At 47.3% G+C, this 461,373-nt stretch carries 374 protein-coding genes, 3 pseudogenes and 2 riboswitches (1 of these 379 running past the window's edge); of the genes and pseudogenes, 280 read left to right on the top strand and 97 right to left on the bottom strand.

All coding sequences use genetic code 11. The features are described from left to right. Nucleotides 1-120: 120 nt before the first annotated feature. The 3 genes from AC1VYS_RS27775 to AC1VYS_RS27765 form a co-directional block, all read right to left on the bottom strand. The gene (locus AC1VYS_RS27775; protein WP_482912322.1) at nt 121-2,628 is read right to left on the bottom strand and encodes a carbohydrate-binding domain-containing protein; all 2,508 of its coding nucleotides are present in this window, start codon (nt 2,626-2,628) and stop codon (nt 121-123) included. A 68-nt stretch (nt 2,629-2,696) separates the two neighbouring features. Next, nucleotides 2,697-3,377: a DUF4956 domain-containing protein gene (locus AC1VYS_RS27770; protein WP_090921491.1), complete on the bottom strand. Its 681-nt coding sequence runs from the start codon at nt 3,375-3,377 to the stop codon at nt 2,697-2,699. Continuing rightward, nucleotides 3,370-4,203, bottom strand: coding sequence for a polyphosphate polymerase domain-containing protein (locus AC1VYS_RS27765; RefSeq protein ID WP_253499247.1), 834 nt, complete (start codon nt 4,201-4,203; stop codon nt 3,370-3,372). The genes AC1VYS_RS27770 and AC1VYS_RS27765 overlap by 8 nt, the downstream gene beginning before the upstream one ends. Before the next feature lie 344 nt (nt 4,204-4,547). Between AC1VYS_RS27765 and AC1VYS_RS27760 the strand changes: the two genes are divergently transcribed. The 3 genes from AC1VYS_RS27760 (at nt 4,548) to AC1VYS_RS27750 (ending at nt 7,150) form a co-directional block, all read left to right on the top strand. After that, the gene (locus tag AC1VYS_RS27760; RefSeq protein WP_482912321.1) at nt 4,548-5,225 is read left to right on the top strand and encodes a response regulator transcription factor; all 678 of its coding nucleotides are present in this window, start codon (nt 4,548-4,550) and stop codon (nt 5,223-5,225) included. Beyond that, the gene (locus tag AC1VYS_RS27755; protein WP_482912320.1) at nt 5,225-6,715 is read left to right on the top strand and encodes a sensor histidine kinase; all 1,491 of its coding nucleotides are present in this window, start codon (nt 5,225-5,227) and stop codon (nt 6,713-6,715) included. The genes AC1VYS_RS27760 and AC1VYS_RS27755 overlap by 1 nt, the downstream gene beginning before the upstream one ends. 180 nt (nt 6,716-6,895) lie before the next feature. After that, on the top strand, nt 6,896-7,150 hold the full coding sequence (locus tag AC1VYS_RS27750; protein WP_145333845.1) for a hypothetical protein: 255 nt from the start codon (nt 6,896-6,898) through the stop codon (nt 7,148-7,150). 575 nt (nt 7,151-7,725) lie between these two features. Here the strand turns inward: AC1VYS_RS27750 and AC1VYS_RS27745 are convergent. Next, nucleotides 7,726-8,493 carry an SDR family NAD(P)-dependent oxidoreductase gene (locus AC1VYS_RS27745; RefSeq protein ID WP_482912319.1) on the bottom strand — a complete coding sequence of 256 codons (768 nt, stop codon included), beginning with the start codon at nt 8,491-8,493 and terminating at the stop codon, nt 7,726-7,728. 199 nt (nt 8,494-8,692) lie between these two features. Here AC1VYS_RS27745 and AC1VYS_RS27740 point away from each other — a divergent pair, with 199 nt between their 5' ends. Beyond that, the gene (locus AC1VYS_RS27740; protein WP_482912318.1) at nt 8,693-9,328 is read left to right on the top strand and encodes a TetR/AcrR family transcriptional regulator; all 636 of its coding nucleotides are present in this window, start codon (nt 8,693-8,695) and stop codon (nt 9,326-9,328) included. 111 nt (nt 9,329-9,439) lie between these two features. Here AC1VYS_RS27740 and cobA read toward each other — a convergent pair whose 3' ends face one another. Genes cobA through nirB form a run of 4 tightly spaced genes read right to left on the bottom strand, consistent with a single transcriptional unit; the run spans nt 9,440 to nt 13,912 of the window. Continuing rightward, nucleotides 9,440-10,210, bottom strand: a complete 771-nt coding sequence (gene cobA / locus AC1VYS_RS27735; RefSeq protein ID WP_482912317.1) for a uroporphyrinogen-III C-methyltransferase — start codon at nt 10,208-10,210, stop codon at nt 9,440-9,442. Continuing rightward, nucleotides 10,207-11,088, bottom strand: coding sequence for a formate/nitrite transporter family protein (locus AC1VYS_RS27730; protein ID WP_482912316.1), 882 nt, complete (start codon nt 11,086-11,088; stop codon nt 10,207-10,209). The genes cobA and AC1VYS_RS27730 overlap by 4 nt, the downstream gene beginning before the upstream one ends. A gap of 48 nt (nt 11,089-11,136) precedes the next feature. Continuing rightward, nucleotides 11,137-11,454 (bottom strand): nitrite reductase small subunit NirD, encoded by a 318-nt coding sequence (gene nirD / locus AC1VYS_RS27725; protein WP_482912315.1) that lies wholly within the window; start codon nt 11,452-11,454, stop codon nt 11,137-11,139. Nucleotides 11,455-11,470: 16 nt separating this feature from the next. Beyond that, nucleotides 11,471-13,912, bottom strand: a complete 2,442-nt coding sequence (gene nirB / locus AC1VYS_RS27720) for a nitrite reductase large subunit NirB (protein ID WP_482912314.1) — start codon at nt 13,910-13,912, stop codon at nt 11,471-11,473. A 659-nt stretch (nt 13,913-14,571) separates the two neighbouring features. Between nirB and AC1VYS_RS27715 the strand changes: the two genes are divergently transcribed. Then, entirely contained in the window at nt 14,572-15,165 is a 594-nt protein-coding gene (locus tag AC1VYS_RS27715; RefSeq protein ID WP_482912313.1) for an ANTAR domain-containing response regulator, read from the top strand. Between the two features lie 18 nt (nt 15,166-15,183). Continuing rightward, complete coding sequence (locus tag AC1VYS_RS27710; RefSeq protein WP_482912312.1) at nt 15,184-16,260, top strand: anthranilate phosphoribosyltransferase; 1,077 nt, start codon at nt 15,184-15,186, stop codon at nt 16,258-16,260. 124 nt (nt 16,261-16,384) lie between these two features. On the opposite strand, the gene AC1VYS_RS27705 is transcribed toward AC1VYS_RS27710, so the two are convergent. Then, nucleotides 16,385-16,933: an acyl-CoA thioesterase gene (locus tag AC1VYS_RS27705; RefSeq protein WP_482912311.1), complete on the bottom strand. Its 549-nt coding sequence runs from the start codon at nt 16,931-16,933 to the stop codon at nt 16,385-16,387. Nucleotides 16,934-17,209: 276 nt separating this feature from the next. Next, complete coding sequence (locus AC1VYS_RS27700; protein ID WP_090921519.1) at nt 17,210-17,833, bottom strand: acetate uptake transporter; 624 nt, start codon at nt 17,831-17,833, stop codon at nt 17,210-17,212. A gap of 453 nt (nt 17,834-18,286) precedes the next feature. Between AC1VYS_RS27700 and AC1VYS_RS27695 the strand changes: the two genes are divergently transcribed. Further along, nucleotides 18,287-23,491 (top strand): rhamnogalacturonan lyase family protein, encoded by a 5,205-nt coding sequence (locus tag AC1VYS_RS27695; RefSeq protein WP_482912310.1) that lies wholly within the window; start codon nt 18,287-18,289, stop codon nt 23,489-23,491. 424 nt (nt 23,492-23,915) lie between these two features. Then, nucleotides 23,916-24,092: an aspartyl-phosphate phosphatase Spo0E family protein gene (locus AC1VYS_RS27690; RefSeq protein ID WP_441924961.1), complete on the top strand. Its 177-nt coding sequence runs from the start codon at nt 23,916-23,918 to the stop codon at nt 24,090-24,092. A 184-nt stretch (nt 24,093-24,276) separates the two neighbouring features. On the opposite strand, the gene AC1VYS_RS27685 is transcribed toward AC1VYS_RS27690, so the two are convergent. Next, nucleotides 24,277-25,206, bottom strand: coding sequence for a response regulator (locus AC1VYS_RS27685; protein ID WP_482915147.1), 930 nt, complete (start codon nt 25,204-25,206; stop codon nt 24,277-24,279). A gap of 428 nt (nt 25,207-25,634) precedes the next feature. On the opposite strand from AC1VYS_RS27685, the gene AC1VYS_RS27680 reads away from it, so the two are divergent. Further along, nucleotides 25,635-27,071: an alanine/glycine:cation symporter family protein gene (locus tag AC1VYS_RS27680; RefSeq protein ID WP_482912309.1), complete on the top strand. Its 1,437-nt coding sequence runs from the start codon at nt 25,635-25,637 to the stop codon at nt 27,069-27,071. A 212-nt stretch (nt 27,072-27,283) separates the two neighbouring features. Here the strand turns inward: AC1VYS_RS27680 and AC1VYS_RS27675 are convergent, their stop codons facing one another. Continuing rightward, nucleotides 27,284-28,123 (bottom strand): methyl-accepting chemotaxis protein, encoded by an 840-nt coding sequence (locus tag AC1VYS_RS27675; RefSeq protein ID WP_482915146.1) that lies wholly within the window; start codon nt 28,121-28,123, stop codon nt 27,284-27,286. A 293-nt stretch (nt 28,124-28,416) separates the two neighbouring features. On the opposite strand from AC1VYS_RS27675, the gene AC1VYS_RS27670 reads away from it, so the two are divergent. Beyond that, nucleotides 28,417-29,109 (top strand): Crp/Fnr family transcriptional regulator, encoded by a 693-nt coding sequence (locus tag AC1VYS_RS27670; RefSeq protein WP_482912308.1) that lies wholly within the window; start codon nt 28,417-28,419, stop codon nt 29,107-29,109. A 254-nt stretch (nt 29,110-29,363) separates the two neighbouring features. Here the strand turns inward: AC1VYS_RS27670 and pepT are convergent, their stop codons facing one another. After that, the gene (pepT, locus tag AC1VYS_RS27665) at nt 29,364-30,602 is read right to left on the bottom strand and encodes a peptidase T (protein WP_482912307.1); all 1,239 of its coding nucleotides are present in this window, start codon (nt 30,600-30,602) and stop codon (nt 29,364-29,366) included. A gap of 394 nt (nt 30,603-30,996) precedes the next feature. Here pepT and AC1VYS_RS27660 point away from each other — a divergent pair, with 394 nt between their 5' ends. Further along, nucleotides 30,997-31,215, top strand: coding sequence for a 2-hydroxymuconate tautomerase (locus AC1VYS_RS27660; protein WP_482912306.1), 219 nt, complete (start codon nt 30,997-30,999; stop codon nt 31,213-31,215). A gap of 418 nt (nt 31,216-31,633) precedes the next feature. After that, complete coding sequence (locus AC1VYS_RS27655; RefSeq protein WP_482912305.1) at nt 31,634-32,668, top strand: NADH:flavin oxidoreductase/NADH oxidase; 1,035 nt, start codon at nt 31,634-31,636, stop codon at nt 32,666-32,668. 823 nt (nt 32,669-33,491) lie between these two features. On the opposite strand, the gene AC1VYS_RS27650 is transcribed toward AC1VYS_RS27655, so the two are convergent. Then, on the bottom strand, nt 33,492-34,259 hold the full coding sequence (locus AC1VYS_RS27650) for a class I SAM-dependent methyltransferase (RefSeq protein WP_482912304.1): 768 nt from the start codon (nt 34,257-34,259) through the stop codon (nt 33,492-33,494). A 195-nt stretch (nt 34,260-34,454) separates the two neighbouring features. Here AC1VYS_RS27650 and AC1VYS_RS27645 point away from each other — a divergent pair, with 195 nt between their 5' ends. From AC1VYS_RS27645 to AC1VYS_RS27610, 8 genes and pseudogenes are all read left to right on the top strand, one after another. After that, a complete protein-coding gene (locus AC1VYS_RS27645; protein WP_482912303.1) occupies nt 34,455-34,874 on the top strand; it encodes an SRPBCC family protein in 420 nt (139 codons plus the stop codon). A 473-nt stretch (nt 34,875-35,347) separates the two neighbouring features. Further along, nucleotides 35,348-38,440, top strand: a complete 3,093-nt coding sequence (locus tag AC1VYS_RS27640; protein WP_482934442.1) for a hybrid sensor histidine kinase/response regulator — start codon at nt 35,348-35,350, stop codon at nt 38,438-38,440. Nucleotides 38,441-38,546: 106 nt separating this feature from the next. Then, nucleotides 38,547-39,710, top strand: a complete 1,164-nt coding sequence (locus tag AC1VYS_RS27635) for a response regulator (RefSeq protein WP_482912301.1) — start codon at nt 38,547-38,549, stop codon at nt 39,708-39,710. A 26-nt stretch (nt 39,711-39,736) separates the two neighbouring features. Then, a complete protein-coding gene (locus AC1VYS_RS27630) occupies nt 39,737-41,092 on the top strand; it encodes a cryptochrome/photolyase family protein (protein WP_482912300.1) in 1,356 nt (451 codons plus the stop codon). Nucleotides 41,093-41,399: 307 nt separating this feature from the next. Continuing rightward, nucleotides 41,400-42,575, top strand: coding sequence for an acyltransferase (locus AC1VYS_RS27625; protein WP_482912299.1), 1,176 nt, complete (start codon nt 41,400-41,402; stop codon nt 42,573-42,575). Nucleotides 42,576-44,062: 1,487 nt separating this feature from the next. Then, nucleotides 44,063-44,500 (top strand): annotated as a pseudogene (locus AC1VYS_RS27620) (HNH endonuclease); the annotation flags it as partial. A 342-nt stretch (nt 44,501-44,842) separates the two neighbouring features. Then, a complete protein-coding gene (locus tag AC1VYS_RS27615; RefSeq protein ID WP_482912298.1) occupies nt 44,843-45,502 on the top strand; it encodes a TVP38/TMEM64 family protein in 660 nt (219 codons plus the stop codon). A 177-nt stretch (nt 45,503-45,679) separates the two neighbouring features. Further along, complete coding sequence (locus tag AC1VYS_RS27610; RefSeq protein ID WP_482912297.1) at nt 45,680-46,756, top strand: DUF1835 domain-containing protein; 1,077 nt, start codon at nt 45,680-45,682, stop codon at nt 46,754-46,756. A 52-nt stretch (nt 46,757-46,808) separates the two neighbouring features. Here the strand turns inward: AC1VYS_RS27610 and AC1VYS_RS27605 are convergent, their stop codons facing one another. Next, nucleotides 46,809-47,336 carry a cupin domain-containing protein gene (locus AC1VYS_RS27605; RefSeq protein ID WP_482912296.1) on the bottom strand — a complete coding sequence of 176 codons (528 nt, stop codon included), beginning with the start codon at nt 47,334-47,336 and terminating at the stop codon, nt 46,809-46,811. Between the two features lie 153 nt (nt 47,337-47,489). Between AC1VYS_RS27605 and AC1VYS_RS27600 the strand changes: the two genes are divergently transcribed. Beyond that, on the top strand, nt 47,490-48,491 hold the full coding sequence (locus AC1VYS_RS27600) for an NAD-dependent epimerase/dehydratase family protein (RefSeq protein ID WP_482912295.1): 1,002 nt from the start codon (nt 47,490-47,492) through the stop codon (nt 48,489-48,491). Between the two features lie 183 nt (nt 48,492-48,674). Here AC1VYS_RS27600 and AC1VYS_RS27595 read toward each other — a convergent pair whose 3' ends face one another. Then, a complete protein-coding gene (locus tag AC1VYS_RS27595; RefSeq protein ID WP_482912294.1) occupies nt 48,675-48,851 on the bottom strand; it encodes a CsbD family protein in 177 nt (58 codons plus the stop codon). A gap of 851 nt (nt 48,852-49,702) precedes the next feature. On the opposite strand from AC1VYS_RS27595, the gene AC1VYS_RS27590 reads away from it, so the two are divergent. The 9 genes from AC1VYS_RS27590 to AC1VYS_RS27550 all read left to right on the top strand — a co-directional run bounded on the left by AC1VYS_RS27590 (nt 49,703) and on the right by AC1VYS_RS27550 (nt 59,401). Beyond that, nucleotides 49,703-50,140 carry a DUF1641 domain-containing protein gene (locus tag AC1VYS_RS27590; RefSeq protein ID WP_482912293.1) on the top strand — a complete coding sequence of 146 codons (438 nt, stop codon included), beginning with the start codon at nt 49,703-49,705 and terminating at the stop codon, nt 50,138-50,140. A 25-nt stretch (nt 50,141-50,165) separates the two neighbouring features. Then, nucleotides 50,166-51,347 (top strand): NAD(P)/FAD-dependent oxidoreductase, encoded by a 1,182-nt coding sequence (locus AC1VYS_RS27585; RefSeq protein ID WP_145333676.1) that lies wholly within the window; start codon nt 50,166-50,168, stop codon nt 51,345-51,347. 533 nt (nt 51,348-51,880) lie between these two features. After that, nucleotides 51,881-52,525 (top strand): SDR family oxidoreductase, encoded by a 645-nt coding sequence (locus AC1VYS_RS27580; protein ID WP_482912292.1) that lies wholly within the window; start codon nt 51,881-51,883, stop codon nt 52,523-52,525. A gap of 53 nt (nt 52,526-52,578) precedes the next feature. Then, a complete protein-coding gene (locus AC1VYS_RS27575; protein WP_482912291.1) occupies nt 52,579-53,331 on the top strand; it encodes a response regulator transcription factor in 753 nt (250 codons plus the stop codon). Next, nucleotides 53,328-54,722, top strand: a complete 1,395-nt coding sequence (locus AC1VYS_RS27570) for a sensor histidine kinase (protein WP_482912290.1) — start codon at nt 53,328-53,330, stop codon at nt 54,720-54,722. Before AC1VYS_RS27575 ends, AC1VYS_RS27570 begins: the two co-directional genes overlap by 4 nt. Before the next feature lie 195 nt (nt 54,723-54,917). Continuing rightward, a complete protein-coding gene (locus tag AC1VYS_RS27565; RefSeq protein WP_482912289.1) occupies nt 54,918-55,754 on the top strand; it encodes a PepSY domain-containing protein in 837 nt (278 codons plus the stop codon). A 231-nt stretch (nt 55,755-55,985) separates the two neighbouring features. Then, nucleotides 55,986-56,639 carry a PepSY domain-containing protein gene (locus AC1VYS_RS27560; RefSeq protein WP_482912288.1) on the top strand — a complete coding sequence of 218 codons (654 nt, stop codon included), beginning with the start codon at nt 55,986-55,988 and terminating at the stop codon, nt 56,637-56,639. A 346-nt stretch (nt 56,640-56,985) separates the two neighbouring features. Beyond that, complete coding sequence (locus AC1VYS_RS27555; RefSeq protein ID WP_482915145.1) at nt 56,986-57,732, top strand: ABC transporter ATP-binding protein; 747 nt, start codon at nt 56,986-56,988, stop codon at nt 57,730-57,732. A 1-nt stretch (nt 57,733) separates the two neighbouring features. Beyond that, the gene (locus AC1VYS_RS27550; RefSeq protein WP_482912287.1) at nt 57,734-59,401 is read left to right on the top strand and encodes a hypothetical protein; all 1,668 of its coding nucleotides are present in this window, start codon (nt 57,734-57,736) and stop codon (nt 59,399-59,401) included. A 1,158-nt stretch (nt 59,402-60,559) separates the two neighbouring features. Here the strand turns inward: AC1VYS_RS27550 and AC1VYS_RS27545 are convergent. Beyond that, nucleotides 60,560-61,678 carry a Glu/Leu/Phe/Val dehydrogenase family protein gene (locus AC1VYS_RS27545; RefSeq protein ID WP_482915144.1) on the bottom strand — a complete coding sequence of 373 codons (1,119 nt, stop codon included), beginning with the start codon at nt 61,676-61,678 and terminating at the stop codon, nt 60,560-60,562. A gap of 195 nt (nt 61,679-61,873) precedes the next feature. Then, nucleotides 61,874-62,122 (bottom strand): annotated as a pseudogene (locus tag AC1VYS_RS27540) (Glu/Leu/Phe/Val dehydrogenase dimerization domain-containing protein); the annotation flags it as partial. A 501-nt stretch (nt 62,123-62,623) separates the two neighbouring features. On the opposite strand from AC1VYS_RS27540, the gene AC1VYS_RS27535 reads away from it, so the two are divergent. After that, nucleotides 62,624-63,139, top strand: coding sequence for a DUF2179 domain-containing protein (locus AC1VYS_RS27535; protein ID WP_090921575.1), 516 nt, complete (start codon nt 62,624-62,626; stop codon nt 63,137-63,139). A 314-nt stretch (nt 63,140-63,453) separates the two neighbouring features. Continuing rightward, nucleotides 63,454-64,881: a pectate lyase family protein gene (locus AC1VYS_RS27530; protein ID WP_482912286.1), complete on the top strand. Its 1,428-nt coding sequence runs from the start codon at nt 63,454-63,456 to the stop codon at nt 64,879-64,881. Between the two features lie 182 nt (nt 64,882-65,063). Here AC1VYS_RS27530 and AC1VYS_RS27525 read toward each other — a convergent pair whose 3' ends face one another. The 3 genes from AC1VYS_RS27525 to AC1VYS_RS27515 form a co-directional block, all read right to left on the bottom strand. After that, nucleotides 65,064-66,086, bottom strand: a complete 1,023-nt coding sequence (locus AC1VYS_RS27525) for a LacI family DNA-binding transcriptional regulator (RefSeq protein WP_482912285.1) — start codon at nt 66,084-66,086, stop codon at nt 65,064-65,066. 218 nt (nt 66,087-66,304) lie between these two features. Then, nucleotides 66,305-67,483, bottom strand: coding sequence for a glycoside hydrolase family 130 protein (locus tag AC1VYS_RS27520; protein WP_482912284.1), 1,179 nt, complete (start codon nt 67,481-67,483; stop codon nt 66,305-66,307). A gap of 2 nt (nt 67,484-67,485) precedes the next feature. Continuing rightward, on the bottom strand, nt 67,486-68,670 hold the full coding sequence (locus tag AC1VYS_RS27515) for an AGE family epimerase/isomerase (protein WP_482912283.1): 1,185 nt from the start codon (nt 68,668-68,670) through the stop codon (nt 67,486-67,488). A gap of 225 nt (nt 68,671-68,895) precedes the next feature. On the opposite strand from AC1VYS_RS27515, the gene AC1VYS_RS27510 reads away from it, so the two are divergent. The 9 genes from AC1VYS_RS27510 (at nt 68,896) to nikE (ending at nt 78,968) form a co-directional block, all read left to right on the top strand. Next, nucleotides 68,896-70,209: an ABC transporter substrate-binding protein gene (locus AC1VYS_RS27510; protein ID WP_482912282.1), complete on the top strand. Its 1,314-nt coding sequence runs from the start codon at nt 68,896-68,898 to the stop codon at nt 70,207-70,209. A gap of 254 nt (nt 70,210-70,463) precedes the next feature. Next, nucleotides 70,464-71,351: a carbohydrate ABC transporter permease gene (locus tag AC1VYS_RS27505; RefSeq protein WP_482912281.1), complete on the top strand. Its 888-nt coding sequence runs from the start codon at nt 70,464-70,466 to the stop codon at nt 71,349-71,351. Further along, nucleotides 71,348-72,187 carry a carbohydrate ABC transporter permease gene (locus AC1VYS_RS27500; RefSeq protein ID WP_482912280.1) on the top strand — a complete coding sequence of 280 codons (840 nt, stop codon included), beginning with the start codon at nt 71,348-71,350 and terminating at the stop codon, nt 72,185-72,187. Before AC1VYS_RS27505 ends, AC1VYS_RS27500 begins: the two co-directional genes overlap by 4 nt. Before the next feature lie 49 nt (nt 72,188-72,236). Next, the gene (locus AC1VYS_RS27495) at nt 72,237-73,274 is read left to right on the top strand and encodes a glycoside hydrolase family 130 protein (protein WP_482912279.1); all 1,038 of its coding nucleotides are present in this window, start codon (nt 72,237-72,239) and stop codon (nt 73,272-73,274) included. 278 nt (nt 73,275-73,552) lie between these two features. After that, complete coding sequence (gene nikA / locus AC1VYS_RS27490; protein WP_482912278.1) at nt 73,553-75,193, top strand: nickel ABC transporter substrate-binding protein; 1,641 nt, start codon at nt 73,553-73,555, stop codon at nt 75,191-75,193. A 94-nt stretch (nt 75,194-75,287) separates the two neighbouring features. Further along, on the top strand, nt 75,288-76,232 hold the full coding sequence (gene nikB, locus AC1VYS_RS27485; RefSeq protein WP_482912277.1) for a nickel ABC transporter permease subunit NikB: 945 nt from the start codon (nt 75,288-75,290) through the stop codon (nt 76,230-76,232). Then, a complete protein-coding gene (gene nikC / locus AC1VYS_RS27480) occupies nt 76,232-77,059 on the top strand; it encodes a nickel ABC transporter permease subunit NikC (RefSeq protein ID WP_482912276.1) in 828 nt (275 codons plus the stop codon). The genes nikB and nikC overlap by 1 nt, the downstream gene beginning before the upstream one ends. A gap of 123 nt (nt 77,060-77,182) precedes the next feature. After that, entirely contained in the window at nt 77,183-77,989 is an 807-nt protein-coding gene (gene nikD, locus AC1VYS_RS27475; protein WP_482912275.1) for a nickel import ATP-binding protein NikD, read from the top strand. A 178-nt stretch (nt 77,990-78,167) separates the two neighbouring features. Then, nucleotides 78,168-78,968: a nickel import ATP-binding protein NikE gene (gene nikE, locus AC1VYS_RS27470; RefSeq protein WP_482915143.1), complete on the top strand. Its 801-nt coding sequence runs from the start codon at nt 78,168-78,170 to the stop codon at nt 78,966-78,968. 148 nt (nt 78,969-79,116) lie between these two features. Here nikE and AC1VYS_RS27465 read toward each other — a convergent pair whose 3' ends face one another. Both AC1VYS_RS27465 and AC1VYS_RS27460 read right to left on the bottom strand, forming a co-directional pair. Continuing rightward, nucleotides 79,117-79,389: a hypothetical protein gene (locus tag AC1VYS_RS27465; protein ID WP_482912274.1), complete on the bottom strand. Its 273-nt coding sequence runs from the start codon at nt 79,387-79,389 to the stop codon at nt 79,117-79,119. Nucleotides 79,390-79,406: 17 nt separating this feature from the next. Then, on the bottom strand, nt 79,407-80,756 hold the full coding sequence (locus AC1VYS_RS27460; RefSeq protein WP_482912273.1) for a Tle-like phospholipase domain-containing protein: 1,350 nt from the start codon (nt 80,754-80,756) through the stop codon (nt 79,407-79,409). A gap of 84 nt (nt 80,757-80,840) precedes the next feature. Here AC1VYS_RS27460 and AC1VYS_RS27455 point away from each other — a divergent pair, with 84 nt between their 5' ends. The 13 genes and pseudogenes from AC1VYS_RS27455 to AC1VYS_RS27395 all read left to right on the top strand — a co-directional run bounded on the left by AC1VYS_RS27455 (nt 80,841) and on the right by AC1VYS_RS27395 (nt 92,257). Further along, a complete protein-coding gene (locus AC1VYS_RS27455; RefSeq protein ID WP_482912272.1) occupies nt 80,841-81,164 on the top strand; it encodes a hypothetical protein in 324 nt (107 codons plus the stop codon). Between the two features lie 277 nt (nt 81,165-81,441). Next, nucleotides 81,442-81,765: a DUF1433 domain-containing protein gene (locus tag AC1VYS_RS27450; RefSeq protein ID WP_482912271.1), complete on the top strand. Its 324-nt coding sequence runs from the start codon at nt 81,442-81,444 to the stop codon at nt 81,763-81,765. A 36-nt stretch (nt 81,766-81,801) separates the two neighbouring features. Further along, a complete protein-coding gene (locus AC1VYS_RS27445) occupies nt 81,802-82,128 on the top strand; it encodes a hypothetical protein (RefSeq protein ID WP_482912270.1) in 327 nt (108 codons plus the stop codon). 69 nt (nt 82,129-82,197) lie between these two features. Beyond that, a complete protein-coding gene (locus AC1VYS_RS27440; RefSeq protein ID WP_482912269.1) occupies nt 82,198-82,530 on the top strand; it encodes a hypothetical protein in 333 nt (110 codons plus the stop codon). Nucleotides 82,531-82,649: 119 nt separating this feature from the next. Next, nucleotides 82,650-82,973, top strand: coding sequence for a hypothetical protein (locus AC1VYS_RS27435; protein ID WP_482912268.1), 324 nt, complete (start codon nt 82,650-82,652; stop codon nt 82,971-82,973). A gap of 117 nt (nt 82,974-83,090) precedes the next feature. Then, nucleotides 83,091-83,450, top strand: coding sequence for a hypothetical protein (locus AC1VYS_RS27430; protein ID WP_482912267.1), 360 nt, complete (start codon nt 83,091-83,093; stop codon nt 83,448-83,450). A gap of 15 nt (nt 83,451-83,465) precedes the next feature. Next, a complete protein-coding gene (locus tag AC1VYS_RS27425; protein ID WP_482912266.1) occupies nt 83,466-83,852 on the top strand; it encodes a hypothetical protein in 387 nt (128 codons plus the stop codon). A gap of 176 nt (nt 83,853-84,028) precedes the next feature. Further along, nucleotides 84,029-85,243, top strand: a complete 1,215-nt coding sequence (locus tag AC1VYS_RS27420; RefSeq protein WP_482912265.1) for an S-layer homology domain-containing protein — start codon at nt 84,029-84,031, stop codon at nt 85,241-85,243. 538 nt (nt 85,244-85,781) lie between these two features. Further along, nucleotides 85,782-88,667, top strand: a complete 2,886-nt coding sequence (locus tag AC1VYS_RS27415; RefSeq protein WP_482912264.1) for a DUF5704 domain-containing protein — start codon at nt 85,782-85,784, stop codon at nt 88,665-88,667. Between the two features lie 225 nt (nt 88,668-88,892). Beyond that, nucleotides 88,893-90,209, top strand: coding sequence for a deaminase domain-containing protein (locus AC1VYS_RS27410; protein WP_482915142.1), 1,317 nt, complete (start codon nt 88,893-88,895; stop codon nt 90,207-90,209). Between the two features lie 12 nt (nt 90,210-90,221). Further along, nucleotides 90,222-90,686, top strand: coding sequence for an SMI1/KNR4 family protein (locus AC1VYS_RS27405; protein ID WP_482912263.1), 465 nt, complete (start codon nt 90,222-90,224; stop codon nt 90,684-90,686). A gap of 582 nt (nt 90,687-91,268) precedes the next feature. Further along, a pseudogene (locus tag AC1VYS_RS27400) lies at nt 91,269-91,427 on the top strand (DUF6985 domain-containing protein); the annotation flags it as partial. 350 nt (nt 91,428-91,777) lie between these two features. Further along, nucleotides 91,778-92,257: an immunity protein YezG family protein gene (locus AC1VYS_RS27395; RefSeq protein WP_482912262.1), complete on the top strand. Its 480-nt coding sequence runs from the start codon at nt 91,778-91,780 to the stop codon at nt 92,255-92,257. A gap of 114 nt (nt 92,258-92,371) precedes the next feature. Here AC1VYS_RS27395 and AC1VYS_RS27390 read toward each other — a convergent pair whose 3' ends face one another. After that, nucleotides 92,372-92,809 carry a hypothetical protein gene (locus tag AC1VYS_RS27390; protein WP_482912261.1) on the bottom strand — a complete coding sequence of 146 codons (438 nt, stop codon included), beginning with the start codon at nt 92,807-92,809 and terminating at the stop codon, nt 92,372-92,374. A 238-nt stretch (nt 92,810-93,047) separates the two neighbouring features. On the opposite strand from AC1VYS_RS27390, the gene AC1VYS_RS27385 reads away from it, so the two are divergent. The 13 genes from AC1VYS_RS27385 (at nt 93,048) to AC1VYS_RS27325 (ending at nt 105,091) form a co-directional block, all read left to right on the top strand. Continuing rightward, the gene (locus AC1VYS_RS27385; RefSeq protein WP_482934441.1) at nt 93,048-94,025 is read left to right on the top strand and encodes a phosphotransferase; all 978 of its coding nucleotides are present in this window, start codon (nt 93,048-93,050) and stop codon (nt 94,023-94,025) included. 47 nt (nt 94,026-94,072) lie between these two features. Beyond that, nucleotides 94,073-95,071, top strand: a complete 999-nt coding sequence (locus tag AC1VYS_RS27380; RefSeq protein WP_482912259.1) for a glycosyltransferase — start codon at nt 94,073-94,075, stop codon at nt 95,069-95,071. Between the two features lie 126 nt (nt 95,072-95,197). Beyond that, nucleotides 95,198-95,485: a hypothetical protein gene (locus tag AC1VYS_RS27375; protein ID WP_482912258.1), complete on the top strand. Its 288-nt coding sequence runs from the start codon at nt 95,198-95,200 to the stop codon at nt 95,483-95,485. Beyond that, nucleotides 95,485-95,952, top strand: a complete 468-nt coding sequence (locus tag AC1VYS_RS27370; RefSeq protein ID WP_482912257.1) for a hypothetical protein — start codon at nt 95,485-95,487, stop codon at nt 95,950-95,952. The genes AC1VYS_RS27375 and AC1VYS_RS27370 overlap by 1 nt, the downstream gene beginning before the upstream one ends. A gap of 263 nt (nt 95,953-96,215) precedes the next feature. Beyond that, a complete protein-coding gene (locus AC1VYS_RS27365; protein WP_251510546.1) occupies nt 96,216-96,377 on the top strand; it encodes a hypothetical protein in 162 nt (53 codons plus the stop codon). Nucleotides 96,378-96,475: 98 nt separating this feature from the next. Continuing rightward, the gene (gene abc-f / locus AC1VYS_RS27360; RefSeq protein ID WP_482912256.1) at nt 96,476-98,668 is read left to right on the top strand and encodes a ribosomal protection-like ABC-F family protein; all 2,193 of its coding nucleotides are present in this window, start codon (nt 96,476-96,478) and stop codon (nt 98,666-98,668) included. A gap of 988 nt (nt 98,669-99,656) precedes the next feature. Next, nucleotides 99,657-100,205 (top strand): hypothetical protein, encoded by a 549-nt coding sequence (locus AC1VYS_RS27355; RefSeq protein WP_482912255.1) that lies wholly within the window; start codon nt 99,657-99,659, stop codon nt 100,203-100,205. Next, entirely contained in the window at nt 100,205-100,648 is a 444-nt protein-coding gene (locus AC1VYS_RS27350) for a hypothetical protein (RefSeq protein WP_482912254.1), read from the top strand. Before AC1VYS_RS27355 ends, AC1VYS_RS27350 begins: the two co-directional genes overlap by 1 nt. A gap of 54 nt (nt 100,649-100,702) precedes the next feature. Then, nucleotides 100,703-102,118, top strand: a complete 1,416-nt coding sequence (locus AC1VYS_RS27345) for a glutathionylspermidine synthase family protein (protein WP_482912253.1) — start codon at nt 100,703-100,705, stop codon at nt 102,116-102,118. Beyond that, on the top strand, nt 102,106-102,510 hold the full coding sequence (locus AC1VYS_RS27340) for a DUF350 domain-containing protein (RefSeq protein ID WP_482912252.1): 405 nt from the start codon (nt 102,106-102,108) through the stop codon (nt 102,508-102,510). Before AC1VYS_RS27345 ends, AC1VYS_RS27340 begins: the two co-directional genes overlap by 13 nt. 113 nt (nt 102,511-102,623) lie before the next feature. Then, complete coding sequence (locus AC1VYS_RS27335) at nt 102,624-103,571, top strand: nucleoside hydrolase (protein ID WP_482912251.1); 948 nt, start codon at nt 102,624-102,626, stop codon at nt 103,569-103,571. A 209-nt stretch (nt 103,572-103,780) separates the two neighbouring features. Next, a complete protein-coding gene (locus AC1VYS_RS27330) occupies nt 103,781-104,107 on the top strand; it encodes a PadR family transcriptional regulator (RefSeq protein WP_482912250.1) in 327 nt (108 codons plus the stop codon). Between the two features lie 6 nt (nt 104,108-104,113). Further along, complete coding sequence (locus AC1VYS_RS27325; protein WP_482912249.1) at nt 104,114-105,091, top strand: permease prefix domain 1-containing protein; 978 nt, start codon at nt 104,114-104,116, stop codon at nt 105,089-105,091. Between the two features lie 122 nt (nt 105,092-105,213). On the opposite strand, the gene AC1VYS_RS27320 is transcribed toward AC1VYS_RS27325, so the two are convergent. Then, nucleotides 105,214-105,687 carry a heme-degrading domain-containing protein gene (locus AC1VYS_RS27320; protein ID WP_482915141.1) on the bottom strand — a complete coding sequence of 158 codons (474 nt, stop codon included), beginning with the start codon at nt 105,685-105,687 and terminating at the stop codon, nt 105,214-105,216. A 230-nt stretch (nt 105,688-105,917) separates the two neighbouring features. Between AC1VYS_RS27320 and lspA the strand changes: the two genes are divergently transcribed. After that, nucleotides 105,918-106,400 carry a signal peptidase II gene (lspA, locus tag AC1VYS_RS27315; protein WP_482912248.1) on the top strand — a complete coding sequence of 161 codons (483 nt, stop codon included), beginning with the start codon at nt 105,918-105,920 and terminating at the stop codon, nt 106,398-106,400. A 118-nt stretch (nt 106,401-106,518) separates the two neighbouring features. On the opposite strand, the gene AC1VYS_RS27310 is transcribed toward lspA, so the two are convergent. After that, nucleotides 106,519-107,184 (bottom strand): hypothetical protein, encoded by a 666-nt coding sequence (locus AC1VYS_RS27310; protein WP_482912247.1) that lies wholly within the window; start codon nt 107,182-107,184, stop codon nt 106,519-106,521. A gap of 394 nt (nt 107,185-107,578) precedes the next feature. On the opposite strand from AC1VYS_RS27310, the gene AC1VYS_RS27305 reads away from it, so the two are divergent. The 13 genes from AC1VYS_RS27305 to AC1VYS_RS27245 all read left to right on the top strand — a co-directional run bounded on the left by AC1VYS_RS27305 (nt 107,579) and on the right by AC1VYS_RS27245 (nt 122,718). Then, on the top strand, nt 107,579-109,372 hold the full coding sequence (locus AC1VYS_RS27305; protein WP_482912246.1) for a cache domain-containing sensor histidine kinase: 1,794 nt from the start codon (nt 107,579-107,581) through the stop codon (nt 109,370-109,372). Then, nucleotides 109,362-110,150 (top strand): response regulator, encoded by a 789-nt coding sequence (locus tag AC1VYS_RS27300; protein WP_482912245.1) that lies wholly within the window; start codon nt 109,362-109,364, stop codon nt 110,148-110,150. Before AC1VYS_RS27305 ends, AC1VYS_RS27300 begins: the two co-directional genes overlap by 11 nt. A gap of 166 nt (nt 110,151-110,316) precedes the next feature. Continuing rightward, on the top strand, nt 110,317-111,654 hold the full coding sequence (locus AC1VYS_RS27295; RefSeq protein ID WP_482912244.1) for an extracellular solute-binding protein: 1,338 nt from the start codon (nt 110,317-110,319) through the stop codon (nt 111,652-111,654). Nucleotides 111,655-111,721: 67 nt separating this feature from the next. Then, nucleotides 111,722-112,603 carry a carbohydrate ABC transporter permease gene (locus AC1VYS_RS27290; protein ID WP_090921632.1) on the top strand — a complete coding sequence of 294 codons (882 nt, stop codon included), beginning with the start codon at nt 111,722-111,724 and terminating at the stop codon, nt 112,601-112,603. Between the two features lie 37 nt (nt 112,604-112,640). Further along, nucleotides 112,641-113,522, top strand: coding sequence for a carbohydrate ABC transporter permease (locus AC1VYS_RS27285; protein ID WP_482915140.1), 882 nt, complete (start codon nt 112,641-112,643; stop codon nt 113,520-113,522). Between the two features lie 274 nt (nt 113,523-113,796). After that, complete coding sequence (locus tag AC1VYS_RS27280; RefSeq protein WP_482912243.1) at nt 113,797-115,206, top strand: MATE family efflux transporter; 1,410 nt, start codon at nt 113,797-113,799, stop codon at nt 115,204-115,206. 201 nt (nt 115,207-115,407) lie between these two features. Continuing rightward, complete coding sequence (locus AC1VYS_RS27275) at nt 115,408-116,325, top strand: helix-turn-helix transcriptional regulator (protein WP_482915139.1); 918 nt, start codon at nt 115,408-115,410, stop codon at nt 116,323-116,325. A 211-nt stretch (nt 116,326-116,536) separates the two neighbouring features. After that, nucleotides 116,537-117,277, top strand: coding sequence for a hypothetical protein (locus AC1VYS_RS27270; RefSeq protein ID WP_482912242.1), 741 nt, complete (start codon nt 116,537-116,539; stop codon nt 117,275-117,277). Between the two features lie 239 nt (nt 117,278-117,516). Next, nucleotides 117,517-118,230, top strand: coding sequence for a response regulator transcription factor (locus AC1VYS_RS27265; RefSeq protein ID WP_482912241.1), 714 nt, complete (start codon nt 117,517-117,519; stop codon nt 118,228-118,230). Continuing rightward, complete coding sequence (locus AC1VYS_RS27260) at nt 118,227-119,744, top strand: sensor histidine kinase (protein ID WP_482912240.1); 1,518 nt, start codon at nt 118,227-118,229, stop codon at nt 119,742-119,744. The genes AC1VYS_RS27265 and AC1VYS_RS27260 overlap by 4 nt, the downstream gene beginning before the upstream one ends. 62 nt (nt 119,745-119,806) lie before the next feature. Then, nucleotides 119,807-120,916 carry a TolB family protein gene (locus AC1VYS_RS27255; protein ID WP_482912239.1) on the top strand — a complete coding sequence of 370 codons (1,110 nt, stop codon included), beginning with the start codon at nt 119,807-119,809 and terminating at the stop codon, nt 120,914-120,916. Between the two features lie 254 nt (nt 120,917-121,170). Continuing rightward, nucleotides 121,171-122,058: an oxygen-dependent tRNA uridine(34) hydroxylase TrhO gene (trhO, locus tag AC1VYS_RS27250; protein WP_482915138.1), complete on the top strand. Its 888-nt coding sequence runs from the start codon at nt 121,171-121,173 to the stop codon at nt 122,056-122,058. Between the two features lie 21 nt (nt 122,059-122,079). Continuing rightward, entirely contained in the window at nt 122,080-122,718 is a 639-nt protein-coding gene (locus AC1VYS_RS27245) for a helix-turn-helix transcriptional regulator (RefSeq protein ID WP_482912238.1), read from the top strand. Between the two features lie 255 nt (nt 122,719-122,973). Here AC1VYS_RS27245 and AC1VYS_RS27240 read toward each other — a convergent pair whose 3' ends face one another. Continuing rightward, entirely contained in the window at nt 122,974-124,347 is a 1,374-nt protein-coding gene (locus tag AC1VYS_RS27240; RefSeq protein WP_482912237.1) for a lipase family protein, read from the bottom strand. A 73-nt stretch (nt 124,348-124,420) separates the two neighbouring features. Between AC1VYS_RS27240 and AC1VYS_RS27235 the strand changes: the two genes are divergently transcribed. From AC1VYS_RS27235 to AC1VYS_RS27185, 11 genes are all read left to right on the top strand, one after another. Next, on the top strand, nt 124,421-124,765 hold the full coding sequence (locus AC1VYS_RS27235; protein WP_482912236.1) for a hypothetical protein: 345 nt from the start codon (nt 124,421-124,423) through the stop codon (nt 124,763-124,765). Nucleotides 124,766-124,865: 100 nt separating this feature from the next. After that, nucleotides 124,866-125,228 (top strand): hypothetical protein, encoded by a 363-nt coding sequence (locus AC1VYS_RS27230; protein ID WP_482912235.1) that lies wholly within the window; start codon nt 124,866-124,868, stop codon nt 125,226-125,228. Nucleotides 125,229-125,622: 394 nt separating this feature from the next. Further along, nucleotides 125,623-126,219 carry a hypothetical protein gene (locus tag AC1VYS_RS27225; RefSeq protein WP_482912234.1) on the top strand — a complete coding sequence of 199 codons (597 nt, stop codon included), beginning with the start codon at nt 125,623-125,625 and terminating at the stop codon, nt 126,217-126,219. Nucleotides 126,220-126,652: 433 nt separating this feature from the next. Beyond that, nucleotides 126,653-127,390, top strand: coding sequence for a hypothetical protein (locus tag AC1VYS_RS27220; protein ID WP_482912233.1), 738 nt, complete (start codon nt 126,653-126,655; stop codon nt 127,388-127,390). A 2-nt stretch (nt 127,391-127,392) separates the two neighbouring features. Next, nucleotides 127,393-127,857 carry a hypothetical protein gene (locus AC1VYS_RS27215; protein WP_482912232.1) on the top strand — a complete coding sequence of 155 codons (465 nt, stop codon included), beginning with the start codon at nt 127,393-127,395 and terminating at the stop codon, nt 127,855-127,857. Between the two features lie 457 nt (nt 127,858-128,314). Further along, a complete protein-coding gene (locus AC1VYS_RS27210) occupies nt 128,315-130,258 on the top strand; it encodes a methyl-accepting chemotaxis protein (protein WP_482912231.1) in 1,944 nt (647 codons plus the stop codon). A 373-nt stretch (nt 130,259-130,631) separates the two neighbouring features. Further along, the gene (locus AC1VYS_RS27205; protein WP_482912230.1) at nt 130,632-131,681 is read left to right on the top strand and encodes an ABC transporter substrate-binding protein; all 1,050 of its coding nucleotides are present in this window, start codon (nt 130,632-130,634) and stop codon (nt 131,679-131,681) included. A gap of 199 nt (nt 131,682-131,880) precedes the next feature. Further along, nucleotides 131,881-132,741, top strand: coding sequence for an ABC transporter permease (locus AC1VYS_RS27200; protein ID WP_482915137.1), 861 nt, complete (start codon nt 131,881-131,883; stop codon nt 132,739-132,741). A gap of 1 nt (nt 132,742) precedes the next feature. Beyond that, the gene (locus AC1VYS_RS27195) at nt 132,743-133,537 is read left to right on the top strand and encodes an ABC transporter ATP-binding protein (RefSeq protein ID WP_482912229.1); all 795 of its coding nucleotides are present in this window, start codon (nt 132,743-132,745) and stop codon (nt 133,535-133,537) included. A gap of 257 nt (nt 133,538-133,794) precedes the next feature. Next, nucleotides 133,795-134,973: a winged helix-turn-helix domain-containing protein gene (locus AC1VYS_RS27190; RefSeq protein ID WP_482912228.1), complete on the top strand. Its 1,179-nt coding sequence runs from the start codon at nt 133,795-133,797 to the stop codon at nt 134,971-134,973. Nucleotides 134,974-135,042: 69 nt separating this feature from the next. After that, entirely contained in the window at nt 135,043-136,404 is a 1,362-nt protein-coding gene (locus AC1VYS_RS27185) for an MFS transporter (protein WP_482912227.1), read from the top strand. Nucleotides 136,405-136,586: 182 nt separating this feature from the next. Here the strand turns inward: AC1VYS_RS27185 and AC1VYS_RS27180 are convergent, their stop codons facing one another. Then, complete coding sequence (locus AC1VYS_RS27180) at nt 136,587-137,168, bottom strand: hypothetical protein (RefSeq protein WP_090921658.1); 582 nt, start codon at nt 137,166-137,168, stop codon at nt 136,587-136,589. 30 nt (nt 137,169-137,198) lie between these two features. After that, nucleotides 137,199-137,732, bottom strand: a complete 534-nt coding sequence (locus tag AC1VYS_RS27175) for a hypothetical protein (protein WP_482912226.1) — start codon at nt 137,730-137,732, stop codon at nt 137,199-137,201. Between the two features lie 266 nt (nt 137,733-137,998). Between AC1VYS_RS27175 and AC1VYS_RS27170 the strand changes: the two genes are divergently transcribed. From AC1VYS_RS27170 to AC1VYS_RS27150, 5 genes are all read left to right on the top strand, one after another. Further along, complete coding sequence (locus tag AC1VYS_RS27170; RefSeq protein ID WP_482912225.1) at nt 137,999-138,469, top strand: DUF6385 domain-containing protein; 471 nt, start codon at nt 137,999-138,001, stop codon at nt 138,467-138,469. A gap of 39 nt (nt 138,470-138,508) precedes the next feature. Further along, complete coding sequence (locus AC1VYS_RS27165; RefSeq protein WP_482912224.1) at nt 138,509-139,954, top strand: DUF6385 domain-containing protein; 1,446 nt, start codon at nt 138,509-138,511, stop codon at nt 139,952-139,954. A 78-nt stretch (nt 139,955-140,032) separates the two neighbouring features. Further along, nucleotides 140,033-142,495 (top strand): tetratricopeptide repeat protein, encoded by a 2,463-nt coding sequence (locus AC1VYS_RS27160; RefSeq protein ID WP_482912223.1) that lies wholly within the window; start codon nt 140,033-140,035, stop codon nt 142,493-142,495. Further along, nucleotides 142,422-144,443, top strand: coding sequence for a tetratricopeptide repeat-containing glycosyltransferase family 2 protein (locus AC1VYS_RS27155; protein ID WP_482912222.1), 2,022 nt, complete (start codon nt 142,422-142,424; stop codon nt 144,441-144,443). Before AC1VYS_RS27160 ends, AC1VYS_RS27155 begins: the two co-directional genes overlap by 74 nt. 186 nt (nt 144,444-144,629) lie before the next feature. Further along, the gene (locus tag AC1VYS_RS27150; protein ID WP_482912221.1) at nt 144,630-146,609 is read left to right on the top strand and encodes a glycosyltransferase; all 1,980 of its coding nucleotides are present in this window, start codon (nt 144,630-144,632) and stop codon (nt 146,607-146,609) included. A gap of 196 nt (nt 146,610-146,805) precedes the next feature. Here the strand turns inward: AC1VYS_RS27150 and AC1VYS_RS27145 are convergent, their stop codons facing one another. Genes AC1VYS_RS27145 through AC1VYS_RS27130 form a run of 4 tightly spaced genes read right to left on the bottom strand, consistent with a single transcriptional unit; the run spans nt 146,806 to nt 151,049 of the window. Continuing rightward, nucleotides 146,806-147,486 carry a class I SAM-dependent methyltransferase gene (locus AC1VYS_RS27145; RefSeq protein WP_482912220.1) on the bottom strand — a complete coding sequence of 227 codons (681 nt, stop codon included), beginning with the start codon at nt 147,484-147,486 and terminating at the stop codon, nt 146,806-146,808. Then, nucleotides 147,483-148,916 (bottom strand): glycosyltransferase family 4 protein, encoded by a 1,434-nt coding sequence (locus AC1VYS_RS27140; RefSeq protein WP_482912219.1) that lies wholly within the window; start codon nt 148,914-148,916, stop codon nt 147,483-147,485. Before AC1VYS_RS27140 ends, AC1VYS_RS27145 begins: the two co-directional genes overlap by 4 nt. Before the next feature lies 1 nt (nt 148,917). Further along, nucleotides 148,918-149,718: a glycosyltransferase gene (locus tag AC1VYS_RS27135; RefSeq protein ID WP_482912218.1), complete on the bottom strand. Its 801-nt coding sequence runs from the start codon at nt 149,716-149,718 to the stop codon at nt 148,918-148,920. After that, complete coding sequence (locus tag AC1VYS_RS27130) at nt 149,718-151,049, bottom strand: tetratricopeptide repeat protein (protein WP_482912217.1); 1,332 nt, start codon at nt 151,047-151,049, stop codon at nt 149,718-149,720. Before AC1VYS_RS27130 ends, AC1VYS_RS27135 begins: the two co-directional genes overlap by 1 nt. A gap of 375 nt (nt 151,050-151,424) precedes the next feature. On the opposite strand from AC1VYS_RS27130, the gene AC1VYS_RS27125 reads away from it, so the two are divergent. The 4 genes from AC1VYS_RS27125 to AC1VYS_RS27110 are packed head-to-tail and all read left to right on the top strand — an operon-like array spanning nt 151,425 to nt 157,853. Then, nucleotides 151,425-152,840 carry a cytochrome ubiquinol oxidase subunit I gene (locus AC1VYS_RS27125; RefSeq protein ID WP_482912216.1) on the top strand — a complete coding sequence of 472 codons (1,416 nt, stop codon included), beginning with the start codon at nt 151,425-151,427 and terminating at the stop codon, nt 152,838-152,840. Continuing rightward, nucleotides 152,827-153,840 carry a cytochrome d ubiquinol oxidase subunit II gene (gene cydB / locus AC1VYS_RS27120; protein WP_482912215.1) on the top strand — a complete coding sequence of 338 codons (1,014 nt, stop codon included), beginning with the start codon at nt 152,827-152,829 and terminating at the stop codon, nt 153,838-153,840. Before AC1VYS_RS27125 ends, cydB begins: the two co-directional genes overlap by 14 nt. Before the next feature lies 1 nt (nt 153,841). Further along, nucleotides 153,842-155,809 (top strand): ABC transporter ATP-binding protein/permease, encoded by a 1,968-nt coding sequence (locus AC1VYS_RS27115; RefSeq protein WP_482912214.1) that lies wholly within the window; start codon nt 153,842-153,844, stop codon nt 155,807-155,809. A 1-nt stretch (nt 155,810) separates the two neighbouring features. Further along, nucleotides 155,811-157,853, top strand: coding sequence for an amino acid ABC transporter ATP-binding/permease protein (locus AC1VYS_RS27110; protein ID WP_482912213.1), 2,043 nt, complete (start codon nt 155,811-155,813; stop codon nt 157,851-157,853). 712 nt (nt 157,854-158,565) lie between these two features. Here AC1VYS_RS27110 and AC1VYS_RS27105 read toward each other — a convergent pair. Further along, nucleotides 158,566-159,588: a LacI family DNA-binding transcriptional regulator gene (locus tag AC1VYS_RS27105; protein WP_482912212.1), complete on the bottom strand. Its 1,023-nt coding sequence runs from the start codon at nt 159,586-159,588 to the stop codon at nt 158,566-158,568. Nucleotides 159,589-160,075: 487 nt separating this feature from the next. Between AC1VYS_RS27105 and AC1VYS_RS27100 the strand changes: the two genes are divergently transcribed. From AC1VYS_RS27100 to AC1VYS_RS27090, 3 genes are all read left to right on the top strand, one after another. After that, nucleotides 160,076-161,419 (top strand): ABC transporter substrate-binding protein, encoded by a 1,344-nt coding sequence (locus AC1VYS_RS27100; RefSeq protein WP_482912211.1) that lies wholly within the window; start codon nt 160,076-160,078, stop codon nt 161,417-161,419. A gap of 203 nt (nt 161,420-161,622) precedes the next feature. Next, nucleotides 161,623-162,516 carry a carbohydrate ABC transporter permease gene (locus AC1VYS_RS27095; RefSeq protein WP_482912210.1) on the top strand — a complete coding sequence of 298 codons (894 nt, stop codon included), beginning with the start codon at nt 161,623-161,625 and terminating at the stop codon, nt 162,514-162,516. Then, nucleotides 162,516-163,334: a carbohydrate ABC transporter permease gene (locus AC1VYS_RS27090; RefSeq protein WP_090921688.1), complete on the top strand. Its 819-nt coding sequence runs from the start codon at nt 162,516-162,518 to the stop codon at nt 163,332-163,334. Before AC1VYS_RS27095 ends, AC1VYS_RS27090 begins: the two co-directional genes overlap by 1 nt. A 174-nt stretch (nt 163,335-163,508) precedes the next feature. Here AC1VYS_RS27090 and AC1VYS_RS27085 read toward each other — a convergent pair whose 3' ends face one another. From AC1VYS_RS27085 to AC1VYS_RS27075, 3 genes are all read right to left on the bottom strand, one after another. Continuing rightward, nucleotides 163,509-164,468: an MraY family glycosyltransferase gene (locus AC1VYS_RS27085; RefSeq protein WP_482912209.1), complete on the bottom strand. Its 960-nt coding sequence runs from the start codon at nt 164,466-164,468 to the stop codon at nt 163,509-163,511. 133 nt (nt 164,469-164,601) lie between these two features. Beyond that, the gene (locus AC1VYS_RS27080; protein WP_482912208.1) at nt 164,602-165,462 is read right to left on the bottom strand and encodes a hypothetical protein; all 861 of its coding nucleotides are present in this window, start codon (nt 165,460-165,462) and stop codon (nt 164,602-164,604) included. Nucleotides 165,463-165,563: 101 nt separating this feature from the next. Further along, nucleotides 165,564-165,869 (bottom strand): ArsR/SmtB family transcription factor, encoded by a 306-nt coding sequence (locus tag AC1VYS_RS27075; protein ID WP_482912207.1) that lies wholly within the window; start codon nt 165,867-165,869, stop codon nt 165,564-165,566. A 201-nt stretch (nt 165,870-166,070) separates the two neighbouring features. On the opposite strand from AC1VYS_RS27075, the gene AC1VYS_RS27070 reads away from it, so the two are divergent. After that, on the top strand, nt 166,071-166,499 hold the full coding sequence (locus AC1VYS_RS27070) for a nuclear transport factor 2 family protein (RefSeq protein WP_482912206.1): 429 nt from the start codon (nt 166,071-166,073) through the stop codon (nt 166,497-166,499). Nucleotides 166,500-167,476: 977 nt separating this feature from the next. Here AC1VYS_RS27070 and gntK read toward each other — a convergent pair. The 4 genes from gntK to AC1VYS_RS27050 all read right to left on the bottom strand — a co-directional run bounded on the left by gntK (nt 167,477) and on the right by AC1VYS_RS27050 (nt 172,732). Next, a complete protein-coding gene (gene gntK, locus AC1VYS_RS27065) occupies nt 167,477-169,027 on the bottom strand; it encodes a gluconokinase (protein ID WP_482912205.1) in 1,551 nt (516 codons plus the stop codon). Nucleotides 169,028-169,562: 535 nt separating this feature from the next. Further along, nucleotides 169,563-170,390, bottom strand: a complete 828-nt coding sequence (locus AC1VYS_RS27060; protein ID WP_482912204.1) for a carbohydrate ABC transporter permease — start codon at nt 170,388-170,390, stop codon at nt 169,563-169,565. 21 nt (nt 170,391-170,411) lie between these two features. Continuing rightward, nucleotides 170,412-171,362: a carbohydrate ABC transporter permease gene (locus AC1VYS_RS27055; protein ID WP_441929049.1), complete on the bottom strand. Its 951-nt coding sequence runs from the start codon at nt 171,360-171,362 to the stop codon at nt 170,412-170,414. 95 nt (nt 171,363-171,457) lie between these two features. Then, entirely contained in the window at nt 171,458-172,732 is a 1,275-nt protein-coding gene (locus tag AC1VYS_RS27050; protein WP_482912203.1) for an ABC transporter substrate-binding protein, read from the bottom strand. A 402-nt stretch (nt 172,733-173,134) separates the two neighbouring features. On the opposite strand from AC1VYS_RS27050, the gene AC1VYS_RS27045 reads away from it, so the two are divergent. From AC1VYS_RS27045 to AC1VYS_RS27025, 5 genes are all read left to right on the top strand, one after another. Continuing rightward, the gene (locus tag AC1VYS_RS27045) at nt 173,135-173,908 is read left to right on the top strand and encodes a GTP cyclohydrolase II (protein ID WP_482912202.1); all 774 of its coding nucleotides are present in this window, start codon (nt 173,135-173,137) and stop codon (nt 173,906-173,908) included. A 523-nt stretch (nt 173,909-174,431) separates the two neighbouring features. Continuing rightward, nucleotides 174,432-175,001, top strand: a complete 570-nt coding sequence (locus AC1VYS_RS27040; RefSeq protein WP_482912201.1) for a glycerol-3-phosphate responsive antiterminator — start codon at nt 174,432-174,434, stop codon at nt 174,999-175,001. Between the two features lie 26 nt (nt 175,002-175,027). Then, complete coding sequence (gene glpK / locus AC1VYS_RS27035) at nt 175,028-176,515, top strand: glycerol kinase GlpK (protein WP_482912200.1); 1,488 nt, start codon at nt 175,028-175,030, stop codon at nt 176,513-176,515. Nucleotides 176,516-176,918: 403 nt separating this feature from the next. Beyond that, on the top strand, nt 176,919-178,577 hold the full coding sequence (locus tag AC1VYS_RS27030) for a glycerol-3-phosphate dehydrogenase/oxidase (protein ID WP_482912199.1): 1,659 nt from the start codon (nt 176,919-176,921) through the stop codon (nt 178,575-178,577). 69 nt (nt 178,578-178,646) lie between these two features. Continuing rightward, a complete protein-coding gene (locus AC1VYS_RS27025; protein WP_482912198.1) occupies nt 178,647-179,651 on the top strand; it encodes a Gfo/Idh/MocA family protein in 1,005 nt (334 codons plus the stop codon). A 228-nt stretch (nt 179,652-179,879) separates the two neighbouring features. Here AC1VYS_RS27025 and AC1VYS_RS27020 read toward each other — a convergent pair whose 3' ends face one another. Beyond that, nucleotides 179,880-180,167 (bottom strand): winged helix-turn-helix transcriptional regulator, encoded by a 288-nt coding sequence (locus AC1VYS_RS27020; RefSeq protein ID WP_090921779.1) that lies wholly within the window; start codon nt 180,165-180,167, stop codon nt 179,880-179,882. A gap of 360 nt (nt 180,168-180,527) precedes the next feature. On the opposite strand from AC1VYS_RS27020, the gene AC1VYS_RS27015 reads away from it, so the two are divergent. Beyond that, nucleotides 180,528-180,905: a DoxX family protein gene (locus tag AC1VYS_RS27015; protein ID WP_482912197.1), complete on the top strand. Its 378-nt coding sequence runs from the start codon at nt 180,528-180,530 to the stop codon at nt 180,903-180,905. A 107-nt stretch (nt 180,906-181,012) separates the two neighbouring features. Here AC1VYS_RS27015 and AC1VYS_RS27010 read toward each other — a convergent pair whose 3' ends face one another. The 3 genes from AC1VYS_RS27010 to AC1VYS_RS27000 form a co-directional block, all read right to left on the bottom strand. Beyond that, nucleotides 181,013-181,528: an AbrB/MazE/SpoVT family DNA-binding domain-containing protein gene (locus tag AC1VYS_RS27010; protein ID WP_090921714.1), complete on the bottom strand. Its 516-nt coding sequence runs from the start codon at nt 181,526-181,528 to the stop codon at nt 181,013-181,015. A gap of 104 nt (nt 181,529-181,632) precedes the next feature. After that, nucleotides 181,633-182,313, bottom strand: a complete 681-nt coding sequence (locus AC1VYS_RS27005; protein WP_441929039.1) for a CidB/LrgB family autolysis modulator — start codon at nt 182,311-182,313, stop codon at nt 181,633-181,635. Beyond that, nucleotides 182,310-182,681 carry a CidA/LrgA family protein gene (locus AC1VYS_RS27000; RefSeq protein WP_482912196.1) on the bottom strand — a complete coding sequence of 124 codons (372 nt, stop codon included), beginning with the start codon at nt 182,679-182,681 and terminating at the stop codon, nt 182,310-182,312. The genes AC1VYS_RS27005 and AC1VYS_RS27000 overlap by 4 nt, the downstream gene beginning before the upstream one ends. A 200-nt stretch (nt 182,682-182,881) precedes the next feature. On the opposite strand from AC1VYS_RS27000, the gene cidR reads away from it, so the two are divergent. The 4 genes from cidR to AC1VYS_RS26980 all read left to right on the top strand — a co-directional run bounded on the left by cidR (nt 182,882) and on the right by AC1VYS_RS26980 (nt 186,233). After that, complete coding sequence (cidR, locus tag AC1VYS_RS26995) at nt 182,882-183,775, top strand: cidABC operon transcriptional activator CidR (protein WP_482915136.1); 894 nt, start codon at nt 182,882-182,884, stop codon at nt 183,773-183,775. Nucleotides 183,776-183,828: 53 nt separating this feature from the next. Further along, on the top strand, nt 183,829-184,686 hold the full coding sequence (locus tag AC1VYS_RS26990) for a carbon-nitrogen hydrolase family protein (RefSeq protein ID WP_482912195.1): 858 nt from the start codon (nt 183,829-183,831) through the stop codon (nt 184,684-184,686). Between the two features lie 25 nt (nt 184,687-184,711). Then, the gene (locus AC1VYS_RS26985; protein ID WP_482912194.1) at nt 184,712-185,407 is read left to right on the top strand and encodes a GNAT family N-acetyltransferase; all 696 of its coding nucleotides are present in this window, start codon (nt 184,712-184,714) and stop codon (nt 185,405-185,407) included. A 154-nt stretch (nt 185,408-185,561) separates the two neighbouring features. Beyond that, nucleotides 185,562-186,233: a GNAT family N-acetyltransferase gene (locus tag AC1VYS_RS26980; protein ID WP_482912193.1), complete on the top strand. Its 672-nt coding sequence runs from the start codon at nt 185,562-185,564 to the stop codon at nt 186,231-186,233. Between the two features lie 685 nt (nt 186,234-186,918). Here the strand turns inward: AC1VYS_RS26980 and AC1VYS_RS26975 are convergent. After that, entirely contained in the window at nt 186,919-187,419 is a 501-nt protein-coding gene (locus AC1VYS_RS26975; RefSeq protein WP_482912192.1) for an antibiotic biosynthesis monooxygenase family protein, read from the bottom strand. 362 nt (nt 187,420-187,781) lie between these two features. Here AC1VYS_RS26975 and AC1VYS_RS26970 point away from each other — a divergent pair, with 362 nt between their 5' ends. The 4 genes from AC1VYS_RS26970 (at nt 187,782) to AC1VYS_RS26955 (ending at nt 193,989) form a co-directional block, all read left to right on the top strand. Continuing rightward, on the top strand, nt 187,782-190,100 hold the full coding sequence (locus AC1VYS_RS26970) for a helicase C-terminal domain-containing protein (RefSeq protein WP_482912191.1): 2,319 nt from the start codon (nt 187,782-187,784) through the stop codon (nt 190,098-190,100). Nucleotides 190,101-190,294: 194 nt separating this feature from the next. Beyond that, a complete protein-coding gene (locus AC1VYS_RS26965; protein WP_482912190.1) occupies nt 190,295-191,794 on the top strand; it encodes an alpha-amylase in 1,500 nt (499 codons plus the stop codon). Nucleotides 191,795-192,714: 920 nt separating this feature from the next. Next, entirely contained in the window at nt 192,715-193,011 is a 297-nt protein-coding gene (locus AC1VYS_RS26960; protein ID WP_482934440.1) for a hypothetical protein, read from the top strand. Between the two features lie 438 nt (nt 193,012-193,449). Continuing rightward, complete coding sequence (locus AC1VYS_RS26955) at nt 193,450-193,989, top strand: hypothetical protein (protein ID WP_482912188.1); 540 nt, start codon at nt 193,450-193,452, stop codon at nt 193,987-193,989. A 98-nt stretch (nt 193,990-194,087) separates the two neighbouring features. On the opposite strand, the gene AC1VYS_RS26950 is transcribed toward AC1VYS_RS26955, so the two are convergent. Continuing rightward, a complete protein-coding gene (locus AC1VYS_RS26950; protein WP_482912187.1) occupies nt 194,088-194,843 on the bottom strand; it encodes an MBL fold metallo-hydrolase in 756 nt (251 codons plus the stop codon). A gap of 303 nt (nt 194,844-195,146) precedes the next feature. On the opposite strand from AC1VYS_RS26950, the gene uxaC reads away from it, so the two are divergent. From uxaC to AC1VYS_RS26930, 4 genes are all read left to right on the top strand, one after another. Beyond that, the gene (gene uxaC / locus AC1VYS_RS26945) at nt 195,147-196,586 is read left to right on the top strand and encodes a glucuronate isomerase (RefSeq protein ID WP_482912186.1); all 1,440 of its coding nucleotides are present in this window, start codon (nt 195,147-195,149) and stop codon (nt 196,584-196,586) included. Between the two features lie 397 nt (nt 196,587-196,983). Beyond that, nucleotides 196,984-197,598, top strand: a complete 615-nt coding sequence (locus AC1VYS_RS26940) for a MarR family winged helix-turn-helix transcriptional regulator (protein WP_464678842.1) — start codon at nt 196,984-196,986, stop codon at nt 197,596-197,598. Continuing rightward, a complete protein-coding gene (locus tag AC1VYS_RS26935) occupies nt 197,595-199,322 on the top strand; it encodes an ABC transporter ATP-binding protein (RefSeq protein WP_482912185.1) in 1,728 nt (575 codons plus the stop codon). Before AC1VYS_RS26940 ends, AC1VYS_RS26935 begins: the two co-directional genes overlap by 4 nt. Continuing rightward, nucleotides 199,319-201,208, top strand: coding sequence for an ABC transporter ATP-binding protein (locus AC1VYS_RS26930; protein WP_482912184.1), 1,890 nt, complete (start codon nt 199,319-199,321; stop codon nt 201,206-201,208). The genes AC1VYS_RS26935 and AC1VYS_RS26930 overlap by 4 nt, the downstream gene beginning before the upstream one ends. 276 nt (nt 201,209-201,484) lie before the next feature. Here the strand turns inward: AC1VYS_RS26930 and AC1VYS_RS26925 are convergent, their stop codons facing one another. Then, complete coding sequence (locus AC1VYS_RS26925; protein WP_482912183.1) at nt 201,485-202,141, bottom strand: hypothetical protein; 657 nt, start codon at nt 202,139-202,141, stop codon at nt 201,485-201,487. A 473-nt stretch (nt 202,142-202,614) separates the two neighbouring features. Between AC1VYS_RS26925 and AC1VYS_RS26920 the strand changes: the two genes are divergently transcribed. Next, complete coding sequence (locus AC1VYS_RS26920; RefSeq protein WP_482912182.1) at nt 202,615-203,511, top strand: diacylglycerol/lipid kinase family protein; 897 nt, start codon at nt 202,615-202,617, stop codon at nt 203,509-203,511. A 94-nt stretch (nt 203,512-203,605) separates the two neighbouring features. Here the strand turns inward: AC1VYS_RS26920 and AC1VYS_RS26915 are convergent, their stop codons facing one another. Next, the gene (locus AC1VYS_RS26915; protein ID WP_482912181.1) at nt 203,606-204,205 is read right to left on the bottom strand and encodes a GNAT family N-acetyltransferase; all 600 of its coding nucleotides are present in this window, start codon (nt 204,203-204,205) and stop codon (nt 203,606-203,608) included. Nucleotides 204,206-204,393: 188 nt separating this feature from the next. Here AC1VYS_RS26915 and pdxR point away from each other — a divergent pair, with 188 nt between their 5' ends. Further along, complete coding sequence (pdxR, locus tag AC1VYS_RS26910) at nt 204,394-205,911, top strand: MocR-like pyridoxine biosynthesis transcription factor PdxR (RefSeq protein WP_482912180.1); 1,518 nt, start codon at nt 204,394-204,396, stop codon at nt 205,909-205,911. Between the two features lie 132 nt (nt 205,912-206,043). On the opposite strand, the gene AC1VYS_RS26905 is transcribed toward pdxR, so the two are convergent. Then, the gene (locus tag AC1VYS_RS26905) at nt 206,044-206,679 is read right to left on the bottom strand and encodes a TetR/AcrR family transcriptional regulator (RefSeq protein ID WP_482912179.1); all 636 of its coding nucleotides are present in this window, start codon (nt 206,677-206,679) and stop codon (nt 206,044-206,046) included. Between the two features lie 211 nt (nt 206,680-206,890). On the opposite strand from AC1VYS_RS26905, the gene AC1VYS_RS26900 reads away from it, so the two are divergent. Beyond that, on the top strand, nt 206,891-209,122 hold the full coding sequence (locus tag AC1VYS_RS26900) for an MMPL family transporter (protein WP_482912178.1): 2,232 nt from the start codon (nt 206,891-206,893) through the stop codon (nt 209,120-209,122). A 268-nt stretch (nt 209,123-209,390) separates the two neighbouring features. After that, complete coding sequence (locus tag AC1VYS_RS26895) at nt 209,391-210,344, top strand: nucleoside hydrolase (RefSeq protein ID WP_482912177.1); 954 nt, start codon at nt 209,391-209,393, stop codon at nt 210,342-210,344. 190 nt (nt 210,345-210,534) lie between these two features. Here the strand turns inward: AC1VYS_RS26895 and AC1VYS_RS26890 are convergent, their stop codons facing one another. The 3 genes from AC1VYS_RS26890 to AC1VYS_RS26880 all read right to left on the bottom strand — a co-directional run bounded on the left by AC1VYS_RS26890 (nt 210,535) and on the right by AC1VYS_RS26880 (nt 214,719). Beyond that, nucleotides 210,535-212,256: a methyl-accepting chemotaxis protein gene (locus AC1VYS_RS26890; protein WP_482934439.1), complete on the bottom strand. Its 1,722-nt coding sequence runs from the start codon at nt 212,254-212,256 to the stop codon at nt 210,535-210,537. A gap of 314 nt (nt 212,257-212,570) precedes the next feature. After that, nucleotides 212,571-213,317, bottom strand: coding sequence for a DUF3105 domain-containing protein (locus tag AC1VYS_RS26885; RefSeq protein ID WP_482912175.1), 747 nt, complete (start codon nt 213,315-213,317; stop codon nt 212,571-212,573). Between the two features lie 457 nt (nt 213,318-213,774). Next, complete coding sequence (locus tag AC1VYS_RS26880; protein ID WP_482912174.1) at nt 213,775-214,719, bottom strand: zinc ribbon domain-containing protein; 945 nt, start codon at nt 214,717-214,719, stop codon at nt 213,775-213,777. 464 nt (nt 214,720-215,183) lie between these two features. Between AC1VYS_RS26880 and AC1VYS_RS26875 the strand changes: the two genes are divergently transcribed. The 9 genes from AC1VYS_RS26875 to AC1VYS_RS26835 all read left to right on the top strand — a co-directional run bounded on the left by AC1VYS_RS26875 (nt 215,184) and on the right by AC1VYS_RS26835 (nt 225,581). Next, nucleotides 215,184-216,011, top strand: a complete 828-nt coding sequence (locus AC1VYS_RS26875) for a multinuclear nonheme iron-dependent oxidase (RefSeq protein ID WP_482912173.1) — start codon at nt 215,184-215,186, stop codon at nt 216,009-216,011. Between the two features lie 18 nt (nt 216,012-216,029). Continuing rightward, a complete protein-coding gene (locus tag AC1VYS_RS26870) occupies nt 216,030-216,839 on the top strand; it encodes a hypothetical protein (RefSeq protein WP_482912172.1) in 810 nt (269 codons plus the stop codon). 254 nt (nt 216,840-217,093) lie between these two features. Further along, nucleotides 217,094-218,797: an asparagine synthase (glutamine-hydrolyzing) gene (gene asnB / locus AC1VYS_RS26865; protein WP_482912171.1), complete on the top strand. Its 1,704-nt coding sequence runs from the start codon at nt 217,094-217,096 to the stop codon at nt 218,795-218,797. A 10-nt stretch (nt 218,798-218,807) separates the two neighbouring features. Further along, complete coding sequence (locus tag AC1VYS_RS26860) at nt 218,808-219,734, top strand: hypothetical protein (RefSeq protein WP_482912170.1); 927 nt, start codon at nt 218,808-218,810, stop codon at nt 219,732-219,734. After that, nucleotides 219,706-220,836 carry an acyl-CoA dehydrogenase family protein gene (locus AC1VYS_RS26855; protein WP_482912169.1) on the top strand — a complete coding sequence of 377 codons (1,131 nt, stop codon included), beginning with the start codon at nt 219,706-219,708 and terminating at the stop codon, nt 220,834-220,836. Before AC1VYS_RS26860 ends, AC1VYS_RS26855 begins: the two co-directional genes overlap by 29 nt. Further along, the gene (locus AC1VYS_RS26850) at nt 220,820-222,184 is read left to right on the top strand and encodes a dihydroorotase (RefSeq protein WP_482912168.1); all 1,365 of its coding nucleotides are present in this window, start codon (nt 220,820-220,822) and stop codon (nt 222,182-222,184) included. The genes AC1VYS_RS26855 and AC1VYS_RS26850 overlap by 17 nt, the downstream gene beginning before the upstream one ends. Beyond that, nucleotides 222,174-223,946, top strand: coding sequence for a M3 family oligoendopeptidase (locus tag AC1VYS_RS26845; RefSeq protein WP_482912167.1), 1,773 nt, complete (start codon nt 222,174-222,176; stop codon nt 223,944-223,946). Before AC1VYS_RS26850 ends, AC1VYS_RS26845 begins: the two co-directional genes overlap by 11 nt. A gap of 7 nt (nt 223,947-223,953) precedes the next feature. After that, complete coding sequence (locus AC1VYS_RS26840) at nt 223,954-225,195, top strand: MFS transporter (protein ID WP_482934438.1); 1,242 nt, start codon at nt 223,954-223,956, stop codon at nt 225,193-225,195. 8 nt (nt 225,196-225,203) lie between these two features. Next, complete coding sequence (locus tag AC1VYS_RS26835; RefSeq protein WP_482912165.1) at nt 225,204-225,581, top strand: VOC family protein; 378 nt, start codon at nt 225,204-225,206, stop codon at nt 225,579-225,581. Nucleotides 225,582-225,711: 130 nt separating this feature from the next. On the opposite strand, the gene AC1VYS_RS26830 is transcribed toward AC1VYS_RS26835, so the two are convergent. Further along, on the bottom strand, nt 225,712-226,590 hold the full coding sequence (locus tag AC1VYS_RS26830) for a helix-turn-helix domain-containing protein (protein ID WP_482912164.1): 879 nt from the start codon (nt 226,588-226,590) through the stop codon (nt 225,712-225,714). Nucleotides 226,591-227,210: 620 nt separating this feature from the next. Between AC1VYS_RS26830 and AC1VYS_RS26825 the strand changes: the two genes are divergently transcribed. The 4 genes from AC1VYS_RS26825 (at nt 227,211) to AC1VYS_RS26810 (ending at nt 230,832) form a co-directional block, all read left to right on the top strand. After that, nucleotides 227,211-227,936 (top strand): HAD family hydrolase, encoded by a 726-nt coding sequence (locus AC1VYS_RS26825; protein WP_482912163.1) that lies wholly within the window; start codon nt 227,211-227,213, stop codon nt 227,934-227,936. 428 nt (nt 227,937-228,364) lie between these two features. Next, nucleotides 228,365-228,844: a Dps family protein gene (locus tag AC1VYS_RS26820; protein WP_482912162.1), complete on the top strand. Its 480-nt coding sequence runs from the start codon at nt 228,365-228,367 to the stop codon at nt 228,842-228,844. A 126-nt stretch (nt 228,845-228,970) separates the two neighbouring features. Further along, nucleotides 228,971-230,224: a nitric oxide synthase oxygenase gene (locus tag AC1VYS_RS26815; RefSeq protein ID WP_482912161.1), complete on the top strand. Its 1,254-nt coding sequence runs from the start codon at nt 228,971-228,973 to the stop codon at nt 230,222-230,224. Nucleotides 230,225-230,349: 125 nt separating this feature from the next. Beyond that, on the top strand, nt 230,350-230,832 hold the full coding sequence (locus AC1VYS_RS26810) for an NUDIX hydrolase (RefSeq protein WP_482912160.1): 483 nt from the start codon (nt 230,350-230,352) through the stop codon (nt 230,830-230,832). 104 nt (nt 230,833-230,936) lie between these two features. Here the strand turns inward: AC1VYS_RS26810 and AC1VYS_RS26805 are convergent, their stop codons facing one another. The 4 genes from AC1VYS_RS26805 to AC1VYS_RS26790 form a co-directional block, all read right to left on the bottom strand. Beyond that, on the bottom strand, nt 230,937-232,190 hold the full coding sequence (locus AC1VYS_RS26805; RefSeq protein ID WP_482912159.1) for an MFS transporter: 1,254 nt from the start codon (nt 232,188-232,190) through the stop codon (nt 230,937-230,939). Between the two features lie 227 nt (nt 232,191-232,417). Continuing rightward, nucleotides 232,418-233,977 (bottom strand): IS1182 family transposase, encoded by a 1,560-nt coding sequence (locus tag AC1VYS_RS26800; RefSeq protein WP_482911585.1) that lies wholly within the window; start codon nt 233,975-233,977, stop codon nt 232,418-232,420. Between the two features lie 189 nt (nt 233,978-234,166). Further along, nucleotides 234,167-234,361, bottom strand: coding sequence for a hypothetical protein (locus AC1VYS_RS26795; RefSeq protein ID WP_482912158.1), 195 nt, complete (start codon nt 234,359-234,361; stop codon nt 234,167-234,169). Nucleotides 234,362-234,454: 93 nt separating this feature from the next. Next, on the bottom strand, nt 234,455-234,706 hold the full coding sequence (locus AC1VYS_RS26790) for a hypothetical protein (RefSeq protein WP_090924108.1): 252 nt from the start codon (nt 234,704-234,706) through the stop codon (nt 234,455-234,457). A 250-nt stretch (nt 234,707-234,956) separates the two neighbouring features. Here AC1VYS_RS26790 and AC1VYS_RS26785 point away from each other — a divergent pair, with 250 nt between their 5' ends. From AC1VYS_RS26785 to AC1VYS_RS26765, 5 genes are all read left to right on the top strand, one after another. Beyond that, nucleotides 234,957-236,066 carry an ABC transporter ATP-binding protein gene (locus tag AC1VYS_RS26785; protein WP_482912157.1) on the top strand — a complete coding sequence of 370 codons (1,110 nt, stop codon included), beginning with the start codon at nt 234,957-234,959 and terminating at the stop codon, nt 236,064-236,066. Further along, on the top strand, nt 236,056-236,889 hold the full coding sequence (locus AC1VYS_RS26780; RefSeq protein WP_090924110.1) for an ABC transporter permease: 834 nt from the start codon (nt 236,056-236,058) through the stop codon (nt 236,887-236,889). Before AC1VYS_RS26785 ends, AC1VYS_RS26780 begins: the two co-directional genes overlap by 11 nt. Continuing rightward, nucleotides 236,864-237,673, top strand: a complete 810-nt coding sequence (locus AC1VYS_RS26775; RefSeq protein ID WP_110895773.1) for an ABC transporter permease — start codon at nt 236,864-236,866, stop codon at nt 237,671-237,673. Before AC1VYS_RS26780 ends, AC1VYS_RS26775 begins: the two co-directional genes overlap by 26 nt. After that, complete coding sequence (locus AC1VYS_RS26770; protein WP_482912156.1) at nt 237,670-238,743, top strand: ABC transporter substrate-binding protein; 1,074 nt, start codon at nt 237,670-237,672, stop codon at nt 238,741-238,743. The genes AC1VYS_RS26775 and AC1VYS_RS26770 overlap by 4 nt, the downstream gene beginning before the upstream one ends. 390 nt (nt 238,744-239,133) lie before the next feature. Then, nucleotides 239,134-239,853: a CPBP family intramembrane glutamic endopeptidase gene (locus AC1VYS_RS26765; RefSeq protein ID WP_482912155.1), complete on the top strand. Its 720-nt coding sequence runs from the start codon at nt 239,134-239,136 to the stop codon at nt 239,851-239,853. Nucleotides 239,854-240,162: 309 nt separating this feature from the next. Here AC1VYS_RS26765 and AC1VYS_RS26760 read toward each other — a convergent pair whose 3' ends face one another. Together AC1VYS_RS26760 and AC1VYS_RS26755 are read right to left on the bottom strand one after the other, a co-directional pair. Then, the gene (locus AC1VYS_RS26760; protein WP_441928987.1) at nt 240,163-240,663 is read right to left on the bottom strand and encodes a hypothetical protein; all 501 of its coding nucleotides are present in this window, start codon (nt 240,661-240,663) and stop codon (nt 240,163-240,165) included. 243 nt (nt 240,664-240,906) lie between these two features. Beyond that, nucleotides 240,907-241,941, bottom strand: a complete 1,035-nt coding sequence (locus AC1VYS_RS26755; protein ID WP_482934437.1) for an AraC family transcriptional regulator — start codon at nt 241,939-241,941, stop codon at nt 240,907-240,909. 134 nt (nt 241,942-242,075) lie between these two features. Here AC1VYS_RS26755 and AC1VYS_RS26750 point away from each other — a divergent pair, with 134 nt between their 5' ends. After that, nucleotides 242,076-242,663, top strand: coding sequence for an NAD(P)H-dependent oxidoreductase (locus tag AC1VYS_RS26750; protein WP_482912153.1), 588 nt, complete (start codon nt 242,076-242,078; stop codon nt 242,661-242,663). A 130-nt stretch (nt 242,664-242,793) separates the two neighbouring features. Here the strand turns inward: AC1VYS_RS26750 and AC1VYS_RS26745 are convergent, their stop codons facing one another. The 4 genes from AC1VYS_RS26745 to AC1VYS_RS26730 form a co-directional block, all read right to left on the bottom strand. Further along, nucleotides 242,794-243,768 (bottom strand): cation diffusion facilitator family transporter, encoded by a 975-nt coding sequence (locus AC1VYS_RS26745; RefSeq protein ID WP_482915135.1) that lies wholly within the window; start codon nt 243,766-243,768, stop codon nt 242,794-242,796. A 222-nt stretch (nt 243,769-243,990) separates the two neighbouring features. After that, on the bottom strand, nt 243,991-244,602 hold the full coding sequence (locus AC1VYS_RS26740; RefSeq protein WP_482912152.1) for an SMI1/KNR4 family protein: 612 nt from the start codon (nt 244,600-244,602) through the stop codon (nt 243,991-243,993). 282 nt (nt 244,603-244,884) lie between these two features. Continuing rightward, complete coding sequence (locus AC1VYS_RS26735) at nt 244,885-245,658, bottom strand: DODA-type extradiol aromatic ring-opening family dioxygenase (RefSeq protein ID WP_482912151.1); 774 nt, start codon at nt 245,656-245,658, stop codon at nt 244,885-244,887. Beyond that, nucleotides 245,655-246,332: an alpha/beta hydrolase gene (locus AC1VYS_RS26730; protein WP_482912150.1), complete on the bottom strand. Its 678-nt coding sequence runs from the start codon at nt 246,330-246,332 to the stop codon at nt 245,655-245,657. Before AC1VYS_RS26730 ends, AC1VYS_RS26735 begins: the two co-directional genes overlap by 4 nt. 312 nt (nt 246,333-246,644) lie before the next feature. Between AC1VYS_RS26730 and AC1VYS_RS26725 the strand changes: the two genes are divergently transcribed. The 5 genes from AC1VYS_RS26725 to AC1VYS_RS26705 all read left to right on the top strand — a co-directional run bounded on the left by AC1VYS_RS26725 (nt 246,645) and on the right by AC1VYS_RS26705 (nt 252,013). After that, nucleotides 246,645-247,010 carry a glyoxalase superfamily protein gene (locus AC1VYS_RS26725; protein ID WP_482915134.1) on the top strand — a complete coding sequence of 122 codons (366 nt, stop codon included), beginning with the start codon at nt 246,645-246,647 and terminating at the stop codon, nt 247,008-247,010. A gap of 41 nt (nt 247,011-247,051) precedes the next feature. After that, nucleotides 247,052-247,600, top strand: coding sequence for a helix-turn-helix domain-containing protein (locus tag AC1VYS_RS26720; protein WP_482912149.1), 549 nt, complete (start codon nt 247,052-247,054; stop codon nt 247,598-247,600). Between the two features lie 1,009 nt (nt 247,601-248,609). Next, nucleotides 248,610-249,008: a lactococcin 972 family bacteriocin gene (locus tag AC1VYS_RS26715; protein ID WP_482912148.1), complete on the top strand. Its 399-nt coding sequence runs from the start codon at nt 248,610-248,612 to the stop codon at nt 249,006-249,008. A gap of 136 nt (nt 249,009-249,144) precedes the next feature. Beyond that, nucleotides 249,145-251,367, top strand: coding sequence for a DUF1430 domain-containing protein (locus AC1VYS_RS26710; protein WP_482912147.1), 2,223 nt, complete (start codon nt 249,145-249,147; stop codon nt 251,365-251,367). Between the two features lies 1 nt (nt 251,368). Beyond that, the gene (locus AC1VYS_RS26705; protein WP_482912146.1) at nt 251,369-252,013 is read left to right on the top strand and encodes a putative bacteriocin export ABC transporter; all 645 of its coding nucleotides are present in this window, start codon (nt 251,369-251,371) and stop codon (nt 252,011-252,013) included. A gap of 495 nt (nt 252,014-252,508) precedes the next feature. Here AC1VYS_RS26705 and AC1VYS_RS26700 read toward each other — a convergent pair whose 3' ends face one another. The 5 genes from AC1VYS_RS26700 to AC1VYS_RS26680 all read right to left on the bottom strand — a co-directional run bounded on the left by AC1VYS_RS26700 (nt 252,509) and on the right by AC1VYS_RS26680 (nt 263,889). Then, complete coding sequence (locus tag AC1VYS_RS26700; protein ID WP_482912145.1) at nt 252,509-258,976, bottom strand: S-layer homology domain-containing protein; 6,468 nt, start codon at nt 258,974-258,976, stop codon at nt 252,509-252,511. A gap of 656 nt (nt 258,977-259,632) precedes the next feature. Further along, nucleotides 259,633-260,352: a 3-ketoacyl-ACP reductase gene (locus AC1VYS_RS26695; RefSeq protein WP_482912144.1), complete on the bottom strand. Its 720-nt coding sequence runs from the start codon at nt 260,350-260,352 to the stop codon at nt 259,633-259,635. An 83-nt stretch (nt 260,353-260,435) separates the two neighbouring features. Beyond that, nucleotides 260,436-261,359, bottom strand: coding sequence for a DUF4097 family beta strand repeat-containing protein (locus tag AC1VYS_RS26690; protein WP_482912143.1), 924 nt, complete (start codon nt 261,357-261,359; stop codon nt 260,436-260,438). Beyond that, nucleotides 261,356-261,961 carry a DUF1700 domain-containing protein gene (locus tag AC1VYS_RS26685; protein ID WP_482912142.1) on the bottom strand — a complete coding sequence of 202 codons (606 nt, stop codon included), beginning with the start codon at nt 261,959-261,961 and terminating at the stop codon, nt 261,356-261,358. The genes AC1VYS_RS26690 and AC1VYS_RS26685 overlap by 4 nt, the downstream gene beginning before the upstream one ends. Nucleotides 261,962-262,344: 383 nt before the next feature. Further along, nucleotides 262,345-263,889, bottom strand: a complete 1,545-nt coding sequence (locus tag AC1VYS_RS26680) for an FAD-dependent oxidoreductase (protein WP_482912141.1) — start codon at nt 263,887-263,889, stop codon at nt 262,345-262,347. A gap of 369 nt (nt 263,890-264,258) precedes the next feature. On the opposite strand from AC1VYS_RS26680, the gene AC1VYS_RS26675 reads away from it, so the two are divergent. Then, a complete protein-coding gene (locus tag AC1VYS_RS26675) occupies nt 264,259-267,090 on the top strand; it encodes a glycoside hydrolase family 3 C-terminal domain-containing protein (RefSeq protein WP_482912140.1) in 2,832 nt (943 codons plus the stop codon). Between the two features lie 323 nt (nt 267,091-267,413). Next, nucleotides 267,414-269,162, top strand: coding sequence for a methyl-accepting chemotaxis protein (locus tag AC1VYS_RS26670; protein ID WP_482912139.1), 1,749 nt, complete (start codon nt 267,414-267,416; stop codon nt 269,160-269,162). A 16-nt stretch (nt 269,163-269,178) separates the two neighbouring features. Here AC1VYS_RS26670 and nrdG read toward each other — a convergent pair whose 3' ends face one another. Then, the gene (gene nrdG / locus AC1VYS_RS26665; protein ID WP_482912138.1) at nt 269,179-269,688 is read right to left on the bottom strand and encodes an anaerobic ribonucleoside-triphosphate reductase activating protein; all 510 of its coding nucleotides are present in this window, start codon (nt 269,686-269,688) and stop codon (nt 269,179-269,181) included. Continuing rightward, nucleotides 269,685-271,646, bottom strand: a complete 1,962-nt coding sequence (locus AC1VYS_RS26660; RefSeq protein WP_482912137.1) for an anaerobic ribonucleoside triphosphate reductase — start codon at nt 271,644-271,646, stop codon at nt 269,685-269,687. The genes nrdG and AC1VYS_RS26660 overlap by 4 nt, the downstream gene beginning before the upstream one ends. A 454-nt stretch (nt 271,647-272,100) precedes the next feature. Between AC1VYS_RS26660 and AC1VYS_RS26655 the strand changes: the two genes are divergently transcribed. Together AC1VYS_RS26655 and AC1VYS_RS26650 are read left to right on the top strand one after the other, a co-directional pair. After that, nucleotides 272,101-273,738 carry a hybrid sensor histidine kinase/response regulator gene (locus AC1VYS_RS26655; protein WP_482912136.1) on the top strand — a complete coding sequence of 546 codons (1,638 nt, stop codon included), beginning with the start codon at nt 272,101-272,103 and terminating at the stop codon, nt 273,736-273,738. A 290-nt stretch (nt 273,739-274,028) separates the two neighbouring features. Beyond that, the gene (locus tag AC1VYS_RS26650; RefSeq protein ID WP_482912135.1) at nt 274,029-274,967 is read left to right on the top strand and encodes an aldo/keto reductase family protein; all 939 of its coding nucleotides are present in this window, start codon (nt 274,029-274,031) and stop codon (nt 274,965-274,967) included. A gap of 119 nt (nt 274,968-275,086) precedes the next feature. On the opposite strand, the gene AC1VYS_RS26645 is transcribed toward AC1VYS_RS26650, so the two are convergent. Next, nucleotides 275,087-276,211 carry a GGDEF domain-containing protein gene (locus AC1VYS_RS26645; protein WP_482934436.1) on the bottom strand — a complete coding sequence of 375 codons (1,125 nt, stop codon included), beginning with the start codon at nt 276,209-276,211 and terminating at the stop codon, nt 275,087-275,089. Between the two features lie 271 nt (nt 276,212-276,482). On the opposite strand from AC1VYS_RS26645, the gene AC1VYS_RS26640 reads away from it, so the two are divergent. From AC1VYS_RS26640 to AC1VYS_RS26530, 23 genes are all read left to right on the top strand, one after another. Beyond that, a complete protein-coding gene (locus AC1VYS_RS26640; RefSeq protein WP_251510334.1) occupies nt 276,483-276,878 on the top strand; it encodes a Fur family transcriptional regulator in 396 nt (131 codons plus the stop codon). Further along, nucleotides 276,854-277,666, top strand: a complete 813-nt coding sequence (locus tag AC1VYS_RS26635) for a winged helix-turn-helix domain-containing protein (protein ID WP_482912133.1) — start codon at nt 276,854-276,856, stop codon at nt 277,664-277,666. The genes AC1VYS_RS26640 and AC1VYS_RS26635 overlap by 25 nt, the downstream gene beginning before the upstream one ends. Nucleotides 277,667-277,670: 4 nt before the next feature. After that, nucleotides 277,671-278,027 carry a hypothetical protein gene (locus tag AC1VYS_RS26630; protein WP_482912132.1) on the top strand — a complete coding sequence of 119 codons (357 nt, stop codon included), beginning with the start codon at nt 277,671-277,673 and terminating at the stop codon, nt 278,025-278,027. Between the two features lie 349 nt (nt 278,028-278,376). After that, complete coding sequence (locus AC1VYS_RS26625) at nt 278,377-279,828, top strand: catalase (RefSeq protein WP_482912131.1); 1,452 nt, start codon at nt 278,377-278,379, stop codon at nt 279,826-279,828. Between the two features lie 256 nt (nt 279,829-280,084). Further along, nucleotides 280,085-280,501 (top strand): BlaI/MecI/CopY family transcriptional regulator, encoded by a 417-nt coding sequence (locus AC1VYS_RS26620; protein WP_482912130.1) that lies wholly within the window; start codon nt 280,085-280,087, stop codon nt 280,499-280,501. Between the two features lies 1 nt (nt 280,502). Beyond that, entirely contained in the window at nt 280,503-281,363 is an 861-nt protein-coding gene (locus AC1VYS_RS26615) for a M56 family metallopeptidase (protein WP_482912129.1), read from the top strand. 64 nt (nt 281,364-281,427) lie between these two features. Then, entirely contained in the window at nt 281,428-281,850 is a 423-nt protein-coding gene (locus tag AC1VYS_RS26610; RefSeq protein ID WP_482912128.1) for a DoxX family protein, read from the top strand. Between the two features lie 321 nt (nt 281,851-282,171). After that, complete coding sequence (locus AC1VYS_RS26605; protein WP_482912127.1) at nt 282,172-282,873, top strand: pirin family protein; 702 nt, start codon at nt 282,172-282,174, stop codon at nt 282,871-282,873. 47 nt (nt 282,874-282,920) lie between these two features. After that, nucleotides 282,921-283,259 (top strand): hypothetical protein, encoded by a 339-nt coding sequence (locus AC1VYS_RS26600; RefSeq protein ID WP_482912126.1) that lies wholly within the window; start codon nt 282,921-282,923, stop codon nt 283,257-283,259. A 210-nt stretch (nt 283,260-283,469) separates the two neighbouring features. Beyond that, a complete protein-coding gene (locus tag AC1VYS_RS26595; RefSeq protein ID WP_482912125.1) occupies nt 283,470-285,068 on the top strand; it encodes a spore germination protein in 1,599 nt (532 codons plus the stop codon). Nucleotides 285,069-285,072: 4 nt separating this feature from the next. Next, entirely contained in the window at nt 285,073-286,272 is a 1,200-nt protein-coding gene (locus tag AC1VYS_RS26590) for a Ger(x)C family spore germination protein (RefSeq protein ID WP_482912124.1), read from the top strand. Next, nucleotides 286,265-286,486, top strand: coding sequence for a hypothetical protein (locus AC1VYS_RS26585; RefSeq protein WP_482912123.1), 222 nt, complete (start codon nt 286,265-286,267; stop codon nt 286,484-286,486). The genes AC1VYS_RS26590 and AC1VYS_RS26585 overlap by 8 nt, the downstream gene beginning before the upstream one ends. A gap of 56 nt (nt 286,487-286,542) precedes the next feature. Continuing rightward, the gene (locus AC1VYS_RS26580) at nt 286,543-287,835 is read left to right on the top strand and encodes a GerAB/ArcD/ProY family transporter (RefSeq protein WP_482912122.1); all 1,293 of its coding nucleotides are present in this window, start codon (nt 286,543-286,545) and stop codon (nt 287,833-287,835) included. Nucleotides 287,836-287,966: 131 nt separating this feature from the next. Further along, a complete protein-coding gene (locus AC1VYS_RS26575; RefSeq protein WP_482912121.1) occupies nt 287,967-288,797 on the top strand; it encodes a uroporphyrinogen-III synthase in 831 nt (276 codons plus the stop codon). Between the two features lie 281 nt (nt 288,798-289,078). Then, nucleotides 289,079-289,267: riboswitch (cobalamin riboswitch) on the top strand. A gap of 376 nt (nt 289,268-289,643) precedes the next feature. Continuing rightward, on the top strand, nt 289,644-291,578 hold the full coding sequence (cobJ, locus tag AC1VYS_RS26570) for a precorrin-3B C(17)-methyltransferase (RefSeq protein ID WP_482912120.1): 1,935 nt from the start codon (nt 289,644-289,646) through the stop codon (nt 291,576-291,578). Nucleotides 291,579-291,894: 316 nt separating this feature from the next. Beyond that, nucleotides 291,895-293,199 carry a sirohydrochlorin chelatase gene (locus AC1VYS_RS26565; protein ID WP_482912119.1) on the top strand — a complete coding sequence of 435 codons (1,305 nt, stop codon included), beginning with the start codon at nt 291,895-291,897 and terminating at the stop codon, nt 293,197-293,199. Further along, entirely contained in the window at nt 293,196-293,966 is a 771-nt protein-coding gene (gene cobK / locus AC1VYS_RS26560) for a precorrin-6A reductase (RefSeq protein ID WP_482912118.1), read from the top strand. Before AC1VYS_RS26565 ends, cobK begins: the two co-directional genes overlap by 4 nt. Before the next feature lie 81 nt (nt 293,967-294,047). Next, a complete protein-coding gene (locus AC1VYS_RS26555; protein ID WP_482912117.1) occupies nt 294,048-294,695 on the top strand; it encodes a precorrin-8X methylmutase in 648 nt (215 codons plus the stop codon). Between the two features lie 1,794 nt (nt 294,696-296,489). Beyond that, nucleotides 296,490-297,644 (top strand): cobalt-precorrin-5B (C(1))-methyltransferase, encoded by a 1,155-nt coding sequence (locus tag AC1VYS_RS26550; protein WP_482912116.1) that lies wholly within the window; start codon nt 296,490-296,492, stop codon nt 297,642-297,644. Further along, nucleotides 297,607-298,896: a precorrin-6y C5,15-methyltransferase (decarboxylating) subunit CbiE gene (gene cbiE, locus AC1VYS_RS26545; RefSeq protein WP_482912115.1), complete on the top strand. Its 1,290-nt coding sequence runs from the start codon at nt 297,607-297,609 to the stop codon at nt 298,894-298,896. The genes AC1VYS_RS26550 and cbiE overlap by 38 nt, the downstream gene beginning before the upstream one ends. Before the next feature lie 141 nt (nt 298,897-299,037). Further along, nucleotides 299,038-299,907 carry a precorrin-2 C(20)-methyltransferase gene (cobI, locus tag AC1VYS_RS26540; protein ID WP_482912114.1) on the top strand — a complete coding sequence of 290 codons (870 nt, stop codon included), beginning with the start codon at nt 299,038-299,040 and terminating at the stop codon, nt 299,905-299,907. Continuing rightward, the gene (cobM, locus tag AC1VYS_RS26535) at nt 299,907-300,704 is read left to right on the top strand and encodes a precorrin-4 C(11)-methyltransferase (RefSeq protein WP_482912113.1); all 798 of its coding nucleotides are present in this window, start codon (nt 299,907-299,909) and stop codon (nt 300,702-300,704) included. The genes cobI and cobM overlap by 1 nt, the downstream gene beginning before the upstream one ends. Then, nucleotides 300,697-301,785, top strand: coding sequence for a cobalt-precorrin 5A hydrolase (locus AC1VYS_RS26530; protein ID WP_482912112.1), 1,089 nt, complete (start codon nt 300,697-300,699; stop codon nt 301,783-301,785). Before cobM ends, AC1VYS_RS26530 begins: the two co-directional genes overlap by 8 nt. 706 nt (nt 301,786-302,491) lie before the next feature. Here AC1VYS_RS26530 and AC1VYS_RS26525 read toward each other — a convergent pair. Then, a complete protein-coding gene (locus AC1VYS_RS26525; RefSeq protein ID WP_482912111.1) occupies nt 302,492-302,875 on the bottom strand; it encodes a hypothetical protein in 384 nt (127 codons plus the stop codon). Here AC1VYS_RS26525 and AC1VYS_RS26520 point away from each other — a divergent pair. The 6 genes from AC1VYS_RS26520 (at nt 302,862) to AC1VYS_RS26495 (ending at nt 310,097) form a co-directional block, all read left to right on the top strand. Further along, a complete protein-coding gene (locus AC1VYS_RS26520; RefSeq protein WP_482912110.1) occupies nt 302,862-304,481 on the top strand; it encodes a cobyrinic acid a,c-diamide synthase CobB in 1,620 nt (539 codons plus the stop codon). The genes AC1VYS_RS26525 and AC1VYS_RS26520 overlap by 14 nt on opposite strands. A 303-nt stretch (nt 304,482-304,784) precedes the next feature. Further along, nucleotides 304,785-304,910: a hypothetical protein gene (locus AC1VYS_RS26515; protein WP_482912109.1), complete on the top strand. Its 126-nt coding sequence runs from the start codon at nt 304,785-304,787 to the stop codon at nt 304,908-304,910. Nucleotides 304,911-305,127: 217 nt separating this feature from the next. Beyond that, entirely contained in the window at nt 305,128-305,766 is a 639-nt protein-coding gene (locus AC1VYS_RS26510; RefSeq protein ID WP_482912108.1) for a ThuA domain-containing protein, read from the top strand. Between the two features lie 73 nt (nt 305,767-305,839). Continuing rightward, a complete protein-coding gene (locus AC1VYS_RS26505; protein WP_482912107.1) occupies nt 305,840-306,223 on the top strand; it encodes a phasin family protein in 384 nt (127 codons plus the stop codon). Then, nucleotides 306,224-307,894, top strand: a complete 1,671-nt coding sequence (locus AC1VYS_RS26500; RefSeq protein ID WP_482912106.1) for an ABC1 kinase family protein — start codon at nt 306,224-306,226, stop codon at nt 307,892-307,894. Between the two features lie 739 nt (nt 307,895-308,633). After that, entirely contained in the window at nt 308,634-310,097 is a 1,464-nt protein-coding gene (locus tag AC1VYS_RS26495; RefSeq protein ID WP_482912105.1) for a SulP family inorganic anion transporter, read from the top strand. Nucleotides 310,098-310,526: 429 nt separating this feature from the next. On the opposite strand, the gene AC1VYS_RS26490 is transcribed toward AC1VYS_RS26495, so the two are convergent. Then, nucleotides 310,527-310,913, bottom strand: coding sequence for a hypothetical protein (locus AC1VYS_RS26490; RefSeq protein WP_482912104.1), 387 nt, complete (start codon nt 310,911-310,913; stop codon nt 310,527-310,529). Between the two features lie 675 nt (nt 310,914-311,588). On the opposite strand from AC1VYS_RS26490, the gene AC1VYS_RS26485 reads away from it, so the two are divergent. Continuing rightward, nucleotides 311,589-313,127: a DEAD/DEAH box helicase gene (locus tag AC1VYS_RS26485; RefSeq protein ID WP_482912103.1), complete on the top strand. Its 1,539-nt coding sequence runs from the start codon at nt 311,589-311,591 to the stop codon at nt 313,125-313,127. A gap of 579 nt (nt 313,128-313,706) precedes the next feature. Here AC1VYS_RS26485 and AC1VYS_RS26480 read toward each other — a convergent pair. The 4 genes from AC1VYS_RS26480 to AC1VYS_RS26465 form a co-directional block, all read right to left on the bottom strand. Continuing rightward, on the bottom strand, nt 313,707-314,570 hold the full coding sequence (locus tag AC1VYS_RS26480; RefSeq protein ID WP_482912102.1) for an IS3 family transposase: 864 nt from the start codon (nt 314,568-314,570) through the stop codon (nt 313,707-313,709). A gap of 11 nt (nt 314,571-314,581) precedes the next feature. After that, on the bottom strand, nt 314,582-314,899 hold the full coding sequence (locus tag AC1VYS_RS26475; RefSeq protein WP_482912101.1) for a transposase: 318 nt from the start codon (nt 314,897-314,899) through the stop codon (nt 314,582-314,584). Nucleotides 314,900-315,440: 541 nt separating this feature from the next. Next, nucleotides 315,441-316,376, bottom strand: a complete 936-nt coding sequence (locus AC1VYS_RS26470; protein WP_482912100.1) for a hypothetical protein — start codon at nt 316,374-316,376, stop codon at nt 315,441-315,443. Beyond that, a complete protein-coding gene (locus tag AC1VYS_RS26465) occupies nt 316,373-316,522 on the bottom strand; it encodes a hypothetical protein (RefSeq protein ID WP_482934435.1) in 150 nt (49 codons plus the stop codon). Before AC1VYS_RS26465 ends, AC1VYS_RS26470 begins: the two co-directional genes overlap by 4 nt. A gap of 262 nt (nt 316,523-316,784) precedes the next feature. On the opposite strand from AC1VYS_RS26465, the gene AC1VYS_RS26460 reads away from it, so the two are divergent. The 10 genes from AC1VYS_RS26460 to AC1VYS_RS26415 all read left to right on the top strand — a co-directional run bounded on the left by AC1VYS_RS26460 (nt 316,785) and on the right by AC1VYS_RS26415 (nt 334,328). Beyond that, nucleotides 316,785-318,578, top strand: a complete 1,794-nt coding sequence (locus AC1VYS_RS26460; RefSeq protein ID WP_482912098.1) for a vWA domain-containing protein — start codon at nt 316,785-316,787, stop codon at nt 318,576-318,578. A 277-nt stretch (nt 318,579-318,855) separates the two neighbouring features. Next, a complete protein-coding gene (locus tag AC1VYS_RS26455; protein WP_482912097.1) occupies nt 318,856-322,245 on the top strand; it encodes a tubulin-like doman-containing protein in 3,390 nt (1,129 codons plus the stop codon). A 13-nt stretch (nt 322,246-322,258) separates the two neighbouring features. After that, a complete protein-coding gene (locus AC1VYS_RS26450; protein WP_482912096.1) occupies nt 322,259-324,829 on the top strand; it encodes a transcription initiation factor TFIID in 2,571 nt (856 codons plus the stop codon). A 67-nt stretch (nt 324,830-324,896) separates the two neighbouring features. Next, on the top strand, nt 324,897-326,180 hold the full coding sequence (locus AC1VYS_RS26445; RefSeq protein ID WP_482912095.1) for a vWA domain-containing protein: 1,284 nt from the start codon (nt 324,897-324,899) through the stop codon (nt 326,178-326,180). Between the two features lie 21 nt (nt 326,181-326,201). Continuing rightward, a complete protein-coding gene (locus AC1VYS_RS26440; RefSeq protein WP_482912094.1) occupies nt 326,202-326,894 on the top strand; it encodes a beta-mannanase in 693 nt (230 codons plus the stop codon). A 53-nt stretch (nt 326,895-326,947) separates the two neighbouring features. Next, nucleotides 326,948-328,207: a TRAFAC clade GTPase domain-containing protein gene (locus tag AC1VYS_RS26435; protein WP_482912093.1), complete on the top strand. Its 1,260-nt coding sequence runs from the start codon at nt 326,948-326,950 to the stop codon at nt 328,205-328,207. Next, entirely contained in the window at nt 328,207-331,485 is a 3,279-nt protein-coding gene (locus tag AC1VYS_RS26430; protein WP_482912092.1) for a GAP1-N2 domain-containing protein, read from the top strand. Before AC1VYS_RS26435 ends, AC1VYS_RS26430 begins: the two co-directional genes overlap by 1 nt. Nucleotides 331,486-331,979: 494 nt before the next feature. Next, on the top strand, nt 331,980-332,864 hold the full coding sequence (locus AC1VYS_RS26425) for an ABC transporter ATP-binding protein (RefSeq protein ID WP_482912091.1): 885 nt from the start codon (nt 331,980-331,982) through the stop codon (nt 332,862-332,864). 100 nt (nt 332,865-332,964) lie between these two features. Further along, nucleotides 332,965-333,783: an IucA/IucC family C-terminal-domain containing protein gene (locus tag AC1VYS_RS26420; RefSeq protein WP_482912090.1), complete on the top strand. Its 819-nt coding sequence runs from the start codon at nt 332,965-332,967 to the stop codon at nt 333,781-333,783. 65 nt (nt 333,784-333,848) lie between these two features. Then, nucleotides 333,849-334,328, top strand: coding sequence for a glutathione peroxidase (locus tag AC1VYS_RS26415; protein WP_090924172.1), 480 nt, complete (start codon nt 333,849-333,851; stop codon nt 334,326-334,328). Between the two features lie 162 nt (nt 334,329-334,490). Here AC1VYS_RS26415 and pelA read toward each other — a convergent pair whose 3' ends face one another. Beyond that, on the bottom strand, nt 334,491-335,690 hold the full coding sequence (gene pelA, locus AC1VYS_RS26410) for a pectate lyase (protein WP_482912089.1): 1,200 nt from the start codon (nt 335,688-335,690) through the stop codon (nt 334,491-334,493). A 540-nt stretch (nt 335,691-336,230) separates the two neighbouring features. Between pelA and AC1VYS_RS26405 the strand changes: the two genes are divergently transcribed. From AC1VYS_RS26405 to AC1VYS_RS26370, 8 genes are all read left to right on the top strand, one after another. Further along, a complete protein-coding gene (locus AC1VYS_RS26405; protein WP_482912088.1) occupies nt 336,231-337,592 on the top strand; it encodes an FAD-dependent oxidoreductase in 1,362 nt (453 codons plus the stop codon). Between the two features lie 277 nt (nt 337,593-337,869). Next, on the top strand, nt 337,870-338,736 hold the full coding sequence (locus AC1VYS_RS26400) for a formate/nitrite transporter family protein (RefSeq protein WP_482912087.1): 867 nt from the start codon (nt 337,870-337,872) through the stop codon (nt 338,734-338,736). A gap of 501 nt (nt 338,737-339,237) precedes the next feature. Beyond that, nucleotides 339,238-341,301, top strand: coding sequence for a molybdopterin-containing oxidoreductase family protein (locus AC1VYS_RS26395; RefSeq protein WP_482915133.1), 2,064 nt, complete (start codon nt 339,238-339,240; stop codon nt 341,299-341,301). 281 nt (nt 341,302-341,582) lie between these two features. Beyond that, nucleotides 341,583-342,458 (top strand): hypothetical protein, encoded by an 876-nt coding sequence (locus AC1VYS_RS26390; protein ID WP_482912086.1) that lies wholly within the window; start codon nt 341,583-341,585, stop codon nt 342,456-342,458. 12 nt (nt 342,459-342,470) lie between these two features. Next, nucleotides 342,471-342,683 (top strand): hypothetical protein, encoded by a 213-nt coding sequence (locus tag AC1VYS_RS26385; RefSeq protein WP_482912085.1) that lies wholly within the window; start codon nt 342,471-342,473, stop codon nt 342,681-342,683. Nucleotides 342,684-343,006: 323 nt separating this feature from the next. Next, complete coding sequence (locus tag AC1VYS_RS26380) at nt 343,007-343,921, top strand: class I SAM-dependent methyltransferase (RefSeq protein ID WP_482912084.1); 915 nt, start codon at nt 343,007-343,009, stop codon at nt 343,919-343,921. 664 nt (nt 343,922-344,585) lie between these two features. After that, nucleotides 344,586-345,575 (top strand): LacI family DNA-binding transcriptional regulator, encoded by a 990-nt coding sequence (locus AC1VYS_RS26375; protein WP_482912083.1) that lies wholly within the window; start codon nt 344,586-344,588, stop codon nt 345,573-345,575. Between the two features lie 297 nt (nt 345,576-345,872). Continuing rightward, nucleotides 345,873-349,271 carry a GH36-type glycosyl hydrolase domain-containing protein gene (locus tag AC1VYS_RS26370; RefSeq protein WP_482912082.1) on the top strand — a complete coding sequence of 1,133 codons (3,399 nt, stop codon included), beginning with the start codon at nt 345,873-345,875 and terminating at the stop codon, nt 349,269-349,271. A 99-nt stretch (nt 349,272-349,370) separates the two neighbouring features. Here AC1VYS_RS26370 and AC1VYS_RS26365 read toward each other — a convergent pair whose 3' ends face one another. Then, on the bottom strand, nt 349,371-350,444 hold the full coding sequence (locus AC1VYS_RS26365) for a methyltransferase domain-containing protein (protein ID WP_482912081.1): 1,074 nt from the start codon (nt 350,442-350,444) through the stop codon (nt 349,371-349,373). Nucleotides 350,445-350,800: 356 nt separating this feature from the next. Here AC1VYS_RS26365 and AC1VYS_RS26360 point away from each other — a divergent pair, with 356 nt between their 5' ends. Together AC1VYS_RS26360 and AC1VYS_RS26355 are read left to right on the top strand one after the other, a co-directional pair. Continuing rightward, nucleotides 350,801-351,298: a GNAT family N-acetyltransferase gene (locus tag AC1VYS_RS26360; RefSeq protein WP_482912080.1), complete on the top strand. Its 498-nt coding sequence runs from the start codon at nt 350,801-350,803 to the stop codon at nt 351,296-351,298. A gap of 60 nt (nt 351,299-351,358) precedes the next feature. Next, complete coding sequence (locus tag AC1VYS_RS26355) at nt 351,359-352,147, top strand: SDR family oxidoreductase (RefSeq protein ID WP_482912079.1); 789 nt, start codon at nt 351,359-351,361, stop codon at nt 352,145-352,147. 144 nt (nt 352,148-352,291) lie between these two features. Here the strand turns inward: AC1VYS_RS26355 and AC1VYS_RS26350 are convergent, their stop codons facing one another. The 3 genes from AC1VYS_RS26350 to AC1VYS_RS26340 all read right to left on the bottom strand — a co-directional run bounded on the left by AC1VYS_RS26350 (nt 352,292) and on the right by AC1VYS_RS26340 (nt 354,420). Then, nucleotides 352,292-353,260 (bottom strand): hypothetical protein, encoded by a 969-nt coding sequence (locus tag AC1VYS_RS26350; RefSeq protein WP_482912078.1) that lies wholly within the window; start codon nt 353,258-353,260, stop codon nt 352,292-352,294. Between the two features lie 319 nt (nt 353,261-353,579). After that, nucleotides 353,580-354,128 (bottom strand): GNAT family N-acetyltransferase, encoded by a 549-nt coding sequence (locus AC1VYS_RS26345; RefSeq protein WP_090924183.1) that lies wholly within the window; start codon nt 354,126-354,128, stop codon nt 353,580-353,582. A 34-nt stretch (nt 354,129-354,162) separates the two neighbouring features. Continuing rightward, on the bottom strand, nt 354,163-354,420 hold the full coding sequence (locus AC1VYS_RS26340; RefSeq protein WP_090924184.1) for a DUF2164 domain-containing protein: 258 nt from the start codon (nt 354,418-354,420) through the stop codon (nt 354,163-354,165). Between the two features lie 282 nt (nt 354,421-354,702). On the opposite strand from AC1VYS_RS26340, the gene AC1VYS_RS26335 reads away from it, so the two are divergent. Beyond that, on the top strand, nt 354,703-356,475 hold the full coding sequence (locus tag AC1VYS_RS26335; protein ID WP_482912077.1) for a glutamine--tRNA ligase/YqeY domain fusion protein: 1,773 nt from the start codon (nt 354,703-354,705) through the stop codon (nt 356,473-356,475). 916 nt (nt 356,476-357,391) lie between these two features. Here AC1VYS_RS26335 and AC1VYS_RS26330 read toward each other — a convergent pair. Next, nucleotides 357,392-358,630, bottom strand: coding sequence for an MFS transporter (locus tag AC1VYS_RS26330; RefSeq protein WP_482934539.1), 1,239 nt, complete (start codon nt 358,628-358,630; stop codon nt 357,392-357,394). A 293-nt stretch (nt 358,631-358,923) separates the two neighbouring features. Between AC1VYS_RS26330 and AC1VYS_RS26325 the strand changes: the two genes are divergently transcribed. Next, entirely contained in the window at nt 358,924-359,568 is a 645-nt protein-coding gene (locus AC1VYS_RS26325; RefSeq protein WP_482912075.1) for a molybdenum cofactor guanylyltransferase, read from the top strand. Here AC1VYS_RS26325 and AC1VYS_RS26320 read toward each other — a convergent pair. Further along, nucleotides 359,538-360,509: an AraC family transcriptional regulator gene (locus AC1VYS_RS26320; RefSeq protein ID WP_482912074.1), complete on the bottom strand. Its 972-nt coding sequence runs from the start codon at nt 360,507-360,509 to the stop codon at nt 359,538-359,540. The genes AC1VYS_RS26325 and AC1VYS_RS26320 overlap by 31 nt on opposite strands. A 472-nt stretch (nt 360,510-360,981) precedes the next feature. Between AC1VYS_RS26320 and AC1VYS_RS26315 the strand changes: the two genes are divergently transcribed. The 7 genes from AC1VYS_RS26315 to AC1VYS_RS26285 all read left to right on the top strand — a co-directional run bounded on the left by AC1VYS_RS26315 (nt 360,982) and on the right by AC1VYS_RS26285 (nt 369,560). After that, nucleotides 360,982-362,988, top strand: a complete 2,007-nt coding sequence (locus AC1VYS_RS26315; protein WP_482912073.1) for a beta-galactosidase — start codon at nt 360,982-360,984, stop codon at nt 362,986-362,988. A 98-nt stretch (nt 362,989-363,086) separates the two neighbouring features. Then, entirely contained in the window at nt 363,087-363,302 is a 216-nt protein-coding gene (locus AC1VYS_RS26310) for a hypothetical protein (protein WP_482912072.1), read from the top strand. Next, nucleotides 363,275-365,071: a sensor histidine kinase gene (locus tag AC1VYS_RS26305; RefSeq protein ID WP_482912071.1), complete on the top strand. Its 1,797-nt coding sequence runs from the start codon at nt 363,275-363,277 to the stop codon at nt 365,069-365,071. Before AC1VYS_RS26310 ends, AC1VYS_RS26305 begins: the two co-directional genes overlap by 28 nt. After that, a complete protein-coding gene (locus AC1VYS_RS26300) occupies nt 365,068-366,168 on the top strand; it encodes a response regulator transcription factor (protein ID WP_482912070.1) in 1,101 nt (366 codons plus the stop codon). The genes AC1VYS_RS26305 and AC1VYS_RS26300 overlap by 4 nt, the downstream gene beginning before the upstream one ends. A 141-nt stretch (nt 366,169-366,309) precedes the next feature. After that, the gene (locus AC1VYS_RS26295; RefSeq protein ID WP_482912069.1) at nt 366,310-367,590 is read left to right on the top strand and encodes an ABC transporter substrate-binding protein; all 1,281 of its coding nucleotides are present in this window, start codon (nt 366,310-366,312) and stop codon (nt 367,588-367,590) included. A gap of 261 nt (nt 367,591-367,851) precedes the next feature. Beyond that, the gene (locus AC1VYS_RS26290; protein ID WP_482912068.1) at nt 367,852-368,736 is read left to right on the top strand and encodes a carbohydrate ABC transporter permease; all 885 of its coding nucleotides are present in this window, start codon (nt 367,852-367,854) and stop codon (nt 368,734-368,736) included. Continuing rightward, on the top strand, nt 368,733-369,560 hold the full coding sequence (locus AC1VYS_RS26285; protein WP_482912067.1) for a carbohydrate ABC transporter permease: 828 nt from the start codon (nt 368,733-368,735) through the stop codon (nt 369,558-369,560). The genes AC1VYS_RS26290 and AC1VYS_RS26285 overlap by 4 nt, the downstream gene beginning before the upstream one ends. A gap of 228 nt (nt 369,561-369,788) precedes the next feature. Here AC1VYS_RS26285 and AC1VYS_RS26280 read toward each other — a convergent pair whose 3' ends face one another. Then, nucleotides 369,789-371,306: an aminotransferase-like domain-containing protein gene (locus AC1VYS_RS26280; protein WP_482912066.1), complete on the bottom strand. Its 1,518-nt coding sequence runs from the start codon at nt 371,304-371,306 to the stop codon at nt 369,789-369,791. Between the two features lie 235 nt (nt 371,307-371,541). Between AC1VYS_RS26280 and AC1VYS_RS26275 the strand changes: the two genes are divergently transcribed. Then, nucleotides 371,542-372,150, top strand: a complete 609-nt coding sequence (locus tag AC1VYS_RS26275) for a LysE/ArgO family amino acid transporter (protein ID WP_482912065.1) — start codon at nt 371,542-371,544, stop codon at nt 372,148-372,150. A 153-nt stretch (nt 372,151-372,303) separates the two neighbouring features. Here the strand turns inward: AC1VYS_RS26275 and AC1VYS_RS26270 are convergent, their stop codons facing one another. The 3 genes from AC1VYS_RS26270 to AC1VYS_RS26260 all read right to left on the bottom strand — a co-directional run bounded on the left by AC1VYS_RS26270 (nt 372,304) and on the right by AC1VYS_RS26260 (nt 376,815). Beyond that, nucleotides 372,304-373,140 (bottom strand): methyl-accepting chemotaxis protein, encoded by an 837-nt coding sequence (locus tag AC1VYS_RS26270; RefSeq protein ID WP_482912064.1) that lies wholly within the window; start codon nt 373,138-373,140, stop codon nt 372,304-372,306. A gap of 328 nt (nt 373,141-373,468) precedes the next feature. Continuing rightward, nucleotides 373,469-374,470: a GTP 3',8-cyclase MoaA gene (moaA, locus tag AC1VYS_RS26265; RefSeq protein ID WP_482912063.1), complete on the bottom strand. Its 1,002-nt coding sequence runs from the start codon at nt 374,468-374,470 to the stop codon at nt 373,469-373,471. Nucleotides 374,471-374,604: 134 nt separating this feature from the next. After that, nucleotides 374,605-376,815, bottom strand: coding sequence for a methyl-accepting chemotaxis protein (locus AC1VYS_RS26260; RefSeq protein ID WP_482912062.1), 2,211 nt, complete (start codon nt 376,813-376,815; stop codon nt 374,605-374,607). A 529-nt stretch (nt 376,816-377,344) separates the two neighbouring features. Between AC1VYS_RS26260 and AC1VYS_RS26255 the strand changes: the two genes are divergently transcribed. From AC1VYS_RS26255 to AC1VYS_RS26205, 11 genes are all read left to right on the top strand, one after another. Next, a complete protein-coding gene (locus AC1VYS_RS26255; RefSeq protein ID WP_482912061.1) occupies nt 377,345-378,190 on the top strand; it encodes an ABC transporter ATP-binding protein in 846 nt (281 codons plus the stop codon). Continuing rightward, nucleotides 378,171-378,977 carry an ABC transporter permease gene (locus AC1VYS_RS26250; RefSeq protein ID WP_482934434.1) on the top strand — a complete coding sequence of 269 codons (807 nt, stop codon included), beginning with the start codon at nt 378,171-378,173 and terminating at the stop codon, nt 378,975-378,977. The genes AC1VYS_RS26255 and AC1VYS_RS26250 overlap by 20 nt, the downstream gene beginning before the upstream one ends. Nucleotides 378,978-378,979: 2 nt before the next feature. Then, nucleotides 378,980-379,912 carry an ABC transporter permease gene (locus AC1VYS_RS26245; RefSeq protein WP_482912059.1) on the top strand — a complete coding sequence of 311 codons (933 nt, stop codon included), beginning with the start codon at nt 378,980-378,982 and terminating at the stop codon, nt 379,910-379,912. A gap of 83 nt (nt 379,913-379,995) precedes the next feature. Next, on the top strand, nt 379,996-381,060 hold the full coding sequence (locus AC1VYS_RS26240; protein WP_482912058.1) for an ABC transporter substrate-binding protein: 1,065 nt from the start codon (nt 379,996-379,998) through the stop codon (nt 381,058-381,060). Between the two features lie 196 nt (nt 381,061-381,256). Further along, nucleotides 381,257-382,645: an aminotransferase gene (locus tag AC1VYS_RS26235; protein ID WP_482912057.1), complete on the top strand. Its 1,389-nt coding sequence runs from the start codon at nt 381,257-381,259 to the stop codon at nt 382,643-382,645. A 24-nt stretch (nt 382,646-382,669) separates the two neighbouring features. After that, a complete protein-coding gene (locus tag AC1VYS_RS26230; RefSeq protein WP_482912056.1) occupies nt 382,670-383,944 on the top strand; it encodes a M20 family metallo-hydrolase in 1,275 nt (424 codons plus the stop codon). Nucleotides 383,945-383,948: 4 nt separating this feature from the next. Further along, nucleotides 383,949-384,830, top strand: coding sequence for a nitrilase-related carbon-nitrogen hydrolase (locus AC1VYS_RS26225; protein WP_482912055.1), 882 nt, complete (start codon nt 383,949-383,951; stop codon nt 384,828-384,830). A 107-nt stretch (nt 384,831-384,937) separates the two neighbouring features. Continuing rightward, the gene (locus AC1VYS_RS26220; protein WP_482915132.1) at nt 384,938-386,305 is read left to right on the top strand and encodes an NAD(P)-dependent oxidoreductase; all 1,368 of its coding nucleotides are present in this window, start codon (nt 384,938-384,940) and stop codon (nt 386,303-386,305) included. A 498-nt stretch (nt 386,306-386,803) separates the two neighbouring features. Next, nucleotides 386,804-388,099 (top strand): NAD-dependent dihydropyrimidine dehydrogenase subunit PreA, encoded by a 1,296-nt coding sequence (gene preA, locus AC1VYS_RS26215; protein ID WP_482912054.1) that lies wholly within the window; start codon nt 386,804-386,806, stop codon nt 388,097-388,099. Further along, entirely contained in the window at nt 388,096-389,541 is a 1,446-nt protein-coding gene (gene hydA, locus AC1VYS_RS26210) for a dihydropyrimidinase (RefSeq protein ID WP_482912053.1), read from the top strand. The genes preA and hydA overlap by 4 nt, the downstream gene beginning before the upstream one ends. Next, nucleotides 389,541-389,768 (top strand): hypothetical protein, encoded by a 228-nt coding sequence (locus AC1VYS_RS26205; protein WP_482912052.1) that lies wholly within the window; start codon nt 389,541-389,543, stop codon nt 389,766-389,768. The genes hydA and AC1VYS_RS26205 overlap by 1 nt, the downstream gene beginning before the upstream one ends. An 83-nt stretch (nt 389,769-389,851) precedes the next feature. Here the strand turns inward: AC1VYS_RS26205 and AC1VYS_RS26200 are convergent, their stop codons facing one another. From AC1VYS_RS26200 to AC1VYS_RS26165, 8 genes are all read right to left on the bottom strand, one after another. Further along, nucleotides 389,852-391,588: a PucR family transcriptional regulator gene (locus tag AC1VYS_RS26200; protein ID WP_482912051.1), complete on the bottom strand. Its 1,737-nt coding sequence runs from the start codon at nt 391,586-391,588 to the stop codon at nt 389,852-389,854. A gap of 323 nt (nt 391,589-391,911) precedes the next feature. Further along, nucleotides 391,912-395,235 (bottom strand): efflux RND transporter permease subunit, encoded by a 3,324-nt coding sequence (locus AC1VYS_RS26195; RefSeq protein WP_482912050.1) that lies wholly within the window; start codon nt 395,233-395,235, stop codon nt 391,912-391,914. Nucleotides 395,236-395,268: 33 nt separating this feature from the next. After that, on the bottom strand, nt 395,269-396,198 hold the full coding sequence (locus AC1VYS_RS26190) for a TetR/AcrR family transcriptional regulator (protein WP_482912049.1): 930 nt from the start codon (nt 396,196-396,198) through the stop codon (nt 395,269-395,271). Nucleotides 396,199-397,437: 1,239 nt separating this feature from the next. Further along, nucleotides 397,438-397,569: a hypothetical protein gene (locus AC1VYS_RS26185; protein WP_275670044.1), complete on the bottom strand. Its 132-nt coding sequence runs from the start codon at nt 397,567-397,569 to the stop codon at nt 397,438-397,440. Between the two features lie 385 nt (nt 397,570-397,954). Then, nucleotides 397,955-398,269: a DMT family transporter gene (locus AC1VYS_RS26180; protein ID WP_482912048.1), complete on the bottom strand. Its 315-nt coding sequence runs from the start codon at nt 398,267-398,269 to the stop codon at nt 397,955-397,957. Then, on the bottom strand, nt 398,269-398,625 hold the full coding sequence (locus AC1VYS_RS26175; protein WP_090922791.1) for a DMT family transporter: 357 nt from the start codon (nt 398,623-398,625) through the stop codon (nt 398,269-398,271). Before AC1VYS_RS26175 ends, AC1VYS_RS26180 begins: the two co-directional genes overlap by 1 nt. A gap of 5 nt (nt 398,626-398,630) precedes the next feature. Next, on the bottom strand, nt 398,631-399,245 hold the full coding sequence (locus AC1VYS_RS26170; protein ID WP_482912047.1) for a TetR/AcrR family transcriptional regulator: 615 nt from the start codon (nt 399,243-399,245) through the stop codon (nt 398,631-398,633). 387 nt (nt 399,246-399,632) lie between these two features. Further along, nucleotides 399,633-401,129, bottom strand: coding sequence for a phospholipase D family protein (locus AC1VYS_RS26165; RefSeq protein WP_482912046.1), 1,497 nt, complete (start codon nt 401,127-401,129; stop codon nt 399,633-399,635). A 216-nt stretch (nt 401,130-401,345) separates the two neighbouring features. Here AC1VYS_RS26165 and AC1VYS_RS26160 point away from each other — a divergent pair, with 216 nt between their 5' ends. The 54 genes from AC1VYS_RS26160 to AC1VYS_RS25895 all read left to right on the top strand — a co-directional run. After that, entirely contained in the window at nt 401,346-402,287 is a 942-nt protein-coding gene (locus tag AC1VYS_RS26160) for a MerR family transcriptional regulator (RefSeq protein WP_482912044.1), read from the top strand. Between the two features lie 277 nt (nt 402,288-402,564). Further along, the gene (locus tag AC1VYS_RS26155; RefSeq protein ID WP_482912043.1) at nt 402,565-404,115 is read left to right on the top strand and encodes a phytoene desaturase family protein; all 1,551 of its coding nucleotides are present in this window, start codon (nt 402,565-402,567) and stop codon (nt 404,113-404,115) included. Continuing rightward, nucleotides 404,112-405,575 carry a phytoene desaturase family protein gene (locus AC1VYS_RS26150; protein ID WP_482912042.1) on the top strand — a complete coding sequence of 488 codons (1,464 nt, stop codon included), beginning with the start codon at nt 404,112-404,114 and terminating at the stop codon, nt 405,573-405,575. Before AC1VYS_RS26155 ends, AC1VYS_RS26150 begins: the two co-directional genes overlap by 4 nt. Beyond that, entirely contained in the window at nt 405,572-406,444 is an 873-nt protein-coding gene (locus tag AC1VYS_RS26145; RefSeq protein WP_482912041.1) for a phytoene/squalene synthase family protein, read from the top strand. Before AC1VYS_RS26150 ends, AC1VYS_RS26145 begins: the two co-directional genes overlap by 4 nt. Then, nucleotides 406,444-407,214 carry a carotenoid biosynthesis protein gene (locus AC1VYS_RS26140; protein ID WP_482912040.1) on the top strand — a complete coding sequence of 257 codons (771 nt, stop codon included), beginning with the start codon at nt 406,444-406,446 and terminating at the stop codon, nt 407,212-407,214. The genes AC1VYS_RS26145 and AC1VYS_RS26140 overlap by 1 nt, the downstream gene beginning before the upstream one ends. Further along, nucleotides 407,183-407,956, top strand: coding sequence for a lysophospholipid acyltransferase family protein (locus AC1VYS_RS26135; protein ID WP_482912039.1), 774 nt, complete (start codon nt 407,183-407,185; stop codon nt 407,954-407,956). Before AC1VYS_RS26140 ends, AC1VYS_RS26135 begins: the two co-directional genes overlap by 32 nt. A 1-nt stretch (nt 407,957) precedes the next feature. Then, nucleotides 407,958-409,118 carry a glycosyltransferase family 2 protein gene (locus tag AC1VYS_RS26130; RefSeq protein WP_482934433.1) on the top strand — a complete coding sequence of 387 codons (1,161 nt, stop codon included), beginning with the start codon at nt 407,958-407,960 and terminating at the stop codon, nt 409,116-409,118. A 167-nt stretch (nt 409,119-409,285) separates the two neighbouring features. Next, nucleotides 409,286-410,806, top strand: coding sequence for a phytoene desaturase family protein (locus tag AC1VYS_RS26125; RefSeq protein ID WP_482915131.1), 1,521 nt, complete (start codon nt 409,286-409,288; stop codon nt 410,804-410,806). 525 nt (nt 410,807-411,331) lie between these two features. Continuing rightward, nucleotides 411,332-412,399, top strand: a complete 1,068-nt coding sequence (fni, locus tag AC1VYS_RS26120) for a type 2 isopentenyl-diphosphate Delta-isomerase (RefSeq protein ID WP_482912037.1) — start codon at nt 411,332-411,334, stop codon at nt 412,397-412,399. Nucleotides 412,400-412,652: 253 nt separating this feature from the next. Continuing rightward, nucleotides 412,653-412,799: a hypothetical protein gene (locus tag AC1VYS_RS26115; RefSeq protein ID WP_482912036.1), complete on the top strand. Its 147-nt coding sequence runs from the start codon at nt 412,653-412,655 to the stop codon at nt 412,797-412,799. A 723-nt stretch (nt 412,800-413,522) separates the two neighbouring features. Further along, a complete protein-coding gene (locus AC1VYS_RS26110) occupies nt 413,523-416,822 on the top strand; it encodes an S-layer homology domain-containing protein (protein WP_482912035.1) in 3,300 nt (1,099 codons plus the stop codon). 562 nt (nt 416,823-417,384) lie between these two features. Continuing rightward, nucleotides 417,385-417,606: a hypothetical protein gene (locus AC1VYS_RS26105; protein ID WP_482934432.1), complete on the top strand. Its 222-nt coding sequence runs from the start codon at nt 417,385-417,387 to the stop codon at nt 417,604-417,606. Between the two features lie 277 nt (nt 417,607-417,883). Continuing rightward, nucleotides 417,884-419,254: a helix-turn-helix domain-containing protein gene (locus AC1VYS_RS26100; RefSeq protein WP_482912033.1), complete on the top strand. Its 1,371-nt coding sequence runs from the start codon at nt 417,884-417,886 to the stop codon at nt 419,252-419,254. A gap of 266 nt (nt 419,255-419,520) precedes the next feature. Then, on the top strand, nt 419,521-419,691 hold the full coding sequence (locus tag AC1VYS_RS26095) for an aspartyl-phosphate phosphatase Spo0E family protein (protein ID WP_482912032.1): 171 nt from the start codon (nt 419,521-419,523) through the stop codon (nt 419,689-419,691). 298 nt (nt 419,692-419,989) lie between these two features. Beyond that, entirely contained in the window at nt 419,990-420,460 is a 471-nt protein-coding gene (locus AC1VYS_RS26090; RefSeq protein WP_482912031.1) for a GNAT family N-acetyltransferase, read from the top strand. Nucleotides 420,461-420,651: 191 nt separating this feature from the next. Beyond that, complete coding sequence (ychF, locus tag AC1VYS_RS26085; protein ID WP_482912030.1) at nt 420,652-421,752, top strand: redox-regulated ATPase YchF; 1,101 nt, start codon at nt 420,652-420,654, stop codon at nt 421,750-421,752. 241 nt (nt 421,753-421,993) lie between these two features. Next, nucleotides 421,994-422,593 (top strand): SUKH-4 family immunity protein, encoded by a 600-nt coding sequence (locus tag AC1VYS_RS26080; protein ID WP_482912029.1) that lies wholly within the window; start codon nt 421,994-421,996, stop codon nt 422,591-422,593. A 499-nt stretch (nt 422,594-423,092) separates the two neighbouring features. Continuing rightward, nucleotides 423,093-424,160, top strand: coding sequence for a peptide chain release factor 1 (gene prfA / locus AC1VYS_RS26075; protein ID WP_123065296.1), 1,068 nt, complete (start codon nt 423,093-423,095; stop codon nt 424,158-424,160). A gap of 24 nt (nt 424,161-424,184) precedes the next feature. Then, a complete protein-coding gene (gene prmC / locus AC1VYS_RS26070; RefSeq protein WP_482915130.1) occupies nt 424,185-425,075 on the top strand; it encodes a peptide chain release factor N(5)-glutamine methyltransferase in 891 nt (296 codons plus the stop codon). Nucleotides 425,076-425,160: 85 nt separating this feature from the next. Beyond that, nucleotides 425,161-426,390, top strand: coding sequence for an FtsW/RodA/SpoVE family cell cycle protein (locus AC1VYS_RS26065; RefSeq protein WP_482912028.1), 1,230 nt, complete (start codon nt 425,161-425,163; stop codon nt 426,388-426,390). A gap of 332 nt (nt 426,391-426,722) precedes the next feature. After that, nucleotides 426,723-427,949 carry an FtsW/RodA/SpoVE family cell cycle protein gene (locus tag AC1VYS_RS26060; RefSeq protein ID WP_482912027.1) on the top strand — a complete coding sequence of 409 codons (1,227 nt, stop codon included), beginning with the start codon at nt 426,723-426,725 and terminating at the stop codon, nt 427,947-427,949. 297 nt (nt 427,950-428,246) lie between these two features. Next, nucleotides 428,247-428,912 carry a stage II sporulation protein R gene (spoIIR, locus tag AC1VYS_RS26055; protein ID WP_482912026.1) on the top strand — a complete coding sequence of 222 codons (666 nt, stop codon included), beginning with the start codon at nt 428,247-428,249 and terminating at the stop codon, nt 428,910-428,912. 157 nt (nt 428,913-429,069) lie between these two features. Then, nucleotides 429,070-430,314, top strand: coding sequence for an L-threonylcarbamoyladenylate synthase (locus AC1VYS_RS26050; protein WP_482912025.1), 1,245 nt, complete (start codon nt 429,070-429,072; stop codon nt 430,312-430,314). Nucleotides 430,315-430,572: 258 nt separating this feature from the next. Next, on the top strand, nt 430,573-431,133 hold the full coding sequence (locus AC1VYS_RS26045; protein ID WP_482912024.1) for a manganese efflux pump MntP: 561 nt from the start codon (nt 430,573-430,575) through the stop codon (nt 431,131-431,133). Between the two features lie 63 nt (nt 431,134-431,196). Then, nucleotides 431,197-431,769, top strand: coding sequence for a low molecular weight protein arginine phosphatase (locus AC1VYS_RS26040; RefSeq protein ID WP_482912023.1), 573 nt, complete (start codon nt 431,197-431,199; stop codon nt 431,767-431,769). 96 nt (nt 431,770-431,865) lie between these two features. Further along, nucleotides 431,866-431,947, top strand: a riboswitch (ZMP/ZTP riboswitch). A gap of 143 nt (nt 431,948-432,090) precedes the next feature. Then, nucleotides 432,091-432,684, top strand: coding sequence for a TIGR01440 family protein (locus AC1VYS_RS26035; RefSeq protein WP_482912022.1), 594 nt, complete (start codon nt 432,091-432,093; stop codon nt 432,682-432,684). 219 nt (nt 432,685-432,903) lie between these two features. Continuing rightward, the gene (locus tag AC1VYS_RS26030) at nt 432,904-434,151 is read left to right on the top strand and encodes a serine hydroxymethyltransferase (protein ID WP_482912021.1); all 1,248 of its coding nucleotides are present in this window, start codon (nt 432,904-432,906) and stop codon (nt 434,149-434,151) included. A 473-nt stretch (nt 434,152-434,624) separates the two neighbouring features. Next, on the top strand, nt 434,625-435,254 hold the full coding sequence (upp, locus tag AC1VYS_RS26025; protein WP_090922856.1) for a uracil phosphoribosyltransferase: 630 nt from the start codon (nt 434,625-434,627) through the stop codon (nt 435,252-435,254). Nucleotides 435,255-435,293: 39 nt separating this feature from the next. After that, entirely contained in the window at nt 435,294-436,451 is a 1,158-nt protein-coding gene (wecB, locus tag AC1VYS_RS26020; protein ID WP_482912020.1) for a non-hydrolyzing UDP-N-acetylglucosamine 2-epimerase, read from the top strand. Between the two features lie 186 nt (nt 436,452-436,637). After that, entirely contained in the window at nt 436,638-436,892 is a 255-nt protein-coding gene (locus tag AC1VYS_RS26015; protein ID WP_017691931.1) for an AtpZ/AtpI family protein, read from the top strand. After that, nucleotides 436,885-437,262, top strand: a complete 378-nt coding sequence (locus AC1VYS_RS26010) for an ATP synthase subunit I (RefSeq protein WP_482912019.1) — start codon at nt 436,885-436,887, stop codon at nt 437,260-437,262. Before AC1VYS_RS26015 ends, AC1VYS_RS26010 begins: the two co-directional genes overlap by 8 nt. Before the next feature lie 45 nt (nt 437,263-437,307). Beyond that, nucleotides 437,308-438,126, top strand: coding sequence for a F0F1 ATP synthase subunit A (atpB, locus tag AC1VYS_RS26005; protein ID WP_482912018.1), 819 nt, complete (start codon nt 437,308-437,310; stop codon nt 438,124-438,126). 78 nt (nt 438,127-438,204) lie between these two features. Next, nucleotides 438,205-438,429, top strand: coding sequence for a F0F1 ATP synthase subunit C (gene atpE, locus AC1VYS_RS26000; protein WP_017691934.1), 225 nt, complete (start codon nt 438,205-438,207; stop codon nt 438,427-438,429). A gap of 117 nt (nt 438,430-438,546) precedes the next feature. Beyond that, a complete protein-coding gene (gene atpF, locus AC1VYS_RS25995) occupies nt 438,547-439,035 on the top strand; it encodes a F0F1 ATP synthase subunit B (protein ID WP_441928301.1) in 489 nt (162 codons plus the stop codon). Beyond that, entirely contained in the window at nt 439,032-439,580 is a 549-nt protein-coding gene (locus AC1VYS_RS25990; protein WP_434749156.1) for a F0F1 ATP synthase subunit delta, read from the top strand. Before atpF ends, AC1VYS_RS25990 begins: the two co-directional genes overlap by 4 nt. Before the next feature lie 16 nt (nt 439,581-439,596). Next, a complete protein-coding gene (atpA, locus tag AC1VYS_RS25985) occupies nt 439,597-441,111 on the top strand; it encodes a F0F1 ATP synthase subunit alpha (RefSeq protein WP_090922872.1) in 1,515 nt (504 codons plus the stop codon). A gap of 170 nt (nt 441,112-441,281) precedes the next feature. After that, nucleotides 441,282-442,154, top strand: a complete 873-nt coding sequence (gene atpG / locus AC1VYS_RS25980) for an ATP synthase F1 subunit gamma (RefSeq protein WP_090922874.1) — start codon at nt 441,282-441,284, stop codon at nt 442,152-442,154. 95 nt (nt 442,155-442,249) lie between these two features. After that, the gene (atpD, locus tag AC1VYS_RS25975; protein WP_441928306.1) at nt 442,250-443,653 is read left to right on the top strand and encodes a F0F1 ATP synthase subunit beta; all 1,404 of its coding nucleotides are present in this window, start codon (nt 442,250-442,252) and stop codon (nt 443,651-443,653) included. Nucleotides 443,654-443,716: 63 nt separating this feature from the next. Further along, nucleotides 443,717-444,121, top strand: coding sequence for a F0F1 ATP synthase subunit epsilon (locus AC1VYS_RS25970; protein ID WP_090922878.1), 405 nt, complete (start codon nt 443,717-443,719; stop codon nt 444,119-444,121). A 648-nt stretch (nt 444,122-444,769) separates the two neighbouring features. Beyond that, nucleotides 444,770-445,027, top strand: a complete 258-nt coding sequence (locus AC1VYS_RS25965) for a DUF1146 family protein (protein ID WP_090922880.1) — start codon at nt 444,770-444,772, stop codon at nt 445,025-445,027. Between the two features lie 522 nt (nt 445,028-445,549). After that, the gene (gene murA / locus AC1VYS_RS25960) at nt 445,550-446,896 is read left to right on the top strand and encodes a UDP-N-acetylglucosamine 1-carboxyvinyltransferase (RefSeq protein ID WP_482912017.1); all 1,347 of its coding nucleotides are present in this window, start codon (nt 445,550-445,552) and stop codon (nt 446,894-446,896) included. Between the two features lie 471 nt (nt 446,897-447,367). Beyond that, nucleotides 447,368-448,774: a stage II sporulation protein D gene (gene spoIID, locus AC1VYS_RS25955; RefSeq protein ID WP_482912016.1), complete on the top strand. Its 1,407-nt coding sequence runs from the start codon at nt 447,368-447,370 to the stop codon at nt 448,772-448,774. A gap of 375 nt (nt 448,775-449,149) precedes the next feature. Continuing rightward, entirely contained in the window at nt 449,150-449,890 is a 741-nt protein-coding gene (spoIIQ, locus tag AC1VYS_RS25950; RefSeq protein WP_482912015.1) for a stage II sporulation protein SpoIIQ, read from the top strand. Nucleotides 449,891-450,062: 172 nt separating this feature from the next. Further along, nucleotides 450,063-450,350 (top strand): sporulation transcriptional regulator SpoIIID, encoded by a 288-nt coding sequence (gene spoIIID / locus AC1VYS_RS25945; protein WP_024632710.1) that lies wholly within the window; start codon nt 450,063-450,065, stop codon nt 450,348-450,350. Between the two features lie 220 nt (nt 450,351-450,570). Beyond that, nucleotides 450,571-451,569, top strand: a complete 999-nt coding sequence (gene mreB, locus AC1VYS_RS25940) for a rod shape-determining protein MreB (protein ID WP_482912014.1) — start codon at nt 450,571-450,573, stop codon at nt 451,567-451,569. 102 nt (nt 451,570-451,671) lie between these two features. Continuing rightward, nucleotides 451,672-452,556: a flagellar hook-basal body protein gene (locus tag AC1VYS_RS25935; protein ID WP_482912013.1), complete on the top strand. Its 885-nt coding sequence runs from the start codon at nt 451,672-451,674 to the stop codon at nt 452,554-452,556. An 80-nt stretch (nt 452,557-452,636) separates the two neighbouring features. Continuing rightward, the gene (locus tag AC1VYS_RS25930; RefSeq protein ID WP_482912012.1) at nt 452,637-453,473 is read left to right on the top strand and encodes a flagellar hook-basal body protein; all 837 of its coding nucleotides are present in this window, start codon (nt 452,637-452,639) and stop codon (nt 453,471-453,473) included. 11 nt (nt 453,474-453,484) lie between these two features. Next, on the top strand, nt 453,485-453,712 hold the full coding sequence (locus AC1VYS_RS25925) for a DNA-directed RNA polymerase subunit beta (protein ID WP_221791282.1): 228 nt from the start codon (nt 453,485-453,487) through the stop codon (nt 453,710-453,712). 478 nt (nt 453,713-454,190) lie between these two features. Continuing rightward, a complete protein-coding gene (gene fabZ, locus AC1VYS_RS25920; RefSeq protein ID WP_482912011.1) occupies nt 454,191-454,622 on the top strand; it encodes a 3-hydroxyacyl-ACP dehydratase FabZ in 432 nt (143 codons plus the stop codon). Nucleotides 454,623-454,899: 277 nt separating this feature from the next. Beyond that, the gene (locus tag AC1VYS_RS25915) at nt 454,900-456,621 is read left to right on the top strand and encodes a phospho-sugar mutase (RefSeq protein WP_482912010.1); all 1,722 of its coding nucleotides are present in this window, start codon (nt 454,900-454,902) and stop codon (nt 456,619-456,621) included. Nucleotides 456,622-456,811: 190 nt separating this feature from the next. Beyond that, nucleotides 456,812-458,833, top strand: a complete 2,022-nt coding sequence (locus AC1VYS_RS25910; RefSeq protein ID WP_482912009.1) for a DUF5693 family protein — start codon at nt 456,812-456,814, stop codon at nt 458,831-458,833. Then, nucleotides 458,809-459,990: a polysaccharide pyruvyl transferase CsaB gene (csaB, locus tag AC1VYS_RS25905; RefSeq protein ID WP_482915129.1), complete on the top strand. Its 1,182-nt coding sequence runs from the start codon at nt 458,809-458,811 to the stop codon at nt 459,988-459,990. The genes AC1VYS_RS25910 and csaB overlap by 25 nt, the downstream gene beginning before the upstream one ends. A 7-nt stretch (nt 459,991-459,997) precedes the next feature. Then, the gene (locus AC1VYS_RS25900; protein ID WP_482912008.1) at nt 459,998-460,756 is read left to right on the top strand and encodes a WecB/TagA/CpsF family glycosyltransferase; all 759 of its coding nucleotides are present in this window, start codon (nt 459,998-460,000) and stop codon (nt 460,754-460,756) included. 430 nt (nt 460,757-461,186) lie between these two features. Continuing rightward, nucleotides 461,187-461,373: the 5' end (the start) of a glycosyltransferase family 4 protein gene (locus AC1VYS_RS25895; RefSeq protein ID WP_445646527.1), read on the top strand. Its footprint extends 941 nt past the window's final position; only the first 187 of its 1,128 coding nucleotides appear in the window; it begins with the start codon at nt 461,187-461,189; its stop codon lies off the right edge, out of view.

Genomic DNA, 461,373 nt, shown 5'->3' with positions numbered 1-461,373 from the left:
GGAAAACAAGCAAAGTCATGCTCCAATTTCACCTTGATTGTGAAATCAGAGCATGACTTTTAATTTACTTGGGTCAGGCAGTGGCTACTGCCCGCTATTCAATCAGCTTATTAAATTTAGTTACTTTGCCAAATCCGTAGTTGCTGTAGTGCCAGTTGTGCTTGTCGCACCCGTTGTGTCCGTAGATGTACCGGATTGTGAACGATTTCTCCCACCGCCGAATGCACCTTGTCCACCTCCATTGCTGCCTCCAAAACCACCCATGCCGGAGCGGGCTGTCGTTACGCCTGATTCATTCACCCAGGTCACATTGCTTGTGGATTGGAAAGCAACGATTTGGGTTCCGCCGCTATAGGTGCCGCCAGTGTAGAGTCCGTCTACCGCTTTGCCTGTTGATGTTCCGCCAGAGAAGATGACGTAAGATCCATCTTTTGCGAGATCCGGTGAGCTAACGACTACATTTTGGTAGTCTTTGGCTGGTGCAAATGTCAGGATATTGGTGCCTTTACTATCTTGGACATGAACCAGTGTTCCAGCTTTTTGTGTCTCGGGGAAGGTCATCACGATTGCATTTTGCGTTGACGCATCGGAAGTGCCTTGTGCCATGCCCGAGCTTCCCGCCGCGACCAGATATCCGCCGCTGATTACAAATGTGCCGTCATAATCCAGTGCACCATTACCGTTATTCGTTGGGCCATTCACGATAACCGTTCCACCCGTCATTGTGATGGAGCCATTGGCATCGAGGCCGTCACCATCAGCATTTACGGTAAGCGTTCCGCCGTTGATGTGAAGCTCGTTATTGCCTGATGATTCGCCTGGCATACCGCCAGGACCACGGGTTTGCTGACTTGCATCTGTATCTTGTGCCGACTGATCTGACGTGGATGTGGTACCCGTCGTTCCAGCGGAGTTAGCTGTGTCTGTATCTGCTGATTTGTTTGTGTCGATAACAGAACTGCTGTTATTTGTAGCTTTTCCCGTTGTAGTTGCTGTTGTGCTGTTCGTTGTTGCCTCATCACCAGCGGCATTCACCCCATCATCTGACGCTGTTACGTCCACATTCCCATCATTCAGGGTGATAATTGCCCCTTCGAGACCTTCATAACTTTTCGCAATCTTGATTGTTCCGCCGTTAATCGTCAGCGCCTGATCGGCATGAATACCGTCATCCCCGGACTGAATGTTGAAAGTCCCGTCGTTTACTGTCACATTGCTATTGCTGTGCAAGGCATCATCCATAGAATCAATGGTGTACGTTCCGCCATTCACCGTGAGATCGGTTCCTGCTTTAAGTGCTTTGGCGCTTGTAGACTCTTTCTCTGTTGTCGTTGTTGTATTGTCTGCATCTGCATTGGAATTAGATGATGTTGCTGTAGTGCTAACTGCGCCCGAATTTGCCGCCTTCGTGAAGTTGGTTGTTGTACCGCTGCTTGCCTTGGTTCCTGTTTTGGTCTCAGTTTGGTTTCCTGCATTCGTAGAACCATTTGTACCTGTACCTGCTTGTGTGCCAGTGTTTGAGCCATTGCCATTTGGCATTGCTGGCATGTCGGAAGGCGGTTCACCATCCGGTGGTGTGCCCATATCGGTTGGAGGCGTGCCGCCATTCGTAGCACCATCACCACCAAACCCGCCACGACCTCCGCCAAAGCCACCACCGCCGGGGCCTTCTTCGACCTTGGCAGGTGCATTCGCACTGCCGCCAGCCGTCACGATGTTATACGTACCGCCATCGGTGACAAGTGCGGTTTCCGCCTGAATGCCATCGCTGCCGCTCTGAATGTTGAAGGTGCCGTCTGCAATTGCGACGAACCCTTTGCTGGTATCGGTATCATTGGTCGATTTAATGCCGTCACCTGACGCATCAACCGTAATGGTCCCTGCCTGAATGGCGACCATATCTTTGCCTTTGATACCATCGTCCGCTGCTTTGACGTTAATAGAGCCGCTGATGATTTTCAGATCATCCTTGCTTGTGATCCCTTCATTATAGTTGCCTGTGACGGTCAACTGACCTGCACCGTTAAACGTAAGATCGGCTTTGCTAAAGATGGCCGCATCCGGCTCATCGGTGCTGGTGTCTGCATATACGTATGTTTTACCATCGGAAACGGCGTTTTTGGTTCCTTTTTCAAGCGTAATCACCGCTTTGCCCGCCTTTTGAATGTAGATTCCAGAACTGTCATTGTCATGAATGGTTGCGCCGTTCAACACGAGATGTACCACGCCTTTATCGGCGACATTGACCACGATCTGGCCGTTGGTTAGCTCACCGCTCAACACATAAGTGCCTGCTTCGGAGATCGTAACTGATCCGTTTGCTGCCTTTGCACCCGAACCGGTTACGATTGCTGACGTACCGCTCAGCTTGATCATGGTCGAATCCGCTTCAGTCCAGCTAACATTCGTATCATCGGCATCGAGGGAGACCAGATCGGCATACTTCACGGACGTAGACTCGCTGACGGATACGATTTTGGTTGTTCCTGTTGTGGAGACGGCTGCATTTGCTGTGTTGCTTGTCGTTGCCGGAGCACTGCATGCCGCGAGCAAGCTGGTAATCATGGCGATGGACCACAGTTTGCTGCCTGTAATGATGTTTTTACGTTTCTGAGTATTTTTCTTCATATATATCGTTCCTCTCCAAATCATAATGGTGGGTAATCGAACAAGCGAGCGAACTATTCTTCCAAATTTTAATATTCTGTCGTTGGACTCATCGTTAACGAGATATCCAGATTGCCGTTCCGTGTACGGATGGCATCGAGGAATTGCTTCTGATTCACGCTCTCGTGAATCGTGACGTTATAGACCAGTTCGTACAGGCTACCGAGTTCGGTCGTTCTGATTTTTTTCAGATCAAATGGGATATTAAAGGTATGGAATACTTCGTTCAGAGCTTCTTCATAACTCAAATTCTCGGGAATGGTAACCTTGAGCGTCTTCTGTTGACTCTTTTTCCCGCCAAAGTTAAATCGGTTCAGTACAAACATCAGCACGCACAGGATAACGGTGAACAGAACAGCGTAACCAAAAGCCCCTACACCACAAGCTAGACCGGATGCCATCGTGAACAAAACGTAAGCAATGTCTTTCGGATCACCAGGAGCACTGCGGAAACGAATGATGGAGAAGGCTCCTGCCAAGCTGAAGGCCCGGGCGATATTGCTACCGATCAGCAGAATGATGATGGCAACGATCACGGGAAGCACAACCATAGTCAGCGTAAAACTCTGTGAATAAGTGGCCTGATTGGTTTTCATATAGGTAAGGCTGATGATAAGCCCCAGGAGAATGGCAAGTCCAATCGTGATGACAGCACTGCTGAAACTCAAGGTTGAATCGTCTAGGGCGGAACTGAAAAGGGCATCAAGCATAGAGTACACGCTCTCTTTCTCTAATTAATTTCTCTTGTGAAGTAACCGGGGCCGCATCGTTAGGATTAAAATCAGTACCCGGGATAAGTTCTCGTTCGTTCTGATAATTCAGATTGGTGGTTCTCACCAGATGTCTGTATTCATTGCCGTATTTGGAAAATCCGGTCCGGTACAACCTGTGCTCCGAAAGTAATTGGGACAGCCACATCGGAACGGTTTTCTCGGCTTTGACTTCCATCAGCCAGCGCCCGTCTTTCACGAGCGGTTCACCGTAGTCTCCCTGTTCCAGCTTCAGATCATATCTACGGCTGCGGATGTTGGTATCAAAGGTAATGCGAAGATCGCGGCTGTTCTTATCGAACAACGCCTTGCGTTCGTAGGCCAGATAAACTTTAGGTTCAAGTTCGTAGAGCCGGAGAAAATATTTGATCTCTTCCAGCACCTGCGGGTTCATGTAGTCGGCCAGCTCTGGCGCTTGTCCCGAGCGGACAAAATCGTAAGCTTCATCCAGCTTCAGCGCAGTTCTGCGTTTGTTGACGAGGCCGAACACTTTCTTTTTGATCTCCAGATATACTTTCGCATTCTCTTCGGGTATACCATAAGCTCGCAAACGCAGCTTTTCCTTGTATTTCGGTTTGGACAAACTCGCTCGAATCAGTGAATCCTGCGGTGTATCGAAGTACAGATTACTGATGGAGTAAAACTCATGTTTTTTGTTGTAGGCATCCAGTTCCATGTAGTGGAGCAGATCATTGTAAAAGTGCTGGTATTGCTCATCGGTCAGCAGGTACTTGCTCTCATATCGGTTGAATACTTCAATCGCCATGATGGTTCAGTCCTTTCGGGTATGGATAAGTTGGTGTATGTTTTGATTATGTTTGGTTTGTTGTGTGTTGCTGTCATGTCTGTATCTTAGCGAAGCAACCTTGAATGAATCTTAAATCGTTTTACATTGCGTTAACATTTCTTTTCCTTCATCTATACCGTGTCGGTGTTCCAATTATTAAGGTTGATTCAAGGTTTACTTGATAGAATAAGAACATCCCGATCCAACGTTACAATGTGCAAAGAACGAACGTGACAATGCAGAAGCGAAAACGGCTGCAAGATATGGGAAATTGAAGTGAAGTTGCACCACGGAGAATAACCTGAGCAGAGGATGAATAGATCATGAGAATTTTGATAGCGGAAGATGAGGTTCATTTGGCAGAGGCCGTTTCGCAGATTTTGAAAAAAAACAACTACTCCGTGGACATGGTCCACGACGGCAGGTCAGGACTGGATTATGCGCAGAGCGGCATCTACGACCTGTTACTGCTGGACATTATGATGCCGGAAATAGACGGCATAACGGTACTTCAAACGCTGCGCAGCGAAGGGAACCATACGCCGGTTATTCTGCTCACAGCCAAAGGAGAACTGTCGGACAAAGTATCCGGCCTCGATTACGGTGCCGATGATTATATTGCGAAGCCTTTTGCCACGGAAGAACTGCTTGCCCGGATTCGGGCAGCCTTGAGACGTAAAGGGGAAGTGATCCCTGAGGATGGGGTAAAGTTTGGTGATATCGAGCTGAATACTACGCAGTTGAAGCTGAGTGCGCAGGGCAAGGAGATCAAATTAAATCTAAAGGAGAACGAGTTGCTGGAACTGCTGATAAATCGTAAACAAGCAATCACCTCCAAAGAGCAGATCATTGAGAAGTTATGGGGATTCGACTCGGATGTGGAATATAACAACGTGGAGGTTTATATCTCTTTTTTACGCAAAAAATTAACCTTCCTGAATTCGGCTGTTCGCATTAATACGATTCGGGGCGTGGGGTATGTACTTGAGGTGACAAGCTGATGTTCAAGAAACTCCGCAATCGGTTCCTGATTGTCAATCTGGTATCGATTTCGATTATGATGCTGGTGGCCTTTGTAACGATCTACACGATTACGTACCAGAATGTGCAGCGCGAAACGAATATGGAGCTGTACAAGGTGTCCGATTTCTACCATAGCCCTTTTAGTTTGGGTGTTCAGCAGTCACGAGGTGAAGGGCAAAGCGGGGGAGCGGGAGTGGGGACAGGGACAGGATCGGGAACAAACTCGGGGTCGGGAGTAAAAACCGATACAGATTCTAATTCAAGTTCTAGTTCAGGTTCTAGCTTTGGCTCCGATGCTGACGAAGGAGCGAATTCAGGATCGGCAAATTCCCCCTCATCTCCGAGTAGGGGCGGGGGCAACAACGGTATGAGCGGTGGGAACTTCGGTGGGTATCGAGGGCCGGGTGGAGATCTCAGTGCACCTCCGGCCCGGTCTGTTTCTTTTATGATCCAGACCGATAACGAGTGGAACATTACCGATACACATTCGGGGTTTGATATGGAGGACTCTTTATACACACAAGCTCTTCAAAAAGTAGATCGCGAGAAAACGGGTCAAGGTAACAGTAATCGGTGGACTGGACAATTTGCACTGGATGGCACGGATTGGGCCTATGTGGTTGATCCAAGCGGCGAAGGGCATATGATTGTGTTCATGGATGTGACCGCGCAGCAGGGCATCCTGACCAATTTGATTTACACCTTTACAGTGGTAGGGCTGATCATGTTGATCGTCATTTACTTCCTAAGCCGTTATTTTGCTAACCGTTCCATTGCACCTGTGCGTGAAGCGTTTGAGAAACAGAAGCAGTTTATCGCCGATGCCTCCCATGAGTTGAAGACACCTCTGGCAATCATTAATACGAACACGGATGTCTTGCTGGCGAATCAGGAGGAGACCATCGAAAGTCAGGCCAAATGGCTTCACTATATCAAATCGGAAACCGAGCGGATGTCTGGACTAACGAATGATCTGCTGTATCTGACTCAGATGGAGGACTCACGTTCCAACCTCATCCATACCGGGTTTAATATGAGTGAAGCGGTGGAAAGTATTATTTTACCGATGGAAGCTGTGATTTTTGAAAAAAATATCTCCCTGGATTACAGCATTGATCCTGATCTGATGGTTCATGGAAACCCGGAGCAGATCAAACAGGTGGTTCTGATCTTGCTCGATAACGCCGTGAAATATTCCGGGCCAAAAGGAACCGTGAACGTTACGCTCCAGAAGCAGAACCATGATGTGATGCTGACCATCTCCAATACGGGTGAGGGGATCGCGCCAGAGCATCTGGATCGAATCTTTGACCGCTTCTATCGCACGGATGCATCAAGAGCGCGTAAACACGGAGGACATGGCCTCGGTCTGGCAATTGCCAAGTCTATTGTAGAGCAACATAAGGGAGAGATTTACACCAAAAGTGTAGTGAGCGAGGGGGCTACATTTTATGTGCGGTTGTCGTAGGGCTGGTGCTAAAGTGGCGACTGGCAATAATGAGCACCTTGTCTGCCCTAAAGGGAGCCGCAAAAGGCTGGGCATAAGATCTGCCCGTAATGGGATAACCTATGCTACAATGACAGCAAGAAGGATAACCAAGGAGATGAACAATACGTGGCAGACAACAACACAATTAATGAGCAGGAAATGATGCAATATATCGCGGACAAAACAAAGGCCAGTAAGGCAAATATTGAGCTGGTATTGAAACATGAGCAGGCTTACATCAATAAGGCACATGAGAATGCCAAAGGTAAAGACGTTGATATTGACGGAGACGATCTGTCTGACTACATTCTAAGCCGCAAAGATGTGAAGCTCGACGAGCTAACCGTTGAAAGTATTTTGGATGCAGAGATGGATTATTTGATGGATAAAGGTCACGCGGGATACGTGGATTAGGTAAATCATCGGGGTTAGGGAACGAACGTTTTGGATTAAGGAACGAACGATGGAGTTGGAGCTAGAAATAATAGGTCTTTAACCTTGCACCAAAATTCTAACGATCACCAGCGACGCTATTTAGGTGTTTTTTGAGTGTTTTTAAATCTAACGATCAGGAGAGACGTTATTTTCGGAGTAGAGGGTCATTTTTGATGAAAATAGGTCGTTTTTACTGAAATAAGGTTCCTGGTGATCGTTAGATTAGGAAATGTGCCGAAATGGCCGAAATAAGGTTCGTGGTGATCGTTAGCGTAGTGGATTAGCGCCGGATGAACTGTGCAGCTAGTGCACACGAAAAAAAGACCTCAACTTCACATAAAGGGAATTCCCTTGTTGGTGGTGTCGAGGTCTTTTAGCATCAAATAAGCGATGTGGAAGTAAAAACTCTTGCAACTTGGCCGGATGTCAGTAAAATTTCGCTACACGCTACACGGCATCTCGCCTGAGGAAATCGCATAGAGTACACGCCCGTAGGTTCTACTATAAGCCCGTCCATGTGCCAATAATGTTGGTGTTACAACTGCAATTACCTATTATTGTCCCATCATACCGCCGTCTACAGTGTAGAGGGATGCGGTAACATAAGATGCATCTTCGGACAACAGGAAGTTCATCACAGCTGCGACTTCTTCCGGTTCGCCGTAACGTCCCATTGGGATAGCGGATACCGTAGCAGATTGGTAATCTTCCACGTTGCCGGAGTTAGCTTCGATCTGACGCATCATACGTGTGTTGATGGTGCCTGGCAATACAGCGTTTACCCGAATGTTGAACGGTGCCAGCTCGTTAGCGGCCGTACGTGTGAGACCAACAACGGCATGTTTGGACATAATATATGGAGATACCGCCGGAGCACCCATCAGACCTGCGAGGGAAGAAGTATTCAGGATCGCACCGGATTTTTGTTTTTTCATTACAGGAATGACGTTTTGAAGACCAAGGAATACCCCGCGAATATTTACGTTGTATACCATATCAAGAGCTTCAACACTCAGGTCTTCAATTAGACCCGTTGGCCCTTCAATACCGGCATTATTGGCAAAATAATCAATGCGTCCAAAAGCATCCAGTGCTTTTTGCACATAATTTTTAACATCCGCTTCATCGGATACATTGGCTTTAACTGCAATGACATGCTCTTGATCAAGGTTTAATTCAGCAATCGTTTTGGCAATGGCTTCTTCGTTCAAATCAACCAATACCAGATTGATCTCACGTTCAGCGAGGCGACGTGCAAGCTCTTTACCAATACCTCCGGCAGCACCTGTAATGACAGCGGTTTGTGTATAGGATGTACTCATGATTGAATCGTCTCCTTATCATATATAATGGGCAGGTAAGCTCCAAAAGCTTAAAACCTGTCGTTGTAGTTCCTGTCTTAATGTTAAGATATACATAAACATGTGACAATAATCATTGACAGCGCAAATGTCAGCTATTGAACATAGATGTAAGCGTTGTTCATTTAGGTTACAATAATGGACAGAGGAGGCGAAAGTGTTGATTATCGAACACCCTCAGGATCGCAGAGCACGAAGAACGCAGGATGCGATTATCGCTGCGGCAGTGTCTTTAATATTGGAAAAGGGAGCTGACGTCCTGACCATCCGGGATATAACGGAACGGGCGGATTATAATCGGGGAACCTTTTATTTGCATTTTCCCGGCAAACCGGAGCTATTGCAATTCCTTCTGGATGACTTCCTGCAAGGATTAGGACAGGCTTACGCCTCGCCGTATGCTAACCTTACAGAAGTAGATATGACCGGACTGTTACCGTCAACGATGCCTGTGTTTGAATATATTGAAAATCATCAGGATCAATTCAAGGCGCTCATGACAATGCATGGGGATATGGCGCTCAGGATCAACAATGTGTTCCGAAATTACCTTCTGGAAGACTTCATTTTGGTAACGGAGGACAGTGAGCAGGTTATTAATTACGATATCATGTTAAGTTATCTCGTATCCGCAACCGTGGGGGTTGTTATGCATTGGGCGGAAGAGGGGTTCAAATATTCTGCTCATTATATGGGGGAACAGCTGACAGCTCTGATCAACATCAAACCGACCCGTCTGCTAATTGAACCTGGGCAGAAGGGCCGGACGATGAATGAGCGTATGCTGTTAGACTAGAGGATACTCGTGCTGTGAATCGGGTCTGTCCCAGGAGAATTCTTTTTGTTTGATCGTATTCGCATTAAATCTCCTGGAATAGAGATGGTTTAGTCGACGTGCAACTCAAGATTAACCCGTCATTGAAGCAGATGCAGCGCGCTGCATCTGGAGCAGTTGCTCACGGATGAGCACGGACTCTCCAACCATAATTAAAGCTGGATTACTGATGTGATGCATGTTAGCTAATGTCTGCAGTTCTGCAAGTGTGCCCGTAACAATTCGTTCTTCACTTGTTGTTCCACGTTCGATTAGTGCGGCTGGTGTATGCCCGGCTTTGCCATGACGAAGCAACTCTTGCTGTATCTGTGATAACTGGCTTATCCCCATGTAAATCACCAGTGTATCTACGCTATGCGCAAGCAGGTCCCAGCGAACAGAGGATACACTTCCATCACTGCCGGTTCCCGTTACGCAGGCAAAAGAAGAAGCGACCCCGCGATGGGTTAGTGGAATGAGCGAAGAAGCAGAGGTGCCCACAGCTGAAGTGATACCCGGGATGATCTCATACGGAATACCTGACTCTGCCAGCACCAGCGCTTCTTCACCGCCGCGGCCGAAGACGAACGGGTCACCGCCTTTGAGGCGAACGACTTGTTTGCCTTCTGCCGCATGTGATGCGAGCATGCGTCCAATCATCTCCTGGCTCATGGAGTGAAGACCTGGAGCTTTGCCACAGTAAATGCGGAGAGCACTATCCCGCGCCTCGGCAAGTAATTCATCTGTGACAAGTCGATCATACATAATAACATCAGCAGACTGAATCCGTTTCAGGGCTTTGACTGTAATCAGTTCGGGATCGCCAGGGCCAGCACCGATGATACTTACCATCCCCCGGCTCATGACCGTGTCCCCAGTTTTGGCGCAGCATCCGAACTCATCAATCCGGAGCGACCACCCCGAATGGTAGCGAGTGTAGATGAAAGCTGCGGAGTGCTTCCCCAGTGATGTGCAAAATACAAACCGAAACCTGTAAATACAGCGCCGCCCAAGAGGTTGCCTGCCAGCACCGGAATCTGATTCCACAGCAACCAGTCTTTAATCGTGACATGAGCACCGAGCATCATGCCAGCCGGGATCACAAACATATTCACAACGGCGTGTTCAAAACCTTGGGCAAAAAAGATCGTAATGGGCAGCCACATCGCCACGATTTTCCCCAGTGTAGATGTAGAGGTCATCGCCATCACAGCTCCGAGCGTAACCATCCAGTTACATAGAATGGCTTTAATGATGACAAGCACAATCCCTGCCCCGCCCAGATGCCGATATCCCAATGTTTTCGTTTCGCTGGTTTGAATCAGTGTTTGAACGAGTGGGTTACTCATATCTGTGCCCATTTTGGTTATCGTCAGGCCGTATAATAGTGCGTAAAATGCACATCCGATCAGGTGACCGATAATTACCCACAAGTAGTTACGAAACATATCGATAAGTCTGACCCTGCGTTTCATCACTGCGAGTGGAATCAGGGCAAAGTTACCTGTCACCAGTTCGAGACCGAGCAGAATAATGATGGCGAATCCTGCCGGGAAGATGAGTGCGCCCGCCAAACCAAGCGAAGTTTGAGACACGGCAGTATACGCCAGTGTAGTGGCAAAGGCAAGGATGGCCCCAGCCAGAAAGCCGCGAATCAACATCTGTACCCGGTTCATTTTGGTTTTATGTTCACCAACGTCAACCATGGCTTGTAATACTTCTGCGGGTTTAACAAAATCCATCGTGCACCCCTCCTTCTTCAGTATTGCCTTGTCACGCCAACCATTTTGTTAACCTGCAATCGTAATATAGATATCTCCGCTATCTCCGTCCACTTCTGTTTGGTACGTGTTCAAGCAACCATCGTCCGGTTCATGTACCTTGCCGCTTCGTAAGTCAATCTTCCAGTCATGCAGCGGGCAGTGAACGGCTGTGCCGCAGACCATGCCCTCCGATAGCTTGCCGCCCTTGTGAGGGCAGCGATTCTCTACGGCATGCAGGCTCCCGTCGCTCAGTTTGAAAACGGCAATTTCGGTATCCTCGACCAGAAAGGTACGAGCCCCTTTTTCATCAATATCGGCCATATGCCCAATTCGGAATTTACTCATCGCTGATCCTCCTCTTCTAGTGAGCTACCGGTTCCGCACCGGACAGTGGGGTGAAGTTTTTGCGCAATTTCTCATCTTCGATAATCTCTTTCCAAGGATCTACCGTGTGACCGAGTGTCACTTCCAGACGTTCAACCAGTGCAAGACGTACATCTCGATCTGCAAGAGCTTCCTTCACATGATCTAGACCCACTCGTTCAATCCACGCCGCTGTTCTCTCATTCCATCTTGCGTTCTCTCTATAGTATTGCAGGTAAGCGTAAGTCCACTCTTCGACTTCAGCATCTGTTTTTACCGTACATAACAGCTCGGCTGCTCGAACCTTCACGCCGCCATTGCCGCCGACATGAAGCTCCCATGCGCCATCGATAGCGACAACACCTAGATCTTTAATCGTGGCTTCAGCACAGTTCCGCGGGCATCCGGAAACGGCCAATTTTACTTTTGCTGGAGCGACCATTTTGTCAAGTTTCTTCTCCAGACGAATACCCATCTCAATGGAATCCTGTGTACCGAAGCGGCAGAACGTGTTACCTACGCAGGTTTTTACTGTCCGTAAAGCTTTGCCGTAACCGAAGCCGGAAGGCATGTCGAGTTCTTCCCATATCTTCGGCAGGTTCTCCTTCTGTACCCCAAGTAGATCGAGTCGTTGTCCACCCGTAAATTTCACCATCGGTACGTCATACTTCTCTGCAACGGTTGCGATCTTGATCAGTTCCGCAGGTGACGTTACACCCCCATAGATCCGTGGAATAACGGAATACGTACCGTCCTTCTGAATATTGGCGTGGTAACGCTCATTCGTGAATTTGGATACCCGCTCATCCTCGTATTCTGTCGGCCAGATCATGCCAAGGTAGTAGTTGAGGGAAGGACGACATTTGGAGCAGCCCTCCGGCTCATCCCAACCGAGCACATTCATGACTTCTTTGACGGTTTTCAGGCCCATTTCCTTGATTTGAGCCACAATTTCATCCCGGTCATACGAAGTACAGCCGCAGATGCCTTCTTTGGTCTGCTCGCCTACATTGTCTCCCGCATAATACGTGAGCAGCGATTCCACGATTGGTTTACATCCGCCGCAAGAAGCTGACGCTTTGGTGCAGGACTTGATGGCGCCGACGGTGTTACATCCTTTATTGAGAACAGCATCACCGATGGCAGCTTTCGTTACACCGTTACAGCCACAGATGATCTCATCATCGGGCATGGCAGCCATGCGCTCGGCTACAGAAGGACCGGAACCGGAACCGCCAGAAGGCACGCCGAGCAAAATTTCTTTTTCACGACCGCTGATGTCCTCACCGCTTTTAATTAAGGAAAAGAGGGATGCGCCATCGGTCGTATCGCCGAACAGTACAGCACCAATGAGCTGACCATCTTTGATCACCATTTTTTTGTACACACCGTCTACATCATCCTGGATGCGAATGCTGCGTGTATCTGGCGAGTCTTTGAATTGTCCTGCTGAGAATACATCGACTCCCGAAACCTTTAACTTGGTTGAAGTGACCGATCCTGCGTATCCATCCGTTGCTGCACCTGCAAGCCTTTTGGCAAGAACCATACCTTGTTCATATAACGGAGCAACGAGTCCATAGGCAATACCGCGATGTTCCGCACATTCTCCTACAGCCGAGATGCCAGGAATGCTGGTACGCATATAGTCATCTACGATGACCCCGCGATTCACGTCCAGTCCGCTGTTTCGAGCCAGTTCAATTTGTGGACGAATACCCACCGCCATGACGACAAGATCTGCCTCAAGCACCGTTTGGTCGGTGAAACGAAGCGCCTTAACCCGTCCTTTGCCTGTAATCTCTTCCGTATGTTTGTTCAAAAGAAACTTCATGCCTTGCTCCTCCAGCTCGCGCTGAAGCATTAATCCGGCAGGAAGATCCAGATTTCGATCCATCAAGTGTCCGTTAATATGAATGACGGTCACTTCCATACCCAGATTCAATAGTCCGCGAGCAGCTTCCAAGCCGAGTAGTCCACCACCGATGACAGCCGCTTTGCGATATTTTTTTGAGGCATCCATCATCGTTTCACAGTCTTTGATGTCGCGGAAACCGATGACCCCTTCTTTGTTCGCACCTGGAAGAGGCAGTATAAATGCTTGTGAACCAGTCGCCATAATCAGCTCATCGTAGGAGGCGTGAACCCCGTTTTGAGATACAACTTCCTTACGTACGGTGTCAATCTGCACGACAGAGTCACCCGGATAGACCTGGATACCGTTATCCTCATACCAGCTCCAGTCGTTAATTACGATATCTTCAATCGATGTTCCGCCTGCCAGAACAGAAGACAGCATGATTCGGTTGTAGTTTGGATGCGGCTCTGCGCCAAAGACGGTAATGTCGTAAGCATGCGGAGCAAGTTTCAGAATATGCTCAATTGTACGAATTCCCGCCATACCATTGCCGACTAGCACCAGTTTTTTCGTTGTACTCATTGTGGTTAGCCCCCTCAGATCCATTTCTGTATTCTGTTCGCTGCTCTGTCTTCGCCTTATCCTGAAAAATAGAAAAAGCCTGTCATGCCTCGGAGGACTGCGTATACACATACGCATCCCTTTGCTCCGAATTTGCAAAACAGGCTTCATTGCCGTTTCAACCAGCTACGCCATTGTAACTGTGAGTGATCCTTCGTTTATGGAGTTCTTATGGCTTAACTATAAAAGAATGAACCGATCATGTCAATATAGTTAACATAAAAAAGTATTTGAAATTTGAAGTTAATTATGTTTACATGAGTTTAAAGAAAAGTTGAATCGGCAATGGAGGAAGATTGCAATCCATCATATTAATAAGGAATTCGCCTCATTTATTGCACTAAAAACATAATATAATGTAGGAAAGGTGCCATGGTGAAAATTATCATTCGTTGTTTAACCCATTTTCATCCAGAGAAATTAGGTCGACAAATAACAAGGAATAACATCTCTGCGAAGACCCTCCTCACCAAAACCTCCGAATACTTCAGGATTTCATAAAAATGTGTTTATTTCTTATTTTTTTGTTAGGTAACATAACATGTATGGCACTTTCATGTGTTAATGTATTAAAATAGAGGAAGCATATCTTTACTAAAATAAGGGGGGATTGATGCATCATGCGATCCATATTGGTCATCCGTGTACAACCCATTCCGGCCGGCACGTCCGAAGCAATCCCTCTGACACCGGAGAAGCTGCTGGGGACGGTTGGTTATCATGTACAGGTCTCGAACAGTGAGGATGAGGTGATGAAGCTCGCTCGTGAGGTAGATGCCTCTATCTTGCACCTGTCTCTTACGGAAGTGGCTCACTGGGTGAATCGCTTGGGAGAGGGGAAATCAGATACTCCACTGCTTTGGTGGTGTGCTCCGGATACAGCTTCATCCTCTGCCGAGGATTGCGAGTCAGAGACCTCGTTTGATGGCATTCTTACACCGTCCATGGCCGGGCCGGAAATTCACTGGACACTACACTTTGCTGCGCGACGTTATATGGAACGCAAACAGTGGGAGCAAGAGCGGAAGCAGTTGCAATCCAGACTGGAGGATCGGAAGTGGATTGATATGGCGAAGGCCATTTTGTGTGATCTGAAGCAAATTTCTGAATCGGAAGCATATGATCTGTTACGTAAAAAAGCGATGGATGAACGCAAACGGATGGTTGATGTAGCTACAGCAATTGTAAAAGCGCATCAACTGCTCCAGTCATAATTGGAAGGAGGATGCTCTATGGATATGACTCAGATCCTCAGAGAGGTTGGGCGTGGGAAGCGAGGTTCGCGTGATCTGAATTATGGAGAGGCGCTGACTGTAGCCGAGAATATATTGAAACAGCAAGTTTCTCCTGCCCAGACGGCTGCATTTCTTATGGCTGAGCGGATGAAGATGGAGAATGTCGACGAAATGGAAGCCTTTGTTCATGCATGCCGGAATAGTGCGGAGCGTTTCTCTATATTTCAGGGTAGTTTGGACTGTGCGGGCCCTTACGATGGGCGGACGAAATCATTTATGGCCACATATCCTGTGGCATTTGTGCTGGCTGCAGCCGGACTGCCGGTTACACTGCATGGCAGTGAGCCTTTGCCACCTAAGTGGGGAGTTACCTTGTCAGTTGTGCTTAGAGAAGCGGGAATAGATACACGTAAGATGAACCGGGAGGATGCTCTGAGTGCTGCTCGCCACACAGGTGTCATGTATGTTTCTTCAGAAGACTGGTGTGAGCCGCTTCGTAGGCTTCGTCCTTTACGGGAGGAACTTGGTTTTCGCACAGTGCTGAATACAGCCGAGAAACTGATTGATTACAATCATTCGTCTTATCTTGTTTTTGGGGTGTTCCACAATACGTTTCTGGATCGAATTGCGAAACTGCTTACTCGTTTTCAGTATCAACGTGCTTACGTTGTTCAAGGCATGGAAGGATCGGAGGATCTGTACATTGATCGTCCTACACGTGTATACGCTGTGGAGGATGGCGAAATGGAGCTTGAACTTGTAGATCCTTCAATCTACGATCTGGATATGCCTGTGCCGGATATGGTCTGGACAGCGGCGAAACAGGTTGAAGTGGCGGAGAGTGTGCTCCGCGGGGATGGTCATCTTACGTTTGTAAATCAGGTGCTGTTAAATGCGGGCTTTCGACTATATGTTGCAGGACGTGTCCCTTCCATAGAGCAGGGCATATACACGTCTAAGCAGTATATAGAAAGTGGAGCAGCTTTCCGTCTCTATCAGCAATGGTGTGTCTCTATGGGTGGAGAGTTGCCGGACAGCAGAACCGTATCCATCTATCCGGCATCATCTGGCTAACAAGCTGCTTTTAAAGTCGTCAAACTGCGTGTTAACTCTCCTGATATACGCATATTAAGCCTCTCCTTGCAGGGTGAAGAAAATGCTAGCGCAGCTGCGAACGTGTTGTTGCTCTGCGCCTCTTCTATTCCCAAGGATACGTTACGGTCAGGAAGTCAGCGAACTTTTTGCTCTCTTCCCGCCGTTGTTTCCGCATGGCTGCGCGGTCAGGTGCAGTCTCGTACAGCTTTTTCTCCTCTTCAGTCTCCGGAATAATACGGGGCACGATCAGTTTGCGGTTATTTTCATCCAGGGCCACAAAGGTCAGGAAGGCTGTTGCCGCGATTTTTTTCTCCCCCGTTTTCAGATCCTCACGAATAACCTTCACGAAAATTTCCATGGAACTTCGGCCTGTCCACGTAGCGAATGACTCCAGTGTTACAGAATCGGTTGGATTAATGGGGTACAGAAAATCGACAGAGTCGGTTGATGCGGTAACGGTATTCACTCGGCACAACTTGGATGCGGTGATAGAGGCAATATCATCAATGTAGGACATCAGTTTGCCGCCGAACAAAGTGTTATGATTGTTGACATCTGTCGGAAACACCCTTGCTGTTTTGTAACAGCGCGTTTCACGTACATACTTTCTCTCCGTTTGATCCATCTCCGTAGGTTTTGGTATCTCTCTCATGTTTCTTCCTCCTTACAGTATGGCTGCAGTGATTTTTATTTCTAAGGGCAGCATTTCTTGTGGGCTCTTCTTTGTTCAGAAGGGTTTCTATTTATATAAGTTGAACCATTCATTTACACTCTCATCGGAGTGGGCTGTGTAAAATCTTCAAGTCCAACTTATATAGTATAGGTGTCGGTCAGGATCATATTCAATTGTAGTGGTACGAGACTTGATCATACGAAAAAACCGCCAGGCGCGGACCGGCGCGCAGGCGGTTGAACTTCAATCTGTATATTAAGCCTTAGGTCTGAAAATACCGGACGGTTTGCCGATCGGCAGGAAAGTATACCCGAAGTGAGCATTCAGAACCGAAGCACCTGTACCGTACAGGGACACAATGCCAATCGCCATCTCAGCGTATGCAGCGATCGTATGGAAGATGTGTGGTGCTACGCCGAAAGCGTCAAAGGTCAGACCAAGGAACAGGAAATCGATCAGAATGAAAATGATAAGCAGCACTTTGTTGGCTTCAACAGCGCCAATCGTCATGAACAAGGTAAAGATTAGATATCCGGCAAAAGCGAATCCGAGCTGTTTGCCATCGGTCTGCTCGGCAAGTGTAGAGCCGAACACGCCCATTTTAATCATCCAGTTGGCGCCCATAGCGAACCAGAAGAAGGCATAAGCACCAAATGCAGTAGTACCAAAAGTGTTATTGCGTTTGGAATCCTGAATACAGGCGAATAGCTGGGCAAAAGCTCCCAAGAAGATCGCCCATGGAATAGCGTAGCTAAGTCCATCGGTAATGCCTAGCTTTTGGGAAGAAGCAACCAGGGTTACGATCGCAAGCCCAAATAATCCCATCGCGCTGGGATCGGCGTTTATGATTTTGACTTTAGTCTGTGACTCGGTTTGCATGGTGTTGATAAGCCTCCAATAATATCAAATCTGGATGATGAACCTTGTATAGGTCATCCTCGAACTTCATTTGGCATCCGCCGGACCCGGACACACATATCGACCTATTGTAACCGAATGCCCCGGTTATGGAAAGGGATTTTATTACCTGAAACACCGGAAAACGGTTGCTTGTGTGACAGTCAGTTGAATGAGATTGTCAAGAGATCGGGTTTGTGGTGAAAAAAGACGGATAATTGCATTTTATTTCCAGAGAATTAACGTTAGTATCGAGTGGAAATCACGTCCGTGATTCGAGAGTTAACATCATCGTGACAATATGAATCGCGGCGGGAAAGGGGGATTGAGGAACGGGCAATGAAGAGGCGAGGTACAGATGGCGATAGTGGTTTTTAAAACCGACAAATTGCAAGCGCTTACTTATTTGATGAAGAAGCGAAAGGGTGGTTGTTGATGATCGCAAAACAGACGCGTAGACTCAGCTTGATTTTGCTTATATCCATATTTACGATTTCCAGTTTGGGATGGGGTGCATTCTTTGGTACAACAGCAGTAAGTGCGGCCGAATCAGATTCGGCTACTGCTACTGGGGGAACAGCCGTTTATCGATATGATTTTGGATCAGGAGCAGTAGCGGACGGATATACCGGTGTGGGGGCAGATGCAGTATATACATCGGAACGGGGGTATGGTTTTGCGGATGTCTCCAAAGTGACGGTGCAGGATCGTGGAACGAGTGATCCAATCAAGTCTGATTTTGCAACGTTTGCCGCGGGTGGACAGTTCAACGTAGATCTGCCGAATGGGGATTATACGGTCTCGCTTGTTGCCGGGGATGCAGCCGGAGCTACAGAGATTGCCATCGATGTAGAAAGCATGAACAAGGTGCAGCTGAATAACAAGGCGGCAGGCGAGTATCTGGAGATGAACTTTGATATCGCGTTGGTGGATGGTCAGATGAATCTGATTTTCTCGGGTGCTGCTGCGAATTTGAATGCACTGGTTATTACCAAACAAGCTGAGCGTGATGCGGGAAGCAAACCTGTTCTGTATCTGGCAGGTGATTCCACGATGCAGACCTACAATCCGTATTGGGAGCCGCAAGCGGGCTGGGGGCAGATGTTCCCTTCCTTTTTTAACGATAACGTGGAGATCAAAAATCATTCCATTGGTGGACGCAGCTCCAAATCGTTTATCTTCCAAGGGCGGCTGGATGAAATTCTGAGAGTAATCCGTCCAGGAGACTATCTGTTTGTACAGTTTGGACATAATGATGCGACCATCAGTGTGCCTGACCGCTATGCTTCCCCGGCCGATTACAAAATTTATCTAAAAACTTACATAGACGGTGTGCGGCAGCGGGGGGCAACGCCGATTCTGGTAACCCCGATGGGGCGCAGGGACTTCAATGCAAGTACGGGCAAATTCAATGTTTCCTTCCCTGAATATGTTCAGGCAGCCAAAGAAGTAGCGTCCGAAAACAATGTGCTACTGATTGATCTGAGCAAACTCAGCATCGAATATTATGACTCGATTGGGCCCGAGGCTACACTGTCGGTGTTCCTGCATGTTGCACCGGGTATTTATCAGGCATTCCCTAACGGAGTTGCCGATAATACACATTTTCAAGAGTATGGTGCCATTCAGATCGCTAGAATGATTGCGGGTGCAGTACGTGAGCTCGACATTCCACTGGCGGATGCCGTGAAAGATGCTGAAGTGCCTGCCGAGGTTCCGGTGAAGCCAAGCGGTTTGAAAGCCGGTAGCATCAGCAATGCCGGTGCTGTATTGAAATGGATAGCAGATGATGCAGCAGATATCTATAAAATCTATCGCAAGATGTCCTCCGAGCCGGTATCTGCGTATACGCTTGCCGGAACAGCAACGATTCCGACCATGACCTTATCCGGCCTTACCGAAGGTGAAACCTATACGGTGCGTGTCACTGCCGTGAATGGTCGAGGCGAATCGGAGCCTTCGGACGAGTTGAGTTTCACAACGAAGTCGGCTGCATATCGATACGATTTTGGCCCCGTTGGCTCTCCGGTCGCGGAAGGATATAACGAAGTGAATCGGAATACCTTATACACGCCGGAGCGCGGCTACGGGCTGACCTCTTCGGCGAATATGGCGGATCGGGATCGTGGCAATGCCACGGATGCACTGCGCCGCGATTTTGTCATTTATTTTGGTGGCAATTATGAGTTTAAGGTAGATATACCGAATGGCAGCTATTCGGTTAAGGCCTACATTGGAGACTGGATCGGCTCTGCACGAACGAATATCAATATCGAGGGCAAGGATTACGGAACCGTATCTTCGGGTGCACAAAATATAGCTGAGAAGGTTATCAACGATGTTCAAGTGCAGGATGGCCAGATGAATCTGGTGTTCAGTGGACAGACCGCACATCTGAACGGTTTGGAGATCACACCGACCTTCATGGCTCCATCGGGGCTTCAACTGGATGAACTCGATCTGAACAGTGATCCGATCCGTGCAGTGTTGTCGTGGGAGGCGGCTGCCGGGGAAGTGCAGTACAACGTCTATCGAAAGTCTGCGGGAGCAACTAAACCGGAATTGCTCGCCACAGTCAATGAGTCAGCCTATATGGATAATCAGATCGAACTTGGCATGAATTATGTGTACACGGTAACAGCGGTGGATCAGACGGGAACGGAATCGCTCGCGTCCAATGCGCTGAATGTATCTACGATTGATCCGGATGTAACGAAAGCGGAAGTGCCTTCCGGGCTGGCGTTACAAGAGGTTAATAAAAACGATGCTTCCTTCACATGGAGCGAAGCTACTGGTGCACGTTTTTACCAAATCTATCGTTCCAAGAACCAGGATGGGCTTTATGAGATGATTGGTCGTACCAAGGAGACTTCGTATAAGGATTCTACCATTCTCAGTACGGTCCCTTATTACTACAAAGTGGCCTCGGTGAACGCAGGTGGCGTATCCGAGTTGTCCAGCGTGCTTGAAACTCCGGTAGCTACAACGCTGAACCGGGCAATGGAGTATTTGGATCGTGCACCGGTTGCGGTGAAAACGGGGCAAGGTAACTACATTGGCTGGCGCATGCTGGGGCTGGATACGGATTTGATCGCTTTCAACCTGTATCGTGATGATGTGAAGCTGAACGCAGAGCCGCTGACAGGAAGTACGAACTATACGGATGCCGAAGGGACGGACAGTTCTAAATACCGTGTTATGACGGTGGAAAATGGAATAGAGAAGTCGGCGACGAAAGAATTCGGTGTATGGCAGGAGCAATACCTGTCTGTGCCGCTGCAGAAACCTGCCGATGCGTATACCAAAGACGGGCAGCCTTATTCCTACTATGCAGGGGATGCCAGTGTCGGGGATGTCGATGGGGATGGCGAGTACGAGATCGTGCTCATGTGGTCGCCGAATAACGGTAAGGATAATTCTCAGGCCGGAATTACCGGCATCGTATATATGGATGCCTACAAGCTGGACGGAACCCGTCTCTGGCGGATTAATATGGGGCCCAATATTCGGGCAGGGGCACATTACTCACCGTTTCTGGTCTATGATTTTGATGGAGATGGCCGGGCTGAACTTATGATGAAGACCGCAGACGGAACCGTTGACGGACAAGGGAAGGTTATCGGGGACGCGAGTGCAGACCATCGCAACAGTTCTGGCTATGTGCTGCAGGGTGACGAGTTTCTGACGGTATTTGATGGAGAAACCGGGGCGGCACTGGATACAGTGAAGTATGATCCGCCGCGCGGAGACGTTGCTGCATGGGGGGATGGATATGGAAACCGTGTAGACCGCTTCCTTGCGGCTGTTGCCTATCTGGACGGGGAGCATCCGAGTGCGATGTTTAGCCGTGGTTATTACACGCGAACGGTACTTGCTTCTTACAATTTTCAGGATGGTAAGCTCAGTCAGGTATGGCGTTTTGACTCAAACGATGAGGGTTATGCTTCCTATGCAGGTCAAGGGAATCACAATCTGTCCGTAGGTGATGTGGACGGTGATGGCAAAGATGAGATTACATTCGGAGCAATGGCAATTGATGACGACGGTAAGCCACTTTACAACACAAGACTGGGACATGGAGATGCGATGCATCTGAGTGACCTTGATCCAACTCGTCCAGGGATGGAGGTATTCGGGGTACACGAGGATAAAAGTTCGAAATACGGCATGGAGATGCGCGATGCAGCTACGGGTGAAGTGCTGTGGGGGGTGTTCACAGGTATGGACACGGGACGCGGTATGGCAGCTGATATCGATCCAAACTATCCGGGAGCCGAGGTATGGGCTGCTACGATTACGAATGAACAGCATATTCCGATTACCGGGCTGTATAGTGCCAAGGGAGAATTGATCACAACGAAGATTCCTTCCTCCACCAACTTTGGCATCTGGTGGGATGGCGATCTGTTGCGTGAACTGCAGGATGGTATTCGAATCGACAAGTGGGACTACGAGAATCAGACTACGGTTAATCTGCTGACAGCAACAGGGGCTGCTTCCAACAATGGAACCAAAGCCAATCCCAGCTTACAGGCTGATTTGTTTGGCGACTGGCGTGAGGAAGTCATTTGGCGCAGCCAAGACAGCTCCGAGCTACGTATTTATACAACGACCGATGAGACCGACGTGCGGCTTCGCACGCTGATGCATGATCCAGTCTATCGTCTTGGTGTAGCATGGCAAAATGTTGCTTATAACCAGCCGCCACACACCAGCTTTTATCTCGGTGCAGACATGGAGCAGCCGAAGGCACCGAATATTCGCTATGTGGGCGGCCCGCAAGAGCCGGAAGACACCACACCTCCAGTCATTACAGGCATGCCAGCGGAGCAGATGAGCGAGGATGATGTGCTTCAAGTGAAGGTGAAGGCGGAAGACCCTGAATCGGGGATCGCACGACTGGAGCTGAAATGGGACGACGAGACGGTTCAATTAGATGACGAGATTGTACTAACCGGGCTTGTAGGTAAACATATCTTCACTGCACGTGCAGTGAACGGTGCAGGACTGATTACCGAAGTATCGGTAGAGTTAAATGTAGTTGCTGGAGATCAAGCGGTGGGTGCGCCCGGCACACCAGTCTTATCAGATAATAACGGTCACGGGAATGGGCTGAGCGATGGAGCATACACCATTACGATGAATATGTGGTGGGGAAATAATGGTGCGGAGTATATGCTGTATGAGAATGGAGAGTTGCTGGATACGCAGAAGCTATCTGCATCAACCCCCTCAGCTCAGAAGGCATCGACTCCTATTCAAGGGCGGGCTAACGGTACGTATGTGTATACGTGTGAGCTGATTAATGCCAAAGGTAAGACGGAATGTCAGCCGCTCATGGTAACCGTTCATAATGCTGAACCATCCAAGCCTGAATTGTCCCACGATAATTGGGATGGAGATGGCCATTATACGATCACGATGAATATGTGGTGGGGAACCAATGCTACATCATACAAGTTGTACGAGAACGGTATAGAGATTGACAGTCAGCCGCTAACGGCATCCACTCCGGATGCGCAGGTAGCCAAGATGGAGATCAAGGATCGCGCCGTTGGTGATTATGAATATGTAGTGGAATGGATCAATGCAAGTGGAAAGACTGTGAGTGAAGCGATGCAAGTGAAAGTCACAAAATAACATCTAATATTTAATATCTTATATCTAATGTGTAAATATCCGTCAGCCTAACAGCCAGGAACGTTTTATTGGACATGAAATAAGAGGTAACAAAGAGCATCTTTCCATTCTCAGAAGTGCACCAATCAGGTGTTCGAGATTGGAGGGGTGCTTTTTGGTTTGTTTTTATAAAATACACAATTACGACACAATCCAAATTAAAGTGGAATGAGCATAATAAGAGTTGCCTATAGCCATAGGATCGATGTGACAAAGCAGTGTTACATCTGGTATTTTTCACCAATCTCTATTAGAATGGAATTAGCCCTTTCAAAATTTGGAGAAGCATACAAAACATCCATGTCTCCTATGCCATATGTTAATCCAGCTATAGATTGACAGGAAACACTACAATGGAACTCAAATTAAGGAGGTATCAGGGGCCATGGTTATGAGTTTGGATTTGAAAAATAAAATAGAAAAAGCCAGGCATAACCTTCATAAACTGGTTGAGCATAATAAGGGAAGGCTTGGACATCCCGAAGTCATTCGGCAGTCGATGGCACTGGATGAATTGATTAATGAATATAATCGAATGTCCCGGAATCAGACACGAACATGAGAGTGAATTGAACGGGAATGAAACTATATATGGTAGTAGTGTATCATCGTATGAACTTATATGGTTTGGGCGAGCAACGCATCAACCAAATCAAGGAAGGGCATGAAGATCGCCGTAAGGACTAACCCTGCATCTACAATGAGGAGGGGGTTCTGACGGTGGATCATTCATGCCTGTTTTTCGTTCAGTGGAGCATGCGTTTGGCTTCAAGGTACAGCACTTGTACGAACTTCTTTGTATTGATGCGGGTCTGCGACAGCGAGGGTTCCACGTTGTTTTGCAGTTCGAGCATTTTTTTGCGAATCTCGGTAAAATCAAAAAATTTAGAAGCGTAGTTTTCGAATTTCGGATGAGTATAATCTGTCAATCCAAGAGATACCACATGACTGAGTGTCTGGAAAATGGCTCTACGCACCCGCTGTTCCGATGCTTTCACCTCTTTGGTAATGTCTGCAGCCAAGGCGTTTTCTCCTAGTTTACGCTGAGCAATTTGCTGGAAGATGTCTTTAAGAGAAGGGAATGTGTAAGGTGAAAGCTTATGTTCCTCCGTCTCTAATTGTTCGAGATACTCCAGCATGTCTAGCAGATCACGGCTGCCAGCCTCTCCGATCATACCCATCTCGGATAACAGAAAATGGCCTGTGGTGGCAATTGTTTTGTCCGGAGCCTGTGCCTGCTTACGTTCACCCGTGTGCAAGCCGGTCAGTCCTTGCAACGTACGCTGGATATCAGCAATAGACTGCTGCATTCGTAGTCTCTCCTCGACCAGCCTGAGCACCGATAGAATCTCGAGCCGATTGATCGGTTTCGTAATATAATACTCAATGCCCAGAGAGTAAGCTTCTCCAATCATATTTTTGGACTCAATCTGGGAGATCATGACGATCTTGCCTCTGAACTTCCCTTCAAGCGCCCTTACCGTTTGAATACCATCCTGATGTGGCATCAGCAGGTCGATCAACAGTACATCCACCTTATGCAAATCCAGCAATTCGGCATGAATATGTGCCCCATCCTCGGCTTCTCCGGCAATATCACCCAATCCTTCATCTTCAATAATGTCCATTAGCATGGAACGCACGCCTGGATCATCATCCACGATAAAATAACGCAAATCCGTCACGTCCTTTCCAGTTCAGCATGGTGTTTCTACAATGTGCTCTATGTTAAACGGCGATTCCTTCGCCATAAAATCTTGGTTACTTTACATGTTGGCTATCTCCGGCTCTTCAGATACCTCTCCTATCATACTTCCCAATGACAATTCTGCATAGAAGCTTACATGTAAGGTTAGATGACAATGACTGGATGAGAGAGGCGCATTTTCAAAAAAAATGTGCAGTAATCATGTAGGTATTTGTCGTTTTTGGTAGGTGTAATTGTAGTATAAGTAACATGCATCCGTCTGAACCTGTGGTTGTGTAAAATGTTGCAAACTTTCAGATGTTTCAAACACAGCACCAAATCAGACATAGGTAGTCTCAGGATAAGAAATGAATGCAGTAGTCTTTTTTATAATACATCATAATAAGGGGCGTATCGATGGAGCAAACAATACAAGATGTTGTCGTCGTTTTCAATGATTTTCTTTGGTCCAAGCTGTTAATCATTCTGTTGGTTGTCTGTGGTGTCTATTTCACAACCAAAACGAAGTTCATGCAATTCCGTATGATCGGTGATATGGTCAAAGTGCTCAGAGAGCCAAAGAGCAAGGAACCGGGTAAAATCTCCCCATTTCAAGCCTTCTGTATCAGTATGGCCGCACGTGTGGGCACGGGAAACATTACAGGGATCGCACTAGCTATAGCCCTTGGTGGACCTGGTGCTGTTTTCTGGATGTGGGTTATTGCAATCATCGGATCGGCTTCGAGCTTTGTGGAGAGCACCTTGGCTCAGATCTACAAAATTAAAGACAAGGGTGGATTCCGCGGAGGACCGGCCTATTATATGGAACGTGGGCTTGGAAAACGATGGATGGGAGTTCTTTTTGCTATTCTAATCACCCTTTCGTTCGGCTTAGTCTTTAACGCTGTACAGTCCAACACCATTACAGTGGCATTCCAGAACTCGTTTGGCACGGATCGCTTAACGGTGGGTATTATTATGGCTGTCGTTTTTGCAGGCATCATTATGGGCGGAGTTAAACGGATCGCAAAAGCGTCAGAATATATCGTGGTGGTACTTGCTGTGTTGTATATTGGAGTGGCAGCATTTATTGTGCTCGCAAACATCACAGAACTTCCAGCCATGATTGCGTTGATTGTGAAAAATGCCTTCGGCATTGAACAGGTCGCTGGCGGGACACTGGGTGCTGCGCTGATGAATGGCGTTAAACGCGGATTATTCTCGAATGAAGCCGGGATGGGTAGTGCGCCGAATGCTGCGGCAACGGCAGATACATCCCATCCGGTCAAACAAGGCCTGATCCAAGCGTTTGGTGTTCTGACAGATACACTGGTTATTTGCACAAGTACGGCTATGATTATTTTGTTATCCGGGGTATATCAAGGTTCAAATCTGGGCGGTATTGAGCTGACTCAGGCTGCACTTAGTGTACACATTGGTCCATGGGCTTCAGGATTCCTGGCTGTGATGGTATTCCTGTTTGCCTTCAGTACGTTGATTGGTAACTATTATTACGGCGAAACAAACATTGAATTTATTAAGTCTAACAAAGTTTGGCTCTGGGTTTATCGTGTTGCTGTCATCAGCATGGTGGTATTTGGTGCGGTAGCTAAGGTGCAACTCGTGTGGGATTTGGCTGACCTGTTCATGGGACTAATGGTTGTAGTTAACTTGATTGCCATCCTGATGTTGTCCAAAGTCACTTTTGAAGCGTTAAAAGACTATAAGCGGCAGAAGGCTGAGGGACGTGATCCTGTATTCACTCGTGACCGGATTCATATTCCGGGCGAGATTGAATGCTGGGAGTCGGAAGACGAAGTGAGGAGTACAGGAAAGATGGATGCGACAGGATAACATTTGCATGATTTAGATTGATGTCATTCCTGGCGCGTCCAAAGGTTCAAACAAACGAAGAAGCTTGTTAGCTTGTTATAACACACAATAAAATAGGACTTGGACTACCATGATGGCATTCCAAGTCCTGTTTATTACATACTCAAATCTGTCTGCAAGGCTGGCTAGGAAGACCCTGGAATGTAAGAGTCACCCTTGTTAGATTACTTGTATTACTTTTGTACAGAGTAAGTGATTAGCTGCTCGGACAGAGCTTTCATACGTGCGCCCGTATCATTCAGCTTCTCGATGACATCGGTGAACGATGCAACCAGTGTTGCCTGTTCTTGTGAAGAAGCAGCGATCTGTGATACTTCAACCTCCATCTGCTGAATCACTTGTTGTACGTCTTTCAAGCTGGCATCAATATCGGTTGTTGCTTGTTTCGCATCAACAGAGAGTTTACGTACTTCGGAAGCCACGACACCAAACCCGGCACCAGCTTCACCTACACGGGCGGCCTCGATTGCAGCATTCAGGCCGAGCAAGTTGGTTTGTTCGGAAATTTCACGAATGAAACCGGCAACCTTGTTAATCTGGGATGAGTTCTGGACAGCCAGTCGTGTGTTCTCCAAAATCTGCTCACTGGTAGCCTGCAATTCTTCGGCATGAGCTGCTACATGCTGCACCATGTCAACAAGGTTTGCATTAATGTCTTGGTTCTCTTGGATGATTTCCTCCAGTTGATTCTGATTGGACTGATCATAGGATACACAGAATACAGCCACAACGTTATTATGATCATCAAAGATGGGAACGTTCAGCGTATCCAGTTCTACTCCAAACACTTCTTTGGGCAATGTAGAGAGTGTAGCTTCCCGACCGTTTTTTAAAACGCCAAAGTTCTGATAGGAGTCCAGAAGTTTCATTCCCTTTTCAAAACCAAGATTGAACTTCTCCGTCATAATTACATCTAATACTTTCTCGTGGTCATACACGGTCAAGCTTGCTGGCTCCCGCAGGATCAGGCTAATATAAGGCAGGGATTTTAACAGTGCGTCAACAATATTTATGTTACTCATGGAACTCAATCATCCTCTCCATATTTAAATGTAAAGTGTATTGGAAAATTTGTAGGACCTCTATTGTTCATCGGACAAAAATCAGATATCCTGTATGCCTGATTGGAAGAAAATCGAACTATTTTCCAAAGGATATTCAAAGTTTTTCCCATGTGGTGCGTTTTCTTGGATATTAGTTCTAGTTGTAACTGTTTTTATGCCAATACATAGATGTAAATTAGATTAAAATATAGGACATGTGTCCATTTTGACGAGCAAGGAGATTACATTGGAGGTGGGGCTGGATGAAGGAAGTACTAGACTTTGAGCTGATGCGGCAGCTTGCCAGAGAGCATGGATTGGATCAGGTGCTGGACGAAACGGTGCTTGCTGAGCTGCGTCTGCTGGAGGCGGATAAGGGCGAGATTATTTGTGAAAAAGGAGAACGTCCTGAACGCTTATATTTTCTCGTTGAAGGCAAGCTTAAAATCTTCACAACACTGCCGAACGGCAAGTCACTGCTGCTCCGATTCAGTACACCGCTCGCTCTAGTCGGTGACTTGGAGCTTGTGAATGGGAAAGAAGCAAACAATACCGTGCAGTCCGTGAACCGGAGCCTGCTGCTCGCTATTAGCTACCGTTTCATTCAGAACACGTATGCCGAGAATCCGAAATTTCTCCATTTTATGCTTAGTCAAGTGACACATAAGCTGTATACGTTCTCGAATCTCTCGAGCCTGAACATGTTGTATCCGGTTGAAAGCAGATTTGCCAGCTATGTGTTATCTACAGCCGATCAGGATACAGCTGCTGCAGAGGAGATTCAGACATCGAAACTGACGGAGCTGGCTGATCTGCTGGGCACCAGCTATAGGCATCTCAATCGGGTCATTCAGGACTTGTGCAGACGAGATATTATCCGCAAAGTAAGACGCAAGATCGTCATTCAGAACGTGGAGGAACTGAGAGAAATCGCAGGAGGTAATGTGTACGAGTGAATTGCAGGAGATAACGTGTACGATTAAGTGAATGTCTTTGCACCAATGAACCGTCGTGCGCTGACTTACTTTACATTCCTTGTAATCCGTATGCCTCGTTTCCCCCCCTGATAACAAAAAAAGCACCCTTCAACGTGAAGGGTGCTCAGATTGTCGAGAAACCCTGTACTTTTTTCAAAGTATGGAGTTTCTCATATTTTTTGGTTTGGTCATTCGCTCTTTCGTGTGTAACATATCTTCCCTATCTATTTCGATCAGATGTTTCCCCTCTGCTCGAACAATTGTGCAATCTCGACGATGACTTGTGTAGCCTTTACCATATTATCTACGGATACATATTCAAATTTGCCGTGGTAGTTTTCGCCACCCGTGAAGATATTTGGTGTTGGCATGCCCATGTAGGAGAGCTGGGAACCGTCTGTTCCACCTCGAATCGGTCGGATAATAGGCTCAATGTCCAGCCTTGTCATGGCTTCATGCGCGATATCAACGATCTGGCGGACAGGTTCGATTTTCTCGCGCATATTGTAATACTGGTCATTCATCTCGATCGTAATGCGTTTATCTCCGTACTTGGCCTTCAGTTCATTTGTGATGTTTAACAGGTTGGTTTTGCGCGCTTCAAACTTCTCCCGGTCAAAATCACGAATAATATACTGCATCTTCGTTAGTTCAACGTCACCCTCCATCGACAGCAGATGGTAGAAGCCTTCGTAACCCTCTGTGGATTCAGGTGCTTCCTCTACAGGTAATCTTCCGTTTAGCTCCATCGCAATTTTCAGCGAACTCACCATTTTGCCTTTTGCCGTGCCGGGGTGCACGTTGGTACCATGAACTGTAATTTTGGCCCCTGCTGCGTTAAAGCTTTCATATTCCAACTCGCCAAGCGGCCCGCCGTCTACGGTATAGGCATATTTAGCTCCAAAAGCAGTGACATCGAACTTGTGCGGCCCACGGCCGATCTCTTCATCCGGGGTAAAAGCGACCCGAATCTTGCCGTGCTTCACTTCCGGATGTTCAATCAGGTAAGCCATCGCCGTCATGATCTCGGCAATACCTGCTTTATTGTCTGCACCGAGCAGTGTTGTGCCATCGGTGGTAATCAACGTATGACCTTTGTACTCATGGAGTTCGGGGAAGTCTTGGGTGGACAAAATAACGTCCAGTTCCCGGTTCAGCACGAGGTCTTCACCATCATAATTTTCGACCACTTGCGGTTTCACATTTTTGCCGGTAAAATCGGTTGCCGTGTCGAGGTGGGCGAGGAAACCAATGACAGGCACATCCTTGTCCGTATTGGACGGAAGTGTAGCCATCACATAGCCGTTCTCATCCATCGTCACTTCCTGCAATCCAATGGAGGTGCATTCCTCTACAAGCAATTTACCCAGTGCCAGTTGTCCCGGCGTGGATGGGCAGTTGTCACTATTTTCATCGGATTGGGTATCCATCTGTACATAAGTGCTGAGTCTCTGAATTAATATATCTTTCAAGTGTAATCGCTCCTTTGTGGGTAATATATAAGTTGAATGTGACGCACCAGGCTGTACATGTGTAGCGTTATAATCCGTTCCTATTACTGCATGCAGGGAACAGGCATTGTGTCAGGCGCTCCAGAATGTCCGTGCGTACGGGGTAGGGTGAGATGCTCTTAACCCTGTCTGTCGAGATCAAAACCCTGTTGGTCGTATAACCCTTTGTATATCCCTTTTGGTGGGGTCGTAACGATATCATACCATGTTTTGGTCTCATTTCGAGAATGGTATTCTACCGCTAGGGATGGAGTGGATTTAGGATGGTTGTCCAAGGAAGGGCACCAAAAAGTGCGTACTTGAATTTTCGAGCCTCAGGTTCATAATAGCTATGTAGAAAGGATGTGTTTGGATCATGCCATTTATTACAGTGAAGATGCTGGAAGGCAAAACGAAGGAGCAGAAGCGCCAGTTGATCGAACGAATGACCGAGGTTGCTTGCGAGACGTTGGATGTTGAAGCAAGTAAGGTTTTTATTTTCATAGAGGACTTGGAGAAAGATAACTACGGTAAAAACGGCAAAATGTTCTCGGATCTGAATGCAAACGAAGTCAGTCAAGGAAAGGCTGATTAAAGCAATGCAAGTGAAGGAGAACGTGGTAGCAAAATATCAGCATGCAAAGTGAAAATCGAAGGGGCCATGTTCGCATTCGTAAAATGGTTGCAAAGAGCGCTAACGATCAGGAGAAGCCTTATTTAGATGAATTTAGCCATTGCCATTTTCTAACGATCACCAGAGACGTTATTTAGCTAAATTTGCTTCAATGGAGACAGTTTTTCGGGTTTTTCGATGAAATAAGGTTCCTGGAGATCGTTAGAATTCTGACAGCTTCATTCAGGGGCAAATAAGCTTCCTGGAGATCGTTAGAGCAGAAACCGGGCGGATGACATGTCATGAAGCTGAATGATGACATGATCACGAAGCAGAATAATGAAACGGAACAATGAAAAGGAACTATAGAACAGGAACAGGAACAGGAGTTGTACGAACCATGACAGAGCAATTATTTTCACCTTACCAATTTAAAAGTTTACAGCTGCAGAACCGTGTCGTTATGGCGCCGATGTGCCAATATTCGGTTACAGCCAAGGATGGCATTCCAAATGACTGGCATCAGGTTCACTATGTGAGCCGTGCTGTTGGTGGAACAGGATTCATCATTATCGAAATGACAGACGTCGATCCAGATGGAAGAATTACAGACAATGATCTGGGAATATGGTCAGATGAGCACATTCCGGCCTTCACCAAGCTGGTAGACGGAATGCATGCTTATGGCTCTAAAGTGGCAATCCAGATTGCACACGCAGGCCGTAAAGCCGAGGACGCGCCGCAGCCGGTGGCTCCTTCTGTTGTAACGTTCCCGGGCGAAAAATACAAAGAGCCACGCGCGTTGAGCACCGAAGAAGTGGCAGGAATGGTGCAGAAGTTTGCAGATGGTGTGCGTCGTGCAGTTCAGGCGGGCGTGGATGCCATTGAACTTCATGGTGCACATGGTTATCTGATTCACCAATTTCACTCTCCGCTGATGAATCACCGCGAGGATGCGTATGGACAAGATCTGTCTCGCTTTGGCGTAGAGGTGATTCGTGCGGTGAAAAAAGAAATGCCTGATGACATGCCGCTGATCATGCGAATCTCTGCAATGGAATATGCTGATGGCGGATATGACCTCGATCATGCCATTCAGATTAGCCGTGCCTATCAGGAGGCGGGCGTGGACATGTTCCACATTAGCTCAGGTGGGGAAGGGCCATCCGGTCAGCGTAAACCTGGGAACTATCCGGGGTATCAAGTTCCTTTTGCCCGTCGTTTCCGTGAGGAACTGCAGGTGCCAGTAATTGCTGTGGGCATGTTAGAAGATGCAGCGCTGGCTCAGGCTGTCATCGGTAATGAGGATGCTGATTTGGTTGCGATTGGCAGAGGTATGCTGCGCGATCCGTACTGGGCAAATCATGCAGCGTTTGAGCTGGGTGTCAGCAAAGAACAGGCAGCGATTGCCGTCCAATACTCCCGCGGATATTAAACGCTTGGTGGTTGCCCAACCTTGTCATAATAGAAGTACAGCGGTAGCTGGGTGCCATTCTGCGACTCGTCTCATGGATAGATATAAAGGATAAAGGGGCATAATCATCCGATCCCTAGATATGATTTTAGATGCTGAGCGAGCTGTGGAGTATCTTGTGATGATATGAGTATCAGCATAAGATGAGTGTTCGTATGAGGTAAGAGCAGGAGTGGGAATGTGAGCAAGAACGAGGATAATAGTAATAAGTAATAGTAGTGACGTAGTGGTAAGAGTCAGTGTAAGAGCGAGAGAGAGGGTACGAGTAAGGGTACGAGTAAGAGTAAGGAGTGAGAGTGAGAGTAAGGAGTAAGGAGTAAGGGTTAGGCATAAGAGTAAAAGTTATGAGTGAGAGTGAGACTAAGGAGTAAGGCATAAGAGTAAGAGTAAGAGTAAGAGTAAGAGTTATGAGATTTCGTACGAGGTAAGAGCAAGGATTAAGGGTAAGGCGTGAGAGTGAGGAGTAAGGTTAAGGCGTGAGAGTAAGGAGTAAGCGAGGTGTGAGTCTGGAGTTTGGGTGCTTCATATATGTAAGACGGAAATGGAGAGTGCTAACGATCAGGAGGAGCCTTATTTCGGCGAATTTAGCCATTCAAATTTTCTAACGATCACCAGAGACGTTATTTGGCTTATTTAGCTTCGTTGAAGCCGGTTTATCAGGTTTTTTGATGAAATAAGCTTCCTGGAGATCGTTAGAATTTTGAAACCCCCTTTTAGGGGGAGATAAGCTTCGTGGTGATCGTTAGAAATTCAGTTCTATCGTTTAAATGCGCAAATTCATAAATTATGACTTGCGCGTTGCTTCATATACGAACTTTTGGCTGGCTTGCGAAGGGTTTTGCTCGGGATTAAAGTCTGCATAGATCTCAATGTCTGTGAATCCGACCTTCTCCAGAATAAGACGCAACTCCTCCACGCCGTACCATCTTAGGGTGAGTTCCTGCAGTTCTGTGTCAACGAGTTTCCCCTCGTGCCACTGTTCATAGCGAATCAGGTTTGTTTTGTATTGATGAAGCAGATTGATTTCGGTCGTTTTCACTTCAATGGTGATCGTGTCACCATCGGGTAAGCGAACAGATGAAGTATCAATCGAAGCGGGCTTGGTTAAGTCAGGCAAAAAGAGATCAAAGACCAGCCTGCCTCCTGGCTGCAGGTGATCATACAGTTTTTGCATGATCTGAATGGAAGAACTACGATCCTGAATAAGCATCAGTGAGCCTCCCGGAATAATGATAGCTTCGTAACGATAAGGAAGATGCATGGTCTCGAGATCGGCTACAAACAGCTCAGGCATAGGCAGTGCGCGTTGGGCACATCGGGAACGGCAAGACTGAACCATAGCTTCTGAATAATCGACCCCATCCATCTTCAGGCCTGCTTCGAGTAATGGAATAAGCATCCGCCCTGAACCTGACATGGCTTCCAGGATGCGTCCGTTGCAATCCTGGAGCAAATTGCTGTAAAATTCAATATCCCCTCCCAAGGAGTGTCCAATCGGCTTGGTAATATCGTATACCTTGGTGCATAAGGGGCCGTAATAACTGAATGACATTATAGTATTCCTCCACAACTAAAAATGTTTGAACGGGAATGTGGAAGGTGAAATCTCGAAGATTTTATCCCTTCCGGCAACATGGTTTGGGATTAGATTTTTCAGAGCAGACTATCATAGGAATCACACGCCTTATATGTAAGATAGACCCATTATAGGTTGGGTTTGAGAAAAACGTCAAGGAGGCGGCAACGAATGGAATCATCATCAACGGCATTGCCGGATATTAAGGAAGAACGGTTGCTGATGTCATCTGTGGAAAAGGTATGGTCCAAGGTCTCAACAGCGGAAGGTCTGGGTTCATGGTTCATGCCCAGCAATCTGAAGCCCGTTGAAGGACATGAATTTATACTGGAAGCAGGGCCGTTTGGACAGTCCCCTTGCCAAGTGACCGAAGTGCAGCCACAACAGAAGCTGGCCTTTCGCTGGGGTAAAGACTGGACGTTAACGTTCGAGCTTGCGGAACAGGCTGAAGGCACCCATTTCACATTGATCCATAGCGGCTGGGATGCGGATAGACTGACTGAATTCGGACAAGCTCATGCGGTGATCCGCGAACGTATGGCTCAAGGTTGGATCGGTCTTGTACAGAAACTGGCCGAGGTTGTCGAGTAAAGACCAAACTAGTCTGCTGTATCATGACATGGAAGATGTACGTTATGTAGCTGAATAACTGAGGTATGGACTGATGCCGAGCTATTGAGCGGACGAACATAAGAAGTCGTGGAACGGGTTGATAGTCTAATAAGAGCTTATAGAAACGTTTTGCTAGGTTTCGACCACCCCCTTGCAGCAGAAATGATTAAAGTAGAGGTTCTAAAGCGGTCAAGACTTATGAGTGAATATAGAGCCCTGGCTCCTCCCTGGTTTCATCTGACGAGATGAGTCCGGGGGTTTTTGGGCTGCAATTGTTTAATAAAATCTGAAAAGGATTTATTTTGCTATAAAATGGGCTAAAAGTGTTCATGAACTATTTCCGTGAGGACGGGAAACGTGTAACATGGATTTATAGAAATAAATCGACAAAAAGTGATATCTCTCGATGCTTAGAGGATGGAAGGAATACATAGATGAGAAAACACTGGATCATGCTGACGCTAAGTTTTATATGCGTTGTTTTGCTTCCACTTGGATGGATCGTCCAGACATGGATCAGCGAGCGGAACAATCCGCAAGTTATCGATGGGCATATAGATCTGCGTCAATGGGATTTCAGCGAAGAAGGTGTAACATCACTGAACGGAATCTGGGAGTTCTATCCGAACAAGCTGTTGGGGCCGGAAGACTTTGCAACCGATTTATCAGGACGAAGACCTCTGCCGGCTGCGCAGAAAATTCAGGTTCCGTCTAGATGGAACACATCACTGGGGCAGGCTCAAGGATATGGGACATATCACTTGCAGCTGAAGTTAACTCCACGGCAGATGGAAAATCGTTATGGTATCCATACGCAGAATATACGCATGTCCCATCGTATTTTTGTTGACGGAAATCTCGTAGGTGGTATGGGCTCTCCTGGGGTAACCAAGGATTCCGACCGTCAGATGAATCTGCCGTTTACAGGGTTCACGTCCATTGACGGCGATACAGCTGACATCATCATTCAAGTATCCAATTATAGTTATGCCTCGGGTGGAATTGTTGCACCCATTCTATTCGGAGATGAGAGAAGTATTTTCCGAAGTCAACAGCTGGACGGGCTTAAGGATCTGTTGACCTTGATTGGGTTTATTCTGCCCGCAGTCTTTTTTCTGGTATTGTTCAGACTGCGGCGCAGCGAGAAAGAGCTTCAGTTTCTGGGACTATTCAGTCTCTCGGGTGCATTATATGCTCTCACGCATGGAGAGAAGTTACTAGCTACATTTATACCGCTGCTGACGCACGATACGTTGCTTCGTCTTCAACTTCTCAGCGGAGCATTCTCGTATTATTTCTTGCTCCGGTATCTGGCGGTGTTAGCACCGGGAGCTGTGCATGGTTGGTTCGTGCGACTGGGAATGATTTTGCTTATTGCTCAATCCTTGATCGGTATTACTTTACCGCCTGCGTTATTTTCAACCTTTGAACTGCCTATGCTGCTTATCTCCTTTTCAGTGTTGATCTATGCCATCCGAACGATGATATATTGGTCGCGCAAACGGACAAATGACAGTCACTATGCAATGGTTGGCTTAATGAGTATTTTCATGGTTGTTGTGCTGTTCACCATCGGGGCGTTCGTAGCGGTCGACACCGCCTTTCTCGCACTGCTTGAGCTTCTGTTATTTGTCCTCATACAGATGTTTGTGACAGCCATTCGTTTTGCACAGTCATTCCTTGAAGTAGAGGCTCTATCCGAGCGCTTGCTGGTGATCGACAGCCTCAAGGATGAATTCATGGCTAATACATCGCATGAGCTAAGAACACCATTGCATGGAATCATTAACATTGCCGAGTCTATGCTGGAGGGCGCAGCAGGAGCTGTTACGCCAAAACAAGCTAAAAATCTGTCCATGATCACCGCTACAGGGAAACGGTTGTCGCTTCTAGTGAATGACATCCTGGACTTCTCCAAACTGAAAAATCGAGAGATCGAATTAAAGCGGGTTCCTGTCGATCTGGAATCGGTCGCCCGAACGGTGGTTGAGGTGTCGGGTTTTACATTTGAGGATAAGCCAATCGTGCTTATCCAGCAGTGGCCTGACGCATTGCCGCTAGTGGAAGCGGACGAAGACCGGCTGCGGCAGATTCTTTATAACTTGCTAGGTAACGCTTACAAGTTTACAGAGCAGGGTGAAGTACGGCTATATGCCTCTGTTGAACGTGACAAGGTCAAAGTATCTGTTGCCGATACGGGTGTGGGAATTGCCCCAGAGAGACTGGATGATATTTTCCAATCCTATGAACAAAGCAATGGAACCACGGAACGGGCATATGAGGGAACTGGACTGGGTCTCAGCATTACGAAAAAACTTGTGGAGTTAGGTGATGGTGAAATATGGGTCGAGTCAGAGCCGGGAGTCGGCTCGACGTTTCATTTTACCTTGCCTATTGTACAATTACCGCTGCTGCAAGAACAAACTAACCCCGTTCCGGCCCGTTATGTGGCAGCACAAGGGAAAAAGGAAAAAGACTATGTGACTGAGGATCTGGATGACTTCAACCCATTATATGAGCAGGAGAAGCATGTTGGGGAACCTACAATTCTGATTGTGGATGATGACCCTGTGAATCGACATGTTCTTCTGAACTTGCTCTCTACGGAGCATTACCGGGTCATTGCAGCAGATAGTGGCTTTAAAGCAATGGAGCTGTACGAGCAGAATCCATCGATTGATCTGGTCATTACTGACTGGATGATGCCAAAAATGTCAGGGCCAGAGCTGTGCCGTAAGCTACGGGAGCATCGTTCGTTGTCCGAGTTACCTATCCTGATGCTGACCGCTCGCGGATTGCCTGAAGATATTCGCCATGGTTTTCAGGCGGGGGCGAATGATTTTTTGAGTAAACCTGTAGATGCAGGTGAATTGCGGGCAAGGGTGCGAACCTTGATTGAGCTGCGCACTTCTATACAGGATATGATCCGAGCGGAGATGGCCTTTCTTCAGGCGCAGATCAAACCTCATTTTCTCTACAACGCGCTGAATGTAATCATTGCAACCTGTGCGGTGGACCCAGACAAGGCGACAGATCTGCTCATCGAATTGAGTCATTATTTGCGAGGCAGTTTTGACTTTCAAAATAGGGATCAACTGGTTCCTTTATACAAAGAGCTTGAATTGGTGGAATCCTACGTACATTTGGAACAGGCCAGGTTTGAAGACAGGCTTGTCGTCAAATATGAAGTGCAGCCAGATATCCGATTGTTTTTGCCGCCGCTCACCATTCAACCGCTTGTGGAGAATGCCATTCGTCATGGGGTCATGGAGAGGGCCGCAGGTGGCACAGTACGGCTTCATATTTTCCAGGAGGGTGATGATGTGATTGTTCGTGTGCAGGATGACGGAGTTGGTATTCCTCCCGATCGAATGGCTCAGGTGAAGTCGGGCCGAACGGAAGGTCCTGGAGGGGTCGGATTGCAAAACATCAATCGCCGTCTTATGTCGCTCTATGGACAGGGACTGAATATCCAGAGCCATGTAGGAAGCGGTACTCAAATTCAATTTCACATTCCGCTGAATCAGGTTCATCATTTTTCATGAGACATGAGTTGAAGTCGTTTGGGTAATTATGGTTAACAACCGAATTAACGGATGCCGATATAGTGGGTGTCCATATTAAATCTCGCATGGCAGGAGGTTGAGAACGGTGAGAGCCATTGTAATTGATGACGAGAAGCCAGCACAGCTGCACCTACAGCGCCTGCTGCAATCGGACGGAAGAATTACGCCTGTGCAATGTTTTTCAACTGCACAAGATGGTCTTCATTATTTGGCAAGTGATCGTGTAGATGTTGTATTTCTGGACATTGGCATGCCGGAAGTTAATGGTCTGGAAGCGGCTGAATATATACAGCAACTCGATTCGAGCATTCGGATCATATTTGTAACCGCGTATGCAGATCATGCGGTGGAGGCGTTCGAGTTGCATGCTCTGGATTATGTGTTGAAGCCCGTCAGTTCCTCCAGACTTAGCAAAACGATTGATCGTATTGCAGGCACGATGTCTTATCATGCACAGACAGCCGCAACGATGGAGGTAGAGGAATCGGAACCTGAAGCTGAGAGCCTGGAGTTCAAAGCACCGGGGCTATTGACCTTTAAACATCTGGATATATTCAGGAGTCTGGAACAGAGTGCCGAGAAACATAAGTGGCGCACCACCAAATCACAGGAGTTATTTGCATTTTTGTTTCACCACCGGGAAGAGTGGGTAAGCAAGGAGGTTCTGCTTGATAAGCTCTGGGCCGATGTATCCCAGGATAAAGGGCTGACTTTATTGCATACATCCGTCTATCAGATTCGAAAGTTATTGAAGGAATGGAACATGACAGGCAAGCTGGAATACAATATGAACCGTTATCGTCTGCTCGCAGGCAACTTGGTAAGCGATATTGAACAATTCGAGCAGGCGATGTCCTATGAAGCTGTCACTTCGGTTAATCTAAATGATCTGAGACAGATTGCTCAGCTATACCGTGGCGATTATCTGGAGGAGCACGACTATGATTGGGCCAGATCCAAGAGCAGGGAGCTTCGGCGCAAGTATATGGGACTTGTCATGGATATTGCCCAATGGGAGATGGCTCATGAGCGGGGGGAGCAGGCGATCGAGCTATTAATGGAATTGCAGGAACGCGAGCCTTATTCGGAAGAGATCTGCCGATTAATGATGGAAGTCTATGCCTCCATGGATGACCAGCAAGGCATATTGCGACTTTATCATTCCTTCACATTGACGTTGAAGGAGGATTTGGGTCATCAGCCCGAGCCTGAAACGAGCAAACTATATGAAAGTCTGACCAACCAATAGATGTTCAGGCAGAAGGGATGTGGCGCGTGAAATTATTCATACACCGCAAAGATCTGCGTACAGATGATCTAAGCGCTTTGGATTATTTGCGTGAGCAGGAAGAAGAGAGCCTGCATGTGCTGATCTATGATCCATTCCTGCTCCGGCAAGGCCGGGAGAAGGAGCATAGCGGTGCAAACTTCCTCCGTCATGCTGCAGCACTGGGCAGAAAGTATAAGAAAGCGAAACGGCAACTGCAAGTAGCTTATGGCAAACCCGCCGAAGTAGTGGATTGGTTACTGAGCCACATGGAGGACAAGATTAGTGAGGTGGTCGTTCATCGGGATATGACGCCTTATGCAATAGAGCGAGATCGAGAGGTTCGTAAAGTCTGTGAGTCCTATGGAATCACATTCACTCAACTGACGGATCATTTGCTGATTGATCTGAAAGCCTTCGCCAGTTTTACGGGCAAATCAGAACCTTATAAGGTATTTGCTGCCTTCCATCGACGCTGGGTTGAATTCATGAATGAACATCCTAATCCACCCTCAGCAACCACGATTGCGGACGTGGACGTCGCTGAACAAAATGTAGATTGGCCGGAGGCAATGAAGGTTCCGGGTGCTTTGTTGGAGAATTCGGATGAGGCAGGCGATGAAGAGGATCCGCATATGCTGCTGGATCATTTTCTGTCTGAACGAGTGGCAGATTACGGGGACCATCGGGATGAGTTCGAGGCCTATGAGCCAAGTCATCTCAGCTCTTATGTAGCTGTGGGGGCAGTATCGATTCGCAAGATGTATGATGCTGCACAGCGTATTTCCGAAGCTGGGGAGTGGATTAGACAGCTATGTTTCCGCGATTTCTACTTATACAGGGCAGTTTATGAGCAAGATTACTTTACGTATGAAAAAGTGTATGACCTCTCTGTGCTTCAAGATACTCATTTCGAATGTTGGTATAAAGGAGAAACGGGTATCCCGATCATCGATGCAGCCATGACAGAGCTGAACGAAACCGGGCATATGCCGAATCGGCTCCGCATTCTGACAGCGATGTTTCTGACCAAAAACCTTCAGTGTCCGTTCACGCTGGGTGAAGCATACTTCAGAAGGAAGCTGAAAGATTATGATAACATCCAGAATCGGGGAAACTGGCTGTGGTGCGCATCACTGGGTGAAAATGCTGCGCCGTATTTCCGTGTGAATAATCCGGTTACGCAGTCTGAGAAGTATGATGCTCAGGGTGACTATATTCGGAAGTGGTTGCCTGAGTTGAAGGACTTGCATAGCAAAGAAATTCACCAACCACGCAAGGATGCGATCGTAGATCTGAAGGCTTCCAGGCAGGCGGCCATTGATGTGTACAAGCAGATTCTGGCGAGCCGGGAGAAAACCTAGGTCGTTAAATACATTTTGATATGCTGATGAAGGCAGGATTCCAATGATCATGAACCTGAATTCAGCATTTTTGTGCCAATAAACAAAAAAAGTTAGAGTAACGACACAACAAGCCACAGGCCGCGTCATAGCGGCCTTTTTGACATGTGTCACTATATAAAACATATGAAATTTACTTGGAAATTAAGGAAGGATTAAGAAATTGGACTACACATGTTAAGCAATATGCTTTTTAATAGATAGAGAGCTTAATGGACTAAGTCATATTTAACATATTGACGAAAACATGAAGGAGAATCTCTAAACGATGAGTCAAACACTGAAAAGAGAACGAATCCCAGAGTTAAATCTCGTGCGGGCTATGGCGATTATCGGTGTGCTATTTGTACATTCCACCTCTAATGCTTCAATGGAAATGACCAATTCGAACTATTATTGGCTGTACAACTTTGTTAATATTTTTATGAAATATGGTACACCGACCTTTATTTTTTTGAGCAGCTTTGTGCTGTTTTACAATTATTATACTCGTCCGCTAGACAAGAAACTGGTCACGAATTTTTACAAGAAGCGCTTTGTCTACATTTTACTGCCCTACTTCCTGTTTTCCATTATGTATTATGTAGTTCTGCATTACATGCACTATCAAGGTCGTCCGTTTAATGAGTCATTAATCACCTTTATTGAGAAGTTATTTACGGGGAAAGCTTATACACATCTGTATTTTGTGTTTATCAATATGCAATTTTATCTGATCTTCCCGTTGGTACTATGGTTGTTGAAGAAGTATCCCTCTATTGTAAAATGGTCTATTCTGATTGGGCTGCTTATTCAATGGGCCTTTATCGTAAGTAATAAATACGGGTTCCATGTGCCTAATAAGGGAAGCTGGGCCTTCTCCTATTTTTCCTACTTCATGTTGGGTGCTTTCATGGGTGTCTATTTTCCACAGATTAAGCAATGGTTTGTTATTAGCCGGGCGAATGCAACTAAAGTACGCGTAGCTTCATGGATTTTGCTGTGGGTCGTATGGGTTACGGCAGGACTTGCTCACGTTTATATTTATTATTTGCTGCGATTGAAAATTGCGACCTATAACACGTTATGGTACGAGCTTTTTTGGAATGTACATACCTTTGCTTGTGCACTGGTCCTTATCCAGATTGCTTATTGGCTCTATCACAAAGGCCCTGCCTTGATTGTCAAACCGCTCAATCGGCTGGGTACACTGTCATTTGGTATATATCTGATTCATCCATTTTTCCTTTTGTTTTATCGTGAGCATCCACCCCAAACAGGGGTATCCTGGTTGATTCACCTGTGGTACGCCAGCGGGTTTGGTATTGCATTAATCGCTTCATGGATTGTGGTCGGGCTGGCGGCACGGTTCTTGCCACATGCCTGGATTATTTTTGGTAATCTGCCCAAACCGAAGCCACGTCCTGTATCCCAGCAAAATTCGGGGCAGGTCGATGTCCGTTAGAAGCTAGTATATGTCATATTGTCGCCGTTTCTGGTTAGCCTTGGGCTAAACTGGGAACGGCTTTTTGTTGTATAAAAAGCGATCCTATGCACATGGGGGGGTTATGTTTGTGTATTGGGGGAACGAATGTTTCTTTAACAGAGTTCAAGGGTAATCATAGGGCGGAGCGATAATATCCAGCAAACTTTAAGGACAGGATCAAGGTGATCATAAATGACTAGATGTGAACAATGCGGGAAACCGATGCAAGATATATTGGAATATGTGGAGCATATCCTTCACGAATGTAGTGAACAGACACCCGAGTATAATTCGGAAAAATACAAGCCTTATGGCTATGAGGGTGTTCACGATCAGATGTGATACAATAGAAAGAAACCGGATTCATTCGGAACCGAGGTGACAACATGGAGACGGGATCAGCCCCTTTCCGCGATGGGAAGACAGAACACGAGACGCGACAAACCAAGACATGTATGCAATGCGGAGAGAGGCGACCTGCATCTGAGTTTCGGCGCAGAACCGGGAAACGGGCGAGTTCAGGAGCTAGGCGCGGAGCCTGTCGTCGTTGTCGTCAGCTCGGTGCCCGAGAACATCATAACGGTGATTTGCGAGCGGCCCAAGGGGCTGAATCTGCAAAGTTTGAGCATCGTCATGGTGGATTGGACAAGAATCTTCGGGAAGAAGGGCTATCATCTCCGGCAACGAATGAGCGGCAACGAAACGAGCGTGTCTCAGTACAGATGGCTGGTGGGAATGATCCGGGCCGCGACTCGGGAAGACATGTGGATTCACAAGCGTTGGCAAACTCGGCATCTGCTCAGGTTGGGACTGTTTCTACGGATCAAACGATGGAAGATGAGGCAGTTTCTTCGGTCTTTCCCTTGGCTGGCCAGCGTAAGAAAAGACGGAGACGGCGGAAAAGAAAGCCGTCAGAGATGTTGGACGCTCATGCCTCCATTGGGGCAGAGAGCGAAGGTAAGCAATCCACCGATCCACATGCGGTGGATTCAGGGGCTCCGGGCGGGGAGCATCCGCCGGGAGATGTGCATTCGCCAGGCGTAGCCGCTGCGAATGGCAAGGGCAGTGCACAGCGGGCGCGCAAGCGAGCTGCCGCTGCAGTTCCGGCCGCCGAGCAAGCATCGGCGGCCCAAGCGCTGCTGCCGGCTACGCCGCAAGGCCCGGCAGCAGCGCCAGTGGCTGCGGACCAGCCGCCCGCAGCCCGGCGCAAACGCAAGCGGCGCCGCAAGCATGCGGCCGCGCTCGCGCCCGGCGCAGGGCAGGCCCGCAGCGGAGCTGCTGAGGCCCCTGCGCCGGTGCCAGGCCTTGCCCGTGGCGATGCCAGCACGGGCAAGGCAAATGCGGCGGCGAAGGCACAGCCAGCCGCCGCAGGGCGCGAGCCATCGCATGCCAGCCGCAGTCACGGGGCTGGCATGGATGGCCGTCCGCGGCGTCATCACGCGCCGCCGGGAGCGATCGACCCCGAAGATCCGGCTTCGCTCCGGACGAATCGGCAAGGCATGGTGCGCATGCGCGGCAAAACGGACAAAGGACGCCGCTGGCACCAGGAAGTGGACATGGAGCTCGCCGTTACGCTGGTCAAGGAAAAAGCGGCCGTTGTGGTCAATCGGTACACCATCCGCCGATTGTTTAGCAATAAGGATTTCAAGCGGTTTATTCTGGATCGGGATAAATATACCTGTCATTTCTGTGGCTCCTATGGAGATACGATTGATCATCTTCTTCCCCGGGCGAAAGGCGGTCATACCACTCCGCTCAATTGTGTCTGCGCTTGTAATTTGTGTAATCAATCGAAGGCAGCGATGGATGCGGACGAGTTCATTCGATCGGGAATTCCAGAGTGGAATGCAGCCCATCAGGCAGAACTGCTTGAACTTGAGGTGGAAGAAACGGTACTGGAATAAACGATAGGGCATGCTATGCTACGGAATCAGAAGATTCAGAGCTTAAGCTTTCATATGTGAAGCACACCATGATGAATTTCGGGTGTGCTTTTTTGGTTTTGCATCCCACTCTGAATATTTCTTCAAATTGACAACGATGCAACATCCCAATGTACGTTATACTTGAAGGGCGGCAGTCACATCAATTCAATAGGCTTAACGGGATAAGGTTATGCGTTGACCTTAGCTACAGAGGACACGGACTGGGCTAATTCATTTTCTTGAGTTGTAAGTATTCCAACAATATGTACTGCATCGTTGTTTATACGGTTGAAATAGATTGAATAGATTGGAAGGATGCGGATGACACCGGCAGCACTCGATATTATGTCATACATCACGGAGGAAAATATTCGGTTCTGGCTTGAGAAGTTTCGTTCTCTCGGTCCATTGCCGGGCATTTTGCTTACGTTTATGAAGTCTTTTGTACCGCCGCTTCCGACATTATTGATTGTGGGTGTTAACGGAGCGGTGTACGGGTTGTGGGCAGGATTTCTATATTCCTGGATCGGCATGGTGCTAGGTTGTACTGTGACATTTCTGATCGTACGAGAGATCGGGAAATCTGCTTTTGTGGAAAAGTGGGCACGTAAACCGCGTGTGCAGCGCAGTATGGTATGGATTCGCAGGAATGCATTCAGTTACGTGTTCCTGCTTAGCATTTTTCCCGTGGGTCCATTTGTCATTATTAATGTGGCCGCAGGTATTGCCCGAATGCGATTGTTATCCTTCCTGCTCGCGGTTGGATTGGGTAAAGGCATCATGATTTTCTCTGTAACGTATATTGGCTCGAATGTAGAGCAATTTCTGGAGCATCCGGTACGCTGGATCGGCGTAGTGTTGTTCATTGCGGTATCCCTGTGGGCGAGCCGGAAGTTGGAGCGTCACTTCACCCGGCTTAAGCCGGACCAAGATGGAGGAATTCCGTTACATCAGGCTTCGGAAAAATCGATATCTTCATAAACTTGTTCAGGCAAATGGCATAAGGAATACAAATCGCAAACCTCAAATCACAGATCGCAGATCGTAGATTGCAAACTTAAAACCAACCACAAATTGCATTCTGCATGTTTTTCTGTAAGAACGCTGTCTTTAATTGCTACTGTAAAGTGTACCGATCAAATCCGGGGAGGCTCTTGCATGATACAAAGTGTCTTTGATTTTGATAACGAATTATATCAGATGAATGAGGATGAGTTAAGATCACTGCTACGTGAGCTTTACCTGCGGACAGACATGGCACGAAATGACAAGTTTAAAGACGCAGATAACATGCCTTTTGCAGAGAGGCAGCACCAGTTGTTCAGCCGATTGCACGAAGAGCGGAAGCGCAGGCATACAGAACGATCAATGTCAGATCTGCAAAATGCTCGGGAAGTCCATATCGCAATTGGGGAATCTCCTTTGGGAAGTGTCAAAGTAGCCATGGGAAAATTCCCCGGTCGGGAACATAGACGTTTCTTTTCTCTAAATGATCATTATGCTGTAGGTCCTTTGGGTGATCTAACGGATGCTGTGGTGTTGCAACGTAGACATCTGTGGCTGGCGGAGAAACTTTACATGGCAGAGCACGGGCATTATGTTCTGCAAGGTTTGGAGCAGTTGCAGCGTATAGGGCCATTCATTAATTCAATTGCTGAAGAGACTCAGGTCATCATCTGGTATGCGAATAATGGTCATGAACGAACTGGCTTGTTATATGCGCTTCATCTGCTGCGCCATCGTCAAAGTCCGATCCGATTAATCGATACCACGGAAAGGTTTCAAGCCTTTGATAATGCCGAATCCGAACGGGATCTTGTCCGATTGGGTGAGTTGATTCCCAATCAATTATCCTCGATGTGGAAGAACAGCATGCATACCGAGCCATTAACTTTGGAACAACGGAGCCTTATGGAACAAGAGTGGCTTGATCTTGCTGCACAGCCCGGGATGTTGAGATTGATGAGAAATAATGTAGTCCACAGCGTGCCTGAAGACAGTCTGGATGAGTTCATTTTGGAACAGGTGAAAAAACTTTCCGCTGAACGAAAATTCGGTCAATTCATCAATGCTGCTCGCATTGTGGGGGAGGTGATCGGAAACCTGCCTCAGGCGGTAGGTGACTCCTTTATCGAATACAGGGTGCGTCAACTTGTACTTCAAGGTAAACTCGACATGGAAGGTAGCCCTCGTGCCATGCGTTTCTATCGCGTCCGACTGGCAGGGACAATGTAGCTCCAATCGGAAAATCTCTCCCTGCTTATAAGGTTTTCATTAAGGTAACAATTCAAACCCTACGATTGAGCCACAGCTTGGTTAAAGGTCCACCTTCTCCGTACACCGGGTCTGTGCCTGGTACTGGAACCTCTCGAATCTCCTGCAACACCTCAGGCCGATCATTTGGTTTGCCTGTGCGTGTGTTGTAACTCATACCTCCAGGATAAGCCCCGGCAATCCGAAAATCGGAACTGGCTTCCAGCCGTTTATGGCCGGTTCCGGCAGGCAGTACAACGACATCCCCGCTCTCCAGATAAACCTTCTGTCCCTTTTCACCGCCCAGAATCAGCTTGACAAATCCGCTCATTACGGCAAGTGCCTCGTGTGCATTGCTGTGATAATGATGGTAGTCAAATACACCGTTAATCCAGCTGTTGCCCCAGCCGTTCCGGTTTAAGTTAGATTCGGCACTGGCGGGTTCGGTCCGCCAGACTCCTTTGTATAGAAGTACTGGCAGATTCGGATGATTTGGAATGACTCCATCGTCGTGGAAATACAGGTGCTGGATATTGCTGTCATCTTGCTTCGGATCACTCATTTTGGCTCACCTCTTTCCATGTATTAACCTTCCTGGAAGCGAACAAACAAAAAAACAATGTAAAATGATACAAAATGTATCATTTTTAGGTTATAATCGATACAGACACTCTCTGTAAAGCGCCCGATGTAAAAATGATTAGGGGGAAAATGTGTGAACATAGTGGTTACAGGAGCTTCTGGATTCGTTGGATTTAATCTTTCACAGTTTTTGGCGCAAAAGGGACATCAGGTCACCCTGCTGGATCAGGACGACTATTGTCAGAGACTAGTTCACCGTCCTCCACTGCATGACATGCCTTTTATCAAGTGCAACCTCGCTGAAGACAGTCTTCATCTGCCCCACAACACAGACTACATCATTCATCTCGCAGCCATGCCTCATGTCGACTATTCATATCATCAGCCCGCAGAGGTGTTCCGCAATAATACCCTCAGTACTCAGGCCATCCTGCAGTATGCCACCGACCATGATATCCCTCTTTTGCTGGCTTCATCCGTTGAAGTATACGGCGGTGAATGGGGCCGAGTTTACAACGAGTCAGATCCGTATGCGCCGGTCTCCCCTTATTCTGCCTCAAAAGTAGCCTGCGAGACACTCGCACAATCCTATGCTCAATGTTATCAGCTTCCAGTGAAAATATTCCGTTTAACCAACCTGTACGGACCATGGCAACTGCCTGATCGCATTATTCCGCGAAACTTCGGGCGGATGCTGGATGGATTGCCGCTGGATATTCAGGGATCTGCTGTACGAGATTTTCTGTATATCGATGATGCATCGCGAGCGATCGAACAGATTATGATTAATGGTCAAAATGGACAGACCTATAACATCTCTACTGGTATTGGAACGACAATGCAAGAGATTGGAATGCTTCTGGAGCCGCTGAACCGATCCGCAACAGCGAAGGAGATACGAGAACTGGAGCCTACGCAATCCAGAGGTTCAAGCCTGGTTGTTCACTCCGGCAAGTTGCGTGCGGAGTTTGGCTGGTATCCCCAAACGACACTGGAGCAGGGGCTGGAGCAAACATTTCAATGGTATCAAGAGCATGCCGATTGGGTGAGGCTATTCAGCCGGGAGTATCATACAACACGTGAAAGCCGCAATTTTATCATTGATATGACGCGGTATTCGGTGCCTGCGATATAAAAACAAAAAAAGCCAGGGAAGGGTGATTGTTTCAAGCACCTTCCTTGGCTTTTTTGTGCCTCCGTCAACAGGTTTACAGGGTTAGAACCAATCTGTATCTGGACGGTCAGGCTGGTTTACAACCCTCTAGCTATCTTCACACTAGGTGCATAGAGACATGCAGGGTAAGCAAACCTGATTGCATTATTCGTGATGTTTTTTCACATCGGCCACTTTATCTTGAACGGCCCCTTTGGCCTTATCCATTTTACCCTCAGCCTGAAGGGACTTGTTGTTCGTTGCGTTACCGATCTGATCCTTTACTTCGCCTTTGGCTTTGTTAACGCCTGCTTTGATTTTATCGCCAGTTGAATTACTCATATCGAACATCTCCTTCGTTGTCTGGTGTAGTCCTTATTAACCGGGCTGAAGATAATTTAAACGTTAGCATACAGAAGACTTTAGAGAACGTTAGCATACAGAAGACTTTAGAGTACGTTAGCATATAGAAGACTTTCGAGAATGTATTCTCCAGTGTTGTCCGGTTGAACTCTTGTGAGTTTCTCAAAATAACCTCAAGATGATTAAATTTAGATTGCTTGAAGTTGTGAGCGGACTTCCATGGTCGGCATTTTTGCATTCTCATTCGAAAATGTTCATACTTGAGTATGAAAGATGTTTGCGCTGTGAGAATAAGGGCGGGGCTGTCGCTGCATAATAACCAAAGTGACCAAATTCGTTGCATGAGCGGTAGATTTTTGGAAATCCATTCCTGAAATAACGTTCAACATGCACTTTCATATGTGCTTTTCGTACATATGGTTTGTTGTGATCATGTCTTAATACAACATATGGTAGCTTGTGACGTTTGGAAAAGATAAATGACCATTCGTGATAAGCCTGCACGCCTTGACAAAAAAATCGATTTTGTTACAATGTTCACAATATCTTCACAAGTGTAAAAAATTTCTTTTTCATGTTCATGTGTAAGAGGTGTAATATAAGGGTATAGAGTTCGGTTTCGGCCTGCTTGTCGTTTTGTGCGTCAACATGTGTTGTGCGCAATAGACCCAACATACCATGCATATGTGAGAGTGGTCTCTGGCTACGCTTATCCTAATGTGTGAAATTTGGTACATTTAGTGTATTAATGTATTTGTGGTTCGGCTCAGCTTGACAGGCATCATGAAAGTCGCGGACTTCTATCCCAAAGTAAAGGAGGACTTTCTCTTATGTCACAATCGCCTACTCAACAAGAGGTGCCAGTAACAGAAGGCGCTGAGCGCCAGTCCCTGGACGTACTGGATCAACTGATGAAGCCTGAGGTACAGGAGTCTCTAACTGTATTGGTGGAGAACCTGCCTAAATTGGCTGAAATGGTTACTGCAATGACGAAAGCTTACGACTTCGCACAAGGTATCGCTACAGACAAAGTTCTGATCAGCGACACGATGAGTGCAATGGGCGAGTTCGCTAAACCCGTTGTAGACAAAGCTAAAGGTGTAGCTTCTGCTGCCATTGAGGCAAATGACCGTGCGCAAACCGAGCAAACTTCGGTTGGCCTGTTCGCTATGCTCAAAATGCTTAAAGATCCAAACGTACAACAAACGCTTCGTTTTGCTCAATCTTTCCTGAGCATTCTGAACGAGCGTCAACAACCGAAACGTTAAGACTTAGAAAGAACGGAGGATGGATATGTCGAAGCAAATTTTGATCTTGGGTGGAGGATACGGCGGTCTGTTGACTGCGCTGACTGCGCGTCAATACTTGACTCCAGAAGAAGCGACAATCACTGTCGTTAACCGTTACCCTACACACCAAATTATTACGGAACTGCACCGTCTTGCAGCAGGAAGCATTTCTGAGCAAGCAGTTGCTCTCCCGCTTGAAAAATTGCTGCGCGGTAAAGATGTGAACCTGAAAATCGACACGGTGGATACAATCAAGCCGGACGAGAAAAAAGTTCTCATGACTAGCGGCTCCACATACTCTTACGATGCGCTCGTTGTTGCTCTGGGTAGTGAAACAGCGTACTTCGGAATTCCAGGATTGCAAGAGTACAGCTTCACGCTGAAATCCGTTAGTGATGCAAACCGTATTCGTGCACATGTTGAAGCACGTCTGGATGCATACAAGCAATCCGGCAACAAAGCAGACGCTACGTTTGTTATTGGTGGCGGCGGCTTGACAGGTATCGAGCTTGTCGGCGAATTCGTTGATCTTCTTCCAGGTGTATGTAAAGAAAAAGGTATCGATTTCAACGATATCTCCCTCTACACGGTTGAAGCAGGTCCTTCCATCCTGGCAGGTTTCCCGCCAGAACTGGTTGATCGTGCGAAATCCAGTCTCGAAAAACGCGGCGTAAACTTCATTGTTGGCGTAGCGATTACCGAGATGAAAGAAAACGAAGTTATGCTGAAAGACGGCAGCTCCATTCCTACGAACACACTAGTATGGACTGGTGGCGTACAAGGTAATGCAGTTGTTGCTAACAGCGGAATCGAAGTGGATCGCGGCCGTGCGAAAGTAACGGAAGTTCTGCAATCCACATCTCACAAAGATGTATTTGTTGCTGGTGACAGCGCAGTAGTCTTCCCTAGCGAAGGCGCTCGTCCGTACCCTCCAACAGCACAACTGGCTTGGCAAATGGGTGAAACGATTGGTCACAACCTGGGCGTAATGTTCAAAGGTGGCGCAATGGAATCCTTCTCGCCAATCTTCTCCGGTACGCTGGGAAGTCTGGGTCGTAAAGACGCTGTCGGCATGATCGGTGGCAACCAGACTCGTCTGAAAGGTCTGCCTGCAACCATGATGAAAGAAGCAAGTAACATCCGTTACCTGTCCCACATCCATGGCTTGTTCGCACTGGCTTATTAATCTATAGCATAACGTTAAAGGGCGCCCCATTGGGCGTCCTTTTTTGGTATGTACTTATGAACATGAGCCTGCTTGATATGAAACTAATCGAGACGGGCCACTTAACGGTATGAATACGGAGCAATATACAGATATTAAACGGAACAATAGACACGGATAGAATCAGGAAGTAAATGGAAACAGAAGCAACTGTAGAAGAGAAGAGGGAGGCAGTGACCATGCTTATCATGTGAAGGTCAGCGTGTCTGTACCTTCTACAAAATCATGTTGGTATTCAGAACTACGTAAGTGTCACAGAACCTCGATTGGAGAAAGTATCGCATACCACAGCTGTAGGATGAGGGACATGATAATTTGGCATGGAGCCAAGATGTGAGTAAGCGATGTGAAATTTTGTCGCGCTTAAAAGCACCCGCTTTCGTTTAAAAGATAGGATGGGGAATGATTAAAAATTTTATAAGAAGATCAACAACATAACAGGCATGAAGTGAGATTAACTCACTCTTTTGCCCACCCTGAGAGGAGAATAAACAATGAATGTACTGGTAATTGGAGCAAACGGACAGATTGGTAAACACCTGGTAGAGCAGCTGGCGCAGGAAGGCAAACATCAGGTTACAGCCATGATTCGTAAGCCGGAGCAGGCAGACGCCTTGAAGGAACTTGGTGCACAGGTTGTCATGGGTGATCTGGAGGGTACAGTGGATGAGCTGGCCGAAGCGATGAAAGATCAGAATGCCATTGTGTTTACGGCAGGCTCCGGCGGTTCGACGGGCCCAGATAAAACATTGCTTATCGACCTGGACGGTGCGGTGAAGACGATGGAGGCCGCAGAGAAACAAGGTATTTCCAGATATATTTTGGTCAGTGCCTATGGTGCAGATCAGCGGAGTAAGTGGCCGGAAGAGATCAAACCGTACTATGTGGCAAAACATTTTGCGGATCGGGCCTTGTTTGCCAGTGATCTGAACTATACGATCATTCGTCCCGGAGGTCTGAAAAATGAACCGGGCACCGGCAAAGTGGCTGTGGGTACTGACCTGAAACCAGGTAGCATTGCTCGCGAAGATGTGGCACGTGTCATCGCTGCCTCCTTGCAGGAAGAGAAGACCTATCGGATGGCCTTTGATCTGGTGGCTGGAGACCACTCCGTTTCCGATGCTTTGGGCAAATTGTAAGCAGATGTTGTAAAATGGCGGGAGAATGATATGACGGGTGAGGGGGAATCAGCATGAATGAAGCTGTGCTGGTCATTGAAGATGAGCCCAAAATTGCACGACTGCTCGAACTGGAATTGCAGTACGAAGGATATCAAGTCACGAAGGCAGGCAGTGGGACGGAAGGGCTGGAAAAGTACAGTGAAGGACAATGGGATCTGATTTTATTGGACATCATGCTGCCAGGCCTGAGTGGTATTGAAGTTTTGCGGCGGATTCGAGCGAGAGACGCCGTAGTCCCGATCCTGATGCTGACAGCCAAGGATTCGGTGGAGGACAAGGTGTCCGGCCTGGATCTGGGAGCCAATGACTATATCACCAAGCCGTTTCAGATTGAAGAGTTACTCGCACGGGTCCGGGCAGCATTGCGTCTCGCCGCGGCTGCTTCTGCAAGAATGACGGCTCATGCTTTCGAGCAGGAGGCAGAGCAGGGAACATCGGATCAGTTGCAGGAAGCGCGGGAGGAATGGTTAACTGCGGCGAATTTGAAGCTGAACGAGGGAACACGTGAAGTGTTTCGGGATGGACAGGCTATCGAGCTTACCCCGCGTGAGTTCGACCTGCTGGTATATATGCTGCGTAATCAGCGTCAGGTCCTCAGCCGGGATCAGATCGTACAATCCGTGTGGGGTTACGATTATTATGGCGATACCAATGTGGTGGATGTGTATATCCGTTATGTGCGCAAGAAGGTGGATAACGGATTCACACCACCCTTAATACATACCGTAAGGGGCGTAGGATACGTCCTGAAGGAGCAATCATGAGCCTGCGCAGTAAAATCTACGGATACTCGTCGGTTCTATTTGCTGTTTTGTTAATTGCAGTAAATCTATCTGTATATCTCGTCTTCGAGCGAGTATCCATTAATAATGAGATCAGACGAGTGGAAGCCGAGGCGGTTTCGATCGTCACAGGGGTACGGCAGTCAGCCGGCTCCATCCCGCCAGATGATCTGCTCAGGGCTTATGCGCCTGTGAATGGCATGCTGCGCATTGTACATGAAGATGGAAGCAGTTCTCCAGTAACCACAACGGGAGCATCCGAACAACTCAGCAAGTTGTCTTTTCAATATGAGAATGAGAAAAAGGCAGAGTATACCCAGGTGGATCAAGTCGGATATGTTTGGGTATCCATGCCATTAATCTGGCCGGACGGAGAAGTGGTAAACCTACAGGTAACTCAGAGTGTGGCTGAAACAGAGAATGGACTTGCCACCCTGCGTACAGTATTAGTTATCGTGACTATTATTGCATTGATTCCTGCCGTGATCTCCAGCCGAATTTTGGCGAACCGTATGACAAGACCGATCCAGCAAATGACACGTACAATGAGTGATATCCAAGCGAGTGGACAGTTCAAGCGACTTCCGCTGGAGGAAACATCAAAGGATGAGATGAACACGATGGGACAGACGTTTAATCGCATGATGGAACTGTTGGAATCCAACTTTGAACGACAGGAGCGTTTTGTCTCGGATGCATCCCATGAACTGAAAACACCGCTGACCATCATTGAGAGTTATGCCAGTCTGCTCCAGCGCCGGGGTAAAGAGCGCCCTGAAGTCTTTGATGAAGCTGTGGAAGCGATCCTGTCTGAAGCGGTACGCATGCGTGAGATGACTGAGCAGTTGTTGCTGCTGGCCAAGCAGCCTGAGCAATGGAATGTACAACTGGAACGTGTAGATATTACGAAACTGGCTGCGGATTCCGCACGTGCATTCCGCGAAGCGTACCACCGGGAAGTACGGTGTTACGCTCCTGGCCCGATCTGGGCGATCAGCGACGAGAGCAAGCTGAAGCAGTTGGTGTTTATATTGCTGGATAATGCACGGAAATATAGTGAAGATGCCATTGAAGTCAAGCTGGAGGTACAGGACGAGAGCTGCCGGATACGAATCGTGGATAAGGGCATCGGTATGCGTGAGGAGGATCTGGCGAAGGTGTTCGACCGTTTCTACCAAGCGGATGTCTCCAGAACACGAAGCGGCAGTGCCGGCGGGTCCGGACTTGGATTGTCTCTTGCCAAAGAGCTGGCAGGCGCTGTGGGAGCACAGATTGAACTTTCCAGTACCGAGGGTGTGGGTACGGAGGCTTGTATTATTTTGCCGCGATCCAGATCCGAAAGCTCAGCCAGTCCACTTGGCTCACTCTCATGAAATTCTCATTCTTCTCTTCTATACTGGATGGAGTGATTTAATCAGAACTAACCATGTTCACACAGAACAATCTAGTGACAGTGTAAGTTGGAGAGGTGCTGTGATCCCTGGATTTTTGGGACATTCCCTTCTCTAAGGGACGGGAACTGACGGCATGAGCGTGAAGATGAGGGAGAAGATGAGGAGGAAGTGCGTATGGCAGAACAGGAACAACGGCCTGAAATGATACGAAGTGAACATAAACATAAACATAAGCGTGAGCATAAGATTACAAATAGAAGCAATGTAGGTAAAGGATCACGAAATCTACTGTGGTGGGGAGCTGGAACGCTGGCTATCGTGCTCCTCGCCGCATTGATATGGTGGAAACCGTGGGAACCTGCCCGTCAGCCGTTATCTGCCGATGCAGCAGCACAATCTGTGCTGAATCAATATCCGGGGGAGATCATTCATTCGACCCTGAAAGATGGTACATATCTGATGCAGCTTCGTTCGGAGACCGGTCTGTACGATGTGCAGGTCGATGCGTTTACGGCAGCCGTCCAATCGATCAAACGCCTGGAAGCCAGTCCCCAGGCTGAAGAGAAGACGTTGTGGAGCCGTGAGCAGATGAAGTCGGAGCTACTGAAGCAAAGAGGCGGGGAGATGCTTGTGTCGCTGGAGTTAGTCGAACAGCAGGGCAGCCCTGTGTACACCGCAGTAGTGAAAGCCAAGGACGACAGCCGTCAAGAACTGACGATTGATCCGTATACAGGCGAGATTATTTCCTCCAAAGCAATGAAGGCCCCCCCTGTATCCGGCGATGGAGGGACGGAGAAAGTGCCGCAGTTTCTAAGTGAGAAACAGGCCAAGCAGAAAGCACTTGCGAGGGTTCCCGGCGAGGTGGATGATGTGGAGCTGCGGGGTACGAACAGTGGCAATCCATACTATCTGGTCGAAATCGATCTGGAAGACGGACGGGAAGCTACGGTGCAGGTGAATGCAATCTCGGGCGCAATTCGTTCGGTAACTTGGGATAAGGATGATGATTAAAAGATATTTTTAAAAATAAATAGATTGGACAGTTTATGTTCAAAAATGAAGAATGCAGAGAACGTATGGCGATAACCACTACGATAGTTATATGGTTCGATAAAAAGGTGTAAGCATACTCTCCTCATTTTCTCATCAAATTCTAATCTTTCTCTCGCTGATCTCTCATTCGCCCAGGTTATTCTATATTTGTAGACGAGAACGAGAACATTAACGAGGAGATGAATGATGATGATGAACAAACATAAACTATGGATTGGTAGCTTGTCCGCAGCGGTGCTGCTTGGTGGGTCAGCCGTTGCAGCCAGCGGCAATATCAATGGACAACCGGCCCCGCAAATACAAGCTGGAACATCACAGTCCACACCAGAATCAGTGACACAGTCCACGAGTGCAACTCAAAACAACACGGGCAAGCTACTGACAGCATCACAAGCCAAATCCATAGCTCTGAAAGCAGTGGAAGGCAAAGTCGACGATGTGGATCTGGAGCGCAGAAACGGCCAAACGTTCTATGAAGTCGAAATCGACAGAAAAGGTAGCCCGGATGTGACGGTGAGGTTGGATGCGTACACGGGCAAGGTGCTCGCAGTGATCAATGATGACGACTACGATGACGACGATGATTATCGTAGTAATGGAACAGATAACTCTTCGAGTGCGTCTGTTTCCAATCAGGTTAAACTGACCGTTGCGCAAGCTTCCAACATTGCACTGAAACAAGTGACCGGTGGAAAAGTAACAAAGGTAGAACTGGATCGTGATAACGGCCGCTATGTCTATGAGATCGAATTGAGAACGGCTCAAGGCGAGGCAGATGTTGATATTGATGCAAACACAGGCAAGGTGTTGTCGTTTGACCAGGACTTTGATGACGAAGATTGATTGGTAACTTCCATGTCATATTATCCGAAACAGTGTGACTAGGCTACAAAGCTTAAGTCTGATGAAACAGGCAGGAAGACGCTTCAAATGAAGCGTCTTTTTTGTATAGGTAAGGAAACCGGTCTGCATGGGCTACATCGCGAGTAACCACAGCCACATTTCGTTGCTTGTACTAACGGCGTTCGAGAATGATGAGTCCTAGACTACATAGGAAGTTGAATCCAAACTGTGGTAAACTAGTAGAATTGTAGAAAATGGTAGAGAGAAGGAGCTGGATAAAGTGGCTTTAGAACAAGAGTTGTCAAAAACGAACAAAGAACAAGTGCTATCAATTGAAGGCTTGCGTATGAGGTATAACGGGCGTTATGTGTTGAATGGCATCGACCTGGAGGTTCATCGAGGCGAGATGATTGGATATATTGGGCCGAATGGAGCCGGTAAGAGTACAACAGTGAAGATTTTGCTCGGGTTGGTAGAAGGGTATGTGGGGAACGTTCGTATTTTTGGTCAGGATATCGCAGACGGCAATGTGGAATATAAACGCAGAATCGGTTATGTGCCGGAAGTGGCTGAATTGTACGAACAGTTGACTCCAGCGGAGTATTTGACGTTTGCCGGAGAGTTATATGGCTTGTCCTATGAAGATGCGGATTATAAAGCAAAGCTGCTGATGGATTGTTTTGGACTGGAAAAATCATACCACTCCCGCATTGCCTCCTTCTCGAAGGGGATGCGTCAGAAAGTGTTGTTGATCTCGGCACTGCTGCATGATCCTGATCTGCTGTTCCTGGATGAACCGCTCAGCGGACTGGATGCCAACAGTGTGATGGTGGTGAAAGAGATTTTGTCACAGTTGTCCGCGAAAGGCACAACCATCTTCTATTCGTCACACATTATGGATGTGGTGGAGAAGATCAGTAGCCGGATTGTATTGATTGCCGAAGGCCGTGTCGTGGCAGATGGCACGTTCAAGGAACTTCAGCAGCAATCGATGGAAGGGTCACTGGAGGAAGTGTTTAATCAATTGACAGGTTTTAATGAACATAAGGCGATTGCTGAGCGCTTTGTGTCGATTGTGCAGGAGGTGAACTAATATGGCGAAAGCCTCCGATTTTCGTACGCTCCAAATTCTGGATCGTTTTCGGCCGATCATTACCAAGACAGGTGCTGATTATGATGTGCTTCGCCTTATTTTACGAGTGAAGTTCCAGATGGATCAGCGCAGAGTACCTACGATTATGTCAACCAGGACCAAGAACATGGAAAGCAAAGAAGGTAACCAGTATGTTCGTTCCCTCTGGCTGTATGCCCTGATGGGAGCAATCATGGTTCCCTTTGTCGTCTGGAATACAGGACAATTCATGCTTCAGATGGGCATTTTATTTGGCGTGCTTATGTTTATGATTATGACGTCGATGATTTCGGATTTTTCATCCGTGCTTCTGGATATCCGGGATCGCAACATTATATTGACCAAACCGGTCAACGCTCGAACCATGGGAATGGCCCGAGCTATTCATGCAGGGGTCTATCTGGTGCTACTGACGGGTTCGGTGACGGCTGCGCCGCTCATTGCCGGGTTGGTTACGCACGGAATTGGTTTCTTCTTACTCTTTCTGTTTCAGATTATTCTGATTAGTATGCTGATCCTGGTGACCACATCCCTCATCTATCTCTTCATGATGAAGTTTCTGGATGGGGAGAAGCTGAAAGACATGATCAATATGGTGCAGATTCTGCTTTCGGTGGGAATCGCAATTGGATATCAGTTTGTTGTCCGTTCCTTCGAGATTATTGATTTTAAAGTAGCTTTTACGCCGGAATGGTGGCAACTGCTGTTACCACCGCTATGGTATGCTGCTGCATACGATTGGTTATTCGCAGGTCGTGGCGGGGTGTGGATCTATACGTTAACAGCGCTTGCTGTCGTTGTTCCGGTGATATGCCTGATCGTATACGTGAAACTTATGCCGTCCTTCGAGCTGTATCTGGAAAAGATGGCCCACTCCGGCCAGACATCGAGCCGCCGCCGGGGGAAATGGGATCGGTTGGTCGCGAAGCTGTTCAGTCGCTCTACCGAAGAACAAGCCTGCTTTCGCCTGTCAGCCAGCATGATGCGTAATGAGCGGGAATTCAAGCTTAAAGTATACCCTTCGCTAGGTTTTTCGTTAGTGATGCCTTATATTTTCTGGTATACGGCTCTACAATCATTGAGCTGGACAGAGTTCAGGCAAAGTTCATTTATGTACACCTTATACATTATGCTGGTTCTTTTGGTAACCACCGTAATCATGCTGAAATATTCTGGCCAGTACAAGGCCTCATGGATCTTTCGCACCGCGCCAATGGTGAATGAAAATGTATTATATCGAGGTGCCCTGAAGGCATTTCTAAGCAACATATTTATACCCGTATTTCTGTTGAATGCGATTGTGTTCACATGGACATTTGGACTTCGAATTTTGCCAGATGTTGCGATTATTCTGCTCACGGCTACGGCGCTAATCCCGGTATCCGGCAAATTTATGCTACAAAAGCCGCCGTTCTCCCAATCGTTCAGTGTGGCCCAGCAAAGTGACGGCTGGTATATTTTTGCTGCTTTGCCTGTGTTCGCTTTACTGTGGGGTGCTCATGTCTTTTTCCGCTCCTTCTCCGGAGGTGTCTGGATGTACGGTGTGATCCTGATCTTGGCGAATGTGCTGCTGTGGACGCTGTTGTATCAGGTGAAGAAACCAGTGGTCAAGTCGTCTGCGGTGGTTTAAGTTGAAAACTTCTTGGGAACATGCCCAGAGCTTTTAATTGAAAGAACCGGGATTGGTTCAAGTGTAAACTCATGCGGTAAGTCTATGCAGAAGTATCTATGTCTATTTAAAACTCACTCTATGTAGTAACTCTATTTGATAACACTGTCTAATAACTCTATGCGGTAAATACGATGTAATGAGTCTACGTAATAACTTTATGCAGTAAGTGCAATGTAATAGGTCTACGTAATAACTCTATGCGGTAAATACGATGTAATGAGTCTACGTAGTAACTTTATGCGGTAAGTACAATGTAATGAGTCTACGTAGTAACTTTATGCGGTAAGTGCAATGTAATCGGTCAACGTAGTAACTTTATGCGGTAAGTACAATGTGGTATCTCTATGTAGTAGCCCTACTCAGTAACTCTACGCTTGAAGGATGTATGTTATTTTAGCCCCGTGTGCAACTTGCAATTACCAGCACGCGGGGCTTTGTTTTATCATAAGGGCGGTCAGTCAGGGAGAGAGGCGAAGGGGTGGAGTAAAAGAAGGGGGGCAAAATGAAGTGAATGAACTGAAAAGTGACTGAAGTAAGATGAACCAAGTGCAATAAGTAACCCAAAATGCAGAAGAAGCCAAAGAAAGTGGTGGATTAGATAGGAAAGTAGCCCGAGTAAGTAATTCCAGCACAGGAGATAGGGATAGGTATCCGAATGAATAATTTGAGCGCAGTAGGTAGGGGGAGGTAACCCGAGCAAGTAACTTAAGTGCAGCAGATAGAGTAGGTAACCCGAGTAAGTAACTCAAAGTGAGTTTATATTCTAACGATCTCAGATGAGCTTATTTGGGCGAAAAGTGGCCCTCATGATTTCTAACGATCACCAGGAACCTTATTTCTGCAAAAGAGAGGGTTTTAGCCCGAAAAAGAGCTGAATTTTGCAAAATAGCGTCTCTGGTGATCGTTAGCTTGGGGAAGCATGCAAAATGGGTCAAATAAGCTCTCCTGAGATCGTTAGAGTGTTGCGACAAGCAATTAGGTGTAATTGTAGATGTAGATGTAGATGTAAATGTGGGTGAAGGACTTTTAGAATAAAGAGTTCTGCAAGGCTCCGAATGAAAAAGGTTGAAACAGTACCAACCCAATCATTGCAAAACCTAGTTGCTTCAACTGCGTTTATTGGTTCTCATCGGCCTGGCCGGATCGCAGAATAGTCTCAGCCAGATGATCTGCCGCATCTGCAGTGGAGATTCCAGTTCGCGCAGCTTCTGCGTATACCTTGCTGAGCGTCGCGGCAATCCCCGCCACCTTTTGGCGGATCAGGTCAGGCCCGGCGCCCTGCAGTTCGCAGGCAGTGCTGATAATGCCGCCTGCGCTCAGCACGTAATCAGGCGCGTACAGGATGCCGCGCGCCTGCATGCGGCCAACAACCAGCTGACGTTCACTCAGCTGGTTGTTGGCCGCCCCGGCGACAATGGAGCAGCGAAGCTCCTCCACGGTCGCCGGGGTCAACACGCCCCCTAGGGCACAGGGGGCGAACACCCTGCAGTCAGCGGCGTGAATATGGGCCGGATCGGCCGAAATGGCGCCGCTGAACTGCACAAGGGCACGTTGTACGCGTTCCGGTAAAACGTCTGCCACGATCAGCCGTGCCCCGGCTGCATGCAGGTAACGGCACAGGGCATACCCGACCTTGCCCAGTCCTTGGACGGCAACGGGAATGCCCTGCAGATCGGCTGCGCCCTGATGGTGCAGAGAGGTGACAATGCCGGTGTACACGCCGTAGGCTGTCATGTCGGCAGTGAAGTCATCCTGTGCACCAAGCGAACCTGTGGTATCCGTCACATAGGCTGTCTCCACCCGGATCTGATCCATGTCTGCCGCCGTAGTGCCCAGATCCAGACCTGTCACGAAGCGACCGTTTAGCTGCTCCAGACAGCGACCCAATGCCCGGAAGCGCAACGCACGCAATTCTTTACCCTTCGCCGAATCTGCCAGTTCCACGCCAAGCGTATCGTTCTCCGCCGAATCTGCCAGCTCCGCGCCCAGCGTATCGTTCTTCACTGAATCTGCCAGTTCCGCGGCAAGCGTATCGTTCTTCACTGAATCTGCCAGTTCCGCGCCCAGCGTATCGTTCATCGCCGAATCTGCCAGTTCCGCGCCCAGCGTATCGTTCTTCACCGAATCTGCCAGCTCCGCACCAGGCTTATCGTTCTTCGCCGAATCAGCCAGTTCCACGCCAAGCGTATCGTTCTTCACTGAATCTGCCAGTTCCGCGGCAAGCGTATCGTTCATCGCTGAATCTGCCAGCTCCGCACCAAGCGTATCGTTCTTCACTGAATCTGCCAGCTCCGCGCCAGGTGTACCGTTCTCCGCAGTACTCGCCAGTGTCTCGCTAACGGTACCTTTCTTCACGGGGTCCACCAGCGCGCTGTCTTCCCGTTTTTCCTTCATCGCTTCTATCCGCTCCGATGGGCCAGTCACGTCCCAGACGACTGCTTTGCCCCCGCCATAAGGAAGGCCTGCCATGGCATTTTTGTAAGTCATGCCTTTGGCCAGCTTCACCGCGTCCTGAATCGCTTCTTCTTGCGATGCATAGGTCCAGCATCGACATCCACCCAAAGCGGGGCCAAGTGAAGTATTATGAATTGCTATGATTGCTTTAAGTCCGCTGGAGGAATCGTGGCAAAAAACAAGTTTTTCCATGCCTTCCCGCTCTATTTCCTGCCATATCTGCATGGTACATTCCTCCTTTGATGTTAAACCGGTAATGCACACGTAAAGTATCCCGGTTCCCGATGAGACCTGCATCCCGCTCGTATCTACCCCCGAATCGGACTGTCGATTGCTCCATAAGGATAAGGGCTTACCCTACATCCTGTGTGGTTAATACAGCATATTCACACCTTGGCTTTTACGCCCCTGGGACCTTCGCCGGGTTGAACATCAGTTCAAACGGTTTTATAATGGCAATTCCGGCACAAACGGCCCAGATCGATGCCTGAAAATTTACATCCAACCGTTTAGGAAGAGGGCATAACGTCCAATGATGGAGATAGAGGATTTGGATGAGATGTATGTACCGGATTCGTTTTTTCATCTAAGTACGCTTTTTCTGTCCTATCCGTTTTTTATATAAAATAAATAGTTCAACCTATATATTCAAAAAAACTCGCCATGCAGCATGTAACAGAGAGCCTGTTTTACTTGTTGCAAAAGGCTGGGAAAGAGGGATCACTATTGCTTAAAATCCTGTTATTTATCTTTTTGATTCAGATTGTATATGTATCGGCCTATACCCTTCGCATGATCTTGACGCTCAAAGGACAGAAATACATCGCTGCCCTGATCAGCATGGGTGAGATTGTAATCTATGTGCTGGGCTTAAATCTGGTACTTAGCTACTTGACCCAGCCGTCTGCTCTGATCGTATACGCCGTGGGATATGGACTTGGTGTACTGCTCGGAGCATGGATTGAGGAAAAGATTGCGCTCGGTTACGTTACCGTGAAAGTGATTTGCAACCAGATGGACGGGGGGCTTGCAAATGCTTTGCGCGATAAAGGGTATGGTGTAACCTCATGGGTGGGTAGCGGACGAGACGGAGATCGGCTGGTTATGGAAATTTTGGCGAAACGCAAAAACCAGAAGTTGCTTTACCAGACCATTCTGGCTCTCGATCCTAAAGCTTTTGTCATCACCGTTGAGCCGAAACAGTTCCATGGCGGTTTCTGGACACGTTCCATCAAAAAGTAGAATCGGGCAGGTCTGCACTAGATGCAGTCCTGTTTTTTTAATTTCGTTTTTCAACACACGCGTCAATCACTTCACAAATGCCTTATTCCCCCTACAATCCCCGTTTTACAAGTTAACCTCATACGATGCCAGGTTGTTTCGGGTACAATTGACCTCCTGTCCGCCATTCTCACAGGAATGTGAAATCAGGATTATTGTTGTAATCGCTTCCAACATTTACATTGTGAATATGTCACTTGCGACATGACATGCCGCAAAGGGGCAGACAGGCAAACTCATCAATCATCATCATACTATCGGGAGGAATCAATTCGATGAAAAAAACAGTACGAGGTTTATGCAGCACGGCTCTGGCTCTCACGCTAGGGTTCAGCTTATTATCCGGACCTGCGAGTGTGCAGGCAGCGGGCAACGCGGATTACAATCTGACCGGTTTTTCCCAAGGAAACACAGGCGGAGGAATCATTAATGAGTCAAGCACGTCCACGTATAAAAAAGTGTATAATGCCACCGACCTGGCGCTGGCTCTGAAAAAGAACTCCGGTGTCAAAGTCGTTGAAATTATGAACGACCTCGATCTAGGGTGGAACGAGATTCCAAGCACGGCACAGACTTCACCTTTTGCCAAGCATAACGATGCACTGACACATCCAGTATTGAAGCAGACGGGAGTCAGCAAAATTACGGTGGACGGCTTCAACGGACTAACCATTTTCTCGGCCAATGGCTCCAAGATCAAACACGCTGCCATCACGGTGAAACGAAGCTCTAACGTGATTATTCGTAACTTAGAGTTCGATGAGCTGTGGGAATGGGATGAATCCACCAAAGGGGATTATGACAAAAACGACTGGGACTACATTACCCTAGAGGACAGCAACGGCGTGTGGATCGATCACTGCACATTTAACAAAGCCTATGACGGACTCGTCGATTCGAAAAAAGGAACCAGCGGTGTAACCATCTCCTGGTCCACCTTCAAAGGGGATGACGGCAGCGCGAACAGCTGGGTTACCCGTCAGATGAACGAGTTGGAAGCGAATAAATCTTCCTATCCAATGTACAATTACCTGCGTAGCAGTGCAGTCGGTTTAAGCAAAGAAGATATCATCGCCATCGCTGGGCCGCAGAAAAAAGGACATCTCGTCGGTGCGACCAGTCTAGAGTCGGCTAACGCTAACCTGTCGATTACTCTGCATCATAATCTGTATAAAGACATTCAGGATCGCATGCCTCGCCTGCGTGGCGGTAATGCCCACGCCTATAACATCATCATGGATGCTTCGGATGCCCGTTCAGCTCAAGCACGTATTACTACTGCTATGGCAACAGCCATCGCATCTAAAGGCTACAAATTCGGTATCACCAGCAATGGGGCTATTTCCACCGAAAGTGGTGCAGTGTTAGTTGAAAAATCAGTAATCAAGGATGTGCAGTATCCTGTTCGCAACAATCAGACAGATCCAACCAATGCCACATATACCGGAAAAATCAGCGTGCTCGATACGATCTATTCTCTGGATGGAAGCTCTTTCCGTGGTAACAGTGACACAGCAGGTAGTCCACTTGCACCTGTTCCGGCTGTCATCAAACTGTTCTCGTGGAATGGCTTTGGTTCCCTTCCATACAGCTACCAGACAGATGATCCATCTATACTGAATGCACGTCTCACCGCTTCCAACGGTGCGGGAGCAGGAAAGTTAACTTGGTCTAAAGACAACTGGCTGAAGACAAGCTACTGAGTGAAGTGCTCCGGACAATCTAACGATCAGAAATCAGTTAAAAAAACAAGCGCCCCTGCAGTTGTTGCGGGGGCGCTTGTTTTTAATGTTACTTGTCCATGTTACTTGCCTCAGCTCTAAATGTCTTCAATTTGCTGCTCATGGCTTAAAGGCTTTATGTTTAGTGATTTTCTGCTTCATTATTATTGTGTCGTTGTTGTCACTTGAGGCTGAGTCTCTGGTGCAACACTCACTGATTCACGATAGATGATATTGCCCTTTACATGAACGCGACCAAAGCTACGGTTCGGGTTCTCGATCTTTTTGAGAATGGATTGAACAGCCGTACGTGCCATCTGTTCGATATCTACTTCAACTGTAGTGAGTTTAGGCTCAGACAGCATGGCGTAGATATCATTATCGAATCCAACGACAGAGCATTGAGCAGGTACTTGAATACCCAGCAAAGTCAGCTTCTGCACGAGCAGATGAGCGACTTGATCACAATTGCAGACAAATGCGGTTGGTAACTGTGCAGGCAGATCGATCTCGATAAACGTGCCTCGTTCATCCCGATCATTAAGCACCAAATCCGGATTCATGGGCATCCGATGCTCAAGCAATGATTTGTAATAACCAAGAAAACGATCCTGAATGCTACTTGTCGAATACAGATTACCTACATAAGCGATGGTACGGTGTCCCTGCTGGATCAGGTAGTTAGTCATTTCATACGCGGCATAGAAGTTGTCTGTCACAACAGAATCGATATCGGAATGTTCATCGTAGAAATCCAGGAACATTTTAGGTACGTCCATCGACTGAACCAGTTCAATATACTCCTTGCTGACCTGACCCAGCACAATGAAGCCGTCAACCTTGCTGTCACTATACAGTTTGGGCACGGATAGCTCCTCTTCGTCCTCACTGTTCAAAATGTGAAGAAAACCGTAATACCCCTGATCCTCCAGATGTTTGGTAATGCGTTGGAACACGCGTACATAGAACGATTGCGTAGGACCGGTAAACCGCTCCGGGATAATTACACCAACATTATGAGTTAAGCCTTCCTTCATTGAACGGGCTGTGGCGTTATACCGATAACCCATCTGGACGGCAAGTTGTTTAATCTTTTCCTTTAATTCGCCACTGACGCCTTCTTTGTCATTCAACGCTTTCGAGACGGTCACACTGCTGACCCCGAGCCTGTCGGCGATATCCCGCATGGTGATATTGTTCTTCAGCTTTGGTCGCCTCCTTCAAGCCGGTTTAAATATACAATGTGATGTCATTATGCTGACCACATATTCAACATAATCACAATCCATTTCAGTATACATCTTAACCCAACTGGAATAAAGCGATTCCAGGCGTTGCAGGGCTATTTTCGCAATCAGGGAAGACAGGGCGAGTTAGATTGTCCAGTCCATTGTTCATGTTACTGTTACTGTTCTTGCAATAAACGTTCGTTCTGCTCAATCAGGTTTCCCCGCTGGCTGGCACAGTCCAGAGAACGATAAGGATCGGCAGGGGTATTAAACGTGTAATCCACCAATTGCTCCAGCGTGGTTGTGGCAACATGACAGCGTGTATCACTCGATGCATAGTAGATAAAGACTTCACCCTTTTCATTAACCACGGCACCGTTGCAAAAAATAACATTGGATACATCGCCTACGCGCTCGTCATCATAAGGGGCAATGAAGTGCCCGCCCGGCTTGGCGATGATGCGTGCCGGATCATCCAGATCGGTGGCGAAGGTGTACAGTACGTACCTAAGACCTGCTGCGGTGTTCCGTACGCCGTGGGCAATATGAATCCAGCCATGGTCTGTTTTGATTGGGGCAGGGCCTTGACCATTTTTCGCCTCATACACCGTATGGTATTTCCGTTCATCTATAATGATCTCTTCGTGAATAACCGGATTCAGGATATCCTCGCACAGACCAAAGGCGATCCCGCCGCCGCTGCCTGTGGAGATAAAACCATCCTGAGGACGCGTGTAGAAAGCATACTGGCCATCGACAAACTCGGGATGCAGCACCACATTCCGTTGCTGAGGGGAGTTCGTCGTAATATTCGGAAGGCGTTCCCAATGAGTGAGGTCATGTGTGCGGACAAGCCCCGCTTGTGCAACAGCACTGGAAGTGTCGGAGGCAGGAGCATCCGGGTCTTTGCGTTCCGAGCAATAGATGCCATAGATCCAGCCGTCCTCATGCTGAACCAGACGCATGTCATATTGATTGGTTTCCGCTGCATCGATATCATCCCAGACGAGCGGTTTGCGGGTGAAGCGAAACCCGTCCATGCCATTGTCACTCTCGGCAAGCGCAAAGATTGATTTTCGATCCAGTCCTTCCGTGCGTACAACGATGATGTATTTACCTTTGTAATAGATGGCTCCCGGATTAAGTGTGGCATTAATGCCCAGACGCTCCATGAAATGCGGATTTGTGGCCTCGTTCAGATCAAATCTCCAGTGCAGCGGTACATGATGGCGTGTAATAATCGGATAAAGATAACGCTGGTATACGCCGTTGTAGAAGGCGGAATCCAACTCATTTTTACGTGACAAAAGCTTCTCCTGCTGTTCCAATAACGATGCATATTTCGGGTGTATCATGCTTATCCCATCCTCTCTATAAGTTCAATGCAAAACCGGCTGTTATGGTACGGACATTTCCACGGACCGGCGATTTCATGCTGATCAGGTGCGCCGTTCTCATCAACCGCCCAATGCCATTCACCGTCCGCGCGTGAATCAACGATGTGATCCTGAGTATAACTCCACAGTCTTTCGACCTGTTCAAGAAATATGGCATCACCGGTGCGCTGATAAGCGTTATAGAAACCCACCATCGCTTCCGCCTGAACCCACCAGATGCGTGTGGTATCTACATGCGTGCCTTCCTGTTCATTCATGAGCGAGCCATCCGACTGTACAGCTACGTTCAGAATGTTATAGGCGATATCCGTGACCATGGCAGAGTATTGCGGATGATGTTCGAGACTCAACACCTTGAGGGCTTCGTCGATCAGCCAGCTGGCCTCGATGTCATGTCCAAATGAATGCAGATCAATGATGGACTCCCACCTTTTGTTGAAAAATACCCCGAGGAACTTGGTGTTCTTGTCATACACCCGTTCATACAAAATTCCGAGCAGGCGCTCAAGCGCTGCCTTCACTTGCGGGTCCGGCCACACTCTGTATAAGGTGGTGTAAGCCTCCAACACATGGATATGCGTATTCATCGTGTAATCCGCAATGACCCCGTTCTCACTCAGCATTTCATTGGGCTGTTCGTTCCAAAATCGGTCAAACTGCTCTTTGTAAGCAGGCGCTTCTGAGTTGAAACCTTTGCTCTCTATTAGCGCAAAAAGCGTTTTCGCAAGTGTTAGTGCAGAAGCATCATCTGTTGCTCGGTAGTATTCGCTGAGCGCATATATGCCAAAGGACTGGGTATACACATGTTTGCTCGAATCCAGCGGTTCACCAGTGGCATCCACCATCCAGTACATCCCTCCGTGTTCCCTGTCCATCAGGTGTCCAGTGAGAAAACGATAGGCGTGTTCAGCGTGCTCCCGCCAGATTTCCTCACTGGTCACCCGGTAGGCTGCGGAAAAAGACCAAAGCTGCCGTGCTGTAGCGATCCCGCCTTTGGGTGCTTCTTGATTCACCTGCAAATCGTTACCAACCCAGCCATAGAATCCACCACGGTCTTCATCTTTTAAGTTAGCCCAGAACGGCATAATCTTGGTTTTCCAATGCTCCGCAATTTCAGTTTGAAGCTGATTCGTCTTATGAGTCATCCAGAGTGCTCCTTTTTCCGTGCAAAATTATATTTAATTAAATTAAGTTATCGGTAACTTTATAAATTAATATTAGTTCTGTAAAATTACCTTGTCAACGAATTGTATATTTTATTTCACTTGTGAAGTAATAAATAATTCAATTGACAGGTAAGCGTTACCATAATAAAATCTATTTTGTAACCTTAACGATAACTTAATTTAATTAAGGAAGGGGTCGGAACAATGAGGAAAAATAAAGGCTGGATGATGCTACTGACGATGCTGCTCATCACTTCACTGCTTGCTGCGTGTTCATCGGGAGGCGGGTCTTCGCAGGCGGGGGAAGAGATTAGCACAGACCCAGCAGATATCAAGGGCGAAATTACCGTTTTGACGCAACGCACAGATATTGTTGATACCGTATTCAAGGATTATGCTGCCGAATTCAACAAGGAGTATCCGGATGTGAAAGTGAATTTTCAGGCCTTGGCTGATTATGAGGGGCAAGTGAAGATTCGGATGAGCACCAAAGACTACGGCGACGTACTTATGATTCCGACAAGTGTTCCAATCGCCGATATCCCGGACTTTTTTGAGCCACTTGGCACGTACGATGAACTGAAAGACAAGTACACGGCTATTGAAGAGCGAATGGTGGATGGTCAGGTATACGGCATTCCAACCGTCATCACGTTCTCAGGCATTATTTATAACAAACAGGTCTTCAAAGACGCAGGCATCACTGAGCTTCCGAAGACACCGGAGCAATTCCAGGCAGCACTTCAGAAGGTAAAAGACAACACGGATGCGATTCCGCTCTATACGAACTATGCATCCGGCTGGGCACTTACCCAATGGGAGGCCGACCTGCCGACGGTTGCGGGCAGTGTAGATTATGTCAACGTAGATCAACCAAATACGGATGATAATTTTGTGCCAGGGAAGCCACATTATGAGCTGTATAAAGTACTTTATGATGCAGCCAAGAACGGCCTGATTGAGAAGGATCCGACAACCACAGACTGGGAAAGTTCCAAGGCAGATCTCGCTAATGGCAAAATTGCAACGATGGCTCTTGGGTCATGGGCAATCACACAGATTCAAGGTATGACAGATACACCAGACAATATTGGCTTCTTACCATTTCCGACCAATGCTAGCGACGTTATCGTACCGCTGTCCGCAGACTATAACATCGGCATGAATGTGAACAGCGAGAACAAACCTGCGGCAAAAGCATGGATCGACTGGTTCCTGGCAAAATCCAACTATGCTACCCAGCAGGGTGGAGGCATGAGTGCAGACAAGAGCGCAGAGTTGCCGCCGATTCTGGATCAGTACAAAGATGTAAAATTCTCTACTTTAACTCCGGCTAAAGAGGGGCAAGAAGGATTGATGGACAAAATCGATAACGAAGGCGAGATTGGTCTATGGCAGCCTGACTTCAAGAAACGCATTATTGAAGCGGCCATCGGCAACCGAAGCGAATCGTATGACGACATCATGAAAGACCTGAATGATAAATGGGTAAAAGCTCGCGCAGAGGTTACGAAATAATAGAAAAACGAGCGTTCATCCAGCAGAAAGAAGTAAGTAGCAGATGTAAGCAGATGTGAGCAGATGTAATGCGGGTGCCGGTAGTTATCGGATTTTTGGGCCAGGTTTGCACGGGGATAAACCATCAGTGAATTGACTGAGGTGATGAACTATAAAAAAGTGTATTCACTTGGCCCACCCTGCGGTTACATCCGCGGAACGATACGGAGCGTTTATGAACCAAGGCGGCTGAACCGCTGGGAGGTGTGGGGAGCATGAAATACTGGAGAATTTCAAACTGGAGTTACTCAGCACAACGCATATTTATTATTTGTGCCTTCTCGATTATTCCGCTGGCACTGCTATTTACGTTTGCTTATTTGCCGGTCATTAACATGTTCAAATACAGCTTTACCGATTGGAATGGATACAGTAAAAGGTTCGACTATGTCGGATTGGAGAATTACACACGGATTTTTAGCGATCCGGAATACTTTAAAGTATTCATCGTCAGTTTGTATTATTTTGTTGCTACCTTTGTACAGATGGGCCTGGCCCTCTATTTTGCCACGATCCTCAGCTTCAAAATCCGGGGCAAAAATTTCTTCAAAGGCATTCTGTTCTTCCCTTACTTGCTGAATGGCGTGGCTATCGGTTTTATCTTCCTGTTTTTCTTCAAACCGGACGGTACGCTTGATACGCTGATGCAGGCGATCGGACTGGGACAGTACACCCAGCTCTGGCTGGGTAACCCGAATATTATTAACGTATCCCTCGCGGGTGCATCAGTCTGGAGATACATGGGCTTCAACTTCATCATCTTTCTGGGCACGATTTCTTCCATTCCTAAGGATGTGTATGAAGCTTCCGATATTGACGGTGCCAACCGCTGGCAACAATTCCGCCATATTATTTTGCCGAGTATTACCCGCATTCTGCAGCTCAACCTGATCTTGGCCATAAGCGGCGCCATCAGTGCGTTCGATATTCCATATATTATGACCGACGGTTCCAACGGCAGTATGACCTTTGTTATTCAGACCGTTCACTTGGCATTTAAATACGGCAAACTGGGACTCGCATCAGCGATGGCAGTCGTGCTGCTCCTGATCGTTATTCTTGTGACGCTGGTGCAGCGTGTCAGCATGAAAGGAGAGGAATGAACGTGAACCAATTCAAATATACCATCGCAAGCATATTGAAATACGCTTCTCTGATTCTGGCAGCGTTCATTGCACTTTTGCCTATCGTGGTAATTCTGTTTGCGTCCTTGAAGACCAATGCCGAATATGCCACAAGCAGCCCGCTTGCCCCGCCGGTCAACTGGTTTCATTTTGCGAACTATACGAAGGCATTTGTGGATGGCAACATGCTTGTCGGTTTCAAAAACACCATTATTATTCTGATCATATCCATCGTGGGTGCAACGTTGACAGGTTCCATGATTGCCTATGTACTGGATCGCTTCAAGTTCAAAGGCAAAAAAATTATGGTTGCCGCTTTCCTGCTGGCGACCCTGATTCCGAGCGTAACGACACAAGTTGCCACCTTCCAGATCATTAACGCCCTCGACCTGTTCAATACACGGTGGGCAGCCATCGTCATGTATCTGGGAACTGATATTATCGCGGTGTACATTTTCCTGCAATTCCTCGGTTCGATCTCCAGTGCACTTGATGAATCAGCCATGCTGGACGGCGCTTCCTACTTCACGATCTACTGGAGAATTATATTGCCTTTGCTGAAACCGGCGATTGTCACCGTCATTATTGTCAAAGGTGTCAACATCTACAATGATTTCTACACGCCGTTCTTATACATGCCAAAGACTGATCTGCAGGTAATATCCACCGCCCTGTTCAAGTTCAAGGGCCCCTTCGGATCACAATGGGAAGTCATCAGCGCCGGGATTATGATTGCCATTATTCCAACGATGATCATCTTCCTGTTGCTTCAGAAATACATCTACAACGGTTCTGCGCAAGGTTCCGTGAAATGATTGCATGAAACATTCTTTGAAATCATTCAATTAGAAGGAGAAATGAAATATGACAGTTGCAGAAACGAAAAAGGTACACATGGTTGGGGAAGCTTTGCCAAACATGCCTTGGGAGGATAAACCGGAAGGAACGGAAGGCCCGGTGTGGAGACACTCGGCTAATCCGGTTGTGCCGCGCAACCCGGTGAAGGGAGTTGCCCGCATTTTCAACAGCGCAGTCGTTCCATATGAGGGGAAATTCATTGGTGTATTCCGCGCCGAGACGGTCAATGGCCGTCCGCACCTGCACTTGGGCTCCAGTGAAGACGGATTGTCCTGGACGATTGAAGAAGAGCGCATTGCTTTTGTGGACGAACAAGGCGATCCGTTTATGCCGAACTACGCATACGACCCGCGTCTGGTCAAAGTGGAAGATACCTATTACATCATCTGGTGTACCGATTTTTACGGTGCGGCCCTGGGCTTCGCCAAGACAGACGACTTCAAAACGTTTATCCGTCTTGAGAATCCAATGTTGCCATTCAATCGCAATGGCGTTTTGTTCCCGCGCAAAATCAACAATAACTACGTGATGCTCTCCAGACCAAGTGATAGCGGACATACCCCGTTTGGAGATATTTTCCTGAGCGAAAGCCCGGATCTGGTCTACTGGGGCAAACATCGTCATGTCATGAGCAAAGGCGGTCAAGGCTGGTGGCAATCGGTGAAAATTGGCGGTGGTCCTGCTCCGATCGAGACATCCGAAGGTTGGCTGATGTTCTACCATGGTGTAACCGGAACATGCAACGGTTTTGTGTACAGTATGGGTGCGGTCATTCTGGATCTGGATGAGCCGTCCAAAGTGAAGTATCGTTCATCCAACTTCGTGCTGACTCCGGAGAAATGGTATGAGGAACAGGGCTTCGTTGATAACGTTGTCTTCCCATGCGCAACCCTGCATGATGCGGATACCGGACGAATTGCCATCTATTACGGCGCAGCCGATACATATGTCGGTGTGGCCTACACAACGGTCCAAGAGATTGTGAACTATGTCAAAGAAACGGATGAAGTGATTGCTGGCGACCGCGAGGAAGGCAAACGATAATGGTTTTTTGCACATCCAGCAATGACTCGATAAATGGAGTATAGATTATGAAATAAAAAGGAAACGTACAGAGAATATGCAGCAAATTTGATTATATGAACCCCAGAAGTCCCTCCTCCTATAGGAAGGGCTTTTTTAGCTATTTAATGGGCATACATATTATGTCGATTTTTGTTGACAAAAGGGAGGCTACTTCATATTCTTAATGAATATGAGAATCATTATCACGGTAATGATCAGGTGAAGAATGAGAGAAGAGAGAAAAGGGGTTTATATCTATGTCAGGACAACAACGTAAGCGCTCGACTACCCTTATGATGTTAACAGCACTGTTGTTGGTGTTGATCATCGCGGGTTGCGGTAATAAAGAGAACAGTTCGGCTTCTTCCTCAGCTTCGGGAGATCAGGCGTCTTCAGCGAAGTCGATTACGATGTCATGGCCGCGGGATATCGGCACGATGAATCCACATACGTACAATCCGTCTCAATTGTTTGCGCAATCCATGATCTATGAACCACTGGTGAGTTACCAGAAGGATGGCAAACTGGAACCTGCGCTTGCCGAATCATGGACCATCTCCGATGATGGCAAAGTGTATACATTCAAGTTGCGCCAAGGGGTGAAATTTTCCGATGGCACGCCTTTTAATGCGGAAATTGTGAAAAAGAATTTTGACTCCATCATGAAAAATAAAAAAACACATAGCTGGCTTGGCATCGTCAGTGTGCTTGGCAAGACAGAAGTCGTAGATGATCATACGTTCCGCATGACACTTACCGAGCCGTATTATCCCGTACTTCAGGATTTGTCTGTTGTTCGTCCGTTCCGCTTCCTGGGCGCGGCTGGATTCCCGGTTGACGGGGATACGTCCAAAGGCATCAAAGAGCCGGTGGGTACGGGCCCGTGGATGCTGGCTGATTATAAGCAGGATGAGTATGCGGTCTTCAAACGTAACCCGAATTACTGGGGGACGGCACCGGCGTTCGATCAGATTACGGTCAAAATCATCCCTGATGCAGAGACCCGTGTGCTTGCTTTTGAAAAAGGCGATCTGGATCTGATTTATGGTGAAGGTGTGATCAGTCTGGATGCGTTCCAACAGCTACGTGAGAACGATAAATATGTAAGCGAACTGTCTGATCCTGTAGGTACTCGTGACCTGTTGCTTAACTCTTCGAATCCGAAGTTGTCTGATGTGAGAGTGCGGAAGGCACTTCAACAGGGCTTCAACAAAAAAGCGATGGTAGAAGGCGTCACGTCGGGTCTGGAAGAACCGGCTGATACGGCACTGTCCAAAAACTATCCATATACCAATGTGGATCTGAAACCGATTGAATATAACGTAGAGCAATCCAAAGCGTTGCTGGATGAAGCAGGTTGGAAGCTGCCGGCAGGCGGAACCGTGCGTGAGAAAGACGGACAGAAGCTGGAGTTTGAATTGATTTTTGATAAAACCGACCCGATTCAGAAAGCGATGGGCGAAACCATTCAGGCCGAATGGAGCGAACTGGGGGTTAAAGTAAACCTTACAGGGCTTGAACTAACGGTACAGATCAAACGTCTGAAAGCCAATGATTTCGATCTATACTTCTGGTACAATTACGGGGCACCGTACGATCCGCATTCCTTCATTAACGTCGTAGCAAGCCCGGGATTCGGAATCTCGGAGACACTTACTGCCTTGCCGATGAAAAAGGAACTGGACGAGCAGGTGCATGCCGCACTGTCTTCTACAGACGAGAAGAAACGTCAGGAACTGTACACATCCATCCTGACGACATTGCAGGAGCAATCGGCGATTGTACCGATCTCTTATGTGAAGAAAACGGCCGTATATCAGAAGAAAATTGCTGAATTTGTCTTCCCGGCCAATCGGGATGAGAATCCGTTTGTGGGAATGCAGTTAAATAACCCATAATTATAGTTGATGAACGTCAAAAACGTAGCAATGAACACGTAACACATCAGGCATCAAGAGCTTGTGTGGCATGGTAAAAGGGGAGGAAAGTTTGGTGATCGGCTATATAGGTAAACGAATGATCGCGATCATTCCTATCGTTTTTATCGCTACACTTGTCACTTTTGGGCTGATTCATATTTCACCGGTTGATCCAGCCGAAGCGTATCTGACCGCTGCACATATTTATCCAACACCAGAGCTGCTGGCGGAGAAGCGACATGAATTCGGTCTGGATCGGCCTTTGCTCACTCAGTATGTGGATACGTTGAAGAGGATGGCCCAGCTGGATTTTGGTACCTCGTATCTCACGAATAAACCCGTGATCGATGAGGTCAAAGATAAGTTTCCAGCTACAGCAGAACTGGCCTTGTGGAGCATTCTGTTCTCTGCACTGGTGAGTATTCCTCTCGGAATTTTGGCGGCGGTCTATAAAAATAGCTGGATTGATATGGTGAGTCGGGCCATCTCTTATTTTGGTGCTTCCATTCCGCAGTTCTGGCTCGGTTATCTGCTTATTTTCTTCTTTGCCGTGAAACTGGACTGGCTTCCCGTCGAAGGGCGCGGATCTTGGGAGAATATGATATTGCCTACCCTTACGCTTTCTATGGTGATGATTGCGTTATACACCCGTATGTTGCGTACCAGTGTACTCGAACAATTACAGGAAGCGTATGTGCAATACGCCAGAACCCGCGGCATCCGTGAACGGGTTATTATGCTGAAACATGTGCTCAAGATTGCCATCACCCCGTTTATTACAGGAATGGGCATGACCATGGGCAGGCTGTTAACCGGAACGATTATTGTAGAACAGGTCTTCTCGTGGCCGGGTTTCGGGCGTTATTTTGTCGAAGCCATCTTCAACCGAGATATTCCCGTGATCCAATGTTATGTCTTTATTTCGGCGTGTCTGTTCATCGTGTGTAATCTGATCGTTGATCTGGTACAGCTGTATATGGACCCGCGGATTTCGGCGAAAGGACGGGCAGAGCATTGATGAACCGATGGCGTACACTGTTTCGAGGAAAAAAAATAATTTGGATTTGCGCTGCGATCATATTGCTTTTCTTCATTCTGGCATTATTGGCTCCATGGATCGCACCACATGATCCGGTCAAAGTTAACCTGTTGCAGAAGCTAAAGGACCCATCTGCCGAGCACTGGCTCGGCACAGATCATCTGGGAAGGGACAATCTCTCCAGACTTCTCTATGGAGCACGGATTTCGATTGGATTTGCAACGATGATCTTCCTGTCGTCTCTGGTGATCGGTCTTATCGTTGGGTCGATCTCCGGTTATCTGGGCGGCTGGATTGACAATATGCTGATGCGTTTATGTGAGGGCATATTGGCATTTCCACAACTGGTATTGGTGCTAGGCATCGTCGGGATCTTCGGTCCAGGTCTGATGCAGATTCTGCTGGCGCTCATGATGGTACAGTGGGTGCATTATGCGCGTATATGCCGAAACATGGTGGTTAGCTTGAAGGAAAGGAACTTTATCGCAGCCGCTCGAATTAGTGGTTCCTCTACCTGGACAATCATTCGTAAACATATCATTCCCAATGTGCAACGTCCCATCGTGGTCATGGGCACACTGGAGATGGGCTGGGCGATTATGGATATCTCGGCGCTGTCCTTCCTGGGGCTTGGCATTCAACCGCCTAATGCGGAGTGGGGAGCCATGATTCATGAAGGCACAGGGTATATTCGCAGCCATCCGGAGCTAATGATCTATCCGGGTGTAGCCATTCTGCTGGTTGTAATGACGTTTAACATTTTGGGAGAAGCATTATCTGATCGTTACGGCATTTCCAAAAAGTAATAGTCGGATAGTTCAAGATAAGGGTTCAGCAAGTCCAAGGTTAACAAAGAAGGTACAAGTCCTGATATAAGCAAGGGTCTGGTAACAAATAAAAGATAAACTGGACAAGGGGGGGATGTGGCGATGGACGACGCGGCGATTGTACTTGAAGTACGTGATCTGGAGGTTAAGCTCAAGACAGCGAAAGGGACCGTCCCGTTACTGGAACCTGTTCAGTTGAATTTGAAAAAGGGACAGGTCTTTGGCCTGGTTGGCGAGAGTGGCTGCGGCAAAACGATCACGTGTAATGCGCTACTGCGCTTGCTACATCCTCGCAGGATGGAATCGTCAGGCAGTGTTCGTCTGAACGGACGGGAGCTCAGTAACTTATCCCAAGAGGAGATGCGGCACATACGCGGCAAGGATATCGGATTTATTATGCAGAATCCGATGAATGCTTTTACACCGGTGTATACGATCGGCTCTCAATTTATTGAAACGCTGCGAACCCATACGAAGATGTCCAAAGCAGAGGCGCGGGAACAGGCCATTGCAGCACTGGCTGATATGAACCTGCCTGATCCGGCAAAGCTGCTGAAACGTTATCCGTTTCAGCTCAGCGGAGGCATGTTGCAACGAGTGATGATTGCCGTGTCCATGTGTCTGCGGCCTGCTTTGGTTATAGCAGATGAGCCTACAACAGCACTGGATGTCGTGAATCAGTTGAATGTGCTACGTGAACTGGATCGGCTTCGGAAGGAGCATGGTACATCTATTTTGCTCATCTCGCATGATCTAGGTGTTATCTCACAGATGGCAGATGAAGTGGCGGTCATGCAGAAGGGACGGATCATCGAACAGGCCGATGTATACCAATTGTTCGATCATCCCCAGCATGAATATACTCGGATGCTGCTAAATGCCCGGCCGAAGTTGTCTCTTGGTCACTAGAAGTGGTCTTGTAGTTGCTGAAGAAGTAGACAGGGGGAAGTTGTCACAAGCTCCAGCGGTTAAAACGTGCTTATCGTGCAGGGACTCGCTAGAGCTGGAGACATGATCGGTGTGGAGTAGTGTGCAGAATTGTCCGGATACGTACGATTGAAACGAAGGAAGGAGAGCGATGAACCGGATGTTACAAGTACAAGAAGTAAGTCATAGCTATGGCAAACAGAGCTGGCTCCAGCGTTCGGGATCGCGCCCTTCTGTTCTCGAAGATGTTTCACTTACGATTGAAGAAGGCATGTGTTTAGGACTGCTTGGAACGAGTGGAGCAGGCAAAAGCACCTTGGGTAAAATCATTCTGGGGCTGGAGAGACCAAGCCAAGGTCAGGTTCTATTCCAAGGCCAGGACATCTACCGAGCAGATAAAACAGTGCTTAGAAGGCTACGACGTGATTTGCAGGTTGTTTTTCAAGACTGTTACTCGGCTGTAAACCCGATGATGACGGCCGCGCAGATTATCGGAGAACCGCTGGACAATTACGAGCGCCTGTCTGCCAAGGAACAACAGCGCACGATTGAACAGCTACTCGTGCAGGTCGGGCTTACGCCGCAGGATGCGAGCAAGCTTCCGCATCAATTCAGCGGAGGGCAACTACAACGGGTCAACATTGCCAGAGCCATCGCACTTAAGCCGAAATTGATCGTGCTTGATGAATCAATCAGCAGTCTGGATATGGTGCATCAGACACAAATTCTGTCTTTACTGGCAGATCTGCGAGCAACGTACGGGCTGTCCTATCTGTTTATCACGCATGACATCCGCGCCGCACTGACGATCTGCGACAGCATCGCCGTGATGGATCAGGGAAGGCTGGTCTATACCGGAGATGCAACGGATTCCATCTTGGAGTCGGATCAGCCTGCTGTCCGGCAGCTCGCATCCTCCATTTTGCCAGAGCATCCATCAGGCCGGATTGTATTCGAATAGAATGCCGATCCAGATCAGATTTAATGTAACTTCCAATGAAATCTTAAATGCAGTTGCTAATGTAAGAGGCCCCTCTCATTTTGGATGATAAGGGGCCTCTGTTTTTTCTTTCTTTTGAAAATATTATATTGTTCAGATATCCCTGCTTCTAATTGCCCCGATCCGCACGTTCCATACGGTATGTATATTTAACAAGTTCAATCTGTTGCTGCTTGAAATCCTCAATCCAATCGCTCAATATGTTTTGAAAACGATCCATCTTTCTTCGTAATTCTTCAGATGATTTTCCCTTCCAATCTCCAATGCTCTCATCAATGGAACGCACATGACGTTTGTTTGCTTCAAGCATGTCCATTAAGAGGTTGATTTCTTTCTCAGCATTCATAAGGTCAACTAAATCTACAATTATACTCCGTGACATAAACGCTATCTCTCCTTCTAAACTTCGTCGGCTTGCCTGAAATCTTCAGCTTTCTGATTAATATATTTGGCAATGCTCTGTACTTCTTCTTCGTACCAACGGCTGAACTTGTGTAGGTCACTTGTTAACCGATCAACAATAGGCTCCAGAGAACGGCTGTCACTTGACTCAATCAGTCTAAGAATGGCATTGGTTGCTGTAGGCAGACTGGCTTGGAATTCGTCGACATGCTGCTGCATCTTCTGCCCAGCCCGTTGAAGGTTCTCAAGCGAGAGCTGAATGGTAACCCCTGCACCAGCAGCAAGCGTCTGTCCAAGAGGTCCCAGATACGCACCGTACTTTTCAATGAGTTGATTTACCGTATCTTTCATCTTTTCATTGGCGAGTAATGAATTTAAGTATTCGGTATATCGTGGATTCCCGCCAATTAACGTACCATCTGTGGTATAGAGTGTATTGGTGATAAAACCATTCTCATCAAAAGTGAAATTCTCCAAGCCATGCGCCTTTTCTCCGCCAAATGAGTTGAAAAGCTTATCAAGAAAGCCTGTTTGGCCGGGTATTGTAATAGAAGTGAAAGTTACGTTTTTCCAGATGGGAGTGAACATATTGAATGCTGAAGAGCCTTCCGTATTGAGTATAAGTGGAACTTTAAATTGGAAATACCTTTTATTTGCGTCATCATATGTACGATCAATCATAATTGTATTCGCTGCATGCCGTGTTGGAGTGCTTGAGAAGCCTGATCCCACTCCATCGCCTGGGCTGACGTATGCTGTATTTTTCTTGTCATATTCTCCTGCATCAATTTTCTTTAAAATTTCATCTGAGACAACGGCTCGAATGCTGGCAGGGTTGTATGTAGTGGATGACAGATTATTATGTACAGCTGTATATTGGGCGAGTGCGCCACCCAAGGAGTGACCAGTTGTGGATATCTCCGCGTTAGGATACACTTCTTTGACTTCACGGTATAACTTTTCGGCTAGATAAAACTGATTATTCTCATAAGCTACTTTAGTTCCATGGTAATCTGGTCGCGTAAGAGCGTCTGGCGTAGTCTCTATAGTCTCTCGAAGACGTTTGTAACGGCCCCCAACAACATCAAAGCCATCCGTCCCAATGTCTGGAACTTTACCCCATGACATATCAGGTTCAGTTCCTCTGTATCCAATAACCACTTGATTATCCTTCTTATTATAATAAACGACTGCATCAAACCCAGAGCCATTAGTGTCGTTGAGTGTAGAGTTAGGTAAATTTACGCGATCCCATCCCTCAACCTTATTCTTGGTATTCTCTTTTGTAAAATCTCTAACATAAGCGGCATCAGAAATCTGATGATAAGTTTTATCAGAAATAAACAAAATCTACTTCTCTCCCTTTTATATACTATAATATAGAATATATTACCTTAGAAATAAATAGGCCACAAGGAGAGCGGATAAGAAATGAATCGTAAACTAAGAGTGCTATTAATAGTATTAGCATCTTGTATTCTATTGGTTGGTGGTTGTGCAGTTATATATCATGTGGAAAATTATAATATTGTTAAAAAAGCAACCCCTATAGGATTAGAATATTTCAAAAAAGAGTACAACGTTGACGTGGAGTTCACGGATTCTCAGGTTTTTGATGGTTACGTATCTTCAAAGGTCATTTTATATGGACATATTAAGGGTCATGAGAATGAAGCAATTAATATATGGATTAACTACAATACTTATGAAGTAGAAAATGTGGGTGGACCAGAATGGGTGTTGAAATTAGAATAACTTTAGCAAGGGGAGCTGTATCACTTGAAAAATATTCAGACCCACGAATTCAATGTCTTGGATTGCATAATTTAACGTAAGGAGGAGTTCCAATAAGAAAGGGTTTTAAAATCATAATATTTATGAAGTAGAAAATGCGGGTGGACCAAAGGGATTGATCCGTCCAGAGTAACTCCCGAAGGGGAATATATACACATAGAAATATTATAATGTATGGGACTATCTGTAGATTTCGAGAAAAAGAAATAATTTCTTACGCAAAGGATTTGTTTAGAAGATGAGTCGTAAATGGAGGATTATATTAATCGTTTTTGCAGCGTTCACTTTATTAGTCGGTGGTTGCACAATTACATATCACGTGAAAAATAATAATATCGTTAAAAAGGCCACCCCTATAGGAGTAGAATATTTCAAAACTAAGTATAATCTTACAGTTCAATTTACAGATTCAGAGGTGTTCCCAGGTTATATTAATTCGAAGGTAGTGCTTTACGGATATGTTGAGAACGATATAAATGAGACGGTTTCAATATCAATTAACTATAATACCTTTAAAGTTGATTATATAACTGGACCTGAATGGCTTTTTGAATCAGATTGATATAGTTTAAACGAAGGTATTTTGAGGAGAAAAACATTGAGGAAGAGAATTATTATAAGCGGTGTTATCATTTTTTCATTAATCATTGTTATGTCGTATGGTTACTCCTATTTCAAGAATAGGAGTATTGCGAATAAAGCAATTCCAGTAGCAGAGCAATTTCTAAAAGAACAGTATGGAGTAGATGTGGAATTTTATGATTATCAAATCAATGCTGAGTATGTCACTTCAACGATTATTTTATATGGCAGAATCCATGGTGAAAAGGATAAGGCGTTTACTATATTTGTGGATTACCGAACATACAAGGTGAGCCTTGCGTTAGTTCCTCCTGAATATGATCCTCCTAATCTCAATGATTAGATATTTGTAGGAGTTTCATTAATAGGAAATTATAGGAATATAATCTTGGGATTTTTCAGGAGGGAGTGAGTGTATGAAATGAATCGTAAACTAAGAGTGCTATTAATAGTATTAGCATCTTGTATTGTATTAGTTGGTGGTTGTGCAATTACATATCACGTAAAAAATAGTAATATCGTCAAAAAAGCAACCCCTATAGGATTAGAATATTTTAAAAAAGAGTACAACGTTGACGTGGAGTTCACGGATTCTCAGGTTTTTGCTGGTTACGTATATCCAAACGTTTTATTATACGGACATATAAATGGTGATGATAATGAGAAAATTTCTATAGCGATTAACTACAATACTTATGAGGTTGAGCATGCGGGTGGGCCAAAGTGGTTGATCCATCCAGAATAACTCCTAGAAGAGTAATATATCTACATAGAAATATTACAAGCCTGCATTTTAATGTATGGGAATATATATAAATTATTACATAAAGAATTGATTTCTTACGCAAAGGATTTGTTTAGAAGATGAGTCGTAGATGGAGGATCATATTAATCGTTTTTGCAGCGTTCACTTTATTAGTAGGCGGTTGTGCAATTACATATCATGTGGAAAATTATAATATTGTTAAAAAAGCAACCCCTATAGGATTAGAATATTTTAAGAAAAATTACAATGTTGACGTGGAGTTCACGGATTCTCAGGTTTTTGACGGGTACGTATCTTCGAAGGTCATTTTATACGGACATATTAAGGGTCATGAGAATGAGGCAATTAATATAGCGATTAATTACAATACTTATGAGGTTGAACGTGCAGGTGGGCCGAAGTGGTTGGTACACCCAGATTAACTTAACGGTGAAAATAAATCCACCTCTCCTTATTTGAAGCCCGCATTTTAATGTATGAAACTATCTGTAGATTTTGATAAAAAAATTGATTTCTTACGCAAAGGATTTGTTTAGAAGATGAGTCGTAGATGGAGGATCATATTAATCGTTTTTGCAGCGTTCACTTTATTAGTAGGCGGTTGTGCAGTTACATATCATGTGGAAAATTATAATATTGTTAAAAAAGCAACCCCCATAGGATTAGAGTATTTCAAAAAAGAGTATAACGTTGACGTGGAGTTCACGGATTCTCAGGTTTTTGATGGTTACGTATCCTCAAAGGTTGTACTATACGGACATATTAAGGGTGATGAGAATGAGGGGATTAAAATAGCAATTAATTACAACACCTATGAAGTGCAGTATATTGGTGGAACAGAGTGGCTGTTGAAGAAGGGAGAAATAAATATTTCTCCGAAATACAAATCAAAAAATTAATAGTGAGGTAAGACTATGCAACGTCTGAGTAAGGTTACTATGATTTTTGTAATAATTTTATTGTCAGGAGGGTGCACAGGAAAGGCTGAGAGACAATTGAAAGATCAAGAGATTTTAGATAGAGCAGAAACTATTGCAGTTAATTATCTAGAAAGCACATATCATTTGGAGGTAACAATAACCAAGAAAAAAATACTGCCTAAAATGGCAATGAGTCGTGTCACTGTTTATGGTTATGTAACAGGGCATGAGGATCAAACCTTTAGTGTACATATAAACTATGAAACGAATCAGCAAGAGTCTCTTGGATACAGTAAACAATTAAAAAGGTACTTAGTGAAAGGGGATATAGTATCCAATAATATTATAGGGGATTGTGTGGGATCTCCAGATGAGTATTAAGCAATTAGATGAATGGCATCTAGAACATACGTCAGAACTCGTAGACTGTATAAATCAGAAAGCAGCAGACTTTATAAAGGCAGACTCTAGTATTCAATGAGGATTTTACATATGTAGAGAACGTGAATCCAAGGATTTCTAAATAACAAAAATTAATTCATCGGAGGATGGGACAAATGAAAAAAATCATGTTACCGCTACTGAGTGCAGTATTAGGCATGTCAGCATTACTTTCTTCGCAGGCTTCGGCAGCTACAACTTTCAAAGACGTGCAGGCGAATCACTGGGCAAAATCGGCTATTGAATCGGCTGTATCCAAAGGATATTTCAAGGGATACGGTAACGGTCAGTTTAAACCCAATGCATCCGTCACACGGGCTGAATTTGCGTCCCTTATTTCTCGCGTAGCCAAGGAGATGCCGCTTTCGGAAGAGGAAGCAACCGATTCCTTTAAGGATTTGGAAGGACATTGGAGTAAGGCGGAGGTAGATCGAGCAGTTTCACTAGGTTTTATCCAAACTAAAGATTACCCGAACGGATTTAAACCCAATACGCCAATCACTCGGGAAGAAATGGCGAAGTGGATGAGTTCCGGATTAATGGCATCCAGTGAGGAGTACAAGAAAGCGTTCGTTGAGACGAAAGAAACGTTACTTCCCGTCAAAGAAGCATTTAAACCAGGTATTGCTGAGGCGAAGCTTCCTTACCTTGCGATTGCGATGGGAACAAACTTAATGAACGGCTTTCCGGATGGATCATTTGGTATGGAGAAAACAACAACACGCGCCGAGTCTTCTGCCATCTTGTTAAGGCTTGAAGGTGTGCTGAAGAAAGATGCGGCTAGCTTTGATGATCTGAACGAGCTGCGGATGGTGGGTACTAAGAAAACCAATCTGGAATTGGTATCTAGTTTGACGACTAGTGGTACATCTATAGCAAATATCTCAGGTAAGAGTAAGACGTTCCGGAATGGTACAGGCAACTTGATATTTCATCGTTTAATAGGTGTGAACGTATCTGAGCCAAAAAAGAAAAAAAGCATCTATACATCCATTTTTATGACAGAATATGGTCAAAACAAATATAAAAATAGTGGTTTGTTACCAATTTTTAAAGAAATAACAATAAATCCAAAAAAGAAAAATTTTTCTACTGCTGATTATATGAATGGAGTTATAGATAGTACTGGTGGTGGTGCAGCAATTACGAACGGATTAAATAAAAAGTTTGGATACGAAGTCCTCCCTCTTTTAGAACCGATTAGCTTTTTCGAGAAGCATAGGAATGGTGTGAAATTGTGGGTTTTGGATTATCTGAGCTTAGATAAAAAAGAATATTTGCAATTTAATATGGACGATGGATCTTATGCAGTCGTTACCTTGCAGAATTAGGTAGGAATAAAAAATGAACAAAAAAAACGTTATTATAAATTTATGCGTTTTGTTATTGATCTTTGCATCTTTCGGTGTTTCATCTAGTAGAATTCTTGCCAATTTTAAGTTGGGATATCCTAGCGAGGGTCTAGAAGTAAAGCCGCCTGGATTAGTGAAAGGTAAACAAACCATAAAAGTGAAGGTAGAAGGACAGGCATTCCCTAGACCTAAAACTGTATGGACTCAATCAGATACTGCTATCTGGAAGGCAACAAGTAGTAAGTATGGCTCAGTGCAAACGAATACCTATGGTTCTGGAACAGAAGCACTTCCGTTAAAGTTAAGAGACAAGACTGTAAAGGATGAGATAAATACGAACGACTATATACCAGCATCTTTGCAGGATAAACAGAAGAAAAATAGTTTTAAGAGAAGTCATGTACATGACATAGAGATTGAAGAAGTTAGATATGACACGAAATTAAAAAGTTATTCAGTAAAACCAAATGCTAAACCTGATTATAGGAAGGGAAGTCTTCTTGTTACCATTGAAACTATGACTGGGACGGATAGTGTAAGTCCTGATGGAGAGTATGATTATCAATGGACTACGAAAACTAGATATGCTTGGAGAGCAGATGGAAAGCCCAAATATCAAGTTGAATACTACACCCCATTAGAGATCGACTACAGTGGATACGTAACTGAAACCAAAGAGATACGCGTTCGGGACGACATGCAGCTGAGAGTGGGTGATGTGAAGTCTCTAGTGGCAGAGATTCGCACGAAGCAGTATGACCAAGAAGCATTTGGAAACTGGGTAAACGTTTCGAGGCGTGCAGATCAGATTGATTGGTCTTCTAACCGTAATGCGGTAGTGACTGTAGAACCAAAAACGGGAAAAATAACAGCTCACCAGAATGGGACTGCAGTGGTTACAGCGAAATGGAAGAATTCCGCAGATGGCCCGTATTACATATATGAATCCGTGACGATCACGGTAACAGATCGACCAGAAGAAATACCACAACAACCAGACGCAGCATGTACGGAGTCGCCAGTAGCTGAAATGACAAAGGAGAGAATGGCTCCCAATCCCAGCGCAGTGATTAAAGCAGATCAACGCGGTAGCGAACCCTTTGATGTGCTTAAAGGGATACCAACATCCGAAAGTTTGTACGGTAATGTGTTCAGCATGAATTACTTATTTAAAAGCAAGTTCGTGAACATGAAGGGAACTTGTACGTACACCGTCATTGTCAATAAAACATATAACAAAACGTGGACAAGAGAAGATACTGTTTCTGATGGAAATGGTGGAACAACAACGATACGTACCCCTACGAGCCGTCCAGTAACAGTTCCATATCCGTATACAGTGAAAAGGGATTTCGATTATTGGAAGATTGATTCTCTTCTTGTTTATGAAATTACCAATGCGATCTTGAAAAACTATGCACTTAATCCTGAAATAGAGCTATTGCCAGCTGACTATAGTGGCCCTAGTTATGCGGCATCCACAAATGGTAGGTACTATGCGCCTAACGTACCAGCAAGCATTACTGCGCCGTCACAAACAGTACCTGGGACGACTACAGAACCAGCCACACCTTCAGAAAATTTAAAACCACTGGCTGAGCAAGCGGTAGCCGAGGTTCAAGTAGAGAACGATTACCTGAAGTTTAAAAATACCGTAGTCATCAATAATCCAAAAGTCGAAAAGACAGCACCTAGACCTGGAGAGATACCAGATCCGGAAGTAATTCATAGGGATGTGCTGTATAGCCCAGATAATGAAATACCGAAAAGTTTAGTCAATAAAAAAGATCAGCCAAGTACAGGCGAAATTAACTATGAATTGATGAGCGGTAATATTAATGATGGGAATGCAGAGGAAAAGTTCGATATTCCAGGGATTAATACGGTCACAGTTCATACCCCGGTCGTAAACTATTCTCTTGTATCGGACGATCAGCCGCATAACCAGAAAACCGTACCCAACATGAATCGCTCTGCCTTGATTTTGGAGCGTCCATTCACCGTGCGCATGCCTACCAGTGGACAGCACCTGGATGTTGGCTCGTATCCGGGATATGGGGATCGGGACTATGCCAAATATTATCGGATTAAACAGGTGCGATTCCCTTTTGATGTATATAGCGAAGACCGGACGCAGTTTTATCCAAGGAACACGTGGATTGATGTTCCGGTGTATGTCCTGGATACGACCTTCTATCTCCCGGTTTGGGTCGACGAAGGGGACTACCAGGTACAGTTCCGCAACATTGCCGAGAATGCTCCGGACGATTTCGAAAGCATGTCTCGCAGTAATGCACAGCCGGATGCGAATACCGATCTAACGTATCACTTGGCAAGTGATGAAGTTTCAGTTGAAGTGATTGGCAGGTTATACGATTTTGAAATCACAGATATCGCTGATTACAACTGGGAACTGGTCTTCCGCCGATTCAAGGGAAGCATTGCCCCGACGTGGATTAGCTACTGGACAGGCACAAAGAATATTGACGGGGACAAGCGGGGCAATTTTTCACAGTTCACCGTACCCATCCGTCCGGGAAGCCATCCGCTTCAGGGGTATCAGAATGTAGCCATGAAGACGGGATACCACTTTAAATTCGATTTTAAAACCAAAGGCAATATGTTTGGTCCGCGAGATGGCATTCGGCTTACACCGACCTTTGATTTTGTGAGCAAGGATGGAAAAACGCGTGTTCCAGTAGATTTGTACTATTCGACCAATCAACGGAACTTTATCCGCATTGGTTCGGCAGAGGATCAGGTGAAGCGGTTTGTCATTCTGAACGATCGGATGCGTCAGGTGCCTGGGGTGCAACTGCGTGATACCGCAACGTACAAGTACAATCGCTATGGTGAGATACACCCGGGTATGATGAGCGAGCAAGCGTATCAAGAATACTACCGGGACAAGTTTACGAAGATGAAAACACCCGTCGGTGGATACAGTCTGCTGCTGATGCCAGAACAGCTACGGACATTCATCGGGCCAAAAACGAACATCCCAACGACAGCCAGTGCAGATGTACTGCGAGCCAATGCGGCAATTCAGCAATGGTATGGCGAGTATAGCTTACCAGCAGAGCCCTATGTGGTTCAGGCCGGAACCAATCTGGCCGAGTATGGGCGAACGCATGGTGGACTGGATGCTAAATCACCAATCTTCTTGAAAAATGGATATATTGTGGTGAACTTTAACCTGGAGTCTATTCGGGAAGGTAATCTTGCCGCTCCGCATTTGCAATATATTCACGCGCCGCTAATGAACCAGTGGTTGCTGGAAGGTTTCCAGCGTCAGGTGCTGGATAGCTACGAAAATTCATTTACGTTACGAGATGGAGATGTGGTCTTTTACCATGCGGATCGCTCGAGCCGAGATGATTTCAGTGCACAGGTGCCGCATTAAGCAAGCAAGAGAAAGTATTTTTAAATTAGCTATAAGGAATCCAAGTAAGGGAAAGATTGCGTGTGTGACGCGTTAGTTTTAACGAAAAGAAGACGTAGAGTCCGAATCTGGACAGATGGAGAATACGATGAGTAGAATACAAGTGACCCCGGAGCGGTTGTTTGAAGCGGCACGAGAGGTGGAGGAGACTCGCGGGCGTATGGAAGCGAGGAACTCGTTCGCTTGATGCGCTGGATGGAATCGATGTGGTCGGGAATGGTACGCGAGCGGTTTCTAGAACGATTTGAAGAGAACCAGCCTAGGATGATCGAAACGTTGGAGAATTTGGCCCACATTGCGAAGGAGCTTCGCGAGATCGGCAGGCGGTTTCAGCAGGCGGATGAGGTAAGCGGAGCAGCCGTAGCAGGCGCTGTAGCCACCATGTCTATTGGGCTGAAAGCAACATCAACGACAAAAGGATTAGAGGATAAATACCAAGTGGGCTTGCAAGGATACGATGCCAGTTGTGTGCCGCCTCCAACGGATGCATGCCGCACTCCTATTGCGGACACCCGAAATGCATTTCAAAAATCGCTGGATAGTTTGCTTGAATTAGGTACGGCCTTCATGCAGTCTGCAGACGATCGCTACCAAAAGCGCTATGACAGTGTAGGCGGATTTCTGGATTATTGGACCTTTGGTATTCCGAGTGGACTGGTAGAAGAGTATGTGGATAGGGCGAATAAAGCATTTGACTCACCAAATGATACCGCTAATTGGTTGACCTTCGGCATCCATGGTACAATCCGTGAATCGATATTCCCCGCGAATGCCTGGTCCAGCGAGCATTGGGCCAATATGATGGGCATGGGAGGTATGATGGTTGGAGGCGGAATGACCGCCAAGATGATCAAACCTCATAATTGGTTAACATCGTCAGGAGGGGGGATAAAGCTTGATGCGTTTAATCGCCCACCTGGATCGGGGCAAATGACCGGTGGTTTTAACGGATTTAAAGACCCACGACTTCAAGTGATGGACAATATCGCGGAGAGCAAAAAAGCCCGGGAATCCTCTAAATTCTCTGAATTTGTGGAGAAGGAGAAGAGAATGGGTGAGGGGACGGGTGAACCTGTTAGAAGATATTTTAGAGAAACTACACAAGCTGATAGAGAACTTGTCGAATCCCTAAGGAAAAAATATACTGCTGGGAAGAAAAGGAACGTTGCGGGGGCAAAAGGAACAATAGATGGTGATAAGATAGATTTAGAAAGCGTTAGTGGAGAGTTTACAGACAATGATTACGTTAATAAGGGCAACTTTAAGCCCCCACAACCAGAGGATTATCATTATAAGGGACCAATTAGTGAATTCGCAAGTCATACAGAACAAAAAGTTGTAGAATATTTAAGGCTCAAGTACAAAGAAAAGCCTGATGTTAAGGGGAAAATTGAAATTATTTCTGAAAGACCGTTTTGTGATAATTGTATTGATTTGGTTGATCAATTCCAGAAAGAGTTCCCAAATATTGAGGTAGTTCGTGTTGAAGTAATTCTAAAATAAAGGAGAATAACGATGAAATATTTAAATGAACTTTTTATCCAACTTCAAAATGATAAAATCCCTATGGTTCCGTGCTCAATGCAAGAAATAAATGAAGTGAAGAAGTTGATAGGAACTAATAAACTTCCTGAAGCATACATTGAGTTTCTTGAAGTAATGGGAGGCGGAACAGAGCATACTTTTTTACGTGGAGAATCATGTTTTATTGACGAATTGCTGGAATTAAATGAATGGGGAGCGGAATTATTAGAAGAAAACAAGGTTCCTTTGAAGCTTACCTCTAACGATTTTGTATTTTGGATGAGTCAAGGGTGCATGTTTTGTTTCTTTAAATTAAATGAGGGTGAGAATCCCCCTGTCTATTTTTATTCCGAAATTAAGAAGAAGGAAGGTTTCTATAAAATTGCAGATTCTTTTACAGAATTTTTACAGCGCAGATATTTGAAAGATGAGTATGTTTTTCAAAAGAAAGATTAGAGGAAGTAAAGGGTTGTGGAAATTTTTCTGTAAACCCATTTACAGCCTAACAACAAGATTGTGCAAGAGAACCAACAAACCAAAGAATAAACAAATCAAACACTTGATAACTCTCAAAAGCTCTTTTCCACTTGAACCATGAGTAGGAATGAGTTTTTTTTCATGAATTAAAAGAGTATGAAACGAATAGCAAAGCTTGAACAAAGTAGGGGTAGAAGAGTTGAAGAACCAGCAATTAGCACAGGAGCAAAAAAAGAAGTGAGGTCTGTTTTGCAAACTGGAACAAGCAGTGTAGGCGTAGTAGGAAACGTAGCGACGAAGTGGCGGCAACTCTAAGAGAACAACAAGCAAGTGATATAATGGTGGTAATTGGAAAAACGATTAACCTTCTTTATTATCCAGTTAAGATTACAACTTAGGGGACAGGTGAGTTGATACTCCACCTGCTTTCGAGCAAACTGAATTTGCCAGTGCATATGATTTGAGAATAATCAAGCGTCCTTACCTAAGAATAAAACGGTTAGTTTTTGAGAGGCAAAGGTGAGAAACAAAATATATTTTTTAAACCACCACCAGACCAGTATCATGCTAGTTGGGATTTATGTACCGTCTGCAAGACGATCTGAAGATAGATATATTGGATTAACATTTGACTGCAAATGGGATGAAGAAAATGGGGTTGGTATACGTCTAATTAATGAAGAAGTAGCTAAAGTGGGGTACCAAGATGTGGCACTTTGAGTATTTGTGGGGGTAACCAGTTCCGAATAAACTTATCAATCAACCAGTAACACACTTAAACCATGTAATACCAGTATAAAGATTTTGTTAGTACGTACATCCATCCATGCTTGAATTTACAACCTAAATAACGCTATTCCACTACAATGAACAGGTCGACTATGATCAGATACCACCATAAATGTTGAGAGCGGGGCGGATCTTCATGAAATTCTTCTTAAAAAAAGTTGCCGTTAAATTGAACCAATTTAATCAGGTAACTCCATGCGATCAGATTCGTTCAAAATCATCTATCAGATTGGTAACAACAGACCAGTTCCTGAATTTTAAATAAAAAAGAAGGTTAATCAATGGAAAAAAAGATGAATGAGATCTATAGCAATATTGCAGAAATCATAGATCGAATGATACCAGTGCAATGGGAGGATTTTTACTTTAATGGAGAAGTAGAGAATGGAGAAGGAGGAGTTTTCTTTTTCTTTAAACCCGAGAATGAGAGTGAATATATTTATTCTCTTGAAATTCCCAGTAGATACAATGTTAAATCAGGTGAATATGATCAATTAGACAATAAATTGTTTGAAGCAACGAATGATTTGAAAAATCTCTTTATAGATGATGGACAAGATCCTTGGTTTTCAATGACAATGAAGCTCACGTCTGCGGGAAAACTAAGTGTAGTGTATGATTACACAAAGTGGGGAGAGTCTACTTTCGGTCCTTCAGAAAGATTAGAATATTGGGAAAGTAAATATTTGGGCCATATGCCGGAAGAAGAAGAGGATAGAATTAAAATAGAGAAAATGAAAGATTTTGAAGAGAAAAATTAGATATATTTCTTTTCTTATTATGTTTTTGATGAACAAACAAGTTAAAAAAGAGCTTACCCTGCAGGTATAAATCCTTCAGGGTATTTGTTTTGGAAAGCTGCATTAACCCCAAGACTATTTCTGCACTTGATAGGATGATGCAATAACCTCTACATAACTGTCATACCCGACTACTAGGTAATGCTTCAGATCAAGCCGATTTCGGGGGTCGAATAGTGTTCTTTTCTCGTCTAGAATAGGTGAATCTACGACCTGATAAAAGCCAGGATCGGGATGATACCCGTTAGTCTCCCAGAAGGCAAGCACATCGTCTTGCTGACTGATCCCTTCAACCTCGTCTGTGTATAGCTCGAAGAAATTAACCGTGATGCAGCGCAGTTCAGCAACGGTGTCGAAAGTGAGTTCGATTTCTCGATAATGATCTAGAGGCACATCCCCACGCGTTTGCACATCTATACGTAAAGTTACACCGCCCGATTCGGTGTAGATGGCCTTCAGATCGGTTGTGGAGATGTGGAAATCTACTTTTTCTGGCATCAGTACAATGCTCATGGTCGTTCCTCCTATGTAAATGTTCAAGTACCCTCACAATCTGTCGTTCCATTATATCATTGTCTACAGAGTTGCAGGCCGTTCATCTGCAACGTATGATGAATAGAAACCCTGTACGGAACGGTTAAACAGAAGGGAGGGTGAGTTTATGGAGAGCATGGAGAATATAGAGGACGCAGAGAATTTCGAGGACATGAGGAATAGGGAGAACACTCGAGACTTGCAGAAGATGAATCACATGGAGAATTTAGCGAATGACATATATCCAGAGCGCTGGGTTACACCCGAAGGAATATTAGATGAACAGCAGGTTACGGCAAGGCAGATTCTCTATCAAGGGTTGAACGGCAGACATGTGGAACGGTTTACTGTTCCATCCGGTCAGACGTATATTTTCAAACCATTGACGAATTCTGCACAGCACGGACGGGAACGCTGGATGTACGAGCATGTGATGGCGCAATTGCCACCCGTGTATCCGCAACTCATTGCGGTTTCGGATCAAACGGCGGCTCCGGAGCAGAGCTGGATGATCTACGAAGACATGGGACAGCTGGAGCATCACTTGTGCGAATCGACGATATTGAATGCTGCTGCACATATGGCGGCTTGGCATGCTCTACCCATAGCAATGTGGCAAGACCTGCCGCGAGTCGGGCATAAGCCGCCCATTCGGGATATGCTGCATGAACTGCTGCAGTACCCGTCAGTGACAGCTAAGCTGTTATCCGGCCTGAATCTGACGTTGTCAGCAGCAGACTGGGACAAACTTACCATGTTAATTCTGACGGCAGAAGATGAACTGCCGCAGGTACTGTGTCATGGCGATTTGCATCCCGGCAACGTAGCCGAGGTAGAAGGCAGACTGGTCATTCTGGACTGGGAACATGCTCATCTGAATACGCCGCTGTGGGATGTATACCATCTGCTGGACTTGTCGCATCCGCTCTTTCCTCGTACAATGACGCCGGGGCTTCGGGCGCGTGTGATGAAGGTGTATCTGGACAAGCTGGAGAGTTTTCACGTGCAGATTGAACGGGGTTCTTTTGCCGAGTGGTACGATGCTTATGCGATTGTATTCTCGCTCTGGATGTTACGTCTGATCGACGGCGATCTACGGAATCCGGACTGTGTGTGGCCGCAGGAGCAGTTGCGCAATCAATGGCATGAGACAGCTACGACGCTGGAGCAATGTATAGAGCATTTGAACGGGTGAAGAGATTAGATAATTGAAGCGAAGAATAGAAAAAAGGGGTGAAAAGATTGCGTAAAGTCGGACTGGTTATGCGTAAAATTCAATTCACGGAGGCTCAGGGGCCGCGGGTGTTCGCGGATCGACTGAAGCAGATCGGGCTGGAGCTGGGTGTGGACATCGTGTTCATCTCGCCGGAGCGTCATGTGAGCGGATACGACTGGCTGCCGGGATACGAGCATGAGAAGGGTGACCTGGTGAATTATGATATCGTGCTGGATCAGATCCATAGCCAAAATATTGAGCATGTGATCTATACGGTATCGGGATTTACATTTCTGAAAATGTTTTTGCCCAAAAGTGTTCTGTTTCCACACAGTTTCCCAGACCCGGCACTGACGGGGTATGAGATGATGAAGCCATTCTATACGATGGTGGATAAAGCGATTGTGCAGACTGAGTTTTTGAAAAGAGAGCTGGGGCGCAATTTCGGCGTGCATGACGTGAACGTCATTCCGATTGGCTTCAACGAAGAGCTGGCGCACCGGCATTATGACCCGAGTCAGGTCGTGCATAATCGCGTGCTCTGGATCGGACGGGATGAGGCGAACCGCCGTCCCGACCTTGTGCTGGAATATGCCCGGCAGAACCCGGACAAAGAAGTGTACATGGTGTTTGGCGGTGTGCGCTACCAGGAGAGCATGAAGAAATACGATATCCCAAGTAACGTGAAGCTGAAGTTTGCACTTACTCAGGATGAGATATTTACGCTGATGAACTCAGCGAAAGTGTACTGGAGCTGTTCGGCGTTTGATACGTTTTCGATGCCACTGACAGAAGCGATGGCGATGGGGAAAATGGTTGTGAAACCCGAGCATGCCTGCTACGGTCACATCAGATCCACGCATGCCTTTGCCGGCAACGAGGATAACTGGTTTGAGCTGGTGAACATGGCTGCGGCTGCGCCGCGCAGTGTATCGGAGGACAACCGTGAATATGCATTCGGTGCCTTTTCACGAACGATGATGAAGGAAGGGTATCGGAATTTTTTTGCAGACTGGTTGAAGTAAGGCGCCACGGTATGAATAGGTATGGATAAAAAGTAATCATTCTAGTTCATGTTCTATGGAGAGGTTACACCGTAATACTGCTCCGTAGTAGTCGATATGAATATCCAATTATAAGGAGAGAATTCTATGGATATCGTTATTTTGTGGACGATTGGGATGTGGGTGGTGCAGCTGCTGATCGAATGGATCGTGTATCGGGCGCAGGGGCGTCAGATGACGTGGATTCAGTCCATTTTGCCGTGTCTGACATTGCTTGGCGGGGCGGGTGTGATCGTGATGAGTATCAGTATGGAAAACTGGAATGCCATTGGTTATGCGCTGCTTGGTGTGGCAATAGGTACATCAGGGTTGTTGACGCTGATTACGGTTACGATTACAGCTCTGGTGCTTCGGCGTCGAGGAAGGAACTTATAATGAACAGTTTAATCATGGAACATTGGTCTGCCGAACAGCGAGAGATGCCAGGTATGAATTGCATCGCTTTTGCAGATGGAACAGTCACCATTTTAGATATCCGCACATATTTTGACCCTAACAACAATGAGCGTACCCTGTCTGTTTCTCCGCTGTGTGATACGAAGATCGATAGTATTGTGAAGTACAATCCGGATTGCTGGACGATGGTGGATGCATGGACAAATGTGGATTATCAGGGTGGAGAAATCGTTGGCGGAGACGGGCAAATGGGGAATGAAGGCTTCATTGCTTGTACTGATGCAGAAGGTCGTTTGGTGTGGGGGATTTTTTTGGAGGATACCAACCCGATCAAAACGTTAAGTGTCAACGGTAATACCTTAATTGCGATCAATGAGCATGAGGAACTGCGCGTGGAGATCAATTTGCACAATGTAGTGGATATTCGGATGACTTATCTAGGGTAATTTGCCTTCCGGGTAGAAGAGCGGTAGAAATCGGAAGAAGAGCCGTAGAAAATAGGAAAAAGAGTCTTAAAAGATCGTAGGAGTCAGTACGAGTAGTCGAGGGATGAAAAAGGCTGATAGAGGATAGCTATATGAAAACGGTAGGTGCACCCACATAACAATGTCACAGGCACATGACAGGGAGCTAGCTGCATGAGATGGTTGCAGAGATGCAACCGTCTGTGATATATTGACATTACTTATGACAAGGGAGGTGAAGACAGGTGAATCACGAGATGCTTAACAACCGTATTAGCCAGCTGCCGATTGCTATGGCTGGCATTGTTCACACTTTTTCGAACAACGGGAGAAGTCTGTCCAATTTTGAATATACGGAAGTTAACATGTACGAGAAGACGCCTGCCTTGACCTCATTCGGACGATAAGCATATTTGCTTGAATTCTGAAGGGCCGCGGAGCTAACCTCCTGCGGCTCTTTTTGTGTTGCGGTCGGGCTCTTCCACACCATAGGAGGAACCTTATTATGATGATTATTAGCGCGCAACAGTTGAAACAATATCACGGAGCACATCTGGTGCTGGACGGCATTACATTTGAAATTATGGAAGGCGACAAGGTGGCCCTGATCGGCCGCAACGGAAGCGGCAAAACCACCTTGATGCGTCTGATGGCCCGGATAAGCCAACCGGATGAAGGCCAACTGATGCTAAAAAAAGATACACGGGTCGGTTATGTCGCCCAAGTACCCGAAGGAATGGATGACCACACGGTGCTGGATGTACTGGGCCTTGGTTTTCGGGAACTTATTGCTTGCCGCACCCAGATGACCGAATTGGAGCAGCAGATGTCCGATCCCGCCTGTGCAGCAGATCCAGAGCAGCTGGATCGACTGCTGAAACGGTATGCGGCGCTGCAGGAACGGTTTGAACGTGAAGGCGGATATGAGATGGATGCACGGGTTGATCAGGTCGCGGATGGCCTGGATATTGCCAAGGCTCACTACGGATGGCGCTTCGGTTCTCTTTCAGGCGGCGAGCAGACGCGTGTTGTGCTGGCTTCACAGCTGATCGTCAGTCCGGATCTGTTATTGCTGGATGAGCCGACTAACCATTTGGATCTGGAGCGGGTGGAGTGGCTGGAAGGATTTTTACGAGATTATTCGGGTACCGTCATTCTGATCTCACATGACCGCTATTTTCTGGATCGGGTCGTGACACGTACGCTGGAGCTGGAGGACGGAGAGGCCGAAATCGCTACGGGCGGATACACCGAATATATGAAGGTGAAGGAACAGCGGTTGCTGAAGCAGTTTGAGGAGTTCAAAGAGCAGCAGAAGGTTATGAAAAAAATGAAGGAAACGATCCGCCAGCTGGAAGAATGGGGCCGCGTCGGCGGTAACGAAAAGTTTTTCCGTCGTGCAGCCTCCATGCGCAAAGCGCTGGAGCGGATGGAGCAGGTGAAACGTCCTGTGCTGGAACGTCGTCATGCGGATTTTGATGTGCTTCCGACGGATCGGACTGGTAAACGTGTAGCGGTGCTGGAAGACGTGGAAAAACGATACGGTGACCGGGATATTTTACGTGGTGTATCTGCTCTGCTGGAATATGGAGATAAAACGGCTTTGATCGGTCGCAATGGCTCCGGTAAAACAACACTGTTCAAGCTACTGCTCGGTGAAGAACAGCCGGATGCAGGTAAGCTGGAATGGGGCGCACGCGTTGATGTGGGATACCTGGCTCAGCAGGAGGAACCTGTGAATCCCAAGCTGAACGTGCTGGAGTACTTCCGTCTGGAAGCAGGCGTGGAGGAAGGGGAAGCTCGTGGCATTTTGGCGCGATATCTGTTCTATGGTGCAGATGTTTTTCGTTCGGTAGGACAGCTGTCCGGTGGAGAGTGGACGCGTCTTAGACTGGCGTTGCTGGTACAGCGCAAACCGAATGTACTTCTGTTGGATGAGCCGACGAACCATCTGGATATTGCATCAAGAGAGGCGCTGGAGGATTCGCTCGCTGATTTTGAAGGAACCGTACTGGCTATCTCACATGACCGATACTTTGTGAACCGTCTGGCTTCCCGTGTCTGGGAACTGGAAAATGGGCAGTTAACGACATACCTTGGGGATTACGAAGCATATCGGGAGAAGAAGCTGGATTTGCAGGCTCGTGCAGCGAAAGAAGTTTCACAAGACCTTGGAGCAGGTAGTGCTGGAAACGGATCGAAAACTGGAAAAAGAGCAGCAGAAAAGGGAACCGGGACGGGGCTCAATGGGAAGTCAGCAGAGACGGGAGCGAGCAAAGGTGCCCGACTAAAAGCCGGAGGCACCGGACATGATGCTGCATCTGCAAGCGGAGAGAGCGTGTTGGAGCAAGCTCGAACTGTGCTTGATGCTGGACGGGGGAACAAGAATATCGGAAGCGGACATCATGACCGCGTTGGCAATCAAAGCCGCAGCCGAAATGGTGGCAGTAATGGGAACGGTGACCGTAGTAGCAGCCAAAGCGGAAGCAGAAGCCGAAATGGTAACAGTATTGGGAAATACGGGTCTGTTGAAAAGCTGGAGCAGGCGATGGCTCGTATAGAAACACAGATTCAGGAGCTTGATCAGCAGCTTGAAGCGTTAGCCAATGATCCGGCAGCGCTGGAACAAACCTGGAACGAGCGTGAGCAATTATCTGCGGCATACGATGAGTTATTGGCTCAATGGGCTGAGATGTGATCTTAGGGTACGAACAGCAAAAGCATGCCACGAGCCGTTAATAAACCACAGCCGAACCTCACTGAGCGAGTGTAGATACAGGGCTGATTGTTGAAATTAACTAACTAGAAGTGTAGGAAATGGACTAGAGCGCAAGAACGTAGAAGGGAACGTAAAAGGATTGTCTCACAGGTGATATGCATTTGATAGCATTTGATATGCATGGACTGCCATGAGGCAGTCCTTTTTGTGTGATATTACTTTAATCCGTATGTACCATGCCTCAAATTTTGGCTGCTATTTTCGAACTATTCTCTCTGTCCTTTTCAGGAGGGCGTTGCGATAGAGTATTTCAAGAGCTAGTCCTGCGGAGAGGATGATCGATGTTGATTTTCATGCGTGCAAGGGTAACTATTATTGATCCCAGGAGGCCCATCGCAGATTCCGGCTATTCTAACGATCTCAGAAGACGTTATTTGGGTGTTTTTTAGCGATTTAAAATTCTAACGATCACCAGGGACGTTATTTACTAAAAATGTGGAGCTTTTAGCCGATTTCACTGGTTTTTCTCCGAAATAACGTTTCTCCTGATCGTTAGAATTTGGGCAGCCTGTTTTTTCGCCAAATAAGCTCTCTGGTGATCGTTAGCGCATAAGTGGGAAATAAAATTGGGAAGTGGGGAGTTAGGTGGTTAGATAATTAAGGAAGTAAGGAAGTAAGGAAGTAAGGAAGTAAGGAAGTAAGGAAGTAAGGAAGTAAGGAAGTGAGGAAGTGAGGAAGTGAGGAAGTGAGGAAGTGAGGAAGTTAGGAAAGGGAGGTAGATAAGTAGGTAAACATGTAAGTAAACATGTAAGTAAATATGTAAGGCGTGTAAGTAGGTAGGTAGATAAGTAGATAAAGTAGATAAGTAGGTCTGATGAGCAGGCTGGAGTACGGTTAAAAGGAACATCATAAATTACATTGTTTCTTTTTACATGTCTCGGCGAATAGTGTAACTTTTTTCCTTCTCATGCGTTTAATACGTTTGTGTATATTGAATCGGCTCACCTACGAGCTTGCAGATCGGGAGGGAATCACCTTGTATTATTCATTGATGTATCGCAGTTGGTCGGAGGATAAACAGGCAGAGACGGGTCTGCTTGAGCAGGCTTCAGTGACGCGGGATGAACTGTTTATGCGCAAGCTGGTGGATGCTACTCTGATGAAAAACAAATTATGGGCCCATCTGTCCAATGAGTGTCAGGATCGGCGCGAACATGCCATCTACGTGACAGCGTATGACCAGCAGATGCCGGAAGGGCATGGAGCTGCTATTGCGGATGCAGCGCTGGGCATGTGTAAAATGTCTTCCATGTACAGCCCGGAATATATGCTGTGGAATGGACGTTCCTTTGATGAGCTCCAGCTTGCGGAATCCTCTGGCTACACGATGGAGCTGGCCGAGCAGCTGCTGGATCACTACATGGTACGCGAAGGCAAGACATACGAGTTTTTGTACTCCGTGCTGGATGCGGATCGGAAGAAAGTACTGTTTTTCATGAAAGAGGTGGATCTGTAATGAAGGAAGAAGAGGTGCGAAAACCTTTGTCCGGTCAAGTGTCTGGAGCCGTCTTTGGGGATGGAACTGCATCCTCGCTAGACTCTAGTTCTGAGAATGTAGTGGCATCCAGAAGTGCATTAGAATCAGAATCATCGTCCATATTAGGCTCTAAACCACACTCTACTCCTAGCGCCAAACCGGGCTCCAAAGCGAAACTGGTCGCATTTTCGCTCATGCTTGCTGTGCCTGCGGTGCTTGCAGGATGTGGCAGTAACAATGACGAATGTGATCCCGAATATGATACAGGCTGCGAGTACGACTCCAGCAGCGGACACTACTACTATGGCGGATACGGCGGCTCATCTTATCGCAGTAGCAAAGACGGTAGCAGCTCTTATAGAAGCTCAACCAAATCCAAATCGAGCGGTTTCGGCAGCTTTTTCCGAAGTTCAGGAGGTTAATGTCATCATGAAGCAGGCAAATATTCTCCGCATTATCCGAGGGAGGCTGGAAGGATGAGGGAAGTGTACTCATTACCGTTCAGCCATGAGGAGATTTTCTCGGGTAAAGCTGGAGAGCAGATCCCATATCATCGCATGTACGGTAAACAGTACTGTGTACCCGCATTGACGGTTTATACACCGGATGAACTGGAGGAGCTACACACTGCGGCGGAGGCGGTGGATGCGATTTACAGCAAAGTCATGCGTTTTATTCAGCGTTATATGCCGGATTCATTTTTGGAGCATCCTCTGGGTATCCACCCGGGGTTGATCGCCGCAGCTCGCATGGAAGCTGTCACAGGTGGGATCACTCGTCAGGACTGGATTATTGGCGAAGCTGGTCTGAAATGTATTGAAAATAACACCGATACGCCTACAGGTATCCCTGAATCGGCAGCACTTGAAAGCATTCTGATCGGACGGACAGAGGATCAGGCATGGTCTGCACCTTCTGCACATATGGATGCACGTATCCGGAATTGCTTCCAATCCTGGTTAACTTTTTACGCCGAGCAAGGGCTGGAGGGGCCGGTCACATTCACCTCTTACGGCGATCATGTGGAGGATCGAACCAACACCGCCTACCTTATGGAACGCTGTCGTGAAGCCGGATACGAGGTGTTGTATGCCCCATTGGAGGAGCTTGAGATCGTACCAGGAGAGGCACTGTATCATCAGGGCCGCGAAATCCGTTTGTTGTATCGTCTGTATCCGCTGGAATACCTGATTGGGGATCGGGACGAAACGACCGGTGTGGACATTGGCGCAGCTTTGATTGAACTGGTACGAGAAGGACAGCTTGGCCTGATGAATCCTGTCCAGCATGTGCTGATGCAAAGCAAAGGTTTTATGGCTGCGATCTGGTCACTGTACGAGAGGAATGAGCAGACGCCCGAGTACTGCGGATTTACGCTTTTTGACGAGGCAGAGTTGGAAATGATTTCACGTTATTTGCTGCCGACCTACTTCACCGCGGAGCCGTTTGAGCAGAGCGATGTGCCTTACGTAGCCAAGAGCTATTGGGGGCGCGAGGGCCGGGGGACACTTTTGCTGGATCATAACGAAGTTCAAGAGCCGGTGGATGTCGTGGATACGAATAGAGATACGGGTACGGATAAAAACACCAATACGGCAGACAGATCTACACTCCTTAATAAAGATGAAGACGAGGACGAAGAGGTTGCCGCCTATTACGAAAACCAGCCCAAGGTATATCAGCAACTCGTGCCGATGGAGCAGGCTGTAATTCAGACAGAGGATGGCGAATACAGCGGTTATTTGCTGACTGGGGTATTTGTGATTGGTGGACGTTTTGCCGGAATGTTGCCCAGGGTTGGGGAGAAGGTAACCGGAGATATGGCGTATTATTGCGCCGCTGCTGTGCGAGAACCGATGGATGATGAGGAGGAGAAGGAATGGAAAAGCTAGGATTGAACCTCGTGAATGTTGCGGTGGGGATCGGCATTCTGTTAGTGGTGTTGATTGTGGGGTATTTTGCGTTCAGCAAATTGACTCGTTATAACGATAGTGAAGAAATCGCAAAAGGAAATGAAGCCGCAGGTATGTACATGGGAAGTAAGCTGCTGGGACTTTGTATTATTGTGGGCATGGTGTCCTTTTCGACTCACTCATGGGTGGATATGCTACTGTGGTCAGTGCTTGGTATCATTATTCTGTGTCTGGTCTATATTATATTTGATTTCTTGACGCCTAAAATAAAGGTCTGTGACGAAATTGCGCGTGGCAATATGGCGGTAGCACAGTTGTTACGCTCCGTGATCATCGGCGTTTCCATCGTCATTGGTACGTTTTTGATGTAAAATAAACCCTGACGTTTCGCGTAGATATGTCCGTTGAATAAACATAGTGATATACACGAGGGTCGTTTGGCGGATATAGAACGAATATTATACAGAAGAAGGAGCGCGGCAGCATGAGAAGAGTCATCATTGATACGGATACAGCAGGAGACGATACGATTGCGATCTTGACAGCACTGCATCATTTTCAGGTAGAAGGTATTACGATTACAGGTGGCAACGTGCAGTTTGACCAAGAGGTTGAAAATGCATTGTACACCGTACAGGTTGCCGGACACGGCGGAAAGGTTCCAGTATACAAAGGTTGCGAGCGTCCGCTCATGTCTTATGGTCAGGCTCAGCATCGTACGGTGGAAGACGTGCACGGTGATGATGGGATGGGCGGCGCGCATTTCCCCAAGGCGGATCAGCGTCCCGAGAGCGGGCATGCGGTTGATTTTATTATTGAAAAAGTGCATGCACATCCAGGGGAGATTGAACTGCTGGCCATTGCGCCGCTAACGAACATTGCGATGGCAATTCAGAAAGATCCAACGATTATCCCTGAGATTGCTCATCTGTACATCATGGGCGGAACGAACAATGCACTGGGTAATATCACGCCGGCGGCAGAGTATAATTTCTATGTGGACCCGGAGGCGGCCAAAATTGTACTGCATGCAGGCATCCCGATTACGATGGTTGGCTGGGAGATGTGTACTCAATACTCCGTTATGGATGATAACGATCATGCAGAGATTGCAGCACTCCGTACCTCGGGTTCCGATTTCTTCATTGCAATCAATAAAGTGGTCATGCAATTCAACAAATCGGTACATAAATTGAACGGAACAACCCATCCCGACACTTTGTTAATGGCGGTTGCCGCAGATGAGTCACTCATGACGAAGTCGGGCCATTATTACGTCGACGTGGAAGCGGCAGGCGAATTGACGCGAGGATACAGTGTGGTGGATATCAACGGACGTTTTGGTAAAGCGCCTAATGTACGTGTCTGTGAAGCCATTGATCGTCCGAAGTTCAAGTCCATGCTGCTGGATGTGCTGACTGCCATTCAGTAATCGCATCGTTAAACGCAGAGCAGAAGAACCGTTTGTTAAATGGTCGACAGAACATGCGTAGACTAAGGTTACAGCTCTTAAATCCGTACCTCTAACCAGGTGCGGATTTTTATTTTTCCTATTTTTAACTAAACTACTTCATCTGTCGTAGTAACTGTGCTATACTCAAACTACTACGACAGATGAAGTAATGAGGGGGAATACCTTTTGTGATTAGCAGTGACGTAATACGGGGGTATAATGATACGCTGATCCTCTACATGCTGCTTGAAGGAGAATCGTACGGATACGAGATTTCCAAGAACATCAGGCAGCTGACAGATGAAAAGTATGTCATGAAGGAAACTACACTCTATTCGGCCTTTACCCGCTTAGAGAAAAACGGATATATTGAATCTTTTTATCAGGATGAAAGTCTGGGCAAACGCCGCACGTATTACCGAATCACACCAGCTGGCCTGGACTATTACAGAGAAAAATGTGAGGAATGGAAGGTTACGCAAGAGGTCGTTAATCTGTTTATTAAGGAGCTGTGATCGGACATGGAGACAATAATGGTGTATCTGGACAATATGTTTGCGGGATTGCCGAGAAGTCCTGAGGTGGAGCGCATGAAACAGGAGCTTCTTTCGGGTATGGAAGATAAGTATCTGGAATTAAAACAGGAGGGAAGATCAGAGAATGAGGCGGTTGGCATTGTGATCTCTGAGTTTGGCAACATTGAGGAACTGATGGAAGAGCTCGGTATTCAGACTGAGGATGCTACGGAAACCTATCCAGTGCTGACCGAAGAAGAGGTTCAGGCCTATCTCGCGGCTAAGCGAAGTGCAGGTTTCTGGACGGGGCTTGGCGTGTGGCTGTCCTCAGCGGGAATAGCTTTTCTCATATTAATGGATACATTGTTCGAAAGCATGGGTACATCATCAGATCAAGGTACGTTCGGCATTGGCTCTGTGCTAGGCATGAGTGGAATGTTTGTATTGGTGGCTGTTGCCGTGGGCATGTTCATCTACAGCGGTATGAAGCTGGGACGGTTTGAGTATATGGAGAAGGGGTTCCAGCTCCCCCGTTCTCTTCTGATGATTCTTCAGCGTAGTAAGGCAAGTTTTGCACTCACATATCGTGTGGCTCTTATTACGGGCGTGTGTCTGTGCATCCTGTCTCCTGTTTTCATCTTTGCAGGGGCCTATGTCAATGATACGTATGCGGCTTACGGTGTGTCGGCTCTCTTGGCGACAGCGGGGATCGGTGTGTTTTTGTTTGTCTATTACGGTAATATTCAGGGTTCCTATACGACGTTGCTTGAGGATCAGCATCTGAATGCAGCCAAGAGAGAAGAGGCACGAGCAGTGCGGGCCATTGAGGCTGTGGTTTGGCCACTCGCGACAGCGTTCTTCCTCTTTACGGGTTTCGTCTACCAGCGCTGGGATATTAACTGGGCAATTTTCCCGATCGTTGGTATTCTCTCCGGCAGTTTTGGCAACGTGTATCACATTATGAAAAATAAAAAACCATCCTGATTCCTTTACTGCGTTCTGGATCGGAAAAGTTAAAAAACTGAACCCGCCTTATTCAATCATATAAAGCGGGTTTTTACGTGCAAAACGTTCCAGAAAATGCAGTTGTGAGTATGGAGTGTATGTTACCCCTCTAAAAATGAGCGAATGCCTGTAGTAACGAGGTCGTGGTCTTCCTCATCAGGCAGACCCGATATCGTGATCGTCCCTACCTGCCCTTCCTCTTTTAGGATCAGCGGAAAGGCTCCACCTGCCAGTACATACTCGGAGTCAGGCAGTTGATAATCCTGCTCCAATGTTTTGTTTTCGCTCCGTAGTTGTAAGGCTGTATGCCAAGAGCTGGAGCCGAAGTGGTTGACCACGTTGTTTTTGCGCCGAATCCAGTTTTCATTATCGGGGTGAGTGCCTTCCATGGCATGCAAAAAGAGACGATGTCCCTTTAGTGTGATGTCTATGGTCACGGCCTGTGAGCGGCGCTTTGCTTCCTGAACTAGATACAGGCCGAGTTGTAGCGCTGTTTCGGAGTTAAACGTATTCCATACCAGTTCCTGTTCTTCCTGCTGCATTTGCTCAAGTCTTGTCGTGATTTCGGAATTCATCGAATTCAAATGAAAGACCTCTCCTTCGTTTGTGTGATGAAGCTCTACATTCGACGCAGGACGCGGCTCTACCTGCCCGCACTGAATTACATACTTTTTTGAATGTTAGAAGAGACTCAAGACCGGATCATTTGGAGACGTTATAACCACTGTGGTAGAGTAAGGAGAACGGTTATGAAGATTTCTACAATTGAACATAAAGAGCGGCTCAGGTGGGCAGGGGGAAAACGATGCTGTTTTATTTTATCGCGGTGCTGGTTACGCTTGTGGATCAGGGTACCAAAATTGCGGTTCGGATGTATATGAAGGTTGGGGAAGTGATGCGGCTTGGGGATTCAGGAATGCAGCTGCAGCATTATGAAAATAGCGGGATGGCCGGAAGCATGTTTCAAGGTAATGCACGTTTGTTCGGGATCATTGCCGTGCTGTTTATCGCAGGTATGCTCTATTATCGGCACAAAGGTGAGATACGGGGATTCTGGATGCAGGCCGGGGCGGGCTTTATGGTCGGCGGTGCTCTTGGCAACGCCATAGATCGCTTTGTTTATGCTCGTGTGACGGATTTTTTGGTGTTCCCGTCGGGACGGGGCATATTGAATCTGGCAGATGTGGCAATTAACATTGGTGTAGTGATGCTCATTATCGGCATGTTGCTCCGTGTATACCAAGGATATCGGAAGAAGCGTATGCGTAATGCGTTACCTAAAGGGTAACGTTGATGGATATAGCCAATGATTGGTGACAAATGTTCTAATGTATGGTTGCAAAAGAGCCGAGGCAGAGGTTAATCCTGCTTCGGCTTTTTGTTATTGCGACTTTTATTAAAAGGAGTTAGTCATATGATTTGGATAGTTCTGCATCAAGATCGGCTAGTTTTGCAGACGAGGTGGTCAGATCCCTTTGTAAGTATAGCCGGGTCATGATTGCCTCCTTGTTTGACAATTGAGCGAAATTTTCATTGATATATTTTTCATAAATGGCTGTGTTTGATTGAACGATTTCATTTGCAAGTTTTAGGCTCTTTTCTAAATTAGAAGTTAAAGCTAAGTCAGAAGCGGATTCACTTTGGCGAAGAAGTTTTTTAAACATAGCTCTACTTGAATTAAAATAGACAAAACCTGGAAGGTAATTAAGAGTAATAGGTTCGTCCTTGTCCAGAGAAAAGGCTTTTTTTCCATCAGGAGAGTTATAGACAAGCACATAGTTTGCATATTGGATCTGATTTTGATGTAACTCTTCATAGCTCTTGTATAAGAATAGTAATTCCTCTTTACTAATCTTCTTTTTATCTATAGCGCTCTGCAAAGTTGATAAGATTGAATCTGAAGTGGAAAGAATCCTGCTTTCGTAATCTGAAAGCACCTGACTGTATTGTTGATTTAAATAGTCTTTTAGTTTTCCGTTATTCGAATTATACCCAACAACATTTGCAACTAGAGAGGCTGCAAGAGCAAACGCTAATATAATAATAAGATTTTTTTGGCTCATTTTTCTCATAAGATTAAGAATCTCCTTAGAAAGTTAGGTATTTGATATTGTTTTGTCATATTGTCTATCATAATGGAGTATTTCATAATATGATATATAATTACATATTAAGGAGTATTATGGGTGTAGAGCTTCTATTGCTCGATATCCTTCACTTATTAGTTCTAATCTATTGAAAATCAATTGAAATCCGTTGATTCCCAAACAAAACTATGTTATTTTGAATGGGTTAATTTAATCGATAAACAAAGTGGAACCGATCTAAGGAAAAGCAACATAAGAGAGGTTGTTTTTTCATTTTGCAAGCGCTTCAATATTGCTTTAATAGAATAACGTAGATGAATCCGGCATCGAGTGTATCCCGTTATGCAACATACGGGCGTGAGATGGTGGTTTCTTTTACATGCAGAAAGAGGAGGACGCTTGGACATTGCAGCGGAAAACAAGGCATTTTAACTCGCTCCGTAATCAAATTTTCGTCGGCTTTGTAATGGTCATGCTTATTGTTCTATTGCTCGCAGGCATTACAGCCTATGATCGTGTGGCTGCTTTGTTGAAAAACAATGCCGAGAAGCATATCCACCAGACTGCTGTACAGGCCAGTGGCAGATTGGATGCCTTGATTGCTCAGGTGAATTCGTTGACTGCTCAGGTTGCAGATGATACTTATGTGCAACGTTTGCTGAGTGAGGAGAAGCGGGGGCAGAAGGCCACCTTTAATCAGCGACAAGCACTGCTACAGATCGCAGGCAGTTACCAATCCTTTATTAATGGCGCACAGAGCATGGAGATTTACACGACGGATTATAGCCGTATCTTTCCGATGGATGATCGCTCCTTAAGTCATAGGCTGGAGCGGAGCTGGATTGTCAAGGCAGATGAGGGTAAGGGGCGTTTGGTGTGGGCTGGTTCTGATCCCGACGATCCAAGCATTCTTCTGGCTGTTCGGCGAATCAGTTTACTGGATCGTTCCTTTGAGCATGGGGGATACGTGGTCGTGCGTATGCAACGCAGTTTTTTTCAACTCAATGACTCGGACGGGACAGATGGCTCGCAGGATTCGATCATGCTGCTGGACGGAGATGGTGAAGTGGTGACTTCCAATCTGGAGGTGCATCTCGATCCTCAAGCGGTGATGAACGGTGAATCGGTTGTTCAGAACGGCAAGGAATCTTATATCGTGGTGAAGCAGCGATCCGAGTTAACAGGCTGGACACTGGCTGTGTTGACACCACTGCGAGAAACCACTGAGGGCGTATCGATTCTGAGAACAGCTTTGCTCGTATCCGGCGTCATCGGCGTTGTCCTTTTTTTGATCATGTCTTTCTTCCTCTCCACAATGATTACTCGTCCTTTAATTCGGCTGATGCGGGCGATGCGCGGGGCACAGCCGGGGGCAATGAGACCTAATCTTATGGTCAGCTCTACCTTGGAGATCAATGAACTGAATGATGTGTATAACCAGATGGTCTACAGACAAAATGAGTTGACACAGGTAGTACATGAGAAGGAAGTTATGCAGTCCCGTGCCGAGATGAAGGCTTTGCAGTCCCAGATTAATCCTCATTTTCTGTTCAATACATTAGAAGCGTTCTATTGGTCATTGGAGGAAAAAGGAGAGGAAGAGATGGCAAGTATGGTTATCGCGATGTCTCGGTTATTTCGCTACATTATCTCCAGCCCCCATCAGGATGAATGGGTGACGATTGCGGATGAACTTGAACATGTAGAGCGATATCTGAACATTATGCAGATGCGGCTTGGCGACAGAATGCAGTGGGAGATCAGGATGAGCGAGGAGTTGCGCAGCACGCCGATGCCTAAGCTGTTGATTCAGCCGCTGGTAGAGAACGCCGTTTTGCATGGCATTGAGAGCACATTACAACCCGGAAGGATAGAGATTGGTGTATATCCTTCCTCAATAACAGGTCTCGTGTGTGTCGAGGTACGTGATACTGGGCCGGGTATAGAGGAGGAACGTCTTCAAACCATTAGACATGCACTCAACAATGGTGATCCGGTAGCTCATGGGAGAGGAACCGGCGTAGGGTTGATTAACGTACATCAACGTATCAGGCTGTACTTTGGCGGCAAGCTTGGTGACCGTGCCCAACTTTCGATCGATAGCGAAGCTGGAGCAGGAACAGTGATTCAATTCGAAATTCCGAGGGGAACGGAGGCTGAACATGATTCATGAGAGAACGATTCTGATTGTGGACGACGAACCGCGTACTAGAGAAGGGATTCGCAAGACACTGGAGGCATGGTCTGCCGGAAAGAACCGAATTCAGACGGCTGCGAGTGGTGTGGAGGCCAGGGAATGGCTTGCGAGACAGCCAGCAGATCTTCTGATTACCGATGTGCGTATGCCAGAGTTCTCCGGTCTATCCCTGGTGGAAGCCATCCAGAATTTCCCTAGTAAACCAGCGGTTCTGATTATGTCAGGGTATGCGGATTTTAATTATGCTCAGCAGGCCATTAAGCTGGGCGTGGTCGATTATTTGCTCAAGCCGATTGATAAAGAGCAGCTGATTCAGACCGTACAGAAGGCTCTTCAGCTTCATGAGCAGCAACGGCGTATTCAAACGATGCAGGAAATGGTCGATCCGAAGCTGGTTGATATTCGGGAACGGAGAGAGCAGCAGGAGGATACACCCATCGGAGAAGCTTTGACTTACATCGAAGCACATCTGGGTGAGCCGATGACGATGCGTGAGCTTGCGGATACCCTGCACTTGAACTCCAGTTACTTTAGCGTCTTGTTCAAAGAGCAGGTCGGACTGAATTTCAGTGAGTATCTCATGCGCAAACGGGTACAGCGAGCGAAGGAATTGTTAGTGCAGACGAACCTGCCCATCTCGGAAATTGCCGAGAGAGTTGGTTACCAGACCGATAAATATTTTATCAAGGTATTCAAAAGTCTGGAGGACATCAGTCCAAGCAAGTATCGTCATGCTGTAAATGAAAAGAGTTAACATATCCGTTTAAGAAAAATTCTCTCGTCCAATAAAACAGGTAATAAACACTCAAAATAGTGGAGTTTTTCCAAATCATTCTACCCTTATTGGCTAGAGGTGCCCATGCTACAATTTTGTTAAAGCGGTTACATTAACCGGAATTCCACTATTGGGGGTTGGAAATATGAATAAAAAGACTCTGGCTATGATTCTGTCATGGACGCTGATTCTGGCTGTCATTTTGACGGGATGCAACAATGCAGGTTCTGGTTCAGGCAAGGAATCCGGTAGTAATGCAAGCGGCGGTGACAGTGGAGGAGATGGCAAAGTTACTCTGAAATTCATGCATCTCTGGCCAGCTGGCAGCTCGGCACAACAGAACAAGCTGGTGAACGATATTATCCAGCAGTATCAGACCGATAACCCAAATGTGACGATCAAGCAGGAAGTGCTGGAGAATGAACAATACAAAAACAAACTGAAAATTCTGTCTGCTTCCAATGAACTTCCCGATGTGGGCGTAACCTGGGCTGCGGGATTTTTGGAGCCTTATGTGAAGGGTAACCTGTTTGCACCACTCGATGATTTGCTGAAAGGGGATCTGGGCGAGAAGTTTATCGCCGGAACGACCGAGGCTTACGCGGTAGACGGTAAAACGTATGCACTGCCGATCGAGCTGAATATCTCGCCTATTTATTACAACAAAGCGATTTTTGAAAAATATAATTTGCAGACACCAGCCACCTATGATGAATTCCTGAACGTGGTGAAGACGCTGACCGATAACGGTGAAGTACCGATCGCCTTAGGCAACAAGGACCGCTGGACGGGGTCACTCTGGTACATGTACCTGGCGAATCGTGTAGGCGGGGATGCACTGGAGAAAGCCATTAACGGCTCTGGCAAGTTTGACGATCCTGCGCTGACACAGGCTGCGGCTGAAGTGCAGAAGCTGGTGGATATGAATGCATTCAACAAAGGTTTTAACGGCTTGTCCAACGATGAGGGCAAATCCGAATTCATGAATGAAAAAGCGGCCATGTATCTGATGGGTACATGGGAATTGCCAAACTTTACAACGAACCCGGACATTCCGCAGGAATTCAAAGATAAGGTTGGATTTTTCAAATTCCCGACGATTGACGGCGGCAAAGGCGACATTAACAGCTGGGTAGGCGGACCGGGCGTAGGATTGTTTGCGGCTCAGAACTCAAAAGTGAAGGACGAAGCACAGAAATTCATTCAATACTTTGTGGAAAAATGGGGCGAAAGCTCGGTGACTGAAGCTGGCGTCATTCCGGCAACTAAAGTGGATACCGCTGCAGTCCAGCTGCCGCAACTTTACATCGATCTGCTGAACGAGCTGAATCAGGCTAGCAGCCTGACCCTCTTTGCAGATGTGCAGATGAAACCGGCTGCCGCTCAGGCGCATCTGGACATGATTCAGGCGTTGTTTGGCAAAGCAGTTACACCGGAAGACTTTGTGAAGAATCATCAGGCAGCCATCGACAAAGGAAACTGATGTACACCTCACCTACACTTACACCACAGGAATGGTTGAACGTAACGTTTGAAGGGAGGAATTGATCTTGGACAAAGTCATGTCGAACCGTCTGGTGGCCGCACTGTACGTGCTTCCTGCGCTGCTTCTGCTCCTGGTTCTGGTCTACATCCCCATTGTACTTACGGGCTATTACGGTTTGATGCAATGGGATGGAATTGGAGCAATGACGTTTATTGGTTTGGATAACTATGCCAGATTGCTTCAGGACAGTACGTTCTGGCAAAGTGCGAATCATACCTTTTTATTAGCCTTGTTCTCTGCACTGAGTCTCATCGGTTATCTGATGATTGCACTTGTGCTGTCAGGCAAGATCAAGGGCGCCAATTTTTTTCGCAAAATATATCTGATTCCAATGTTGCTGTCATCCGTTGCGATTGCCCAGTTATGGCTGAAGATCTACCACCCCAGCAACGGTGTGCTGAACAGCTTTCTGGAAGCCATCGGATTTAGCAATCCGCCAGCCTGGCTGGCGGAGCCATCACTGGTGCTGTATGCGTTGTTCGTGCCGATTCTGTGGCAGTATGCAGGTTTCTATATTTTGATCTATTACGCGGCACTCAAAAATATCCCGGAATCACTCATCGAGGCAGCGCGTATTGATGGTGCAAACCCGTGGCAGATTGCTTTCCGGATCAAGTTGCCACTCATTACCGAAGTGATCAAAGTGACCGTTGTACTCGCCGTGGTCGGTTCACTCAAATACTTTGATCTGATCTATGTCATGACAGATGGCGGTCCGAATGGCTCCAGTGAAGTCATGGCCTCCTACATGTATCGTCAGGCGTTTCGCAGTTTTGACTTTGGATATGGCAGTGCTGTAGGGTTCTTCCTGCTTCTAATCTGTCTGGTCGTGACCTGGCTACTACGTAAGGCAACGGCATCCAAAGACACAATTCAATATTCCTGACGCATACGTACAATGAAAGGAGGTCTATCCATTGAAGATGGAACCGGCTGTTCGGTTGCCCGTGGGCCCGGAAACAGGTCATAGTCCTGTATGGATGAGAAGAGTTGGATACGTCCTGTTATATGTGCTTCTGTCTCTCGTGGCTTTGCTTCAAATCTTGCCCTTAATCTGGTTACTGTTATTTTCACTCAAAAATAATCAGGAAGTATTCGACATGGCTCCTTTTGCACTACCGGCTACGCCGCGTTGGGAGAATTATGTCAAGGTATGGACGGAAGGCAACATCAGCTTATACTTTTTCAACAGTGTATGGATTACGGTCGTTTCTGTCGTGTTTACGGTGCTGTTTGCAAGTCTCGTAACCTTTGCAATCACACGCATGCGCTGGAAGGGACGTTCATTGGTACTCGGACTGTTCATGGTGGGTCTGATGATTCCGGTGCATTCTACGCTGATTCCGCTGTTCAGCCTCTTTTTGAAATTGAATCTTACGGATCATCCGTTATCGGTCATTCTCTCTTACATTGCATTTAATATGCCGATTACGATTATGATTCTGCTCGGATTCTATTATGCGCTTCCGAGAGAGGTCGAGGAGGCAGCGGTGATGGACGGCTGCTCCGTGAACCGTATCTTCTTCCGCATTGTACTGCCGATGACGGCTTCGGTCATTGCAACAACCGCGATCATTAATATGATCTATGACTGGAACGAATTTATTTTCGTCAATACCTTTATTAGTTCGGATGCATACAAAACGCTAACCGTCGGGGTACAGAACTTTATCGGGCAGTACACCACCGATTGGGGTGCCATTGGTGCAACGTTGATGATCAGCATCTTGCCGATTCTGATTGCGTTCCTGGTACTGAGCGAACGAATTGTTGAAGGGATCGCTGCAGGTTCGGTCAAAGGATGATTGCTTGCCAGTGCTTCGTTGATTTTAAATGTAAGAGAAATTCAAGCCCTTCCATTAACCGCATGGTATGCGTGGTGGAAGGGTTTTGTATGTCTTGGAGTCCTCACAAAGCGCCATGCGAAAGGGGGAGCCAGATCGGTTTTATGAAAATGATATAATACCTATTTCTGGAATTTCAAAAAACTTTCAAATATTTTCACAAAACTACTGCATTTTCAAACCACCTGTGCTAACATACCCTATGAATTAAAGCAAACGTTGGAAAGGTGAGAAAATGACAGCAATATCCTCGACCAAAGAGTCTCTCCGTTCAGATGCCCAGGATCTGAAGCTGATTCGGTTAACTTGGCCTATATTCCTGGAACTCTTTTTGTTTATGTTGATGGGGAGCGTGGATACGCTCATGCTTAGCTCGGTATCGGATAATGCCGTCTCCGGGGTGGGTGCGGCTAACCAAATTATCTCGATTGCGATTCTTGTACTTGAAGTTATTGGACATGGCGCTGCCATCGTTGTAGCCCAATATATCGGTTCGAAAAAGCTGACAGAAGCAGCTCAGGTTACAGGTAATGCAATTACGCTTAATCTTGCGGTTGGATTGATTCTGAGTGTGATCTTCCTGGTGTTTGGTGGACATCTGCTGTCACTTTTAAATATACAAGGTGAAATTTACGATTATGCTCGTTCCTATATAAGTATTGTCGGGGGCGGAATTTTCCTGCAGGCCCTCATTAATGCACTGGCGGCAACGATTCGTACACATGGTTATACCAAGGAAACGATGTATGTATCCGTGTTTATGAACGTCATTCACGTCATTGGTAACTATGCTCTGATCTTTGGCCATTTCGGCCTGCCGAAGCTGGGCGTGGAAGGGGCAGCAATATCGACGGTAGGTAGCCGTTTCGTCTGCTTGCTAATCTTCTTCTGGCTCTTGTATCGTGTAAGCGAGGTTCGTGTCGATTTTGAATATTACATTAAATTGTCCAAAAATTTCATTGGCAAAATTCTGCGCATCGGTATTCCGTCTGCGATGGAATCCATGGTGTATCACTCTTGCCAGCTTGTATTCACGCTGTACGTGACTTATTTGGGTGCGGAAGCGATGGCGACCAAGCAGTATGCAGGTAATATTTCGAGCTACATTTATCTGTTCAGTATGGCCATCGGCATGGGAACGTCCATCATTGTTGGCAGGCTTGTCGGTGCTCGGCGCAAGGATGATGCGTATAAACGTGTATTCGACAGTGTTAAATGGGCGCTCTTGGCTACCGTTGTGATTGACGTGATTATTATTATTTTCCGCGTGCCACTGATGAGCATCTTTACGGAAAATCCGGAGATTATCAGGTTGGGAGCACAGGTGTTGCTGCTCAGTCTGGTGCTTGAAACCGGGCGTACGTGTAATATCGTTATCATTGGTTCTCTGCGTGCAGCAGGGGATGCCAAGTTCCCGGTTTATATGGGGCTGATCTCCATGGTATGTATGAGTTTGCCTCTTGGCTATCTGCTGGTGTTCCAGTTGAATATGGGGCTGGCAGGCGTGTGGCTTGCTATCGCGGCAGACGAATGGACACGTGCAGTCATCATGTACTTCCGCTGGAAGAGCCGTGCTTGGGAGAAACATGAGCTGGTAGAGCATGATGAAGAAGAGGTTAGTGCACAGCCGGTTCCGGCAGTATAAGCCCGCCTGTGGTTTTGGGAGTATCAAAGTAAAGAACAGTTAATCTGTCACACGGTGGACTGGCGTGGTCTCGGTTCGCCTAAAGTAACAGTATCTACGAAGAGTCGGTTAGGGACATGGTTGTCCCTGGTCTGGCTCTTCTTTTTTTATTTTCGCAAAAATGATCAAAACGGCTCCTGTGCTAAAACGTATAGTAAGGATATGGAAGGGGGACATCCTCAATTGAGCAGATATCAGGAGATGATTCAAAACAGCTTGATCTACATCGAGAACCATCTGCATGAAGAGATTGGACTGGAAGAGGTAGCTTCCGAGGCATTGTTATCACCTTATCATTATCACCGGGTCTTCCGGAATGAGGTGGGTATGACCGTTGTTGATTACATTCGGCATCGGCGGATGAGTCTTGCGTCTATCGCATTGCGCTCCACAGATGCGGGAATATTGGACATTTCTCTCATTTGCGGATTTGAAAGTCAGGAAGCATTTACTCGTGCTTTTCGCAAAATATATGGCATGCCGCCTGGGCGATATCGCAAATTATTTGATCTGAAATTATTCACTGGAAAAACCAGAGGAGGAGAAATCAAGATGAATTCTACAACGTCAATTAAAGGTTGGTTGTTAACGGGGAGTCACCCTCAAAACTATGAGATGGGCATTGATCCTGCAGAGGTACATCAAGGGAAAGCCTCAGGATACTTGAAGGCTGTTACGCCCATGGAACTGAACGAGTTTGCTACGATGATGCAGCAGTTCCGGGCAGATAAATATGTGGGCAAACGAATGAAGCTATCGGGTTTTGTCAAAACCGATCGTGTGGAATCCTTCTGCGGACTATGGATGCGCGTGGATAATAAGGTGCACGATGTGCTGCAATTTGATAATATGCATGATCGGCCAATCACCGGCACGAAGCCATGGAATCAGTACAGCATTGTACTTGATGTACCGGCAGAGAGTGCATTGATTTCGTTTGGAGTGATATTAAACGGTAAAGGCAAGGTTTGGGTGGATAGCTTCCGCTTCGAAGAGGTGGATTTGAATACACCTTTGACACATATGGAGACAGAATATGAGATGGCGGACGAGCCTTTAAATTTATCGTTTGAGGAATAGTGGAGAGTAGTTAAAGGATCTCATCATATGATGAAATCCTTTTTTTTTTTGCGATGTGAATCAGGTATTAGTCCAATATTTATAGTAAAGAGAAACAGATCTTATTTAGAATGAATTGGTTACTTTTTTTAAAAGATAAGATACATTTGTTAAACTTATTGGTTGAAAGAACCCATTATACTATAAAAAAATGGATATGGAGGATATTGGGTTGAAAAAAATGATTATTGTTACAATGGTAGCCGCCGTGTTGTTATCTGGTTGTGAAGCTAATGATAGGTCGACTAGTCCAACCAAAGTAAATGGGGAATCGTCCCAAGGAAATGTGGTAACGTTAGCTCCTAGTTCACTCTTATCTGAATCTTCAGATAAAAAAGTTTCTATTTATGGTATTAAGGAGGAAGGCGATTTGTTTTCCTCACTTGAAATAGTCATCAACGGAGATAAGAGAACATTTGATTGGAGTAATGTAACAAATCCTTCATTTTATCCCCAAATATCTGTTATTGATCTAAATGAAGATGGAGAAGAAGAAATTGTTATTGTTCTGACTAAAGGTACAGGGACGGGAATACATGATTCAGAAGTACATGTCCTAAAAACGGACTTTATAGAAATCCCCGTTTCTAATCCGACAAACTTCCTTCAGGAGAATATTCAAGTTGAGCTAGAAAAAGATAAAGAAAAAGAAGTTCGGGAGTACACTGTTGTGGCTGATGGACAGGAACATATATTCAAGTTTAATGAAAGCGATGCAAATCAGTGGTACGAAAAGCCAACGTTTCAAAATATATTGAGATACGGAATTAAGGATCAGGAACTTATTGCAGAGATACCCATCCAGATCTCGGAAGGAAACGATTTAGGAGATGCAATTGTCAAATATGCATTTGTTGATGGAAAGTTAGAACCAACTACAATAGAAGTATCAGAAGAAGGAAGTTCTTTGTGAGCTTCTTTTTCTTTTTTTAACTTTTAATACCCTTCTCCTCTGTAAACTGATCTCATTTGTTTACTTTATTATGAGCAGGCTTTTTTTGCTGTCTTTGGGGTATAAAAGAAGAAGAGCAACGCACCTACTTCGAGGTATCCATAGGGTAATGAAAACGACCAAAGTTTCATGGCGTAATGATCGCGATCTTGTTAACATAAACGCATAACTCATGACACAGATAAAGAGGATGATATCCGATGAATAAAAAAGTACTTGTGGTTGATGATGAATCGAGTATTGTAAGTGCCATTGCATATGCGCTGAGGCGTGAAGGGTATGAAGTGGAGACAGCAAATGATGGCGAAGAAGCATTGGAAAAGGTGGCTTTGTTCCATCCTCAGGTGATGATCCTGGATGTGATGATGCCCAAGCTGGACGGGTATGGCGTCTGCCGCCGGCTGGAGGATCGGGAGGATATCGGTATTATTTTACTCACCGTCAAAAACGAACTGGTGGACAAAATTGTCGGTCTTGAAATGGGCGCAGACGATTATATGACCAAACCGTTCGAAATCCGTGAATTGCTAGCCCGCGTGAAGGCACTGATGCGTCGGGTGGAGAAGAGCAGTACGCCGCCGCAGGACGATTCCAAGAGTCAGGCGATTGTCAATGGAACCCTGCGTATTCATGTTGCTCATCGCACCGTGACGGTGGGTGAAGAGAAGTTGGACTTAACACCGAAGGAGTTCGACCTTCTAACCATTCTGATGTCCAATCCGGAACGGGTGTACACACGGGATGATCTGCTGGATCGAGTGTGGGGCATGGAGTACGCAGGGGGGACACGGACGGTAGATATTCATATCCAGCGTTTGCGCAAAAAAATCGGAGATACCGATCAGCAAATGTTGCAAACGGTGTACGGTATTGGGTACAAGGCAACGGCTCCTGAAACAGGCGGAGCGGTATGAGAGTCAGCATCAAGCTAAAATTCAGCGTGTTTCTGGCTGCATTGCTCATCCTCACCGTGGTTGTACTTAGTTCTCTTGTGCTGCGAGGCATTGAGCTTAATCAGCAATCACAGGTAGAGCGTACTCTCGCGCAACAGACGCGTCTCATTAATCTGAATGTGCGCCAGGCGTATTATACGGAGGCCATTCGTCAGGAGCCGGAACAGTTCCTGCAGCAAAATGGACGTAGATTGGCGCAAGCTCTCTCTGACTCAACAGGCCTGCCAATTGCACTATATGACATGAGTGGCAAACAAGTGGGAGCTTCTTTTGCGCCAAGTGAGAATGAACTCGTTCAGGAGACTCTGAATTACGCATTGAAGAATAAAATTGCCTATCACGAGCAGGGAGAGACATTGCTTTATGCCGCTCCGCTGGACGGACCGGAGGGACAGATTGGTGCCATCTGGATTCAATATTCCGTGCAGAGTTATCAGGATTTCTATGCCCGGATCCAACAATTGTTCCTATGGGCAGGCATCACGGTGGTTGTGCTTAGTTTCATTCTAGGTTATCTGTTCTACAACCGTTTTGCTGTAGCCATTACCCGATTGAAGAAATCAGCGGCCTCCATTCAGGAAGGGAACTATATTACCGAATCCCCGGTCAAACGTAAGGATGAACTAGGTGATTTGGGACAAGGGATTTATTATATGAGCACGTCTATTCAACAAAACATTACAGCGATGCATGCCGAGCAGCAGAAGTTGCAACTGGCGATTGAGAAGTTGCAAGCGCTGGAGCAGCAGCAGAAGCAATATATCGGCAACATTAGCCATGAGTTCAAGACACCGCTGACATCCATCAAGGCGTATGTGGAACTGCTGAACATGTATAAGGATGATCCGCAACTGCTGGATGATGCGACGAATAATATCGGGAAAGAAACCGAACGATTATATGAAATGGTGGAGAAGGTACTGCACCTGTCCGCGCTGGAAAAGTATGATTTTGAGAATCAGGCAGAGGATGTGGAAATCAGGGCATTGCTTGCGGACGCTTGCGGGCGAATGCGAGGTAAGGTTGAGAAGTTCGCACTGAACATGGAGCTCGATCTGGAGCCTGCCGTCATTCACAGTGACCGGGAGAGTCTGATGCACATTTTCATCAATCTGCTGGACAATGCGATCAAATATAACGTACCTGGAGGCATTATCCGGGTCGAAAACGAATTGCGGATGAACGAGCATCAAGTCATGATTCGCATCTATAACTCAGGTACGCCGATCCCTGAAGAGGCACGGGATAAGATTTTTGAACCTTTTTACACCGTCAATAAGGATAGAGCTCGCAAAACAGGCGGAACCGGACTCGGTTTATCCCTCGTAAAGCAGTTTGTTGAGAAGCAGGGCGGAACGATTACTTTATTACCGAGCGATCAGGAGCATCAAGATGGCGTGACATTTCAACTCGTATTCCCGCTTGTAGATCAAGATATAGATACAAGTTTACAAGTTGGAAACAAGTCTGAATAACTTTGGAAGTATGCCAGCTTTATGATGGGTGTATAGCATAAGTAACCGAGGGGGATCACGACATGATGAGATGGATGAAAGTCACGTTTGGAGCGCTGGGGGCAGCTGCATTGCTGACCACGGTTGCCTGTGGAAGCACCATAGAGCCGTCTGGCAATACAGAAGGTGCCAAAACAGGCACAGACATTACCGTAAAAGATAATACGAACACGTCCGTTTACCAGAATTTCAAACTTGAGAAAATAGATAAATTGCCTAATATGCGTGGAATCACATGGTTGAGCGAGAGCTCGATTGTGACGGATAAAGAGAATACGTCCATGAAACCCGTTAGTGTAGAGGGAGAGGAACGGTATCCGCATAATCTGTACATGGTTGATCTGACAAAAGGCACAGACACACCGCTTATAGAGAGCGAGGTTAACTTGGGAGCACCGCAAGTATCGCCGGATGGACAGCATCTGTTCTACTGGCAGACGGAGGAAACGACAGGCTGGCCTTTCATGCTGAACCTGAAAAGCGGAGAAGCGGTTGCTGCGGGGAAAGAGGATGGATTTGTTCAGGAAGGTGCCTGGCTGGATAATGAACATGTCGTTTTTTCCAATATGAAAGGAGATCTGATCTCGGCTGCACTGGACGGCACCACAAAAGTATTGGTAGAGACGGGAAACTTTAACGTTCGCAGTATCAAGGTGTCGGGCAATATGATCTATTACATTACCGGAGAAGACGGTCAACTGAACACCTATGATGCGAAGACGGGCGAAGTCAAACAGGTGCTCAAAAGCGTGGAGTGGGTCATCCCTTCGAACGACGGAACAAGGCTTGCGATTGTAAAAAGAACAGCGGACACCAAACGGGCGCTCGTGCTCACCGATCTGGAAGGCAATGAGAAGGCCACACTCGCCAGAGGCACGCAGATTTTTGGCACAAGCTGGTCGGGTGACGACTCCAAGATTGCGTACACGATTAATTCCGATAAGGATAACGAAAAAGGATTGTTTGTTTCCAACACCGAATCGGCAGAGCAATTCCAGATCTCCGCAGAGATGGACAATGTGGCTGATTCGTTAGCCTGGAGCCCGCAGGGGAACAAAATTTTGCTGTCACAATCGGTGATGGAGAATGAAAAATATCACTTTGTGACCTCGATCATTACGATTTCGGAATAGTTGCCCAATCATAGGATAGTAGCGGCATGAAAGGAGCGTTCCATATCTTTCATGCCTTACTATACATTTATATTGACTAAGTCCTTCCGCTTCCGATAAACTAGTATGCAGGAATATAAAGTCGAATGGTAGACAGCAGTTCGAGACGATGTTTCGGACGGCTGTTTCTTTTCTTTTTTTGCAAGTCAGGGTGCAATGTAGGTGGCTCGCCGGAGAAACCGGCCAACAACATGGAAGAGGAACAGGTGATATACATGTGTAACAGCGCGTATCGCGTGCTTTTATATTATAAGTTCGTGAAGATTGAAGACCCCGAGACGTTTACGCAAGAGCATCTGCAATACTGCAAAGACCTAGGGGTGAAAGGCCGTATTCTGATCGCTTCCGAAGGCATCAACGGTACGGTATCTGGAACACCTGAGCAGACGGAACAATATATGAAGGACATGCATGCCAACCCGCTGTTCAAGGATATGGTATTTAAAATTGATGATGTAGAAGAGCATGCGTTCAAAAAAATCTTTGTGCGTCACAAAGCAGAACTGGTAACATTCCGCGTAGACGATGAACTTGATCCGAATGAGATTAGCGGTAAACGCCTCTCGCCGAAGGAATTCCACGAGCATTTGCAACGGGATGACGTTATCGTCATTGATGGACGTAATGATTATGAGTATGAGATCGGCCATTTCCGCGGGGCAATCCGCCCGGACGTCGAATCGTTCCGTGAATTCCCGGAGTGGATTCGGGAGAATCTTGGTGATGTGAAAGACAAGACGATCATTACGTACTGCACGGGCGGTATCCGCTGTGAGAAGCTGACCGGGTTTATGATCAAGGAAGGTTTCCAGGATGTTGCCCAACTGGAAGGCGGAATTGTGACCTACGGTAAAGATCCTGAGGTGCAAGGACGTCTGTTTGACGGCAAATGTTACGTATTTGACGAGCGGATTTCCGTACCGATCAACCGTACTGATGAGGATATTGTCATCGCTAGCTGTTATCACTGTGGTACGACACATGACCGATATATTAATTGTCCGACCTGCAACCTACAGCATGTCTGCTGTGAGGATTGCGAAGAGACGCATAACCGCTTTTGCTCGGATGCTTGCCGGGAGGCAGCGCCGGTTAAGGCATAAGCAGGAGAGCAGGTGCTGAACATGAAGCGTGAAGAAGAACGTACAACGCGTGAACGGATTCTGTTCATGCTGAAGCAGCAAGGAACGATGACGGCCCGCGAGATCACCGCGGAACTGGGGCTGACCGGAATGGCCATTCGCCGACATCTGACAGCTCTGGAGCAGGAAGGCTGGATCGAAGTGCGTGAGGCTCGTGCAACAGCAGGGCGTCCCTCCTCGGTATATCATCTGACGGATCGCGGAGACAGTTTTTTCCCGAAGTCTTATTCCTCGCTGACGCTGGAACTGCTGGATGAATTGTCCGATACGGCAGGCGGTGGAGTCGTGGATGCTCTTTTCGAAGGTCGCCGTGATAAGTTGCTTCGCAGTGGCTTGCCGCAGATGGAGGGGCATGACCTCGCCGGACGTGTCGAGGAACTGGCACGAATCCAGAACGCCAACGGGTATATGGCCGATGCATCTATAGAAGAAGATGGTACGTACGTCATTACCGAACTAAACTGTCCTATTGTGCAGGTTGCGAGTGTGTACAAGCAGGCTTGTCGTTGTGAGCTGGAGCTATTTCGTTCCCTATTGCAAGCGGACGTCGAGCGTACCGAGTGTTATGCTGATGGCGGCAAGAAGTGCAAGTACCAGATTCGTGAGGTATCAGGGAAGTAATAGGATAGGTCAACGATCCTAGAGAGAAATAGATATTGATCTGAGTAATTAGGCTAAAAACTGACGTCGGTACTCTACCGACGTCAGTTTTTAGTTTTCCTTGTGACCATTTTCGGTTGTAAAAACGGATATACTTTTTGATTTTGCTTTGTGCTTCGGTAACCTTAATTACCTTCATATCGTTGATAGGTTTGAAGCACATGTTCCCTCGCCGTTGCTATATATAATGATTCAAACCTCTGACGTCATGCCGAGTTAATTTGTTGCTCCCTCGTCGGCTGCTCGGAAGTCCTCTGCCTTTTTATTAATGTATGTTGCAATAACATGGGCCTCTTCTTCGTACCATCGGCTAAACTTATGCAAATCATGGGTCAGCCGGTCCACAATAGGTTCTAAAGATCGGCTTTGACTGGTTTCAATCAATCGCAAGATTGAATTAATCGCTGTTGGCAAACTTGCCTGAAATTCCTGTACATGCTGCTCCATTTTCTGCCCGGCCGCTTTCAAATCCTCAACAGACAACTGTATAGTAACACCATTTGCCGTTGCTGCATATTGTCCATACACGCCTAATTTCGAACCATATTTTTGTAAAAGTTGATCAAAGGCTTTCTGCATATTATCTTGTGCAACCAATGATTTTAAATATGTATCAAAACGCAGGTTCCCATTGATCGGCTGTCCATCTACTGTGGAAAACAACTTGTTTTTAATGAATCCATGTTCATCAAACTGGAAATAAGCTAGATCATGCGTTTTCTCGTTGCTGAAAGAGTTCAAAAATTTCTGAATTGGATTTTGGTGAAAAAATGGGATGTTGATCGGTACATAATATTTGTCTTGCATGCCCAGAAAGCTTTTAAAGAAATTATACTCACTATACTTATCAGGCTTAGGAATAGGAATATATATCCTTTGGTTTGCCTCGTCGTATGTTTTATCAATGAACACACCTGTACCTACATTTTTCCTAGCGCTCATAACACCAGAACTAACAACATCTCCGGGATGTGATATGGAATAGATTTTGTTCTTAAAATCCCCATTATCTATTTTCTTGATAATGTCATCTGACAGAACGGGCAATATATTGGCTGGATCGTAAGTTACTGCGGATAGATCATTTCGTGCTGCGACATATTCGGCTAATCCACCGCCCAATGAGTGCCCTGTTGTTGTGATATCGGCTGTAGGGTACTCCTTCTTAACTGTTTTATACAGTTCCTCTGCCTGATAAAATTGTGTATCCTTATATCCTTCATTCATCGATTTTTGGCTATATTTGCTTGGTAGTCGTTCTACTCCACTCTGATGCTGATTATATGTATGTTCAAGCTGTTTTGCTCTTCCAAGCACAACGTCCATCACGTCTGTTTCCAAATCGGGAAGCTTTGCACTGAGAGGTCGATCTCCGGGCTCTGTACCTCTATAACCTATAATGATTTGATTGGTATTTTCATTGTGGAACACTTCAGCGTCAAATCCAGTCTTGCTGTCGTGTAGAACAGTTGGAGGTTTTACGATTTTCCATCCGGGGATTTCGTCAAATTCCTGCCCAACTTTAATCTCCGTGTCGTACACTTTCCTAGATATACTATGATATGTTTCTTCAGTTATATAGCCGTTCATTAGTATTCTCCTTTCTTTAGGTTTATAGTATACTATGCTACACACTTTTTCCATATTAGGAGGAATTTTTATTATGTTAAGGTGGATTAGTAATACTTTAATGATTTTATTCTTTATAGCTATTCTCACAAGCTGTGGTGGCCTTTCTAAAGCTGAAAAACAAGAATTTTATGAGAAAGCTATTCCTATTGGACAAGAATATTTCAAGAAATATTATGATGCTGAGGTTGAGTTCAATCGTTACGAAGTTCATTTACCCATGTCATCAACAATTGTATTATATGGTCATGTTAAAAATGACCCTTATACTTCTCTTTCTTTGTCTCTTTCTCTTCCATCTTTAAAAGTAGATTCTGCTGGAGGACCAGGAGAATTTATAAAAAAACGCAAAAGTGAGGATGAGGTTAATACTCAGTGACTCTTCCCTCTCGAAAGATAGATTTAAACAACGATTCTATAGGCTATATAAAGAAAAGTTAAATCCGAATAAAATGACATTCATATAAGGTGAGTAATTTTTGAAAAGAGGTACTCGCTTGCTCAAAATCATCCGTGTAGGAGTATTATTTTTAGTGGTAGTAGCTATTGCTAGTGGATGTGGAGGTTTATCCAACAAAGAGAAAAATACATATTATCAAAAAACCAAACCTATCGGGCGAGAATACCTCAAGAAATATTATGATGCAGATATAGAATTCACTGATTATCAGATCAAAGTACCTATGTCATCCACAGTCGTATTAAATAGACATGTTAAAAATGATCCGCAAACATGGGTTTCATTATCATTTTATCTACCGTCCTTGAGAATCAAATCAGAAGGAGGACCTGGAGATTTTATGAAAAAACGGAAAAGCGATGATTCACTCCTTTTTAAGTGAGAGAACATTAAATAATCTTGAATGATTTCGAGTCTTTCGAGGTTTCTTTTTTGATAGGGGGGCGTCTCCCATATGAAAAGAATTCACTTTCGGAAGCAACCGACAAATCAAAAGCATTGAGGTAAAGTAATTTGATTTTAATTGGACCCATGCTAATGCAACTTTCCAAACTTCTAGAACTGGAGAATTGAAAGATAAATCTCAAGATTATTATCAGGGTGCAACTTGAATAAAAAACTATAATAATTACCAGAAAACGCCTGTTTCTGGACTAGGAACAAATAAAGCACAAAAAACAGTTTACGTTATGAATGGTGTCTTAACAGCAACAAAGAGAATTGATCGAAAAATGGAGGAAGAAGAGGAAAATGAGCAAATAAGTGAGGTGTAGTTTATGAAACATAATTTTTTTGTATCATCTTTTCCCTCTGCCCAAAGAAACTTACTGGATCATTTAGTTGGGAAAAGAGTTGAAAATTTAATTCGATATAGCTGGTGGAGCAAAGAAGATTCAGCAACTGAATGTGAAATAGATAAAAAGGATGTATTTTCACTTACAACAGGACCTTTTTGTATCGAATTTGAATCAAATATATCAATAGGATTCAGTAGTGATGTTAAAGTTAGCAGTATAATACTATGGGCTGAAACCATAGATGGTAAAGAAACTGATGACCTAATGAAAAATGACAAAGAATTATTTCCAATTGAAGCATGTGACCAAGAATATTCTGAGGATTATTTTAAAAACATTGTTGGTCACAGTTTAATTAAGTATGAAATAGTTAAAATTGAAACAATGAACTCCTTGCAATGGGATCATCCTAGAGAAGTTGGACTTGTATTATTTTTTTCAAACAATAGCCATATTATTTTATCTCATCAATTAACAAATGTAGTATCTGATGATTTTACAGTAATCCGCTGGGATCAAGTTAATAAAGATGAAACAAACCCTTTATTATACAAAATGAGTGAATTTTGGGAGTGAGAATACCTGTAAAAATATAGTGTAAATCTATTTACAACCCCAACAATAAGATCGTATAACAGCCAAGCCACAATGCGAGATAGCCGCCCGTACTGTGGCTTTCTTTTGCCCTTGTCTTAACTCCCACCCAGTGCCAAATGAGTCGGACGGCTGATTTCAAAAGGACTTAACCAATGTAATACTCCTATAAAGATTTCTCCATTTCGGTTGTACACACATCAAATAATTGAATTTATAACCTAAATAACAACGCTATGCCGATACAAAAAACAAGTCAATTATGGTCAGATACCACCATGTGATGCGTTAGTTTTAACGAAAAGAAGACGTAGAGCCTGAACCTGGACAGATGTAGAACGTAATGAGTAGAATACAAGTGACTCCCGAATGACTGTTTGAAGCGGCACGAGAGGTGGAGGAGACTCGCGGGCACATGGAAAATACTCGGCGAGGAACTCGTTCGATTAATGCGCTGGCTGGAATCGATGTGGTCGGGAATGGTACGAGAGCGGTTCTAGAACGATTTGAAGAGAACCAGCCCCGTATGATCGAAACGTTAGAGAATTGGGCCCACATGGCGAAGGAGCTTCGAGAGATCGGCAGGCGGTTTCAGCAGGCGGATGAGGTCAGCGGAGTAGCCGTAGCAGGAAACGTAGCCACGAGGTCGATTGGGCTGAAAGCAACGCAAAGCAACGATAATAAGGGATACCGGATGGTGTATAATTCATATTTGCATACGTGGTTGCCTGTGAACGACAAGGGTGTGACGGATCAGGCGGTAATGCAAGCGTACGAGAAAGACAAGGGAAAGCTGGATAAAAGCAGCTTAAGCCAGGGGCTGGGACCTGCCGAGTCTGCAGATCAGGATTTGTTTCAGTTACAGATAGAAGCATTCGAGCTGAGAGTAAATCCATTTACGGGAGAGCCTGTCACAGACGATTACGCCAAGATGATGATCGCCTCCTTGAAATGGAGCCAGATTGTAGCCGGGATTGGGATGGTCGCGGGTAGTATGAAAAACGGCAAGGGTTCCTATAATGGAAGAGGAACCAATGCAGTATTGGACAAGATGAAGCAGATTCAAAACAAACCAATTCCGCAGTCAGTTCTTGGTGAGGCAACGAAAAACAAAATTACTATTAGGGATATTAACGGGAAGGAGTATAATTGATTATGCAAATATATTATTGTGATGAATGGTCAGATATCAAAAAGAAGCCGTGGAATATTTTCAATGAACATACTGCATACCTGCACCATCAAAAAAGACAACCATATACGGCAATATTAGCCAAAGAAGAAAAGCCTGAATATATAGTGAATGTGACAAAAGAATGGGTCTCTGTGGGCTTTTATGATGAGCTGACTCGTAAGTATCTAAATTATGATTTTGAAGTTATGAGTAGTGGCAAACTCTTTTTAAAAACATCAATGTATTGGGAATATGGTGATAAAACGGATAAGGAATTAAATAGTTTGATTATAGGTTTTCGAGAAGATGGCTATATAGCAATGGAGAAGAGAGATTTTAAAACAGGTTTAGTCGAGGAACGTGAGGCTAAAGATACTCTTGAGAAAAATTGGGATGCCTTCCCTGAATTCGGCCAGTATCTTCACCTGTGTCGAGAGGAAAGGTAATACTCGGTGAAGGACATCCAGTACCGATTAAACCCATCATTCAACTAATAAGGACTTTTCACCCTAAATAATACTATCCCTTTACATTGAACGGGTCAATTATGGTTAGATACTACCATGATTGACCTTTTTATTATTGTTTTCTTAAAGTTTATTAAAATAACATCACAACTGATTCTCTCATCAATGCAACTTTTCATCGATAAATAAGAATGCACACATTGATATCTCATTATGAACATATGCAATTAAATCGTTCTGTTATCCGAAGTTTTTTCCGAATTTATTTTTAGAAGTCGTATTTTACGGATTAAAAACTCCTGTGATTATACCGATATACATCATATAAAAATTATAGTCTCTAAAAAAAAGGGGATAGGTCATGGCTCAAAAAAAATCAGGTTTTCTTCGTTCAATACTCACATTTTGTTCATTAAGGCAAACAGCAGGACAAATCATGTTGTCTTCACTGATCATTGTTATTGTCTGTGTTGCGGTCCTTTCGGTCACCTTCTATGTTCCTACATCTAATCAGGTCAAAAGTTATTCAACGAAGCAACTCGTATTGGATACGAAATTGCTGGCCAAAGAAATGGATATCAAAATGAAAGAGCAACAAACTATCGTTAGAATGATTGCCGAGCAAGGTGCGTCAATTGGAGACAATAAAGAGCAACAGATGCAATTTCTCTCCAGTTTAAAAGAGCAACATCCGGAGTTTACTACGGTTCTGTATTCACCGGATGTAACAGGACAGTTTGCTATGGACGCGACAGGTAAAGAATATGACTTATCGAGCCGGCCTTATTTAAAAGAAATTCAGGCGGGTCGCCCGTATGTCTCTGAACCGCTGATTTCTGTAGTAGATAATAAACTTGGCGTTGCTATTGGGTCGCCGATCATGAAAGATGGTCAGCCAGTTGGTTTCTATACAGCTGGATATCAGATTAATGAACTGGTTGAAGATGTAAGTGCATTTAAGCACGGCAACACGGGACAAGCAGTGTTGACGACAGCGAGTGGAATCTTTATCTATTCTCCAGATGAGACGAAAATTATGAATAGTAATATTACGGATATGGGCAACACCCATATGAATGAAGCATTTGCTGAAGCGGTAAAAGGCAATTATCTTGCATTTGATTTTCAACTAGATGGTGTTAAAAGATTGGGATACATGACTCAAACAGAACTGAACTGGGTTGTTGTTACATATATGGATGAGAGTGAGTTTTCTAAACCGGTTAATGATCTGCTCGTGCTTGTACTTACTGTAGGGATCATCATTGTTGCGGTCGCGTTGTTACTCAGTATCTTAATCGCGACAAAAATTGTAAAGCCCATTCGTCAACTCACACACGGGATTGATCTACTGGCACAAGGCGATCTGACGTATCGCATCCCTGTAAAAGGGAAAACGGATATTAGCATAGCCCTGCATTCATTTAATAGATCTAGTGAGCAACTACATCAGTTGATGACGAATGTTTCGGATCTATCCGGACAATTAACGGACTCTGCCAAACAGCTAGCCGTAGGTGCTGAGCAAGGTTCCAATGCATCACAGAGCATTACGGAGGCTATTATGGTGGTTGCCGAGGGCTCGGAGCGTCAAACGTCGAGCGTACAAGATGGTAGCGATGTAGCGGAGAATATCGCCCTGCAGATTAATGGTGTTGCAGAACATAGCTCTCATGTATCATCTGTTGCTTCGGAGGCTAATGTGCTGGCGGCAGATGGATCGGCAGCTATGAATGATATGGGGAGGAAGATGGATGAGATGGAACACGGCATTCGTGAGCTGTCGGGTACCATTCAGAACCTCGGTAGTTTGTCCAACTCTATTGGTGAAGTTGTAGTTGTTATTGGCAACATTGCACGGCAAACCAATATCCTTTCCCTGAATGCGGCAATTGAGGCTTCACGTTCAGGTGAGGCCGGACGGGGATTTGCTGTCGTTGCGGATGAGGTTCGTAATTTGGCTGGACAATCGATTGAATCCGCGGAGCAGATTGCTGGTTTTATTGGGCGCATTCAGGTGGAGATTGAGCGTACACTTCGTGCATCTGAACAGACTGTTGAGCAGGCTGCCCAAGGTAAACAGGCTGGCGAAGTCGCAAGTGACTTATTTACGAATATTCGCTCTTCTGTGGAGCAGGTCGCTGACAGCATCCGTAGTGTGTCGGCGGCGGCAGAGGAAATTGTTTCTGGCACAGACAGCTTGGTAGGCTCTATTCGCCTCATTGCTGATTCCGCTAGCGAGACGGCAGCAGAGACCGAAAATGTCTCCGCAGCAGCACAACAGCAAATGGCTTCTATGGAGGAAGTCGCGTCCTCATCAGCGGAACTTGCTAATATGTCAGAGCAACTGCGGTCACAGATTGAGAAGTTTAAATTGTAGGTGAATATACCGTATTAGATCGATGCTTATGGACTAAAGTAGATAGGAAAATGAGGCAACCCGCACCATTTGTGGGTTGTCTTTTTTTGTTTTATGTAACGTTTTCTATCACGTATCTGAATTATACGAAAATGGAAGCGGTTCAACCATTGACGGAAGCCGGGATGCACTTTAATATTAGGAAAACAATAAAAGAGCATCACAGCATGGACTTCAGTCGCATGCCAAAAGTCTAGATTTGTCTGCTTTTGTCGATCAAAGCAACAATGCGTTGAAGCGTTTGTTTTGTCCCGCTCTATTCTACCCAAGAGGATACGAGATAGAGTGCAGTGGGAAGATCACATTTTAACCATTTTGAGAGGGGTTCTTACAGATGAAAAAGAAGTTTTGGATGTCACTAATGATGGTTGCTTCGATGATCGTAGCGGCAGGTTGCGGAAATAACGGTGGTTCAGGCTCAGAGTCCCAAGGATCAGACAGTACAACAGGCGGGGATAGCGCCGAAAAATCATATCAGATTGCCATCTCCCAGATTGTGGAACATCCATCGCTGGATGCTACACGTGAAGGATTCATCGCTGCCCTGAAGGATGCAGGCATTGAAGAGAACAAAAATCTTAAGATTGATTATAACAATGCACAGGGTGATTCCACGAATAACCTGTCCATTGCACAAAAAATCGCGGGTGATTCCAAAAATGACCTCGTGCTCGGGATTGCGACGCCATCTGCATTAGCTCTCGCGCAACAAGTAAAGGACAAGCCACTCTTGTTTGCCGCTGTGACGGACCCGCTGGGCGCGAAACTCGTGAGTGATATGGACAAGCCGGGCGGCAACGTAACCGGTGCATCGGATACGAATCCAGAGGCGATTGTGCAATTGGCTGATTTTATCGCTAAAAATCTACCAGATGTAAAAACAGTAGGACTGGTCATCAACGAAGGTGAACCGAATGCAGTTGTTATGGCTGACAATGCAGAGAAGGCTCTTGCTACACATAACATCAAGCTGGTTAAAGCCCCAGTGACTAATACATCGGAAGTCAAACAAGCGACAGACTCGCTGGTTGGTAAAGTCGATGCCTTCTACATTACACTCGACAACTCCGTTGTAAGTGCTGTGGATACGATCATCCAGACGGCAAACAGCAACAAAATTCCGTTCTTCTCCAGTGATCGGGATACGGTAGAAAAGGGTGCTTTTGCAACCGTAGGATTTAAATATTATGACCATGGCTACCAAGTAGGTGAGATGGCTGCGGATATTCTGAAAAACGGCACAAAACCAGGCGACATGAAAGTTACCGTGCCTGACAAGCTGGATCTGATCCTGAACCTGAAAGCGGCTGAAGCTCAAGGCATTACAGTAACGGATGAGATGAAGGCGGAAGTGAAAGATCAGGCAAATAATATTATCCAATAATGAATCAATGAACCAACAGCTAGATTGATCTATTGAGCAACTGGCAGGATGACAATACTTCGGCAGACGGATGCGAGGCGAACGTGCAGGTGGGTTCGCCTCATTCTTTTCGGATAGAGATAGACAAGGAGGAAGCAGTGTGAGTATAAGTTGGAATTCCATTGAAGGGGCAATTGAGCTGGGGCTGTTATATGCGCTGATGGCACTGGGTGTTTATATTACGTTCCGTATTCTGGATTTCCCCGATCTTACCGTAGACGGAAGTTTTACTACAGGAGGCGCGATAGCGGCGGTCATGATCTCCAATGATTACTCCCCTTGGCTGGCCTGTTTGGCAGCTATGGCTGGCGGTATGGTGGCTGGAGCTCTCACGGGCCTCTTGCACACCAAAGGCAAAATTAACGGACTGTTATCCGGTATTTTGATGATGATTGCTCTGTATTCGATCAACATGCGTATTCTTGGCGCACCAAACAAATCGATTATGGGCGTGGAAACGCCGTTTTCGGGTGAACATGTCATGATCCTGATTATCATCGTTGTGCTAGTATTTAAAATCATGCTTGATCTGTTTATGAAAACAGATATCGGACTTGCGCTTCGCGCTACAGGAGATAACAAACGCATGATTCGCAGCTTTGGCGCGAATACGGATGTGACGACCATTATTGGTGTCAGCCTGTCCAATGGACTGGTGGCTTTGTCTGGTGCGTTTATTGCTCAACAATCGGGGTTCGCCGATATTACAATGGGCATTGGCATGATCGTCATTGGTCTGGCCTCCGTCATTATTGGCGAAGCAATCCTGGGTGCCAGAACGGTATTCTGGGCGACACTGGCAGCGGTCGTTGGTTCCATTATCTATCGGATTGTAGTGGCACTTGCCTTGCAGGTAGATTGGTTCGAAACGTCCGATCTTAAGCTGATCACTGCCGTTATCGTTATTATTGCACTTGTCTTCCCGACGATGCAGCGTTCAATGAAACAGCGAAGCCTTGCCCGCAAGCGGACCGAAGAGCTGATGCGTTCTGGCGGCCAACAGGCAAAGGGGGGCATGTAGCATGTTAGAGATTACACAAGTCACCAAACTGTTCAACCCGGGCACAACGGATGAGAAAACAGCTCTGGTTGGTGTGAATCTGATCATGAATCCGGGTGATTTTGTAACAGTCATTGGCAGTAATGGAGCTGGGAAATCGACCCTGATGAACATTATTTCAGGTGTCATGAAGCCGGATATGGGCGATGTGCTCATCAACGAACGTTCAATCAAGAATCTGCCAGAGCATAAACGCAGTAGCTGGATCGGACGTGTCTTTCAAGACCCGATGGCTGGAACCGCGCCACATATGTCTATTGAAGAGAACATGGCGATGGCGTACAAACGCGGCAAAGGACGTGGACTTGGCTTTGGGGTGACACGCGCCAGACGTGAAATCTTTAACGCGCAGCTGGAGAAGCTTGGCATTGGACTGGAGAAACGCCCGAATGCCAAGGTGGGTCTCCTATCTGGTGGCGAGCGTCAGGCGCTTAGCTTACTGATGGCAACGTTCACTCAGCCGCAGATTTTGCTGCTGGATGAACACACGGCAGCACTTGATCCATCTCGTGCCGAACTCATTACAGAACTGACGGAGACACTTGTCCGCGAGATGAGGCTTACCACACTCATGGTAACACACAATATGGAGCAGGCCATCCGTCTTGGCAACCGACTGATCATGATGGATAAGGGTCGAATCATTCTCGATGTCAGTGAAGAGCACAAGCGCACGCTCACGGTGCCCGAACTGCTCGGTGAATTCGAGCGGATTAGCGGCAAGAAGATGGCGGATGACCGCGTGGTACTGGGATAAGCACCAGGGTACAGGGATTCTTTCTGAAAAGGCAGTGCACATTCTTAACCCAAAAGGGTTGAATTCATGTGAAGTCAGATACAACTATCGCTTGAGAAACAGGGCCCTTTGCGTTATCGCAAGGGGCTTTTTTTATGGTATGTTGAAAAGTGAGAATTGAAAAATACTTGAGAGATACATAGATACATTAGAAAAAAGATAAAGCAGCTTGCTGATTTATGTATGAAAATATGAGGTCACACAAGGGAGGAACGAGAATGTCTCTTCAATTTGATGAGGGAACCTATACGGTATCTCAGCAAATGGATTCGATTCGCTTGCTGGCGAAGGAGTTTGCGCTTTTGCATTTTCTGTACAAAAACAAAGATAAGGCCTTTACACGCAGTCAACTGCTGGATCGGGTATGGCCGCTAGAATATCCGGTGGAGCGCACCGTAGATGATCACATCTATCGTCTCCGTAAGAAGTTGAAGCGCTGGGATGAAGTCAGTCTCGATACGGTCCGTGGTTATGGATATCGACTTGCTTTACGGGAGAATAGAGCCGTGTTGCCCCCGAATCCGTCCATCCATGATCCCGAGATGCAGGAAGTTGTGCATGGACTGCTTCGGAAATATCATCTGTTCGGCCAGGGAAATTCAATCCAGATGCTGGTTCGTCAACAAGAGGCACTCGGCGTACGAATAGAACCATATTATCAGTTGTACCTGCATTTCATACAGGGAGATTTGGATTGGCTAATGAACACAGCGGAGTTTCCTTTGGAGGAGCGTCTGTATTGGCTCCTGATTTATGTCCATGCTCTCGTTGAACCTACGGAAAGTCTGATGTTGTATAAACAAGCGATTCATTCATCTGTGTTGCCTGCCGAGCACCGCCAGGAATTAAGGATTCTTAATATCATCGATATCTATGCCGAGACGGGGCAGTATCAGGAAGCCAAGAAGCAGTTGGAAGAAACATGTCGGGTGATGGAAGCAAATCAGTTGATCTATTTCAAGTTACCCGTCAGTATTGCCGCATTGTCTGTTGAATTATGGGGCGGGAGCGGTGAGGCCGTTGAGGAACAGATGGCTGTTCTGCGTACACAATTAAAAGACGCTCCTTATCTGCGAGAAATCGGCCGTTTCCAGGTGATGGAGGGCTTATGGCTACTGCGGCAGGGACGGGTGCGAGAAGGTGAACTTCGAATGGATGACGGTCTGGAAGTATTGAAAATGTCACTCCATGCACCGCTTTATCTCAATTCAGCGTATCAAATTCTCCTATTTATGGATCATCACCGAGTTGAAGGGAGACTACGCAATAAATACCAACAGATATATACAGAAATCAGTAAATCCTATGGCGTGCCCGTGTATGGGCAGCAGATCGTGAAGACGATCCGTCACTTTTTATCCGCTGATTCCTTATCCTCTGATCTTCCTCTGACATAACTCACCTAAGATTACAGCTAAGGACATCATGTTCGCAAAACCGCTGTAATCAAGGGAGGAAGTACATGTATGACAGCTAACTCATCAAGAAACGACACATCCGATTCGGCTAAAGCAGGTAATTCATCTGGTGAATCTGCTGCAAAAACCTCAAAAAGCCTCTGGACTAATCTTAAGTTTGTGCGTCTGTTTATGGCTTACGCACTCGCCACCTTTGGCGATTGGTTCGATGCGCTCGCGATTCAAATCATGGTGGCTTACCGATGGGGAGCCGATCCGTTGATTATCGCGTTGATCCCTGTCTGTATGGCTGTACCAGGTATCTTATTTGGGTCGGTAGCTGGTGCTCTCGCTGATCGACTGCATAAAGTGAGAATTATGATTCTCTGTGATGGCATTACCATTGCGCTAACGGTGGGCATTTTATTCGCACCAAGCCCGGCATGGCTGCTGCCGCTTCTGGCTCTGCGTGCGATGATGAGTGTGTTTCACGTTCCTGCCCAGCAGGCATTGACACGACAGATCGTGGCAGAGGAGCAGCTGTTCCAAGCCTCGTCACTGAACGGGTTTGTGAATCAGTGTGCCAAGATAGCAGGCCCCCTTCTGGGTGCAGTTGTATTGGCCTTTTTCTCTCCACAAATCTGCATTCTGATCAATGCGAGTGCTCGGCTGTTATCTGGCGCTGTATTATGGCCTTTGCGACGTTTGGTAGAGAAGAAAGAAGCTGTAGTACCCGATGAGCATAACGAAGAGAATCAGAAGGAACCCGAGACTTTCTTCAAGCAGTGGCAACAGGGCTGGAAGTATTTACGCCACACCCACACAGTCAGGAATACCATCGTGTTTGGCTGTCTTGGCCTCATGTCTATTCTAATGGTCGAGTATCAATTTACGACCCTGTTTCGGGAAATCAAGCCAGGTAATGAATCTATGCTCGGCTGGCTCGGTTCATCCGTAGGTGCGGGAGCCGTGTTTATCATTTTGCTGTTGAACCGATTGCCGAGATTAGGTTACGGGTGGGGGCTTGGCGGCGGCTACTTTCTCATTGGGGCAGGGATTGCAGGACTCGGCTGGATTGGTCCGGATACGTCAACGGCATGGATTATTATGTTGGGCCTGTGTACAGGTCTGGGGAATGGACTGTTTATGGTCACGATGAATTATTTGCTGCAAAAAGAGACCTCTCCTGACTATGTAGGACGTGTATTCGGCATTCAAAACTCGTTATACAGCGTTGTGCTGGTCGCTGCCCCGCTGGCAGGTGGTGCGATCATCCGCTCGGCGGGACCAAGTCCGACGTTTCAAATGATTGGTCTGGCTACGCTAGCCATTGGTCTCACAGGCATCCTGTTCCAGCGTATGTTGTGGTCGCTTAACAGAAGATCCACGTCGAGTGAAAAGGTGGGATCTGCACAGCAAGGCGTCTCCTAAATTGCTTTTTGCCCAGCGCGCGGGAGTTCTTCATAAGGGGATACAGCTCAAAAGATGAACACCGTGTTGTGTTAATTCCTTTTTGGATCGTTCCATATCCTAATATACGAAATAGCCGCATTCGGTACTTATCCGAACGTGGCTATTTTTGATCTTTACCTATCAGATATGGCTGCAGATATTCACACTTCCCACCAAGTGAAATACGTTGTGGAGGCTAGCAAGCCGGCAACAGTGAGTGATCCGGTTACGGACAGGTTTATGGCCTGACCCGGAGGAATCACGTATTTACCGAACTCGTTGGATTGAAATGGACCAACTTGCAGAGGCATGGACATGATAGCGGTAGCACCGGATGGGGCTGCTGTAGAAAATCGAACAAGAGCAACACTTGTATTACTGCTGGACAGATTGCTGTTTACGGCTGTAAGTGTACTTGGCGATGAGAGTGTACCGTTTGCAGTTAGGGTCAATGTGCCGCTGAATGAGGACAGCAGATTGAGCGCAACAGTAATTCCACCAGACAAACGGGAAACATACAATGTTCTGCCGCTTCCGGTTGGATTGGCGAGTTGCAAAGTGGCCGTTACGCTCCCTCCAAGCAACCCCAGTGTGGTGGAGTTAGTGGAACCTGCATTGTACAGGTTACCTGTGCTGCCCGCACTATTCTCGGGTGGGGCAACAATACCGGGCGAGATATATGTGTTGGTATTCGACGTATAGACAGGACGATTTAATGGATTAAACACATTATTATTTGGCACGTTGTGCACCACCTTTGATCTAAAATCTGGTTAGAATTCCCACCAAAACAGGTTTATTGCTCCGGTCTGATTACCAATGCCCAAACTAACGGATAACGATTGTCCTGGGGGAACAACAATGGAGCCATTCAAATCCAGAGCATATAGGCCTGCAGTGAGCGGGATACTGAGCAGGCCTGTGAAGGTTCCTCCGAGAGTCCCAGTATTCTGCCTTGTTGTTACGATGCTGGTATTGGCATTACCCAGCAATGTATTTACAGGCACGGGTGTGCTGCCGACAGTCACGGTTCCGCCGGAATAGACTACGAGTGTAGCTGCTGCTGTTGTCCCCCCTGAGAGGCTCGCAATGCGGATCGTTCTGCCGCTACCTGCTGCATTCAAAATTTGCAGAAGTAGATTTTGGTTGGAAGGGATCAATGTATTGTTCGTGGTCAGGGCGAAAAAACTGCCTGCCGCAGCCGCACCCGTGTCTGGAGCTGCTCCGATTCCCGGGGCCGCAAATGTGTTGGTCAGCTGGGTGAATAAAGGGCCATTGGACTGGTTGAACACATTCGTATTGGTCATCCCGCTTGACCTCCTCTGAACCATGGAATAGATGGAAAAAAGCCTATAGCCTGCATTATTTCGCCTGTCCTCATTACTAGCATGATATGTAAAAGGAAGAGAAAGCGTTTGGGAATTACATCCGAATTCCCAAATAACGGCGGAAGCCGTGCCCGTATTCTCCTTCCGGGCATACGATGCGTAAGCACATTTTTTAAGGGGAAATCGAGATGAGTCGAACAGCCAAGCGAAGCGGGAAGAGAACGAAACCCTCAGCCAAGCAGACAATGAAACCAAAAACTAAATATGCCAGCCGCCGCCCATCCCGTTGTTCTCGCCGCGCCAAACTGCTGAAGCCCCCTTGTTCCCGGATTACCCGTCCTAGGTTCAAACAGGGTGTTTTCTCACGCACGAAACTCCCTGGTGCTACTCACTGTTTTACAGAGCATACCTACACTGGAGCAGAGACAGGTCGTGGTGAACATGCCCTCCCGCCCCAGGACACCTCATCTCTGAGCATGTACAGCTATGGCGTGGTCAATCGTGGAAAACATCCAGCGATCGTTCAAGTTCAGGTTAGTCCGAATGCCGTAGATTATGCGGTGGATAGTCAGGAAGTCATTGAGGGGGGACAGACAAAGGCGCTGGTTCCGTTGCGATTTCTACACTATACCCGGCTTGTGCTCCTGCCTGTAGATCCGGCTCAGCCTACTCGGCTTGATGTATATTTTCAGGCACAGCGTATGCTCGTAAGGTAGTTTAATTACCCAGATTGTCCAGGGAGGAGGACGAGGCTCATGCCTAACTTTACAACGTTTAATACGAATCCGGATAACTTGAGAACATTGATTTTTGGTCAGGATAGTACAGGTACGGCTCAGCCCGTCAGAACGGATACAAGCGGGAATGTGGTAGGTATCATTCTAGACGGGACGATCAGTAACATTTCAGGTCTAACCACGGTTACCATTAATGCGGGTACAATCACCAACATTCTGAACGGTACCATCACGAACGTTCTCGGTGCCACGATTACAGCCGGAACCATCACCAGTGTGCTGGGAGCGACAGTAACCGCTGGAACGTTGACCAACTTGCTAAACGGTACAATCACGAGCGTACTCGGTGCAACGGTCACGGCCGGAACACTGACCAATCTGTTGAACGGTACAATTACCAGTGTGCTCGGAGCCACGATTACGGCAGGCACGATCACCAGTGTGCTGGGTGCCACGGTAACCGCCGGAACGCTGACCAACTTGTTAAACGGAACGATCACGAATGTCCTCGGCGCAACGATCACAGCAGGTACAATTACGAGTGTGCTGGGAGCGACGGTGACGGCGGGTACCCTGACGAACTTGCTAAACGGTACGATAACCAATGTGCTTGGAGCAACGATCACGGCGGGAACCATCACGAGTGTATTGGGTGCGACGATTACCGCCGGAACGATCACCAGTGTGCTCGGAGCAACGTTGACGGCAGGTACGTTAACGAACCTGTTAAATGGTACGCTCACCAGTGTACTGGGCGCGACCATTACCGCAGGTACGTTAACGAACTTGTTGAACGGAACAATTACGAGTGTCCTCGGCGCAACGATCACAGCAGGTACAATTACGAGTGTGCTTGGAGCAACGATTACCGCCGGAACGATTACCGGTGTGCTTGGTGCTACCTTGACAGCCGGAACGCTGACGAATCTGTTAAACGGAACGATCACCAGCGTACTCGGTGCCACTGTGACGGCTGGCACATTGACGAACTTGTTGAATGGTACCCTCACAAGTGTTCTCGGTGCCACGATCACAGCCGGAACGTTAACCAACCTGTTGAACGGGACCATTACCAGCGTGCTTGGCGCAACGATTACGGCCGGTACACTTAGCAGCGTAACCTCCATCTCGCAAAAAAGTTTTCAGGAGAACCAACTTGTCGGCACACCGACTGCTAACACATTCACACCGCTGCCTGCTGTGACCACGAGTGTATTCGGCACATACTCCTTTTTCGTGTATAACAGGGGACCAGGTGTGAACAGGGTGGATGCCCAAGTAGAGATCAGTGCGAACGGAACCAACTGGTACACCGATGTGACTACGGTAACAGGGATTCTATCCGGTTCTGTAGATGTTCTGGTACCGCAACGTTTCCTGAAATACACACGTCTTTCTTATCGCTCAAGCTTGCTCGGTGCACCAAGCACGATTGACGTGTTCTTCAATGGACAAGGCACATAACCTGCTCTGCTGTCATATAGGTACATGGAGTTCACTTTAGTGGGCTTCATGTATTTTTTGTATTGGAGGTCACTGCGGATGCAGAACCGGTTACTCGGCATTCATATGATTGTGCAAAATGAAGAGCAGTGCCTGCCCCGCTGTCTCGACAGCTTCAAGCAAGCAGGCTTGGAATGGTTCATTACAGATACAGGCTCGTCCGACCGGACACCTGATATCGCCAGAACATATGGTGCGGTAGTGCTGCACGCTAGATGGGAAGATGATTTTGCAAAAGCACGGAATATTAGCCTGCCCTTGGCAACCACAGAATGGATCCTCTGTCTGGATGCTGACGAGTATGTCATTGAAGGTTTGGAAGAATTGATGACTGTTCTGCCAGGTGTCCATAAGAGCATTACCCGATTGCGCATAACGATCGAAAATCAGTACGGCGAAGGGCCGGAGGACAAGATCCTGTCCCATCCCGTACGGCTGTTCCGGGCTCATCACGGTTACAGGTATACAGGACGCATTCATGAGCAGTTGATCTGTCAGGTTACTGCTGAGCAGAGCAGTGATGTTACAACGAATCAGTCCACGAGAGAAACATATGCAGAATGGGATTCGCCACAAGCAAGTACGTCAAAGGAGTTAGTAGATGTAAATACAGATTCAGATGTAAAAGCAGAGGAAGAAGTAGAGCCGATTGCTCCTTTGCGTCTGGGACATGATGGTTATCTCGCAACGATGATCGCTAAAGGTGACAAACCCAAGCGCAATTTGCGCCTGATTGAACGAGAGTTGGCGGATCATCCAGCACAGCCTTTTCACCTGTACAATCTTGGCGTCACATGTTGCCAGCTGGGTGATCTGGAACAGGCAGCGGAAGCGTTCGGGGAATCGCTGAAATTATCCGAACGGCAGGCTCCATATCGGGCTACCTTGGTGAAAGATTTGGCCAAAGTACTGGCAGCACTGGAGCGATACGAAGAAGCACACATGCTGCTCACCGCAGAATGTCACCACTACCCTGCGTATGCCGATTTACATCTAATCTACGGTGAAATCCTTGAACGGCAAGGCTTGCAGGAGCGAGCATATCGTGCCTACGCACGGGCGAGTACCTGTGGCTCTAGACAGGATGATCAAGATCAAGTACGGGCTAGCGGCGGTAAAGCGATAACTGAGCCTTACGTAACAGAAGCGGGCTCAGGCAGTTACCGGGCATATACATCGATGGCACGTCTTGCCCAGAAACGAGGATTTATGCAAGAAGCGGTCCGACTATATGAGCTTGCACTGGAGCATCTGCCCACCTATAGACCAGCTTGGATGGGGCTGGCGGATGTGTTGCAACAACAGGTTATTCTAGATGAACAGATTGCAGATCGGCTGCTGCATCTGGCTAATCAATTCAATGAGATACATGGGACAGATTACGCCGATAAAATGAAGCATGGGTGCCCCCCTTTAGACAAGGAGACAGGGCTAGTACCGATACAGATACAAATAAAAATGCAAATGGTCTATGCCCTCGCTGGATGTGGAGCGTATAAGCATGCGCTGCATTTACTCCGCAGTGAGACATCCAATGTTCATGTCCCGGCAGGTGATCAACTTCACTGGCTGCTATGTGCAGGTCAAGTCTCAGATGCATGGCATCTCGCTGAGGATTGTTGGCGAGAGCGAGACAGTGAACGTCGCGAGCGGACCTATAGCTCTTCCATTAGCATGACAGGAGATCAAGATGACCCCGATCTAAGCCTTCGAGTAGAAGAACGGAGTGACTGGGCACTGGCTTGTTGGGCGAACGGAAGGCGGTTGTCTTCCTCTTTTCTCGCTAAATCACCCGCAGCTGAAAGGGATATGTGGAAGGTGGCAGACCGTTTGTTGATAGGGCATACGCCAAGTGTAGCTACCTTTACTCCTGCACAGGATGTGCCTGATGGGCAGCTTTTGCAGTGGAGTGAACAGGCACAATGGGCTGCGAAACAAATGGTGACCCGTGCAATTCAGAGCGGGCAACTGGTCATCGCAAAGCAGCTCGATGAACGTCTGGCTCGCATGATGTCAGAGTGTGACAGGTCAGAAACGGCCATTCGGCGAAGCTACGCGGGTCTACTGTATCGGCATGGATATACAATGATGGCTGCCGAGATGCTGATTCAGTGTATGACAGAAGGGGAACTCGATGCGGAGGGGCTTTTCTGGCTGGGCGAAACGCTGTATGCGAAAGGGCACTTAGAGCAGGCACTCTCGCTCTTTGAACAGGCGCTGGAACGTGAGCCGGAATTCAGTCAGGCCCGTGCTGGGGCAGCGGTTTGTTACTTACAGATCGCCCTTGATTTGATTCTTCAGGAGCAGAAGCGTTCCCCGGAAGCATCCGTGCTTGCAGCTCAACAGATCGTTTTGGAGCAGCAGCTGCGAGCAGCGGACGGTATACCTTGGCGAACGGTGTATCATGCAAAGGAAAGGAGGAATCACTATGCAGGCACATCGGCATCAGAGACAGCAGAGTCAGACACAGCGGATCTCCCTGTGCATGATCGTGAAGGATGAGGAAGACATGCTGCCGAGTTGTCTTGAAAGTGTACGCGGTGCGGTCGATGAGATCATTGTGGTGGATACCGGATCGTCAGACCGCAGCAAAGCGATTGCACAGGAGCATGGTGCGATGGTGGTTGACTTTACGTGGTGCGATGATTTTGCAGCAGCACGAAATGCTGGCCTGGAGCGGGCTTCCGGCGACTGGATTCTCTTCCTTGATGCGGACGAGGCGCTGGAAGCGACAGCTCGGGAGCAGATCAGAAGCTGGACGGCAGTCAGCGGATGCGACGGATTGTTTTTGAACATTCATAACTATACGGGTTCGGGTCAGCAGGGAGCAACGGTCAATCCGGTGCTGCGTCTGTTTCGCAATGCTCCTGAGCATCGGTTCAAAGGTCGCATTCATGAACAGATTGCGGCGGCAATCTGTGAGCGAAATCCGGAGGCTGCATTTCATATCACGGACATGGTGATTCACCATTACGGCTACCAGACGGTGGTTGTTGAACGTAAGGACAAGGTGAATCGCAACTTGCGTTTGTTGCAGCAGGCAGTGGTGGAAGAGCCGGACCAGTCTTTTCATTACTATAATCTGGGCGTGGAGTATTTACGTGTGGGTGAAGCGGAGCAGGCACTGGAATCGTTCGGTAAAGCCCGGAAGATGATTGATCCTACAGTGACCAGTTATGCGCATTTGCTATTGAAATACGAAGTCCGCTGTCTGGAGCATTTGCAGCGCTGGCAGGAGGCGTTGGAGCTTGTAGATGCGGCGCTGGAACTATTTCCGGAGTACACGGATCTGATGCACCATCGTGCCATTTGTATGGATGCTTTAGGGGATCCGGGGGCTGCAGAGAAATCGCTTCGTCAAGCCATTCGGCTGGGGCCGCCGCCAGCGATTTTCCACACAGAAGAAGGGATGGGTACCTACCAGACATGGTATACGTTGGGTCGTCTGCTGGAAGGCAAGTCTGATCTTGAGGGAGCTGTGGATGCCTATGTGGAAGCCGTGCGTGCAAAATCGAGTCTGTTACCGCCACTCTATCGCATATTTCGAATTATGCGGGTATCAGGACAGGAACGTCAGGTTTCATCGGTGGTTAAATCGCGTTTTGCTATGCATTCAGAGGAAGCTTTGACGAAGGTGCTAGGCATTCTGGAGCAGTGTCATTGTTACGATGCAGCGCTTGAACTGCTTGAAGAGATGCCGCCCGGCTCTTCCGGCGAGCAACGGGAGAAACGTTCTGTAGCTGAGGCTATTTTGCATGTGCAGCGAGGGGACTGGAGTACAGCGCGTTTGAAACTCAAAACCGTGAAGCGTAAAAAGGGTTCACTCGCACCTATGGCTGCCCGTTGGCTTGAACGTTTGCAATGGCTGGATGGGAAAGAGGAACAGGAGACGAGCGGACAGGATGACGTCACCCTTTGGCTGAAAAAAGGCTCACATACAGGCGAGAGCAGGCAGGGTACATCTGATACAGAGCCGGGGTTGGACGGAAGGTGGAAGGTCGCAGCAGAGATGAAAGATAGAGGTGGAATCAGGAATGAAGCTGGACTTGAGGGTACGATGGCCTCGGATTATGGTGGGCTGTACGACGGTTGGCAAGCACTCGGGCTGATGCTGGAAGGGTGTGTTCAGTCCGGAAGATGGCAAGATCTGCATGGATTGATTCTCCGGGGACGACAGCTGCTGGTTGAAATGGATAGTACAACGGAAAGAAGATTGGAAAAGGAAAAGAATGCTGGCAATTCTCGTGAACCCTTTGCAGGATCTTTGGATACGCCCGCCGGAACGAGCTGGCTTGTGAAAGGACTAATTCGTGCATCGGATTGCCATCTCGCGCAGCTTGCGTCTGATCGGGAACAGGCGGAACCTGGCAAAAGGCAGCGCCATTCGTACTGGCCTGTCATTCAGCATATTCGGCTGGAGTTGCCGGGGGCAGACGGGTTTGAGGGCTAGAATAAGGGCGTAAGACGGTAGTAGAAGGAAAAGAGGAAATAGGGATTAAAGAAGTTAAGGAAGGGCATGGCAAGTGAGACGTACACAGAAGTGTAAAATGAAATGCATAGAAACCATTGAAAGAGAAAGTATGGGAAACGGGGCTGTTTTTAAGGTTGGGAGAGGCCATGCAGGGAGGGGCATCGGGTGAAGGACGGCATCAGCTTATGCATGATCGTGAAGGATGAAAGTGCGTTTTTGGATCGTTGTCTGGGTTCTATAAGTCAAATGGTAGATGAGATCATTATCGTGGATACCGGCTCGTCAGATGATTCCGCCACGATTGCCCGGCAGCATGATGCAACGGTCATTGGTATGGAGTGGAGTGGGGATTTTAGCCAGGCGCGGAATCTTTCGCTTGCCGCAGCAAGTTATTCGTGGATTTTGGTAATGGATGCCGATGAAGTGTGGATGCATACGTTACGAACAAAGTCGGAGTTCAGGGATTGGTTGGAAGCAGGGAGTGAAGAGATCTGGGGTTACTGGATTAAAGTAACGAGTCTGCTGGGAAACTCAGGTGACGAGCGTGTAACGGATGAGGTATGCCGTCTATTTCGGAATGACCCCAGGATTGGCTTTCGTGGACGAATCCATGAGGAAGTGGCTTCCTCCATTCTTGCTCTGATGCCGCAAGGGATTCGCCAGTCGGATATAGAGGTTGTGCATTATGGTTATTTGGATGCAGTCATTACTGCTAAGCGAAAAGATGTGCGTAATATGAGCCTGATCCGACTGGCCTTGCAGCAGACACCGGATCAGCCGGAACTGCTCTATGCGCTAGCTGCGGAGTGGTTTCAGCAAGGCAACTATAACGAAGCACTTCGGTTGTTGTTACCACTGCTGGCAAGACTTGATCCGGCATGTGGATATCATTCGGATGTTGTGCTGAAAACAGCTTACGCTTGGAGAGAGTTGGGGCAGCCTGAACGGGCACTCTCTGTGGCGGAGGCTTGGGCATCGTTGTACGGTGATTTCCCGGATCTGCTCGAGCTTGCTGCCGTGCTGGAATTGGATCATGGGCGAGCAGACAGGGCACTGGGCTGGTTAAGGCAGGCGAAAAGTGCCGAGCCGACAGCAGGACGATATACCTCGGTGTCTGGTGCAGGGAGCTACCGCAGCCTGGCATTGGAGGGAATGGCACACGAGTATGCTGGCCGCTGGGCAGAAGCGGAACTGGCCTATACCGCAGCGCTGGGTATGCAGCCGAATCATGGTGCGGCATGGCAGCGTCTGCTGCTGCTCGGCGCAGCCACGGAGCGGCCGCAGGCCATTGCCCGCGCAGCCGAGGGGGTGAGCTTGCCGCCGGTTGCGTGGCAAGCATTGGTCTCGGCCGCGCTGGCCGCGCATCGGCCGGAATGGCTGTTGCGCCATGCTGCGGCGCTGGGCCCGGCACTGCGCGCGCAGCCGCTTGCTGCTGGGCTGGCACTTGCCCAGCTGGGCGAGTGTGCAGCTGCCAGCGCAGCGTTGCGGCTGTGGGCAACGCATGCGCAGCACGGGCCGGAGGCCGCGCTTGCGCTGTGGGCGCTGGGCCACAAGCAGCGGGGCCTGCCCGTGCGCACGGCGGCGCCGCACATGCAGGCAGCCGTGCCGGAAGCCGCGCGTGCAGCTGAGGCGCTGCTGCGAGGCGAGGGCGCAGCAGCGTGTGGCGCCGCCAGCTGCGCGGCGATGCCCGCGCATGCGCTCGCCGCTGTAGGCGCCTGGCCCGCATGGCTGCGCCTGCTGCAGGCCCTGCCGCCGGGCGGCGCGCTGGCGCTGCTCGCAGCGCTCCCGCCTGCGGCCCGTTGCGGGCTGCTGCGCGCGCCCGCTTGCGTCCGCGAAGGGCTGCTTGCGCTATGCGGTACGCCTAGCGGCACGCAGCAGCCCCTCGCGGACGCAGTGCCCGCCCCGGCGCTCGCAGCGCATACGCTCCTGGCGGGCACGCTCGCGCTGCTCGCCGGGCGGCAGAGCCTGGCGCGTGATTGGGCCGAACATGCGGCCCGAATCACTGCACGGCATGCTGCCGCCCAAGGCCGCCCGGCGAAGAGTCTTCCGCCGGGCCTGCAAACCTTGCTGCGCCTGACTTCTCCCGGCGCAGCCACTGCCCCAACCTTGCAGCAGCAGGGTAACATGCTGCTGGTTTACCTGTAATCCAGCGCGCCCATGCCGGATACGCTGGATTACATCACCCCCGGCTTTTCAGCACAGCAAAAAGCCGGGGCATCCCGGCAAGACGCTGTACCCATCCTTATTTTCACAATATCTTCCGTTAATACTTGAAACAACTCAAGCCTCCCTGCTTTCATTTGAAACGGCATACTATATATTTGCCAAGTCTTTACTACATTCATCTTTGTCCCGTCTTGCATATCACAGCCCTGAAACACCGAATAGGTGCGCCGTACATTTCCGAGGAGATCGCATCCTCTGGTTCCACCACGTTCAGTTTATCTTCAATCGTCAGCCCAGTGACAGCCATAATCGTTTCCAGTAAGTCTGGCCGCATTTCGGGCACATCAAAGGTGGCGATTAACTGTCCGTTCGGCTTCAGCACCCGAGCGAATTCGCGGAAAGCCCGCAGCATTGTGCCGGTGTCCAGATGTTCCAGAACAGAGATGCAGAATACACGGTCAAATTGCTCGGTGGCATAAGGAAGCTGAGCCAGATTGGCCTTAGTACGGATGAGTCTTGTCAGATAGATTTCGGGCAGATTCCGCGCTGCCTGTTCACCAAAGTCAGCAGCAATATCCAGCCGAATCGCCTCTTCCGACAAGATGCGTTCATCCCAGTCGCACGCATGAACTTCACGGCAATGCGCTGTAAGCCAAAATTTGAACGGGTGAGAGATTCCACAGGCTGCATCCAGCACCACATCATCCGGGCGTGCAAACTGCCGGGCCCACTCATACTCGTAAGGACGACTCCACCACGCAGGATGAAGCGGAAAGACCAGCGTATCCGTCTTTGGGTCGCTTTGCCGAATGTACCTAGATTCCAACATCTCCATGATGTGAGGCGTATCCATCATGTCCGAATCCCCTCCCTCAATCCTGTCTCCGATAAAAAAGACTCCAGAACCCTGCTCCACCGGCTCCGCCATATGGACAAATCATAAGACAGCGCCGTTTCGCGCGCATAGATGCCAAGCCGCTCCCGTTCGGCGCGATCCTGAACAAGCCTGACGAGCGCGGCAGTCAGTGCCTGCTCACCCGGAGGAACGAGGAGCCCGTTAAACCCGTCCTGAATCAGATCATTGAGTCCGCCAACGTTCGAAGCGATCACCGCAAGGCCACAGCTCATCGCTTCGAGACAAGCGTAGGAGGTCCCCTCCGAGAATAACGTAGGAATGACCACGATATCTGCCTGATGATAAGCGTCACGAATCTCTCTGAAATCGTACGTATGCTGGTGGATGCGGGTTGTATGCGGATGTGTACGCTGCCAATAGCGAAAGGCTCTGCCTACCGTACTGCCTTCCACCAGTTCTCCAGCAAATTCAATCTCCACATCGGGGAAAGCCCCCAGCAATTTATCAGCAGCCAGCATCATGGGAATAATACCGCGCTCGCTGCTGATACGACGTGGATACAGAATACGTATTGCACGTGGAGGAGAAACAGGTTCATCGTTGTTCGTGAGAGCCTGCCCTGAATGAGGAAGGGTTTCAGTAGCCACGCTTTCTAAAGAGATAGCACGGGTGCCTTCCGATAGCTCTGGATCATAACTTTTCGTACTGACCTTTTCCGCTGAACGGCGAGATGCATCTAAATCACCTTGATCTGCTCCATCACGATCCGCTGCATTATCTCTGGATCCGGCAACGATGATGTCTTCATCTTCAGCCGGCATTGCCGTGTCTCTTTTCCAAGCAGCCATCCAATCTTCTTCGTTTTGCTGTGGGAGTGTCCTCCTTGGCGGAGCCGGAACAAAATATGAAATGTCCACGGCGTTGGGAATCAATACGATTTGTTCTGAATCGGTGTACGTACAAGCTGCGCGGCAGAAGGTCTGGAAATGAGAGTCCACCGAGACGATGCGAACCAGTCCGTCCAGCGCCAGCTGGATATGTTCGGCAACCTGACGTTTGGTTTCAATCGGCAGACCGGGGCGATCCCAATTGATACCGTGACATATCCCGAGGCTGCCGGGTTTGTAATTAATCGGCTGCCACAGGCAGCTTGCATAGATAATAGGTCCGCGAGCAGCTGCGGCCATCCGGTCAAAAGCTTCAGGTACATTTTCCATGTCATAATCATAGCCATAGACGTCAATCTGTTCGGTCCGGGTCTGGAACGCCTCGAAATAAGACAGTTGATGTACCTCGGGAATATGACCGAGTCCACGAATCACACGGCATAGATCAAGAATATAACGCTCCAGTCCACCGCCGAATACCCGGTTAAATTCCCGATTGTATCCATCGGTAAAACTGTGGGTCAGTATGCTGACCACGCCCATATTATGGTCCCTCCTTCCACGGAAGCAGGCGCGGTTCAGGGTCCAATATGGACTCATACTGCGCCGGATTGCCCCATTCTCCATGCGGATCAATACGTTTGTAACGTAAGTATTTGCGCACCCGGTCTTCCAGATTGCCAGCCCAGCCGAGATGCTGTACTTTCAGTTCTGTGCATACCCCTGACAATACGGTGCAGGACACGGGGAGACGAGGAACATGGTGATTCTGCTGCGGGTAAAAGTAAGGATAACCTGGCATATAACGAACAAGGGAGGTCGTGTGACGTTTATGCAGAGACCAGAGTTCATCCTCCCGATAATGGGTTCGCCCGCCCCACATATCGTAGAAACGGAAGGCAAACCAGTCTGCATAGTCCTGATTAATGAGTTTGCGTATCGCCTGTTTGGCTTCTGTACTGTAGAGTTCATCGGCATCGACCGCAAGAAGCCAGTCCGGACAGGTACTAACAGCCGCCTGCCACAGGGTATTGCGAAGACGCCATTCCTCGGCAAACAGCGGCTTTTCCAAGACATCAAGACGCACTACTTTTGGAAAAGTTCTACATACATCCGCGGTTCCATCTGTGCTGGCATCATCGACAATAACGATCTCGTCCACGAAATCACTCAGATCTTGCAGTACTTCCTCCAGATAACGTCCTTGTTCATTACGAACCTGAAGCATGGCTGTCAGCTTGTTGTTTTTACTTTTGCGTACCCGGCGTATGGGGGAGAACTCTTGGAATGAATCATGCAAGATCGGTCTGCTCCCGGGGGCTCTGCGTTTTTTCGGGTCTATCATTAGGGCACCTCCCCAAGCAGTTGTTGTACGGCATGATCCAGCAGCTCCAGTTCCATAATGCGAGCGAGTGCATCTTCATCCTCCACAGCCGTCTCCAGAAACTCTCTTACTGCACCGTGGCGTTCTCCCCGAAGAGCCAGTGCTGTTCCGGATAGTTGCTTATATTGCAGAAGACTGTCTCCGTCATGAATGTCGATGGCATGCACTAGCGCAAGCGCAGCTTCCACACGCTCTGTTTCCCGATAGATACGGAATTTCCAATGCCTTGCCGTTTCCCCGCCAAGCTCATCCAGAATACGGATAGCACTGCCATAATCGTCATTGATGCGAAGCAGTTCCGCCCGAACCAACTGTTCCTCTCCGGCTTCAAACCAGCGGCATAATTGTTCATAGTGGTGGCGTTCCTGCTCGTCGTTTGCGCTGATGCCAAAAACCTGTAGAGCTTCTTCTACCTGACCCGACCTCGCATGGATGGCAGACAGGAAGCGATAATGGGACACAACGCAATCCTGCCTTCTGTTGATAGCAGCATGTATGAAGGCTTCCTTAAGCGAGGCAGCTGCACGGGAATCGTCGAGCAAATACTCATAAGCCGAGAGAAGAAAGGAAATCGTTTCATGAGCACCTGTTTTCGCTCGAAGCTGTCTGTAGTAATCGGCTCGCGCACGGATTTGTAGCATTGTAATGTGATCTGATTTACCTGCAAGCACCTGCTGGAGTGCATGCATGAAAAACAGTTCATAGTCCCGCACTGGGATACGTGTGCCATCATGATGGATATAACCAGCAGGAGAAGTGTCTTCCCCTCCTAACCAGATGGCACGGGTGCCTTGAAAGAGCAACTTCATGTACCGGGTTTCCGAAGATGTGCCCACCAGATCGGCAATGCCGACAAGCCTTGCGATACTGCTCTCCCAGAGCGGAGAGGCTGCTTCATCCCCTACAGGTTCAGGTAAAAGTGCAATGCATACTTCGGGCTGAAGTGAAGCCACAGTCATAAGCCAGTAAGGATGTGCGACCACAGCAGCCGTACGTGGCTCCTGTAACCGGGTTTCTGCTTCCGAGAGGGATATTACTTGAATGGTATGGGGAAGGTTCTCCTCCTCAGCCGTGCGGCTGCTTACATAATAGAGGGTTCCTTGTTCTGCTGCCAATAGAGCTGCGATGTCGGGATAGGGAAAGGAAGACCAGCCCCCTTTTCGCGGAAAAAGCACATATTGAGCTGTGATGTCTGTATGCACGGACAACTCAGTTGTTACCTTTTCCCGGTCATGATTACGTTCCGGGTTTAGCTCGGGATCTGCATCTGTCAGTGGTTCGGATTGTTCCATCGTTAACTCACCTCACCTTACATTGATAGGCCGATTCTCTTATGTAAAATCCGTGCAGAACTTCGTATCATCCTTCTGACACTAACATATGGGCATTTGTCTCCAAACATGAACAACTTCCATGAATACATGCAACACCTCAAGACAAATGGAGGTACGGACAAGGGCAATAAATAGGCTTAATTTTATCTATTGTGTGACCGAGGTCACTTTTTTTGCTTATGAGAGGCAGGATTGTGAGAATTATCACATGTGAAAAATAGGTAATCTGGCACAATACGTTCATCAACGTATTTGGAGGACAGACAGCGAAGATGCCCGCTTCAAAGCCATTTACGTATCTTGCAAAAGCGAACAGAAAGAAGGGGTAAAGGTATGGATCCGATTATGTTATCGCGTATCCAATATGCACTTACAACGATTTTCCACTTTTTCTTCGTACCGCTATCGATCGGCCTCGTGCTGTTGGTTGCGATTATGGAGACGTTGTATGTCATGAAGGGAAAAGAGATTTACAAAACGATGGCCAAGTTCTGGGGCAAGTTGTTCCTGATTAACTTTGCTGTCGGGGTAGTGACCGGTATTCTGCAAGAGTTCCAGTTTGGTATGAACTGGTCGGAGTATTCCCGCTTTGTCGGTGATGTCTTCGGTGCGCCGCTGGCGATCGAGGCTTTGCTGGCGTTTTTTATGGAGTCCACATTTATCGGTTTATGGATATTCGGCTGGGATCGTTTGTCCAAAAAAGTACATCTGGCCTGTATCTGGCTTGTATTTGTCGGCACATTCCTGTCAGCGGTGTGGATTCTGGCAGCGAACTCGTTTATGCAACATCCCGTTGGATTCGCCATTAATAATGGCCGGGCGGAGATGAATGACTTCTTTGCACTTATTACAAATGGGCAGTTTCTTGTTGAATTCCCGCATACGATTTTTGGTGCGTTAATGACGGGAGCATTTGTGGTGACGGGCATTAGTGCTTACAAGTTGATGAAAAAACAAGACGTGGAAGTGTTCCGCAGATCCTTCAACATTGCCGTTATTATCGGTCTCGTATCCTCACTGGGTGTAGCTTTCTCGGGGCACTTCCAGGCGCAATATCTGGTGGAAACACAACCGATGAAGATGGCCGCAAGTGAAGGTACATGGACGACAACAGAAGATCCGGCCCCGTGGACGGTTATTGCCTCCATTGACCCGGATAAACAGGAGAACTCCGGTGAAATCAAAATCCCTGGATTACTTAGTTATCTCTCCTATAGTAAATTCTCAGGTAGTGTCAAAGGCATGAAAGAACTGAATGCCGAGTACCAGCAAACGTACGGGCCTGGAGATTACATTCCGCCAGTACGAACCACATTCTGGAGCTTCCGTGTCATGATTGCTGCAGGTGGCCTGATGATTCTGCTCGCGATGTATGGTACATATCTGGCTTGGCGCAAGAAGCTGGAAGTGGCTAAACCATGGTTTATGCGTCTGATGGTCTTTGCGATCTCCCTGCCGTTTATTGCAAATTCAGCAGGATGGATTATGACAGAGGTCGGCAGACAGCCATGGACGGTGTTCGGGTATATGACGACCGAAGCAGGTGTGTCTCCGAATGTATCAGCAGGTATGATTCTATTCTCCACGATTGCTTTTACTGCGGCATATACCGTTCTTGGCATCGTGATGGTGTTCCTGTTTGTCCGCAAAATCAAAGCAGGGCCGTATGCCGTCGATAAGTCCGAAGAGCATGATGAGCCGGCTGATCCGTTTGGCGTAGATGGGGGGTATTCCGTTGTTACTAAGTGAGCTGTGGTTTGTACTGATCGCCGTACTGTTTATCGGATTTTTCTTTCTTGAAGGTTTCGACTTCGGAGTAGGTATGTCAACGGGTCTGATTGCCAAAACAGATCGTGAACGCCGTACGTTAATCAACTCGATCGGTCCGTTTTGGGATGGAAACGAGGTCTGGCTGCTGACCGCAGGCGGTGCCATGTTTGCCGCCTTCCCGCACTGGTACGCAACGCTGTTCAGCGGATTCTATCTGCCGCTTGTTGTTGTGTTGCTGTTGTTGATCGGACGCGGAGTTGCCTTTGAATTCCGCAGTAAAATGAAACAGCAGCGGTGGCGTAAAACGTGGGACATCATTATTGTGGTGGCAAGCGCTTTGCTGCCATTCCTGTTTGGGGTCGTTTTTGCAACGTTGATGAAGGGCCTGCCTATTGATGAGAACATGCAGATGCATGCCGGTTTCCTGGACATCGTGAATCCATACACCGTTGTAGGCGGCTTGAGTGTAACGCTATTGTGTCTGGTTCACGGGTTGTTATTTGTTTCCCTGCGTACCGTAGGTGAATTGAGAGAACGTGCACTTCACACGGCGAAAAAGTTGATGATACCACTAGTCGCAGTCCTTGCGATATATGCAATATTGACCTATCTGATGACCGATGTGTTTACCGTTCGCGGCTGGGCACTCTGGATTATGGCTCTGCTTGGTGCTGCGGCGCTGGCTCTTGCAGCTTACTTCATTCGTCAGCAACGCGAAGGTTGGGCTTTTGGGATGACGGGTGCAGTTATTGCGATTGCCTTTGCCTCCGTATTTATTGGGCTATTCCCACGAGTTATGGTGAGTTCAATCAATTCAGCATTTGATCTGACGGTGTATAACGCTGCATCGGGACCGTATTCATTAAAAGTGATGACCATTGTTGCCTGCACCTTGCTGCCATTTGTACTCGGATATCAGATCTGGAGTTATTATATTTTCCGCAAACGTCTGAACGAACAGCACCACCTGGAGTACTAACATGGGACGCGGGCTAATGAAGCTGCCGGGCATCCGGCCAGTACTCGCACTGGCATCTGCGCTGGTGCTGCTGCAGGCGATGACGATTATTATGCAGGCCAAATGGCTGGCACAGGCCATTACGGCATTGTTTGAAGGTTCCACAGTTTCGTCACAGTATCCGGTACTGCTGCTGTTTCTGGCTGCTTTTGCCGCCCGCTATGCCTTGTCATTCTGGTTACAGCTTGTCACTACGCGGTATGCGGAGAGAACAGGAACCGAGCTGCGCAGACGGATGACGGAACAATGGTTCCGGCTCGGTCCGCGTTACGCCAAGACAGAAGGTACAGGACATCTGGTGACGCTGGCACGAGAAGGCATTTCGCAATACAAGACGTATCTGGAGCTGTTTATTCCGCGTATGCTGGGCATGGGATTTACACCTGTTGTCATCCTCTTCTATGTGTTCAAACTGGATACCATGTCCGGTGTAATATTGATGCTGACACTACCGATTCTGATCCTATTTATGATCCTGATTGGTCTGGCGACTCAGCGTAAGATCGATGGACAATTCAAGTCCTACAAAGCGCTTGCGAATCATTTTGTCGATACGCTGCGCGGGCTGGAAACGTTGAAAACACTGGGGCAAAGCAAGACACACGAAGGCACCATCATGAGAGTAAGCCAAAGATACCGAAAAGCAACGATGTCCACACTACGCATGGCCTTTTTGTCCTCATTTGCGCTGGATTTCTTCACCATGTTGTCAGTAGCATCGGTTGCAGTGGGTCTTGGACTTCGGCTGACAGAAGGGCAGATGGCGCTTTTTCCTGCTCTGACAGTACTGATTCTGGCACCGGAATACTTCCTGCCTGTACGCATGTTAGGTGCAGATTATCACGCGACATTAGATGGCAAGGAAGCCGGAGAAGCAATTGATAAAGTGATTGAACGAGGCAGGTCCGCAGAACAGCGTCAGAATGAAGCTTATGCAGAGATGGGCGAACGAACCGCGCCCGAGTTACAACAGACTGTTGATACGCCGATGCCTTCTCAACCCTATACATCTGTGTCCTCTTCGCAACTGCGCGTAGTATTTAACCGGGACAAACATGGCGTAAATCCGGTAACAACAGCCGCAACATCCTTTTCAACATCTTCTTCATCTGCTTCAGTTCAGGGTATACACCCTGTCCCGTCAGCCTCCCTGGCCTCAGAAACCCCCTTAGCACCCTTGTTCTCTTGGGGGGAGCATAGCCGATTAGCGCTGACGGATATTCAGGTTCAACATGAAGCAGAGGGGGCATATTCCCTTCGGGATGTGACGTTTCAACTGACGGGCCTTGGTAAAATTGGGATCATTGGTGCCAGCGGAGCCGGGAAATCAACACTTATCGATGTTCTCGCAGGTTTCCAGCTTCCAACAGCCGGACAAGTGCTGGTCGATGGACAGCATCTGACCCTGGAACTACTCGAGGCTTGGCGTAGCCAGACAGCTGCGATCCCGCAGCATCCGTATATTTTCAGTGGCTCTATTGCGGATAATATTCGTTTTTATGTACCGGAGGCATCCGACGCAGAGGTGGCTCAAGCTGCTCAAGTAGCGGGACTAACGAAGCTTTTGTCGTCGTTGCCAAGCGGACTGCATGAACAGATTGGTGCGGGAGGCAGGCAACTTAGCGGCGGTCAGGAACAACGTGTGGCACTGGCGAGAGCTTTGCTGAGTGAACGCAGTGTGCTATTGCTTGATGAACCTACGGCACACTTGGACGTGGAGACCGAATATGAGTTAAAGCAGACTATGCTGCCGTTGTTTGAAGGTAAACTTGTCTTTCTGGCGACTCATCGTCTGCACTGGATGCCACATATGGATCGGATCATCGTTATGGATCACGGCACGGTAGCGGAGATAGGGACACATCAGGAATTGATTGCACGAAAAGGTGTATATTATCACATGATTCAGGCGCAGATGGAGGCGATATGAGATGAAATCCGGACATGCAAGAGCAGAGACCGAGCAGAGCGATGACCCTCAAAAAAATAGCTGGATCGCTCCATACGCGGCACAGTACCGCTGGCGATTCATCGGTGCGATTGCACTAGGCACATGTGCGGCTCTCTGTGCGGTGATGCTGCTTTTCACCTCCGGATATTTGATCTCGAAGTCTGCGCTGCGTCCTGAAAATATTTTGATGGTGTATGTTCCAATTGTGGGTGTACGTGCCTTTGGGATCTTCCGGGCAGTGTTCCGTTATGTCGAACGACTGGCAGGGCATGACGCCGTCTTGCGTGTACTGGCAGATCAGCGGGTGAAGCTGTATCGCATTTTGGAGCCGCAGGCTTTGTTTCTGCGTTCACGGATGCAAACCGGGGATGTGCTCGGCGCCCTCGCCGATGATGTGGAACGCCTTCAGGATATTTATCTGCGCACTGTATTCCCGGCGGTTACTGCGCTTGTGATCTATGGGGCAGCTGTGCTGGCTTTTGGTAGTGTAGATCCGATGTTTGCACTGTGGATGGCACTCTATATGCTATTCATTGCTCTGGTAATTCCCGCAATTTCACTGAAGATTACCTGGAGATGGCGTGTGCAGCTCAAAAGAGAAAATAGTAAGTTATACACACGCCTGACCGACGGTGTGCTTGGACTTGGTGACTGGATAGCCAGTGGCAGAGCTGCCGCCTTTGTTCAATGGCAAGAAGAGGATGAAGAGCATGCTGATCAGATTCGGCGCAGGTTGCGGAGCTGGAATCGCTGGCGGGATTTTATTGCCCAATGTGTCATTGGATTGATGGTTGTTTCAGTAACCCTATGGGCAGGACAAGCAGCATCTGTTGCCCAGTTGCCCGCAGTGATGATCGCGGCATTTGTGCTCGTTTTGTTCCCGCTCACGGAATCACTGCTGCCTGTTAACGATGCACTTGGGCATATTCCAGATTACCGTGAATCGCTAGAGCGATTAAACAAACTGGAAGGGCCAGGGGAAAAAGGTTATCAAGCAAAGCAACATCAAGAGAAGCAACATCAGGAGAAGCAACATCAGGAGAAGCGGCATCAAGAGAAGGGTCGTCAGGAGAAGCGGTACCAAGAGGCTGGCCCGAATAGGGGAAGGCTGTCTGCAACAGGTGCAAATACATCGGATGACGGACAGCGATCTGATCCGGCTGTAAGGCCGGATGGCAGAGTAGCAGTAGCTGATGGGGCGGCCGCTGCTGATGGACGAATCCGTCTGCGAATTCCGCCCAAGCTGCGTGCAGATATTGCCATTGAGCAAGTAAGTTATCGATATGAAGTGGAGGCGGAATACGCCGTTCAGGATATCTCTTTACATCTGCCACAGGGCAAACGTCTGGCTATTCTCGGGCGCAGCGGCGGTGGCAAATCAACGTTGTTAAAGCTGATCCAAGGTGCATTGTCTCCCTCATCTGGCAAGGTTTTAATCAATGATCTGCCAGTGGAGATGCTTGGCGAGAGTGTGACCGAAGTGGTGGCGGTGCTCAATCAGAGTCCACACCTCTTCGATACTACGGTTGCGGGCAATCTGCGGATCGGTCGTCCGGATGCGACAGATGAGGAGATTCGGCAGGTAGCTGCGCAGGTTGGTTTGGCGGATCTGATCGAGTCTTTGCCGCAGGAGTATAACACCCCGATGCTGGAGACGGGACTGCGCTTCTCCGGCGGAGAGCGCCAGCGGATTGCTTTGGCTCGGGTGCTGCTACGAAAGACACCTGTTGTTATCTTTGATGAACCGACCGTGGGGTTAGATCCTGTAACAGAACGCGAACTGATGCGCACCATACTGGACAGCCTGCAAGGCAAAACCTTGATCTGGGTCACCCACCACCTGATTGGTGCGGAGAAGATGGATGAGATTGTGTTTGTGGAAAATGGAAACATCGTCATGCAGGGTTCTCACGAACAGCTGCTGGCTCGGGAAGAGCGTTATCGCCGACTCCTCGAACTGGATCGGCCCGGATGGCTGGATCGGCATCGCAAGAACCCGCTGCCCCCTGTCGCTTTCAAATAGTTCACGGCTTAGGGAGAACGTGACCATACAAGAGTGAACGCCGTGCTCCCACAACTCCTGACGATGATCGGGGGCAGCGGTAGAGCACGAAGCTATAAGCAAAAAGACGAAGTGGGCACAGCCCTGCTTCGTCTTTTTGGTGTCCGCCGATAGTCCGCCGATAGTCCGCCGATAGTCCGCCGATAGTCCGCCGATAGTCCGCCGATAGTCCGCCGATAGTCCGCCGATAGTCCGCCGATAGTCCGCCGATAGTCCGCCGATAGTCCGCCGATAGTCTGAGCTTGCCCATGTAATTCTTATCATGTACTGACTGTCATGCGCTATACGTATAAGTACCGCCTGACGACAATGGACAGGGTGCTTACTTACCTTAGAATATGAAAGTGTTGCCGAGTTCTGCCTATTACCCTCTATGGTTCAGCCATGCATTATCACCTTGGCTACAATACGGCTAACGATCTCAGATGACGCTATTTGGCGCATTTTAACACATTTCGAATTCTAACGATCATGAGGAACGCTATTTATCCGTTTTTGCCCGAAAATCGCCGAAAACTAGCCTTTTTGCTTTAAATAGCATCGCTGGTGATCGTTAGAATTTTTATCGAGGCCAAACACGGCAAATAAGACTTCTGGTGATCGTTAGAGCAGGAGACGTGACGGAAGAGGCTAGCTTGTGCCCAACCTCCCCCCCTCTCCAAGGAACGCCATATTATTGATATGCCAGCAGAGTGCCGCAGGAGCGGCGAAGTACCAGTTCGGGCTCTACTTTAATGCAACGGTTATCCATTTGTTTGTTCATCAGGTCGAACAGGATCATCGCGGCAAGACGTCCGATTTTGTCTGTATCCTGCTGAACGGTTGTGAGCGGTGGATCACTGTAGCGGCAGGCTTCAATGTCGTCACATCCGGCAACGGCGATATCCTCGGGAACACGGATTCCTGCCTCTTTAAAGGCTCGTACTGCTCCGAAGGCGAGCAAGTCCGTAGCGGCGAATACAGCTCGTGGCAAGACATCTGCTTTTAACAGCTGTTTAGCTGCCTCATACCCGTCAGTTGCAGCATAATCTTTGCTGTAGACCACCCATTCCGGTTTCTCTTCAAGACTAAACTGCTTTAGGGATTGTTTAAATGCTTTTTCCCGCTGCTGCATCACGAGGGAGGCACGCTGGAGTCCGATAAATCCGAGATCCCGATACCCGTTCATATAAAACTGCTCCACCACTTTGGTCGAGATTTTCTCGTTATCCGACATGATGTAACAAGAGTTCTGTCCCGTCAGTTCGATATCTATCCCGATACATGGAATGGGGCTGGCATCAAGGTCAGATACGCTGCTCTCCACCTCATCCCCCGCAATAATAATGCAACCATCCACTTGAAAATATTTGGAACGTGCCAGGTAATCCTCACCCTGATCAAGGAACTTTTCATTCGAAAAGAAAAGCAAATCATATCCTAACAGACCGATCTGTTTCTTAAAGGCATTAATGACCTCTACAAAGAAAGGGTGACTGAAATCCACGTTCAGCTTCCCTGCAAATACAACACCCACCAGGTTAGATTTTTTGGTTGCTAACGTTTTGGCTGAAGATGAGGGGCGATAACCTGTCTCCTCCATAATCTTAAGCACACGTTGGCGTGTTTCCTCGCCAATGTCAGGGTAGTTGTTAATAATTTTGGACACCGTTGCAACAGACACGCCGGCCAAACGAGCTATCGTTTTGATATTCATATACATCCCTCAAATCCTAAACTAGTTTCGTAGATTGTGGCTGTGTCTTTTTACGCTTACTTGCCAACATTCTATGTCACAACACCTACGGAGTCAATAACAGAAAGGGCGATACTCGGGGTGATTATGATATGTGTGGATATTTTTTGAGATTTTCTCACTCAAACCACGAAAATATCAAGCTGTTTTAGTAGATTGAGTCCATATTTCAGAGAATACATACTCGATTTAACTAGATTTACAGGAATAGTAGATGTGGAAAATCACAGTACACCGAATAAGTGTTTCGTAAAATAAAATTCCCATTTGCTTTAAAAATGTTGATAAACCCCAGATGTAGCGCGGATTTACCCTAATAATTTGTAAAATTTCAAATAAACTATTTACAAAATTATCAGGTGAAGTCATAATGAGGGTGTAATTAACGAAACTGATTTCGTGAATTTGTTAAATCGCAAATTATCTTGAATGGCTGGGGGAAAGTGATATGAAGAGAAAGATTTTATCTATTACACTTGTAACCGCTTTAATGTTTGTGCTTGCAGCATGTGGTAACGGTTCTACCGATTCGGATGGGAAGGCGTCTACCGATGGAAACAAAAAAGTGACGTTAAAGATCATTCACTGGCAACAAGAGAATATCAACAATTACATCAAAGAATTTAATACAAAATTTGAAGAGAAGTACCCGGACGTGAAAGTGGAGTATACAACAGTTCCGGCAGATGCAACGTACGATCAGTTGATGCAAACGCGGATGAACGCTGGAAATACTGGCGATGTGGACATCATTCCGCTCAAGTCCAGCTTTGTTGGTGCCCCGCAAGACTGGTCCAAGGGCGCGGCTGATCCGATGTGGAAGCAGTGGATCGATGCAGGGCTAATCAGTGATCTGTCCGGTCAGGCTTTTATCAAAAATTACAACGAAGTTGATGTGCAGAACGCGATGACGTACAACGACAAGGTGTACGGTGTCAACATGGGTAAAGTGGCATTCACAGGTCTGTTCTACAACAAAGACCTTTTTGCCAAATACAATCTGCAAGTACCGACAACATGGGATGAACTGCAAAACGTCATCAAAGTATTCAAAGATAACGGCGTAGAAGCACTCGGCTTCGCAGGTAAAGATGTTTGGCCGATTGGTCTTGCGGTGCAAGGACTTCAAGCCTCCATTCATGACGACCAACTTGGCTACATCAAAGGTCTGTGGACAGGTCAAACCAAGCTGACTGATCCAGTACAGATCGAAGTATTGCAAAAGGCTCAAACGCTAATGAACAGTGCAATGCCTGGTTTCATGGGGATTGACTACGGCACGCTGCCAAGTCTGTTTGCTACAGGTAAGGTGGCTATGATTGCAGACGGTACGTGGGATGCAACGACGATTCAAGCGGCTAATCCGGATCTGAAGTTTGGATATTTCCCAATTCCGGGCAGCAACGATGCAGCGAAGAACAAAGACCTGGCTGGTAAATACGATATGACTTGGATGGTTGTAGACAAATCACCAAACAAGGATTATGCATTGAAATGGCTTGAAATGCTGTCGGAGAAAGGGAACTATACGGATTTTGTCAATGCAGCCGGATTCCTTCCGACACAGCCTGATGTAGAAATTAAGAGTGAGTTCATCAAAGACATTCAGCCATATCTGGAAAACTTCAAGCTTTCCTGGGATCAGCTGTTCATTAATCGTCAGAACGTAGGACAGTATATCGCTGAGTCCAGTGTTCATGCAGAGATGCTTAAACCGGCTGGGCCAATTGCTACACCAGAGGAACTTGCGAGCAAATCACAAACAGACTGGGATGCAGCAGCTCCAAAATAACGAATGATTGAATTCGTGTGCCAAAGGTTCATCTGAATTAACGAACTAAGCTTTCTAGTATAGTAACCACCGGAATAGCGCTTGGGGATAGAGCCTTCAGGCCAGCCTCGATCAAGCAAAGCTGTTATTCCGGTTTTTCTTTTGTTTCCTCTCTTTGTTTTGACCACTTGGTTTGGTTTTACCCGATGAAAGGTGTGAGGACGATGTATCCGTTTGGAAAAGGGAAGGCGCGGCTGATTCCTTATCTGTATTTGAGCATTCCACTGCTGCTTTATGTCGTATTTGGCTTTGGCCCATCACTCGTGACCGTACTATTTTCGTTTACGGATGCGACAGGTGTGCGGGGACAGGAATGGAGCTTTATCGGTTTTGAAAATTATAAAACCTTCTTTGGTGCATCCAATGCAGGAGATCGGCTGGACGCGATTGGGCGGTCCTTATATTTTGCGTTTGCTGTAGTCATCATCCAAAACGCAGTGGGTCTGTTCATGGCCATTCTGATTAACAAAAAGCTTCGAGGCGACAAGCTGTATCGGGCGGTATTCTTTTTGCCTGTCGTGCTTGGTGTAACGGTGTCCGGATTGATCTGGCAGCTCGTGGCGAATCCGCTTGGCGGGCCGGCACAGTCGATTCTGAATTTCTTTGGCACCAGCTCGAACTTTTTCGGAGATTATAATATTGCCTTCGAGCTGATTATTTTCGTGCAAATTTGGATGTATATGGGGTATTCCATGACCATCTTCCTTGCGGGGCTGCAGACCATTCCGAGTGATCTGTACGAGGCAGCTTATATGGATGGTGCATCGGGATGGAAAGCTTTCACCAACATTACGTTCCCGATGATTGCTCCTTCTTTTACCGTGAACATGCTGTTGTCTATCATCGGCGCATTGCAAACCTTTGACATTATCTACGTCCTCACAGGCGGTAAGTTTAATACAACAACACTGGCGTTTGACGTTTATGCAACAGCGTTTGGCAGCGGCTCCGCCGATTATGGTCTGGCTTCTGCGGTAGCGATGATACAGTTCCTGTTTGTGTTTACGATCTCGATGATCGCCTTATTCTATCTTCGTAAAAGAGAGGTGGAAGTATAATGAAGCAGAGCAGAACGTCAAGAACGATCAGTTACATCATTGTGCTGCTGATGCTTGCGCTATACGTCTTCCCTCTGTTCTACCTGTTTAATGTATCGATGAAAACACAGACAGAGTATTTGCTGAATCCCGTAGCACTTACGGAAGGCATTCGGCTGGAAAACTTTGCTGAAGCATGGACAAAGGGCAGTTTCTCGCAGTATATGTGGAACAGTGTGCTTTACACAGGCATGTCCACACTGCTGACCTTAATTTTGTCTATATTTGCAGCCTTCCCGCTTGCTCGCAGATACGTGAAGTTCAGCACGTTGATTTATATTTTCTTTTTGATTTCCATGTATTTGCCGAACCCGTTGATCCCGCAGTTTTCTTTGATCAATCAACTGGGTCTCTATAATACGCAAACGGGTTACATTTTGCTAAAAACGACGGGCACGGGTATTGCGTTTCTGATGTTTGTTGGTTATATCAAATCGGTATCCCGCGAGCTGGATGAGGCGGCAGCCATGGACGGATGCGGGTACACCCGTTATCTGTTTACCATCCTTGTCCCTTTAATGAAGCCGATTCTCGCAACAGGTATTATTCTTACGGCCATCGGGGTATGGAATGACATCATCGGGCCGACAATTTATTTGTCTGATCCGAATTATCAGCCAGTGACCAAAGGGTTGTTTACCTTCTATGGGCAATATATGAATAACTGGCCGCTGCTGGCGTGCGGTATTTTGATCGTAACGTTACCGCTGGTTGTGCTGTACGTTGCGTTGCAACGTTTTATCGTTGGCGGTGCAATGGCTGGTGCGGTTAAATCATAGTTTTTTGCGAATTGAAAAAAGGATAATCTTGATGTGTACTTGATGTATTGATACCCATGTAACAAGATATCGGATAACAAAAGAAAGCCACCCTCATTGACGTGAAGGTGGCTTCTTGTATTTCTATTGAATCATTCATTGGCATAGCTTGCATCGGGTGATCCAACGATTTTTTTACATATCCACTAATAACAAAATAATGGAGGATAGGCACAAACATGTGCTGACCAGATAGAGCACGGCAACCACCTGTTTGTGGTTCAAACCGGCACGGAGCAGGCGATAATGGGCCTGACTTGCATCGGCCTGGTAGATTGCTTTGCCTTGTAGGAAACGTTTGATTACAACAAAAATATTATCGAAAATCGGTACGCCGAGCGCCAGAATCGGAATGAAAATGGACAGCATCGTCGCTTGTTTGAATGCACCGTCAAGTGCGATCACCGCTAGAATGAAGCCTAGGAACGTAGCGCCAGCATCGCCCATAAATACTTTGGCTGGAGCCTTGTTGTATTTGAGATAACCAAGCGTTACCCCAACTAAAGTGATGGACATCAGTGCTGAATCACTCTGGCCCTTCGTGATTGCTACGATAAACAGGGTGATCGCTGAGATTGCGGATAAACCACCAGCCAGTCCATCCATACCATCAGAGAAGTTAATCACCGTTGTTACACCGAAAATCCACAGGATTGTTAGAATGAATTGTAACCAGATCGGCAGCATCACATATTCCGCATTGAACGGATTCACGAATCCGGTAAACGCAATACCAGAAGCAAAAACGAGCACTGCAGCGGAGACTTGAATAATCATTTTAGGTAGTGCGGGAAAATCTTTACCTTTGGTTTTGTACCAGTCATCAATCGTACCGATCGTCAGGAGAAGCATTCCGCCCGCAACCAATGCGGCTGTCTCCCAGGTCAATTCTTTAGTAAGAGCAATGTATGTCAGGAAAAATCCAGTGAATATCGCGTAGCTAGCGGTCAGTGGTATCGGTTGCCTGTGTAGCTTACGCTCCACATCTTCCCGGGGCTTGTCCACAAAATCCAGCTTGTGCGCCAGTCGGCCCAGCGGCGGAATCAGCAGAACCACGACAGCAAAAGACAATATGAAAGCCAGTATGTACATCATAAACTCGCTTGGTTCACTCCCATCATCCTCATTTCCTCTTATTATACGAGTTCAACCCGAAATCTGTCGATATCAGTATTGTAACCTGGAGCATGGATGGTCATGCGAGTCAGATGTAATAGATGAAACCAATCTAGAGGTTACTTTGAGGCAGATAAGGGCCGAAGTAATCAAGTACGTTTGCGGTATGATAGCCATCATCCCCCTGCCAGGTTGCTGCAAAAACAAAGTCCCCTGAACCGCTTTTACGTTTCCTTGGCGTATCCTCGGGAACCAGAATACCTGCGGCAGCCCAGATTTCCAGCAGAGAATCCCGTTCCTGTTTGCTGGAGGGCAGGCAATCTTTCCACTTTTTCTCCAGAGATCGTGCGCTGTCTTTTGCATCTCCGGTCTGTGCGGTTTCCAGCATTTTGACCAGGATCATTCGATCTTCCGTAGTCACTTCGCATGGGTTGATGGTACTGCCGTTAGAGCTGTTGGTGTCGCTGATTTTATCCTTGTCATCCAGAAGCAGCAACTCCAAATCCACCAGACAATAGAGCAGCCAGCCATGCCGCACACCACCCCATTTCATCCGTTCAAAATTCAGTACATTCAAATCCGCGTTAACATATTGCTCGTCCGATTGTAAACGAAGGAAATTACAGTCCCCGCAGGCACTTGTATTGGCATGCAAAGCCGGGCGTTCACCGTAGGTATGCAGAGGCATGTTTCGTGTCAAAGCCCAGCTGGATAATGCGCTGCGCAGATACACCTTTTTGGTCGAGAGGCTGTGTAGAAAAGCCGTAATGACGCGCTCCTTAAGCGCAGGGTTCTGATGCATGTGATGCAGGCGCTGTACGATCTCGTCATGTGTGATGGTAAGCGGATCAAACATGATGCCCTTGCTTTTGGCATATTCGAAGTCATCACCAGAAAAAGGGTCGCGGGGTGATTTCCAGCCGCCACCTCCCCAGAATGTGTTCATTAAAATTTTGACTGCTTTTTTATCCATTAGACTGAGCCTCCTGTCTTGATTCTAGTTATTCAATCGAGTGAGATAAGCTGTGGATGTACATGTTTTATAGATTTTAAATTCGTAACTCGGTGCGTGCTTTATACGGTTGTGTCCAGGATCATTGCGACAAGGCCAGGAAAGCGGGCGTCAAGTTCATCCTTTCGAAGTGAATAAAAGTGGTGTTTTCCCTCAATGCGTGGCTGAATAATGCCTGCTTCTCGCAGCATTTTGATATGGTGGGACAACGTTGATTTGGAGATGTGATCGACTTCAAAGGCCGAGCAGTTTTTCTCGCCTGAGCTAGCTAGACAGTGTGCAATCTTCATGCGGATGGGGTCACCCAGTGCATTACAAACTGTAGTCAGGCTCATCTCCGAAGCTGTAGGTATCGTTAAAGTTTTCATAAAATAGACGTTAGCATATTCGGCTAACTCTTTCAATGTTCGAAAAAATTCGAACTTTATCTTGCGATTCGGCGTTAGAGTATGGTAAGGTTCTTTTTGCACCATATTGTTCGAAAATATTCGAATTGAGAGATATACTGTTTGAGATGTTTTGAAATGAAATGTTTAAGACAGCATGAAACTACAGGAGGCAGACCATTAATGAATACAGCAACAGGAACCCACAACAGTAACATTACTATTAATACAGCCGTGAACCTTACGATGTTAAATAACTATTTCCGACTATTTGATGCTTCACGCACAGATAAACGGGCTATGCAGGATTTGTTATCCCTGTTTACGCCAGATGCCGAGATTGTATTGAATGGTACCAGTCATACTGGGTTTGAGGGATTTATGAAGGCTTTCTATGATTACAACCAAGATATTAAACATATGTGGGATGGGTGGGTACTTCAGCCTGACGGTAGTTACCAAACAAACTGGGCCGTGTGCGGGCAAGCAACTGATGGATCGGTGTATGCGAAGGCTGGTGTGGATATTGCACGTGTGAATGATGCAGGTCGGATTGTGTATCTGGAAAATGTGCAAGCGGATGAGAACGCATTTAGCCAATATAATTCGTAAGAGTAAATTTCATTCGTCAGAGCGCTATGACTCTTGAGAGTAAACATGGCTATGGATTAAGGTCACTCATAAGAATGACCTTAATCTGTGAGAGTTATAAATTTGTGAGACATAAAGGGTAATCTAAGTAAGACTTAAAGGTACGTAAGACTATAAATAAGCGAGTGTTATAAGTAAGCGAGAGCTATAAGTACGTGCGAACTAAAGATATGTAAGACCTAGAGGTACGTAAGACCTAGAGGTACGTAAGAACTAGAGGTACGTAAGAGCTATAAAAAATATGCGAGAGCTATAAGCGCGCGAGCCTATAAGTACGTAATTTAATAGATTAATAGGTACTAATCATTTTTACTCATTGTAATTTGAGTTATTTGGTGAACTCCACAGTGTAAGACTGTGGGGTTTGTTTAGGTTTGGGCGAGGGATGTGAGAATACAGAGGAGTTGAAGGAGGAAAAGGGCGGAGCCGTCCAGAGCCGTCCAGAGCTCCCTAATTTCTAACGATCACCAGCGACGCTATTTGGTGAAAAAATCAGGCTCTCAGATTCTAACGATCACCAGTGACGCTATTTACCTCAAATAGCTGTTTTTAGGCCACTTTTAGCCTGAAAATTCAGAAATAAGGTGTCTGGTGATCGTTAGATTTCGAAACCTTGCCAAAACCATCAAATAAGCTTCCTGGTGATCGTTAGCTGTTTTCATCTGCATCAACTGATATCTTCGTTAGTATTTCGTACCTGCATCCTCTCGATATTGGAGATCGCCAGTGTTTCGCTCCCGCACCATCTGATCCAGAGTATCGTTAGTGGCTCGCTCCTGCATCAGCATCATTGTCAAGCTCTAGGAGATGTTTAGCGCATAGCTCCCGCACCCATCTGATTCAGAGTATCGTTAGCGGCACACTTCCGCACAAGTCTCCAGTATTATCTAGCCGACTTTATGAATCGCTATCGCGGCTCCTTATGTGCCAACTCGCTCTTACTCCTGCATCATTCGATTCTGGAATGCCGCGAGATCCGCGTATTCCTCTTCGAATTTGCGTGAGATGCGGATGAAAATGGGCAGCAGCTCGCGATATACACGCACACTGTCCGGGTGTGGCTGATGGCGGTGTGTCGATCCGATCATGCCCGAGACGGCGCTCAGGGAATTGATGTGGCCTGTAGCATACAGCCCCAGCACGGCGGCGCCGAGGCAGGAGCTTTCGATGCTCTCGGGGATGATGACATCCTGATCAAAGATATCGGCCATCATCTGCCGCCATAACTCGGAGCGAGCGAATCCGCCGGTGGCCTGGATTTTTTTCGGACGGCCAATCTTCTCTTCAATCGCGAGCATAACCGTATACAGGTTAAACAGCACACCTTCCAGCGCAGCGCGAATCATATGCTCTTTTTTGTGATGCAGCGTCAGGCCGAAAAATGAGCCACGTGCATTCGGGTTCCAAAGTGGCGCGCGTTCTCCTGTCATGTACGGGTGGAATAACAGTCCATCGGAACCTGGGGGTACATTTTCAGCGACACGTGTCAGGACTTCATACGGATCGATCCCGAGCCGTTTTGCCGTTTCCACCTCAGAGGCTGCGAACTCATCCCGAATCCAGCGGAAAATTACGCCGCCATTGTTGACCGGGCCACCGATCACCCATTGATCCTCCGTAAGTGCATAACAGAAGAAACGCCCTTTTGGATCGGTTACCGGTTTATCCACGACAGTGCGGATGGCACCGCTAGTACCAATAGTTACGGCAACAACCCCGGGGTCAATGGCGTTTACGCCCAGATTCGAGAGCACACCATCACTTGCTCCGATGACAAAAGGAGTTGTATCCGCAATACCCATGGCTTTGGCATATTCGGGGTTAAGTCCTTCTTTTAATACATGCGTTGTAGGTACAAGACTGGACAGATGCTCCGGCGTAATGCCGGCTACATGCAGTGCTTCCGCATCCCACGTCAGCTTTTCCAGATTCATGAGTCCGGTGGCAGAGGCCATTGAATGGTCGATTACAAACGTAGAGAACAATTTATAAAAAACATATTCCTTCATGGAGATTAATTTATGTGTCTGTCTGAACAAGTCCGGTTCTTCCCGGGTGAGCCACATCATTTTAGTTAGTGGAGACATGGGATGAATGGGTGTACCCGTTCGCAGGTAGATCTCATGTCCGTTCATCTCCGATTTGAGTGCTTCTGTCCACTCGGCACTGCGATTGTCTGCCCATGTCATCGCTCGCATCAACGGTCTGCCTTGTGCATCTACAGGCAGAATGCTGTGCATCGCCGAGCTGAACGAAACAAACAGAATGTCGTCCGGCTGTACCCCGGCTTTAGAGGTGGCTTGCTGCACGGAGGAAATAACGGCTTGGAAAATGTCCTCCGCATCCTGCTCCGCAATGACGGGAGTCGGTGTGTGCAGCGGATAATCTGCACTGCCTTGTGCCACGATGTTGCCGTCCTGCTTGAACAACACAGCCTTGGTGGAGGTTGTGCCGATATCTACGCCGATCATATAAGGTGAAGCCGCCATGGTGATCATCCCTCTCTCACTTGAGCATACACGTTGGATAAATAAAGATATACATCTAATCATCCAAGCTTAAGCCTAGTTAACGTCTGATATCTCATCTATAGAATAAGAATATCAGACTTGAGGGAAGGATCAAAATGGCTTCACGTGCAGTCTTAGCTCCAGAGCCAGGCACAGTCCAAACAAGTAAGAATGACTGAGCTTGCATACCCCGATGTAAGCCAGTAACGGGCTTCTCTACCGACCTAACCTTGTTAAACCGTGCCAGATAATTCCGATGACTGATCTTAGTGATCTAGTGTCCCCGCACCTATCGCACCTATCTAACAGCCCACTATCGTACCTGCCTATCGTACCTATCTAACAGCCCACTATCGTACCTGCCTATCGTACCTATCTAACAGCCCACTATCGTACCTGCCTATCGTATCTATCTAATAGCCCACTATCGTACTTGCCTATCATATCTGCCTAACGTGCCCACCTAACAAACCGCCTACCATACCTTCCTTATCTTAATCTTATCTTGCCTCAGTCAGTCCTTCACCGCTCCTGCGGCAATATCCGAGATAAACTGGCGGCTGATGAACAGGAACATGATGATAAGCGGAAGAACGGCAAGCAATGTACCTGCAATGACCATCGCATAGTCCGTATTATACAGTCCGTTTAATTGAGACAACGCAATCTGAAGCGTGTATTTGCGTGCATCCGTCAGCACAATTAACGGCCACAGGTAGTCATTCCACACGCCGATAAAGGTGAATGCGCCGAGAAAGGCAAACGCAGGTCGCAGAATGGGCAAGGCTACGTTCCAGTACAAGCGAAAGAAATTACATCCGTCGATCCGTCCTGCATCCAGCAGATCGTTCGGGATGGATTCCGCCGCATACTGACGAATCCAGAAGATGCCGAAGGCGTTGACCATGCCCGGAATAATGAGGGCTTTGAAGGAACCTACCCACCCGAACGTGGCCATGAGCACGAAGGAAGGCACCAGCGACAGCTGGGAAGGCACCATCATGGTGGCGAGCAGCAGGACGAAGAGCCATTTTTTGCCCGGAAACTCAAACTTCGCAAACGCAAACCCCGCCAGTGAATCAAAGAACAACACCAGAATGGTCACGACACCTGACACAAACAGGGTATTCAGAAAGGCTCCCCAGAAATCAATCTGCTGCAAAACCCGTGTAATATTGTTCCACAGTTCACCGCCAAACCAGAGCTGGGGTGGAAACTTGTAGATGTCGGATGTGGTTCGTGTTGACATAACCATTAGCCAGTAGAACGGGAACATGGATATAAGCATGCCACCGATCAGGCCGGTATACAGCACCAGCGACTTGAGATGTTTGGACGCCATGAGCGCTCCCCCCTTGTCACATCAGGATGATTTGCCTTGAACGAGCTTCCAGTTCACGATCGAGAACAGGGCAATAATCAGGAACATACCCCAGCCAACGGCGGCGCCGTAACCAAAATAATTGTTGATAAAGGACTCGCGGTACAAGTAGAGCACGATCGTCATTCCTGCTGCTCCGGCACCACCATCATTGCCTACCAGCACCTGAGGTTCAGTGAATAATTGCATGCCGCCAATTGTAGATGTGATGACCGTGAACAGAATGACCGGACGCAGCATCGGAATGGTAATACGGAAGAAGGACTGCACAGCAGATGCCCCATCGATTTTGGCTGCTTCATACAGTGTCTGCGGAATGCTCTGAAGTCCGGCCAGATAGATAATGGCGTTATATCCGGTCCAGCGCCAGACAACCATGGACGAGATGGCAATTTTGATGCCCCATGGTGCATTCAGCCACTCGACCACCGGAAGGCCGACCGACTGCAGAAGATAGTTAAGGAAGCCATAATTGTTTGCGAACAATGCCCCGAAGATGATGGCTACTGCCACAATTGATGTGACGTTGGGCAGAAAGTAACCGACCCGGAACAAGGTACGGAATTTGATGAAAGGCGCATGTAGTAGAAACGCAATAATAAGAGCGAAGAAAAGCATCGGAATGGTCGAATAGATCCAGATCATCAACGTGTTGCCAACCGCTTGCCAGAACTCGGCATCGGTGAGCATATATTTAAAATTGTTCAAGCCGTTATACGTCATCACACCGATTCCATCCCATTTGTGGAAAGCCAGATACAGTGAGAATGCTATTGGGAACAGTCCAAACACGGCGAACAGGATATAAAAAGGCGAGATGGCAACATAGAGTGCACGATGCTCCCATATACGGGCCCAGAGTGATTTTTGGCGATCCAGATCGGGATGGAACGGACCGGACTCAGGGGACGTACGAGGTTCGGTGACAGCCATAACAACTCCTCCTTTACGGATAACGAATCCACATCAAAAGAGACCCAGTGAGGCCAAAAAATCAAGTGATATCAGCTTGGAATGAGATGTCCATCTCAACGCTGTAACTCCCGCTCAACGCGGTGCACCGTATCCGACCAGACTTGCTGTGGATCAGCATTCTGTTTCGCAATATCGTTCAGCCGCCGAGTAATGATGTTGTGTACCGACGGGTATCGTTCACCAAAAAAAGCATCAGGCACATGCTGTGCGGATTCAGCGAATACCGGGCCTGTTGCTTGCCCGCCGAAGAAAGGTTCCTTTTCTTTCATGGCTGGTTTATCAAACACACCTGGAGCTGACGGGAACAGGTTGAGCGTCTGATACTGCTCCAGTTGGTTCTCTGGACTTTGCAGCCAGCGAATCAATTCAAAGGCTTCTTTCGGGTGTTTGCTTGATTTTAAAATGGAGAGAAAGGAGCCACCGTTGTTGCCATCTCCCCCAGGAGCTCGAGCAACACGCCATTTACCCGAAGTATCCGGTGCCGCCTCCTGAAGCACCTGCTTCATCCAGACTGCACCAACAAACGAGGCAATCTCGCCGTTATTCATCGCTGCATTCCAGGTAGGTGTCCAGCCGTCAGCGTTAGCAAGCAGTCCCTTTTCCTTAAAAGCAACGGCTGTGTCCCAGCTTTTGCGTACAGCAGCAGAATCCATGCCGATAAACGACCCGTCTGGACGGAAATAGCGTTCTGCAGATTGAGAAAGCACCTGATTGTAAACGCTTCCGATATTATCGGTCAGAAAAACCTTTCCGCCAAACTTCTCCTTAATTTGCTCTCCGGCAGCAGCGTAGGCATCCCAGTTATCGATCTGGCTTGCAACTTGCTCCGGTTCGGAAGGTAGCCCTGCTTCCTTGAACAAGTCTGCTCGATAGAAAAGTGCTGTTGGTCCCGTATCCATCGGAAAGCCGATCATCTGTCCATTTGGTGTCACACCCTGCTTCCATTTCCAGGGCAAATACTGGTCTTCGACCTCTCTTGCGCCTAGATCATACAGGTTATAGAAGCGATCCTCGCTCGGGAATAACTCCATGATCCAGTCGTTAAGGGCAACGATATCCGGCTCACCTGAACGTGCAGCGAGGGTCGTTTTGAGCTTCGCTTTGAAATCCCCACCGATCTTCTGGGCAGTCAGTTCAATATTCGGAAATTTCTCTTTGGCCTTGGCAATGAGTTTGTCGTCAATGGATCGGTTCCAATACCACAATGTAAGCGTTACCTTTTTACTGGATGCTGAATCATCCTGTCCCGGCCAGATGGAGCATCCGCTGATTAGCAGGACACAGACCATGATGATGGCTATCCAACAGGTTCTTCTACGGCGGTTCATAGGCTAACCCCCTCATCATTAGGTTTGACGCAAGAAGTATCAAGGACTAAGGCTGGGCTTCATGGACTACACCAATAGTGTATGAGTAGTTTTTAAACTCATACCCAATTTTCCGTAAATGAAACACGCGGGTTGTGTCCATTACGTAACATAAATTTAGTAGTTACTTTAAAAATAAAAGTTACTTGACACAATATAATTTTTATTCTAAACTAACTTACATTAAGTAACTAATTATAGTGAGGATTATATAGATACGTAATATTTTGCTGTGGACAGGGCTTGGAAACAAGACACTTTTGAATGTGTTGCGTTAGTAAGTGATCCAAAATCAAAGCAACTGCGAATGCATAATATTATGACACATTTTGAGATGAAGATGCTTAACAGGAGGAACGAACGATGATCAATTCACATATTATTCAACTGCTTGCCCCCAAAATCCAGACTTTTCCGAGTGGAAAAGAATTCATACATTTGGTGGGACCGATTAAACTGCCTGTCAATCTGGATGGAGAAACCAAAACATTTCAGTGGTACAGCTGGCTGAAAACCGATAAAGCGATGGAAAGTGGCGAGCTGATTGCCTCTCTTGCAGGTGCTGAACTGGCAGAACGCCAGCAATCTAGCGTTCTGGTGTATGGCAATTTCGCTGAGGCTCAGGAAGCCCTTATTCGGATGCACAGCATCTGTCACACAGGCGATATCTTCGGCAGCAAACGCTGTGACTGCGGTTTCCAACTGGAGCAGTCCATGAAGATGATCGCAGCACATGGCGCAGGTGCACTGTTCTATCTTGCGAACCATGAAGGACGGGGCATTGGCCTGTTCAGCAAAGCGATGGCTTACATTTTGCAGGAAGAAGGTCTGGATACGGTAGATGCGAACCTGCAGCTCGGGTTCACGGATGATGCGCGTAATTATGACGATGCTATCGCGGTATTGCGTGCACTTCGCTCGGCTCCGGTAACGTTGATTACGAATAACCCGCGCAAACTGGCTGCTTTGCAAGAAGCAGGGCTCAATGTGGGCGGACGTGTTCCACTGTGGGGAGATCGTTCGGCATACAACGAAAAGTATCTGCAAACCAAAGTGAACCGTTCAGGTCACTTGGCAGAAGCCGATGGCTGGGGAGATGCGGAGGCAGAGGCACGTATTCCACACGCACAGGCTTGATGCAACCTTCATAGGAACGCAGGTTGCTCCATTCGAAGATGGAATGCTAACGATCTCCATGGAGCTTATTTGCCCTGAATCGGGGAGATTTGAAATCTAACGATCTCCAGGAAGCTTATTTCATTCAAAATCCTGAAAAATGAGCCTAATCAAGCTGATATCAGCACAATAGCGTCTCTGGGGATCGTTAGAATTTTCGAAAGCCCGAATATGCCGAAATAAGGCTTCTCCTGATCGTTAGCGCTCGCAGTAGTCACAGTAGAGGGTGACAGACTTGCACTAATCATGGGCGATCGGTGATATTGCTAATGTGCCTGTATGGATGAGCATATCGGAGTGGTTTGTACATTCTTTAGTTCAACTTATATAGTAACTATTATGGTGGACTGTTACGGTTCTTTTCCTAATGAAAAGTACAGTAGCAGTTTTTTTTATGGCGATAGATGCTTTCTCCAAATAACTTGCCGTTGATGTGTGACGAATTATACAATATAGGCATCTGATGAATGCAGGAGGAACGATGGTGGCATTTGAGGGACAACGTATTTTGCCAGCTGCGAAGAGCATGAAGCAGTTTGAGGCAATCATCGAAGGCCCTTATACTTACGGGGTCATGTTGGAAACGCATATCGCACAGCTGCAGAGCATGATGGAGCAGGCAAGGCGATATGAGAAGAAAATTTTACTGCATGCCGATCTGGTACAGGGATTGAAGAATGATGAATACGCCGCAGAGTATCTGTGTCAGCATATTCGTCCAGCCGGATTGATCTCCACACGGGCAAGCATCATTCAGAAGGCGAAACAAAAAGGCATCACGGCGATTCAACGGGTATTCCTGCTGGATACCCATGCTCTGGAGAAAAGTTATCAGCTGGTCGCCAAAACAAAGCCTGACTTCATCGAGGTATTGCCTGGTGTCATTCCGCATATTATTGCGGAGGTATCCTCACGCACTGGCATTCCAATCATTGCCGGTGGGCTGATTCGCACACCCGAAGAGGTAGAGCATGCGCTTGGGGTAGGAGCGGCAGCGGTGACAACGTCGAATGATAATTTGATCAAACATTTTAAGAAATCGCTTACAACATAACCGATTACAAACGGGAGGCACATGGTATGGAAAAATTCATTTTAGCTCTGGATCAGGGGACGACAAGTTCCCGGGCAATTCTCTTTAACCACAGTGGCGAGATTGTGCATATGGCACAGCAAGAGTTTCCGCAGTATTTTCCCAAACCGGGCTGGGTGGAGCAGAATGCCAACGAAATCTGGAGTTCCATCCTTGCGGTCATGGCATCCTGTCTGGCGGAGAGCGGCATCAAACCTGCGCAGATTGCGGGTATCGGCATCACCAATCAACGGGAAACCGCAGTCGTATGGGATAAACAAACGGGAAGACCGATTTATAATGCGGTGGTGTGGCAGTCCATACAGACGGCATCCATCTGCGATGAGTTGAAAACGCAAGGGCTTGACGACCTGTTTCATCAAAAAACAGGTTTGCTGATCAATCCATACTTTTCGGGTACCAAAGTCAAATGGATTCTGGATCATGTCCCTGGTGCCCGTGAGCGTGCAGAAAAAGGGGAGTTGCTGTTTGGCACCATCGACAGCTGGTTGATCTGGAAACTGAGTGGCGGTACACATGTCACGGACGTATCCAATGCTTCGCGCACCCTGATATATAATATCTATGAGCTCCAGTGGGATGATGAATTGCTGGATATTCTGGATATTCCCAAGGCGATGCTACCTGAAGTACGGGGTTCTTCCGAGATATATGCGCATACAACAGATTACCATTTCTTCGGTCACCGGGTTCCGATTGCGGGAGCGGCAGGAGATCAGCAGGCTGCCCTGTTCGGCCAAAGATGTTATACCGAGGGCAGCATGAAGAATACATACGGTACCGGGTGTTTTATGCTCATGAACACAGGTGAAGAGCCTGTGCAATCGGATCATGGGCTGATTACAACGATTGCTTGGGGTGTGAATGGAAAGGTTCAATATGCGCTGGAAGGCAGTATATTCGTAGCGGGTTCAGCCGTACAGTGGCTGCGAGATGGTCTTCGTATGCTTCGATCGTCCAAAGACAGTGAGGACTATGCGAAGCGAGTACCTTCAACGGATGGGGTCTATATGGTGCCAGCTTTTGTAGGACTCGGGAGCCCGTATTGGGACAGCGATGTGAAAGGGGCCGTATTTGGCCTAACACGTGGCACCACGAAGGAACACTTTATCCGCGCGACACTTGAGGCACTGGCTTATCAGACCAAGGATGTATTGGAGGCGATGGTGACCGATTCGGGATATCCTGTACCTGCGCTACGTGTTGACGGCGGCGCGGCAGCGAATGATTTCCTGATGCAGTTCCAGAGTGACATTCTGGGCATACCGGTGGAGCGTCCATCGGTGAATGAGACGACAGCGCTCGGGGCAGCTTATCTGGCCGGTCTGGCCGTTGGCTTCTGGTCTAATACAGATGAGTTGAACCAACATGATCATACGGAGCGAATCTTTGAGTCTGTGATGGCTGAGGATGAGCGGGGGCAGTTGTATTCCGGATGGCAGCGGGCCATCAAGGCAGCCATGGCTTTTAAATAATACAGACCTGTTCCTTTCTTATTTCGCATATGGTCATTTGTACTTTTTCATTAAGAATATGTTATAAATGATATTTACTGGTGGGGAATGATGCATAATTTACAGGGATTATCTTCCTGGATGTGCCGAACCAAGTATCCACAATAAGGAAGAATGTAAATTTAGTGGGTTGCTTTGAAAATATATCTTTGACCAAAAAAAGTTTTTGAATATTTTTTGAATAATGTGTTAAAACAGGCCTTCACGCCGCGGAAAATCTGTGATAGGATTAAGTTACAAGTTAAAAAATGATGTCTGGAGATCGGGAGGGACCACGTGCGTTCAGCTATTGCTGAACGAATGACGTGGTCCTTTTTTTGTTGTTTTTTAGAGAAAAATAAGGGAAATATTGGAGGGGTCGTACATGACAGCAACGTTCTCGGCAGCACAACGAACCGAAGTTATGGAACAGATGTCGAATGCACATTTTGACGTATTGGTTATTGGTGGCGGTATTACAGGTGCGGGGATTGCACTTGATGCGGCATCTCGTGGATTGAAGACGGCACTTGTGGAAATGCAGGATTTCGCGGCAGGTACATCGAGCCGTTCAACCAAACTGGTGCATGGCGGCTTGCGTTATTTGAAGCAGTTTGAAGTGAAGATGGTAGCGGAGGTTGGACGGGAGCGTGCGGTGGTTTATGAGAATGGACCCCATGTGACAACGCCAGAACCGATGTTATTACCCATATATACAAACGGTACTTTTGGCCGTTTCAGTACGTCCATAGGTTTGATGGTGTATGACCGGCTTGCAGGAGTGAAACGCAGTGAGCGGCGGCAGATGTTGAATGCCAGTGATACATCTGCTATTGAACCTTTGCTAAGGAAGCAGGGGCTGCTGGGCGGCGGGCGTTATGTGGAGTACCGGACGGATGATGCGAGGCTTACGATTGAAGTCATGAAAGAAGCAGTACGGCACGGCGTATTGGCTGTAAATTATATGAAAGCAACCTCGTTCCAGAAGGAGAATGGGAACATTGTAGGCATTCATGCGGAGGATCAACTGAATGGGAACAGCTATACGATTAGAGCCAAAAAAGTAATCAATGCTTCAGGTCCATGGGTCGATAGCCTGCGTGAGGTGGATGGCTCACGCCAAGGGAAAACGTTGCAGATGACCAAAGGCATTCATCTGGTATTCGACAGTGCACGTTTTCCGCTGCGGCAAGCCGTTTATTTTGATACGCCTGATGGACGCATGGTCTTTGCTGTGCCGCGGGATGGCAAAACCTATGTAGGCACCACGGATACGGTATACCGCGAAGATCCGGCGCATCCACTCATCACGGAGGCAGACCGCGATTATGTCATTGATGCGGTGAACGGCATGTTCCCGGAAGTTCAGATTGGTGCACAGGATGTGGAGTCTGGATGGGCAGGCGTGCGCCCGCTGATCCATGAAGAGGGCAAGGGACCTTCAGAGATTTCGCGTAAGGATGAAATCTGGGTATCCGATTCGGGCTTGATTACCATTGCCGGAGGAAAACTGACAGGTTATCGTAAAATGGCTGAAATGGTTGTAGATCTGGTCGCACGTCAGATGCAACAGGAATTCGGGCATACCCCAGGTCCATGTGTGACCAAAAAGATGCCAATCTCCGGGGGAGATGTTGGCGGCTCGGCTGGATACGTGTCGTATACCGAACGCAAGATCAAGGATGGCGTCGCGCTGGGTCTGGATCGGAAAGCAGCGGAGCGTCTGGCCCGTACGTATGGTTCCAACGTGGATGCGCTGTATGAGCGTATGCCTGATCCAAGAACCAAGGCAGAGCTTCAAAGTATACCGCAGGAGCTTTTGCTGATGCTTCGTTACGCAATGGAGGAAGAGATGGCGGCGACGCCAGCTGATTTCTGGGTACGCCGAACGGGGAATTTATTTTTCCGCATCGATGAGGTTCGCCGTTATAAATCAGCCGTCAGCATGTATATGGCAGAACAGCTTGGATGGTCTGGGAAGCAGATAGACACCTATGCCAAAGAACTGGATCAGCTGTTGCTGGAAGCATCCGGAAAGAGTTAGAGTGGCAGGAATTTGCGAGTCTGGGTCGAATGGAACATGTAAGCGCGTAACAGAGAGGGGATTACATCCATGACATTGCAGATCGGAATCATAGGAACAGGCTGGTTCAGTAAAGTACACGCAGATATTCTTACACGTATGGAAGGTGTTTGCGTCGCGAGTGTATGTGGAACGACCCTTGAAAAGGCAGAAGCGATGGCATCCGTATATGATGCTACAGGTTACGATAATCTTGAACATATGCTGGACGGTAAAAAGCTGGATGCTGTATACATCTGTGTGCCTCCCATGTCCCACGGATTCATTGAGGCAGAGTTGATCAAACGGGGCATTCCGTTCCTGGTGGAGAAACCACTCAGCACAGGAATGGACGTACCGCTCCGCATACTGGAGCAAGTGCAACAGTCGTCTTTGTTAACTTCTGTAGGATATCATTTCCGTTATCAAGGTGCTGCGCAGGTCATGAAACAAGCGATGCAGGAACAGAAAGTAGGCATGGCTCTGGGGCGCTGGATGGGCGGCATGCCTGGAGTTAGCTGGTGGCGCCGTCAAGACGGCTCTGGAGGACAGTTCGTCGAGCAGACGACCCATATCGTGGATTTACTCCGTTTCTGTGCAGGCGAAGTGACAGAAGTCTATGCTGTAGCGGCTCAGCGCAGCATGCATGAGAAGCATGAGCATGTGACGGTTGATGACGTAGCAAACGTGACGCTGAAGCTGGAAAGCGGTGCGATTGCAAGCATTGCGAACACGTGCTTGCTGCCTGACGGTGAAGGTGGAGCCGGGCTGCAATTCTATACGGATGCCGGTGTATGGGACTGGACACCCGACCGTCTTCTGTTACCGAGTGCGGCTTCGCATCCGATGGCTGGACTTGAGGTTTCAGCTGGACAGAATCCCTATGAACGTGAAAATGATGCGTTCATTCATGCGCTTCGTACAGGTGATCGCTCCCGTATTTTGTCCGATTACGCAGATGCATGCCGTACACAGGAGATCACTGTCGCCGCACTGGAATCTGTAGACTCGGGTCTGCCTGTAAAGCTACAGTCCTCATCGCGCCTCGCGCGTTAGAAGGCTGCCATACAGGATTCGAAAGCTAATCTTACAATAAATTCCCAAGCTTCAATAGAAAGTTGCAGTTCAAAAACGCCTGCGACCGGAACCATATACTCTGTGGTTCTGGTGCAGGCGTTTTTTATTATGCTTGCAGCAATTTTACAGCTTGCAGTGACTCAGGCCATAACAAGCGTTCATTTGGGATGGGATAGCACTGCTTCCCTTCGTGTAGCAGTAACCGAACTACTTCAATTGCTGCTGTTCTTTTAACCAGTCCGAAGACCAACTATAAATTTGATTAATGACCGGTTCAATCGCTCTACCTTTAGGGGTAAGTTCATATTCCACACGGGGAGGAATCTCGGGATACATATGCCGGGTTACGATACCTTCTGTCTCCATCTCTTTCAAACGCTCCGATAACAGCCGTCCGCTAATGGCCATCTCGGCCTCGAGTTCCGTGAACCGTTTTGGTCCAGACAACAGCTGATACATGATCAGCAGCACCCACTTTTTCCCGATGATATCCATGGCCTGTGTAATCAGACAGGGGCTTGGGGATTTTACTTTTCTCAGCTTCAACGTGTTTCACCTCGATTCATGGCAAATGTGGAGTACAACGCTATATAAAAGGACAAAACGATCTGCCGCTCTAAGAAATTCAAGTACTTCATATGAAGGAAGGTCACTACAAAATATACTGTAACATACCTTTTGTATGTATTATACACCATTTCACGAAAAATTACTTGATGAAATTATCTTATTATTATATACTCACTTCATAAAAGTAAGTTTGTGAATAATAATACGTATTATAGATGTACATATCATTCCGCGGATGAGTTGAAGCTTCTAAACTAACAATTTAATGATCAGGAGATGAAAGATATGAAGAAAGTGTTGGGATATGTTTTTTTGGTAGTGCTGGCGGGTGTATTCGTCATGACAGGATACACGAAAGTCACGGGGGCAGATATGATGATTGAGACATTCGAGAGTTTCTCCTATCCAACATGGACAATGTATTTGATCGGTGTGTTGGAACTGCTTAGTGCAGTTGGTTTGCTGATCCCGCGCACCCGTATTTTGGCTTCCGGAATACTCACATTTATTCTGATTGGAGCTGTAGGCAGCCATCTAATCTATGTACAGTATGCAGCTGTACCGCTTCCAGCAGTATTACTTGTGGCAAACATTGTGGTGTTGCTGGTCAGTCTGCACAGACTGGAAGAGGAAGAAAACAGCATGGATATGGTGGAAGCGTAATAGAATACGTACAAAAAAAGAAGAACCCGATGCAACAATGGGTTCTTTTTCAGCGTAACTTCCTTCTTGGAAGTATGCTGTATATTCATGATCATCTTAAATTGAAATTATAATAACTTTTTTAGTTGAGAGACGCGTCCCTGGCTAATGCCAAGTTTCTCCGCAATTTGCTGTTGAGCGAGTCCAGGGTGCTGTTCGATAATCTCTTTCATCTGTTGCAGCATGCGCGCCGTCTTTGGCCGCAGGTCGGGGTAGTCCTTGCTCGCAGCATCTCCTTCTTCCCAAGAGGAAGCTGAGGAAGCTACGGGTTTAGCAACAGGACGTTCTTTGGGTGCAGAAACCTGTTTGTTTTCAGGTACGAACCAGTCGGGAGTGTCATCTGGGTGTTTTAATTGAATTGCACAAGTCCGGCAGATGAATTGCTCTTTGAAATACATTTCCGTATCCACGTCACCGCAAAAAATACACAATGTTGATTTGTACTTCCTTAAAATCAACTCTTTCCCTTCAATGAAAAATTCAAGCGGATCGCCGATATGGATTTCCATTGTATCCCGCATTTCTTTGGGAAGGACAATTCGTCCGAGACGGTCCAGAGATCTCTTCATTCCGGTTCTTTTCATCGCATCTCCCCCGCAATATTAACATTAAAACCTGTCCTTATTGTAAGGAAGAAAGGGCTTTAATACAACAATAATATTTCAAAAAAAAGGGATTATTCCAACTATTATGGGAAAATAAGTTTAGAGAGCGCGGGAGCGACGGCTAAAGTGAAGAGTGCGGCCAAAACCATGGAGATACTGGAGATGGTCCCCGTTAGCGAACTTAGTTCAAAAGCTTTCGAAGTTCCCGTGCCATGGGCACCGGTTCCAAGCAGAGTACCCCGTGCAATCTCGCCATCAATACGAAGCATTTTGACGATGGAAGGCCCCATAATAGCACCAAGTAGCCCCGTCATAATTACAAATACGGCCGTAACTGCCGGGATGCCCCCGATGGAAGCCGATACATTCATCGCAATAGGCGTTGTGATCGAGCGCGGAATCAGACTATGAATCAAGCCGGAGTCGAGGTGCAACCATTTTGCAAGCATGGCAGAAGAGAGCACAGCCACAACTGAGCCGGTCATGACGCTGACCACAATCTCGGAAATATGTTTTTTGAGTACATGGAAGAAGGTGTAGAGCGGTACCGCAAATGCGACCGTAGCAGGTTGCAGTAGAAGGCTAAGCCATTTACCTCCGCTACTGTATGCCGCATAATCTGTACCCGTCACTAGAAGTATGCCTACAACCAACAAAGGTGTAATGAGCAATGGTGACAGATAGACTTTAGGCAGACTGCGATACATTCGCTTAGCAACCATGTAGATTCCGACCGTTAATAACAGACATAAAAATCCGATCATCCCGTATGACGCTCCTTTCGTTTGGCAATGCGTGTAGCAACGAGGCCGGTACAGGCCATAACTAGAAAAGTGCTCAGCAGTACGATAAATAAAATCTGTAATCCGTCATGCTCCAGCATGGGCATGTAATTCATAATGCCAACCGCCGACGGGATAAAAAATAACAGCAGTTCACCGAGCAGCCATGCCGCACCGATTTCGATCCAGCGCAGTTTCACCACACCGGTCTGAAGCATGATAAACAGAATAACCATCCCGAGAATGGAGCCTGGTACAGGTAGGTGGAGAGCACGGGCCAATAGGTCCATGAGCAGTGAAAAAACCATTAACAGTGCAACTTGTGCAATTCCGATGCCCCATTTTTTCACATGAATCCCTCCTTTATATATGAACATGTTTTTGATGCGTTTCATTTGAATGTTTGTGAAAAATGAATGGAAATGTTGTTTCGTATCACAAATTTTACATCGCATTCTTTCATGAGTAAAATGCATATTAAGAATGTTTTCTATTCCATTTATCTATGATGGGGCTAGTTATGGTAGAAGGACAGGAGTGGAACGAAACGATGGATATTCGCCATTTGCAATATTTCCTGGAGGTTGCCCGCCAGCAGAGCTTCACAAAAGCTGCCGAGGTGCTGTATATCACCCAGCCCACAATCAGTAAAACCGTCAAAAACCTGGAGGATGAGCTGGGCGTAACCTTACTGGATCGTTATGGTAAACAGGTGAAGTTAACGGATGCGGGGCATGTCTTTTTTCGGCAAGCACTGGAGATTGAAAAATCATTTCGCAGTCTTTCGTCCGAGCTGGACGATCTGATGAATCTGAAGAAGGGACATCTGCGCATTGGTTTGCCGCCGATGGTGGGATCAAGCTTCTTTCCGATGATTATCGGTGAGTTCCACAAAGCGTATCCCCAAGTGAGCATTCAATTGTTCGAGGACGGGGCGAAAAAAGTGGAGGCCGATGTTATCAGCGGTGCACTGGATATCGGTGTGGCCGTGCTACCAACAGTGGATGAGCTGCTGGATCATTTTGTGTTTGTTCAGGAAAAGCTGAATCTGCTTGTACATCCCTCGCATCCGCTTGCCGCCAAAGAGTCGGTTGCGCTCCATGAACTGGAACAGGATGCCTTTGTATTGTTCCGGGAGGATTTTGCGCTCCATGACCGTATTATTGTGGCTTGTCAGCAGGCCGGATTCCAGCCCCGAGTCGTGTATGAAAGTTCCCAGTGGGATCTGTTAAGTGCGATGGTGGCGGCAAATCTAGGCGTTGCCCTGCTGCCGGAGACGATCTGTCGCGAAGTCGATGATATGCGTGTGCGGATCATTCCGGTCGTGGAGCCAATCATTCCATGGCAGCTTGGCATGATCTGGCGGAAGGATCGATACCTTTCTTTTGCTACCCGGGAGTGGATTACATTTACCCAGTCGATGCTGGGCGAACAGATGAAATGATGCTGAATCATTGATACAATGAAAATATAAATACTGATGGGGGAGTGGAACTTATGAAACTGCGGGTATCCGCTGTACAATACCAATTGCAAACGATCCGCTCATTTGAGGAGTTTGCCGCTCAGGCGGAACATTACATACGGACAGCAGATGAATTCGGAACGGAATTCGTGCTGTTCCCTGAATTTTTCACCACACAATTAATGTCCATTGGGGACGCACAGGGAAATGCATTAACAATTGAAGATTTACCTGATTTTACAGAGCAATATGAGCAGTTGTTTATCTCCCTTGCTGCCAAATACAATATGCATCTCATCGGAGGTACTCACGTTATTCGAAAGGAAGGCAAGCTGTACAATACGGCGCATATGTTCTACCCGGATGGACGGATTGCGCGCCAGGCCAAGATTCATATTACGCCGACTGAAGTGACGGAGTGGAATATGGCTGCGGGTGACGGACTGGAAGTGTTTGATACGGACAAAGGCCGCATTGCGATGCTGACTTGTTACGATATTGAATTCCCCGAAATCGTACGTATGGCAAAAGCCAAGGGCGCAGATGTGATTTTCTGTCCTTCCTGCACGGACGACCGCCACGGATTTTATCGGGTACGGTATACGAGTCATGCGCGTGCGGTGGAGAATCAGGTATACGTTGTATTAACGGGGACGGTAGGCCATCTGCCGACGGTTGATTTCATGCGTGCCAATTATGGACAAGCTGCGATGATTACACCGAATGATGTGCCATTTCCGCCGCGCGGTATTCTGGCTGAAGGTGAGATTAACAACGACATGATCGTCACAGCCGATCTTGATCTGGACTTGCTGTATGAGGTGCGTGAACGTGGCTCCGTAACAACCTGGCGTGACCGCCGCACCGATCTGTATACGGATTGGGAGTAAAATTACGCAGGAGGGATTAAGCGGGATGTATGTCAAAGAAATGCTGATAGTTGCGCCTGATGGTAGTACCAAAGATGGTGAAAACAAAAATGGTCGAGCTAAAGCGGTAATCCGCAATTATGTAGCTTCCGATTTTGAAGAGCTGATTCGCATTCAGGCGGAAAGTTTTCCACCACCATATCCGGAGGAACTACTATGGAACCAGGAGCAGCTCAGTAGTCATGTGCAGCATTATCCTGAGGGAGCTATCTGCATCGAGGTAGACGGGGAACTGGCTGGCTCGATGACCGCACTGCGAATGCAGTGGGATGCTGCGCACCCATCCAGCCATACGTGGGCAGAGGTTACAGATGACGGATATATCCGCAATCACCAGCCGGATGGGAACACGTTATACATCGTCGACCTCTGTGTCCGTCCGAAATATCGCAAATGGGGGCTGGCTCAGCTCATGATGCAGGCCATGTACCATCTTGTGATCGCACAAGGTTTGGATCGTTTGCTTGGAGCAGGGCGGATGCCGGGATATCATCGGGTGGCTGAGCAGATGTCAGCGCAACAATATCTGGATCAGGTTGCCGCTGGAGAGAGGCATGACCCGGTCATTTCTTTTCTGCTACGATGTGGGCGTATGCCTGTTGGTGTAGCTGCCGATTATCTGGATGACGAGGAATCTTGTCATTATGCGGCTCTGATGGAGTGGCGTAATCCTTTTAAATAGGGCTGGTGTCCATTTTTTTGATGTGTGCTTTCTCAGCTTTGGCCTTGGTGGATTGTGACAAAATAAAGTCGTCGTAGCTGATGTTATTGAGATCGCTGTACAATAAAACAAACAATTGCATTGAATACATATTTTAATTAGGAGGCTTTTAACTATGGAATTCACACGCATTACATCCATACAAGACCCGTTGTTCGCTCAAATGCACAAACTGATGCAGGAAATTTTCCCGCCAGAGGAAGTGCTGGACTTCCCGTTATGGGCTGAACCGCTGGAGGACCCTGGCATTCGGGTGTTTGTCGCTGTACATGAGGGTCAAGTGGTCGGTGCAACGGAGTACCGTTATTATAAGGACTGGAATGTAGCCATGACTGATTTCACCATTATTGGGCGCGAAGGTTTGGGAATCGGGGCGTTCCTGGCGAATCACCGTAAGCGTGATCTGCAGCAACTCGCTGCTGCCAATGGCAAAGCGTTGTTTGGCATGTTTGCCGAGATCTACAATCCTTATCTAAGCCAGGATCATGCGTTTGGCGGCATCAAACCGATGGACCCATACGTACGCCGCGAAGTGTTGTCACATCTGGGGTATCAGCGCCTGGATTTCCCGTATGTGCATCCATCCTGGCAAGGAGACGGTGAAGCGGTAGGAGGCCTGGATCTGTGCTTTATGCCAGGCGATGAGTCACTTTCGGAGCTGCCATCCAGTCTGGTTGCCGATTTCCTGAATCGGTACTATGCTGTACTGCCCAATAAACCGCAAGAGTGGCTTTCCATGGTAGAACAATTGAATGCCCGTGAATCCGTGGCATTGCTCCCGTTGTAAGTTGACGCACAGCAGCAGATGCAGAGGAGTTAGGCTGAGAACATCTGAACTATAGAAGCACAAGCTGGAGTAAATGTATGTAAGGTGTCAGCGTGGATTTATGGTGTGTGGTGCTAGTGCTGGAGATGAAGCGGTGGTTTGAATTGGAGCTGGAACGTGGCATAAGTATAACTAAAGTTTAAAAAAGCACCCGTAATTCGGTCTGTTTCAGTTCTGAATTACGGATGCTTTTTTCCATGGAGGGCAACTGAGGCTTTCCTGAATAAGGCTGAAAAAGGGTGGGGGAAATGTGCTAACGATCTCAGATAGCCTTATTTAGGCGTTTGAGCACAGTTTCAAAATCTAACGATCAGGAGAGACCTTATTTTAGCGAAAAACGGCTATTTTCGAGCTGAAACTGTGAATTTGATAAAAATAGCGTCACCTGAGATCGTTAGATCTCCAAAAGGGCAAAAAGGGCAGAATAAGATCCCCTGAGATCGTTAGAATTTCGAATACTAAGGCGTGTCTTGAAGCGTGTCTTGAAACCCACTTAATTTCCTTTTTTTACCGCCTGTCAGCCCTCTGTTGCGCCGCTTTCCCTTGATGTGAATCTGCACGCCTGCGGTAAAATACCTAACTTCTCACTCAATCGGTACAATGCAAATCCACGTACGCGTAACTCCCCAACTTTACTCTAATCCAGCTACTCAATCGTATACGTTGTTACAAATGAAGGCCGAGGGAACATGGTTGGTTTCTGTGCAGTCAGGCCTTCACTTGTGCTGCGATTGCGGTGAGCGTGGTTGTAGGCTTGCGACTGCTGCCAGCCCTTAAAATTCTCCTCCGTCTGCCACAGTGTTAGTACGACATACGTATCACTCTTAAGCGGACGAAGTACACGAATACCGACAAATCCGGGTTCATCTTCTACTTTGCGGGCACGATTTTTAAAACGTTCCTCAAAATCATTCCGTCCATCATCAGTAACAGGGATGTTGTTCAGTACAGCGAATCCACCGCCAGTCCACGATCCGGCATCGTCAAAAGCCTCGTAAACAGCCACTTGTTCATCTGACTCGATATGCAGCAGACGATCATTGGTTTCAATAGCGAGAAGCACCTGATCTTCCGCACTTCTGAAACTTAGATGCGGATAAGCTGCAAGTGCATCCGGTAATGGAGATGGAACCAAATAAATATACATAAGAAATTCGGCCTCCTTTTTATACGTAAATTCTATATAAGTTTGATTATATTTTTATACGAGAACGTAGAGGACAGAAACAAGCCTAAAAAGAAAATTGTCCACCTAGAAGCTTTCTGCGAGAAAGCTGCTTTATAAGCATAGGCTTGGATATTTACATTTGTGAAAATACAATAAAATATGGGGATATAGTGATCGTAAGGTTGTTCTATCATCAGATTGGCTAAGTGTAACACGATTTAGTTCATCGTATAACCCAAACATAGCATACGGGAACGGACGAGTCCAATTTGCCAAAAATCTGGTTAGGGCCACCCGTTTCATGATAAAGTAGAACCACTACAAACAGAACGGGTGATCGTATGAAAACAACAATTCGGATATCAGTCAGGCCGTTGGTCGAGTACGTGTATCGCAGTGGCAGCATACGACCAGGATTCCGCACCAATGCATCGATGCAGGAGGGAACACGAATTCATCAGCGGGTGCAGAAGGCATATACCGAAGAGGATTTAAAAGAAATCGTGCTGGAAGCCGAGCTTCAGCACGGGGATCTGACATACGTCATCGAAGGGCGATGTGACGGCCTGATCCGCCTGGAGGGACAGCTGACGGTGGATGAAATCAAATCCACAGCAGGCAACCTGGACGAGCTGGAGGGCGGACTCGACGTACACTGGGCGCAGGCGAAGATGTATGCCTATATGTATGCTGCACAGCATGATGAGCCGCGGATGCAGGTACAGCTGACGTATGTGCATTCGGTGACGGGTGAGGAACGACGGTTTCGCCGCATGGCGGAGCGGCAGGAACTGGAGGGATTTGCAGCAGAGGTGATCGCTGGATATGCACCGTACGCCGAGATGATTGCTGCTTATGAGGCAGAGCGGGATGTTAGTGTACGCGAGCTGCCGTTTCCTTTTCGAAAATACCGGGAGGGACAGCGCAAACTGGCAGGGGCAGTGTACAAAACCATTCGTGAAGGGCAGGGCCTTATGGCGAAAGCACCTACAGGCATCGGCAAAACGATGTCCGTGCTTTTCCCTACGGTGAAGGCCATCGGTGAAGGCGAGGCCAGCCGCTTGTTCTACCTGACTGCGAGAACGACAACGAGAGTAGCAGCGGAGGAAGCTTTTGCCCGAATGCAGGCGGAAGGGCTGAACATGCATGTCATCAGCCTGACGGCGAAGGACAAAATTTGTTTCAAGGACGAGGAAGCTTGTGATACAGGCCAGTGCGGCATGTGCGAAGGATATTACGACCGGATTAACGGCGCTGTGCTGGACATGCTGGGACATGAGACACTGATGACACGGCCCGTCATTGAGCAGTATGCCCGTAAACATCGGGTCTGTCCGTTTGAGTTTTCACTGGATGCGGCGTATGCAGCCGATGCGGTGATTTGTGACTATAACTATATTTTTGATCCGCGTATATCGCTTAAGCGCATGCTGGAAGAACAGAAGCGCAAAACAGTGCTGCTGGTCGATGAGGCACATAATCTGGTGGATCGTGGGCGCATGATGTTCTCCGCGGAGCTGGAAAAAGCCGTATTTCTCGATGTCAAAAGAGAGTTCCAGACGCTGGGCAGCAACGTGCCCGCCGCCAAAGCAATTGTGGACTACACCGGAGCCATCGACAAGTATCTGATTACCCTTCGCAAGAACGGCGGAGAAGAGGGCAAGATCATTCAACAGGAGGCACCAGAGGAGCTAATCGAACGGCTGGAGCCGTTTATTCTGGTGGCGGAGCAATGCTTGGTCGAAGGTGGGTCGGGCAATGCCGAGATGGATCAACTGCTGCTGGATGCGTATTTTACGGCGCAAAATTTCGTGCGGATTGCCAAGCTGTACGACGAGCGTTTCATCACGTATGCGGAGTGTGTGCGAAGCGAGGTGCGGGTGAAGCTATTCTGTCTGGACCCGTCACAGCAGCTACGTCAGACAGCCAAAGGTTTCCGTTCGACCATTCACTTTTCGGCTACCCTATCACCCCTTCGTTATTATCGGGATATGCTGGGGGCAGAGGAGGAGGACTATACACTGCAGATTCCGTCACCGTTTAACCGAGAGCAGTTGGATGTTCGGCTTATGCCTCTGTCTGTACGTTACAAAGACCGGGAGCGTTCCAAACGTCCAATTGCCGAGATGTTACAGCAGCTCGTATCCGAGTGGCCGCGCAGCAATTTGCTGGTCTTTTTCCCTTCCTATCCGTACATGCGTGAGATTTTTCAGGCATACACACAGCTTCCGGGGGCAAGTGATGCGGATACAGTAATGCAGGAGCAAGGTATGAACGAGCAGGAGCGGGAGCAGTTTTTGGCGGCATTCCAACCGAATCCCGAGCGTACACGTCTCGTTTTTGCGGTGATGGGTGGCGTATTCTCTGAGGGCGTCGATCTGCCAGGAGACCGTCTGAATGGTGTTGTCGTTGTAGGTGCAGGGCTGCCGCAGATTGGTCTGGAGAATAACGTTCTTAAGGATTATTTTGACAGATCGGGACGCAACGGTTTTAACTACGCTTATGTATTTCCGGGTATGAACAAGGTTCTGCAGGCTGGAGGAAGGCTCATTCGAACCGAAGAAGATAAAGGGGTGCTCGTGCTGGTCGATGATCGTTTTACACAGGAACCGTATCGTTCCTTGTTACCTGAAGAATGGTTGGATTATAGATGGATTTAACGGATTATCCATATCTTCTGCTCTGTTTTTCAATATTTTTCGAAAATTTTTCTTGAATTTCTTAACATTCTTTCATTTTCATGATTGAAACATAGGGTAAACGGGTTATAACTTGGTTAGCACGAACGAACAACGGCGATACCCTATCCGTTCCGCGGTCCGCTTCGCATGCAAATCAAGGAGGTCGGTTTGTGATGAAGAAAAATCATACGATGATGCAGTTTTTTGAATGGCATTTGGCTGCAGACGGCGATCATTGGAAACGACTTGCTGACATGGCCCCGGAACTGAAAGCCAAAGGCATAGACTCGGTATGGGTGCCTCCTGTAACCAAAGCTGTGTCTGCAGACGATACAGGTTATGGCGTGTATGATCTGTACGATCTGGGCGAATTTGATCAAAAGGGTACGATACGCACCAAGTATGGCACCAAGCAGGAGCTGGTGGAGGCCATTGCCGAGTGTCAGAAGAGTGGCATCGCTGTCTATGTTGATCTCGTGATGAACCATAAGGCCGGAGCAGACGAGAAGGAAGTATTCAAGGTAATTGAGGTTGATCCCAATGACCGGACCAAGGAAATTTCCGAACCGTTTGAGATTGAAGGCTGGACGAAATTCACATTCCCTGGACGCGGTGATCAATACTCCTCTTTCAAGTGGACATCTGAACACTTCAACGGCACCGATTTTGATGCCAAGGAAGAGCGGACGGGTGTGTTCCGTATTGCGGGTGAGAACAAAAATTGGAATGAAAATGTCGATGATGAATTTGGTAACTATGATTATTTGATGTTTGCCAATATAGATTACAACCACCCAGATGTGCGGCATGAGATGATCGAGTGGGGCAAATGGCTGATTGATACGCTGCAATGTGGCGGTTTCCGACTGGATGCGATTAAACACATCAACCATGAGTTCATTAAGGAATTTGCTGCGGAGATGATTCGCAAACGCGGTCAGGATTTCTACATTGTGGGCGAGTTCTGGAACTCGAACCTGGATGCCTGTCGTACGTTTCTGGACACGGTGGACTACCAGATTGACCTGTTTGATGTATCCCTGCACTATAAGTTTCACGAGGCTTCTCTGGCGGGGCGAAATTTCGATCTTTCCAAAATCTTTGACGATACCCTCGTTCAGACGCATCCAACCCATGCGGTAACTTTTGTGGATAATCATGATTCACAACCCCATGAGGCTCTGGAATCCTGGGTTGGCGATTGGTTTAAGCCGAGCGCGTATGCACTGACATTACTTCGTCGTGACGGATATCCCGTCGTATTTTACGGCGATTATTACGGGATTGGCGGACCTGAACCGGTGGATGGAAAAAAAGAGATTTTGGACATTCTTTTGTCAGCTCGTTGCAACAAAGCCTATGGAGAGCAAGTAGACTATTTCGATCATCCCAATACCATTGGTTGGGTACGCCTCGGTGTAGAAGAGATCGAAGGCTCCGGCTGCGCAGTAGTCATCTCGAATGGGGATGACGGTGAGAAGAGAATGTTTGTCGGCGAGCATCGTGCAGGAGAGGTCTGGGAAGATCTGACGCGTAGCTGCGAGGACACGATCACCATCGAGGAAGATGGCTGGGCTACGTTCCACGTATGCGGCGGAGGTGTGTCCGTCTGGTCCCTGCCGGAGCAAAATGAGGACTGCGGTGCAGAGACTGTAGATGTAGCTAAAAATTGATCTGCAAATGTAGCAGCAGACGGAAAGTAATGTGTGTTTGCTTTGCGGTGAGTGCACGCTGGGCGCTGGTTAAGATATTGCGTATGCTACAGATGTAGTAATGCCAAATCGCTCAAGGAAAACGTACGCTGAATGCTGATGTAGATACAGAGTAATGCCCAATCGTTCGCAGGAAGCGCACGTTGGACTGGTACAGTTATAGCTTGTGTCGTAAATGACGATAACATTCGTTTGCTCGCAGGAGACTAAGCTGAATGCTTATATAGACTCTGCAAATGGTGCAAACGAGATGTTGAGAATTGCTAGAGTAATGGTTTGTGAATAGTTGCAGGAGAATGTCTCCGCATAATTGATACGTAACAAGTTAAAAAGGTCGATACGATAAAGTTCCGCAAGTAACAAACAAACAAACAAACAAACAAACAAACAAACAAACAAACAAACCACTTGAAACTGAACGGTATCTTCACTCGTCTAATAGTATCCAACGAGTGGAGGATGTTCAAACAGACGCGCTGCCGCATGCTGATGGTTCAGGTGGTTTTCTCATTTTGCATTTTAGTAACTCCAGATTTATAGTTTGGAAGCTCTGGAATTCTAACGATCTCAGGAAGCCTTATTTGTCCCCAAACAGGGTCCTTGGAATTCTAACGATCCCAGTGGAGCTTATTTTGCTGAACTTCGGTCAAAATGCTATCTTTTACAGCAAATTCATCCAAATAACGCTTCTGGTGATCGTTAGAATGTAAAACCCTTCAATATACGTGAAATAAGGTTTCTGGTGATCGTTAGCGTATAATGGAAACTTAAAAAAGAGAGTACACTGCTGGAATTTCTTCGCATTTATATAGTTAGGCCTCTGCTCAAGCTACTTTCTAACGACTTATCTACTCTCGATTTACTCTACACACATCCCACTTATGCTTAACTACAACCGCCAACCAGCACCACCAACCAACCAACCAACCAACCAACCAACCAACCAACCAACGAACCAACCAACCAACGAACCAACCAACCAACCAACGAACCAACCAACGAACCAACCAACCAACGAACCAACCAACCAACGAACCAACCAACCAACCAACGAACCAACCAACGAACCAACGAACCAACGAACCAACCAACGAACCAACGAACCAACGAACCAACCAACGAACCAACGAACCAACGAACCAACCAACATATTCACTACTTACGTCACACACACATGACAGAGATTATAAGATTAATATTAGAATATATGCTACCATAACCCAAATATAGGGAAAAATTTATTTGAAATCTAGACTAGTTAGGTCGTCTCACTCGAATTTACAAGAGAATATCAATGATGGTGGACACTTTTATTAACGTATTAAGTATGATACCGGATATGTTGTTCATATGGATGAGCGATAAGTTTCGATAAGGGAATATATGAAAGAGAGAAGGGAGTTAGCACTGGCATGCATCGTATAATTAAAACCAATACAAAAACAAAAACAAGGACAAGAACTACAATAACAAGAATTTCCATAACATTAACAACGACTGCAAGAACCAAAACTACAATAAACAGAAATTCAAAAGTAAGAGCAAGAACGTCTGCCTTTTGGCTTGTCCTCTATCTGCTTGTAATAGCAATAAGTTTAACGGCGTGCAATTTTGGCATGGAAGAAGGGCCAAATGGAGGAGTTAAGCGCGCGGACACCTATACGTTTAACACAGAACGCAGGGATATAACCCAGCGGGTAACAAAGGATCAGGAGAGTTTCAAAGAAGCTTTGCCAGGAGAGTATCATTTGGCTGCAACGGTGGATGTAAACCTTGACCGAGAATCTGGAGTGGATGGGATCACCTATGAGGTTATGATTGATGAAGTTCGCATGCCGATGATGAATGTCATTCAAACCTTTACTCTCGATCCCGATATGTTACAAGTTATTGATGCAGCTGAACTATTCCATTCGAATGTGGGCAATACATATGAAACTACGTTGCGGCCGGATAAGGAGCCGCTGGGATTAGGCTTATCCAGAAGTTATGTTCTGAGACCCAAATCCAAAATTAGCGCACAATATCTTCAGAACTATACTGATGTGTATGTCAAAATCTCATATGGACCAGAAGATCAGCGGAAAGAGGATTATATTCACCTTCAAGCCAAGCCATCTTCAAGAATGATTGAATATATGAAGTTTTGGGAGTGATGAGAATAACGGGGGAACGGAGGGGCAGGGATCGTACTGCCCCCTAATCTCATTCCATGCCGATGATCTGTTCTATTTTGTAGGCCATAGCCCGTTTACTAATATGCCCCCAACTGAAAAGACTCGAGCGTACCAACCATACGCAGATCATCTGCGTATGTACGATTGAATTCAGCACGTTTGTCCGCATCAGCATACTCATCATGGTAATGCATCAGTACCGTTTTTTGTCTCACCTCGGCGGGCAGCTGCTCCAGATCCTTCAATGACGTATGAGATTTGATCACCAAATCATGCATATGGCATTCATGGAAAATCAACTGCACATCGGGTGCAACCCGTTCCACTCGCTCACGATCAAGCGTGCTGTCCGCGCTATAGTAGAAATAAGGCTTCGCCATCAGTCCGTTACTGACCATGCCGGGAACATGTTGCGTGCGAAACGTCTCGAACGTGACCCCGCCAAGCTCGAAACTTCCGCCATCCGGCAGTGGAACCACTTCATAATAATCACTCATCGTTCGTTCGCCGTCGGTCGTATATCGCATACCTGGTGAGAGAATGCTCCACAGTGGATCAACCAACTCTTCATGAATGAAGAGACGGGGTTTGCGATCCCCGACAATTTGCGAATAATAGCCTAACATCTGAACCCCATTAATATGATCCTCGTGCAGATGGGTGATAAACACGTTATGAATGCCCGTCATCGCGAATCCGTATTCCTTGAGTGCTTTGGCATTAGACTCCGGGAAATCAATCACCAGATGGGTATCGCCGAATTCGGCCAGCATACTATTATGATGTTGTTCTACACTGAACATGTCTCCTGTACCTAGAAAAGTGATTTTCATCGCATTGCATCTCCTTTTATGGCTAATGTAAGGACCGATATATAGTCAATCTTTGATTGTCATATCCATATCGATCTCCATACCCGTATTGTTTTTAATGAGAGTTTTGATCTCGCATCGATCTTTAAATCAGTATCACTCGCGTTAAATCCAGTATACCGTGTTTCCGAAAGTATGCCTAAACCAACCTTTTTTGAGAACGCTATCATTTTATATTGAACTTTAGGCGAAAACGGTGTAGCGTAAAGATGGAAAGTGAACCTAAATGAACGTAAACTCACCTAAAGGGAGCGTGCAAGGCGAATGAAATCTTTTCTGGATGAACAATTTTTACTTCACAATGAAACGGCGGTCAAGCTGTACGAACAGTATGCGAAAGACATGCCGATTATGGATTATCACTGCCACCTCAGTCCTCAGGAAATTTACGAGAACAAAACATTTGGCAATCTGACAGAGGCCTGGTTGTACGGCGATCATTACAAATGGCGTCTGATGCGGGCTAACGGTGTTGAAGAGAAGTATGTAACGGGCGGCGAAGGGGTAACGGATTATGACCGTTTCCTTGCGTATGCCAGAACAGTTCCGATGATGATTGGCAACCCGCTGTATGCTTGGTCTCACTTGGAATTACAACGTTATTTCGATGTACATGAAGTGCTCAATGAGACAAGCGCCCCAGCGATCTGGGAAAAAGTAAATGCCAAACTAACCGGCGAAGGCTTCGGTGCGCGTGATCTGATTACCAAATCCAATGTCACCGTGGTGTGCACCACCGATGACCCAACCGATTCTCTGGAATATCATCTGAAGATTCAGGAGATCGAAGGTTTCGATACAGCAGTTCTGCCGTCTTTCCGTCCGGACAAAGGACTGGAATTGAACCGGGATACTTTCATCGAGTGGGTAGGCAAGCTTTCACAGGTTGCGGGCACAGCAATTACGGATTATGACTCATTCCTGGCTGCGCTTGAATCCCGTGTGGAATTTTTCCATTCCGTAGGTGGTCGTGTCTCTGACCACGCACTGGATTATGTGCCGTATGCTGAAGCGACTCGCGAGGAAGCGGCTGCTGCTTTTGCCAGAGCACTTGCGGGGGAAAAAGTTTCGCGCGCGGAAGAGGACGGATACAAGACGGTTACACTGACATTCCTTGGCAAGCTGTATGCAGAGCGCGGCTGGGTTATGCAGTTCCACATCAATGCAGCTCGTAACAACAATACGAAAATGTTCAAGAAGCTCGGGCCTGACACAGGGTACGATGCTGTGAATGATACGCCATTATCGGCGGCTGTTATTGGATTGCTGGATACGTTGGAGCAACAGGATGCTTTGCCCAAAACGATTCTCTACTCCCTTAATCCAAGGGATAATGAAGTGCTGGCAGCCATTATTGGTAGCTTCCAAGGTGGAGGCGTACCAGGTAAAATTCAGCTTGGCGCGGCATGGTGGTTCAATGATACGAAGGATGGCATGCTTGCACAGATGAAGGCACTTGCGAATGTAGGACTGCTTAGCCGTTTTGTTGGCATGTTAACGGATTCCCGAAGCTTCCTCTCGTATACGAGACATGAATATTTCCGCCGCCTGCTCTGTAATCTGATTGGTGAATGGGCAGAACAAGGTGAAGCACCAAACGATATGGAGCTGCTCGGTCAGATCGTGCAAGGCATATCCTATAATAATGCTAAAGACTATTTCCCGTTTGCTGCTGTGCCGAAGAGTGTATCTGCTTCAAAATAAATATCGATTCAACAGGTCTGCTTTAAAAAAACTATTCAGGAAATTCTATTTTCAAAAAGCTCTCTACTCCCTTCGGTTGGTCTTAATCAAACTGAGGGGTTGGGGGCTTTTTGTCATGGGGATGGCTAAGAGTAAACATGCTGTCACGTAGAAGCGCAATTGATTATATGGGTGTTCAGATAGCATTGGAATGCTCTCTGATGTTGGATGCTTTTGACATGAATGAAATGATTGACATATACATAAGCTGATAATATACTTAGGTAACCTAATTAATTGATTAACTATTAAATTGGTCATCTATTAAATCGGTAGGCTATTAAATACAAGACCTATCTAATAGACAGGCGATGATTATTTTATGGAACATGATGTTCCGAAGAAGGAGGGTGATGTGATGACTGGCATGGATCCGGTGGCCGAGAAGCTTTTATATTCCATTATGCAGTTTAATAAAGGCAAATGGAGACAACATAAACCACATGGGCGTAATCACAATGAAATTATGGTGCTGGCTTGTCTACTTCATGGATATCATCCGGGGGAGCGTATGGATTGGCGGGATAATCCGCCAGATTTTGAAGGTCATTTGAACCAGGAGCATCCGGGACTAAAGGTATCCGAGATCAGTGCATTAATGCGTGTAAAATCACCAACCATTACACCGGTTATTCGCGGTCTGGAAGATGAAGGACTGGTTGAGCGGACGATGGACCCCGAGGATCGGCGGGCGGTGCGGATTACGATTACGGACGCGGGTCGTGCGATTATTCGTGCAGCTCATGAAGAGCGTATGCAAACATTTAACAGGCTGGTTGAACACCTGGGCGAGGAGGACAGCCTGCAGCTGACTGAATTGCTTAGCAAGGTGTACACCTATTTTGATGCACAGGTTTCCGGGCAGAATGAATCAACGGAACATCGAGATGAAGCAACTGAAGAAGTTAATGAAGTACCCAAATCAAGAGCATCTCAATCCAGAGTATCCAAACAAGGAGATGATACGCCATGATCAAGCTGTTTCGTATGCTTAAGCCCTATCGTATTCCGATTATTTTTATTTTGGCGCTTATCTTCATGCAAACGATGGCGGAGCTTTACTTGCCTACGTTAATGGCTGATATAGTCAACCTGGGTATCGTCAAGGGTGATATACCGTATATTTGGAAAATTGGCGGTTTCATGCTGCTCATTGCCATTGGCGGAACAACCTGTTCCATTATCGCGAGTTATCTGTCTTCGCGCACAGCAGGCGGATTTGCCAAACAGCTGCGAAGCCGAGTGTTCCGGCATGTTGAGAATTTTTCACTGCAGGAATTTGACAAGCTGGGCACAGCTTCACTGATTACGCGTACAACCAATGATATTACACAGGTACAGAACGTATTAACGATGATGCTGCGCATGATGATTATGGCTCCGATGATGTGTATCGGGGGGATTTTCATGGCCGTTTCTCAGGACGCGAAGCTATCCACCATCTTCCTCGTTGTTCTGCCTGTACTTGCAGGAGCAATCGCCTTAATCGGTTCCAAAGGATTTCCGTTATTCAAGCAAATCCAGAAAAAGCTGGACCGGCTTAATCTGGTTCTGCGTGAACAGCTGACAGGTATCCGGGTTGTTCGTTCTTTTAACCGTGGCGAGCATGAGCGTGTTCGTTTCAATGGGGCAAATACGGAATTAAGAGATGCGTCGATTAAGGTCAACGTCCTGATGGCGACAGTTATGCCGGTGATGATGCTGGTCATGAACTTTTCGATGATTGCGATTCTGTACTTTGGTGGTCTGCGTATTGATGGCGGTCATATGAACATTGGTTCCCTGATTGCCTTTGTACAGTATGCGATGCAGATTATGTTCTCACTGATTATGGTGTCCATGATTTTTGTGATGATTCCAAGAGCGTCAGCTTCGGCAGAGCGGATTATCGAAGTGCTGGATATGCAGCCTGATCTGTCTGATCCGGCACAGCCTGGCACAATGAAATCGATGCAAGGAACGATTGAGTTTGACCATGTCACTTTCCGTTATCCGGGTGCAGAAAATGCAGCATTGTCCGATATCTCGTTTACGGCTCGTTCCGGTGAAACGACAGCGATTATCGGCGGTACGGGTTCGGGTAAAACCACATTGCTCAGCCTCATTCCGCGTTTCTATGATGTAACCGAAGGTACTGTGCGTGTGAATGGAACCGATGTGCGGGAGCTTAAACAAGAAGAACTTCGATCCAAAATAGGGTTTGTTCCGCAAAAAGCTGTCCTTTTTACCGGTACGGTTGCAGATAACATTCGGCAAGGTAAGGATGATGCGAGTATGGATGAAGTTATTCATGCGGCACGTACGGCCCAAGCCGAAAACTTCATCTCCGAGATGAAGGAAGGGTATGACAGCCTGATTGCACAAGGCGGCAATAATGTGTCAGGTGGACAGAAACAACGTTTGTCCATTGCACGCGCACTCGTTCGCCGTCCTGAAATTTATATTTTCGATGACAGTTTCTCTGCCCTTGATTTTAAAACGGATGCAAAACTTCGCGCTGCGCTCAAATCGGAAACGACAGAAGCGGCTGTGCTGATCGTAGCTCAGCGGGTAAGCACGGTTATGGATGCAGACCGTATTCTCGTCATGGATGAAGGTGAAATTGTCGGTTCGGGAACACATAAAGAGCTGCTGGAGAACAATGAAGTATATCGTGAGATTGTATCCTCCCAGCTGACTGAGGAGGAGATCGCATGAGTGAACGTACAGCACAGCACAAAGCATCCAGTGCTCCACGCGGACCCGGACCGGGTCATCCTGGCGGCGGAATGGGTATGCGGCCTCCAGCCGAGAAAGCGAAGGATTTCAAAGGCACACTGCGCCGATTGGTTCAGTATCTCCGGCCACACAGCTCTCGTCTGATCGGTGTTCTGATCGCTGCCATTCTAAGTACCGTGTTTGGCATTATTAGTCCGAAGATTATGGCTGAGGGTACAGATATTCTTGCCGAAGGAGCCATTGCGATTATGCAGGGTGTGCAGGGAGCCGGGATTGATTTCCCAGCCCTGATGCGAGTATTGTACTTGCTACTTGGGCTTTATCTGCTTAGTGCTGCTTTTGCATATGTACAGCAGTACCTGATGGCTGGTGTGGCCCAACGTGTAGTCTATGATATGCGCGAGCAGATCAGTGCCAAGGTTGGACGTTTGCCGCTGAAATATTTTGATTCCCGTACACATGGTGAGACGCTAAGCCGCGCAACCAATGACGTGGACAATATCAGTAACACGCTGCAGCAAAGTTTGGCCCAGTTCATTACGTCCGTTGTGACGATTGTGGGTGTCATCATTATGATGCTGACGATCAGTCCATGGATGACGCTGATTACGATTTTGACTTTACCGCTTAGTGTTATTGTGGTTATGCTGGTGGCTTCCCGTTCGCAGAAACATTTTGCCGGACAGCAGAAATCGCTCGGTGAACTGAATGGTCATGTAGAAGAAATGTATACCGGACACAAGGTGGTCAAAGCCTTTGGACGTGAGGAACAATCTGTACAGCAATTCGAGAAAGTGAATGAAGAGTTATATGCATCGGGTTGGAAAGCTCAGTTTATCTCCGGGATTATTATGCCCTTGATGAACTTTGTCGGTAACCTGGGATATGTGCTGATCTGTGTGGTCGGCGGGATTTTTGTTACACGGGGTTCCATCTCCATCGGGGATATCCTGGCCTTTACACAATATTCCCGTCAATTCACACAGCCGATTAACCAGATTGCCAACATTTCCAACATTATTCAGTCCACGATTGCTTCGGCAGAGCGTGTGTTTGAACTGCTGGATGAGGAAGAGGAAGTACCTGAGTCGAAACAACCTGCAACGTTGCGTTACCCAACAGGGGCTGTAGCATTTGAGGCGGTGGATTTTGGCTATAAAGAAGATGAACTGCTCATTCGCAATATGAATATTAATGTGGCACCAGGTCAGACCGTAGCTATTGTTGGGCCGACAGGTGCCGGGAAAACAACACTGATTAACTTGCTTATGCGGTTCTATGAACTCCAGAGTGGCCGGATTACTATTGATGGCATTAACATTAAAGACATGTCTCGTGGTAATCTGCGCGGTCTGTTCGGTATGGTGCTTCAGGATACGTGGCTGTTTAACGGTACAATCCGGGATAATATTGCGTATGGACGGGAAGGCGCAACGGAAGAGGAAGTGGTTAAAGCCGCTGTAGCTGCGCATGCCGATCATTTCATTCGCACACTGCCGGACGGTTACGATACGATTTTGAATGAAGAGGCGTCCAATATCTCTCAAGGTCAGAAACAACTGCTGACCATTGCGAGAGCGATTCTGGCGAACCCGTCCATCCTGATTCTGGATGAAGCAACCAGTAGCGTTGATACACGGACCGAGGTCTTTATCCAGAAAGCGATGAATGAGCTGATGCAAGACCGTACAAGTTTTGTTATCGCTCACCGTTTGTCCACCATTCGCGGGGCCGATCTCATTCTTGTCATGGATCACGGTAATGTGATTGAGCAGGGCAATCATGAGGAACTGATGGCGAAGCAGGGCTTCTATGCGGATCTGTATAACAGTCAGTTTACGGAGCAGCAGCCGCAGGCGATCTAACGGACTGAACTAGATATCTATCAGGGCTGTTAGACCCGTCAGGAACATCTAGAACCATAGTTTATTGGGAAAATAGAACCTCTACCACGGTGCTCTTCGCACCTCTGGTGTAACATAAACCCAAACAAACGGGACGTCGCAGTCATTGCACTGCTTCGTCCCGTTTGTGTTATCACTGCTATGCCACAACGTTTTCCTGCGGATAGATGTTGTGCCTTGTCCCGCCCAGCCATGTTCGCTTGCAGATATGCAATGTATGGAAGACAATTTAACGTACTATTTAAGCCTTGGTCTCCACAGGAAACCCTTCTTACCTTCACTGGTGCTCTGATGGTCCTGTTTGATTTCCGCTTCCGCATCAGCATGCTGCTTTGTTTCATGTTCAGCAGTATCCTGCGAGTTTCCCTCAAGGTGATCGCGGGTAGCTTCCTCCAGTGTTGCCGTTGCCGGTCCACCAGGCAGGCCTTCACGCTGTTCAATCATACGTTTAACCACTTCATAACAGTCGTCGATGTGTTTGTTGCCCACATACCGCATGGCAGTGAAGCTGAGAGCGGCGGCGAGACCTTGCCCCGCAAACGGAACAAACTTGGCAACTGATTTCGTCGCTACTCGCACGCCTACCCGTTTGAGCACCTGAACGACCAGTTCCTTCGTGACCATACGGCCGATGATTTTACTTCCAATCGACATGACAAATCCGTAAATCATGGACTTCGTCTCAGGGTCCATGCCGTCGAGCTGTTTTTGAGATAATCCGAATTTATTGTTAATAGCAGGTAACAGCTGCATCAGCATGCCCACATCAGCGATGACATCTGTACCGGGCAGAGGTACGAGTGTGGAGCCAGCAGAAGCGGTTGCTCTTTTGCGAACCATCGTACGGCATTCCTTGCGCACTTGATCTAATTGCTCCATTGTAGCTGGAATCATAGGGAATTCCTCCATTCGTGTATAGTGTACATATAACCGTTTTGAAGCGAATTGAATGGGTTGCTCCCGCGAAGTTGTTGCCTATATCGTATAGGTTGCGGAGGAACCTTTTTTCTCATGCATAGATCCGGTTAAAGCAGGTATTGGCTATAAGACCGGAGATGGGAAAAGATGATAAAAGTTGTTCATACATTTGTTGTTACAGACAGATCAAAAGCTTTATTTTTAGGGAAATAATACATACAGCTCATGTTGCCGAAAATGAAATGAAAGTAACTTGTCCTGCAGAGCTACCTGGTATTACGCATGAAAAACAAAAACGATGCATATTCCGCATGTTGCTTCCTCTGATGAAGTCACGCTTACACAATCATGATTCACGAATCACTAAAGTATCCTAAGCCTATGGTTTTGTTTATCATTTCAACCTTTTTGGGTAAAGGGAAACAAGCATTGGAATGGAGGAAAACAGCATGGAATGGAATAAAGCCTTGTTAATACATCATCTTCATGCAGGAAAAGCCAATCGGGAGAATACATTAGGTCTGGTAACAGGCGTACTTGCTCCAGCCATTCATGAATTGGTCGTGGTTCGGACGGATGAACCGGGTGAAGGAGAGAAGCTGTGCCGGGAGCGCGGGGAAGAGTTCGATGTGGTGTTTATTCTGGGCGGCGATGGTACAGTGCATGAGTGTGTGAACGGGCTGGCATCCTTGCAAAATCCTCCACAGATCGGCGTACTTCCAGGCGGTACATGTAATGATTTTGCACGTTCACTTGGGATTTCACCGGATGCAGAGACAGCGGCACAAGAGATGCTGTCAGGTCGAGTTATCTCGGTGGATGTGGGACGAGCAGATGATCGGGTGTTTACGAACTTTTTCGGAATAGGCCTCATCAGTGATACGTCACAGAACATTAACGAGAATCTAAAAGGGGCACTTGGCAAGCTCAGTTATTTCATCAGCACACTCCAGACGATAACTCGTTCCGAGCCATTTCAGTATGAGCTTGAGATCGACGGAGAGCGGACGACAGGCGAAGCAGTAATGATCTATGCGGCGAATGGGCGTTTTCTGGGCACCAATGCGTTACCTTTTGCTCCGGATGCGTTGCAGGATGGCAAGCTGGATGTGCTTATTATTCATGAGACAGGCATTCCATTTCTGCGTGAGGTGCTTTCACATAAGCCAGAGGGAGAATGGCAACCCCGGAATGAGAATATTTCCTACTTCAAGGCGTCTACGTTGAAAATAAAAACAGATGTACCGATGCCAGCCGATACGGATGGCGAATTGTACATGGAGACACCCGCCGAGCTGTCGGTGCTGGCGGGTCATCTGCATTTTCTGACCGGGGCGGAGGAATAACCTCCCCGGTTTTTGTATTTTTTTTCATACACTCTATCTGTGAATCTGGTAAATGCGTTAAGCTTCAATACTGCAGGTTGAGCACAAGGCTTTTCTAAGGAGTGCTCCCCGAATTATTGTCTGCTTTCAGATGTTTCTCCCGGAACTCATGCTCAAGGATGCTCATCAGAATGGCATCATGATACTGGTGGTTGTAATACAACATGTCCCGCTTCACGCCTTCGCGCTGGAAGCCAAGCCTCTCATACGTACGAATAGCGCGTTCGTTAAATGCAAAGACATCCAGCTCAATCCGATGCAGATTGGCAATGCCGAATCCGTAATCGAGCATAAGCAGCAATGCTTCACTGCCATACCCCTTGCCTTGGTGAGCTGGCTGATCGATGGCGATGCGAATATGTGCACTGCGATTTTTGGCATGCATGTCCATCAGAGCGACATCCCCAATGATTTCGTCCGTGTTTTGGAATGCAATAAGCAGGTTCAGGCGTGAGTCGTCCTGAGCTAAACTCTCTACATACTTTTCAACCTGAGAACGGACAAAGCTAGCCTGCGTTCCTGTTTGTTTGCGCATTTCGGGCTCAAACAGGCTTGGATAGTAAGCATCCACATCGGATATATCGAATGGGCGCAGGTAAATGCGTTCAGTCTGCATGAGTTTGGCGGTACGATTTGTAGATGTAGGGTGTGACATAGTTTTGTTTTCCTCCTGATCTATTCAAGCAAACTTGTGGAGCGCGAGATTTTTGAGGCATCCAGCGTGTTGTTTCACCTGAATATTGTTTGTAAGTCCTTGCTTCTGACATGAGTATATCCTAATACTGTATACTTCCAAATATGCAGTTTCAATAAAATGAAAAGGACAGATGGAGTGAAGCAGCCATGATGCAATTACCTAAACTTGATGAGTACAACAGTACACCCGTCTATATTCAGCTTTCGGATCATATCAAACGGGAAATTTTCCGCGGGGAATTAGTGGAACATAGCCGCCTTCCTTCTGTGCGAAAATGGGCAGAACTGCTGGGCATAAGTACAACCCCAGTGGAAGCGGCATACCAGCAACTTATTGCGGAAGGATACGTTTATAGCGAGCCGCGCAGAGGTTATCGCGTTCGGGCTGTGGTTGAAGGTTATCACGATATGTTACTGGGGAAGTCCGATATACATACGGCAGGAAATGAACAAGGGATTACACACGTTAGCATGATCAACAGGCAGAATCAGTCAGGTTATACAGAAGTATCACCAGACTTACAGAGCTTGCGTCCGGTGACGAATGTTACCTATGATTTTCATATGTCACACAATGATTTTAGCCTGTTTCCTTATGCAAAATGGCAGCAGTACGCGAACCGGGTTTGGCGTGAAGAGTCCAAGGATTTATTGTTTTACGGAAACCCGCAGGGTGAGTGGGGCCTGCGCAACGAAATTGCAGCCTATCTAGGACAATTTAGAGGAGTTCGATGTAGGCCTGAGCAGATCGTGGTAGGTGCAGAGCAACATCTGCTCATGTCCTTGCTTACACAGACGATGCTTCGCAAAGGTGAGGTTCGATCGATTGCCGTGGAGAACCCCGGGTATCGCCTGTTACCTGGAACCTTTCGGAATTATGGATATGAGGTTATCCCAATCTCACTGGACAGCGAAGGCATACATCTGGATGAACTGGATCAGGCAGATGTGTCACTGGCTGGTGTATCCCCGTCGCATCAGTTTCCCATGGGTATGCCGATGCCCATCGGCCGCAGACTCGCCTTGCTGGACTGGGCGGAACGTTCCGGGGCCTATCTGATTGAGGATGATTATGACGGCGAATTCAGATATTCCGGTCGTCCTATTTCTTCCATGCAAGGATTGCGGGAGAATGCACCTGTTGTTTACATGGGAGGATTCTCTCAAGTGCTTGCCCCTGCTTTTTGCGTGCATTACATGGTCCTCCCGAAGGAACTCGTTCCTCATTTTGGCGAGGTTTATCGAACGGTTCTGTTCGAACAGTCAGCTTCACGTCTGCATCAGCGGACATTGGAGTTATTCATGCGGGAGGGAGAGCTGGGTAAACATATTCGTAAAATGCGCAATCTGTATAAACGCAAACACGACCTGACTGTGCAGGCCATTCAGCAGCATTTCGGGGATCAACCGGGAATGGAAATTAAGGGTGAACACGCCGGGTTTCATCTGGTATTACGGTTGATCAACCCGAATTCAGCCAACCATATGGTGGCTGCGGCACTGGAAGCGGGTATACGTGTGGCCTCGGCGGAATATCTGTGGGCAGACGGAAGTGCTCCTGCTGACGGCAAAAGAGAGTTTATCATCGGATTTGCCGGCATTGAAGCAGAGAACATCGAGCCAGGCATCGCCGCGCTGGCGCGTGTATGGGAGACGTTCTGTTGATTTAAGTCAAGGTTACTCTAGCCAAATTCGGCCGATTTAACGATCATCGTAATCTTACTAAATGTTCTCTAGGTGATGCCAGATGCGCACATGGAATGGTAGAGGCATGTTGTGTTTACACGTCTAATCACGCTATGGATGCTTGACTGCCCCGTTCAAAAAGAGCCCCACAAGTTCCTCTGCCAGTTCTTCAATCGTAGCGTGCATCTGGCGTACATCTTCACGATTGGCAAGCATCAGCAGGGACGTGAAGGCCTGAGCAAGCAGCAAGGGATTGGCCTCTCTCAAATACCCGTTGTTCATTTCCCGCTGGAAATGTGTAGCGAGAACTTCGAAGATCCGATGTTCTGCATCCCGAATCTGAGCAAACTGGTCGGCATTCAGATACGTTTCAGCTTCACGCATCATCGTTTCCGTATCCACATGAGACTGTTGCATCTTCGCAGCCGCCACGTTGACCAGCCGTTCCTTCAATGTGCCGGGTTCTTCGAGACGCAGTGTCGTTTGCTGCATACCTATCGCCATCATGCGGGTAATCGCTACGGTGAACAGTTCCGGTTTGCTGGAAAAATGATAATAGATCGACGCCTTGGTCACCTGACATAATGAAGCGATCTGCTGGAGTGAAACAGCTTCATATCCGTATTCCATAAACAGCCGGGAGGCCGTCATGAGGATGTTATTGTAGGCGGAAGCTTGATCTGCACCTGCTTTGGGTCTGCCTGGAGCACGCGTAGCACTTGCTTCTTTTCTTGGTTTTTTGTTCATCATATTCGACCTCATTTACGGTTAAAATAACATATTACGATATTTCAAAAAATTAGGGATTGCATAATTAACCTTCCGGTATATATAATTAACTCGATTATATTATGACCCATGGTTCATTTCCATACATTCTGTCATCGGAGTGTCTGTGCAAACCATCTTTTTGTTCAACTTATATGGATTTCAACAAAACTAGGGAGATGAATAGACCATGCAGGAAGGTTCGGGTTATGGCCGCTTCGTAGCGGGCCAACGAAGTAAATGGGTGACACTGCTCGTATGGATTATCGTTGCGGTTGTGCTTGGTATGGTGTGGCCAGCGGTAAATCAGCGCGAGACCAACAATGCACAGGATTTGAGCGAATCGAAACCATCCGTACAGGCCGCTGCCTTGGCGAAAAAGGAATTCCCTGGCGGTGAGGGATTACCCGCGCTGATCGTTTGGCGCAACCCTGCCGGACTCACAGAGGATCAGATCCAGCAGATTCAGGCGTTAACCGAGCGATTGGATCAAGACCCGGTGGAGCAGCAGCAGTCGGTTGTGCCACTGTATCAGCTGCCACCACAGGCGATTAAAGGTCAGCTCTCGCAAGACGGAAGTACAATTGTTATGCCGCTATTTTTCAACAAAGATGCGGATGCAAAACAGCTGAAGGCAGGCATTGAAGGGTTAGAGGAAAAAACAAAAGCCATCTTCGGCATGAATCCGTTTGATACGGCTATGGATAACCAGGGCAAGCTGATTGCACGCGTAACCGGACCTGTGGGCATTTCCATTGATGCAAGCGGATTGTTCTCATCCGCTGATGTGTCGCTGCTCATCGCAACTGTCGTGCTGGTACTCGTGTTGCTCTTGCTGATCTACCGTTCACCGGTGCTAGCGATCATTCCGATTATTGCCGTAGGCTTCGCCTATATGGTCACTAGTCCGATTCTCGGATTTATGGCGGATCAAGGCTGGATCACAGTTGATGCTCAGTCGATCTCGATCATGACTGTACTGCTCTTCGGAGCAGGTACGGACTACTGTCTGTTTATGATCTCCAGATACCGTCAAATTCTCTATCATGAGCCGGATAAAAAGAAAGCGATCTTCCAAGCCATCACCGGTTCATCCGGCGCGATTGCGATGAGTGGGTTTACGGTTGTCGCAGCTCTACTCGTATTGCTGCTGGCTGAATACGGCGCATATCATCGTTTTGCCGTACCATTCAGTCTGTCCATCTTCATCATGTTTATTGCAAGCCTGACGCTGGTTCCGGCGCTACTTGCCATCTTCGGACGGGGATCATTCTATCCGTTTGTCCCACGTACTCACGAGATGGAAGTGGAACGGGCGAAGAAAAAAGGCAAACCGGTTCCGGCTCCGCGTAAAGTCCGTGAAAGCTGGATCGGACGCATCGTAACGACTAAACCTTGGACGGTTTTGGCGATTACGGTAGTGCTGCTCGGTGGACTGGCTGCTTTTTCAACACAAGTGAAATTTACGTACGACTTGTTATCTTCCTTCCCGGAAAATGTACCTTCCCGTGAAGGCTTCAAGGTCATTGGGGAGCAATTTTCGCAAGGCGAGCTCGCTCCAGTTAAAGTGATCGTGGATGCTGGTGGCAAAGAGACGGATTTGAAGCAGCGTCTCGAGTCACTGGATTATATCAGCAAGGTGGGTGACCCGCAGCAAGGAGCGGAGAATGCCAACATTACGGCGTATAACGTAGAGTTCAATCTCAATCCATACTCGATTGAAGCGATGCAGCATATTCCAGACCTGCGAGCTACGGCGGAAGCAGCATTGAAAGACGCCGGAGTTACCAATGTGGATCAACAAGTGTGGATTGATGGACAGACCGCTGAACAGTATGACATTGAAGTCGCTGGAGAGCGCGATGCTAAGATTATTATTCCGGTCGTCATCGGTATGATTACGCTCTTACTGCTACTCTATCTTCGCTCGATCGTTGCGACGGCATACTTGATTGTAACGGTAGTCCTGTCGTATTTCTCTGCACTCGGTCTGGGCTGGATCATCATCCACTACGGCCTTGGAGCAGAGGCAATTCAGGGAGCGATCCCGCTGTACTCCTTTGTCTTCCTCGTAGCACTCGGCGAAGATTATAACATCTTCATGATCTCAAGCATCTGGCAGAAACGCAAAACGATGCCACTTCGTCAGGCGATTAAGGAAGGTGTAGGTGAGACAGGATCGGTAATTACCTCTGCAGGTCTGATTCTGGCGGGTACGTTCGCCGTTCTGGCAACCTTGCCGATTCAGGTACTGGTGCAGTTCGGCATCATCACCGCGGTAGGCGTGCTGCTCGATACGTTCCTGGTTCGTCCATTCATGGTGCCAGCGATTACAGCATTGCTGGGCAAATGGGCTTTCTGGCCGGGCAAGTATATGTCGATTGCGGAGAAGCAAGAGAAGAAACCAACCCGATCCGTGTAAACCATGGAGAGGGACAGATGGACGGCGGGGCTTGGTGTCCGTGGTCCATCTTTCTTTTTTACCAGAGGTGAGAGCCTGAGGTTTGTATGTCTGAGATGGAATGGATAAGCTGGTAAAAATGCGTAGAAGATGCTGTAGATACGGGATTCTTTGGGTGTGGAAGGTTTACTCGGCTTGGGGTTATGGGACATAATAGAAGAAGCGTCGGCCTTGGGCAGACGGACAAGTTCACATCAATGGGGTAACCAGAGGAAGGATGAAAGCAAGCATGACGAACAAACTGAATGTGTATTTCAATCATGACGGCGGCGTGGATGATCTCGTATCGCTGTTTATGCTTCTGCAGATGGACAATGTAAACGTAACCGGTGTATCGGTTATTCCGGCAGACGGATATTTGGAGCCGGCGACTGATGCGAGCCGTAAAATTATTGATCGTTTTGGAACGTATTCCGTAGAAGTATCCAAATCTAACTCCAGAGGCAAAAACCCGTTCCCGGCAGCGTGGAGACTGCACTCATTCTATGTAGATGCACTGCCTGTTCTGAATGAATCCGGCAAAATGGAAGCGCCGCTCTCGGCTACTCCTGCGCATCAGCACCTGATTGAAAAAGTACGCAATACCGAAGGTAAAACATTACTGTTATTCACTGGCCCACTGACGGACCTCGCGCGTGCGCTGGACGAAGCACCGGACATCGAAGAGAAAATCGACAAGCTGGTATGGATGGGCGGTACATTTGAACGCGGAAACGTAGAAGAGCCGGAGCATGACGGTACGGCGGAATGGAACGTATTCTGGGACCCGGAAGCGGCTTATCGCGTGTGGCAGAGCGGCATCCAGATTGATCTGGTAGCACTCGAAAGCACAAACAAAGTACCTCTTACACCCGCAGTCCGTAACCGCTGGGCAGCAGAACGCCGCTTCGAAGGCGTGGATTTCCTGGGGAACTGTTATGCAGGATGTCCGCCACTGGTGTACAGTGAGACCAACTCCACGTATTATCTGTGGGATGTGCTGACTACGGCTTCCGTAGGCCGCGAGGACATCGTGAAGAAAAAAACCGTGAACTGCATCGTCATTCCAGATGGCCCGAGCCAAGGTCGCACGGTGGAGCAAGCGGACGGACGTCCGGTACAACTGGTGTATGATACAGATCCGGAAGCATTTTTCACATACATGACGGATTTGGGTAAAAAAGCTGCTCCGCAGCGTTACTAATGATCGGCAGCCGGAAGGCTGACCTTCATTGAAGATAAAAAGACCTTTATACGATACGTATCAACGATACGCATCGTATAAAGGTAAGGGTTAAAGAAAGCCGCAGGCTGTGTTCCGAGGATCGGGGAGAACCCCGATGATGTGGATTACTGCCATGCGGCTTTTTGGTATGGAGCAAGCGGGCACCGAACTAGATTTTAAAGCGGCTGATCAGACCATTCAGCTTGCTGGATAAAACACGTAGCGACTCGGCGGAAGCACTGATCTCACCCATGGATTGTAGCTGCGTTTCGGCAGCCTGCGATACCTTCTGGATGCTGGATGAGGATTCTCGCGAGATGTGTTCCATGTTTTCAATGGATGCCGACACTTCCTCTGAGCTTGCTGACAGCTGTTCAGAAGCTGCGGACACTTCATGCAGGCGCTCGTTGATCGTTTCAATGCCTCCATGAATGGAGGCGAACGATTGACCTGCTTCTTGCACGACAGTCAGACCGGATTGCACGGCTGTAGTGCTTGCCGACATATGTTCCGCAAGCAAAGAGGTCTGACGTGTCATCTCGGCAATCAATTCGGCTACATGTTGTGAAGATTGCTCTGATTCTCCTGCAAGCTTGCGGACCTCGGAAGCAACTACTGCGAAACCATTACCGTGTTCACCCGCACGGGCTGCTTCAATACTGGCATTGAGTGCGAGCAGATTCGTCTGTGAAGCAATATTTTTCATCAAGTGGGCGACCGATTCAATCTGGCTGGAGTAATCCGTAAGCTGGGTAGTCGATGTGGCCATCTGAACATTGGCCTGATGTATCTCGTCCATGCTGCGGATAGCTGTGTCCAGCTTCGCCTGTCCTTGAATGGCATCATTCGTTGTCTGCTGTGACACATCGGCAACCCTGGAAGAAGAATGAGCAATATGCTGCATGCTACGTGTGATTTCTTCCATGGCTACAGTGACTTCTCCAGCACGGACCACCTGTTCGGTAGCCCCGTGTGCCGTATGATTCGTATGCTCTGCAATCCGCTGACTGGCCTCGGCCGTTGCATGGGAATGCTGGGACACACCTTCCGCGGCGTGAAGCAGGGAGTCCGAGCTTTGGCGAATGCCCGTCATGACTTGCCGGGTATCTGTGACCAGGTGTTTGAACTCGGAAGCGAGTTGGCCAATTTCGTCTTTGCGTCCAAGCTCCACGTTGACGGTGAGGTCTCCTTTTCCCACTTCAGCAATGAGCTGTTTGAGCTTCACCAGTGGTCTTGTCAGATAACGTGCGAAAATATACACCAGCAACACACTGAGCAATACAATCGCCAAGGCTGTCCAAACCATCGTGATGCGGTTGCTTGACATCAATTCATAGACAGCGGTAGAGTCCAGATCTGCGCCTACAATACCTAACATCTTGCCATCCGATCCATGAATCGGTACATAAGCGGTAATCGTAGCCCCGTAATCTTCATCCCGAGTAAGCTCTCCGCGAACCGATGTGTCTTGTGCAAAGGCTTGCAGCATGCCATCATACAGCGTTTCCTCTTCTTTGCCGTAAGGCGAGAAATCATCCTCGTCTACATCCGGCGCGGCCCCGTCTACCACGTAATAATACGCAGCCTTTCCACTTTCCTCGCGTGTGCCAAGTGTGTATAAATATTTGAGTCCGTTGGCTTCACGCAACTGGCTAAGTTGCGCGCGCAGCGTATCGTAATACGCCGTTTTGTCCTGCCCCGTGCTGAGTGGGGTGTACAGTGACGTATCAATCAAAGCGGCTGCCCGTTCAGCTACAGCCTGTGCCTGCATCCCCATCGATTGTTCAACCAATTGGGCTGAAGCACGATACATCGTGACGCCCAGAATGGCCCCCGCGGCCAGCATCAGACAGGAAAAAAACAAAAAAATTCTCATAAACAAACTATTCATCGTTCCAATTGCTCCCCCTTGTGAGCGTATATGTTATGTATACATTTCTACTTCAGTTTATCGGCATAACATTGGAAAAGGATTAGAGGTTGGGCGAGGTGAACGCTGCATTTTACGTTGTGGTGTCCTACCTCGTTGTGTTGTTTGTGGGAGTCTAACAATCCTGAGAAGCACTACGTGCTCCTTTCAGGATAATTGAAAATGTAACGATTCCAGAGAGACCTTTGTTGCGCAAAAGGATCGTTCTTTGAGCTTAAGCACTTCTTTTTCAGGAGATAAGGTTTCTGGAGATCGTTACATTTCAATTTGCTAAGCTACATTGTTCCGCCGCCTCGGCGAATGGATGGAGGGATCTTCTCAGGCCCCTGATTGATGTAACGATGGATAAACGTACCTACCTTGGCATCATCAAACTTGTCCAGTTTCATCGTTTTGGTCCAGGCGGTTACAACGACCTCGCTGCCGTCAGGAATATCGTTGTTGGGTACGGCGAGAACGCCTGACCCGCCTTGGCGAAATTTTGCGAGATATTGGAGATGCTCCTTCAGCTCATCACTGGCATTTTCACGATAATAGATAATGATGTCTCCATGCTCCATGTTGTGAACTAGATAAGGATACCCCGGGAAGTCAGTATAAAAGCCAAATTGGATATCATGTGGATTATGTGGACCTGATGTCGGTATTTTCATTTCATACTGGATCGGCTCCTCGGTGTGGGTGGCTCCATAGTATTTGTCATCCGTCACATCGATTGCCGCATTGTTCGGGAGGTCGGCTACATCGTAAGTCTTTCCTGCACCCTGAAGGAAGAAAAATCCAAACGAGATGATTGACACGGCGATCAGAGCATGAGCCGTTAGCCGAATTGAACGACTTTTCTTCTGAATGGCTGCACGTTCATTTTTTTTCATATGACTAACAATTTTGCCACGTATACGAGATGCCCAGATGTAGGCTGCGATTGAGATTAGAAGCATAGCTGCTCCAATGATTAGCCCCAGATATGAGGTGCCTGTTTGTTGTTCCATTTGCATATGATCCATGTGGGTCATGTCCATTCGAATTCCTCCGCTTTCGTCAACAAATAATGGATAGTTACACTACATATCGTAGTGTTAAAGATGAAGCAAAATAAAGTAAAAAATACAGACAAGCTAATAAACATTAGATGCCAAGCAAGAAACAAAGAGAAGCAGCAGAGCAAGCGGCAATCGAAGAAGGCCATAAGTAAGCATATATAAGTAAGCACATATAAGTAAGTAAACTTTTTTTCTTACTCACGACTACATAAACGAGTTTGCTTTACTTTAAAGTCTGCTATACCTGCCTCAATAGAGCAAAGTTACTTCATCTAAATGCTAGCTCATATAAGTAAATACAAACATATTTTTTACACTACACATTATAGTGTATGGAATATGATCCGCGCAATGTTGCCTTTCGCAAATGAAAAAGACTCCCCCCATAAATTGGCAGAAGTCTCCATTTCAGCAATCTTAAGTAGAAGAAACGAATTTACAAGCGTCCAAACGGCGAGAATAACGGGCTTAATAAGCCAGCTATAGTCGAAAATAACAAACGATACATTAAGTAAAACAATACAGCATTCACAATCAACACGCTGTACGTGCTGTCAATGGCAGCTTTGGTCCGATTGAGCGGATGCTGGAACAGCACCGTATTCATCGCAACAAACACCATAATATATGACAGTACCAGTAGGGAGATCGCGAACGAGTAGGAGATCACAATCATCAAGTTAGCGAGCAGAAGCGTAGCGATTGCAGGAACCAGTAAGGTTCCGAACTGGGCAATCAGAATTTTGGGACGGAACGTAATCCGTTCCAACCTAAGCACACCATAGATGAGTGCCGCCGCCGCAACCAAAATGATAGCTGAAAATAGGAGCGGGCGTAAAAATCCGCTAATAAATATGCCCTCCGCACCGAGGCGGCCAAATGTGATCAGAACATATGTAGAGGTTAATACAGCAAACAATGCCATCGTTAGCCACCCATTCAGGGCATGCAGTTCACCGACGGTTTTCATCGATTGATACGGACGAGCCAGTACGCTAAGGAAATAGGACAGGTACTGTTTGCTTACTTCTTTGGCTTGCTGTACTTTTTCATTCTGAACGAAGTTGTTCCACTGATTTCCTGTGCTACCTTGGTTAGTATCGTGATCAGGAGCATCATGATTACTGGAATGTACTGTTGCTGTTTCTTTCGCAAGCGATGGTACAGGCGAAACGGAAGAAGAGCCTGTAGGTTCTGGTTGATGAGAAGCAGATTCCTTGTTGCTGGACCAATGCGTGTATTCCGAGTCAACAGAAGCTGAATCTGTACGTGTTACGGAATCCACAGGATCAGAAGAAGCATGGGTTCCCGTTAGGTTAGAGCCGCACTTCTCGCAAAACTGGGCATCTCCGTTTTCATGATTACATACTTGGCATTTCATGTTCATAAGCCTCCAATTTCTTAAATTATGGAACAAGTTAACATTGTGTCTCATTTTAACGTTCTATGACGAACTTTGTCTATGGATCGCAGAATTAAATACCCAAAATATTTCTTATGAAACAGGAAGGGATAAGAAATTTCCAATATAACTACTGTTATTCCAAGTAGGGTTAAATTTTGCATTTTCATGGATATCAGCGGTTAGTAAAAAATTCGATTAGTAAATTTCCAGATGTATAAATATTTTTATATATATTATATAAATTTTGGAATATAAGTATTTTAACTGTGTTTTTTTGTTTTCTGTAGCCTTAAACCACCAATACACACAAATTATACTTGTCGTACTATTGAAAACGTAAATAACAACTTAGATTAGAACAACAAAAGATTCTTCTTGATAGAGTAGGTCCATAATTGGAGATATTAAAGAACACATGCTACAGAAAAGAGGAATGGTAAATGTTTGATCAGATAGGTGTTGGTGTGCTCATTCATAATTCACAAAGATACACAGATTACATTGAAGAGATTGATAGTTTCGTTGATGCGTATGAAGTAGTGATGGGACAGTTTATTGAGGAACCAGGAGAACTTGAATACCTAAAAAGCAGACTTTCTAAGCCTGTTCTGTTACACACGATTGCACTCTCTCCGGGAACAGATGCACCAATAGATCTCAAAGAATTAGAAAAATTAAACGAATTTCTAAGGATACTGGACTCACCTTGGTACGGGGATCACATCTGTTTTACAAATGTGCCGGGAAATCCTTCAAGTGCGCTTTTGCCTCCTATTTTGACAGAGGAATCATTACATATTTTCTTAAGAAGATTGAGAGAGGTACAGCAAGTAATTAAAACTCCAATCGTACTTGAAAATACTGTGATGCACTACAACCCTGTAGGTGAAATGTCATATGCACAATTCATCAACAGAATTATGGAAAATACGGACGCAGGCCTGCTGCTAAGTATACAAAACATAACGAACTCTATGCACAAATATTATAAAACAGATCACTACGAATTCATTGATAGTCTTTGTTTGGATAAAGTTACGGAAATTCATTGTACAGTCGGCAGTGACTCAGCATATGAAGAGTTGGATAACGAACAACTTCGTCATGATCAGAAGTTGCATATGGATTTAATAGAGTACTTGGCTAAATCAAAAAAGGTAAAGCCAAAGGCATTTATATGGGAATTAGAAGATGGACTTGAACAATTCCCAACAAAGTATGAAATGGAAGAAAAAGTGAAATGGGTTAGGGAATTGTTCTCGCTCTAAGGGAGGGGAAGTAGAAGTATGATCAACTTACAAAAATTTATGGTTGCTTATGTTAGAGAAGTTAAGATCAGAGATCGTTTTTTAGATGAAAAAAATGTAATTTACGATCAATTTGAAATGACACAAGTTGAAAAGGACTTGGCCGATCAAATTGATTATTCCATCCTGAAGATAACAGCAGAAAAAATGGATCAAGATCGAATTGACCGCCGAGAGAGTGAATTTCAGGAACTTTTTTATGTATTGCGGCAACTTGGTGAGTACGAGAGGTTTTCAAGGGAATTTATACAAGTATATCCTAAGGGAACACTTGCAAGAAAGGCTGAATCAGCCAGACTGGTTGAGTTTTCCTGTGAATACTTTACTAAAAACAATTTATTCCCGGAGTTGTTATCGGAGTTAGTTGAATATTCTAAATTGTCTGCTGACATGACATTTTCTCCACGAGAATCAGCACGTATCAATGAGGAAGGCTTATGCGAAAACAATGAAATATTTTTGAAAAGGCCATACGTTATCAAAAAATTTAAATATGATTTTCCTGCTTTATTGAACCAAGAAATTAGTATTCAAACAATAAGCGAATATCCGAAAAAAGATTGCCTACTTCTTTTACAGAAAAGTCATACAAAATCATTAGCTAACATTGTTCTGGAAATAGAAGATGAATTATTCTTCAACCTATTACAACAAGGTTATACCTTCAAAGAGATTCTAAATAAAGCTAAAAGCGATGAGGTCAAAGATCAATGGATAGAAAATTTGGAATATTTATATGATGAAAGTATTATAGGAACTCGTAAAAAGCATACCACTGAAAGGAGGTGAAACCTATGAAAAAAGTAATTATTCGTACGACTTCGGCACCCGTTGATAAAGACAAAGCCACAAAAAATACGAAGTAAGTATTACTTCGCTAAAGGAGGCGAGTACTCATGAAAAAAGTAATCATTCGTACAACTTCAGCACCAGTTGATAAAGACAAAGCAACGAAAAACACAAAATAGTTATCTATGAAATGAGGAGTTGTGACTGTTAAAGTCACAATTCCTTTTATACTTATTATAAGTGGGGGAATATGGATGTGCGGTATTGTAGGGTTCAATGTTGTCACAGATCGTGATAGATATTCTATCGAAGCGGATTTAAACAGAATGACAGGATTGATACAACATCGGGGACCCGATGCAGAAGGGATATATACAGATGAGGAAATTGCTCTGGGGAACAGAAGACTAAGTCTGGTCGATATATCCAATGGGAATCAGCCCTTCTACAATGAAACCGACTCAATTATCGTTGTGTACAACGGTGAAATCTACAATCATGTAAACCTAAGAATTCATCTGGAGGATAAAGGGCATGTTTTCAGAACTTGTTGTGATGGAGAGGTCATACCTCATCTATATGAAGAGTATGGATTAGATTTTATATCTCATTTAGATGGAATGTTTGCCATAGCAGTATGGGACAAACGATTCAAAAGATTAGTACTTTGTGTTGATCAAATAGGGATAAAGCCTTTGTATTACTCCATTGAGGATAACAACATCACCTTTTCATCAGAATTGAAAGCAATGGATAAGGACAAGAAACTTGATTTGAATTATCTGTCATTTATGAAATATTTAAAATACAAATGTATACCAGCACCAGATACTCCATATAAAAAGATAAAAAAATTCATGCCTGGTCAGGTCCTCGTTTGGGAGAAAGGGCAGATAACAACATTATTTAAAGAACAACATAAAACTTTTGAAAATACTGACCTTCGAGAATTAATTAAAGGTAACATACAGAGCACAACAATGAGTGATAAAAAAATAGGGTGTCTCTTAAGCGGAGGACTGGATTCCGGTATAGTTACTTCAATTATGGGCATGTATGATTCAACGACTCCTGTATTTAGTGTAGGTTATCCTGGTAGTTTGGAAGCTGATGAGACATTTTATTCCAGCAAGCTTTGTAAAGAACTTGGTTTACCATATCATCAAATACAAGTATTTCCGAATGATATTCCAGATGCTTTAGACAAAGCTCTATGGCATTTGGATGAACCCAATCAAGATCCAATTATTATTCCTTATTATATGATGCTCAAGAGTGTAAAGGATCATGTCTCCATTGTTTTAACAGGTGATGGGTCAGATGAATTATTTGGAGGCTACACTCGGTTTTCAACTTGGGACAACTTCAACCTGAACAACAATCAATTATATGGTCAGCAACTATTTTTGTTTGATTATGAAGAGCTTAATTGGGATTTAGTGCAAGATTACTCAAAGGCTCTCATTGAAGAAGACTCTGAGGTCGACTTTGGAAATGTGAATAGCCTTAAAGAGTGCATGGCATGGGAAAGGAAATATCGTCTTCCAGCTTATCATTTAAATAGGGTGGATAAACTCTCTATGGCATGGGGAGTTGAAGCCAGGGTACCTTTTTTAAGACCTGAGGTTGTTAATTATGCTGTCAAACTTAAACCAGAGGATCTGCGACATAAAGGTATTGAGAAGGTGAAGCTTAAACACGTGTTTGAGAGGGAGTTACCTTCTTGGCTACTAAATAGAGAAAAAAAACCTTTTTCGTTCCCGATCTCTCATTGGCTCAAAAACGAACTGCAGGATTGGAGCAGAGAAACGTTATCTGCCAGTCAATCAAAAATCAAAATGTTCATTGATGACTCTTATTTAAATTTATTATTGAAAGAACACTACTCCGGCGTTAAGGATCACGGACATAAAATCTGGTCTCTGTTGGTACTTGACCGATACTTGCAACAAGTTTGAGAGGTGGAGTATGAATCTTTATGTTCCTATTTATAAAAGTGGACAATCCTATATTGCAATCCTTAATGATGAAAATTTTCAGTTTAATAATGAAAATATAATTTTAGATGTTTTAAAAGAAATATTTTACGCTACTACTCACCGAGGAATGCCTACTACAAAAGCGGTATTGATAAATCCCAATATCATGATCACCCAAACAGCTCGTTTCTACCAATATATACCCAGCAAGAATGAATTTGACTTTAGTGGGAATTGCGGAAACGCCTTAATAGCAGTTCTTGTTTATTTAACTGAACAGAAACATTTGTGTAATTTAAAACAAATTGAATCCCATCATTCCAATTTTATTATTACTGCTCTAGACATTCAGAGTTTGGGATCCATCTATAAAATAAAGGCCGAAGTACATGCCAAAAGATCCGCAAACGCAAACCTGCTCCCTTTAGGGGAAGCAATAACTAACTTAGATCCCTCAATAAAAGTATCTGTAGTTAACTCTAGTAATCCATATGTATGGGTCGGTGCAGAATTGATTTCAGATCAAACTTTAATGAGCTGGGGGAAGAGTCAATTTATTGAGTTAGGTAAAATTAGAGAGATTATACAACGTAGAATGGGAATAAATAGGAACTCAGTATTCCCAAAGATCGCATCATTTCAGAAAAAAGAAGAAGGAATACTGTCCTGTCGAATGATCTCAGTTGATGACTGGCATCCATCCTTTGCTATTACTGGACTGGAGAATATGTCAGTTGCATTGAACGTTGAGAATTCTGTCTTGAATAAACTTTTCGATGATACACAGCAGATATCCGTTGAAGTGCCAGGGAAGATAATGAAACCCGTTTTCAAAAATAAATCAATTGTAATCGAACAGACTATATCAAAATGTGGGGGAATTAATATTGAGAGCTCAAGCAGGCATTGGATATAAGTCAGGGTTGGACAAAGTGATATTAGAACAAATTCGTAATGAAGCATCATATGTGGATCAGACAGCAACTTTTCCTTCTGTTTCATTAAATATCTTGAAAGAAAATAAATTGCTGGGGATTTTGGTTCCTCGCGAGTATGGAGGTTTAGGCGGAGGAATTAGAGCATTTACTAGTATAGTTGAAGAAATTGCACAAGTATGCAGTTCTACAGCCGCTATTTTCTTTTTTCACGGGCAACTGGTTAAAAGGATTCTTGATTTCGGGAATGATTCACAAAAAAAATTATACCTTCCCAAACTGGCAAGTGATTGTCTCGGGGCATCTTCATGGAGTGAATTAAAAGCAGGGGCAGACAAGAAAAATTTAAATACAACCGCGTCTTTCATAGACTCTAAAATAATGATAGAAGGAAGCAAAGCATTTTGTACTGGTGCTGGAGAAGCTGATATTTACTCAGTCCTAGTTAAGTTCGATTCACCAAAAGGGCCTCAAAATGCTTTTGTTATCTTAGAGAAGACTGATAAATGTATTTCATTTGGCCAACATTGGAACGGTATGGGACTAAGAGGATCATCAACCCGGGAGATTATTTGTGACCACTTGGTGATCCCGGAGGATAGATTGTTGGGAGCAGTGGGTGACGGAGATATGATCATGAGGAAAAATGTAAGCAACGCGATGCATCCTGGAATAATCGGTTTGGGTATAGCGAAGTCAGCTATAACAACATTTATGCGTGAAGTTCCAAACAAGAATATTTGGGAATATCAAAACACCCGAATGGTGCTAAGTGAAGCAAGTTCCCAAGTGGAAGCATTAGATTCTCTTATTTACCGTGCTGCTGAAAATGCAGATCAACAAAGCTGCAAAACGGCTGAACAATCTATGAAAGCAAAAGTTATGTCTGCTTCGGTAGTAGTAAAAGTGACAGACCATCTTATGCAGCTGCTGGGAGCACAAGGTTACTCAACGGGACACGACATAGAGAGACTGTACAGGGATGCTAAAGCTATTGGATTAATGGGTCCCACGACTGAAATTGCTAAAGAATTTATAGCAAAAGCTATGAAATGGAGAGAAGAAAATGGAGATTACGTATGATCTTATTCTTTATAATTGTATCGCCTTTTTTCCTGAACCGAAATTGAATGCTCTCATTGGGATTAAGGAAGGGAGGATTATCAAGGTAGGAGATAATAGTGAAATTAATAATCTAAAGGGGATTCGTAAAATCGATCTTGGAGGGAATTATTTACTTCCAGGGTTGGTCGATACGCATGTTCATTTTAGAACCCCCGGACTTGAGCATAAAGAGGATTTTATCCATGGCTCAGCGGCGGCAATTTCGGGTGGTGTGACAACGATAATAGATATGCCTAACACCAAACCAGACATTAGTACCTTGAGGGCTCTTTCTATAAAAAATAAAATGATTGGTAATATTTCTTACGTGAACTACGGTCATCATTTTCTATTGACCAAAAAAAATCTTGAGGAAATAAAAGGCTTGCAAGCAGCGGAAGTTGCGTCAGTTAAGGTGTTCATGGCTGGACATGAGACGGCTGAGGAAACGGTATTCGACGAGAAGTACCTAATGGAAGTAGGCCATGTGCTTGTAGAGAAAGGGGTTCCGCTAACAGTTCATGCAGAGTATGAACCGTATATTGGAAGAAATGAAGCTACCACATTAGAGAATTATGAGGCAAATAGAAGTCGAAGAGCTGCAACTAAAGCTATAGAAATCATGATAAGAGTTTGCGAAAAAACTGGATGTAAAGTCCATATTGTCCATGTTTCAACAGTTCAAGAGATACAACTTATTATGGCTGCGAAATCTAAAGGGATCAATATTACATGTGAAGTCATCCCCCCTCATTTAATGTTTACTCATCAGGATCTCATGTCTAAAGGATGGCTCTATAAACTTTCTCCCCCGTTAAGAACCCAATTGGATATCGATTTTTTGTGGGATCGGTTAATCGAGGGGACTATTGATACCATAGGTTCGGACCACGCACCACATTCTATCGAAGAAAAAAAGAGTTCTCAACCGCCCGCTGGTATGCCGGGCGTGCAAGAAATGTTCTCAGTAGTATATACGGGGCTGACCCAAAGGGGAGTACCTGATAAGAATGCGGCAGTTATCATCTCAAAAGTACTGGCAGAAAATCCTTCTCAGCTTTTCCGTATTCAAGGTAAGGGGAGGATAGCTATTGGAAAAGATGCAGATCTGATCGTGTTTGATCCTAATTCTTGCTATCAGATGGATGCAAGCAGAATTAAATCGAAGTGTAAGTGGACAAATTATAGTCAAATGAAGCTCAGAGGGGAAATCCTTAAGGTATTTATTGGAGGTGAGTTAGTGCTTGATTCGGAGAAATCTTTACTTAAATACCGAGGAACAAAGGTTACCTTTGAGAGAGAGGGAGTTCTGAATCATGAATGCTAAAGCAGCTATTGAAGAATTAAATTATGGATGGGATCTATCTCAGCTATATGATGAACAAACATGGAAGCGTGATATTACGAAAGTAAAAGAGATGACAACTCGGTTGGTTAAAATGAGAGATACACTAAATGGAAATTGTAAACGGATCGAAGAGGCACTTCTTTTACACGCTAAAATAGCTGAAACAATAGATAAGATTTATATCTATCCTAAGTTAAGAAACGATAAAGATAGAATGGATACTACATCTAGAAGGATGGTCGAGGAGGCAACTTTTCTTAGTCATGAAATCTATAGCGAGCTTTCTTTTTTCATAGATGAGATCAAAGGATTGAACTACGATTTATTACGTCAGTCCGAAGATTATGTAAAGTTACAAAAGTATGAACATTTTTTTCAAGAGATTCAGAGGTTTGAACCCCACTTGCTTTCGTCTCGTGATGAAGAAATTTTATCTGCTTATCATCAATTAACAGCATTTGTATATGATGCCTACAAAATTTTGATCGAACAGGAAACAGTATATCCTTCTATTATAGACAGTGAAGGTAGTCAGATCGAGGTTACAGAAAATAATTATCTAACTCTGATGGAAAACAGAGATAGAGATGTAAGAAAGCAAGCATATCACTCGATGGTAGGAAAATTATATTGTCATAGAAAGACCTATACTAAGTTACTCTCATCTTATATGTTCCAGCTATCTCTCAATAGAAAGTTCCATAAATATGCATCTTCTTTGGAATCATCCCTCTTCGAAGATGATCTGACTTTGGATATGTATGATAGTCTTCTTAATTCAGTACACAATAAATTCGAGACATTGCATCAATATGTGGGCTTGCGAAAAAAAATTCTTGAACTGAATGACATATATATTTATGACATGTTTGTTCCTCTGTTTATGAGAGAAGATTTTGATGTGGATTTGCAGACCGCTATATCAAAGATTCGAAGAGCTTTATTACCGCTAGGTGAGGAATATAATGAAATTGTGTTAGAAATATTACACTCCAATAGTATTGATTTCTATCCATCCGCTAACAAATCAAGTAGCGTCTACACTTGGAATGTTTACGGAAATAAACCATATATACTTATGAATTACAATAATAATGTGGATAGTATCTTTGGTCTAATTCATGAGATTGGCCATGCTGTTCACTATCAATTGGCGAACCAAAATCAACCATATATATATTCAGATTGTAATGTACTTATTGCGGAAATCGCAGCAAACGTAAATGAGTGTCTTCTAATTACTGATCTCATTAAGAATACGGATGAGATACATCGTAAGAAATATTATATAGAGTACTACATTGAAATGTTTAGAAGTACGGTGTTCAAGCAAACTATGCTATCTGAATTTGAGCAGTATATATATTCAAAGCTAGATAATAATCAATTATCTTCTGCTGAAGAGTTATGTGAGAAATTTACTTCACTATGTAAAACGTATTATGGAGATGAACTATGCTCTGAAGAAATTCAGGGTGGAGAATGGATAAGGAATGGTCATCTTTACAAAAAATTTTATATGATCAAGTATCCAATAGGTTTTTTGGTTGCGTTGAAAATTGTAAGAAATATGAATTGTTATGGCCAAAGTTATGTGGATAGGTACATTTCACTTCTTAAGAAGGGGAATTCAGAGTCTCCAACTGATTTGCTGAGACATATTGAAATTGATCTTTCAGACCCTCAGGTGTATACGGAGAGTTTATTAATATTTGAGACTTTAATAAGAGAGTTGGTATAGAAATAAGATGAAAATGAATCAGAGTTTTTTTAAAACCAATCGTAACTTTCGAAATCTATGGTTTGCTCAGACCGGGAGTACAGTTGGAGATTGGTTTAATCAAATTGCATTGGCCCAGACCACATTGGCTTTGACTAATTCGGCAGTGGATATGGGATTGGTGCTCCTTTCCAAATCAGTACCCAATTTTCTCCTAGGTCCACTTCTTAGTCCTTTGGTTGATCGATTTAGTAAGAAAAAAATTATGATCATTACGGACATATTGAGAGCCATTTTCGCACTTAGCTTTATCGGAGCTATCCTCTTCAAGTTATCTGTATTTTTGTATCTTGGTGCGTTCTTATTGGGATTGGCAGGAGTTATGTTCTATCCTGCCTCACAGTCTTTGATCCCTCTTATTGTCCATAAAGAAGATATTACACAAGCGAATTCAATTACATCTACTACATCGGGAATTGTGAGTGTAATCAGTACTTTGTTAGGAGGCATCGTATCTTCCTTAGTGAGCCCGATGTTTTGTTTCATAATCAATTCTTTGACTTACTTATGGTCGGCATTCTATGTTACCCAATTGGTAGTACCCGATGTTAAAACTAAACCTAAAAAGGATTTCTTATATTTTAAATCCTTATCTGAGGGAATTGCTGAAGTTAAGGTCAATCCCGTGGCCCGTTCGATTATTATTATTGGAATTAGTTGGGGGCTTGCTGGTGGGGGATATTATATCTTAATTCCCTTACTCGGAGAAACTTTGTTGAATGTTCAAGGTCTGGGGATTGGTTTGTTATATGCAATTGACGGTTTAGGTGTTATTACCGGTTCTCTAATTGTAAAACGATTTTTGAAAAATAATATTGCACTCTCTAAGAAGTGGTATGGATATGCTTACCTAACACAAGCTTTATTTTTTACTGGTATCGCTCTATCCAATAATATCTTTATTATAATTTTGATGTTGTACTGCATGAGAGTTAGCTCTGGAATAATTATTCCTCTGGATACTTCTCTAATGCAACTTAATACTCACCCTGACGTTAGAGGGCGCGTATTCGCATTGCATGGTTCCACCTATACTGGGTTTATGCAATTGTCATACGTAACTTCTGGTCTGTTATTTGCGAATCTTGGAATACCAATTACCGGCATTATTATAGGTTCTATTTCACTTAGTTGTGGCCTGTACTGGTTGATTGAATTGAGCCACTTAAACAAACGTAAATATTCAACTTCTGGGAATGTATCAAGTTAAAAAGGAGGATGGAAATGCTTTGTTCTCTCGACCATATTTGTGTGAAAGTCAGAGATATTAAGAAGTCGATTGATTTTTACAAAAAGCTTATGTTTAGAGTAATTACAAATGTAGAATATAATAATAAATATATTGTGATGCTCTCTTACGAGCATAACAAAGATATTAAGATTGAATTAATAGAAGAGCGTGGTAATACGACGTACGACTATTCTTCTTTTCATTTTGCTTTTTCTGTTCAAAGTTTGGAAGGACTAATTATTAAGTTGAGGGAAAGTCGTCTTGCGCTAGAGGAGCCAGAGATACTGGAAGGATTCGATGGCACCTCGTTCATTTTCTTAACAGGTCCTAATAACGAAACGATTCAGTTTATTCAAAAAACTTAGCAGCAACTGCAATTAAAAATCACTTCCCCTCACCTTCATCCAGCAAGATTGCAGGGGAAGTGATTTTTTCAACGCATGAATATTTTTATCTTAATGGAACTTTAAAGTACGAAAGATCTATTCACGATCATTATGATTGCTCTTCCAGTTTTGATATTTGAGATTTGATGTGTTCAACGAACATATTAAAACCTGTGAGTTCTAAGGCATGGAGCGCTTTTTCATAATATAGTAGTGTTTGACTTTTATTATCGAGAAGTGAATAGTTGTAGCCAATTTGGTAGAATAATTCACCCATTAGATACGAACTTTCGTTTTGACAGCATAGTTGTATTCCTTGTATACACATCTGTATAGATTCTTCCATTTGTTCAAGGCGAGTTAGTACTTTGGCATGATTGTATAAAACCTTTAGTTGAATAGTGAAATCTTGAAAGAAGAAACTCTTTTTTATGTGATCCTGAATTAGACTAAAAATTTGCAGAGATAAGGCATAGGATCGCTCTTCAAAATAAAGCCCCGCAATACTATTAAGTATCTCAATTTCTCTCTCTGAGTAGTTTCCGGGTATTTCAGTTAACTTAAGTCCGTTTTCAAGAAGTAGCAAGCTTTTCTCAAAATCTTTTGTTAAGTAATATGTGGAAATTCCCTCTTGCCATAATAATAGCTGTTGAATAAATATATCGTCTTTATATGATGGGTTTTTTTGTTCTTCTTTAATTAGATAGTATATCTCTATGTAATTCCTCTCTCGAGCTAAGCGTTTTATTTGACTTTGAAGTTCAAGAATATAGTGCAAATTCTCATGTTGTATGAACGTTCCTAAGTAGTTTAAAGGTATGCTGAGTTTGTTTCCTAATTTAACTGAAATCTCTAAAGAGGGAATAGTTTCTCCGCTTTCTATCTTGCTAATTAAGGCTTGAGTGCATATATCTTTTGCTAGTTGAGCTTGTGACATGTTGTGAGATAGTCTGATTTCTTTAATTAACTCGCCAATCTGTTTCTTCAAGACACGAACCTCCCAATGATTCTAAATTTATTCAGAAGCAAGACATTATAGGGAAATGTGAAGGATGAAATCAAATGTAAGTGTATATATATAAAAATCTTAATATCACACTAATTGAAACGTAGTTTAACAATCGTTATCATACGAATAATCCACTGTAGAGAGTGAAATTGGCTAGTTCATAAAACTTATACAGAGAGTATACTAAGGTTATTAACTAAAGATAAATGGAGGGAAAAAAATGAGATTATTACTTCAGTTGTTTTCGTTCAGTACGTTGGTAACAATAGGCTCAATGATCTCCACCCTTGAACTTCCAATACAGCATTGAAAAGTAAAATGGATAATTACTTTAAAATGGTACAAATTGAAGCAATTTGCTGTAAGACTAGGATGCTAAATTACTGGAATTATTCGATAGATTTACAATCAGTAAATGGTTCTAACACAGCAAATGGTAAGTATGTTGATTAATATGAATTATAACGTTCTAGTCCTAGTTATTCAAATTTAGGTGATATTTAAGATGCATACTAAGGTAATTCAAAGTGACTCTTAATCAACAATGGACGAGGATCTTAATTTTTGGTATAAATCTATCAAAAGGAGATTAGACCAAGATGAGATTAAGAGCCATATTTTTCGATGTGGATGATACTTTATATGATCATTTGCAGCCGCTTCGGGCAGCTTTACAAGAGGTACTGGGGTTGCCACAAGCATTCGATTATGCGCTGGCATATCATCGTTTTCGGTATTACAGCGACTGGTTGTCTGCACAGGAAGACCTGTCGGCAGTTCCTGAACCTGATGCGGTGGAGCGTATGCGAAACCGCAGGTTTGAGCTGACGATGGGCGATTTCGGAATTGAGCTGAAGCCTGGACAGGCTGAACAACTGCAAAATCAGTATTTGAGCAGACAGTTTGAGATTACCCCTTTCCAAGGAGCTTATGATCTGATTCGCAGACTTCAGGTGGAGGGACATACGGTTGGATTAATTACGAATGGAGAAGGCCAGCATCAACGTCGTAAGTTAGAAGCGCTGGATGTGTTTGGTCTGGTGGACGAGCAACTGGTCTTTATTTCTGGTGAAGTGGGTTATGCGAAACCGGACGGCAGACTGTTTGAGCATGTGAACAAACAGACAGCGACGGTAGCGGAAAACAGCTACTATATAGGGGATTCGTGGCGCAACGATGTTGCAGGAGCCGTGGACGCAGGCTGGAAGATCATCTGGTTTAATCACCGTGAGACATCGCCCGAATCGGATCATCAACCTCATTTTACGGCACGGAACTACGAGGAAATCAGTCATCTTCTTACGTTTGAACAGGTTCGTTCATAGGGGGGAACACGGAGAACCGAAGCATTTCTAAAATCGAATAATCATCATGTTGTAAAAATATTCAGTCCTGTCATCTGTGATTGCAGATGAAGGGCTGTTTTTTTATTCTCATTCGGGTGTGTGAGAATGTTCACTGAACGCGGGTGCGGTTGGCAGTATAACTACATGAGCAACCTTGTCTATGGCAAAAAAGGTCATATGTTTATCATGAAGCCCGGCTTCATTGAATCTTCATCTATAAGAGCTGCTAAAGCTCTTTTCAAAGTAGATAGGTGGTGTTATAATTAAAACAAGATTTAGATTAAGTCTAAATTAAAGATTATACGAAGCAATGTAAAAAAGAAATTCAAGAACAGCAATTCTTAAAAGCAATTCAAAACCAATATTTCAAAAAACTAAAGTGAGACATACGAAAGGGGATAAATTCCATGAGCACAATCCAAACTAACCCAAACACTTCTGTAACCAACTCAGCTAAACTTCAAGAGGTCTTGAACCGTCAGATCGCAGGATGGTCTGTTCTTTACACGAAGCTGCACAACTTCCATTGGTATGTCAAAGGGCCACATTTCTTCACACTTCACGCCAAGTTCGAAGAACTGTACAACCTGGCTACAGCCAATATGGACGAGGTTGCTGAGCGCCTTCTGACCATTGGCGGTCGTCCTGTAGCAACAATTGCAGAACAACTTCGCCTGTCCCCAATCGAAGAGGCACAAGGACAGATGTCTGCTGAGCAGATGGTTGAACAAGTTGTTGCCGATCTGGGTGCCATGCTGAGTGTTATTCGTCAAGGCATTCATGAAGCTGGAGAAGCAGAAGACAATGCAACCGAAGATATGATGATCGGGTTCACCGCTGCGCTGGACAAAGAGATCTGGATGTTAAACGCATTTTTGGGCAAATAATCTAGGCCAACCTGTGTCCTGACAACGATATGTAGAGTCCGTGAACAAACGTCCCGTTCGCTTACAAATCCGGTGTGCTTCCCGTATAATAATGGCATCCAAGATGTACAGAATGGTGGAATGAAAATGCGGACAGACCTGGATCGATTGCAGGAAGAAGCCGAACGGTTTATATATACATGTTACAAAGAGCTGGGCCATTCGCGTGAAGACGCAGAGGCCCGGCTTATTGCCATTTTGCAAGAAATTGAGAAGACGGGAACCTATACCCATACCGCGGAAGAACTGGAGCATGGCTGCAAAATGGCTTGGCGGAACAGCAACCGCTGTATCGGACGGCTGTTCTGGGACAAGCTGCGTATCGTGGACGCCCGTTATGCAGATACCGCAGGATTGGCTGCGCAGGCTGTGCTCGATCATATCCATAACGCTTCCAACGGAGGTAAGATCATCCCGACCATTACGATTTTGCCACCAGCTGGCCCGGGCGGAGTACCGATTCGCCTTTGGAATCATCAGCTCATTCGCTATGCGGGATATGAGACGGACAAAGGTATTGTAGGTGATCCTGCTTCTGTTGAGATGACCAGAGCGGCCGCTTCACTTGGCTGGCAGGGAGCAGGAAGCGATTATGATGTACTGCCGCTTATCATTCAAGCTCAGGGACAAGCTCCTGAGTGGTATGTTATACCTGAGCAAGAGATCATCGAAGTGCAGATTGAGCACCCGGAGCGAGTAGAGATCGCTGAGTTGGGTCTGCGTTGGTACGGCGTGCCAATGATTGCCGATATGCGTGTGGAGATCGGGGGCATTAACTACCCGGCTGCGCCGTTTAACGGTTGGTATATGGAAACGGAGATTGGGGCCCGAAACTTTGCGGATACGTTCCGGTATAACAAATTGCCAGATGTAGCTGCTGCACTAGGGTTAAACACGTCGAGTGAAACGACACTGTGGAGAGATCGGGCACTGGTGGAGTTGAATGTGGCTGTGTTGCATTCATTCAAAAAGGCAGGCGTGAGTATTGTGGATCATCATACGGCTGCATCACAGTTTTCCTTGTTTGAACAGCGAGAGGAGAAGGCTGGACGCGAGCTGACCGGAGATTGGGTGTGGCTGATTCCACCGGTATCTCCAGCGACTACTCATATATTCCACAGCTCCTACCTTAATGAGATTGTGAAGCCGAACTTTTTTCATCAAGACCCTGCATACAGGTTTCAAGACGGGATGGCTATTGCCGCAGACGCGGACACTCGTGAGCAGCATCATAAGCATCATGAGAATCCGGATCATCAAGAGTACAAAGAGCATCAGTCCGTTGAAAATACGCAGCCACAGGCTGAAAATGCATCTATGAAATGCCCGTTTGCACATTAAGTTGTGTGAGCGGGTTTTTTAGCGTTATTACACATAAAATGAGAAGGGAGCTATACATTTTTTTCTATATATGAATTCACCGGGGAATTCTATACTGAACATATACTTGATAGGAGGGCGATGTCGTGGGATACATTGAAACGTTGCGTGGGCTAGTAGGAAATACTCCGTTAATTTTGGTGAGGCCAAGCGTCTTAATTGTTAATGACAAATGTGAAATTTTGTTGGTCAGACATATGGATAACACTTGGGGAGTGCCGGGTGGAATGATGGAACTCGGGGAGTCGGTGGAGGAGTCGGCACGAAGAGAAGTCAGAGAAGAGATCGGAATAGAAATAAAAAAAATGCGGTTGTACGGTGTATTCTCTGGAGAACAGCTGTATACCAAATTAAGAAATGGAGACGAATACTATAATGTAGTCATTGGATATATCTGTACGGAGTATGAAGGAGAATTAAATCCGGATGGGGTTGAGGTTCTTGAAGCGAGATTTTATCATCCGACAGAACTGCCTGACAATACAGACCCTTACATAAAACGCAAAATCCAAGAAAATGCACATGAGTTGACTTCATTGCTCAAAAAACCTGAAGAGATGTCTCTCTAGATCAGGAGGGAAATCTCTTCAAATTGTAGTGATATATCATTAAAAGATATCTCCTAAGACAAAGCCTTGACTAATATCCTCTTTCATCTCAGAGCATTGCGCCATCATCTTTCTTTCATCCGGTACCTGCTCCGCATGATGGCTTGAACGGCGATGGCTGCCGCGATCAGAATAAGATTTAAGACAAATACAGCATACAGAGACAAGGTCTCCATTAGAAGTGCTGCGAGTAGGGGAGATACCATAGAGCCGATCTCGGCTGACGAGACAATTTTACCAATGACGGTGCTTCGATTCGCTTCAGGAGTGTGATCCCCGATATGTGCAAAAAAGGAATCCATGTAACAGGCTCCGCCAATGCCACCGATGAACATGCCAATGTACACCCATAAATGGGCAGATGTACTGAGGAAAACAACGACTTCCACCCCGATGAAAAACATGCCGAGCATGCACAGTAGAAGCCGATCACCCAAGCGGTCAGAAAGAATACCAACAAAAGGGGCAGCGGCAAGGGTAGAGATTCCGGCTACAGTAAAGGCCAGACTGGCGGAAAAGGCATCCCACTGCATAATTTGAGTGGCATAGAGTGCAAAATACGTCAGGAATACGGCATAAGCACTCATCTCCAGGACATGCACCGTTATGTATCCTGTAAGTGGGACAGGAATCAGATCTGTACCAGATTTTTTATGAATGGAGGTCTGTTCATGAGTGGTCTCTTCCTGGCCAAAAGCTTGATCTGCTGGACTCGAAGCGAGAGATCTACCATCTTTCATCTCGGGGATCGGTATTATGCCGGATGATTTATGCGCTGCTTCGTTTTGCATGGCCATTACAGCAACCATGGCAATCAGACAACAGCATGCGACCAGCCAGAAAGGAACGGACAGTGGTACATGAAGCGCAAGCCAGCCACTGATGACTGGCCCCAGAATCATTCCGCCACCTTCGCTGCTGCTAATATATCCATTGTACAGTCCCCGGTTATCCCTATTTCCCCCGTCACTGATGATAGAACGTACGATGACAGTCAGTCCGGTTGAGGCTATTCCTTGCATTAGCCGTAGCACACCAAGCAGCATGGATGTAGTCGCGATGGCAAAACCTGCTGTACATAAGGCAAGCATCAGCAACATAAGGGCCAGAGACATTTTAGCACCTGCCCGGCGATAGAGGGCAGAGGCTGGGAGCCCACCGGCTACTTTACCCAAATAGAACATTCCGAAAATCAAACCCATTTCCCAGCCTGATAGGCCAAGTTGGTCGATATATAGCGGAAAGAGGGGCAGAATCATAAATCCCCCCATCTGGCTTAAAAAACAGACACTCATTAACAGGGGTAGATTACGGCGCATTTCCATGCTCTCCTCACCTCATCTCAAATGATATCGAGGCCCATACGTTAGAGAACATATCGTACAGGACACCATGAGTCATCATATGCTGAGCCGTAAAGAGGGCGTCAATCCCTTCGAAAAATTATAATAACTCAAAAAGGAAGGGGCTGTCTCAAAAGCCCCTAAAATCACACATCGGTGAAGAGATATAACACCGATACGTCCAAAAAGGACAAAGCAGAAGCTCATCCTGCTTTGTCCTTTTTTCGTTTTTCCGTCAGTGTAGCTTTTTTAAGCAGATTGTGAGCAAGGCAAAGCCACCCGACCTCCAGGCTTACTTTTTGCAAGCCGCGAAGCAGGAATCTTCGGAATCCCCGATTGTTTTTGAGCTGTCCAAACACACTTTCTGGCTCGATCATGCGCCGAACGGAAAGCGTATATCCTTCCTCACTACGCAACCGCTCTCGCATCTCGTTTTTTTGCCGCATGTAGGTCATGCTGACCGCAATCTCTCGGTTACCTTGAGCCTTGGTGCATGTCGATTTCAAGGGGCACTGGCTACAATCCTCACTCCGGTAATGACGGGTTCGAATCGTGTAGCCGCTCTCCGTTTCCGATCGGTTTTCAACCCGGAAATGCAACGTCTGTCCTGCCGCACAAGTCCATGTATCTGACGTTTCATTGTAATCCCAGTTGTCGACTTTACCAATGGCTTGCCTAAAAGCCTTTGTTTTTTCTTTGTGATACGTCCCGTATTTGACGATCCCTTGGATATTTTTTTCTTCCATATAGCTGTAATTTTCCTCACTACCATACCCAGCATCGGCAATGACGATCTTGGGTCTTTGGCCAAGCATTTCTTCCAGATGATCCAGATGGGGCTTCAGACATTTGGTGTCCGTGGGCCGCTGATGCACACTGTAACCCAAAACAAACTGATTTTCTGTTCCGATCTGCACATTGTATCCCGGTTTCAATTGACCATTTCGCATGTGGTCCTCTTTCATTCGCATGAAGGTGGCGTCCGGATCGGTTTTACTGTAGCTGTTTCGCTCACCAGCCGTTTGGATTTGATGCTCGTATTTGTGCAGCCGGGGCAGCAAGTCCTTTCGCAACTGGCGCACCGCTTTCTTGAGTGTTTTGTCCTTGGTTTTTTCGCTGAGTTTTTCCTCCAATTGCTGGACGGCTTGCTCCAGCTTTTCCGCTGTGAGCGCCGAGGTTTCACCAAGTTCAGGCAGATCCGCCCCCGTGTGGAGGGCATCTTCTTCGTTTTCTGCTTCTTCGATGGCTTGAAACAGGGTATGTACTTTTTCTTGCAGCTTGGCCTGATGCTTAACGACGGCTTTTTTCCATACAAAGGTGTAGCGATTCGCACTCGCTTCAAGCTTGGTTCCGTCCAGAAAATAGTGATCCAAGGATACATATTGCTCCTGAACCAGCAGCTCCAGTACATGGGTAAACACAGTTTCCAGTACCGTTTTCATCCGCTCGGAACGAAAGCGATTAATGGTACGGAAGTCTGGCTGCTGTCGCCCGGCGAGCCACATGAACATGATATTTTCGCGAACCGCCTTGGCGATTTGCCGGGAAGAATAGATGCGCTGGGTGTAGGCGTAAATGATGATTTTAGTGAGCATTTTGGGATGATAGCTGTGGCGACCACCACCAGGGTATGCGGCGTTGAAAATGGAGTCGCTCAGGCCATGGACGGCCTCATTCACAACACGGACGAGGTGATTTTCGGGGATATCTGTCTCCAAATCCATTGGCAAGAAAAGTTGATTCATGGTATATTGAATGTACAAAGAAACCGTCTCCTTTTGTAAATGGTGGGTCGCACTTCCATTTTACCAAAGAACGGTTTCTTTTTGTTGTATAATTTTGGAGAATAGGGCTATCCCAAGTTTTTTTTATGACTTATGGGACAGCCCCTTTTCTTTTGAGACTTAGGCTGTGTAATTTACATTCATGCTGAGCAACTGTAATGTCTGTAATCAGTGATGATGGTGAGGATGTTTATTTTCATGGTCAGGTATAACAACGTTAACAACGGTTTTTTGAATATGTGTTGCATGGTTTGTGTTTTCTGCATTGTTTTTAGATTTGTTTTTCGCACGATTTTTAGAAATGTGTTTGCTTTTGTTGGCAGCTTTGCTTTTTGGAGAGAGCGGTGAGAAGAAGTTGGTCATGGTAAAGCCTCCTTGATTCATGCATGATCTGCACCATTTATTTTTTGAATCTATCAACTCGTATGGGTGAGCCAACATATTGAAATAGATAGATTACCAGTAAGGATTGCAGCCGGGATTGCAGTGATGGTGATGATGGTTGTGTGGATGATGGTGGTGGTGATGTGTATCTTTCTCTTTAGATTCAGGCAGAATGACGTTAACGACAGTTTCCTGAATATGCTCTGACTTGCTTGTGTTACCTGCGTTGTTTTTAGATTTGTTTTTCGCGCGGTTTTTGGATACCAGTTTGCTTTTGTTTGCAGCTTTGCTTTTTGGAGAGTGTGGGGACAAGTAGTTAGCCATGAAAAATACCTCCTTGTGATGGATATACGTTATACTATTCCGAATCTATTAATTCGTTTGTATAGAAGACTAGCTAATAAGAAAATAGATTTATTGCCATAATATTAATATCTGTAGCGTACGCGCTTGACCTTTAAAAACAAAAGAAAATGGGGTAAATTATTCATATTCGAGATATGGCTTAATTAAAGTCGTGTATAATAGGTAAGGTTTCTTAGATATACCCAAGGATAAGGGGGCGATGTGAAGCATGTCAGAACAACAACCGATCATCCGGTTCGAGCGGGTGACGCAGCAATATGACCAGGATGAGGCTGTATTGAAAGCTGTCAGCTTTGAGATTGAACGCGGGAAGTTTTATACGCTTCTCGGTCCGTCCGGTTGCGGGAAAACAACGATATTAAGGCTGATTGCCGGCTTTGCGGAGCCGACGGAGGGCAGCATTTATTTTAACGGCGCATTGATTAACAAGGTGCCTGCTCATCAGCGTCAGGTGAATACTGTATTTCAGGACTATGCGTTATTTCCACATTTGAATGTATTCGAGAACGTAGCCTTTGGCTTGCGGATTAAAAAAATGAAAACATCCGAGATTCGCAGCAAAGTGCTGGAAGCTCTCAAGTTTGTCAATCTATCCGGTTATGAGAACCGGGAGATTGGCGAGATGTCTGGCGGACAGCGCCAGCGTGTGGCGATTGCCCGCGCAATTGTGAACGAACCGGAAATTTTGCTGCTGGACGAGCCTTTGTCAGCGCTCGACCTGAAGCTGCGTACGGAGATGCAGTACGAGCTGCGAGAATTGCAGCAACGGCTGGGTATCACGTTTATTTTTGTCACGCATGATCAGGAAGAAGCACTCGCGATGTCTGATGAAATCTTTGTCCTGAACGGCGGTGTCATTCAGCAGAGCGGTACGCCGAATGATATCTATGATGAGCCGATTAACCGCTTTGTAGCAGACTTTATTGGAGAGTCGAATATCGTGGCAGGCAAGATGAAGCAGGACTTTGTCGTTGAGTTTGCAGGTGCACAGTATGAATGTGTCGATCAGGGATTACAGCAGGACGAGCCCGTAGAGATCGTTATTCGTCCGGAGGACTTCGAGATCACAACCGAGGAGCAAGGCAAACTCCAGGTGAAGGTGGACTCGCAACTGTTCCGCGGTGTGCACTACGAAATCTCGACCTACGATGACGCAGGCAACGAATGGCTGATTCATTCCACGAAGAAAGCGGTCGTCGGATCGCGCATCGGGCTTTATTTTGACCCGGAAGCCATTCATGTTATGCGTTTCAATGAAACCGAGGAAGAGTTCGACAGACGACTCGAAGCTTATCAAGAGGCCGCTCATGCAGACTAAAGCCAGCACGCGCAATGCGTATCTGATTCCCTATGTGTTATGGATGGTGTTGTTCGTTGTAGCGCCGGTGTTGCTGGTTATCTATTATTCGTTCTTCGATGTGGAGGGCAACTTCACACTGGGCAACTACGCGCGGTTCTTTACGCCGGTTTATATGCAGATGACGCTCAGCTCGTTCTGGTACGCATTTCTGATTACAGCGTTCTCGCTACTCATCTCGTATCCAACGGCGTACATGCTGACCCGGACGAAGCATAAGCAGCTGTGGCTGCTGCTAATCATTTTGCCGAGCTGGATTAATCTGTTGTTAAAAGCATACGCCTTTATCGGCTTGTTCGGCACGTATGGTCTGACCAACTCCCTGCTGGAAGTGGTGGGCATTGGTACGCAACAGATTTTGTTCACCGATTTCAGCTTTATCTTTGTTTCGGTGTACATCTTCATTCCCTTTATGATTCTGCCGATCTTTAACGCGCTGGAAGAGATGAATCCGTCCCTGATCTATGCTGCACGGGATCTCGGGGCTTCATCATGGCTGACGTTCCGCCGTGTGATCTTCCCGCTGACGATCAGCGGAGTGAAATCAGGCTGTCAGGCCGTATTTATCCCTGCGTTGTCCCTGTTTATGATTACCCGCCTCATTGCGGGCAACCGTGTTATTACGCTGGGTACAGCGATTGAGCAACATTTCCTCGTTACCCAGGACTGGGGCATGGGTTCGACGATTGCCGTCTTTTTGATTATCGCGATGGCGGTCATTATGTTTCTGACCGGATCAGGCAAGAAGGAGGTGCGAAATGGGAAGAAACGGAAAGCTGTCTAATGTCTATCTGGCTGTTGTATTCGCCATTTTGTACGCGCCGATTGCCTATTTGATCTTCTATTCGTTCAATAGCGGCGGCCATATGCGGGGGTTCGAGGGTTTCACGCTGGAATGGTACAGGGAAGTTTTTGCGGACACCCGCTTGCTCATTATCGTGTTAAATACGTTTATTATCGCGCTGTTGTCCTCTGCGATTTCAACCATTTTGGGTGTGGCTGGCGCACTGGCGATTTATCATGTACGTCGCAAACGGACCAAAAATACGCTGTTATCTCTAAACAACGTATTGATTGTTAGCCCCGATGTCATTATCGGTGCATCATTCCTGATTCTGTTTACGATGATTGGCATCAAACTCGGCTTTACGTCGGTATTGCTGTCCCATATCGCATTCAGTGTGCCGATTGTGGTCATCATGGTGCTGCCGAAGCTCCAGGAGATGAGCCCAACCTTGATGGATGCGGCTCGTGATCTCGGCGCGGGTTCATGGCAAATTCTAACGCGTGTGGTGCTACCTTACGTGAAACCCGGTATTTTTGCTGGATTTTTCATGGCTTTGACGTACTCGCTCGACGACTTTGCCGTAACCTTCTTTGTGACGGGGAACGGATATTCCACACTTTCGGTGGAGATTTACTCCAGAGCAAGGCAGGGTGTGTCGTTGTCAATTAACGCATTGTCTACCCTGTTGTTCCTGCTCACGGTGTTGCTGGTGGTCGGATATTACTTCATTAACCGCCGCGCAACACGGATACCACCCGGAGGAAAGGGGCTGCGTCCATGAAACAGCTGGTACGGACATTCGCGCTTGTATTTGTGGCCGCATTTGCCCTGATGATTCTGGCTTCGTATCTGAACAAAAGTCAGGGGTATTCCGGTGGAAACACGCTGACCATCTACAACTGGGGCGATTATATCGACCCGGATCTCTTGAAGGAATTCGAAGAAGAATCCGGCATGAAGGTCATCTATCAGACGTTTGATTCCAATGAAGCGATGCTGACCAAGATTGAACAGGGCGGCACAACGTTTGACGTGGCCATTCCTTCCGAATATGCGATTAGCAAAATGAAAGAAGAAAACCTGCTCGTTCCGATTGACCATAACAAGCTGCCCAACCTGAAAAACATTGATCCCCGGTTCCTGAACTTGAACTACGATCCGGATAACCAATTCTCTATCCCGTATTTCTGGGGAACCGTTGGTATTGTATATAATCCGGAGCTGGTGGGTGGTCTGACATTTGACAGCTGGAATGACCTATGGGACCCGCGTTTGAAAAATCAGATCCTGCTGCTTGACGGTGCTCGTGAAGTCATCGGTATGGGGCTGAACAGTCTCGGATATTCGCTCAATGATACGAACGAAGACCATCTCCAGGCCGCATTGAAGAAACTATCTACCTTGACTCCTAACGTAAGAGCCATCGTTGGGGACGAGATCAAAATGCTGCTTGCGAACGAAGAAGCCGCGGTTGGTCTCGTGTGGTCTGGGGATGCATCGGAGATTATGGATCAGAACGACAAGCTGGATTACAAGGTACCGGAGGAAGGTTCGAATCTCTGGTTCGACAGCATGGTCATCCCGAAAACAGCTACAAACGTGGACGGCGCGCACCAGTTTATCAACTTTATGCTGGACCCGGATCATGCTGCACGCAACGCAGAGTACGTGGGATACTCCACACCGAACTCGGAGGCACTTAAGCTGTTGCCAGAAGATATCTCGCAGGATGAACGCTTCTATCCAGACGAGACACTGACAAGCAAGCTGGAGGTTTACAACAATCTGGGCAAAAAAATGCTATCGCATTATAACGACCTGTTTCTGGAGTTTAAGATGCATAGTAAATAGTTGTCCTCCGGTCTACGCAAACTGCGGGACATGCAACGAATACAACAAGTGAAACTCAAATACCCCCTGAGCCTATTGGTGGCTCAAGGGGGTATTTGACGTTGGATTTATTCCGAGCTATATGAAGAACGAAACGAAGGGGTGTGAAACAAAGCGGTGCATGTAACAAAGAAACGTATAATAAATCTGAGACAGTTCGGGCTTCGAGAATTCGGATTGCCGGGAACTTTATTTACATCCGTACGTACTAAAGCCCATAACCCCGAATATGAAAAGTATATCGGGATGGAGGGAACGGAACGGGATGAAAGGAAACGGAAACTCTGACGGTGTAGATGTGATGTTGAATTCAATGGTTTTACTTAAAATGAAGTGGAAAGGAGGGGCGTGATGTTAGGCATGATCGTGCTTGTCCTGGTATCTTGGCTTTTGCTTCGTTTCACGATCAGGGAGCCATTATCCGTTCTGGGTTACCGCCCAGCAGGTATGCGTCTCCAACAATTTGCAATAGCCTTACTTTTGGGTATCCTCGTTTCCTCGGCAGTTCACTGGACAGAATCCTTGGTTACTATGTTCACTTGGAAGGTAAACCCGGGCTATTCATGGGCTGAATTTGGCGCTGCCAGTTGGTGGAATTTTAAATCAGTATGGTTCGAGGAATTATTATTTCGCGGCGTGTTACTTGTGCTTCTGATTCACTGGTTGGGGGTACGATGGGGAGTTATGTTATCGTCGGTTGCTTTTGGTGTGTATCACTGGTTTTCGGGCGGTGTGATCGGGAACATCCCGGTTATGATTATTCTATTTTCCACCACCTTTATTATGGGTTTGGTTTGGGCATATGCGTATGCCAAATCCGGTTCTATGGCTATTGCAGTTGGAAGCCATCTAGGCTGGAACGGGGCATCATCCATCCTGTTCTCTGACGGCCCGAATGGCGAGCAACTGCTGGTTCAAGTGACAGGCATAAGCTACATGCCACTTGCCGGGTTACCTTCACTGATTTTCTTTATCGCGTCCAATGCGGCCCTGCCGTTGATCCTTTTCTTCTGGATTAATTACAACATAGCTATGCAATCAGAGCCAAACCAAGTCATAGACAGTCAGTAGAAACCGACATATGAATCAGAACCCTCCTGAAACACAAAAACCACCCCTGATCACCTCTGGATCAGGGATGGCTCCTTTCCTTTTGTATGCTCTAAAGCAATAGCTTTGAAGTGCGATATCCGATGAATATGAGATTACACATTAACGGAGGGGACAGGACAGACGAAGGAAGCGAAGCGCTCGCCTTTACCACCGGATTTTCACATAGAATATGTGATTCAAAAAATCCGGGGGTAACAGCGATCCGCAGTTGTTCTGTCCCCGGAGTGACTCAGTGTAATCCAGTCCAATCCATCGGATATCACGCCACTACATATGCTTTTTGCGCCCCATGATGAGATACGCCCCACCTACAATCAACACAATCGCTACAACCGGTTGGATATAACTCATGTTGCTCAATACAGAACCAACGGACATCACAGCGAAGAACAGCAGTGAAAGAACGGTCAGAATATTAATCGGAATGAGCAGCCATTTATTCCGGCCGCCAAACCAGTAGAGTTCGAACAAACCGACAGCTGGCGCGAGAATGAATCCTGGCCACATCGTGCCCCAATTGTTAAACAGCATTGCGATCTGGCATACGATACCAACCGTCAGCAGCAGGCCACCTGGAACAAGTAACCCCACGCCCCGGCCTATCATGGCGAAGTACAGCCAGTGGAAGAACAGCCCTAGCGGAATAACAAACAATGTAGGCCAGAAGGTCGCAAAGATCGTGCCTGGCCCCATCGTGCCGCCTTGATTCAGAATGAGGTACACACCAAGCAAAATCAGGACAGGTGCAAGAATCGTACGTTTAGCCATAATTTCTCTCCTTTTGAATATGGAATCTTTCATCCGAGCATATGTATTTCCTTGTTTTCGTTACTCACAGCATACCACGAACTGGAAATTGGGAGCCTCCGTCTTTGGCGTTAAACTTATCCTAGACTAAAGTCTAGGTAGGTTGTATTCATTCTTATTTCTGTCAGATCGATCTTGGAACTTGGCAGGGATGGCGCCATGGACACAAGGCGGATATACCTGTCTGATATTAGCCGCCGTTATTTAGGTTTGTGTTCTAGCCAAACTAGCCCGGTATTGCCCAGGTGTCTGTCCAGTCCACTTTTTAAACGCATTCTGAAATGCACTTTGTTCTGAAAAATGGAGGGCATAGGCTATATCGCCTACAGAATAGCTGCCTCGTTGTAGGTAACGCTGTGCCAGTTCCTTCCGTACCTGAACGGAGATTTCATTAAACGTTGTACCTTCTTCACGTAATCTGCTCTGAAGTGTGCGGATGCTCACGCCGAGATGTGCTGCCGTGTGTTGTAATGTGGGAAAGAAGGAAGGCAGACTTTCCGTGATTAGGCGGCTTACCTTGCTGGAGAAGGGCTGGGAGGCGTACAGATCTGCTCGGGTCTCCTCTGCCATCGTCTCAAAAACCTTCAGCATCTTGGCATCCGAGTATAATACGGGCAATGCAAGAATGTCTTTGGATAGACGCAGGAGGGTATGAGGAGCACCAAACTGGGGATTGACCCCAAATGAGTCTGCGTAAGGAGCCAGATCACTAGTAGTGTCAGGAGCATCATGACGAAACTGGACTTCTCGTACTGCTGCCCGGTGATTAGCCAGCTTGTTGATCAGATGCAGCAATGAAACTGCCATATCCTCGACGCAATGGCGGGACATGGGGATTTCTTCATTTTGCGCAGACAACCGAATGATCAGATCTGGCCCGCATACTTCCCACTCCAGTTGAAATCCACTATACAAAATATCGTTGTATCGCTGATAAGCCGTCAGCGCATCCCCGATCGTTTTAGAATGCATCATGACATACCCGGGCAGGCCCAAGTCTGCAAAATCCAGCCGTCCACCCTGGTGTAATCCAAAATACAGATCATTTGTATAATCGGCGGCGCGCCGCATGATCCGTTCCAGTTCATTGACGGGAATCCGTGCATCCGGGTTGTCCGTAATTACAGTATCGATTTCCATGTCTCTGAAAAAGGATTCGGGATCGAAACCCTTATGGACCAGCGTTTTCAAAATAGGATACACCATGCTAATCGAGACGCTTTGATTGAGATATTTCATAATTCCTCCGTTTGCACGAATCCGCAATGATTCAGCGCCCTTGATCATTTGTTTATGCCTTCGTTCACTCTATGCTTGTGATATGTCCGTTTCATCGGTCTTCATAGATCATATTATACAGGAGGAACACAAGTATGAATGCAAATAAAATTCTCATTATTAACGGTCACCCTGACCCGCAAAGTTACTGCAAAGCACTGTCAACGTCTTACGCAGAGGGAGCGAGGAAATCCGGGGCGACTGTGGAGTTGATCGATCTGAGCGAGATTGAGTTTAATCCGAATCTCCGATACGGCTATCGTCAGCGGACAGAGCTTGAGCCTGATTTGCTGAAAGCACAGGAGCTCATTCGCTGGGCAGATCATCTGGTATTTGTGTATCCGACGTGGTGGGGAACGATGCCCGCTGTGCTGAAAGGGTTTATTGATCGGATTTTCCTGCCTGGGTTTGCTATGAGATATCGCGACAACTCACCACTCTGGGACAAATTGCTCAAAGGTAAGTCTGCGCACCTCATCGTAACATCGGATACACCAAGCCTGTACAATAAACTGGTATATAGACAGGCAGGGCACCGAATCATGAAATCCAACATCCTTAAATTCAGCGGTGTATCCCCTATACGTGTGACCGATATTAGTCCAATCCGCAAGTCGACAGATGCGTTCCGTCAAAAATGGCTGGATAAGGTGAATGAAATGGGGATGAAGCAGGCACGGTGATCTTCTGATCAGCATGAGCTGAAGGAACAGAGCACAAAGCACACAAAATAGACGAGGCAGAGTAATTCCTGCTTCGTCTATTTGCAGTACATTTTTCTAAGAATAGTCCAGTTATTCTAAGGTTAAGTCACTACTTTTTCAACACATCCGAATGTTTATTGCCCCAGCTGTTCACCCCGTCATCCTCAATAATGGAGATTGCTGCATCTGCAATATCAGGATCCAACATCAGTTTTTCCTGTATCCGGAACTTGATATCATCCGCATCCGCGAGACTGAGGCCTTTCGTCAGCTCAATCAGACCTTCCACATGGTAATACCGGCCTTCCTGAATGATGCGCATCATTTGGATATCAGCCACATGGCTGTCTGCCAGAATTGTCTTGGACACTTTGTCCTCGACATCCTGCGGTGCGGCGACACCGATCAGGCCAATCATGTTGTCGTAGCCGACACGGAAAGCAACGGCAATCATCAGACATCCGATGATGGTGGTGACAATACCGTCCAGCAAGGCGAAGTTTGTCAGAGCAATGACAATAACAGATACTAGCGCAAGGGTTGCTCCAAGCACGGCTACAACGTCCTCGTAGAATACAAGGCGTGTCGGCGGTGCGGCGCGTCCTACGTTTTTGATCGCAGCAGGTACCAGGGCAAATCCCGTCGCTTTAGGCGCACGGGCTTCCTTAAGGATTTCCTTCATCGCTTTGATGAGGATGGCTCCATCGATCACAATATTAAGCACAAGCACACCAATGTTGATCCACAGTCCGCCTGATTGACTAGCAGGATGCTGGAGCAGGTGGATGCCTTCGTGAATCGTTTCATAGGCCATGATCGTCACCACAATAACGGCAATCATGCAGAAAATGTTGATGACCCGTCCAAATCCGGTCGGGAAGCGGCGAGTGGGTTTTTTCTCGGATAAGACACTTCCGACAAATACAAACCCTTGGTTAATGGCATCAGCCAGTGAATGCATCGCGGATGCGAACATAGCACCGCTGCCACTGAATATAAAGGCTCCTCCTTTACATAATGCAAGTATGGCGTTACCCGCCATGGCTACAGCAGAGGATGTGTTGCCTTTTTTGACGAGAGACATAAAGCTCTCTGACTTCGGTTGTTCAGCCACTTCGGTAGTTCCTCCCAGATATGTAGTTGATGTAGAAAGACAGTCCTTCTTCCGGTAGCTTGTGCATTTCCACTAAATGTTATTATAACCGCCTTTGCAGCTCCCAGCATTATGAAAAAATGGTCATATCATTATCTGGACGATAATGGTTATTAAATGGTTATTAAGATGTTTGATGTCATTCAATTGGACTTAGTATTCGATAATGTCGAGCTCACGCAAGTTCCGATTGGATTGCTCCAGCAATTCGGTGAAGGTTCCGGCAACGTAATAGACAAAATCAGGATCGTGTTTGAACATAATAATCTGCCCATACGTTCCTTGCTCTGTCGGGTCGAAATCCAGCATCAAGTACAACGAGCCGCCACCAAGCTTGCCAAAGGTAATCCATGATTTCTGATGCAGATAAGGCTTGATTCGCGGGTCCAGCTCACGCATTTCTTCTTCAGAGAAGTAGTCATCCATCCGAATCTCTACAGAACCGTCATGCTCCCGCTGCATTTGTTCCAGCGATAACAAGTAGAAGACCATATCTTCATTTTGTGCGGCATCACCTGGAAAAAGGACGTGAAAGGCATATCCGCTGCCATTTTTACGTTTGTAGAATGCCCGAAAGTCTTCCGGTAGTCGTATTCCGTAGTGTTGCTCGAACCCGTCAAGCTCCTCATCGGTTGCCCCTTCACGGTCACGGTAAGCCTCTAGCAACTCCTGGTTTTCCTCATCCTGCACCTTTTCTTCCAGCAGTTCTAACAACTCTTGCAAGAGTTCATCGATACGTTGTTCTGATCTTGGCTCTGACACCATGTTTCGCCTCCTTATGAGCGTTCGCATGTCATACTCATCTGATGGATCTGTTGATGAGATGGCTTCCCATTAGTATAGATTTACTCCGTAAGCTCGTACAAGAAACGATAGACCCAAGCGGGAGTCCTGAATAATGAACGAGTATGGATGTGTAAAAGTGCACTTGTGGTCTATGCAATTGCATTCAGCCGCCTAACAATATCTCAAAAAAGCGTGAGCAGCAGGGGTACCCTGTGACTCACGCTTTGGTCTTTTTATGTTTTAGATAAATCCTATATTTTGTTATTCAAATTTCCAGCAAGACAAACTCAAGTTGCCCAGCTGATATGCTCGGAACATGAGGGAGGCCTGTTTCTTCTCATCCCCTGCACCCATGGCGATCAGGATTGGCACAAAATGCTCTGGCGTAGGAACCGCTGCCTGTGCAGACGGAGCAAGCTTGTCATAAGCGAAGAGGGCATCCGTATCCCAGCGCTCCAGCTTATCTTGAAGCCAGCTGTCGAATTCCATAGCCCAGGAGTCCACACCTTGACTTTCCCAATTCAGACGGCGCAGGTTATGCACGGTTCCGCCACTGCCAATGACAAGAACATCTTGCTCACGCAAAGAAGCGAGTGCTTGGCCTACCTTATACTGCTGCTCACCCGTCAGATAACGGTTAACGGACAGAGCGATTACAGGAACATCTGCCTCGGGATAGAGCAGGCGCAGTACAACCCACGCTCCATGGTCCAGTCCGCGTATCTCGTCCGTCTGCACAGGAATTCCGGCATCGGTGAACAACTTGACGACCTCAGAGGTCAGTTCGGCATCTCCCTGAGCTGGATATTTAATCTGGTACAGTTCGGGCTGGAAACCGCCGAAATCATAGATTGTGTCATATGAGCCGGTTACAAAAGATACGAGCTGTGTAGCCGATTCCCAGTGAGCGGAGAACAGGAGAATCGCTTTAGGTTTGGGCAGATCCTGCCCAAGTTTTTGCAAAAATTCAGTGTACGCATTCTCCTCCAGAGCAAGTGAAGGAGCGCCATGGGCGATAAACAATGATGGCATCATGATTCAGTTATTCCTTTCGTGTCTTCTGTAGTTACCCCAGCATCCGTCCGAAGGAAGTGTTGGAGTTTGGCATATAACTCAGGGGTTACATGGTGGCCCCCACTGTATGGCACATACGTAACTTGATTCGTATGATTCCGGAAAAACGAAGCATTATCTTCACCCAACTGTAACGGGAAAAGGTGATCCTGATCGCCGTGTGAGATAAATGCGGACAGGTTGGAAGAAGGCTGCAGAGCATATTCTTCCTTCACAAACTGCGGAATGTATCCGCTCATAGTCACGATACCTTTGATGGCATCACCCATCACCAAGGCAAGTGTCATTGCCATGATGCCTCCCTGACTGAATCCGGCGATATAACGCCTTGCAGGATCGATCGCATATTGAGCCGACAGCTCGATGATGAGCTGTTGCAGCCCTTGAACCGAGGCATCGTATAACTCGCGGACAGGGTTTCCTATGCTTTTAATCTGAAAATAAGCATAACCTCCGCCCTGTACAATAGGCCCACGAATGGCAACAACAATGAAATCGGAAGACAACGGCTCCATTAATCGAAGCATGTCCTGCTCATCTGATCCCATGCCGTGCAACGCAAAAATAACAGGATATTGCTGGTCTTTATCGTAATGTGCAGGCAGTTTCACCTCATGAATATAAGTAGAATTCAAACCAATACACCTCCAGGTAGAATATGAGTAGCGATGAATCGAATGTATAAAATGAATGCAAATATCAAACCAATGCATAGATCAAACCAATGAAGCAAAAGAGTGGAATGAAGTAATGACAGGCATTAAACTAAAAATAAAAAGTTCACCTATGTGAAAATAATATTCTTATTAATGAACAAAATCTATCATGCTTTTATTGTAGGGTCAACCTTTTTTTTGTATGATGAAAATATGTTTTGTATAAGGGAACTTGGATTGAGCAGCAGTACTATACTGTTATTTTCTGAAGAGGAGGACGTGAAGAAGATGATGAAACATATCGTACCTATTCTTAGAATTTTTGATGAAGCGAAGGCAAAGGAATTTTACACGGATTACTTGGGGTTCAACGTGGACTGGGAGCATCGATTCGAGGCTGATATGCCACTCTACATGCAGGTGTCGCAGGATGAGATTATCATTCATCTGTCCGAACACCACGGAGACTGTACCCCTGGTACGGCATTACGCATTGAGACAGAGCATCTGGAGGAGCTGCATGAGCGGATTTCTTTGCAAAAATATAAATATGCGAGACCGGGTATCCACAAAACCCCTTGGGATTCACGGGAAATGACCATTACCGATCCATTTGGCAATCGCCTTGTTTTTGTGGAAACATCAACTGAGGCTTGAACTTAAGGGCAATGCAACAGTATAGAGGGAAGGGCAGTACTATGGATATTGGCTTGGCCATTCGAACGATACGCAAACAGAAACAGATTACGATCATGCAGCTCTGTGAGGGGACAGGGTTGTCCAAAGGGTTTATCAGCAATGTGGAAAATAACAAAACGTCACCGTCCATCGCTACATTGGAGAGCATTGCGGACTATCTGGGCGTACCGCTGCCTTACCTGTTGCTGACATCAGAGCAACGTATGAATGTGGTTCGGAAGCATGAACGCAAGGAGACCACAGCAGGTAGCGGACAGATCAAAGTACAGCAGTTAACGGCCAAAGGTGCGATGCGCATGTCCATTGTAGAGCTACCGCCAGGTGCTTCAACGGGACTTAGCAAACATGCGGGAGAGGAAAGTCATCTGGTACTGCAAGGTGTCATCCAAGCGAGGCAGGGCGAAGATGTCGAGACGTTGGAAGCGGGAGATTCGTTTACATGGAACGCCATTGTACCGCATGAAGTGACCAATATCGGTGAGGAACCCGCCGTTGTGCTGATTGCGGTGTCCAAGGAATTGGAGCTGGATCATTTGTTGAACAAGTAAGGTAAGTGAGGCTATTGAGGAAGAGGACAGATTGTAAATATATTGTGTACCATCTGCTTTTGTTAGTCAGGATCTGATTCAGACGTAAGAACAAAAGCATAAATAGGTGAGGGACACGTGTCCCTCACCTTGTTTTAATTTGTTTATCTTTGCGAGTCTTAGCTGTGCAAAACCACAATTCAGCGGAATATGCTATTTGAACTGAACGAAATAGCGGTTTAACTGGTTTGCACACGTCTTGTCTTACAGTTTCATCATTAGATGTAAACAGAAAGACTTCCAGGAATCACCATATAGAATGCAAATAAAGTTGGACAAATGACCGAGATATAGTCACCTATGACGATATTCTCCAATTCCTGATAAAGAATTTTTTGATTACCGGTATCCGAAGCGTCCTTCCTTGGCCCCGTCTCATACAAGTACCAAAGAGGGGCACGTGATCTAAAACTATGAATAGAGGCGCGTGCCAGCACATGTCTTCAAACCACATCCACCGTAGCGACGAGATGTACCAGCTTGGCAGAAGGAAGCAATTCATCAAGATCTTGTAGCAACGGGAATCTAACGAGAGATCTTGAATTACGGAAGTAAAGCCTAGAGCGTTGGAACGTAGTATGAAGCCGACGACAATAATGACAAACCACTCGAAGTTGACTTTTCGAGAGAAGCATGAATGGAAGGAAAAGGAAATTAATTTATTTGAGCATAGGCTTAGAAATAGGAGACATTTTTTGTAACTTATTGAGCGATTCTATCCTTTTAGAGCGAGAACTAAAGGATAGAATCGCCAAAATGGGTTATTTTTCTGTGCATTATTTTATAACAAAGAATTTTCAATGACCAATATAGTACGACCTCATATTGATGCTACTTTAGTACTCTTAAAGTAGGTATAAATTACTTAATTTCCATTTTTAATCATTATGAAATTCCAATTTGTTACATACTATGATATTATATATATAGAATTCCGGAATTCTACATAAAATCAAGGGAGTGTTAAATAGTGAAGAAGAAAATTTTAAGTTTGTCTATTGTAGCAGCTGTTCTATTAGTTCCTATCAGCCAAGCTATGGCGCAAAACTCTGCAACTAGTGGATCTGTAGACCTAACTAATGTAATTACAGAAAATCAGCTTACTAAGTTCACCTCTGGTGTAGTGTCTCCTGCGGTAGATGTTGGTGGGGGAACCTGGGATTATGGAACAAGCTGGGTTTTTCCGCTCAGCAAAAAAGTCTGGTCCAATTATAACCATCAAACTAAAATCCATTCTTCTACGGCAAGTATAGGCACGCAGATGTCACGTAGTGGTCAAGTAAATGCTGGAACAACCTCTTACGCGAGCGCCGTCGGGGGTGCCTCCGATGATACCCATGCCTACTGGAATGTATATGAATCAAAATAAGGCATTTTAGTAGACAATTCTTTCTTAAGCATAGAGTTATTCTAATTAAAGAATAATACTATATAAACGAACTGAATCTAGCATAGCTTGATTCAGTTCGTTTCAATTCATGTCTGCTTTGAAGGAGATATTTGATTTGAAAAAACTCATTATCTTATTTTTGATACTATCGTTTTCTCTCTCTATATTTATCAGTTACGAAAATTACGATAAAAAAGAACTTAACCGCATTTTGCTTTTGGAAGAGAAAATAGGATCAGCTTTTTTTATACCTGATGAAGCAGGTCTATCTGATCCCAACGAAATATACCCTATTTTATTAAGCACCTCTTCAGAATTGAAAGTGAATTTAATTCGACCAGCAATTAACAATAAGCCTGATCAGGAAATGGAGTTGGTAAAATACATATTATTAAATGAACCTACTACTCTATTTGATTATATAAAGTTACGGTCTGGGGATTTTTTAAGTATTGATGATACCAAGAATAGTAAGGCTTTTTTATCAACATCTCAAGAAAGTAATGCTCATCAGATGGGTGTTATCCAGGATTTTGCGGGTAATGATAGTATATCTATTAGACCTTTAAAAAGCTCTTTTGATTATTTGCCTGTAAGTGGGTATTACTTTGTAGAAGGAAATCGGGATACTCTAGGGATTTTCTTGAAAAAGTTCACCGATAATATTAATGATTATTTTGAATCGAATAATATGCATATTACTGTATCACCCCAAACTTTTATGAACATGTCTTCTCCAAGAGATGTTTACAAAATTACTTCAAATACAGACATCAAGCTACTACATTATGTACTAGTTATTATTACTGGTTTTTTTGTTCTCTACTACTCATTCCAAGAAGCTAAGCGTCTTGCAATTTATAAATTATTTGGATATTCTCACAAAAGAATTTGGTTAGAGTCAATTGGGAAATGGATATTATACGTATTTTTTACTGCAATGCTGATATCTATTATTCTGTTATCTTTTATCCCAGGCAGTAGCTATTTGTTCATTTCGGATGTTATTATTCAGCAGTGCTTACTATCCTTAATAATTGTCGTTTTAACGTTACCTGCATATACAAGTATGGCGCGTTTAAATGTAACTCATGCACTAAAGAATAAAAAAGGTACCTCCGTTGTTTTAACTATTAATTTGTTGCTTAAAGTAGTAGTCATAATCGCGGTTGTATCTTCTTTTGTTAACGTGGTTACAAATTATAGGGCAATGAAAAATGAAGAATCCACACTTCACAAATGGCAAAAAAGTAACGATTACGGAGTTTTCTATCCTGTAAACATTGGTTATGATTCTGTCGATTTTCAAAATGGCTCCACTCAGTTTATTCGCACAACTGCTAATTACTTATATCCTTTACTTAATCAGATGGGTTCGTTGCTAGTTAATGCTCGCTCGTATGAAACGACAGCTCTTGAACTAGATAAGAACTATGATGGTTATCGATCTGTATATGTTAATCCCAACTTCCTAAACGAGTTCCCTTTGTACGATCAAAGTGGGGAAATTATCAATATTTCTGAAGACGATACAGACTGGATAGTACTTGTGCCTGAACGATTTAAAAAAAAGGAAAATGAACTCTTAAGCTTTTTTCAAACAGAACGTAAACAAAGAGTCGAGTTTGATAAGCAAACTTTAGGAGTTGATGTACCTGAAACAGTGGCTTCTCCTAAAATTCGTATAATTTGGACAACGGATGGACAAGAAGTATTTAGCTTCAACACGGATGTCTACCCACAAAACAATAATAACATTCTCGACCCAATTATTCAGGTTGTTACACTTAAGAATAGTCTACTCGGAGATCGAGATTCCATTTTAGGTGGCGGTAGTACAGATCCCTTAAAAGTGAAATTGATAGATGGTGACACCAAACAAACGTATATGTCAATGAAGTCTTTTCTAAGACAGCTTAAATTGGATGATAACCTTCATTACTTAATTACCGTTGACCAATATATAGCAACTAAACTATACCATCTGAAGGCTCAGTTCTACACTGCCTCGCTTTCATTAATTATTAGCATGTTTATTCTTATTCTTCTACTGCTTCAAAACGTATCTATTGTCTTTAGTAAATATCAGCAAAAATTCATTATAAGAGGAATGTTTGGTTTCTCTGCACCGAGGAGATACAAGGAGTTTTTTGCTTTATTCACTTTGACATGGACTATATCATTACTAGGGATTATTTATATAGAACGTGCATATTCGGCTCAGGCTATTCTGATATGTTTTTCTCTTTTAGCATTAGAACTATGGGGATCATTATTCTGGCTGAAAAGAATCTGGCGAAAGCATATCATACAAGTTATAAAGGGAGGAGGACAGTGACTTGAATCAAAATTCCATTTATGAACTCCATAATGTCAGTAAGTCGTATGGTGACAATAAAGTAATACAGAACTTTGATCTAACGATTTATCAGGGACAATTGATTGCTATTACAGGTAAAAGCGGTTCAGGTAAAACGACATTAATGAACTTGCTAGGTATGTTAGAGCAACCTGATGAAGGTTCCGTGAAATTTAAAGGAGTCACTGCACCTAAGATGGGAAGTCGAGAACAAATGTATATTCTACGAAGTAACATATCCTATTTATTCCAAAACTTTGCCTTGATCGAAAATGACCATGTGAGCAACAACTTAGAGGTGGCTCTGGCCTATAGCGGTCAATCTAAAAAGGAAAGACACAGCTTAAAGATCAATGCTCTGGAGAAAGTAGGCTTGGACATTCCATTGAATAAAAAAGTGTATGAGTTATCTGGAGGAGAACAGCAGCGCCTGGCATTGGCTAGAATTTTATTAAAACCTTGTGATGTTATTTTGGCTGATGAACCGACAGGATCACTAGATTCCATGAATCGCAATTTTGTTTTAAATACGCTGCACGAGCTTCACCAGGAAGGTAAAACCATTATTATAGTGACGCATGATGATATCGTTGCAGAACAATGTGAAAAAAACATCAGTTTATAAAGGACAAATATAATACAGGAAGTAGCACAAATATAATACAGGAAGTAGCACAAATAGGAGCAGGCAGTTTATAATTTCTGGGGTTCTCCCAATAAAAATTCTCTTAAATTTCTGATGTTTTATAGTACTGGAAAATCCCAGTGCCCTTAGTTTTATCAATCCACCATATATAAGAGAAAAGCACCTATTAAGGTGCTTTTCTCTTATATAAATATTGGAGGAGAGCCGTGGCTAATAAATCCATAATTCGTCGCCAAACTGAATCTCCTAAAGGGCCACTCAATAATGTCAAACGGCTAAAATTCGTATTGCCGGATTTGGGAAGTTGTGTTTGCTTCATTGGAGTAGCTACTACTAACTCCCGCATAGTTCATTTCATCGCTTAGTAATAGGGTTTAACGTTCGGGAACCAAGAAATGGTGTAAGTTACACTGCTAGCCGTAGCTGCCTAGCAACCGAAGTCGTTCTATAAAGCGTCTACCGTCGTCCCCTTGCTTAAATCAAGCCGGATTTTTGCAATAGTCCCTGAATAATTTTGGCAACCTCAGCTCTAGTGATGTAATCCTTTGGTGCAAGCTCATTGCTGCTTCTTCCTGATACAATGCCAGCCTCTACAGTATCAGCTACACTGCTCAGTGCCCATGCAGACACAGCTGCCGTATCTTCATAAGGGCGAAGTATTACGTCTGTCGATTGAACAGCAAGATTGCCTTTCAGACTAGTGATCGCCATCGCTTTGGAGAGGATCACCATTGCCTGTTCCCGTGTAATCCTGTCCATCGGACGGAAAGTACCATCTTTAAAACCACCGATCAAATGGTAGGCATAAGCAGTATTGACAGCGCTGCTGTACCAATCTGTTATTTGTACGTCTGAGAATGAGGTTGCTCCACTCTCCGTCTTGAGTCCCAATACGCGAACAATGATGGCTGCAAACTCAGCACGGGTAATATCCCGGTTGGGACTGAACTTATCATTGCCCGTACCATCGATAATCATCCGTGATCCCATGTCGCCCACTGCTTTTTTTGCCCAATGTTTGGCCACATCTTCAAATTCGATTGGATGGTAGACAAGAGAATACGTGCTATTTGTCAAGCTATTGATTTGCGCATAATATTTGCCGTCAATCACGACAATCTTGGTCGGAACATGACGTATAGTTCCGTTTGTCTCAACAACAATTCCTGTGGTAATCTTACTGGAATCAACATCATCCGGAATCACAATATTTCGTTTGACATAGGCATTAAACTTCGATACTTCGATAGTCTTATCTCCGTAGATACCCTTCACCGTGAAGTTTAAAGGCGGTACGACAAGCGTGAACGTTCCCTTGACTGCCGCATTCTCAACAATTTTCACCATATCTGTTGTTGGTTCGGAGATTTCGATTTGTACCTGGATATCTTGCAAGGCTACGAACTTGCCGACTTGCTCGGATATCGTATTAATATTGATTTGTTGCGCTGGAATCGTATAGGTCGCACGATCGGTTTTGATCTCAAGAACAGCTTGCTTATCCTCCATGTTTTTCACCATCTGACCGTTCAATGAGCCGACGGTCACATGGGATTTGTCGTTTAAAAGTATCGCCACCACAGCATTTTGGCCTTCCGTAGCGAGCTTGTCCTCCAGCTTTTTCTGATCAATAAACACGGTTGTAACGGTTTGGCCGTTTCGTTGGGTTCTCGCTACGGTCCCCGCATTTTCCGCTTTACCATTCACAAGAATATCCATTCCCGTATTCGTTTTCTCCGGGATGGTTGGAGTACTAGGCACGGATGGCGTATCGATCGGAACAGTGCTGTTGCCGGCTGACTTTTGCGGAATCACCGCATTTGAATCAGCGGAGGCTGTACTTTTTCCTACACCATTGATCGCTTTCACCGTAAATGTATAGCTCGTTCCATTCGTTAAACCTGTAATTACAATCGGACTTGCCGCCCCTGTTGTGACTACATTCCCTGATGAAACAGTTACTTCATACCCCGTAATCGGACTTCCACCGTTCTCGGTTGGAGCTGTAAAGGTTACGGTGGCTTCTCCGTTTCCAGTTACTGCCGAAACATTCGTTGGGGCTGCTGGTACAGTTGCAGGAGTGGCGGTTGCCTGATTCGATTCCCCACTCAAGCCTTCCGAGTTACCTGCTCTCACTGTAAAGAAATAGGTCGTGCCGTTTAGCAAGTTTTGTGCACTGTAGGCAGAGGAATTGACGATAACAACCGAAGCAGTACTAAGCTGACTTGGATCAGTCGCCATATAAAGGTTGTAATACGTCGCTCCCGTTACCGTACTCCAATTTAGGGTGACCTCACCGTTTCCTCCGACAGCCACAAGGTTTTGCGGATTTGCCGGTGCGTTCGGCATGTTCACAACTTGCATCACTGTAAACGTCACATCCGTCATTTGGGTTGCTGATAACGTTATTGTTGCGGTATATGTCCCCGCTGGTAAGTCATCTTTCGCTTTCACCGTAAAGGTTGACGTGGTCGCTCCGTTCACTAACGTTGTACTTGGTTGCGTAATCACAAAATCGCTAGCATGAATGCCGCTAACCGTTGCCGACAGATTCGACAAATCGCTCGTGCCGGTATTCGTTACGTCAATAGTTTTTGTCTCTTGGGTACCCACAGCATAACCTTGAGTAAGTGCAGCTAACGTTTGATCCGCAATAGGAGCAATCGTATGGGTAGACGCTATGTTTACGTTGATCGTAGCGATACTGCTCGTCGCTGTTGCCGTCTTGGTTCCGCTCACACTGTTGTTCGTGTTCGTCACGACAGCATAGTAGTAGGTCGTGCTTGTCGATGTGGTCGGCGCGGCATAGGTTGTGCTGGTTGCACCTGCGATTGCATTGCCGCCGACCGTGCTGTTTACTGAATTGCTGTACCACTGATAGGACAGCGTTCCGCCGTCATTTACGCTGGCCGCTACGCTCAAGTACGGGTTACTGTCACCTTCGTTAACCGTTTCGCCCGTCGGCTGCGTATCAATGCTTGGTGTTGCCGCGTTGGTCAGAGCGTTTACGTTGACCGTAGCGATACTGCTCGTCGCTGTTGCCGTCTTGGTTCCGCTCACACTGTTGTTCGTGTTCGTCACGACAGCATAGTAGTAGGTCGTGCCTGTCGATGTGGTCGGCGCGGCATAGGTTGCACTGGTTGCACCCGCAATGGCATTGCCGCCGACCGTGCTGTTCACCGAATTGCTGTACCACTGATAGGACAGCGTTCCGCCGTCATTTACGCTGGCCGCTACGCTCATGTACGGGTTACTGTCACCTTCGTTAACCGTGGCGCCCGTCGGCTGCGTATCAATGCTTGGTGTTGCCGCGTTGGTCAGAGCGTTTACGTTGACCGCAGCGATACTGCTCGTCGCTGTTGCCGTCTTGGTTCCGCTCACACTGTTGTTCGTGTTCGTCACGACAGCATAGTAGTAGGTCGTGCCTGTCGATGTGGTCGGCGCGGCATAGGTTGCACTGGTTGCACCCGCAATTGCATTGCCGCCGACCGTGCTGTTTACTGAATTGCTGTACCACTGGTACGACAACGTTCCGCCGTCATTTACGCTGGCCGCTACGCTCAAGTACGGGTTACTGTCACCTTCGTTAACCGTAGCGCCCGTCGGCTGCGTATCAATGCTTGGTGTTGCCGCGTTGGTCAGAGCGTTTACGTTGACCGCAGCGATACTGCTCGTCGCTGTTGCCGTCTTGGTTCCGCTCACACTGTTGTTCGTGTTCGTCACGACAGCATAGTAGTAGGTCGTGCCTGTCGATGTGGTCGGCGCGGCATAGGTTGCACTGGTTGCACTCGCAATTGCATTGCCGCCAACCGTGCTGTTTACTGAATTGCTGTACCACTGGTACGACAACGTTCCGCCGTCATTTACGCTGGCCGCTACGCTCAAGTACGGGTTACTGTCACCTTCGTTAACCGTGGCGCCCGTCGGCTGCGTATCAATGCTTGGTGTTGCCGCGTTGGTCAGAGCGTTTACGTTGACCGCAGCGATACTGCTCGTCGCTGTTGCCGTCTTGGTTCCGCTCACACTGTTGTTCGTGTTCGTCACGACAGCATAGTAGTAGGTCGTGCCTGTCGATGTGGTCGGCGCGGCATAGGTTGTGCTGGTTGCACCCGCAATTGCATTGCCGCCGACCGTGCTGTTTACTGAATTGCTGTACCACTGATAGGACAGCGTTCCGCCGTCATTTACGCTGGCCGCTACGCTCAAGTACGGGTTACTGTCACCTTCGTTAACCGTGGCGCCCGTCGGCTGCGTATCAATGCTTGGTGTTGCCGCGTTGGTCAGAGCGTTTACGTTGACCGCAGCGATACTGCTCGTCGCTGTTGCCGTCTTGGTTCCGCTCACACTGTTGTTCGTGTTCGTCACGACAGCATAGTAGTAGGTCGTACCTGTCGATGTGGTCGGCGCGGCATAGGTTGTACTGGTTGCACCTGCGATTGCATTGCCGCCGACCGTGCTGTTTACTGAATTGCTGTACCACTGATAGGACAGCGTTCCGCCGTCATTTACGCTGGCCGCTACGCTCAAGTACGGGTTACTGTCACCTTCGTTAACCGTGGCGCCCGTCGGCTGCGTATCAATGCTTGGTGTTGCCGCGTGGGTCAGAGCGTTTACGTTGACCGCAGCGATACTGCTCGTCGCTGTTGCCGTCTTGGTTCCGCTCACACTGTTGTTCGTGTTCGTCACGACAGCATAGTAGTAGGTCGTGCCTGTCGATGTGGTCGGCGCGGCATAGGTTGCACTGGTTGCACCTGCGATTGCATTGCCGCCGACCGTGCTGTTTACTGAATTGCTGTACCACTGATAGGACAGCGTTCCGCCGTCATTTACGCTGGCCGCTACGCTCAAGTACGGGTTACTGTCACCTTCGTTAACCGTGGCGCCCGTCGGCTGCGTATCAATGCTTGGTGTTGCCGCGTTGGTCAGAGCGTTTACGTTGACCGCAGCGATACTGCTCGTCGCTGTTGCCGTCTTGGTTCCGCTCACACTGTTGTTCGTGTTCGTCACGATAGCATAGTAGTAGGTCGTGCCTGTCGATGTGGTCGGCGCGGCATAGGTTGCACTGGTTGCACCTGCGATTGCATTGCCGCCGACCGTGCTGTTTACTGAATTGCTGTACCACTGATAGGACAGCGTTCCGCCGTCATTTACGCTGGCCGCTACGCTCAAGTACGGGTTACTGTCACCTTCGTTAACCGTGGCGCCCGTCGGCTGCGTATCAATGCTTGGTGTTGCCGCGTGGGTCAGTGTGGGTATTGTTGGTGATTGCAAAATCAATCCGCTCGCCCCAACCACCACATACTTGCTGTTGGCGTAGATGACACCATATAGAGCACTCAAGGTGCCAGACGTGCGGGCCGTCCAACTCGCTCCGTCACTGGAAGTCAATATCGTTCCGTTTAACCCCACCACCATATAAGTGGCGTTGATGTAGCTTGCATCATAAAGTTCATTGATGGTGCCAGACGTTTGACTCGTCCAGCTCACTCCATCATTGGAGGTCAATATTGTTCCACCTTGCCCCACCACGATGTACTTGCCGTTGTCGTAGTTAACACCGTAAAGATTTTTCATGGTGCCAGACGTTTGATTCGTCCAGCCCGCTCCGTCATTGGAGGTCAGTATCGTTCCATTTGCTCCTATCGCCATATAGGTACCATTGCCGTAAGTGATTTTTCGTAAATCATTGGTAATACCCGAAGAACTACTTGTCCAATTCAATCCGTCACTAGAGATTAATATGGTTCCCTTTGCACCCGACGCAACATATTTGCCGTTGCCGTAGGTGACGGCATAAATAAGATTCGAAGTGCCTGATGTTTGGCTCGTCCAACTCGTTCCGTCATTAGAGGTCAATATCTTTCCACCATAACCCACCGCCACGTATGTGCCGTTGCCATAGCTGAAGCCGTATAGAGGAAACGAGGTGCCCGACGAGCGGGCCGTCCAGTTCGCTCCGTCACTGGAGGTCACAATCGTCCCCCCATTGCCCCCCGTTATATACATGCCGTTTAAGTGGCTGATACCCAAAAGATGATTTGGGGTAACACTTGACAGGGGGCTTGTCCAGCTCGATCCGTCACTGGAGGCCAAAATCGTTCCACCATAACCTACCGCTATAAACGTGCCGTTTATGTAATTGAGGCCAGCAAGATTATTCGCGGTGCCCGACGTACGGGTCAGCCAGCTCACTCCGTCACTGGAGGTTACGATCGTCCCACCTACGCCCACAGCCACATATGTACCGTTGGCGTATACGAAGCCAACAAGATTATTTGTGGTTCCCGACGAGCGGCTGGTCCAGTTCGTTCCGTCGCAGGAAGTCAATATTGTTCCACTTTGCCCCACCACCACGTACGTGCCGTTGGCGTAGCTTACACCCAATAGACCATTTGTGGTTCCCGGAGAGCGGTTCGTCCAACTTACTCCGTCACTGGAGGTCAAGATTGTCCCGACTGAGCCCACCGCTATATACATGCCATTGAAGTAGTTAACGGCAAAAATAAATTGCGTGGTGCCCGACGCCTGGCTCGTCCAGTTCACTCCGTCACTGGAGGTCAAAATTGTGCCATTTGCTCCTACCGCGAAATACGAGCCGTTGATGTAATTGACTGTACGAAGTTCATTCGTGGTGCCTGAATCGCGGATGATCCAGCTCACTCCGTCACTGGAGGTCAATATCTTTCCACTTTGTCCCACCGCCACATACGTGCCGTTGCTATAGGCAACACCATTTAATTGAATTGCGGTGCCCACTGTGCGGGTCATCCAGTTCAATCCGTCACTGGAGGTCAACACCGTTCCATTTGTCCCAACCGCTACATACATGCCGTTGCCATAGGTCACACCAATCATATTTTGTCCGATGGATCGGATGTACCAATTATCAAGGGAGCTTGTTATGGGTGCTGCATTTGCTTCTTGCCCCCAATTGGTCGGCATAAATGTGCTAATTAGCAACAAAAACGACAATTGTATTCGAACGATTTTATAAGCTATTTGTTTCCAATCAGAAAAATTTGAACTGAATTTTCTTGCCTTTTCTCCTTGATTCGACAAGTTTCATCTTCCTTCCCCAAGTCTCTATACTATAGCACGCTAGACCATATCACATTACTCTAAACAAATTCTGAACAAGTTTTGAACAACAAAAAAAGCCCCATCCTATAGGCTGGTGCCTTTCTGTTGTTATATGGAGGAGAGGGGAGTCTTGTCTCTATCCAAAGATATTGATACATAAGCTAGTAGGGGAGTTATAATGTCACCCGAGTGTATCAGTATTGAGCCAAGACAGGATTAGCCCAAGCAGGGATATAATCTACACAATAGATCAATTGCACTTTCATGATTTCCGCTATAATGATAGGCATTGTTTCCAGCAAACACAGTCATAACTGGTTTGGTTTCACTCATGATATTCAAACTCCTTACGTTTCCCAGCAGAGTCATATCTAATTTCGAATTGATTACCTTCATCATACTCACGAATACGTTAGATATCCTTTATATCATAAACATAAAAACCACCAACCAGAATGCTGGTTGGTGGTGTCTTCATTGTATGCTTTAATTCATTCTTGCAAACCTTCACTCACGCCTTACTGTGGATTGGTTGTCCAAATGCCCGCAGCTTTGACGAATACGCGATCAGATAGCTTAAGTGTTGCCAGTGCCAGTTCGGCTACGTCTTCGGCTTGCATCATGCGATCCTCGTCTCCGATTTTGAGTCCGGCATTTACAGCCAGTTCCGTATTAACGGTGCTTGGTGTTAACGCGGTAACACGAATGTTGGATTTACGAACTTCCTGCATTAAGGATTCCGTCATGCCAAGCAATGCGAATTTGGAGGCACAATACGCTGAACCTGTAGCGAATCCACGCTCACCTGCTGTTGAAGCAATGTTAATGATGCTGCCGCTGCTTTCTTTGATCATGCTTGGAAGCACGGCACGTGTTACATAGTATGTACCCATGACATTCACATGCAGGATGCGTTCCCACTCTTCAGGGTCCATCTCTAGCAGTGTACCGAAACTTCCGATCCCTGCATTGTTAATGAGAATATCGACTGCTCCCAGCTCCATCTCGATGGCTGCCACTGCTGCTTCAGCTTGAGAGCGATCCGAGATGTCTGCTGCAGCACTCGTTACTTTTACACCATATTCCTTACTTAGAGACTCTTGAAGAGACTGCAGATCGGAAGCCGTGCGGGCGATCAGTCCAAGATGTACGCCTTCTTTGGCGAGGGATTCCGCGATAGCACGCCCGATACCTTTACCTGCGCCAGTAATGATGGCTGTTTTATTTTTAAGTTCCATAGGAATATTCCTCCTCAGCATTTGGGTTAGCACTTGATTATACTATACTTTACCCAATGATCGGAAATATGCTTCATCACACGTTAGCGCGGTTGGGTGATTCGAATGCTGCCAGAAGTCGTACGTGCCTGGATCACATCCTGACTTATGCCTGGTGACTCCGGTATATTAACGTCGCCCGAAGTAGCCTTGGCCTCATAGATCCCATCAAAATCAGGCGCGGCTTGAATGGATATATCTCCCGATGTCCCTGATACCTGAATAGGTGCTGCGTGTGATTGCTGGATATCAATACTGCCGGAAGTGAACTTTACATCAGCTTCACCATTCAATTGAGTAATTTCCACATCTCCTGATTGAATTACGCTGTTTACTTTTCCATCGATTCGGGTTGCCGTGAAGCTTCCTGATGTCTGTTCTACGGCTAAATCCCCTTGGATCGCAGAAGCATCAATGTCCCCTGAGGTCAAAGACAATTCCATGCGAGGAACCTGAATATCATTCAGAACGATGGAGCCTGAGGTGCTTTTCATCTCCAAATGTTCAGCATGTAGCCCGGTTATATCCCAATCCGCTGAGGTAGAGTGTAATGTGACATCATTTAAAGGGTATCCTGCTGGTAAAGCCACGGTTATTCTTGAATCTTGTTCCCCCCAGTTCCAATTAAAAGAGAACAACTTTAGACGATTGTGTTTCTGTAGTGACAGCTCAAATGTGCCATCCGTAAAACGGGCCTCCTTGAAACTTTGGATAACCTCTGGTTCCCACTTTCCATCCACTTCGATATACGCGGTGTTGTCTGGACTAACGATGAATTCAATATCAGCATTAAAGTTGCCATCCAGCTGAATATTTTGCAGATCATCTTGCAGTCCCCCGGTGCCCAGTTCCCAACGCTTGCTATATGCTTCCCTTTCATCCTTGAACTGAAAACCAAAGACCGATGTTCCAAGTAAACCTATTCCAATGCAGACGAGAGCCAGTGCTACCCATTTTTTAGTGCTCATGCAGAAACATCCCCTTTCATCACGTTTATATTCCACCGAATATAATGGAGTGTTACCTTTTTAAATGCGATAAAGATAAATTTGGAGGCTAGGGCGAACAGAATACCGATACCCAGCAACCCAATGGCAACGAAAATTTCTGTTGTTTCAAGGTGATTTCGATACAGATAGTCGACGGCAGCAGCGACAGGAGCAAGAGCAAACAAAGACAGGCTTGCTATCGTAAGCCACACGGACCAGAGGCTAAGACCGATCGGAATCATAAGTGCAAGGTTAAGGAAGATCAAACCGATGCATACAAAAAAGTTCCGCGTAGCCCGATTGTGATTAACAGGTGGTTTGATCTCTCTGAACGGAGGTGTATCGAAGGAAACTCTACCGGATGAGTCAGAGTATGGGTTAGAGTAATACTGTTCACCGAGTACTTTGCGTGCGATCTCCTCCGGGTGGCCGAGTTCACGTGCAATGTCTTCCTCCGATTTGCCTTCACGTAACCCTAACGTGAACCTTTGGGCATAATCTGCAAGGAGTTCAGCACGTTCCAACCGGTCCATCGGACGTAAAACCAATTCCATAGCTTGCATAAATTGTTGTCTATTCATCTTGTGTTCCTTTCACACCCTTATTTTTGAATGAATGTTTACTTTCACATCGTTTCTTGCTGTTGATCCTGTTTGAAAATCATTCGTATTCGTATGTATGGTTTAGTACAGGATTTAGTACAGTGGTAGTGGACTTTCATCTCAACAATTTACATATTTATCCAATGTAAGGCTGTGTTATAACATACTTCTATACCAGCATACAGAAAAACCGGGTCGGCTGCTTCCGTCTGGAGGCGGATACCGATCCGGTCTATGAGATGAGATGTACTTTAGGAAGCGCTACGTATATTCACACATGGAGTTCATAATACATCCTGTGTTCATTTGGTGCGGCTTTTAAGCTGTATGCTAAATGCTATATGGCTTACTTCTAATTGTATTTACTGCTGCTGCACATCCAGAACAGGCAAGTCTTCTACAGCAGGGCCTTCGATCACGTGACCTTCATAATTGAAACGTGAGCCGTGACACGGGCAGTCCCAGGAACGTTCCCCATTATTCCACTCCACTTCGCATCCCAAGTGGGTGCATGTCGTGTCCACCAGGAACAGCTTGCCGCTGGTGTCCTTATAGGCACCGGCCCTTTTACCGTTATGACGCACAACTGCGCCTTCGTCGTTGCTAAGCTCGTTTATATTTTTGTGCACGATGCCGACCTTGCCTGCAATTAACTCCTTCGCAACATTGACGTTCTCTACGATAAAGTGTTTGAAACCCGGGTCTGCCTTGAATCTTGCCGGATCAAATACTTCTGCGTGCGGATTATCCCTTCCGGTAATTCGGTCTGCCAGCAGATGTCCGGCCATCGTGCCTGTGGTCATACCCCATTTGGCAAAACCTGTAGCAACATAGATCCGTTCATGCCTTCCGGTAATTGGCCCGATGTAGGGCACTTTATCTATGGAGATCAGATCCTGGGCTGACCAGCGAAACGGGATGTTACGGATCCCAAACGTCTCGGATGCATATTTCTCCAGGCGCTCGTAGTGACCAAAGGTACAGATGCCTTGGCCGGTTTTATGATTCTCTCCCCCGAACAGAATATGTTCTTTACCATTATGGATAACAGCACGAAGCGAACGGGCCGGATCATCATCAGAGATGTACATACCACCTGCATAGGGCTTCTCAGGCTCAACCATCACAGCATAAGACCGTTCAGCATGAAGTCGCGTAAAGTAAAATCCGGGATCGTATACGGGAAAATGGGAAGCGACAACGATATGCTCTGCCGTCACGAATGAACCATTATAGGTTCTTATTTTCAAAGAGGCTTCTTCTTCCACATCGGTTACCGTTGTATGTTCATAGACACGTACCCCTTGCTTCACGGCTGAAGCAAGCAAGTAATGCAGGTAAGCTAACGGGTCGAAACGTGCTTGCCCAGGCATGCGAATGCCTGCTCTGGCTGGGACGGGGATCGGAAGGGGATCTACCCATTCACCAGGGATGTTGAGTTTGCCATAAGCGGTCAGCTCAATCTCCAGCTTTTTGATATTGTCTTCGGACTGAATATAAACGTAGGCATCCTCATCAGCCCACTGACATTCGATCTGCTTTTCCTTGACCAGACTACGCATCCAGCTGGCCGCATTTGCATTCCCTTCATAGTACATCCGTGCCTGTTCATGTCCGAAGTGATGCATGATTTCATCATAGATGACACCATGCTGTGCAGATACTTTAGCCGTTGTATGGCCTGTTGTGCCGTCCAGTACTTTTCCGGCTTCAAGCAAAACCACACTCAGACCAGACTGGGCCAGCAAGTACGCTGTTGTAATACCTGCGATCCCTGCTCCGATAATCGCTACATCAGCTGTGGTATCCTCTGTTAATTTCGGATAAGATTCCAATGTATTCGCGGCACGCCATAGAGATTCGGGAACCGGGGGCAAGTTTGTCTTCAACTGCTCATTGTTATTCATGGATTGGTTTCCTCCTAAATCATGATTACAGCATAATAGGGGCCGTTCAGAAGTTGAAGCCCCTGTACTTCTAATCAGGATTGCCAGAGTATGCCAGAAAAAAACGAGCAGTCTCATATTTTACGAAAGGAAAGGGCGGGCTTCTTGAAATGTACCTCTATTTTTTTATATCAGAATGTTTTATAGTAGGATTATCGAAACCGTTTTAGTTTTTTTCTATGTTTCTCTTAAAATATCGTTATATCATGTTTTATAAAGGGTTTTTGTTTATTTTAGAGGTGTAATCAAGCAAGTATAGGCCGTTATTATGAATTGAAATGTATTCGCTATCATAATGAATAAATACGATTTAATAAAAGGAGATTTGATATGACAACCCATCAAACGAAATATCCATTTCAAGATACGACCATGGCACTAAATGATCGAGTGAAGGATCTTGTATCCCGTCTGACGGACGATGAAAAAATTGAATCTATGTTGCAATACCAGCCTGCGGTTGAACGCTTGGGTGTTGCTGCCTACAAACATGGAACAGAAGCCGCACACGGCTTGGCTTGGCTCGGTGAAGCCACCTCGTTCCCGCAACCTGTAGGACTGGCATGTACGTGGGATACAGACCTGATGAAAGAGATCGGCTCCGTCATCGGAGACGAAGCACGTGTATTTTACAAACGGAATCCTGCCGTCAACGGTCTTACGCTTTGGGCACCCACGGTGGATATGGAACGTGACCCGCGCTGGGGACGAAACGAAGAGGCATATGGCGAGGACCCGGAACTGACTGCAGAACTGGCAACGGCTTTAGTCAAAGGCATTCAAGGTGACCATCCCAAGTATTACAAAGCTGTGGCAACGCTCAAACACTTCCTTGGCAACAATAACGAAGTGGATCGTGGTAGCGGCTCATCCAGCATTGATCCGCGCAATATGCGTGAATATTATTTGAAAGCATTCGAGAAGCCTTTTAAAGAAGGTGGAGCACAGTCAATGATGACCGCGTATAACTCGATTAATGGCACGCCAGCTCTGTTGCATCCTTTTGTGAACGAGATTGTTAAAGGTGAATGGGGCATGGATGGATTCATCGTCAGTGACGCGGGCGACGTGATGGGAATCAAGAATGATCATCAATATTATGATTCTCACACACCGGGTACGGTGGAGTCGGTCCAAGCAGGGATTGACAGCATCACCGATGATGCTGAGCTGTCCAAGCAAGCACTTCGTGAAGGGTTGGAGCAGGGGCTGCTAAGCATGGAAGATATCGATACAGCCTTGTTCAACACATTCCGTGTGCGATTCCGTCTGGGGGAGTTTGATCCGGAAGAAGGCAATCCGTACGCTGCAATTGGCGAGGAGTCCATGATGACGGAGAAAGCCAGAGCGCTGTCTCTTCGGGCGGCAAGAGAACAAGTGGTATTGCTCAAAAACGATAAAAACACCCTTCCATTGGACAAAACAAAAGCAGGCAAAGTAGCTGTGATTGGGCAACTCGGCGGAACGGTCTATCGGGACTGGTATGCGGGTACGATGCCCTACAGCGTAACCCCTCTGGAAGCGATTCGAAGTAAGGTCGGCAATGATAACGTTGCCTTCCAAGACGGTGATAATCGCATTACGCTGACATCTGTAGCAAGTGGTAGAAAGCTGGGCCTTGTTAGAGCAGAGGGCTCATCTGAGATGGAAGTGCAAGCTTCAGAAGAAGCTGAAACATTCCGGGTGACGGATTGGGGATTTGGCAGTTACACGTTGCAGGCGGAGAGTAACGGCAAATACCTAACCACGGATGAAGAATCGGTAACCGCCTCGGCTAATGAGGTATATGGCTGGTTTGTCAAAGAAGTATTTCATCTGTTGCCACAGGCGGATGGTTGTGTGGGGCTGACAACATGGAATAATAAAATTGTAACCACACTGAATGATGGAAATGATGCGCTCAAGGTCTCCGAAGAGTTGAAAGCATTCGGTGCAACAGAGACATTCGAGCAAGATCTCGTAACCAGCGGGATTGACGAAGCTGTTGCTGCTGCCAAAGAAGCTGAGACAGCGATTGTATTTGTCGGTAACAACCCGCTCGTTAACGGTAAAGAAGAAGTGGACCGCCCAAGCCTGGAGCTGGCTGATTCACAGCTTCAGCTGGTAAAGGCTGTGCATGAAGCTAACCCGAACACCGTAGTGGTGATTGTAGGAAGTTATCCTTTTACCTGCAACTGGGTTCAGGAGAATATTCCAGCTGTCCTGTATACGTCACACGCCGGACAGGAGCTGGGTAACGCAGTCGCTGACGTATTGTACGGAGACTACGCACCAGCGGGCCGTCTGAACATGACCTGGGTGCAATCCGAAGATCAACTACCTGATATTCGGGATTATGACATTATCCAAGCGGGCCGCACGTATCAATATTTTGAAGGCAATGTGTTATATCCGTTCGGACATGGTCTGACTTATGCTTCATTTAAATACAGCAATCTGGAGGTTAGTCCTGCACAAGCGGGCAAAGAAGACCTCGTTACGATCCGTGTAGATGTGACCAATACAGGTTCAATTGACAGTGACGAAGTGGTTCAGCTGTACGTGCGTGCAGGTAAGTCCAGAGTTAAACGTCCACTCAAAACGCTAAAAGCGTTCCGCCGCCTGCATATTGAGGCCGGAGCAACAGCGACCGTTCATTTTGACCTGCCCGTTCAGGAACTGGCGATCTGGGATGTTACCCGTGATCGCTATGTGGTGGAGGACGGCATCTATTACATTATGGCTGCCAAATCTTCCTCGGATGTGCAGTTAGTCGCGGATCTGAAGGTAGAAGGGGAGACAATCCCTGCACGTGACTTGAGTGTGACTACACGCGCCGAGAACTACGATGCGTATCTGGGTGTGGAGCTGGATGAGTGCAAAGAGGGCGGAACAGCTGTCCGTGTTATTGGTGAGCAAGGATGGATTGCCTTTAAGGACACCGACCTTGGCAACGGGGCCACCACGTTTGAAGCTCGCGTATCCTCAGAACAGCAGGGAGGTGTGCTGGAGGTGAGATTGGGTACGCCGGATGGTACAATTGCAGGACGTCTGGAACTGGCACAAGGCGATGCCCAGCATTGGTCTACGGTAAGAGCTGAACTGACAGGTGCATCAGGCGTGCAGGATGTTTACCTGTTGTTACCTGCGGGTGTCCGTGTTCGTCATTTAGAGGTGCGTTAACTGTCAGGATGGAACAAGAGTGAGGTTAGGGATCAGTTAGATATAGAAGGAGGAGGTTAGGGACCAGTTAGAAATAGAAGGAGGTTGCTAATCTTCTTTGATTCCTAACCTTTATAAGTATGAGGTCAGCCCGTTTTTATGGGCTGGCCTTTTTTGGTTTTTATATCATCGCCATTCAAAAACAGCAAATACATAACGATATATACTATATAGTTTCATATCATATGCTGAATGCAAAGGTGGAATAAGGAGTCGATCCCGAGCTCATTCTTGATCAGGACGGATATGTAAGCTAGAAATGTTAAGGAAAAGGGGAATCTGCAATGTTACGCTACTTCCGCAATCGAAGTTTAGTTTTCACCAGTTCTGTCCTGATTGCCATCATTTTGTTTGTAATGATCATCCTGATGAGTGTGTTGAATTTCAAACAAAGTCAGCAGGCTTACTACGAAGAAATCAATCAAGTAGGTAAGGCGCTGTCCAATCAGCTTCAGCTCAACCATAAATGGGTAGAACAAGCGAATCAGCAACTGGAGGCTTCACCTAACCCAACATCTCCCGAACTGACGTCATTGAAAGAACAACTCGATGCGATGACCGGTGTTGCTTCCGTTGCAAACGCATATATATTCAAATCGGATATTATTGAACGTGATGGGAAACAGATCTTAATTGGGCTGCAAGTCAATCAGGCACTCTATGATCTGGAGATGGTACCCGGTGTCGAATATGAAATTCCAGCAATCATTCAAGATACATATGATCAAGTATTGAAGGAAGGAACCGCCTTTACAGAGTCTTACACAGATAGCGCAGGGACATGGGTGACCTACCTAAGTACGATCAAGGACGATAGCGGTAAGGCGATAGCTATTTTTGGTCTGGATCTGGACGCAGCCCAAGTCAAGCAGGATCAGATGTGGATGTTTTTGTACAGTCTGGGAAGTGGATTAGTGATTGCTATCATCCTGATTCTGGTTCTGATGATTCTGGCACGGATTGTACTTCGTCCTCTACAGAAGCTGGCAGACGTATCTAAGCAAGCGGCTGACGGTGATCTGACGGTGAGTCTTGATGTACGTAATAACAATGAGATTGGTCAAACTGCCAAGGCATTTAATCATATGCTTGGGGGTCTGCAACAACTGATCACAGGCATTCAGTCCACCTCTGCGAGTGTAACCCGCTCAGCTGCGGATCTGCAGATGAGTGCAGAGCGAACAACCGAAGCCTCACAGGAGATTACAGAGTCGATGTTACAAGTATCCTCCGGGGCAGACCAGCAACGTCAATCCACCAATGAGTGCCAAGAGTCCATAGGTGAGATGGTCATTGGCATTAAGCGAATCGCGGACTCATCACAGGTGGTTGCCGAGCTGGCTTCCGATGCAACCGATTTAGCCAGCCGAGGTGAGACAGATATTACAACGATGGTCGATCAGATGCAGAAGATCGAACATAACATGTCCGGTACCGTTGTGGTTCTTCATGATCTTCAACAACTGAACAGCAGTATCGGGGGAATCATGTCTATGATTCGAGATATTGCCGATCAAACGAGCCTGCTTGCACTTAATGCGTCCATTGAGGCAGCTAGAGCAGGGGAGACCGGAAGAGGATTTGCAGTGGTTGCGCAGGAGATTCAGAAGCTTTCGGCTCGCTCCAAAGAGTCTTCTGATCAGATTGACCAAATTTTGCAAGGCATTCTGAATCACACGGAGAAGGCCGTAACCTCCATCGAAGAGTCGGTAGATGTTGCTAAACAGGGGGCCGAGACATCCGTAGTAACGGCAGAAACCTTCCGCCAGATCGTCGAATCTATTCAAAAGGTGTCCGGACAAGTCTACGAGGTATCCGCCGCCTCGGAGCAAATGTCAGCCAGCAGTGATCAGATTGCTGCTACCCTGGAACAGCTGGGTACCGTGGCCACGGATTCATCCGGCAATGCGAACAAGGCCCGTGCATCTTCAGAAGAACAACTGGCGCTTATGGAAGAGGTATCAAGTCTCTCCCATGAGCTGAGAAGGTTGGCTTACGAACTGAACCAGGTCATCCAAAGGTTTCAAGTGTAAAAATGAAAAAACATCGTTACACTGCACCAATCTGCAATGTAACGATGTTTCCGGATGTCTGTGTTGCACGCACATCAATTAACCGCTGATTCCGGCTTCCGCGGAAGGGCAGAGACACATCCCGCTCTGCTTCAACGTAACGCCCGTCGATAATCACGTCACATAGCTGTGCAAGCTCTGCTCTCTCCGGATCGGTGATGAGTTCCTCATATTCGAATCCCGTATAGGCCCATACCGTCAGATCGGGCCTTGCATCCCGAAATTGACGCACCCACCGAGTACATTCTGTTGCTGAGAAAAAGGGGTCACCCCCGCATAACGTCACGCCATCCAGTAACGGATGGTTCGTGACCTCATGCAAAATCTGTTGCTGTTGCTCTTCTGTAAAGGGTTCACCCGCCCGGAAACTCCATGAATCCGGGCTGAAACAGCCTGGACATGCGTGACGGCATCCGCTGATAAACAGTACGGCGCGTAGGCCCGTTCCTTCGTTGACTGATTCGGGAATGTAACCAAACAGATTCACCGGTGTTTCACCCGATCCCGTACCTCGGCCTGCTTCGCAGCATTGAAGCGTACCTTGTAATCTCCGGTCAGATAGCCGGTTACGCGGCGAAGACGCTGGAAGTGCACCTCATTTTCGTGAACCTCGCATTCCGGGCAAATATCACCGATGACTCCCTCATATCCGCATTCAGGACAGCGATCAATCGGATGATTAATCGAGAAGTAACCGATATCCTGGGCCAGTGCGTACTGTACGATACGCATAAAGGCTGCTGTATTCGCCCTCACATTGCCGTCAAGTTCAACATAAGAGATCGCTCCGGCGTTACACAGCGCATGGAATGGAGCCTCCAGTTCAATCTTACGGTAGGCAGGAAGGTTATGATAGACCGGAATATGGAACGAGTTCGTATAATATTCACGTTCATTCACACCAGAGATCGGGCCGTAACGGGCTCGGTCTATTTTGGTGAATTTGCCGGACAAGCCTTCTGCAGGTGTCGCAAATAGCGTGACGTTCAGGTTATGCATCTCACTCATCCGATCGCAGAACTCTCTCATCGTGCGAATCACATGCAGTGCCTCGCGATGCACATGCATGTCTTGTCCATGATGTCTTCCATACATAGCAGTCATACATTCGGCAAGTCCGATGAATCCAAGAGACAACGTACCGTGTTTCAACAGATCAGCAACCGGCTCGTCCGGTTCCAGCTTCTCTCCGCCTTCCCATACTCCCTCACGCATCATGAAGTCCGATGATTTGGCAGGCTGTTTTTTCTGAATGTTATAACGGTGCAGCAACCCGTCCACGGCATTGTGCATGATTTTATCCAGGGCCACATAGAATCCTTCCCGATCCGCAACAGCCCGATTGTTCTGGCAGATACCAAATCGAATCCCGAGTTTCACTAGATTGACCGTATTGAAGGACAGGTTTCCTTTACCACTTTGCCGATTCCGTCCAAACCGATCCGCAAGGGTGCGTGTGCGACAGCCCATGGTAGCAATGATCGTATCCGGGTCTTCCGGGTGATAGTAAGGTAGATTAAACGATGCGTCCACGTTGACAAAGTTAGGATACATCCGCCGTGAAGAACAGGTTACCGCCAGGCGAAACAAGTCATAGTTTGGGTCGCCCTGAGTCTGATTAACTCCCTGCTTGCACTGAAAAATATGCTGTGGAAATACAGGCGTTTCCCCGTGTCCAAGGCCACGAATCGTTGCTTCCAGCAGGGAACGGGACACGAGGCGACCCTCAGCTGATGTACACATGCCATAGTTTAGTGATGTAAAAGGAATCTGTCCGCCTGCCCGGCTGCTCATCGTATTCAGGTTATGTATAAGAGATTCAGCGGCTTGTCCTGTCTCCAGCTCTGTTTCCTCGCTTGCAAAAGCAAATGCACGCGGGCAATGCTGCTTCGCTTCGGCACTGTCCAGATGTAGCTGCTCGTCTGCTAGCAAGACCTGTTCGTCAAAGAGGCGTTGCCCTTTGCGGAAATGTTTGATGAACGAACGACGTACATAAGGCGCCAGATCCCAGTCAATTTTGTTGGCAGACACACCGCCGTACTGACTGTTTTGCTGGGATTGGAAGATGATTGCGACAAGAGCCATCGCAGACATTATCGTCTGTGGTGTACGAACCGATCCATTCCCTGTATTAAAACCAGCGGCCAGTAGCCGATCAAATGGAATGAAGATGCAGTTGGTTGTTCCAAGGGCATACTGATCCAGATCATGCACATACAGGTCGCCATTCTCAACAGCATCCGCAAGCGCTACTGGCAAGACATGACGCATGGCATGCCACTTGGCTGTTTCCGATCCAAGCCTGCTCATCTTGCCGCTGAACGAATCTCCATTCAGATTCGCATTCTCTCTCAGCGTATCAGCGTCTTCTGCGCCAATAATACGTCTTCCCAGGTCAGATAAAAGATCGGTTGCCGGTGGTGCGGCATGCTCAAGCATAGTCATGTAACGTGCCTCCTAAATGATTTTTGAATAGATTATAATTTGATTAATATATGAGTTATATACTACATGTAGATTTGTATTATCCATTTATAAACTATATGTGGGTTTTTGGGTGTGATTATGATCACACCTCCTGTGGGGGAGAAGAGCATCTTCCGGGATTTGGCGCGGGTTTAAGGTTCCCAAAATTCAAACAGAGGCGTATAATTTCTATTTACCCTGCAAGGATAAACTTATAAGTCAGATACCGTGGATCGAAGCATTTTTTCAGATCTGTTCGGTGAGCAAAGAGGTAACAGGCACCAGGATGATTCTCTTGTACTTCTGTGGTGTTAAACATATAAGTATAGTTTGTGACAATCGTTCGGATTCCCCGGCAGACCCCTGCGTGTAATCAACATTCTGATCGGTGAACTTAATATAGCAGCTAAGACAAACAAAGAGGGGTTGGATCATGGGGACAGTAGAAGGCGTTAACCAAGGCTTCTATGAAAATATCGAAGAAGCAGCGGCCCATATTGTGGACGTATTAAGTGGCATATTAAGAGTGAATACGATCTTTGTTGCCACGAATGACGGAGTGACCAATGTCATTCTGGAAGCCTTCAACCGCAAGGAAGAATTAATTATCAAAGGTACAGCACTTCCGTTCATGGAATCTTATTGTAGCTTGGTGTTGGAAAATAGTAATAGTGTCGTCGCTATTTCGGATACCTTCGAGCATTCTGCCACAAAATCAATGGATGTCACGGTTGGGTTGGGAAATCGATTTTTCGTGGGAGTACCCATTATGCGAAGAACGGGTGCACCATTTGGTACGATCTGTTTAATGGATGACCCCGGTTATGAGATCTCTGAAACGGATATGAAGACACTGCAAGCCATGGCTGTTTTTCTAGGATATGTTGTTGATCTCGAGAGCACGCTGCACGTTCAGGAGCAGAGACTTAGTGATTCGGAACAGCTACAAGAGAGATTACAGGCTGAGAAGGAACGTGCTGAATCCGAGGCCATGACCAAGACACAGATGCTCAAACTGATGAGTCATGAGATCCGAAATCCGCTGAACGGCATTTTGGGATTAACGGATCTGATGCGGACACCCGACATGTCGGAGGAACAAGCCGAGTATGTGGATATGATCGAAACGAGTGGCAACATTTTGCTTTCATTGCTTAACAATATGATGAACTTTAATATTAACGAGGCAGGCAAAACAGTTATTCATGACGATCCCTTCGATCTGGTCAGCACGATTGAGAACACCGTCTATCTCTATGCGAGCGCGGCGGCCAGCAAAAAGGTAGAACTGGGATTACACCTGAATCTGAATGTATCCCAGGTTTTCATTGGTGATGAGATTAAGCTTGGTCAACTGCTGGGTCATGTGATGCAGTATTCCATGGACTCCACCCGGGAAGGTGCCGTGCTGGTGACAGCGGAGATGAAGGGAGAGGAGGTAGAGGAGACAAGTCTTCTCTTACTCCGGATTAGATATACGGGACAGATGTTATCCGACAACCGTTTACGAACCTCCTCCGTCAAACCCGAAACCATTAGTACGGAGAAGCTGATCGGCAGCAATCTGGGGCTGGCGGTGAGCCAGAACCTGGCCATCTTGATGCATGGTCGTATTCAGGTGAACAGTCCGAATGGGAACGAAACAGAGTTCGAGATTTCCCTGCCACTGCGCAGATACTGGGATTTGCCGCAGATTACAAGTGTACAGCAACGTCTAAAGGCCAAAAAGGTGCTGCTCGCCAAAGACCCAGATATTTTGCAGGGTGTATCCACCTTGATGCGGAATTGGGAAATGGATGTACGTATGACCTCAGGTTCAGCCACCGCATATGAATGGATCAAGGAAGGCTATAAACCTGATGTGGCCGTTGTGGATATGGGCTTGCGTGAAGGTATTACAGTTGATTTTGTTATCGCGCTGAAACGGCAGCTTGAAGATTTGCCTGTCATTGTGCTCGTTCCGTATGGGATGCATATGGATATTCAGCAGACCGAGGTGTTTGATGCCGTGCTGACCAAGCCGGTAAGACAGACCGAGCTTTTGAACGCATTGAGCATTATTTTGATATAAGAATGGTCTGGATTGATCCGGGCGAGCAACGATGCTAGCAGCTCGTATTAAAGCTAGAAAGGTATGCTTCTTGTCGGGCTTAGAAGAGACATGCTTCGATTCAGGTTAGAACATGTACATTGATATTGAAGTTACATGAGGCACATTACTTCGGGGTGTGCCTTTTTGCCGTGTTTTTCTGGGTGTGCGACTTAAACATTTTTCCAATTGTCCAGGTTGGGTTACAATAGGATACGGAACTTAACTTCATCATTTCTACAATTTCTACATTCTGAGGAGGACATGCATTCATGGAATATCGCAGGCTTGGTGGAAGCGGACTGAAAGTAAGCGAGATCAGCTTAGGTAGCTGGTTGACGTACGGAGGATATGTGGAACGTGAAAATGCGGTAAAGTCGATTGAAACGGCATTTGATGAAGGGATTAACTTTTTTGATACAGCCAACGCCTATGAGCGGGGAGCTGCGGAAGTACTGCTGGGTCAGACATTGAAAGCGTACTCACGGAGTTCTTATGTACTCGCAACTAAGGTGTTTAACAAAATGGGTGATGGCCCTAACGATCACGGGTTGTCCCGCAAGCATATTATGGAGCAGTGCGAAGCCAGCTTGAATCGCCTCGGCACCGATTATGTCGATATCTACTATTGCCATCGTTATCATCAGGAGACACCGATTGAGGAGACGCTTCGTGCTCTGGACGATCTGGTGCGTCATGGCAAAGTGCTGTATGTAGGTGTGAGCCAGTGGACAGCGGCCCAAATGGAGGCTGCGCTCGGGACAGCAGACCGGCTGTTGCTGGATCGCATTGTCGTGAATCAACCGGTATATAATATGTTCGATCGATACATTGAGAGCGAGATCATTCCTTTAGGTGAACGTAAGGGGATCGGACAGGTTGTTTATTCTCCCCTTGCTCAAGGTTTGCTGACAGGGAAATATACATCGGTCTCTGATATTCCGGAGAACAGCCGGGCGGCGAAGCTTGGTTGGGGTGAAGGGAAAATCAACGCAGATCGTATCGGCAAAGTACGTCGATTAGTTGAAGTTGCAGATAAGCTGGACCTGAAGATGGGACAGCTCGCTCTGGCCTGGATTCTTCGGCAAAATAATGTTTCCAGTGCTCTGGTTGGTGCAAGCCGCCCGGAACAGGTTAAAGAAAATGCCGCAGCTTCTGGAGTTAAGCTGGATGCTGCCGTTATTGAAGAGATTGAACAAATTCTGACCTAGGGTATCACTCGAGGATCTGTAAGTGCGGAACGGGTTTAAGGTATGAAGAAGGGATGTCCTGCTTGCCTTAGTTGAGGCAGAAGGGGCATCCCTTTTGTCGGTAAGACGTTCTCATCATTTCAAAATGGATCATTATCCACAACCGTGATGTTGCGGGGCGGCAGAGTGCAGACTCTGTTGCGTCCCGTGTTTTTTGCTTCATACAATGCACGATCAGCCTGATCAAACAGGTCATTGTCATCATGGTCATCACAGTGATCAGGGTAAACGGCTACCCCAATGGAGATGGTCAGTTTTACGGTTTGCCCGTCAGGCAGAGTGAAAAGAAAGCGGCCTACAGCTTTGCGTACAGATTCTGCGATAGCCATCGATTGGTGGTATCCGCAATCGAGCAGTAGAATCGCAAACTCTTCTCCGCCGTTGCGTGAGACGAGATCGGTGGAACGTGCATGTTCTACAAGCAATTGCCCAAGCTGCTTCAATACTGCATCTCCGGCAGAGTGACCATACGTATCATTTACCTTTTTGAAACGATCAATATCAATAACCAGCAGAGACAGCTTCTGATGATACTGCCTTGCATGCTGAAGCTCGGACTTTAAGGACTGTTCGAACTGACGCCGATTGCTCAGATCCGTCAGATGGTCGGTGGAGGCTCGTCGTTCCAGCAGAAATAACATCTCGTTGGATCTATTAATAAATTCCGCGATGAAATAAATGAAAAGACCGCCGGCAAAGGCGATGGTCATCTGTATCGGATATACTTTCATTAAATTATTCAAGCTGGGCGTGTTCATCAGCAAGACAATAAATATCATAGCCATACCTAACAGGTTCATGGTGATGATTTTGGTTAATCGGGACCATGAAGCGTAGGCAAAGTACACACCAGCTAGTCCGAGCAGTGTCATAATGAATGATGCATCAATGGCTGCTGAGGTAATGCCAAACATGACGATACGAAGAATCGCAATGATGATACCGCTGATGACTGAAGCCATCCCGCCAAGATATACTGCTGCAGTTACAACGGCCAAATGCCGAAGATCTACAATGGTAGTGTCATTTATATGGAATGAATAGTTCATAAGCACCGTACCGTATAGACCGAATAAAAAGCCACCGATGATCTGAACGCGCAGCGAGGGAAATGGTAAACGAATGCTGTAGTATTTGGCGATAATTCCCGAGATGTACAAAAAGGTGATTATCACACAGAGATTAACAAAAAACGTGCTTAACAACCAGCATCCCCCCTTTAACGCACATCACTCTATTTTATCTGAAAATCGGTGTGGTAGCGAACCATATAATCCCAAATGTTTGAAGGGTTTGGCTCTAAATCGCTATAAAATTCCAAAACAGATGCGGATAGGACGTGTTGACTTCGCTATACATTAAGATTTATACTTAATCTAAATCAAAATTTTATTTTGTGATCCAAAAAGATGAAGCGAACGACAGTGTTCGAGATAAATATACACTTGAAGAACAGTATAAAAAGGGGACTTGGCTGTGAAAACTTTAAATCTGACGATACAACGGCAAGCGGTGTATGATGTCGTACGTAAATCAGAAGACCACCCGACAGCTGCCGATGTGATGAATCGGCTTGTAGAGCAAGGGTACAATCTGGCTTATGGCACCGTATATAATTCTCTTCGATATTTAACAGACAAAGAGCTGATCAGGGAGCTTAAACTTGGCGAAACAGCAAGTCGATATGACGCCCGAATGGATGATCACCAGCATATTATGTGTGAAGTATGCGGTAAAGTGGATGAGGTGATGACAGAAGTTCCTCCACAATGGATGAAGCAGGTAGCAGCAGAAACCGGTTATACAATTGATCATGCACATGTGGTATTTGGAGGTGTCTGCGGGGAATGCAAAACCAAACGGGTCAAGTAAAAGTAAAATGGTCAGGCCGCCGTTTGCCGCTTCGGGTCAAACCTACTCTGGCAGATTCCGAAACTGTGCCGCTCGTGGATAATTGCCCGATCACCAGACGTGTCATCCTGATCAGTCCGATGCCGGGTCAGGTACATGAGCTGGTGAAGGCTTTGACAGACAGCTGCTTTGACGTACTTGTGTTCCATCGCTGGGAACCCGATCTCCATGAACGCCTTGTTTTTGATCTACTCATCTATGATCTCTCCGTTGCGGGAACAATCGATGCATTTACGGGAATCCACAGCCGGTTGAACCGCGAGGCGGAGCATACGACACCTTGCCTCTACCTGGTGGGAGAGAAGATGATTGGCAGTGCAAGTGGCCCGATGCTTCAGGAGGAGCTACTTGTATGGCCTGCACGTCCGCAGGAGGCACTTTACCGGGTACAGCGCATGATTGGCAGCAGTCCTGTAATGCCAAAGCGTGCTTTTTTACCTGAAGAGGGACAACGAATCGGATTCAAAGACTTGACGCTGGATCGGGAACGGATGAGCGTGCAGCGGGACCATGATCGCATCCATCTGACCAAGACCGAGTATGATCTTCTGCTTAAGCTAATTGATGCCAAAGGTGCAGTTATCTCCCGTGAAGAGATGCTAAGCGATATTTGGGAGACTGATTTTACAGGTGGGAGCAACGTGGTGGATGTTCATATCAAAAGCTTGCGCAAAAAATTGGGCGACAACGCGTCTTCGCCGCAATATATCGTAACGGTAAGAGGCGTAGGCTACCGCTTGGCAGATTAATAATATGAGAAAAATAGTGGTCGATGGGAGCACTTATTGGTGGAGCTACAGAACGGCTAGAGACATCTACTGCAGATCCAAACTGACGATTATTACGGAAAATAAAGACAAAAAATATATCATTATATTTGTAACCAGAGATACACCCATTTCCGGCAGTCCTTTGAATGAAGGGTTACGGATGAAGAAAGAGGGTGTAACATACGCTGTTAATTTGAACCAGCCCAAGTTTGTCGCCGAAGTTCTGCAGTGCATACTTGAGATGGAATTAAATAAGAGCGGCAAGAACGTTCAGGAGTTAGATGGTAATGGCTTATTATCCCGCATGGGGTATGAGGATCTTACAGGACTGATGATCTAAAGACATAATGAGTTCAGTAAAATGAGCCAGATGAGCGGTCATCACTGAGATGCTGATTATGCTAATGAAGATGAAATATGGCGTGGATCGTTGAATAAACGGTCTGCGCTTTTTTATGTTTCGTTGATATATGAAGCCTGTTTCGCTCTCTTCATAATTGGTTCATCTTTAGCATAACAACCTCATCTGAACCTCATGCGAACCTCATGCAGTAGATAGATGGGACATGTTAGAATGATTTCAACAGTTAGATCAAGTCTAAATGTATATTTGAGCAAACGACGAATATGATTGGAATTAGTAGATAGATACAGCAGACATGAGAAACATTTTAGAGGAGGACGACAGAATGACAGATCGTTTGACAACCAACCAGGGAGCACCGGTAGGGGATAACCAGAATTCGCGCACGGCAGGTAGAAGAGGACCAACCTTGTTGGAGGATTACCACCTGATCGAGAAAATCGCCCACTTTGACCGTGAGCGTATTCCTGAACGGGTTGTTCATGCGAGAGGTGCAGGGGCACACGGGGTGTTCAAGTTGGAGCAGAGTATGAAGGCATATACGTCAGCCGATTTCCTGCAAGAGCCGGGCACTGAAACGGATGTGCTCGTACGATTTTCAACTGTAATTCATGGTACAGGTTCTCCCGAGACGGCGCGTGATCCGCGGGGGTTCGCCGTTAAATTTTATACGCGTGAAGGTAACTATGATATTGTGGGTAACCATCTGCCTGTTTTCTTCATTCGTGATGCGATTAAATTTCCGGATATGGTGCATTCTCTCAAACCGGCTCCAGATACCAACATTCAGGACCCGGCACGTTATTGGGATTTCATGACGCTGACACCGGAATCGACACATATGATGACTTGGTTGTTCTCGAATCTGGGTATCCCGGCTAACTATCGGGAGATGGATGGATTCGGGGTACACGCATTCAAATGGATCAATGACCAAGGTGAAGTACACTACGTGAAATACAAATGGGAATCAGCGCAAGGAGTTCGTGGTCTCTCTCGTCAGGAAGCTTCCGAGGTACAGGGACAGGATTTTAACCACGCAACGCGAGACTTGCATGAACATATCAAAAACGGAGAATATCCGCAGTGGAAGCTGCAAGTGCAACTGTTGAAGCCGGAACAGATGGATGCTTTCTCTTTTGATCCGCTCGACCCAACGAAAACATGGCCCGAGGATGTGCTTCCGTTCCAGACAGTAGGGACGATGACATTGAATCGTAATCCGCAAAATTTCTTCGCTGAAGTGGAGCAGGCAGCATTTTCGCCAAGTGCAGTTGTACCAGGTATTGAGCCATCTGAAGATAAATTGTTGCAAGGCCGTCTGTTCTCCTATCCAGATACTCAGCGTCACCGTCTGGGACCCAACTATCTACAGATTCCGGTGAACTGCCCTTATGCACCTGTGCGCAATCATCAGCGTGATGGACTCATGAACGTGCATCAAGATCCGTCTCCTGTAAACTATGAACCTAACAGTTCGAGTAACAGCCCGCAGGAGGAACCGGCTTACCGTGAAACTCAGGTTCCATTGCAAGGACATGTCACCAGAGAGAAGATTGAAAAAACAGATGATTATACGCAAGCAGGTGAACTGTTCCGTTCGTTCACACCTGCTGAGCAGCACTATCTGCTGGATAATCTGACGAATGATCTGAAAGCCGTACCGGCAGATATCCAGATGCGAGCATTATGCCACTTCTTCCGGGCTGACGGACAGCTGGGTGGACGGCTGGCTCATGGCTTGGGTGTAGATATCTCTGGGCATATGCCAAAATAAGCAAAGGAAAGTATGGAGGCGGAAGTTCCCAAACTTAAAGCTGGGCTGGAGGCTGGATGGCTTGTCTTTAGACCGCTCCGTCAAGTTATGATACGAACCGGGCAGACTGCAATTTTGCAGAAGGGCCCGGTTTTCTTATGTCATTTTATACGCAAATGAAAAACAAATTTACAAATCATTTACATAAAATACCTGACATAGAGGTTGACTTCTCGTTTGTGGGCACTACAATGGGTAGTGTGAGGGGTGTCAGAATATGAGAATACTCAATTTTAAAGTGGGTGAGCGTGGACTTAACCGTTTTTTTGGTCCGCTGGAGGCCAAGATTATGGACATTCTGTGGGCTCGTCCCGGCAGCAGCATCCGTGAAGTGCAGACTGCACTGGAGCAAGACAAAGATGTCAATTTCAACACGGTTATGACTGTGATGAATCGGTTGGTGGATAAGGGATTGCTCGGTAAAACACAGAAGGGCCGCACATCGCTGTATCAGCCGGTACAGAGCAGGGAGGCATTTATGAACGATCAATCCAAGGAACTGTCCCAGGAATTGGTGGATGAATTCGGGACACTGGCAGTGAATCACATGCTGGATGCGTTAGATGAAGCCGATGAAGGCTTGATTGAACGGCTCGAAATGAAGATTAAGCAATGGAAAAAGGATAACGATTAAGATGTGGAAGACCCGTTCCAAGATTTTGTTCACCGTCGGGTTTGGTATTCCGGTACTCGTGCTCATGCAGATGTTCATGTATGCGATGTACAAAATATTTGGATGGGACATCCGGTTGAATCTGTTATGGCTATGTAATCACTGGATGAGCCGCATGGGGTGGATGTCAGTAGGTCATTTCCTCCTGCTGCTGGTTGTGCTGACTTTTGTGGGCACCAGCTGGATGCTGGCTGTACGAATCATTCAGACACGGGCAGCAGTAACGAAGCTCCGCTCGATGGAAATTCGCGTTTGGTCGGCAGAACTGAACGCAAGATACAAGCACCTTAAGAAACCGCGATTTCTCGTTGTGGACAAATCTTCTCCAGTTGCGTTTACCATCGGGCTGTGGCGACCTTGCATTGTGCTTTCCACGGGACTGCTGAGCATGTTGGATCACGATGAAGAGAAGGCTGTCGTATATCATGAAGTTCATCATCTGTGGCATCGTGATCCGCTGAAAACAACACTTCTCTCGGTGTTCGCCGCGATGATGCCATACATTCCCGTGCTGAAACATACATCACAACAATATCGCATCGTCAGAGAAATTTTAGCGGATAATGAAGCCATTGAACGTACGGGTAACGCTGCGGGCATTGGCAGTGCACTCTTGAAACTGCTCCGGGCATGTGCACCATCTGGAGAGGGGAAATCAATGACAATACAGTCCTCGTTTGCCGACACGTCGGTGAATGTGCGGATTTCCCGACTGCTGGATCCTGAACGGGATGTTACGCTGCGCTTACCGAGGTATGCCATCCTGATCTCGGTAACGGTCTTTCTGCTGCTGTCTATTTTGTTTGTGTGGTCGATTGGATAGAAGATGGCCATGAACCGAGCAATCCATAAGGACTAAAAATGATGAATGAAATGGGGAGATAATGATGAATAACAAAACCATTGAAATTGGACTTTTTTTCTCAAGGATTATGATTGGTCTCATTTTTTTATTACATGGCTGGAGTAAATTTGAGGGTGGAATCAGCGGTACGGTTGGTTTCTTCGAAAGTATAGGCATTCCGGGTTTCATGGCATCTGTTGTTGCTGTCATTGAACTGGCAGGCGGTGCGGCCATGATCCTGGGTCTGGGTACACGTGTGTTTGCCTTGTTGTTCATCGCGGTTATGGTCGGTGCAGTGTTCACAGCCAAGGCGGGGCAGCCGTTTTTGATGGGAACAGAATTCGATTACATGCTGATGGCAGGCTCGTTGACTCTTCTCCTGACAGGAAGCCGATTTCTGGCACTGGATTATCTGTTCAATCGACAAGGAAGCACACGTCGGAACAGTCAGAATGTAAGTGCCTGATCTGCATCAGGGAGGAAAGCGATATACCAGGATGAGTATAATCAAAAGCATAATATAAACGAATCGTAGAAAAGTGTAACGGAAAGTGTTAAAGCGCAGGGATACGCCTGCGGCCAAGCTCTTTGCTTGCCAGTCCGAGAGGTAACGGTGATTGCCGGATCGGGCTGACAGGTAAAGAGCTTTTTGGTTTGGAGGAAGGAGCTTCACTTTTTGGCTTGGACGTATTACCTTAACATTTGATATAATGAAAATAAGTATGCTACTAAGAAAAAATAAGAGGAATCTACACGAACCATAACAGATTTGAGGAGGTTACGCGATATGATTAAGGTCATTCCATCCGAAGCACGATCCAGCTTTGATCGAGGCTGGTTGCGCGGCAGTCACAGCTTTTCCTTTGGGGAGTATCAGGACCCGGATAACACGGCGTTTGGACCGATGCGGGTAGCGAATGATGATGTCATCGCACCAGGTCGCGGCTTTGGGGCACATCCACACAGTGATATGGAGATTGTATCCATCGTGCTGAATGGCAAGCTGAGACATGAAGATAGTTTGGGTAACGTTGCCGTAACCGGCTTTGGCAGCATTCAGCGCATGTCAGCAGGAAGCGGCGTCATTCATACGGAGCATAATGCCACAGATACCGAGGAGGTAAGACTCCTCCAGCTATGGTTTATGCCACATACGAAAGGGCTGCAACCATCTTATGAAACGACTTCTTTTGATACCGCTGCCTTGGAGGGCACTCTTGTGCCTGTAGCATCATCCAATGGTGGGCCACGGGTCGCGACGGTTCATCAAGACATGACCATTTACCTTGGGCGGTTGTCCAAGGGCACGACGCTTGATTTTGAACAGAACGAAGGTCGCCGCATGTACATTTTCTCCATCGAGGGTAAACTTGGCTTGCAGAATGAACATGTGCTTCATACAGGAGATACCGCACGCGTGGAGCAGATTTCTTCCATGAAGCTGGAAGGGCATGGGGATACGTTTTATATGTTGATTGATCTGCCTTAATTAAGAATATGAATTCCCACTCCAAGATCAAAGGAGGAACGATACGTATGGCACAGCAGGAATGGTTTATGGTAAAACATGGGGTCACCGGGCGCGGGCTAGCGAACAGCAAGACAGATGCCGAGTTGTCTTATCGCTTTCAGCAGGAGGGAGCAGGATACCTCTTCACCGTAACAGGACTTGAAGAGCAGACCGTGGCGAAGATTATCGAGCTGAGACAGGAATTAAACGTGTTCCGTTTCGTACAGCGCAAAGACCGCCCTCTGACAAAGCACTGGTATTATGTTGATGGCAACCGTGTAAAATATGACAGCGAACGGCATACACTCACCATCTATGCCAAGTCGGAAATCCAATATATACCTGATGATTATTTTGCTGACTAACCGATCAGAGATAAGCGTAGGATCTAAGCTTGTTATTCTGTTCAGGTTGTAAGTTATTGATTTAATATGCATGCTTCATTTTTCAAGTTGATCGTTCGATCGTTAAGTCTTCCTTCGAGGAAGGCTTTTTTTTGTAAAAAAAGACCACATAATTCCCTGCATTCTGGCACAAGCTACCTTGTATAAAAACCAAGAATGGAGGGGCGGCACATGGCAGATAAATCATCAAAAGGTAGCGAAAAATCCAAGACTTCGGCATCAACGACTGACAGTAGTAAATATGTACCTTTGGGACTGCCGTCCCCGCCTATTCTGAAACAACCGATCAGTGCCATACATACCAATCAGATTCAGGCGTTAAAAGAAATCTTCTCGAACTCCTCGGATGTCGTGTTCCGAAACGTTATGATCACACCGGAGGTTCAGGGGCTTCTCGTTTATGTCGAGGGTATCGTGAATTCGGCGGATATTCAGGAGCATATGCTGCGCCCGCTTATTCGAGGACTGATCCAGCAACGGACTGACGAGCCGGATGTGCCGATTGATGATACACGAATTGAATTAACGCAGGTCAAGCGAGTTCAGACCTGGGCTGCTGCGACCGAGGGCGTGCTTGCCTCATCGGCTCTACTGGTTATGGACGGAAAAGCCGAAGCTTGGCTATTCAACGTAAAAGGCGGGGTGCGGAGAGGCGTTGAAGAGCCGCAGACGGAGTCGGTCATCCGCGGGCCACGAGAAGGTTTCACCGAGACGCTGCGCATGAACACGGCTTTGCTTCGTTTCAAGCTGAAGACACCTGCACTCAAAATGGTGAGTATGACACTGGGCTCCGATACCAAAACCGATGTTGTTCTCGTCTATCTGGAGGGAGTCGCCGATCCCCAATTGATTCAGGATGTCAAAAAACGTCTGGAGAAGATTGAAATCGACGGTATTCTGGAGAGCGGTTATATCGAGGAACTTATCGAGGATAACCCGAATTCCCCGTTTCCACAGATGCACTATTCGGAGCGCCCGGATACAGTTGCCGCGAATCTGCTGGAAGGTCGGTTCTCCATCATGGTAGATGGCACACCATTTGCATTGATTGCTCCCGTGACGATGTGGCAGATGTTACAGGCTAGTGAGGATTATTATGAGCGGTTCTTCATTACCAATCTGATTCGTTGGATCCGCTTTTTGTTTGTGTTTATTGCTTTGTTCCTGCCAGCATTGTATATCGCGATTACGACCTTTCATCAGGACATGCTTCCAACCACACTGATTCTCAGCATTGCTGGTGCCCGTGAAGCCATCCCTTTCCCGGCACTTATTGAAGCGCTCATTATGGAATTATCCTTTGAAGCGCTACGGGAGGCTGGGGTCAGGTTACCCAAAACGGTGGGGCAAGCGGTCAGTATTCTCGGTGCCCTTGTGATTGGTCAAGCAGCGGTACAGGCAGGTATTGTTTCTGCCCCCATGGTTATTATCGTATCGATGACGGGGATTGCATCCTTCACGATTCCACGCTTCAACTTTGCCATCACCGTAAGGCTGTTGCGGTTTCCGATCATGCTTCTTGCAGGCATGTTAGGGTTATACGGGATTGTCATTGGTCTGGTGATGATCTCTGTGCATCTCACACAAATGACGTCATTTGGAGTGCCGTATTTGTCAGGGTTGAGTCCGTACCATAAAAAGGATACGAAAGATATTCTAGTTCGGGTGCCTTGGTGGAAAATGATCAATCGGCCTTCAACCGTGCACCGGGATCGCAAACGTATGACCAGAGATATCAATGGTTCGCCGGAAGCAGAGGAAGGATGGTGATTCCATGCAGTTTTTGATTAAATATAGAGCTGTCATTTCGTTGATTTTGTGTACATCTCTGCTTGCAGGTTGCTGGGATCGCGAAGAGATTAATGATGTCGCCTTTGTCATCGGTATTGCTGTGGATAAAGAGGGAGAGGACTACCGGTCTAGCCTTCAGATTGCACTCCCTGGACAATCGGGTGCTTCAGGCAGTGAAGGTGGCGGTGGAGGAACGAACGGAGATAAACCGTGGTTTATTCTCTCTAACACGGCTCGTACACTGCGCGGTACATCACTTGAGGGTCAAAAGTCACTCTCTCGACGAATTTATTATGCACACCGCCGTACCATCCTTATTGGCGAAGAACTGGCGCGTGACGGCGTTGCTCCGATGCTTGATCTGTTCACAAGATATCCGCTTAACCGGTTGTCCGCAATGCCTGTTGTCACCAGAGGCGAAGCACATAACGTTATAGACACGGATGCACCGATTGAGAAGTTTCCTTCCGAGATGGTCCGTGAGTTATGTTTTCTCAATATGAGGAATCCAAGATCCCTTAAAACTTTTATAGATTCCATCCTAGATGAAGGAGTTGATCCTTTTCTACCTATCGCCTCCGTTTCGGACAATGTACCACAGGGCTGGAAGGGCGCCGTAACCAATATCAAACTGGATGGTTTAGCTATTTTCAAAAAAGACAAGCTGGTAGGCATGATGGACAAGGCCCCTGCCGATGCACTGATTCTTGCCATGGGTGAAGCCAACGAACCCGAAGTTATGATTAAAGCTCCACGGGGAAAAGGAGATATGTTCATTAAATTAAACGAGAACAATTCGTCTCTCCATCCCAAGATTGTGAACGGCAAAGTGAGTGTAACCATTCAGATGTATGCCAAAGGTGTGCTTGTGGACAATGAATCGGATTATGGTGACAGGCGCGAGAAGGAGATTTTGAATTTGAACGAAGCCGTGCACCGAAAGATCAAAGAGGATATTGAGGAAGGTGTAAAGCTGGTTCAGAAGAAATATAAAGCGGATATTATTGGCATTGGCCGTTCCATCCATAGGCAGTTACCCAAGGAGTGGGACAAAATTAAAGATCGCTGGGAGGTTCTCTACCCGGATGTTCAGGTAAAAGTGGAACCGCATGTCATTATTGAGAATGTCGGTATTGTCAATAAACCGATTGGAGTCGTAGAGGAGGACATCATACATGATTAAACCGCTGCTGTTTACCTATCTGGCAATGGTGATCGGGGTGTTGATTATGGATTTCAGGCATCTGAAACAAGCGGCCTCCATTAATCGCTGGCTGTCTTATGGAATCATTGCGCTTGGAACAGGCTTCTGGTTTTACGTTACGGCGCTGAACAAAACCGTATTCCTTTCGGTATGGATGGGTCATGTTATTCAACGTTTGCTGCCAATGCCTTGAGGATGTGGCATATGTAATCTGGATATGCAAGAAACAGGTACGGAAGGAGGGGCAGGATGATTCAGAAGGTAACGCACAGGCAAATGGTCTTGATGCTCATGCTGCTTAGTATTACGGGGACACTGCTACAACCTCATGCACAAGCCATTTATTATGCAGAACAGCATGCCTATCTTTGTTACATACCGGTTGTTCTGATTATGTTTACATCGATGTGGATGCTCAGCCGTGTCCAGCGTCGTTTTCCGGACAAGGATCTGTTTGAATCGTTAGTGACACGATTTCCCTTTCTGGGAAGATTGGCCGGATTGATGTACATCGCGTTTTTCTTCTTTGTATTTGCGAGGGATATTCGGCTAACGGGGGATTATGTGAGTATCACATTGCTCGAAACAACTCCAATCTCGATTATCGTGCTCTCTCTGCTTGTCATGGCTATATTTATCGTGCGGGGAGGACTAGGCTCCCTGATTGGCATGGTGGAGTTATATGTAGCCCTTTTTTTGTTAAACTCCATCATTGTGCCGTTTATGCTGATCCAGCAAGTCAATCTGGATAACCTGAAACCCTATTTCGATGTTGACCTGGCGGGTGTGGGCAGGGGAAGCTGGTATCTCTTTTCGTTTTACGGGGAGATGATTGCTCTGCCCTTTATCGTAAGGGGGAGTGACTTTCGAGTAAAGTCCATCGTTACAGGCAACATCGTCACGGGACTGCTTATGATGGTTATTGTAATAGAAACGATCACCTCCATCGGTGTACCCATTGCTTCAAGACTTGTATATCCATCGTATGAGCTGGCAAGACAGTTGCAGATTAGTGACTTTCTGGATCGATTCGATCTGGCGCTTGCCGCGGCAACCTTGCCGTGTATCATAACCAAGATTGCATTTGACCTGTATTTTGTGTGCTGGGGGTTGAAACGCATGATTCCCAGAGTGTCTGGTAAAGTACTGACCGGACCCATTGCGTTGCTGGGTTTTGTATGTGCGTTCTGGTTTTTCCGCAATGCAATTCAGCTGAATCGATTTACACGGGAATGGACATGGGTTGCGATTGTATTTGAGGTGCTGTTTCCAATCGTATTCTTTCTATTTGTTCGTCCGCGCAAAAAGGAGGCTGGGCATGCCCCGAACTCGGAATCGGGAGAACGGGCATCCAGAGGCAAACAGCAGGAAGGGGAACAGAAGCAGGAGCAGGCATCTGGTGAATCAGATCAATCTGAAGGGAAATCAGAAGGGAAATCAGAAGGCAAGTCTGAAGAGAAGTCTGGTGATAAGTCAGCGGAAAAGTCTATGGAGAAAAAAGGTAAACCATCACATGGCGGCGGTAATCTACAGCCTTCCTGATGCAAACCATAAAAAATCGTTATAGCTAAAGAGGCCGGAAAGCAAGCAGACATGGTTTCCCTCCGCAGAAGTACCCTGTATACTGTAGTCAGATTGATGAACTTTCGGCTTCTTAAACGGGGGGAACATGGATGGCTCAACATTTGGCAGGGGTACGTGTGGCATTAACCGGACCGAGAAAGTCCAAAGAGATGTCTCTTTTGGTAGAGAAAATGGGAGGAATCCCGCTTGTGCGTCCTGCACAAGGCACGGTATTTTTGGATGACCGTAACATTCGAGATGGACTGGTCTCCTGGATTTCCGATCCGCCGGATTGGGCAGTGTTTACGACGGGTATGGGACTGGATGCTTTGTTCGACATGGCTGAGGACATGGATGTAGCCGGACAACTTCGGAATGTATTGGCTGAATCGTGTATTGCAGCCCGAGGATACAAAACGGTGAATGCACTCAAGAAACTGAAGCTGACTCCATTGGTACGAGATGATGATGGTAGTACGGACGGTTTGATTCGGGAATTTGGCTCGCATGATCTGGCAGGCAAAAAAGTGATGTTACAGTTGCATGGGGAAACGGCTCCCAAACTGGTTCGCTGGTTCGAAGAACAAGGAGCTGTTGTGCGGCAGGTATTGCCGTATCGTCACGTGCCGCCGGAAGAGGCAGAACTGGAGCAACTGCTAAATGAAATCATTCAACATAAGCTGGAGGCTGTGGCTTTTACAAGCGGGCCGCAGGTTAGGTTTTTGACGGAATATGCAACTTCCCAAGGCAAGCTGCAGCAGATGCTGACGGCTTTCAAAGAAGGTGTAGTCCCAGCCTCGGTTGGTAAAGTTACGGCGAATGCCATGCGTGAGGAAGGTATCGAAGCGCTGGTTGTGCCGGAAGAGGAGAAGATGGGAGCGCTCATCGTTGAACTGGGACGTTATTTTGCCGCGAATCCGGTGGGTGTCCGGGAAGATTAATAAAGAGAGCATGCACAGGGCAAGAGATAATTAGATGTTCGGAGTAAGGCCTCAGTATGAATATTGAAAGATCGCGAGATAGCGGTATGAAGAATCGCAGACGCAATTCGTATACAGGGGAGTATTAAGTTTAGAAGAAATTACATCAGTTATATGGATGGATATATAAAGGTTCTGATCCGTTTGCGGATCGGAGCCTTTTTTCATTTTTATCCAAAATTAATGTTTAGGACAATCTGGAGAAGCGTGGACATTATTTCCTGACCGATGGTATGATGAAGACAATATGAAAGCAGCAAGGTGCTCTTGCATAAAGCAAGAGGTAACAGGGAATCGGGTGCAAGTCCCGAGCGGTCCCGCCACTGTAATGGTGAAGCGTTTTCCATGTAAGTCACTCGGTATACCGGGGAAGACAGGAAAGAACGCTAATGATCCAGAGCCAGGAGACCTACCTTGCGTGTGTCACCAAACCCTTCGCGGAAAGGAGTGGTGTACGATAAGTTCGGGAGAGGGACAAACCGTGGTTTGTTCCGTGAGGCTCTATATGGGCTGTTATGGCTGCGTGTATTTCCTTATTTTGGGGAGTTGCAGGCCTGGTTTCCTGAGTGTAAGTACATGCGCATCTCATCCGTGATTAGGATGGGATTTTTTTGTTTTTTCGGACAGGAACGAAGTTGCGAGTTAAGTAGAAGAAATGATGTGTTACAGGGCAATAAGGTGAAAGAGGCATACTGTATTGCAAAAACTTTGGATCGTCGTTAAGAAGAAACTTTCTTGAAGTGGACCTTTTAGATAAACAAGGTTGGGGCATTAATCGTGTTACAAGTGGAGTGAGGGGGAAAAGGGATGCAAAAGCAAGGCAAGTTGCTGATCATCGGTTTCGGTCCAGGTGCGATGGAGCACATAACGAAACGGGCACTGGATGCATTGCAGGAAAGCGAGGTCATCATTGGATATAACACCTATGTGGATCTGATCCGGCCTTTGTTGAATGGACAAGCCATTGTGCGTACAGGCATGACGGAGGAAGTCAGCCGGGCACAGGAAGCGGTTAGACAAGCGGAAGCGGGCCACATCGTTGCCGTAATCTCCAGTGGGGATGCCGGGGTGTATGGCATGGCAGGGCTTGTGTACGAAGTGCTCATTGAGCAAGGCTGGAAGCCGGATACTGGCGTAGCTGTCGAGGTTATTCCTGGTGTGTCGGCTATTCAATCGTGTGCGTCCTTGCTTGGTGCGCCTGTCATGCACGATGCGTGTACGATTAGCCTTAGCGATCATCTGACACCATGGGAAACGATTATTCGGCGTGTTGAGGCAGCGGCTTCGGCCGATTTTGTGATTGCTCTGTATAATCCCCGCAGTGGACGACGGACACGCCAGATTGTAGAAACGCAAGAGATGTTGCTTCGTTACCGTGATCCGAAGACACCGGTTGGCTTGGTCAAAAGTGCATATCGGGAGCGCCAGGACGTGGTCATGACAACGCTGGAAGATATGCTGAATCACGATATCGGCATGTTAACTACCGTGATCATCGGCAATTCCTCGACCATGATGTACGAAGGACTCATGGTCACCCCGCGCGGATATCAGCGGAAATATACGCTGAACTCCGCGGAACAGCCGCTCAGACCCCATGAGCGGCTGCGCACCGAAGCCGAGCCATGGTCGCTCGGCGCACAAGAAGCCCGCGCTGCCGCCTCCGGCGAGGCAGCGGGCGATAGCGCGGCCCGCGATGCGCAGGCCGCGCCAACGGCGGAGCCAGCCCTGCGCGGCGCCAGCGCCGGAGCGGGCACGGCTCCGCAAGGGCAGCCGCCCGCAAGCGCATGGGCGGCGACCCCGCCTGCGGCAAGCCCGGCGCGCGGTGCTGGCACCGCCGTGCTTGCCGCAGAGCGGCCCGCGTCCGCGGCGGCGGATGCCGCACCGCGCGCTGCCGCTGTGGCGCCACGCGCTGGCGCAGCCGAGCTCGCAGCCGAGGCGTTGACGCGGCTCGCGGCAGGCGGTGCGCTCGCCGGCGAAGCGGCAAGCCGCTGGCTGGACGCTGCGGCGTCAGGCCCGGCAGCCGCAGGCGCGCAGGGCGCGAGCAGCGCTACGGCGCTTGGCACCGCTGCTGTGCCCGTGCCGGGGCGCAAGGCGCCGCTCTTTGAGATCGGCGTATCGCCCGGCGTGGGCAACAAAAAGTTCACCGCCGCTCAGATGGCCCTGCTGGCGCAGTGCGCAAGCGAGGATGGCGAACTTGAGTATACGCCAGAGCACCAGATCATTCTGAGAGTGCCGACGTTTGAGCCGGATGCGCTGGTGGACGAGTTACGTGCAGCGAACTTTATCGTGGTGCCAATTGGGGATGTCATCAAGGTCAAAGCCTGTGACTTCTGTAACCTGGAGAAAGACGATGCGGTGCCGATGGCTAACCATTTGCAGGACGTCATCGGTGGATTATCCGCTCCGAAGGAGACGAGCGTAGCATTAAACGGCTGCGGTATGGCTTGTTACGGGGCGGTGCTGGAGGATATCGGTATCGTTTATCGCAAAGGCGGTTACGATCTGTTCCTGGGTGGCAAAAAGTTTGGCCGCAATGCACATCCGGCTCAGCCTGTGGCGGAGGGCATTCCAGGAGATCAGATTGGCGGTATCGTAGAACGCATTGTAGCGGAGTACAAGGAAAAAGGCCATCCGAACGAACGTTTCCACAAGTTTTTCAAACGGGTTGGCGTCATTCAAGGCTTCCGCCATGTGGATGCGCCAGTGACCGTTGAAGTTAATCCGGTATGCGGTGACTAGGACGTGGGATTGCCGGGCCGAGCAACTTGAAGACGATGAAAACAACATGATGTTGCAGTCATCGAATCAATGAGAATGAGAATAAGGCAATGATATATTTTTGAGCCAAAAATGATGACGCGGCAGTCATAACTGCGGTAGAACATGTAAAACAACTCGGCTGAAGCCCAGCTGATTGTGATAGATATTAACATTCAAAGCGGGACTCATTACAGCATTAGATATAGATTAAACTTTTCTTCCTTGGAACCGAGTGGGGAGCCTTACGAATATGAGAAATCCGATCTGCGGATCGGACAGAGGAGGAAATACGAAGATGGATGCAATTTTGTTGGTGGGACACGGGAGCCGTGATCCCGAGGGGAACCGCGAGTTAAAGGAGTTTGCACGTGAGGTCGCTGAGCAAGCACCGGAGAACACACTGGTGGAAACCTGTTTTCTGGAATTAACCAGACCAAGTATTGCGGATGGGGTTACTGCTTGTGTAGATCGAGGCGCGACACGAGTCGTACTCGTACCGATTATTTTATTTGCTGCGGGTCATGCCAAGATTGATATTCCGAATGCCATTGACCGTGCCAAAGCGCGTTATCCGCAGGTGCAGTTTATATATGGCCGTCCAATTGGTGTGCATGAAAAAGTCGTGCAAATCATGCAAACCCGTCTGCAAGAAGCACAGCCTGTGCGGATTGCATCTGAAATCGAAGGTGGAACAGATACAGCAGTTGCAGTGGCCGCTCCGCCTGCTACGGTGACTGTAACGGATGAGGAGACAGCCGTGCTTGTACTGGGACGGGGAAGCAGTGACCCGGATGCCAACAGTGACTTTTTCAAAATGACCCGTATGCTGTGGGAGAAGTTGCCGTACAGATGGGCAGAAAGCAGCTTTATCGGCGTAACCCAGCCTTCTTTCCCGGATGGATTGGAACGTTGTCTCTTGCTTGGTGCGAAAAAAATTATCATCATGCCGTATTTCCTCTTTACCGGAGTGCTGATTAAACGCATTGATGAGATGACGGCTGAATTTGCAGCCGCACATCCCGACATTCAAGTCGAAATCGGTGGTTATTTTGGCTTCCATCCGAAGCTCGTAGAACTGGTACTGGAACGTGCTCACGAGGGATTATACGGTCGTGTGACAGCCAACTGTGACAACTGCCAATTCCGACTTGAAGCGGCCAAACACCATCATCACCATCACGACCACGATCATGATCACGACGACCATCACCACCACCATGACCATGACCACAGTCACGATCACCATCATCATGACCACAGCAGTAATCATCTTCATGACCATCACCATGATGATCATAGTCACAGTCATGGACACGATCATCATCACGCAGATCAACATGTCCACAGTCATGATGAGCATACACATCACGACCATGATCATAGTCACGACCACTCCAAGCATACTGTTGTCGACCATGAAGCTACGCTTGATTTCCATCATGACCATGATGAAGAATTGCATCATTCGCATCACGAACATGTAGGAAACCAGAACAGCCAGAAGCATGACCAAGCAGGGATAACAGAAAATGTACAACAACACGCATCCTCCGCTCAAGCACAGGTGGCAGCAACTTCCGAGCAGGTGAAGCGTTCATGATTTTCATGTTGTGTGGTACAAGTGATGCACGCGAACTAGCGGTTCGGATCCAGCAGCAAGGCCATGAAGTGCTGACCTCCGTTGTGACCGAAAGTGCAGCCCAAAGTCTGACCGAAGCCGGTTTACCTGTGCGGACAGGGCGATTGACAATAGAGGCAATGGTGCAGCTGATTCGTGAAAAAAATACCCCTGTCCTTGTGGATGCAAGCCATCCTTTTGCCGAAGAAGCCCATGCGAATGCCATGGAAGCCGCGAAACAAGCGGGCATCCCATACATTCGTTACGAACGAACCGGGCTTGCTTATGATGACCATGAACTATTGCATGTCTTGTCATCTTATGATGAAGCAGCACTCAAGGCCAAAGAGCTGAAAGGCTCCGTCATGCTGACGACAGGCAGCAAAACCTTACAGATCTTCACCAAGCACCTGCTCGGTGATCCGGATATAAGACTTGTTGCACGCATGCTCCCCCGTCTCGACAATATGGAGAAATGCGGTGAGCTGGGCGTAGAGCAACGCAATATTATTGCGATGCAGGGGCCTTTTTCGAGAGAAATGAATGAGGCACTTTACAAGCACTATGCAACAACGGTGATGGTCACCAAGGAAAGCGGTAAAACCGGAGCCGTGGACGAGAAAATCCAGTCTGCACTGGAGCTGGGCATTCATGTTGTGCTGATCTCACGTCCAGAGGCGGAGTTTGGAACCGTATTTGATCATTTTGATGGTGTACTGGACGAGCTGAAAGGGATTTTGGGGCAGTAATCTGCCCGATAGGCTTAATTTGAATAGTGCAACTTTGAACGGCTTGATTGTAAATATCGAAAGAAGAATGGAGTGATTCGGGTGGATTTTAAAACAGAGTTTAAACCGCTGACCGTGCAACCTCAGGAAATTGAAGGTAAGAGCTTTGAGATGATTACGGAGGAACTGGGTGAGCACCCGTTTACCGATGAGCAATATCCGGTTGTGCAGCGTGTCATTCACGCTTCGGCTGATTTTGAACTGGGCCGCAGTATGGTGTTTCACCCGGATGCGATCCAGGCAGGAATTGCGGCGCTACGTGCAGGTCAGTCAGTCATTGCCGATGTGCAGATGATTCAGGCGGGTGTGAGCAAGGATCGTATTCGCGGTTTTGGTGGCGATGTGCATGTACATATTTCCGACCCAGATGTGATGGAGGAGGCGAAACGTCTCAACACCACTCGTGCCATCATCTCAACGCGCAAAGCAACCCAAATGTATGAAGGCGGAATCTACGCCATTGGTAATGCGCCCACCGCGCTGCTTGAGCTGATTCGTCTTGTAAAAGAGGGTCAGGCTAAGCCAGGGCTCATTATCGGCATGCCGGTAGGTTTTGTATCCGCTGCCGAGTCGAAGGACGAGCTGCGCAAGCTGGACATTCCTTTTATCACTAACATCGGTCGCAAAGGCGGCAGCACAATCGTCGTGGCAGCACTTAACGCAATCTCGTTGATGGCTGTAAAGGCATAGAGCGGCGGGAGTACTAAGGCGATTTGCCTCGCTCGACCAGTGAGGTCAAACGAAATCTAACTGATCTGATTAAGTCTGCTTAACCAAGGCCGTGCTGCGTCCTAATAAGAACTGGAAGAGTCTTCACTGAGGACTATGTCCGAATCTGTTAAAGTCCAGCAATTTCTAACGATCACCAGGAAGCTTATTTTGCGTAAAATCCCTCTTTTGAAATTCTAACGATCCTGAGGAACGCTATTTCACTGAAAATCATTCGAAAATGGCTAAAATGCCATCTTTTTGGAGAAATAGCGTCTCCTGAGATCGTTAGAATCCCAGCGAGGGCAAATTGGTCCAAATAACGTTATCTGTGATCGTTAGAGCTTAGCCGTGAGTGAAGTGGGTGTTATGTGAATGAGATGCTTAGCATGCAAGCCACCAGAGATTGGAATTCCTCTTCAGCAATTTCTAACGATCACCAGGAAGCTTATTTTGTGTAAAATCCCTTTTTTGAAATTCTAACGATCCTGAGGAACGCTATTTCACTGAAAACCATTCGAAAATGGCTAAAATGCCATCTTTTTGGAGAAATAGCGTCTCCTGAGATCGTTAGAATCCCAGCGAGGGCAAATTAGTCCAAATAACGTTATCTGTGATCGTTAGAGCTTAGCCGTGAGTAAAGTGGGTGTTAAGTGAATGAGATGCTTAGCATGCAAGCCACCAGAGATTGGAATTCCGCTTCAGCAACTTCTAACGATCACCAGCGACCTTATTTTGCGTAAAATCAGCCTCTTGAAATTCTAACGATCCTGAGGAACGCTATTTCACTGAAAACCATTCGAAAATGGCTAAAATGCCATCTTTTTGGAGCAATAGCGTCTCCTGAGATCGTTAGAATCCCAGCGAGGGCAAATTAGTCCAAATAACGTTATCTGTGATCGTTAGCGCTTAGCCGTAAGTGTAGTGGGAGTTAAGTGAATGAGATGGTTAGCATGCAAGCCACCAGAGATTGGGATTCCGCTTCAGCAATTTCTAACGATCACCAGGAAGCTTATTTTGCGTAAAATCAGCCTCTTGAAATTCTAACGATCCAGAGGAACGCTATTTCACTGAAAACCATTCGAAAATGGCTAAAATGCCATCTTTTTGGAGAAATAGCGTCTCCTGAGATCGTTAGAATTCCAGCGAGGGCAAATTAGTCCAAATAACGTTATCTGTGATCGTTAGCGCTTAGTCGTGAGTGAAGTGGGCGTTAAGTAAATGAGATGGTTAGCATGCAAGCCACCAGAGATTGGGATTCCGCTTCAGCAACTTCTAACGATCACCAGGAAGCTTATTTTGCGTAAAATCAGCCCCTTGAAATTCTAACGATCCTGAGGAACGCTATTTCACTGAAAACCATTCGAAAATGGCTAGAATGCCATCTTTTTGGAGCAATAGCGTCTCCTGAGATCGTTAGAATCCCAGCGAGGGCAAATTAGTCCAAATAACGTTATCTGTGATCGTTAGAGCTTAGCCGTGAGTGAAGTGGGTGTTAAGTAAAATGAGATGGTTAGGTGCGATCGCCAGTGAGTGTAAGTCTAGTCGAGCAACGTCTAGTAACCTCTAACGATCAACAATGGTTAGTGTACATTTATTAGCGTCTCAGTTGTTGAGTACGACTAAAAATCGATTAACTAATAATCGATTAACTAACAATTCATACAAGACTAAAAAGCAAACAGCAACCAGCAATAAGCGACAGTAAACATCAACCAACAGTAAACATAATCACACCAACTAGCGAGCAATTAGAAGGACGGGAGGTTCAAAGCCATGGAAAAGAAACGCATGAAAAGCGGAGAAGCACCGGACCCGGATAAACCGATGCGTTCCGGCTTTACGACCGGTGCGTGTGCGACAGCCGTTGCCAAAGGAGCGACGCAGCTCCTGTTAACGGGTCATATTCCTGCGCAAGCCGTGGTTTCCTTGCCCGCCGGCTTTGACCACTCGTTCGAGCTGATCGAGCAGGAGCTGATGACGGATGGTACAGCAACCTGTGCCACGATCAAGGATGCCGGGGATGACCCGGACGCCACACATTTGGCGAAAATCATTGCGCATGTGTCTTGGCGGGACGAGCCGGGGGTAGAGCTGGATGGCGGCATTGGTGTGGGGCGTGTTACGAAGCCAGGATTGCCCGTGCCTGTTGGGGAAGCGGCCATTAATCCCGTGCCGCGCCGCATGATTACCGAAGCGGTGACTCAGGTGCTTGCGGAACATGGCACCGCCAGAGGGGTACGAGTGGTCATCAGCGTGCCGGACGGCGAGGAGATCGCGAAGAAAACGCTCAATGCGCGGCTTGGCATTCTTGGCGGTATCTCCATTTTGGGCACACGCGGCGTGGTCGTTCCGTTCTCTACTTCGGCGTACAAAGCCAGTGTGGTGCAGGCGATTTCCGTTGCGCAGGCTTCCGGTTGCGAGCACATTGTGCTGACAACAGGCGGCAGTAGTGAGAAGTATGCCATGAAAATGATGCCCGAACTGCCGGAGGAAGCCTTTATTCAGATGGGTGACTTTGTAGGCTTTGCGATCAAACACGGGAAACGGCTGGGCATGAAACGCATCAGTCTGGTCGGGATGCCGGGTAAATTCGCCAAAGTGGCTCAAGGGGTCATGATGGTGCACTCCAAAAGTGCGCCGGTGGATTTTGGATTTCTTGCGTCCGTGGCTCGCGAGACGGGGGCTGGGGATGAACTGGCGCAAGCGATCGAGGAAGCCAACACGGCGACTCAGGTGGCGGATATGATGACCGAAGCAGGATATTTGCCTTATTTTGAAAAGTTATGCCTGTACGCCTGCCAGCACTGTCTCGAACATGCGGGCGGCGGCGTAACGGTGGAAGTGGTGCTGGTCACCATGAAAGGAATGGAACTGGGGAGGGCGGAAATCAGTGAACTCGAACACAACAACTGGAGCAAAGAATCGTAACATCCGCATTATTGGCGTGGGGGAAGAAGGAGCAGCGGGGCTGACGGCAGACAGTCTCCATCTCATTCAGGAGGCAGATGTGCTGGTAGGCGGCGAACGTCTGTTACAATTTTTCCCGGCGTTTGCGGGAGAGAAGATCATGATCAAGAGCAGTTTGAATGACCTCGTTGCGAAAATAAAAGCGTTGCAGGACTCGCACAACATCGTTGTGCTCGCCTCGGGAGACCCGCTGTTTTACGGCATCGCCGGGTATTTCGCGCGCAAACTCGGCCCGGATCAACTGGACATCCGGCCTAATCTCAGCTCGCTGCAGCTGGCATTCGCGAGGCTTGGCGAGAGCTGGCACGACGCCGTGCTCGAAAGCGTGCACGGTCGCCCGCTCAAAGGCCTCGCCCAGCGCATCGATGGCAAAGCCAAAGTGGCGCTGCTCACGGACGAGCATAACAGCCCCGCTGCGATCGGGGCGTATCTGCAACAATTCGGCATGACGGAGTACGATGCCTACGTTGCGGAAAACCTGGGCGCGGCAGACGAGCGTGCCCGCCACTACACCCTGGACGAGCTGGCAGCGGCTGAGTGCAGCCCGCTGAACGTCGTCATTTTGTTGCGCCGCAAGGATGCACCGGCGCCGCGCAAAGGCTTCGGGTTTGCAGATGAAGAATTCCATCAGCGCAAACCCGAGAAGGGCCTCATCACCAAACGTGAAGTCCGCGCGTTCAGCTTATCTGAGCTGAAACTGGGCGAGGACAGCATCGTGTGGGATATCGGCGCAGGTTCCGGATCGGTGGCGGTGGAGTGCACGCGGCTGGCGCCGCGAGGCCAGGTCTTCGCCATCGAAAAGAACGAAGGTGACCTCGTGAACATCGAGGCCAACCGGATCAAATTCCGGACGGATTTTACCGTCCTTCATGCCAAAGCGCCAGCGGGGCTGGACGAACTGCCGGGTCCCGATGCGGTGTTCATTGGCGGCAGCGGCGGCGAACTCGCGCAGCTGATCGCCTTGTGTGCGTCCCGGCTGCGCCCCGAGGGACGCATCGTGGTGAATGCAGCGACCATCGAAACGCTGCATGATAGCATGAAGGCGATGCGCGATGCAGGCATGGATGCCTCCGTGACTTTGCTACAGACGGCGCGGAGCAAGCCGATCCTGAACATGACCCGTTTTGACGGACTGAATCCGATCTATGTCATTACAGGCCAATTTATAGCAGGAGCAGAAGCGGAAGCCGAAACAGCGAACGGAGCGGAATAGTTTTTCGGCAAGGAACCAAAGGGGGAGAACAGCATTAACACAACAACAGGAAGCGTCACCAGAGACACATCAGGTAGCTTAGCAGCACAAGGCACTGCGGCCACAAGCGAAACTGCGAGCAGTGCAGCAGGCATCACTGGAATGAATCCAGAAGGTCTCACAACAGGAGGAGCAGCAAGCGAAACGGTGAGCGTGGCAGGAGCTGGAGTCGGAGTCGGCACAACTCAGAACGTGACTGCAAACAAGCCCTCCGCAGATGCGTCTGCGTTGTCAGAACTACCCGCAACTGCACCATCGGAGGGCAAGACGGTTGGCACATTGTATGGCGTCGGTGTCGGACCGGGAGACCCGGAGCTGATTACGGTCAAAGCATACCGGATGATTCGCGAATGCCCGGTGGTCGCCTATCCGAAGAAACGCAAAGGCGGTAAATCCTACGCCCACGAAATTGTTGAATTATATGTGAATCCAGAGGAGAAAGAGATGCTGGGGCTGATCTTTCCGATGACCAAAGACCCGGTTGTGCTGGAGCGGGAGTGGGGCAAAACCGTGGAAGCGTGTTGGGAGGCGCTAAAGCAAGGCAAAGATGTAGCATTTGTGACGGAAGGTGATCCGAACTTATACAGTACATTTATCCACCTTGCACGTCTGATGCGCGAACTGCATCCTGAAGTGCCGATTAGCTCGATTCCGGGCATATCCTCCGTGCTTGGTGCGGCGGCAGCGCTGGATATCCATCTGGCAGATGGAGATGAGCAGGTTGGCATTATTCCGGCTACAGCGGATAAAGAAGCGATGCGGCAGGCGATTGAGCATCACGATACGATTGTGTTTATTAAGGTGGCAAAGGTGCTGGACCCGATGCTGGAGCTGCTGGACGAGATGGGACTTGGCGGCAAAGCCTCGGTGGTCACCAAAGTCACTTCTCCTTATGAATTGGTCTGGCGTGACGCCCGTGAACTGAAAGGGCAGGAGCTGGAATATTTGAGCCTGATGGTGGTGAGCAAATAATGAAAACATTGGAAGCGAAAGTGTACATCGTTGGTGCAGGCCCTGGAGATCCCGAGCTGATTACGGTAAAAGGTTCGAATATTTTGAAAAATGCCGACCTCGTTCTGTACACGGATTCCCTCGTGAATGATGAACTGATTGCGACTGCCAAATCCGAAGCTGAGGTGCTGCAAAGCTCCGGCATGGATTTGGAACAGCAGGTCGAACTGATGTGCACAGCGGTTCGTGCAGGACGTAGCGTAGCACGTGTACATACGGGTGATCCAGCAATGTATGGTGCCATTTTGGAACAGATGGTTTTATTGAAACAACAGGGCGTGGAGTACGAGATTATTCCGGGCGTTAGCTCGGTATTTGCTTCGGCAGCGGCGCTGGGAGCGGAGCTGACTGTGCCGGAACTGACGCAGACCGTCATCCTGACGCGTGCGGAAGGACGTACCCCTGTGCCTGAACGGGAGAAGCTGCGCGATCTGGCATCCCATCACTGTACAGTGGCGCTCTTCCTGAGTGCAACACTGGCAAAAAAAGTCGTGGTCGAATTCCTTGCCGCAGGCTGGAGCGAAGATACACCGGTCGCGGTAGTGCAACGCGCAACATGGCCGGATCAGAAAATTGTGCGTACCACGCTGGCCAACCTGGCTGCGGATCTGCGTGCCGCAGGCATTACGATGCATGCGATGATTCTGGCAGGCTGGGCGCTTGATCCTGATCTGGTGAACCGGGATGCTCATCGTTCCAAACTGTACGACAAATCCTTCACCCACGGTTATCGCAAGGGAGTGAAGTCCGGTGAGTAATCCGTTTGCTGCTGTAGCCATTACGAAGCACGGCGTGGAGATGGTGCGTAACCTCGAAGGACAGTTTCAGGGCACAGACGTCTATTATATGAGCAAATTTGCCCGTGGCGACGAGGAACAACTTGGATATACCCTGTTTGAAGGTTCGGTGAAGCTGATTCTGCCAGACCTGTTCAAACGTTATAACGGCATCATTCTGTTTATCTCGCTGGGTGCCGTCGTCCGCATGATTGCTCCGCTGCTGGTGGACAAAAAAGTAGACCCTGCCGTGCTGGTCATCGATGACCGTGGCGAGAACGTCATTAGCGTGCTGTCCGGTCATCTTGGCGGTGCCAATGAACTCACGCGTCAAGTGGCGGAAGTGCTTGGTGCACGTGCAGTCATTACGACAGCTTCGGATGTGCAGGGCACGATTCCGGTGGATATGTTTGGTCGTGAACTGGGCTGGATCGTGGACAGCTTTGATAAAGCAACCCCGGTAAGTGCGGCGGTGGTTAACGAAGAGCCGGTGGCACTGATTCAAGAGACAGGCGAACGCAACTGGTGGCGGTATAACAAACCTGTACCGGATCACATTCAGGTCTTTGGCAGTATGCAGGAGACGGAATCGTTTACGTTTAACGCTGCACTGGTGGTCAGTGACCGTCTGCTTTCGGCGGCTGAAGAGGAACGTTTTCTAACGAATGGTGTGTTGTATCGTCCCAAAAGTCTCGTGCTCGGCATGGGCTGCAATCGCGGAACGGCGATGGAGGAGTTGGAGCAGGAAGTGCTTGCCACGCTGGAAGAGCTGTCCCTGTCCGTGAAGAGCGTGCGCAACGTGGCTACGATTGATCTGAAAAAAGATGAGGAAGGCCTGCTGGCTCTATGCGCTAAGTACGGCTGGGAACTCGTCACTTACACTCCAGAGGAACTGAATACGGTGCAACTTGCCAATCCGTCCGAGACGGTATTTAAATACACCGGAGCCTATGGCGTAAGTGAACCGGCGGCACTGCTGTCTTCGGGAGCTGACCATTGGTTGCTGGAAAAGAAAAAAAGCGGCAACCTGACGATCTCTGTCGCACGGGTAGCATTTGATTAAGTCCAGTCAATGTGATTGAGATGCATTTTGTGGGGTCAACCAGCGTTTCGTTTGACCAGCCAGCATTGCGTTTGACGGACAAGCATTTCGTCTGGTCAACCAGCATTTCGTGTGACCGACAAGCATTTCATCTGAAAAACTAGCATTAACGTGCCTTTAGATCGTTTGCGTCACCAATAAGCACGAGCATGTTTTTGATCGTGTGCGTCACCGATAAGCACCAATGTATTTTGGGGAGGTTAGTAGTCCCGAACTGTGACATGTTTTTATGTGAATAACATTATGTATCACCAGAATTAGCAGTGAGTAACGAGCAACTACCAACGAGCAACAAACTTTTCTCCAAAACAATCAACGTGGCAGCTCTAACGATCTCAGATGACGCTATTTACCCCAAAATAGATAACTCTAAATTCTAACGATCACCACAGACGTTATTTAAGCGTTTTTCAAACAAAATGGCTAGAATTCGAGCTATTTCCCCCAAATAACGTTCCTCAGGATCGTTAGAATTTGAAAGTGTGCTTTTTTCGCGAAATAAGGTCTCTGGTGATCGTTAGAGATGGGGCAACAAAGGAAGAGCTGGCAGTTGGGTACTTTGAGTTGCTATGGGCTACATCAGGTTGTATCGGCCGCATCAGTTGTAGAATCGGAGTCACTTCTGCCGTTCTGCCGAGATTACAAAGTCTATCCGAGCAGATCATAGCTACCGTTTACCTCGATGCGTTGACACATAAGAAGTAGTTGCTATCACCTCTTGACCATGACCGTCCCAGCCGTTGAAACCGATATGGGATGGTCTATTTGTTATATGTAGAGCAAAGGCGGGATGAACGATGAACGCAAAGAACACAAAGAACGCAAAGAACGCAAAGAACACAAAGAACACAAAGAACACATCCAATAATGAAGCCTTACCAACAAATGAAATTTTACCGACTGAGTCTAATAATAACGTAGTCACACCAACGGCATCTGATAACGTAGTCACACCAATGACATCTAATAATGGAGTCACACTAACGGCGTCTAATAATGGAGTGGCACCAACAACGTTCAATAACAACCCCGTACCAATGACGTCCGACAACAAAACCACACCCCGGCTGATTATTGCAGGTACGGGGAGCGGGGCGGGTAAAACGACTGTAACGCTCGGTCTAATGAAGGCACTTGCCCAGCGCGGATTGAGCGTACAGGGATTCAAATGCGGTCCGGATTATATTGATCCAACCTATCATACAGCCGTGACGGGCAGACCTTCACGTAATCTGGACGCATGGATGACTTCGCCAGCATATGTGAAGGAGACATTCCAGTTGGCCTCCGCAGGTCATGATATTTCCATCATTGAAGGGGTGATGGGCCTCTACGATGGTAAAGATCCGCTCAGTAATATCGGTTCTACCGCAGAAATTGCGATGATCACACAGACACCGGTGATTTTGGTTGTGGATGTACGTAGTATGGCGCGCAGCGCGGCGGCCATCGTTCTAGGCTTTCAGCAGTTGGAGCCTGAATTAAACATTGCTGGTGTGATTGTGAATCGGTGCGGAAGTGCAGGGCACTATACGATTGTGAAAAAAGCGATTGAGCAAATGTGCGGCATTCCGGTCGTCGGTTGGCTGAAAAGGGATGAAGACATGTCCATCCCCGAGAGACATCTGGGACTCGTCCCTGCCATTGAGCGTGGAGAATTGGAACCTTTATTCCAACGGGCAGCCGATGTGTTACTAGAGGGTACGGATCTGGATCTTCTGTTGCAACTGGCAGCCAGCGCTCCCCCGCTCTCGGTGCATTCCACCAATCTAGCTGGCTCAACCAATGCCATCCCGAGCAACACAGCTCATATGGCTTATACTGCTCGTACTAGCGATACATTGAATATATCTAGTGATACAGCAATGGCTCACATTAGCGACAAAACCAATGCTAACGATATGATTAACGCTACCGATATTCATAGCATTACCCACACGGCCAGAGTGAACGACGCCGAGTATGTACCCCAACCGACGGCCCTCCACATCCACAGCAAACCGGATACGTACCAGCCTGTTATTGCTGTCGCTCGCGATGCGGCATTTAACTTTTATTATCCAGACAATCTGGAACTGCTCGAAGCGGCGGGGGCAAGACTGCAGTATTTCAGTCCACTCGCCGGCGAAGGCATTCCGGCAGAGGCAGACAGTATTTATCTTGGCGGTGGCTTTCCTGAGGAGTTCGCGGCGGTGATTGCCGGAAATGAGCTTTTTCTGGAAGGGCTACGCGCAGCAGCACGTTCCCGGATGCCGCTGTTCGCGGAGTGCGGCGGCTATATGGTTCTGGCCGAAACGCTGACAGATCGTGAAGGGCAGACGTATACCATGGCAGGAATTATTCCTGCGCAGGTACAGATGCAGAAGAAGCGAGCTGCACTGGGATATCGGGAAGCGAGTGCGGTTCAGGACTCTTTTTTGCTAAAACAGGGTGAAGTGCTACGAGGGCATGAATTCCATTACTCTACAATGACGTACCGCGAAGAAGGAGCCATTCCACACGCGTATGAAACGAAGGGGCTGCGTGGTTCGAAACAGGAGGGATACGCTTCGGGCAGTATCGTGGCGGGGTACACACACGTGCACCTCGGTTCTGATCCGCGAGCCGCACAGAGATGGGTGGAGCATTGCCGACTGTACCGCAAACAACAAGCTTAGTTCAAGTGTAGCATCCGTGTGTAAAGATCGTGTTCAGAAGTGTTCAGGACAACGTGCTTAACGCATCCATGTGTGGCAGGTCAGTACTGTCAAATATGGATGCATAGAGCCCGGATTGGAGGGATATGGCCTGGAAAGTGTCTATAAACCGCTTGGACGAGGACTGATTTTTCGTTTTGTCGAACCAGCCTAATCTCCCTCTTTCGGGAATGAGCGTAAGGGCATGAGTTTGTTTTGAACCTCCTGAGACTTTGGTCGTGAAGTTGGGGATTGGACTGTACAATTAAAGGTTTTTAGTGAAACATGTTGAATGTGTTAGGGACGGAGCATCTTTTGAAAAAGGAGACTGGGGAAGCCAATATGGATCGGAATGATGTGGATTTGGCAAACCATAATACGGCTATACTAGGAAGTATTCTGAGTCTGTAGATATCCTGTTCAAAACCGATATGGAAGATAAACACTCACATCTAAAACATAACGTTTATAACAGAGGTGCTTGATGTTAAATTGTGCAAATGCCTTGCAGGAAAGTGAGTTAGAAGATTCACAGGTAGTCGATGATACAAAGCGTGGTTAATTTATAGGATATGGAGTGTGCAGACGAAACTAAAGGAACAAGATCACTAGAAAGGAGATGATTATGATGGATCATCGTAAAAAAGCACTATTGATTGGGGATTATACTCATCCGGACTGGCACCCGCTTCAAGGAGTGGATGCGGAGATAAGCCGGATTTTTCAGGATACGATCACGGTTCAATGCAGTGAAAATCGCAATATGCTACTCCATGAAAATATTTCAGGGTTTGATGTGTGTATCTCATACATGGACGATTGGAGAGGGAAAGTCTCCCCACAGCAGACAGCAGGTCTGTTGTCGTATGTGAGTAACGGGGGCGGGCTGGTCATTTTACATAATGGAATCTCGCTTCAGAACCGAAATGAGATCAAACAGATGATCGGAGCCAAATTTCTTCATCACCCGCCTTATGCGCCATTGGAGTTCACAGTTACGGCGGAGAGTCATCCCGTGACGGAGGGGGTTTCCGGTTTCACAATGGAAGAAGAGCCGTATGAGTTCGAGTTCGGTTCATTTACTGAGACCAAAATTCTGCTGGAATACCAGTCCAAAGAAGGGCCTAAACCGGCGGCATGGGCGCATAAATATGGACTGGGCCGAATTGTATATTTGATGCCTGGGCATTCTGTTCCATCCTTTGCAAACGAAATGTATCGTCGATTGGTTTTGCAGGCAGGTAAATGGGCAGCGCGGTACGTATAACAAAGCTTTCCTTTTTGCATGTCGAGGTTTAAGAGGTGTAATATAGAGACAACCAAAGAGGAGGATGAATAAGATGAGCGATTTGTTCAAGAAGGCGTTCTCGTTAGGGCTTGGTCTTACGGTAGTCAGCAAAGAAAAGATTGAAAAAACCGTGGATGATCTGGTGGAACGCGGGAAGCTTGCGCCCGGAGAATCCAAAGCGTTTGTTGAACGACTGTTGGAGCGCGGGGAAGAAGAGCAAGGCCAGCTGAAACGTGTCATTCAGGAGCAGGTCAAACGTGTCCTTCAGGAAGCTGGCGTGGCATCCGAAAGCGACGTGACCAGTCTGGAGCAGCGCGTTGCGGTTTTGGAAAAAAAGCTAGCCGAACTGAATCAGACACCACAGCTTCAACTTGATGAATCCCCGGCTCCGGTTGTTGAAGATTCTCCTCCTCTCAAAGGAAACGAGATCGAATAGATGGCTGTGCGGATCAAACATGTCGGCAGATACCGGGAGATTGCCATGGCGCTGGTGCGTCATGGCTTCGGTTATATGGTCGAGGAGCTGGGATTATTCCAGCTGCTGGCCCTGCCCAGACGGTGGATGTCGCGTGAAGCGCAACCCACCAAGACGTTAAGCGAACGGATCAGGCTGGTGTTGCAGGAGCTGGGGCCGGCTTTTGTGAAGCTGGGGCAACTTGCAAGCACAAGGGCAGATCTTTTACCTGAATCGGTTATTCGGGAACTGGTCAAATTGCAGGATCAGGTTCCGCCGTTCTCATCAGAGACGGCACGGGGTATTTTGGAACAGGAATTGGATACACCGCTGGAAGAGATCTTTTCCCGGTTCGAGGATACCCCGGTGGCCGCAGCCAGTATTGGTCAGGTGCATCTGGGCAAACTTCAGAGCGGAGAGGCGGTAGCGATCAAAATCCAGCGCCCCGGCATATCACGGATTGTGCAGCGTGATCTGGACATTTTGCGTGAACTGACCGCGATGGCGGAGAAACGTTGGGATTGGGTGAAGCAATATCAGATCCCGCAGATGGTGGAAGAATATGCTCAGGCTCTGATGGCGGAGCTCGATTATACGGTGGAAGGTCGCAATACGGAGAAGATTGCACAGCAATATCAGCAGGACCCTAAAGTGAAAATTCCGGTAATCTACTGGGATCAGACCTCATCACGTGTGTTAACCATGGAGTATATTGAGGGCATCAAGCTGAACAACCGGGATGAACTGGTGAAGCGTGGTCATGATCTGAACAATATTGCTGAGCGGCTGGTGGATGCGCTGCTCAATCAGATTTTTATGCAAGGTTTCTTTCATGCTGACCCGCATCCGGGCAATCTGATGGTGCTGAAGGATGGGCGTCTCGCCTTCATCGACTTCGGCATGGTCGGCAGTCTGAGTGACGAGATGAAGCAGCAGCTTGCCTCGCTCATTATCGGGCTAATGCGTAAGGATACCGACAGTATGATCCGTGCAATTGAGAAGCTAGGTATGATGCCGGATGACATGGATGCGCGCGCGCTTCATGTGGACTTGGACAAACTTCGAACGAAATATTACGATATTCCTTTTTCCAAAATCAGTGTAGGACAGGCGTTAAATGATCTGTTTGGCATTGCCCAGAAACACAGGGTTGTCATGCCCGCAGATATACTGCTGATGGGCAAATCCTTGCTGACGATGGAAGGGGTCATTGAACATCTCGACCCTACCTTGAGCATCGTGGATATGGCGGAGCCGTTTGGACGGAAGCTGCTCAAGGAACGTTTTAGCCCAGGTCGAATCAAAAATCGGTTGTTTCGCAGTGCGGCAGACATGGCCGAAAGTGTCATTGGGCTGCCCGGGCAATTGCGCCAGCTTTCCTCCATCATTAGCAAAGGCAAGCTGCGGCTGGAGATCAGCGTACCTGAATTAGAGTTGCTCATGCGCAGGCTGGATCAGATCAGCAATCGTTTATCATTCAGCATTGTGTTACTGGCCTTCTGTATCATCATGGTGGGACTTATTATCGGTTCTTCGATTAGTCACCAATCCACGATGCTGTGGGATATTCCGGTGATTGAGATTGGTTTTCTCGTGGCAATCCTCATGGTGGCATTCCTATTGTACTCGATATTCAAATCGGGCAGGTTCTAAGCCGGAAGTTATCATATGAAGTTAACAAACGCCAAAAAACGATTGCCTGGAAATAGGAATAACTCACCGTACCCTGGAAATGCCAAAGGTAGACCGCAAGGCCTTTTATGAAAGGTCTTTGCGGTTTTTTTGATGAGTAGAGATAAAGGGAGTTAAATCTAGAAAGCTGAAGATAATAGGAGATAAGTACTTGTTTTTGCGATATTACAGTGTTCGTACATATGTATGTCTGTAACTATAATAATAGGTCAGTAGATTAACGGCCCCGGTTTTTCTGAGAGAGGAAAACTAACAACAGGCATTGCTCTGTCTATTCAGCAAGTATAGTTGAGATTAGATGGTGAGACGAGATGCCGTAAGCAAGAAAGACAGCTGAATAGTAACGGAAACGGTCAGTACATGCTGGAACGGCAATGACATGATGATTAGAAACGGTGTTTACGTCTAGATTAAGGCAGTAGACCATCATGCACTTAGGGACAAGTAGACTAGCAATAGACAGGTTAAGGGCGCGGTATGCTTTTGGGCATTTACCATGAGCAGGCGAAGAGTCAGGCATAATAGTAGTTATTTTCTGCGAGGACTTATCCGTTATTTTGTGTTGTTTGCAGACTTCCCACTGTCTTTTTTTGTGAGTCCCAAAGTGAGAAATTGGACGTATACGACTTCCGTTTTTGTTCAGCAGATCGTTAAAGATTGTTAATTTGAGGAACAAACTTAGGAGGCAAAGCAACAACATATGAATACGTTAAAACAACAGTGGTTCGGCAATATCCGCGGAGATGTGCTCGCAGGCATCACAGTAGCACTGGCACTGATTCCAGAAGCGATTGCGTTCTCCATCATTGCAGGAGTAGATCCGATGGTGGGATTATACGCATCGATTACGATTGCTATCGTCATTTCGATTGCAGGTGGCAGACCGGGCATGATCTCGGCAGCAACAGGAGCTATGGCGGTATTGATGGTAGGACTCGTCAAGGATTATGGCGTGGAGTATCTTTTTGCGGCGACCATTCTGACAGGCATCATCCAGTTTATTTTAGGCATATTTAAAGTAGGGCGATTTATTACGTTTGTGCCTCATTCGGTGTTAACCGGATTTGTGAACGCACTGGCGGTTCTGATCTTTATGGCGCAACTTACCCACTTTACGGGAGCGAACTGGATCATGTATGTGATGGTGGCGGGAACGTTAGCTATCATCTATATTTTGCCGCGTTTTTTCAAAGCAGCTCCAGCTCCGCTTGTAGCGATTATTATTATGACGATTATTACGGCGATTTTTCATCTCGATGTCAAAACGGTGGGTGAAATGGGCAATCTGACGAGTACACTGCCGATGTTCCATTTGCCGAATATTGCGTGGACATGGGATACACTGATGATCCTGTTGCCTTATTCATTCACAATGGCCCTCGTTGGTTTGCTGGAGTCCTTATTGACCGCGACCATTGTTGATGAGATGACCGAGACCAAAAGTAGCAAAAACCGTGAGGTGCGTGGTCAGGGTATTGCCAACTTTGTAAACGGATTGTTCGGCGGCATGGGTGGCTGTGCGATGATCGGACAGTCGGTGATTAATGTGAAGTCAGGCGGACGTGGAAGGCTGTCCACATTTACGGCAGGTGCGTTCCTTGCCATTTTGCTACTATTACTGAGTGGTGTGGTGAAACAAGTCCCGATGGGTGCGCTGGTCGGTGTGATGTTTATGGTGTGTATTGGTACGTTTGACTGGAGTTCTGTAAAAAATATTGCACGTGTACCACGCGCAGAAGCTTTCGTTATGGTGGTGACGGTAGCGATCGTTGTTTACACGCATGACCTTTCGCTTGGTGTAATGGTCGGTGTCGTGCTCAGCGTGCTGCATTTTGGCTGGAAGCAGACCAAAATTCGTGTACAGGCTAGCGAGGAGCAAGGACAGAAAGTGTATCGTGTGTCCGGGCCGTTCTTTTTTGGTTCTTCGTCCCATTTCGTAGATGAATTCGATGCGGAAACAGACCCGCAGGACATCATGATTGACTTTGCCGGCTCGCATATCTGGGATAACACGGCAGTTGTGGCGATTGGTAAAGTGAAATTCAAATACGCGAAGCTCGGCAAAACCGTGCATCTGCGTGGGTTGAATGAAGAAAGTTCCCGACTGCTGGAACGCAGCGGATTCAATGTGTCAGGTGTAGGTACTGGCGGACACGGAGCGTAAAGTAATTGTTTCAGGGATTATTCTTATGTCGTAATAAGAGTTCGGTTGCAAATGCAGGCGACTGAGTTTAAGCGATAGTTAGGTAACGGTAAGCCTTGAAACGGCTACGGTTGATAGGTAATGCTACAAAGTATTGATGCGTAGCGGTCTCCTTGTGGTTATGCGAGGGGAGCCGCTTTTTTTGTAGTCTTGAGCGCTAACGATCATGAGAAGCCTTATTTAGGCGTATTTGGGCCATTTGCATTTCTAACGATCACCAGAGACGCTATTTAGCTGATTTCACTCCTTTTTTGGGGGATTTCTGTGATTTTTGAGGAAATAAGCTTCCTGGTGATCGTTAGAATTCTGACAGTGCGTATTTCGAGCAAATAAGGTTTGTGGTGATCGTTAGAAATTGGCGTGATCTTTTTCTAATCGCTCAGGTTGGCTTTAGTCTTCAAGGTTAGCGATACCAGCATTCAAATCATAAAGGATGTAGAAATGATTCCATTTGCGTGTGGTCACAATTTCCTGTTTGCCTTCTTTTATAAAAAAATACCCGGAGCCTTCTTGTTGTTGATATTTCCAACCTTCACGCTGCATTCTTGACTTTAGCCGTTCCTGCGGATCATTCTGGTCTTTGGTAAGGTAACGTTCCCTGCCCGGCGAGGGATTGTCCATCTGAATCATGGAGTGGCCGCTCCGTTCTAAACGTATGATTTGCTTTACGTTGCCGTAACCAACGTTGTTCAGAATCGAAAACAAAGTGATGATGGCTAACACCAACATGCCAGACAGCCCCCATATGATCGTTCTTCGGATTCCTCTCGCTTTCATCGCATATTGACCTCCTGTTCTTCCTGAGAAGTAATAACGTTATACCGCACATTAGAATAAACGCGAGCACCCGGCTGTTGGTTACCAAAATGTTGCTATTAAGTGTAGCGGGTAGGTGAGTAACGGAATGATTCAACAAGATGTTTTATTAAGCTGATTTTTAAAAGGAATAAATAAATTAAACGAACTGTAAAACAAGGAGCAAGGTTATATTAAACGGGGCTATTGATCTATCTCTAAAATACTCAGTAATGCTGCCTGATGGGCACGTTGTTTTACTAAATGTTTGATTTTTTTACGATACGTTCATGCTACAAGTTGGCGCGGTAGCTCGGTTTCGCTTTTGTTTTACTGGATGAACGTGTAAACTACAGGGTATGGAGAAGAAGAGCAATGGAATGATTGCTTTTTAAAAATTCATTTCATAATCAGAGTTGAATTCAGGAAAACTAGTTTGGACTTACAAGATGTGTACTGCAGTTACAGGTGTGACTGGAGTAGAGAATCAGGTTCAGATGCAGAACTCGGGCACACGGATGCTAATAGCAGGTTCGTATGCCGACTCAAACAATGACATAGACTCAATCAAGTTCAGACGGAGATGCCTATGCATTTCCAAGGGTAGGGTCTTCTATGAAATGGATTTATCTAAATGAATATACAGAGGTGTAACGATTGGCAAATTTTGAACAACTAGGAATTCGCCCGGAATGGTGCGAGGTGCTGAAACATCAGGGTATCGCTGTGCCAACTCCGGTACAGGAACGTTCGATTCCCGTACTGCTGGGTGGACGTGATATTATTGCCGAGGCACAGACGGGCACAGGAAAAACGCTGGCTTTTTTGCTGCCGATTATTCAGAAAATTAACGTCTCGGACCGCTCCCCGCAGGCACTCATTATTGCGCCTACGCGTGAGCTGGCTTTGCAGATTACGGAAGAAGCGAAGAAACTGACTGCGAACGATGACAAGCTGCATGTGCTTGCCGTGTATGGTGGACAGGATGTAGAGAAGCAGCTGCGTAAGCTGCAAAATGGAACTCAAATCGTTGTAGGAACACCAGGCCGCCTTCTGGATCACCTGCGCCGCGGGACATTGAAGCTCGATAATGTGAAAAAGCTGGTACTGGATGAAGCAGATCAGATGTTACACATGGGTTTCCTGGATGATGTAGAGACGATTTTGCGCGAACTGCCGCATAAGCGTCAAACGATGCTGTTCTCGGCTACGATGCCGAAAGGCATTCGTGTACTGGCGAAAAACTATATGAAAGACCCGGAGGACGTGAAAGTTTCCTCCAAGTCCATGATTCCGATTCATCAGATTCGCCAGCAGGTGCTGGAATGTACAGATCGCGGCAAGTTTGATGCACTTCGTGGCATGATTGATACGTATCGCCCGTATTTGGCGATTATATTCTGCCGGACGAAGCGCCGGGCTTCGAAGCTGAACGAAGATCTGCGCGAAGCAGGGTATGAAAGCGACGAGCTTCACGGGGATTTGTCCCAATCCAAGCGGGAAAATGTCATGAAAGCATTCCGCGATGCGAAGCTGCAAATCCTTGTTGCTACCGATGTTGCAGCACGGGGTCTGGACGTTGAAGGGGTTACCCACGTATTCAACTACGATATTCCGCATGATGCGGAAAGTTATATTCACCGTATCGGTCGTACAGGCCGTGCAGGTGGAACGGGTCTTGCTGTGACGTTTGCAACGCAGCACGACAGACCGGAGCTTGCTCGAATCGAGGAAGGCACGAATCAGAAGCTGAACCGCATTCAATGGACAAGCGAAGGCCCGGTTGCTTCTACGGGAGCTTCTCGCCGCGTTATTAAAAGCGAGGGCAATGATGAGCGCGTCGGTCGTACTGCCGGGACAGGCAGTGCCCGTCGCGGTGCAGGACGTAATGACCGCCGGGATGGTGGACGTGGCGGTCGTGGTTCACGCGGCGGCGAAGGTGGACGCAGTGGCGGCCGTAGCGGTGACGAGCGCAGCGCAGGCCGCGGATCGGCGCGCAGCAGCGACAGCAGTCGCGGTGCAGCAAGCCAAGGCCGCGGGGGTGCAGGCCGCGGCGAAGAGCGCAGCAGCGGCTGGGCTGGCCGCAGCGCAGACAAGCGCACCGCTGGGCGCGGTGGCGCTGGTGCGGGCCGCTCGGACTCCGCAGGACGCGGTCCGAGCAGAGGTGACCGCCGCGATTCTCGTCGCGGGCGGTAACGCACTGGCGCAAGCGGCGATGCAGCCGCATTTTGCGCTAGAAGCATCATAGCCATGCCACCGCAGCAGCGGATGCCGCATGGCTCATATCGAGAGCGTTCGGGTACGCAATTGTACCGAACGCTCGAACCAAGGGTCGCGACGGAACCACGTCGCGGCCCTTTTTTACAACCAACGTTACAGCCCTTATTTTTACATGTATTTATCTACACGATGAACCTCACTCCATCTCTCACTCGTTGCACAGTCACCACGCTATGATGGCTACACTACTGCTAGCTTTGATGTGATATCACTTTGAGTTAGCCCATTTTTTACCTTAATGTTGTGCCATGAGTGCCGCCGATTGCCTTGCGATACTTCGCCTTCTATCACACTACATATTAGTTAACTTTTAACCTCACCAAACGACCACTTCGCTTTATCTCATTTCCGAACGCTAACGATCACGAGAAACCTTATTTAGGCCTTAATGGGGGTTGGAAAATTCTAACGATCAGGAGAAACGCTATTTGGTGATAAAGCCACAAAAATAGAGTGAATTGTGGTGATTTGGACCTATGTCAAGAAAGTAGACACTTACGCGACGGATTTGTCCGTAAATTTCTTCGCAAAACGAGCAGGGGAAAGATAACCTAGCGCACCATGCATTCGCTTGCGGTTGTAATAGAACTCAATGTACTGGTAAATGGCGTTATAAGCCTCTTCTGGATTCTTAAAACGAGGGTTACAGTAAATGAGTTCCTTCTTCAAAATACTGTGCCAAGACTCGATACATGCGTTATCGTAACAGTTTCCTCGGCGGCTCATACTGAGTTCCATACCATACGATTTCAGTTGCTCCACGTATTCTTTTGACGTGTACTGCGAGCCACGATCCGAGTGATGGAGCAGTCCTGGAGCGGGGCGTTTAGCCTGGTAAGCATCATTCAATGCATCGAGCGCCAGGCTTGTTTCCATATGGTTGTACAGACGCCAGCCTACAATTTCACGCGTACACAAATCCAGAACACTGGCGAGATATAACCGGCCTCCTCGGCAGGGAATGTAGGTGATATCGGTGACCCATGCGGTGTTCGGTTTGGACGTTTGAAATTGCTGGTTCAGCGTATTAGGTGCAATGGGATGATGATGGTTAGAATTCGTTGTTTGGACACGATACCGTGGACTGTGCACGGAACGAAGATTCATTTGACGCATGTATATACTGACGGTACGGGAAGAGATGTTGTATCCTTCCAGATGGAGCGCATACGTAATTTTCGGACTTCCACACCGCTTCTGGTGGTCGTAGAAATGAAACCGAATACGCTTCATGATCTCAGCTCTCCGGTGCTGCTGCTTACTTGTTCGATCCATCCGCCATTTGTAATATCCGCTCCGTGACACATGTAACAGGGTGCACATCTTCTCCAAAGAAAACAGGGAGCGATGGTTTTCCACAAACTGAAATCTTAGTTCTTTGGTTTGCTGAAGATGTGCACTGCTTTTTTTACGATAGCCAGTTCCTCTTGCGTGTCCGCAAGGGTATGTTCTTTCTCTTGAAGTAACCGGCGCATTTCTTGGAGCTCGGCCTCCAGTTCTTTCACTCGATCTACGCTAGCTACGGGCTCATGTTTAAGTTCACGATACTTGCCCATCCACTGGTGTAATGTACTTTTGGGAATGTTGAGTTCTTCTGCCAAGTCTCCAAGTGTCTTGGTCTGTTCTTGAATAAATTTTACCGTTTGCTTCTTGAATTCTTCATTGTATCGTTGCCGTTGTTCTCCCATATAGACACACCTCCGTTAGCCTTATTATCCTTCTGTCCGTTAACGGGTGTCCACTTTTTATTCTAGTTCCAATTTCAGCGAAATAAGGCTCCTGGAGATCGTTAGAATTTCTAGTGTGCCAATTTAGCCGAAATAAGCTCCCCTGTGATCGTTAGAATCCGAGCAATATGAATCAGAACGACAAAACACCTCATCCTAGACCTAAGGACGGGGTGTTTTCGGTTTAAAACTTATATGATGAAAAGATGGCACGATATCTTGCTGCTAGATCACAACAATGCAGGGAAGCTTGGTGTACCGTTCGTCTATAGTTAGGGAGCTAATTTGCATTATTTTACTTACGGATAGTACAGCAGGTTATCATACGCAATGTATTCACTTTTCTGAATCTGAACTAGACCAGTCTCGGTGCCCGTACCTCTGCACATTCACATATACAAGCAACGCAACTTGGTTCCAGCGCCCGTGCGTTGGTGTCCATGCAAACCCGTAGGTTATTCTCTCACCGCTTACGGTATAGACCCACTTGTTGCATGGACTGTCACCCATGAACATCAGCAGCGTACTGATCGCGGTACTTTTCGTTGTATACCCGGCCGACGGACTCCGCGAGGCCACCGCGTGCTTTGGTTGGATAACGCTCGATCGTGTGATAAAGCCGCATAAACCGGTCTTTGGGCATGAAACGTGCATAGCGGGTGATCAGACTGGGAAACAGTTCAATATATTTGCTTTTGCGCACAGCAGCTGCGGCAACGGCGGTCAGAATTTGAATACCGTTATGCAGCTGTAAAATGTGAACCTCATACGTCGCGATATAACGAATCGCGTCTTCACGAACCAACTCCGGCTTCAGCCGGGCAACTTCTCCAATATACTCGGCGAGCAGTCGCTCGAAGTTATGGAGCAGGAGCGGTTTAAGCTGCAAGTCCATATCGCTACGCAACACGAAGGACTGTAGTAACGCGATCTGTTGTAGCCGGATTCGATCGTTATAGATCAGGGAGCCAATCTCGCGCAGCATTTCATACGCGAGCGCCTCATCTTCTTTTCGCGCTTCGGCAACGAGAGCCCAGTTTCGGTTGATGCTCTGGCGGATCACTTCTTCATCCAGTTGCAATAAGCGTCTCATTTCGCGTCTTTGTTCAACCTGGAATGAGCGCTGCTGCATGAAGATCAGACCACCGAGCAGCAATAGCGACACTGTAGCCGCGATCATGGACTGATCGAGCGTCTCACCGAAATAAGTAGCTGCTGCGCCCATCAATAGAACGAAGAACACATCATGTACCATCCGGCGTTTCACTCGTGAATCGGCTTTCTCTTGCACAGAGACGAGTGTGCCGCGCCCGCAGGAGGTGCAGGTATCTTCCCAAAGGCATGTATATTGTCCGCAGCGCTTGCAAATATGCAACTTTTCAAAGGCATATGTCGTTCGGTTAAATGGTCGTAGCGATACAACTTTTTTCGTATTCATGCTCCATCACGTCCGCCATTCAGAATATGGTACAGCGTGCGGTCTGTGTCTTCGCGGGAGACGGGTTTGCGGCGATGAACCTGGAACGTGATCACCCTGATGATGACAAAAAGAAACAATATGGCGAGGCATACGTATGTAACCATAATTCCGTCCCTTTCCATGCTCGAGAATCAAGCACTGTTATATTGCAGTTTGCTGGCAATAACTATATCATATTTCCATAGTTGGAATAATTGTTCCGACTAAAGCCCTAAAATCGTCGATTTTTGTCAGACATTACAAAACTGTAACTCAGAATAGGGGTGCTTTTCAGATTTTATTAGCAGACTGTTAAGATTTCCTTAAGGCTTGACGCCTATAATAAACTATTCGCATTTTAATCTCAAACGTGAAGGAGTACAGCCCATGCTGCGGATACGCAAAAAACGCTGGATCAGCGGAACCTTGGTTCTGCTGGCATTACTAACCCTGCTGCTGCCTTCGGCATTGCTCCCCCAAGCGGAAGCTGCCCGGACACAGACGAGTGGAATCGACGCGGTGCTTGTAGCCGATGTCAGCAACTCGATGAATACAAGTGATCGTGACAAGATCAGTAACGAAGCGATGAAAATGTTTATAGATATGCTGCCAACCGTCGGCGATAAAGTAGGTATTGTCGCCTACACCGATCAGGTGGAGCGAGAGAAAGCTATGCTTGAGATTCAGTCTGATGCAGATAAAAGCAATCTAAAAGACTTTATCGACCAGCTAGGCAGAGGCCCGTACACCGATATTTCCGTTGGTGTTGCGGAAGCTGTGAATATTTTGAACCACGGGGCTGACGCATCACACTCGCCCATGATCGTACTGCTCGCGGATGGCAATAACGATTTTAACAAAAGCAAAGGACGCACCCAGGCCGAGTCGGATGCGGATCTGGCGAAAGCCGTTAAGGATGCGCAAGCGAAAGGCATTCCAGTCTACACCATCGGACTTAACGCAGATGGCAAGCTGAACAAAAATGCACTTGCAGACCTCGCCAAACAAACGGGAGGCAAGTCGTTTATTACCGATACACCGGATGATCTGCCACAGATTCTAAGTGAAATTTTCGCCGATCATGCCAAGCTGAATGTGGTGAAGCTGCCTTCTATAACCGGAAACGGCAGTTATCAGGAAGTTACCGTGAGTGTGCCGAATGACAGCGTGCTGGAAGCCAATATTTCCATCATGTCCTCGAAGCCGGTACAAATACAGTTAACGGATCCTTCAGGCAAAAACGTGAATCTGAATTCGAAAGAGGCCAAGCTGTCCACATCCAAAAGTTATTCACTCGTAAAACTGCTGAAACCTCAGGAGGGCGACTGGAAACTTCGGGTAAAAGGGGCTCCCAAAGACAGCATTGATATCAACCTGCTGTTTAACTATGATCTTCAACTCGTTGCGGACCCAATTAAGACCAAGTCCTATACGAAGGGTGACAAGATCGACCTGTCAGCGAGGCTGGAAAATGGCGGTCAGCCGCTACAAGATAAGGATCTATACGCGGACATGAAGGCCACCCTGGTTGTGAATGACAAGGATACAGGCAAGAGCGAAGAGCAACCGCTGAAGAACACGGGCACCGGTTTTTCCGGAACCTTTGAAGTACCGGACAATCACAACTATGAGCTGGTCATACGTGCAGAGGAAGACAGCTTTTACCGTGAGAGTGCACCGATCGTCATCAACGCAGGGGGCACAGGCGGAAGTCAGGCACAACCGACAACGCCAGCTGCTGCGAATGACAAACCTTTCCCTTGGTTGCCTGTCATCCTGGGTGTGATTGCCCTGATCGTGGTGGCGGCGTGCGGCTGGTTCCTGATGGGCTGGCTGAAACGCAAAAATCGCGGCTTTGTCGGTCAGATCATCGTAGAGATTCGGGATGAGAACACCGGAGACAAGTCTTATCCGCAATACAAGAAGCTGGCATCCTTCCGGGGCAAGTTCCACCTGCATCAATTGCTGCAGCTTGACCCTGAACTGAAGGAAACCGAAAAATATATATTTACTCCTGGCAATGGAGACCGATTGATCATCCGCAATACCGCAGGAGGTACGCTGGAGAAATCCGGCCGTGCGGTGGATGCGAGCTCAGGCGTTGAACTGAAGAACGGTGATCGGCTGAGCATCCCGCTGCAACAGGCGGATAAAACGATTTTGATTGAGTATTTGGTGTAACATGATTGTTCGGTTTATTGGTTTAAATTGATAATTTGTTTTAAATGCATGATTTGATTTAAAGGGATACCAATATAAGTTGGGCTAATTGTTTACACGTTAACGGAGAGGACAGAGAAAACCTGAAGAAGCGAAGCGTTCGCCTTTATCACCGGATATCATCCTTGAAAACATTTCAAAGATATCCGGGGATAACAGCGATCGGAAGGTTCCTCTGTCATCGGAGTGGCGAGTGTAATGAGTTGTACCCAACTGGTTTATTAAGGGAGGATATTGAATGAAACCGATCGTGAGAGAACATATTCAACAACTGGATGTATCACTGGGCGGAGGTATCGTCAGTGAGAAAATCAGGGTCGATACGATTGATAACCCGATTCTGATTATCGGTCTGGGCGGAACGGGAATTGACGCGCTACTGCGTCTGAAATATCAGATCAATCGTCGTTTCAAGCTGCCGCAAGACCCGGTGTCCAAGAAAAAGATGGAGAAGCCGGACAACGTTGAATTTCTGGCGTTTGAGACAAACGAACAGGATCGCGCGAAGAAATACAGAGGCATCGGCCTTGATCCGATCAACGAATTTGTACTGCTTTCGAATGCCGAGATTGGTGGCCTTTTGCAGAACCGCAGCGTGCTGGAGCCGTATATTACAGACTGGCTGTCTCCTGAACTGAGCATCACGGACGGTATGAACGGAGCCGCAGGGGTGCGTCAGGCTGGACGTTTGCTGCTGTTTACGAAGATCAATCAAGTCGTACAGGCCATCGATAAAAAAATCAAAACATTATCCGTTGGCACGAACAAAAAACTGATGGTATTCCTGCTCACCGGTCTGTCCGGTGGTACAGGCAGCGGCTGCTTCCTCGATATTTCCTATATCGTGCGCGGCATTATTGAGCGGGATCACGGCTCTGCCGGGATTGACCGCGTCAACACGCTCGGTTACCTGTTCACGCCTGACGTGAACCTGTCTAACAAAAGCCTGAGCGAGCATACACGCGAATATATTCGCAAGAACGGATATGCAGCGCTCAAAGAGCTGGATTACTGGATGAACGTGGACAGCCGCGGCGAGCGGTTTACACAGAAGTACGGCAACATTTTGACCGTAAACTCTCCGCTCCCGCCATTTAACCTATGCCATCTGATCTCGGCAACGAATACGGAAGGCAAATTGCTGGAGAATGCCTACGACTACTGCATGAACGTTACGGCGGAGAACATCACCAACTTTATATCCAGTGAAGAGAAGCAGTCGGGTGAAGAGTTTGCGATCCATGACTATATCAGCAACATTCGCACCAACATTGCCCAGATGAACAAAGTATACCCGGCGAACTATGATTACAACATTATCGGTGCATCTTCGGCTGTACTGCCGATTGAAGAGATGACAACATATCTGGCCTACCGGATGTTTGACAAGATGAGCACCATGTTCTCGAAAGCACCGAATCAGGAGGATACCGAGAAGTTCGCGCGCAAGCTGGGCATTGATCTCGAAAGTGTGGTTAAATCCTTCGAATCCCGTGTACCCGAGCCCTTACCGGGTTACCAGAACAGCGAACGTCTATCCTATGGCAACGTGGTGAAATCCCAGGTCGTCAACATGGATACGGAGCTGGAGCAGAACTTCCTGGCACGTGCTCGCGAGGAATATATCAAGGCGAAGAAACAGCTGCCGGGTGAGATTGCAGGTCAGTTTACCGAGCAGATCCGGCGTATGTTTTTGCATCCTGAACAGGGGCCGTTCTACGTTTCTCGTTTGATTTATACCGAAAAAGGATTCTGTGTACTGAAAATGATTCAGTCGTACATCGAAACGCTGCGCGAAAATGCGTTCCGCATTCCGCGTGATATTGAAGCGGCTCAGGAGCAGTCCGAAGAGAAACTTGGCGATGCGAAGAGCGCTTTTGTCTCCAAAGAGAAGAAGAAGAATGCTTATATTGAAGCGAAAATCCATGAATACTGGTTGCACGCCGATGTGGAACGCAACGACCAGATGATTGAGTTCTATGAAGACCTGTATGAACTGCTGAACCAAGAGAACAGCCGCATTTATAACGTATTTTCCGAGACGCTGAATGCCCTCAGCTCCATCTTTGCCAAGAACGGCGATCTGCTGACACGCGGCGAAGAGCAGACCGATCACAAAGGCAACAAAACGTATTATTGGAACGTGGTAAGTGTACCGGATATCGTGAGCGTGGTGGACGGGCTGCTGGACAAACGCGATACGGATGATCTGATCCGCGACTTCTCGCGTGAGTTGCTGGAGAATTCGAGCCAGTGGGTGAAGGAAAACGAGATTGATATTGTCAGCTCGATCTCTGACTTCCTGAGCGAAAAGTTCGGTGATCTCATTACCCGCTCCATGGAAGATTTCCTGGTGATCAAATACGGAAAAGACGAGTCCGTTGAGAAGTTCGTAGAACGTTTCATCGCAGGCAAGCTGGATGACGAGGCCGTACCGGTGTTTAATCTGAGCAACAGCACAGGCAGTTTGCATTTCCCTTCTTGGGGATTTGTATCCGTGCCAGCACAGGCTCCAGGAATCCTGAAAGGGATTCGCAACTACCAGAACAACGCCGTGGGCAAATCCCACTTTACGGTGAAAGAGAGCGAAGTACGGAACCGGATCTTCTGGCTGAATACCCGCAACGGGGTGCCGCTGTTTGTTTACACACCGCTCAAAGTCTATGAAGAGAGCTATGAACGCACGATTTTGGACAAAGAGGGTATTGGACGCCATCTGGTGCAGACGGAGAAAAACAACTGGACGTACTTGCCATCTCCAATCCCTGAAAAGTCTTGGGGAGATGTGTACGAAAATGCCCGCGTGAAGCAGTATAATGCACGGGTTCGCAGTGAATTCGAGCAAGCGCTCGGTTATGACATTGTCACTGCCAAATCGGAGGATGAAAATACAAGTAACCGCTATGCGATTGTCACAACGGAATCGTTTGACTTATCTGCCAAGCTGGCTGCTTACGACATGCGTCTCGCTTCAAACGCACCGAATCTGGGTGAAGTGAAACGGGCTGTCCTTGAGCTGAAACGTTTGCAATCCGAAGGGTTGCCGCGGGTGAATGTGAAGGATATTTTCGGAAGTATTAATGAAGATATGGCCAAAGAAAACCTGGTACGCTCTCCGCAGCTCATCGCGCGGGTACGTGAGGAACTGGCGAAGATGAACGCAATCACAGCCAAAGTTGCCGAGCTGGAAGGCATCCTTGCACAGTACCAAGACGAAGAGCAGTGGTATGACCGCTTTATCGAAGCGCTCTATACCGATACGATTGTCAAAAAGGGTGCACTGTACGTCTACGACCGTGATCCGGAGGAAGACGCATGGGAGCCGTTTGCCAACCTGATGAAGAGCCGCAATTTTGCCGAGTACGAAGTGTTTGGCAACTTCCGCGGCCTGTCCGAGAAGGATCGCAGCACATTGCTGCGTAAAGCCTCCCGCCGCGATAATGATCTGACGGCTTCCGAGGATATTACACCACTGCTGAGCAAGCTGGATGATCTGGCAACTCTGTTTATGGAATCGCGTGATCGTCTGGAGTACGAGCGGGTAGAACTCGCGAACGGAGAAGACATCTACCAGTTCTACAGAACGATGTCGTCGAAGCTGAACGATATTCGCAGAAGGCTGAAATAAGGTGGCTGATGGTATGAATGTACCAATAAATATGCAGCAAAAAGAAAACGGGATGCAGCACGCACTAAAGCGTGAGCTTTACAAGTACGCTGCACGTTACGCCGCAGAGCAGGAACGTCAGGGGAGCCAAGGGGATGGACGCAGCAGCATCCATTACCCTGCCCTGTTCCTTTTTGTCGGTGATCTGGTAAAACCAGCAGTATCCGCTGTGCATGATATTAATCAGTTGAAGTGGGATAACGAAGACGGTGTGGTCTACGTGCACATTGGGACAGACGATGCATCGGATGAAGCCGATGCGGGAAATGCATCGAGTGCTTCAAATGCTTCGAACGCATTGAATCCAGTAGGCGTGGTGAATGCAACAAATTCGTCTCACCATCAAGAGAAAGCAAGATCAGGTTACGGGGCCGCATCATCACATGAAAACGCTCAGGTCACATACCACCGTTTACCACTCTCCACCTCGCAGTCACAGCGACCTTCTTCCAAAACGCTGCGCAAGGACGTGCACCACAGCTTTCACGAGTCAGCGGAGGCGCTTTTTGGATTAAATCGTATGATGAGGCGGGTCAGCAACCGCATTGCCGAGTATGGACGTCTGTATTCTTCCTTTGACCGAATTTACGTGACGGTCATCACCCGAGCGGATGATCCGCTGAATGTATTGTTGCCTGAGATCACAAAGCTGGCTGAGACGATTCTTGCGCAATCTTTCAAATCAGTACAGACCGATCTGCATGTGCTGGTTAGCGAGATGGAGCAGGTTGATTCCTTCGGATATTCCAGTGCCGCAGGGCTCGCATTTCTGCGGGAGCTGGATCACATGCAATCGCTGGACTATAAGTTCAGCGGCAACCTGCTGGTGACGGAGGACGGAATTTCCATTCCCGTCAACCATCCCGCAACGCCTTTGTTCGATCTGGTCTACGTGCTTTCAGACAAAAACGAACGTGGTACGGGTGTGCCTGGCGGATGGATTGAAAATGCCGAGATCATCTGCCGCATCTGTCTGCTGAAAAACCGGAAGCAGGAGGAAAGTCACGAAGACCGTGCTGCCATCGCCAGTACGGGTGCGAATACCTACAACAATACGTCGTTTAAAAATAATATCCGCACCACCTCGGATCAGCATGGATACGCCAGTGCGGGTTTTGCCGAGATCAGGCGGCCGAACAAACCGATTGCGCTAACCGTGCTGTACCATCTGTACCGTTATCTGCTCAGCCGGATGCAACAGGAGCCGGACTGGAGCATTAAGGATAAAATGGCCTTTTTCGGACTGGACGCTTCCTCCGTGGAACGGAAGGTGGAGGGTCTGTTGCCAAACGAAGATTTGGTTAGTGGCATGAGCGGCATCATGACGCATAATCGGAGCTTCGCTGAGCTCAAGCCGCTCTCCTTGCGGGAAGCAGAGCGAGCGCTCTACGGAGAAGGTGCAGAAGCCTATTTCCGCGAGAATGTGGTTCGTCCGCTGCAGGAGCGTGTACGTGAACGCAGTTCCAGCGGGTCGCTTCGCCGTCAGGCCGAGCAGTCCCACATGGAGCACCCGGAGGTGGGTTACTTTCAATGGGTGGCCTGGAGTGATGGTGAGCCCGGTAGCGTGCGTGAGGCGCTGCTCGCGCTGATTCGTGACAAATCGATGCAACTCGAATCCGCACGGGCCCTACTGGAACAGCGTCAGCAGGAACGGGTAGAGGATCAACCGATCAAACGGGCTCTCTTCCGCGACAAGCAGAACGTGCGCAATCTGATCGATTGTCTGCTGGAGCGTGTATACGAGCCCAAAGTAGATTTGCTGCGGCTTGAAAATGAACTGCATCTGCTTCGGATCTACGATACGGAAATGGAAGAGCTGAACCGCTACAGCCGCCAGGTTACGGCCTCACTCGAAGCATTGGAACGCACATTGCGAGGAGCAGCGGAAGATAGTATCGCTGCTGCCGATGAATATATCGGTCAGAACGTGATGGAGTATTATGGCAGAGTGACAGAAGAACTGATCACCGACCTGGAGGCGAGACGGGGGCGGGATGTATGGTTCGAAGATCGACATATGGGAGACATGAACCAGCTCGCTACCGAAGGCAGTGAACGTTTGCTTGCACGTTTAATGGAAGTTTGCCGTGCTTTGCTGCTCTCCGCGGAACCACTGCGATTGCCGTTCGAAGAGGAACTGTTGCAGCGAGCTAATGTGACGATTACGTACAGGGATCGGGATGTGTTGACCCGCGATGATCTATTCCGCAGGCTGTATCGCACATTGGAAGATCAGGCGGTTGTTCGGATACGGGTGTTCGACTATACGCAAGAGCATCGGTATGAAGAGAAGTACTTTTTTGGCGACCATCACAGTGCTTTTATGGACTACGCGGCACATGCCGAGGAAACCTCACGCATCTACAAGCTGGGTGTGGTGTATGAGGAACGTAGCAGCGGGGTGGAGAAGCTTAATCTGATGGGTGGTTTCCATCTGGAGGATCTTATGGTGTACCGTAACGGCAAGGTGTACTACGACTCGTACACGGAGAACGGTTATGAGTTTCATCCTGCGGATCTGATAGAGAAACTGTCTCCCCTTTGATGAGCGGGGTTACAGGGTATTAAGTCAGCCCGCTTCTGGCGGGTTTTGAGAAAGGATGCATGTAGACATGCAGCGAAAAATTAATCTTCTCCTGGTACTGTTCAGTCTGATTGGCGGAGCAGTGGGTTTTGCGGCAGGAGAAATCATGCTGCATCAGTGGCTTGGGGAAATGCCGCGCCTACTGCTGATGGGGTTATATTTCGGTGTACTTGCGCTTAGTGTAGGACTGTTCTGCCTGCTGGCGGAGATGATCTCACCGCGTCTGAATGGCGCTTCGTGGAAGCTTCGATATCTCAGTTTATCCTGGAAGCTGTTGGTGCCGGCAACGTTAGCACTGCTGCTGGTTGTAGGACTGGGATTGCAATTGCTCTATCAGATCAATCCGGGCGGGGCGAAACAGGTCAAAGACATCATATTAATGATAGACAACTCGGGCAGCATGAATGATACAGATCCGAATAACGGACGGTTTGAAGCTGCCAAGACCTTGATTAATCAGATGGAAAGTGACAAACAGGTCGCAGTGATTACGTTTCATGATCAGCCGCAGTTGTTGCAGCCGTTCATTGCCGTAGACAGCGAGGCAGCGAAAAATGAAGTAAATAGCAAAATCGACAGCATCGTTACGACGTCGGGCGGCACTAATTTTGATACGGTACTGCGAGAAGGCATGGAGCTGATTAAAGGCAAACAGGATCCAAAACGGGGAACAGTCGTTATCCTGTTATCTGACGGATTCAGTGACGCCGATATCTCAGCTATTTTGCCGCAGTATGTACAAGAACAGGTGGCTATCCATACCGTTGGTTTGAGCCTCGTAGACCCTTCGGGCACGGATTTGCTCAAAAGCATTGCTCAGCAAACCGGCGGAATGTACTATGATGTGCCAGACGCAGGCGGGCTGAATGTCGCTTTCCAGAAGATTTACGATACGATCGATGAACGTACTTTGGTTACGGAGCGTACCGGTGCGATGGAGCATAGCATGTATTTGGCTATTTTCCGCGTCACCGCCTTGCTATTGATTGGTGTGGCGCTTGGCGTATCCCTTGGACTTGTGTTTGATAACCGTCATCTGGCTCTCAGCTTTGGTGTAGGCGGTGCAGTATCGGGCTTGCTGGCCGGACTGTTACTGGAATGGGGATTGAACGGTTCGAATGTAGGTGATGCTTTCGTTCGATTGGGAGCGATGCTGATCCTATCGGGGGTGCTCACCCTCTTCTCCTGGATTGTTCCGATCAAAGAGAACACACCGCGTAAGAACAAAGGACGCCGGGATGCTGGCCGTGGAACTTCATCTGCGGAAGGATTCGGTCAGCGGCCAAGAGACACACGCAGCAAAGGATTTTAACATCGGGGAGGTCAATGGAATATGCGGTACATTAATGCAGATGCAGATCCTTCGGCTCCCCGGATTCGAAAGTTAACGCTCGCGGTTGACGAAGGTCGCTGTACACTTCGATGGCTCTGGCCGGAGCAGCTTGAGGCGGTATACGTAGAGCGGCTGGAACTCAATCGGATGAACGCTGATCCTACGGACAAAGGACATATCGGTGAGGTTGATTACAGTGACCGTGGTGTTGGAGAAACACAGGGCAAGCTGAAACTGTATACGCGTGAAGAATACAAGGCAAATAACGGGTATCCGGATCGAATCACCGGTTTTGGTGCGATCCAGTATACGGTGTATGCATGCCAGATGCAGGAAGACGGTCCTGTGCTGATTCGTCAGCAGGATGAAGATAATCAAGGTATTGCGAGTGCAGGCAAGGCGGATATCCGCTTTGCCATTCGTTACAAGAGCGGCTTTTTTCAGAAACGCAAGACGGTGTTTATCACCGTGACTGCCGAGGTGCCTGTGCCAAAAGAAGCGCTTTGTTATGTTCGCAAGCAGGGTGGCGTTCCACTGAATAAGGATGATGGTACCGTGTATCCATTTGTGAGTGATTTTGCAGCAGGTAAAAATGAAATGCCACCTGTGGAAGTCGCCAAAGACGACTATGTGAGGTTGTTCTTCACGGACGGTCCCCTATATGGAGCCGCTTATCGGCTGATATCAGATTAAACAGATTTGACGACTGAAGTTGAATTCTTATTTACACGGGGAGGGGAGTGGCTATGAGTTTCTTTAGCCGGTTTTTGAAGAGACAGCAGCCGGAGGAACGACCGCTGTTTTATGACATTGTATGTCCGTACTGTTTTAGCAAATTTTCACCGGAAGAGGTCGTGTTCCGTGCGGCCCACCATCGTGATGATGACGAGGACTATGCGCTCGGAGAAGATGCCAAGCTGAACAAATATCGGGAGCGCTTTGGGCTGGATACGGTGTTTGATATGGAAGCTGTACTGGCTCCGCATGATGTGCCTGAGGAACATCGGATCTATTCGGATAACATCGTCATGGGACTGAATGATCGGTACGGTGTCATGACACGCCGCCGTCTGTGCCCGCATTGTCATAACGAGTTGCCTGTAACGGCGGGTAAGGCACCGAGCAATATTATTTCGATTATTGGGGCGTCCCAGGTCGGAAAGTCCGTTTACATGACTTCGTTAATTCATACGTTGCAGCATTATACGGCGGATCATTTTGATGCCGCCTGTATGCCGCTCAACGCAGAGATCAGTCGCCGTTTCCGTGCGGATTACGAAGAGCCGCTGTTCGAGCGGGGGGATCTGTTGGATTCCACGCAGAAGGAAAAGCTGCAGGAACCATTTATTTTTCAATTTGTGTTCAAGGACGAGGACAAAGCGCCGCTAACTCTGGTGTTTTTTGACGTGGCGGGTGAAGGTATGGTGGAGCAGGATTATCTCGGCTTGCACGGGCAGCATATCAAAAACTCGGCAGGGATTCTGTTTATGGTCGATCCGCTCCAGATTCGTTCGATTCGGGACAAAATTCGTATTAATCTCGGCAACGAGCCGGGAGAATGGACGCCGAAATACGATGAGCCGCGTGACGTGGTGCTGACCCTTTTCGGTGACTTTATCGCCTATCAGGACAAAGCCAAGACCAATATTCCAACCGCTGTTGTGCTCACCAAAAGTGACATGCTGCATTCCCTCAAGGACGAGGAGGGCGATTACATCAAATCCAACAGCAATGTGTTCCGCAACATGGTGCACCGCGACTCTTTCGACCTGACCGAATTCGAGAATATCGATGGGGAGATTCGCCGCTTTATTGAGAAAGTGGATCGTCCATTCAAAGGCACGATGGATGTGTACTTCAAGGACACTGCTTATTTCGCCGTATCTGCGCTGGGCAGCAATCCGGTGGATATGAAAATTCAAGGCGTGGTAAGCCCCATCCGTGTGGACGAGCCTTTCCTGTGGTTGTTGTACAAACTCAAGTACATTAAGGGGAGAGTGGGATGATGCGTTCTTCCAACACTCCGCCCATTGAACAGCAGATGTACACAAGAGAGCGGCGCGGGGTATTCCGAACGACGGAGGGATTCGACACGGTGGCTGCATCACCGGGACTCGACCCTTCTTTTATCAAAAAAGTACTTCATCCATACTGTGTCTATGACGCTCCTGCGGAGCTGACAGGCCGGAGCGAGAAGGACGAGAGTAAGTTCCCTGCATCCATGCACTTGCTGCATCTGGAGAGCGGCGAGACTATTCTCGGGCAAAATGTGTACCAGGCTGCGGACTTTACCGGCCTGCGCAGCGCTTTTTTTGCTCACAATTACGTCCTGTCTCCCGCAAGCTCGGAAGAGTACATGAAACGTGGCGACTGGCTGGATGCGGCGTTCGCGACTTCGTATGATATCGAGCAGGGCACGGAGTTGCCTACGCTGACAGCGTTACCTGTAGCGATGGGAAAGGGTGCAGGACCTGGAACTGGATCGCATGGCGGCAGCTTTGCACCAGACGCTTCACCGAGCCAGGTTTTAAGCGCTCTGAAGATGGACGAGACACTCTTCAAGCGGTTGCTCTATGCCGTGATGCAATCTGTAGCTGCCCGTCGCAAAGTATACATAGCGCTTGATGTGCCAGCGGAGGAAGTGACGGCTGGGGCCAAGGCGCTGCTGCGTCTGCTGTACAAGGCATTGCCATATGCATTCCGGCGGCAGCTTGGTTTTATGACGTTTGCCAAGGAACCGCAAGCCAAGAAAGGTATTCATGTGCAATTTGTAGAGCGTGGCACACTGCGCCCCAAGGATCGGAATACGGAGAAGGATTTTACCTTTGATCTCGTTTCTGGACGTATCACCCACGCGGACGCTTCGGTAGCGAAGCTGCCTTATACAGAATTTGCTTGGTTTTTGATGCACGATCCGTCAAGGTCTGCCGAGTTCTATGGATTTGCCGATGAGATGCTCGCAGGTATGGAGCCTGGACGGGACCTTTCCATTGAAGCCTATGGGGAGCTATCTGTATTCTATAGCCTTGAACAAGGCGTAGAAGATTTATATTTAAATAATAAAAGCGACGTCCTGAGCGGTTTGCTGACGTATCTAAAACCGGAAGACGGATTGCAGAGGCGTTCACGTTTGAACGAATTGTTCCTGACCTTGCTCAGCCGAGAGCTGGACAGTGTGCGGCGGGAAAATGTACCTGAGGAGGCGGTGGCCTCCCGCATCGGCGAATATTTCCGGGTTGCTGCACCTGTAGTAAAAACCCGGATTGTGGATTATTTTATCTATGCTGTGAACAATGCTCGTGCACAGAAACGGATGCGGGCCGTACAGGAGCTATATGCCATTCTGGATCGGGATGGTCAGCTGAATCAAGCCTTCTTTGATAAGGTGCTGGGTAATGCTTCGTTAACCAAATTGCTGTTTGAACCATATCTGGATAGTCAGCTGAAACGTACCGAAACGGCCGCGGGTGTGATTGAGCTTATCCAGCGATGGGTTACGACTCATCCGTCTGCGATCCAATCCGCTTTTTTGGTGGAACGGTCTTGTACCGAGCTACGGGAAAGACTGTGTTCTGCGCCCAATCCGGTGCAATCGGCGAATGAAGCTCTTCAGAAGGTTAGTGTTCTAGATCGGATCACGGGCAACGGTACGCTGGAACCGGAGATTACAGGGTATATCGGTCAATCGGAGTTTACTGCCCATTCAGGACAGCAGGATGCGAATATGCATTCTACTGGCAAACCAACTGCTCCGGTCCTTGGTGGACAACAGGAAGCATATCAGGAGGCTCTGACCAAGCTGGCTGACAAGCTTGCTTATGTCATCAACCTGTTTATGATCCAGGATCTGGATCTGGAACGAGTGAATCGGGAACAGCTACTGCAGATCGATATTTTGCAGCATGAGCAAGAGGTTCGGGACTGGGCGGCACGTCAGGGCTCTGATGTTGCTGCAAGAACCAATATGATGCTTGCGGCCAAAGCGTGGCTTAGCGGTGCTGGAAATGCGGAAGAAGGGATGGAATCCCTCTCCCTTGCAGAGCGGGATGAGCTTCAACGCTGGACCCGGCGTTGGCTCGCTTCAGAGCTGCGGAATCAGCCCGGAGCGGCAGCGTATGAGGCTCTATCGCTGGCATTCTACCGTGGAGGAAGTGGCAGTAACCGTCTCGATTATTCAGGTCTGATCGAGTTTGTGCGCAGCCATACAGGAAGCCCCGAAGCAATCTATTCCTTTTTCGAATGGTCTGGCACGCAGCGGATGTTCGTTCGTGGTCCCAATGCGCATAAAGGTTACGCTGATGCTATCATCTTGTATTTTAAAACTCATGATCGAGAAGCATTTCGATCCAAATCTGTTTTTAAGCCGTATTATGCAAAAGCAGGAAAAGCCCTGAAACCGGTCTATGACCGTGCCAAAGCAGAACTTGCCTCTCCACTCATGCGCATGTTAACTGGACGTAAGAAAAAACGTTGGCTAGGGTTGTTACTACTGTTTCTGATTCTAGGTATTGCAGGTGGCACGTATGCTCTGATGAACAATTCATCTGAACCTCAGGCACAGCCACCAATAGATCGCGAACCGGTTGCTTCAGTTGATCCTGAAGCAGAGCCAGCAGACTATATTGCGTATATTGTTGCAGAGAACAAGCAGGAAGGGTCTAAATCACCAGCCCAGTTAGTCCTCCGCTTTCGCAGCGAAACAGGCGGAATTCCTTTTGAAAAAGGCAACCTCCAGCTGCGTATGGATGACGGAAGCACAGAGGAGCTGGATGTTACGGACCAGTGGAAAAGCATGGATCGTGTTGGAGGCACCGGGACAGATGCAGATACAAATATAGATACAGATACAAATACAGATACAGATGCAGGCAAAGGTAAAGGTGAAAATGCAGGTCAGGAATCGGCGGATTCAACAACTGGCGTAACAGACGAGACAACAACGAAACAAGGTGATTCCGCGAAAGAACAGCCAGATGCATCAACGAGTGATGCGGATAAGGACGCTGCATCCGAAGTTGACAACGCGTCAACTGGCACAACCAATGAATCACCGGCGCAAAGCCAAGATAAATCAGGTGAAAGTTCAACCGATCAAGCTTCGCCAGAGGGCCAGAATAACACGGACACTCCAAAACAATTGACTGAGGCAGAAGCAGATCGCTTGTACCCTTATGGCATGCAGATCTCGATCCCCGACAATATCAATCCCGAGCATATTGTGAGCATCCAGCAGGGCGCCAAGGGCTCGGAGATTACGATTAATCTGATGCAGAAGCCAAGTTGAATATTTGTATAAAGCACAATGTGAATCGGAATAGCGAAGGAACTATAAAGTGAGATTTGAGGGATGATTCTGAAACGGAGGTTTCAGGATCATCTTTTTTTACGTAATAATTATCGTTTCTAGATGAAGTGTACTTATGAGTTCTTTGTTCACGAATTAGACACAAATAGATTGATTCAAATTAAGGGAATTAGGCGAACAGTGAAAAATGGCACGGAATCACTGAGAAATGATCTCATATAATAGGTGTCAGAACTGTCGTAGAGAGGCTGAATTTGAGCAAAAAAAGCCTTATGCCATCAAAATAATTGCGATTTTCGGTTGACAAGTGATAATGATTATCAGTATCTTTAGTGTAGAAGATTTAATTGTTTAGTTTAGAAGATCAAAGCGCCCGTAATATTCAGAAATACCGAATCAGAATACAATTTCAATTTCGTTGTCGTTACTATAGCCGGAATACATACCGGGATTAATGAGAGAGGGATGATCGCATGTTTCGTCTGGAGACGTCCAAGCTGGATATCGCTTATGAGGAAAGACTGATAGTTGAGGATCTGAACATTCAGATTCCGCAAGGGAAAATTACCGCACTTGTGGGAGCCAACGGTTCGGGGAAATCAACAATCCTGAAAACGATGGCACGCATCATGTCTCCAAAGTCAGGCAGCGTGTTACTCGACGGCAAGTCCATCCATAAGCAGTCCACGCGTGAAGTTGCCAAGCAGCTTGCGATACTGCCTCAGAATCCTACAGCACCGGAAGGACTAACAGTTACAGAACTGGTTTCTTATGGCCGTTTTCCTTATCAAAAAGGGTTCGGTTCCATGCGAGCAGAAGATAAACGCATGATTGAGTGGGCGATCGAAGTGACCGGCATGGTAGAATTCCATGACCGTCCAATCGATCAGTTGTCCGGTGGACAACGTCAACGTGCCTGGATTGCCATGGCACTCGCACAGGAAACCGATATTCTGTTCCTGGACGAGCCGACAACCTTCCTCGATATGGCTCATCAGCTTGAAGTATTGCAATTGCTGGAGCATCTGAATGCAACGGCTAATCGTACCATTGTAATGGTTGTCCATGACCTGAACCATGCATCTCGTTATGCTCAGCACATGATTGGAATCAAGCAAGGTAAAGCCATTGCAGAAGGTTCACCGGTAGAAGTGATGACCTCAGATGTACTGCGTGAGGTATTCAACATTGAAGCCGACATCGTTATGGACCCGCGCTCCAATGTACCGCTGTGCTTGCCATATGCACTTGCTGGGGAACGTCCAAGACCAGTTGCTCCTGAAACCAAGGTCGTGAACAGTGCGATGGTTCATGCGGCGGGTCGTACGGAACATCGCGTGCAAGCAACAGGCAGTTAAAATAACCGAGCTGGATCGGATGTGCGATCCTGAATTATAGAAATGAAGCCGCTGTGCGCTGTTAGCACGCGGCTCATTCGCATTCATAGGAGGTTCACTAATGAGCGCAATCAATTACACCTGGCTTGAACAATATGCACGTATTTCGACGAATCCCATTTTGAGCTCTGTTTACGCTGTACCTCTGGCTTCATTAAGAGACGCAGAGCAGGCCAGAGATATGCTAACAGCATATAACGAACATTTGCGTGCAGATAGTTTGCAAACCGCTGCGGTGTATTTCATGCATTCTGTTCGTGGTTTGCTTCTCGGGATACATTACCTAAACGCGATGTGTGACAAGGTGTTGGATATTTCTCTGGATAATATCCGATTACAACTTACTCTGCAGGATGGATATCCTGCATTTCATTTTCAACTGTTAGATGACGCTGAAAAGGCTCATCCAGCGCCTCCCGTTAACGACGAGCACCACTCAGCGGTAGCTTCTACATCTACGCGTCAGGCGATGCTCACAGCTTATTACGGAGAACAGCTTCGGCCTTTAATTGAAGGAGTGGCAGTAGCTGGCGGGGCGAATACAGGCCAGATGTGGGCACAGCTTGCGTCGATCCTGAGATGGTTCAAAACGTTGGCTGTTCAGATGGAGATTACGGATCAGGAGCGAGAAGCTGTTATTCAGGGGTATGAGTATGTGATAACGATGCCACCGGAAGTTCTGGGATTGCGTAAAAATCTGTTAAAATTCAAGCCGGTAGAGATCGACAGCCCGTATCAACCGGGGGAGAAGATCTTAATGAAGTCAACATGCTGCCTGTATTATAAGGTGGATGGGGGTCAAGATTATTGTTACACGTGTCCCAAACTGAGCAAAGCCGAGCGGCAAACTCGATATGAGGCGATTGTGGCTTCCCGGTAAATTTGAAGTTCACACTTGAACACGTTTATAATTGGGGTATTACGATCTCATAGGAGGAATTAGCAATGTCCGTATATTCGTACAAGGCGGTAACCACCGCAAATCAGGAAGTGCCGCTGGATATGTATCAAGGCAAGGTGCTCGTTATTGCAAACACAGCGAGTAAATGTGGATTGACTCCGCAATACGGGGAATTGCAGAAGCTCTATGACCGTTATCGTGATCAAGGCCTCGTTGTGCTCGGCTTCCCGTGTAACCAATTTGGTGGACAAGAGCCTGGGACAAGCGAAGAAGCAGAATCCTTTTGCCAGATTAACTACGGCGTTAATTTCCCGGTCTTTGCAAAAGTAGATGTGAACGGGGAAGAAGCTCATCCCCTGTTTCAATATTTGAAAGAACAGCAGCCTGGCTCAGGTGAAACCAGCGACATTCAATGGAACTTTACCAAGTTCCTTGTGAACCGTGAAGGTGAAGTTGTGGGCCGCGTTGAACCGAAGGAATCACCAGAGTCCATGAGTGCAACGATTGAGCAATTGCTCGGTTAATATGCTGCATCTGTAAGGTAAACGTATGATGACAAGAAGCCTGTCCTGCTATTTCGCAGAGACAGGCTTCTTTTAATTGTCTACAGAGTTACATCTCCACATAGGGGATACACACTAAGCACTCTATTCATAAGTCTAAACCTAGTAAAAAGTATGAAATGATTATGATTTGGGAAGTGGCTTGCTAAGCTTGTAATACCCTTGCTCAGAGGCAAGCTTCAGCAGATTACGAGCGTAACTTCCTGCCCAAGAGTAGCCATGTCTGCGTTCTTCGCTTATTTCGAGAATATTCATATATTTCTTGCCGTCCCGATCTGCGTAAAAAGGAACATCTTCTTCCACGTTGTAGAAACGGTACCAGATTACACTGCCAGCATCCGGTTCGAAGTATACAGGGCCTTGTCGATTGTATTTGGTACCATCTTCGCGAACGGTATCAAACCATTGCAAGGCACTTTTGACAGCATGTTCGATTTCAGGTGTTTGCGGTATGGACATTAGAAATGCTGTAACAGCGACAGACTCTGATCCCGATTTGGAAGCCAGCTCATAGGCTCTGCCAGGTAACGGTTCATAGGTCACAGGATCATGCTGTGCTCCCCAGACGGTGGGGACTCCGTTATTCATAATCTGAGCTTTCAGGGTGTATGTAATGCCTTTATCGAGTGCGGCCTTTAGTTTACTGCGTTCCTGGCTCGTCAGAATATCATTATCAAACCCGTGTTTGCGCTGGGTGATATCATCCAGCAGAATCATCGTCTGTACCATCGCATTATCGTTGTACGTTACGGCATCCGAGTAATTGCTACGTTTGGGATAAACTTGAGGCCATCCTCCGGAAGGATATTGTGAAACGAGAATAAAATCAACGGCTTTGCGGACACTTTCCTTAAAGACGGGATTGCCTGTTTTGGCATACATTTCAGTCAGGAAGCGGATTTCCGAAGTCGTAGCATCATTATCAAAGGTTCCAAGCTCAACACCATTCGGGTCTTTCCAGCCAGAACGCTCGGTCACACCATCCCAAGGGTTTACGTATTGTTTTTCCATGTCCTTGTAGAAGCCGCCGTGTGGCATCTGCCAGGATACGATATTCAGGGCATATGCCGTATCTTTGGCAAGGTCCCCCGTGGAGAAGTTGCTGATATCCCTGAATTTTTGTAATAATGAGGACACGTCTACCCTGATCGAACTAGACTTCTGGCTCGGCAAAACTTCGGTTTTAATGGTCACTGACGTGGAGGGAATATCGGTAGTGTCGGAAGCAGCAGCATATGCGGCACCGAATCCGGTGGTCATCATGGCCATGGAAAGTGTAATGGGAATAATGCGTAATGGGGCTAGCAATTTACGGTTACTCAAGTGAACGCCTCCTAGAGATATTATTTTGTTATAACTAATATGGAACCTGTATAACAACTAATCCAATAAAAGGATTCTATATATTGTAAGCGCTTACCAATAAAGAAATCAAGCCTAAATAAAAATAGGATCAATTTTATTACATCCTCAGGTCCATTATGATCGATAGAAGAGAAGCCTTATCGGGTCGTTGATACGGAAATTGAATGATTTGGAGAGCATAAGCATAATTCAACTGGGGGAAAATGAAATTAGTGAAAAAACGGAGAAAATAAAATTAGTAAAAAACCGGATTAGGTCAGTGCAATCAACGTATTGAGGTCATTGAAGAACCGAGCGCGGAAGCTGAACTGGCACTATTTTATGAGGAAATAGAAATTATTTTTGCAAAACCTATTGCAATGTGAAAAAGATCACATTATAATGAGTGTATAAAGTGAAATAAATCACAAGCGAGCTTTCGAACTGGTAGTGAATTATTTCACAACCATAATAACGTTTATTATTCATTATTTTATATACTCCAAGGAGGAACTACTCATGAAAATCGCAGTCATCGGATGTACACACGCAGGAACGGCAGCTATCGTAAATACCGCTAAATTATACCCGGACGCTACCATTACGGTCTATGAACGCAATGACAACATTTCCTTCCTGTCTTGTGGCATTGCGCTCTACGTCGGTGGAGTGGTAAAAGATCCGGACGGTTTATTCTATTCTTCGCCAAATCAATTGGCAGACCTTGGCGTTGTGACCAAAATGCTTCACGAAGTTACTGCAGTTGATGCGAAAGGCCACACCTTGCGGGCTAAAAATCTGCAAACCGGGGAAGAATTTGAAGATACATTTGATAAACTAATCGTAACTACGGGTTCATGGCCGGTTGTACCAAAGCTTGAAGGTATCGAGATGGATAACATCCTGCTCTGTAAAAACTACAATCACTCCAACACCATTATTGAAAAAGCGAAAGATGCGAAACGCGTTACTGTAGTCGGCGCAGGTTACATCGGCGTGGAACTGGTCGAGGCATTCCAGATGAACGGTAAAGAAGTGACGCTGATCGACAGTGTGGATCGTATTTTGAACAAATATCTTGACTCCGAATTTACCGATGTTATCGAAGATACACTAACTGAAAAAGGGATCAAACTGGCTCTTGGTCAAACTGTACAGAAATTTACGGGCGAGAATGGCAAGGTAACCAAAGTCATCACATCCAAAGGGGAGTTCGAGACTGACTTGGTCATCCTCTGCATCGGATTCCGTCCAAATACGGAGTTGCTCAAAGGTCAAGTGGATATGTTACCTAACGGTGCAATCATCGTGGATAAATATATGCAAACAAGCCAGGAGGATGTCTTTGCTGCAGGTGACAGCTGTGCGATACACTACAATCCGACAGGCAAAGCGGCTTACATTCCACTGGCAACAAACGCTGTGCGGATGGGTACACTCGTAGCACGCAACCTGGTTCGTCCAACGACTCCTTACATGGGAACACAGGGCACATCGGGCATCAAAATCTATGAGCAAAATATTGCGGGAACAGGTATGACCGAAATGTCTGCCAGAGAGGAAGGGCTGGTGGTAGAGGCGGTTATCCTGGAAGACAGCTACCGTCCGGAATTTATGCCAACCGCTGAGAAACTGCTTCTTAAAGTGGTCTACGAACAAGCGACTCGCCGGATTGTCGGAGCACAGGTGATGTCACAAGTGGATCTGACGCAGTCGATCAATACAATCTCGGTTTGTATCCAGAACAACATGACGGTGGATGAGCTGGCGTTTATCGACTTCTTCTTCCAACCACATTACAATAAACCGTGGAACTTCTTGAACACTGCAGGTCTGCAAGCCCTGCCTCCGGTGGAGGTTAAAACACCAGCACTGGTGTAAGTTGGCTGGGATTGCGCAAGGCATCCACAATGAAGATGGCTTGCAACGATAAAGAATTCGGGTGCATCATAAAATAAAGAACAGTGGGGAGGCTGGCGATTCATATCGTCAGTCTTCCTTTTTGTCGTCTCTGGAAGGCAGGTGGGGAATTTGATCATCTTCTTGAACTACTTTGTGATTATTTGCACAAAGTTTTCCGAGAGGTCGATATACAATGAATTCATGGATAGCGTTTCTTGACATACGAACGGATCGAAGACAAAGGAGAGGATGACATATGGCGACTAAAACCCCTCAAGAGGTTGCACAATATACGGCACAGGCCGGGTTGAAAAAAGCGCAAAATCCGGTTTCCTCAGTACTGATTTTGGGTTTCTTGGCAGGTGCATTCATTGCGCTTGGGTTTCTATTGGATATTCGTGTAATTGCATCTGCACCTGCAGAGTGGGGGAGCATTGCAACATTTATCGGAGCGGCGGTGTTCCCGGTAGGTCTAATTCTGGTCCTGATTGGCGGGGGAGAACTGTTGACGGGTAACATGATGGCTGTACCGCTCGCTGCAATCACACGTAAAATCTCTCCAGCCAGCATGCTGAAGAACCTGTTGCTCGTGACACTGGGCAATCTGCTCGGTGCCCTGTTCGTGGCCTTTTTCTTTGGTCATGTGCTCGGGCTTACAGCCGAAGGTGTATACCTGACTAAAGTGGTTGATATGGCAGGACACAAGCTGCACGACAGCTTTTTGCAAGCTTTTATCTCAGGCATAGGCTGTAACTGGCTGGTAGCGCTGGCTGTGTGGCTGTCCTATGCGGCCGATACGATGAGCGGTAAAATTCTGGGTATATGGTTTCCAACGATGGCGTTTGTGGCTATCGGATTTCAGCACGTTGTGGCCAACATGTTTCTGATTCCGGCAGCGATCTTTGAAGGACACTATACCTGGGGGCAGTACGTCATGAATTTTATTCCGGTCTGGCTGGGTAATCTAACGGGTGGTGCTTTGTTCGTAGCGGCTGCATACTGGATGGTATATCTCCGCAAGACCGAGCAAGTAGCCACAGTAGCCAAAAATGAAACAATGGTTCCTGCTGTAACTTCTCCTATGGAAGCAGAGGGCAGAGCGATGTGGAGCAAACAGGCGTAACCCATGGTAGAGTCGACACTTAGGAGCATCGTATTCGCAAGTATAAATAGTCAGAGTGTAGGAAGATAGTTACGGAGATTTACCAGATAATAATACAGGAATAATGAAGTGAGATGATGCATCTTATCGCTTCACGACAAGTTTGGTCGTGGCGAGAGGAGATGGGATCATCTTTTTTTTGCACAAAATTAAATTCGCCATGACAAGGTTCGGGGGAACGAAACCTGAGCATGGCGAATTTCGGGAGTGGTCCATGATATGGCATGAGGAGGAAGTGGGGAAACACCAACCTAATGCCTTGTTCTTAATTTACCCCCGGGTTCAGAGAATGAATCAAAGGGATAAAAAATTATTTTTGAAAAAACGAGAATAATGGATTTGCACAGAAATATGCTACCCGACATCCAAGGAAATTTGGCCGATTTACCCTGTTCTCTTTACGTTTTAGTCCCGAACGGGATATGATATAGGGATAGCCATTGAAAGAGGGGGAGCCAAATGATGATCGATCAGGAGAATGGTGTATTTCCAGCGGTATGCCCGCTCGATTGTCCAGACACATGTGGTCTGCTATTACATAAAGAACAAGGTAAGATTGTTAAGGTCACGGGTAATCCGGATCACCCGATTACGAAGGGTGCGATCTGTAATAAAGTTCGAAATATGACGGAGCGGGTGTATCATCCGGGGCGTCTTCAATATCCGATGCGGCGTGTCGGCGCCAAAGGTGAAGGCAAGTTCGAGCGCATCAGCTGGGAAGAAGCCATTCAGGAAATTACAGGAAAGTTTAAAGACTTGTCTGCAACGTATGGACCGGAGAGCATTCTCCCTTATAGTTTTTACGGAAATATGGGTGTACTCGGCGTAGACGGTATGGATCGGCGTTTCTTTAATGCACTTGGCGCTAGTATGCTGGAGCAGACGATTTGTAATGCTGCGGGCAACACCGGCTGGAAATATACGATGGGAGCTAATCACGGCACGTTGCCTGAGGATACAGAACATGCAGATCTGATTGTGGTCTGGGGTGGGAACATCGTTAGCACCAATATGCATCAGGTTGTACTGGCGGAGAAGGCGCGCAAGAACGGTGCCAAGATCGTCGTCATTGACGTTCACCGCAACCGGACGGCGCAATGGGGAGATTGGTTTATTCCACTCTACCCAGGTACGGACAGTGCGCTGGCACTGGGATTGATGCATGTGCTGTTTGAACAAGGACTAACGAATGAAGCGTTTATGCAAAAATATACCGTAGGACACGAAGCGCTGCGCGAGCATGTCCGTAGTTACACACCGGAGCGCGTAGCACGCATTACAGGCGTGCCGGAAGAAACCATTGTGGAGCTGGCGCAGCTCTACGGATGCGCTAAGGCTGCTCATATTCACATTGGCAATGGCTTACAGCACCATGACAATGGGGGCATGAACGTACGCAGCATTGCCTGCTTGCCTGCGATTACGGGGCAATGGCTGAAGCGCGGCGGCGGTGCGGTTCGTACGAACAGTTACGCGAGCACCAACAGTGATGCGCTGGAGCGGCCTGATCTAAGGCAACAGGCTGAGCCGCGAGTCGTAAATATGAACCGGATTGGCGAAGCATTGCTGGAAGCGGAGCAGCCGATCCGGGCCATGTTCGTTTACTGCAGCAATCCACTGGTGGTAGCACCGGATACGGAACGAGTGGAGCGAGGTTTTGCAAGAGAGGATCTGTTTACGGTCGTTCATGACCTGTTCATGACGGATACGGCGAAATATGCAGATATCGTGCTGCCAGCAACGTCTTCTTTTGAAGCAACTGACCTGTATCTATCCTACTGGCACCAATATGTCCAGTTGCAAGAGCCGGTGATTGCACCAATCGGCGAGAGTAAAAGTAATGTGGAGCTGTTCTCGCTGCTCGGACAAGCGATGGGTTATGATGCGGACATCTTTGGTGAGAAGCCGGAGCAGATGATTGAGAACGCACTTCAGGGCACGGAGAACCCTTATATGAACGGGATTACACTGGATCGTCTGAAGCAACAGCGGTTTGTGAAGCTGGATATGTCGGCCCATGAATCCTTCCTGGAACATCTGCCTACGCCATCCGGTAAAATTGAATTATATTCCGAGCAGATGGAGAAAAAAGGGCTACCGCCATTGCCAACATACGCTGCGCTAGTTGAAGGTTTTGATGGTGAGAACCCGGCTGGACCACATGATGCTTATCCGCTCATGTTTGTATCTCCGCCAAACCATAATTTCCTGAACTCCAGCTTCGGCAATTCAGCTAAACATCAACGTTTGGAGAAGATGCCGCTACTGCAAATTCATCCAGAGGATGCGGCTCGCCGCGATGTGCAGGATGGGGATTCAGTTGTGGTATGGAATGAACGCGGACGTATTGAACTGACTGCCAAAGTGACGGATGCGATGCTTCCTGGAACGGTCATCAGTCAAGGGCTATGGTGGGATGGCGAGGGCAAAAAGCAACGCTCCAACTCGCTGACATCGAATCGATTGTCGGATATGGGGAATGGCGCAACCTTTTTCTCGGCCACGGTTGAAGTGAAGCGACAATAAGGGTGATTGTAGTACGAATTTATTCTAATAGCTAATATTTGTAAATGTAATCCAATAAATTAGTGGAATATAACACTCTTAATATAAAATGTTTCATAATACTTCAAGAGATTTACTCAATGAGCATATAGGTACAAAGTAATGAATTTAAAGATATACTGTAGTTTTTTGGTACTGATTTTACAAAAATTGATCATCTCATGTTCTGACTATGCAATACTAAATACAGTAAATGGATTATTTGGATTTAATCTGTTTAACTTTATTTAGGAGGATATGGTATGAAAAAAATTGCTCTAATGACTTCATTGTCACTATTGTTTACTTTAGTGCTTTCAACATTCTCGAATATTAGTTATGCCGATACCGTTGATGCGGACGAAGAACAGGTTCAGGAATTGAAATATGACTATTCGAACCAAGATGGGTTAATTAACATTGACGCTAGTTACGAAGAAACTAATACAGGAGAAAAAGTAGACTTTAAAATCACTGAAGAAAATGGAATAAGAACTGTAAAACATTATATTGATAATAGTTTAGTGGCCGAAGCAATCTATGATATGGCTACTGATGAAATTATCACTACAATGGCTGATGGGAAGATTGAAAATAAAAAGGCGAGTGAAATGATTACGGAAGTAGATAATAGTTCACTGGCGGACGAGAAAGGTAATCAAAATACAGAGTCAGAAGTCTCACAGAATGCTGTAACAAATGCATCTCCTGGATTCAATTTTGTAAAGCAGAAGTATAACAATGCTTGGAAACAATACGGTTCAATTTACCAAAAACAGTCCATTCTGAAAGATAAACACTATAAATTAAATATATCAGCTGGTACTGCTGTCGCTACGGTTATTACAATTATTGATATTTATTACACTAAGGGGAAGTTTACTACATTTCTAAAAGCATTAGGGATTACCGTTTTGGGAGTTACAGTAGACTCCATTGTTGGTGCTATGGATGCAACTAGATATTTAACACAGGTGGAGGTTTATTCTCAAGGTTTATTAGGGCTAGCTTCCGAAAGATATATAGTAAAAGCTACATTTAATGGGAAAACAGCTCAAGTTCATGATGGTGGGGATACAAGGACCTACGATGAGTTGATTGATATAGGAGTGTATAATGTAGTACTCGAAAAGTTATAAAGGAATGATGACATGAGAAAATTAACAGAGTATGAGTCGGCAAAACGGGAAATCGTAATGTCTGTTATTTATATTGTTGGTGTCCTTATATTATTTTATATGGCTTTGGAGGCCTCTTTTATCATTGCTGTGGCTGTTTGTGTACCTTTGGAAATTGCGTTTGTAATAAGATTGATGTATGAAGTGAAGAAATTCAAAAAAATTAAGCAGCGAGATGCTTCTTAGATGAATTCCGATGAAAGGCTTTCGCCGTAGCAAGTCATGCTATGTGTGCGGGAGCCTTTTGTCTGGAAATAGGCTAGTGGATGTCGGGCTAGTAAGGTGTAAGATGTAATGGACGGATGGCTCGCAACAGGAACCGTTGCGATTGCTCTGCTTGGATTCGTGCTTCATGCAACGAAAAAGCAGTGAATATGGCAAACCAATCTCAAATACATATTGACAAAATAATTTATATATGCTATAATTTACATATATAAATTTTCCGTATATAATGAGGTTCCCTGGCCAGGGGAACCTTATTTTTGTTTATATGGGAGGAAATTATGATGAGCCAGAATAAGCCCAGCATCACATCCCTGATTTCGGCTTTTGCCCGAGCCTATCATGTTGAACATGATGAACCTCTTATTATTAATGATTTTTTAGCGACAAAGCTGATCACTTCACAAGAACGTGCAGATATTGGAGCAAATATGATTCAAGGCATAGATTTCTTTCACTCGGATGCAGATCGTCAGTTCGGGGGAGACCCGGATCAGATTTTAAAATGGATCGTTCAAGTCCAGCTCTCACCCATAACATTGGCTCGTTCTGCCTATAGTGAGCAGGTGATGCTACAAGAAGCTGTATTGGGAGTGAAACAGGTGGTTATCCTTGGTGCGGGTATGGATACGTATGCGCTCAGACACCCGGAACTGGAATATACACTAGATATTATTGAGGTGGATCTACCGCTCGCCCAACAGTTGAAGAAAGAGCGTTTACAACAGGCGGAGCTCATGATTCCAAGTAATCTTTATTTTCTTCCTATGGATTTTACCCGAGAGATTATGAATACTGATTTTACGAGCACAGCATTGAGGAACGTGAGAACTTTGTTTACATTACTCGGGGTTTCGTATTATCTGCCCAAAGAAGATTTTTTTAGCTTGATCCATCAAGCTTTTGCAACGCTCCCTGCGGGAAGTTCTATCGTATTTGATTACGCGGATGAGCATCTTTATGAGGAGAAAGGCAAGTTCAATCGGGTTGAAAACATGGTTAAAATGGCTGCGATGGGTGGCGAACCGATGAAATCCTGTTTCACGTATGTGGAACTGGAGCAGAGGCTTGAACAAGCAGGGCTTCTGATCTATGAGCATCTGTCACCTGAAGATATACAGGAGCGTTATTTCAGTCAACGAACGGATGACTTGTCTGCCTTCGAAACCATTCATCTTATTCATGCGGTGAAAAAGTAACCTTAATCCTTCAATAGCTTTGACCATTTGCTACATGATTTGGCTTGCTTTGTATAGAGAGATGCCTTTATCTTGATCTTTATGCTTATGTTTAGTAAGCGTTAGGTTAGGACTTTCTTATAAAGCAAGTCATCTTCCCATCACGTGAAGTGCGCTTGCTATCCATAAAGAATATAAGAACGTATTGAATATGTCGTTTATTTCTGCGAAAATTAGATAAAATGGTTGAAATCGCTATCACCAGCGACTATAATGATAATGTCGAAACGTTTCAATCTAGCCTGTATAGCTGATTGGTGAATGTTCTTGTTGAACAAGGATGAAGAAATTCATTATTAATGAACGTCTCATAACGACCGTTTTGTCTTTGCATAAGCAGAGAGACAGGAAGGTTGAGCGTAGATTATTTTTTTAAAAATAGCTCGAAACGTTTCGATTTATGAAATAAGGTAATGCTGAGAAGTAAGCAAGGGATCACGATAACGGTCAACCAAAGCATAGCGAGAATTAACCTGAACATCACAAACAACTGCATCACCAAGAATAGTAACTATACAAGAATAAGAGAACAGGACTGAGCGGTAGTGTTGTTATTCTAATACATTCTATCTGCTATAGATAAAGAACGTAATGGATGAGTTAAGTAAGAAGGGGCGAGCAAGGGATGGCAACGATCAAGGATGTGGCAAAGCTGGCAGGTGTGGCGCTCTCCACGGCTTCCTATGCATTGAACGGGGACAGCAAGGTGAGTGCCAAGACCAAAGCCAAAGTGCTTGAGGCAGCACGGGAATTGAATTACCGTAAAAACGGCTTTGCCATGGATCTGAAACGGAGCCGGACGAACACCATCGCACTGATCTTGACAGACCTGTCGGGACCTTATTACTCCGAGCTGATTCGCAGTGTGCAGGATGTGGCGCTGGCGAATGGATATGATCTGATTGCATGCAGCTCAATGGGAGGAGGGGATTCCACGGCAGTACGTTTTTTACGTGAGAAAAGAGTGGACGGAGCCATTATACTGGCTCATAACATCCATGATGAAATTCTGATCGAGTCTGCCGGAGCGAGATTCCCGATCGTTGTTATGGATCGGCAGCTATCTGGTGATCACCTTGTTAACGTGCTGGTGGATGGTGAGCAAGGGGGATATTTGGCAACCCGGCGTCTCATCAGAGGGGGGCATGTGGATATTGCTTATATCAGCGGGCCATCCAATTCCTATGATAATGCACTACGTTATCAGGGATATCTCCGAGCGATGCGAGAAGCAGGGCTTACGGAAAAGTCCAAGTGGCGCCTGAACGGCAATTTTGTACGCGAAGGTGGCTTCAGTGCAACCAAGATGATGATTATGCAGGGAGAGCTTCCGACAGCGGTGTTTTACGGAAATGACGAGATGGCGATCGGTGGACTGAAAGCATTTGAAGAGAGTGGTATTTCGGTACCGGGCGATATTTCAGTTATCGGATTTGATGATATCCAGCTGTCTGAATATATTCAACCCCCGCTGACTACGATTCGTCAGCCTAAGCATGAGGCCGGATCACTGGCTGGACATTTGCTATTCCAGATGTTGAACGGAGAGAGTGTTAATCCATCTTATACGTTGACCATTGATCTGGTGGAACGCGGTTCTGTGGGTTCTCCTTAAGGCCGAGAGTGGGACATAAGGGAGTTTGCATCATGGTATGTAACACAGGCGGCAACTGGGGCGGTGGGTGCAAAAGGCGGAGCAAGTATTCATCACAGCAAGACTTGGCTAAGATGGATACATAACGATGAGAAGTGTGATCTGTAAGTAAACACAATGTGTTACTTGTATTACAGCATGAGGGTTATCGTTGGAACGGGTCAGAAACGACCGGTTCAAAGGGAGCCCTATTCTTTTTCAAAAATATCGAAACGTTTCGATTTTGAGCGGTAAACTAATTTAAGGAGTGATAGAGAGATGGCAACAACTATGAATGAAACGATTCGTCTGGCAGCCGGAGAAGTCACATTTACTTTTTTAAACAGCGGAGACTTGTACGAGGCCACTTCTGGCTCTACAATGCTGAATCAACTACTTAGTAACCCGATCGATGGGTCTTTGAATAATCTGTATCTACGTGTACACGGGGAAAATGGGGAGATTCAATCGTTCCCGCTGCTCGGCGTGCATTCGGGCAGTCAGGTATCCACGAGCAAATCACATGCAGACCGTCAGCTGATCTGGACAGGCAGTGTGCAACCGAACCCTTCAGGACAGGCGATCCAGTATAAAGTTGTATTTACGCTTGCCCCGCAAGGAATCTGGTTCTGGGATGTGAAAGTTACAGGACAACAGCAGCGTGTCGATGTGGTCTATGGACAAGATGTGGGACTTGCTGATCCGGGCGCAGTACGTAGTAATGAAGCCTATCTGTCGCAATATATCGACCATACGGTATTTGAGGATGATGCAAAAGGTTATGTGGTATGTTCACGTCAAAACCAGCCTCAGGGCGGCGTGTTCCCTTACATGCAACAAGGCTCTTTGACCAAAGCGGTGGGTTACTCTACAGATGGATTCCAGTTCTTCGGACTTTCTTACAAAGAAACCAATCAACCTGAAAGTCTGAGTCGTCCGTCTCTGGCAAACGAAACTTACCAGTATGAGTTCGCTTATACTGCATTGCAATCCGAGTTGTTGGAATTGAACGGCGAGGCAGAGGTTGTTTTCTATGGACTGGCGAAGCCTAACCATGCATCGGGTATTACCGCGCTGGAGTTCGGAGATGAAGTTGCAGCAGCATGGAACGAAGTTCAGGCTATGGCTGCCGAGCAGGGGGATGTGCTTGAACAAGTAAAATTCTCCGCGTCTCTGGGTGAGCCACTGGCCGCACTTGATCTCACGCAGGAAGAGATTAATGAGCTTTACCCTGACCGTCATCAAGAAGAGCGTAGTGGGGATCAACTATTGTCCTTCTTTACGGAATCTTACGAGCATATCGTATTGAAAGCCAAAGAACTGCTGGTGGAGCGTCCACACGGACATATTCTGATGAGCGGCGGTAATGTAAAACTTGGAGCACAGGTTATTACAACTACTTCGTATATGTACGGAATGTTCAACTCACAGCTTGTCATTGGTAACACCAATTTTAATAAAATGATCAGTAATGCCCGTAATGCCTTAAACGTGCCGAAAACGGCCGGACAACGCATTTATGTAGAGATTGATGGACAATATCGTCTGCTGACGATGCCGTCTTTGTTCGAGATTGGGTTTAACTACGCCCGTTGGATTTACAAAATGGAGTCCGATACACTCATCGTGACGAATTACACAACAACGCATGCCACAGAAGTACGCATGAATGTACGCTCGACAAGTGGAAAGGCTTATCGTTACCTGGTGACGAACCAGATTACAATGAACGTGAATGAGTACGAATATCCACTGCACATGACGCAGGATGGTAGCACGTTGATTTTCAAAGCGGATTCGAAGTCTCTGAGTGCAGGAACGTATCCCGAGCTGGAGTACCGCATGACGGTTGAAGGTGCCTCTGTACAAGCCGGGGACGAAACACTGCTCGCGAGCGGTGTTCGCAGTGGCGCTGCTTCACTTGTAACGTTAAGTTTAGAAGAGACTGCGGAATGGACGCTGAAGGTTCAGGGCGTACTGGAAGGTCAGGCGTCTGCAGGTACTGACGCAGCAACTTCGACTCTTTCTTTTGAAGAAGAAGTGCAGGCGTACCGTGAGTTCTTTGCGGGTGTCATGAACGGTTTCCGTTTGTCGCGTGGCGAGAGCCAGGATGCGGAAGATTTGTTCAAAGTCAACTCGCTTGCTTGGTGGTACACCCACAATATGCTGGTTCACTACTCTGTACCTCACGGTCTGGAGCAGTACGGCGGCGCAGCATGGGGGACACGCGATGTGTGCCAAGGTCCGGTGGAGTACTTCATGGCCACTCAGAAATATGAGCAGGTTCGCGATATCATCAAAATGGTGTACACACACCAATACGAAGATGATGGCAACTGGCCGCAATGGTTTATGTTTGACAAATACTTTGCGATTCAGCAAGAAGAGAGCCATGGCGATATCATCGTATGGCCGCTGAAAGTGCTGGCAGACTACCTGACTGCAACTCGTGACTATGCCATTCTGGAAGAGAAAGTACCTTATACGGTTAAACATAGCTTTGGATTCACAGAAGAGACAGCAACCGTACTGGATCACGCGAAAAAAGAGATCGAGTACATCCGTGCACACTTCCTGCACGATACGTTCCTCTCCTCCTATGGAGATGGAGACTGGGATGATACACTTCAACCAGCCAATGCACAGCTCAAGCAATACATGGTGAGTAGCTGGACGGTTGCCTTGACGTATCAGTCCGTGAATGTGCTGTCACAGGCATTGAAGTCTAAAGACGAAGCTTTTGCAGAGGAGCTTGCAGCACTGGCACAAGGCATCCGTGATGACTTCAACCGTTACATGCTGGGCACAGATGTGATTCCAGGCTTCGTGTACATGGAAGAGGCAGATCAAGCGAAGCTGATGCTGCACCCGACGGACACCGAGACAGGCATCCAATACCGCCTGCTGCCAATGACACGCAGCATGATCGGTGAGCTGTTGAACGCAGAGCAGGCTGAGGCACATTATGCACTCATTCGTGAGCAGTTCCTCTGCCCGGATGGTGTACGTCTGATGAACCGTCCTGCGCAATATGCTGGCGGCGTGAGCACACACTTCAAACGTGCAGAGCAAGCGTCCAACTTCGGACGTGAGATCGGTTTGCAATACGTGCATGCCCACATCCGTTACGTGGAAGCGATGGCGAAGCTGGGTAAAACGGATCAAGTGTGGAACGGTCTGGCGATGATTAACCCGGTGGGTATCCGCGAGGTTGTACCTAATGCAGAGATTCGCCAAGCGAATGCATACTTCAGTAGTTCAGACGGCAAGTTCAACACCCGCTACGAGGCACAGGAACATTTTGACCAGCTTCGCAAAGGGACGGTAGAGGTGAAAGGTGGATGGAGAATCTACTCCAGCGGCCCTGGAATCTACATGAACCAGCTGATCTCGAATGCACTGGGTATTCGTCAGGAAGGCGGTAATCTGGTGATTGACCCGGTACTGCCAGCTGAGCTGGACGGCATGCAATTCGAATTTGAATATGCAGGCGAGCCGGTGACGTTTATCTATCACCTGAATGAGGGAGCTGTCAGCCGTGTAACGGTGAATGGAAAAGACGTGGCTGGTGAGCGTACAGTGAACCGTTATCGTCAAGGCGGGGTACGCATCTCACTGGATGCGTTTAAAGAAGCAAGCGTAGCGGCTGAGCGCACGATTGTTGATATCTATATGTAAGCTAGCAGCTATGTAACAATCAGGGCCAACCTTCGTTCAGAGGGTTGGCTCTTTGGTTTATCGCACGTGTTATGTTGCGTATTCAAACCAAATTACCGCTTAACGGCCTGGGACTGCAACCACCGTGTGTAGCAGCTCATTATGCCGCATATGTTTGGTCTCGTAGCCCAGATGAGTCAGCCGACTGCATAATTCATCGAGCAATGGAAAATGGCGCTCGTGAAGTGCCCGTTGCTGCTCTGCATCTCCAGATGTGGCAGCATGCTTGCTGTAAGTGTTACGATGGGCAGAATCCGTGAACATAAGGTCGGTGAGACAGATTCTGCTCGTTGTGGTAGGTTTGAGCACCCGCTGGATTTCTCCCAAAGCGAGTTGCTGCTGATCCGGGCCCAGATGATGAAAGGCAAAGCTGGATACGACAAAGTCAAAGGACTGATCGGCAAAAGGAAGGGCCAAAAAATTACCAAGCTTCACGTGCATTTGCGGATATTTCCGGCGGCACGTTCGCAGCATTTCCCGTGACTGATCAATTCCGGTCATGATGGCACCCTGATTCAGCATTCTGCCAGCCAGATTGCCTGTTCCAGTCCCGATATCCAAGCCAGCTTCTCCAGGTAAAGGAGAGATCCACTGCACGCTCTGTTCCAGTGCTTCATCGTAATTGTGGTACAGGCTAAATGGCTTGTCTACGTTGATCCTGTCCGCTTGCACGCGCTGGTCATGGATAGCCGCTTGCTGATCATAATTCCAGCGGTCATGCCAGTTCTGTCTTGCTTCCCGCAGACGGCGTGCACTGCCAGCCAGATCATGCAAATGGCTGACATCCAGTGAACCGTCCTGACGGTTCAGGTCGATCATACGCTGGGTCGTATCCATCATTCGCTTCAGCTCTATCCACTGGGCATACATGACTGCTTGTTGCAGTTCCAAATATTCCTCTAACCCCTGCTGGTTACCTTGATCTATCTCGGCGAGAGCTTGAGTAATATCCTGCAAAGACATGCCAATTTCGCGCAACGCCGCTATTGTCTGCAGACGCCATATATCATTCTCCGTATAGGTGCGGTATCCGTTGCTGACCTGCTTGGCAGGCTGAATTAACCCTTTTTCCTCATAAAAACGAATGGCTCTTGCGGAAATCCCCAGCCGGGAAGCGGCTTCTTTGATATTCAACCGGGTGTACCTCCTTACCTTATTGGACCGTATCTATAATTGTTACCATGGAATCAGTATAAAGTATGACGTTACGGCAAGGTGAAGTGTTTTTTGTAATACACTGGCATCGCATCTTCTGATCTGTGGTTCTGGTGGGTACCATCTGTGAGCATTAGATACGTTTTATTTGTGCTCTAATTTTCATCGTTTGGTCAAATGAAGGCGGAATTTTAGTCCTCTCGGCGGCTATGCTACAATAGATAACAGAATAAGGCACACGATAAAGATAGCGTAATAAAGCTAGGGAAAAAAAGATATTTGAATGAGACGAATCAAAAAATATTTGAATGAAGATATCGAAAGGTTGAATCAGCATGTTCACCAGTCATACGTATCAAATCCGTGCTTCCGAGATGAAGGATGCAAACCAGCTAATGGAGCTGGATATGCTGGTTTGGAATGCATCCACCTCGCCTGCACCGATGCAGTGGAGATCCAGACAGCAGTATTTGCAATATTGCCCGCCAGGCAGTCAGTTAATCGCGGTACAAGAGGATCAGGTATGCGGATACGTGGGCTTCCATCCCCCCACAGGTATGCCGGTAAACCGCCATGTATATGAAATCCATATTGCTGTTCACCCGGATTTTCGCCGCTCTGGTGTAGCAACAGCTCTTATGAAAGCGATGAAGCAACACGCGCTGGAGCAGGGCATTCGTAAGCTTAGACTGCGAGTATTATCGAGTAATCCGGGAGCAGTTGCTTTCTATGAACAATGTGGGTTTGTGACCGAGGGCAGGCTTGTTTCCGAGTTCAGAATCGGTGGCAGGGATGTAGACGACATTTTGATGGCTTATTTTATTGATGTATAGGTTATTTAAACAGTTAGCTGATGGAGTGGGCAAATGAACTTGGCTGAGGAGGAATAAACAATGGATATGGGACTTCGCGGTAAAAAAGCACTGGTGCTGGCCTCCAGTCGAGGCCTGGGCAAAGCAGTGGCGGCACAGCTGGTACTGGAAGGTGCAGATGTGATGTTGGCAAGCCGGAGCGGGGACAAGCTCGCTATCGTCAAAGAAGAGTTGCTTGCACTGGGCGGCGGTGGCCGCGTGGAATATGTCGCAACGGATGTAACACGCAAGGAGGACATCGCGGCACTTATTCAGGCTACAGCAGAACAGTTTGGCCAGATCGACATTCTGGTTAACAATTCTGGCGGCCCGCCCTCCGGTACGTTCGAGTCGTTGACCGACGAGGACTGGGAGCGTGCGTTTGAGCTAAACATGCTTAGTTATGTCCGGCTGATTCGGGGTGTGCTTCCGCATATGAAGGCAAGCGGAGGACATATCGTCAACATTGCCTCCACATCGGTGAAGCAACCCATTCCGGGTCTGATTCTATCCAATACGTTCCGTACGGGTGTGTTTGGTCTTGCCAAGACGCTCTCTCAGGAGCTTGCACCTTACGGCATACTGATTAATACCGTAGCCCCTGGACGCATCGCAACAGATCGGATTCGTGAGTTGGATACGGCGAGGGCAGAACAGAATGGAGTCAGTGAAGACGAGATTGCCGAGCAGTTCCGTAAAGAGATTCCGCTGGGGCGTTATGGACAGCCGGAGGAATTCGCCAAAGCTGTCGTATTTCTGTTGTCTGGTGCCAACTCCTACATTACCGGAACATCATTAATTGTGGATGGTGGCATGGTGCGCGCGCTCTAAAAGATCGATATGTATCTGATAAACATTAAAACCCCTCCTTCACCGCTGCTGATAGCGTGGGAAGGAGGGGCTTGGCATGGAAATCATCCTGTAGGATGCAGAGACAGGTGAGATTCCACCTACGATTTGCTTGCTAACGGTTGGTTATGCAGGATCTTTACTAAGATCAGAAGTGCTCGTACCTGCCTGATCTGTCGTGCCTGCTTTGTCTGTTTTGTCGTTCTCTGGCAAAGGTTTAACTGGGGTGCCAGACTCGTCCTTCACACGAGAGCCATGGTGATGCTCGGGTCGAACGGATGGGCATGCGCCGTTAACAAGGTCTGTGATGCGCTGGGTTAGATCGGCAACCCGCTCATCATACTGAGCCTGTGTGATTTTCCCGTCTTTCAATTCTTGCTGCAGATCGGCCGTTCTTTCGGTTGCAAGCTGCTGAATAAGGGTTTGCACGTTTACCTTCTGGGTAGAGGCAATCTGTGCGAGGGTATCCCCTTTTTGGAGTGATGAAGTTAATTCATTGGTGGTCACTCCAAGTAAAGAAGCGAGCTTGTCCAGGTTACGATCAACTTCAGGGCCAAACCCCCGTTCAGGCAAACCCATTCCAGGCACAGGATGTTCTGGTTTTTTCGCGCGTAATGCGGATGGTTTTTCGTTTACCAGTTCACTCACGCGCTCCGTAAGAGCGGCCAAACGTTCATTATACTGGGTTTGTGTAATCTTGGAGTCGGTAAGCTGCTGTTGCAGTTCCTTTTTCTCCGTGGCTACCAGTTTATCAATGAGTGTCTGTGTCTCAACCTTTTTTGAGGCAGCAATTTCAGCAAGGGACTTGTCTGCTTTAAGAGCTTCTTTGAACTCATCTTTGGTAATGCCCAGCACAGAGAGAACTTCTTCAGCATGAGGCCCGAACCAAGGTCCGAGTCCTCTTTCCGCTTCGCCAGGTGGTTTCAATATATGGGACCCCATCGGGGCAGTGCGTTTGTTTTGGAGTGCATCGGATGCTTTCGCCGCAGGGTCTGCATGAACCGCAGTAGTTGCCACCAAGCCCCCGCCAAGTGCAAGTGTTAAAGCTAAAGCGCTGGTTACTTTGACTGCCTTTGATGTTGTGGTTTTCTTCATCCGTGATCATCCTTCTTCCTTGTATAGAGTTTGTGGTTATACAGCCACAACGCTATCTTAGGCACCGAGTATGAAGCAGAGATGAGTTCAACCTTAAGGAGAAGTAAAAAATGGTTTCCTAACCACAAATACCCCTCATCTATGGGACATGTGCTGTCACAGACGAAGGGCAAGCGGATTAGCGTGATGTATGAGGATAAGCTATTTCAGTGTAATAGAGTGTATTTCAATTTACGTATACACTTCAGTTGATTGTGATGTAGTTTTGTTTATGAAAATGTTATATCCGTCCGTTTCATGTCCATTATGTAAGGCTGGTTTATCGCAAAAGTTCCCATTCATGCTGTAACATGCCGTATACCGCATGATTGACGTATCCTTTAGGCAGTTTTTCCGCCTGGCGAATGACACCTTCAAGCACGAAGCCAAGTCGTTCCGGAATAGCACGGCTACGTTTGTTGTTGGTGGCACAGCGAATTTCGACCCGATTCAGATCCAGTGTCACGAGGGCGTAATCCACCAAGACACGGCAGGCACTGGTCATTAGGCCCTGTCCTTCAAAGCCTTTGCCAAGCCAGTATCCGATGCTTACGGAACGGCTTGTCCAGTTAATCTCGTGGAAACCGATGATACCTGCAAGTTCTCCTTTTAACCAGATGCCGGCTGTGAAGCCGCCGTTCTCCGCAGCTTGTTTTAACGCGTTCGTAATAAAGCTCGATGTATGTTCAATGTCGGTCACCTGATCTACCCAAGGCAGCCAATGTCTCAGTTGATCTCTGGAACGGTCCGTCAGTTCGAACAGCGGTTTGGTGTGCTCCATCAAAAGCGGGCGAAGCTCTGTATATTCATCCAATGAATAGGTAAACATGATTGCAACCTTCTTTCTTTATATAATAGGTAGATTAGCGGGGAGGCCGGGGCAATTTGCGCTCCAGAGCAAACAGATCTTCTTCCATGGAGGCCATGCGCTGGTTTACCGTCGTGCGTGCGTCACTGAGTGCCTGATTATATATGTAGGGAGCAAGCTGTGTCATAAACAGGTCGAGGACGCCCCATGCTGCCAGATCGCCCAATTCTTCGCCGCGTTCCTCTTCAAAATACGACTGGATCGTGCGAATGGCTTCATCCTGCTGTTCTTTGGTCAGTTTTAGCGCGTTCACTTGGGAAACCCTCCCTTAAATTTAGTTTTACTCATATGCTACATGATTCGTGCGAACTCGTCAAAATGGTATTGGGCCTAACTTGAATCTGGTAGCGTGTGCGTTTGATCCCGATTTTCATGTTGTTATTTATTGAACTCCTTCCCCGTTAAAGGTATATTTAAATGAAACGCGTACGAAACTTTCCATGAAAGAAGATATTTTCAGGAAATGGTTTCGCCATTAAGGAATTTTACCCGGAATTGCTGTACTATTGTACTTTTTGCAAGCTCCAATCCATTCATGAAAGGTTTGATAACTGTGGACAACCGATTCACAACCCCACCTAACTTTATTAAAAATATCATTACCGAAGACCTCCGGTCGGGCAAAGTCCAGGAAGTTATTACCCGTTTTCCACCGGAACCGAACGGTTATCTGCATATTGGTCACGCGAAGGCGATCTGGATCAACTTTACGCTGGGCGGCGAGTTCGGCGGCAAGACGAACCTGCGCTTTGATGACACGAACCCGGTGAAGGAAGACCTGGAGTACGTGAACTCTATCCAGGAAGACGTGAAATGGCTCGGATACGAGTGGAACGAGAAACGTTTTGCCTCGGATTATTTCGATGAGATGTACAACCGTGCGGTCTTGCTTATTGAAAAAGGTAAAGCCTATGTCGACGATCAAAGCGCCGACGAAATCCGTCAAATGCGCGGAACGCTGACCGAGCCGGGCAAAAACAGCCCATACCGCGAGCGTTCGGTGGAAGAGAATCTCGACCTGTTCACACGTATGCGTGCAGGCGAATTCAAGAACGGAGAAAAGGTACTTCGTGCCAAGATTGACATGGCTTCGCCTAACATCAACCTGCGTGATCCGGTCATCTACCGTATCTCTCATGCACATCACCATAACACGGGCGACAAATGGTGCATCTACCCGATGTACGCATTCGCACACCCGCTCGAAGATGCCATTGAAGGTGTAACTCACTCTTTATGTTCCCTGGAGTTTGAAGATCAGCGTCCATTCTATGATTGGGTTATCGCGGAATGTGAGATGGAGAGTCAGCCACGTCAATACGAGTTTGGCCGCCTGAACTTGTCACAGATGGTAACGAGCAAACGTAAGCTGAAGTTGCTTGTGGACGAAGGCCATGTGGATGGCTGGGACGATCCGCGTATGCCAACGATCTCGGGTTTGCGTCGCCGGGGGTACACACCGGAAGCGATTCGTGATTTTGTATTCGAAACAGGCATTTCCAAAAGCCAAGGCGTGATCGATCTGCAAACGCTGGAGCACTTTGTTCGTGAGGATCTGAAACTGAAAGCTCCGCGCACCATGGCTGTCCTGCACCCGCTCAAAGTGGTTATCACCAACTATCCTGAGGGACAAGTGGAGTGGCTGGAGGCCGAGAATAACGTGGAAAATCCGGAGATGGGCAACCGCCAAATTCCGTTCTCCCGTGAGATTTATATCGAGCAAGACGACTTTATGGAAAATCCGCCGAACAAATACTTCCGTTTGTTCCCTGGCAATGAAGTTCGTCTGAAACATGCCTACTTCATTAAATGTAATGACGTAATCAAGGATGCGGACGGTAATGTCGTTGAGATTCATTGCACTTATGATGTAGAAACGAAGAGTGGCAGCGGCTTTACGGGCCGCAAAGTCAAAGGCACGATTCACTGGGTAGAGGCAACTCAAGCGGTACCTGCAGAATTCCGTTTGTACGAGCCGTTGATTTCGGCGGAAGCGCCGGAAGCGGAAGCAGAGGCGGAGGTTGTTGCTGCTGTAGCAGGAGCTGAGATTGAGGCTGATGTGACTGGAGCTGGAGCAGAGACCGCCGAGCAACCGGAAAAAACGTTCCTGGATCAGTTGAACCCGAACTCGCTGGAGATCGTTCAAGGCTTCGTGGAGCAAGAGATGAAAGAAGCGAAACCACAGGACAAGTTCCAATTTTTCCGTCACGGCTACTTCAGTGTTGATCCAAAGCACTCCGAGCCAGGCCGTCCCGTATTCAACCGGGTTGTATCGCTGAAAAGCTCATTCCAATTGCCGAAGGCATAAGGTAGGTGCGCGAAGGATACGAGATGAGGTAGACAGTAGGCATACAAAGAGCGTGAGATAGACGCACAAGAGCATAAGACAGACAAGTGCGTGAGATAGACGCACAAGAGCGTGAGATAGACGTAAAATAGTACATGATGACAGCGCTGGTGGGTAAACCGGTGTTAGCCACGAGCTCAATTCATCCGTCGAATGCTCGAAGGGTTTGGGTTAGAGCACGAAGTTTTGGGACGAACAAGCTGCATAAGTATTAAAAGGGGGCGTTCCTTCATCACTTAAGATGATGGGACGCCCCTTTGTGTGTTTTTTCGATTTAGCGGGGATGTCTTCCTTGGTAGTATGCAAATTACTCTAACGATCACAGGAAACGCTATTTGCCTACTTTTCGGCACTTCTGAATTCTAACGATCCGTACGGAGCTTATTTCTTGAAAATGCAGTCCGTTTACCCTTTTTTCCTCGCTTTAGACAGAAATAAGGCTTCTGGTGATCGTTAGAATATGAAACGTCTAGAAATTGCCCAAATAAGCTTCCTGGTGATCGTTAGCCGTTAGCCGCGAGAGTTACCGCAAATCTTTCACAGGAATGCTCGAGTTTCTGCAGGAGTTTCCGTAAAGCTGCCCGCCGCAGAGTCACAGAGCTGCCAGAGCTTTAATAATACGACTCGACTTGCAGAGTTGCATCACACAAGAATAAACCATCCATCATTTACTCTCACTCGCCGAGCACCAAGCTACCAAACACCTTATTACCCACCAGTGTTAACTCTCGTTATCATTACGTTAGAGCTGGAATTTTTGTTTTTTCAATGACTTCTCCTCTAATCCTTATCCATCTATTCCCCATCTGTTCCTCATCTACTTGCCATATCCTCACCCAGGCATTCTGATTTACTTATCTTTACCAGGTAATCTCATCTACTTCTCTTCATCCATATTGCCCATCTCGGTCAGCACCGTTGGCTGGTATCCATTACGACGGTTCCACAGCCACATGATGGCAAAGCCAGCAGCGCCGATGAGTGAAAAGAAGACACCGATGTTGTACATTACCTCTGCACCGAAGCTCTGGAATAGCCAACCGCCAAACAGCCCAGCAATGACGCCGGAGAGACCACCCCAAGCCATCGTATACACCGCTTGCCCGGAGGAGCGGTAAGGCCGTGGAATAAACAGCATCGTCAGTTGTGTGCCCACATAGAAATAACCGCCAAAGGTGACCGAGTGCATGAGTTGAATGAAGACAACCTCCATCGGGTTGTTAGCCAGCGCCATGAGCTGCCAGCGAAGAGCAAACAACAGGCTGACCAGAATCAGAGAGCCCAGTAGTATGCTCATTTTGCGTTTCAGTAGCCGATCCAGCAACAGGAACACACCCACTTCGAGAATAGAGGATGTGAAGATGGCCCAGCCGACCATCTGTTTGTCGCCGCCCATCTCTACAATATAAAGCGACATAAATGTACTGTTCATGGCATTGGGTACCGAAACGAGCACCCCAAGGCCGATAAAAATCATAAAATACGGATTAAACATCACTTTGCCGAACCGCCGGAACGTCACAATCGGAGTATCGGAAGCGATGGGCTGCCTTGGCAGAAGTATAGAGAATACAAACGCTATAGCAATCATACATGCAAAAATAATGGATACACTGCTCACGCCAAAACGGTCAATAACCGGCCCGGCAGCAACTGCAGTGAGCGCCCAACCCAGAGAGCCCCAGAGCCGAAATGACCCGAACTTCTGACCTGTACCGTCGATATAACCGAGAATCAGACTGTTGGTCTGAGCAAATAACGGACTTTGGAAAAAATAAAAGAAAATCATGGCTACATAGATCCAGGCATATGAGGGCGCGTAAAATACACCTTGTGCAAGCACAAAGGTGCCTCCCATCATCATCATCAGCACAATGCGGATATTGCGCGATTTATCGCTCCAGAATCCCCAGAACGGATTGGCAAACAGAGATACAAAAGGACCGATGGCCATCAGGCTCCCGATCTCCAGTTTGGTCATGCCAATCTCTTGAAGATAGAGCTGCAGGAATCCGGCAAAGATCGAAATGGCTCCATAGATGAAAAAGTTATATAGTTTCAGAGAGGTCAGCGAGGTTGTGCCTCTAACAGGTGCAGATCTGTCCAATTGAGCCATTCCTTTCCGAATCAAAATCATATTGTTCAATGTATCATTTGTTGAAAGGGGATTCAATGTATAGTATATGAAATAAAGGTATGCCCTAAGGTATATCTTCATCTCAAAACGGATGTAGCGGAATGTATGCTACGGATGTGTGCTACGGATGTGTGCTTAATGAGTTCGGTATAAATTTAAGGCATGGGATATAATATGCATCCGTATCGCTCGACTGCTGATACACGATTTGGAGTTTCATTAATTTATTTCACGAATAGAAAACTCAGGTTCTTACGGGAAGAGGAGAGTACATGGACGCTGAAAAATGGACAGGCATTATATTGGCAGGTGGATTATCCAGCCGGATGGGAACAAACAAAGCACTGCTTGAACTGAATGGTTCAACGGTGTTAACTCATATGAAGAATGCGATCAGACCTGCCGTATCCCGAATTGTTGTTGCAGCAGGGCCGAGCGAAGCAATCTACACCGCAATAGGGGATGAAGACTTCGAATGCGTAAAGGATGCTTATCCCGGAAAGGGGCCACTTGCCGGGCTTCACGCAGCGCTGACAGTATCCCATACCGAGTGGAATCTGGTCAGTGCTTGCGATATGCCGCTTCTGCAAACCTCTTTTTTCAATGGAATGAAGAGGCTCGCCGCACAATATCCTACATGTAGCGCTATCGTGCCGCGTGTAGAGGGGCGCGTTCACCCGCTTGCAGGGGTATATCACAGCCGTGTACTTCCCAAGCTAGAACATTCCCTCATTCATGACCGGTTACGTGTCATTCGCTGGCTGGAAGAGATCGGCTGCCAGTTTGTCGATACAAACGAACTGGAGCAAGTGGGAATCGGGCATGCCGAACTACAATTAAGCAACATGAATACGCCCGAGGAATTCGAAAATATACGGATTCGTCTTCAGCATTCTGAACTTTCTTCTGAAGACTGATCAACGGAATCCCGGCTGTTTTCGGCGTGCTGGCTTCGATAGAGAAGTGGACTTTGGCCTGTCCAGCGTTTGAATTGCCTGCTGAAATGAGACAAATGGGTGTAACCCAGTTTTATAGCAATCTCCCCAAGCGAAAGATCGGGCTGCTCGATCAGCATTTTGGCTTCCTGCAGTTTCAGATTGGACAGGTAGGCGCGCGGAGAATGACCAAACACTTTACGAAAAACCTGTAAACCATATCCTGGACTAATGCCAAATGATGCAATAATCTGTTCGACTTTCACTGAAGATACATTGCCGTCCCGTGATCGAAGCTGGGCATGAAAGGCCTGTTTGATCGCCTCGGCTATCGCTCCTGCGTAATGCATGGCAGTTGGGGCAGGGGCTTGCGCAGCAGCAACCGAAATGGTGGACTCCGGTGCTTGATCTGCGGCCTGGGATAACAGTGCAAACAGTTCGAACATACGCGCTTGCATGAGCATTTTATCCGTTGAAGTATAAGCTTCGACCGTTTTAATCATGCCCATCCAACTTTCCAGGACAGCCCTTATTCTCATATTATCTCCTGTACTTGCGGCATAGATTCTGCTGCGCTGGGATATTAGCTTTAAGGTAAAGAGCGGATCATCTACATTAAAATGAGCGCTAAAATAGGTCATGCCTTCCGCGGAGATACATGCATTCGTATGCTTGAATCCTGGCGGAATGAGCAGGATGGAGCCTTCATCTACCGTATATGTGTATCCATGAATCACACTTTCCTGCGTACCCTGAATGATTAGAATGATCTCAAAGCCGGGATGTGTTTCTTCAGGCATAGCCCACCCATAGGGAACTTGTTGGCTGTGAGCACCATAAAATTTAATGTTACAATCGATAATCGGAAGCCAGTGAGCGAGCGTATGAAACGGCATCTCTCTAAGCTGCGAACGGATATCCATGACATTCACCTCGGAAAAGGGTAAAAAATACTCGCCTTGTGCCATCGGCACCATGCATGTACTTCATTATAATCAGTTTAACACAGACATCCTAATATCAAGGGATAAGCAAGCACAATCAATAGATACCGCACAAAGGATACCCTCTATAGAAACATTAATGTAAACGCTATCATTAATGGCAGGAACATGTCAACTACCCTATTGCCAACAACGTTATATAAGTTAAACAACTCATTTGCACAGAAACGGAGAGGACAGAAAAAAACTGGAGAAGCGAAGCGGTCGCTTACAAGCTTTCTGAAAGAAAGCTACTTCGAAAGCATACGCTTATCACCGGATTTTACCCTTGAGAAAGTGGAATAAAAAAATCTGGGGATAAGGGCGAATGGAAGGTTATTCTGTCATTGTAGTGGACGTGCAAATAGGACGGGTTTCTCTTATATAAACCCCACTCAAAGGAGACTTGATTATGGACAAATTATTATACGGCGTAGCCTATTACGATGAATATATGCCTTACGAGAGACTGAACAAGGATATTCAGATGATGAAAGACGCCGGAATCAATGTGGTGCGCATCGCTGAATCTACGTGGAGTACCCATGAACCGCAAAACGGTGTCTTTGATTTCACGTCCGTAGATCGAGTGCTGGATGCCATGCATGAGGCCGGAATTCATGTCATTGTAGGCACCCCAACGTATGCTGTTCCGACGTGGATGGTGAAGGAACACCCGGATGTTCTGGCAACAACAGCACAAGGACCGGGAAAATATGGAGCAAGACAGATTATGGATATTACCCATCCGACCTATCTGTTTTACGCAGAGCGCATCATTCGCAAGCTGATCTCACGCGTGAGTAAACATCCGGCGGTCATCGGATATCAGACAGACAATGAAACGAAGCATTACAACACGGCTGGAGACAATGTGCAACTACAGTTTGTTAAATATATGCGCAACAAGTTCAGCTCGCTAGATGAGTTGAACAAAGAATTTGGACTGGATTACTGGAGTAACCGGATCAACAGCTGGGAAGACTTCCCTTCCGTCGTCGGTACGATTAACGGTAGTCTTGGAGCTGAGTTTGCCAAGTTCCAGCGGCAACTGGTCACGGATTTCCTGGCGTGGCAGGTCGGGATTGTGAATGAGTACAAACAGGAAGGCCAGTTTGTAACCCAGAATTTTGACTTTGAATGGCGCGGGTATTCGTACGGCATTCAGGGGGATGTGGATCATTTTGCGGCATCCCAACCTTTTGACATCACCAGTGTAGATATCTATCATCCTTCCCAAGACGAGCTGACGGGTATTGAGATTTCGTTCGGGGGAGACGTGGCGCGTTCCACCAAACAATCTAACTACCTTGTTCTGGAGACCGAAGCACAGGCATTCTGGCACTGGGTTCCTTATCCGGGACAGCTGCGATTACAAGCATTCAGTCATCTGGCTTCCGGGGCTAATATGGTTGCCTACTGGCATTGGCACTCGCTGCACAATTCGTTTGAGACCTATTGGAAAGGTCTGCTGAGCCATGATTTTGAACCGAATCCCGTGTATAACGAAGCCAAGACGATTGGCCGCGATTTTGCTCGCCTGAGTCCTAAGCTGGTGAATCTGAAGAAAAGCAATCGGGTGGCTGTACTGTTCAGTAACGAGGCATTGACCTCCATTAAGTGGTTCGGCTTTAACTTTACAAGTGACAAGAATTACAATGACGTTGTGCGCTGGATGTACGATGAACTGTATAAAATGAACATTGGCTGCGATCTGATCGATCCTTCCGTGGAGAGTTATGCAAATTATGATGTGCTTGTGGTGCCTGCACTCTATGCGGCTTCCGATGCGCTGCTGGAAAAATTAAATCAATTTGTACAGGATGGCGGACATATCGTGTACTCGTTCAAAAGCGGTTTTGCCAATGAGCACATTAAAGTACGCTCTACGCGTCAGCCGGGACTGATCAGTGAAGCGTGTGGTATTAGCTACAACCTGTTTGTTGAGCCGAAGAATGTTGCTCTGCGCGATGATCCATTTGCCGTAGGCGAGGAGCATAATCAGGTGCACACCTGGATGGAGCTGATTACGCCGACTACCGCTGAGGTGCTTGCTTGGTACGATCATCCACACTGGGGAGAGTATGCAGCGATCACGCAAAACAACTATGGTAAAGGCAAAGCAACATATGTTGGCTGTTATACAAGTGCCGCTGTCATTCGCAAGGTACTGGAACGTGTGATGAAGGACGCGGGTGTGTGGGGAGCGGATCAGGAGCTTGCTTTTCCACTCATTGTGAAGACGGGGGTAAACGATCAAGGCCAGACCATCCGCTACTATTTCAACTATTCGGATCATGCAGTTTCCTTCAAGAATCCGCATGGCGGAGGAACGGAACTGCTGTCAGGAGATACGATTGCTGCTGAACAGGAGATCGAGTTGGAACGTTGGGGGATCCGCATTATCGAACAAAACTAGGGAATAATAGAAAAACCTGAAAAAGCGAAGCGGTCGCCTAAAAGCTTTCTGCAAGAAAGCTCCATCGGAAGCATACGCTTATCACCGGATTTTCCTTTTTGGAAAAGGAATCAAAAAAATCTGGGGTTAACCGCTACTCTCCAGGTTATTCTGTCATCGGAGTGGCCTGTGTAAAATCTTGGTTCAACATTTACTTCCTATTTTCCGAAAAAAATAACAAGACCATGGCGCCTTCAGCTCTGATGCTGGGGCGTTTGTCTTATTTTAGTTCAGGAGTGGATGCGCTGTGTTTACCGAACTCTACCGCCGGCTGATTGATCCTTTCAAGCGCAGCATTCGTAATAAACTGATTCTGACGATGACTCTGGTTGCAGTACTGCCAGTTATTGTGATGACCGGTGTTGCTGCTGAAAATACACGCTCCTCCATGGAGGCCGAGATTATGGATACGAACCAGGTCAATATGAATTGGGCTTCAGTCTATTTGGCAGAACAGTTTACCCGCATGAATAATATTATTTATTCCATTCAGATCAGTGATGAGCTGCATCAGTACTTGGCATTGAATCGGGAAGCACCTGCTGCTACACGCTTCGACGAACAGAAGGCTGTATTTAATATGCTTAATAGCGTCTACTATTCTGCTGGCAATTATGTGTTCGGCGTGGAGTTGTATTTGAAAGAGCAGGATACGTTGTTCACCTTCAATTCGATGGAATCCCGAATTAAGACGGTTGCGGATATCCCTGAAGGGTACCTTGAGCTTTTTGCAGAGCATAAAGACTTTACGATTATGAATGACCCGAACGATCCGCAAAAGTTCCATATGACCCGCAGTATGAACCGCTTCGAGGATCAGGCTCAGATTGGGGCGATCAGTCTGGAGATCAAGTGGGCCGAGTATAACCAGACGCTTGAATTGCTCGACAGCAGGGGAGATTATACCGCCTATATCGGAGACAGTTCAGGTCATCCGGTATATCAGCCGAACTCCTCTATTCAACCCTCGGATGAAGCATTGAAGCAACTGAGTGAAACGAAGGATAACGCCGGTTTTATTCGTACAGCACAGGAATATATTTTCTATCATGATATTGAGTCGACAGGTCTACGGGTGATCAAAATCGTACCGGATCATGTCATTAACGAGAGCGCACTGGAAACGATGAAGTATGGACTTGTCGTGGGCGGAGTGGCAACGGTCATGTCCGTTGCTCTGGCAGCACTGGTCGCTTGGCGAACCTCTAAACCTATTGTCAAACTGGCGAATTCCATGAAGGGCATCCAGCTGATCAAGGATCGTAAAGTCGAGCGCAGCGGACGAGTGGATGAGATCGGCCTACTGGAGAAAAATCTACACGGGATGGCTAGCCGAATCCGAGAGCATATCCAGGATAACTATTTAATGAATCTGGAAAAGCGGACAGCCGAGCTCAAAGCGCTGCAATCTCAGATCCATCCCCATTTTCTGCAAAATACCCTACAGATGATCGGCGGCATGGTCTATTCGCAAAAGCCGGCAGACAGCTACAAGGTGATTCGGGCATTAAGTGAAATGTTCCGTTACATTGTGCGGGCACCGGACGGCCTTGTTCCTCTGCAATCCGAACTGGATCAATTGGAGCATTATATGCTGATTCAGAAGCAACGTTTTGCCACCCGGCTTGAATATAAGCTGGAAATTACGGGAGAACTCCGAGAGTGTTATATTCCGAAGTTATCATTGCAGCCCCTTGTGGAGAATGCATTTTTGCATGGACTGGAGAAAAAGCCAGGGGAGTGGAGACTGGGCATCGAAGTCGTCTCTGATCTGCAGCAAGGATTGGTGACCATTCAAATTTGTGATAATGGCATGGGTATGGAGCCGGACAGGCTCGCAGAGATGCAATCGAAACTCGAGCGTATTACGCGGCATACCGATCGGGTATGGAGTTCAGGCAATAGTATTGGCCTGCTCAATGCCGCATCACGAATGGTGATGCATTTTGGACCCGATTACGGTATGCGTATGGAAAGTAAACTTGGGCAGGGAACCAAAGTGATCGTAATGATCCCCTGCGCAACAGGAGGCGAACCCTTATGAATAAGGAGAACTATAAAGTGCTGCTGGTGGATGATGAACCTTGGAATCGGGATATTATCCGCAATCTTGGTGAATGGAATGAGCTGGGCTTGGTTGTCTGCGGTGAGGCAGAGGATGGAGAACAGGCGATACAGATGGTCAAGACATTGCAACCTCATCTTATTATTACGGATATGCGTATGCCAGGATCGGACGGCGTGGAGCTGATGCAGACGCTTAGCAGTCAGTACCCGGAGATTAAGGTCGTTGTGGTGAGCGGCTATGATGATTTTAATTATGCCAAACATGCTCTGCGGTATCGTGCCGCTGACTACCTGCTGAAGCCAGTGAACCCGGATGAACTCAATGCTACACTGGCGAAATGTAGTCGTGAACTGGATAAAGCTGCTGCGGCACCGGAAGTATGGGAAGCTTATCCGGCCTCATTCGCGGGTGAGTTCTCTTCGTTCCAGCAACAAGCGCGTCTGCGCTTCAACGATCTGAACCTGCCGAGTCTGCGGGAATGGTTCCAGCAACTGGAGCAGAAGCTGGAACGGAGTGAAATTCGCAGACCTCGCCAGCTTGGACGCGTTGTTTACGAGTTGCAGAACTTGCTGGACGAGTTGTGTGTCTCCAATGGGTTGTCTGATCGCTCGGATGAAGGGGCATTGCCACCTGTAACAGTTCTAACATCCATCTCTGCATCCGTGGAGTGGATCTCAGTTTCGTATGTTCAGGCATTGGAACAATTAATTGCCCAGCGTAAGTATAAGAACAAACTGAACCTTGAAGATGTGAAGCAATATATGGAGCAGCACTGCATGGAGATGATTACGCTGGAGCAGCTTGCCCAGATCTTTTTTGTCAGTAAGGAATATTTGAGCAAAGCTTTCAAGAAAGAATATGACGTGAACGTGACCGATTATGCGGTTCAGCTTCGAATGGCCAAAGCAAAAGAATGGGTGATGGATGATCAGATTCCATTCAAACATATCGCCGAGATGACGGGGTATGAAGATGTGTCCTACTTCTATCGGGTATTTAAAAAGCACTTTGGTTTGTCGCCCGGAGAGATGCGGAAAGGCCGGCATAAGTTGTCCAACCCATTCCCCGAATGATTCGTTCGGGGAATGTTGCTTGGATTAAGGTTTAAAATAATCCAATGGAAGAGTCTAATTTTGTCCAATGAAGCGCTTACATTTTGCGATATATAATAAGCCTATGAAAGACAAACCAGTCACACCGGGAGGTCATAAGAGATGAAAGTATGGAAAAGCGTTGTAAGTGCGGCACTGGTCAGCGTTCTGCTCGCAGGCTGCGGCTCGAATGCAGGCACGGATAATGAACAGAACGAAGTCAAAGCTGGCAGCACCGTGAACCTCAAAGTATTCATTGCTCAACCAAGGCTGAAAGAACATTACGATAAATATATAGAACAGTTCAAAGCCAAGGAAAAAGCAGACAAAAACATCGAAGTGAATGTGCAACTGGAGATGCCGCCGGCAGACAATGCACCTCAGATTTTGAAAACAAGACTAGCGTCCAATGATGCACCAGACGTATTCGCTCTGCATGCGGTGAATGAGATTCCACCGTTCAGCAAAGCCGGATATCTCGAAGACTTGTCCAACCAACCTTTTGTAGATAAATTGCTGGATTCGGTCAAACCTTCCGTAACGGATGCAAGCGGCAAAGTGGTTGCGGTTCCGCTGGAAACCTTGTCATGGGGTTATCTGTACAACAAAGATATCTTCAAGGAACAAGGGCTGGAGGTTCCAACAACACTGACAGAAATGAAAGCGGTTGTAGAGAAGCTGAAAGCAGCGGGTATCACCCCGTTTGAGCTTTCTTACAAAGAAGCTTGGGTTCCGCAATTGTTCCTGCCGCTGACGGTAGGTGCACTGACACAAACGGAGCATAAAGACTTCGTCGAAAAAATGAACAAGGACGAAGCTTCCTTCTCGGATATGAAAGCCCTGTTTGATGTGTTCGATCTCGTCAATGCGAACGGAACGGATAAAGCGCTTGAAGTTGGAGCCGATGACGGCGCAGCGGCTTATGCCACAGGTAAAGCAGCGATGTGGATTCAAGGACCTTGGTATGCGGAAACGATTCTGAAGTCCAATCCCGACATTAATTTCGGTGTAGCGCCAATGCCGCTGAACGACAATCCGGATGATACCAAAATCAACCTGAGCACATCTACGTCACTGGCTGTATCTTCGTCAAGTAAAAATAAAGAAGTGGCACTCGACTTTGTAAACTACATTCTTGATGACAAAGACTCAAGTGCATTCTATGAAGCACTCAAATTCAATCCGGTTGCCAAAGTGCATACGTTCAAGAGCTTCCCGTGGGTAGATGATGCCTTGAAATATGTAAACGAAGGCAAAGCATATCAAGACCCAACGATTCCTCAAGCCGTGAAGGATGAGTCTGGTAAAGCTCTGCAAGGGTACTACTCCGGACAGTTGAATCAACAACAGGTGATTGATGCGCTCGACAAGGCATGGAAGTCCTACAATAAAGTCAACAAATAAGAGCCGGATGCTTAACAGATAAGAATGAATGCTTAACAAGTAAGCGCCTGAACGATCAACAAGGTTGAGCTGTAAGAAAGCAGTATCCGCGGTTGTTGACAAAATCTCGTTGGTATCCGTATTGAGCTTGATCTCGGGGTTTTGTCAACAAATGAGCGGTACTTTTATTTCGTCACAGTCTCGAAGCAGATGAAACGGCTGGCTGAACGATCTTCGTTCCCCCGTTAACCCTCATCCGCTGTGCAAAAAGGGGGAGAAGTTATGGCTACGAATGTGTTCAAAAAGTATCTTTCATTGCTCGCGTTCACAGCGCCAGCCTTTGTAATCTATGCAATTTTCCTGCTATACCCGACATTTAGCGGGATGTTCTACAGCTTGACAGATTGGAACGGATTAAACCGTGACTATAGCTTTATTGGTCTGGGAAACTTTGTGGAATTGTTCAAAGAAGATCCTGATTTCCTGAACTCGCTGTGGTTTACGCTCAAATACGTGATCTTTATGCTCATTTTGCAAAATGTCATTGCATTGCTGCTCGCGGTGTTGATTGAATCACGTACACGCAGCAAAGGGTTGTTCCGCACGTTATTTTTCATGCCCAACATGATCAGTACAATCATCAGTGCATTCATGTGGACGTTCATCTTTTCCCAGGTGTTGCCGCAGCTGGCTGAGAAACTGGCGGTTTCTTTTCTCGACCAACAATGGCTCGGTGATCCGAAGTTTTCCTTCTACTCGATTCTGATCGTATCATTATGGAACGGTGTGGGTTATATGATGATCATCTACCTGGCTGCATTGCAAGGTGTACCGAAGAGTCTTAAAGAAGCTGCGGTCATTGATGGAGCTAATGCGTTTCAGGTGCTGCGCAACGTCGTACTGCCGATGATTACACACGCTGTTACGATCTGTTTCTTCCTGACACTGAATGGTGCATTCAAAGTGTTCGAGGTTGTCTATGGATTGACAGGCGGTGGCCCAGGCCGTGCTACACAGGTGATCACCATGAATATTTATGAAGAAGCTTTCTCGAACAACTTCAGATACGGGTATGCAAGTGCCAAATCGGTTGTGTTGTTCATCATCGTCTTGATCTTTACACTCATCCAGATCACCGTCATGAAGAGAAAAGAGGTGGAAGCATGAGAATGCAGCGACTGAATAATTACCTGATTCGGCTGTTACTGATTCTCGGCTCTCTGGTAGCTATGCTACCGATCTACATGGCTGTGGTGAACTCGTTCAAAACACAGGGCGAGATGTTCCAATCGTTTATCGCTCTGCCGACAACATTGCATTGGGAGAACTACACGGATGCGTTTAATAAAATCAATCTGCTCGGCAGCTCGCTGAACTCTGCGATTGTATCCATACTGGGCATCGGGGGGATTGTGTTCTGTGCTTCGCTTGCAGGGTACAAACTGTCGCGGACTTCCGGCAGGCTTAGCAATCTGATTTTCTTCATGTTTGTTGCTTCCATGCTGGTGCCTTTCCATTCCATCATGATTCCGCTGACGCGTGTCGCAAAGGGGATGGGGGTGCAGGGAAGCACTTACGGACTGGCTCTGATCTATATCGGACTTGGTGTAAACATGGCAATCTTCCTCTATCACGGGTTTGTAAAGTCTATCCCGCGTGAGCTGGAAGAGTCGGCGCAGATGGATGGATGTAACGAGTTCCAGACGTTCTTCCAGATCATCTTCCCGTTGCTGTTGCCAATCACGGTGACGATTGCAATTCTGGACTTCCTGTGGATCTGGAATGACTTCCTGTTACCACTATTGATGTTGACGGATGTAAACCGGTACACACTGATCCTGTCTACAAACATGCTGTTTGGTGAGTACAACAAGGAGTGGCCGTTAATTCTATCCTCGCTTGTCCTGACTGCGATTCCAGTCATCCTGATCTACGCGTTCTTCCAGAAATTTATTATGGAGGGTATTGCAGAGGGTGCGGTCAAAGGATAACAGGCATAGGGGATTGTTCCTGCAATCCCACTCTTCACACTTTAGAATGTAAAAGCTCATGCTTATAGCCTTGAACTGCGGATATCCTCCGTTAGTTCAAGGCTATTCTCATTGATGGAAAGATAGGTACACCAAGGTGAGCATCCAAAATAAGCGCAAGTTGAGCATCAGCGGTGCAATAGGGGGCGATGACGTATTGTACAATATTGCAATGCAAAGAGATGCTGCTCACACGCTGGGCTTCATTAGCCTGTGTGCTTCTTGTGCAAGGATAATCAGTCCGCGCTCCATCTCATCTTGCGAAGCATAGGCATAAGAGAGCCGGATATGACTCGCATCCAGCCGATCATACAGGTAACCTGGATGAATCAGCACGTCTTTTTCCAGACAAGCATGGAATAATCGACGTACAGATAAGGAATCAGCTGTGAATCGAAGCCAGATATAGAAACCGCCTGCTGGCGTTGCCCATTCTGCAATGTCATGAAAATAACGTTGGAGTAGTCCCAGCATGAGGTCTCGGCGTCTTCGGAGCTCTGGACGTAGCCGCTCCATATGGCTTGTATGGTGGCCTTCCGCAAACCATAGTGCCGCTGCTTCCTGAGCGAGTGAACTGGTGCCGTAATCCGTCTGCATTTTAATATCAGCAAGACGGCGAATGACGGGCACAGGGCCCACAAGCCAGCCGAGACGAAGTCCAGGACTGACCGCTTTGGAGAGTGTGCCCATATGTAGCACACGGCCTTCCGGATCACTTGCCTTGAGCGAAGATGGGGGAGGGTGATCCAGCCACAGCTCTTGATATGCGGCATCTTCCAAAATGGATATGCCAGAATTGCGAGCAAGGGACATCAATTCTTCCCGGCGCTGATCGCTCATGACACTACCTGTAGGGTTATGAAAACTTGGGATGGTATACAGTAGTGGGGAGGATTCGCTGTCCGATTCACTTTTCACCATTTTTGCCGATTGTATTGCTCGTTTCAAATGCCCCAGTTGCAGGCCTTCTTCATCCATGGCAATCCCGTTCAGCTTCAAACCGGCTGATTGGAATGCATGAATGGAATAGAGATACGATGGTTTCTCCACCAGCACAGCCGCTCCGCGAGGCAGTAATCCCACGGAAATCAAATGCAGTGCCTGGAGGGAGCCGGATACAATAAGGATCGAATCAGGCGAAGCCTGAATGCCGCTGGACTGTAAGTGAACGGATAACGCTTCACGAAGCTCCGGACTACCTTGAGGTTCAATATAATTAAGGGTGTGTGTACGGCTCGACATGCTCCTGAGAATGGCATTGAATGCTTCATTAGGCATCTGTTCCGGCGCGAGTTCACCTGTTCCGAGCCGAATAATGCCAGGGCGGAACTCGGCTTGATTAATCTGCTGGATCTCGGGCAGATTCGGATAATACCAGCCTTCCTCGGCAGCTTCACTCCAGTTGGGCACAGAAGCGTGAGCCATGCTGTGCCACCCCGAACCGGAGACATAAGTTCCGCCGCCATGCCGCCCTTCAATCAGACCTGCCGCAGTCAGGTTATCCAGAGCGGTGACCAGTGTACTGCGGTTTACACTCATGGATGCGGCGAGTGTTCGCTGCGAAGGAAGTCGGGTTCCGGCAGACCACTCACCGGTTGTGATTTTTTGCCGGATATAGGCTTCGATCTGACGATACATAGGCAAATCAAGCGCAGGGTTTGGCTGCCAGCTGCGGTTAGAAGAAATATCGGAATGCTCACGTCCCATCAGGTGGCTTCACCTCCTGTACTCATAAAGATAAAGTTGTCGCGTAGTCCCTGCTATCTCGTGTGCTTATGACAGTTGTTAAGATGTGCAGCGACGGAGCGGTCTAAAGAAAGTGTCCGTTATCGTATTCGTACCGTCCACTATACCATTTGGTTGGGTTCAAAGCCATCCAAGTGGCTGGTTACGTCTACCTTGATTTCATCTACGCTATAGACAGAGATAAGGGGGATGGACAATGGACGTTTTTATTCATGCCGTGGTGCTGGCATTTGGCCTGATCTTACCGCTGGGGGTTCAGAATGTATTTATTTTCAATCAAGGGTTAACGCAAAAGAAATTTCGCCATGCACTGCCCCCTGTAATAACAGCGGGAATCAGTGATACGTTACTGATTGCAGTCGCTGTGGGGGGAATGTCCCTCATTTTGGTTCAATGGCCACTATTGACGAATATCCTATACGGAGCAGGCAGTCTGTTCTTGCTCTATATGGCCTGGGGGCTATGGAGATCATCCGCTTCCCCTGAAGCAGTTCCAGTGGCTATGTCTGCAGGACGGCAGATTGCTTTTGCTGCTTCTGTGTCCCTGCTCAATCCGCATGCCTTGCTGGATACAGTAGCTGTCATTGGTACCAGCTCACTTCAGTATGAAGGAGTGGAACGGTTTTATTTTGCAATAACCACGATGGCTGTATCCTGGGTGTGGTTTTTGGGGCTTGCAGGAGCAGGTAGGATGGTCGGCAGTCACGATCGCACGGGATATGTACGGTTTTTACTCAATCGTGTATCTGCTCTGATCATGATTGGACTTGCGCTGATGATGTGCTGGAAACTCTTCCACACCTAGATGAGATAAGCGGAACCGCATGATCAGGAGAATTGAATGAGAAGGAGAAGGGGAAGGGCTGCGGGAGGTTAATGGAAACAATGAGGGAGTGCAAAACTTGGTATCAAAAAAGACTCCCCGCTATCTAAATCACGGGAAGCCTGATGTATTCGTTTATTCTGCTTTGAGCAGCATCGATTCAATGAACACTTTAAGATCTTGGCTTGTTGCGTTCAAATGGTCAATAATCTCACTGAACTCCGTTACAAGTTCAGACTGTGCATTGCTTGACTGAGCAATAGAGGTAATCTCCTGCTCCATCTGCTGAATGGAGGACTGCACATCCTTGAGGGAACGCTCAATATTCACCGTCGCCTCTTTGGTTCCGGTGGACAGTTTACGCACCTCAGATGCAACTACGCCGAACCCGGCACCTGCCGCGCCCGCACGAGCGGCTTCAATGGCTGCATTCAGGCCAAGCAAATTCGTCTGCTCCGATACTTCACGAATAAATACGGCAACCTTATTGACCTCGCCGGAGTTCTTCACAGCCAGACGAGTGTTGTCCAAAATTTGCGTAGACGAAGCAGTTAGCTGTTCGGACTGTGCAGCAACCGTCTGCACCATCTCTGATAACCTGCTGCTGATACCAGTAATCAGGTCGGTAAAGTGCTCCAGCTTTTCTTCGTTTTGAAGCGAAAAACCTATAGCAAGCGTTCCTGCAATCTTTCCTTCATCATCATGAAGCGGAGTGGCAGCCGATATAATGGCCGTGCCGTAAAATTTGGCGTCAATACGATTGGCTGAAGTCTCCCCATGAACAAGCGCGCGGCGCAGTGTAGGGTCTTCTAGAGAGATGGGATCTCCTGCTTTGATGCCAAGATCAAGCTCGTTGCTCGGAACGTAATACCAGAACTTCTCGGTATCGGTAACGGCAATCATGATATCATGTTCCTTCAACATAATTTTAAAATAAGGACTTGCTGCAACGAGTGCTTCTACGATGTTCAATAAGGTCAGCTCCTATAGTGTGTGTATATATCATCTGGGTGTATATTATACATCGTCAGATCGATTAGCGAAATTTAGGCCTAAAAAGGGCATAACGTCTATTACATATTTTTGAAGCATTTGAATCAGAGGATGTTGTATTTTACATTAGATATATGCATAAGCGCAAAAAAACAGACGGGAACATCAAGTTCACGTCTGTTTTGATTATGCATAAAACAGTACTTATTATGACTTTTCCAAATGAAGGAATTTTTAGGTAATAATGTGTCTTCCGTTAGGAGCTTAAGCATTTCTTTCGTACCGTAAAAAGCTGTAGGGCTTCGATTTATCCACCGATTTGCGACATGCGCCGCACTGTAGGCGTGTGGGATTGCATTTTTTTCTCCAGTGCCAGCGCCATTTCATGATTTTTCGGCTTGGTGCCGAGTGCTTTCAGGAAAAGTGCAGCCATCGCATCGGGATCATCTACATAGCGGCGAACATTGTATTCATCTGACCAGTACAGACAAGCCTTGATATGTCCGTCCGCTGTAAGGCGCAGCCGATTACAGTTATCGCAGAAGTGGTCACTGACCGGATGAATAAGACCAAATGTGCCTTGGGCGCCAGCAATTTTCATATTGCGAGATGGACCGTTTCCGGCAGGGCCCTCGGTATTCTCAACCGTCCAGCCAGCCTCGGCGCATACATCCGTAACGGCCTCCAGCGGCAAATACGATTGGCGCCAGGAGTCGGAAGCCTGCCCGATTGGCATGTATTCAATGAATCGCACATGTAGCGGCTGATCCATCGTCATAGCGATAAAATCTTTGATTTCATCATCATTGATGCCTTTCATGAGCACTACATTTAGCTTGATCGGTGCCAGGCCCACCGCAGTAGCTGCCTCGATACCCTTCAGCACCTTATTGACATCTCCGCCTCGTGTGATCATAGAGAATCGGTCAGCATGCAGGGAGTCCAGGCTAATATTAATGCGGTTCAGCCCAGCATCCTTCAAAGCTTGAGCCTGTTTGTCCAGCAACAATGCATTCGTGGTCAGTGCAATGTCCTCGATGCCATCAATGGCAGAGATCATGCCCACCAGTTTATGCAAATCCTTACGTACCAGCGGTTCTCCCCCCGTGAGCCGAACCTTGCGCATGCCCATCGGGGCGAGCACTTTCAGTACTTCCGTAATTTCTTCATAACTCATTATCTCATCATGCGGAGCAAACTCCATGCCTTCCGCGGGCATACAGTAGACACAACGCAGATTGCAGCGGTCCGTAACGGAAATACGGATGTAGTCATGTATGCGGCCAAATGAATCTTGAAGCAGTTCCATGCAGACCACCCTTTCAACGGTTCAGATTGGAAACCTTCTATAGTAAATGATACGACAATTGTAAAAGCAACAGTTGCATCAAATTTTAGCTATTTCTCCAATCCGCGTCAATGATGACGTCCCGTGATAGCAATTTAGGCAGGCTGATTCAACTGAAATTGGCCAACGACTTGTTGCAGGAACAGGGTAATGGCCTCCACATCATGGGAGGATTGTTGAACTTTCAACATATCCCGAATCAACGCCATCATCTCGGCTTCCACTTCGGCGGAGGTCACCCGATTTTGGTGGCTGATAGCGGCGATATTTTCCATCAAAAATACGACCTGATCGACGACTTGGGTACGCTCTGCTTCTTCGGCAGTGGCTTTTTGGAGAAGCTCTGAGGCTGCTTGAACCAACGTTGTTCCTTCGGCAAGCACCTGATCTCCTTCGGTGATCTGCTTGGAAGCTGCGCTTGCCGCCGTCGAGATCCGATCCAAAATCTGATGAATGTCCTCCGTGGAGGAGCGGGACACATCAGCCAGCTTGCGAATCTCTTCAGCCACAACCGAGAATCCGCGTCCATGCTCTCCGACACGAGCGGCTTCAATTGTCGCATTTAATGCGAGCAGATTGGTCTGTGCGGATATTTCTTCAATGACCGCCAAGGCGCGGTAGATGTCTTTCATCGTGCCCAGGAAGGAGAGAATCGTCTGGTTTGTATCTGACACGGCACCGGAGATTTGAATCATTTTATCACCGATGCGACCTACTTCCTGTCGGGCTACAATAATCTGTTCATTAGCGGATGCCTCCAACTGTTTTAGAGTCAATCGCATATGATCGGCGGCCAGCTTGGCTTGATCCAGGTCTTGTAATTGCGTACGGGTAGCTTGAATCATTGAACCAAGCTTGAGGTTGACGCGGTCAGTAGTCACTTGAGTAGTCTCTGTAGATGCACGCATCAGATGCTGATTATCCATCACGTCCCCCGTAGCCCGCTGGACTTTGAGCATAATGCTCTCCAGAGAATCAATCATGTTATTAATCCATTTGGCGAGTTCACCTGATTCATCTTGAGCAAAAGCATTGGTGTCCAGACGCTGGGTAAGATCACCCTTCCCCTCTGCATTCACTCGAATGAATTGAGTGAGGCTGCGCAAGTCCGTATGGACGCGGTTGTATTGTTTGCGATGAAGCCGGAATGCACCAAAGAATCCAAAGATGACATGAAAGCCAGCGATTGCAGCAGCGTTCCATCCACTGCCTGTCAACGCAAAAATCAAGGCGGCGGCAAGAACGGCCGAGAGCATAATATAGAAGCTATGCTGTTTGAATTGCCGCCATCCGATACTGCGTATTCGGTACACTTCTTCCAGATCACCTTCGCACATCATGCCCCAGCGATCCGGGCAGTGAGGAAGTTGAAAGGTGATACCTTTACCGATGACTGGAATATGGCGGTAATCCGAGTAACCGGGATAGGCCACAAACAGATTGGAGCCATTCTGAATCGTTTTCGATACGCCCGGATGTAATTGGCCGGTAGAAGGGTCGGTGAACATCAGTTCAAGCTCTGTATGCTGCTGCACAGACACGATGCCCCAATCGGTGGTCACGCCGTCTTTCAGGTTTTCTCCATGCGTAAACGTTCGATCCTCGAAGCGGCTTCGAGACAGGGCAGTACCTGGCAGCAGCTCAGGCCGCAATACAGACTCGGCCATAAACAGATAGTTATCACCTGAGTCCGGGTAGATATGTCCCGATTCGCGCTGAATGAGGTCACCGAGTACATCGCCGGGAATGCGGCTACATAGCGAACCTGCATATTTCCCTTGATGTACAATAGGGGCAATAAACATCAGGGTAATCGCGTCATGGAATGTAGACGAGCGTGGCCCGATCTCCAGTGTAAGCGGATCAGAATACGGACCATAAAGACACTTCTGGCCATGTATGCCTGCTTGTGCATAGCTCAATCCGGGACTGAAGGATATATTCTCGTGAGGGTTATAACGTTGACCTATATGTTTCTCGTATGTAGAAAATGAAACTTCATGCTGCTCGTTAAGAATGAACAATTCCGTGCTATCCTGGGTACGTGCGTAACTCGCCTTAAACCAGGTATCCAGCTTCTCTGCCTGTGGTGATCCGTGCTTCACTTCTTGGAGGTTAACCGCTCCGATCTGTTGAAGCAATCGATCCAGATGACTCCACTGATCACTCGCCCAATCCATCAGTAACTGTCTTCTTGTCTCCGCGATCCCTTCGAAAATGTGCTCTACATCTTCCTCGCGGTGCGCGTTCAACCGATAAGACCACCACAGCGGCAATCCTTTTTTCCATCCCAGCCAATCAAACATGATGACCACCCCAAATGTTGGATTTAAAAAGATTTGAACAGCCCTCAAACATGTCGTTTTCCATGGTTTCGTGGTAATTCAAGCTATCGTTGGTACAACTGTATCCCACCATGGCTTTATTCCAAACTCTGTCTATATCCAACGTTATACATGAAATTTCATGGGATTACGAGGGGATATGTCATATTTTCCGAATATTCCATCAATTAATACAAATGAATATACGCTGTTTGCAGAAGAGGGCGTGGAGAGGAAATTTTATTTGTGGCAACTGCATGTTATTTCATGTCACAACAAATGTGCAAGAGATATACAACAGATATGCAAAAAAATGCTGAGAGTTACTCTCATTTTACAGTGTGTCACATGTACAAGCCCATACTCCACACAGTTTGTATAATGTAATTTCCGGCCAAATCGATATAGTAGTATCTAACAAGTCAACCCGTTACGTTTGTGTAGGTTAACCTTCCACCATTCAACCTTGACGTCTTCTCCAACCATCCCATCTTGCCAAAGGAGAATGCCTATGAACTCTCCCTCTGTTTTATCTCTTCATCCATCCAAGAGCGTTACCTCGGAACAACGTCTTATCGATGTGGATCATGTTTCTGTCATCTTTGGCAGTGGTCCTCAGCAAGTAACGGCCCTATCCGATGTGACGTTCCATATTGCCCCCAATGAATTTGTCTCCCTGCTGGGTCCTTCCGGCTGTGGCAAATCAACATTACTGCGAATTGTCGCTGATCTTCTTCAGCCAACATCAGGCCTTGTTCGAATTGCAGGACAGGAACCGAAGCAGGCAAGATTGCAACGGCAGTTTGGCATTGTTTTTCAGACCCCGGCTCTGTTTGATTGGCGTACGGTGCGCCACAATGTAGAGCTGCCGCTGGAACTACTAGGTACCCGGCGAAAAGAGTGTCGACGCATTAGCAGCGAACTGCTGGATATGGTTGGACTAACCCGATTCGCAGATCATTATCCATGGCAACTAAGCGGCGGAATGCAGCAACGCGTATCTATTGCACGTGCGCTGGCGCTTGATCCACCCCTCCTATTAATGGATGAGCCGTTCTCTGCGCTGGATGAATTCACCAAAGAAAAATTGCAGCTGGAGCTGCTTGAGATTAAACGTTCTACCGGAAAGACCTTCCTCTTTGTTACCCATAGCATCCCCGAAGCGGTCTTTTTATCGGACCGCATCATCGTACTTTCTGCCCATCCGGGCCAAGTGCATTCGATCCATTCCGTGAACCTTCCAGCCGAGCGAGAGAACCAGTTGAGGGAAACCGAGCCTTTCTATCAGATGATAACGGCAATTCGTAACTGTTTTCATGAGGAGCGTGATCAAACCCATGTTCCTTCGTTTGTTTAAACCGGGTTATCGTGCCTGGGTGATAATCTGGATCATATCGATCTTTGTCCTTTGGGAAGGGCTGGCGTGGATGCTACATCTGTTTATGTCTCCGCAGCAGGCCACTTCTCGTTTGCCGTATCTCCACGTTGTTATGGATTCGTTCTACCGTCACTGGAACACGCTGGCGGAGCAAAGTTCGGTTACCTTTGGCAATGCTGCCATCGGTTTTGCCGGAGGAACATTGCTAGGAGCATTACTGGCACTGCTCATGAGCGCCGCAGTCTGGATTGAACGCACGTTGTCTCCTTACGTAGTGTCTTCACAGATGGTTCCGGTGATCGGGCTTGCTCCGATCGTATATGGCATTATTCATAATGCGGAGTGGGCGCGAATTGTCATGGCGGCATATGTTACCTTTTTCCCTGTCATCATCCATACCTTAAAAGGTTTGAAAAGCGCTTTTCCCCAGCATCTGGAACTCATGCGCGCCTATGGCACTTCGTGGAGAGCGCGTTACGTAAAGTGTTTACTGCCTTCGGCGCTTCCTGGTTTATTCTCCGGCATGAAAATTGCGGCTCCACTCGCGGTGACTTCCTCTATTGTCGTGGAACTGATGGGAGCACCTGATGGACTTGGTGTACTGATGGTCAGCTCGCTGTATTATGGTTCAGCACAAGCAGGTATGTTCTGGGCAACCATCATGCTTAGTATGGGCATTGGGCTCATCTCCTATCTGTTCATCAGCTTGGCTGAACACTGGCTTACTCCATGGCAGCCCGAATTCAGACCCAAAGGAGGGGAGTAGCCGTGAGCAAAAGTAGTGTACTCCAGCGAAAAAGTGATGAGGGAACCACAAGCGGAGTTACGGGGCATGTTCTTCCTGACAATAGGGGACAGAGACAACAAGCAGAACATTCGGCCTCATCTGCTGGTCATTTCCGCACAAGTACTTCGCGTATTGGCATGAAGGCTGGCATGCTGCTCCGCAACCTGTTGCCTTGGCTCGCAGGAGCGATTTTTCTAACATTGTGGCAACTGCGCTTCTTTCATGTGCTGCTGTCATTGGAAGATTATCAGTTGCCCGTACCCTCCGCCATTGCTATATCCATCCGGGATAATGCCGAGATGCTCTTCCGCTATGCCATCTACAGTGGTACCGAGATGCTGGGCGGGTTTCTGATTGGCTCGCTGCTAGGGGCTCTGGCTGCGATGGGAGCTTCACTTTTTGCAAATAGTGGCAGGGCAGCCGTCACAGTCCTGTCTGCGCTGAATGCTGTTCCGATTGTGGCTCTGGCTCCGATCATGAACAACTGGTTCGGAGACGGGATTTGGTCCCGGATCGCCGTCGTGTCGGTCATCACGATGGCCGCGATGGCTGTCAGCCTGTTCAAAGGGCTAACCTCTATTCAGCCGCAGTATGAAGAACTGCTGAGCAGCTTGGCGGCGAGCAGGAAACAGTTCTTTTGGAAGCTAAGGATGCCCCATGCGCTGCCATCTCTCTTTGCGGGTCTGAAAATCAACATGTCGACCAGTATTATCGGCGCGATTGTAGGGGAGTTTTTTATCGCATCCCAAGGGCTAGGTTACTTGCTCTCCGATCAGATTCGGCTCGCCAATATGCCGCTTGCCTGGTCCTGTATCGTCATCGCAGCGATCCTCGGCATTGTGCTCTATGAGACGGTGGTTCTGGCTGAAAAGCGCCTGCTTCACTGGAGCCCTGTACATTCGGAATCGAAGTAGGCAGGCATGTACAGAAAAAATGAGCACATAAATAAGGATTGGACTTAACAAAATCCATATATAAACAGGGGGTTGTTCTGTACATGTACAAAACGTTGAAGCCGGGTTTAGGGATGTTGATCTTGTGTGTGGTGCTGGTGCTGGCAGCATGTTCTGCAAAAAGCGAACCGGCGTCGCAGCCAGCCGCTGCAAGCTCGGGTGGTTCAGGAACGGCGGAGCAACCATTAACCAAAGTGAAGATTCAGCTTAAATGGGTACCGCAAGCACAGTTTGCCGGAATATATGCCGCGAAGGAACAAGGTTTTTTTGCAGAGGAAGGCATTGATGCGGAGATTATTCCAGGTGGCCCGGATATCGTTATTGAGCAACAGGTCGTTAATGGTGCAGCCGATGTGGGCATTACGGGAGTGGACAGTTTGCTGGTCAGCCGGGATAACGGTCTTCCCCTCGTTTCACTTGCCCAGATCTCACAGAAGAGCAGCTATCGCCTGATCGCGAAGAAGTCAGCAGGCATTACCGATCCGGCACAGATGAAGGGCAAGAAGGTCAGTACATGGTTTGGCAGTCAGCAATTTCAGGTGCTTGCTTTTATGGAGAAGAATGGACTCGATCCGAAAAAGGATATTGAGCTGGTGAAGCAGGGCTTTACGATGGACCAGTTTTTCAATGATCAGGTGGATGTGGCTACGGCCACGATTTATAACGAATATCACGTTGTACTGGAGAGCGGCACAAAAGAATCTGATCTGAACGTGTTCAACATTGAGGATGCCGGAGTCGGCATGCTGGAGGACACGCTGATTGCCAAGAAGGACTGGGTGGAGAACAATCACGAATTGGCGGTAAAAGTAACCCGGGCCATCCTGAAAGGCTGGAACTACGCCATTGATCATCAGGATGAGACGGTGGACATTGTGATGAATAATGTGACGGAGGGCAGTACGACTCGTGAACATCAAGTAACGATGCTTGAAGAGATTGCCAAGTTGATTCGCCCGGAAGGGTTTAGCGAGAAACAAGTGGGAAGTTTTGTCGATGAATCGTTTACCCGCACGGCAGATATCGCACTGAAATACGGACTGATCAAGAAAGCAGCCAATCTGGATGAAGCGCTAGAGAAGAGTATATATGAAGAGGCCGTGAAATAAGCCGGAAGGTCTGGCGGTTTGGCAGAACAGAAGATGTAGGAGGAGCCTTGAAAGAGGCTGAGACATGGAACTTAGATACCTGAATGAATTAATCGTTGTCGCATAATACCGGGTTCTTAGATGCACGTGATCACATGAATGGGCATGACGTTGAAACGTTGCTATACGGATCATATAAGAGAAGGGAGCACGGTGGATGAGTTCTGTGGATCAGCAAGCACAACGTTTGGGCGGTACGAGGGAAGAATGGCTGGAGAAGGATCGCAAATATGTCTGGCACCATATCTCGCCCCATAACGATCACCCGTTGATTGCCGTTAGCGGTGAGGGGAGCTGGATTACGGATCAGGAGGGTAAACGTTATCTCGATGCCATGTCGGGTCTATGGTGTGTCAATGTAGGGCATGGACGTGAGGAGATTGCCAAACGTGCCTACGAACAGATGAAAACTCTCGCGTACATTCCAATGACACAGAGCCATGAACCGGCGATTTTACTGGCTGAGAAGCTGAATGAATGGCTAGAGGGAGAGTATAGGATCTTTTTCTCCAATTCCGGTTCGGATGCCAATGAGGTAGCTTTCAAAATAGCCCGTCAGTTCCACCATCAGAACGGTGAGCCCGCGCGTCACAAATTCATCTCTCGTCACCGTGCCTATCACGGTAACTCTATGGGTGCACTGGGCGCCACGGGGCAGGCCGCACGCAAGATCAAATACGAGCCGCTCGGTGTAGGCTTCTCCCATGTTCCTCCGCCGTACTGCTACCGGTGTCCGTTTGGAAAAAGTAAAGATAGCTGCGGGCTTGAATGTGCCGCCATCTATGAGGAAGTCATTCAATGGGAGGGCCCGGAGACGGTGGCTGCCGTAATTATGGAGCCGGTGATTACCGGTGGCGGTATGATTGTTCCTCCGCCAGATTATATGCGCAGAGTGCAGGACATCTGTCAGCGCTATGGCGTGCTGTTCATTGTAGATGAGGTCATTTGCGGCTTTGGCCGCTCCGGGCAGAAGTTCGGTCACCAGAACTACGGTGTACAGCCGGACATCGTCACAATGGCTAAAGGCATGACGAGTGCCTACGCCCCGTTATCCGCCACGGCGATAAGAGCCGACCTGTATGACTCTTTTCGTGAGCCAGGAACGGATAGCCACTTTCGCCACGTGAACACATTTGGCGGGAATCCGGTATCCTGTCAGGTTGCGCTGGCAAATCTGGAGATTTTGGAAAGGGAGCAACTGGTCAGCAGGGCTGCAGAACTAGGTCAGCTGCTTGGCGAAAAATTGGAGCCGCTACTTCAACTTCCTTCTGTAGGCGATATCCGTCTATTCGGATTCACCTGTGGCATCGAGATGATTGAGCCGGACGGTTCACCGGCGACAACGGAGAATGTCATGAAGGTGCTGGCTCATTGTAAACGGGAAGGCATCCTGATCGGCAAAAACGGGGACACCGTTCCGGGCTTTGCGAACATTTTGACCCTATCGCCGCCCTTTGTCACCACAGAGGAAGAACTGGATCTTATCGTAAGTCATTTGTTTACCGCACTTCGCAGTCTGGATGAGGGTAGGCATGAGTTGATTTAACGCGTGACAAGGAGGAGAGGAAGGATGCAGACCGTAACCGAGTTATCCATTAATCAGCTGAGGCTGAATGAACATATTGAACAGTTAGCTCAGATCGGCAAGATCGGAGAGACAGGGGTATGCAGGCTTGCCCTTACTCCAGAGGACATGGAGGGCATCAACCAAGTCAGGTTTTGGATGGAGAAGGCAGGCCTTGTGACTCGAATGGATGCTTTCGGGAATCTAATTGGTCGCCTTGAAGGCACGGATGCAACTAGACCTATCCTGATGGTCGGTTCACATATCGACTCCCAGCCGTATGGAGGTCGTTATGACGGTGCGATCGGTGTACTCGGTGCGCTGGAGGCCGCACAGTGCCTGATTGAACAAGGCATACAGCCATGCATGCCGATTGAAGTGATTGCTTTTTGCGATGAAGAGGGATCACGGTTTAACAAAGGTTTATTTGGTTCACGAGGCATCACAAATCAGTTAGAGGAAGGAGAGCTGGAACGCGAGGATAAAAACGGGGTCACTCGCCGGGAGGCATTGGCATCCTTCGGGTGTTCGCCATCCCAATTCGCGGCAGCGGTATATCCTCCCGGTTCCATTGGCAGTTATCTGGAGCTACATATTGAGCAGGGACCTGTACTTGAGGCTATGGATGCTCAGATCGGTCTGGTGACAGGCATCTCGGGTCCGCTCTGGCTCACGGTGACCATGAAAGGAATGGCCGGGCATGCAGGCTCTGTGCCGATGGGGATGCGTCATGATGCACTTGCGGGTAGTGCCAAAGTGATTGCGGCCTTTGATGATATGGTCCGTGAAGACCCGGGAGCGCCCACTGTCGGTACGGTAGGAAGTCTAAGGGTGTTTCCGGATTCAAGAAATATTATTCCGGAAGAAGTGAGCTTTACCGTGGATTTGCGTGATATGGAGATGGAGCGCCGAAACCGGCTGGAAGCCCGTTTGATGACTTTGCTGGATGATATCAGCTCTGGGTATGGTCTGACCTATACCGTCACGGAGGATACCAACAGTGAACCGCGTTATTGTGCCGAGTCCGTGATGTCCATCATTCGCTCTTCCGCGGAAGAGCTGGGGATAACGATGCCTGAATTGATGAGTGGCCCGTTCCATGATGCGCTCGCATTATCTTATGTGTGCGATTATGGCATGATTTTTGTCCGCAGCAAGGACGGTATCAGTCATCATCCCAGTGAATATTCCTCCCCGGAGGATATTGCATTAGGTACGGAGGTGCTCTATCGCACCATTCGCAAGATGTGCACCGGTAATCCACCAAAGGAGGCGGGATAACGTTATGGCAAAAATCAGCATCGGTTTGATTCAGGCTTCCCATGAGATTGAAGGGTCGGCCCCGGTTGAAGTGCATAAGGAGGCAGCCATTCAGAAGCATATTACACTTGTGCGCGAAGCGGCAGCACGAGGGGCCAAGATCATCGGACTGCAGGAAGTGTTTTACGGGCCTTACTTTTGCACGGAACAAACACCTAAATGGTATGCATCCGCAGAGCAGGTTCCCGAAGGGCCGACGACCCGGTGTTTTCAGGAACTGGCGAAGGAGCTTGGTGTTGTCCTTGTTTTGCCCGTGTATGAGGTGGAGGGAATAGCTTCTTATTACAACACGGCGGCGGTGATTGACGCGGATGGAACGTATCTGGGCAAATACCGCAAACATCATATTCCGCATGTGGAGGCGGGAGAAGGGACGAACGGCTTTTGGGAAAAGTATTATTTTAAACCTGGTAATCTCGGTTATCCGGTATTTGATACGGCTTACGCCAAAGTGGGCGTGTATATCTGTTATGATCGACATTTTCCTGAAGGGGCACGTTTGCTTGGGCTGGCAGGGGCAGAGATTGTTTTTAACCCATCGGCTACAGTGGCAGGCACCTCGGAATATCTATGGAAGCTGGAACAGCCAGCGCATGCGGTAGCCAACGGATATTATGTAGCGGCAATCAACCGAGTAGGCGTGGAGGCACCTTGGAACATGGGTGAGTTTTATGGGCAGTCGTATCTGGTGGACCCGAGAGGGCGCATGGTGGCGATGGGGAGCAGGGATCAGGATGAAGTAGTCATTGGCGAGATGGATACAGAGTTGATCCGGGAGGTACGTAATGTGTGGCAGTTTTACCGGGATCGCAGACCGGAGACCTATGAACATCTGGTGAGCTTGTAGATTGAATTTAGGGTGTGTGTTGCAGAGAGATTAGGCGTGGCCTTTGTTTGCCATATCAATGGACGGTACGGCAATAATCTTTAATCCGCGGGAGGTGCGTGACATTGATGAACCGTTCTGGAACAGCATGGTCGGATTACGGTTGGGAAAATCGTTTTAGCGAGATGAAACCAGCCATGACCAATAAGGAAGCGATGGAAGAGTCCAACCGCTGTCTGTATTGTTACGATGCCCCATGTATTAAGGCATGTCCTACGGATATCAATATTCCTTCTTTTATCAAAAAAATAGCAACAGGACATCTCAAAGGGTCGGCTCGTACCATCATGGATGCCAACCCGGTTGGCGCGAGTTGCGCACGTGTCTGTCCTACAGAAGAGTTATGTGAGGGGGCATGTGTACTGAACGAGTCCTCCAAGCCGATCCGCATTGGTGATCTACAGCGCTATGCGACAGACTGGGCAAGGGAGAGGCATGAACCGCTGTTTCAAGCAGCTCCTGCCAACGGGAGAAATGTCGCTATTGTTGGGGCAGGACCGGCAGGGCTCTCCGCAGCGCGCGAATTGGGCCGGGCAGGGTATGATGTGACCATCTATGAAGCCAAGGCGAAAGGCGGCGGACTGAATACCTATGGCATCGTATCCTTCCGTCTGCCGGAGTCGGTCCCATTATGGGAAGTCGATCAGGTGGAGTCACTCGGAGTAAAGATTCGATACGGTGTACGGGTTGGTGTAGATATAGCGGCCCCCGAATTGCTGGAACAACATGAGGCTGTCATTCTCGCATGTGGGATGGGAGCGGTCCCGATGCTGGGCATTGAAGGGGAGACGCTGGAAGGCGTTTATGATGCGATTGAACTTGTGGAATCGACCAAACAGGGTGTACCACCGGCGCTGCATGGTCTGAATGTAGCCGTAATTGGTGCAGGCAATACGGCAGTGGATGCGGCGACTTGTTCGGTGCGCCTGGGTGCAGAGCGAGTACAGATGTTGTATCGGCGCGGAGAGCAGCAGATGACGGCCTATGCGTTTGAGTACACGTTTGCCAAGCAGGAGGGTGTGGAGTTTCGTTGGTTTACGATGCCCCAGCGTATTGTTGGAGACGAGAATGGCAGGGTTCGAGCGGTGGAATGTGTGAAAATGGAACTCGTAACCCCACCCGGCGGCGGACGTGCGATGCCTGTGGTGGTAGAAAATTCATCCTTCGTTATCGAATGTGACACGGTGATTCGGGCTATCGGACAGAATCGGTTATTGCCACTCATTGAGGCGTTCGAGCTGAAACACCATGGAGGTGTGGTAGAAGTCGAGGCGCATACGTATCGTACCTCTCATCCTCAGGTGTACGCGGCAGGAGACGTCATTTTTGGTCAAGGCCAAGGAGAGGCGATGGTCGTTTCTGCGGCGCAACAGGGTAAATTGGTCGCTGCCACAATCATGAAAATGCTGCCTGGTCGCTCGGAAGAGAGCGCGTAAGGAAGTGTGTACGGGAAGTGAGAAAGTAAATGTGTAATAACGCGCTGGAATTGCCTAAGGAAGGTAGAAGTGCCGATACAGGTGTCTTGAAATTACGTAAGAAAGATTACGAGTGTACAACAGGCTAATTGGAGTTGCAGCTGTGTCAGCCATTTGCGGAGGGCCGCTATTGTTCGTGTAAACTCATTTTCACCTCCAAGGCACTTTATTCTGGCTCCTAATCGGCTAACGATCACCAGACACCCTATTTCTGCAAAAACAAGGCATGTGAAATTCTAACGATCACCACAAACCTTATTTCACCCAAAACCTGCGGATTCAGGCCGGAAATGGGCAAAAACAGCAAAATAACGTTCCTACGGATCGTTAGAATTTCGAAAGGCTGAATTTCAATTAAATAAGCGCTGTGGAGATCGTTAGAGGTCTATCCTTGTTTACGTTCATCTTAGTTTTAGTTAGCGTAAATTCATCTCAAACTCACATCAAGGAGGGTTCGATATGGCTGACTTATCCATCAATCTGGCAGGCATCCGGTCACCTAATCCATTCTGGCTTGCCTCGGCACCACCAACCAATACCGGGTACCAGGTACAGCGTGCGTTTGAAGCGGGCTGGGGCGGCGCGGTGTGGAAGACACTCGGCGAACCGATTATTAACACCTCCTCCCGTTTTGCGGCAGTACATTTTGGCGGTCAGCGTGTGGCAGGCTTTAACAATATTGAACTGATTTCCGATCGTCCCCTGGAGGTCAATCTGCGTGAGATCGCCGAGACGAAGATACGTTTCCCTGACCGCGCCGTCGTGGCATCTCTAATGGTGGAACCGAAGCGGGAGAAATGGCATGAGATTGTCAAAAAGGTCGAGGCCGTTGGTGTCGATGGTCTGGAGCTGAACTTTGGATGTCCGCACGGTATGGCAGAGCGAGGCATGGGCGCTGCATCAGGCCAACAGCCTGATCTTGTCGAACTGCAGACGATGTGGGTAAAAGAAGTGGCTACCACACCGGTCATCGTAAAGCTGACACCCAATATTACAGATATTACGGCGACAGCCCGTGCGGCTGTACGTGGTGGTGCAGATGCGATCTCGCTGATTAATACAATCAATTCTCTCGCTGGTGTTGATCTGGACTCCTGGAACACGGTGCCGCATGTAGGCGGCAAGGGAGCGCACGGTGGATACTGTGGCCCGGCTGTAAAACCCATTGCGCTTAACATGGTGGCGGAGTGTGCCCGTCATCCCGAAGTGGGTGTGCCGATTTCGGGTATCGGCGGTATATCCGACTGGCGAGATACGGCAGAATTTCTGCTGATGGGCGCAACGGGAGTACAGGTATGTACAGCAGCGATGCATCATGGATTCCGAATTGTGGAGGACATGATTGAAGGGCTTAGTGATTATTTGGACGAAAAAGGAATTCAGAGTGTAGCCGAACTGGTCGGTCAGACCGTGCCGAGATACTCGGATTGGGGCAATCTGGATCTCAACTACAAGGTGGTTGCCCGCATCAATCGGGATATATGCATCAATTGCAACAAGTGCCATATTGCCTGTGAAGACACATCTCATCAATGTATTGATATGTTAACCGACCCGTCCGGTGCTTATCTTGAAGTGGTCGAGGAGGATTGTGTCGGCTGTAATCTGTGTTCGATCGTCTGCCCGGTGGACGGTGCGATCGAGATGATTGAGCTTGCACCAGAACAGGAGCCGGTTACCTGGAATGAACGTCAGTCGGCGATTTCCCTGCTGCAATCTATTCATAATCCATCAGCCAAGGAGGCGATTTCATGAGTACACGTACATTAATTCGCGGTGGTATTTTGGTGACGGCATCGGATACCTTTGAGGCCGATCTATTGATCACATCGGGAAAAATTGCACAGATCGGTATCGGGTTAATCCACGATGATCAGACCGAAGTACTTGATGCAACAGGCTGTTATATCATACCTGGCGGCATCGATCCGCATACTCACCTCGATATGCCGTTTGGCGGCACGGTCACAGCGGATGATTTTGCAACGGGCACAACGGCTGCGGCCTTTGGAGGAACCACAACCATTATTGACTTTTGTCTGACTCAGAAAGGTCGTCCATTATCCGAATCCTTGCAAGAATGGCATCGCAAAGCCGAAGGGAAAGCAGTCATTGACTACGGATTTCACCTGATGATTGGCGAGATGAATGAGCAGGTGCTGGAAGAATTGCCGCAGATGATTGAAGAGGAGGGCATATCGTCCTTCAAGGTGTTCATGGCATACAAAAACCAATTTCAGGCCGATGATGGCATTCTCTTTCAGACGTTGCAAAAAGCCAAAGAATACGGTGCACTTGTGATGGTGCATGCCGAGAATGGAGATGTCATTGACCTGCTTGTGAAGCAGGCACTCGCTGAAGGTCGCACAGCACCGATTCATCATGCGCTGACCCGTCCATCTATGCTGGAGGGAGAAGCGACGGGACGTGCCGCCCGTTTGGCCGCATTGGCGGATTCGCAGCTGTATGTGGTGCATGTTACATGTGCCGAAGCCGCCGAGCAGATCGCGCGTATGCGCGAGATGGGATACCGGATCTGGGGAGAGACATGTCCGCAATATCTGACGCTGGATCAGTCCATAATGGATCAGCCGGACTTTGAGGGTGCCAAATATGTTTGGTCGCCTCCGCTCAGGGAGAAGGGACATCAGGAAGCACTATGGAATGCGCTCCAAAGCGGACAATTACAGACCATTGGTTCGGATCATTGCTCGTTTAACTTCAAGGGACAGAAGGATCTCGGCAAAGATGACTTCAGCAAAATTCCTAACGGGGGGCCTGTCATTGAAGACCGGCTAAGCATTCTATATTCGGAAGGCGTAGCCAAAGGCCGCATATCGCTCAATCAATGGGTGGATTTGTGCTCGACCAGAGCAAGCAAATTGTTCGGATTATTTCCTCAGAAGGGAACACTTGCGGTGGGTACGGATGCGGATATTGTTATTTTTGACCCTTCCATAACCAGGGTGATTTCGGCGGAAACACATCATATGAACGTGGATTACAGCGCGTTTGAAGGCATGCAGGTACAGGGGTGTCCGGTGACCGTGTTCTGTCGTGGCGAGTATGTGATACGGGATCGGCAGTATGTGGGCAATGCAGGGGCAGGGAAATATGTAAAGCGTAATAAGTATGATGCAGGGGCACCGATTCCACCGAGGCAACCGGTGACTGTGATTCATGGGGGGTGGAACTGATGTCGGAGCACGAAACATTTGAACTGGAGAAGCTGGACATTGAGCGATTGGTTGCACAGGGGTATCGAATCTGTTCGGTCCGGGAACATCTGGAGGGCGCTCATGTGACATGGGCCCACCCTGATTTTCCAGGAGAGAATGTGGAGCAGCATGTGGGGACAGCCTCGGGCCGAAAGTGGTTCAGTCATATTCTCATTCGTCAGCTACAGGGACAGCGTAGCGCATAATGTAGTGTGTGACGGGGACGTTGACGGACGGCTTAGTTGCCATATCCCTATCCCTGTCTCTAATACGTACAGACGTGCACGCTTTATACAAGCGATCCATGTGCGTATTCATAGGCATAGAGAGCAAGTTCCATGGCAACCCGTTTCTCGGGTAGAAGGTAGTCTGTTCCTAAAAGTGATTCGATTTTGTCCAACCGATGATACAACGTTTGTCTGACGATAAACAGAGCACTTGCCGTCTCTTGTTTGGAGCAGCAAAGTGTCAGGTATTGTTTCAGTGTAAGGAGCAGTTGACCTCCCTTCTCCGAATCATACCGAATCAGTGGGCCCAGGTATTCCGTAATAAAATCATTCAAGTTACCGTTCTGTTTCATACTGGCGATGATGCGATAGCAGTGGAGATTACTGTAAAAGGGCTGCTCCATTACTCCGATATCTTTCTGAATACGTAACGTTTCCTTCGCGGATTCAAGACTCTCTCGCAGGCGTGGGTATTCCGAATAGTTCTGACCGATACCATACAGACCGGAGAAGAGCTGGTGAGTTTGCTCCTGCTCGTGTTGCCGAAGTTGCTGAATGCAGGACCACAGATTAGATTTACGCAGAGATGTAGCCTGCGGGTCAATGACAATGAGAATGATCTGGAGATTAAACACAGTGCTGTAGAGGGTGAAGCCTTCCCGGGCAAATACGGAGCGTGCAACGATATTACGCTGAATTAGTATCTTTTGCAGTCTGAGACTGTCGTGTTGCGCAGGGTTGCTGTCGAATAATACAACTGCGGCCTGTCCTGCACAGAGAGCCGGATTTACGGCTGCAAGATATTCATCGATTTCTTTCGCGGAGTGATGTCCGTTTAACCAGTCAATGACCCACATATCTTCTTTGTACCGCCGTTTTTCCTCCATGTACTGGGTACGCATCCAATCGTGGGCTATGGCAGCGGCACATCGCCCCAGCGCATGAAAAACGTACTCGTCGGATGGGTACGGCAGAGCTGGAGTGGGAGGTTCAGGGTCTGTGTGTTTCTGAGGGAAAAGGATAAGATCGGCAAAGGTGTACTCCAGTGCCTGGACAGGGATGCTGATAGGATTCATTGATAGCTGCCCGGAAAAGGGGTCTGTTACTTCGACAGCCGCAGGGTTCACTGTATAACGGTCATGGGTATCGTGATCCATCGATTCACGCTGTTCCAACCATTGTTGTCTCCGCTTCTCCAGTTGTTCAGGCGGGACATAAGGGATGGCCGTCGCTTCACCTTCCAGCGGATATAAGGCGACAGCATACCCGGTATTGCGCGAAAGTAGACGCAATAGCGGCTGTACACCATCCCCATTCAGCAACAGCTGATGAAAGGAGGTGGTGAGCTGATCCAGTTCGGCGACCATACGCTGATGACTGCGAATCAGGGCAAAATGCAAATCCTGTGTAATATCAATATACCGGACTTGTTCATGAAACCAGATCAGCGGGAAATCCTCCGCCTCCGCCAGTTGTTTCATCGCCTCAAGCTGTGATCGCGTATGTTCCCCGAGTTCAATGCATAGTCCTGCCGCACCGCAGGCAATCAATTGTCGCAGAAAAGACAGACCATGCGGCTTGCCTTCAGGCCAGCCGATCCCTGTTGTCAGCACCAATTCTCCGCCGCTCAACAAGCCCCCAATCTCAGGAACCTCCATAATATGTACCCAGCGTACATAACGCTCCAATGCACGATGACTGGCAAGGTACTCGGCCTTGCGAAACACAGGACGTTTAAGCATGTCTCTAACCCGGATATGAAGCGTAGTCTCCCCCACACCATCACCGCCCTTTCCCATGACTCATCTGTATATTTGATACAAAGGATGCTGGATTCTGGTTGCTTACTCGCTGGATTTTTAAGGATAAGTATACGTGTATTTAGATCGGATGAGATTAAACCTGACGTTCATTTAGTCTAGATAACAAAAATAATTGATCTTTTTGTCATCAATTTTAAATGGCATCAGATTGGTAGCAGATATATGTTCGGTTTTTTACCATCGATACGATAAAAAATGCCCTTGATCAGGCACGGGAATCATTACAGATTCCAGTACCCGTCAAGGGCAAAGCTTTGCTGGCGATCACATCTGAATCGTGGGAAGAACGATAGACTGAATTAATCGACGATTTTTTTCTTTTTGAATTTCATCAGGAACTCATACACGATTGGCACGATGACCAACGTAAGCAGTGTAGAACTGATCAGACCACCGATTACGGTAATTCCGAGTCCTTTCGAGATGATACCTGCACTTTCTTCGAGACCTGTTACCAGTGGCAGCAGGGCACCGATCGTTGCGAGAGCGGTCATCAAGATTGGACGCAGACGTGTAGCTCCGGCTTCCAGTAGTGCTTCACGTGTCGTGAGTCCTTCATTTTCCTTATGAATAACACGGTCAATCAAGACAATGGCGTTGGTAACAACGATACCGATCAGCATCAGTGCACCCATCATTGCGGATACGTCGAGTGTACCTCCTGCAATGAACAAACCAACCATGATTCCGATCACGGTGAATGGCAGGGAGAACAGGATCGCGAATGGTGCAAGTCCGCCGCCAAACGTCACGACGAGCACGAAGTATACAATCGCAATGGCTGCCAGCATTGCCAGACCGAGCTGCGTAAAGGTGTCATTAATCTGTTCGGTTGTACCGCCAAACTTCACTTCAACGCCGTCCGGCAAGTCCAGCTTGTCGATGTTTGCTTTCAGGTTCTGCGAAGCTTTGGTCACATCGGATGCCAGAATGTTCGCTGTCACCTGTACAACCACTTTGCCATCAATGCGCATAATGGAGTTCGGTGAAGTGCCTTCTTCCACTTTGGCTACATCCTTGATTGGAACCTGAATGCCCAGCGGTGAAGTGACCTTTTCATTTTCAATATCCTTGATGCTGCTGAACGTTTTGTTGTCCGTTTCTACATAGACTTTGTACGTTTTGTTGTCGATATCCACTTCCGTAAGTACCGGACGTTCACGTACAGGGCTCAGTGCCATTGCCAGTTGACCCGCCGTAAGGCCGAGTTTGCTGAGCTTCTCCTGATCGGCAACGAGTGTGTACTGACCGTAGGTATCGGAGATGGTGGTATCTGCTTTTTCAAAAGAGTCTTTCTCCGCCTGAACCAGTTTCAGGACTTCTTCAGCTACAGGTTTCAATTGCTCCACACTATCCCCGTAGATGGACAGGCTTAAGTTGCTTCCACCAAATCCGCCGGACATGTCGAGTTCACTCCATGTGCCTTTGGTCACTTCTTTTTGCAAACCTTCAACCAGTTGTTTCTTCACATCGGTAAAATCTTTGGTGTCTTTATTGTATTGAATGTAGAAGAGTGCAGAGTTACCGCCGCCTCCACCCATGCTAGCGAGCGGGCTACCACCGCCGATGGAATATTGCATTTTCTCCAAACCTGGCTGTTTCAGTAACCATTTCTCAGCAACGAGGGCTTCTTTTTCTACATCTTCACGAAGTGAGCCCGTTTCCGGACTATAGGTGATCGTGGCGTATTTATCCTTCTGCTCTGGTAAGAAACTTGTGCCAATGAATGGGTACAGGAACAAGCTGCCGACCAATAGTAGAACCGCGATAAGAACGGTAATGATTTTGTGAGAGAGCGTCCAGTTCAACAGGCGTTTGTAGCTTTCAGCCAGTTTACCCGGTTTTTCTTCATGGTTTTGTTTGTTCTTGATTCCTTTGTGGAACAGGCTGTGTGCCAGCATCGGTACAATCGTGATCGCAACCAGCAGGGATGCGAGCAGGGCGAATACCATCGTCAAGGCGAATGGCATGAACAACTCTCCGACCATACCGCTAACGAGTGCCAGCGGCAAGAAGACTGCAATCGTAACAATGGTCGAGGAGAGGATCGGGATAAACATCTCGCGAGTCGCCTCACGAACCAAATCCCGGCCTTTCAGCATCTCGTTTTTGAGTGTCAGCCTGCGGTAGATGTTCTCGATAACAACGATGGAGTCATCGACAACTCGCCCAATTGCAACCGTCATTGCTCCGAGTGTCATCATGTTCAAGGTAATGTCCATCAGATTGAGCGCCGTCAATGCCATGAGCAAAGAGAGCGGAATCGAGATAATGGAGATAATCGTTGAACGGATGTTACGCAGGAAGAGCAGGATAATTAGAATTGCGAACAGGGCACCAAATACAGCTTTGCCCAACATCGTGTTGACGGAATCCTGGATAGGTTGACCTTGGTCAAGCAGGATCGTTAATTCTGCATTTTTGAATTGCTTTTGCAATTCTTCGGCTTTACTTTTGACGGCCTTAACCACGTCCACCGTATTGGCATCATTGGATTTCACCACGGAAATACCGATGGATTCTTTGCCGTTTGTGCGGGAGATGGACTCGGCTTGACCGATGACCTCAATCTTGGCAACGTCGCTTAGCTTCACGGTTGGGATTCCTGCTGCGTTTGCCGCACCCGCGGCACCCGATGGATTTGCTGTAGCGGCATTGCCGCTACCCGCTTGCCCTGCCGCAGGATTGGAACCTTGCGAAGCACCAGCTGCATCTTGTCCAGCTTGAGCCGATGGATCGGCAGTTTGACCACCAGCTTGACCGGCTGGAGCACCGCCACCTTGGGAGGCCCCTGGCGTAGCCGCACCTTGTTCTGTAGTCGCTCCAGCACCTTGGCCTGTAGCACCACCAGCGCCTGGGTTTGCACCAGCTCCGCCTGGTACGACTGGAATCGCTAGATTTTTCAGATCATCAAGTCCGATGATGTTGCCGTCCACAACAACGGCTTTCTGGGATTTATCCAGTTCGAATAGGCCGAGCGGTACACGAATGGATGAACCTTTAACGATGCCGTTCACCGTATCTTCGCTTAGTCCGAGTTCAGCCATTTTGGCTTGATCAAACGTTAATTGTACTTCTTTAACGTACTGACCAGACACTTGAACCTGAGCTACACCATCAATATCTTCTAGTGCAGGTTTGATATCCGATTCTACGAGTCGTGTCAGTTCTTCCAAATCCCCGCCGTCTTTGTCAGACAAACTGAGGGAAACAACCGGGAACGAGTTAATGCTGAATTTGGAGATGGTTGGTTTCTGCACACTGTCCGGCAATTGCACCTCGTTCAATGCTTCACGAACCGTAGCTGTTGCGTTCGTCAGGTCCGTTCCATAGTCGAATTCCAGTGTGATGGATGCCGCATTCTCCATGGAAGTGGAGGTGACGGTCTTCACACCCTCGATGTTGCGCAGCTTCTGTTCCAGCGGTTTCGTAACATCTTCTACAATACCTTCCGGAGCAGCGCCCGGATCAATCGCCGTGACATTCAGAAACGGTACATTGATGTTCGGAATGGTCTCCTGCTTCATTGTCATTCCGCTGTACAAGCCTGCGAATGAGATGATGATGGTCAGAATCCAGATCGCAAACTTGTTGTTCAGTGAAAAGTTAATAATCCCTTTCATACGTTGGTTTCTTCTCCTCTCTGTTTCTCCTGTTTATGTGTGTGACGAGTCAGCCTGGATAAACCGGTTATACATGGTATCCATAATGTGCTGAAGCTCGGAGTGCATCGGTTCAAGAATCGTGACACCTTCGAGGTTGCGCATCATACCGAGAATGATGGCACGCCGTGGCGTAAATTCCATGATCTCCTGCCTGAGTATGGCAAGGGTCTCAAGCACATCATTTTTGGATTGACCGGCGGGCAGGTCACTTGATGCGATATCGTGCATCTGTTTCAGAATATGGACGGGATGCCGCAGCATGGTCGCATCTAGTTGGGACTCAGCAATCCAGGCAGGCCACTGATCCAGCGGAATCAGAGGTTCGGGCCGATGCTGGAGGCAGCCCTGTGCTGCATAATCCATCATTTGCAAAAGATGCGTAGCCATCTTATTGACCGTAAGAGAAGGCATTTCGGTAAACCAGATTTTGACGTACGACAGGAATAGTCCATGTGTCAGCAGGATAAGATCAATCGTATAAGGCTCAATCTCGGAGCCGTATAGATCCTCCAGTTTGTTTTTGAACCAATGCAACGTACGGATCTCAATATCTCTTTGCTGAGGGGTGCAGTGTTCTTTGCGCTGTTGTTCATCATCCATCATCATGCTGCGTAGTTGAACGCGTAAAAATTCCTTCAATTCCGCGACATGCGTTAGCAGCACCTCAATCTGTTTATGTAGCCGTTCTCTGGAGGTCAGGCTGTTTTCATGTTCAATCTGGGACATCTCGTCCATAAGAATGTACACACAGTACTCTAGCGTACTGGCTTCCAGCTCCTCTTTGGATTTGAACATCAGATATAAGCTGCCTTTGGACATCCCGCATAATTCGGCAATCTCCTGCATGGAGGTTGCTGCGCTACCCTTAGCGGAAAACAGCTTGAGCGCTGTGGTGATGACCAGTTTTCTTTTTTCATTCATCCCATGGATCGGGTTCATTAAGGGTATGTTCACCTCACTGGGAACTCTTGAGTTCTTGAATTGACTTTGTGGTCAAACTAAGTATAAACGAATTGTATGGGGGATTACAAATGTGCACGGTGTAGGTGGGAGAACACGGAGAAAAACACTGAAAAAATCAAGAAGGCTTCGAAAACACATCAACATATCAACAACGCTTTAAAAAGCACCTCAACACTTCAAGAAGGTTTCTAAAAACGTCTCAAGGACGCTCCGAGAACACATCAACACATCAACAATGCTTCAAAAAGCACCCCAACACCTCAAGCAGGTTTCTAAAAACGCCTCAAGGACGCTTCGAAAAACATATCAACACATCAACAACGCTTCAAAAAGCACCTCAACACCTCAAGCAGGTTTCTAAAAACGTCTCAAGGACGCTTCGAAAAACATATCAACACTTTAACAACGCGCTTTAAGGATGACTCGAGAACACATCGAGATTTATTCTAACGATCTCAGCGGAGCTTATTTGAGCAATATAAGTCCTTTTGGAATTCTAACGATCACCAGAAACCTTATTTTGCAGAAAACACAAGTTAAACGTCCATTTTCGCATCAAAATCCTGAAATAAGCTCTCCTGTGATCGTTAGAAATCTAAAACCAGTAATTTGGCCCAAATAGCGTTACTGGTGATCGTTAGAAATAAAATGCATGAACCGCGCTACCTTGGAAAAGAAAAGAGAGAAAAAACGAAGGAATATCGAATGAAGGGAAGTAAGCCGAACCAAACAAGAAAGGGTAAGTGAAGTGAAGTGAAGTGAAGTAAAGTAAATTAAAGTAAAGTGAAGAAGGGAAGTAGACAAGGGAAGAAAAGAAATGGGCGAAAGTGAAGGAAGGTGCAAACAGCATGAAGTGAAAGTAAACCAATGTAATTAAAATAGATCAAATAAAATAAAATTAATTTAAATTAAAGAAGAAAATACAGTTCAATAAAAAGAGAATTAAAAGTAAAAAAGGATAAATCAATAAATGAATAAATGAAAATCCAAGCAAGTATTGCGAGTCTAAACAAAAAGAGCAAGTGAAGAAAAGAGCAAGTAAAGAAAAGAGAAATTGAAAGAAAAGAGAAGGAAATAAAGGGGATGAAGTGAAATGAAGTTTAAGTAAAGAGAAAGAGAAAGAGAAAGAGAAAGAGAAAGAGAAAGAAAATTAAAAAGAAAAAGAAAAAGAAAAAGACAGGCAAGCAAATTATGTACTTATGTTCCTCCCTGGAAATCGTATATAGCGAGCATAATAATCACGGCTAGGAAGAAGAGATAGAAGAGTGCAAGTGCAATCAGGAACGAATAACCGGTATATGCACCGATACGAACCAACCATTTTTTCATAATAAGTACCCTCCTTCATTCCCATGAGTTTAATGACAAGGTTTTTCTTAGATTACATTATACCCCAAAACACCTATTGTACTTAAAAATTTTGGTGCTTAAAAATTTCGCCTGAAATTTGTATCTTCACAAACGCATCTTCACAAACGCGCTCAACATAAGCACCTCAATAAACGCATCTATACAAACGCACTCAACATGAGCACCTCAACAAACGCATCTATACAAACGCACTCAAAATAAGCACCTCAACAAATGTACCCACACAAACGTATCTACACAAACGTACTCACAAAATTGTACCCACAAAAAAGACGACTCCCTGAGTGAAGTCGCCTATCTGAATGTTATATCATATCCATCCTATTGCCTGATACTCATTACATTACGTAATGATTTTCAATCCTACTGCCGCTACCAAAATCATTGCAATGAACATTAGCCGCTTCGCTTCTTTGCGTTCACCAAACAGAAGCATGCCCGTCACCGTACTTCCCACTGTACCGATTCCTGTCCACACGGCATAGGCCGTACCCATAGGGATAGATGTCATGGCGTAAGATAACAGTGAGAAGCTGAATACAAACGATACCAGCATCAGGACAATATAAGGCCATCCCTTGCGCGTGGAAGCACCGTTGATGCCGATGACCCCAAAAATTTCACAGATTCCTGCACCTACAATCGCGAGCCAAGCCATTAAACGGCACCTCCTTTAACCTGTGGTTCCTGCTTCTCTTGCTGATCCGTGACGAGTTTCAGCCCAATGACACCGCAGAGTAGCAGTCCGATCAGCAGCATTTTAGCCAAACGGAACGGTTCACCAAACAGTAGCATTTCGGTCAACACCGTACCGGCTGTACCGATCCCCGTAAACACGGCGTAGACCGTACCCACAGGCAGTCGTTTAGCCGCAGCAATGATCAGGCCGAAACTAATGACAATGGCAAGTCCCGTCAATGCCCATTCCCAAGCATTCGAGGCGTGTTTCAGTCCGCTAACCCACACAATTTCAATAATGCCTCCGACAAAAACATATAACCAGTTGCGGTTCATGATGTTCAATCTCCTTCTGGCACGATAGGGCGTGCCTGTTCATTCAAGCTGTGTATACCATTCCAAAAGACAGGCCAGGAAGCATCCAGCCGTCTCTTGTACCGACGTGAGCTTCCATAGATGATTTCAACAGTAATGCCATCGAGAAATGTCATAAAAGTAATAGCGGCCTGCTCGGCAGGAATAGGCGGAACATCCCCCTCGCGAATCGCTCGTTGCAACAGCCGTGACAATGCGCGCTCCATTCCGTCCAGAAATGGATATACCAGATCCATCACTTGGCTGTACAGATCGGGCGGCGGATAATAACAGTTTCGAAGCATCAGCCTGGCAGAGGCATGATCCTGATACTCCTGCTCAAACCACGTCATCATCCCCCGCAAACGTTCTTCCAGCGGCATATGAGCGTGATCACGGAAATATTCCAAGGTATGTCGCCGTACTTCATCAAATGCATGATCCAGCGTGTGCATAAACAAGTCTTCTTTGCAGCTAAAATGCGCGTATATCGAGGGTTTCTTAATCCCCACTTCATCAGCTATCGCTCTCAAGGAAGCCCCTTCATAGCCGTCTCTGGCAAAATGAAAAAGGGCCGCGTCCCGGATGGAATAAGCAGTCATTACATTCACCTTCCTAACGGTCGTTAGGTAATATCTTTTCACACATTACATCCTCTGTCAAGACAGTACAGAAACAGAAAACAGAAAATACATCCGCTGCACATGAAGAGTACAGACGGATGTATCTTGTTTCAAGGATATATTGAATTATGTTGTGACCTGGAGTTGCTGTATAAGTGAAACAAATCATTTACAAAAAACAGAGAGAATGCCTTTCTGAAAGAATCAACGCTGGAAAAACAGGCTTAGCACTCATCACCCGATTGTTCTTGATATAAGGTAATCAAAAAATCTGGGGGAGTAAGCATGGCTATCCAGTTATTCTGTCTTCGTAACATTCATGTTGCTAGGCCGTAGTTCAATGAATATCGAATATACATGCGTCAGTTAGAAGGTAGTAAAGCCGAGAATGAGCTGCAATTTATACAAAATGCCTTTCAGAAAGGTCGTTTTCTCCTGAAATTCTTCCAGATTCAAGGTGAATTCGGCATCCTCGTTTGTCCATATTCGCTCGAAATACTTTGCTACATCTACCGTAAATGGATCGTCTGCCGGAGCTGCAATCCACAAATTGTTCTCCAGATTGTAGTCATTCAGATTCCGGGGAGTGAAGTTGGTTGATCCACCGAGAACGATATGATCTCCGCTAGCCTTCGCAATATACATCATCTTGGTATGGTACTGCTCTTTGGTGGTGTTGTACCAACGAATCTGGATTTTACCGTTCGATTTATCATGTAATTCCGCTGCTACAGGACGATTAGGAATGCCGATTTTCTCCTGACCAAAGGCGTTTTCGTTAGGGTCAAGTACAAGCCGGATATCGGTTCCTCGCTCCGAGGCATCCAGTAAAGCCTCCAATACTTTTGGTGAAGCGATGTAGAACATCCCCATCCAAATGGTATCCCCTTTTCCCACCTGGCTCAGCTCATCCAGCAAGGCATCATTGACTTTGCCTTCGGTCACATAACGAAGGCGAATAGGCCCATCATGTTCACCCGAATTCCCGGATGGGTAGGCCTTGGAAGTTTCGGTATACACGGGGAGCTGACCTCCTCCGGATATGTCCACAACAGCTTGCTCCGATTGAAGGATATCCCCAATGATCGGGCCAGTAATCTCAAAGCCAATGTTTGAGTGATAAGCGCTAGGGTCATGAATGTTACCTGATGATACAATAGCTGTTTTTTCGCTGAGAACAACCTTGCGGTGATTTGCCTTTACGTTCAGCAATTTCAGATAGGAGCGTAGCGTAACATCCGGGCCATCTGTGGCCATCAGGTTAGGAACCCAGCCTTTGCCGGACTGACCAAACCACTGGAAGAACGTACGCCAGACCGCAGAATACACCGGGGTAGAATCACGCAGCGGATCAACATCGGTGATGACGACATGAATATCGGCCTGTTTCATCTGTTCCAGCAGCGGATTGGGAGCCGAGTTATAGTTGGTGTTCACTTCATCCGTAATGAACCAGATGTCCATATCGGGATGTTGCATTTTCTTGGCAAGTAGTGCATCCGTAAACTCCTGGCTGACAGGCGGAAAGTTCTGTCCCTTGTGTTGATAATTGTTGAACAGAAACATATCCACCAGGACAAATTGCTCGGCATCCTCAACCACCTGTTTCATCCGCTGAAAAATCTGCTGTTCATGCTGCATCTGTCCGTCGGCAGAAGGGTACGTGAGGTCATGAAGGAACTCGACATTCTTCACCCGATATTCTTGACTTTCATAAGAGATGCCTAGTGGTAGCGGTTTATAGGTCTGATAGAGCATAACAGCAATAAACCATAGGATAAGTAGTGCAATTGCTGTGCGTATGTATGGGAATTTGCCGCGGGAAGATTTGCGGTCAGAGGTATGGCGGCGCAATGGGAACAATGTTGGACTCCCCCTTTCTGTACTTGCTGACGTTTATTACCACAGGTGTAGCGATGTTGACGCAGGAGGCAGAATTCGGATGTTGTATGGGAATCATGAGATTTTTACAGGCGAATCATGCAATTTGGATTGGATGAATCGACAGCTGTAGGGTCGTTGTGTATAATGAACGTATTATTTTTGTAGAACGTTTATGGAGAGAAAGTAGGTAATCACGTGTATTCCATCAAACAAGTCGCTGCCATGCTGGGCATTCAGGCGGTCACGCTCCGGGCTTGGGAAAATCGTTACGATGCAGTTACCCCTGAGCGGACAGAGTCGGGTTATCGCATGTACACGGAAGAGAATGTAGCGGATCTGCGCTGGCTAAAGGAGCAGATTGATCAGCATCAGGCCAATATCTCCGAGGCTGTACGCATGTTGAAGATCAGGAAAGCTAAAAGGCCTGATTCTTCTTCAGCTGTGCCGATGGTGCCCCCAGTACCCGTGATGGAAGAAGCTCATGCACAGATGGCCGATCAGATCTATGACTCTCTTTATCATTTTCAGGGCGAGCGTGCCAACGGTTTGATTGATTTTGGTTTCACGATGTACGGATATGACAGCATGTTTTACCATGTACTCGTACCGATCCTGGTTCGGGTTGGAGACGCATGGGAAGCAGGACGTGCAACGGTAGCGCAGGAACATTTCATGACGCAGTTGATCTCCCAGCGGTTTTATCAGTTTTTCCATCTGTTCCCGATCTATCCGCATCTGCCCAAAGTTCTTGCTCTCTGTCCGGAAGGGGAACATCATCAGGTTGGTTTATTGTTGTTCTCTTTATTTATGCGCAAAAATGGAGCGGAAGTCCTGTATCTCGGGGCCAATACGCCGGAAGAAGGGGTATTTCCGATTCTCCGCGAGCAGAAAATCAAACTGGTCTGTCTTTCGATTACGAGCCCCGGACTTGTGGAACCTTGTGATCAGCTGATTGACCGAATTCGGGACGAGTTCCCTCATATCCGTTTTGTGCTGGGCGGCAAAGGGTTTGAACGTGCGAAGCACGCTCGTCACCCGGAATGGATTATGCCTGAAGATTCGGCAGACTGGCAGTCCTGGATTGAACGGGAGTATTTTACGGATCGGCCACCAGGTGCCGAGCACGTGAGCGGTTAGCGGCGAACATAAAGAGAATGACACTGGAATAGATTCATATAGGACATCCTTTGATCCAAGATCAAGGGATGTTTTTTGTATATTGCTCAGGTCGTGCAACACCTAAAAAAACATTAATTTGACCCGCGGGTCATTTTATGTTTTACTTGTCGTATAATATTTGTACACGATTTGTATAATGTTTTTGAGTTTACCCGATTAAAGTGTTTCATTGCGGTTTAATAATAGGTTAGGGGCTTGAGAACTAGAGATAGTCCTACATAGAAAGGTGAGTGGCATGATACCGAATCAACAACGCAAACGTGCAGCCGTCATTGGCGCAGGCCCGGGTGGGCTTGCAGCAGCCATGTTACTGTCCGGTCAGGGATATGAGGTTGATGTGTACGAGAAACAGCCAACCATTGGCGGGCGTTCTTCCCGTCTGGAGCTTGGTGAATACAAGTTTGACCGCGGGGCTACCTTTTTGATGATGCCTCAACTGATTGAAGAGATGTTTGATGTGGTCGGACGCAAGCTGTCGGATTATGTAGAGATGAAAGAACTGACCCCGCTGTACGCTTTGAACTTTGGAGATAAGGTGTTCACGCCTTCACGCAATCGGGAGGATACAGCAGCACAGATCAAAGAGCTGTTCCCCGGCAATGAAGAGAATTACCTCCGGTACATGCGGGACGAAGAAGTGAAGTTTGGCAAAGTGATGCCACTGCTCCGCCGTCCGTTTGGCAAGCTCACCGATTATTTACGTAAAGATGCGATTACGGCTCTCCCTAAACTTGATATAAATAATACCGTTTACGGCATTCTTTCCCGGTACTTTACCGACGAACGTCTGCGCTGGGCGTTTACATTCCAGTCCAAATATTTAGGGATGTCTGCATGGGATTGTCCCGGAACGTTTACGATCTTGTCGTTTATCGAACACCAATATGGACTGTTTCATCCGATCGGCGGCGTGAATCGGGTATTTCAGGCGATGGCGGATGTCGTAGAAGAGTACGGCGGACGTATTCACACCAGTACACCGGTGAAACAGGTTATTGTTCGTAATGGTCACGCCGAAGGCGTACTGCTTGAAAACGGCGAACGAATCGAAGCAGACCATGTCGTGCTCAATGCCGATTTTGCCCATGCAGTGAACCATCTGTTCGAACCTGGCGTACTTAAAAAATATACACCGGAAAAAATGAAACAGAAAAAATATTCCTGTTCCACAGCGATGTTGTATCTGGGTGTAGATGGCGAGATCGATCTGCCACATCACTCAATCTATTTTCCAGAAGACTACCGGGTAAATGTGGACGAAATTACGAAACACAAAATATTATCGGCAGACCCGTCTCTATATGTTCATAACCCATCCAGGCTCGATCCGACACTCGCTCCGGCAGGAAAATCTGCACTTTATGTGCTGATGCCAACACCGAACCTTACAGGAGACATCGATTGGGAAGTTGAACGAGCGAAGGTGCAGGAAGATATGTTGAAGCGGCTCGAAGTAATCCCAGAGCTGGCAGATATCCGCGGCCGGATTGAAGAATGCAAGCTGTTCACACCGCTGGATTGGCAAAATGAGCTGGATGTATACCAGGGAGCTACATTCAATATGGCACATAATCTGGGCCAGATGATGTATCTCAGACCGCACAATCAGTTCGAGGAATTGGAACGCGTGTGGCTGGTGGGTGGAGGAACCCATCCGGGTAGCGGCTTGCCGACCATTTTTGAATCAGCGCGAATCAGTGTCAGATTGATTCAGGAAGAGGATGCACGAAGACGTACCAAGCCATCCTCCTACGTGAAGACTGCCCAAGCCGGAGGACAATCATGAAGCGGGCTGCTGTTGTAGGTGCTGGGATTGGAGGGCTTACCTCAGCGTTGCTGCTGAACCGTCAGGGATGGGATGTTACCGTGTACGAGCGAGGCTCTCGCGTAGGCGGACGGATAGCTTTTGAACAGGAAGGACAATACCGGATTGATCAGGGGCCAACCATTGTCCTCCTGCCCGAGATGTTGCTTGGCATTTTGGAAGAGGCCGGTGTCGATCGCTCCAAAGTCGAGTTGCTGCGCTGTGATCCGTTATACCGGGTGCATTATCACAGTGGACGTGTCATGACCAAGAAGACAGATCGGGCGGAGCAGACGGCCGAGATTGAACGGTTATTCCCGGGAGAAGGCCGAGGCTTCAACAGGTTTATGAAGGATATGGACACGTTGTTCCCCGCAGGACGGGCAGCGTTTCTGGAACAGATGTTTCCGCGCAAAAGGGACTTCTTCACCCCTTCGCTCATGTCGCTTATGGGCAAGCTGCGTGCACACAAGAGTGTGCGGAAGGCTGTAGGGGATTATTTTGAACATGAAGAATTGCTCGATGCGTATTCGCTGCAAAGCTTGTATATCGGTGGATCGCCCTTTGGCACACCGGGGATTTATTCATTGCTTCCTTACGCCGAGCACGAATATGGCATCTGGATGGTGAAGGGCGGTTACGCGGCTCTGCCCGCTATTCTGGAGCAGGAACTGCTCTCACGTGGCGGCAAGATCAAGCTGAACACGGAAGTCACTGGACTGAAGATCAGCCATGGAATATGCGAGGGGATTGAAACGGCTGACGGTGCTGAAAAGGTGGATGCCGTGGTCTATAACGGGGATTTTCCGAACTTGAGCGGACTGCTGAAACAAGTGCCAGAAGCACCCGTTAAACGGAGGCCATATCGCCCTTCATCGGGGTGTGTACTGATCTACGCCGGAGTAGATAAAAGGTGGGAGGATGCCACAACGCATCAGTTTTTCTTGCCACCAAGCCTGGATGGCAGTTTACGCGAAGTCTTCAACGAGCGCCGTATTCCGGCTAAACCTTCGTTTTATGTCTTCAATCCGGTTGCAGTGGACGAAACAGCTGCACCTGCGGGACAAAGCGTGCTATATTTCCTCATTCCGGTACCGGACGCAGAAGGCGTGAACTGGGAACAAGAGAGTGAAGCGCTGGCAGAACGTGTGCTGGAAGAAGCAGAAGAACGTGGATTCCCGGGACTCCGTGCAGCGTTGCAATGGAAAAAGTTACGTACACCTGCTGACGCCGCGCATGATGGTCTTTATGGTGGAGGAAGTTTCGGCATTGCACCTGTCTTGTTTCAGTCGGGTGTGTATCGCCCGCAGCCCAAGCCGTTTCCAAAGATACAAGGCTTATACGCTGCCGGGGCTTCGGTACATCCAGGAGGTGGCGTGCCCATCGTTATGCAAGGCGCTAGGATGGCTGTCAATCAACTCATGAAGGAGATGGGGAAATGAACGAAGCAATTTTGAGCAGGTGTGAAGAGTTGATGCAGAAGGGCTCCTCGTCTTTTTATCAGGCATTTAAAGGCCTGCCAAGTCCCCGCCGCGAAGCGGTGTATGTCATCTATGCGTTTTGCCGTATGATTGATGACAGTGTGGATGAGCCTGAACAATCAATATATACGATCCATGAGATTCATGATTTATTTGAAAACCTCGAAGAAGCGGAGGGACATTTTATCTGGCCGGCACTGAGATGGCTGTTTAGCAGCTTCCCTCACTTGGACAAAGGCCCATTTTTCCGTCAGATGGAAGGACAACTGACCGATCTGGAAGTGACCCATTATACAACGCTGGAAGAGCTGGAACACTATTGTTATCTGGTTGCCGGAACCGTAGGTGAAATGCTGCTGCCTGTGCTGCGGAATGATAACGGAGCGGAAGTGGCGATGAACGGGATTGCGCTGGGGAAAGGCATGCAGATTGTGAATATTATTCGTGATGTGGGCGAAGACCGGGCCAGAATGCGCCGTTATGTTCCACTGGAGATCATGGAGAGACACGGTTACTCCGAGCAGGACTGGGAAGACGGCATTGTCGATGAACGATTTATCGCCATCATTCAGGATCTGAAAGCGGCAGCGCTGAACTGGTTCCGGATCGGCATGGATCGTCTGGACACCTATCCGGTTGAAAGTGCCTTTTCGATTGAGTTAGCCGCAGCTTTTTACTCAACCATCCTGCACGCCGTGGAGCGTAACGACTACGATGTGTACACGAAACGAGCGTATGTCAGCGATGAATTGAAACTGGAGATGCTGGGCGCGATTGTGGAACGGTATCCGATGCTGGCCTATCAAGCTTCCCGAACGGCGGTATCCTGATGGTTCAGTGGGTGTACTGGGTATGGTACGCCATTGGTGCCATCCTGATGCTTACGATTGGTGTGCCTGAGGCGTTATCTTTTTCCAATGGACTCTTTCTGGTGTTTTACGCACTTTATGTACTGGATCTTATCTATCAGAAGCAACATCGCCGATCTGATCTGTCCGACCAGTCAGTCAAATGGTTACGTTCAGGACTCTGGATATCTTCCTTTATCATCTGGCTGGGCGGGATGGGTGTAGAGTGGATCGGTGTACATACACACTGGCCTTTTGGCGAGTACGCCTATTCTGACTTCTTCGGTGTCCATCTGTTTAGTGTACCGGTGACACTTGGATTCGCATGGATTGCGGTAGTTGGTAATTCGGCTTTGATCAGCGGTGGCGGATCAACTTGGGGCGGGAAGCTGGTGCGAGCCCTCAAAACCGGTTTCTGGGCAATTGTGCTGGATTTCGTTCTTGACCCGGTAGCTCATGCAAGGGGATTTTGGGAATGGCAGGCTCCAGGCGGGTTCTACGGTGTTCCGTGGACAAACTACATCAGCTGGTTCATTATGGGAGCATTTCTGTCTCTCTTTTTGCCGGCCATGCCGAAGGACCGACGTTCCCTACTGCGGGCAAAATGGTTGTACCAACTGTTTATCCTTCTGTTCGGCCTGCTTGCGCTAAAAGAAGGCATAACAGGCAGTTTCATCATAGCCATTGCAGGTGTGCTGCTTGCCGAGGGGAGCTGGCTGTATGATTCGCGCCGTAAAGTCGAAAGCGTTTGACCGGGTCTTCGCGCTATACAATCATTATTACCTGCTGCGCAGACGTTTTCGTTCGTTTACGCTTTCAGGTTCACTTGATCCGCAAATGGCAGATCGTAATGGCGTGGACGGGATGCTACCTATGGCAGCGGATCAGCCCGTTGTCTATTTCATGAACCACAGCTCGTGGTGGGATGGTCTGCTGCTGTATCATGCGGCGAAGCAAACTTCGCGCGGGGATCATTATGTGATGATGGAGGAGCGACAGCTTCGGCAGTATGCTTTTTTTCGCAAACTCGGGGCGTATTCCATCCACAAGGACAGTGCATCGGGTGTGCGGACATCGTTGCAATATACGAATGAGTTGCTGGCTGCTGGCAAAAGGGTCTGGATATTCCCGCAGGGTGAAATTCTGCACCAGGAGGCTCGGCCGATACAGTTTCGTCCGGGCATAGGACTCGTGCTTCGTCGTTTTCCGCAGGCTATTGCGGTGCCCGTCACCTTATGTCATGGCATGGTTCAGCATGACCTGCCGGAAATCTCAATGAAGGCTGGCCCGCCAATCGTGGAAGATTGGAAAACGTGGAAAAGTGAAGAGATTGCTCATCGGCTGGGACATGTGCTGGAGCAACAACTGAATGATCATAGAGCAACGTTGATTAGGCTTGGACAAGGAAGTCTGCCAGATGCACAGCCTCTGATTCGGGGCATGCGCTCCACTAGCGAAAAATACGATGGGGCAAGAAAGCGGGTGAACCGATAACATGAATGAGAGTATGAATACATCTGAAATTGTGTGGATGTGTCTGGTTGGATGGCTGCTTGTGCAGTTTTTGTTTGCAATATGGAATGCCGCCTGCCTGCCAAAAGTCCGTTCATTCCGTAAAAAAAGCATTCAACCACCTGATCAGCTTGTTTCGGTATTGATTCCCGCGCGAAATGAACGAATACATATTGAAGCATGTTTGGAAAGTGTGCTTGCCAGCGATACGAAGGGGTTTCGTATGGAAGTGCTGGTACTGGACGACCGCTCCGAAGATGAAACCGCCGCTTTGGTTCAGGCGATTGCCGAGCACGATTCACGCGTACGCCTGCTTCGTGGTACGGAGCTACCTGCGGGCTGGATGGGGAAATCCCACGCCTGTCACCGATTGGTTCAGGAAGCGCAGGGGGAATGGTTTATGTTCGTGGATGCGGACGTTCGGGTTAAGCCGGATGCCATTCGGCAGACACTTGCTGCGGGCTATGCGCAGGGAGGCGGTCTGGTTACGGGATTTCCGTATCAGGTTGCGAAGACCTGGATGGAAAAGCTTGTCGTGCCGATGATGGTGTTTACGATCATCAGCCATTTGCCTATTTTTATGATACGCAGATCGGCCAGTCCGATGTTTGTCGCCGCTACGGGGGCTTTTTTGCTTATTCATCGAACAAGTTATGAAGCGTCCGGCGGTCATGCAGCGATTCAAGGACATCTGGTGGACGACATGAGTCTCGCCAAAGCGGTGAAACGTGCCGGTCATCCCGTGATGCTAGCGGATGTCCATGATGTCACGAGTACGCGGATGTATCAGAACGGTGCAGAGGTGTGGAACGGGTATAAGAAAAATATGTACGAAGGCATGGGGCGCAAAGACGTCTTGCTGCTGGGTACGATGCTGATGTATTTTGTAATGTATATTGTGCCGCCGCTGGGGTTCGTTGTAGGCCTGGTTACGGGAAATGACACCTCGATTCTGTATGGTTTCATAGGCATGTTGCTTGGCATGGCTGTAAAACGAGTATCCGATCATGTGGGAGGTCAGCCGTGGTGGCTGGCTCTTTTTCAACCGATCAGCATGGCGTGTGTCATTTCGATTGGTCTGGCTTCTTGGCAGGCGGGGCGATCGGGTAAAGGGTATGTATGGAAAGGCAGGCGGTATAGCTGATGCGGAGTGTACAGGAGAATGGAAATGGTGACGGTTCAGAAGATACAGAGAGAGACAACGGTACAGAAATAGTTAAACATACAGAGACAGGTCAGGGTGCCAGGGGAGGTAGTACAGGTACAGGTACAGGTACAGGTACAGGTACACCGCTGGAAAAAGGAACTGAAATGCACAACCAGCACCAAGCGGAGGCCTCAAACGGGAAGTTAAAACAGGATGTCATTATTATCGGAGCAGGCTTCGGCGGTCTGTCCTGTGCGATTCGCCTTGCTACGGCGGGCTTGCGGGTAACCATTCTTGAGCGTCAGGCGCATGTAGGTGGCAAGTTGCAGCAGATCGAGCAGAACGGGTATCATTTTGACCGCGGGCCGAGCACGATTACGATGCCGGATGCGTTTCGCTCGGTTTTTGATCAGGCAGGCGTAGTGATGGAGAACTATGTACAACTGTACGAGCTGGAACCTCGGACGCGTAATATTTTTGCGGATGGTACTGTGGTCGATCTGTCCAAAAACCGTGGCTGGATGAAGGAGCAGATTGCTGCGTACAGTCCAGAGGACGCCTTGCGTTATGATGCCTTTATGGATGAATCTGCCGCATTGTATGCGGAGGCGAATCGTCATTTTCTCGGCAAGTTGCTGCTGAATCCGTCTGACAAATACAACCTTCAGATGCTGCAAAGTCTGCTTCGTGTACGGCCTACAGTTAAGTTGGATAAGCTGCTACGCAAGTATTTCAGCCATCCACACACACTCGCCATGTTTGGGCGATATGCCACGTATGTAGGATCGTCTCCGTATCTGTCGCCTTCTATATTTGCCATGATGGGTCATGTGGAAGCAGAGGTAGGCATCTACGGGGTCACAGGCGGAACGTATCAGCTAATTGAAGGCATGACCCGACTTGCGCAGGAAAAAGGTGTGCAGATTCTAACGGGGGTAGAAGTGCATCAGATCACGGTTCGGCACGGTAAGGTGGTTGGTGTGGATACGGATCGGGGCTTTCTGGAGGCGGAGCAGGTCGTGGCCAATGGAGATGTGCTTAGTGTAAACAGGTTGCTGCTCGCGCCGGAGCATCGGAAACGAATGAGTGATGCCCGGATTGCAAAGTATGAACCTTCCATCTCAGGATTCGTAACCCTGGCGGGAGTGCGCAGAAAGTACGATCAGTTGTTGCATCACACGGTCTTTTTCCCAGAGCAGTACAAGCCGGAGTTTGATGATATTTTCCGTGACCGCAGGATGCCCTCCGATCCAACGATATACATCTGTTACTCCGGTTACTCCGAAGCAGGCATGGCTCCGGAAGGGGCCAGCAATCTGTTTATTCTGGTGAACGCTCCGTATTTGTCTCAAGCGTGGAAATGGGAAGAGCAGAAATATCGCTATGGTGAGTTCGTGCTGGAACAATTGGAGGCGCGTGGTATTGGCGGATTGAAACAATCGGAAGTGTTAATTTGTTATACACCACAACAGATCGAACAGGATACGCTTGCTCATCAAGGGTCGATCTATGGCATTTCCTCCAATTCGGTAAAACAAACCTTCATGCGACCAGGCAATCAGAGCAAAGATGTTCAAGGACTCTGGTACGTCGGCGGCACAACCCACCCTGGAGGCGGAACTCCGGTTGTTACGCTGTCTGGGCAGCTTGTAGGTGAGCGACTTGCAACGGAGCTGGGGAGGTAGAGTAAGTGCGTGGAGGACATGGTGCGATGGAACTCGATGAAGTTAATGAGGTGGACCGAGTGGTGCTACAAGACTCTAAATGAGATGAATAAGTACCCTGATATATGACTGAGTCAGAACAAGTGCTATGAAGTCCAATAATGCAGTATAGTGCTCCTGGACTTCAATGAAGCATATAGTTGCTCCGAACCCCTGATAAGGTATTGATTGAGATCACGGGGTTTTGGAGTGTCCTTTCATTAGATTGAGAGGAACGGTATACTGGATGGAGTTGTCCATTGATGGGCGTAACCTTATAGGTTTTATCTAAGAACCGAATGGATAAGCTCAGTGGTTAACGACACAGGATGATATATTGGATAGGTGTGAGTGGATAGAACGGTGAGTGATTCTACCCAGTCCATTGCACCGCATTTACATAGTTAACAAGGGGTACGGAGCAACTTAACATAGGGTAGGGAGCAGGAAGCAAAACAACGCAGGCGAGCCTACCCTGCACATCATTCTCACATAGGAGGTCTCATCATGAACGAACAAGAGCGAGCCGGCAGACGGCTGCTACCCGAAGTGGCAACGGGAGAACGGAAGCTGGAGCACGTGCGCCTCTGTCTGGAGGAGAATGTGGCAGGAGAAGGCATAACGAGCGGACTGGAGAAGTATGCATTTCGTCATCATCCGTTACCGGAGCTGGATTTTGAAGAGGTGCGTCTGGACACTTCGTTCCTTGGCAAAAAAATGCGCACACCCTTGCTCATCAGTTCGATGACGGGTGGAAGCAAGACCACAGGCGCCATCAATGAGCGACTGGCACGGGTAGCGAACGCCAGAGGCTGGGCGCTCGGCGTAGGCTCGATCCGGGCTGCCGTGGAGCAGCCGGAACTCGCGAGCACGTTTGATGTCCGCCGCTGGGCACCGGACATCCCGGTCATCGCGAACCTGGGCGCGGTTCAGCTGAACTATGGCTTCAGCACGGCTGATTTCCAGCGTGCCGTGGATATCGCCGGCGCGGATCTGCTCGTGCTGCATCTGAACACGTTGCAGGAAGTATTCCAGCCTGAAGGCAATACAAACTTCAGTGGTCTGTACCAGCGGATCGAGACATTGTGCCGTGAATTGGACGTGCCTGTCGGTGTCAAGGAAGTGGGTTTTGGTATCGATGGCGTGACGGCACAGCGACTGTACGAAGCAGGCGTAGCATTCATCGATGTGGCTGGCGCGGGCGGGACAAGCTGGGTACAGGTGGAGAAGTATCGCAACAATAACCCGGTACGCCGGGCGGCTGCTGAAGCTTTTGCCGACTGGGGCATTCCGACAGCCGAATGCATCCAGGATGTGCGCGCACTGAACCCTGATGGAGCGCTGATCGGTAGCGGCGGACTATACACTGGCGTAGATGCTGCCAAAGCACTGGCACTGGGTGCTGACCTCGCAGGCTTCGGCCGCTCCTTGCTCGAATCCGCTGTCACCTCCGACGAGGCGCTGTCCGAGCGGCTAGAGCAGGTCGAATTCGAACTGCGCACCGTCATGTTTGGCATTGGCGCAGGTAGCATCGCAGAGGTGAAACAGACAGAACGTCTGGTTGAGCGGCGGTAAATCTTGGTGAAGTTGGGTGACGGACGGTGCTAGTAGCCCCGTTGGGACGCGTTTTAATGTTACAAAGGCAATCGAAATGTGGCTGACCACCTTGTCATGAAGCGATGCACCCTGTGCTGGGAGCTGCGCGCTACATGCTATCCAATGGATGATGGTTGTCAGCACCGTCCCAGCACTCAGCCGACTGCGTGACGCTTTAAAATCGGTGTTGCAGGAGATACCGGGCCGGACTGGAAAGAGGATGTTGGGGAGCATGGACATGCGGATGCCGAGCAGTCAGAGTGGTGAATCGAAGGTTAGTGAGCGGCGGACTGGCAGCATCGGTATCGGTATCGCTCCAAAAGCTCTAACGATCTCACAGAAGCTTATTTGGCGCTTTTTAAAGTGTTTAGGAATCTAACGATCACCACAAGCGCTATTTGTGCGAAAACCCGCAAAACTGGGCTAAAAACGTGACTTTTTAAGTAAATAAGCTCCCTGGTGATCGTTAGAATTTCAAAGTGACCAAAAAGGGGCAAATAGCGTCGCTGGTGATCGTTAGAATTCGTGAGGTGAGGTACAGTATTGCGCTCTCACCAGAAGCCGTGCTTGTATAGGGGAGAGATGAATGCGTTCCCACCAACATTGAATCAAAAATGTAACCCGAGCCGAAACAGCACCGCTGATGAATGTTTGTTAATGAGTTTAGAGTTGCTAACAAACAACAAATTAATAGTATTTAATGAAACAAAAACTCGAGCTCCACACCAGAGCTTGAGTTTTTTTGTTTCATTAAAAAGAAAGTATATGTTGCTGATTTTCCTTCCGTCTGGGAGAAAAGAAAAAGTAATGTTACTGGGGAAGTTCCCTTTAACTCAAAGTATAATTTTTTATTGTCTGTTAATCTATTACAGCTTATGATTAATAGGTAATATGTATCATTTTGGAGGATTAATGGCTTATATATTCAGATGTGTTTACTATGGATCTTTATTTTTGAGGGAGGCGATAGCCAATTCAACGTATCAAGAGAGTGATTTTGACACGAGTGTAACTCATCGTAAGAATAAAGTAACACCAATAGTAAACCAAAGACTTTGATGTAATGCGAGACATAGTTTAATGCTAAGAGGGGATACATACTATGAAATTGAAGAGATTGTTAAGTGTTATGTTAGCTGCACAATTTTTGCTAGGAAATGCGCTGATTTGGGGAGAAGGGACAGCTAATGCAAACTTGGCTACGGGGATGAATACAAACTCTTCTCATTTTACTGTCGAGACTTCCCGCTCCAGCGAAAAGAACGAATCGATCCAGCACGCTACTTCTGTGCTATCTTCGTCACCAGAAACAATAAGTGAAACGACGACTCGAACCGTTCTACCAAAGCCCAAAGTAACGGTAACCTCAACGGATAACTCGATAACGATAACATGGGATAAGGTTCCTGGAGCAGTAAATTATGGATTATTGATTAATCGGGATAGCAAAGGATTCATCCCGGATCGATCTTATACAATTACCAGAGCTACCCCCGGCTATACATACAGGATTGGAGTTTTGGGCTATGACGGCATGTATTATGGTGAACAGGAGGTACTCTTTGTCAGGTTAAAGGAGCCAGAACCTGTATATGATGATGCTGGTAGAATCGACTTTACAGGTAAACTTTCCGGCCAATTAGACCAGGTGATCAAAGAGGGATTTACATATGTTAACTGGGGGCTTTTCAACGCAAATAGTATGAGTTTATTTTACAAATTCAATGGCATTGAGCAGGCTGAGGTTTACGTCAATGATGTTAAAAGTACAGAATTACAAGGGCAAACAAGTTCAAGTGCGCGGATCAGCGGCCTGAAACCGGGGGAGAAAAATATCATTCGCCTCACATGGGCAGGTCAAGCCAATCCGTCTCAAACAGAGTCCCTGGAATTTATCGTTACACCACCTGCTGTGGATGCTTATACATTAGGAGATTCGAAAGCAGCTTTTGGGTCTGTGGTTGATCTGAAACAATTCGGTAAATGGTATCTTGTTGATGATCAAACATTGATCTCTCAAAATATCGTTTCAAAATATATCGATGTTCAGGGCGAGGCGGCAGTATGGAGAGTGGAAAGTTACTCCAATACAAACCCGGATAGTCTCGGTTATGAAATGGTTAAGATGAGGGCAGATAAATTAGCTCCTTTTCACCTATTGTCGTGGACAGCTAACGCGTATGACAATGGCGAGTACAATTACAGTTTCTCTTCCCCTATGGGCATCGTTACCAAAGATGATATGGAAAAATATACAGGTATCGTATTAAGTGATTCTAATGATACGAATCGAGTGGTGTCCAGCCTGGCTTTGGCTGATCCGAGTACATATGAGAGCGCATTTGGAAAATCAGGTAATCAGGGAGTTGTTTTTACAGAGACTGCTTCTGACCCACTTACATTTCCAGAGGGTCATATGAGCAATGTCGCGGCAGGAACGTTACAAAACTTTAAATATAAAGCGATATTAAAGTACAACGGTGAGTATAAAGGTCAAGGTACGGATGAAGATCCTTATGTTATTCCGACTTTGGCGAATGGGGAGCCTGTGCCCCCGAAAGTTGTATTAGGTAAACCAGGATATTTCGAAGCGAAAGAGATAGGTAATGACTTGTATTTAGTATGGAAGTCGGTAGAGGGTGCCGAATCATACGTACTGAAACGTGATGGGAAAATGATCTATGAAGGGCCTCTTTTGGAGTTTTTAGATGTTGGTGTAAATATAAATTCGGGGCATACATATACGATCGTTGCTCGCAAGGGTGATGTGTATGGTGAGGAAAAGGTGCATAAGGTTGCGAATACGATATACCTTCCTTATCCACCCGACTTCCAGGCCGAAGCTCTTGATTCAACCAAAGTTAGACTTTCATGGCGTGCGGTAGACAAAGCAACAGAGTATGTCATCACACGTAATGATCTGCCTTTGGCGGTGACCAAATCAACGTCGTACGAGGATGTGAATTTGACACCAGATGGCACGTATACTTACAAGGTTTTGGCGAAAAGTGGAAACAACGAGAGTTCTCCAGCTATCCAAAAGGTTAAGATGCCTAAGGTGACCGAGGACGTTGCTCCGAAAGGTCAGATTAAATTAAAAGTGAATCGGATATACGATGACAGAATAGATCTGCAATGGAACATGGTTGAAGGTGCAACTCAGTATGAGGTTTATCAGGATCGGGTGAACAAAGTTTGGTCTGGTCACTCGAATACCATGATGGCGTATACCCTTCAGCCAGGAAGAATATATACGTATCACATTGTAGCCAGCAATAAATATGGGAGAATTGAATCCGGCATTCTTGAGGTGCAGACAGCAGGTGTGCCTTTACCAATGAATGTTTCTCCAGTGAATGCACCGAATGCAACGATTGCGTTCGACTATCAGCCGATTGAAGGGGCAATTCATTATGTGGAGCGGAATCCGCAGACCAAGTATGTTCCTTTAGGGAACGGGGTTTATCGCAAAACTTATCTGAACACGGCTACTGGAGAAGCACGGGATGAAGGTATGGTTACTGCAGTTAATGGCCGATTGCAATTCAGTGAAACAGGCGTTGAGACAAACAAATATTATGAATATAATATCATTGCTGTTCATGTTAAGCCTGACGGATCAGAAGAGGTTATCGGAAAACAGACCGTTGCTGTGACGACACCTCCGGACGGAAGGGGAGCAACAGTATACGGGAATAATTATGATGTGCCCCCATACTACAATCCATACTATAATCCTTATGCATATCCTTATTCTTACCCTGCTCCTTATTCGAGTCCGAGTACGGCATCTGTAAAGAGCGAAAGTGTGACTATTGATACTCAGATTGTGCCTTCTAATCAGGGAAATCAACCTGCTAATGTTGGCTTTACTGATATCGCTACAAGTTATGGAAGGGAAGCCATCCTTGAACTGGCACAGAAGGGGATTGTAAAAGGTTATTCGGATGGAACGTTTGGTGCGAACCAAAAGGTGACAAGGGCTGAGTTTGCTATCTTTCTACAAAGAGCCCTTGGATACAATGCAATTACTCCTTATAACAATGAATTTACCGACGTGCATAGGGAGAGTTGGTATTATAATGAAATTATTCCTTCGCTGCAGCATGGTATTCTTAAAGGGTTCAGTGATGGTACGCTAAGACCTGATGCAAACGTCACAAGAGAACAAGCTTCGAGCATGATTGAGAATGTGATGAAGAAACAAGGTTATGTGCTGTCATCCTTTACAATGTATGAGGACAACGCAATGATCTCCAGTTGGGCGAGAAATGGGATTAATTTGGTCACACAAGAATCTGTGATGAAGGGATATCCAGGCCAAAAGTTTATGCCCAAAAAGCAGTTGACGAGGCAGGAGGCGGCGGTGATCATTCACAACCTCTTGAAGAAAACAAAATAAATGAATGGTTGCATACATCCCTTAAAGTTTGAAGCAGCATAAGATATAAGGTGCGTCCTCTTTCAAGAAAGTTGGTTTGTTGTTGCAACTACTTTTAATGCAAAGAAGGCGCTTTTAATTTTAGTGTACACTTTTCGAAAGTGGATGTAGTCATGATCAGCTTTAAAGTGAACATGTTGGCGAGTAGAGAGTCATATGCGCATATGCAGTGTAATTGAATGTTGTTCTTGTAGAAAACAAGCTAGATTCCAATTTTGAATTGTATTTAAATATGCTAACGATCTCACAGAAGCTTATTTGGCGCTTTTTGAAGTGTTTACGAATCTAACGATCACCACAAGCGCTATTTGTGCGAAAACCTCCGAAATCTGGCGAAAAACGTGACTTTTCAAGTAAATAAGCTCCCTGGTGATCGTTAGAATTTCAAAGTGACCAAAACGGGGCAAATAGCGTCGCTGGTGATCGTTAGAATTCGTGAGGTGAGGTACACGTTCGCGCTCGCTGGTCGCTCAATGTAGGAATGAAATTAGCGCTAAGGTTGTAACCGATAGTTGCTCTCTGTATGGAGTGCGGGAATTGTATGGTTTGTTTTGGGTATGAAGAACAAGAGGAGCAAGTTTGCACTGCGATCTACGCTCTTTTGGTTAACGGGGCGATCTTGCTCAGTGCAGGGTATTATTTGAAGGTAGCCATAATGTTTGTACCTGCTTCCATCGTTTGGGCTGGACCTGCTTATGGGATCAGGTACGTTCTGGATTTTCCGTCCGATGTATGTTTGCCTTAATAAGCATCGTCTGTGCTTATCTTTTTGGGTTAATGGGGACTGCTTTAGGACGTTTCCTTCAGAAAAGTGTGTAATTTGGCAGACTGAGGAATGCATCACAATGGCTGGAGTTTGGAATCGTACTGAATAATATTACGCCACAAAAAGATCGCTCAACTAAAATGGGGCGGTTTTTTTGCATATTAAAGTAAAATATTTACAAGTAAAATATTGATGCTTCTTGCTAGAATATTGTATGATCGCATTGATCTTCATTTCTTGGGAAGGTGGTATCCTGTTGAGCGAAAAAGCTACTATTCGTGACCATTTAGAACATTTTTTAAAAAGGAATCGAATGACCATCAATCGCTTTTCCGAGATTTCTGGCGTGAATTCCGGGACATTGAGCGGCACGTTGAAAGGGAATCGTCCCATAGGCTTAAATCAATTGGATCGCATTACGGCTGGCATTGGGATGCCTGAAGGCGAATTATATGAACAATACATACATGAGTATTTAGTAGACTCTACTCTGGATTGGAGAAGGCTCAGACCTTTTCTATATCGTTGTGCAGAACTAGGCCATATACCACATATGGAGACAGCGGTGAACTATGTGATGGATAACCTTTCTTACGTACCTCTGTTGTTTGAGCTGGCAGAGCAGTTGCATAACGAAGGAAAGATGGAGGCTTGTAAACCGCTCTATCGCTGTGTCGCTGAAAGTGAGAAATTGCAACATTCGGAACGTCTGGCTTTATGCCAATATCGTCTGTTTTCGATAGGACTTTCGAATGACCAAGTTCATAATCTTACGCTAGCCACACGATTCGAACTGTTCGTAGAACGTCTTGATGAGCAATACCAATTTGATGCGCTGAATGAACTGATCAATGTGTATGCATCCTTGCGCCGCTGGGACAAAGTGAAAGAATTCGCCGATCAGCTACAGATTAAAGCTTTTATTCAATATGATGCCAAGAAAACATTACGAGAAGTAGAGACCAGGACCAAAAAGAAGATCGTTTATTATGCGTTGTATTCGTATCTTGCTCTTGCTGAGGTCAGTTATCAACATGGGAAGTATGAAGAAACGCTTCAGTATGTCTCCAAATACGCTGATTACAGCTGGATTAAAGATCCCACAGAAGAGGAACAGATGGTGATTCTTCAGTTTCAGGATTGGTCTGAGGGAAATAACTACTATTTTAGATTGCTGTCAGGTGAAACAGAGCTGATTCCAGATTATTTAACGTATATCTCTGATCGCAGAAAAGAAATATTTCCTGCATTATGCGCCATAGTGACCGCGGCAAATCGATATAATGTCAATATTGACGATGTACTTGAGCAGTATCAATCTCATCTGGTTTACGAGGAACAGAGCAGTCGCTTCGGAAAAATGAGCAAACAATACACCAATGATCAATATGGTATTTTGCTTGCAGGGTTAGGTACGTATTATTTAAGAAATAACCACTATGACAGAGGCGTAGCTTATATTCGCCAAGGCATGGAATTTGCGATTGAAAACATGAATAAAGATGGACTTCTCGATTGTCTAGGCCTGTTTGATGATTTGCAGTACGTCGTCACTGGACTAGGGGCCAAGCCTAGCGCCGAGTTGCTTATTGAGAAGATACAGAGATTGTACAGTCCGGAACGTTGAAAGGGTACAAAAAGTAAAGAAAAAATATAGATGAGTGAGTGCCACATCGAATTACAGCTAAGTACTTTTCCCGTAGGTCATAAAGAGCTTAGACGCGTTGCACCCTGATGCATCCTCCGTTTTGAAATTCCTTATATAGACAGTTGGTGTAGATTGTCCAAGGGTATTTCGGAAAAGGGTGTTTTTGTTGTTTTTGCTGTTGGAGTTTATTTGAATTTCTGCTAATTAGCAGGATGTTCTAGAATGATACAGCAGGGAGGGGTGTTATGGAGCGGGACGAACTCAAACTGCGGATTGAAGAAGCGAGGGAGAGACTCCACCAAATAAAAACGGAGTACGGCGAGCTTCTTCACCCTCAGGTGATCCAACAGTCGATGGTACTGGATGAACTTATTAATATGTACAATCAGGTGAAAAGGGTAAAGCCGATGGGATAATCCATCGACCTCTGGGCGAGAAACTTTGGCCGGTCGCTCGCCTTTCTATACGAGTGGAATTCGGCAATTTTTCGTATAGAGATATAAACGCAGAAGCTGATTCAAAAGTTGGCTTTTAATATATTGTGAAACAGTGAAGCAGTGGGAACTCGGAAAGGGGTATGATAAGGTAGATATAATATGAGGAGTTGAAGTAATTAGAGATTTAACTACAAAGGTAACTAGATAACGAATCAGGTGTCCAAATATACATAATTATCTCACCTAAGTTATCACATCCAGATGAGGAGGATACAACATGGAACTGTCTCCAATGACAGCAGAACAATTTGCGAGTTTTCGCAGACGTTCAATTGAAGATTTTGCACAGGAAAAGGTAGAAGCAGGAACATGGGCGCCGGAGGAGGCACTAGGGCGTGCAGAGGAATCGTATGAACGTTATCTGCCAGAAGGGTTGGATACGCCAGGGGCATATGTGTTTAATCTGATGCATCCGGTGGACGGCATTGTCGGATACCTCTGGTTTAACATTACGGAGAATCGGCACGGGAAAGAAGCCTTTCTGCTGGATATCGTGGTGGAAGAAGCATATCGCGGCAAAGGGTACGGCACAGAAACCATGGATGCACTTGAAAAGACCGCGCGAAGTCTTGGAGTGGATCGCATTGGGCTACATGTGTTTGGACATAATGAGCGGGCGAGCAGCCTGTATCGCAAGATGGGCTATGAAGTGACGGACTTGACGATGTACAAAGAAATTAAAGGGTAAACCTAATAGCAGATAATCTAAGACAAAGGTACCCTCTATGCAAACGAATCATCCGCAGTAACCGGGGATTTCGGGAAGTGAATGGCGCTTTGGTCGAATTGGCGAAGTTCCTTGATGCCTTGGGGTTTGTCATATATAATGGTTAGGATTATCCATACCGAACAAGTAATGAATGAGGAGTTGTCATATACATGGCTTTGAAAGCAGGGATCGTTGGTTTGCCGAACGTTGGTAAATCCACATTGTTTAACGCAATTACACAAGCAGGTGCCGAGTCGGCAAACTATCCATTTTGTACGATTGACCCGAACGTGGGGATCGTAGAAGTACCAGACGAGCGTTTGGACAAATTGACAGAACTCGTTGTACCGAAAAAAACAGTGCCTACCGCATTTGAGTTTGTTGATATCGCAGGTCTGGTACGCGGAGCTTCCAAAGGTGAAGGCCTGGGTAACAAGTTCCTGGCCCACATCCGTGAAGTGGATGCCATTGTACACGTGGTACGTTGTTTCGTAGACGAGAACATCACTCACGTCGATGGCAAGATTGATCCTGTAAGTGACATTCAGACGATTAACCTGGAGTTGATCCTGGCGGATATCGAGAGTGTTGAGAAAAAAATCGACCGTTCCAAGAAAAACATGAAGGGCGGCAACAAAACGGCTGCTCAAGAAGTGGAAGTATTGGAGAAAGTCAAAGCAGTCCTTTATGAAGACAAGCCCGCACGCAGCATGGAGCTGACAGACGAAGAGCGTCTGATTGTACGTGATCTGCACTTGTTAACGCTGAAACCGGTTCTGTATGCTGCCAATGTGGCAGAAGACGAAATTGGCGATGTAGCCAACAATGCATATGTACAAAAAGTAAGAGAGTTTGCAGCTACCGAAAATGCAGAAGTAGTGCCGATCAGTGCAAAAGTGGAGGAAGAAATCTCCGAGCTGGAAGGCGAAGATAAACAAATGTTCCTGGAAGAGCTCGGCATCGAGGATTCCGGGTTGAACTTGCTCATCAAAGCGGCTTATAAGTTGCTTGGATTGTATACGTACTTTACAGCGGGTGTACAAGAGGTTCGTGCGTGGACGATCCGCAAAGGAACCAAAGCGCCTGGCGCAGCGGGTGTTATCCACACCGACTTTGAGCGTGGATTCATCCGTGCAGAAGTTGTTTCTTACGACGATCTGGTTGCAGCGGGTTCCATGAACGGTGCCAAAGAGCGTGGTCAACTGCGTCTGGAAGGTAAAGAGTACGTGGTAAATGACGGCGACGTGATGCACTTCCGTTTCAACGTGTAATCTAAAAAAGGATTCAAGACGGGTCGGCCTATTGAGGCTTACCGGTTAAAATAAAGAACAGCACTACTCTCTTTCGTGGAGGATAGTGCTGTTTTTGTTATTTGGCAATTTGTTTGGCAATTTTATTCAGCGGGAAAAGAACAGATATGCTTTATGCAGATATGATTACGTTTTCACTGGATTGTTTATTTGTGATGGATATAATAAAAAGAAAGAAGTACCGCTCAAGGAGGTGGCAAGATTGGACAATACGTCCCAGTTGGTTCGATATGATCCTCTACTAGTAGAAAAAGCAAATTTATCCGAAGAAACGCAGGAGGTACTGCTTCATTCCGGCTTGCCACAACTCACGTTGGACGGTGAAAATGTACTTGGGATTAAGTTCAACTCGCTGCCTGATATGGAGTTGATGAGGACAGTAGATGATCTCAAAACGATATTACCCATCGGTTATGAATGGGATGAGGAGACAGCGATTCTCGGGTTGGAATCTGTAACGGGCATACTGTATAGAGTCGATGCGCAGAGCGGAGAGTATGATGTAATAAATAGCAGTATCCATCTGTTTCTGGCTTTTCTGAGCAGGTACACAGCAATCGTACAGGAGCACTCCAAAGCCTACGAGCCCACTGTCATGACACGGGAACAAGCGGAAGCGAAGCTGGAAGCATTTCGACGCGGAGAGCTTAAACCTCGTTTACAGCAAAACGAGCAATCTGGTAGAGGTGAAGCGGTGAAGCAACTTCGTTTATTTTATACAGAGAAAGACCCTGTAAGTTTGCTTGATGAAGAAACATGGTGGAGTGTTGTGCTGGAGCAGTTGGAGGATGAGATGCTCTAGCGATGCTCTGTTTACTGCTCTGTTTAATGTTGTTGTAATACCATCATTCAATTTAAAAATACATGGACTTTATTTCAAAGATAATGTAGATTTCAATACCGATGGTTATCGGAAAGAGTCTTGATTTGGCATAAAAATTTTAATGTTTGGCACCACGAACTATTGCTATTCAGGAGCATAAGAATATGCTATAATTAAGAGTCGTATAACCAGGATAAAGTGTTCGATCTAATCGATAAGATCAGACGAGGGCTTCAGGTGGTTAGCGATTTCTTTATATCACTTTAAAAGTAAAGGATTTGATGACGTTGTAGCGAGGTTATACGTCGATCATTTAACACATGATGAATTGGAATGACATGCTGCGGTCAGGGGATTTCAGAAGAATCCCGTGGTTTGTGGAATTTTGAATTATAGATATGTAAAACAGATAATGCATGTGACAGCGTTAGGGAAGACGACATGCACAAAGACAAAATAAAACGTGAGGTGACTATACATGTTGGATAAATTGCAGGCATTGGCCGATCGTTATGACAAGCTGAGCGAGCTTTTGTGTGACCCGGATGTAGCTAGTGATAACAAAAAGCTGCGTGAATATTCGAAGGAGCAATCCGATCTTCAGCCGACATACGATGCGTACAATGAGTACAAACAGGTAAGCGAGGATTTGGAAGCGGCGAAGGAAATGCAAGGCGAGAAGCTGGATGACGAGATGCGCGAGATGGTCAAAATGGAAATTGAAGAATTGTCCGCTCGCCAGAAAGAACTGGATGATCTGATTCGTGTACTCATGCTGCCGAAAGATCCGAATGACGACAAAAACGTTATTGTGGAAATTCGCGGCGCGGCTGGTGGAGATGAAGCGGCATTGTTTGCGGCGGATCTGTACCGGATGTATACCCGTTATGCGGATGCTCAAGGCTGGAAAGTCGAGCTGATGGACGTGAACACGAATGACCTCGGTGGGTTCAAAGAGGTTGTATTCATGATCAACGGACGCGGTGCGTACAGCAAAATGAAATACGAGAGCGGCGCACACCGTGTACAACGTATCCCGACAACGGAATCCGGTGGCCGGATTCATACATCGACTTCAACCGTTGCGGTGATGCCGGAAGCGGAAGACTTTGATATCGAAATTCACGATAAAGACATTCGTGTGGATACGTTCTGTTCCAGTGGTGCCGGTGGACAATCGGTTAACACAACGAAATCGGCAGTACGGGTAACTCACGTACCAACAGGTATCGTAGCGACGTGTCAGGATGGGAAATCCCAGAACTCCAACAAAGAAAAAGCGTTGCAAGTTCTGCGTACACGTATCTTTGATATGAAACGTATGGAAGAAGAAGCGAAAATCTCCGTAGAGCGCAAGAGCAAAGTGGGAACGGGTGACCGTAGTGAGCGGATCCGTACGTACAACTTCCCGCAGAGCCGTGTAACGGATCACCGCATCGGTCTGACAATGCACAAGCTCGATCAAATCATGAACGGTGAGATTGAAGATATCTTGTCTGCCCTGACGATTGCTCAGCAGACCGAGATGATGGACAGAGGAGAATAATCTGTGACGGGCGGACAGTTTGTAATGACGCCGGAGCAGAGTTGCCGGGAAGCCTTCGTAGAGGCTTCCTCTTTTTTGGAGAAGTGCGGCGTGTACGAGCCGCACAACAATGCACGGCTGCTACTGGAGCATGTACTGGGCGTCTATGGCGCCCAGTATTACATGATGCAGCCGGAGCCGTTCCCCAGCGGGCTGCGCAGCCTCTGGGAAGACGCCGTCACGCGCAAGGCTGCGGGTGAGCCGGCGCAGTACATTATCGGCAGCCAGGAATTCTACGGGCTGCCGTTCGAGGTCACGCCGGCCGTGCTGATTCCGCGGCCGGAGACCGAGCTACTGGTCGAAGCTGTGCTACGCGCAGCAGACCGCGTGTTTGCCGGCGACGGCGGTGCGGTGCGCGCCGTCGACATTGGCACGGGCAGCGGCGCCATCGCGGTAACGATGGCTTCGCTTCGCCCGCAGTGGCAGGTGTCCGCCGGGGATCTCTCGGCGGATGCCCTGCACGTGGCCGCGCGCAACGCGGCCGCGAACGGCGTACAGATCGACTTCCGTGAAGGCGATCTGCTTGCTCCGTTCGCTGGGGAGCGGTTGGACATCCTGGTGTCCAACCCGCCCTACATCCCGGCGGGAGATATCGCCGGGTTGCAGCAGGAGGTGCGCGATCATGAGCCGCGCCTCGCGCTGGATGGCGGTCCGGACGGGCTTGCCCCGTACCGCATCATGGTGGAGCAGCTGAAGCTGCTGCCTGCGCCGCCGCAGATTGTCGGTTTTGAGCTGGGCATGGGCCAGGCTCAGGACGTGGCAGCATTGCTGGAATCGGCGGGACATTGGCCGGAGATTATTATCGTTCCTGACCTTGCCGGAATCGAACGGCATGTCCTGGGTGTTCGACCTTCGGAACAGGTGACAAAAATGTAAGGCACGTAAGTTTTCTTTTTGCCGTGAAATCCTCTACAATGGGGTATGCCGAAGATTTTCTGAATGCTTGGGGGAACATAATTACATGCTGCACAAATTCAAAAAGATCGACTACTCCATCGTTTTTATTTTGGTGATCCTGATGGTCATCAGTATCATGGCCATTTACAGTACTACGTTTGGTCGTCCAAAGGTTGAGGGATTCTCCAAAAACATGATTGTATTTTATGTTTTGGGTTTTGCTGTTTTTTTCGGAATGTCCATGATCAACTATAAATTTATCGTCAAAAATTATTTATACATCTATGGGCTGGGTCTGTTACTGTTAGTGCTGGTTTTGTTTATTGGTAACGAGTACTACGGAGCCCAGGGCTGGCTTTCGATCGGCGGGATCAGTCTCCAGCCTTCGGAGCTATTCAAACTATGTCTTATTGTCATGCTATCGACACTGCTCGCAAGGAAGAAGCACAGGCCGTTGTTTTTTGGGCGAGATGTCATTCCAATCAGTTTATGTATTCTGCCGCCTTTACTGCTTGTGTTACTGCAAAATGACCTGGGTGCGGTACTCAGCTATATTTTTATCTGGATCGGTTTATTGTGGATCGGTAATATCAAGTTTTCACATGCCCTGATTGGTTTTGTGCTGGCGGTAAGTGCCATCGTCGCTGGCATACAGGCATACATTCATTATCATGATGAAATTACAACTTTCCTCAAAGATATTAAACGTGCACACTGGGCAGAACGATTTGATCCGTGGCTTGTGCCTGAACTGACGTCCAGAGACGTATTGTGGCAGACGTATAATGCCAAACTTGCCATTGGGTCCGGTGGTGTTACCGGCAAAGGGTATATGGAAGGAACGACCATTCAATCCAATCGGGTACCACTGGCCTATGCAGACTCGATTTTTGTGCAGATTGGTGAAGAGTATGGCTTTGTTGGAGCATCGGTACTTCTTTTACTGTACTTCATCCTGATCCATAGGCTTGTTTTGATTGCTTTGGAATGTAAGGATCGGGTAGGGGCTTATTTGATCGTAGGTATTGTTGCGATGATTCTGTATCAGGTCTTTGTCAATATCGGACCGTTTATAGGACTCATGCCACTGACGGGTATTACCTTGCCATTCATTAGTTATGGAGGAACATCACTGCTCATTAACATGATCAGTATGGGCATCGCCATGAGCATCAAGGTACACACGGAAGAGAATGAAGATATTCTTGGATCGGCGGAGCAACCGAGCATTACGGAACTGATAATGAAGTTGTTCAGACGCAAACCTGCGCAGAAGGAACAACCGGAACAGTGAACATGAACGTTGACATCAAGGTTAACAGTATGGTTACATTCAAGCTCGCTTGTAAAGAATTATCATAAATGAAATATCGAAAAGACGTCAGATCGACCTTGGAACCGTTCTTCCCGGCAGCAGCTTGGGATGGACTTTCAAGGTTTTTTTGTATTTTACAGGCACCTTTATACAGGAACATGATCCACTATAATAACCGCTATTAGCTGTAAAATTAGCTGTAAAATTTAAAGTAAACCGGATTTCCATTCTCCCACCCAATTAGGTACAATGGTAATATTGATCATTATTGGTAAAGCACGATGTGTGGACTAGGGGGATATTAAAACATCATGTGGAAAATGGTAAAAAAGCTGGATGGCATCATTCTTTTTGTCTTGTTGTTGTTAATGGTTATCAGCATATTTGCCATTTACAGCGGTACACGTTTTGATCCCAAACTGGCGAATCATCATGTGAAAACGATCTATTTCTATATCGTTGGATTTATCGCTGTCATTGGAATTGGTTTGATTAACTACAAGGTGTATGTAAAATACGCGTTTATGGTATATGGTGTAGGCATTGTTTTCCTGATACTGGCTAATGTGCTTGGGAGTAAGGTGAATAACGCGAATGGCTGGCTGAAGATCACCGAAACGATTTCGTTTCAACCCGCGGAATTGTTCAAAATGATCCTCATTCTGTTTCTCGCTCATCTCATTGTGAAGCGGAAGCGTGGAGAGCTGGGGTTCTGGAGAGATGTGGTACCGATTGGGCTCTGGACATTTATTCCGTTTGCGCTCGTTATGGCACAGAATGATCTGGGTAACGCTCTTGGTTATGTGATTATCCTGGTTGCGGTGTTATGGATCGGTAATATCAAGCTGAAACATGCGTTAATCGTGCTTACGATTGTAGCTGCATTCTTTATTGGTTTCATCAAATCGTACACCTTCTATCATGATGAAGTATTTGCCTTTCTGGAAAAGATCAAACGTGAGCACTGGGCTGAACGGATTGATCCGTGGCTTGTGCCGGAGAAGGCCACAGCCAAAGCGATGTGGCATACCAAAAACGCCGGGCTGGCCATCGGATCAGGTGGGATCATGGGCAAAGGATTTTTGGAAGGAACCTCGGTCCAAAGCGGAAGAGTGCCTTATACGTACTCGGATTCGATCTTTGTGGTGGTGGCTGAGGAATTCGGTTTTGTGGGAGCTTCGCTGCTAATCCTATTGTATTTTATCCTCATCCACCGGATGGTACTGATTGCTCTGGAGTGCAAAGAACGGGCCGGACCCATTATCATTGTGGGCATTATCGGGATGTTGCTCTATCAGGTGTTTGAAAATGTAGGCGCATTCCTTGGCCTCATGCCGCTGACGGGCATTACTTTGCCATTTATCAGTTATGGCGGGACGTCTTTGCTGATTAACATGGCCTGTATCGGCCTGGTCATGAGCATTAAGTTGTACGGTGACGAGGATGAAGATGAATGGTTTCCGGAGGAAGAGTCTCCTTCATTGATGCAGCGGATTTGGAGTCTGATGAAAAAGAAAAAAGAGAATAGCGCGATGTAGTCGTATTTTTCGGTACTAATCAGTACTTGTATAATGCGGATTAGAATATAATTTTAATAAAATACTACTTAATAAAATACTACTTGCGAAAAGAAGAGCTTAGGTTAACCTAGGCTTCTTTTTTATGTTTATGAAGGTACGTTTTAAGAACATTAGTGATAGGCTGGCCGGATCTGTTTCTATGAAAATTTTTAATAGATTTCAGGTTTGTACTAGGTTTACTTCTTCCTCTACCGGGCATACTGATAGACATGAGAGAGTTGCAGCTGGATATCGGAAACCGAGGGGGAGAACGGAATGAACAGACGAATTGTAAAACAAATTGGACTTATCATTGTATGTCTTATGATGATCATTATGATGTGGGAAGGTCAGAAAACCGATGCGGCTGTTGCTGCTGCTACCATTCCGGAGCAATCGATCCGTTTGCGTATTCTAGCGAATTCCGATGCGGCCGGAGATCAGCTTGTGAAACGTGAGATTCGGGATGCCGTTGTGGCACAGATGGGCGAGTGGGTTGGGACGCTGGAGAATCCGCAAAGTCTGGAGCAGGCAAGGCATGTCATTCGGGAGCATCTGTCCGAGATTGAGAATCGGGTAGGGGAAGAGCTAAATAAACGAGGTCTGACTTATGATTATCAGGTGGAGCTTGGCACGGTTCCTTTTCCAACCAAGCTGTATGGCGGTACGGTGTACCCTGCTGGCGAATACGAAGCGGTACGTATTACGCTGGGCGAGGGCAAAGGGCAGAACTGGTGGTGTGTATTGTTCCCGCCGCTCTGTTTCATCGATGCAAGTACAGGGGACGCGCTGGCTAAACCATCGACAACGACAGTCTCTGCGGCATCAGCAGATGCAGTAGAGGTGAAGGCAACTGTGCAGGGTGAGAAGCCTGAAGCGAGATTCTTCCTGTGGGATGTAGCTGTACAATTGTGGGATTGGATAACAGGAATATTCGCTTAACAACGAACTTATAATATATAGGGAGCTTCCTTTTGTATATGAACAGGATACGCAGGGGAACAACCGCATGTTTGGATCGAACCTGAAACGTAATAGATATGGTATACTTATATGTACTGAAATTGAACCTACTTGAAGTTTAGGGATGATGATATATATGAGCAGAGAGCACGAAAAGGTACAACAACCCTCATTGGAGGACAAGCATAATGCAGCTGTAGAGAGAGCCAAGGGGGAACACAACACAGCCTTTTGGGATGTCAGAGTACTGTTGCATGAGCAGGGTGAGGGGGAGAACATAAATGAGCACGTGCAAGGGATTTCCCCGGTTTCGGATGTGAAAAAGGAGAGTGCCGCCCGTGAAGCGGCGCTCGCTGACTTGCAGGCAGCCGCGGCCTGCCTTCGTCAAGGGAAGACGGTTGCCTTCCCGACCGAGACGGTCTACGGCCTCGGCGCAGACGCGCGTAGCACGGAAGCGGTAGAAGCGGTATTTGCCGCCAAAGGGCGGCCTTCCGACAATCCGCTGATTGTGCATATCGCGCACCGTGACCAGCTGCACGAGCTGGTCACTGAGGTAAATGCAGCGGCGGAAGCGCTGATGGCGGCCTTCTGGCCGGGCCCGCTGACGCTGGTGCTGCCGGTTAGGCCGGGGGCAGTGTCCCCGCGGGTCACCGCCGGGCTGGATACGGTGGCCGTGCGCATGCCGGACCACCCGGTGGCGCTGCCACTCATCGCGGCGGCGGCATGCCCCGTGGCTGCGCCAAGTGCGAACCGCTCCGGGCGGCCTAGCCCGACCCTCGCCGCGCATGTGCGGGAGGATCTGGATGGCCGCATCGGCGGCATTGTGGACGGCGGCCCCACGGGGGTGGGTGTCGAGTCCACCGTGGTGCAGGCCGGTGACGACGGTACCGTCACCATCCTGCGCCCTGGCGGCATCACGGCGGAACAGCTGTCCGCCGTGGCCGCCCGTGTCGCCACGGACCCGGAGCTTCTCGCCGAAGGGTCCGGTGGCGACAGCACCAGCCCGGCGCCGCGCTCGCCGGGCATGAAGTACACGCACTACGCACCCGCAGGGGCGCTGTGCGTGGTGGAGGGGCCGCCCGCAGCGGTGGCGGCCTGGACCCGCGCCGCCCTCGCAGAGGCGGCGCAGCGCGGAGAGCGCACCGCGGTGCTGGCGTTCGCCGAGCACGCGGAGCAGTACCGCGCCGATGCCGTGTTCTCGCTGGGCGACGCCAGCGAGCTGCAGGAAGCTGCGCGCAGGCTATACGCCGCGCTGCGTAGTTGCGATGAGCAGGGCGCCACATATATTGTGGCGGAAGCCTGCTCGCGCGAAGGGCTGGGAGCAGCCGTCATGAATCGGCTGCTCAAGGCGGCAGGCAACCAACTTATTCAAGTTGGTTGAGCCGCCCACCTAAACGCTCCTGCCCACGGGATCAGGAGCAAGCCTTAACTTTCGCAAGCATGCATCTCGCTTGCATGCAACCGTAACATTTAACGTCCTAATCTATTATTTTCATAGTAGCAAGGGCGCCCTTGATCTGTTTTTTCAATGGAACGCTATATTGATACTTCTTACCTCTAGTTTCCCTGCATCCGTCATGTTTGGGTCCTTGTCCGCATATCGTGTACAAGAACCTTTACGTGACTTGGGGGTATGAGGATGTGGGATGTGTCTGCCCATGTGGGGCAGTTGGTAACCATTCTGATTATGGCGGTTGCGCTAGGACTTGATGCATTCTCGCTGGGCATTGGCATTGGTATGAAGGGCATACGGCTGCGGGATATATTGAAAATCAGTACGGTCACCGCACTGTTTCATGTCCTCATGCCGCTTGCTGGCATGTACATGGGCAAGTATGTCAGCTCCTTGCTGGGCAATATCACAAACTATGCCGCAGGTGGCTTGCTGGTGTTGCTGGGTGCTCACATGATTTTGAATGCGTTCCGCGAAGGAGAAACCAAGCTGGTAGATCACCGGTCCCTGCTTGGCATTATTTTATTTTCGCTCAGTGTCAGCGTAGATTCATTCTCTGTCGGGGTGTCGCTTGGCATGTTCAGCAGTGATCTTGTCCTGACCATTCTGGCCTTTGGTTTCTGCGGCGGCTTGATGTCGATCATGGGGCTGCTTCTCGGGCGCCGGGTGAGTCAGAACCTGGGGGATTACGGCGAGGCCGTAGGCGGGGCAATCTTGCTTGCTTTTGGACTTTTGTTTATATTTTAAAATAAATCGTGTGAAAGATAGGATAGGCTTATCACATCTTGATCCAATGGGGAGGCTAACATAATGAAACATATTTTATTCGTATGTACAGGCAATACGTGCCGCAGCCCCATGGCAGAAGGGCTTTTGCGGAAACTTGCTTCCGAGCGTGGCATACAGGTGGATGTTCGTTCTGCGGGTGTGGCGGCAACGTCGGGCATGCCGATCTCTCTCCATGCCGAAGCGGTGTTGAGAGATCATAGCGCAGAAGGGCCGGCCCACTCCACGCAGCTCAGTGCAGAACTGGTTGAATGGGCGGATCTCGTATTGACGTTGACCCGGAGCCATAAGCAACATGTGATGCAGGTGTTTCCGGATTCCATTCAGAAGACGTACACCCTGAAAGAGTATGTCGAGAACGATGCACAAGTGCTTCAAGACCTGGAGGAATTGGACAGCCTGTTTGCTACACTGGAGATGAAACGCGCGCTGGGACAGGAGATTCTAGCTTCGGAACGTGAGCGTGCGATCGAGATTCGGCAGCGTATCCCAAGCTTTGATATCTCGGACCCGTTTGGCGGCAGTCGGGACGATTACAATATCGCGGCGGCAGAGATAAGGACCGCATTGTCCAGGCTTTTGGATAAGCTTGAATAATTCACTCAAGCATAGGAAAGATATAGAAATGCAACATCGAGTGTAAATTAACCGTTGATTTTAAAGTGGGGTTGATTTATGATGAAGGGGAAAACAGGGATCCGGTGTAACTGGCGACGAAGTGGGCACAACCACAATGGAGCACCGGAACAAACGGCCGGTCGCCTGGGCAAAAGAGCAATTCTGCGATACCCGCAGACTGCTCTTTTTTTCGTCTTTCATCTGATTTTTCGCTATAATAGTACCTGAAATGCCATGCAACGTATGCGCTGAGCAGACAATCACAAGATTAGGGGCATGATTTTATCGGGAGGCGATAGGATGACTATTGAATTGGATTCGGAACAACCCGGATTGCAGCAACAAACCGCATCAATCCTGCGCGAACTGGCACTAGCCGGAAAGCTTGGCTCCGGTCAAGTTGTAGTGATCGGCACGAGTACGAGCGAGGTCGCAGGCCAGCGCATTGGAACAAGCGGTGCAGTGGATGTGGCACAGCAGTTGCTTGCAGGCATTCGAGAGGTACAGTCGGAGTTTGGTTTCGACACCGTATTCCAGTGCTGTGAACACTTGAACCGAGCGCTTGTGATGGAACGTGCGTTGCTTGAGCGGTTTGGACTGACAGAGGTTGGCGCTGTACCTGTGCCGAAAGCTGGTGGTTCCATGGCGTCGACCGCCTATCGTTCGCTATCTGATCCATGTCTGGCTGAACATATTCAGGCTCATGCAGGTCTGGATATCGGAGAAACGATGATTGGCATGCATCTTCGCCATGTAGCGGTTCCTTTTCGGACATCGCTTCGCTATATTGGTGAGGCTCGTGTTACAGCGGCACTTACACGGCCAAAGCTGATTGGCGGCGAACGTGCAGTTTATCGAATGGAAGAACAACCCGATGCTACTTTTTGTGACTAACGTATAAAGCGAAATCACTGGGTTACACGTAAACGGAGAGTGCAACACCAATCTGGAGAAGCAGAGCGTTCACGTTTATCACCGAATTTCCCCTTTATCAAAGGGGTTCAAAGAAATTTGGGGATAACAGTGATCGTAAGATGGTGATGCAATCGAAGTCAGGAGTGTAACCTGAAGGCTCGCTTTATAACTTCATTATAATTTAGGAGGAATTTAATCATGGAACAATTGCGCAAAAATGACCCTGCAGTACTGGAAGCGATGGATCTTGAACTGAAACGTCAACAGAACAACATCGAGCTGATCGCATCTGAGAACATCGTAAGTGAAGCGGTAATTGAAGCACTCGGCTCTGTCCTGACCAACAAGTATGCTGAAGGATATCCAGGCAAACGTTACTATGGTGGCTGTGAGCATGTCGATATCGTTGAAGATATCGCGCGTGATCGTGCGAAAGAATTGTTTGGTGCAGAACATGCGAACGTGCAACCGCACTCCGGAGCACAAGCGAACATGGCTGTATATCTGGCAGCGTTGAAGCCTGGTGATACCGTTCTGGGTATGAACCTGGCACATGGCGGTCACTTGACGCATGGTAGTCCGGTTAATGCTTCTGGTTTGTTGTACAACTTTGTTGCATACGGCGTACAAGAAGATACATTCCTCATTGATTATGATGAAGTTCGCAAAGCAGCATTCAAACACCGCCCTCGTCTGATCGTAGCAGGCGCAAGTGCATACCCGCGTACGATTGATTTTGAAAAGCTGGCTTCTATTGCTAATGATGTTGGCGCGCTGTTCATGGTTGATATGGCACATATCGCAGGACTTGTTGCTGCCGGACTGCATCCTAACCCGGTGCCACATGCGCATTTCGTTACAACAACTACACACAAAACGTTGCGCGGACCACGTGGCGGTATGATTCTGTGCCGTAAATCTTGGGCAGCTGCCATTGATAAAGCGGTATTCCCTGGTTCCCAAGGCGGACCTTTGATGCACGTGATCGCTTCCAAAGCTGTAGCATTTGGTGAAGCTTTGCAGCCTTCGTTCAAAACGTACGCTCAGAACGTGGTGAAAAACGCACAAGTGCTGGCTGAAACATTGATCGCTGAAGGATTGAACATCGTATCCGGCGGTACAGACAACCACTTGATGCTGATTGACACACGCAGCGTAAACATCACAGGTAAGGAAGCGGAGCATGTTCTTGATTCCATCGGCATTACCGTGAACAAAAATGCGATTCCATTCGATCCAACAAGTCCGTTCATTACAAGTGGTATCCGTATCGGTACACCTGCGGCAACTTCCCGCGGCATGGACGAAAAAGCAATGGTAGCGATCGGTAAGATCATTGCCAAAACACTTAAAAATCCAAAAGATACAGCAACACTTGATCAGGCACGCGCAGAAGTAACTGCCTTGACTGACCAATACCCACTCTACACCGACCTTAAATACTAATACTGTCTCTTTTACTACTAAAAAATATTTACTGTCTCTTTTACTGCTAAAAAACATTGCTCGTGCTGTTTGTATTTGAAGGTTGTTAAAATGGAATACAGATGAACGAAGTGAGCAGAATGAGGCCGTAGAAGCGGAGCGTTCGCATTTATCCCCGAATTTTCACCTTTCTAAGGTGTTTCATAAAATTTGGGGATAACGGCGATCGAAGGAGCATTCTGGTGGCGGAGTGGTATTGTATTTAACATTTTGCTATTCAAGTGACACAACAGCACGAGCAAACAGGACCGGATGAATCATTTTCCGGTCCTGTTTTTGTAGGATTTGCTTTTCTGTAATGATTAGGTGCCCTTTGATGGTGTAATTCAGTGTGGGTGATGATATAATATACAGGATTTATCGAGCCTGTGAATGATGGCTAGGTATATTTGGAAATGCTTAACTCATGAAGAACTTACCGGAGGGACAATTTAATGGGAAAATTAGTAATATGTGATCACCCCCTGATTCAACACAAACTGACGTTTATACGCGACATGCGTACGAATACGAAAGATTTTCGTGAATTGGTTGATGAAGTAGCTACGTTGATGGCTTACGAGATTACAAGAGATGTTGAACTGGAATCGATTGATGTACAGACCCCTGTAGCAGCGACACAAGGAAAAGTGATTTCCGGACGTATGCTCGGACTGGTACCTATTCTGCGTGCAGGACTGGGGATGCTGGACGGCGTTGTGAAGTTGTTGCCAGCGGCAAAAGTAGGACATGTTGGCTTGTTCCGTGACCCGGAAACACTGCAACCGGTTGAATACTACACCAAGCTGCCTACAGATGTAACGGAACGCCAATTGATTGTAATTGACCCGATGCTGGCAACAGGCGGATCAGCAATCGCAGCGATTGACGTGCTCAAAAAGCGCGGCTGCACTCAGATCAAGATGATGAACCTGGTTGCAGCGCCAGAGGGTGTGAAAGCAGTACAGGATGCACACCCGGATGTGGATATCTATGTAGCTGCACTGGACGACCGTCTGGATGATCACGGCTATATCGTGCCAGGACTTGGCGATGCAGGAGACCGTCTGTACGGAACGAAATAAGCATATTTTCATGCGGATTAGAAAAGGAGCTTTGCTCGAATGTCCAAAAAAATTAAAGTGATGACAATCTTCGGAGTGCGTCCGGAAGCCATCAAAATGGCTCCGCTCATTCTGGAATTGCAAAAACATCCCGAGTCCATTGAGTCGATTGTTTGCGTAACTGCGCAGCATCGCCAGATGCTGGATCAAGTTCTTGAAGTTTTCGACATTCATCCCGATTATGATCTGGATGTCATGAAGGATCGTCAAACGTTGAACGAGATCACGATTCGTGTTCTTGGCGGTCTGGAGCCGGTTTTGCGTGAAGCCAAGCCGGATATTGTACTGGTTCACGGAGATACTTTGACTACATTTGTAGCCAGCTATGCAGCCTTCCTGCAACAGATTCAGGTTGGACATGTGGAAGCAGGTCTGCGTACGTGGAACAAGCTGTCACCGTACCCGGAAGAGATGAACCGCCAGTTGACGGGCGTTTTGGCTGATTTGCATTTTGCACCTACGGACTGGTCGTCTTCCAATCTTGCAAAAGAAAATAAACCGGAGTCTAGTACCTACGTCACAGGCAACACGGTAACCGATGTGTTTCAATATACAGTACGGGAGGATTACAAGCACCCGGTACTAGATTGGGCACAAGGCAAACGCCTGGTGCTGATGACTGCTCATCGCCGTGAATCTCAAGGCGAGCCTCACCGCAACATTTTCAACGCCGTCAAACGGATTGCAGACGAATTCGAAGATATTGCCATCGTGTACCCGGTGCATCCTAGTCCTGCTGTGAAGGAGCCGGCTCACGCGATTTTGGGGAATCATCCCCGTATTCAGTTAATTGATCCGCTAGACGTAGTGGATTTGCATAACTTTTACCCGCACACTCACTTGATTCTGACCGATTCAGGCGGTTTGCAAGAAGAAGCGCCTTCGTTTGGTGTGCCTGTTCTTGTATTGCGCGATACAACAGAGCGCCCGGAGGGCATTGAAGCTGGTACGCTGGAATTGGTAGGGACGGAAGAGGAACGTGTATATGAACGGACCAAAGCTTTGCTTTCGGATGAAGCACTGTATGCAAGCATGAGCCAAGCTGCCAATCCATACGGTGATGGACACGCATCGGAAAGAATTGTCAATGCGATTTTGCACCATTTTGGCGTGAAAAGTGAGCGTCCGGAATCATTTCACAGAAAGTTCAAAAAATAATTCACATTTTTTGACGGTTTTACTGAGGGGATAGCATACAGTTAAACTGTACGGTTTTCGCGGGTTTGTGGGCTTTAGAGCCTCATAAGCCCGTCGTTTCCCCCTTTAAAACGCTAAAATCAATCAATTGACAAAGGCTCTCATCATTCAGTAAAATTAACTGGGATTGCAAGGGTGGCGTGGAAAATGGCCGATTCGAACAAACCAAATTCATCCCGTAACCATGACGATAATGTATGGAAAGCGATGGGACTCGTGACAGCTTTTGGGATCGAGATTGCCATTCTCGCTGTTGCCGGATATTACGCTGGCTCCTGGTTGGACAAGACCATTGGAGGCAACGGAATATGGATCGCCGTAAGCGTTCTCTTTTTTCTTGCGGCAGGTGGGGTAAGCATTTACTTTATCGCGAAAAAAATCATGGGGGAAAGTGATGAGTGAACTAGCCAGATACCGCAGATCAATGACTGTTTTCGTCATGTATGTTCTTATGATTTGTTTTCTCGCAGCGGCTTTTATGCCACGAGTGGAGACAATTGCTTTGGGACTAGCTCTGGGTACAGGAATAAGCTGGATTAATGCATTTTACCTGGGCTACAAAGTAAGGAAAATGTCTGATGAAGCGGCAGAAGGTAACTTGAAGCGTGTGAACCTGGGATTTTTGACAAGAGCAGCACTGGCTGTGCTCGGTGTATTTATATCGATGCGCTTTCCGCAACATTTCAATACATATGCGGTCGCAGGTGGTCTGGTTATTGCGCAATTTTCCTTACTGATTATAGGGATTATCTATTCCCGCAGAGCAGAATGAAATTAGGTGCTGCAGCTTTCAAGTCGAGAAAGGGGTGAGAAAAATATGCATGAAGCTCCAATTATTATGCTTGGCGGATTTCGACTGGATTTATCGGTTGTGTTGATGCTGGTCGTTACAGGTGCCCTTGTTTTTATTTTCGCTGTACTAGCGACACGAAGATTGTCCGTTGAAAACCCCGGCAAGCTGCAAAATTTTATGGAGTGGGCAGTAGAATTCGTCCGCAATCTGATCTCTAGCACAATGGATATGAAGAAAGGTAAACATTTTATCTCTCTCGCTCTTTCCATGATTATGTTCATCTTTGTAGGGAACATGCTCGGACTTCCGTTCCAGGCAGTAACCGGGATGGATAACGCAGAACAAGCGCAAGTATTCGGTAAACCGATTGTTACGGCCGTGGAAGCCTTTGAGAAGGCCCATGCCAAGGATCCGAATGCACATCCACACGTTGAACTGGCTTGGTGGAAATCACCGACAGCCGACTTGTCTGTAACGATGGGACTCGCTCTGGTTGCTTTCCTTGTATCTCATGGACTTGGATTATTCCGCAACACCAGAGGATACCTGAAGCATTACCTTCAGCCATTTGCCCTGTTCTTACCGATCAACTTGATCGAGACGGCATCGAAGCTGTTAACACACGGTATGCGTCTATTCGCGAATATCTTCGCGGGTGAGGTACTGATTACAACGATCCTGAAGCTGACCACATTCAAAGTGTTTGGTGCCATCGCGGCTATTCCACTATTGATGGTTTGGCAAGGCTTTAGTATCTTTATCGGCGCGATCCAGGCATTTGTGTTTGTTATTTTGATGATGGTGTACATTTCACAGAGCATCGAGACGCACGAAGAACATTAAGTTTCAAGCCCTAAGAAGATATCTTCATCAGGCTGAACAATAAAAAATACGATTTATTATTTTAAGGAGGATATACAAATGGGAGCAATGGCATTAATCGCAGCAGCAATTGTTGCAGGACTTGGCGCGTTTGGCGCAGGTATTGGTAACGGTATGGTAATCAGCAAAACGGTGGAAGGTATCGCTCGTCAACCGGAAGCTAAATCCACTCTTCAAACAACAATGTTTATCGGTGTAGGTTTGATTGAGGTATTGCCGATTATCGGTGTGGTACTCGCGTTCATGTTCTACGGTATGGCTTAATTTAAATGGATAAAGGTTTGGCGGGGAAGGCCATAGCCCTCCGCGCCTTCTTTTTAGGGTAATGTCCGTCCTAACGGGCGAACGTTTTAAGGATACCTCCAGGAAGGAGTGAACAGATTGAATTTCATTTGGGAAAATACAATTCTTGCGATGGTTGCATTTGCAATTCTATATTGGCTGCTTAGCCGCTACGCTTTCGGCCCTTTGTTCTCCATCATGGAAAAGCGTCGTGAACTCGTGATGACACAGATGAACGAGGCTGCACAGACTCGTGAACAGGCTATTGCCTATGTGGAGGAGCAAAAACAAGCTCTTGAACATGCGCGCAAAGAAGCTCACGACATCATTGAGCAATCCAAACAAACGGGCGGCAAGCAAGCGGAGTCGATTTTGGCTGATGCCAAGGCAGAAGCGAATCGTCTCAAAGACGATGCCGTGCGTGAGATCGAGAGCGAGAAGAACAAGGCAGTTGCTGCACTGCGCAGCGAACTGGGTTCAGCTTCCGTTCAAATTGCATCCAGATTGATTAAAAAAGAAGTTGAGAACGGTCCTGCACAAGAGGAGCTTGTGAACCAATACCTCAATGAGGTAGGAGGCCGACAATGAGCCGCGATACGATTGTTGCCAAGCGTTATGCGAAAGCATTGTTTGAAGTTGCACTTCAGCAGCAGCAGGTGCTTGAGGTTGAACAGGAACTGCGCGCCGTAGTTAGTGCGTTGACTGGAGATGCCGAGATTATCAAATTTATTGTATCTCCGAACATCTCTGATGAAGCCAAACAAAATGTGCTTCGTGCAAGCCTTGATGGCAAAGTGTCCGAACCTGTCCTTCGTACGGTTCTGCTCCTGATTGAGCGTGGACGCGTTGAACTGTTGGACGAGTTGTTGAGTGACTACGTGAAGATCGAAGGGGATTCTCTTGGAATCGCTGACGCTCGGGTATACTCAACATATGCTTTGAACGATGAGGAAAAAGAAGCGGTAGCCCGTGAATTCGGTGGCCGTGTGAATAAAAAGATTCGTATCGAGAATTTTGTTGATCCGACTCTGCTGGGCGGATTGAAAGTCGCCATTGGCGATACGATCTATGACGGCAGCTTGGCTGGCAAGCTCGAACGTCTTGAGCAGTCTTTTAACAGACGAGTACAGTAGATTGGGGTGAGGACACTTGAGTATCAAACCAGAAGAAATCAGTACATTAATTAAGAGCCAAATCGAACAATACAAGACCGATATCGATGTAGTCGAAGTCGGAACGGTTATCGAGGTTGGTGATGGTATCGCTCGTGTTTATGGACTTGAGAACGTCATGTCCAACGAGTTGGTTGAATTCCCAAGCGGTGTTATGGGACTCGCCATGAACGTGGAAGAAAGTAATGTCGGTGTCGTTATCCTGGGACCTTACTATGATATTCGTGAAGGCGACCAAGTGAAACGTACCGGTCAAATCATGCAAGTGCCTGTAGGCGAAGCATTGATTGGACGTGTTGTGAACCCGCTCGGTATTCCAGTGGATGGCAAAGGGCCAATCGCTACAACGGAATTCCGTCCGGTTGAAGGTAAAGCACCAGGCGTAATGGATCGTAAATCCGTTCATGAGCCGATGCAAACAGGAATCAAAGCCATCGATGCAATGGTACCAATCGGTCGCGGACAACGTGAGTTGATCATCGGTGACCGTCAAACAGGTAAAACATCGATTGCCATTGATGCGATCCTGAACCAAAAAGGTAGCGGCATGAAGTGTATCTATGTGGCTATTGGTCAGAAGCAGTCTACGGTTGCACAAGTTGTGGAAACTCTTCGTCGTAAAGGCGCAATGGAGTACACGATTGTTGTAACAGCAGCAGCTTCCGATCCATCACCACTCTTGTACATCGCACCGTACTCCGGTTGTTCGATGGGTGAGTATTTCATGTACAAAGGCGAGCACGTTCTAGTCATTTATGATGACTTGACTAAACAAGCATCTGCTTATCGTGAGTTGTCCTTGTTGCTCCGCCGTCCACCGGGCCGTGAGGCTTATCCGGGTGACGTCTTCTACCTGCACTCCCGTTTGCTGGAGCGTGCTGCGAAGCTGAACGATGAACTTGGTGGAGGTTCTTTAACCGCACTGCCATTCATTGAAACACAGGCTTCCGATGTATCTGCTTATATTCCAACGAACGTAATCTCCATCACGGATGGACAGATCTTCTTGGAAGCTGACTTGTTTAATGCTGGACAACGTCCGGCGATCAACGTTGGTATCTCTGTATCCCGTGTCGGTGGTTCTGCTCAGATCAAAGCGATGAAAAAGGTTGCAGGTTCCCTGCGTCTTGACCTCGCTCAATATCGTGAGCTTCAAGCGTTCTCCCAGTTCGGTTCCGATCTGGATAAAGCGACTCAGGCTCGTCTGAATCGTGGTGCGCGTATGATGGAAATTCTGAAACAAGGTGTTAACCAGCCGTTGCCTGTAGAACAACAGGTTGTCAGCTTGTACACTGCAGTTAAAGGATTCCTTGATGAGATTCCAACAGGTGATGTTACTCGTTTTGAGCATGAGTTCCTTGCGTTCATGGAGAGCAACCACCCGGAAATTCTGGGATCGATTCGTGAAACGAAAGAGTTGACAGCAGACAATGAAAATGCACTCAAAGGTGCAATCGAGAAGTTCAGAAAGAGCTTCGCAGTCTCTGTCTAAATAGATGATTGTAGCTGCGGAGTTGTCTAACCGATTCCGCATGTCTGCATGCAAAACTTTGACTCCGTCAAAGCAGGAATATGCTTACGAAGTAGTTTTGACTATGTCAAAACCGAAGTGGGTGCTTACGAAGTAACTTTGGCTCTGCCAAAGTTTGAGGTGGTGAAATCATGGCAAAAGGCATGCGCGAAATTAAGCGGCAAATTAAAAGCGTACAAAGCACAAAGCAGATCACCAAAGCAATGGAGATGGTTGCAGCTGCAAAACTGCGTAAAGCGCAGGAAAAAGCAGAGGCAGCACGTCCATATTCAGAGAAGTTGAAAGAAGTTGTGGCGAGCATTGCCTCCAGTACCCAAGGTATCCAGCACCCGATGCTGGAAAGCCGTCCGGTCAAAAAGACAGCGTATCTGATCATAACGTCAGATCGGGGTCTTGCAGGTGGATACAATGCGAACGTCCTGCGTCAGGTGAGTCAGACTCTGAAAGAGCGTCACAACTCCCAGGACGAGTACGAATTATTCGTAATTGGTCGTAAAGGGCGTGACTATTTCAGAAGACGCGAAATAGCTATGGCTTCCACAACTACAGATCTGTCGGACTCACCTTCATTCGCAGATATCAAATCCATCGCTCATGAAGCAGTTCATGGATTTGAACTGGCTGATTTTGATGAATTGTACATTTGTTATAACCGCTTTGTAAATGCGTTGACCCAGATTCCGACAATGGAGAAACTTCTCCCTATGGAAACACCTGAGTTAACTCCTGCGGATGGACCGACTGCGAGCTACGAGTATGAACCGTCAGCTGAGGCTGTGCTGGAAGTTTTGCTTCCGCGTTATGCGGAAACATTGATCTACGGTGCACTGTTGAATGGTAAAGCGAGTGAACTGGGTGCGAAAATGACGGCAATGGGTAATGCAACCAAAAATGCATCGAAACTCATTAATGATCTGTCATTGACTTATAACCGTGCCCGTCAAGCAGCGATTACGCAGGAGATTACGGAAATTGTGGCAGGTGCCAACGCAGCACAAGGCTAACCGTTTTTTATTTAATGAAGGCTTGCACTGCAAAAATGAACGAACGGAATTTTATTTTTGCCAAAGTAGCAGGCTTGTAGGAGGGGAACGTTAAGATGAACAAAGGACGCGTTGTGAGCATCATGGGTCCGGTTGTTGACGTCGAGTTTGATCGCGGCGGTCTGCCGGAAATCCTCAATGCCATTACGATCACTACAGTAAACGAGAGCGGTGTTAGTGTAAATCTTACACTCGAAGCTTCGAAACATCTGGGTGACAACCGTGTACGTTGTATCGCGATGTCCTCCACGGACGGTCTCGTACGTGGCATGGAAGCCGTAGATACTGGAGCTCCAATCTCTGTACCTGTCGGTGAAGCGACACTGGGCCGTGTATTTAACGTACTCGGCGAAGCGATTGATACTGGCGGTACAGTTGCAGCTGAACATAAAAACCCGATCCACCGCTCAGCTCCTGCATTCGATGAACTGACTACCCAAGCAGAAATGCTTGAAACAGGTATCAAAGTTATCGACTTGCTGGCTCCTTACGCAAAAGGTGGTAAAATTGGTCTGTTTGGTGGTGCCGGTGTAGGTAAAACGGTAACCATTCAAGAATTGATCAACAACATTGCGCAAGAGCACGGTGGTATCTCCGTATTTGCCGGTGTTGGTGAGCGTACCCGTGAAGGTAATGACTTGTATCACGAGATGAGTGATTCCGGCGTTATCAACAAAACAGCAATGGTCTTCGGACAAATGAACGAGCCACCAGGCGCACGTCTTCGTGTAGCCCTCACAGGTTTGACCATGGCGGAATATTTCCGTGATGAAGAAGGCCGTGACGTGTTGCTCTTTATCGATAACATCTTCCGTTTCACCCAAGCGGGTTCAGAAGTATCTGCCTTGCTTGGACGTATGCCATCCGCGGTAGGTTACCAACCTACGCTGGCAACAGAAATGGGTCAATTGCAAGAGCGTATCACTTCAACGAAAAAAGGATCGGTTACATCCATTCAGGCGATCTACGTACCTGCGGATGACTATACTGACCCGGCTCCTGCAACAACGTTTGCTCACTTGGATGCAACAACAAACCTGGAGCGTAAAATCTCCGAGATGGGTATCTACCCAGCCGTAGATCCACTCGCATCCAGCTCACGGATTCTGTCTCCTGAAGTTGTTGGCGAAGAGCACTATAGTGTCGCACAAGGCGTTAAACGTATCTTGGCACGTTATAACGAACTTCAAGATATCATCGCAATCCTGGGTATGGACGAGCTCAGCGAAGAAGACAGAGCGCTCGTTTATCGTGCGCGTAAAATTCAACGTTTCTTGTCCCAGCCTTTCCACGTTGCTGAAGCATTTAACGGTATTCCGGGTAAATATGTTCCGGTTAAAGAAACAGTGCGCAGCTTTAAAGAGATTCTCGAAGGCAAGCATGACGATCTGCCGGAAGCAGCATTCCTCTTCGTGGGTACAATTGAAGAGGCAGTGGAGAAAGCCAAAACACTGGTATAATCTGAGTCCAGGATTGTCCTTATGAAGCGAGCTATCCTTCGGATAGTTTCAGGAGGGATGGAATTGAGCACCTTTTTGTTGGAGATCGTAACGCCTGAGCGTCTCGTCTATTCACAGCAAGTGGACAGCGTCATCGCTCGCGGTATTGAAGGGGAACTGGGGATTCTCCCTGGTCATATCCCGATGGTTACACCTTTACAGATTGCACCGATCACGATCAAAAACGGAAAAGAGAATAAGCAAGTCGCCATCGGCGGCGGCTTTATCGAAGTCCGCAAAGATAAGGTTGTTGTACTCGCAGAGAGTGCCGAATTCCCGGAAAGCATTGATGTGGATCGCGCGCGTGCGGCCAAAGAGCGGGCAGAACGCCGGCTTGCCAGCCAAAGCAACCAGGATCACTTTGATCACCGTCGTGCAGAGATTGCTTTGCAAAAAGCGGTTAACCGGATCAACGTATTCGGCAAATAAAGTAACTTATGGAGCCCGGCGGCATTGTCTGCCGGGTTCTTTTAATCTTTTATGAAGAAAGAAAGATAGAAATAAAGATAGTGGAATACGGTAATCAAGTGCCACTACGGAATTTATGGATTCGAACGTTAGAGAGTGTTCTCTTTATATAGTATGAATAGCTTCAATGGATTAGATTCACCTTTTAATCATTAGGTGAATAACATATAGGACTTAAGTATTATGGGCATATCCCCCTGATAGAACTAATTTTACGAGATTAAGTTCAATTATTTCCGAGGAAATGACAGAATCGATATCGATGCAACGCTCTTTTATGTCGTTTTAGTCACAAAATCTAGGCGAATAAAAATTAAAATGTTTTTGGGAGTAGAAAACAAGTAATTGACAAGCGATAGCGAAACAGCCTATATTCCTTAGAGTCGGCAGATGCAAGAAGTTGGATGCTAGATTTCCATCATCATGCACAGCTGAATGGTTGCTGCTCGGTCATATGGGCATCCGATGATCTTGTAGAGCAGGGGGAATACCTGACAGCTTGAACAGACATGTTTCCTGCTTCGGACATTCCAGTGTACTAAACAAGTTATGGGTGCAAGGCATATGATATGCTGATCTCTGCAACAATCAAGGTGGAGGTAAAAAGATATGGGTAATGATCTGGCGAATCAGGTGAACCAGACCTTGAGCACAAACAGCCTGATCTCAATTGTCGTTTCTCTTATATGTATAGCGATCACATGGTGGTCATTGCAAAATCTGAAACTGGATTTAGTGATTAGACAACCGAAAGGTCCTCAGGGGAGATTGTTACATTTGCTGCTTGCCATTATTTTGGGGCATGCCGTTGCTGGCTTTGTTATTGATTATTTGTCCTGGACTCAAATGTTAAGAAATTTGTTTTAATGTTGAGATGGTTGGTTAATCATCTGTTAGGTTCTTCAAGCGGCTCATTGTCGAATAACATCGATTAATTGTGTTAACAATTAGAGTATAAGCTGTCGGCCAAAATGTAAGAGACAAAATGTGAACGTTTAACTGACCAATTTTAAAATGTTTATGTAAAAAATGCTTGTATCGTACAATTCAACAATGTTATGATGGAAGTTAGGGAATTCACAATTTTTCACTAATTATGTAGGTTATAAAGGGGATATCCGGTAGATACCGGCTAAAAACCATCCCAATGGGTCTGTTCTGTTGCCAAGATGGCCTGTTTAATGATTTTTACGAGCCATGAAGCAAGATGTACAGTACACATGGTATCATCGATATGAATTATACAAACCAATTCTTTTCTGATCAGACATCTGTGCATATATGCCAGAATTTGTCGAAATTCCACACACAGCAACAGTCCTTCTACCACAGTGGGGCTTACGTATTCCGGAATGAGGAAAAGGGAATAAAAGCGCGGAGGGAACCATGATGAGCAAATTTATCGTCCGCGGTGGCAAAAGGTTGACCGGAAGTGTCAAAGTTAGCGGCGCTAAAAATTCTGTTCTTCCGATCATCGCTGCCTCTCTCTTAGGGGAAGAAGGACAAAGCGTTATTATTGACGCACCTCCTCTAGACGATGTGATGACGATTAACAAAGTATTGGAATCGCTAGGAGCGGGAGTTACATACCGGGACGAAGTGATTACCGTAAATGCGGAGAACCTTACTTCCTGTGAAGCCCCGTATGAATGGGTAAGTAAAATGCGGGCGTCTTTTCTGGTCATGGGGCCTTTGTTGACGCGTTTGGGTCAAACAAGAATCTCATTACCTGGAGGATGTGCCATCGGTACACGACCGATTGATCAGCACCTCAAAGGGTTTGAAGCCATGGGAGCCGAGATCAGCTTGGGCCAAGGTTACATTGAGGCACGCAGCCAAGGGCGGTTGCGCGGTGCAAAAATTTATCTGGATGTGGCTTCTGTTGGTGCCACTCAAAATATTATGATGGCTGCAACTTTGGCCGAAGGTGTAACGGTTCTGGAGAATGCGGCGAAAGAACCTGAGATTGTTGATTTGGCTAACTTCCTGAACGGGATGGGAGCGAAAGTGCGTGGAGCCGGTACAGGCGTCATTCGTATTGAAGGCGTCGAAAAGTTGTCCGGTGTTAGACATACTGTTATTCCGGATCGTATCGAAGCCGGTACGTACATGGCTGCTGCAGCGATCTCTGGTGGTGATGTATATGTCGAAGGGGCCATCTCTGATCACTTGGGTTCCGTTATTGCCAAGCTGGAAGAAATGGGCGTGACTGTACAACCTGATGAGAACGGTGTTCGTGTCATTGCAGACCGTCCACTCAAAGCAGTGGATGTCAAAACTTTACCATACCCAGGATTCCCGACAGATATGCAATCCCAGATGATGGCTTTGCTGCTGGCATCCGAAGGAACTAGCGTTGTGACCGAGACGGTGTTCGAGAACCGTTTCATGCACGTAGACGAGTTCCAATTGATGAATGCAGAGATCAAAGTTGAGGGACGCTCTTCCATCGTTACGGGTAATGCTAAGCTGAAGGGTGCGAAAGTCACAGCAACAGACTTGCGCGCGGGGGCTGCTCTGATCATTGCTGGCTTGGTCGCTGAAGGTACGACTGAGGTGGGTGGTGTGCATCACATCGACCGTGGTTATGTACATTTGGCAGAAAAGTTGAATGGTCTTGGTGCGGATATCTATCGGATTTCGGTGGAAGAGCCTAAGCTGGATGCAGTGAAAGCACCTACCGAAAAGGTCGAGGAAGAAGTCCCAATGTTCAAAGTACAACCAACTTGGGTGTAAAATATATTTATTTCACGGGTCATTCTTTCTGATCATCCACAGTAATATGTGGATTTGCAGCGAGAGGAAACGCGACGTATGTGGTTGAATAAGCTAAGCCTTCGGGCTTGGCTTTTTTTGTGTCTTTTTTTATAGTTTCCAAACGGGATGTACGGTAGGGAGAGTAAGTACCTGATTCTATTAATAGGTGATCTTAACTTGTACAATTCATCATCCAATTCTTTGCCTGTTCTGAACCAAATGAAAGAGATTGATTATGAATCCCTGTTGATCGGAAAGGATAGTCTAACCTGCATAACAGCAATGTTTTCGGGAGTTTACGAAACGGAAGACAGGGGGATTTGCAGATTTAAAAGTCTCTCATTTCTCTTAAACCGGGTTCTATCAGATCCAGTGAACTCATATCTTAAACTATGGATTTGAGAAAAGAACCAACTATGATCTGATTAACGACAACGGAGGGTATCTCGGATGAAAGAAGCTCGTGTGCAGGTGAAAGTACCTCTTGTCCCGCGAACCGGAATGCAGGCATCCGAAGCGAGTTCAACCCAGGATGTAGAGAAAGACAAGCCAGCTGCTGTAAAGAAGAGAAGTAAAGAAATACAGATGGCGAAGGTACAGAGGGTAGCGGGGGCTGAGCCTGAAATGATATATACAAGGCCTGAGCAACATTTTACAGAGGAACTGAAGCAGGAAGCTACAGAACATACAAATATCCCGCTCATTGAGTTGGATGCGTTTCGTAAGGTGAAACGTCGCCGTATGCGTGCTTTTGGCCGACACCACCGCTGGGGGCGTATTCCGGGGCGTTGGCAGCCCGCAGCAGCAGTTACAGCACTGCTTGTTCTGGCGATAAGTATTCCGGTCATTCTGGTATGGCCGCGAGCAGGCGAGCAGGTGACATCCACGCCATCTCCTGCAGGTGTAAGCACGAGCACGAGTGCGAAGTCACAGAATCAGAGTCCAAGCCCTGTTCCTGCAGTACCTGTAACCTATCCTGAGCCCCATGTGCGTGTTTACTTGTCAGCCACCGGAACAACGCTAGAATTGCCGCTGGAGGCATATGTAATGGGGGTTGTTGCTGCCGAGATGCCGGCTGAGTTCAAGTTAGAAGCATTAAAGGCTCAAGCGATAGCCGCGCGTACCTTTATCGTAAGAAGACTTGCTGCAAACGATACAAGTGGTGTGCCTTCAGGTGAAGCCGACGTGACGGATACAATTAGTCATCAGGTCTTTATTCCGCCTGAACAGGTGAAGGCAGATTGGACAAGGCTTGGCAAAGCTAAGGAATTGGAGAAGCTCGAACAAGCCGTCCGTGAAAGCCGTGACGCAGTAATGACGTATCAAGGTCAGGCGATCACAGCCTCCTTTTTCTCCACCAGTAATGGATATACGGAAAATGCAGAGGATGTATGGGGCAATGTGGTCCCCTACCTAAAAAGTGTAGATAGCCCATGGGATAAACAGCTGGCACCGGGTTTTGAAGAAACGATCACGATGAAGCGTAGTGAAATTTTGCAAAAGATGAACCTGGATGCGATTCCGGTAACTACTGAGAACAGTGGCTCGTGGATAAAAGTGTTATCTACGACGAAGGGGCATCGTATTAAAGAAATACAGATTGCAGGTGAAACCTTCAGCGGCCCGGAAGTCCGCAAACGCCTCGGGCTCAGATCCAGCCAGTTCAGTTGGAGAACGGAAGGTGATGAAGTACAGATTACAACATATGGATACGGTCATGGGGTAGGTATGAGTCAATGGGGAGCGAATGGCATGGCACAGGAGGGGCACACGGCTACAGAAATTCTGAAACATTATTACACGGGAATCTCGTTTGGACAGGCATCCAAAATGCTAGCCTCAAAACAGGAGAAGTGAGTATAGTGAGTGGTTCTCTACCAACCTCCCGTTCCGGAGCTTTTAAGATTTGGCTATGTATGATGAGTACAGTGAAATCGTACGGAGAGCGGAGGGGACAGAAAAGACCTGTAGAAGCGGAGCTGAAAGCTTTCTGAAAGAAAGCTACATCGGAAGCATAAACTTGCCTTTACTACCGGATTTCACCTTTGAAGAAGGAGATAGAAGAAATCTGGTAGTAACCAGCGGTCGAAAGGATTTCTGGACCCGGAGCGGCGCACGCACTAACACTGATCTCCAATATATAGCACTCTTTGAAAGCTGTGTGAAAATAATTAGAGTCGCGCGTGTATAAAAGAGTTGCACCCGGTAACACTTGTTACTGAGGTGATCAAGATGAATGAACAAAACAACAAAAAAACAGTCCAAGAAGAAACTCCTAAAACAACGCAAGGAGTACCGGCAGCTCAGCCCTCTTCATGGAGAAAAGCAATGTCCAAACGTTGGGTTTTCCCGGCAGTCTACATCGCAGCAGCAGGCATTATACTAACACTAGTGTGGGTCTATCAGGGAACAGGCGACAAAGCTCTGAACCCGGACTCTGCTAAAGAAGCAGTAGAAACAGGCGCAGCGAATACTGAAGGAACAACGACGGGTGGAGATCAGGAAAGTGTGGAAGTTGTTGCAAAGTCGGAAAACTTCGTGTGGCCCGTAGCATCTCCGTCCGAGATTTCGGTCGTGAAACCATTCTATGACAACGAAGCTTCAAGCGAAGAGCATGAGGCGGCAATGGTTCAGTACAATGACACATTTATTCCGAATACGGGTGTCGATCTGGCACGCGGTGATAACAAATCATTTGAAGTCAAAGCAGCACTCAGCGGGAAAGTTACACGCGTTGAGCAAAATCCGCTCACAGGTCAAGTGGTGGAAATTACTCACGGCGATAATCTGAAAACCGTATACCAAAGCCTTGCTGACGTCAAAGTAAAACAGGACGATGAAGTGAAGCAAGGGGATGCCATTGCATCGGCTGGTGTGAGTGAACTGGGCAAAAACTTGGGGAACCACCTTCACTTTGAAGTTTACGAAGATGGTCAACCCGTGAACCCGCAAGGATATCTTCCGGAAAAATAAATGATTTTTTACCGCACTAACATGATGGGCAGGGGTGAATAACCTCTGCTCTTTTTATGCTTTTCAGAAAATAATGGGACCTTCGAAGCTTGTCACACCTCTAAACCGCGAATATATAGGCATGCTCCTCATATAATGTACCAAACTATCCACACAGTAGGGAGGCGGGAGCGTGCACGATTACATCAAGGAACGGACCATCAAAATTGGTCGCTGCATTGTTGAGACGAGAAATACGGTCCGTACCATTGCCAAAGAATTCGGCGTGTCAAAGAGTACTGTGCATAAGGATCTGACGGAGCGTCTGCCGGAAATCAACCCTGATCTTGCTGACCAGGTGAAACACATTTTGGAATACCATAAGTCGATCCGTCATTTGCGGGGCGGTGAAGCGACCAAAATCAAGTACAAAAAAACGAGTGGAAAAAAACGTGAGGTGCTGGCTTCCGCCAAATCATAAGCAAGTTCTTCAAGAACTAGGCCAAAAAGCTCACAACATGGATTGAATCCCTCCCCTGAAGTATGATATGTTAAAAGCTGGTACAGGATCGAATTATGACATCTTATCAGCCCGATTTTTACATATATATGTTGCACTTTGTCGAACGAGCGGTGACGTGATAAGAGACACTTTTTCACAGGATACGCTGACCAAATAATATCACTTTGGGGGCTCTTTTATGTTTAGCAAGGATATCGGTATTGATCTTGGCACGGCAAACGTGCTTATTCACGTGAAAGGAAGCGGAGTTGTGCTCAATGAACCTTCCGTCGTGACCATTGAAAGCGATACGAAGCGGGTCCTTGCTGTCGGGGAAGAGGCGCGTCGTATGGTAGGACGTACGCCGGGTAACATTGTTGCCATTAGACCGCTGCGCGATGGCGTTATTGCGGACTTCGAAATTACGGAAGCGATGCTTAGGCATTTTATTAATCGTGTAGGGGCAAGAAGCTGGTATAGCCACCCGCGAATTCTGATCTGTGCACCTACAAATATCACTTCCGTAGAGCAGAAGGCTATTCGTGAAGCTGCGGAGCGCAGCGGTGCCAAAGAAGTGTTTTTGGAAGAAGAGCCGAAAGCGGCGGCGATCGGTGCGGGTATGGATATTTTCCAGCCGAGCGGCAATATGGTCGTGGATATCGGCGGCGGAACGACTAACGTTGCAGTCCTGTCTATGGGCGACGTAGTCACCGCCTCTTCTATTAAAGTTGCAGGGGACAAGTTCGATGAAGCGATAACCAAGTATATCAAAGCCAAGTATAAGCTCATGATCGGTGAACGCACAGCGGAAGATATCAAAATCGCGATTGGTTCCGTGAATCCGGCCGGACATCAAGCGGAGATGGACATTCGCGGCCGCGATATGGTTACCGGTCTGCCAGTTACAGTCACAGTGTCAGGTAGTGAAGTGCAGGAAGCGCTATGGGATTCCGTGCAATCCATTATCGTTGCAGCCAAATCGGTATTGGAACGTACACCGCCTGAACTGTCTGCGGACATTATCGACCGTGGTGTCGTTTTGACAGGCGGAGGTGCATTGCTGAATGGATTGGATGAACTGCTGTCCAACGAATTGCATGTTCCGGTATGGGTTGCAGAGGATCCGATGCACTGCGTGGTTAAGGGAACAGGCATTATGCTGAATAATTTGGATCAAGTGGTTAAGAAAAAGTTCTAGTCTGCCGATATAAAAATCAACAGGTTCACCGATGAGGTGAACAGAACGGACAAACAGCGATCTGCAATGCAGGGACAAGCGTTTGAGGAGAGGGGTTCATTCATGTTAAGAGGTCTGTACACCGCTGCTGCGGGAATGATCACAGAGCAACGCCGCCATGACACAGCTACACAAAATATCGTAAATATGAACACAACGGGATATAAACAGGTGAACAGTGTAAATCGCTCTTTCCCGGAAATGCTCATTACTTTAACGGGCGGGGATGCCAATCTTCCAACAAAGCGGCTGGGCAGACTCAACTCGGGCGTATTCGCCGAGGAGAGTTTATCCATGAATGTTCAAGGCGCTCTTATGGAAACGAAGCGAAATAGTGATTTTGCAGTCTCTTCCAATATAAATGTGGATGATCCACAAACATTCGAGCCTATTCCGTTTGATGCTTCCGGCAAATTTGTAGGGGCAGATGGAACGGTGATATATCAGCCACAAGCCTATTTCACGGTTCGTGATGCAGGGGGTAATACGCGTTATACACGTGATGGTCATTTTGAAGTGAGCGCAACCGGACAGCTTCTCACTTCTACCGGTTCTCAGGTAATGGATATGGACGGGCAACCTATTGTATTGACAGGTTCTGTGGAGCAATTTAAAGTGGATGAGATAGGCCGCCTTGTTAATGCGGTTACTGGTGCACCAACCGACGTTAGGCTTGGAATCAGCATTATTGACCAGCCGAATCAGCTAGTTCGTCAAGGAGACGGTAATTATAGTCTGAATGAAGAGGATGGAGCAACTGCACGTATGATGGGTGCTGCGGATGTTGTCCAGATTCATCAAGGTTATCTGGAAGGATCGAATGTGGATGCCTCACAGGCTACCGTTGACATGAATGCTGCATTTCGTGCCTATGAAGCGAATCAGAAGGTCATTCAGTTCTATGATCGTAGTTTGGACAAAGCCGTTAATGAAGTTGGTCGTGTCTAGCGTCTAATCGTCACCATATAACCGCGTAGTAATGGGCAATAGGCCCTTTGCAAAGAGAAGCAGGGAGGTAAAGCCACCGCATGAATAATTCCATGATTAGTGCCAAGGTCTCTATGACAGCGATCCAGCAACGGCTGGATGTCATTTCCGATAATATTGCCAACGTGAATACGGCAGGCTATAAAAGTAAACAGGCAAGTTTTGAAGATGTATTGACCCGTACACAGCAGCAAGATGATAAGTACAAGCATGATGGACGTTCAACACCGATGGGGTACAACCTTGGTTTTGGAGCACGTCTGGTCAATCTCACCAGAGATATGTCCCAAGGCAGCATGATGGAGACGGGCAACCCTACAGACCTCGCTATTGAGGGGAATGCATTGTTTGCTGTTCAGGAAAGGGGTCAGAAAGTGTGGACACGGCAAGGAGCATTTCATTTTGTACAGGATATGCGACCGAAGGCAAATCCCAATGATCCTGACCTGATGGTGCTCGTCAATGGCGATGGCCATTTGGCTCTGAATCGTCAGGGAGAGCCCGTTACTGCCCCGAAAGACAGCACAGTTGCTTTTGATGAGAAAGGTAATCTGCTCGTGCGTCAGGGCAACGGCAACGCCGTAATTAGAGGACAGCTGCAGATGGTAGATATCGAGCGTCCTGAAGGACTGGTTCAGTTAGGGGAGAATTTGTTTGGGCTGGATGCCGGGGTAACCGAGGACGATGTGTTTGGGGCGAATGCAGCAACACGTGAGCCGCAGGCATCGATACGTACAGGTTTTCTGGAGCAGTCCAATGTGGATATGACGCAGGAGATGGCGTTGCTCATGCAGGGCCAGCGGACATATCAACTGGCGGCACGGGCGCTTACATCCAGTGATTCTATGGCGGGTCTTGCCAATAATATGAGAGCATAAAGGTGAATGGGATGACAGAAACACAGCAGCAGAACAGCAAGCCGGAGCAGAAGGAAGTCAAGAAGAAAAAGAAGAGTTGGTGGCGCATCGCAAGATGGTTTCTGATTCCGATTTTGCTTGTTCTTGCCCTCGCTGGCGGAATGGTCGCTGGATATGTGGTACTGGGCAAACAGGATATCGGTTCCGTATGGCAATGGAGTACCTGGAAGCATGTCTATGATCTGGTATTTGCTCCATAATAACGAGTTCAGCGAAAACTCCTGCGCAGGCAGGAGTTTTCTTTTTGGTGTTGAAAACAGTATAATGATGGATGACGTTTAACGTCAGAAGAGGCCTCCCCTGCGAAAGACATGCTTGTCATCGCGAAGAGAGACCCCTTATCTCAACCTTCACTACTGCAGTCATGAAGGATATTACTAGTGTTAACCCTAAAACCACATTTCATACAACCTAAAAATTGAAAACTCATTTATATGAGGATCGACTTGATCATGCCCGTTTAATGGTTTCCGCACTACAGTAAGTGGAGGGAAGAGAATCGTTCAAAGAAGCACAGCGTCCGCGTTTGTCACAGAATTTCACCCATGATAGTGGGATCAAAAAAATTCAGGGACAATGGCGATCATAGAACGATCTCTTTCCGAAACGACGCTATTGCGCCTGCATTATGGCATGATGGAGAGCCTTCGTATAAACACCCCGAGAGGAGATTATATTGTGCTTGATATCAAACAAATTCAATCGATTATCCCGCATCGCCCGCCGTTCCTGTTGGTGGACCGAATTTTAGAGATGGAGGACGGCAAACGTGCTGTTGGTTTGAAAAATGTATCTATCAATGAACCGTTCTTCGTTGGTCATTTCCCTGAGTACCCTGTAATGCCAGGTGTATTGATCACAGAAGCATTAGCTCAGGTTGGTGCAGCGGCTATGCTTAACCTGGAAGCCAACAAAGGCAAAATCGGTTTTCTGGCGGGACTGGACAATTTCCGATTCCGTGGACAAGTTGTGCCTGGAGATACGTTGATTCTGGAAGTGGAGATCACACGTCTGAAAGGTTCGATTGGCAAAGGCAAAGCAACGGCTCGCGTAGAAGACAAAATCGTGGCTGAAGGCGAAATCATGTTTGCTCTGTCAGACCCAAGCTGATTACATAGGCATGTATATATCATGCAGATAAGTTGAACTAATTCTTTACACATAAACGAAGAGGACAGAGAAAACCTGAAAAAGCGAAGCGTTCGCCTTTATCACCGGATTTTTCCCTTTTAGAAAAGGGAATACAAAAAATCTGGGGATAACAGCGATTGGAAGGTTGCTCTGTCATTGGAGTGCAGGTGTAAATATCTTTAGTGCAACTTATGACTACGCTGAACAGCTACGTGCATCAATAGAATTTTATATAGACGGAAGGGGCTTATTGGATATGGAACAGTTAAGCGCAGCAGCAGCCGAGACGTTGCAGCAATGGTTGGAGGATGCTTCCATTGATGAAGCAACCAAACAGGAGCTCCGTGATCTGAAGGATCAACCCAAAGAGCTGGAGGAGCGCTTCTACAGAAACCTGGAGTTTGGTACAGGTGGATTGCGCGGTGTCATTGGTGCCGGAAGTAATCGGATGAATAAATATACGGTTGGCCGTGCGACGCAAGGCTTTACCCGGTATTTGCTGGAACAGCATGGGGACAAGGAAGGTAAACCTTCTGTTGTCATCGCTCATGATTCCCGTCATTTCTCACCTGAATTCTCACTGGATGCAGCGCTCGTACTTGCGGCAAATGGCATCGTAGCCAAGCTGTATCCATCCTTGCGTTCTACACCACAACTGTCCTTCAGTGTGCGCCATCTGCAAGCGACAGGTGGTATCGTTGTAACGGCGAGTCATAATCCACCAGAATACAACGGATACAAAGTGTACAATCATGAAGGCGGACAACTGGTTCCGCATGAAGCGGAGCAAGTGATTCAATACATTCAAGAAGTTCCTTCTCTGGCGGATGTGAAAAAGCTGACGCGCGAAGAAGCCGAAGCACAAGGTTTGCTGGTTTGGCTTGGTGAAGAAGACGATCAGGCATTCGTGGACACTGTGGCAAGCCGCAGTCTAAGCCGTGAACTGATTCAATCCGGTATTGGCCGCGATTTCAAAATCGTGTACACACCGCTGCACGGTACAGGTAACCTTCCGGTTCGCCGCGTACTGGAGCAGATCGGATTCGAGCAGTTGTATATTGTCGCTGAACAAGAGCAACCGGATGCTGAATTTTCCACAGTGAAATCTCCTAACCCGGAAGAACGCGAAGCGTTCACACTGGCAATGAAGCTGGGCGAATCCGTAGGCGCAGACATTCTGATCGGTACAGATCCGGATGCAGACCGTATGGGTGCTGTCGTGAAAGACAAAGATGGCAAATATTTCGTCTTGTCCGGTAACCAATCGGGTGCCATTATGGTACACTACCTGCTCAGTCGTCTTCAGGAGACAGGCACGTTGCCAAGCAACGGCGCAGTAATCAAAACGATTGTAACGAGTGAGATGGGTGCGGTTATTGCACAGCATTACGGTGCAGAAGTGATGAACACCCTGACAGGCTTTAAATATATCGGTGAAAAAATGAACCAGTTCGAAGCCACCGGAAGTCATACCTTCCTCTTCGGATATGAAGAGAGTTATGGCTACCTCTCCGGCAACTATGCCCGTGACAAGGACGCTGTCCTTGCCTCGATGTTGATTGCCGAAGCGGCTGCCTACTATAAGAGCCAAGGCAAAACGCTCTACGATGTGTTGCAGGAGCTGTACAACCAGTTCGGATTCTTCTTGGAGAAACTCGAGTCCCGCACACTGAAAGGCAAAGACGGCGTTGCACAGATTCAGGCAAAAATGACTGACTGGCGTTCTAATCCGCCGAAGGAAGTTGCCGGCATTGCTGTGCAGGATGTGCTGGACTACTCCCTCGGTCTGGACGGCCTGCCGAAGGAGAACGTGTTGAAATTTATTTTGGCGGACGGTTCATGGTTCTGCTTGCGTCCTTCCGGTACAGAGCCGAAGATCAAAGTATACTTCGCTGTGCGCGGTGAGAGTTTGGGCGATGCAGAGGGCCGGATCGAACGTCTGGTTTCAGAAGTTATGTCGCGTGTAGACGCACAATAAAACTAATGGTACTGTAAGAAAAGATGCAGAAGGCCTCTCCGCACCGTAAGGTTGGTTGGCGGAGGGGTTTTTCTTTGAAATAAAATGGTTCATGTGCTGGCATATTAGAGAGCGTGTTAACACATGCTGAACGTAAGGATTATAAGAGCAGAACGGGCATTTGGTTCCAACAACTGAGGAGGTACACGCAGTGCGTCAAAAATGGCTTTATTGGAATAACGCTTCCCGGAAGTGGTTGTGGCTCATCGTTATTATTGGTTTGGTAGCATCCATTCCGGTTATCCGTGATCGAGTGCAGACTGAATCTTCTGCGAACAAAGTAGAACTGGTCTTCAACTATAGAGGACTACTGGATATTTCCGCCTATCAGGCTCATCCGCAAGATTTCATGGATCAACAAATGACCCGGCTGAAAGATGCTGGTGTAACAACGATGGCTGTGTTCGAGAGTACGCTGGACGAGCTCAAGAAAACACGCCGCTTGATGGTTTACTCAGGTCAGGATCTCGCGAACATGACGAAAGAAATCATTCCTTCCAATGCGAACTATACTTATGTGTTGTTTACATCTGAAGAGAATGCGCGGACCTATACCCCTATTATTGAACAAACGTTCGCTGAACGTCAGATCCCGGTTGAACCTTGGGAGTATGAAGGTCGCAGCGGCTTAATATTGCAGACACCGCCGGAGAATGCCAACATGCAGCCGATGCAGCCTGATCCGGTTGCGGTGAAGATGCTAAGTGATAAAGGTTTTCATATTTTACCCCGTATCTCCGACACCGTACCTTATAACCAGCAATCCATGGAGCGTCTGCTTACCTTCTTCGAAGAGAACGGCGTGAAGCGTATCCTGTTTGATGGGGATGCGGTGAAAGGGTACAATGATAATGCAGAGATGAAAAGTCTGGATCAATTTGCACAGTTACTAAATAAACATCATATTGGTCTGGCAGCGATTGAAAATCTGAAGAAACCACAGGCCGGATTCCAGACGCTGGCTTATAAAATTGATTACAATGTAACTCGTCTCTATTCGCTTAGCGATGCAGATGCGAATCTAAAGGAAGATACGATTGCGGATCGCTTTGTATTGGCGGCGAAGGATCGTAACATCCGCATGATCTATATGAACGCTGCACCAAGCCGGAATACGGCCAAAGCGGAGATCACGGACCCTATCGAAAATCTGATCAAAAGTCTGGGCGAGCCGGGACATGCCGTTGAACGTATGGCTAAACACGGCTTTGAGCTTGGACAATCCGAAGCATTCACGGTGAAAGATTCGTCCATTCAACGTTATGCGAAGCTGATCGCGCTCATTGGAGCCATCGCATTGATTACACTGATGGTTTCTTATTTTGCACCTGTACTTACGATTGCTGTGTTCCTCCTCGGATTGGTGGGAAGTGCTGGTCTGTTCTTGTTGAAACCAACACTGCTTGAACAAGGAATTGCCTTGTTGGCAGCCATTGCAGCCCCGACCATTGCGATGGTACTGGCTGTTCGTACAGTGAATGCAACACAGCTGCGTCAACCGGATGCCCCTGCGGGTCGTCGTTTGGCACAGACGATCGTTTTATATGTAAGAACATCGGTTATTTCATTCGTAGCTGTACCTTTTGTAATTGCATTATTGAACAGCATCACATATAGCTTGGTTATTAACCAGTTCCGTGGAGTCAGTCTGCTGCACTTTGCGCCGATCGGTCTGGTGGCGATCTATATTGTGTTCTATCGCGGTTCTGGTTCGATCTCTGTTAAGCAAGTTAAAGATATGCTTCGTATGCCAATTAATATTTTGATGGTTATATTGGCACTAGTTGCTGCCGCTGTTGGTTATTACTATTTAAGCCGTACAGGCAATGCCGGTACAGTTACGCCTTTCGAGATGTTCCTGCGCACGACGCTGGAGGACACGTTTGGCGTACGGCCTAGATTCAAAGAATTTGTGCTGGGACACCCGCTGTTTATCGTTGGCGTGTTCGCCGCCTTAAAATACCGTAAAGTCATCTTTGTGCTTATTATCGCTACGATGGGTCAATTGTCCATGGTTGATACGTTTGCACATATTCATACACCGGCTGTACTGTCACTGATACGTGGAGTGATGGGACTCGGACTTGGCTTGATCTTTGGTATCATTGCTGTGGGTGTGTGGCAGGTCGTGGAAGGATGTTGGAAAAAATGGTCACCACTTCTAAGAAATTAGTTATCTCGGGATACTACGGATTCCGCAACAGTGGAGATGAAGCTGTACTGAAATCCATTCTGACTGCACTGGAGGAAGAGAGCCAGCGGTCGAATGTTACCATTGAACCGATTGTGCTCTCGATCGACCCGGAGTGGACAACCTCCATGTATGGTGTTCGGGCCGTACATCGCATGAAGTTGAAAGAAGTACGCGAGGCACTCAAGGAAAGTGATGGGCTTATCAGTGGCGGCGGAAGTCTGCTGCAGGATGCAACAGGATTGAAGTCCATTCCCTATTACCTCGGTGTGATCAAGCTGGCTCAGTGGTTGAAAAAGCCTACATTTATCTATGCTCAGGGGATTGGCCCTGTTAACCGTAAAATCTTTAATCCGATGATCAAGTCGGTATTCAAATCCTGTACCTATGTATCGGTACGAGACGAGCAATCGGCAGATTATCTGCGTGGTCTTGGACTCAAATGGAACCAGATTCATGTTGTGCCTGATCCGGTGATGGGGTTACCTTTGCCGGATACAGCTTCACCAGTCCATGACGGAGAAATCACTTCTATTAAGGAAGAACAATCCATTCATTCGCAAGCTTCGGCAGATAAACATGCCGAGCTGCCGGTGGTTGGCGTGTCTGTTCGATTCTGGGAAGCGGATCGGAAGGAGCTTACAGCCATTGCTGCTGGCTTGAAAAAGCTGGCTACGAAGAAGGCTGTGCATCTGCGCTTTATGCCATTCCATCTGCCCGATGATGTGCAGGCATCCCGTTTTATTATGGAGATGATCGGCGATGTGACAAGTAAAGGCAGCGAAGTTAGCATCACGGAGGATCTGACCGATCCCCAGCAGATGCTGGAGGAAGTAAGCCGCTGTGACTTGATGATCGGTATGCGTCTGCATAGCCTGATCTATGCTGCATCACAGTATGTCGTGCCGGTTGGCATTTCGTACGATCCCAAAATCGATCAGTTTCTGCTTCGACTGGAAAGTGAAGCCGTCGGTAATACCAGTTCACTTGATGGCGATAAGCTTGCCGGCACCGTGGCTGGACTACTAGATCAGCGTTCACAGTGGTTGAAACAAAATGAAGATCGCATCACTGCATTGAAGCAGGAGGCCAGAGAGCCTGCGAAGCAAATTATTACCTATTTAGGCCGCAAAGGATGAGATAACAATGACTCAGACCGGAACGATTCCTACCGTTTCCATCTACGGTATCCCCTTTTCCAAACTGACAATGAAAGAAACAGTTAAGGTGCTTGAAGAAGCCGTGTTGTCCAAAAAGCCACATCAGGTTATCACTGCTAATCCGATTATGGTCATGGCTGCGCTGGAGGACCCGGCAATCATGACGGTGATGAAGGATGCAGAGATGATCGTTCCGGACGGAACAGGTGTGGTATGGGCTGCTAACTACTGCGATGATCCTGTAGCAGAGCGCGTGCCGGGTTTTGAACTTTTACATGAATTGCTGCGGGTTGGAGAAAACTATCGATGGGGCGTATACTTGCTCGGTTCTACTCCTGAGGTGATTCAAGAAACGGCAGTTCGGTTACAACAGCAGTATCCGGCTATTCGGATTGTGGGTTACCGCGATGGATTCTTCGGTTCGGCTGAGGATGAACAGGTTGTAGCTACGATTCAGCAGGCTGCACCTGATCTGTTATTCGTTGCTCGCGGAGCGGATACCCAAGAACCCTGGATTCACAAATATAAGCATGCATTGCAAGTTCCTGTCATGATGGGGGTTGGAGGCAGCTTTGATATCATCTCAGGCAAAATGAAACGCGCACCCAAGCTGTTCCAAAAGTTAAGACTGGAATGGTTCTATCGTCTGTTGCGTGAACCTAGCCGGGCTGGACGTATGCTTGCGCTCCCGAAATTTGCTCTGAAAGTAATGCAGGACAAAGAAAACGTGACAAAAGTCCGTTAAAAACAGGCAATTACGAGATAAATGCTTGTTTTTGCTAGAAATTGAGGATAGCTTTTCAGATATGATCAGCGTATAATTCATTCCGGCACATACGTGTGTCACTCAAATGAAAAGTAATTTCTATTGCACTAAGCACTCCGGCTAAAGGAGCTGTTACACTTCATTACTACGATTGCAAGAGAACCTTCCGATCGCCCTTATCCCCAAATTTCTATATATCCTTGTTCAAGGATGAAATTCGGTGATAAATGCGAACGCTTCGCTTCTACAGGTTTTCCCTTGCACTCTTCGTATCGTGTAACTGTCGCCTCAGCATCAACAATAGATTTTCATCAAAAGTGAAAAACAATGTTTCTTCATATATAGAAAAAAAGAGATCAGGGGATTTATAATTTTTTGCAGGTATTATAATTGGGGGTCGAATGTTCAAATGGTAGCGATCTTTATCATTGGATTTCTGGTGTCGATGGGACTTGCTTTAGCGCTGACACCGCTGGTTAAAAAGTTCGCAGTCCGCATCGGTGCAATGGATACACCGAATGCGCGTAAAGTGCATACCCGGATTATGCCGCGCCTTGGCGGATTGGGTATTTTCCTAGCATTTATCATTACGGTTG

Source organism: Paenibacillus sp. G34, from assembly GCF_056856875.1.
This window is presented reverse-complemented; position numbering and strand designations above follow the sequence as displayed.

Coding starts and splice junctions, on each gene's coding strand:
- AC1VYS_RS27285 (WP_482915140.1), top strand. CDS start 112,641: ATGGAACCGGCTGTTCGGTTGCCCGTGGGCCCGGAAACAGGTCATAGT.
- AC1VYS_RS27190 (WP_482912228.1), top strand. CDS start 133,795: ATGTCTCTTCAATTTGATGAGGGAACCTATACGGTATCTCAGCAAATG.
- cobI (WP_482912114.1), top strand. CDS start 299,038: ATGAATCCAGAAGGTCTCACAACAGGAGGAGCAGCAAGCGAAACGGTG.
- AC1VYS_RS26850 (WP_482912168.1), top strand. CDS start 220,820: ATGGAGATTACGTATGATCTTATTCTTTATAATTGTATCGCCTTTTTT.
- AC1VYS_RS26040 (WP_482912023.1), top strand. CDS start 431,197: ATGAAACATATTTTATTCGTATGTACAGGCAATACGTGCCGCAGCCCC.
- AC1VYS_RS27680 (WP_482912309.1), top strand. CDS start 25,635: ATGGAGCAAACAATACAAGATGTTGTCGTCGTTTTCAATGATTTTCTT.
- AC1VYS_RS26140 (WP_482912040.1), top strand. CDS start 406,444: ATGGTTCAGTGGGTGTACTGGGTATGGTACGCCATTGGTGCCATCCTG.
- AC1VYS_RS27305 (WP_482912246.1), top strand. CDS start 107,579: ATGCAGAAAGAGGAGGACGCTTGGACATTGCAGCGGAAAACAAGGCAT.
- AC1VYS_RS26600 (WP_482912126.1), top strand. CDS start 282,921: ATGGCACAGCAGGAATGGTTTATGGTAAAACATGGGGTCACCGGGCGC.
- nirD (WP_482912315.1), bottom strand. CDS start 11,454: ATGAGTAAATTCCGAATTGGGCATATGGCCGATATTGATGAAAAAGGG.
- AC1VYS_RS26700 (WP_482912145.1), bottom strand. CDS start 258,976: ATGCCGACCAATTGGGGGCAAGAAGCAAATGCAGCACCCATAACAAGC.
- AC1VYS_RS26255 (WP_482912061.1), top strand. CDS start 377,345: ATGAACTCTCCCTCTGTTTTATCTCTTCATCCATCCAAGAGCGTTACC.
- AC1VYS_RS26685 (WP_482912142.1), bottom strand. CDS start 261,961: ATGAATAGACAACAATTTATGCAAGCTATGGAATTGGTTTTACGTCCG.
- AC1VYS_RS27170 (WP_482912225.1), top strand. CDS start 137,999: ATGAAACCAAAAACTAAATATGCCAGCCGCCGCCCATCCCGTTGTTCT.
- AC1VYS_RS27575 (WP_482912291.1), top strand. CDS start 52,579: ATGAATGAAGCTGTGCTGGTCATTGAAGATGAGCCCAAAATTGCACGA.
- AC1VYS_RS27495 (WP_482912279.1), top strand. CDS start 72,237: ATGACAGTTGCAGAAACGAAAAAGGTACACATGGTTGGGGAAGCTTTG.
- murA (WP_482912017.1), top strand. CDS start 445,550: ATGAGCAAATTTATCGTCCGCGGTGGCAAAAGGTTGACCGGAAGTGTC.
- AC1VYS_RS27640 (WP_482934442.1), top strand. CDS start 35,348: ATGCTGACGCTAAGTTTTATATGCGTTGTTTTGCTTCCACTTGGATGG.
- AC1VYS_RS27750 (WP_145333845.1), top strand. CDS start 6,896: ATGATGCAATATATCGCGGACAAAACAAAGGCCAGTAAGGCAAATATT.
- AC1VYS_RS27525 (WP_482912285.1), bottom strand. CDS start 66,086: ATGCGGGATATCGCCGACAGGCTCGGGGTCAGCAGTGTGACCGTCTCG.
- AC1VYS_RS26615 (WP_482912129.1), top strand. CDS start 280,503: ATGTGGAAGACCCGTTCCAAGATTTTGTTCACCGTCGGGTTTGGTATT.
- AC1VYS_RS26680 (WP_482912141.1), bottom strand. CDS start 263,889: ATGAATAACAATGAGCAGTTGAAGACAAACTTGCCCCCGGTTCCCGAA.
- AC1VYS_RS27090 (WP_090921688.1), top strand. CDS start 162,516: ATGAAGCAGAGCAGAACGTCAAGAACGATCAGTTACATCATTGTGCTG.
- AC1VYS_RS26180 (WP_482912048.1), bottom strand. CDS start 398,269: ATGGCTTGGCTCGCGATTGTAGGTGCAGGAATCTGTGAAATTTTTGGG.
- lspA (WP_482912248.1), top strand. CDS start 105,918: ATGCTGTTTTATTTTATCGCGGTGCTGGTTACGCTTGTGGATCAGGGT.
- AC1VYS_RS27130 (WP_482912217.1), bottom strand. CDS start 151,049: ATGGAACAATCCGAACCACTGACAGATGCAGATCCCGAGCTAAACCCG.
- AC1VYS_RS27320 (WP_482915141.1), bottom strand. CDS start 105,687: ATGAATTCCGAAATCACGACAAGACTTGAGCAAATGCAGCAGGAAGAA.
- AC1VYS_RS26230 (WP_482912056.1), top strand. CDS start 382,670: ATGCAGACCGTAACCGAGTTATCCATTAATCAGCTGAGGCTGAATGAA.
- AC1VYS_RS26010 (WP_482912019.1), top strand. CDS start 436,885: ATGAGTGAACTAGCCAGATACCGCAGATCAATGACTGTTTTCGTCATG.
- AC1VYS_RS26045 (WP_482912024.1), top strand. CDS start 430,573: ATGTGGGATGTGTCTGCCCATGTGGGGCAGTTGGTAACCATTCTGATT.
- uxaC (WP_482912186.1), top strand. CDS start 195,147: ATGAAATCTTTTCTGGATGAACAATTTTTACTTCACAATGAAACGGCG.
- AC1VYS_RS26290 (WP_482912068.1), top strand. CDS start 367,852: ATGGCTACGAATGTGTTCAAAAAGTATCTTTCATTGCTCGCGTTCACA.
- AC1VYS_RS27275 (WP_482915139.1), top strand. CDS start 115,408: ATGGAAGGGGGACATCCTCAATTGAGCAGATATCAGGAGATGATTCAA.
- abc-f (WP_482912256.1), top strand. CDS start 96,476: ATGATGATTATTAGCGCGCAACAGTTGAAACAATATCACGGAGCACAT.
- AC1VYS_RS26350 (WP_482912078.1), bottom strand. CDS start 353,260: ATGAAGAAAACCACAACATCAAAGGCAGTCAAAGTAACCAGCGCTTTA.
- AC1VYS_RS26750 (WP_482912153.1), top strand. CDS start 242,076: ATGAATGCAAATAAAATTCTCATTATTAACGGTCACCCTGACCCGCAA.
- nikD (WP_482912275.1), top strand. CDS start 77,183: ATGGACGACGCGGCGATTGTACTTGAAGTACGTGATCTGGAGGTTAAG.
- AC1VYS_RS26240 (WP_482912058.1), top strand. CDS start 379,996: ATGTACAAAACGTTGAAGCCGGGTTTAGGGATGTTGATCTTGTGTGTG.
- AC1VYS_RS26450 (WP_482912096.1), top strand. CDS start 322,259: ATGAATGTACCAATAAATATGCAGCAAAAAGAAAACGGGATGCAGCAC.
- AC1VYS_RS27350 (WP_482912254.1), top strand. CDS start 100,205: ATGAAGGAAGAAGAGGTGCGAAAACCTTTGTCCGGTCAAGTGTCTGGA.
- AC1VYS_RS26860 (WP_482912170.1), top strand. CDS start 218,808: ATGAATCTTTATGTTCCTATTTATAAAAGTGGACAATCCTATATTGCA.
- atpE (WP_017691934.1), top strand. CDS start 438,205: ATGGGAGCAATGGCATTAATCGCAGCAGCAATTGTTGCAGGACTTGGC.
- AC1VYS_RS26895 (WP_482912177.1), top strand. CDS start 209,391: ATGACGAACAAACTGAATGTGTATTTCAATCATGACGGCGGCGTGGAT.
- AC1VYS_RS26760 (WP_441928987.1), bottom strand. CDS start 240,663: ATGGCTAAACGTACGATTCTTGCACCTGTCCTGATTTTGCTTGGTGTG.
- AC1VYS_RS27110 (WP_482912213.1), top strand. CDS start 155,811: ATGAAATCCGGACATGCAAGAGCAGAGACCGAGCAGAGCGATGACCCT.
- AC1VYS_RS27405 (WP_482912263.1), top strand. CDS start 90,222: ATGAAATATTTAAATGAACTTTTTATCCAACTTCAAAATGATAAAATC.
- AC1VYS_RS26725 (WP_482915134.1), top strand. CDS start 246,645: ATGAAACATATCGTACCTATTCTTAGAATTTTTGATGAAGCGAAGGCA.
- atpD (WP_441928306.1), top strand. CDS start 442,250: ATGAACAAAGGACGCGTTGTGAGCATCATGGGTCCGGTTGTTGACGTC.
- AC1VYS_RS26675 (WP_482912140.1), top strand. CDS start 264,259: ATGACAACCCATCAAACGAAATATCCATTTCAAGATACGACCATGGCA.
- AC1VYS_RS27565 (WP_482912289.1), top strand. CDS start 54,918: ATGGCAGAACAGGAACAACGGCCTGAAATGATACGAAGTGAACATAAA.
- AC1VYS_RS26565 (WP_482912119.1), top strand. CDS start 291,895: ATGGATGCAATTTTGTTGGTGGGACACGGGAGCCGTGATCCCGAGGGG.
- AC1VYS_RS27710 (WP_482912312.1), top strand. CDS start 15,184: ATGGATATGACTCAGATCCTCAGAGAGGTTGGGCGTGGGAAGCGAGGT.
- fni (WP_482912037.1), top strand. CDS start 411,332: ATGAACGAACAAGAGCGAGCCGGCAGACGGCTGCTACCCGAAGTGGCA.
- asnB (WP_482912171.1), top strand. CDS start 217,094: ATGTGCGGTATTGTAGGGTTCAATGTTGTCACAGATCGTGATAGATAT.
- AC1VYS_RS26195 (WP_482912050.1), bottom strand. CDS start 395,235: ATGAAAGGGATTATTAACTTTTCACTGAACAACAAGTTTGCGATCTGG.
- AC1VYS_RS27755 (WP_482912320.1), top strand. CDS start 5,225: ATGTTCAAGAAACTCCGCAATCGGTTCCTGATTGTCAATCTGGTATCG.
- nirB (WP_482912314.1), bottom strand. CDS start 13,912: ATGAGTACAACGAAAAAACTGGTGCTAGTCGGCAATGGTATGGCGGGA.
- AC1VYS_RS27765 (WP_253499247.1), bottom strand. CDS start 4,203: ATGGCGATTGAAGTATTCAACCGATATGAGAGCAAGTACCTGCTGACC.
- AC1VYS_RS27760 (WP_482912321.1), top strand. CDS start 4,548: ATGAGAATTTTGATAGCGGAAGATGAGGTTCATTTGGCAGAGGCCGTT.
- AC1VYS_RS26250 (WP_482934434.1), top strand. CDS start 378,171: ATGTTCCTTCGTTTGTTTAAACCGGGTTATCGTGCCTGGGTGATAATC.
- AC1VYS_RS26125 (WP_482915131.1), top strand. CDS start 409,286: ATGCACAACCAGCACCAAGCGGAGGCCTCAAACGGGAAGTTAAAACAG.
- AC1VYS_RS26950 (WP_482912187.1), bottom strand. CDS start 194,843: ATGAAAATCACTTTTCTAGGTACAGGAGACATGTTCAGTGTAGAACAA.
- AC1VYS_RS26105 (WP_482934432.1), top strand. CDS start 417,385: ATGGAGTGCGGGAATTGTATGGTTTGTTTTGGGTATGAAGAACAAGAG.
- AC1VYS_RS27375 (WP_482912258.1), top strand. CDS start 95,198: ATGGATATCGTTATTTTGTGGACGATTGGGATGTGGGTGGTGCAGCTG.
- AC1VYS_RS27115 (WP_482912214.1), top strand. CDS start 153,842: ATGGGACGCGGGCTAATGAAGCTGCCGGGCATCCGGCCAGTACTCGCA.
- AC1VYS_RS27075 (WP_482912207.1), bottom strand. CDS start 165,869: ATGAAAACTTTAACGATACCTACAGCTTCGGAGATGAGCCTGACTACA.
- AC1VYS_RS26840 (WP_482934438.1), top strand. CDS start 223,954: ATGAAAATGAATCAGAGTTTTTTTAAAACCAATCGTAACTTTCGAAAT.
- AC1VYS_RS27425 (WP_482912266.1), top strand. CDS start 83,466: ATGCAACGTCTGAGTAAGGTTACTATGATTTTTGTAATAATTTTATTG.
- upp (WP_090922856.1), top strand. CDS start 434,625: ATGGGAAAATTAGTAATATGTGATCACCCCCTGATTCAACACAAACTG.
- AC1VYS_RS26975 (WP_482912192.1), bottom strand. CDS start 187,419: ATGTATATTTATTTGGTTCCATCTCCATTACCGGATGCACTTGCAGCT.
- AC1VYS_RS27715 (WP_482912313.1), top strand. CDS start 14,572: ATGCGATCCATATTGGTCATCCGTGTACAACCCATTCCGGCCGGCACG.
- AC1VYS_RS27410 (WP_482915142.1), top strand. CDS start 88,893: ATGCGCTGGATGGAATCGATGTGGTCGGGAATGGTACGCGAGCGGTTT.
- AC1VYS_RS27615 (WP_482912298.1), top strand. CDS start 44,843: ATGACACCGGCAGCACTCGATATTATGTCATACATCACGGAGGAAAAT.
- AC1VYS_RS27435 (WP_482912268.1), top strand. CDS start 82,650: ATGAGTCGTAGATGGAGGATCATATTAATCGTTTTTGCAGCGTTCACT.
- AC1VYS_RS26235 (WP_482912057.1), top strand. CDS start 381,257: ATGAGTTCTGTGGATCAGCAAGCACAACGTTTGGGCGGTACGAGGGAA.
- AC1VYS_RS26315 (WP_482912073.1), top strand. CDS start 360,982: ATGGACAAATTATTATACGGCGTAGCCTATTACGATGAATATATGCCT.
- AC1VYS_RS27010 (WP_090921714.1), bottom strand. CDS start 181,528: ATGAAAAGAACCGGAATGAAGAGATCTCTGGACCGTCTCGGACGAATT.
- nikA (WP_482912278.1), top strand. CDS start 73,553: ATGTCAGGACAACAACGTAAGCGCTCGACTACCCTTATGATGTTAACA.
- AC1VYS_RS26260 (WP_482912062.1), bottom strand. CDS start 376,815: ATGTTTGATTGGCTGGGATGGAAAAAAGGATTGCCGCTGTGGTGGTCT.
- AC1VYS_RS27390 (WP_482912261.1), bottom strand. CDS start 92,809: ATGAGCATTGTACTGATGCCAGAAAAAGTAGATTTCCACATCTCCACA.
- AC1VYS_RS26515 (WP_482912109.1), top strand. CDS start 304,785: ATGTTGAATGTGTTAGGGACGGAGCATCTTTTGAAAAAGGAGACTGGG.
- AC1VYS_RS26435 (WP_482912093.1), top strand. CDS start 326,948: ATGAGTTTCTTTAGCCGGTTTTTGAAGAGACAGCAGCCGGAGGAACGA.
- AC1VYS_RS27550 (WP_482912287.1), top strand. CDS start 57,734: ATGGCGAAAGCCTCCGATTTTCGTACGCTCCAAATTCTGGATCGTTTT.
- AC1VYS_RS27020 (WP_090921779.1), bottom strand. CDS start 180,167: ATGGATATCATCGGGAAAAAGTGGGTGCTGCTGATCATGTATCAGCTG.
- AC1VYS_RS26465 (WP_482934435.1), bottom strand. CDS start 316,522: ATGGTTACATACGTATGCCTCGCCATATTGTTTCTTTTTGTCATCATC.
- AC1VYS_RS27605 (WP_482912296.1), bottom strand. CDS start 47,336: ATGAGTGATCCGAAGCAAGATGACAGCAATATCCAGCACCTGTATTTC.
- nikE (WP_482915143.1), top strand. CDS start 78,168: ATGTTACAAGTACAAGAAGTAAGTCATAGCTATGGCAAACAGAGCTGG.
- AC1VYS_RS26505 (WP_482912107.1), top strand. CDS start 305,840: ATGAGCGATTTGTTCAAGAAGGCGTTCTCGTTAGGGCTTGGTCTTACG.
- AC1VYS_RS26400 (WP_482912087.1), top strand. CDS start 337,870: ATGGCGACTAAAACCCCTCAAGAGGTTGCACAATATACGGCACAGGCC.
- moaA (WP_482912063.1), bottom strand. CDS start 374,470: ATGGAACTGCTTCAAGATTCATTTGGCCGCATACATGACTACATCCGT.
- AC1VYS_RS27055 (WP_441929049.1), bottom strand. CDS start 171,362: ATGGCTGTCACCGAACCTCGTACGTCCCCTGAGTCCGGTCCGTTCCAT.
- AC1VYS_RS27210 (WP_482912231.1), top strand. CDS start 128,315: ATGTTGTCTTCACTGATCATTGTTATTGTCTGTGTTGCGGTCCTTTCG.
- AC1VYS_RS27730 (WP_482912316.1), bottom strand. CDS start 11,088: ATGGATTTTGTTAAACCCGCAGAAGTATTACAAGCCATGGTTGACGTT.
- AC1VYS_RS27700 (WP_090921519.1), bottom strand. CDS start 17,833: ATGCAAACCGAGTCACAGACTAAAGTCAAAATCATAAACGCCGATCCC.
- AC1VYS_RS27560 (WP_482912288.1), top strand. CDS start 55,986: ATGATGAACAAACATAAACTATGGATTGGTAGCTTGTCCGCAGCGGTG.
- cobJ (WP_482912120.1), top strand. CDS start 289,644: ATGCAAAAGCAAGGCAAGTTGCTGATCATCGGTTTCGGTCCAGGTGCG.
- AC1VYS_RS26220 (WP_482915132.1), top strand. CDS start 384,938: ATGAACCGTTCTGGAACAGCATGGTCGGATTACGGTTGGGAAAATCGT.
- AC1VYS_RS26275 (WP_482912065.1), top strand. CDS start 371,542: ATGGACGTTTTTATTCATGCCGTGGTGCTGGCATTTGGCCTGATCTTA.
- cidR (WP_482915136.1), top strand. CDS start 182,882: ATGGATATTCGCCATTTGCAATATTTCCTGGAGGTTGCCCGCCAGCAG.
- AC1VYS_RS27175 (WP_482912226.1), bottom strand. CDS start 137,732: ATGACCAATACGAATGTGTTCAACCAGTCCAATGGCCCTTTATTCACC.
- hydA (WP_482912053.1), top strand. CDS start 388,096: ATGAGTACACGTACATTAATTCGCGGTGGTATTTTGGTGACGGCATCG.
- AC1VYS_RS27255 (WP_482912239.1), top strand. CDS start 119,807: ATGATGAGATGGATGAAAGTCACGTTTGGAGCGCTGGGGGCAGCTGCA.
- AC1VYS_RS26720 (WP_482912149.1), top strand. CDS start 247,052: ATGGATATTGGCTTGGCCATTCGAACGATACGCAAACAGAAACAGATT.
- AC1VYS_RS26200 (WP_482912051.1), bottom strand. CDS start 391,588: ATGGGAAAGGGCGGTGATGGTGTGGGGGAGACTACGCTTCATATCCGG.
- cobA (WP_482912317.1), bottom strand. CDS start 10,210: ATGAGCCGGGGGATGGTAAGTATCATCGGTGCTGGCCCTGGCGATCCC.
- AC1VYS_RS26285 (WP_482912067.1), top strand. CDS start 368,733: ATGAGAATGCAGCGACTGAATAATTACCTGATTCGGCTGTTACTGATT.
- AC1VYS_RS26425 (WP_482912091.1), top strand. CDS start 331,980: ATGTTTCGTCTGGAGACGTCCAAGCTGGATATCGCTTATGAGGAAAGA.
- AC1VYS_RS27510 (WP_482912282.1), top strand. CDS start 68,896: ATGAGGAAAAATAAAGGCTGGATGATGCTACTGACGATGCTGCTCATC.
- cobM (WP_482912113.1), top strand. CDS start 299,907: ATGAAAACATTGGAAGCGAAAGTGTACATCGTTGGTGCAGGCCCTGGA.
- AC1VYS_RS27695 (WP_482912310.1), top strand. CDS start 18,287: ATGATCGCAAAACAGACGCGTAGACTCAGCTTGATTTTGCTTATATCC.
- AC1VYS_RS25935 (WP_482912013.1), top strand. CDS start 451,672: ATGTTAAGAGGTCTGTACACCGCTGCTGCGGGAATGATCACAGAGCAA.
- AC1VYS_RS27340 (WP_482912252.1), top strand. CDS start 102,106: ATGGAAAAGCTAGGATTGAACCTCGTGAATGTTGCGGTGGGGATCGGC.
- AC1VYS_RS26695 (WP_482912144.1), bottom strand. CDS start 260,352: ATGGAACTTAAAAATAAAACAGCCATCATTACTGGCGCAGGTAAAGGT.
- cobK (WP_482912118.1), top strand. CDS start 293,196: ATGATTTTCATGTTGTGTGGTACAAGTGATGCACGCGAACTAGCGGTT.
- AC1VYS_RS27095 (WP_482912210.1), top strand. CDS start 161,623: ATGTATCCGTTTGGAAAAGGGAAGGCGCGGCTGATTCCTTATCTGTAT.
- mreB (WP_482912014.1), top strand. CDS start 450,571: ATGTTTAGCAAGGATATCGGTATTGATCTTGGCACGGCAAACGTGCTT.
- AC1VYS_RS26415 (WP_090924172.1), top strand. CDS start 333,849: ATGTCCGTATATTCGTACAAGGCGGTAACCACCGCAAATCAGGAAGTG.
- AC1VYS_RS27265 (WP_482912241.1), top strand. CDS start 117,517: ATGAATAAAAAAGTACTTGTGGTTGATGATGAATCGAGTATTGTAAGT.
- AC1VYS_RS27245 (WP_482912238.1), top strand. CDS start 122,080: ATGAAGCGTGAAGAAGAACGTACAACGCGTGAACGGATTCTGTTCATG.
- AC1VYS_RS27705 (WP_482912311.1), bottom strand. CDS start 16,933: ATGAGAGAGATACCAAAACCTACGGAGATGGATCAAACGGAGAGAAAG.
- AC1VYS_RS26500 (WP_482912106.1), top strand. CDS start 306,224: ATGGCTGTGCGGATCAAACATGTCGGCAGATACCGGGAGATTGCCATG.
- AC1VYS_RS27240 (WP_482912237.1), bottom strand. CDS start 124,347: ATGAACGGCTATATAACTGAAGAAACATATCATAGTATATCTAGGAAA.
- AC1VYS_RS26370 (WP_482912082.1), top strand. CDS start 345,873: ATGGCAACAACTATGAATGAAACGATTCGTCTGGCAGCCGGAGAAGTC.
- AC1VYS_RS26335 (WP_482912077.1), top strand. CDS start 354,703: ATGAAAGGTTTGATAACTGTGGACAACCGATTCACAACCCCACCTAAC.
- AC1VYS_RS27430 (WP_482912267.1), top strand. CDS start 83,091: ATGAGTCGTAGATGGAGGATCATATTAATCGTTTTTGCAGCGTTCACT.
- AC1VYS_RS27775 (WP_482912322.1), bottom strand. CDS start 2,628: ATGAAGAAAAATACTCAGAAACGTAAAAACATCATTACAGGCAGCAAA.
- AC1VYS_RS27300 (WP_482912245.1), top strand. CDS start 109,362: ATGATTCATGAGAGAACGATTCTGATTGTGGACGACGAACCGCGTACT.
- AC1VYS_RS26430 (WP_482912092.1), top strand. CDS start 328,207: ATGCGTTCTTCCAACACTCCGCCCATTGAACAGCAGATGTACACAAGA.
- AC1VYS_RS26980 (WP_482912193.1), top strand. CDS start 185,562: ATGGAATTCACACGCATTACATCCATACAAGACCCGTTGTTCGCTCAA.
- AC1VYS_RS27450 (WP_482912271.1), top strand. CDS start 81,442: ATGAGTCGTAAATGGAGGATTATATTAATCGTTTTTGCAGCGTTCACT.
- AC1VYS_RS26960 (WP_482934440.1), top strand. CDS start 192,715: ATGCTTAACTACAACCGCCAACCAGCACCACCAACCAACCAACCAACC.
- AC1VYS_RS26420 (WP_482912090.1), top strand. CDS start 332,965: ATGAGCGCAATCAATTACACCTGGCTTGAACAATATGCACGTATTTCG.
- AC1VYS_RS27105 (WP_482912212.1), bottom strand. CDS start 159,588: ATGAATATCAAAACGATAGCTCGTTTGGCCGGCGTGTCTGTTGCAACG.
- AC1VYS_RS26345 (WP_090924183.1), bottom strand. CDS start 354,128: ATGTTTACCTATTCATTGGATGAATATACAGAGCTTCGCCCGCTTTTG.
- AC1VYS_RS27280 (WP_482912243.1), top strand. CDS start 113,797: ATGACAGCAATATCCTCGACCAAAGAGTCTCTCCGTTCAGATGCCCAG.
- AC1VYS_RS27545 (WP_482915144.1), bottom strand. CDS start 61,678: ATGAACGATACGCTTGCCGCGGAACTGGCAGATTCAGTGAAGAACGAT.
- AC1VYS_RS26060 (WP_482912027.1), top strand. CDS start 426,723: ATGTGGAAAATGGTAAAAAAGCTGGATGGCATCATTCTTTTTGTCTTG.
- AC1VYS_RS26805 (WP_482912159.1), bottom strand. CDS start 232,190: ATGCGCCGTAATCTACCCCTGTTAATGAGTGTCTGTTTTTTAAGCCAG.
- AC1VYS_RS26835 (WP_482912165.1), top strand. CDS start 225,204: ATGGAAATGCTTTGTTCTCTCGACCATATTTGTGTGAAAGTCAGAGAT.
- AC1VYS_RS26670 (WP_482912139.1), top strand. CDS start 267,414: ATGTTACGCTACTTCCGCAATCGAAGTTTAGTTTTCACCAGTTCTGTC.
- AC1VYS_RS26475 (WP_482912101.1), bottom strand. CDS start 314,899: ATGGGAGAACAACGGCAACGATACAATGAAGAATTCAAGAAGCAAACG.
- AC1VYS_RS27770 (WP_090921491.1), bottom strand. CDS start 3,377: ATGCTTGATGCCCTTTTCAGTTCCGCCCTAGACGATTCAACCTTGAGT.
- AC1VYS_RS27745 (WP_482912319.1), bottom strand. CDS start 8,493: ATGAGTACATCCTATACACAAACCGCTGTCATTACAGGTGCTGCCGGA.
- AC1VYS_RS26035 (WP_482912022.1), top strand. CDS start 432,091: ATGACTATTGAATTGGATTCGGAACAACCCGGATTGCAGCAACAAACC.
- AC1VYS_RS27215 (WP_482912232.1), top strand. CDS start 127,393: ATGCAAATATATTATTGTGATGAATGGTCAGATATCAAAAAGAAGCCG.
- AC1VYS_RS26970 (WP_482912191.1), top strand. CDS start 187,782: ATGAAAACAACAATTCGGATATCAGTCAGGCCGTTGGTCGAGTACGTG.
- AC1VYS_RS27070 (WP_482912206.1), top strand. CDS start 166,071: ATGAATACAGCAACAGGAACCCACAACAGTAACATTACTATTAATACA.
- AC1VYS_RS26155 (WP_482912043.1), top strand. CDS start 402,565: ATGATACCGAATCAACAACGCAAACGTGCAGCCGTCATTGGCGCAGGC.
- AC1VYS_RS26775 (WP_110895773.1), top strand. CDS start 236,864: ATGGGAAGAAACGGAAAGCTGTCTAATGTCTATCTGGCTGTTGTATTC.
- AC1VYS_RS27005 (WP_441929039.1), bottom strand. CDS start 182,313: ATGATCGGATTTTTATGTCTGTTATTAACGGTCGGAATCTACATGGTT.
- AC1VYS_RS27140 (WP_482912219.1), bottom strand. CDS start 148,916: ATGGGCGTGGTCAGCATACTGACCCACAGTTTTACCGATGGATACAAT.
- nikC (WP_482912276.1), top strand. CDS start 76,232: ATGAACCGATGGCGTACACTGTTTCGAGGAAAAAAAATAATTTGGATT.
- AC1VYS_RS26355 (WP_482912079.1), top strand. CDS start 351,359: ATGGATATGGGACTTCGCGGTAAAAAAGCACTGGTGCTGGCCTCCAGT.
- AC1VYS_RS26875 (WP_482912173.1), top strand. CDS start 215,184: ATGTTTGATCAGATAGGTGTTGGTGTGCTCATTCATAATTCACAAAGA.
- AC1VYS_RS27515 (WP_482912283.1), bottom strand. CDS start 68,670: ATGACTCATAAGACGAATCAGCTTCAAACTGAAATTGCGGAGCATTGG.
- AC1VYS_RS26885 (WP_482912175.1), bottom strand. CDS start 213,317: ATGGACATGACCCACATGGATCATATGCAAATGGAACAACAAACAGGC.
- AC1VYS_RS26900 (WP_482912178.1), top strand. CDS start 206,891: ATGCAGGAAGGTTCGGGTTATGGCCGCTTCGTAGCGGGCCAACGAAGT.
- AC1VYS_RS27420 (WP_482912265.1), top strand. CDS start 84,029: ATGAAAAAAATCATGTTACCGCTACTGAGTGCAGTATTAGGCATGTCA.
- AC1VYS_RS26755 (WP_482934437.1), bottom strand. CDS start 241,941: ATGAAATATCTCAATCAAAGCGTCTCGATTAGCATGGTGTATCCTATT.
- gntK (WP_482912205.1), bottom strand. CDS start 169,027: ATGGCGGCTTCACCTTATATGATCGGCGTAGATATCGGCACAACCTCC.
- AC1VYS_RS26765 (WP_482912155.1), top strand. CDS start 239,134: ATGTTAGGCATGATCGTGCTTGTCCTGGTATCTTGGCTTTTGCTTCGT.
- AC1VYS_RS27385 (WP_482934441.1), top strand. CDS start 93,048: ATGGAGAATTTAGCGAATGACATATATCCAGAGCGCTGGGTTACACCC.
- AC1VYS_RS26890 (WP_482934439.1), bottom strand. CDS start 212,256: ATGAATAGTTTGTTTATGAGAATTTTTTTGTTTTTTTCCTGTCTGATG.
- AC1VYS_RS26965 (WP_482912190.1), top strand. CDS start 190,295: ATGAAGAAAAATCATACGATGATGCAGTTTTTTGAATGGCATTTGGCT.
- AC1VYS_RS27025 (WP_482912198.1), top strand. CDS start 178,647: ATGACATTGCAGATCGGAATCATAGGAACAGGCTGGTTCAGTAAAGTA.
- ychF (WP_482912030.1), top strand. CDS start 420,652: ATGGCTTTGAAAGCAGGGATCGTTGGTTTGCCGAACGTTGGTAAATCC.
- AC1VYS_RS27690 (WP_441924961.1), top strand. CDS start 23,916: ATGGTTATGAGTTTGGATTTGAAAAATAAAATAGAAAAAGCCAGGCAT.
- AC1VYS_RS27660 (WP_482912306.1), top strand. CDS start 30,997: ATGCCATTTATTACAGTGAAGATGCTGGAAGGCAAAACGAAGGAGCAG.
- AC1VYS_RS26620 (WP_482912130.1), top strand. CDS start 280,085: ATGAGAATACTCAATTTTAAAGTGGGTGAGCGTGGACTTAACCGTTTT.
- AC1VYS_RS27555 (WP_482915145.1), top strand. CDS start 56,986: ATGAGGTATAACGGGCGTTATGTGTTGAATGGCATCGACCTGGAGGTT.
- glpK (WP_482912200.1), top strand. CDS start 175,028: ATGGAAAAATTCATTTTAGCTCTGGATCAGGGGACGACAAGTTCCCGG.
- AC1VYS_RS27610 (WP_482912297.1), top strand. CDS start 45,680: ATGATACAAAGTGTCTTTGATTTTGATAACGAATTATATCAGATGAAT.
- AC1VYS_RS26460 (WP_482912098.1), top strand. CDS start 316,785: ATGCTGCGGATACGCAAAAAACGCTGGATCAGCGGAACCTTGGTTCTG.
- AC1VYS_RS27355 (WP_482912255.1), top strand. CDS start 99,657: ATGCGTTTAATACGTTTGTGTATATTGAATCGGCTCACCTACGAGCTT.
- AC1VYS_RS27465 (WP_482912274.1), bottom strand. CDS start 79,389: ATGTCACGGAGTATAATTGTAGATTTAGTTGACCTTATGAATGCTGAG.
- AC1VYS_RS26280 (WP_482912066.1), bottom strand. CDS start 371,306: ATGGGACGTGAGCATTCCGATATTTCTTCTAACCGCAGCTGGCAGCCA.
- AC1VYS_RS27160 (WP_482912223.1), top strand. CDS start 140,033: ATGCAGAACCGGTTACTCGGCATTCATATGATTGTGCAAAATGAAGAG.
- AC1VYS_RS26295 (WP_482912069.1), top strand. CDS start 366,310: ATGAAAGTATGGAAAAGCGTTGTAAGTGCGGCACTGGTCAGCGTTCTG.
- AC1VYS_RS27225 (WP_482912234.1), top strand. CDS start 125,623: ATGAAACATAATTTTTTTGTATCATCTTTTCCCTCTGCCCAAAGAAAC.
- AC1VYS_RS27045 (WP_482912202.1), top strand. CDS start 173,135: ATGATCAATTCACATATTATTCAACTGCTTGCCCCCAAAATCCAGACT.
- AC1VYS_RS27570 (WP_482912290.1), top strand. CDS start 53,328: ATGAGCCTGCGCAGTAAAATCTACGGATACTCGTCGGTTCTATTTGCT.
- AC1VYS_RS26325 (WP_482912075.1), top strand. CDS start 358,924: ATGGACGCTGAAAAATGGACAGGCATTATATTGGCAGGTGGATTATCC.
- AC1VYS_RS27595 (WP_482912294.1), bottom strand. CDS start 48,851: ATGAGTAATTCAACTGGCGATAAAATCAAAGCAGGCGTTAACAAAGCC.
- AC1VYS_RS26915 (WP_482912181.1), bottom strand. CDS start 204,205: ATGTCACACCCTACATCTACAAATCGTACCGCCAAACTCATGCAGACT.
- spoIIR (WP_482912026.1), top strand. CDS start 428,247: ATGAACAGACGAATTGTAAAACAAATTGGACTTATCATTGTATGTCTT.
- AC1VYS_RS27015 (WP_482912197.1), top strand. CDS start 180,528: ATGAAGAAAGTGTTGGGATATGTTTTTTTGGTAGTGCTGGCGGGTGTA.
- AC1VYS_RS26815 (WP_482912161.1), top strand. CDS start 228,971: ATGCGGACAGACCTGGATCGATTGCAGGAAGAAGCCGAACGGTTTATA.
- AC1VYS_RS26580 (WP_482912122.1), top strand. CDS start 286,543: ATGATTCAGAAGGTAACGCACAGGCAAATGGTCTTGATGCTCATGCTG.
- AC1VYS_RS27195 (WP_482912229.1), top strand. CDS start 132,743: ATGTTAGAGATTACACAAGTCACCAAACTGTTCAACCCGGGCACAACG.
- atpB (WP_482912018.1), top strand. CDS start 437,308: ATGCATGAAGCTCCAATTATTATGCTTGGCGGATTTCGACTGGATTTA.
- AC1VYS_RS26015 (WP_017691931.1), top strand. CDS start 436,638: ATGGCCGATTCGAACAAACCAAATTCATCCCGTAACCATGACGATAAT.
- AC1VYS_RS26955 (WP_482912188.1), top strand. CDS start 193,450: ATGGAAGAAGGGCCAAATGGAGGAGTTAAGCGCGCGGACACCTATACG.
- AC1VYS_RS26390 (WP_482912086.1), top strand. CDS start 341,583: ATGAAAAAAATTGCTCTAATGACTTCATTGTCACTATTGTTTACTTTA.
- atpG (WP_090922874.1), top strand. CDS start 441,282: ATGGCAAAAGGCATGCGCGAAATTAAGCGGCAAATTAAAAGCGTACAA.
- AC1VYS_RS26320 (WP_482912074.1), bottom strand. CDS start 360,509: ATGGATATCCGTTCGCAGCTTAGAGAGATGCCGTTTCATACGCTCGCT.
- AC1VYS_RS26925 (WP_482912183.1), bottom strand. CDS start 202,141: ATGATTCCAGCTACAATGGAGCAATTAGATCAAGTGCGCAAGGAATGC.
- AC1VYS_RS27670 (WP_482912308.1), top strand. CDS start 28,417: ATGAAGGAAGTACTAGACTTTGAGCTGATGCGGCAGCTTGCCAGAGAG.
- AC1VYS_RS26135 (WP_482912039.1), top strand. CDS start 407,183: ATGATTCGCGCCGTAAAGTCGAAAGCGTTTGACCGGGTCTTCGCGCTA.
- AC1VYS_RS26785 (WP_482912157.1), top strand. CDS start 234,957: ATGTCAGAACAACAACCGATCATCCGGTTCGAGCGGGTGACGCAGCAA.
- AC1VYS_RS26440 (WP_482912094.1), top strand. CDS start 326,202: ATGCGGTACATTAATGCAGATGCAGATCCTTCGGCTCCCCGGATTCGA.
- AC1VYS_RS26935 (WP_482912185.1), top strand. CDS start 197,595: ATGATCAAGCTGTTTCGTATGCTTAAGCCCTATCGTATTCCGATTATT.
- AC1VYS_RS26880 (WP_482912174.1), bottom strand. CDS start 214,719: ATGAAATGCCAAGTATGTAATCATGAAAACGGAGATGCCCAGTTTTGC.
- AC1VYS_RS26030 (WP_482912021.1), top strand. CDS start 432,904: ATGGAACAATTGCGCAAAAATGACCCTGCAGTACTGGAAGCGATGGAT.
- AC1VYS_RS26385 (WP_482912085.1), top strand. CDS start 342,471: ATGAGAAAATTAACAGAGTATGAGTCGGCAAAACGGGAAATCGTAATG.
- AC1VYS_RS26360 (WP_482912080.1), top strand. CDS start 350,801: ATGTTCACCAGTCATACGTATCAAATCCGTGCTTCCGAGATGAAGGAT.
- AC1VYS_RS27030 (WP_482912199.1), top strand. CDS start 176,919: ATGACAGCAACGTTCTCGGCAGCACAACGAACCGAAGTTATGGAACAG.
- AC1VYS_RS27085 (WP_482912209.1), bottom strand. CDS start 164,468: ATGATGTACATACTGGCTTTCATATTGTCTTTTGCTGTCGTGGTTCTG.
- AC1VYS_RS26790 (WP_090924108.1), bottom strand. CDS start 234,706: ATGGCTAACTACTTGTCCCCACACTCTCCAAAAAGCAAAGCTGCAAAC.
- trhO (WP_482915138.1), top strand. CDS start 121,171: ATGTGTAACAGCGCGTATCGCGTGCTTTTATATTATAAGTTCGTGAAG.
- AC1VYS_RS26795 (WP_482912158.1), bottom strand. CDS start 234,361: ATGACCAACTTCTTCTCACCGCTCTCTCCAAAAAGCAAAGCTGCCAAC.
- AC1VYS_RS26175 (WP_090922791.1), bottom strand. CDS start 398,625: ATGAACCGCAACTGGTTATATGTTTTTGTCGGAGGCATTATTGAAATT.
- AC1VYS_RS26330 (WP_482934539.1), bottom strand. CDS start 358,630: ATGGCTCAATTGGACAGATCTGCACCTGTTAGAGGCACAACCTCGCTG.
- AC1VYS_RS26820 (WP_482912162.1), top strand. CDS start 228,365: ATGAGCACAATCCAAACTAACCCAAACACTTCTGTAACCAACTCAGCT.
- AC1VYS_RS26920 (WP_482912182.1), top strand. CDS start 202,615: ATGGAATGGAATAAAGCCTTGTTAATACATCATCTTCATGCAGGAAAA.
- AC1VYS_RS27500 (WP_482912280.1), top strand. CDS start 71,348: ATGAACGTGAACCAATTCAAATATACCATCGCAAGCATATTGAAATAC.
- AC1VYS_RS26770 (WP_482912156.1), top strand. CDS start 237,670: ATGAAACAGCTGGTACGGACATTCGCGCTTGTATTTGTGGCCGCATTT.
- AC1VYS_RS26870 (WP_482912172.1), top strand. CDS start 216,030: ATGATCAACTTACAAAAATTTATGGTTGCTTATGTTAGAGAAGTTAAG.
- AC1VYS_RS26690 (WP_482912143.1), bottom strand. CDS start 261,359: ATGAGCACTAAAAAATGGGTAGCACTGGCTCTCGTCTGCATTGGAATA.
- AC1VYS_RS26495 (WP_482912105.1), top strand. CDS start 308,634: ATGAATACGTTAAAACAACAGTGGTTCGGCAATATCCGCGGAGATGTG.
- AC1VYS_RS26845 (WP_482912167.1), top strand. CDS start 222,174: ATGAATGCTAAAGCAGCTATTGAAGAATTAAATTATGGATGGGATCTA.
- AC1VYS_RS27505 (WP_482912281.1), top strand. CDS start 70,464: ATGAAATACTGGAGAATTTCAAACTGGAGTTACTCAGCACAACGCATA.
- AC1VYS_RS26745 (WP_482915135.1), bottom strand. CDS start 243,768: ATGTCTCTCGTCAAAAAAGGCAACACATCCTCTGCTGTAGCCATGGCG.
- AC1VYS_RS27310 (WP_482912247.1), bottom strand. CDS start 107,184: ATGAGAAAAATGAGCCAAAAAAATCTTATTATTATATTAGCGTTTGCT.
- AC1VYS_RS27295 (WP_482912244.1), top strand. CDS start 110,317: ATGAATAAAAAGACTCTGGCTATGATTCTGTCATGGACGCTGATTCTG.
- preA (WP_482912054.1), top strand. CDS start 386,804: ATGGCTGACTTATCCATCAATCTGGCAGGCATCCGGTCACCTAATCCA.
- AC1VYS_RS27080 (WP_482912208.1), bottom strand. CDS start 165,462: ATGGATAAAAAAGCAGTCAAAATTTTAATGAACACATTCTGGGGAGGT.
- AC1VYS_RS27650 (WP_482912304.1), bottom strand. CDS start 34,259: ATGTCATTCAGTTATTACGGCCCCTTATGCACCAAGGTATACGATATT.
- AC1VYS_RS26825 (WP_482912163.1), top strand. CDS start 227,211: ATGAGATTAAGAGCCATATTTTTCGATGTGGATGATACTTTATATGAT.
- AC1VYS_RS26185 (WP_275670044.1), bottom strand. CDS start 397,569: ATGAAAAAATGGTTGGTTCGTATCGGTGCATATACCGGTTATTCGTTC.
- AC1VYS_RS27325 (WP_482912249.1), top strand. CDS start 104,114: ATGGAGACAATAATGGTGTATCTGGACAATATGTTTGCGGGATTGCCG.
- AC1VYS_RS27220 (WP_482912233.1), top strand. CDS start 126,653: ATGGAAAATACTCGGCGAGGAACTCGTTCGATTAATGCGCTGGCTGGA.
- AC1VYS_RS26550 (WP_482912116.1), top strand. CDS start 296,490: ATGGAAAAGAAACGCATGAAAAGCGGAGAAGCACCGGACCCGGATAAA.
- AC1VYS_RS26510 (WP_482912108.1), top strand. CDS start 305,128: ATGGATCATCGTAAAAAAGCACTATTGATTGGGGATTATACTCATCCG.
- AC1VYS_RS26650 (WP_482912135.1), top strand. CDS start 274,029: ATGGAATATCGCAGGCTTGGTGGAAGCGGACTGAAAGTAAGCGAGATC.
- AC1VYS_RS27155 (WP_482912222.1), top strand. CDS start 142,422: ATGCAGGCACATCGGCATCAGAGACAGCAGAGTCAGACACAGCGGATC.
- AC1VYS_RS26375 (WP_482912083.1), top strand. CDS start 344,586: ATGGCAACGATCAAGGATGTGGCAAAGCTGGCAGGTGTGGCGCTCTCC.
- AC1VYS_RS26050 (WP_482912025.1), top strand. CDS start 429,070: ATGAGCAGAGAGCACGAAAAGGTACAACAACCCTCATTGGAGGACAAG.
- AC1VYS_RS26590 (WP_482912124.1), top strand. CDS start 285,073: ATGCAGTTTTTGATTAAATATAGAGCTGTCATTTCGTTGATTTTGTGT.
- AC1VYS_RS26625 (WP_482912131.1), top strand. CDS start 278,377: ATGACAGATCGTTTGACAACCAACCAGGGAGCACCGGTAGGGGATAAC.
- AC1VYS_RS27585 (WP_145333676.1), top strand. CDS start 50,166: ATGTCGAAGCAAATTTTGATCTTGGGTGGAGGATACGGCGGTCTGTTG.
- AC1VYS_RS26470 (WP_482912100.1), bottom strand. CDS start 316,376: ATGAATACGAAAAAAGTTGTATCGCTACGACCATTTAACCGAACGACA.
- AC1VYS_RS27335 (WP_482912251.1), top strand. CDS start 102,624: ATGAGAAGAGTCATCATTGATACGGATACAGCAGGAGACGATACGATT.
- AC1VYS_RS25930 (WP_482912012.1), top strand. CDS start 452,637: ATGAATAATTCCATGATTAGTGCCAAGGTCTCTATGACAGCGATCCAG.
- AC1VYS_RS26130 (WP_482934433.1), top strand. CDS start 407,958: ATGAATGAGAGTATGAATACATCTGAAATTGTGTGGATGTGTCTGGTT.
- AC1VYS_RS26445 (WP_482912095.1), top strand. CDS start 324,897: ATGCAGCGAAAAATTAATCTTCTCCTGGTACTGTTCAGTCTGATTGGC.
- AC1VYS_RS26170 (WP_482912047.1), bottom strand. CDS start 399,245: ATGACTGCTTATTCCATCCGGGACGCGGCCCTTTTTCATTTTGCCAGA.
- AC1VYS_RS26780 (WP_090924110.1), top strand. CDS start 236,056: ATGCAGACTAAAGCCAGCACGCGCAATGCGTATCTGATTCCCTATGTG.
- AC1VYS_RS26490 (WP_482912104.1), bottom strand. CDS start 310,913: ATGAAAGCGAGAGGAATCCGAAGAACGATCATATGGGGGCTGTCTGGC.
- AC1VYS_RS26090 (WP_482912031.1), top strand. CDS start 419,990: ATGGAACTGTCTCCAATGACAGCAGAACAATTTGCGAGTTTTCGCAGA.
- AC1VYS_RS26740 (WP_482912152.1), bottom strand. CDS start 244,602: ATGGTGTCAGAGCCAAGATCAGAACAACGTATCGATGAACTCTTGCAA.
- AC1VYS_RS27645 (WP_482912303.1), top strand. CDS start 34,455: ATGGAATCATCATCAACGGCATTGCCGGATATTAAGGAAGAACGGTTG.
- AC1VYS_RS26405 (WP_482912088.1), top strand. CDS start 336,231: ATGAAAATCGCAGTCATCGGATGTACACACGCAGGAACGGCAGCTATC.
- AC1VYS_RS26520 (WP_482912110.1), top strand. CDS start 302,862: ATGACGTCCGACAACAAAACCACACCCCGGCTGATTATTGCAGGTACG.
- AC1VYS_RS27625 (WP_482912299.1), top strand. CDS start 41,400: ATGAGTCAAACACTGAAAAGAGAACGAATCCCAGAGTTAAATCTCGTG.
- AC1VYS_RS26610 (WP_482912128.1), top strand. CDS start 281,428: ATGAATAACAAAACCATTGAAATTGGACTTTTTTTCTCAAGGATTATG.
- AC1VYS_RS27125 (WP_482912216.1), top strand. CDS start 151,425: ATGGATCCGATTATGTTATCGCGTATCCAATATGCACTTACAACGATT.
- AC1VYS_RS26990 (WP_482912195.1), top strand. CDS start 183,829: ATGAAACTGCGGGTATCCGCTGTACAATACCAATTGCAAACGATCCGC.
- AC1VYS_RS27655 (WP_482912305.1), top strand. CDS start 31,634: ATGACAGAGCAATTATTTTCACCTTACCAATTTAAAAGTTTACAGCTG.
- AC1VYS_RS26190 (WP_482912049.1), bottom strand. CDS start 396,198: ATGAATGAAAAAAGAAAACTGGTCATCACCACAGCGCTCAAGCTGTTT.
- pdxR (WP_482912180.1), top strand. CDS start 204,394: ATGATGCAATTACCTAAACTTGATGAGTACAACAGTACACCCGTCTAT.
- AC1VYS_RS26930 (WP_482912184.1), top strand. CDS start 199,319: ATGAGTGAACGTACAGCACAGCACAAAGCATCCAGTGCTCCACGCGGA.
- AC1VYS_RS27415 (WP_482912264.1), top strand. CDS start 85,782: ATGACTGGGACGGATAGTGTAAGTCCTGATGGAGAGTATGATTATCAA.
- AC1VYS_RS27135 (WP_482912218.1), bottom strand. CDS start 149,718: ATGATAGACCCGAAAAAACGCAGAGCCCCCGGGAGCAGACCGATCTTG.
- AC1VYS_RS26115 (WP_482912036.1), top strand. CDS start 412,653: ATGGACATGCGGATGCCGAGCAGTCAGAGTGGTGAATCGAAGGTTAGT.
- AC1VYS_RS26300 (WP_482912070.1), top strand. CDS start 365,068: ATGAATAAGGAGAACTATAAAGTGCTGCTGGTGGATGATGAACCTTGG.
- AC1VYS_RS26395 (WP_482915133.1), top strand. CDS start 339,238: ATGATCGATCAGGAGAATGGTGTATTTCCAGCGGTATGCCCGCTCGAT.
- AC1VYS_RS26205 (WP_482912052.1), top strand. CDS start 389,541: ATGTCGGAGCACGAAACATTTGAACTGGAGAAGCTGGACATTGAGCGA.
- AC1VYS_RS27235 (WP_482912236.1), top strand. CDS start 124,421: ATGTTAAGGTGGATTAGTAATACTTTAATGATTTTATTCTTTATAGCT.
- AC1VYS_RS27260 (WP_482912240.1), top strand. CDS start 118,227: ATGAGAGTCAGCATCAAGCTAAAATTCAGCGTGTTTCTGGCTGCATTG.
- AC1VYS_RS26660 (WP_482912137.1), bottom strand. CDS start 271,646: ATGACTATGCTTGAGCATGCCGCACCACCGGCAACCGATCTTTTATCT.
- AC1VYS_RS26655 (WP_482912136.1), top strand. CDS start 272,101: ATGGGGACAGTAGAAGGCGTTAACCAAGGCTTCTATGAAAATATCGAA.
- AC1VYS_RS26630 (WP_482912132.1), top strand. CDS start 277,671: ATGAGAAAAATAGTGGTCGATGGGAGCACTTATTGGTGGAGCTACAGA.
- AC1VYS_RS27590 (WP_482912293.1), top strand. CDS start 49,703: ATGTCACAATCGCCTACTCAACAAGAGGTGCCAGTAACAGAAGGCGCT.
- AC1VYS_RS26940 (WP_464678842.1), top strand. CDS start 196,984: ATGACTGGCATGGATCCGGTGGCCGAGAAGCTTTTATATTCCATTATG.
- AC1VYS_RS26065 (WP_482912028.1), top strand. CDS start 425,161: ATGCTGCACAAATTCAAAAAGATCGACTACTCCATCGTTTTTATTTTG.
- AC1VYS_RS27060 (WP_482912204.1), bottom strand. CDS start 170,390: ATGGCGTCCAAACATCTCAAGTCGCTGGTGCTGTATACCGGCCTGATC.
- AC1VYS_RS25990 (WP_434749156.1), top strand. CDS start 439,032: ATGAGCCGCGATACGATTGTTGCCAAGCGTTATGCGAAAGCATTGTTT.
- AC1VYS_RS26380 (WP_482912084.1), top strand. CDS start 343,007: ATGAGCCAGAATAAGCCCAGCATCACATCCCTGATTTCGGCTTTTGCC.
- AC1VYS_RS26985 (WP_482912194.1), top strand. CDS start 184,712: ATGTATGTCAAAGAAATGCTGATAGTTGCGCCTGATGGTAGTACCAAA.
- AC1VYS_RS26145 (WP_482912041.1), top strand. CDS start 405,572: ATGAACGAAGCAATTTTGAGCAGGTGTGAAGAGTTGATGCAGAAGGGC.
- AC1VYS_RS27580 (WP_482912292.1), top strand. CDS start 51,881: ATGAATGTACTGGTAATTGGAGCAAACGGACAGATTGGTAAACACCTG.
- AC1VYS_RS25915 (WP_482912010.1), top strand. CDS start 454,900: ATGGAACAGTTAAGCGCAGCAGCAGCCGAGACGTTGCAGCAATGGTTG.
- AC1VYS_RS27200 (WP_482915137.1), top strand. CDS start 131,881: ATGGCACTGGGTGTTTATATTACGTTCCGTATTCTGGATTTCCCCGAT.
- AC1VYS_RS27100 (WP_482912211.1), top strand. CDS start 160,076: ATGAAGAGAAAGATTTTATCTATTACACTTGTAACCGCTTTAATGTTT.
- AC1VYS_RS26225 (WP_482912055.1), top strand. CDS start 383,949: ATGGCAAAAATCAGCATCGGTTTGATTCAGGCTTCCCATGAGATTGAA.
- AC1VYS_RS26905 (WP_482912179.1), bottom strand. CDS start 206,679: ATGAACAAAAAACCAAGAAAAGAAGCAAGTGCTACGCGTGCTCCAGGC.
- AC1VYS_RS27185 (WP_482912227.1), top strand. CDS start 135,043: ATGACAGCTAACTCATCAAGAAACGACACATCCGATTCGGCTAAAGCA.
- prmC (WP_482915130.1), top strand. CDS start 424,185: ATGACGCCGGAGCAGAGTTGCCGGGAAGCCTTCGTAGAGGCTTCCTCT.
- prfA (WP_123065296.1), top strand. CDS start 423,093: ATGTTGGATAAATTGCAGGCATTGGCCGATCGTTATGACAAGCTGAGC.
- AC1VYS_RS26735 (WP_482912151.1), bottom strand. CDS start 245,658: ATGATGCCATCATTGTTTATCGCCCATGGCGCTCCTTCACTTGCTCTG.
- wecB (WP_482912020.1), top strand. CDS start 435,294: ATGTCCAAAAAAATTAAAGTGATGACAATCTTCGGAGTGCGTCCGGAA.
- AC1VYS_RS26150 (WP_482912042.1), top strand. CDS start 404,112: ATGAAGCGGGCTGCTGTTGTAGGTGCTGGGATTGGAGGGCTTACCTCA.
- AC1VYS_RS26635 (WP_482912133.1), top strand. CDS start 276,854: ATGCAAAACCAAACGGGTCAAGTAAAAGTAAAATGGTCAGGCCGCCGT.
- AC1VYS_RS26605 (WP_482912127.1), top strand. CDS start 282,172: ATGATTAAGGTCATTCCATCCGAAGCACGATCCAGCTTTGATCGAGGC.
- AC1VYS_RS26110 (WP_482912035.1), top strand. CDS start 413,523: ATGAAATTGAAGAGATTGTTAAGTGTTATGTTAGCTGCACAATTTTTG.
- AC1VYS_RS27520 (WP_482912284.1), bottom strand. CDS start 67,483: ATGATACACCCGAAATATGCATCGTTATTGGAACAGCAGGAGAAGCTT.
- csaB (WP_482915129.1), top strand. CDS start 458,809: ATGGTCACCACTTCTAAGAAATTAGTTATCTCGGGATACTACGGATTC.
- AC1VYS_RS27395 (WP_482912262.1), top strand. CDS start 91,778: ATGGAAAAAAAGATGAATGAGATCTATAGCAATATTGCAGAAATCATA.
- AC1VYS_RS27050 (WP_482912203.1), bottom strand. CDS start 172,732: ATGAACCGCCGTAGAAGAACCTGTTGGATAGCCATCATCATGGTCTGT.
- AC1VYS_RS27455 (WP_482912272.1), top strand. CDS start 80,841: ATGAATCGTAAACTAAGAGTGCTATTAATAGTATTAGCATCTTGTATT.
- AC1VYS_RS27165 (WP_482912224.1), top strand. CDS start 138,509: ATGCCTAACTTTACAACGTTTAATACGAATCCGGATAACTTGAGAACA.
- AC1VYS_RS26095 (WP_482912032.1), top strand. CDS start 419,521: ATGGAGCGGGACGAACTCAAACTGCGGATTGAAGAAGCGAGGGAGAGA.
- AC1VYS_RS25965 (WP_090922880.1), top strand. CDS start 444,770: ATGGGTAATGATCTGGCGAATCAGGTGAACCAGACCTTGAGCACAAAC.
- AC1VYS_RS27145 (WP_482912220.1), bottom strand. CDS start 147,486: ATGATGGATACGCCTCACATCATGGAGATGTTGGAATCTAGGTACATT.
- spoIIQ (WP_482912015.1), top strand. CDS start 449,150: ATGAATGAACAAAACAACAAAAAAACAGTCCAAGAAGAAACTCCTAAA.
- AC1VYS_RS26585 (WP_482912123.1), top strand. CDS start 286,265: ATGATTAAACCGCTGCTGTTTACCTATCTGGCAATGGTGATCGGGGTG.
- AC1VYS_RS27205 (WP_482912230.1), top strand. CDS start 130,632: ATGAAAAAGAAGTTTTGGATGTCACTAATGATGGTTGCTTCGATGATC.
- AC1VYS_RS27530 (WP_482912286.1), top strand. CDS start 63,454: ATGAAAAAAACAGTACGAGGTTTATGCAGCACGGCTCTGGCTCTCACG.
- AC1VYS_RS26455 (WP_482912097.1), top strand. CDS start 318,856: ATGAAACCGATCGTGAGAGAACATATTCAACAACTGGATGTATCACTG.
- AC1VYS_RS27370 (WP_482912257.1), top strand. CDS start 95,485: ATGAACAGTTTAATCATGGAACATTGGTCTGCCGAACAGCGAGAGATG.
- spoIID (WP_482912016.1), top strand. CDS start 447,368: ATGAAAGAAGCTCGTGTGCAGGTGAAAGTACCTCTTGTCCCGCGAACC.
- AC1VYS_RS27345 (WP_482912253.1), top strand. CDS start 100,703: ATGAGGGAAGTGTACTCATTACCGTTCAGCCATGAGGAGATTTTCTCG.
- AC1VYS_RS25925 (WP_221791282.1), top strand. CDS start 453,485: ATGACAGAAACACAGCAGCAGAACAGCAAGCCGGAGCAGAAGGAAGTC.
- AC1VYS_RS25900 (WP_482912008.1), top strand. CDS start 459,998: ATGACTCAGACCGGAACGATTCCTACCGTTTCCATCTACGGTATCCCC.
- AC1VYS_RS26595 (WP_482912125.1), top strand. CDS start 283,470: ATGGCAGATAAATCATCAAAAGGTAGCGAAAAATCCAAGACTTCGGCA.
- AC1VYS_RS26575 (WP_482912121.1), top strand. CDS start 287,967: ATGGCTCAACATTTGGCAGGGGTACGTGTGGCATTAACCGGACCGAGA.